Origin of the sequence: Yoonia sp. GPGPB17 (assembly GCF_037892195.1) — a bacterium.
In the GTDB taxonomy this organism is placed as follows: Bacteria; Pseudomonadota; Alphaproteobacteria; order Rhodobacterales; family Rhodobacteraceae; genus Yoonia.
Genome location: NZ_JATACI010000002.1, coordinates 1 through 456,697, shown reverse-complemented (window position 1 = coordinate 456,697; position 456,697 = coordinate 1). Strand labels below are relative to the sequence as shown.

Annotated in this window: 414 protein-coding genes, 7 tRNA genes, 51 pseudogenes and 2 riboswitches (1 of these 474 cut by a window edge); of the genes and pseudogenes, 235 read left to right on the top strand and 237 right to left on the bottom strand. The window is 56.3% G+C overall.

The annotated features are described in order from the left end of the window. Together QTO30_RS02630 and QTO30_RS02625 are read left to right on the top strand one after the other, a co-directional pair. On the top strand, window positions 1-693 hold the 3' portion of the coding sequence (locus QTO30_RS02630) for a hypothetical protein (RefSeq protein WP_340422326.1). Its footprint begins 111 nt before the window's first position; 693 of the gene's 804 nt are visible here — the last part of the coding sequence; its start codon lies off the left edge, out of view; it ends in the stop codon at window positions 691-693. Window positions 694-836: 143 nt separating this feature from the next. Next, window positions 837-1,343, top strand: coding sequence for a hypothetical protein (locus QTO30_RS02625; protein WP_340422324.1), 507 nt, complete (start codon window positions 837-839; stop codon window positions 1,341-1,343). Between the two features lie 127 nt (window positions 1,344-1,470). Here QTO30_RS02625 and QTO30_RS02620 read toward each other — a convergent pair whose 3' ends face one another. Both QTO30_RS02620 and QTO30_RS02615 read right to left on the bottom strand, forming a co-directional pair. Further along, entirely contained in the window at window positions 1,471-2,784 is a 1,314-nt protein-coding gene (locus tag QTO30_RS02620) for a cytochrome-c peroxidase (RefSeq protein ID WP_340422323.1), read from the bottom strand. Between the two features lie 65 nt (window positions 2,785-2,849). Further along, window positions 2,850-4,131: pseudogene (locus tag QTO30_RS02615) on the bottom strand (DUF3422 family protein). A 174-nt stretch (window positions 4,132-4,305) separates the two neighbouring features. Between QTO30_RS02615 and QTO30_RS02610 the strand changes: the two are divergent. Beyond that, a complete protein-coding gene (locus tag QTO30_RS02610) occupies window positions 4,306-4,848 on the top strand; it encodes a pseudouridine synthase (protein ID WP_340422322.1) in 543 nt (180 codons plus the stop codon). Window positions 4,849-5,406: 558 nt separating this feature from the next. Here the strand turns inward: QTO30_RS02610 and lipB are convergent. Then, entirely contained in the window at window positions 5,407-6,051 is a 645-nt protein-coding gene (lipB, locus tag QTO30_RS02605) for a lipoyl(octanoyl) transferase LipB (protein ID WP_340425854.1), read from the bottom strand. Between the two features lie 106 nt (window positions 6,052-6,157). On the opposite strand from lipB, the gene QTO30_RS02600 reads away from it, so the two are divergent. Beyond that, window positions 6,158-6,244: transfer RNA gene (locus QTO30_RS02600), tRNA-Leu, on the top strand. Between the two features lie 163 nt (window positions 6,245-6,407). On the opposite strand, the gene QTO30_RS02595 is transcribed toward QTO30_RS02600, so the two are convergent. Further along, the gene (locus tag QTO30_RS02595) at window positions 6,408-7,541 is read right to left on the bottom strand and encodes a carboxylate-amine ligase (protein ID WP_340422320.1); all 1,134 of its coding nucleotides are present in this window, start codon (window positions 7,539-7,541) and stop codon (window positions 6,408-6,410) included. 211 nt (window positions 7,542-7,752) lie between these two features. Between QTO30_RS02595 and ctaD the strand changes: the two genes are divergently transcribed. Further along, a complete protein-coding gene (gene ctaD, locus QTO30_RS02590; RefSeq protein ID WP_340422318.1) occupies window positions 7,753-9,426 on the top strand; it encodes a cytochrome c oxidase subunit I in 1,674 nt (557 codons plus the stop codon). Between the two features lie 60 nt (window positions 9,427-9,486). On the opposite strand, the gene QTO30_RS02585 is transcribed toward ctaD, so the two are convergent. Beyond that, window positions 9,487-10,275, bottom strand: coding sequence for a metallophosphoesterase (locus tag QTO30_RS02585; protein WP_340422315.1), 789 nt, complete (start codon window positions 10,273-10,275; stop codon window positions 9,487-9,489). 129 nt (window positions 10,276-10,404) lie between these two features. On the opposite strand from QTO30_RS02585, the gene QTO30_RS02580 reads away from it, so the two are divergent. Further along, window positions 10,405-10,893 (top strand): DUF2244 domain-containing protein, encoded by a 489-nt coding sequence (locus tag QTO30_RS02580; RefSeq protein ID WP_340422313.1) that lies wholly within the window; start codon window positions 10,405-10,407, stop codon window positions 10,891-10,893. Window positions 10,894-10,895: 2 nt separating this feature from the next. On the opposite strand, the gene QTO30_RS02575 is transcribed toward QTO30_RS02580, so the two are convergent. Continuing rightward, entirely contained in the window at window positions 10,896-11,357 is a 462-nt protein-coding gene (locus QTO30_RS02575) for a GatB/YqeY domain-containing protein (protein ID WP_340422311.1), read from the bottom strand. Between the two features lie 175 nt (window positions 11,358-11,532). Between QTO30_RS02575 and carA the strand changes: the two genes are divergently transcribed. Continuing rightward, window positions 11,533-12,669, top strand: coding sequence for a glutamine-hydrolyzing carbamoyl-phosphate synthase small subunit (gene carA / locus QTO30_RS02570; RefSeq protein WP_340422309.1), 1,137 nt, complete (start codon window positions 11,533-11,535; stop codon window positions 12,667-12,669). Window positions 12,670-12,777: 108 nt separating this feature from the next. On the opposite strand, the gene QTO30_RS02565 is transcribed toward carA, so the two are convergent. Beyond that, the gene (locus tag QTO30_RS02565) at window positions 12,778-13,431 is read right to left on the bottom strand and encodes a GntR family transcriptional regulator (RefSeq protein ID WP_340422308.1); all 654 of its coding nucleotides are present in this window, start codon (window positions 13,429-13,431) and stop codon (window positions 12,778-12,780) included. Between the two features lie 101 nt (window positions 13,432-13,532). Here QTO30_RS02565 and QTO30_RS02560 point away from each other — a divergent pair, with 101 nt between their 5' ends. After that, window positions 13,533-14,180, top strand: coding sequence for a pyrimidine 5'-nucleotidase (locus QTO30_RS02560; RefSeq protein WP_340422307.1), 648 nt, complete (start codon window positions 13,533-13,535; stop codon window positions 14,178-14,180). Window positions 14,181-14,218: 38 nt separating this feature from the next. Further along, window positions 14,219-15,408: pseudogene (locus QTO30_RS02555) on the top strand (UbiH/UbiF family hydroxylase). Here QTO30_RS02555 and QTO30_RS02550 read toward each other — a convergent pair. From QTO30_RS02550 to QTO30_RS02540, 3 genes are all read right to left on the bottom strand, one after another. Next, window positions 15,405-16,532: an aminotransferase class V-fold PLP-dependent enzyme gene (locus QTO30_RS02550; protein ID WP_340422306.1), complete on the bottom strand. Its 1,128-nt coding sequence runs from the start codon at window positions 16,530-16,532 to the stop codon at window positions 15,405-15,407. The pseudogene QTO30_RS02555 and the gene QTO30_RS02550 sit on opposite strands and share 4 nt — an antisense overlap. Before the next feature lie 131 nt (window positions 16,533-16,663). Then, the gene (locus QTO30_RS02545; RefSeq protein WP_340422305.1) at window positions 16,664-17,116 is read right to left on the bottom strand and encodes an Lrp/AsnC family transcriptional regulator; all 453 of its coding nucleotides are present in this window, start codon (window positions 17,114-17,116) and stop codon (window positions 16,664-16,666) included. After that, a complete protein-coding gene (locus QTO30_RS02540) occupies window positions 17,113-17,568 on the bottom strand; it encodes an Lrp/AsnC family transcriptional regulator (RefSeq protein WP_340422303.1) in 456 nt (151 codons plus the stop codon). The genes QTO30_RS02545 and QTO30_RS02540 overlap by 4 nt, the downstream gene beginning before the upstream one ends. 130 nt (window positions 17,569-17,698) lie before the next feature. Here QTO30_RS02540 and ilvC point away from each other — a divergent pair, with 130 nt between their 5' ends. The 3 genes from ilvC (at window position 17,699) to QTO30_RS02525 (ending at window position 20,639) form a co-directional block, all read left to right on the top strand. After that, the gene (gene ilvC / locus QTO30_RS02535; RefSeq protein ID WP_340422301.1) at window positions 17,699-18,721 is read left to right on the top strand and encodes a ketol-acid reductoisomerase; all 1,023 of its coding nucleotides are present in this window, start codon (window positions 17,699-17,701) and stop codon (window positions 18,719-18,721) included. 86 nt (window positions 18,722-18,807) lie between these two features. Then, entirely contained in the window at window positions 18,808-19,707 is a 900-nt protein-coding gene (locus tag QTO30_RS02530) for a DMT family transporter (RefSeq protein WP_340422299.1), read from the top strand. Window positions 19,708-19,784: 77 nt separating this feature from the next. Next, window positions 19,785-20,639: a tellurite resistance TerB family protein gene (locus QTO30_RS02525; RefSeq protein WP_340422297.1), complete on the top strand. Its 855-nt coding sequence runs from the start codon at window positions 19,785-19,787 to the stop codon at window positions 20,637-20,639. 4 nt (window positions 20,640-20,643) lie between these two features. On the opposite strand, the gene glmM is transcribed toward QTO30_RS02525, so the two are convergent. From glmM to QTO30_RS02485, 8 genes and pseudogenes are all read right to left on the bottom strand, one after another. Next, window positions 20,644-21,987, bottom strand: coding sequence for a phosphoglucosamine mutase (gene glmM / locus QTO30_RS02520; RefSeq protein ID WP_340422295.1), 1,344 nt, complete (start codon window positions 21,985-21,987; stop codon window positions 20,644-20,646). Then, window positions 21,984-22,986: pseudogene (gene folP, locus QTO30_RS02515) on the bottom strand (dihydropteroate synthase). Before folP ends, glmM begins: the two are co-directional and overlap by 4 nt. A 6-nt stretch (window positions 22,987-22,992) precedes the next feature. Then, window positions 22,993-23,913, bottom strand: a complete 921-nt coding sequence (locus tag QTO30_RS02510; RefSeq protein ID WP_340425853.1) for a dihydroneopterin aldolase — start codon at window positions 23,911-23,913, stop codon at window positions 22,993-22,995. A gap of 94 nt (window positions 23,914-24,007) precedes the next feature. After that, on the bottom strand, window positions 24,008-24,676 hold the full coding sequence (locus tag QTO30_RS02505; protein ID WP_340422293.1) for a cell wall hydrolase: 669 nt from the start codon (window positions 24,674-24,676) through the stop codon (window positions 24,008-24,010). 189 nt (window positions 24,677-24,865) lie between these two features. Then, entirely contained in the window at window positions 24,866-27,436 is a 2,571-nt protein-coding gene (locus tag QTO30_RS02500; protein WP_340422291.1) for a putative PEP-binding protein, read from the bottom strand. Window positions 27,437-27,499: 63 nt separating this feature from the next. Beyond that, window positions 27,500-29,749, bottom strand: coding sequence for a glycine--tRNA ligase subunit beta (gene glyS / locus QTO30_RS02495; RefSeq protein ID WP_340422290.1), 2,250 nt, complete (start codon window positions 29,747-29,749; stop codon window positions 27,500-27,502). Continuing rightward, on the bottom strand, window positions 29,742-30,269 hold the full coding sequence (locus tag QTO30_RS02490) for a DUF6446 family protein (RefSeq protein ID WP_340422289.1): 528 nt from the start codon (window positions 30,267-30,269) through the stop codon (window positions 29,742-29,744). The genes glyS and QTO30_RS02490 overlap by 8 nt, the downstream gene beginning before the upstream one ends. Beyond that, window positions 30,269-31,189, bottom strand: a complete 921-nt coding sequence (locus tag QTO30_RS02485; RefSeq protein ID WP_340422288.1) for a glycine--tRNA ligase subunit alpha — start codon at window positions 31,187-31,189, stop codon at window positions 30,269-30,271. The genes QTO30_RS02490 and QTO30_RS02485 overlap by 1 nt, the downstream gene beginning before the upstream one ends. Before the next feature lie 161 nt (window positions 31,190-31,350). Here QTO30_RS02485 and QTO30_RS02480 point away from each other — a divergent pair, with 161 nt between their 5' ends. After that, complete coding sequence (locus QTO30_RS02480; protein ID WP_340422287.1) at window positions 31,351-33,078, top strand: serine protease; 1,728 nt, start codon at window positions 31,351-31,353, stop codon at window positions 33,076-33,078. A gap of 14 nt (window positions 33,079-33,092) precedes the next feature. Here QTO30_RS02480 and QTO30_RS02475 read toward each other — a convergent pair whose 3' ends face one another. Together QTO30_RS02475 and QTO30_RS02470 are read right to left on the bottom strand one after the other, a co-directional pair. Beyond that, a complete protein-coding gene (locus tag QTO30_RS02475) occupies window positions 33,093-34,655 on the bottom strand; it encodes a 5-guanidino-2-oxopentanoate decarboxylase (protein ID WP_445327174.1) in 1,563 nt (520 codons plus the stop codon). Window positions 34,656-34,693: 38 nt separating this feature from the next. Continuing rightward, window positions 34,694-36,144 (bottom strand): annotated as a pseudogene (locus QTO30_RS02470) (TrkH family potassium uptake protein). Between the two features lie 105 nt (window positions 36,145-36,249). Between QTO30_RS02470 and QTO30_RS02465 the strand changes: the two are divergent. Next, the gene (locus QTO30_RS02465) at window positions 36,250-37,230 is read left to right on the top strand and encodes an FAD-binding domain-containing protein (protein WP_340422285.1); all 981 of its coding nucleotides are present in this window, start codon (window positions 36,250-36,252) and stop codon (window positions 37,228-37,230) included. A 187-nt stretch (window positions 37,231-37,417) separates the two neighbouring features. Here the strand turns inward: QTO30_RS02465 and QTO30_RS02460 are convergent, their stop codons facing one another. The 4 genes from QTO30_RS02460 to QTO30_RS02445 all read right to left on the bottom strand — a co-directional run bounded on the left by QTO30_RS02460 (window position 37,418) and on the right by QTO30_RS02445 (window position 41,518). Further along, window positions 37,418-37,948: a flavodoxin domain-containing protein gene (locus QTO30_RS02460; RefSeq protein ID WP_340422284.1), complete on the bottom strand. Its 531-nt coding sequence runs from the start codon at window positions 37,946-37,948 to the stop codon at window positions 37,418-37,420. A 78-nt stretch (window positions 37,949-38,026) separates the two neighbouring features. Then, a complete protein-coding gene (locus QTO30_RS02455) occupies window positions 38,027-38,794 on the bottom strand; it encodes a gamma-glutamyl-gamma-aminobutyrate hydrolase family protein (protein WP_340422283.1) in 768 nt (255 codons plus the stop codon). 126 nt (window positions 38,795-38,920) lie between these two features. After that, entirely contained in the window at window positions 38,921-39,349 is a 429-nt protein-coding gene (locus tag QTO30_RS02450) for a GlcG/HbpS family heme-binding protein (protein ID WP_340422282.1), read from the bottom strand. A gap of 21 nt (window positions 39,350-39,370) precedes the next feature. Further along, window positions 39,371-41,518 carry a malate synthase G gene (locus tag QTO30_RS02445; RefSeq protein ID WP_340422281.1) on the bottom strand — a complete coding sequence of 716 codons (2,148 nt, stop codon included), beginning with the start codon at window positions 41,516-41,518 and terminating at the stop codon, window positions 39,371-39,373. Window positions 41,519-41,753: 235 nt separating this feature from the next. On the opposite strand from QTO30_RS02445, the pseudogene pepN reads away from it, so the two are divergent. From pepN to QTO30_RS02420, 5 genes and pseudogenes are all read left to right on the top strand, one after another. Further along, a pseudogene (pepN, locus tag QTO30_RS02440) lies at window positions 41,754-44,307 on the top strand (aminopeptidase N). A gap of 102 nt (window positions 44,308-44,409) precedes the next feature. Continuing rightward, window positions 44,410-45,264 carry a 1-acyl-sn-glycerol-3-phosphate acyltransferase gene (locus QTO30_RS02435; protein WP_340422279.1) on the top strand — a complete coding sequence of 285 codons (855 nt, stop codon included), beginning with the start codon at window positions 44,410-44,412 and terminating at the stop codon, window positions 45,262-45,264. Window positions 45,265-45,337: 73 nt separating this feature from the next. Continuing rightward, window positions 45,338-46,396, top strand: a pseudogene (gatB, locus tag QTO30_RS22025) (Asp-tRNA(Asn)/Glu-tRNA(Gln) amidotransferase subunit GatB); the annotation flags it as partial. A gap of 2 nt (window positions 46,397-46,398) precedes the next feature. After that, the gene (locus QTO30_RS22020; protein WP_445327173.1) at window positions 46,399-46,998 is read left to right on the top strand and encodes a hypothetical protein; all 600 of its coding nucleotides are present in this window, start codon (window positions 46,399-46,401) and stop codon (window positions 46,996-46,998) included. A 77-nt stretch (window positions 46,999-47,075) separates the two neighbouring features. Then, window positions 47,076-47,480 carry a DUF4177 domain-containing protein gene (locus QTO30_RS02420; RefSeq protein ID WP_445327123.1) on the top strand — a complete coding sequence of 135 codons (405 nt, stop codon included), beginning with the start codon at window positions 47,076-47,078 and terminating at the stop codon, window positions 47,478-47,480. On the opposite strand, the gene QTO30_RS02415 is transcribed toward QTO30_RS02420, so the two are convergent. Next, window positions 47,481-47,732 (bottom strand): BolA family protein, encoded by a 252-nt coding sequence (locus QTO30_RS02415; RefSeq protein WP_340422272.1) that lies wholly within the window; start codon window positions 47,730-47,732, stop codon window positions 47,481-47,483. 78 nt (window positions 47,733-47,810) lie between these two features. Here QTO30_RS02415 and QTO30_RS02410 point away from each other — a divergent pair. Beyond that, window positions 47,811-48,448 (top strand): annotated as a pseudogene (locus tag QTO30_RS02410) (DnaJ domain-containing protein). A gap of 44 nt (window positions 48,449-48,492) precedes the next feature. Here the strand turns inward: QTO30_RS02410 and QTO30_RS02405 are convergent. Continuing rightward, entirely contained in the window at window positions 48,493-49,032 is a 540-nt protein-coding gene (locus QTO30_RS02405; protein WP_340422270.1) for a hypothetical protein, read from the bottom strand. Between the two features lie 455 nt (window positions 49,033-49,487). On the opposite strand from QTO30_RS02405, the gene cobS reads away from it, so the two are divergent. The 6 genes from cobS to QTO30_RS02375 all read left to right on the top strand — a co-directional run bounded on the left by cobS (window position 49,488) and on the right by QTO30_RS02375 (window position 55,651). Then, window positions 49,488-50,474, top strand: a complete 987-nt coding sequence (gene cobS, locus QTO30_RS02400; protein WP_340425852.1) for a cobaltochelatase subunit CobS — start codon at window positions 49,488-49,490, stop codon at window positions 50,472-50,474. Between the two features lie 97 nt (window positions 50,475-50,571). Continuing rightward, window positions 50,572-50,961, top strand: coding sequence for a hypothetical protein (locus QTO30_RS02395; RefSeq protein WP_340422269.1), 390 nt, complete (start codon window positions 50,572-50,574; stop codon window positions 50,959-50,961). Between the two features lie 132 nt (window positions 50,962-51,093). Continuing rightward, on the top strand, window positions 51,094-51,417 hold the full coding sequence (locus QTO30_RS02390) for a hypothetical protein (RefSeq protein WP_340422268.1): 324 nt from the start codon (window positions 51,094-51,096) through the stop codon (window positions 51,415-51,417). Between the two features lie 71 nt (window positions 51,418-51,488). Further along, window positions 51,489-53,369, top strand: a complete 1,881-nt coding sequence (gene cobT, locus QTO30_RS02385; protein ID WP_340422267.1) for a cobaltochelatase subunit CobT — start codon at window positions 51,489-51,491, stop codon at window positions 53,367-53,369. A gap of 77 nt (window positions 53,370-53,446) precedes the next feature. Beyond that, window positions 53,447-55,231, top strand: a complete 1,785-nt coding sequence (locus QTO30_RS02380; RefSeq protein ID WP_340422266.1) for an aminopeptidase P family protein — start codon at window positions 53,447-53,449, stop codon at window positions 55,229-55,231. Window positions 55,232-55,309: 78 nt separating this feature from the next. Next, on the top strand, window positions 55,310-55,651 hold the full coding sequence (locus QTO30_RS02375) for a DUF427 domain-containing protein (protein ID WP_340422264.1): 342 nt from the start codon (window positions 55,310-55,312) through the stop codon (window positions 55,649-55,651). Here QTO30_RS02375 and QTO30_RS02370 read toward each other — a convergent pair. The 16 genes and pseudogenes from QTO30_RS02370 to ftsW all read right to left on the bottom strand — a co-directional run bounded on the left by QTO30_RS02370 (window position 55,648) and on the right by ftsW (window position 72,664). Continuing rightward, window positions 55,648-57,260 (bottom strand): annotated as a pseudogene (locus QTO30_RS02370) (chloride channel protein). The gene QTO30_RS02375 and the pseudogene QTO30_RS02370 sit on opposite strands and share 4 nt — an antisense overlap. Before the next feature lie 719 nt (window positions 57,261-57,979). Beyond that, the gene (gene recN, locus QTO30_RS02365) at window positions 57,980-59,632 is read right to left on the bottom strand and encodes a DNA repair protein RecN (protein WP_340422262.1); all 1,653 of its coding nucleotides are present in this window, start codon (window positions 59,630-59,632) and stop codon (window positions 57,980-57,982) included. Window positions 59,633-59,668: 36 nt separating this feature from the next. Beyond that, complete coding sequence (locus QTO30_RS02360) at window positions 59,669-60,520, bottom strand: outer membrane protein assembly factor BamD (protein WP_340422260.1); 852 nt, start codon at window positions 60,518-60,520, stop codon at window positions 59,669-59,671. A gap of 136 nt (window positions 60,521-60,656) precedes the next feature. Continuing rightward, window positions 60,657-61,574 carry a UDP-3-O-acyl-N-acetylglucosamine deacetylase gene (gene lpxC / locus QTO30_RS02355; protein ID WP_340422258.1) on the bottom strand — a complete coding sequence of 306 codons (918 nt, stop codon included), beginning with the start codon at window positions 61,572-61,574 and terminating at the stop codon, window positions 60,657-60,659. Between the two features lie 221 nt (window positions 61,575-61,795). Continuing rightward, window positions 61,796-63,388, bottom strand: coding sequence for a cell division protein FtsZ (gene ftsZ / locus QTO30_RS02350; RefSeq protein WP_340422257.1), 1,593 nt, complete (start codon window positions 63,386-63,388; stop codon window positions 61,796-61,798). A 177-nt stretch (window positions 63,389-63,565) separates the two neighbouring features. Continuing rightward, window positions 63,566-64,898 (bottom strand): annotated as a pseudogene (ftsA, locus tag QTO30_RS02345) (cell division protein FtsA). Further along, complete coding sequence (locus QTO30_RS02340) at window positions 64,899-65,795, bottom strand: cell division protein FtsQ/DivIB (protein ID WP_340422256.1); 897 nt, start codon at window positions 65,793-65,795, stop codon at window positions 64,899-64,901. After that, on the bottom strand, window positions 65,783-66,661 hold the full coding sequence (locus QTO30_RS02335; protein ID WP_445327172.1) for a D-alanine--D-alanine ligase: 879 nt from the start codon (window positions 66,659-66,661) through the stop codon (window positions 65,783-65,785). The genes QTO30_RS02340 and QTO30_RS02335 overlap by 13 nt, the downstream gene beginning before the upstream one ends. Before the next feature lie 116 nt (window positions 66,662-66,777). Continuing rightward, window positions 66,778-67,716, bottom strand: a complete 939-nt coding sequence (murB, locus tag QTO30_RS02330; RefSeq protein WP_340422252.1) for a UDP-N-acetylmuramate dehydrogenase — start codon at window positions 67,714-67,716, stop codon at window positions 66,778-66,780. After that, window positions 67,661-67,999, bottom strand: a complete 339-nt coding sequence (locus QTO30_RS02325; RefSeq protein WP_340422251.1) for a hypothetical protein — start codon at window positions 67,997-67,999, stop codon at window positions 67,661-67,663. The genes murB and QTO30_RS02325 overlap by 56 nt, the downstream gene beginning before the upstream one ends. A 72-nt stretch (window positions 68,000-68,071) precedes the next feature. Then, window positions 68,072-68,362: a hypothetical protein gene (locus QTO30_RS02320; RefSeq protein ID WP_340422250.1), complete on the bottom strand. Its 291-nt coding sequence runs from the start codon at window positions 68,360-68,362 to the stop codon at window positions 68,072-68,074. Between the two features lie 86 nt (window positions 68,363-68,448). Continuing rightward, window positions 68,449-68,736 (bottom strand): UDP-N-acetylmuramate--alanine ligase, encoded by a 288-nt coding sequence (locus tag QTO30_RS02315; RefSeq protein WP_340422249.1) that lies wholly within the window; start codon window positions 68,734-68,736, stop codon window positions 68,449-68,451. Between the two features lies 1 nt (window position 68,737). After that, complete coding sequence (locus QTO30_RS02310) at window positions 68,738-68,989, bottom strand: DUF2484 family protein (protein ID WP_340422248.1); 252 nt, start codon at window positions 68,987-68,989, stop codon at window positions 68,738-68,740. After that, window positions 68,986-70,383 (bottom strand): UDP-N-acetylmuramate--L-alanine ligase, encoded by a 1,398-nt coding sequence (gene murC / locus QTO30_RS02305; RefSeq protein WP_340422246.1) that lies wholly within the window; start codon window positions 70,381-70,383, stop codon window positions 68,986-68,988. The genes QTO30_RS02310 and murC overlap by 4 nt, the downstream gene beginning before the upstream one ends. Before the next feature lie 17 nt (window positions 70,384-70,400). Continuing rightward, the gene (locus tag QTO30_RS02300) at window positions 70,401-71,498 is read right to left on the bottom strand and encodes a UDP-N-acetylglucosamine--N-acetylmuramyl-(pentapeptide) pyrophosphoryl-undecaprenol N-acetylglucosamine transferase (RefSeq protein WP_340422244.1); all 1,098 of its coding nucleotides are present in this window, start codon (window positions 71,496-71,498) and stop codon (window positions 70,401-70,403) included. After that, window positions 71,495-72,664 (bottom strand): putative lipid II flippase FtsW, encoded by a 1,170-nt coding sequence (ftsW, locus tag QTO30_RS02295; protein WP_340422243.1) that lies wholly within the window; start codon window positions 72,662-72,664, stop codon window positions 71,495-71,497. The genes QTO30_RS02300 and ftsW overlap by 4 nt, the downstream gene beginning before the upstream one ends. A 184-nt stretch (window positions 72,665-72,848) precedes the next feature. Between ftsW and QTO30_RS02290 the strand changes: the two genes are divergently transcribed. Next, entirely contained in the window at window positions 72,849-74,027 is a 1,179-nt protein-coding gene (locus QTO30_RS02290; RefSeq protein ID WP_340422241.1) for a BaiN/RdsA family NAD(P)/FAD-dependent oxidoreductase, read from the top strand. An 18-nt stretch (window positions 74,028-74,045) separates the two neighbouring features. On the opposite strand, the gene murD is transcribed toward QTO30_RS02290, so the two are convergent. From murD to QTO30_RS02235, 11 genes and pseudogenes are all read right to left on the bottom strand, one after another. Then, a complete protein-coding gene (gene murD, locus QTO30_RS02285; protein WP_340422239.1) occupies window positions 74,046-75,446 on the bottom strand; it encodes a UDP-N-acetylmuramoyl-L-alanine--D-glutamate ligase in 1,401 nt (466 codons plus the stop codon). A gap of 33 nt (window positions 75,447-75,479) precedes the next feature. Further along, window positions 75,480-76,127, bottom strand: coding sequence for an SDR family NAD(P)-dependent oxidoreductase (locus QTO30_RS02280; protein WP_340422237.1), 648 nt, complete (start codon window positions 76,125-76,127; stop codon window positions 75,480-75,482). Between the two features lie 5 nt (window positions 76,128-76,132). After that, window positions 76,133-77,214: pseudogene (mraY, locus tag QTO30_RS02275) on the bottom strand (phospho-N-acetylmuramoyl-pentapeptide-transferase). Between the two features lie 10 nt (window positions 77,215-77,224). Next, entirely contained in the window at window positions 77,225-78,658 is a 1,434-nt protein-coding gene (locus QTO30_RS02270; RefSeq protein WP_340422235.1) for a UDP-N-acetylmuramoyl-tripeptide--D-alanyl-D-alanine ligase, read from the bottom strand. Then, on the bottom strand, window positions 78,655-80,142 hold the full coding sequence (locus tag QTO30_RS02265; protein ID WP_340422233.1) for a UDP-N-acetylmuramoyl-L-alanyl-D-glutamate--2,6-diaminopimelate ligase: 1,488 nt from the start codon (window positions 80,140-80,142) through the stop codon (window positions 78,655-78,657). Before QTO30_RS02265 ends, QTO30_RS02270 begins: the two co-directional genes overlap by 4 nt. A gap of 13 nt (window positions 80,143-80,155) precedes the next feature. After that, entirely contained in the window at window positions 80,156-81,940 is a 1,785-nt protein-coding gene (locus QTO30_RS02260) for a peptidoglycan D,D-transpeptidase FtsI family protein (RefSeq protein ID WP_340422231.1), read from the bottom strand. Further along, window positions 81,937-82,296: a cell division protein FtsL gene (gene ftsL, locus QTO30_RS02255; protein WP_340422229.1), complete on the bottom strand. Its 360-nt coding sequence runs from the start codon at window positions 82,294-82,296 to the stop codon at window positions 81,937-81,939. The genes QTO30_RS02260 and ftsL overlap by 4 nt, the downstream gene beginning before the upstream one ends. After that, window positions 82,297-83,278: pseudogene (rsmH, locus tag QTO30_RS02250) on the bottom strand (16S rRNA (cytosine(1402)-N(4))-methyltransferase RsmH). It abuts the gene before it with no gap. A 3-nt stretch (window positions 83,279-83,281) separates the two neighbouring features. Continuing rightward, window positions 83,282-83,848: a division/cell wall cluster transcriptional repressor MraZ gene (locus QTO30_RS02245; RefSeq protein ID WP_340422228.1), complete on the bottom strand. Its 567-nt coding sequence runs from the start codon at window positions 83,846-83,848 to the stop codon at window positions 83,282-83,284. A 506-nt stretch (window positions 83,849-84,354) separates the two neighbouring features. Beyond that, entirely contained in the window at window positions 84,355-84,840 is a 486-nt protein-coding gene (locus QTO30_RS02240; protein ID WP_340422227.1) for a GNAT family N-acetyltransferase, read from the bottom strand. Beyond that, entirely contained in the window at window positions 84,837-85,910 is a 1,074-nt protein-coding gene (locus QTO30_RS02235; protein WP_340422225.1) for an Mrp/NBP35 family ATP-binding protein, read from the bottom strand. The genes QTO30_RS02240 and QTO30_RS02235 overlap by 4 nt, the downstream gene beginning before the upstream one ends. 251 nt (window positions 85,911-86,161) lie before the next feature. Between QTO30_RS02235 and QTO30_RS02230 the strand changes: the two genes are divergently transcribed. Beyond that, on the top strand, window positions 86,162-86,377 hold the full coding sequence (locus tag QTO30_RS02230) for a DUF1127 domain-containing protein (RefSeq protein WP_340422224.1): 216 nt from the start codon (window positions 86,162-86,164) through the stop codon (window positions 86,375-86,377). A gap of 437 nt (window positions 86,378-86,814) precedes the next feature. Beyond that, entirely contained in the window at window positions 86,815-87,699 is an 885-nt protein-coding gene (locus QTO30_RS02225; RefSeq protein WP_340422223.1) for an urea carboxylase-associated family protein, read from the top strand. A gap of 64 nt (window positions 87,700-87,763) precedes the next feature. On the opposite strand, the gene QTO30_RS02220 is transcribed toward QTO30_RS02225, so the two are convergent. Next, window positions 87,764-88,216: an Lrp/AsnC family transcriptional regulator gene (locus QTO30_RS02220; protein WP_340422222.1), complete on the bottom strand. Its 453-nt coding sequence runs from the start codon at window positions 88,214-88,216 to the stop codon at window positions 87,764-87,766. Window positions 88,217-88,288: 72 nt separating this feature from the next. Between QTO30_RS02220 and QTO30_RS02215 the strand changes: the two genes are divergently transcribed. Next, entirely contained in the window at window positions 88,289-88,888 is a 600-nt protein-coding gene (locus QTO30_RS02215) for a LysE family translocator (RefSeq protein ID WP_340422221.1), read from the top strand. On the opposite strand, the gene QTO30_RS02210 is transcribed toward QTO30_RS02215, so the two are convergent. Continuing rightward, window positions 88,885-91,278 (bottom strand): ATP-dependent helicase, encoded by a 2,394-nt coding sequence (locus QTO30_RS02210; RefSeq protein ID WP_340422220.1) that lies wholly within the window; start codon window positions 91,276-91,278, stop codon window positions 88,885-88,887. The genes QTO30_RS02215 and QTO30_RS02210 overlap by 4 nt on opposite strands. A 137-nt stretch (window positions 91,279-91,415) precedes the next feature. Here QTO30_RS02210 and QTO30_RS02205 point away from each other — a divergent pair, with 137 nt between their 5' ends. From QTO30_RS02205 to QTO30_RS02180, 6 genes and pseudogenes are all read left to right on the top strand, one after another. After that, on the top strand, window positions 91,416-92,555 hold the full coding sequence (locus QTO30_RS02205; protein ID WP_340422218.1) for an alpha-hydroxy acid oxidase: 1,140 nt from the start codon (window positions 91,416-91,418) through the stop codon (window positions 92,553-92,555). 60 nt (window positions 92,556-92,615) lie between these two features. Next, window positions 92,616-96,060: pseudogene (locus QTO30_RS02200) on the top strand (pyruvate carboxylase). Between the two features lie 5 nt (window positions 96,061-96,065). Then, window positions 96,066-96,557 (top strand): DUF2314 domain-containing protein, encoded by a 492-nt coding sequence (locus QTO30_RS02195; RefSeq protein ID WP_340422216.1) that lies wholly within the window; start codon window positions 96,066-96,068, stop codon window positions 96,555-96,557. Beyond that, the gene (locus tag QTO30_RS02190; protein WP_340422214.1) at window positions 96,551-96,946 is read left to right on the top strand and encodes a VOC family protein; all 396 of its coding nucleotides are present in this window, start codon (window positions 96,551-96,553) and stop codon (window positions 96,944-96,946) included. Before QTO30_RS02195 ends, QTO30_RS02190 begins: the two co-directional genes overlap by 7 nt. 4 nt (window positions 96,947-96,950) lie before the next feature. Next, window positions 96,951-97,775, top strand: a complete 825-nt coding sequence (locus QTO30_RS02185) for a metallophosphoesterase (protein ID WP_340422213.1) — start codon at window positions 96,951-96,953, stop codon at window positions 97,773-97,775. Between the two features lie 84 nt (window positions 97,776-97,859). Then, window positions 97,860-97,934 (top strand) — tRNA-Gly (locus QTO30_RS02180). A gap of 95 nt (window positions 97,935-98,029) precedes the next feature. Here QTO30_RS02180 and QTO30_RS02175 read toward each other — a convergent pair. Then, on the bottom strand, window positions 98,030-98,770 hold the full coding sequence (locus tag QTO30_RS02175) for an imidazoleglycerol-phosphate dehydratase (protein WP_340422211.1): 741 nt from the start codon (window positions 98,768-98,770) through the stop codon (window positions 98,030-98,032). 148 nt (window positions 98,771-98,918) lie between these two features. Here QTO30_RS02175 and hisB point away from each other — a divergent pair, with 148 nt between their 5' ends. From hisB to QTO30_RS02160, 3 genes and pseudogenes are all read left to right on the top strand, one after another. Beyond that, on the top strand, window positions 98,919-99,506 hold the full coding sequence (hisB, locus tag QTO30_RS02170) for an imidazoleglycerol-phosphate dehydratase HisB (RefSeq protein ID WP_340422209.1): 588 nt from the start codon (window positions 98,919-98,921) through the stop codon (window positions 99,504-99,506). Continuing rightward, window positions 99,503-100,140, top strand: a pseudogene (hisH, locus tag QTO30_RS02165) (imidazole glycerol phosphate synthase subunit HisH). The gene hisB and the pseudogene hisH overlap by 4 nt, the downstream one beginning before the upstream one ends. Window positions 100,141-100,247: 107 nt before the next feature. Then, window positions 100,248-100,721, top strand: coding sequence for a lytic transglycosylase domain-containing protein (locus tag QTO30_RS02160; protein ID WP_340422207.1), 474 nt, complete (start codon window positions 100,248-100,250; stop codon window positions 100,719-100,721). A 12-nt stretch (window positions 100,722-100,733) separates the two neighbouring features. Here QTO30_RS02160 and QTO30_RS02155 read toward each other — a convergent pair whose 3' ends face one another. The 4 genes from QTO30_RS02155 to QTO30_RS02140 all read right to left on the bottom strand — a co-directional run bounded on the left by QTO30_RS02155 (window position 100,734) and on the right by QTO30_RS02140 (window position 103,168). Further along, window positions 100,734-101,354, bottom strand: a complete 621-nt coding sequence (locus QTO30_RS02155; protein ID WP_340422205.1) for a hypothetical protein — start codon at window positions 101,352-101,354, stop codon at window positions 100,734-100,736. A 163-nt stretch (window positions 101,355-101,517) separates the two neighbouring features. Further along, window positions 101,518-102,219 (bottom strand): transporter substrate-binding domain-containing protein, encoded by a 702-nt coding sequence (locus QTO30_RS02150; RefSeq protein WP_340422203.1) that lies wholly within the window; start codon window positions 102,217-102,219, stop codon window positions 101,518-101,520. Beyond that, entirely contained in the window at window positions 102,212-102,595 is a 384-nt protein-coding gene (locus tag QTO30_RS02145) for a LysM peptidoglycan-binding domain-containing protein (protein WP_340422202.1), read from the bottom strand. The genes QTO30_RS02150 and QTO30_RS02145 overlap by 8 nt, the downstream gene beginning before the upstream one ends. A gap of 183 nt (window positions 102,596-102,778) precedes the next feature. Beyond that, window positions 102,779-103,168: a DUF2147 domain-containing protein gene (locus QTO30_RS02140; RefSeq protein ID WP_340422201.1), complete on the bottom strand. Its 390-nt coding sequence runs from the start codon at window positions 103,166-103,168 to the stop codon at window positions 102,779-102,781. A gap of 140 nt (window positions 103,169-103,308) precedes the next feature. On the opposite strand from QTO30_RS02140, the gene hisA reads away from it, so the two are divergent. Continuing rightward, the gene (gene hisA / locus QTO30_RS02135) at window positions 103,309-104,028 is read left to right on the top strand and encodes a 1-(5-phosphoribosyl)-5-[(5-phosphoribosylamino)methylideneamino]imidazole-4-carboxamide isomerase (RefSeq protein WP_340422200.1); all 720 of its coding nucleotides are present in this window, start codon (window positions 103,309-103,311) and stop codon (window positions 104,026-104,028) included. 3 nt (window positions 104,029-104,031) lie between these two features. Continuing rightward, window positions 104,032-104,487, top strand: coding sequence for a DUF2867 domain-containing protein (locus QTO30_RS02130; RefSeq protein ID WP_340422199.1), 456 nt, complete (start codon window positions 104,032-104,034; stop codon window positions 104,485-104,487). Here QTO30_RS02130 and QTO30_RS02125 read toward each other — a convergent pair. Together QTO30_RS02125 and QTO30_RS02120 are read right to left on the bottom strand one after the other, a co-directional pair. After that, window positions 104,484-104,606 carry a hypothetical protein gene (locus QTO30_RS02125; RefSeq protein WP_340422197.1) on the bottom strand — a complete coding sequence of 41 codons (123 nt, stop codon included), beginning with the start codon at window positions 104,604-104,606 and terminating at the stop codon, window positions 104,484-104,486. The two genes, QTO30_RS02130 and QTO30_RS02125, sit on opposite strands and share 4 nt — an antisense overlap. A gap of 56 nt (window positions 104,607-104,662) precedes the next feature. Then, window positions 104,663-104,932 (bottom strand): DUF302 domain-containing protein, encoded by a 270-nt coding sequence (locus QTO30_RS02120; protein WP_340422195.1) that lies wholly within the window; start codon window positions 104,930-104,932, stop codon window positions 104,663-104,665. 102 nt (window positions 104,933-105,034) lie between these two features. Here QTO30_RS02120 and hisF point away from each other — a divergent pair, with 102 nt between their 5' ends. Continuing rightward, window positions 105,035-105,796, top strand: a complete 762-nt coding sequence (gene hisF / locus QTO30_RS02115) for an imidazole glycerol phosphate synthase subunit HisF (RefSeq protein ID WP_340422194.1) — start codon at window positions 105,035-105,037, stop codon at window positions 105,794-105,796. Further along, on the top strand, window positions 105,793-106,101 hold the full coding sequence (locus QTO30_RS02110) for a phosphoribosyl-ATP diphosphatase (protein WP_340422193.1): 309 nt from the start codon (window positions 105,793-105,795) through the stop codon (window positions 106,099-106,101). The genes hisF and QTO30_RS02110 overlap by 4 nt, the downstream gene beginning before the upstream one ends. Here the strand turns inward: QTO30_RS02110 and QTO30_RS02105 are convergent. From QTO30_RS02105 to rlmB, 4 genes are all read right to left on the bottom strand, one after another. After that, complete coding sequence (locus QTO30_RS02105; protein ID WP_340422192.1) at window positions 106,098-107,222, bottom strand: serine/threonine protein kinase; 1,125 nt, start codon at window positions 107,220-107,222, stop codon at window positions 106,098-106,100. The two genes, QTO30_RS02110 and QTO30_RS02105, sit on opposite strands and share 4 nt — an antisense overlap. A 408-nt stretch (window positions 107,223-107,630) precedes the next feature. Further along, on the bottom strand, window positions 107,631-108,104 hold the full coding sequence (locus QTO30_RS02100; protein ID WP_340422190.1) for a CoA-binding protein: 474 nt from the start codon (window positions 108,102-108,104) through the stop codon (window positions 107,631-107,633). 181 nt (window positions 108,105-108,285) lie between these two features. After that, window positions 108,286-108,735 carry a YHS domain-containing (seleno)protein gene (locus tag QTO30_RS02095; protein ID WP_340422189.1) on the bottom strand — a complete coding sequence of 150 codons (450 nt, stop codon included), beginning with the start codon at window positions 108,733-108,735 and terminating at the stop codon, window positions 108,286-108,288. Between the two features lie 438 nt (window positions 108,736-109,173). Next, a complete protein-coding gene (rlmB, locus tag QTO30_RS02090) occupies window positions 109,174-109,950 on the bottom strand; it encodes a 23S rRNA (guanosine(2251)-2'-O)-methyltransferase RlmB (RefSeq protein WP_340422187.1) in 777 nt (258 codons plus the stop codon). A gap of 125 nt (window positions 109,951-110,075) precedes the next feature. Here rlmB and QTO30_RS02085 point away from each other — a divergent pair. Continuing rightward, window positions 110,076-110,159 (top strand) — tRNA-Tyr (locus QTO30_RS02085). Window positions 110,160-110,529: 370 nt separating this feature from the next. Here QTO30_RS02085 and QTO30_RS02080 read toward each other — a convergent pair. Next, window positions 110,530-111,727: pseudogene (locus QTO30_RS02080) on the bottom strand (IS256 family transposase). Window positions 111,728-111,857: 130 nt separating this feature from the next. On the opposite strand from QTO30_RS02080, the gene QTO30_RS02075 reads away from it, so the two are divergent. Then, a complete protein-coding gene (locus QTO30_RS02075) occupies window positions 111,858-113,084 on the top strand; it encodes a tyrosine-type recombinase/integrase (protein WP_340422186.1) in 1,227 nt (408 codons plus the stop codon). On the opposite strand, the gene QTO30_RS02070 is transcribed toward QTO30_RS02075, so the two are convergent. Next, on the bottom strand, window positions 113,063-113,599 hold the full coding sequence (locus tag QTO30_RS02070; protein WP_340422185.1) for a hypothetical protein: 537 nt from the start codon (window positions 113,597-113,599) through the stop codon (window positions 113,063-113,065). The genes QTO30_RS02075 and QTO30_RS02070 overlap by 22 nt on opposite strands. A 165-nt stretch (window positions 113,600-113,764) precedes the next feature. On the opposite strand from QTO30_RS02070, the gene QTO30_RS02065 reads away from it, so the two are divergent. Beyond that, the gene (locus QTO30_RS02065; RefSeq protein ID WP_340422182.1) at window positions 113,765-114,421 is read left to right on the top strand and encodes a DNA-methyltransferase; all 657 of its coding nucleotides are present in this window, start codon (window positions 113,765-113,767) and stop codon (window positions 114,419-114,421) included. A 199-nt stretch (window positions 114,422-114,620) separates the two neighbouring features. Here QTO30_RS02065 and QTO30_RS02060 read toward each other — a convergent pair whose 3' ends face one another. The 3 genes from QTO30_RS02060 to QTO30_RS02050 form a co-directional block, all read right to left on the bottom strand. Beyond that, window positions 114,621-116,432 (bottom strand): hypothetical protein, encoded by a 1,812-nt coding sequence (locus tag QTO30_RS02060; RefSeq protein WP_340422181.1) that lies wholly within the window; start codon window positions 116,430-116,432, stop codon window positions 114,621-114,623. 163 nt (window positions 116,433-116,595) lie between these two features. Next, window positions 116,596-117,018 (bottom strand): hypothetical protein, encoded by a 423-nt coding sequence (locus QTO30_RS02055; RefSeq protein ID WP_340422179.1) that lies wholly within the window; start codon window positions 117,016-117,018, stop codon window positions 116,596-116,598. Next, entirely contained in the window at window positions 116,996-117,547 is a 552-nt protein-coding gene (locus QTO30_RS02050) for a hypothetical protein (protein ID WP_340422177.1), read from the bottom strand. Before QTO30_RS02050 ends, QTO30_RS02055 begins: the two co-directional genes overlap by 23 nt. A 225-nt stretch (window positions 117,548-117,772) precedes the next feature. Between QTO30_RS02050 and QTO30_RS02045 the strand changes: the two genes are divergently transcribed. Next, window positions 117,773-118,138 carry a hypothetical protein gene (locus tag QTO30_RS02045; RefSeq protein WP_340422176.1) on the top strand — a complete coding sequence of 122 codons (366 nt, stop codon included), beginning with the start codon at window positions 117,773-117,775 and terminating at the stop codon, window positions 118,136-118,138. 20 nt (window positions 118,139-118,158) lie between these two features. Here QTO30_RS02045 and QTO30_RS02040 read toward each other — a convergent pair whose 3' ends face one another. After that, window positions 118,159-119,982, bottom strand: coding sequence for a caspase family protein (locus QTO30_RS02040; RefSeq protein WP_340422175.1), 1,824 nt, complete (start codon window positions 119,980-119,982; stop codon window positions 118,159-118,161). Between the two features lie 588 nt (window positions 119,983-120,570). On the opposite strand from QTO30_RS02040, the gene QTO30_RS02035 reads away from it, so the two are divergent. The 3 genes from QTO30_RS02035 (at window position 120,571) to QTO30_RS02025 (ending at window position 124,316) form a co-directional block, all read left to right on the top strand. After that, window positions 120,571-122,193 carry a tyrosine-type recombinase/integrase gene (locus tag QTO30_RS02035; RefSeq protein WP_340422174.1) on the top strand — a complete coding sequence of 541 codons (1,623 nt, stop codon included), beginning with the start codon at window positions 120,571-120,573 and terminating at the stop codon, window positions 122,191-122,193. Window positions 122,194-122,427: 234 nt separating this feature from the next. After that, window positions 122,428-122,811 carry a hypothetical protein gene (locus QTO30_RS02030; RefSeq protein ID WP_340422173.1) on the top strand — a complete coding sequence of 128 codons (384 nt, stop codon included), beginning with the start codon at window positions 122,428-122,430 and terminating at the stop codon, window positions 122,809-122,811. A gap of 869 nt (window positions 122,812-123,680) precedes the next feature. Beyond that, on the top strand, window positions 123,681-124,316 hold the full coding sequence (locus QTO30_RS02025; protein WP_340422171.1) for a hypothetical protein: 636 nt from the start codon (window positions 123,681-123,683) through the stop codon (window positions 124,314-124,316). 55 nt (window positions 124,317-124,371) lie between these two features. On the opposite strand, the gene QTO30_RS02020 is transcribed toward QTO30_RS02025, so the two are convergent. Next, complete coding sequence (locus QTO30_RS02020) at window positions 124,372-124,545, bottom strand: hypothetical protein (RefSeq protein WP_340422170.1); 174 nt, start codon at window positions 124,543-124,545, stop codon at window positions 124,372-124,374. Window positions 124,546-124,984: 439 nt separating this feature from the next. Beyond that, on the bottom strand, window positions 124,985-125,377 hold the full coding sequence (locus QTO30_RS22015; protein WP_445327171.1) for a hypothetical protein: 393 nt from the start codon (window positions 125,375-125,377) through the stop codon (window positions 124,985-124,987). A 328-nt stretch (window positions 125,378-125,705) separates the two neighbouring features. Here QTO30_RS22015 and QTO30_RS02010 point away from each other — a divergent pair, with 328 nt between their 5' ends. The 6 genes from QTO30_RS02010 (at window position 125,706) to QTO30_RS01985 (ending at window position 132,099) form a co-directional block, all read left to right on the top strand. Next, window positions 125,706-126,692 (top strand): GAF domain-containing protein, encoded by a 987-nt coding sequence (locus tag QTO30_RS02010; RefSeq protein ID WP_445327122.1) that lies wholly within the window; start codon window positions 125,706-125,708, stop codon window positions 126,690-126,692. A gap of 110 nt (window positions 126,693-126,802) precedes the next feature. After that, the gene (locus QTO30_RS02005; RefSeq protein ID WP_340422167.1) at window positions 126,803-127,318 is read left to right on the top strand and encodes a CoxG family protein; all 516 of its coding nucleotides are present in this window, start codon (window positions 126,803-126,805) and stop codon (window positions 127,316-127,318) included. A gap of 33 nt (window positions 127,319-127,351) precedes the next feature. After that, window positions 127,352-127,834, top strand: coding sequence for a (2Fe-2S)-binding protein (locus QTO30_RS02000; RefSeq protein WP_340422166.1), 483 nt, complete (start codon window positions 127,352-127,354; stop codon window positions 127,832-127,834). Window positions 127,835-127,847: 13 nt separating this feature from the next. After that, the gene (locus QTO30_RS01995) at window positions 127,848-130,217 is read left to right on the top strand and encodes a xanthine dehydrogenase family protein molybdopterin-binding subunit (protein ID WP_340422164.1); all 2,370 of its coding nucleotides are present in this window, start codon (window positions 127,848-127,850) and stop codon (window positions 130,215-130,217) included. Window positions 130,218-130,271: 54 nt separating this feature from the next. Then, complete coding sequence (locus QTO30_RS01990) at window positions 130,272-131,060, top strand: FAD binding domain-containing protein (protein WP_340422163.1); 789 nt, start codon at window positions 130,272-130,274, stop codon at window positions 131,058-131,060. Window positions 131,061-131,154: 94 nt separating this feature from the next. Continuing rightward, complete coding sequence (locus QTO30_RS01985) at window positions 131,155-132,099, top strand: XdhC family protein (protein WP_340422162.1); 945 nt, start codon at window positions 131,155-131,157, stop codon at window positions 132,097-132,099. Window positions 132,100-132,108: 9 nt separating this feature from the next. Here QTO30_RS01985 and gcvP read toward each other — a convergent pair whose 3' ends face one another. The 3 genes from gcvP to gcvT are packed head-to-tail and all read right to left on the bottom strand — an operon-like array spanning window position 132,109 to window position 136,466. After that, on the bottom strand, window positions 132,109-134,955 hold the full coding sequence (gene gcvP, locus QTO30_RS01980; RefSeq protein ID WP_340422160.1) for an aminomethyl-transferring glycine dehydrogenase: 2,847 nt from the start codon (window positions 134,953-134,955) through the stop codon (window positions 132,109-132,111). 12 nt (window positions 134,956-134,967) lie between these two features. Continuing rightward, window positions 134,968-135,327, bottom strand: a complete 360-nt coding sequence (gene gcvH / locus QTO30_RS01975) for a glycine cleavage system protein GcvH (protein ID WP_340422158.1) — start codon at window positions 135,325-135,327, stop codon at window positions 134,968-134,970. Window positions 135,328-135,341: 14 nt separating this feature from the next. After that, window positions 135,342-136,466, bottom strand: coding sequence for a glycine cleavage system aminomethyltransferase GcvT (gene gcvT / locus QTO30_RS01970; protein WP_340422157.1), 1,125 nt, complete (start codon window positions 136,464-136,466; stop codon window positions 135,342-135,344). Between the two features lie 156 nt (window positions 136,467-136,622). Beyond that, window positions 136,623-136,707, bottom strand: a riboswitch (glycine riboswitch). 173 nt (window positions 136,708-136,880) lie between these two features. Between gcvT and QTO30_RS01965 the strand changes: the two genes are divergently transcribed. From QTO30_RS01965 to QTO30_RS01945, 4 genes and pseudogenes are all read left to right on the top strand, one after another. Further along, entirely contained in the window at window positions 136,881-137,309 is a 429-nt protein-coding gene (locus QTO30_RS01965) for a VOC family protein (RefSeq protein WP_340422156.1), read from the top strand. Window positions 137,310-137,389: 80 nt separating this feature from the next. Further along, window positions 137,390-137,997 (top strand): annotated as a pseudogene (locus QTO30_RS22010) (DUF1194 domain-containing protein). Further along, window positions 137,994-138,719 (top strand): DUF1194 domain-containing protein, encoded by a 726-nt coding sequence (locus QTO30_RS01950; protein ID WP_340422153.1) that lies wholly within the window; start codon window positions 137,994-137,996, stop codon window positions 138,717-138,719. The pseudogene QTO30_RS22010 and the gene QTO30_RS01950 overlap by 4 nt, the downstream one beginning before the upstream one ends. Window positions 138,720-138,736: 17 nt before the next feature. Continuing rightward, window positions 138,737-139,441 (top strand): DUF1194 domain-containing protein, encoded by a 705-nt coding sequence (locus tag QTO30_RS01945; RefSeq protein WP_340422151.1) that lies wholly within the window; start codon window positions 138,737-138,739, stop codon window positions 139,439-139,441. A 155-nt stretch (window positions 139,442-139,596) separates the two neighbouring features. Here the strand turns inward: QTO30_RS01945 and QTO30_RS01940 are convergent, their stop codons facing one another. From QTO30_RS01940 to QTO30_RS01930, 3 genes are all read right to left on the bottom strand, one after another. Continuing rightward, window positions 139,597-140,118 carry a MarR family winged helix-turn-helix transcriptional regulator gene (locus tag QTO30_RS01940; RefSeq protein ID WP_340422150.1) on the bottom strand — a complete coding sequence of 174 codons (522 nt, stop codon included), beginning with the start codon at window positions 140,116-140,118 and terminating at the stop codon, window positions 139,597-139,599. An 84-nt stretch (window positions 140,119-140,202) separates the two neighbouring features. Further along, window positions 140,203-140,475 carry a succinate dehydrogenase assembly factor 2 gene (locus QTO30_RS01935; RefSeq protein WP_340422149.1) on the bottom strand — a complete coding sequence of 91 codons (273 nt, stop codon included), beginning with the start codon at window positions 140,473-140,475 and terminating at the stop codon, window positions 140,203-140,205. A 9-nt stretch (window positions 140,476-140,484) separates the two neighbouring features. Then, window positions 140,485-140,865 (bottom strand): helix-turn-helix domain-containing protein, encoded by a 381-nt coding sequence (locus tag QTO30_RS01930; RefSeq protein WP_340422148.1) that lies wholly within the window; start codon window positions 140,863-140,865, stop codon window positions 140,485-140,487. 79 nt (window positions 140,866-140,944) lie between these two features. Between QTO30_RS01930 and QTO30_RS01925 the strand changes: the two genes are divergently transcribed. Beyond that, entirely contained in the window at window positions 140,945-142,147 is a 1,203-nt protein-coding gene (locus QTO30_RS01925; RefSeq protein WP_340422147.1) for a pyridoxal phosphate-dependent aminotransferase, read from the top strand. Continuing rightward, window positions 142,144-142,542 carry a hypothetical protein gene (locus tag QTO30_RS01920; protein WP_340422146.1) on the top strand — a complete coding sequence of 133 codons (399 nt, stop codon included), beginning with the start codon at window positions 142,144-142,146 and terminating at the stop codon, window positions 142,540-142,542. Before QTO30_RS01925 ends, QTO30_RS01920 begins: the two co-directional genes overlap by 4 nt. Window positions 142,543-142,602: 60 nt before the next feature. On the opposite strand, the gene QTO30_RS01915 is transcribed toward QTO30_RS01920, so the two are convergent. The 7 genes and pseudogenes from QTO30_RS01915 to QTO30_RS01885 form a co-directional block, all read right to left on the bottom strand. After that, window positions 142,603-143,100, bottom strand: a complete 498-nt coding sequence (locus tag QTO30_RS01915; protein ID WP_340422145.1) for a copper chaperone PCu(A)C — start codon at window positions 143,098-143,100, stop codon at window positions 142,603-142,605. A gap of 64 nt (window positions 143,101-143,164) precedes the next feature. Further along, window positions 143,165-143,524: a hypothetical protein gene (locus QTO30_RS01910; RefSeq protein ID WP_340422144.1), complete on the bottom strand. Its 360-nt coding sequence runs from the start codon at window positions 143,522-143,524 to the stop codon at window positions 143,165-143,167. A 71-nt stretch (window positions 143,525-143,595) separates the two neighbouring features. Then, a complete protein-coding gene (locus QTO30_RS01905; RefSeq protein WP_340422142.1) occupies window positions 143,596-144,336 on the bottom strand; it encodes a leishmanolysin-related zinc metalloendopeptidase in 741 nt (246 codons plus the stop codon). 96 nt (window positions 144,337-144,432) lie between these two features. Continuing rightward, a complete protein-coding gene (locus QTO30_RS01900) occupies window positions 144,433-145,383 on the bottom strand; it encodes a 2-hydroxyacid dehydrogenase (protein ID WP_340422141.1) in 951 nt (316 codons plus the stop codon). After that, window positions 145,380-145,718 (bottom strand): tRNA-binding protein, encoded by a 339-nt coding sequence (locus QTO30_RS01895; protein ID WP_340422139.1) that lies wholly within the window; start codon window positions 145,716-145,718, stop codon window positions 145,380-145,382. The genes QTO30_RS01900 and QTO30_RS01895 overlap by 4 nt, the downstream gene beginning before the upstream one ends. Continuing rightward, window positions 145,711-146,527 (bottom strand): annotated as a pseudogene (proC, locus tag QTO30_RS01890) (pyrroline-5-carboxylate reductase). Before proC ends, QTO30_RS01895 begins: the two are co-directional and overlap by 8 nt. Before the next feature lie 336 nt (window positions 146,528-146,863). After that, window positions 146,864-148,071, bottom strand: a protein-coding gene (locus tag QTO30_RS01885) for an IS3 family transposase (RefSeq protein ID WP_340422136.1) whose coding sequence is annotated in 2 segments (ribosomal slippage) — window positions 146,864-147,747 and window positions 147,747-148,071 — 1,209 coding nt in all. Because the reading frame shifts where the segments join, the coding sequence is not laid out codon by codon here. Between the two features lie 169 nt (window positions 148,072-148,240). Between QTO30_RS01885 and QTO30_RS01880 the strand changes: the two genes are divergently transcribed. Further along, complete coding sequence (locus QTO30_RS01880) at window positions 148,241-149,092, top strand: type IV pili methyl-accepting chemotaxis transducer N-terminal domain-containing protein (protein ID WP_340422134.1); 852 nt, start codon at window positions 148,241-148,243, stop codon at window positions 149,090-149,092. Between the two features lie 59 nt (window positions 149,093-149,151). On the opposite strand, the pseudogene QTO30_RS01875 reads toward QTO30_RS01880, so the two are convergent. Then, window positions 149,152-149,653: pseudogene (locus QTO30_RS01875) on the bottom strand (YbjN domain-containing protein). Between the two features lie 374 nt (window positions 149,654-150,027). On the opposite strand from QTO30_RS01875, the gene QTO30_RS01870 reads away from it, so the two are divergent. Together QTO30_RS01870 and QTO30_RS01865 are read left to right on the top strand one after the other, a co-directional pair. Beyond that, window positions 150,028-150,552: a hypothetical protein gene (locus tag QTO30_RS01870; RefSeq protein ID WP_340422133.1), complete on the top strand. Its 525-nt coding sequence runs from the start codon at window positions 150,028-150,030 to the stop codon at window positions 150,550-150,552. Window positions 150,553-150,684: 132 nt separating this feature from the next. Then, window positions 150,685-151,717 (top strand): annotated as a pseudogene (locus tag QTO30_RS01865) (M42 family metallopeptidase). Window positions 151,718-151,951: 234 nt separating this feature from the next. Here the strand turns inward: QTO30_RS01865 and QTO30_RS01860 are convergent. The 3 genes from QTO30_RS01860 to QTO30_RS01850 form a co-directional block, all read right to left on the bottom strand. Then, window positions 151,952-152,626, bottom strand: a complete 675-nt coding sequence (locus QTO30_RS01860) for an imm11 family protein (RefSeq protein WP_340422132.1) — start codon at window positions 152,624-152,626, stop codon at window positions 151,952-151,954. A 108-nt stretch (window positions 152,627-152,734) separates the two neighbouring features. After that, window positions 152,735-152,962 carry a hypothetical protein gene (locus QTO30_RS01855; RefSeq protein ID WP_340422131.1) on the bottom strand — a complete coding sequence of 76 codons (228 nt, stop codon included), beginning with the start codon at window positions 152,960-152,962 and terminating at the stop codon, window positions 152,735-152,737. A gap of 100 nt (window positions 152,963-153,062) precedes the next feature. Then, the gene (locus QTO30_RS01850) at window positions 153,063-153,308 is read right to left on the bottom strand and encodes an accessory factor UbiK family protein (protein ID WP_340422130.1); all 246 of its coding nucleotides are present in this window, start codon (window positions 153,306-153,308) and stop codon (window positions 153,063-153,065) included. A gap of 107 nt (window positions 153,309-153,415) precedes the next feature. On the opposite strand from QTO30_RS01850, the pseudogene lgt reads away from it, so the two are divergent. The 5 genes and pseudogenes from lgt (at window position 153,416) to QTO30_RS01825 (ending at window position 157,500) form a co-directional block, all read left to right on the top strand. After that, window positions 153,416-154,295 (top strand): annotated as a pseudogene (gene lgt, locus QTO30_RS01845) (prolipoprotein diacylglyceryl transferase). After that, window positions 154,292-155,350, top strand: a complete 1,059-nt coding sequence (locus tag QTO30_RS01840) for a class I SAM-dependent methyltransferase (protein ID WP_340422128.1) — start codon at window positions 154,292-154,294, stop codon at window positions 155,348-155,350. The pseudogene lgt and the gene QTO30_RS01840 overlap by 4 nt, the downstream one beginning before the upstream one ends. Further along, entirely contained in the window at window positions 155,347-156,102 is a 756-nt protein-coding gene (pgeF, locus tag QTO30_RS01835) for a peptidoglycan editing factor PgeF (RefSeq protein ID WP_340422126.1), read from the top strand. Before QTO30_RS01840 ends, pgeF begins: the two co-directional genes overlap by 4 nt. A gap of 237 nt (window positions 156,103-156,339) precedes the next feature. Then, window positions 156,340-156,501 carry a hypothetical protein gene (locus QTO30_RS01830; protein WP_340422124.1) on the top strand — a complete coding sequence of 54 codons (162 nt, stop codon included), beginning with the start codon at window positions 156,340-156,342 and terminating at the stop codon, window positions 156,499-156,501. A 48-nt stretch (window positions 156,502-156,549) separates the two neighbouring features. Next, complete coding sequence (locus QTO30_RS01825; RefSeq protein WP_340422122.1) at window positions 156,550-157,500, top strand: Hint domain-containing protein; 951 nt, start codon at window positions 156,550-156,552, stop codon at window positions 157,498-157,500. Here the strand turns inward: QTO30_RS01825 and QTO30_RS01820 are convergent. The 8 genes and pseudogenes from QTO30_RS01820 to QTO30_RS01785 form a co-directional block, all read right to left on the bottom strand. Next, window positions 157,483-158,858 (bottom strand): annotated as a pseudogene (locus QTO30_RS01820) (MATE family efflux transporter). The gene QTO30_RS01825 and the pseudogene QTO30_RS01820 sit on opposite strands and share 18 nt — an antisense overlap. A 42-nt stretch (window positions 158,859-158,900) precedes the next feature. Further along, entirely contained in the window at window positions 158,901-159,785 is an 885-nt protein-coding gene (locus QTO30_RS01815) for a nickel/cobalt transporter (protein ID WP_340422120.1), read from the bottom strand. Beyond that, on the bottom strand, window positions 159,767-160,417 hold the full coding sequence (locus QTO30_RS01810; protein WP_340422119.1) for a DUF1007 family protein: 651 nt from the start codon (window positions 160,415-160,417) through the stop codon (window positions 159,767-159,769). The genes QTO30_RS01815 and QTO30_RS01810 overlap by 19 nt, the downstream gene beginning before the upstream one ends. A 63-nt stretch (window positions 160,418-160,480) precedes the next feature. Next, window positions 160,481-161,053: a DUF4166 domain-containing protein gene (locus QTO30_RS01805; protein ID WP_340422117.1), complete on the bottom strand. Its 573-nt coding sequence runs from the start codon at window positions 161,051-161,053 to the stop codon at window positions 160,481-160,483. Then, window positions 161,050-162,042 (bottom strand): hypothetical protein, encoded by a 993-nt coding sequence (locus tag QTO30_RS01800; protein WP_340422116.1) that lies wholly within the window; start codon window positions 162,040-162,042, stop codon window positions 161,050-161,052. The genes QTO30_RS01805 and QTO30_RS01800 overlap by 4 nt, the downstream gene beginning before the upstream one ends. 44 nt (window positions 162,043-162,086) lie before the next feature. Then, window positions 162,087-162,494: a thiol-disulfide oxidoreductase DCC family protein gene (locus QTO30_RS01795; protein WP_340422115.1), complete on the bottom strand. Its 408-nt coding sequence runs from the start codon at window positions 162,492-162,494 to the stop codon at window positions 162,087-162,089. Window positions 162,495-162,538: 44 nt separating this feature from the next. Further along, window positions 162,539-163,471 carry an isopenicillin N synthase family dioxygenase gene (locus QTO30_RS01790; RefSeq protein ID WP_340422114.1) on the bottom strand — a complete coding sequence of 311 codons (933 nt, stop codon included), beginning with the start codon at window positions 163,469-163,471 and terminating at the stop codon, window positions 162,539-162,541. Continuing rightward, entirely contained in the window at window positions 163,471-164,355 is an 885-nt protein-coding gene (locus tag QTO30_RS01785; protein WP_340422112.1) for an NAD-dependent epimerase/dehydratase family protein, read from the bottom strand. The genes QTO30_RS01790 and QTO30_RS01785 overlap by 1 nt, the downstream gene beginning before the upstream one ends. A gap of 118 nt (window positions 164,356-164,473) precedes the next feature. Here QTO30_RS01785 and QTO30_RS01780 point away from each other — a divergent pair, with 118 nt between their 5' ends. Further along, the gene (locus QTO30_RS01780; RefSeq protein WP_340422110.1) at window positions 164,474-165,757 is read left to right on the top strand and encodes an alpha/beta hydrolase family protein; all 1,284 of its coding nucleotides are present in this window, start codon (window positions 164,474-164,476) and stop codon (window positions 165,755-165,757) included. A gap of 29 nt (window positions 165,758-165,786) precedes the next feature. Here QTO30_RS01780 and QTO30_RS01775 read toward each other — a convergent pair whose 3' ends face one another. Further along, window positions 165,787-166,815: a nuclear transport factor 2 family protein gene (locus QTO30_RS01775; RefSeq protein WP_340422108.1), complete on the bottom strand. Its 1,029-nt coding sequence runs from the start codon at window positions 166,813-166,815 to the stop codon at window positions 165,787-165,789. A gap of 365 nt (window positions 166,816-167,180) precedes the next feature. On the opposite strand from QTO30_RS01775, the gene parE reads away from it, so the two are divergent. The 4 genes from parE (at window position 167,181) to QTO30_RS01755 (ending at window position 170,921) form a co-directional block, all read left to right on the top strand. Beyond that, complete coding sequence (gene parE, locus QTO30_RS01770; protein ID WP_340422107.1) at window positions 167,181-169,139, top strand: DNA topoisomerase IV subunit B; 1,959 nt, start codon at window positions 167,181-167,183, stop codon at window positions 169,137-169,139. Continuing rightward, the gene (locus QTO30_RS01765; RefSeq protein WP_340422106.1) at window positions 169,132-169,341 is read left to right on the top strand and encodes a hypothetical protein; all 210 of its coding nucleotides are present in this window, start codon (window positions 169,132-169,134) and stop codon (window positions 169,339-169,341) included. The genes parE and QTO30_RS01765 overlap by 8 nt, the downstream gene beginning before the upstream one ends. 167 nt (window positions 169,342-169,508) lie before the next feature. Beyond that, complete coding sequence (locus tag QTO30_RS01760; protein WP_340422104.1) at window positions 169,509-169,907, top strand: hypothetical protein; 399 nt, start codon at window positions 169,509-169,511, stop codon at window positions 169,905-169,907. 291 nt (window positions 169,908-170,198) lie between these two features. Continuing rightward, a complete protein-coding gene (locus QTO30_RS01755; RefSeq protein WP_340422102.1) occupies window positions 170,199-170,921 on the top strand; it encodes a DUF1194 domain-containing protein in 723 nt (240 codons plus the stop codon). On the opposite strand, the gene QTO30_RS01750 is transcribed toward QTO30_RS01755, so the two are convergent. From QTO30_RS01750 to QTO30_RS01740, 3 genes are all read right to left on the bottom strand, one after another. Beyond that, entirely contained in the window at window positions 170,886-171,281 is a 396-nt protein-coding gene (locus QTO30_RS01750; protein ID WP_340422101.1) for a c-type cytochrome, read from the bottom strand. The genes QTO30_RS01755 and QTO30_RS01750 overlap by 36 nt on opposite strands. Before the next feature lie 77 nt (window positions 171,282-171,358). Continuing rightward, entirely contained in the window at window positions 171,359-172,000 is a 642-nt protein-coding gene (locus QTO30_RS01745; RefSeq protein WP_340422099.1) for a DUF3047 domain-containing protein, read from the bottom strand. A 99-nt stretch (window positions 172,001-172,099) separates the two neighbouring features. Beyond that, a complete protein-coding gene (locus tag QTO30_RS01740; protein WP_340422098.1) occupies window positions 172,100-172,483 on the bottom strand; it encodes a c-type cytochrome in 384 nt (127 codons plus the stop codon). A 105-nt stretch (window positions 172,484-172,588) separates the two neighbouring features. Here QTO30_RS01740 and QTO30_RS01735 point away from each other — a divergent pair, with 105 nt between their 5' ends. Beyond that, complete coding sequence (locus QTO30_RS01735; RefSeq protein ID WP_340422096.1) at window positions 172,589-173,023, top strand: DMT family transporter; 435 nt, start codon at window positions 172,589-172,591, stop codon at window positions 173,021-173,023. Here QTO30_RS01735 and QTO30_RS01730 read toward each other — a convergent pair. The 6 genes and pseudogenes from QTO30_RS01730 to proS form a co-directional block, all read right to left on the bottom strand. Then, window positions 173,007-173,981, bottom strand: a complete 975-nt coding sequence (locus tag QTO30_RS01730) for an Ldh family oxidoreductase (protein ID WP_340422094.1) — start codon at window positions 173,979-173,981, stop codon at window positions 173,007-173,009. The genes QTO30_RS01735 and QTO30_RS01730 overlap by 17 nt on opposite strands. After that, window positions 173,978-174,661 (bottom strand): ABC transporter ATP-binding protein, encoded by a 684-nt coding sequence (locus QTO30_RS01725; RefSeq protein ID WP_340422092.1) that lies wholly within the window; start codon window positions 174,659-174,661, stop codon window positions 173,978-173,980. The genes QTO30_RS01730 and QTO30_RS01725 overlap by 4 nt, the downstream gene beginning before the upstream one ends. Continuing rightward, a complete protein-coding gene (locus QTO30_RS01720; protein ID WP_340422090.1) occupies window positions 174,654-175,919 on the bottom strand; it encodes an ABC transporter permease in 1,266 nt (421 codons plus the stop codon). The genes QTO30_RS01725 and QTO30_RS01720 overlap by 8 nt, the downstream gene beginning before the upstream one ends. Before the next feature lie 67 nt (window positions 175,920-175,986). Further along, window positions 175,987-176,592: a DUF2937 family protein gene (locus tag QTO30_RS01715; protein ID WP_340422089.1), complete on the bottom strand. Its 606-nt coding sequence runs from the start codon at window positions 176,590-176,592 to the stop codon at window positions 175,987-175,989. 103 nt (window positions 176,593-176,695) lie between these two features. Further along, window positions 176,696-177,268, bottom strand: a complete 573-nt coding sequence (locus QTO30_RS01710) for a peroxiredoxin (protein ID WP_340422088.1) — start codon at window positions 177,266-177,268, stop codon at window positions 176,696-176,698. Beyond that, window positions 177,265-178,606: pseudogene (gene proS, locus QTO30_RS01705) on the bottom strand (proline--tRNA ligase). The gene QTO30_RS01710 and the pseudogene proS overlap by 4 nt, the downstream one beginning before the upstream one ends. A gap of 272 nt (window positions 178,607-178,878) precedes the next feature. On the opposite strand from proS, the pseudogene QTO30_RS01700 reads away from it, so the two are divergent. From QTO30_RS01700 to QTO30_RS01690, 3 genes and pseudogenes are all read left to right on the top strand, one after another. Then, a pseudogene (locus QTO30_RS01700) lies at window positions 178,879-179,894 on the top strand (AI-2E family transporter). After that, window positions 179,895-180,554 (top strand): DnaA ATPase domain-containing protein, encoded by a 660-nt coding sequence (locus QTO30_RS01695; RefSeq protein WP_340422086.1) that lies wholly within the window; start codon window positions 179,895-179,897, stop codon window positions 180,552-180,554. A 50-nt stretch (window positions 180,555-180,604) separates the two neighbouring features. Next, window positions 180,605-182,774 (top strand): annotated as a pseudogene (locus QTO30_RS01690) (RNA degradosome polyphosphate kinase). Between the two features lie 608 nt (window positions 182,775-183,382). On the opposite strand, the pseudogene QTO30_RS01685 reads toward QTO30_RS01690, so the two are convergent. After that, window positions 183,383-183,511 (bottom strand): annotated as a pseudogene (locus QTO30_RS01685) (integrase core domain-containing protein); the annotation flags it as partial. Between QTO30_RS01685 and QTO30_RS01680 the strand changes: the two are divergent. The 3 genes from QTO30_RS01680 (at window position 183,500) to QTO30_RS01670 (ending at window position 185,253) form a co-directional block, all read left to right on the top strand. Then, window positions 183,500-183,760 (top strand): hypothetical protein, encoded by a 261-nt coding sequence (locus tag QTO30_RS01680; protein ID WP_340425987.1) that lies wholly within the window; start codon window positions 183,500-183,502, stop codon window positions 183,758-183,760. The pseudogene QTO30_RS01685 and the gene QTO30_RS01680 overlap by 12 nt on opposite strands. A 104-nt stretch (window positions 183,761-183,864) precedes the next feature. Further along, window positions 183,865-184,020, top strand: a complete 156-nt coding sequence (locus QTO30_RS01675; protein WP_340422085.1) for a hypothetical protein — start codon at window positions 183,865-183,867, stop codon at window positions 184,018-184,020. A 177-nt stretch (window positions 184,021-184,197) separates the two neighbouring features. Next, window positions 184,198-185,253 carry a DUF3179 domain-containing (seleno)protein gene (locus QTO30_RS01670; RefSeq protein ID WP_340422083.1) on the top strand — a complete coding sequence of 352 codons (1,056 nt, stop codon included), beginning with the start codon at window positions 184,198-184,200 and terminating at the stop codon, window positions 185,251-185,253. 166 nt (window positions 185,254-185,419) lie between these two features. Here QTO30_RS01670 and QTO30_RS01665 read toward each other — a convergent pair whose 3' ends face one another. Next, window positions 185,420-188,863 carry an endonuclease/exonuclease/phosphatase family protein gene (locus QTO30_RS01665; RefSeq protein WP_340422081.1) on the bottom strand — a complete coding sequence of 1,148 codons (3,444 nt, stop codon included), beginning with the start codon at window positions 188,861-188,863 and terminating at the stop codon, window positions 185,420-185,422. 486 nt (window positions 188,864-189,349) lie between these two features. On the opposite strand from QTO30_RS01665, the gene QTO30_RS01660 reads away from it, so the two are divergent. From QTO30_RS01660 to QTO30_RS01550, 23 genes are all read left to right on the top strand, one after another. Then, on the top strand, window positions 189,350-190,396 hold the full coding sequence (locus tag QTO30_RS01660; RefSeq protein WP_340422080.1) for an efflux RND transporter periplasmic adaptor subunit: 1,047 nt from the start codon (window positions 189,350-189,352) through the stop codon (window positions 190,394-190,396). Between the two features lie 14 nt (window positions 190,397-190,410). Continuing rightward, window positions 190,411-193,464, top strand: a complete 3,054-nt coding sequence (locus QTO30_RS01655) for an efflux RND transporter permease subunit (RefSeq protein ID WP_340422078.1) — start codon at window positions 190,411-190,413, stop codon at window positions 193,462-193,464. A gap of 451 nt (window positions 193,465-193,915) precedes the next feature. Beyond that, window positions 193,916-194,101 (top strand): hypothetical protein, encoded by a 186-nt coding sequence (locus QTO30_RS01650; protein WP_340422077.1) that lies wholly within the window; start codon window positions 193,916-193,918, stop codon window positions 194,099-194,101. Continuing rightward, complete coding sequence (locus QTO30_RS01645) at window positions 194,076-194,345, top strand: hypothetical protein (protein ID WP_340422075.1); 270 nt, start codon at window positions 194,076-194,078, stop codon at window positions 194,343-194,345. Before QTO30_RS01650 ends, QTO30_RS01645 begins: the two co-directional genes overlap by 26 nt. Then, entirely contained in the window at window positions 194,329-194,844 is a 516-nt protein-coding gene (locus QTO30_RS01640; RefSeq protein ID WP_340422072.1) for a hypothetical protein, read from the top strand. The genes QTO30_RS01645 and QTO30_RS01640 overlap by 17 nt, the downstream gene beginning before the upstream one ends. Window positions 194,845-194,942: 98 nt before the next feature. Beyond that, window positions 194,943-195,344, top strand: a complete 402-nt coding sequence (locus QTO30_RS01635) for a hypothetical protein (RefSeq protein WP_340422071.1) — start codon at window positions 194,943-194,945, stop codon at window positions 195,342-195,344. Beyond that, the gene (locus QTO30_RS01630) at window positions 195,341-196,132 is read left to right on the top strand and encodes a hypothetical protein (RefSeq protein WP_340422070.1); all 792 of its coding nucleotides are present in this window, start codon (window positions 195,341-195,343) and stop codon (window positions 196,130-196,132) included. Before QTO30_RS01635 ends, QTO30_RS01630 begins: the two co-directional genes overlap by 4 nt. Window positions 196,133-196,393: 261 nt before the next feature. Further along, window positions 196,394-196,687 (top strand): hypothetical protein, encoded by a 294-nt coding sequence (locus tag QTO30_RS01625; RefSeq protein ID WP_340422068.1) that lies wholly within the window; start codon window positions 196,394-196,396, stop codon window positions 196,685-196,687. A 2-nt stretch (window positions 196,688-196,689) separates the two neighbouring features. After that, complete coding sequence (locus tag QTO30_RS01620; RefSeq protein ID WP_340422066.1) at window positions 196,690-196,962, top strand: hypothetical protein; 273 nt, start codon at window positions 196,690-196,692, stop codon at window positions 196,960-196,962. A gap of 24 nt (window positions 196,963-196,986) precedes the next feature. Further along, entirely contained in the window at window positions 196,987-200,295 is a 3,309-nt protein-coding gene (locus QTO30_RS01615; RefSeq protein WP_340422064.1) for a hypothetical protein, read from the top strand. After that, window positions 200,296-201,477: a hypothetical protein gene (locus QTO30_RS01610; protein ID WP_340422063.1), complete on the top strand. Its 1,182-nt coding sequence runs from the start codon at window positions 200,296-200,298 to the stop codon at window positions 201,475-201,477. Then, window positions 201,474-202,382 carry a hypothetical protein gene (locus QTO30_RS01605; protein ID WP_340422062.1) on the top strand — a complete coding sequence of 303 codons (909 nt, stop codon included), beginning with the start codon at window positions 201,474-201,476 and terminating at the stop codon, window positions 202,380-202,382. Before QTO30_RS01610 ends, QTO30_RS01605 begins: the two co-directional genes overlap by 4 nt. Beyond that, the gene (locus QTO30_RS01600) at window positions 202,379-202,915 is read left to right on the top strand and encodes a hypothetical protein (protein WP_340422059.1); all 537 of its coding nucleotides are present in this window, start codon (window positions 202,379-202,381) and stop codon (window positions 202,913-202,915) included. Before QTO30_RS01605 ends, QTO30_RS01600 begins: the two co-directional genes overlap by 4 nt. Before the next feature lie 2 nt (window positions 202,916-202,917). Further along, on the top strand, window positions 202,918-203,556 hold the full coding sequence (locus tag QTO30_RS01595) for a hypothetical protein (protein WP_340422057.1): 639 nt from the start codon (window positions 202,918-202,920) through the stop codon (window positions 203,554-203,556). After that, window positions 203,549-204,574: a hypothetical protein gene (locus QTO30_RS01590; protein ID WP_340422056.1), complete on the top strand. Its 1,026-nt coding sequence runs from the start codon at window positions 203,549-203,551 to the stop codon at window positions 204,572-204,574. Before QTO30_RS01595 ends, QTO30_RS01590 begins: the two co-directional genes overlap by 8 nt. Next, complete coding sequence (locus QTO30_RS01585) at window positions 204,534-205,619, top strand: hypothetical protein (RefSeq protein WP_340422055.1); 1,086 nt, start codon at window positions 204,534-204,536, stop codon at window positions 205,617-205,619. The genes QTO30_RS01590 and QTO30_RS01585 overlap by 41 nt, the downstream gene beginning before the upstream one ends. Before the next feature lie 16 nt (window positions 205,620-205,635). Next, window positions 205,636-206,106 carry a hypothetical protein gene (locus QTO30_RS01580; RefSeq protein WP_340422054.1) on the top strand — a complete coding sequence of 157 codons (471 nt, stop codon included), beginning with the start codon at window positions 205,636-205,638 and terminating at the stop codon, window positions 206,104-206,106. Then, the gene (locus tag QTO30_RS01575) at window positions 206,099-206,830 is read left to right on the top strand and encodes a hypothetical protein (protein WP_340422053.1); all 732 of its coding nucleotides are present in this window, start codon (window positions 206,099-206,101) and stop codon (window positions 206,828-206,830) included. Before QTO30_RS01580 ends, QTO30_RS01575 begins: the two co-directional genes overlap by 8 nt. A gap of 38 nt (window positions 206,831-206,868) precedes the next feature. After that, window positions 206,869-207,546 (top strand): hypothetical protein, encoded by a 678-nt coding sequence (locus tag QTO30_RS01570; RefSeq protein WP_340422052.1) that lies wholly within the window; start codon window positions 206,869-206,871, stop codon window positions 207,544-207,546. A 12-nt stretch (window positions 207,547-207,558) separates the two neighbouring features. Then, a complete protein-coding gene (locus QTO30_RS01565) occupies window positions 207,559-209,859 on the top strand; it encodes a hypothetical protein (protein WP_340422051.1) in 2,301 nt (766 codons plus the stop codon). A gap of 18 nt (window positions 209,860-209,877) precedes the next feature. Then, on the top strand, window positions 209,878-210,654 hold the full coding sequence (locus tag QTO30_RS01560) for a hypothetical protein (RefSeq protein WP_340422050.1): 777 nt from the start codon (window positions 209,878-209,880) through the stop codon (window positions 210,652-210,654). After that, window positions 210,578-211,252 (top strand): hypothetical protein, encoded by a 675-nt coding sequence (locus QTO30_RS01555; protein WP_340422049.1) that lies wholly within the window; start codon window positions 210,578-210,580, stop codon window positions 211,250-211,252. Before QTO30_RS01560 ends, QTO30_RS01555 begins: the two co-directional genes overlap by 77 nt. Before the next feature lie 7 nt (window positions 211,253-211,259). Beyond that, complete coding sequence (locus tag QTO30_RS01550) at window positions 211,260-211,625, top strand: hypothetical protein (protein WP_340422047.1); 366 nt, start codon at window positions 211,260-211,262, stop codon at window positions 211,623-211,625. Between the two features lie 287 nt (window positions 211,626-211,912). Here QTO30_RS01550 and QTO30_RS01545 read toward each other — a convergent pair whose 3' ends face one another. Together QTO30_RS01545 and QTO30_RS01540 are read right to left on the bottom strand one after the other, a co-directional pair. Then, window positions 211,913-212,479, bottom strand: coding sequence for an outer membrane protein (locus QTO30_RS01545; RefSeq protein WP_340422045.1), 567 nt, complete (start codon window positions 212,477-212,479; stop codon window positions 211,913-211,915). A gap of 297 nt (window positions 212,480-212,776) precedes the next feature. Further along, the gene (locus QTO30_RS01540; protein WP_340422043.1) at window positions 212,777-213,958 is read right to left on the bottom strand and encodes a helix-turn-helix domain-containing protein; all 1,182 of its coding nucleotides are present in this window, start codon (window positions 213,956-213,958) and stop codon (window positions 212,777-212,779) included. 611 nt (window positions 213,959-214,569) lie between these two features. Between QTO30_RS01540 and urtA the strand changes: the two genes are divergently transcribed. The 6 genes and pseudogenes from urtA to QTO30_RS01510 all read left to right on the top strand — a co-directional run bounded on the left by urtA (window position 214,570) and on the right by QTO30_RS01510 (window position 222,326). Continuing rightward, window positions 214,570-215,850, top strand: a complete 1,281-nt coding sequence (gene urtA / locus QTO30_RS01535) for an urea ABC transporter substrate-binding protein (protein WP_340422041.1) — start codon at window positions 214,570-214,572, stop codon at window positions 215,848-215,850. A 72-nt stretch (window positions 215,851-215,922) separates the two neighbouring features. Further along, window positions 215,923-217,865, top strand: a pseudogene (urtB, locus tag QTO30_RS01530) (urea ABC transporter permease subunit UrtB). A 4-nt stretch (window positions 217,866-217,869) separates the two neighbouring features. Then, complete coding sequence (urtC, locus tag QTO30_RS01525; protein ID WP_340422039.1) at window positions 217,870-219,036, top strand: urea ABC transporter permease subunit UrtC; 1,167 nt, start codon at window positions 217,870-217,872, stop codon at window positions 219,034-219,036. Beyond that, window positions 219,033-219,782, top strand: coding sequence for an urea ABC transporter ATP-binding protein UrtD (gene urtD, locus QTO30_RS01520; protein WP_340422037.1), 750 nt, complete (start codon window positions 219,033-219,035; stop codon window positions 219,780-219,782). The genes urtC and urtD overlap by 4 nt, the downstream gene beginning before the upstream one ends. Beyond that, window positions 219,775-220,470, top strand: coding sequence for an urea ABC transporter ATP-binding subunit UrtE (gene urtE, locus QTO30_RS01515; RefSeq protein ID WP_340422035.1), 696 nt, complete (start codon window positions 219,775-219,777; stop codon window positions 220,468-220,470). Before urtD ends, urtE begins: the two co-directional genes overlap by 8 nt. Window positions 220,471-220,579: 109 nt before the next feature. Then, window positions 220,580-222,326, top strand: a pseudogene (locus QTO30_RS01510) (sugar phosphorylase). On the opposite strand, the gene QTO30_RS01505 reads toward QTO30_RS01510, so the two are convergent. The 12 genes and pseudogenes from QTO30_RS01505 to QTO30_RS01450 form a co-directional block, all read right to left on the bottom strand. Further along, window positions 222,327-223,547, bottom strand: a complete 1,221-nt coding sequence (locus QTO30_RS01505) for a glycosyl transferase (RefSeq protein WP_340422033.1) — start codon at window positions 223,545-223,547, stop codon at window positions 222,327-222,329. Continuing rightward, window positions 223,540-223,833 (bottom strand): HAD hydrolase family protein, encoded by a 294-nt coding sequence (locus QTO30_RS01500; RefSeq protein WP_340422032.1) that lies wholly within the window; start codon window positions 223,831-223,833, stop codon window positions 223,540-223,542. Before QTO30_RS01500 ends, QTO30_RS01505 begins: the two co-directional genes overlap by 8 nt. Beyond that, complete coding sequence (locus QTO30_RS01495; RefSeq protein ID WP_340422030.1) at window positions 223,830-224,219, bottom strand: hypothetical protein; 390 nt, start codon at window positions 224,217-224,219, stop codon at window positions 223,830-223,832. The genes QTO30_RS01500 and QTO30_RS01495 overlap by 4 nt, the downstream gene beginning before the upstream one ends. 175 nt (window positions 224,220-224,394) lie before the next feature. After that, window positions 224,395-225,699, bottom strand: a complete 1,305-nt coding sequence (locus tag QTO30_RS01490) for an HlyD family type I secretion periplasmic adaptor subunit (protein ID WP_340422028.1) — start codon at window positions 225,697-225,699, stop codon at window positions 224,395-224,397. Continuing rightward, entirely contained in the window at window positions 225,696-227,435 is a 1,740-nt protein-coding gene (locus tag QTO30_RS01485) for a type I secretion system permease/ATPase (RefSeq protein ID WP_340422026.1), read from the bottom strand. The genes QTO30_RS01490 and QTO30_RS01485 overlap by 4 nt, the downstream gene beginning before the upstream one ends. 180 nt (window positions 227,436-227,615) lie before the next feature. Further along, complete coding sequence (gene mnhG, locus QTO30_RS01480; protein ID WP_340422025.1) at window positions 227,616-227,987, bottom strand: monovalent cation/H(+) antiporter subunit G; 372 nt, start codon at window positions 227,985-227,987, stop codon at window positions 227,616-227,618. Further along, window positions 227,984-228,271: a K+/H+ antiporter subunit F gene (locus QTO30_RS01475; protein WP_340422023.1), complete on the bottom strand. Its 288-nt coding sequence runs from the start codon at window positions 228,269-228,271 to the stop codon at window positions 227,984-227,986. Before QTO30_RS01475 ends, mnhG begins: the two co-directional genes overlap by 4 nt. Continuing rightward, window positions 228,268-228,769 (bottom strand): annotated as a pseudogene (locus QTO30_RS01470) (Na+/H+ antiporter subunit E). The gene QTO30_RS01475 and the pseudogene QTO30_RS01470 overlap by 4 nt, the downstream one beginning before the upstream one ends. Before the next feature lies 1 nt (window position 228,770). Beyond that, window positions 228,771-230,319: pseudogene (locus tag QTO30_RS01465) on the bottom strand (monovalent cation/H+ antiporter subunit D). Next, window positions 230,316-230,651 carry a Na+/H+ antiporter subunit C gene (locus tag QTO30_RS01460; protein WP_340422020.1) on the bottom strand — a complete coding sequence of 112 codons (336 nt, stop codon included), beginning with the start codon at window positions 230,649-230,651 and terminating at the stop codon, window positions 230,316-230,318. Before QTO30_RS01460 ends, QTO30_RS01465 begins: the two are co-directional and overlap by 4 nt. Window position 230,652: 1 nt before the next feature. Next, window positions 230,653-233,522, bottom strand: a pseudogene (locus QTO30_RS01455) (monovalent cation/H+ antiporter subunit A). Between the two features lie 249 nt (window positions 233,523-233,771). Then, window positions 233,772-233,975, bottom strand: coding sequence for a hypothetical protein (locus tag QTO30_RS01450; RefSeq protein ID WP_340422018.1), 204 nt, complete (start codon window positions 233,973-233,975; stop codon window positions 233,772-233,774). A gap of 126 nt (window positions 233,976-234,101) precedes the next feature. On the opposite strand from QTO30_RS01450, the pseudogene QTO30_RS01445 reads away from it, so the two are divergent. Continuing rightward, window positions 234,102-234,467: pseudogene (locus QTO30_RS01445) on the top strand (tyrosine-type recombinase/integrase); the annotation flags it as partial. A 237-nt stretch (window positions 234,468-234,704) separates the two neighbouring features. On the opposite strand, the gene QTO30_RS01440 reads toward QTO30_RS01445, so the two are convergent. Further along, on the bottom strand, window positions 234,705-235,085 hold the full coding sequence (locus QTO30_RS01440; RefSeq protein WP_340422016.1) for a tyrosine-type recombinase/integrase: 381 nt from the start codon (window positions 235,083-235,085) through the stop codon (window positions 234,705-234,707). 235 nt (window positions 235,086-235,320) lie between these two features. Here QTO30_RS01440 and QTO30_RS01435 point away from each other — a divergent pair, with 235 nt between their 5' ends. Both QTO30_RS01435 and QTO30_RS01430 read left to right on the top strand, forming a co-directional pair. After that, entirely contained in the window at window positions 235,321-236,133 is an 813-nt protein-coding gene (locus tag QTO30_RS01435) for a hypothetical protein (RefSeq protein WP_340422014.1), read from the top strand. 71 nt (window positions 236,134-236,204) lie between these two features. Then, window positions 236,205-236,531: a hypothetical protein gene (locus QTO30_RS01430; protein ID WP_340422012.1), complete on the top strand. Its 327-nt coding sequence runs from the start codon at window positions 236,205-236,207 to the stop codon at window positions 236,529-236,531. Between the two features lie 171 nt (window positions 236,532-236,702). Here the strand turns inward: QTO30_RS01430 and QTO30_RS01425 are convergent, their stop codons facing one another. After that, window positions 236,703-237,050 (bottom strand): H-NS histone family protein, encoded by a 348-nt coding sequence (locus QTO30_RS01425; RefSeq protein WP_340422011.1) that lies wholly within the window; start codon window positions 237,048-237,050, stop codon window positions 236,703-236,705. Between the two features lie 299 nt (window positions 237,051-237,349). Here QTO30_RS01425 and QTO30_RS01420 point away from each other — a divergent pair, with 299 nt between their 5' ends. The 3 genes from QTO30_RS01420 to QTO30_RS01410 are packed head-to-tail and all read left to right on the top strand — an operon-like array spanning window position 237,350 to window position 240,765. Next, complete coding sequence (locus QTO30_RS01420) at window positions 237,350-238,267, top strand: replication-relaxation family protein (protein WP_340422009.1); 918 nt, start codon at window positions 237,350-237,352, stop codon at window positions 238,265-238,267. A gap of 3 nt (window positions 238,268-238,270) precedes the next feature. Then, a complete protein-coding gene (locus QTO30_RS01415; RefSeq protein WP_340422007.1) occupies window positions 238,271-238,696 on the top strand; it encodes a hypothetical protein in 426 nt (141 codons plus the stop codon). Beyond that, window positions 238,696-240,765: a hypothetical protein gene (locus QTO30_RS01410; RefSeq protein ID WP_340422006.1), complete on the top strand. Its 2,070-nt coding sequence runs from the start codon at window positions 238,696-238,698 to the stop codon at window positions 240,763-240,765. The genes QTO30_RS01415 and QTO30_RS01410 overlap by 1 nt, the downstream gene beginning before the upstream one ends. A 228-nt stretch (window positions 240,766-240,993) precedes the next feature. Here the strand turns inward: QTO30_RS01410 and QTO30_RS01405 are convergent, their stop codons facing one another. Then, window positions 240,994-241,119: a hypothetical protein gene (locus QTO30_RS01405; RefSeq protein WP_340422005.1), complete on the bottom strand. Its 126-nt coding sequence runs from the start codon at window positions 241,117-241,119 to the stop codon at window positions 240,994-240,996. Window positions 241,120-241,424: 305 nt separating this feature from the next. On the opposite strand from QTO30_RS01405, the gene QTO30_RS01400 reads away from it, so the two are divergent. Genes QTO30_RS01400 through QTO30_RS01390 form a run of 3 tightly spaced genes read left to right on the top strand, consistent with a single transcriptional unit; the run spans window position 241,425 to window position 254,501 of the window. Beyond that, window positions 241,425-243,320: a hypothetical protein gene (locus QTO30_RS01400; protein ID WP_340422004.1), complete on the top strand. Its 1,896-nt coding sequence runs from the start codon at window positions 241,425-241,427 to the stop codon at window positions 243,318-243,320. Beyond that, a complete protein-coding gene (locus tag QTO30_RS01395; RefSeq protein WP_340422003.1) occupies window positions 243,214-253,059 on the top strand; it encodes a calcium-binding protein in 9,846 nt (3,281 codons plus the stop codon). Before QTO30_RS01400 ends, QTO30_RS01395 begins: the two co-directional genes overlap by 107 nt. A gap of 47 nt (window positions 253,060-253,106) precedes the next feature. Beyond that, window positions 253,107-254,501 (top strand): calcium-binding protein, encoded by a 1,395-nt coding sequence (locus tag QTO30_RS01390; protein ID WP_340422002.1) that lies wholly within the window; start codon window positions 253,107-253,109, stop codon window positions 254,499-254,501. A gap of 41 nt (window positions 254,502-254,542) precedes the next feature. On the opposite strand, the gene QTO30_RS01385 is transcribed toward QTO30_RS01390, so the two are convergent. The 4 genes from QTO30_RS01385 to QTO30_RS01370 form a co-directional block, all read right to left on the bottom strand. Beyond that, the gene (locus QTO30_RS01385) at window positions 254,543-255,028 is read right to left on the bottom strand and encodes a hypothetical protein (protein ID WP_340422001.1); all 486 of its coding nucleotides are present in this window, start codon (window positions 255,026-255,028) and stop codon (window positions 254,543-254,545) included. Further along, a complete protein-coding gene (locus QTO30_RS01380) occupies window positions 255,015-255,362 on the bottom strand; it encodes a helix-turn-helix transcriptional regulator (protein WP_340422000.1) in 348 nt (115 codons plus the stop codon). Before QTO30_RS01380 ends, QTO30_RS01385 begins: the two co-directional genes overlap by 14 nt. A gap of 385 nt (window positions 255,363-255,747) precedes the next feature. Beyond that, window positions 255,748-256,041: a hypothetical protein gene (locus QTO30_RS01375; RefSeq protein ID WP_340421999.1), complete on the bottom strand. Its 294-nt coding sequence runs from the start codon at window positions 256,039-256,041 to the stop codon at window positions 255,748-255,750. After that, complete coding sequence (locus QTO30_RS01370) at window positions 256,041-256,571, bottom strand: DUF3768 domain-containing protein (protein WP_340421998.1); 531 nt, start codon at window positions 256,569-256,571, stop codon at window positions 256,041-256,043. The genes QTO30_RS01375 and QTO30_RS01370 overlap by 1 nt, the downstream gene beginning before the upstream one ends. A gap of 192 nt (window positions 256,572-256,763) precedes the next feature. Here QTO30_RS01370 and QTO30_RS01365 point away from each other — a divergent pair, with 192 nt between their 5' ends. The 3 genes from QTO30_RS01365 (at window position 256,764) to QTO30_RS01355 (ending at window position 259,646) form a co-directional block, all read left to right on the top strand. After that, window positions 256,764-257,465 (top strand): helicase HerA domain-containing protein, encoded by a 702-nt coding sequence (locus QTO30_RS01365; protein ID WP_340421997.1) that lies wholly within the window; start codon window positions 256,764-256,766, stop codon window positions 257,463-257,465. After that, the gene (locus QTO30_RS01360; protein ID WP_340421996.1) at window positions 257,444-257,932 is read left to right on the top strand and encodes a type IV secretory system conjugative DNA transfer family protein; all 489 of its coding nucleotides are present in this window, start codon (window positions 257,444-257,446) and stop codon (window positions 257,930-257,932) included. The genes QTO30_RS01365 and QTO30_RS01360 overlap by 22 nt, the downstream gene beginning before the upstream one ends. Before the next feature lie 226 nt (window positions 257,933-258,158). Next, window positions 258,159-259,646, top strand: a complete 1,488-nt coding sequence (locus QTO30_RS01355; protein ID WP_340421995.1) for a recombinase family protein — start codon at window positions 258,159-258,161, stop codon at window positions 259,644-259,646. 411 nt (window positions 259,647-260,057) lie between these two features. On the opposite strand, the gene QTO30_RS01350 is transcribed toward QTO30_RS01355, so the two are convergent. The 5 genes from QTO30_RS01350 to QTO30_RS01330 form a co-directional block, all read right to left on the bottom strand. Continuing rightward, a complete protein-coding gene (locus tag QTO30_RS01350) occupies window positions 260,058-260,633 on the bottom strand; it encodes a cysteine hydrolase family protein (protein WP_340421994.1) in 576 nt (191 codons plus the stop codon). Beyond that, window positions 260,626-261,294 carry an HAD family hydrolase gene (locus QTO30_RS01345; RefSeq protein WP_340421992.1) on the bottom strand — a complete coding sequence of 223 codons (669 nt, stop codon included), beginning with the start codon at window positions 261,292-261,294 and terminating at the stop codon, window positions 260,626-260,628. The genes QTO30_RS01350 and QTO30_RS01345 overlap by 8 nt, the downstream gene beginning before the upstream one ends. A gap of 1 nt (window position 261,295) precedes the next feature. Beyond that, window positions 261,296-262,018 carry an orotate phosphoribosyltransferase gene (gene pyrE, locus QTO30_RS01340; protein ID WP_340421990.1) on the bottom strand — a complete coding sequence of 241 codons (723 nt, stop codon included), beginning with the start codon at window positions 262,016-262,018 and terminating at the stop codon, window positions 261,296-261,298. 71 nt (window positions 262,019-262,089) lie between these two features. Next, entirely contained in the window at window positions 262,090-262,815 is a 726-nt protein-coding gene (locus tag QTO30_RS01335) for a hypothetical protein (protein WP_340421988.1), read from the bottom strand. Window positions 262,816-263,303: 488 nt separating this feature from the next. Next, a tRNA-Thr gene (locus QTO30_RS01330) sits at window positions 263,304-263,379 on the bottom strand. An 879-nt stretch (window positions 263,380-264,258) separates the two neighbouring features. On the opposite strand from QTO30_RS01330, the gene QTO30_RS01325 reads away from it, so the two are divergent. Continuing rightward, entirely contained in the window at window positions 264,259-264,690 is a 432-nt protein-coding gene (locus QTO30_RS01325; protein WP_340421986.1) for a hypothetical protein, read from the top strand. A gap of 17 nt (window positions 264,691-264,707) precedes the next feature. After that, window positions 264,708-265,142 (top strand): hypothetical protein, encoded by a 435-nt coding sequence (locus tag QTO30_RS01320; RefSeq protein WP_340421984.1) that lies wholly within the window; start codon window positions 264,708-264,710, stop codon window positions 265,140-265,142. A gap of 3 nt (window positions 265,143-265,145) precedes the next feature. Here QTO30_RS01320 and QTO30_RS01315 read toward each other — a convergent pair whose 3' ends face one another. Then, window positions 265,146-265,403 (bottom strand): DUF2312 domain-containing protein, encoded by a 258-nt coding sequence (locus tag QTO30_RS01315; RefSeq protein ID WP_340421983.1) that lies wholly within the window; start codon window positions 265,401-265,403, stop codon window positions 265,146-265,148. Window positions 265,404-265,511: 108 nt separating this feature from the next. On the opposite strand from QTO30_RS01315, the gene QTO30_RS01310 reads away from it, so the two are divergent. Beyond that, window positions 265,512-265,727, top strand: a complete 216-nt coding sequence (locus QTO30_RS01310; RefSeq protein WP_340421981.1) for a hypothetical protein — start codon at window positions 265,512-265,514, stop codon at window positions 265,725-265,727. On the opposite strand, the pseudogene QTO30_RS01305 reads toward QTO30_RS01310, so the two are convergent. After that, window positions 265,724-266,773: pseudogene (locus QTO30_RS01305) on the bottom strand (phosphotransferase). The gene QTO30_RS01310 and the pseudogene QTO30_RS01305 sit on opposite strands and share 4 nt — an antisense overlap. Window positions 266,774-266,870: 97 nt before the next feature. Between QTO30_RS01305 and QTO30_RS01300 the strand changes: the two are divergent. Then, a complete protein-coding gene (locus tag QTO30_RS01300; RefSeq protein ID WP_340421979.1) occupies window positions 266,871-268,100 on the top strand; it encodes an acyl-CoA dehydrogenase family protein in 1,230 nt (409 codons plus the stop codon). On the opposite strand, the gene QTO30_RS01295 is transcribed toward QTO30_RS01300, so the two are convergent. Beyond that, entirely contained in the window at window positions 268,073-268,393 is a 321-nt protein-coding gene (locus QTO30_RS01295) for an ArsR/SmtB family transcription factor (RefSeq protein WP_340421978.1), read from the bottom strand. The two genes, QTO30_RS01300 and QTO30_RS01295, sit on opposite strands and share 28 nt — an antisense overlap. Before the next feature lie 87 nt (window positions 268,394-268,480). On the opposite strand from QTO30_RS01295, the gene QTO30_RS01290 reads away from it, so the two are divergent. The 4 genes and pseudogenes from QTO30_RS01290 (at window position 268,481) to QTO30_RS01275 (ending at window position 270,661) form a co-directional block, all read left to right on the top strand. Continuing rightward, complete coding sequence (locus QTO30_RS01290) at window positions 268,481-269,344, top strand: MBL fold metallo-hydrolase (RefSeq protein ID WP_340421976.1); 864 nt, start codon at window positions 268,481-268,483, stop codon at window positions 269,342-269,344. Window positions 269,345-269,371: 27 nt separating this feature from the next. Continuing rightward, the gene (locus tag QTO30_RS01285) at window positions 269,372-269,797 is read left to right on the top strand and encodes a YeeE/YedE family protein (protein WP_340421974.1); all 426 of its coding nucleotides are present in this window, start codon (window positions 269,372-269,374) and stop codon (window positions 269,795-269,797) included. Beyond that, a complete protein-coding gene (locus QTO30_RS01280; RefSeq protein WP_340421973.1) occupies window positions 269,797-270,228 on the top strand; it encodes a DUF6691 family protein in 432 nt (143 codons plus the stop codon). The genes QTO30_RS01285 and QTO30_RS01280 overlap by 1 nt, the downstream gene beginning before the upstream one ends. Before the next feature lie 8 nt (window positions 270,229-270,236). Then, a pseudogene (locus QTO30_RS01275) lies at window positions 270,237-270,661 on the top strand (TIGR01244 family sulfur transferase). Here QTO30_RS01275 and QTO30_RS01270 read toward each other — a convergent pair. The 5 genes from QTO30_RS01270 to QTO30_RS01250 form a co-directional block, all read right to left on the bottom strand. Next, window positions 270,658-271,776, bottom strand: coding sequence for a FliM/FliN family flagellar motor C-terminal domain-containing protein (locus tag QTO30_RS01270; RefSeq protein ID WP_340421972.1), 1,119 nt, complete (start codon window positions 271,774-271,776; stop codon window positions 270,658-270,660). The pseudogene QTO30_RS01275 and the gene QTO30_RS01270 overlap by 4 nt on opposite strands. A 43-nt stretch (window positions 271,777-271,819) precedes the next feature. Continuing rightward, window positions 271,820-274,513: a sensor histidine kinase gene (locus QTO30_RS01265; RefSeq protein WP_340421970.1), complete on the bottom strand. Its 2,694-nt coding sequence runs from the start codon at window positions 274,511-274,513 to the stop codon at window positions 271,820-271,822. Beyond that, entirely contained in the window at window positions 274,510-274,785 is a 276-nt protein-coding gene (locus tag QTO30_RS01260; RefSeq protein WP_340421968.1) for a hypothetical protein, read from the bottom strand. The genes QTO30_RS01265 and QTO30_RS01260 overlap by 4 nt, the downstream gene beginning before the upstream one ends. After that, window positions 274,782-275,150, bottom strand: a complete 369-nt coding sequence (locus QTO30_RS01255) for a response regulator transcription factor (protein WP_340421966.1) — start codon at window positions 275,148-275,150, stop codon at window positions 274,782-274,784. Before QTO30_RS01255 ends, QTO30_RS01260 begins: the two co-directional genes overlap by 4 nt. Before the next feature lie 79 nt (window positions 275,151-275,229). After that, window positions 275,230-276,531 carry a short-chain fatty acyl-CoA regulator family protein gene (locus QTO30_RS01250; RefSeq protein WP_340421965.1) on the bottom strand — a complete coding sequence of 434 codons (1,302 nt, stop codon included), beginning with the start codon at window positions 276,529-276,531 and terminating at the stop codon, window positions 275,230-275,232. Between the two features lie 220 nt (window positions 276,532-276,751). Between QTO30_RS01250 and QTO30_RS01245 the strand changes: the two genes are divergently transcribed. The 11 genes and pseudogenes from QTO30_RS01245 to aat all read left to right on the top strand — a co-directional run bounded on the left by QTO30_RS01245 (window position 276,752) and on the right by aat (window position 285,117). After that, entirely contained in the window at window positions 276,752-278,095 is a 1,344-nt protein-coding gene (locus QTO30_RS01245; protein WP_340421963.1) for a substrate-binding protein, read from the top strand. Window positions 278,096-278,225: 130 nt separating this feature from the next. After that, window positions 278,226-279,258 (top strand): annotated as a pseudogene (locus QTO30_RS01240) (branched-chain amino acid ABC transporter permease). 4 nt (window positions 279,259-279,262) lie between these two features. After that, window positions 279,263-280,462: a branched-chain amino acid ABC transporter permease gene (locus tag QTO30_RS01235; RefSeq protein ID WP_340421960.1), complete on the top strand. Its 1,200-nt coding sequence runs from the start codon at window positions 279,263-279,265 to the stop codon at window positions 280,460-280,462. Between the two features lie 12 nt (window positions 280,463-280,474). Next, a pseudogene (locus tag QTO30_RS01230) lies at window positions 280,475-280,993 on the top strand (ABC transporter ATP-binding protein); the annotation flags it as partial. Between the two features lie 15 nt (window positions 280,994-281,008). Continuing rightward, window positions 281,009-281,233 (top strand): hypothetical protein, encoded by a 225-nt coding sequence (locus QTO30_RS22005; RefSeq protein WP_413785274.1) that lies wholly within the window; start codon window positions 281,009-281,011, stop codon window positions 281,231-281,233. 44 nt (window positions 281,234-281,277) lie between these two features. Beyond that, window positions 281,278-281,445 carry a hypothetical protein gene (locus tag QTO30_RS22000; protein WP_445327121.1) on the top strand — a complete coding sequence of 56 codons (168 nt, stop codon included), beginning with the start codon at window positions 281,278-281,280 and terminating at the stop codon, window positions 281,443-281,445. A 14-nt stretch (window positions 281,446-281,459) separates the two neighbouring features. Next, window positions 281,460-282,028: pseudogene (locus tag QTO30_RS01225) on the top strand (ABC transporter ATP-binding protein). 117 nt (window positions 282,029-282,145) lie between these two features. Next, window positions 282,146-282,481 carry a hypothetical protein gene (locus tag QTO30_RS01220; protein WP_340421957.1) on the top strand — a complete coding sequence of 112 codons (336 nt, stop codon included), beginning with the start codon at window positions 282,146-282,148 and terminating at the stop codon, window positions 282,479-282,481. A 117-nt stretch (window positions 282,482-282,598) separates the two neighbouring features. Beyond that, a pseudogene (accB, locus tag QTO30_RS01215) lies at window positions 282,599-283,104 on the top strand (acetyl-CoA carboxylase biotin carboxyl carrier protein). A 10-nt stretch (window positions 283,105-283,114) separates the two neighbouring features. Then, window positions 283,115-284,462 (top strand): annotated as a pseudogene (accC, locus tag QTO30_RS01210) (acetyl-CoA carboxylase biotin carboxylase subunit). A gap of 4 nt (window positions 284,463-284,466) precedes the next feature. Then, window positions 284,467-285,117, top strand: a complete 651-nt coding sequence (aat, locus tag QTO30_RS01205) for a leucyl/phenylalanyl-tRNA--protein transferase (RefSeq protein WP_340421955.1) — start codon at window positions 284,467-284,469, stop codon at window positions 285,115-285,117. Here the strand turns inward: aat and QTO30_RS01200 are convergent. The 5 genes and pseudogenes from QTO30_RS01200 to QTO30_RS01180 all read right to left on the bottom strand — a co-directional run bounded on the left by QTO30_RS01200 (window position 285,081) and on the right by QTO30_RS01180 (window position 288,509). Then, complete coding sequence (locus QTO30_RS01200) at window positions 285,081-285,557, bottom strand: DUF2155 domain-containing protein (protein ID WP_340421954.1); 477 nt, start codon at window positions 285,555-285,557, stop codon at window positions 285,081-285,083. The two genes, aat and QTO30_RS01200, sit on opposite strands and share 37 nt — an antisense overlap. 10 nt (window positions 285,558-285,567) lie before the next feature. Further along, window positions 285,568-285,951 carry an NADH:ubiquinone oxidoreductase subunit NDUFA12 gene (locus tag QTO30_RS01195; protein WP_340421952.1) on the bottom strand — a complete coding sequence of 128 codons (384 nt, stop codon included), beginning with the start codon at window positions 285,949-285,951 and terminating at the stop codon, window positions 285,568-285,570. Window positions 285,952-286,011: 60 nt separating this feature from the next. Next, window positions 286,012-286,395 (bottom strand): RidA family protein, encoded by a 384-nt coding sequence (locus QTO30_RS01190; RefSeq protein WP_340421950.1) that lies wholly within the window; start codon window positions 286,393-286,395, stop codon window positions 286,012-286,014. 4 nt (window positions 286,396-286,399) lie between these two features. After that, window positions 286,400-287,665 carry an ATP-dependent Clp protease ATP-binding subunit ClpX gene (gene clpX, locus QTO30_RS01185; RefSeq protein WP_340421948.1) on the bottom strand — a complete coding sequence of 422 codons (1,266 nt, stop codon included), beginning with the start codon at window positions 287,663-287,665 and terminating at the stop codon, window positions 286,400-286,402. Between the two features lie 222 nt (window positions 287,666-287,887). Continuing rightward, window positions 287,888-288,509, bottom strand: a pseudogene (locus QTO30_RS01180) (ATP-dependent Clp protease proteolytic subunit). Between the two features lie 130 nt (window positions 288,510-288,639). On the opposite strand from QTO30_RS01180, the gene QTO30_RS01175 reads away from it, so the two are divergent. The 3 genes from QTO30_RS01175 (at window position 288,640) to QTO30_RS01165 (ending at window position 290,258) form a co-directional block, all read left to right on the top strand. Further along, window positions 288,640-288,960: an ArsR/SmtB family transcription factor gene (locus QTO30_RS01175; protein WP_340421947.1), complete on the top strand. Its 321-nt coding sequence runs from the start codon at window positions 288,640-288,642 to the stop codon at window positions 288,958-288,960. Then, the gene (locus tag QTO30_RS01170) at window positions 288,953-289,402 is read left to right on the top strand and encodes an SRPBCC domain-containing protein (RefSeq protein ID WP_340421945.1); all 450 of its coding nucleotides are present in this window, start codon (window positions 288,953-288,955) and stop codon (window positions 289,400-289,402) included. The genes QTO30_RS01175 and QTO30_RS01170 overlap by 8 nt, the downstream gene beginning before the upstream one ends. Window positions 289,403-289,484: 82 nt before the next feature. Then, window positions 289,485-290,258 (top strand): fumarylacetoacetate hydrolase family protein, encoded by a 774-nt coding sequence (locus QTO30_RS01165; RefSeq protein ID WP_340421943.1) that lies wholly within the window; start codon window positions 289,485-289,487, stop codon window positions 290,256-290,258. On the opposite strand, the gene folE2 is transcribed toward QTO30_RS01165, so the two are convergent. The 3 genes and pseudogenes from folE2 to metZ all read right to left on the bottom strand — a co-directional run bounded on the left by folE2 (window position 290,255) and on the right by metZ (window position 293,723). After that, complete coding sequence (gene folE2, locus QTO30_RS01160) at window positions 290,255-291,358, bottom strand: GTP cyclohydrolase FolE2 (RefSeq protein ID WP_340425851.1); 1,104 nt, start codon at window positions 291,356-291,358, stop codon at window positions 290,255-290,257. The two genes, QTO30_RS01165 and folE2, sit on opposite strands and share 4 nt — an antisense overlap. Window positions 291,359-291,556: 198 nt before the next feature. Next, window positions 291,557-292,543: an ATP-grasp fold amidoligase family protein gene (locus QTO30_RS01155; RefSeq protein WP_340421941.1), complete on the bottom strand. Its 987-nt coding sequence runs from the start codon at window positions 292,541-292,543 to the stop codon at window positions 291,557-291,559. A gap of 2 nt (window positions 292,544-292,545) precedes the next feature. Beyond that, window positions 292,546-293,723 (bottom strand): annotated as a pseudogene (gene metZ, locus QTO30_RS01150) (O-succinylhomoserine sulfhydrylase). Between the two features lie 61 nt (window positions 293,724-293,784). Further along, window positions 293,785-293,862: riboswitch (SAM riboswitch) on the bottom strand. A gap of 89 nt (window positions 293,863-293,951) precedes the next feature. Here metZ and QTO30_RS01145 point away from each other — a divergent pair. Then, window positions 293,952-294,659: a glutathione S-transferase N-terminal domain-containing protein gene (locus tag QTO30_RS01145; protein WP_340421939.1), complete on the top strand. Its 708-nt coding sequence runs from the start codon at window positions 293,952-293,954 to the stop codon at window positions 294,657-294,659. A gap of 56 nt (window positions 294,660-294,715) precedes the next feature. Continuing rightward, entirely contained in the window at window positions 294,716-295,042 is a 327-nt protein-coding gene (locus tag QTO30_RS01140; RefSeq protein WP_340421938.1) for a PilZ domain-containing protein, read from the top strand. Window positions 295,043-295,054: 12 nt separating this feature from the next. Here the strand turns inward: QTO30_RS01140 and QTO30_RS01135 are convergent, their stop codons facing one another. The 6 genes and pseudogenes from QTO30_RS01135 to QTO30_RS01110 all read right to left on the bottom strand — a co-directional run bounded on the left by QTO30_RS01135 (window position 295,055) and on the right by QTO30_RS01110 (window position 301,045). After that, a complete protein-coding gene (locus tag QTO30_RS01135) occupies window positions 295,055-295,666 on the bottom strand; it encodes an inner membrane-spanning protein YciB (RefSeq protein WP_340421936.1) in 612 nt (203 codons plus the stop codon). A gap of 11 nt (window positions 295,667-295,677) precedes the next feature. After that, entirely contained in the window at window positions 295,678-296,559 is an 882-nt protein-coding gene (locus QTO30_RS01130) for an EamA family transporter (RefSeq protein WP_445327170.1), read from the bottom strand. A 26-nt stretch (window positions 296,560-296,585) separates the two neighbouring features. Further along, window positions 296,586-297,362 (bottom strand): hypothetical protein, encoded by a 777-nt coding sequence (locus QTO30_RS01125; RefSeq protein ID WP_340421931.1) that lies wholly within the window; start codon window positions 297,360-297,362, stop codon window positions 296,586-296,588. Beyond that, window positions 297,359-298,654, bottom strand: a complete 1,296-nt coding sequence (gene ftsY / locus QTO30_RS01120) for a signal recognition particle-docking protein FtsY (RefSeq protein WP_340421929.1) — start codon at window positions 298,652-298,654, stop codon at window positions 297,359-297,361. Before ftsY ends, QTO30_RS01125 begins: the two co-directional genes overlap by 4 nt. Window positions 298,655-298,719: 65 nt before the next feature. Then, window positions 298,720-299,361, bottom strand: coding sequence for a lysoplasmalogenase (locus QTO30_RS01115; RefSeq protein ID WP_340421927.1), 642 nt, complete (start codon window positions 299,359-299,361; stop codon window positions 298,720-298,722). Then, a pseudogene (locus tag QTO30_RS01110) lies at window positions 299,358-301,045 on the bottom strand (NAD(P)H-dependent oxidoreductase subunit E). Before QTO30_RS01110 ends, QTO30_RS01115 begins: the two are co-directional and overlap by 4 nt. Window positions 301,046-301,169: 124 nt before the next feature. Here QTO30_RS01110 and QTO30_RS01105 point away from each other — a divergent pair. Both QTO30_RS01105 and QTO30_RS01100 read left to right on the top strand, forming a co-directional pair. Further along, window positions 301,170-302,204, top strand: coding sequence for an alkane 1-monooxygenase (locus tag QTO30_RS01105; RefSeq protein ID WP_340421926.1), 1,035 nt, complete (start codon window positions 301,170-301,172; stop codon window positions 302,202-302,204). Next, on the top strand, window positions 302,197-302,583 hold the full coding sequence (locus QTO30_RS01100) for a hypothetical protein (protein ID WP_340421924.1): 387 nt from the start codon (window positions 302,197-302,199) through the stop codon (window positions 302,581-302,583). The genes QTO30_RS01105 and QTO30_RS01100 overlap by 8 nt, the downstream gene beginning before the upstream one ends. 3 nt (window positions 302,584-302,586) lie before the next feature. On the opposite strand, the gene xseA is transcribed toward QTO30_RS01100, so the two are convergent. Together xseA and QTO30_RS01090 are read right to left on the bottom strand one after the other, a co-directional pair. Next, on the bottom strand, window positions 302,587-304,089 hold the full coding sequence (gene xseA / locus QTO30_RS01095) for an exodeoxyribonuclease VII large subunit (protein ID WP_340421923.1): 1,503 nt from the start codon (window positions 304,087-304,089) through the stop codon (window positions 302,587-302,589). Beyond that, window positions 304,086-304,679, bottom strand: a complete 594-nt coding sequence (locus QTO30_RS01090; RefSeq protein ID WP_340421921.1) for a glycine-rich domain-containing protein — start codon at window positions 304,677-304,679, stop codon at window positions 304,086-304,088. Before QTO30_RS01090 ends, xseA begins: the two co-directional genes overlap by 4 nt. 162 nt (window positions 304,680-304,841) lie before the next feature. On the opposite strand from QTO30_RS01090, the gene purD reads away from it, so the two are divergent. Next, complete coding sequence (gene purD, locus QTO30_RS01085; protein ID WP_340421919.1) at window positions 304,842-306,104, top strand: phosphoribosylamine--glycine ligase; 1,263 nt, start codon at window positions 304,842-304,844, stop codon at window positions 306,102-306,104. Window positions 306,105-306,178: 74 nt separating this feature from the next. Here the strand turns inward: purD and QTO30_RS01080 are convergent, their stop codons facing one another. Both QTO30_RS01080 and fdxA read right to left on the bottom strand, forming a co-directional pair. Beyond that, window positions 306,179-306,685 (bottom strand): CarD family transcriptional regulator, encoded by a 507-nt coding sequence (locus QTO30_RS01080; protein ID WP_340421917.1) that lies wholly within the window; start codon window positions 306,683-306,685, stop codon window positions 306,179-306,181. Between the two features lie 212 nt (window positions 306,686-306,897). Beyond that, window positions 306,898-307,233 carry a ferredoxin FdxA gene (gene fdxA / locus QTO30_RS01075; protein WP_340421915.1) on the bottom strand — a complete coding sequence of 112 codons (336 nt, stop codon included), beginning with the start codon at window positions 307,231-307,233 and terminating at the stop codon, window positions 306,898-306,900. 149 nt (window positions 307,234-307,382) lie between these two features. Here fdxA and QTO30_RS01070 point away from each other — a divergent pair, with 149 nt between their 5' ends. From QTO30_RS01070 to QTO30_RS01055, 4 genes are all read left to right on the top strand, one after another. Continuing rightward, a complete protein-coding gene (locus QTO30_RS01070) occupies window positions 307,383-307,856 on the top strand; it encodes a YdeI/OmpD-associated family protein (RefSeq protein ID WP_340421913.1) in 474 nt (157 codons plus the stop codon). A gap of 117 nt (window positions 307,857-307,973) precedes the next feature. Further along, window positions 307,974-308,273 (top strand): ArsR/SmtB family transcription factor, encoded by a 300-nt coding sequence (locus QTO30_RS01065; RefSeq protein WP_340421911.1) that lies wholly within the window; start codon window positions 307,974-307,976, stop codon window positions 308,271-308,273. Then, entirely contained in the window at window positions 308,270-309,304 is a 1,035-nt protein-coding gene (locus tag QTO30_RS01060; protein ID WP_340421909.1) for a permease, read from the top strand. Before QTO30_RS01065 ends, QTO30_RS01060 begins: the two co-directional genes overlap by 4 nt. A 52-nt stretch (window positions 309,305-309,356) precedes the next feature. Continuing rightward, on the top strand, window positions 309,357-309,728 hold the full coding sequence (locus QTO30_RS01055) for a VOC family protein (RefSeq protein ID WP_340421907.1): 372 nt from the start codon (window positions 309,357-309,359) through the stop codon (window positions 309,726-309,728). A gap of 144 nt (window positions 309,729-309,872) precedes the next feature. On the opposite strand, the pseudogene QTO30_RS01050 reads toward QTO30_RS01055, so the two are convergent. The 3 genes and pseudogenes from QTO30_RS01050 to QTO30_RS01040 form a co-directional block, all read right to left on the bottom strand. Beyond that, window positions 309,873-310,245 (bottom strand): annotated as a pseudogene (locus QTO30_RS01050) (RNA-binding S4 domain-containing protein). Continuing rightward, window positions 310,242-313,001, bottom strand: a pseudogene (locus QTO30_RS01045) (helicase-related protein). Before QTO30_RS01045 ends, QTO30_RS01050 begins: the two co-directional pseudogenes overlap by 4 nt. A 31-nt stretch (window positions 313,002-313,032) precedes the next feature. Next, on the bottom strand, window positions 313,033-313,611 hold the full coding sequence (locus QTO30_RS01040) for a tetratricopeptide repeat protein (RefSeq protein WP_340421906.1): 579 nt from the start codon (window positions 313,609-313,611) through the stop codon (window positions 313,033-313,035). Between the two features lie 53 nt (window positions 313,612-313,664). Between QTO30_RS01040 and QTO30_RS01035 the strand changes: the two genes are divergently transcribed. Both QTO30_RS01035 and QTO30_RS01030 read left to right on the top strand, forming a co-directional pair. Further along, window positions 313,665-313,955 carry an SCP2 sterol-binding domain-containing protein gene (locus tag QTO30_RS01035; RefSeq protein ID WP_340421905.1) on the top strand — a complete coding sequence of 97 codons (291 nt, stop codon included), beginning with the start codon at window positions 313,665-313,667 and terminating at the stop codon, window positions 313,953-313,955. Window positions 313,956-313,957: 2 nt separating this feature from the next. Next, the gene (locus QTO30_RS01030; RefSeq protein WP_340421904.1) at window positions 313,958-314,905 is read left to right on the top strand and encodes an alpha/beta hydrolase; all 948 of its coding nucleotides are present in this window, start codon (window positions 313,958-313,960) and stop codon (window positions 314,903-314,905) included. Here the strand turns inward: QTO30_RS01030 and QTO30_RS01025 are convergent. Further along, on the bottom strand, window positions 314,902-316,116 hold the full coding sequence (locus tag QTO30_RS01025; RefSeq protein WP_340421902.1) for a threonine ammonia-lyase: 1,215 nt from the start codon (window positions 316,114-316,116) through the stop codon (window positions 314,902-314,904). The two genes, QTO30_RS01030 and QTO30_RS01025, sit on opposite strands and share 4 nt — an antisense overlap. A gap of 101 nt (window positions 316,117-316,217) precedes the next feature. On the opposite strand from QTO30_RS01025, the gene QTO30_RS01020 reads away from it, so the two are divergent. From QTO30_RS01020 to QTO30_RS01005, 4 genes and pseudogenes are all read left to right on the top strand, one after another. After that, window positions 316,218-317,231 carry a ligase-associated DNA damage response exonuclease gene (locus QTO30_RS01020; protein ID WP_340421900.1) on the top strand — a complete coding sequence of 338 codons (1,014 nt, stop codon included), beginning with the start codon at window positions 316,218-316,220 and terminating at the stop codon, window positions 317,229-317,231. Next, the gene (locus QTO30_RS01015) at window positions 317,228-318,817 is read left to right on the top strand and encodes an ATP-dependent DNA ligase (RefSeq protein WP_340421898.1); all 1,590 of its coding nucleotides are present in this window, start codon (window positions 317,228-317,230) and stop codon (window positions 318,815-318,817) included. The genes QTO30_RS01020 and QTO30_RS01015 overlap by 4 nt, the downstream gene beginning before the upstream one ends. Window positions 318,818-318,880: 63 nt before the next feature. Beyond that, a pseudogene (locus QTO30_RS01010) lies at window positions 318,881-320,697 on the top strand (M3 family oligoendopeptidase). Then, entirely contained in the window at window positions 320,694-321,176 is a 483-nt protein-coding gene (locus tag QTO30_RS01005; protein WP_340421896.1) for a GNAT family N-acetyltransferase, read from the top strand. Before QTO30_RS01010 ends, QTO30_RS01005 begins: the two are co-directional and overlap by 4 nt. On the opposite strand, the gene QTO30_RS01000 is transcribed toward QTO30_RS01005, so the two are convergent. The 6 genes from QTO30_RS01000 to QTO30_RS00975 form a co-directional block, all read right to left on the bottom strand. Further along, window positions 321,173-321,463, bottom strand: a complete 291-nt coding sequence (locus tag QTO30_RS01000; RefSeq protein WP_340421895.1) for a DUF4389 domain-containing protein — start codon at window positions 321,461-321,463, stop codon at window positions 321,173-321,175. The genes QTO30_RS01005 and QTO30_RS01000 overlap by 4 nt on opposite strands. A gap of 6 nt (window positions 321,464-321,469) precedes the next feature. Further along, window positions 321,470-322,444 (bottom strand): Gfo/Idh/MocA family protein, encoded by a 975-nt coding sequence (locus QTO30_RS00995; protein ID WP_340421894.1) that lies wholly within the window; start codon window positions 322,442-322,444, stop codon window positions 321,470-321,472. Window positions 322,445-322,564: 120 nt separating this feature from the next. Next, window positions 322,565-323,461: an RNA polymerase sigma factor RpoH gene (rpoH, locus tag QTO30_RS00990; RefSeq protein WP_340421893.1), complete on the bottom strand. Its 897-nt coding sequence runs from the start codon at window positions 323,459-323,461 to the stop codon at window positions 322,565-322,567. Window positions 323,462-323,623: 162 nt separating this feature from the next. Next, window positions 323,624-324,655: an RluA family pseudouridine synthase gene (locus QTO30_RS00985; RefSeq protein ID WP_340421891.1), complete on the bottom strand. Its 1,032-nt coding sequence runs from the start codon at window positions 324,653-324,655 to the stop codon at window positions 323,624-323,626. A 28-nt stretch (window positions 324,656-324,683) separates the two neighbouring features. Then, window positions 324,684-324,760, bottom strand: a tRNA-His gene (locus QTO30_RS00980). 43 nt (window positions 324,761-324,803) lie between these two features. Further along, entirely contained in the window at window positions 324,804-325,283 is a 480-nt protein-coding gene (locus QTO30_RS00975; RefSeq protein ID WP_340421889.1) for a GNAT family N-acetyltransferase, read from the bottom strand. Window positions 325,284-325,364: 81 nt separating this feature from the next. Between QTO30_RS00975 and QTO30_RS00970 the strand changes: the two genes are divergently transcribed. Then, a complete protein-coding gene (locus QTO30_RS00970) occupies window positions 325,365-325,556 on the top strand; it encodes a DUF6324 family protein (RefSeq protein WP_340421887.1) in 192 nt (63 codons plus the stop codon). Window positions 325,557-325,877: 321 nt separating this feature from the next. Here the strand turns inward: QTO30_RS00970 and QTO30_RS00965 are convergent, their stop codons facing one another. From QTO30_RS00965 to QTO30_RS00950, 4 genes are read right to left on the bottom strand one after another with little or no spacing between them, the layout of a single operon-like run. After that, on the bottom strand, window positions 325,878-326,654 hold the full coding sequence (locus QTO30_RS00965) for a transferrin-binding protein-like solute binding protein (RefSeq protein WP_340421885.1): 777 nt from the start codon (window positions 326,652-326,654) through the stop codon (window positions 325,878-325,880). A gap of 10 nt (window positions 326,655-326,664) precedes the next feature. Beyond that, complete coding sequence (locus QTO30_RS00960) at window positions 326,665-327,072, bottom strand: hypothetical protein (RefSeq protein ID WP_340421884.1); 408 nt, start codon at window positions 327,070-327,072, stop codon at window positions 326,665-326,667. Continuing rightward, window positions 327,014-329,632: a cadherin domain-containing protein gene (locus tag QTO30_RS00955; RefSeq protein WP_340421882.1), complete on the bottom strand. Its 2,619-nt coding sequence runs from the start codon at window positions 329,630-329,632 to the stop codon at window positions 327,014-327,016. Before QTO30_RS00955 ends, QTO30_RS00960 begins: the two co-directional genes overlap by 59 nt. After that, complete coding sequence (locus tag QTO30_RS00950) at window positions 329,629-331,875, bottom strand: hypothetical protein (protein ID WP_340421880.1); 2,247 nt, start codon at window positions 331,873-331,875, stop codon at window positions 329,629-329,631. The genes QTO30_RS00955 and QTO30_RS00950 overlap by 4 nt, the downstream gene beginning before the upstream one ends. Before the next feature lie 216 nt (window positions 331,876-332,091). Between QTO30_RS00950 and QTO30_RS00945 the strand changes: the two genes are divergently transcribed. Beyond that, the gene (locus QTO30_RS00945; RefSeq protein ID WP_340421878.1) at window positions 332,092-333,153 is read left to right on the top strand and encodes a helix-turn-helix transcriptional regulator; all 1,062 of its coding nucleotides are present in this window, start codon (window positions 332,092-332,094) and stop codon (window positions 333,151-333,153) included. Between the two features lie 26 nt (window positions 333,154-333,179). Next, the gene (locus tag QTO30_RS00940) at window positions 333,180-333,758 is read left to right on the top strand and encodes an alpha/beta fold hydrolase (RefSeq protein WP_340421876.1); all 579 of its coding nucleotides are present in this window, start codon (window positions 333,180-333,182) and stop codon (window positions 333,756-333,758) included. Between the two features lie 99 nt (window positions 333,759-333,857). Here the strand turns inward: QTO30_RS00940 and QTO30_RS00935 are convergent. Further along, window positions 333,858-334,323: pseudogene (locus QTO30_RS00935) on the bottom strand (MmcB family DNA repair protein). A 117-nt stretch (window positions 334,324-334,440) separates the two neighbouring features. Here QTO30_RS00935 and QTO30_RS00930 point away from each other — a divergent pair. The 4 genes from QTO30_RS00930 (at window position 334,441) to QTO30_RS00915 (ending at window position 336,327) form a co-directional block, all read left to right on the top strand. After that, on the top strand, window positions 334,441-334,755 hold the full coding sequence (locus tag QTO30_RS00930; RefSeq protein ID WP_340421874.1) for an ArsR/SmtB family transcription factor: 315 nt from the start codon (window positions 334,441-334,443) through the stop codon (window positions 334,753-334,755). After that, window positions 334,752-335,159: an SRPBCC family protein gene (locus QTO30_RS00925; protein ID WP_340421872.1), complete on the top strand. Its 408-nt coding sequence runs from the start codon at window positions 334,752-334,754 to the stop codon at window positions 335,157-335,159. Before QTO30_RS00930 ends, QTO30_RS00925 begins: the two co-directional genes overlap by 4 nt. A 256-nt stretch (window positions 335,160-335,415) precedes the next feature. Further along, window positions 335,416-335,562, top strand: coding sequence for a hypothetical protein (locus tag QTO30_RS00920; protein ID WP_340421870.1), 147 nt, complete (start codon window positions 335,416-335,418; stop codon window positions 335,560-335,562). A 261-nt stretch (window positions 335,563-335,823) separates the two neighbouring features. Then, window positions 335,824-336,327, top strand: a complete 504-nt coding sequence (locus QTO30_RS00915; RefSeq protein WP_340421869.1) for an aggregation factor core — start codon at window positions 335,824-335,826, stop codon at window positions 336,325-336,327. 467 nt (window positions 336,328-336,794) lie between these two features. On the opposite strand, the gene QTO30_RS00910 is transcribed toward QTO30_RS00915, so the two are convergent. The 7 genes from QTO30_RS00910 to QTO30_RS00880 form a co-directional block, all read right to left on the bottom strand. After that, window positions 336,795-337,112 carry a hypothetical protein gene (locus QTO30_RS00910; protein WP_340421868.1) on the bottom strand — a complete coding sequence of 106 codons (318 nt, stop codon included), beginning with the start codon at window positions 337,110-337,112 and terminating at the stop codon, window positions 336,795-336,797. 56 nt (window positions 337,113-337,168) lie between these two features. Further along, window positions 337,169-337,642 carry a transcription antitermination factor NusB gene (nusB, locus tag QTO30_RS00905; RefSeq protein WP_340421867.1) on the bottom strand — a complete coding sequence of 158 codons (474 nt, stop codon included), beginning with the start codon at window positions 337,640-337,642 and terminating at the stop codon, window positions 337,169-337,171. Beyond that, complete coding sequence (locus QTO30_RS00900; protein WP_340421866.1) at window positions 337,639-338,178, bottom strand: 6,7-dimethyl-8-ribityllumazine synthase; 540 nt, start codon at window positions 338,176-338,178, stop codon at window positions 337,639-337,641. The genes nusB and QTO30_RS00900 overlap by 4 nt, the downstream gene beginning before the upstream one ends. Then, on the bottom strand, window positions 338,178-339,308 hold the full coding sequence (gene ribB, locus QTO30_RS00895; RefSeq protein ID WP_340421865.1) for a 3,4-dihydroxy-2-butanone-4-phosphate synthase: 1,131 nt from the start codon (window positions 339,306-339,308) through the stop codon (window positions 338,178-338,180). The genes QTO30_RS00900 and ribB overlap by 1 nt, the downstream gene beginning before the upstream one ends. 99 nt (window positions 339,309-339,407) lie before the next feature. Then, window positions 339,408-339,968 (bottom strand): hypothetical protein, encoded by a 561-nt coding sequence (locus QTO30_RS00890; RefSeq protein WP_340421864.1) that lies wholly within the window; start codon window positions 339,966-339,968, stop codon window positions 339,408-339,410. After that, a complete protein-coding gene (locus QTO30_RS00885) occupies window positions 339,965-340,093 on the bottom strand; it encodes a hypothetical protein (protein WP_340421863.1) in 129 nt (42 codons plus the stop codon). Before QTO30_RS00885 ends, QTO30_RS00890 begins: the two co-directional genes overlap by 4 nt. A 94-nt stretch (window positions 340,094-340,187) precedes the next feature. After that, a complete protein-coding gene (locus QTO30_RS00880; RefSeq protein WP_340421862.1) occupies window positions 340,188-340,784 on the bottom strand; it encodes a riboflavin synthase in 597 nt (198 codons plus the stop codon). A gap of 125 nt (window positions 340,785-340,909) precedes the next feature. Here QTO30_RS00880 and QTO30_RS00875 point away from each other — a divergent pair, with 125 nt between their 5' ends. Then, window positions 340,910-342,205 (top strand): capsule biosynthesis protein, encoded by a 1,296-nt coding sequence (locus tag QTO30_RS00875; protein ID WP_340421860.1) that lies wholly within the window; start codon window positions 340,910-340,912, stop codon window positions 342,203-342,205. A gap of 10 nt (window positions 342,206-342,215) precedes the next feature. Beyond that, window positions 342,216-344,211: pseudogene (locus tag QTO30_RS00870) on the top strand (capsular polysaccharide biosynthesis protein). On the opposite strand, the gene ribD reads toward QTO30_RS00870, so the two are convergent. The 5 genes from ribD to QTO30_RS00845 all read right to left on the bottom strand — a co-directional run bounded on the left by ribD (window position 344,212) and on the right by QTO30_RS00845 (window position 347,204). Beyond that, entirely contained in the window at window positions 344,212-345,306 is a 1,095-nt protein-coding gene (gene ribD, locus QTO30_RS00865) for a bifunctional diaminohydroxyphosphoribosylaminopyrimidine deaminase/5-amino-6-(5-phosphoribosylamino)uracil reductase RibD (RefSeq protein ID WP_340421859.1), read from the bottom strand. After that, window positions 345,303-345,776 carry a transcriptional regulator NrdR gene (gene nrdR / locus QTO30_RS00860; protein WP_340421858.1) on the bottom strand — a complete coding sequence of 158 codons (474 nt, stop codon included), beginning with the start codon at window positions 345,774-345,776 and terminating at the stop codon, window positions 345,303-345,305. Before nrdR ends, ribD begins: the two co-directional genes overlap by 4 nt. A 144-nt stretch (window positions 345,777-345,920) precedes the next feature. Then, window positions 345,921-346,430, bottom strand: coding sequence for a hypothetical protein (locus tag QTO30_RS00855; RefSeq protein ID WP_340421856.1), 510 nt, complete (start codon window positions 346,428-346,430; stop codon window positions 345,921-345,923). Between the two features lie 65 nt (window positions 346,431-346,495). After that, window positions 346,496-346,900, bottom strand: a complete 405-nt coding sequence (locus QTO30_RS00850) for a secondary thiamine-phosphate synthase enzyme YjbQ (RefSeq protein WP_340425850.1) — start codon at window positions 346,898-346,900, stop codon at window positions 346,496-346,498. A 46-nt stretch (window positions 346,901-346,946) separates the two neighbouring features. After that, window positions 346,947-347,204, bottom strand: a complete 258-nt coding sequence (locus QTO30_RS00845; RefSeq protein WP_340421855.1) for a hypothetical protein — start codon at window positions 347,202-347,204, stop codon at window positions 346,947-346,949. Between the two features lie 155 nt (window positions 347,205-347,359). Here QTO30_RS00845 and QTO30_RS00840 point away from each other — a divergent pair, with 155 nt between their 5' ends. Then, window positions 347,360-349,003 (top strand): tetratricopeptide repeat-containing sulfotransferase family protein, encoded by a 1,644-nt coding sequence (locus QTO30_RS00840; RefSeq protein WP_340421854.1) that lies wholly within the window; start codon window positions 347,360-347,362, stop codon window positions 349,001-349,003. A 37-nt stretch (window positions 349,004-349,040) separates the two neighbouring features. Here QTO30_RS00840 and QTO30_RS00835 read toward each other — a convergent pair whose 3' ends face one another. From QTO30_RS00835 to QTO30_RS00805, 7 genes and pseudogenes are all read right to left on the bottom strand, one after another. Next, window positions 349,041-349,301 carry an HlyU family transcriptional regulator gene (locus QTO30_RS00835; RefSeq protein WP_340421851.1) on the bottom strand — a complete coding sequence of 87 codons (261 nt, stop codon included), beginning with the start codon at window positions 349,299-349,301 and terminating at the stop codon, window positions 349,041-349,043. A 14-nt stretch (window positions 349,302-349,315) separates the two neighbouring features. Then, the gene (rpoD, locus tag QTO30_RS00830) at window positions 349,316-351,301 is read right to left on the bottom strand and encodes an RNA polymerase sigma factor RpoD (protein WP_340421850.1); all 1,986 of its coding nucleotides are present in this window, start codon (window positions 351,299-351,301) and stop codon (window positions 349,316-349,318) included. 130 nt (window positions 351,302-351,431) lie between these two features. Further along, window positions 351,432-353,396, bottom strand: a complete 1,965-nt coding sequence (dnaG, locus tag QTO30_RS00825) for a DNA primase (RefSeq protein ID WP_340421848.1) — start codon at window positions 353,394-353,396, stop codon at window positions 351,432-351,434. Between the two features lie 53 nt (window positions 353,397-353,449). Then, window positions 353,450-353,971 (bottom strand): sarcosine oxidase subunit gamma, encoded by a 522-nt coding sequence (locus QTO30_RS00820; RefSeq protein ID WP_340421847.1) that lies wholly within the window; start codon window positions 353,969-353,971, stop codon window positions 353,450-353,452. After that, the gene (locus QTO30_RS00815) at window positions 353,964-356,870 is read right to left on the bottom strand and encodes a sarcosine oxidase subunit alpha family protein (protein ID WP_340421845.1); all 2,907 of its coding nucleotides are present in this window, start codon (window positions 356,868-356,870) and stop codon (window positions 353,964-353,966) included. Before QTO30_RS00815 ends, QTO30_RS00820 begins: the two co-directional genes overlap by 8 nt. After that, window positions 356,867-357,129: pseudogene (locus tag QTO30_RS00810) on the bottom strand (sarcosine oxidase subunit delta). Before QTO30_RS00810 ends, QTO30_RS00815 begins: the two are co-directional and overlap by 4 nt. A 9-nt stretch (window positions 357,130-357,138) precedes the next feature. Next, entirely contained in the window at window positions 357,139-358,392 is a 1,254-nt protein-coding gene (locus QTO30_RS00805; protein WP_340421844.1) for a sarcosine oxidase subunit beta family protein, read from the bottom strand. 536 nt (window positions 358,393-358,928) lie between these two features. Here QTO30_RS00805 and QTO30_RS00800 point away from each other — a divergent pair. From QTO30_RS00800 to QTO30_RS00790, 3 genes are read left to right on the top strand one after another with little or no spacing between them, the layout of a single operon-like run. Continuing rightward, on the top strand, window positions 358,929-360,800 hold the full coding sequence (locus QTO30_RS00800; RefSeq protein ID WP_340421843.1) for a TadE/TadG family type IV pilus assembly protein: 1,872 nt from the start codon (window positions 358,929-358,931) through the stop codon (window positions 360,798-360,800). 13 nt (window positions 360,801-360,813) lie between these two features. Further along, the gene (locus QTO30_RS00795; protein ID WP_340421841.1) at window positions 360,814-361,356 is read left to right on the top strand and encodes a TadE/TadG family type IV pilus assembly protein; all 543 of its coding nucleotides are present in this window, start codon (window positions 360,814-360,816) and stop codon (window positions 361,354-361,356) included. Between the two features lie 28 nt (window positions 361,357-361,384). Then, entirely contained in the window at window positions 361,385-362,011 is a 627-nt protein-coding gene (locus QTO30_RS00790) for a TadE/TadG family type IV pilus assembly protein (protein ID WP_340421839.1), read from the top strand. Here QTO30_RS00790 and QTO30_RS00785 read toward each other — a convergent pair. After that, complete coding sequence (locus QTO30_RS00785) at window positions 362,008-362,484, bottom strand: hypothetical protein (RefSeq protein ID WP_340421837.1); 477 nt, start codon at window positions 362,482-362,484, stop codon at window positions 362,008-362,010. The genes QTO30_RS00790 and QTO30_RS00785 overlap by 4 nt on opposite strands. A 49-nt stretch (window positions 362,485-362,533) precedes the next feature. After that, entirely contained in the window at window positions 362,534-363,121 is a 588-nt protein-coding gene (locus tag QTO30_RS00780) for a TetR/AcrR family transcriptional regulator (protein ID WP_340421835.1), read from the bottom strand. 87 nt (window positions 363,122-363,208) lie between these two features. Here QTO30_RS00780 and QTO30_RS00775 point away from each other — a divergent pair, with 87 nt between their 5' ends. The 5 genes from QTO30_RS00775 to QTO30_RS00755 all read left to right on the top strand — a co-directional run bounded on the left by QTO30_RS00775 (window position 363,209) and on the right by QTO30_RS00755 (window position 367,815). Beyond that, on the top strand, window positions 363,209-363,439 hold the full coding sequence (locus QTO30_RS00775) for a hypothetical protein (RefSeq protein ID WP_340421833.1): 231 nt from the start codon (window positions 363,209-363,211) through the stop codon (window positions 363,437-363,439). A 54-nt stretch (window positions 363,440-363,493) separates the two neighbouring features. After that, window positions 363,494-364,780 (top strand): homoserine dehydrogenase, encoded by a 1,287-nt coding sequence (locus tag QTO30_RS00770; protein WP_340421831.1) that lies wholly within the window; start codon window positions 363,494-363,496, stop codon window positions 364,778-364,780. A 68-nt stretch (window positions 364,781-364,848) separates the two neighbouring features. Beyond that, window positions 364,849-365,814 carry a class II fructose-bisphosphatase gene (gene glpX, locus QTO30_RS00765; RefSeq protein ID WP_340421830.1) on the top strand — a complete coding sequence of 322 codons (966 nt, stop codon included), beginning with the start codon at window positions 364,849-364,851 and terminating at the stop codon, window positions 365,812-365,814. 87 nt (window positions 365,815-365,901) lie between these two features. After that, complete coding sequence (recJ, locus tag QTO30_RS00760; RefSeq protein ID WP_340421829.1) at window positions 365,902-367,665, top strand: single-stranded-DNA-specific exonuclease RecJ; 1,764 nt, start codon at window positions 365,902-365,904, stop codon at window positions 367,663-367,665. 75 nt (window positions 367,666-367,740) lie between these two features. After that, window positions 367,741-367,815: transfer RNA gene (locus QTO30_RS00755), tRNA-Glu, on the top strand. A gap of 658 nt (window positions 367,816-368,473) precedes the next feature. On the opposite strand, the gene QTO30_RS00750 is transcribed toward QTO30_RS00755, so the two are convergent. Beyond that, entirely contained in the window at window positions 368,474-368,953 is a 480-nt protein-coding gene (locus QTO30_RS00750) for a hypothetical protein (protein ID WP_340421828.1), read from the bottom strand. A gap of 703 nt (window positions 368,954-369,656) precedes the next feature. Between QTO30_RS00750 and QTO30_RS00745 the strand changes: the two genes are divergently transcribed. Then, entirely contained in the window at window positions 369,657-370,658 is a 1,002-nt protein-coding gene (locus QTO30_RS00745; RefSeq protein ID WP_340421826.1) for a hypothetical protein, read from the top strand. A gap of 72 nt (window positions 370,659-370,730) precedes the next feature. On the opposite strand, the gene QTO30_RS00740 is transcribed toward QTO30_RS00745, so the two are convergent. Together QTO30_RS00740 and QTO30_RS00735 are read right to left on the bottom strand one after the other, a co-directional pair. Continuing rightward, the gene (locus tag QTO30_RS00740) at window positions 370,731-372,287 is read right to left on the bottom strand and encodes an alanine/glycine:cation symporter family protein (protein WP_340421824.1); all 1,557 of its coding nucleotides are present in this window, start codon (window positions 372,285-372,287) and stop codon (window positions 370,731-370,733) included. Window positions 372,288-372,299: 12 nt separating this feature from the next. Further along, the gene (locus QTO30_RS00735) at window positions 372,300-372,731 is read right to left on the bottom strand and encodes a universal stress protein (protein WP_340421822.1); all 432 of its coding nucleotides are present in this window, start codon (window positions 372,729-372,731) and stop codon (window positions 372,300-372,302) included. A 299-nt stretch (window positions 372,732-373,030) separates the two neighbouring features. On the opposite strand from QTO30_RS00735, the pseudogene ggt reads away from it, so the two are divergent. The 6 genes and pseudogenes from ggt (at window position 373,031) to QTO30_RS00705 (ending at window position 381,997) form a co-directional block, all read left to right on the top strand. After that, window positions 373,031-374,825 (top strand): annotated as a pseudogene (gene ggt / locus QTO30_RS00730) (gamma-glutamyltransferase). A 218-nt stretch (window positions 374,826-375,043) separates the two neighbouring features. Beyond that, a complete protein-coding gene (locus QTO30_RS00725; RefSeq protein WP_340421820.1) occupies window positions 375,044-375,352 on the top strand; it encodes a hypothetical protein in 309 nt (102 codons plus the stop codon). A 553-nt stretch (window positions 375,353-375,905) separates the two neighbouring features. After that, window positions 375,906-377,200 (top strand): annotated as a pseudogene (locus tag QTO30_RS00720) (O-acetylhomoserine aminocarboxypropyltransferase/cysteine synthase family protein). 109 nt (window positions 377,201-377,309) lie between these two features. Continuing rightward, window positions 377,310-378,695 carry a hypothetical protein gene (locus QTO30_RS00715; RefSeq protein WP_340421818.1) on the top strand — a complete coding sequence of 462 codons (1,386 nt, stop codon included), beginning with the start codon at window positions 377,310-377,312 and terminating at the stop codon, window positions 378,693-378,695. Further along, a complete protein-coding gene (locus QTO30_RS00710) occupies window positions 378,689-379,942 on the top strand; it encodes a hypothetical protein (protein ID WP_340421816.1) in 1,254 nt (417 codons plus the stop codon). The genes QTO30_RS00715 and QTO30_RS00710 overlap by 7 nt, the downstream gene beginning before the upstream one ends. Window positions 379,943-380,113: 171 nt before the next feature. After that, window positions 380,114-381,997 carry a cation:proton antiporter domain-containing protein gene (locus QTO30_RS00705; protein WP_340421814.1) on the top strand — a complete coding sequence of 628 codons (1,884 nt, stop codon included), beginning with the start codon at window positions 380,114-380,116 and terminating at the stop codon, window positions 381,995-381,997. Here QTO30_RS00705 and cobT (QTO30_RS00700) read toward each other — a convergent pair. Beyond that, window positions 381,994-383,004: a nicotinate-nucleotide--dimethylbenzimidazole phosphoribosyltransferase gene (cobT, locus tag QTO30_RS00700; RefSeq protein WP_340421812.1), complete on the bottom strand. Its 1,011-nt coding sequence runs from the start codon at window positions 383,002-383,004 to the stop codon at window positions 381,994-381,996. The genes QTO30_RS00705 and cobT (QTO30_RS00700) overlap by 4 nt on opposite strands. A 77-nt stretch (window positions 383,005-383,081) precedes the next feature. Here cobT (QTO30_RS00700) and QTO30_RS00695 point away from each other — a divergent pair, with 77 nt between their 5' ends. After that, window positions 383,082-383,843, top strand: a complete 762-nt coding sequence (locus QTO30_RS00695) for an adenosylcobinamide-GDP ribazoletransferase (protein ID WP_340421810.1) — start codon at window positions 383,082-383,084, stop codon at window positions 383,841-383,843. Here QTO30_RS00695 and QTO30_RS00690 read toward each other — a convergent pair. Further along, window positions 383,840-384,538: an FG-GAP repeat domain-containing protein gene (locus QTO30_RS00690; protein ID WP_445327120.1), complete on the bottom strand. Its 699-nt coding sequence runs from the start codon at window positions 384,536-384,538 to the stop codon at window positions 383,840-383,842. The two genes, QTO30_RS00695 and QTO30_RS00690, sit on opposite strands and share 4 nt — an antisense overlap. Then, window positions 384,535-384,858 carry a 2Fe-2S iron-sulfur cluster-binding protein gene (locus QTO30_RS00685; RefSeq protein ID WP_247227541.1) on the bottom strand — a complete coding sequence of 108 codons (324 nt, stop codon included), beginning with the start codon at window positions 384,856-384,858 and terminating at the stop codon, window positions 384,535-384,537. Before QTO30_RS00685 ends, QTO30_RS00690 begins: the two co-directional genes overlap by 4 nt. 182 nt (window positions 384,859-385,040) lie before the next feature. On the opposite strand from QTO30_RS00685, the gene QTO30_RS00680 reads away from it, so the two are divergent. The 4 genes from QTO30_RS00680 to QTO30_RS00665 are packed head-to-tail and all read left to right on the top strand — an operon-like array spanning window position 385,041 to window position 388,596. After that, window positions 385,041-386,048, top strand: coding sequence for a TAXI family TRAP transporter solute-binding subunit (locus tag QTO30_RS00680; RefSeq protein ID WP_340421807.1), 1,008 nt, complete (start codon window positions 385,041-385,043; stop codon window positions 386,046-386,048). 59 nt (window positions 386,049-386,107) lie between these two features. Further along, a complete protein-coding gene (locus QTO30_RS00675) occupies window positions 386,108-386,350 on the top strand; it encodes a hypothetical protein (protein WP_340421806.1) in 243 nt (80 codons plus the stop codon). Then, window positions 386,332-388,200 (top strand): TRAP transporter permease, encoded by a 1,869-nt coding sequence (locus QTO30_RS00670; protein WP_340425848.1) that lies wholly within the window; start codon window positions 386,332-386,334, stop codon window positions 388,198-388,200. Before QTO30_RS00675 ends, QTO30_RS00670 begins: the two co-directional genes overlap by 19 nt. 9 nt (window positions 388,201-388,209) lie before the next feature. Beyond that, on the top strand, window positions 388,210-388,596 hold the full coding sequence (locus QTO30_RS00665; RefSeq protein ID WP_340421805.1) for a GFA family protein: 387 nt from the start codon (window positions 388,210-388,212) through the stop codon (window positions 388,594-388,596). Window positions 388,597-388,653: 57 nt separating this feature from the next. Here the strand turns inward: QTO30_RS00665 and QTO30_RS00660 are convergent, their stop codons facing one another. Then, window positions 388,654-390,042, bottom strand: a complete 1,389-nt coding sequence (locus tag QTO30_RS00660) for a Do family serine endopeptidase (protein WP_340425847.1) — start codon at window positions 390,040-390,042, stop codon at window positions 388,654-388,656. Window positions 390,043-390,343: 301 nt separating this feature from the next. On the opposite strand from QTO30_RS00660, the gene QTO30_RS00655 reads away from it, so the two are divergent. Next, a complete protein-coding gene (locus QTO30_RS00655; RefSeq protein ID WP_340421803.1) occupies window positions 390,344-391,018 on the top strand; it encodes a cyclic nucleotide-binding domain-containing protein in 675 nt (224 codons plus the stop codon). A 61-nt stretch (window positions 391,019-391,079) separates the two neighbouring features. Here QTO30_RS00655 and hflC read toward each other — a convergent pair whose 3' ends face one another. From hflC to rpiA, 5 genes are all read right to left on the bottom strand, one after another. Then, on the bottom strand, window positions 391,080-391,958 hold the full coding sequence (hflC, locus tag QTO30_RS00650; protein WP_340421801.1) for a protease modulator HflC: 879 nt from the start codon (window positions 391,956-391,958) through the stop codon (window positions 391,080-391,082). Then, entirely contained in the window at window positions 391,958-393,109 is a 1,152-nt protein-coding gene (gene hflK, locus QTO30_RS00645; RefSeq protein WP_340421799.1) for an FtsH protease activity modulator HflK, read from the bottom strand. Before hflK ends, hflC begins: the two co-directional genes overlap by 1 nt. A 77-nt stretch (window positions 393,110-393,186) precedes the next feature. Continuing rightward, entirely contained in the window at window positions 393,187-394,623 is a 1,437-nt protein-coding gene (gene gorA, locus QTO30_RS00640) for a glutathione-disulfide reductase (protein WP_340421798.1), read from the bottom strand. Beyond that, window positions 394,620-395,072, bottom strand: a complete 453-nt coding sequence (locus QTO30_RS00635) for a hypothetical protein (protein ID WP_340421796.1) — start codon at window positions 395,070-395,072, stop codon at window positions 394,620-394,622. The genes gorA and QTO30_RS00635 overlap by 4 nt, the downstream gene beginning before the upstream one ends. A 10-nt stretch (window positions 395,073-395,082) precedes the next feature. After that, window positions 395,083-395,871, bottom strand: a complete 789-nt coding sequence (gene rpiA / locus QTO30_RS00630) for a ribose-5-phosphate isomerase RpiA (RefSeq protein WP_340421795.1) — start codon at window positions 395,869-395,871, stop codon at window positions 395,083-395,085. 166 nt (window positions 395,872-396,037) lie between these two features. On the opposite strand from rpiA, the gene QTO30_RS00625 reads away from it, so the two are divergent. The 3 genes and pseudogenes from QTO30_RS00625 to QTO30_RS00615 all read left to right on the top strand — a co-directional run bounded on the left by QTO30_RS00625 (window position 396,038) and on the right by QTO30_RS00615 (window position 399,120). After that, the gene (locus QTO30_RS00625) at window positions 396,038-396,724 is read left to right on the top strand and encodes a glutathione S-transferase family protein (protein WP_340421793.1); all 687 of its coding nucleotides are present in this window, start codon (window positions 396,038-396,040) and stop codon (window positions 396,722-396,724) included. Between the two features lies 1 nt (window position 396,725). After that, entirely contained in the window at window positions 396,726-398,099 is a 1,374-nt protein-coding gene (locus QTO30_RS00620; RefSeq protein ID WP_340421791.1) for an L-serine ammonia-lyase, read from the top strand. A gap of 108 nt (window positions 398,100-398,207) precedes the next feature. Further along, window positions 398,208-399,120 (top strand): annotated as a pseudogene (locus QTO30_RS00615) (DMT family transporter). Here the strand turns inward: QTO30_RS00615 and QTO30_RS00610 are convergent. After that, the gene (locus tag QTO30_RS00610; protein ID WP_445327119.1) at window positions 399,062-399,739 is read right to left on the bottom strand and encodes a thiamine diphosphokinase; all 678 of its coding nucleotides are present in this window, start codon (window positions 399,737-399,739) and stop codon (window positions 399,062-399,064) included. The pseudogene QTO30_RS00615 and the gene QTO30_RS00610 overlap by 59 nt on opposite strands. Window positions 399,740-399,865: 126 nt before the next feature. Between QTO30_RS00610 and QTO30_RS00605 the strand changes: the two genes are divergently transcribed. Then, window positions 399,866-401,782 (top strand): hypothetical protein, encoded by a 1,917-nt coding sequence (locus QTO30_RS00605; RefSeq protein ID WP_340421788.1) that lies wholly within the window; start codon window positions 399,866-399,868, stop codon window positions 401,780-401,782. Between the two features lie 48 nt (window positions 401,783-401,830). Here the strand turns inward: QTO30_RS00605 and QTO30_RS00600 are convergent, their stop codons facing one another. From QTO30_RS00600 to QTO30_RS21995, 5 genes are all read right to left on the bottom strand, one after another. Further along, window positions 401,831-402,067 (bottom strand): DUF2842 domain-containing protein, encoded by a 237-nt coding sequence (locus QTO30_RS00600; protein WP_340421787.1) that lies wholly within the window; start codon window positions 402,065-402,067, stop codon window positions 401,831-401,833. Window positions 402,068-402,073: 6 nt separating this feature from the next. Then, a complete protein-coding gene (locus QTO30_RS00595) occupies window positions 402,074-403,369 on the bottom strand; it encodes an adenylosuccinate synthase (RefSeq protein ID WP_340421785.1) in 1,296 nt (431 codons plus the stop codon). 140 nt (window positions 403,370-403,509) lie between these two features. Further along, window positions 403,510-404,907, bottom strand: coding sequence for an amidase (locus QTO30_RS00590; protein ID WP_340421783.1), 1,398 nt, complete (start codon window positions 404,905-404,907; stop codon window positions 403,510-403,512). Window positions 404,908-404,973: 66 nt separating this feature from the next. Then, window positions 404,974-405,723: an AraC family transcriptional regulator gene (locus QTO30_RS00585; protein ID WP_445327169.1), complete on the bottom strand. Its 750-nt coding sequence runs from the start codon at window positions 405,721-405,723 to the stop codon at window positions 404,974-404,976. Beyond that, window positions 405,669-405,860, bottom strand: coding sequence for an AraC family transcriptional regulator (locus QTO30_RS21995; RefSeq protein ID WP_445327168.1), 192 nt, complete (start codon window positions 405,858-405,860; stop codon window positions 405,669-405,671). The genes QTO30_RS00585 and QTO30_RS21995 overlap by 55 nt, the downstream gene beginning before the upstream one ends. A 135-nt stretch (window positions 405,861-405,995) precedes the next feature. Between QTO30_RS21995 and QTO30_RS00580 the strand changes: the two genes are divergently transcribed. From QTO30_RS00580 to QTO30_RS00570, 3 genes are all read left to right on the top strand, one after another. After that, window positions 405,996-406,391 carry a DUF6524 family protein gene (locus QTO30_RS00580; protein WP_340421780.1) on the top strand — a complete coding sequence of 132 codons (396 nt, stop codon included), beginning with the start codon at window positions 405,996-405,998 and terminating at the stop codon, window positions 406,389-406,391. 78 nt (window positions 406,392-406,469) lie between these two features. Next, window positions 406,470-406,826 (top strand): preprotein translocase subunit SecG, encoded by a 357-nt coding sequence (gene secG / locus QTO30_RS00575; protein ID WP_340421779.1) that lies wholly within the window; start codon window positions 406,470-406,472, stop codon window positions 406,824-406,826. Between the two features lie 158 nt (window positions 406,827-406,984). Further along, complete coding sequence (locus QTO30_RS00570) at window positions 406,985-408,628, top strand: CTP synthase (protein WP_340421778.1); 1,644 nt, start codon at window positions 406,985-406,987, stop codon at window positions 408,626-408,628. Between the two features lie 14 nt (window positions 408,629-408,642). On the opposite strand, the gene QTO30_RS00565 is transcribed toward QTO30_RS00570, so the two are convergent. After that, window positions 408,643-409,395 carry a MipA/OmpV family protein gene (locus QTO30_RS00565; protein WP_340421777.1) on the bottom strand — a complete coding sequence of 251 codons (753 nt, stop codon included), beginning with the start codon at window positions 409,393-409,395 and terminating at the stop codon, window positions 408,643-408,645. A 122-nt stretch (window positions 409,396-409,517) separates the two neighbouring features. Between QTO30_RS00565 and rlmJ the strand changes: the two genes are divergently transcribed. The 5 genes and pseudogenes from rlmJ (at window position 409,518) to QTO30_RS00540 (ending at window position 413,104) form a co-directional block, all read left to right on the top strand. After that, complete coding sequence (gene rlmJ / locus QTO30_RS00560) at window positions 409,518-410,309, top strand: 23S rRNA (adenine(2030)-N(6))-methyltransferase RlmJ (protein ID WP_340421775.1); 792 nt, start codon at window positions 409,518-409,520, stop codon at window positions 410,307-410,309. Between the two features lie 5 nt (window positions 410,310-410,314). Next, entirely contained in the window at window positions 410,315-410,752 is a 438-nt protein-coding gene (locus QTO30_RS00555; RefSeq protein ID WP_340421773.1) for a tellurite resistance TerB family protein, read from the top strand. Beyond that, window positions 410,749-411,501: a phosphate/phosphite/phosphonate ABC transporter substrate-binding protein gene (locus tag QTO30_RS00550; protein ID WP_340421772.1), complete on the top strand. Its 753-nt coding sequence runs from the start codon at window positions 410,749-410,751 to the stop codon at window positions 411,499-411,501. Before QTO30_RS00555 ends, QTO30_RS00550 begins: the two co-directional genes overlap by 4 nt. Before the next feature lie 84 nt (window positions 411,502-411,585). Further along, a pseudogene (locus tag QTO30_RS00545) lies at window positions 411,586-412,358 on the top strand (ABC transporter ATP-binding protein). Window positions 412,359-412,381: 23 nt separating this feature from the next. Beyond that, window positions 412,382-413,104: a transporter substrate-binding domain-containing protein gene (locus QTO30_RS00540; RefSeq protein WP_340421770.1), complete on the top strand. Its 723-nt coding sequence runs from the start codon at window positions 412,382-412,384 to the stop codon at window positions 413,102-413,104. A 52-nt stretch (window positions 413,105-413,156) separates the two neighbouring features. Here the strand turns inward: QTO30_RS00540 and QTO30_RS00535 are convergent, their stop codons facing one another. Continuing rightward, entirely contained in the window at window positions 413,157-414,239 is a 1,083-nt protein-coding gene (locus QTO30_RS00535) for an NAD(P)/FAD-dependent oxidoreductase (RefSeq protein WP_340421769.1), read from the bottom strand. Between the two features lie 116 nt (window positions 414,240-414,355). Between QTO30_RS00535 and QTO30_RS00530 the strand changes: the two genes are divergently transcribed. From QTO30_RS00530 to QTO30_RS00510, 5 genes are all read left to right on the top strand, one after another. Beyond that, window positions 414,356-415,240 carry an ABC transporter permease gene (locus QTO30_RS00530; protein ID WP_340421766.1) on the top strand — a complete coding sequence of 295 codons (885 nt, stop codon included), beginning with the start codon at window positions 414,356-414,358 and terminating at the stop codon, window positions 415,238-415,240. Window positions 415,241-415,331: 91 nt separating this feature from the next. Beyond that, a complete protein-coding gene (locus QTO30_RS00525; RefSeq protein WP_340421765.1) occupies window positions 415,332-416,138 on the top strand; it encodes an ABC transporter permease in 807 nt (268 codons plus the stop codon). Then, on the top strand, window positions 416,135-417,466 hold the full coding sequence (locus QTO30_RS00520; protein ID WP_340421764.1) for a glutamine synthetase family protein: 1,332 nt from the start codon (window positions 416,135-416,137) through the stop codon (window positions 417,464-417,466). Before QTO30_RS00525 ends, QTO30_RS00520 begins: the two co-directional genes overlap by 4 nt. A 36-nt stretch (window positions 417,467-417,502) precedes the next feature. Further along, window positions 417,503-418,186, top strand: coding sequence for a type 1 glutamine amidotransferase (locus QTO30_RS00515; RefSeq protein WP_340421762.1), 684 nt, complete (start codon window positions 417,503-417,505; stop codon window positions 418,184-418,186). Window positions 418,187-418,195: 9 nt separating this feature from the next. Then, window positions 418,196-419,500, top strand: a complete 1,305-nt coding sequence (locus tag QTO30_RS00510; protein WP_340421760.1) for an NAD(P)/FAD-dependent oxidoreductase — start codon at window positions 418,196-418,198, stop codon at window positions 419,498-419,500. Here QTO30_RS00510 and QTO30_RS00505 read toward each other — a convergent pair. After that, window positions 419,497-420,609, bottom strand: coding sequence for an agmatine deiminase family protein (locus QTO30_RS00505; protein WP_340421758.1), 1,113 nt, complete (start codon window positions 420,607-420,609; stop codon window positions 419,497-419,499). The two genes, QTO30_RS00510 and QTO30_RS00505, sit on opposite strands and share 4 nt — an antisense overlap. Window positions 420,610-420,619: 10 nt before the next feature. After that, window positions 420,620-421,168 carry a polyhydroxyalkanoate synthesis repressor PhaR gene (gene phaR / locus QTO30_RS00500; RefSeq protein ID WP_340421756.1) on the bottom strand — a complete coding sequence of 183 codons (549 nt, stop codon included), beginning with the start codon at window positions 421,166-421,168 and terminating at the stop codon, window positions 420,620-420,622. A gap of 738 nt (window positions 421,169-421,906) precedes the next feature. On the opposite strand from phaR, the gene QTO30_RS00495 reads away from it, so the two are divergent. Then, window positions 421,907-422,428, top strand: coding sequence for a hypothetical protein (locus QTO30_RS00495; protein ID WP_340421755.1), 522 nt, complete (start codon window positions 421,907-421,909; stop codon window positions 422,426-422,428). A gap of 46 nt (window positions 422,429-422,474) precedes the next feature. On the opposite strand, the gene QTO30_RS00490 is transcribed toward QTO30_RS00495, so the two are convergent. Next, on the bottom strand, window positions 422,475-422,966 hold the full coding sequence (locus QTO30_RS00490; protein ID WP_340421753.1) for a DUF2938 family protein: 492 nt from the start codon (window positions 422,964-422,966) through the stop codon (window positions 422,475-422,477). Between the two features lie 64 nt (window positions 422,967-423,030). Here QTO30_RS00490 and QTO30_RS00485 point away from each other — a divergent pair, with 64 nt between their 5' ends. Continuing rightward, a complete protein-coding gene (locus tag QTO30_RS00485) occupies window positions 423,031-423,438 on the top strand; it encodes a helix-turn-helix domain-containing protein (protein WP_340421752.1) in 408 nt (135 codons plus the stop codon). Window positions 423,439-423,714: 276 nt separating this feature from the next. Here the strand turns inward: QTO30_RS00485 and QTO30_RS00480 are convergent, their stop codons facing one another. Then, window positions 423,715-424,167: a phasin family protein gene (locus QTO30_RS00480; protein ID WP_340421750.1), complete on the bottom strand. Its 453-nt coding sequence runs from the start codon at window positions 424,165-424,167 to the stop codon at window positions 423,715-423,717. Between the two features lie 154 nt (window positions 424,168-424,321). After that, complete coding sequence (locus QTO30_RS00475; RefSeq protein WP_340421747.1) at window positions 424,322-426,118, bottom strand: PHA/PHB synthase family protein; 1,797 nt, start codon at window positions 426,116-426,118, stop codon at window positions 424,322-424,324. A gap of 68 nt (window positions 426,119-426,186) precedes the next feature. Here QTO30_RS00475 and phaZ point away from each other — a divergent pair. Beyond that, window positions 426,187-427,460, top strand: a pseudogene (gene phaZ / locus QTO30_RS00470) (polyhydroxyalkanoate depolymerase). Between the two features lie 11 nt (window positions 427,461-427,471). Here the strand turns inward: phaZ and QTO30_RS00465 are convergent. The 4 genes from QTO30_RS00465 to QTO30_RS00450 form a co-directional block, all read right to left on the bottom strand. Then, a complete protein-coding gene (locus QTO30_RS00465) occupies window positions 427,472-428,188 on the bottom strand; it encodes an alpha/beta fold hydrolase (protein ID WP_340421745.1) in 717 nt (238 codons plus the stop codon). A gap of 83 nt (window positions 428,189-428,271) precedes the next feature. Beyond that, the gene (locus QTO30_RS00460; RefSeq protein ID WP_340421743.1) at window positions 428,272-429,138 is read right to left on the bottom strand and encodes an alpha/beta hydrolase; all 867 of its coding nucleotides are present in this window, start codon (window positions 429,136-429,138) and stop codon (window positions 428,272-428,274) included. Further along, on the bottom strand, window positions 429,131-430,423 hold the full coding sequence (locus QTO30_RS00455; protein WP_340421742.1) for an MFS transporter: 1,293 nt from the start codon (window positions 430,421-430,423) through the stop codon (window positions 429,131-429,133). The genes QTO30_RS00460 and QTO30_RS00455 overlap by 8 nt, the downstream gene beginning before the upstream one ends. 131 nt (window positions 430,424-430,554) lie before the next feature. Continuing rightward, entirely contained in the window at window positions 430,555-431,313 is a 759-nt protein-coding gene (locus QTO30_RS00450) for an alpha/beta hydrolase (protein ID WP_340421741.1), read from the bottom strand. 91 nt (window positions 431,314-431,404) lie between these two features. On the opposite strand from QTO30_RS00450, the gene QTO30_RS00445 reads away from it, so the two are divergent. Next, window positions 431,405-432,148: an ArsR/SmtB family transcription factor gene (locus tag QTO30_RS00445; RefSeq protein ID WP_340421739.1), complete on the top strand. Its 744-nt coding sequence runs from the start codon at window positions 431,405-431,407 to the stop codon at window positions 432,146-432,148. Window positions 432,149-432,159: 11 nt separating this feature from the next. After that, window positions 432,160-432,591 carry an MAPEG family protein gene (locus QTO30_RS00440; protein ID WP_340421737.1) on the top strand — a complete coding sequence of 144 codons (432 nt, stop codon included), beginning with the start codon at window positions 432,160-432,162 and terminating at the stop codon, window positions 432,589-432,591. A 64-nt stretch (window positions 432,592-432,655) separates the two neighbouring features. On the opposite strand, the gene QTO30_RS00435 is transcribed toward QTO30_RS00440, so the two are convergent. Further along, complete coding sequence (locus QTO30_RS00435; protein WP_340421735.1) at window positions 432,656-432,901, bottom strand: hypothetical protein; 246 nt, start codon at window positions 432,899-432,901, stop codon at window positions 432,656-432,658. 210 nt (window positions 432,902-433,111) lie between these two features. On the opposite strand from QTO30_RS00435, the gene thrS reads away from it, so the two are divergent. The 5 genes from thrS (at window position 433,112) to QTO30_RS00410 (ending at window position 437,784) form a co-directional block, all read left to right on the top strand. Next, the gene (gene thrS, locus QTO30_RS00430; RefSeq protein ID WP_340421733.1) at window positions 433,112-435,058 is read left to right on the top strand and encodes a threonine--tRNA ligase; all 1,947 of its coding nucleotides are present in this window, start codon (window positions 433,112-433,114) and stop codon (window positions 435,056-435,058) included. A 238-nt stretch (window positions 435,059-435,296) separates the two neighbouring features. After that, window positions 435,297-435,599, top strand: coding sequence for a BufA1 family periplasmic bufferin-type metallophore (locus tag QTO30_RS00425; protein WP_340421731.1), 303 nt, complete (start codon window positions 435,297-435,299; stop codon window positions 435,597-435,599). Between the two features lie 63 nt (window positions 435,600-435,662). After that, the gene (gene bufB / locus QTO30_RS00420; RefSeq protein ID WP_340421730.1) at window positions 435,663-436,517 is read left to right on the top strand and encodes an MNIO family bufferin maturase; all 855 of its coding nucleotides are present in this window, start codon (window positions 435,663-435,665) and stop codon (window positions 436,515-436,517) included. Further along, window positions 436,514-437,251: an HvfC/BufC N-terminal domain-containing protein gene (locus QTO30_RS00415; RefSeq protein ID WP_340421729.1), complete on the top strand. Its 738-nt coding sequence runs from the start codon at window positions 436,514-436,516 to the stop codon at window positions 437,249-437,251. Before bufB ends, QTO30_RS00415 begins: the two co-directional genes overlap by 4 nt. A gap of 11 nt (window positions 437,252-437,262) precedes the next feature. Next, entirely contained in the window at window positions 437,263-437,784 is a 522-nt protein-coding gene (locus tag QTO30_RS00410) for a DoxX family protein (protein ID WP_340421728.1), read from the top strand. 11 nt (window positions 437,785-437,795) lie between these two features. Here the strand turns inward: QTO30_RS00410 and QTO30_RS00405 are convergent, their stop codons facing one another. Both QTO30_RS00405 and QTO30_RS00400 read right to left on the bottom strand, forming a co-directional pair. Further along, on the bottom strand, window positions 437,796-438,164 hold the full coding sequence (locus tag QTO30_RS00405) for a hypothetical protein (RefSeq protein WP_340421726.1): 369 nt from the start codon (window positions 438,162-438,164) through the stop codon (window positions 437,796-437,798). Window positions 438,165-438,209: 45 nt separating this feature from the next. Continuing rightward, on the bottom strand, window positions 438,210-438,539 hold the full coding sequence (locus tag QTO30_RS00400; protein ID WP_340421725.1) for an arsenate reductase family protein: 330 nt from the start codon (window positions 438,537-438,539) through the stop codon (window positions 438,210-438,212). 176 nt (window positions 438,540-438,715) lie between these two features. On the opposite strand from QTO30_RS00400, the gene QTO30_RS00395 reads away from it, so the two are divergent. Beyond that, window positions 438,716-438,925 (top strand): cold-shock protein, encoded by a 210-nt coding sequence (locus QTO30_RS00395; protein ID WP_340421724.1) that lies wholly within the window; start codon window positions 438,716-438,718, stop codon window positions 438,923-438,925. 45 nt (window positions 438,926-438,970) lie between these two features. Here the strand turns inward: QTO30_RS00395 and QTO30_RS00390 are convergent, their stop codons facing one another. Continuing rightward, window positions 438,971-439,963: a hypothetical protein gene (locus tag QTO30_RS00390; RefSeq protein ID WP_340421723.1), complete on the bottom strand. Its 993-nt coding sequence runs from the start codon at window positions 439,961-439,963 to the stop codon at window positions 438,971-438,973. A gap of 196 nt (window positions 439,964-440,159) precedes the next feature. Continuing rightward, window positions 440,160-440,357 (bottom strand): hypothetical protein, encoded by a 198-nt coding sequence (locus QTO30_RS00385; RefSeq protein WP_340421722.1) that lies wholly within the window; start codon window positions 440,355-440,357, stop codon window positions 440,160-440,162. Here QTO30_RS00385 and QTO30_RS00380 point away from each other — a divergent pair. Continuing rightward, a complete protein-coding gene (locus QTO30_RS00380; RefSeq protein WP_340421721.1) occupies window positions 440,356-440,634 on the top strand; it encodes a hypothetical protein in 279 nt (92 codons plus the stop codon). The genes QTO30_RS00385 and QTO30_RS00380 overlap by 2 nt on opposite strands. Before the next feature lie 140 nt (window positions 440,635-440,774). Here the strand turns inward: QTO30_RS00380 and QTO30_RS00375 are convergent, their stop codons facing one another. Continuing rightward, window positions 440,775-441,821 (bottom strand): type I restriction endonuclease, encoded by a 1,047-nt coding sequence (locus tag QTO30_RS00375; RefSeq protein ID WP_340421720.1) that lies wholly within the window; start codon window positions 441,819-441,821, stop codon window positions 440,775-440,777. A gap of 133 nt (window positions 441,822-441,954) precedes the next feature. Further along, window positions 441,955-442,869 (bottom strand): FAD-dependent thymidylate synthase, encoded by a 915-nt coding sequence (gene thyX / locus QTO30_RS00370; protein WP_340421718.1) that lies wholly within the window; start codon window positions 442,867-442,869, stop codon window positions 441,955-441,957. Window positions 442,870-443,049: 180 nt separating this feature from the next. Between thyX and QTO30_RS00365 the strand changes: the two genes are divergently transcribed. The 10 genes from QTO30_RS00365 to QTO30_RS00320 all read left to right on the top strand — a co-directional run bounded on the left by QTO30_RS00365 (window position 443,050) and on the right by QTO30_RS00320 (window position 450,249). Further along, the gene (locus tag QTO30_RS00365; protein WP_340421716.1) at window positions 443,050-443,355 is read left to right on the top strand and encodes a hypothetical protein; all 306 of its coding nucleotides are present in this window, start codon (window positions 443,050-443,052) and stop codon (window positions 443,353-443,355) included. Between the two features lie 41 nt (window positions 443,356-443,396). Beyond that, window positions 443,397-443,945, top strand: a complete 549-nt coding sequence (locus QTO30_RS00360; protein WP_340421715.1) for a hypothetical protein — start codon at window positions 443,397-443,399, stop codon at window positions 443,943-443,945. Between the two features lie 16 nt (window positions 443,946-443,961). Beyond that, window positions 443,962-445,356 carry a surface lipoprotein assembly modifier gene (locus tag QTO30_RS00355; protein WP_340421713.1) on the top strand — a complete coding sequence of 465 codons (1,395 nt, stop codon included), beginning with the start codon at window positions 443,962-443,964 and terminating at the stop codon, window positions 445,354-445,356. Between the two features lie 698 nt (window positions 445,357-446,054). After that, entirely contained in the window at window positions 446,055-446,306 is a 252-nt protein-coding gene (locus QTO30_RS00350; protein ID WP_340421712.1) for a helix-turn-helix transcriptional regulator, read from the top strand. Then, window positions 446,306-447,619 carry a type II toxin-antitoxin system HipA family toxin gene (locus QTO30_RS00345; RefSeq protein WP_340421710.1) on the top strand — a complete coding sequence of 438 codons (1,314 nt, stop codon included), beginning with the start codon at window positions 446,306-446,308 and terminating at the stop codon, window positions 447,617-447,619. Before QTO30_RS00350 ends, QTO30_RS00345 begins: the two co-directional genes overlap by 1 nt. 392 nt (window positions 447,620-448,011) lie before the next feature. Next, window positions 448,012-448,230: a translation initiation factor IF-1 gene (infA, locus tag QTO30_RS00340; RefSeq protein WP_007205486.1), complete on the top strand. Its 219-nt coding sequence runs from the start codon at window positions 448,012-448,014 to the stop codon at window positions 448,228-448,230. A 56-nt stretch (window positions 448,231-448,286) separates the two neighbouring features. Then, window positions 448,287-448,865, top strand: coding sequence for a Maf family protein (locus QTO30_RS00335; RefSeq protein ID WP_340425846.1), 579 nt, complete (start codon window positions 448,287-448,289; stop codon window positions 448,863-448,865). After that, entirely contained in the window at window positions 448,862-449,884 is a 1,023-nt protein-coding gene (locus QTO30_RS00330) for a ribonuclease E/G (RefSeq protein WP_340421709.1), read from the top strand. The genes QTO30_RS00335 and QTO30_RS00330 overlap by 4 nt, the downstream gene beginning before the upstream one ends. Before the next feature lie 10 nt (window positions 449,885-449,894). Beyond that, complete coding sequence (locus QTO30_RS00325) at window positions 449,895-450,080, top strand: DNA gyrase inhibitor YacG (RefSeq protein ID WP_340421707.1); 186 nt, start codon at window positions 449,895-449,897, stop codon at window positions 450,078-450,080. Between the two features lie 94 nt (window positions 450,081-450,174). Then, window positions 450,175-450,249, top strand: a tRNA-Phe gene (locus tag QTO30_RS00320). Window positions 450,250-450,600: 351 nt separating this feature from the next. Here the strand turns inward: QTO30_RS00320 and QTO30_RS00315 are convergent. After that, window positions 450,601-452,613, bottom strand: a complete 2,013-nt coding sequence (locus QTO30_RS00315) for a hypothetical protein (RefSeq protein ID WP_340421706.1) — start codon at window positions 452,611-452,613, stop codon at window positions 450,601-450,603. 207 nt (window positions 452,614-452,820) lie between these two features. On the opposite strand from QTO30_RS00315, the gene QTO30_RS00310 reads away from it, so the two are divergent. Then, complete coding sequence (locus QTO30_RS00310; protein ID WP_340421705.1) at window positions 452,821-453,168, top strand: DUF3768 domain-containing protein; 348 nt, start codon at window positions 452,821-452,823, stop codon at window positions 453,166-453,168. A gap of 160 nt (window positions 453,169-453,328) precedes the next feature. Then, window positions 453,329-454,306 (top strand): hypothetical protein, encoded by a 978-nt coding sequence (locus QTO30_RS00305; protein WP_340421704.1) that lies wholly within the window; start codon window positions 453,329-453,331, stop codon window positions 454,304-454,306. A 5-nt stretch (window positions 454,307-454,311) separates the two neighbouring features. Here the strand turns inward: QTO30_RS00305 and QTO30_RS00300 are convergent, their stop codons facing one another. Further along, on the bottom strand, window positions 454,312-454,620 hold the full coding sequence (locus tag QTO30_RS00300; RefSeq protein ID WP_340421703.1) for a helix-turn-helix transcriptional regulator: 309 nt from the start codon (window positions 454,618-454,620) through the stop codon (window positions 454,312-454,314). A 162-nt stretch (window positions 454,621-454,782) separates the two neighbouring features. On the opposite strand from QTO30_RS00300, the gene QTO30_RS00295 reads away from it, so the two are divergent. From QTO30_RS00295 to QTO30_RS00285, 3 genes are read left to right on the top strand one after another with little or no spacing between them, the layout of a single operon-like run. Continuing rightward, window positions 454,783-454,929, top strand: a complete 147-nt coding sequence (locus QTO30_RS00295; RefSeq protein WP_340421701.1) for a hypothetical protein — start codon at window positions 454,783-454,785, stop codon at window positions 454,927-454,929. Then, entirely contained in the window at window positions 454,930-455,382 is a 453-nt protein-coding gene (locus tag QTO30_RS00290) for a hypothetical protein (RefSeq protein ID WP_340421700.1), read from the top strand. It begins immediately after the preceding gene. Window positions 455,383-455,425: 43 nt separating this feature from the next. Beyond that, window positions 455,426-456,379, top strand: coding sequence for a heparin lyase I family protein (locus QTO30_RS00285; protein ID WP_340421698.1), 954 nt, complete (start codon window positions 455,426-455,428; stop codon window positions 456,377-456,379). Window positions 456,380-456,697 lie beyond the last annotated feature (318 nt).

The following is a 456,697-nucleotide window of genomic DNA, read 5'->3' as shown; positions in this document are numbered from 1 at the left end:
CCTGATGGAAGGATCGCCCGTTACATCGAATTGCTGTACCAGCATTCACCGACGGGCGTCTTTTATGAAGAGCTTATTGAGCCAGAGCACGATCTGGCTCAGTCCACGCGCCGTGCCTTAATACTGGCGCGACTTCTCAGATTTGATCTCAATGGCGACTATGTTGTCGACGAGGTCGAACTCGTGACAGCCCGCGACCTGTTTCCGCATGATACGTGGCTCAATATCAAAATTGCATTTGCCGCTGCAGATAAGAACCGGGATTGGAGCCTGTCTGAAGCAGAGATAAAGGACCATGTTGAGGTTGAGCTGCAGCGCGGGCCGAACATCAGTGGGCGAATTCTCATGGATTTTGATGCCGACAAAAACGGCGAAGTTCATGCGCGCGAAATCGTACGCACCATTCGCCGTGTCGTCGAAGCCGAAGCTCAGAAGTGCTCACTGCCGCCCGTACCTGATCATGCAGAATTGGTTCTTGTCACGGGATCGCGCGCTGCAGCGCTGTCAAATGTCACTGTCGTCGGCGAGGATGACGTGACAACCGCAGCTGAATTGCTTGTAGAAGAAGGGGACACGCCACTTTACGTTATTGTCAGCCTCACCGAACCCACCGTCTTGAACATCATTGGCGCAACCCACCGTATAACAAATTTAATAGTCAACGCGCAGGACCGCCAAACCGGCGTTGCCTAAGCGTTCATGAAGATAAGGTACATTTCTCGACAACCGGCCGTTGCATTGCTGCGGGAACTGGTAGCCGTACAAGCCGGACGTCTTCGGATTATATTGCCACGCGTCTTGGGCGTGATGCGGACCATGTCATCAGCCATTTCGAGATGCCATTTGTCGGCATTCCCTCGAATACTGTCTTGCATGATGGTCAGCAAGAACCGGAAACAGGGCGAATTGCAGTCGTTGATTTTGGCAGATCATCTGTTGTCGTGCGCCAGGAAGACGCTGAGAAAGTCAAAAACATCGAAGATCACAGGGAGTTTGCGCTAGAATTGGTAAGACGGGACCTTTACCGGCATTATCCCTATGGTGTTGTCTCGATGGACGTCGATCAGGTGATCAGTCTTGAACCTGTTGTATCATACGATGTGATGCCGCGCCATGCGGGCCTGTTGCAGTTGAAACAAGATGGTTTCATCACCCTAACAGCTGACGGGCTTTATCGTATCGAGCGCCAATTCGTGCGGTGGCCTGCTGGATTTGAAGGCGCGTTTTCCGAGGATTTTGTTCTGGCAACTGGTGTTGATATGCCAACACATGGGTCACCGCGTGGATCGGGCGTCACGCGTGAGGGGACAGGTGAGTGCCTTTACAGCCCTTTGGGCTGCTAGTTTGATAAATGACGATGTAGATTGAAGTGGCAAACGTTCACTTCCCAGCATTTCGTCGGCAGCTTTGCTGCATTTTGTCATCGACAGGGCGTGTGGCATAAAGCGCCATGTGGTCTGACATTCTAGACTAACGCGGGCGCTCCACGGGCAAGCCACTTGGCACGGTGTCTGGAATGCCCAAACGCCCGTCCTTGGCCGCGGGATCAGTGAGCGTATTCAGAAACGCAATCAGTGCAGTCACATTGGCGTCGCTGATCCTGCGCGGCGCATGGGTGACCGCTTGTGCGATGGTAGCGTTGTCAGCCAGCCCGCGCGTATCGTCAACCGGAAGCTCAGGCAACAGCGCCGCTTTCACATCATAGCTCTCCAACGCCGCCACTGGATCAAGATGCGCAACGATGAAACGACGCAAGTCACGATGTGCGCCAGCATGCCCGTAGGGTCCGGTGATGGCCACATTGCGCAGCGACGGCGTGCGGAACGCATAGAGATCCGATGGATCACCCGTTACCCGGAACCGTCCTTCATCACGGGCATGGCTTTCAAAGCGGGCGGCTTTGCCGGGCCCGATTTGGGGCGCGCCCATTGCGTGAAATGCGTGATCGGTCAGGAACGGACCGCTATGACAGCTGGCACAGCCCGCGCCATCGTAAAACAGTGCCATACCATCAGCGGCGACCTCGGATAGCACCGCCTCACCGCGCAAGACCGCGTCAAAAGGTGCCGTGTCAGAACGCCACTCGAACGCCATAAACGCCGCTACAGCGTTCGAGATATCAGCGAAAGTGATCTGATCAGGTGTCTCGATATGGTCATACACCGTTCTGAATGACGCAGCATAGGCGGGAATGTCACCAACCCGTCTTGCAATGATATCCCACGCGCCGCCCTGCCCTGTGATCACGCCACGTCGCACAGCTTGAGAGACGTCATTTTCGCTATAGTGCCCAGCCATTTCATCGGGACTGAGCACGGGAAACATGGTTTGCGCGGATAACAGCGAAGCAAAACCCGTCACCATATCCACATCCAATGGCGTGCGCAGCCCGCCGGGACGATCAGGATCAACCTCAATCCGGCCATCGTGGAACAGGACGGTGAATTCATGGGCGCCAAGATTGAACAGTGCTGGCGCATTTCGCGGGATGCGCTGCTCGGGCATGTTATCAGGATCAGCGAGCCGTTTTGGCCCCAGCCCAACGCCGCCATCACCGATCCCAAGCGACAACCCATCGCCCGTGCCAAACGCAGGATGGTGGCACGTCGCACAAGACACATTGCGGTTGCCAGACAATATCGGATCATAAAACAGCAATTGGCCTAATCGGGCTTCCGCCTCATCAACGGGGGCGAAGTCGGCATCTGTCAGGGGTGCCGGGATGCTTTCGGCGGATGCAATGCCCGCACAGACCATTGCCACTATACTAAGAACTGACCGCATCACTTTCCTGCCCCTTGCCTTTGGCAATGGTTAACATGGAATTGGGGGCGCACAAGTGCGATGGATTACTCCATGTGTTTGCGAATGCGGTTGACCATGAACCAAACAAAACCCAAGACAACTGGCGTGGCAATTGCGGCCATCCCGGTTTTGCTGACACCTAAAGCTTCGTTCAACGGCCCGGTCATATTCAGCACCAGATTCACCGCATAGTAACTGATTGCGACAACCGATAGACCCTCGACCGTGCGTTGCAACCGCAGTTGCAGATCAGCGCGTTTATCCATGCTGGTCAGCAGTTCCTGATTCTGGGCAGATCGTTCAACATCGACCCGCGTGCGCAACAGGTCGCCTGCACGCAGCGCACGATCTGACATCGCCTGCAACCGGTCCTGGGTGGATTTGACCGTCCGCATCGCGGGATCAAAACGCCGCATCATGAATTCGCCAAATGTCTGACGCCCGGTAAAACGTTCTTCGCGCAAAACAGCGATGCGCTGGTTTACGATCGTCTCATAGGCCCCTGTTGCACCGAACCGAAAAGACGACTGCGCAATCGTATTTTCGATCTCTGCGGATACCTCAAGTAGCGCCTGCAGCACTTTGGCAGGGTCAGCATCGGCACCGCGCATGTCCTCCAACAGGCTGGTCAGGCGTCGGTCAAATTCACCCATCTTGCTACCCAACGCACGCGCACGGGACAGGCCCAGCATTGACATCGCCTTATATGTCTCGATTTCGCACAACCTCTGGACCACGCGGCCAACCCGGCGCTGCCCTACATGAGAGCGTGCAAAAACGGCAAACCGCATATGCCCAGCAGGATCAATGCGGAAATCCCCAGCAACGACAAGATCATCTTCAATCACGCGACTGATGGCGAGACTTTCGGGAACGAACCAATCACGTGCCTTTTCAATAATACCATCGTCACCATCAACAACTTCGATACGGATCAAGGCCGAGGTCACACGCGTACCCGGCGCCGCCTCCAGCCAGTCTTGCGGGAATACCCCAAAGGTGGCGGCGTCAAACGGACGCTCAGCCAACCCCTCACCGAAGATCGTATAGGTGACAAACTCTGTGTGGCTTTCCCATTTCAGCCGATGCTTGCCGACTTGACCAAAGTAATGTGTCGCGTCGGGCTGCGGATGTTGTGCGCCGAAACGGTCCAGTAAATCAATCAGATGCGCACGATCCGCATCACGATCACGTCCAGCTGCGTTGCTGGTAAAGCTTAATGGCAAGATAAGCCGCACGACTGGGCGCATCGACAGCAGGAAACGGGCGCGCATGCAATTCATTTGCCATCGCATAGCGCAGAGGATGATCTTTGATCGGCGGCATGGCCCGCACCTTTGTTAAAAACTTAGCTGCTAAACTAGCGGTGTTCCATCACGTGTAAACAAAAAATTCTTTAATTATTAGATACTTAATAGAGTACAACGGTATACCGTGCTGCTACACCGGTAGCATAAAGACGGTCTGGACGCCGCATATGCCGCTGCGTTAGGCAAGCGCATGTCTCGTTTGATCCTATTCAACAAACCCTTTGGTGTCCTGTCACAGTTCACCGACGCCAAAAGCCCGACACCACGGCCGACTCTTTCGGCCTTTATTGACATGCCCGGTGTTTATCCTGCCGGGCGGCTGGATCGGGACAGCGAGGGACTTTTGGTGCTGACCGACAATGGAAAACTACAGGCGCGCATCGCTGACCCAAAAAACAAGATGAGCAAAACCTACCTGGTGCAGGTTGAAGGGGCACCCACAGACAAAGACCTCACCCCACTCCGTGATGGTGTCACACTGAAAGACGGCCTCACCCGACCAGCAAAAGTGCGGCTGATTGCACCGCCAGATCTTTGGGAACGCGACCCACCCGTTAGATTCCGCAAATCAGTGCCGGACGCATGGCTCGAAATCACGATCAGCGAGGGGCGCAACCGACAGGTGCGCCGGATGACGGCGCATATCGGGTTCCCAACGCTCAGGCTGGTGCGGTGGCGCGTTGGAAACTGGACATTGGACGGGATTGGAAATGGGACATGGATAGAGAGCTGATGGCACATACCCACGCAACAATCACAACTCGGACCCACCATTCGCAAACGGCCTAGATCGGGCTACCTTTTTCGCTGGTACTTCTTGGTTTGACCAGACGTAGCAATCCTTTGCTGATCTTCTTAGTGCAATCGCGGCTTAGGCTCAGGACGCATTGATTTCGGTTTAGGTGTGCACATCCGCTGGCCAAAAGTGATCAAACATGTTCACTGCCCTTTCTTAAATCGTGTGTCTTACCACAACCGAAAATCAAAGGGATCTGAGCCCGGCATGATCGTAGTTTTTGACTTCAAAGCACTGTGCACCGCTCCCGGAACTGCATCGGGCCGGACACTGCGCTATCCACACCATGAACATTCGATCGGTGCATGATCCTAAACTGATGTTTCTCATGATACCTTGCTTCAAGACAGTTCAATTTCGATACTGGTCTCGCGTGAACAAGTTTATATCGTCAGTTGTCACAGCTCCATTCGAGCCTTGAACGTTTTCACCTCAGAAGCCGTATAACTGAAGTGAATCAGATGATCCCGAAAGCGAACAGATTATCATCTCTGCCTACATTGTGACGTCAAATGACGCTTTCAGTGCCACATCCAGATCATCAATCGTCACGGGCAATCCTAAATCTACCAAAGATGTCACCCCATGCTCGCGGATCCCGCAAGGCACGATGCCCTCGAAATGGCTCAGGTCGGGCTCAACATTGATGGACAGCCCATGAAACGACACCCATTTGCGCAACCGAATGCCAAGCGCCGCGATCTTGTCTTCGGCCACCGAACCGTCGGCATTCAGCGGTTTATCGGGCCGTTCCACCCAGACACCCACACGGCCCTCCCGAATTTCGCCCTTCACGTTAAAACTGTCGAGCGTCGCAATCACCCAGGTTTCAAGGTCTTTGACAAATTGGCGCACGTCACGTCCGCGCTTGCCAACGTCTAGCATAACATAAACCACCCGCTGCCCCGGCCCGTGATAGGTGTACTCGCCTCCGCGGCGGGCCGTATAGACCGGGAACCGGTCAGGATCGACCAAATCGTTCGGCTTGGCAGATGTACCAGCGGTATAGAGGGGTGGATGCTCAAGCAGCCAGATGCATTCCTCCGCCGTCCCACAAATGATGCCGGCAACGCGGTTCTCCATGAACGTCAGTGCCGCATCATAGTCGGTCAGCCCGTTTGTTGTGATCCACTCCACCATACCTTGGCGTACCCGCCCGCCCACGCAATGAAAAGGGGGTGATTTCCCTCTTGGCATCGCAAATCCGCTCGTCTATGAGTGCCGCACTTACCAAGCTAGTGGTCTTGCGGTCGTGGCGGAATTGGTAGACGCGCAGCGTTGAGGTCGCTGTGAGGTAACACTCGTGGGGGTTCGAGTCCCCCCGACCGCACCAAATCAGACTTCAAGGTCTATCCCCTCCTAAACCCCTGAATGAAAAGCTAAATATGCTATCGTTGCACCTTCATTTCGACTGTACCTAATACGGTATGTACCCCCTTTGGAACAAACCGCTGGTGGTCATTGCTTGGGCGATATGAGGTCAGACGCTCTGGTATCTACAAATCCGCCCCGAAATCTGCCACCAATGACGCGACGACCGCTTGCAGCGCTTCTTTCCTGCTCGCTCCGGCATTCATAGACGCCGTATAGACCTTACGTTGTTGGTCAGAGCTTGTTCCCTTTGCCACAATGTCCCGGGCGGCGATCACCTCGGCCACGCAATCAAGGGTTTCGGCATCCTCCGCTACCAAAGCAATGATCTCATCAACCGCCTGTGAAAATGGGATCAGGGATTTGCGCCCAAAGTCGATCAATCCCTCCGACACGCCGTAACGTTGTGCTCGCCACCGGTTTTCGCCCACCATGAAGTTTTGCACCACATGCCAGCCTTCCCCCGATGTCGACTTGCGCCAAAGCATCCGGGTGAGGCATTGGGTCAGGGCCGCCAGTGTCAAGGTCACGTCCATCCGCGGGGCTACGTCGCAAATCCGCGATTCAATAGTCGGGAACTTGGAAGACGGTCGCAAATCCCACCAGATCTTTGAGGCGTCCTCAATCAGTTCCAAGTCAATTAGCGTGTCGACGGTGGACGCAAACTGCGCCCAGTCTTTCATATAGGGCGGCAGGCCAGTGCGCGGCAGATTGTCGAAGACCGTGAGACGATAGGAACTCATGCCGGTATCGTCACCCTGCCAATAGGGCGATGACGCGGAAAGCGCATGAAGATGGGGCAGAAAGTATTTGAGTTGGTTTACTAAATTGATCCTCATCTCTTTGTCAGGGATGCCGACATGAACGTGCATACCGCAGATCAACATACGCCGCGCGACCCCTGCCAGATCGCGGCGCAGTTTGTTGTAGCGTTCTTTGTCAGTGTGGTGTTGATCCTTCCAATCGGCAAAGGGATGACAAGAGGCCGCAATCGGGGCCAAACCATAGTCAGCAGCATGGCGGGCCACTGTCCGGCGCAAATGGACCAGATCTTCGCGGGCCTCACCGATGGTCTGACACACGCCCGTCCCGATCTCGATCTGGCATTGTAAAAATTCCGGACTGACCTTTCCGGCCAGATCTTTCGTACATGCCTCGATCAGGCTGTCGGGCGCATGGGCAAGGGCGAGTGTTTCCTGATCAACCAGTAAATACTCTTCTTCGATCCCAATCGTGAACGGTGGTGTGTCTTGTCCCATCGCGCGCCCCCTGCACGTTTCAGACAGCCTAACGACATTTCAGGCACCTGTCAGCGTTTCAGATCAAACAAGCCCCCTGCGCCAAATTAACCCAGCCAGATAGGCGCATCCTTTGTTGCTCCTTAAGCATCAACACATTAGAACCGTGCCAAATGCCCGCCGTTCAACGAATCCGGCGGTGTTAGAAAGTAGCCAATACGAGGAGAGCCAAATGGCAGACGCAGCCATCCACGGCGACGCACACGAAGACGAGCGTGGTTTCTTTACACGCTGGTTTATGTCCACAAACCACAAAGATATCGGCATTTTGTACCTGTTCACAGCTGGTATCCTTGGCTTTGTCTCTGTTGCCTTCACCGTCTACATGCGCTTGGAGTTGATGGAACCGGGTGTACAGTACATGTGCCTTGAGGGTGCACGACTAACGGCGGCGGCGGCAGGTGATTGTACCCCAAATGGCCACCTTTGGAACGTTTTGATCACCTACCACGGTATCTTGATGATGTTCTTCGTGGTTATTCCGGCCCTCTTCGGTGGCTTTGGCAACTACTTCATGCCGCTACAGATCGGCGCGCCGGACATGGCTTTCCCGCGCCTGAACAACCTGTCTTACTGGATGTTTGTGGCTGGTGCATCGCTTGGTGTGGCGTCGATGCTGGCACCGGGCGGTAACGGGCAAGCAGGCTCGGGCGTTGGCTGGGTCATGTATGCGCCGCTATCGACGTCTGAGGGCGGCATGTCGATGGACCTTGCGATCTTTGCGGTCCACCTCTCGGGCGCATCTTCGATCCTTGGCGCGATCAACATAATCACCACCTTCCTGAACATGCGCGCACCGGGCATGACACTGCACAAGGTGCCGCTCTTTGCGTGGTCGATCTTTGTAACTGCATGGCTGATCCTTCTCGCCCTGCCGGTTCTGGCTGGCGCGATCACAATGCTTCTGACGGACCGGAACTTTGGCACAACCTTCTTTCAGCCGGAAGGCGGTGGTGACCCGATCCTGTATCAGCACATCCTGTGGTTCTTTGGGCACCCGGAAGTGTACATCATCATTATTCCAGGCTTTGGTATCATCAGCCACGTCATCGCAACATTCAGCCGCAAGCCGATCTTTGGCTACCTGCCAATGGTATACGCGATGGTTGCGATTGGTGTTCTGGGATCTGTCGTCTGGGCGCACCACATGTACACGGTGGGTATGTCGCTGACGCAGCAGTCCTACTTCATGCTGGCGACGATGGTCATTGCGGTACCGACAGGTGTAAAAATCTTCAGCTGGATCGCGACAATGTGGGGCGGTTCGGTTGAGTTCAAGACACCGATGCTCTGGGCCTTTGGCTTCCTCTTCCTCTTCACCGTGGGTGGTGTAACTGGGATTGTTCTGTCACAGGCTGGTGTGGACCGTGTCTATCATGACACATACTACGTCGTAGCACACTTCCACTATGTGATGAGCTTGGGTGCCGTCTTTGCGATCTTTGCGGGGATTTACTTCTATCTGCCAAAGATGGCCGGGCGCATGTATCCTGAATGGGCGGGCAAGCTACACTTCTGGGCGATGTTCATCGGCGCCAACCTGACCTTCTTCCCCCAGCACTTCTTGGGTCGTCAGGGCATGCCACGCCGCTACATCGACTACCCAGAGGCCTTTGCCTTCTGGAACTATGTCTCAAGCTGGGGTGCATTCTTGTCGTTCGCATCGTTCCTGTTCTTCATCGGTGTTCTGGTTTGGACCCTGATGCGCGGCAAGGTCGTGACCGAGAACAACCCCTGGAATGAGTATGCAGATACGTTGGAGTGGACACTGCCGTCCCCACCACCTGAGCACACATTCGAGACGCTGCCAAAGCAGTCTGATTGGGACAAAGGGCATGCGCATTAGCGTATGATCTGAGATACTGAAGAAGGCCCCGTCACATTGACGGGGCCTTTTTTTGCCTGCCTAGATTTCTATTCCGATCTTATAGTCGCAAAATTGCGTATACTGCAGGACGACATTTCCACCCTCAATCAGTAAAATACCAAGCTGGGGTGCCTCAGCGGCTGGCTGAAAGCTGTCCCAATTCCACGATGGTCGTGGCGCTGGCGCCTGAAACGAAAGTGCGCCAATTGTGGCAAACGGAACGCCCCGAGCCGTACCCGCCGTCGGACGATGCACATGCCCCATAAAGAGGTGTTTGACGTTTGCGTGTCGACCGATCAAATCAAGAAATACTTCGCCTTCATCCAGCATGATTTCATCTTGTGGTGGCAAGCCCAGCGCCAAAGGGGGATGATGCATGAAGATATAGGCCGGTTTTGTCGCATTTTCTTTCAGCGTAGCATCGAGCCAAGCTTGGCGGGTTGCACAGAACTGACCGGCATGTGACCCGATTTTATGCGTATCAAGGCAGATGAAAATCTCTCGCGGTGTTTCGACGGTGTATTGGACAAAATCGGGCATTGCATTTGCGGGTAACGCCAAATGCTGACGAAACCCTGCTCTATCGTCATTGTTCCCGATCAGCGGATAGACTGGTACTTTTGACTTCGCCAGATAGGGCGCGATAGCCGCGTAGTCCCCTGCGATATCGTCACCGACCAAATCGCCGGACAACACAGCAAAATCTGCATCTGCGTAGTTGGCATTGAGATAGATTACGGCCGCATCCAAGCGCGCGCGCGGGTCCAACCCATCAATTGTACCGCTGTTTTGAAAGTGCGGGTCAGACATCCAGATTATTTTGGTCATTTCGAAACCCTTCTCTGCGGGATGATCTGCATAGACGAACTGTGTTGCATCACAGATAGGATAGCAATATGCCTAATTGCGACGACTTCGTAAGGTTGATCATCTCTTCGCGCGAATTAAGAACACACCATGCCCTACGAATGGACACCAGAACCACCCCATGATCACCCAGAATGGCAACTGAGCCTCTGGCCCTATCGCTCGCTTCTGAGAAAGGACTTTGTGATCTTCATTGGGGCCACGGCGGCATTGGTGGCACTCCCACTCTTAACACTTTTGGGCCAACCGGTGCTTTGGGGGTTACTGCCATTCCTCGTGCTTATGATCGCAGGTGTCTGGTATGCGCTGCATGTCAGTTACCGGCGCGGCGAGGTACTGGAAGAATTGACCGTTGATGAGTCACACGCCCATCTCACCCGTCACAATCCCAAAGGCGATGTACAAGAATGGGAAGCGAACCGCTATTGGGTGACAATCCACTTGCACCCCAAGGGCGGGCCGGTTGAAAACTACATCACCCTGCGCGGCGGTGACCGCGAGGTTGAGATCGGGGCGTTTTTGGATGCCGAAGAACGCCTGGCGCTTTATGATGACCTGAAGCGCGCATTACGCACCTGAGACTAGCCGAGGCGGTCTTTCACCATTGGTCCTGCTTTGCCAAAATCCATGCGCCCCGTGAATTTGCCTTTCAGTACACCCATGACTTTGCCCATGTCGCGGATGCTGTCTGCACCGACCTCCGCGATGGCCGCGTCAATCGCTTTCGCAGCCTCGTCTTCGCTGAGTTGCTTGGGCAGAAATTCTTCAATGATCTTGATCTCTGACAGTTCCTTCTCGGCCAGTTCCAGCCGCCCACCTTCTTCATAGGCGCGCGCACTTTCCTGACGTTGTTTGACCATCCGGCCCATGATCGCAAGGATATCACCGTTGCTCACCCCGGCATCATCATCGCCGGACCCGCGCGCTGCGATGTCCTTATCTTTGATCGCTGCATTGATCAGCCGCAACGTCGAAAGGCGGTCTGCTTCTTTCGAACGCATCGCATCCTTAAGGGCCGCATTGACCCGGTCGCGCATGTCCATAAATGTGTCCCGTACATTTGCTGTCAAACGAATGGGCAACATAGTGTGTCCGCGTCCAAGTGACAAGCACCCTCGTCGCGACGTCACCCCTTGTTTGCAAGGGTGCGATCCGGCCTTGACCACGGCCCCTGCCGTGCGTACACCCAGCACAATTTGACATCTGGGGAGATTGATCATGGCGCAGAAACCGACGGCCTGTCTGGCCCTTGCGGATGGAACGATCTTCTATGGCATGGGTTTTGGCGCAACCGGCGAAACGGTAGCCGAGCTTTGCTTTAACACCGCAATGACCGGGTATCAGGAAATCATGACAGACCCGTCCTACGCAGGCCAGGTCGTGACCTTTACCTTCCCCCATATCGGCAACACCGGCGTGAACCCCGAAGACGATGAAACAGCGGACCCTGTCGCTGAGGGTATGGTCGTCAAGTGGGACCCAACACAGTCGTCAAACTGGCGCGCGACCGAAGAGCTAACCGCATGGCTGGCCAAGCGCAATCGCATTGGTATGGGCGGCGTCGACACGCGTCGGTTGACCAGAGCGATCCGGCAGCAAGGTGCGCCGCATGTGGCGTTAGCACATGACCCAGACGGTAAGTTTGATATCGAGGCGCTGGTTCAGAAAGCGCGTGAATTTCAGGGGCTTGAGGGCCTTGATCTGGCAAAGGACGTGACTTGCGCGCAGTCCTACAGCTGGAATGAAATGCGGTGGGCATGGCCCGAAGGGTACAAACCTCAAACAGACCCAAAACACAAAGTCGTGGCGATTGATTTTGGCGCCAAACGCAACATTCTGCGTTGCCTTGCCAGTGCAGGATGCGATGTCACCGTGCTGCCCGCCACAGCAACGGCCAAAGACGTGCTGGCGCTGAACCCAGACGGCGTATTTCTATCCAATGGCCCCGGCGATCCGGCCGCAACAGGTGAATATGCGGTGCCGATGATCAAAGGTGTTCTGGACGCTGATCTGCCCGTGTTTGGGATTTGCCTTGGCCACCAGATGCTGGCGCTCGCGGTTGGCGCGAAAACGATCAAAATGAACCACGGGCACCACGGGGCGAACCATCCCGTCAAGGACATGGAAACCGGCAAGGTCGAGATCACGTCGATGAACCACGGCTTCACCGTCGACAGCCAGACCCTGCCAGACGGCGTGGAAGAAACCCATGTGTCTTTGTTTGATGGCAGCAACTGCGGGATTCGGATCGCGAACCGCCCGGTCTTCAGCGTGCAATACCATCCAGAGGCCAGCCCCGGCCCACAGGACAGCTATTATCTGTTCGAAAGATTCGCTGACGCGATGAGCGCTTAACGGTCATTTAACCTATTTGTATCAAATTGCAGCTACGGAACCGTCGGTTGTGAGTTGACGTGTTAAGGTTGGTTCCGTGCACTTTTGGTTAAGTGGGCTGCAGTTGGGCTATTCTGCAGCTTCCACCGCTTCGGCGTCCAATTTCAGGCGGGTGACAAAGGCCTTTGAGATGTGGTCGCGCAATGCTTGATATGCGGCATCGCCATCGCCTGCTTCAATCGCGGAAACGATGGCCGCATGTTCCTGCAACGTCTCATTTCCGCGCCCCTCAGCCGCAATTGATGTTGTCGCCAAAAGCGCCATGGACCGGTGTACCAAATCCAGCTGCTGCACCAGAAAGCGATTGTGCGACGCAAGATGGATTTGCTTGTGAAAGCGACGGTTCGCACGGCTCAATGCCTTGGGATCACCAACCAGTTGCAGATCAGCATCCAGCATGTCGCGCAGTACCTTCACCTCTTCCGGGGCGGCATGACGTGCGGCGAGCCGGGCGGCCAGCCCTTCCAGCTCACCACGCACCACGTAAAGCTCGGACAACTGCGAATGATCCAGTGACGCCACAATCAACGACCGCCCATCGCGCGTCAGTAATGATTGTGTCTCAAGCCGCTGCAATGCTTCGCGGATCGGGGTGCGCGAGACGCCGAACCTCTCAGCCAACTCACTTTCCACCAACCGGTCACCGGGTTTGTAGACGTGACTATCAATCGCTTCCAGGATTAGGGCATAAGCGTCTTTCTGGGACGCGCGTTGGTCTTGCATTGGATGGTACCTTTCGTGCTTGGCTAACCATACGCCCCCGCGTGCCCCGCAATCAAGCCAAAGCGATTGCGCCCAACCGGCACAGCCCGTAATCTGCGCGCATGGTAGCCAGGCATTTTGCCCATGTGGACACATGGGTTTTCGATCTCGACAACACGCTTTACCCGCCGTCTGCCGATCTGTTCGGTCTGATGGACGTGCGGTTCTCGGCATATGTAACCCGATTGACAGGGCTTGATCCGACCCGCGCCCTCAAGCTGTGTGCGGACTATTGGACCGAGTATGGATCGACTCTGACTGGGCTTATCGAACATCACGATGTCGATCCACATCACTTTCTCGCTGATGTGCATGATATCGATATCTCTCACCTGGAAGAGGATGAAGCGCTAGGGACAGCAATCCAGAACCTGCCCGGACGCAAGATCGTGTTCACAAACGGATCACACAATCACGCCAAACGCGTGCTATCGGCCCGTGGTCTCACCCGTCAGTTTGATGCGGTGTACGGCGTCGAACACGCTGACTTTAAACCGAAACCCACACATGACGCTTTTTCAGCCGTCTTTACCAAAGATGGAATCACACCGAAAAAATCCGCCATGTTCGAGGATGAAGCACGTAACCTCGCCGTGCCGCATGCCTTGGGGATGCGAACCGTTCATGTGCATGAAGACCCGCACGACGCCGATCACATTCACCATCACACAGATCACCTGACGGATTTCTTGTCGCAGCTGGTCCGCTAGCCCTTTCCGCCCAGCGCCCAGAGGCATATGTCTTCCCTATGGAACGCAGTTCAACTGATATCGTGATTGCTGATGGCGGGGTCGCAGGGCTGACCGCTGCGGCGGCATTCGGAACGGCTGGATTCAACGTCACCATCATCGACCCTACCCCCCAATCACAACAAGTGATGCCGCAGGATCTGACCTGCGCACCACCGCATTTCTGCAACCTGCACAACAATTTCTTGAGGCTGCGGGCCTTTGGACCCGCCTTGAACCGCATGCGGCGCCACTGCAGGTCATGCGCATCGTGGACATTGGGACCAAAGCTCATGTCACCCGCGACTTCAACGCCGCCGATATCTCGGACCTACCCTTTGGCTGGAACCTGCCGAACTGGCTCTTGCGCCGCGAGATGGTGGCGCGGCTGGCCGACTTGCCCAATGTCGACTTTCGAACTGGTGTTGGTTTCAAGCTTATGTTGGCGCGCAGCCACGAGGCCATCGTCACGCTGACGGATAACACCCAACTGGTGGCAAAGCTCGTGATCGGGGCTGACGGGCGCGACTCTGCGGTACGCCAGGCCGCCGGAATCGGCGTCAAAACAATGCGCTACGGACAGAAGGCAGTGACCTTTGCGGTGACCCATGATGCGCCGCACGGCAATGTTTCAACCGAAATTCATCGTTCCGGCGGGCCTTTCACCCTCGTGCCACTGCCCGATCATGAAGGTAAGCCGTGCTCTGCCGTGGTATGGATGGAACATGGGGCCGAAGCCAATCGGCTTGCCGCACTTGATGCGGATGCATTTGAGACCGCGGCCAACGACCGCTCTGCTTTTCTTTATGGCCCACTCAAACTCGCCAGCCGCCGCAGTGTCTGGCCAATCATCAGCCAGATCGCAGATGCGCTAACCGCCCCCCGCATCGCGTTGGTGGCCGAGGCAGCGCATGTCGTGCCGCCCATTGGCGCACAGGGTTTGAACATGTCACTGCGCGATCTGTCATGCCTGCTTGATCTGGCCGTTGCCCATCCCGCCGACTTGGGCGCGCCAGCAATGCTGGACGCCTATGCGCGCAAACGACATCCGGATGTTAAATTGCGGGTGACCGGCATTGATGCCCTGAACAGGGCATCCATCGCAGGCGACCCCACAATGCAAGCACTGCGCACCAAAGGGATCGAGGCGCTTTACGGGATTGCCCCAATGCGCCGCACGCTGATGCAGATGGGGCTGGGTGCCAGCTAGAGCACTTTGTTCAGGACCGGAACCAACCGGCCCAGCGTCGCATCCACATCATACAGCTTATCCAGCCCAAACAGCCCCAGGCGGAATGTGCGGAAGTCATCGGGCTCATCACACTGCAGCGGGACACCGGCGGCAATCTGCATACCTTCGGCGGCAAACTTTGATCCGTTCTGAATATCCGGATCATCCGTGTAGCTGACAACAACACCCGGCGCGCCATAGCCTTCAGCAGCGACAGAGCGTATCCCTTTTTCCGCTAACACCTTGCGGACGCCGTTGCCCAAAGCCCATTGCGCCGCTTTCAGCCGTTCAAAGCCAAAAGCGCGGGTTTCCAACATCGTGTCACGGAAGGCACGTAACCCGTCCGTTGGCATCGTTGCGTGATAGGCATGGCCGCCGTTCAGGTAGGCCTGCATGATGCTGTGCCATTTTTTGAGGTCGACAGAGAATGAGTTCGATGTCGTCTCAGCCATACGTGCCACGGCGCGTTCAGACATCATGACCAGCCCGGCGCAGGGCGTCGAAGACCAGCCCTTTTGCGGGGCCGAGATCAGGACATCAACGCCGGTTGCCTTCATATCAACCCAGGCGCAGCCCGATGCGATGCAATCCAGCACCATCAGCGCACCGACCTCACGGGCGGCATCGGCCAGTTCCTTAATATAGTCGTCTGGCAGGATGATCCCGGCAGAGGTTTCAACATGGGGCGCAAAGACGACGTCAGGTTTCGTCTCTCTGATCGCCGCTATCACATCTTCGATGGGTGCCGGGGCGAAGGGGGCGCGGGTGTCATTTCCGGCTTGTCGGGCCTTCATCACGGTCGTTTTCGCGGTGAAGTCGCCCGCCTCAAAAATCTGGCTCCAACGATAGGAAAACCACCCGTTGCGAACGACAAAAGCGTGAGAATCTGCACCAAACTGGCGGGCGACGGCCTCCATCCCGTAGGTGCCGCCACCGGGGATCAATGCAACGTGATCGGCGTTATAGACCTCACAAAGCATCTCAGAAATATCGGTCATCACATTCTGAAATGCCTTTGACATGTGATTCAAAGAGCGGTCCGTAAAGACCACCGAAAACTCAAGCAGCTCATCTGGGTCAACTGGTGAATGTGCGCCGTCCATAGGAAAATCCTCCGTCTTTGACCTGATGGCTAATGGGGCGCGCCGCCGAAGGCAAAGCCTATCTTGGTATACCGTCGCAGCGATCGGCCAATTTTCTGCGGCTGAATTTCCGATAGGCGTCAGAGTGGTGACTAAATCGGCCCTGGCCTGCGCTCCTCGGATAACAGCACATTGGCCTCAACATCTCCGACCCCCGGCATTGTCATGATACGGCGGCGCAGAACCCGTTCGAAATCGGCCAGATCACGCGCAACGACACGGAGGCGATAGTCATAAAGCCCCAGAACATGATCAACCGTTTGCACTTCAGGAATTGCGCCAATGGCGCGCTCAAAATCCTCAAGGCTCACCCGACCCTTTGTCGCCAGCTTAACGCCCAGAAACACCGTAACGCCAAAACCCACCTTTTCGGCGTCCAACGCCAGTCTACGCCCCGCAATGATACCTGCATCTTGCAGCCGCTTCACACGCCGCCACGTCGCTGGCTGGCTCAAACCTAGCTTTTGCCCAAGCTGTTTCGTCGACTGATCCGCGCTGACTGACAACGCTCGCAAAATCGCGAAATCCAGCTGATCCAGCGTCATAGCGGCAGGCTTTCATCGGATTTCACGGTCGCAACCGTCATCAGAGCTTCGATATCAGCGATATGTGGCAGCGTTAGAACCTGCTCGCGGTAAATGCGCTGATAGTCCGGCAAGTCCTTGGCGATCAGCGAAAGCCGCACATCGACGCGGCCCAGAAAGGTCTGTATCTCAATCACCTCTGGCACCTGTCGCGCGGCGGCGATGAAATCGTCAAAAGCGCGAGACACCGTTTTGTCCAATGTGATCCGTAAGCTCACCGACACAGCATAGCCCAGAGCCGACCAATTGATGATGGCATAGCTGCCTTGGACAATCCGGGCTTCACGCATGCGATCCATGCGGCGGGTCACCCGCGCAGCGGTCAGCCCCGTTTCATCCGCCAAATCAGGCGCGCCCCTTGCGGGGTCTGCCTGCAAAAGGCGCAAAAGGCGGCGATCAACGTCATCAAGCATAGAAACACTAGTATTCTTTATTTTAGAGAATAACAATCCTCATAAAATGCAAATTAAATAGATATCAAAACTCAAAATTACACCCTAAACGCTATAACCTGCGTCAGAAACCAACCAAAGGAATGCCACTATGCGCGTTTATTATGATCGCGATTGCGATGTGAACCTGATCAAAGACAAGAAAGTCGCCATCCTCGGCTATGGCTCCCAAGGCCACGCCCACGCGCTGAACCTGCGCGACAGTGGTGCGAAGAACCTTGTTGTCGCCCTGCGCGATGGCTCCCCCTCTGCGGCGAAAGCCCAAGGCGAAGGCCTTGAAGTGATGGGCATTGCCGAGGCCGCCGCGTGGTGTGACGTGATCATGTTCACGATGCCCGATGAGCTTCAGGCGGAAACGTACAAAAAATACGTGCACGACAACATCAAGCCGGGTTCTGCGATTGCCTTTGCCCACGGGTTGAACGTGCACTTCGGCCTGATCGAGCCCAAGCCCGGCGTTGACGTGATCATGATGGCCCCCAAAGGCCCTGGCCACACCGTGCGCGGCGAATACACCAAAGGTGGCGGTGTACCCTGCCTGGTCGCTGTGGATCGTGACGAAAGCGGCAAGGCGATGGAAATCGGCCTGTCTTATTGTTCTGCCATCGGCGGTGGCCGCTCTGGCATCATCGAAACAAACTTCCGTCAGGAATGCGAAACCGACCTCTTTGGTGAGCAGGCCGTGCTTTGCGGCGGTATCGTTGAACTGATCCGCATGGGCTTTGAGACGCTGGTCGAGGCCGGTTATGAGCCCGAGATGGCTTACTTCGAGTGCCTGCACGAAACCAAGCTAATCGTGGACCTGATCTATGAAGGCGGTATCGCCAACATGAACTACTCCATCTCGAACACGGCCGAGTATGGTGAATATGTCTCTGGCCCGCGCATCCTGCCCTATGACGAGACAAAGAAGCGTATGAAGGACGTGCTGACAGATATCCAAACCGGTAAGTTTGTCCGTGACTTCATGCAGGAAAACGCCGTTGGCCAGCCGTACTTCAAGGCGACGCGTCGTATCAACGACGAGCATGAGATTGAGCAGGTCGGTGAAAAGCTGCGCGCAATGATGCCGTGGATTTCCGCAGGTAAGATGGTCGACAAAGCGAAAAACTAATCGACATATGTGGTGGATCATGATCCACCATACGCCAAAGAAGGCCCGGGACACATCCCGGGCCTTCTTGCCTCAAAGGACATATCATGACGTCGCAACCAACCCCGGCAAACTGGCTTTCCATCGCAGCGCTTGGATTGATCTGGGGTGCGACTTTCATGGTCGTTGCAATTGCGTTGGAAGGCTACGGCCCATTGACGGTTGCCTGCGCGCGCACGACTTTGGGCGCGGTCGCGTTGCTCGCTTTGATGGTAATTCTCAAGCGTCCATTGCCGGATTTCACACCAACCATGCGCCGCTATCTGATCGCCATTGGGCTGCTGAACACCGCCCTGCCCTTCGCACTGCTCAGTTGGGGGCAGCAATACGTACCATCCGCCTTTGCCGGTATCTCAATGGCGGCACTTCCACTATTCGTGCTGCCACTTGCACATATCTTTACTGACGAAAAGATGAGCCTGCGGAACACGCTCGGTGTCATGCTAGGATTTACTGGTGCAATCTTTTTGATCGGCCCCGGTGTGTTGCGGCTCGGAACGGGGTGGGAGCCGCTGGGCCAGCTAGCCTGTATTGCAGCATCCATTTCTTATGCGGTGTCCAGCATCATGACACGGCGCTGCCCGCCGATTGACCCGATCACGATGGCGGCCCTTTTGCTGACAGTTGGTGCGGCTGCATTGATCCCGGCAATGCTGATCTTTGAAGGTGTCCCAAGCGCGGGTGACACACGCCCGACCATCGCAATCATTGTGCTGGGGTTCATCCCGACAGCGCTGGCCGCCCTGATCCGCGTGGCAACCATACGATCAGCGGGCGCGATCTTTATGACGTTGGTGAACTATCAGGTGCCACTGTGGTCCATGGTATTCGGAGCGTTGGTGTTAAGCGAAGGCCTGCCTTTGCGCTTTTTCGTGGCACTCGGCCTCATTCTGGTTGGGCTTGCGATCAGCCAATGGCTGGGGCTGAAAAAGCTTTTGTTCACCTAGCGTTAAATACCCTTTTGATCATAAAGTGACCACATTGCACGATCACTCCTGAATAAATACAACTTTAGGAGTTCTTCATGCGTCACCTGTTCATCGGCTTGTTTGCCGCCTTTCTTACCGCGGCAGCAGCCACCCAAGCTGAAGCGCGTGGAAGCTATAGCACCACACAGAGTATGCTTTTCGTCAGTGCAACCGAAATGGACGATAATGGCGCGCCGCTGGCATTGTGCCATCTGGTGACTACACGCGCGGTTATTTTTGTGAATGTCTGGCGTACGCTGGAAGGCTATGCCCTTGCAGAAGATAACTGTCAGACTGACCAATATTATGCCATGAGCAGCGAAGACCTGCTCTCGGCACAAGCCGCTGGCATGATCCCCAAAGGGATTCCAGCAACACCCAAACTGGCCCTGGGTAAACTTGCCGAAGGGTTTTGGGGGCTTGGTGCATTGGCCGCCCTTCTCGCCTTTGCAGGTGTGAAAGCTTTGCAGGTCCAAAAGCGCCGGAAACAGCGGATGAGCATGGTGTCGCATGCCTCACCGGCGGCTCAATCCATTCTGGATGCTATGTGCCATGCAGCCAAAGCAGATGGGTACATCGCCCCCTCAGAGGTCGAAATGATCCAACGTACCGCCCAGGAAATTACAGGTGAAGCATTCTCGCTGGACTTGGTCAAGCAGATGGCGCAACTGGCCGAAGAAAAACTTGAGGCCAAAGGGTTCGCGCGCCTGGTCAAAAATCGCAGCAAGCTTGAGCAACTGGATATGATGCGGGCGGTCTTGATGGTGGTCGCCGCAGACGGTCGCTTGGATGGCAAGGAAAAAGCCTTTGTGGGAGGATTGGCGCAGGCCATGAGGATGGATGGCGGCACGGTATCCGCGCTTCTGCAAGAAGTCGTCGGTGGCGGTGCGGGCCAACCCGCACCAGCGTAAACCGTTAAACCGCCGCCTCAACCTCTGCGACGATCCCATCGACGACCTGTGCGAGCAGGTCGTCGTCTTCGCATTCGGCCATGACCCGGATCAGCGGCTCTGTGCCAGACTTGCGGATCAACAGGCGCCCCTTGCCCATAAGCTTGTTTTCGGCATCAGCGATCGATTTCTTGACCAGTTCAACACCCAGCGGATCGCGCCCCGCCGCATAGCGCACATTCTTAAGCATTTGCGGCACAGTCTCAAAGCTTCTGGTGAGCGCACTGGCAGGCTTATCTGTCTCGATCATCGCAGCGAGGAACTGCAGACCAGCCAGCAGACCATCACCGGTTGTCGCATAGTCGGTCATCACGATATGGCCCGACTGCTCTCCTCCCAGGTTCCAGCCATTTGCACGCATCGCCTCAACCACGTAGCGGTCACCAACGGCGGTACGCTCAAGATGCAGGCCGCGCTGGTCCAGATAGCGTTCGAGCCCAAGATTGGACATGACAGTTGCCACCAAGGTCCCGCCTTTCAACCGCTCTTGATCGGCCCAACGGCCCGCCATCAAGGCCATCAACTGGTCACCGTCAGCAACCTGTCCGTTTTCATCCAAGATCATCACCCTGTCGGCATCGCCATCAAGGCAGATGCCCACATGCGCACCTTCGCGCAGGATGGTTTCGGCAGCGGCTGAGGGGTTCGTTGACCCACACCCGTCATTGATGTTGAACCCATCCGGGCTGACCCCTACCGGGATCACAGTCGCGCCCAATTCCCAAAGCACCTCTGGTGCGACGCGGTGGGCCGCGCCATTGGCGCAATCAATCACAACTTTCAGACCATCAAGGCGCATGCCTGCCGGAAAGGTCGCCTTGATCCGTTCAGCATAGCGGAACCTGCCGTCGTCAATACGTTTGGCACGGCCAATGTTTTGCGCCTGCGCTGGCTCAATCTCACCAGCGATCAGCGTTTCGATTTCCGCCTCAGCCTCATCTGACAGCTTAAAGCCGTCCGGGCCGAAGAATTTGATCCCATTGTCATGGTGCGGGTTATGGCTGGCCGAGATCATAATGCCGAGATCGGCCCGCATTGATGTCGTTAGCAATCCAACTGCCGGTGTCGGGATTGGTCCAAACAACAGAACATTCATGCCCGTGCTTGTCAGGCCAGCAGTCAAAGCGTTCTCAAACATATAGCCAGACAACCGGGTGTCTTTCCCGATCACAACCCGGTGCCCGTTAGACCCGTCGTTGCGAAAGTAACGTCCCGCTGCCGCGCCAATCTTAAGCGCCATATCAGCCGTCATCGGATAGGTGTTTGCCTTGCCGCGTACACCGTCAGTCCCAAAGAATTTTCGTGTCATGTCATTGCTGCCCCGCCAATGGCCCATTCCAAGTCTAATGCTTGTTTGGTGGCGAATATATCGTGAACCCGCAGGATTTGCACGCCCTGCCTTGCCGCAAAAAGCGCGACTGCCACAGATCCGCCGACCCGGTCGCTGGCATCATTGCCCCCACCCAGGGTGCCGATGAACCGCTTGCGCGACGCACCAAGCAGGACGGGACAACCCAGTGCATGAAAAATCGCGATACCACGCAACAGGGCCAGGTTGTGCTCCAGCGTTTTGCCAAAGCCGATACCGGGGTCGACCACGATTTGATTGCGTGGGATGCCGCATGGCCACCGCCGCATCCACCCGCTCGCTCAGAAAATCATAAACATCCAGCAGCACGTCTTCATAGCTGGGGTCATCTTGCATCGTCTCGGGTGAGCCTTGCGCATGCATCATGCAGACAGGCGCATTGGATTTGGCCGCGACACTTGCCAGTTCAGGGTCAAAAGTAAACGCAGCAACGTCATTGACGAGCGTTGCCCCGGCTTCCAAGGCTGCCATACCCACCTGCGATTTGCGTGTATCAATCGAGATCGGCACGCCGCTTTCGGCGCGGATCGCAGCAATCACAGGGGCTGTGCGGGCAATCTCATCAGTCACATGAACCTCTGCGGCCCCCGGTCGCGTGCTTTCGCCACCCACATCAATGATGTCGGCCCCTGCGTCTTGCATTTCGAGCGCATACGCAAGCGCGCGTTCCGGGGCATTGAATTGGCCACCATCTGAAAAACTGTCGGGCGTGACATTCAGGATACCCATAATACGGGGGCTATTCATGGTCAGTCCCGCTATCGGCGCGCGGGCTCCAACCAGCTGATTCAGAACATCCGCCGGGATGTCGCTGGCCGGAACAGTTTGCACGCCGCTACCGCGTTCATGGATTGTGACTGTGTCAAACCAGCATAATCCCCCCGAGCGGAAAACTTGACCGGGTCGGCACTTCGCCAAATCGGGCAACGGGGCGAAAATACTGCGTCATGTCAGGTTCCGGCTGTTCGCAGACACCATACGCACGGGAACCTGTGCATCGGGTGCCTCTTCACCAATCACCAACAACTCCTTGGCGCTCATGTCGTTGGCGAACCAAGTTGCCAAAGCGACAGCATCACGCGGACTGGCCGAAGGGCCATCCACTGCATCCAACAGGATCTTAGAGGGCGCCCAGATGCAGATCTGGTCATTCTTCATCGCCCAGTCCAATTCCGTCCGCGTCCCAACAACCATACAGCGACGATCAAGCGCCGCCAGCGCCCAAGCATTCTGTTCAATCGCCAGCAGGTCAATCCGGCGCTGCGCCAACGCATTTCCAGCCTGCGGGGCCGTGACATCTGATGCGCCAACGCAGATGATCAATGGCGCATCCATTTCCGCCAGTTGGTCAATCCACCCCTTTAAATGCGCGCTTTGAACGGCCTCGTTCGACAGAAAAACCATGCGGGGATGTGGGGTTTCCACATGTTCCTGCCCCGCCAGATCAACACCGTCACGGGACCGCACAATCTCAACCCCCAGTGAAAACGGCCCACGATCCAGCTTCTCAATGCGCACAAAAACACGCTCTGCCTGCGGTTCCAACAGAATACGTTCAGCAACGCGCGCCGCTAAGGTTTCCAGCAGGTTGATACGTTCGGCCTCCAGCTCAATGCTGATCGCTTCGGTCACTTTGTCGTAAGACAGAATGCGGTCTACGTCGTCATCAATGGGCCCGCTGAGCGGCAAAACCTCGACCACCACATTGAAACGGACCCGTTGTAAGGTGCCGCGCTCTTGCTGGAAGGCCCCAATTTCGACCTCGACGACATAATCGCGCAAGGAAATCCGGTCACAAGGCGTCTGGCTGCTGGCCTCTGCCCGCTCGCTAGGATGGGCAAAGGCAAGGCGAATATCATCGGTCATTGGCGCGTCCATCGCAGAAACTTCACCCGCCTGATACAGGCGGCCAAAGACTGCGGCAAGCGTCGGCACGACGCCTATCCGCAATCATGCGACGTTAGTTGGATGCAGTGCGCACCGGCTGACGGTAGAAATAGTGGAAGCCAATCTCGGCTGTGCGCGGATAGCGCTGTGCCCAGGATGGGTTCACGGCTTTGGTATGATAGTGCGTCGCACCACCCGTCAAAGCGCGCGGCGCGCCATCAATCAGGATGCGGGCCACCTTGCCGACACGCTCCCACGACCGGGGCTCGGCAATGGTCTCTGGCTTGCCGTCACAGGTATAGGTGAATTGGCAGGCATACCGGCGTCCAGTCCCTTGGTTGATCACGCCACAAAGGGTATCGGGATAGGCATTGCTATCCACACGGTTCAGAATAACCTCACCCACGGCAAACATGCCGCGCACACTTTCGCCACGTGCTTCAAAATAAAGTGCTTCGGCCAGGCATTGCCAGTTGCTGCCACCCTCCGCCACGGGCTGCGCGGATAGGAATTCGCGATCATAGACAAGGCCACTGCGTGTGGCCACACCGCGTTCTTGCGCCGGTGGCAAGCTGGTTAACATGCTCATGCGGCTGTCGGGGATCACGGACAAGGCTTCACGCTCTTGCCCAAGGATCGCGCCCAAACGGCTCGCCAAGAGTTCATCTGCTGCGGCAGAGCTTGCCCCAACACAAATTGATGCCGCAGAAATTGCGGCGAAAATCGCCTTCAAAACAGTCATTTTTCCCACCCAGGAAAAGACGCGGGGATGCTCCGCGCTAGCGCGGGTGTCCTTAAGGGAAACATGTCAAAAGGTCTACCCCCCGCTCAGGACTGTTCTGAAAGGCGCAACACAGGCAGGCCCAACACAGGGACTATTTCCCAAAATGCAGATTTTCGCGGCATAAATGCCACAATATCTGGTATTGCGTTAGGGTGACACCCGATCGGCCAAAGCCAGTTGAGCCGCGGTGAGTCGCGCAACAGGCACCCGGAACGGCGAGCACGATATGTAATCGAACTGTTGTGCACGGCAAAACGCGATGGCCGACCGATCACCACCATGTTCACCGCAAAGCGACAAAACCACATCCGGGCGACCGACGCGCCCCCGCGCTGCACCCAGTGAGATCAGCTCGCCCACACCTTCAAGATCAAGGGTATGGAAAGGATCTTCGGCATAGACACCCTGCTGGACATAAGAAGACATAAAGCGCCCCGCATCGTCGCGTGACAACCCATAGGTCATCTGTGTCAGATCGTTGGTACCAAAGGACAGAAACTGCGCATGCTCTGCGATATCCTGCGCACGTAAGGCCGCGCGCGGTGTCTCGACCATAACCCCGAGGTGATAGTCGAAGGCCGTCTTGCTTTTCGCCTGCACCGCATTGGCAACACCATCAATCCGTGCCTTCAGAAGCTCGACCTCACGCATCGCGCTGACCAGCGGGATCATGATCTCGACGTTGATTGAAATCCCTTTGTGGCCAACAGCAACCATCGCTTCGAAAATCGCGCGGGCCTGCATGTCGTAGATTTCCGGGATTGCGATCCCAAGACGGACGCCGCGCATACCCAACATCGGGTTGTATTCAGCCAAAGCATCAACGCGTTCCACCACATCAGGCATCGGCAGCGCAACCTGTTCAGCCAAATCACGCATACCCGCCTTATCCGACGGCAGGAATTCGTGCAGGGGCGGATCGAACAGGCGGACGCAAACCGTTTTGCTTACCATAATCTCAAACAAGGCCTGAAAATCGGCACGCTGCATCGGCAGCAGGCGGTCCAATACGGCGCTGCGGTCTTCGCTTTCTTCGGCAAAGATCATTTCACGCATCACGCCAAGGCGATCACCGTCGAAAAACATATGTTCCGTCCGGCAGAGACCAATCCCTTCGGCCGCAAAGTTCTGGGCGGTCTGCGCGTCGGCAGGTGTGTCGGCATTCGCGCGTACGCCGATATCGCGGAACGCGTCCGCCCATTCCAACAAGGTTTGGAAGGCCCCATCCAACGCCGCCTCCAACATTGGCGGCTGACCGACCAAGACCTGACCCGTGCTGCCATCAACCGTGATCATATCGCTTACTTTAAACTTACGCCCATCCGGGCCAATGATCAGGCCTCTTTTGCGATCAATGCTCAGGTCCGAGGCCCCAACCACACACGGCAAACCAATGCCGCGCCCGATCACCGCCGCATGGCTGGTCACACCACCGCGCATGGTCAGAACAGCGCTGGCAGCGTGCATGCCGCGAATGTCCTCTGGCGTCGTCTCGCGGCGAACAAGAACACAAGGCTCGCCCCGCGCCGCACTGGCCTGCGCATCATGCGCGGTCAAGACGATCCGGCCCGAGGCCGCACCCGGACTGGCGGCAATGCCACCTACAATCAAATCGCGCTGCGCATTGGGATCGATTTGCCGGTGCAACAACTCGGACAGCGCTGACGGCTTGACCCGCATGACAGCTTCTTCGCGTGGGATCACCTTGTCTTCGGCCAAAGCGACCGCGATTTTGACGGATGCCCGCGACGTGCGCTGCACACGCACCGCATCCAAAATCTGGACGGCACCATCCTGAAGTGTGAATTTCACTTCCATCTCTTCGCGCAAACGACGCCGGCAGATATCCCCATATGACACCAATTGCGCGTATTGCGCGGGGCAGATATCCTCCAGCGCCGGACCACGCGGGTCGCGTGTCAGATACATCGCGCCCTCGGTATCGGCGGCGACATCGCCCCCCTCGCTTTTGCTTTCGCTCAGATAGCGCCCGACGATCTTGGGCTGACCCGTCGCAGAGTCGACAAACTGGATCACACCCTGCCCACATTCACCCTGTCCGGCCCCCAGGGCCATCGCCTGCACCACAAGGCCCAGACCGGCATTTGCAGGTGCGCCTTTGGCTTGTCGCAGCAGGCGGGCGGTCGTGCCGTCCCAAGCGCGCGCCATGGATCGTAGCACCTCGGCCAGTTGCACAGCCGGATCTTGTGGGAAGGTTTCGTCTGTCTCTAACTCAAACGTGTCGAGCATCGTCTTGAGGCTGGCTGCATCGGCAACATCCGGCAGGTAGAATTCATCCGGGTCCAAACGGGCGACGTGGATCGCGTAGGATTGAACAAACCGCAAATACAGCCGGGTTGCCGCCTCGGCCCCGATCCGCTGGGTCAACTCGGCCAGACGGGCATCATTCATGCCAACATTCAGGATCGCGCTTGGCCCGCCCCAATCCGGGTCCTGACTGGAGGGGCGCACAGACAGCAGCGGCGCATCACCGAACGGGGCCAACAGTGCCTGCATATCTGGCAGGTTCCCGATTGCCGCTTCATGAACTGCATCGAAAGACAACGCCATGGTCAATGGCACCGGCAAATCCAGACGCACCAATCGCTGCAAGCACTTCGCACGCCCGCCATGCACCGCAGCTGACATGGCTGCGGTCGATGTGATGAGCGTCAAAGGCCCGTATATGGTCTGTTGCTGCACTGCGGCACCGATCATTGTTCAGGTGCAGCATAGAAGACTAAACGGCGATCTGTACACCTGCGTTTACGGTTTTTCCGCCTAGCCTTCGATTTTGTTCAGATCAGCGACGCTGAGACAGATATTTCTGATACGAGACAGCAGGTTAAGACGGTTGCGGCGCAGGATTTCACTATCGGCGTTGACTTGCACATCGGTGAAAAATGCATCAATCGGCCCGCGCAGTGCCGCCATAGCAGTCATCGCGGTGCTGAAATCCTCGACTTCCATGGCTGGCGCAATCTTTGCATCTGCAGCATCAAGGGCCGCAAAAAGCGCCTTTTCGGCGGCGTCTTCGGCGAATTTGATGTCAGCCCCATAGGAGTATTCCACCCCATCCTTTTCCTCGGCTTGGGTCAGAATGTTATTGGCGCGCTTGAAGCCTTGGATCAGGTTCTCGCCGTCGTCAGTGGCGAGCGTTTCAGCCAAAGCCTCGGCCCGTTTGACCAGCAACGTCAGATCATCATTGCCCGGCATGGCGATACAGGCGTCGATGATGTCGTGGCGGATGCCTTTGTCTTTGAGGAAGACTTTGAGGCGGTCGTGGAAGAAGGAGAGGAGATAACGCCCCATCGCCCTCTCCATAATTTCATAATATTGAGTGGTGGCTTGTATGACCTGTTCTGCAGAACTTTCGAGTTGCCGCTCTATGTCGGCGATTTCACCTTTTTCTTCGTCGGTCATTAGAGAGCGTAGTACTTGCGGATAGTGCTCATCGCTTGAAAGTGCTTCTCGCACTTCATCTTCGAAACGTCGATCCAGATGCGCACTCAATGGAGCAGCGGACAAAGACTCTAGATGAATTGATAACTTGTTCTGCAAAATCAACCGAATAACACCAAGCGCTGAGCGTCTTAAGGCGAAGGGATCTTTTGAACCAGTCGGTGTTTCCTCAATCGCCCAGAACCCAGTCAGCGTGTCGATCTTATCGGCGAGCGCCACAGCGACGGACACCGGCGCGCTTGGCACATCATCCGATGGCCCCAGTGGCGAATAGTGTTCTTCACAGGCCTCCGGCACACCATCGTCATGCCCCGCCGCTTGTGCGTAATAACGGCCCATGATCCCCTGCAATTCCGGGAACTCATAGACCATCTCCGAGGCTAGGTCAGCCTTGGCGATCCTTGCTGCCTCTTCCGCCAGATCGGGCTTGGCGCCCACATGGGGTGCGATTTCGCGGGCCAGCGCTGCGATCCGTTCAATCCGCTCGGCTTGTGAGCCCAGCTTGGCGTGGAAGGTGACGTTGGACAGTTGATCGGTCCACGCCTTCATCCCCTCACGTTCGACCGTGCGCAGATCGTTTTCCCAAAAGAACTTCGCATCCGCCAAACGCGCCGACAGCACCTTTTGGTTCCCGGCCAGAATGGTCGCCCCATTGTCGGCGGTTTCCATGTTGGCCACAGTCACAAAACGTTCGATCCGCCCGGTCTTGGGGTTGCGCACAGAGAAGAATTTCTGGTGCTCTTTCATTGAGGTTTGCAGCACCTCGGGCGGCAGGCCTAGGAAGTCATCATCAATCTGGCCCAGCAACACGACAGGCCATTCCACCAGTCCTGCGACCTCGGCCAGCAAACCGCGATCTTCAACCACCTCAAGACCCAGCGCAAAGGCCTGATGGGTTGCATCATGCCAGATCGCCTCGGCCCGCTCGTCGGAACGCAAGACAACATTAGCGCGCTTGAGCTTTGCCTCGTAGTCATCGAAATTTGTGACGGAAAATGCAGCGGGCGCGAGGAAACGATGCCCTCGCGTGGTGTTCCCTGATGTAATACCATCTACATCCAGCGGCACCACCTCGGCCCCAGCCTCATCACTCAGAATACACAGGATGGAATGCAGTGGGCGCACCCATTTCAGCGGACCATTACCCCACCGCATCGACTTGGGCCAAGGGAAACTCCGGATCGCTTTTTCCAGCACTTCGGCGATGATATCCGCCGCCATGCGCCCGGGCTTTTCGATCACCGCAAAGTAGACTTGGCCCTTTTTGTCATCGCGCACTTCAAGGTCTTCGCGGGCTACACCAGCACCGCGCAGGAACCCTTCGATGGCCTTATCCGGCGCGCCGACTTTCGGCCCCTTGCGTTCTTCGCGTACGGCTTTGCTTTCTGCCGTCAGCCCCTCAATCGACAGCGCCAAACGGCGCGGCGTCGAAAAGGCGGCGGCGCCTGCATAGGTCAACCCCGCCTCAACCAAACCATCCGTCACCAGCTTGCGCAGATCATCCGCCGCACGGCTTTGCATCCGCGCGGGGATTTCTTCGGAGAAGAGTTCAATCAGAAGATCAGGCATTACTCGGTGCTTTCAGGAATTGGGGGCAGTCATCGGGGGGTGGGTTGCCATCGAAAACAACCTCGCCGCATGCGTTGATCTGGTGCCATGCATAGCCGCGCCCATCTGGGTAAATCGCGATGATCCGGTCAATGCCGTATTCAACATTTTCGACCCCCATAAAGGCGATGGCGTCTGTTTGCAGGTCCGCCCCGATCTGGGCGGCGTCAAAGCAGTCAAACCATCCGGGTGCGACACGTGGTTCCGCGTTTTCAACGATCACAAAGGTCTCGGTCAGCATCGCCTGGCTGAGCGTGGTTTCAAAACAGGCGCGATAGCGTAACGGGCTGCTGATTGCGTCAATACCTTCAAAGCTTTGTACAACAATCGGCTCGGCCTCGCCTGTGCTGACAGAGGTCAGCATCACGGCATCTGCATCCGCCTGCACCTCATCATAATAAGCATAGACCTGCTGGTAGTAGAGGACACCACCAAGAACAGCCGCAGAGACAAGCATTGCCACAATAATCACCCGTGCCATCAGGCCGCTGCCCCACCTGCTTCGGTTTGCACGAAGGCATCTGCACAGGCTTTCGCCAGCGTCCGCACCCGCCCGATATAGGCCTGGCGTTCCGTGACCGAGATCACACCACGCGCATCCAGCAGGTTAAAGACGTGGGATGCCTTGATGCACTGATCATAGGCGGGATGCGCCATGATGATCTTATTGCCTGTTTTAGGATCATCCGCGGGCGTATCGAGAATACGCTGACACTCGGCCTCTGCATCCACAAAATGCTGCAAGAGCACCTCAGTGTCCGCAATATCAAAGTTCCAGCGCGAGTATTCCTGTTCGGTCTGTTTGAAGATGTCACCGTAGGTCAGTGGGATTGGCGTCTGCGGGTCGTTAAACGGCATGTCCATCACGTGATCCACGCCCAGCACATACATGGCCAGACGCTCCAAACCATAGGTCAGCTCACCGGAAACCGGTTTGCAATCATGCCCACCAACTTGCTGGAAGTACGTGAATTGGCTCACTTCCATCCCATCGCACCAGACCTCCCAGCCAAGGCCCCAGGCCCCAAGCGTTGGGCTTTCCCAGTCGTCTTCGACGAACCGAATGTCATGCATGGATGCATCAATGCCAATCGCTTCCAGCGACCCCAGATAGAGTTCTTGCAGATCTGGTGGCGATGGTTTGATCACTACTTGATACTGATAATAGTGCTGCAAACGGTTCGGGTTTTCACCATAGCGCCCATCAGTCGGGCGGCGCGACGGCTGCACGTAGGCTGCGGCCCAAGGCTTGCTGCCCAGCGCACGCAGGGTTGTGGCGGGGTGGAACGTCCCGGCCCCCACCTCCATGTCATAGGGTTGCAGGATCGCACAGCCTTTGGCGGCCCAGTAGTTCTGAAGCCGCAGGATGATCTCCTGAAAACTGCGTGGTTTATCCGCCATCGTGGAACCCTCGTTTGCTTTGAGGGTTCAATAGGGTGCCGGGCCAAAAGGGTCAATTGGGCAACGGGTCGGGATTTATTGCATGGTTCCGCCGCGTCTCACCACTCTTTGACTTGCACAGCGCGCCACCTGCGGCCAACAAGTGCGAAATGCATGCTGCTATGCCGAGGTTTACGATGTTCAGGGCTTTTGTTGCCGGTCTTTTTCTTTGCCTGTCTGTAATGCAGGCCCAAGCGCAAGATCGCTATTGGGTGCAGATCGAAGCACGCCAGACACTGAGTGAAGCGACCGAGCGCGCCCGCGTCTACGCGCGCCGGTTTGACGATGTTGAGGGCTACTATCTGGGCCGTGGTTTCTATGGAATCGTCCTTGGACCCTACAGCGAAGACCTTGCACGACAGGAATTGCGGCGCCTTTTGCGCGACAGGCAGATCCCGTCGGACAGCTATCTGCAAAACGGACGCCGCTTTGAACAACAGTTCTGGCCTATCGGCGGCGGCAGCGCCTTGCCGCGCGACACGTTTGTGCCCGAAGAAGAGCCCGTGCCTGAGCTAAGCGCATTGCCGCAAACACCCCTGACCGCGCCTTTTGAGACATTGCGCGAGGCGCGCGCGTCTGAGGCCGCGTTATTACGGACCGAACGCGAAGAGTTGCAAAAAGCGCTGCAATGGGCTGGTTTCTATGATGCGGCCATTGATGGCGCATTCGGGCGCGGCTCGAGGCGCGCCATGGAGGCATGGCAACTAGCCTATGCACAGGATCCGACAGGTGTTTTAACGGCACGCCAGCGCGAACAGCTTTTGCTGCAATACAACGCGGTTCTGATTGACGTGGACATGCAGTTGGTGCGCGATGCCGACGCTGGTATTCAAATGCAGATACCAACGGCTGTTGTGGCCTTTTCCGAATACCAGCCGCCATTTGCCAAGTTTGACGGGCAAAGCTCTTTGCCGACAGCGCAGGTCTTGATGATCTCGCAACCGGGCGATGCGGGGCGCATGCGGGGCCTTTTCGAAGTCCTGCAAGTGCTGGATATCATGCCACCCGATGGAGCACGCCAACTGCGTGGAAACAGTTTTTTCATTGAAGGCATAGACGAGGATCGCCATACCTTTGCGACGGCCACGCTACAGGATGGTGAGATCAAAGGCTTTGTCCTTGTTTGGCCTGCGGGTGACAACCAGCGGCGCGCCCGTATTCTGGACGTGATGCAATCCAGCTTTGAACGGCTTGACGGCACACTTGATCCGAACATGGTGCCACCGGGCGAAGATCAGGCGATTGATATGGTCGCAGGGCTGGCCGTCCGCCAGCCCAAGCTGTCGCGCTCTGGCTTCTATGTCGCCACTGATGGTGTGGTGGTGACAACACCAGAGGCCATTAACAGCTGCAGCCGCATCACATTTGACCGCGAAACAAATGCGGAAGTCATCGGGACTGACCTCGACTTGGGTGTGGCTGTGCTGCGACCCATTTCGCCGCTAGCACCCATCGAAGTCGCCACTTTCCAGTCTGACACCCCACGTCTGAAAGACCCTGTGGCCGTCGCAGGCTATCCTTTCAACGGCGTCCTGACAGCCCCGACGCTGACCTTTGGGACACTCGAGGACATCCGTGATCTGCAAGGGGACGATCGGCTGAAACGCCTGTCTGTTCCCGCCCAGGCCAGCAATGCAGGCGGCCCGGTGATGGATGCGAGTGGGGCTGTTCTGGGCATGCTGTTGCCGCATGCCGGCGCATCAACCCAGGCTTTGCCCGGCGATGTGCATTTTTCCCTTGATGCCGCGCTGATTGCGTCTTTGTTGGAGGAACTGGGCGTCGCAGCGGCGCAAACGACAGCTTCTAAGCCCCGCGATTTCATCGGTTGCTTTGTCGCGCAAGGCCGCTGACGTCGCCGTATTGGTCAGTTGCTGGTAAGCGCGATATCCGATTTGACACGAATGACCGTGGGGCCCTTGGCTTGAAGTGCCGCCTGAAGCACCGACTTGAATTGCGCCAGATCGGTCGGTTCCGCTGATTCTGCGCCATAGGCCGCGGCCAGCTTCAGAAAATCAGGGTTGCGCTGCACCACGGCATTGGGCGCGATTTGGGCACGCACCATACTATCCTCGATCTCACCCAGTTTGCCGTTGTCCCAGATGATGATAGGCAGCGTGAGTTCCATCTCAACTGCCACCGCGAGTTCTTGGACGGTGTATTGGAATCCATAGTCGCCAAGGATTGCAATAACAGGCTGATCCCCCACCCCGATCTTGCCGCCAATCGCGGCAGGGAGCGCGTAGCCAAGGGTGCCAAAGCCGTATGGGTGGTGCCAATGGCCGGGGCGGTCCATCGGATAGACCTCTTTCGCGGCATAGGCGAATTGGGTCATGTCCGAGTAGAACATGGTGTCGTCCGGAACAGCATCTTTGAGCGCGTCAGCAACAGGAAGAATACCGGGGCGCTCGGCGTCGATTTCGGCGCGCCAACGCTGCCTAGCTTTACTCACAGCATCAATGGACCAACCTGTCGCTGGTTTGTAGTCAACTCCGAGTTCGACAAGCAATTCCTCCATCCAAGGCTCGGCCGATACTTTGATACGTAGATCAGCAGCCCCACCGCGCACGAGTTCTGCGGTATCGATATCAACATGGATTGCTTTGCAATCATGCCCTAAGTCGTTACGCCAAAGGTCGACCTCAGACAATTGAGTACCTAGTAGGATAATGAGGTCGGCTTCAGCAAATATCTCTTTGCTACTCGCCCGAGCAAGAAACGCACCGAAGTGTAGCGGCGAGCCATCACGAATTATGCCGCGTCCTGCATATGTACTAAAGGAAGCTGCACCCAAAGCCTCCACAAACATTTCCGCAGTTCTATTCACGGAAACGCACCCACCGCCCACAATTACAAGCGGTCTATTAGCTTGCTTTATTAACTCCAAATCCTCAATCCAAAAGCCAGCTGGTAAACATGGATCGACAACCGACTTTCGAGAAGATTGGCTGAGTGTTGTGCGAGATTCTAAAAGAGAAATTGGGACCTGAATATGCTTCGGCTTTGGCCGTTCTCTTTGAAATTCAGAAAGCGCCCGATCAATCAACTGATAGCTCGCCTCCGCCGTCCGCGCCGTCACTGACCAATCACAAACCGCTGCCGCCGCCCCTTCCTGATCTTTCATCTGGTGCAACTGTCCACGCGTGGCCTCTGTCTCATCCAGCACCGATGATATCACCAGCATCGGCACGCTGTCCGAATAGGCCTGCCCCATCGGCGTCATGATGTTGCACAGGCCCGGCCCGGAAATCACATAGGCCACGCCCGGTTTCCCCGTCGCCCGGGCATAACCATCGGCCATGAACCCCGCCCCCTGCTCATGCCGTGCGAGCACATGGGTGATCGCGGCTTCTTCGATCCCGCGGTACATTTCTTGGTTATGTACGCCCGGGATGCCAAAGATCACATCCACACCGCGGTCTTTCAGCATATGCGAGATTTGTGCGCCAAGTGGCCGGGTTGTCATCGTTAGTTTCTCCAGAATTTGATGGACAGGATGGTTAGCACGACCATGATCTCAAGACGGCCTACGAACATCGCAATCGCCAGTATCCATTTGGCTGTGTCGTTGAGGTTGGCATAGTTGCCCGCTGGACCGATCTCGAGCCCCAAACCCGGGCCGATATTCGCCAAGGCGGCTGCCGCGCCAGACACCGAAGTGATAAAGTCCAACCCGGTGAGGCCCAGCAGAACCGCCGTGCCGCCCAGCGACAGAATGAACGCCACAAGAAAGGCAATCACCGAGTTCAGCACGTCCTCGCTGATCGGTCGCCCGTCATAGCGTGGGGTGAATACACCATGCGGTGAATGAATCTGACGGATCTGGCTTTTAATGGCGGCAAAGACCAACTGGTAGCGAAACACTTTGACCGAGCAAGAGGTCGACCCCGCGCAGCCGCCAATCAGGCCGATCAAAAAGAACATCACCACAGGGAATGTGCCCCAAGCCATGTAGTCAGCGCTGGCATAGCCCGTCCCCGTCATGATTGACGTCACGTTAAACAGCGCATCACGAAAACCAGCTTCGGACATCACGCCACTGCGGCCCCAAAGCCATGACGTCATCAGCAACACGCAAAAGACGACAATCATCAGAAAAACCCTAATCTGACCATCTTTGAACAGTGGCTGGGCGGTCCCCGCCATAAGCTGCACGAAACGTACAAATGGCAATGCCGCGAGGATCATGAAGACGACAGCCACGTAATGCACCCCTGCCCCCCAGGTCCCGAAAGACGCATCATAGTTGGCCATGCCCCCTGTTGATACGGTCGTCATGGCGTGCACGATCGCATCAAAACCTGCCATGCCCGTGGCCGAGTAAGCCACAATACAGGCCATCGTCAGGCCCACGTAGATGAACGAAATGCTGGTCGCGATTTCACCGGCACGGGGCAGGATCTTGCCACTGGTGTCAAACCCTTCTGACCGGAATATCTGCATGCCGCCGACGCGTAGTTCCGGCAAAAACACCATCGCGACAACGATGATACCGACGCCGCCAAGCCATTGCAGCACACCGCGCCACAACTTCAGGCCATCGGGCAAGGCTTCAAGACTGCTGAATGCCGTCGCGCCGGTGGTCGTCAGGCCCGACATGGCCTCAAAAAACGCGTCGGTAAAACTGGCCTCGGTTGCGCCCAAAACAAAGGGAACCGCGCCAAATACCGGCAATGTAAGCCAAACCATCGAGGTCAGCAGAAAGGTCTGCCGCAATGACAGCCCTTTGGTTACACCGTTTGAACACGCCAGCGCAATCAAACCACCCGTAACGATAGTGATCACTGCGCTTTCAAAGAAGACAAACCAATGCCCGTTGCTTAAGCAAGCAAATCAGCCGCAAGCGGGCCGAGCATGGTGATCCCAAGCGACGCCACAAGCAGACCGATCACATATCCCACTGGGCGTAAATCTATCATGCGGGCAGCGTTGTCCTGACCACCCGGCAGTGTCAAGAACAGCGCGTTCCGAATTGGACCGAACTGTCGCTTGAAAGCCCATATCGCCGGGTTAGCTCCATTCTCATGTTTGAACCTACTTATACCGCCGCACTGGGACGGCTTGCGGCCTTTGTCCCCCAAGCAAGCCGTGATTATGCCAGCAAGCGCAACTATGACGATCTGACCCATGTCTCAGCCCTGTCGCCCTACATTCGCCACAGGATCATCACCGAAGAGGATGTGTTGCAAGCCACCCTTGCCCGCCACCGCCCGCAAGCAGCCGGGAAATTCATTCAAGAGGTCTATTGGCGCACCTATTGGAAGGGGTGGCTGGAAATGCGCCCAGCGGTTTGGGCCATGTACCGGTCAGATCTGCAAGCGGCGCTAAACCAGGTGCAAACCGAGAGCGGGTTGCGGCGAGAGTGGGAGGCCGCATGCAAAGGTGAAACCGGCATCGACTGTTTTGATCACTGGGCCAGGCAGTTGGTTGAAACAGGGTATCTGCACAATCATGCGCGGATGTGGTTCGCCTCGATCTGGATTTTCACGCTACGCCTGCCCTGGACGCTCGGGGCAGACTTCTTCATGCGCCACTTACTGGATGGTGATCCTGCATCAAACACCTTGTCGTGGCGCTGGGTTGGCGGCTTGCAGACGATCAGCAAAACCTATCTGGCGCAACCTGACAACATCGCGAACTATACCAATGGGCGGTTTCATCCGACAGGTTTGGCGACATTTGCCGCTCCACTGGACGGCGTTCCGCATCCGGGGCGACAAGCCCTGCCGCTGTCCAACCGACCCAATCCAAGCCTGCGGACAGGTCTATTGATTACTGAGGAGGACCTCTCGCCGAGCTGGCTGCTTGATCAGATAGAGCCAAGCGCCTGCGCCATTGTGCAGACCACACAGGATCGCAGCCCACTTGCCGTGAGCGATCACGTTGTCGACTTTGTCAAAGGCGCGTTGTCCGACTGCACCACCCGCTTTGCTGAGCGCCTTGGCCCGGTAACAGAGGTGACGTCAAGCAAAGCTCGGAGACTGGGCCAAGACGCAGTGCCTTGAGCAGATTGTCACGTCATACCTGCCTGCAGGTTCGACACGAGATGCTCTTGCTGACATTGCATTGCTTCAGGTCATACGCCCTTACGATGCGGCAGCTTGGCCCCATGCAACGCATGGGTTTTTCCGGTTCAAAGACAAGATACCAATCCTTTTGGATACACTGGGCAGCTGTTCGCCGCGGTAAATCTCAGGTCCCCGCCAACCATACATCCAATGTTTTCTTAAGGGCGGCCCAATCGGTGAATTCCTTATCTTCATGCGGCGTGATCTCTTCCCCTTTTTGCGACGCGATCCAACGCATGGCCCAGGATTTGAAGAAATCATATTCCGAAAACCGGAACGCCCCGGCCACATGCATCACCGTAGGTGGTGTCCAACCGGTCTTTCTGGCAAAACGGCTCACACAATCAGCCAGCCCAGCCCATTCATCAGCGTCATCCCCGGCGGCGGTCAAGGATACGGACAGGAACGCCGCACGCGCCTGTGTAAGTGTCGCCGCTTTGGCCGTCGCCAGCGCGACAAGTGCTTTTTGATATTTGCCACCGTGCAAGGACCCCGCGAGCAAAACCGCATCAAAGCGCGCGAGTTCAGCGTCATACGCATCCTGCGCGCCCACCAGTTCGACAGAATGGCCCTGCCCGTTCAGATAATCTGCGCAATAGCGGGCGACTTTACGGGTCTGCCCTTCGGTTGAGGCGTAGGTGATCAAGATGTTCAACGTGTTGCTCCTTGTTTCTGAGCACAGAATAGCAACAAGGGCAGATCTTAAAATTGATCCAAATCAGATAAGGTTGGCCTAACCCACTTTACGCAAACCGCCAGACGCCCAACCACGGCAAGCGGTACCAAAAGCTTCAAAGAGTGGCCGTGACACGGGATCATCTGCGGCGTTCCATTCTGGGTGCCATTGCACCGACATCGCAAAGCCCGGCGCATCTTTGACATAGATCGCCTCTGGCGTGCCATCCGGGGCATACCCATCAATCACGATACGCGCGCCCGGCTGCTTAATTCCCTGCCCGTGCAGGGTGTTGGTCATGACCTTGTGGTTTCCAAACAGGCGGTGAAAAGGACCGCCCTCGGTCAGTGTGACCTCATGGCGCAGCTCGAACTTTTCTTCCAAAGTGCCATCGGGGGGCATGCGATGATTGTCACGCCCCGGCAAATCGCGGATTTCGGGGTAAAGCGTGCCACCCATCGCCACATTCATTTCCTGAAACCCAAGACATACGCCCAACACAGGCTGCGCATGCGCCACGCAAGCCCGAATCAGCGGCAATGTGATCCGGTCGCGGTTACGCTCAAACGTGCCATGGGCTTCGGTCTCTTCCTCGCCATACTCTTCAGGATGGACGTTCGGTCGACCGCCAGGAAAGAAGAAGCCATCACAGATGGCCATGAGTTCTTCAATACTGTGCACCTCGGGGTCGGCTGGAATGATCACCGGTGCCACGCCTGACACATCCGACAGCGCCTGCACATTCATAGCACCTGCGCCCTGCACGAGGTATTCTTCGTTAATCAGATGCGAGTTTGAGATAATGCCAACAACTGGGCGCGCCATCAGTGATCCTTTTTGAGGTTTCACCCTGTCTAGCGTCCAAAATGGATGTTTTAAAGGCAATGTGGCGCACAACGGCGCCAACAAATGCGCACATGCCAGATTTTGACAGGCATATGCGCGATTTTATTAAGCTTCGCCGCTCAAACCGGCAGCGTCGATCCCGGCCATGGCCGCAATCACGTCATTGTCCGATGTATCACCCGTGACCCCAACAGCGCCAATCACATTGCCGCGCTTGTCACGCACCAAGACGCCGCCCGGCACAGGCACAACTTGCCCGCCGTAAACACCATTCACGGCAGCCATGAAGTAAGCCTGTTGTTCAGCGCGTGCCATCTGCGCTGTACCGGCCATGCCTAGCATCACTGATCCATAGGCCTTGCCATGCGCGATCCCAAAGCGGCCGGGAGCTGCGCCATCGGCACGCTCAAACGCTTTCACGTGCCCGCCCGCATCCAGAATAACAACCGAGAGCGGCTTGAAACCCATCTCGTCGCCCTTGGCCAATGCTTTGCGAATGATGGTACGCGCCTTGTTTGCTGAGATTTCAGCCATGTCTGTTTCTCCCTTGGAAACTTAGTGATTACGCTGCGCTTTCAGCTCCAACCGGCGCTGATGCAGGACGGGTTCGGTGTAGCCGGACGGTTGAATGCGGCCCTTGAAGACCAGATCACAGGCCGCTTGAAACGCGATCCCATTGAACTCTGGCGCCATAGGGCGATAGGCGGGGTCGTCCGCATTTTGCCCGTCCACAACGGCAGCCATCTTGCGCATGGCCTCCATGACCTGTTCTTCGCTGACAACCTCATGGTGCAGCCAATTGGCCAGTGCCTGGCTGGAAATCCGGCAAGTCGCGCGATCCTCCATCAGCCCCACGTCGTTGATGTCTGGCACCTTCGAGCAGCCAACACCTTGGTCAATCCAGCGCACAACATAGCCAAGGATGCCTTGGGCGTTATTCTCGACCTCTTTGATTTTCTGCGCATCCGTCCAGCGCTGATACTGTGCCAATGGAATATCCAGAACGGACGAAACATAGGCCCGCCGCCCGCCTTTCAGCAGTTTTGCCTGCACCGCCATCACGTCAACTTTGTGGTAGTGCAGCGCATGCAACGTCGCGGCTGTGGGGCTTGGCACCCATGCGCAATTCGCACCCGATTGTGGGTGACCGATCTTTTGCTCCAGCATGGCGGCCATCATATCGGGCATCGCCCACATGCCTTTGCCAATCTGGGCCTTGCCAGAGAATCCGCATTCCAGTCCGATATCGACGTTTTGATCTTCATAAGCGCCAATCCATTGTTTGCGCTTGATAAAGTCTTTTCGGCTGAATGGCCCGGCCTCCATCGAGGTATGAATTTCATCACCCGTGCGATCCAGGAAACCTGTGTTGATGAACGCCACACGCGACTTGGCCGCGCGGATACACTCCTTGAGGTTCACGGTCGTACGGCGTTCCTCATCCATGATACCAATCTTGACGGTGTTGCGCGGCAGGTCTAGCGCATCTTCAACCATGTTGAAGATATCGTTGGTCAGGGCGACTTCATCAGGTCCATGCATCTTGGGTTTGACCACATAGACTGATCCAAGGGCAGAGTTGCCGCCGTCGCGTTTCAGGTCATGTATTGCGATCAGCACGGTGATCATCGCATCCATCAGGCCTTCAAAGACCTCATCATCATTGGCATCCAGTATAGCGGGATTTGTCATCAGGTGGCCGACGTTACGGATCCACAACAGTGCGCGGCCCTTCAGGGTCAAGTCGCTGCCATCCGGCGCGGTATAGGTAATGTCATCAGCCAAACGACGGGTCATAGTCTGTCCGCCTTTCTGGAATTCAGCCGTCAGGTTGCCCTGCATCAGGCCCAGCCAGTTGCTATACGCCTCAACCTTGTCCTCTGCATCCACACAGGCGACGCTATCCTCACAGTCCATGATCGCTGAAACAGCGCTTTCAAGGCGCACATCGGCAAGCAATGCTTGGTCCCGGCTACCGATCGGGTGCGCACGATCAAAAACAAGTTCCACATGCAAACCGTTGTTGCGCAGCAAAATGGCATCTGGTGCTTTGGGGTTGCCGCGATAGCCGACAAACTTCTCGGGCTGGCATAACGGATGATCATCGACCAGCAATACACCATCGCGGATATGATAGCGCGACACGTCAGCATGGCTTGTGCCGTCAATCGGGAAAGCTTCGTCCAGAAATACCCTTGCCCGGGCAACGACGCGCGATCCGTGGCCACGATCATACCCACCTTTGGGCGGCAACTCACCCATGGCGTCCGTCCCATAGAATGCATCATACAGGCTGCCCCAACGCGCATTAGCCGCATTCAGCGCAAAGCGCGCATTGGTGATGGGGACAACAAGCTGTGGGCCGGGGACCGTCGCAATCTCGGGGTCAACATTTGAGGTATCAATTGCAAAATCGTCGCCCTCAGGAACCAAGTAACCGATCTCGCGCAAGAACGCCTCATATGCGGTGCGGTCGAGGCCTTGCCCGCGCCGCTCGACGTGCCATGCATCAATGGTCGCCTGCATCTCATCGCGCGTGGCAAGGGCCGCACGATTGCGCGGCGTCATCTCAGCAACCAGCCCGGCAAAGCCTTTCCAAAATGTGTCGCTATCAATGCCGGTGCCATCCAATGCCCGGGAATCAATGAAATTCGCCAGTTCTGTCGCGACTTTCAGCCCTTGTTTTTCAATGCGATCCGTCATGACCCGCCCCTTTTTGGATTGCTGCATACCGCGGCACACGATTGCCGCTCAGCAACGGAGGTAGTGCGAAAGTTTCCGATAGGCAACTCGGTCGGGACGATTTGTTTACTTGGGGTCAGCGACCGAGCGTGCGCGCCGTGCAATAGCGCAGGTCATCCCAAACTTTGGCCCGGATGGTGGTGGCGCTTCGCAGGCGCCCGCCCTACCTTGGATGTAGCCAACCAAGGAGCGCCCCATGAAAGACGCTGCCCCGCAAAAGATCTACCTGTCGGACTATACGCCGCCTGCCTATCTGGTGGATACCGTCCATCTGACTTTCAAGTTGGGGGCGACAAATACGCGCGTTGTCTCGCACATCGCTTTTCGACCCAACCCGGATGCCAACGATACCAATTTATTCTTGCACGGTGACGATCTGAAACTGATCAGCGCCAAGATTGATGGGCAACCGGTTGACCCGGACATCAGCACCGTCGGTCTGCGCTGTCCTGTTCCCAGCGCTCCTTTTGTTTTTGAGGCGGAGGTGGAAATCAGCCCCGCCACAAACACTGCGCTTGAAGGCCTTTACATGTCGAACGGCATGTATTGCACCCAATGCGAGGCCGAGGGGTTTCGCAAGATCACATACTACCCGGACCGTCCTGATGTGATGGGCGTGTTTACCGTGCGCATTGAAGGTGACCTGCCGGTGCTGCTGTCCAACGGGAACCCAACAGCTGCTGGTGATGACTGGGCCGAATGGCATGATCCCTGGCCCAAACCGGCCTACCTTTTCGCGCTGGTGGCAGGCGATCTTGTCGCGCATTCGGATAGGTTCATCACCCGGTCTGGGCGCGATGTCGATCTGAACATTTGGGTTCGCCCTGGCGCAGATGAGGCGAAATGTGCCTTCGGCATGGAGGCGCTCAAGAAGTCCATGGCTTGGGATGAAGATGTGTATGGCCGCGAATACGATCTTGATCTGTTCAACATCGTTGCGGTCGATGACTTCAACGCAGGCGCGATGGAAAACAAGGGGCTGAATATCTTTAACGCCTCTGCCGTTCTCGCATCACCAGAAACTGCGACCGATGCCGATTTCGAACGGATCGAGGCGATCATCGCGCATGAATACTTTCACAACTGGACTGGCAACCGGATCACCTGCCGGGATTGGTTCCAGCTTTGCCTGAAGGAAGGCCTGACGGTTTTCCGCGATCAGCAATTCACTGGTGATATGCGCAGCCACCCTGTCAAACGCATTGATGACGCGATGGTCCTGCGCGCCTATCAGTTCCGCGAAGACAATGGGCCATTGGCGCACCCGGTCCGGCCCGCCAGCTTTGTCGAGATCAACAATTTTTATACCGCGACAGTCTACGAAAAGGGGGCCGAGGTTATTGGGATGCTCAAACTTTTGGTGGGTGATGCCGCCTATGCCAAAGCGCTCGACCTCTATTTCGAACGGCACGACGGCGATGCCGCCACGATTGAAGACTGGTTACAGGTCTTTGAAGACACCACCGGGCGCGATTTGTCCCAATTCGCCAAATGGTACAGCCAAGCAGGCACACCGCGCCTGACCGTCAGCGATGAATTCGTCGATGGCACCTATCACCTGCATTTGCATCAAGACACACCGGTAACGCCGGATCAGGAGAACAAAGAGCCTTTGTTGCTGCCAATCGCCGTCGGTTTGCTGAATGACAACGGTGCTGAGGTGGTCCCAACAACGGTTCTGGAAATGACAGACGCGGCCCAAACCTTTACGTTTGAAGGACTGACCGGCAAACCAATCCCATCAATCCTGCGCAACTTTTCGGCCCCGGTGATTGTAAAACATGACCGAACGAATGCTGACCGCGCATTTCTTTTGGCCCACGACACCGACCCGTTCAACAGATGGGACGCAGGTCGGACGCTCGCACAGGACTTGCTGGTGCGCATGGTCCGTGAGGACGCGACACCAGATGCAGCATTTCTTGATGGGCTTGCATCTGTCTTGCGCGACGACGCACTTGATCCCGCGTTCCGGGCTTTGGTGCTGCGCCTACCCAGCGAAGAGGATACCGCCCAGGCGCTATCTGACACGGGCCATACACCGGATCCGACAGCGATCAATCAAACGCATGAGACGCTGAAACTGCATATCGCGCAGCATTTGCAGGATACACTACCGCGCATTTACGCCGATATGATCGTCACCGGTGCTTACACACCAGATGCGGAGCCAGCCAAGCAAACGTACGCTTGGTAACACGGTGCTGGCGTTGATCAGCAAGCTGGACGGCGGCAAGCAGGCGTCGCAGCAGTTTGGCAGTGCCGACAACATGACCCAGCAACTGGGCGCGTTGCGCGCACTGTTACAAATCTCGAAAGGTGCTGACGCATTGGCCGCTTTTGAAAACCAGTGGCAACATGACAGATTGGTCATGGATAAATGGTTTGCACTGCAAGTCAGCTTGGCCGCACCGGACGCCGCCACCGCGACCGCTGAGCGCCTAACAAAACACCCCGCTTTTGACATCAAGAATCCCAACCGGTTTCGGTCGGTCTTCGGGGGGCTGAAAGCGAACACAGCCGGGTTCCACCACGCGTCTGGCGCGGCATATGATCTGCTGGCGGACTGGTTGATCAAGCTTGATCCGCTAAACCCGCAAACGGCAGCCCGCGTCACGGCCTCATTCGATACATGGAGGCGATATGATGCTGATCGGCAAGGGAAAATGCGCGCCGCGCTGATGCGAATCGCGCAAACGCCTGATCTTTCAGGTGATACCGAAGAAATGGTGACACGCATCTTGGGCTGAACTTTGCCGAAAGGGCATGCCCATTGCTGCAAGCTTTTGCCGTTGCAAAGCTGTCATAAGATTGTCGTGGAAACGTTACGCGGGCCAGCGCATTGATGGCTTATGGAACATCGCATTGACCCGCTGATCGCTGAACGCGCCCCGTGGCTTTACAGTGATCGCCCCGGCACCCGCATCGCCAAACGGTGCCTTCACCGCCTTCTGGCCTATGATACCACCGTTGATATCGCCAAATCGCTGGAACACGCGCCATCTGACCAGATCATGGGTACCATGGCCGAACGTTTGTCAAAGATGGTCCATGCCAGCGGATTGGGTCATATTCCCGCGCATGGGCCCGCATTGATCGTGGCCAACCACCCCACCGGTATCGCTGATGGGATCATCCTGAATGGCTTGCTTGGCACCATACGCCCTGATGCTTATTTCTTTGCCAACCGCGATATCCTGCGGGTGTTTCCTCAAATGGAAACCATGATCGCCCCGGTGGAATGGCGCAAGGAACAGCGCAGTCATGCAAAGACGCGCGAAACGATGGCATATGTCCGCAATGCAACCGATGCCGCGCGCCTTGGCGTCATCTTCCCCTCAGGCCGCTTGGCAAAACGCCGTGGTCTGCGGCTTTATGAACGGCCGTGGTTGGCTTCGGCGGCGCTGCTGGCGCGTAAGTTTGATCTGCCTGTGATCCCGGTGAATATTCAGGCACGCAACTCGGCTCTCTTCTACCTTTTCGATCTGATCCACCCGACCTTGCGGGATATCACTTTGTTTCATGAGACGCTGAACAAGGCGCGCCAACCCTTCCGGGTCACTGTGGGCGAACCGATTTCTGCCGTCTCAATCCCGCACAGCGCAGAAGACGGGATCGCGATGCTGCGCCGCGCGACGCTGGCTTTGGGTGGTAAGGATGCCCCGACTGTGAACCTCGTCGCTACTTCACGTGCTTTCGCAAAATAGGCCACGCATGTTCCCTTGAAGCTGGGTCCGCCTTCTTTTAAACGAAGGCGAATGCAGACAAAGGAAGCGCCTCATGCTTGACCTCACCTATACAGCCCCTGCCCCCAAAGTGATCGCCGGTGCAACCAGCGATTGGGAATTGGTGATCGGCCTTGAGGTGCACGCACAAGTCGCGACGAATGCGAAGTTGTTCTCAGGCGCCTCAACATTGTTTGGCGCAGAGCCCAATAGCAATGTGGCGTTTGTGGATGCTTAAGCATGCCCGGCATGCTGCCCGTGATCAACGAAGGTTGCGTCGCGCAGGCCGTAAAGACGGGGCTGGGCCTGAATGCTGAGATCAACCTCGTGTCAGCCTTTGACCGCAAAAACTATTTCTACCCTGACCTGCCGCAAGGCTATCAGATTTCGCAGCTCTACCACCCCATCGTCGGCGAAGGCGAAGTGCTGGTTGAAATGGGCAATGGCGAGGCGCGCACTGTGCGGATCGAGCGTATCCACCTTGAACAAGACGCTGGTAAGTCGATCCATGACATGGATCCACATATGTCATTTGTGGACCTGAACCGTACCGGTGTGGCGTTGATGGAGATCGTCAGCCGCCCCGATATTCGCGGGCCAGAGGAAGCAGCGGCTTATGTGCTGAAACTGCGCCAGATCCTGCGCTACTTGGGCACCTGCGACGGGAACATGCAAAATGGCAATCTGCGGGCAGACGTGAACGTGTCGGTCTGTCGCCCCGGCGACTATGAGCGTTATCAGGAAACACAGGATTTCAGTCATCTTGGCACCCGCTGTGAGATCAAGAACATGAACTCAATGCGGTTCATTCAGATGGCGATCGACTATGAGGCGCGCCGCCAGATTGCCCTGATCGAAGACGGGCAAGAAGTAACGCAAGAAACGCGTCTTTATGACCCGGACAAGAACGAAACGCGGTCCATGCGGTCCAAGGAAGAGGCGCATGACTACCGCTACTTCCCCGACCCTGATCTGTTGCCTTTGGAGATTGAGCAGGCATGGGTGGACGACATCGAAGTCACAATCGGGGAACTGCCGGATCAAAAGAAGAGACGCTTCATTGGCCAGCTTCTTTTGTCCGATTACCTGGCCTCTGTCTTAACTGCCGAAAAATCTGTGGCTGATGCGTTTGAAGCCCAATTGAACAGATGGTTAGAACGGTATGTGCAAGATCCACCGCGGTCGGTACTCAGAGCTACGAAACTAAACAACGCTACAGCAGCTGAAGCTGAACTAGCGACTGGATGGCTGCAGTCTAACCAAGATGCGGAAGTCGCAGCGACAGCCACGAATTTTTATGGGGCGGTCGACACAATCGCAAATTTTGTCCAAGGACCAATTTTCGGCTGGGCAAAGGAAAACAATGAGGACGTTGATGTTGTCTTAGAGAGGGTCGACATTGGCGAGCTTTTCCATCTCCGAAGCACGAATGTCTTATCATCAAAGCTCGCGAAGGACGTATTTGAGATAATGCTGAAAACAGGCCGCGACCCGGCTGAAATTGTTGAAACTGAAGGTATGAAGCAGGTCACCGACACCGGCGCAATTGAAGCGGCTGTCGATGACATCATTGCTGCCAACCCAGCGCAGGTCGAAAAGGCGCAGGCCAATCCCAAACTGGTCGGTTGGTTTGTGGGCCAAGTAATGAAAGCCACTGGGGGCAAGGCGAACCCGGCTGCGGTGAACCAGATCGTCTCTGCCAAGCTGGGTCTGTAATCCGCAAGGTCGCGGAGTGCATTGGCACGGGCGTCGGGTTTTGATACACCCTCTTGGGTGGACTGATAGGTGAAGTGATGAGCTACGAATATAAAGTCGTACCAGCGCCTGCGCGCGGATTGAAAGCGAAGGGCATCAAAACTGCTGAAGATCGCTTTGCCCATGCGCTCGAGATGGCCATGAACGAACTGGCCGGTGACGGCTGGGAATACCTGCGCGCCGACACTTTGCCCTGTGAACAACGTGAAGGGTTGATGAGCAAGACGACGGTCTACCAAAACATGTTAGTGTTCCGCCGCGTGAAAGCAGCGGTCAAGCCCGCACAAAGCCCACCTGTGGCTACGCCAAGGCCGCAGATCAGCCAAGAGCCGACTGTCACGAAGAAATTGATCGCGCCCGCCAAGTCGGAGACACCTGAGAGCGCAGATGCACCCGCGACCGAGAAAAAGTCGGGCTCTTCGCCTGACGTTGCTGCCGAATAACTACTGAATATCAATCGCCAGGGCGTGAATGCGCCCGATGATGTCCTGCCCCAGCGCCGCATGAATGGCGCGGTGACGTGCGATACGCGACAAATCGTCCAATGATGCGGCCTTAATCACCACCCGCCAATGGCTTTCACCTGATCCATCATCACCGGCATGCCCGGCATGCAAGGCGCTTTCGTTGATGACGTCAACGTGCTCCGGCGAAAGGCTGCCCAAAGCGTCACGAATTTCTGTTTCCAATGCCATTATTTTTTGCCTGCCCTCTTCAATCTCTCGCTCCAGAGTTTATTGTATCTTCTCCGACTCGAAAAGGTAACGCACCCCATGAAGAAAGATGATCCTTTTGGTTTCGACATGTCCGTGTCGAGTTCGAAGAAAAAGAACCCACGCGGGCGGCGTGGTATGTCGGGTGCGTCCGAGACATCGACGCGGATTTGCGATCATGAAGGCTGCCAGGAGGCTTAAGCAAGTACCGCGCGCCCAAGTCGCCTGACGTATTGGATGATTTCTATTGGTTCTGCCAAAAGCATGTGCGCGAGTACAATCTGAAGTGGAATTTCTTTGACAGCACGTCCGAGGCAGAACTGGCTGCACAGATGGATAGTGATCGCGTTTGGGAACGCCCGACCAAACCGTTCAAGCGCACCGTGGAAGAAGCGGCATGGGCGCGGCTAGGTGTGGACGACGCGCATCAGGTGTTGGGCGAAAACGCGACCCGCAATCCGGGGCGTGGTGCTGCAACCGGGCGCAAGCTGCCGCCGACCGAGCGGCGTGCGGTCGAAATTCTGGAAGCGAAGGACAATATGTCCAAGCAGGAAATCCGCAAGGCCTATAAGGCTCTGATCAAAGTCTTGCATCCGGATATGAACGGCGGTGACCGTAGCCAGGAAGAACAGCTGTCAGAGGTGGTCTGGGCCTGGGATCAGATCAAGGTCAGCCGCAACTTCCGCGACAAAGACTAAAGGCGCCCGAAGGCGCCTTTGCCACTCACTTGCAATCGCCAAAACTAGTCGCGGTGATACAACTGAGCGCGTGATAGTGTGCTGAGTTGCGATGTGGCGCTGCGATGCGCCTCGCGGCCGATGCCAAAGGCACGCTCTTCCTCGACGACAGACATCAGATAATGTGCGCCAAAGGTACCGGCAAACCAGATAGCAGCCAACCACGGCTTGGCGATAAACGCAGATACAACCATAAGAGGGGCATAAAGCGTGCCCTCAAATGGGACTGTCAAACTGCCCCCGATGACCGCCGCAATCAGCGTCAAAACGACGCTGCCGACAACCGCACGCGCAAGACCCATCATGCCCAGATTGCCCATCCACCCCCGGGCGAGATACAGGCCAACACCTGCACTGATTGCGCCAGAGATGGCCACCCAATACACAAAGTTCGCAGGCTCAATAGCCAGCGTGTAAGGCGCAGCCAAACCCGCCATCACAACTAGCGCCACAAGTGGGGCGATTACGATGATCACCACAAAACCAAGGACGTAGGCTTTCTCGCCCCTCGTCAGGTAGAATTTTTCTGCCAAACGCTCAAACATAGCGTCTACCCCCATTTACTCGTTATTCAAATGACACTTACACGGTAGCAGCGGTTGCCTCTGCGAAGTGCCACAACCGATCTTTTATCTATAGGCAAGAAATTGCCACAAATTGTATGGTTCCTCAAGAACAAACCGGCATCTAATCGCCTATCTATAAACAACCCACAGAAAAGCTTGCTATTTTTTCGATTTGAGAAACGTGCGCATTCACCGTTTTCACCTTACGTTAACTCTCTCTTTAGAAAGTCCCTTTTTGCGTGTGCTGAAACTGGCGTTTCAGGCTCGAATCAACACGCTGAGGAACGCCCCGCATTGGCATGCACCCGAACAGCTGCACTGCCGGTCCAGTCGGCAGCCAACAACCATGCCAAACCGCCCTTTCTCTTGCAGGTCCGCGTTTTATGTTGCATCTCCGAGGCAAGGATGAACAAGCAATCGCAAAGGCACCACAGATGGCGGACGGTATGACTGACATGCAAGCAAAACCAACCGAAGAGATTTCGGTCCGTGAAGTCTTTGGCATCGACAGCGACATGAAGATCAAAGGCTTCGCCGAACGCTCTGACCGCGTGCCCGAGATTGACAGCACCTACAAGTTTGATCCCGACACGACTTTGGCGATCCTTGCAGGCTTTGGCTATAACCGCCGCGTGATGATCCAAGGCTATCACGGTACTGGGAAATCGACCCATATTGAACAGGTCGCCGCCCGCCTGAACTGGCCTGCGGTCCGCGTGAACCTTGATAGCCACATCAGCCGGATCGATTTGATCGGGAAGGATGCCATCAAACTGCGCGACGGTGTGCAGGTGACGGAGTTCCACGAAGGTATCCTGCCCTGGGCACTGCGCAACCCCGTTGCGATTGTATTTGATGAATATGATGCGGGCCGCGCCGACGTGATGTTCGTGATCCAGCGGGTGCTGGAAACCGACGGCAAGCTGACGCTGATGGACCAGAACGAGATTATCACGCCGAACCCTTACTTCCGCCTCTTCGCGACGGCGAACACCGTCGGTTTGGGTGATACCACCGGGCTCTACCACGGCACGCAGCAGATCAACCAAGCACAGATGGACCGCTGGTCATTGGTCGCGACGCTGAACTACCTCAGCCATGACGCGGAAGCGGCGATCATTCTGTCAAAGTCCCCGCATTTCAACACGGAAAAAGGGCGCAAGACGATCAGCCAGATGGTGACTGTCGCAGATCTGACCCGAACCGCCTTCATGAACGGCGACCTGTCCACAGTGATGTCACCGCGGACCGTGCTGGCCTGGGCCGAAAACGCACGCATTTTCCAAGATGTGGGCTATGCTTTCCGCCTGTCGTTCCTGAACAAATGTGACGAGCTTGAGCGGCAAACAGTCGCCGAATTCTATCAACGTTGTTTTGACGAAGAACTGCCGGAAAGCGCCGCAAGCCTGAGCCTAGGCTGATATCGCGGTGAGTTGGCTCGCCTGAGAAAACGCAGAGTTTCCAATATGCCCGATTGCTAGGCAGAAATTATGCCGTCATGCTGCAAGTATGAGCGGCATGAAAACTTTCATCCATCATCTTCTTCTCTGTTCCGCGTTGCTCAGCGCGCCCGCTTCTCATGCGCAAGCCTTTGATCCTGAACAGCAATTACGGATCTTCGCAGCCTGCGCAGGCCGTTTGTCGGCTGTGATGGAGTATCAATGGATGTTTGACGGTGACGCGTCTGAACAGACGAAAATGCAACGGGCCGCCGTGATTGATCTGGTTGAGGCGATCATGCCACCGGAACGCGGGCGCGAAGTGTTGCATTGGCGCATCTCTGCCAAGCTGGCGCAATCGGCCTTACTAACCCGCGCGACGTTCAACGCCGATGCAAGCGACGCAGTATGGGCGCGTCAGCAAGCTCAACGGTTTGAACGCGAATGCACGGGGTTGCTTTTGAGCTAGCCACGACAGGTTTAAAGAAAACACGGGGTTGTCTTCATGCGGTCCGTTTTCTACCCATGATACTGAAAAACACTTGAACCGGAGCAGACCCATGAAAATGAAGATTGGTACCCCCTGCCTGCTGATTACGTGGTGAGCCACGAAGACCTGGCCGAAACGGCCTCGACTTTGATTGCCCACGCCCTGTTACCGATTTTTGCAGAAAACATGAGCGAAGACATGGCTAAGGCCAACGTAGAAGGCATCGTGACCGAACTGGCCTACCTTTTTGATGAAGGTGAAATTGAGTTAGGGGGCAAAACCTTCCGCCCCCGCCTCGCATTCATCGACGAAACGGGCGCAATGCTGCCTGGTGCAGCCCAGTTAAACACGCTCCATCAGTTGGCCGAGGACCCGTTCGAGATCGCGCCTGAGGCCGGGATCACATTTGAAGAACCTGAATTCGCGGAAGAGTAGGTTTCCATGCCTGTGGGACTGGCCTTTATCTCTTCGCAGTTCTAGTTTGTGGCGGAGTAAAGGACTGCGCCATGAACAAACCCTCTGACAATCCAGCCGATCCTTTCAAAAAGGCGCTGGCTGAAGCCACCAAGGTTATGGCGGATGACCCTGAATTGGCCGTGACCTATTCGGTTGATCCTGCTTACCAGACCTCTGACACGATCCGCCTACCCCAAGTTTCACGGCGTATGACGCGCGACGAGGTGCTGTTAGCGCGGGGCACGGCGGATGCCTTTGCGCTACGCCATAAGTTTCACGATCCCAAAGTCTCGGCTCGCTACATGCCGCAGGGCCAAATGGCACAGGACCTTTACGAGGCAATGGAAACCGCGCGGATTGAGGCGGTTGGCGCCCAGTACATGCCCGGCACCGCAGGCAACATAGACGCCAAGATCGGCACCGAAGCGATGCGCAAAGGCTATGAGCAGATCACCCAAGCCTCTGACGCGCCCTTGGCTGTCGCTGCCGGGTATCTCATTCGCCATATGGCAACCGGGCGCGATCTGCCCAAAGGCGCGAACAATGTCATGGAGCTATGGCGGGGGTTCATCGAGGATCATTGCGGCGGCACGCTTGAGAATCTGCAAGACACGCTGAACGACCAGCAGGCCTTTGCGAAATTCGCACGCCAGTTGATCAGCGATATGGGCTACGGCGATCAATTGGGCGACGACCCAGACAGCCTTGATGATGATCAAGAGGATGAGGCCGAAGAAGGTTCCGATGATGATCAGGAAGAACCTGACAGCACGGGCGAAGATGACAGCGAAGGTGATGAGGCAGAAGGCACGCCAGAGCAATCACAGGAAGAGCAGCAAGACGCAAGCCAAGCGCAGGTCAGCATGGATGACAAAGCTGACGCCGAGATGGGCGAAGAGGCCGAGATGCCCGAGGGTGAAGCCCCGCTGGAGCCGCTTACCCCACAGCCGATTTCCGACGCGGACCCCGACTACCGTGTATTCACGACCGAGTTTGATGAAGAGATACCGGCCGAAGATCTGGCCGAGCCGGTCGAGCTGGAACGGCTGCGCGCCTATCTCGACCAGCAGCTTGAGCCACTGAAAGGTGCGGTGTCGCGGCTGGCCAATAAGTTGCAGCGCCGCTTGCAAGCCCAGCAGAACCGATCCTGGGAGTTTGATCGCGAGGAAGGTATTCTGGACGCCGGGCGGCTTGCCCGTATTGTGGCGTCACCGACAACGCCACTCTCTTTCAAAGTCGAAAAAGACACTGATTTCCGCGATACCGTTGTGACCCTTTTGCTGGATAACTCCGGTTCAATGCGTGGCCGCCCGATTTCCATCGCTGCAATCTGTGCAGATGTTATGGCCCGCACGCTAGAACGCTGCGACGTCAAGGTCGAGATTTTGGGCTTCACCACCAAAGCGTGGAAAGGCGGCCAAAGCCGCGAGCAATGGCTGGCTGCAGGGCGCGAGGCCACACCCGGTCGTCTGAACGACCTGCGTCATATCATCTACAAATCGGCAGATGCGCCATGGCGCCGGACCCGGCCTAATCTGGGTTTGATGATGAAAGAGGGCCTCTTAAAGGAAAACATCGATGGGGAAGCGCTGGAGTGGGCGCACCGCCGGATTGTAGGGCGTCAAGAACAACGCAAGATCCTCATGGTGATCTCAGATGGTGCGCCTGTGGACGATTCAACTTTGTCCGTTAACCCTGCCAATTATCTGGAGAAACACCTACGCGATGTTATTGCGATGGTCGAAAAACACAAAGCCGTTGAGCTGGTCGCGATTGGGATTGGCCACGACGTGACCCGCTATTATGAGCGCGCGGTGACGATTACAGACGTGGAGCAACTTGCAGGTGCGATGACCGAGCAGCTGGCAAGCCTCTTCGACAGCGATCCGCGCAAGCGGGCACGTGTTCTTGGTATGCGTAAGGCGGGCTGACTCCAGCATGCCTTGCTAGCAGTTGATGCGTCTGGCGGAAATCTTATTGAACACAGAAAGAGGAAGATTTTTAATTTATGTTTCAGACATTTGAGGCGCAATCTTCACCTGATCAAGGTCCACCGCGGCTCGCAAGCTTACGAGGCCTGATGGCGCAAAAGGGTTTTGACGCCTTCTTGGTTCCGCGTGCCGATGCCCATCAGGGCGAATATGTCACCCCACGTGATGCGCGATTAGGATGGTTGACCGGCTTTTCAGGCTCAGCCGGGTTTTGTGCCGTTTTGGCGGATGTGGCTGGCATTTTTGTTGATGGGCGCTATCGGGTGCAGGTCCGCGCGCAGGTCGCGGATGTTTATACCCCTGTGCATTGGCCGGAGACGCAGCTTGCTGATTGGTTGGCCGAGCAGTTACCGCCAGGTGGGACACTCGCATATGACCCGTGGCTGCACACCGTGTCTGAGGTCGCAGAACTGCAGGAAAAGCTGACCGGGTTCGAATTGGTCGCGACCGACAATCTGGTTGATGCGATATGGGAGGACCAACCCGCCACACCTGACGCCCCGTTCACGGCACATGCGCTTGAACACGCGGGCGAGCCGCATGACACCAAGCGTAAGCGGCTGTCGGCGGATATGAAGGAAAGCGCGGCAGTACTGACCTTGCCGGACAGCATTGCTTGGCTACTTAATATCCGTGGCACTGACATTGCCCGCAATCCCGTACCGCAGGCCTTTGCTGTTTTGCACCATGACGGTCGGGTTGATCTTTTTACTGGGGTCGGCAAAGCCGATGACATTGCAGATCATCTTGGACCGGACGTGACGGTCCAAGATATGGACAGCTTTCTTCCCGCCCTCGCCAGCCTTAATGGCAAGATATTGATCGACAAACGCACCTGCCCTGACAAAGTCGCCACGGCACTGAAAGCTGCGGGATGTGATGTGGTCCAAGGTCAGGACCCTTGCATCCTGCCCAAAGCCTGCAAGAACGACACCGAGATCGCCGGTGCCAAGGCCGCGCATGACCGCGATGCCGTCGCGATGGTGCGCTTTCTGGCATGGCTCGACTCAGAGGCGCCCAAAGGCGGACTGACCGAGATTGATGTGGTCAAGGCACTTGAAGGCTTCCGCATGCAGACGAATGCGCTGCGCGATATCAGCTTTGAAACGATCTGTGGCGCGGGACCAAACGGCGCAATCGTGCATTACCGCGTGACCGAAGACACCAATCGCCCTGTCGCACAGAATGACCTGCTGCTCGTCGATAGTGGTGGGCAATACATTGATGGGACCACCGATATCACCCGGACGATGGCCATTGGCACCCCGACGGATGAACACAAGACCTGTTATACACGCGTCCTGCAAGGTATGATCGCCATTAGCCGTATCCGCTTTCCGCAAGGAGTCGGTGGGCAGCATATAGACGCGCTTGCACGGGCGCCATTGTGGATGGCAGGCCAGGATTATGATCACGGCACCGGGCATGGCGTAGGAAGCTATCTCAGCGTGCATGAAGGGCCACAGGGCATTCACCGTCGCTCTGAAGTGGCCTTGCAGAAAGGGATGATCCTGTCGAATGAGCCAGGGTACTACCGCGAAGATGCATTCGGCATTCGCATCGAGAACCTGATCGTTGTGACGGATGCCCCGGCTTTGGCTGGCGGGGACGACCGGGACATGCTGTGGTTTGATACGCTGACCTATGTCCCCTTTGATCGGCGGCTGATCGACGCAGCGCTTTTGACAGATGCAGAACGGGACTGGATTGATCGCTATCATACCGATACATTGTCGCTTCTTGCTTCGCGACTGGATGCGCAGACGCGCGATTGGCTGACCAAAGCCTGCGCACCGCTCTGACATCAAACTGTCATTTAACACCCTTACGTTAGCCCGGCTCGCCGGTTGCTAACGTCTTTTGGCAAAAAGGAAATCACCATGGCCGATCATATCAAAATCCGTCCTGCCTCAGGCACTTGGGTTGTCCGCGCAGCAGGTGCTGTTATCGGTGAAAGCACCAATGCGCTGGAACTGGTTGAAGGTGACTATCCGCCGGTGATTTACTTCCCAAGAAGCGATCTTGCGATGGCGTTTCTCGAACCAACGGATCTGACATCAAAATGCCCGTACAAGGGTGAGGCAAGCTATTTCACGATTGAAGCCAAAAGCGGGCCAATAGCGAATGCGGCATGGTCATATGAAACCCCGATTGAGGCCGTTGCCGCGATCAAAGATCACATCGCCTTCTACCCTGAGAAAGTCGCCGTCGAGCAGGTTTAGGAGTGCTCTTCTGCGGCCGTTTCTGACAAGGCGCGGTTCATGGCACGCAAGGCGTCGATCTGAAACAGCGCGCCCCATAACTCGGGCGGGGCATCTTCGCCGCCCAAGGTCACGACAGGAATAAGGCGATGGCCCCCGCCCTCAAAGATTGGCATCGCCTGCTCAAGCGTAGCGTTGCCGTCCACATAGATGCCATCACGCACGAGATCCCAACATTCTTCCTCTGTTGCAGCGTTTTTGGCGTCCATCTGGCGCATAATTGAAGACACTTTGAAGGTGGTCAGCAAATAGGCCTGTGGGCCTGCTGCAAGATGCACATTGCGCCGTTCCAGCTGCGTCAGGAAGAAAGACCGATCCACAAGGCGTGACGACAGGGCCGTTGACAGAGATACGGCCACCATAACCGCAAGACCGGTTTGCCAGTCACCGGTCAATTCGAACACAATCAGCGTTGTTGAAATCGGCGCACCAAGAACGGCCGCCGCAACGGCCCCCATACCTGCGAGCGCATAAAGCGTTCCGCTCCCTGACACGGTCGGGAAAATGGCCGTGGCAATGATCCCGAAGGCCAGACCCGTCAACGCACCCACCATCAGCGAGGGCGAAAAGACACCGCCCCCCATGCGCCCACCCATGGTGATGGCCACGGCAATCACTTTGAGGATGACAAAGACAATGGCTTCGTGCAGCAGCAATTCGCCCGTCAGCGCCGCAGATGTCGTCTCATAACCGACGCCAATGATATGGGGCCACCAAATCGCCAACCCGCCCAGAAGCGCCCCAGCGATCGCGGGCCGCAGATACCGCGGGATGCCTGTCTCGCGTTGAACATAGTTGCCGAAGTCTTCGGCCCAAAAGATAGATTTCATCAGGGCAACGGCAACGATACCGCAGACCAGCCCCAAGATCAGAAATGCTGGCAACTCCACGTAAAAGCCAAGCGCGTTCTGAATTGGCAGCGCAAACTCGGTGACATCCCCAAAGACCAGACGGTTAATGACAGTGCCAACAGCAGAGGCGATGACAATCGGGGCAAAGGCATGAACTGCGAAGTGGCGCAGAACCACTTCCAGCGCAAAAAGGGCGCTTAAGCAATGGGGGCGTTAAAACTGGCCGAGACCGCAGCGGCGACGGCACAGCCCAGTAAATCACGTCCAGTGATCCCGTTGGCATTGATCCACCGACATATGCCCGTTGAAATGACTGCAGCAAGGTGCACAACCGGACCTTCGCGGCCAGATGAACCACCTGTGGATAGGGTGATCATGGAGGCCGCAGCCGAAGCCAGACCGCGCCTGACCTCTACCCGCCCTTCGGAAAGGGCAGCACCCTCGATCACGTCAGCTACGGAACGCACGCGACCGTCATCCGTAAATCGATCCAAGATAAGGCCGACAATCAGACCGCCACAAATCGGGATCAGCAGAATCTGATACCATGCCAGCCCGGCTGCAAAAGAATGCAGTGTCAGAACATCATCGGTCCCATAGGCAGTGGTTTGGATCGCATAAATGCCCAGCCGAAAAATGACGGCGGCAAAACCCGCGGCAATCCCGATCGCCAACGCGATAAACCAAAACTGGATTTGATTGGGCCCGTGGGTTTTCATCACCCGCGCGGCATCACGGCATGTCTGCGAAGCATCAGCAATCCCTTGCTGCAGCAACACTTTGACTGGCTTGCCCATGCAGTTGGCTTTCTTGCGCGCCGCTCGGCGCTGTCGATCACTGACGACGGGTGCAAACCCCGGCTTCGCCTAACACCTACTGCATGGCTGAGTCGCTTCCAAGAAAAACTTCGCAGGATAGCGCCGGAAACATACGGTGCGCTTAGCGGACAAAAATGCGCAGTTTTATCGACTCGGACGCAATCTCAGCGTGTATCACAAATCAGTCTGACTTAGGGTCACTCACAAAACAGGCCTCATGCCGGTCCGATAGTCAAAAAAGCGTATCTTGCTATTTAAAAGAGCATTTAAGTCATTTTTGTAGGTATTTCCTGCAATTAGAGTGATTTGACGGCGGCTAAGAAATCAACTCTTGATAGTTATGTCAGCATATATGACATACTTTGGTACAGGTTGCCGCCTACCTCTTGTCTTAGTATTTTCGCGAGACGAGGCGGGTTATGCCTCAGAGGTTAGTGAGTAAAAAAGTACTGACCAGCTTTATCGCAACAGTGCTTGATGTTACCGGAAGTCCGTTTTTGGGCTTCTAGAAATGAACGATGTGTATCGCGGAGGTGAGTGGCCGAGGTATGCAAGTATGAGTGGGATTGGTAACCGGTAAAAGTTCAGGGCGTCGCAATGTTGCGGCGCCCACTTTGTTTTCAGGCATTCATCAACGCACGCGCTGCATCTCTTGCTGCATCTGTTACAGTATCGCCGGACAGCATCCGTGCAATCTCGTCCACCCTTGCGTCGACATCCAATGCAACCACGGTCGATCGGGTCTCCGAACGGGTTTGCTGCTTTTCAACACGCCAGTGATGCCCGGCCAAAGCAGCAACCTGAGGCGAGTGTGTCACAACCAGTACCTGCCCCTCATCGGCGAGTTCGGCCAGACGGCGTCCGACAGCATCGGCTGTGGCCCCACCCACACCCCGGTCGATCTCATCAAAAATCATCGTCAGCCCGCTGGCACCTTCGGTCAGACAGACCTTGAGCGCCAACAGAAAGCGGCTCAGTTCTCCGCCCGACGCGATCTTGTTCAGCGGACCCGCCGGTGCGCCAGGGTTTGTCGCAACCGTAAAGGCTACAACATCTATACCATCTGGACCGGGTTGTTCGGTTTGTGTGATCTGCGTCGTAAAGACCGCTCGCTCCATTTTGAGCGGTGCAAGTTCCTTTGCCATGGCCGCATCCAACCGCTTGGCAGCTTTCAGACGTTTCTGACGCAATGCGGCGGCCGCCTGATCATAGCTGGCCTGTGCGGCCTGCACCGCAGCTATCAAAGTTGCCTGATCGCGCGCGCCGTCATCCAATACGGCCAAACGTGTGCGCAGATCATCTGCAAAGCCACGCAGATCATCCGGCAGGACGTTATGCTTGCGCGCCAGTCCACGGATCGCAAACAAGCGTTCCTCGACCTCTTCAAGTTCTGACGTATTGAACGACAAGGAATCGAGACAGTCCGCGATACCGCGTTGCGCATCATCCAGCCCCAAAAGAACCCGCTCTAGAGCCTCCAGCGGCGCATCAACACGGCCCTCTGCCTCACCGGCCACACCTTGCAGCCAGCGAGACGCATCGCCTATCATGCCTTCAGCGCCCTGCAATCCCAAAGCATCCGCTGCCTTCATGATATCAGCACGGATCTTTTCGGCGGCCTGCATCAGACGGCGTTTGGTATCCAGCGACGCCTCTTCACCGGCCTCCGGTGCCAGCGTATCCAGTTCAGCTACTGCGTGGCGCAGATAGTCCTCTTCTGCACGCGCCTCGGCGATCTGTGCTTCTGCCGTCTGTAATTCGCGTTGCGACGTACTGAGCGCACGCCAATGGGTGCGGACCTTGTCTGCAGCCGCCTCCAGCCCCGCATAACTGTCAAGCATCTGGCGATGCCCGCGAGGGTTTAGCAGCCCGCGATCATCATGCTGACCGTGCAGTTCAACCAAAACCTCTGACAGGTTGCGCAGCACCTCGCCACTGACGCGGCGGTCATTGACCCATGCGGTCTTGCGGCCATCACGGGTATTGATCCGGCGCAGGATCAGTTCATCCTCTGCACCGATCCCCGCCTCTTCCAGAACTGCAAACACCGGGTGCCCGACGGGCAAATCAAACCAGGCCGTCACCTCGCCCTGGTCAGCCCCCTGCCGCACCAGTTCAGCCCGACCGCGCCACCCCAGCACAAATCCCAGTGCGTCCAGCAGAATTGATTTGCCTGCGCCAGTTTCACCGGTCAGCACATTCAATCCAGGTTGGAACGCCAGTTCCAGCCGATCAATAATCAGCATATCCCTGATGTCTAATCCACGGAGCATGTCATAGCCCAAAGGGCGGGGACGCCCCCGCGATGATTACAACCACTCACCACGTATCACCTGCCGATAAATCGACGACAGCCAGTTGTCCCCCGCGGCATCCGCCGTCAGGCCCTGCCCCGTCAGCAAAGCAAAGCTGGCTTCATACCATTCGCTGGATTGGTAGTTAAAGCCGAGTATAGCGCCCGCTGTCTGCGCTTCCTCGATCAGGCCGAGCAACAGATAGCTTTCAACCAAGCGGTGCAGCGCCTCTGGCGTATGTGATGTGGTCTGAAAATCTTCGACAACGGTGCGAAAGCGATTGACCGCCGCGATATAATTGCCGCGCTTAAGGTAAAAGCGCCCGATTTCCATTTCCTTGGCCGCCAGATGGTCAAAAGCCAAGTCGAACTTGAGTACCGATGTGCTCGCGTATTCGCTGTCAGGATATTGCTCGATCACACGGCGCAGAGATTGCAGCGCCTGGAAGGTCAGACCCTGATCGCGGCCAACCTCGTCAATCTGGTCGTAATACGAAAGCGCCAAGAGATAGGCGGCATACGCCGCGTCTTCCTCGGCCGGGTAGAAATCAATATAGCGCTGTGCCGACGCCCGGCTGTTCGGGTAATCTTCATCCCGGTGATAAGCAAAAGCCTGCATGATCAATGCACGCTGCGCGAACTCTGAATAGGGATAAAGCCGCTCAATCTCACCAAAGGTGAAGGCAGCGTCATCGGGGTTGCCACGTTCGATCTGGCGTTCGCCGCGCTCAAAAATGGCTTGGGCGGTCAGATCGTCCAGCGGTTGACCACCCCGCTCACTATTGCCACATGCAGCCAAAACGGCCAAGCCTATGGCTGCGCCAAAACGGAACATCCGACGGCTGACATGGCCCTTTTTGACTGACATTCTTGCGTCCTCACTCACACATGCTAGGCTGGCCACAACGATGGTATCGCTATGGCTTTCGGTCGGTCTAGCATAGAAAAATCGGGGGCAAAATGCCCTTTTGAACGCAAGATGATCAACTGTCAGTGGGTCAAGATCAGGCGACAGCGTGCAAGTCAGCCATACTGACCCCAACACCAGGCAAACGTGCTGCGATTTTCGCATCACATTGGATGCGCCGCCAAGCATCAGGCTGCGCGAAAAGCGCACGCAATAGCTTGTTGGTCATCGCATGCCCCGCACGCGATCCGGTATAGCGACCAAGGATTGGCGCGCCCGCCGTGTAAAGATCGCCCAAGGCATCCAGCATCTTGTGACGCACAGCCTCATCCGCGTGGCGCAGGCCACCGGGTGTCAAGACATCGGCCCCATCAACGACAACCGCGTTCTCGACGCTGCCGCCCAATGCCAAACCATTGGCGCGCATGGCATCGACGTCAGCAGAGCGGCAGAACGTCCGGCTGTCACACAACTCACGCACAAAAGCACCATTGGCCATGTTCAACGTCTTCTTCTGACGACCGATCGCCGCGTCAGCGAAATCAATCTCGAAATCAATCTGAAGCGTTGTCGATGGTGCCAAGGTGGCCATCGCCCCGCCCTCTGACACAGACACCTCGCGCAAAATTTCTATTGCGTGCAACGGTGCAGACAGGCGCGTCAGCCCCGCCGCGACGATCCCACGCACAAAGCTGGCGGCACTGCCATCCAGGATTGGGACTTCCGGGCCATCGATATCGACCAGTGCATTATGCACACCACAGCCAGCAAGTGCGGCCATCAGATGTTCAATTGTCGAAACAGTCACACCATCTGCGTTACTCAGCCGCGTGTTCAATGGTGAAACGATCACATCGCGAAAATCGGCCCGCATCTTGGGACGGTCAGTCACATCGGAACGCCGAAACACAATACCACTGTTTGCCGCCGCAGGATGCAAGACAACACGGACGAATTCACCGGAGTGCAGACCAGTGCCCTCAAAAGTGACGTCGGTTTTCAATGTTGTTTGCACGTTTATGTCGCCCTTGCAGCATTCTCGCTTGTTACCCTCAACTAGGGTGCAACAGCCGTTGCCTCAACTCACTCTTTGCGACGGTCTGAAACACTTTTGTCACCAACTGTGGCAAGACTAAGGCAGAACCCGCAACACACTCGAAACAAAAGAAAAAGGCCGCATGATTGCGGCCTTCTTGTTCAACGGTACGTCACGTCGGCGCAACGGTTTATGTCAATTCAATTTGCCTGACGGCGCAGGAACGCGGGAATTTCGATCTTGTCCTGATCATCACCCTGCTCGTTTTCCTGGTGCAGCGACGTCACTTGCGGCTGCGTCCTGGCGGGCTGTTGTGCTGCACCGTCGGCCTGGGCACCGGTCATACGATTGATCAAAGAGTTGATCCCGAAACGCGGCTTATCGGCCTCTGACGCCTCTGCAGGCGTTGGTGCTTGCTGGGGCGCCGGATCCGCATTTGGCACTCGGCTCACTGCTGCCTGCAAACGCGCCAATGCCTCTGGCGATGGTGTCCCCGGTGTGGATGTCGCACGTGGTGCCACAAAATTGTCAGCCTCGGTCAGTGCAGGCTCGGGGCGTGGTGTATAGGCGGGCGGCGGCAAGTCATCGGTTGAGACCTGTTGTGGGGCCGGTGCAGGCTGGGGCGCAGGCGCTGGCTGGTAGGCCGCGACTGGTTCTGCGGGCGCATCAAGGTTTTCAAACAACGTACGTTCCTGTGCGACGGGTTCCGGTGCAGACTCTACCACTGCCGTAACGGCGGCTGCGGCCTCGGGTGCAGGAACTTCAGCAATTGGCGCCAATGGGGCAGCCATGGACCGGCGCGGCACAGGCGTTTCTGATTCTTTCGCAATCGCATCAATCCCAGTTGCGACAACGGATACACGCATCTTGCCTTCCATGCCTGTATCCAACGTAGAACCGACGATGATGTTCGCATCACCATCGACCTTTTCACGGATCTTGTTGGCCGCTTCGTCCAGTTCAAACAACGTCAGGTCATAACCACCGGTGATGTTGATCAGTACGCCCTTGGCGCCTTCCAGCGAGATTTCGTCCAAAAGCGGATTCGCGATGGCTTTTTCAGCGGCTTGAATGGCGCGGTTTTCACCATCAGCTTCGCCTGTCCCCATCATGGCCTTACCCATCTCATCCATCACAGCGCGGACATCTGCAAAGTCAAGGTTGATGAGGCCGGGCCGGACCATCAGGTCCGTCACACCTTTGACACCCTGGTAAAGCACATCATCGGCCAGTGCGAAGGCCTCGGTAAAGGTTGTGTTCTCATTCGCCAGACGGAACAGGTTCTGGTTTGGAATGATGATCAGCGTATCGACAACTTTCTGAAGTGCTTCAACGCCTTCTTCCGCTTGCTTCATGCGCTTGGCACCTTCGAACTGGAAGGGCTTTGTCACAACGCCAACGGTCAGCACACCCAGCTCACGGGCGGCCTGCGCGATGATTGGTGCAGCGCCGGTTCCGGTGCCCCCGCCCATACCGGCGGTGATAAAGCACATGTGCGCGCCAGCCAGATGATCAACGATCTGTTCAATGCTTTCCTCAGCCGCAGCGGCACCGACGGTGGCGCGCGCGCCTGCACCCAGACCCTCAGTCACTTTCAGACCCATCTGGATTTTCGCACCGGCGCGCGACTGTTGCAGCGCCTGCGCGTCAGTATTGGCGACCACGAACTCTGTCCCATCAAGCTCTTGCTCGATCATATTGTTCACGGCGTTACCGCCCGCGCCACCCACACCAAATACAGTGATACGTGGCTTCAGTTCTTCGTGCCCCGGAAGGGAAAGATTCAATGTCATAACTCGATCCGCCTGTTTTATTATTTGCCCGTGCCCGCGGGCGATTACTGCTTATTGAGACTCACACTAACGAAGTGATGCCGAAAGGTCACGACAAAAACACAAAATTGCCACCAAATCTGGACAAAAACCTCCGCTTGCCCCCGGCATTTCGACTGATGAGCAAGATGTTGCGCATTACCAGTTGTCCTTAAACCATTTTACCGCGCGTTTCAGCGACCGGGCCGGGTAGTTTTCGGCCGGAATCTCAAAATCCCACCATTCGTCTTGGGGGTTTGCGGCAAAGAGCGTGAGGCCAACAGCACTCGAAAACGCCGGTCCAATCGCGGCCTGCGGCAGGCCTTGCACACGCAAAGGACGGCCCAAACGCACCTGCTGACCCAGGATCTTGCTGGCCAATCCGTCCAGACCGGGGATCTGGCTCCCGCCGCCAGTCAGCACGATTTGCTGCCCGGGCAAATGCTCAAACCCGGCTGCATCAAGACGTTCGCGTACCTCTTCCAATATCTCTTCGACGCGCGGACGCATAATACCAATCAGCTCGGCCCGACTGACTGTGCGGCGATCATGCTCCCAATCGCCGGTATCGCCGCCAATCTCGATCATCTCGCGATCATCCATACCGGTCGCGACAACGCCCCCATAGAATGTCTTGATCCGTTCGGCCGTTGGCATCGGAATCTGTAACCCCATCGAAATGTCCGAGGTCACATGTTCGCCGCCCATACGCACCGAATCCGCATAGATCATGTGCTTCTTCATAAAGACTGACAGGCCGGTGGACCCACCACCAAGGTCGATACAGGCTGCGCCCAATTCCTGCTCATCCTCGACCAATGACGACATGCCCGAGACATAGGCTGATGACGCAATTCCCGCCAATTCCAGATCACACCGCTTGATACAGTAGAATATGTTGTGCACGGCGGTGGCATCCACCGTCAGCATGTGCATATCGGTCTTTAGTTCATTGCCAATCTGCCCACGCGGGTCAGACAACCCGGATCGATGATCTAGCGCAAAGTTGACTGGCTGCGCATGCAGCACTTCCCGATCTACGCCATAATCAGGCACGTCGCAGGCAGCCATCACCTGGCTGATATCCTGTTCGGTCACCATCCCGCCGGACACATTCAGCGTACCGTCCAAACCATAAGACCGCGGACGCGCACCAGACAGACACGCGATCACGTGATCCACACGCACGTTTGCCATCTTTTGGGCCGCCTGAACCGCCGTGCGAATGGCGCGCTCAGTCTCTTGCATGGCATCGACTTCACCAAAACGGACACCGCGTGACCGGGTTGTTGCGGCCCCAATGACGCGAAACTGGGATTGGCTAAACAAGCGAGCCGACACCGTCCGTGCGAAACTGCTCTGGCCCGTCAAAACGCAGCACCAGACAGGCGATTTTAGAGGTACCAACATCCAAAATGGCTACAACGCCTCGCTGCATTGCCGCTTTGCGCATTTGCCGCATGGCCCGTTGGCTGTCATAAAGATCGCCCATCTAGTTGTCCGCCCCATCATCTATCGTTGTGTTCACCCGGCGCAGCGCATCTGCGGCCTCTTCATTCATCCGCAGTGTCGGCCTGTCGGTATTGCGCATGTCCACCACAGCCACATCGCGGTTCAACATGTCTTGCGCATCGTTCAATGCGATCACGCGATCCAATGCAGACACCGGATCGTCACCCGGCAGCATGATGCGCTGGTCCCGATCCAACACCATATCCCAGCGCCGTTCGCCCATGCGGACCAAACCGCGCACTCGTGCGATCAACGGGCCAGCGGCGGCGAAGAGGTTCAGCGCTTCTTCGATGTTATCTTCCGCGCCATCGCCAGCAATCAGCGGCAGATCAAGCCGATCGGCGCGCGCGATGATCTGACCGGATTGCACACCGTCAGCGTCTATGAGCCGCAATGTCGCACCATCGCGCCACAAAGCGACCGGCACGCGCGGGTTCAACCGCACTTCCAATGCACCCGCCTGCCCAACCCTGACACTCGCCGATTTAATCGGATCAAGCGCTTCAATGTCGGCGCGGATCATTTCCAGATCAAGATCGAACGACGAGATGGGGAACGCAGTTGGCAACAGCTCCGCCACTTCTGTCAGCACCGACAAGTCGCCGCCCGTGACATTCATACTCTGCACCATGAATTGCGGTCGCTGCTGAAAGCTCTGCTTGGTTTGCTCAATTCTCGCGGCGAGCTCAGCCCGGTTTTCCGGTTGAGAGTACCACGACCCAACAATCGCAGCGATCAACAGGATTGGGACACCAATCCGAACAGTTCCGCGAAAGCCCGGCGTCAACATCAAACGCTGATACCGATAGACCAGCCGCGATGGCGCAGGGTCGTGTGGGGCAGCGTCAGACACCGGGCGGCGGATCAGCGATCGCATGATGCGTCCTCCACCATCCAGCGGCAAAGCTCCGGGAAGGTCATGCCCACATGTGCCGCCTGTTCAGGCGTGAGTGATGTGGGCGTCATTCCGGGTTGGGTATTGGTTTCAAGCAGGATCAGGCCATCAAGACCCCGCCCCTCATCCCAGCGGAAGTCCGTGCGACTAACACCGCGACAGCCAAGGGCATTGTGGGCGCGCAGGGCATACTCCATGCAAGCGTCGAAAATCTCAGCGGGGATGTCAGCGGGCAGTTCATGGCGCGACCCGCCGGGGGCGTATTTCGCTTGGTAGTCATACCACCCATCGGTGATAATATCGGTGACGGTCAACGCGCGATCACCCACGACCGTCGTCGTTAATTCGCGACCGGGCGCGAAGGCTTCAACCATCACCTCATCAGGCATGTCATCGGCCAGTTGTGGCGGGCCATTGGCATCGGCGTCGACGATGTAGATGCCAACGCTGGACCCTTCGTTGTAGGGCTTTACCACATAAGGGGGTGGCATCACATGGGCCGCACGCACCGCATCGGCTGATGCTAAAATGCTATCCACAACGGGCAGGCCAACTTTGCGATACACATCCTTGGTGCGCTGTTTATCAAGGGTCAGCGCGGAGGCGAGAATGCCCGAATGCGTATACGGAATTTGCAACCATTCCAGCACGCCCTGAATGGCACCATCTTCGCCCCAACGCCCGTGGAGCGCATTGAAAACAACATCGGGGGCAATTTCGATCAGGCGCGCAGCAACGTCCGGGCCTGCATCGACCTCGATCACATCACAATCTGCGTCCCGCAAAGCCGTCGCACATTCACGGCCCGAACTGAGCGAAACTTCACGTTCCGCCGAGGGGCCGCCCATAAGGACAACAACTTTCGGGTTTGTCCTGCTCGACATACCCTACCGCCTTTACGCGGGCCTTTTGCGACCCGTCATTTATTGCGACCTTCGCCTAAGGTCATGGCCATTTTGGCCCGTTATTGCGCGGTATCTTCACCCGGACGATGACCGACCCGCTTGATTTCCCATTGTAGCTCAATCCCTTGGGAATCGTAAACCTTTTTCCGCACCAACTCGCCCAAATCCTCAAGGTCGGCGGCCGTTGCATCGCCTGCATTTGTCAGAAAGTTGGAGTGCATCGTGTTCATCACAGCGCCACCGATGCGCGCGCCGCGCATGCCTGCGTTGTCGATGACCTTCCACGCCTTAAAATCATGCACGTCATCGGCCTGCCCTGTCGACGAAAAACCAGCCGGATTTTGGAAGGTTGACCCAGCGGTCCGGTCCTTGGTGGGTTGGGTTTCGTCGCGCTTGGCCAGTTGATCTGCCATGCGTTGATGCAGCTGCGCGGGATCATCCTTGGGGGGCGCCAAACGCGCTGCCACGATCACAGCGCCATCCGGTAGTGTACTTTGGCGATAGGCCAATTGCAGTGCGTCGACAGGTATGTCGGTGATTGTGCCATCCCGCAACACAACCGTCACCGATTGCAAGACGTCTGCCATATAGGTGCCATAGCACCCGGCGTTCATTCGCGCAGCCCCGCCAATCGTACCCGGAATGGTGCGCAGGAAGGTCAGGTCAAAGCCTGCATCTGCAGCTTTGCGCGCAACGTGGGCATCCAGTGCGGCCGCACCCGCGATCACGTCGTTCGCACCAATCTCAATGCTATTGAACCCCCGGCCCATCCGGATCACCACACCACTGATACCGCCATCACGGACAATCAAATTGCTACCCACCCCCATCGGGAATACAGGCACCGATGGGTCAAGTGCGGCCAGAAAGTCAGACAAGTCCTGAACATCGGCAGGCTGAAACAAGACCTCAGCGGGCCCGCCAACACGCATCCATGTCAAATCAGCGAGGGGGCGATGCGGTGTCAGTGTGCCCCGCACGGGAGGAAGATTGTTCATGTTGTCCATTGCCACTCTTTGCCCAGCCGACAAGGCTGCCAATCAAACCACCCAGGCCGACAGGAGCACTTATCCCTATCAGGGCAAAGAGATAGGCCAGCTCCTCATATTTATTGCCGTTGTTCATTCCAAAAAACAGCGCGCCTGTAAAGGCAACCCAGATCAGGCCCAGAATCGACAACCCAAGTTTGCTTTGGCGCCGCCCCAGAAAGAATGCCGGAAAGGCAGCGCCAAGGAAGATCGCACCGATGACGGCGAAAAGCACGATGTCTCCGTTATACATGATTCGTCTCCCGAATTGAACGCCGTTCAATTATTAAGGCAGATATGAACATTGTTCAAGTATTTTCGGAGATTATTTGCTAATACCTGCTATCTGCCCTGAAACCATCCAATGATACCACCAACCAGCAGCCCAACCGCAGCTAAGCAAGCTGACAAACATGAGTGCCGCCACATACACCGCCCAGTCCATGGTGTGTGAGGACTCCGCTCCTGAATACATGAAGGCCGAGAAGAGCAGCAACACAAGCACCAGCCCCAACAGCCGCGCTGTATTGCGCAGCTTTGCGAAGCGATACGATAAATATCCGAACCCAAAGAGCGCAATTGGGGTGCCAATATACAGAATAAGATCTTCATTCATCTGATTATCTCCAAAAATGAACGCTGTTCACAGCGCGGGCAATCAATGCGATTTGCGCAAGCCCCTTCGGTCCAAGGTATGGAATACTAGACCCTACGATCATCCTGTCGTCGCAAAAGCCACCCGAGAAAGGCCCCGGCCGTACTACCCAACAGTGCAGGCACACAGGCCAGCATCGCCACAGTCATCGCAAAAACAGGATCAATCCCGAAAGGCCGCCCACTCGCATAAATGAAGATGATCAAAGTCGCACCAATGACAGAGATAATAGTCAGCGTCAGCCCAGACTGCCCGGCCCGCATCAGCTTGGTCAACAAAGCAAAAGGCAAGACAGCGCAGGTCAGCATCACACCAAGCACCAGAAGCTGCGCCATATTATTTTACCCCCAGTTTCCGCTTCACACGCTGCCATAGGAAGTAAACAGGCCAGCGCAACACCAGGCCACCAACGAGCAAAGCAAGCGCCCCCATCAAAAAACCATCGTGCCAGATGATCCAGCCCAACAGCGGGATGCCAACGGCGATCAACACATAGGCCCGCCGCCAGTGGTTATCATTGGATGGAAAGGCCGCCATGACGAAAGCCAGCACCACCCAAAACCCAATCAGAATAAGTGGATCAATCACGCTTTCAGTCGGGCGGGCAGTGCGTTGGCCCAGCCGCTGATCGTACCGGCCCCAAGGCAGACAACCATGTCGCCGGGTTTAGCCTGTTCGCGCACCAACCGCTCCAGATCATCCTCTGATTCCACCGTGCGCGCATGACGATGGCCATGACGGATCAGCCCTGCGACCAAATCCCGGTGGCTGGCCCCTTCAATCGGGTCTTCCCCGGCAGAAAAAACTTCGGAGATGCCAACCACATCGGCATCATTGAAACAGGCACAGAATTCTTCGAAATGATGCGACAGGCGGCTAAACCGGTGTGGCTGATGCACAGCAATGACGCGGCCTTCCGTCGCCTGGCGCGCGGCTTTCAGCACGGCCGTAATTTCAACTGGGTGGTGGCCGTAGTCGTCAATGATCGCAACACCATCGACTTCGCCGACCTTTGTAAAGCGGCGGTTGACCCCTTTGAAACCTTGCAGTGCTGTGCGGATTTCGTCCTTTTTCATACCGAGGTGACGGGCAACGGCAACGGCGGACAATGCATTTGAAACATTGTGATCGCCGGGCATTGGCAAGCTACAGCCGTCGATCACTGCATCCTCGGCCTGCAAGGCAATGTCAAAATGAGCGACACCCCCCTTATAGGTCAGGTTTATTGCGCGAATGTCGGCCTGCGCATTGAAGCCGTAGGTCACAACGCGGCGGTCGGTAATCTTACCCACCAGCGATTGCACATCCGGATCATCGGTGCAGCAAACCGCCAAACCGTAGAAAGGAATGTTGGACACAAAATCATAAAAGCCCTGATGCAGCGCCTCTTCGGTCCCCCAATGCTCCATATGCTCAGGATCGATGTTGGTCACAATGGCAATGGTGGCGGGCAAGCGGTTAAAGGTGCCATCGCTTTCATCGGCTTCCACCACCATCCATTCACCCTGCCCCATGCGGGCGTTCGACCCATAAGCGTGAATGATGCCACCATTGATGACCGTCGGATCAATGCCACCTTCATCCAGCAACGCGGCGACCATCGTCGTGGTCGTCGTCTTGCCGTGAGTCCCCGCAACGGCAACATTCGACTTCAGACGCATCAGCTCGGCCAGCATTTCCGCCCGGCGCACAACAGGCAGGCCCTTGGCGCGCGCCTCATCCAACTCAGGATTGCCCGGTTTGATGGCCGAAGAAATCACGATCACCTCAGCACCCTCAAGGTTCTCGGCCTGCTGGCCTTCATAGATGATCGCACCCAAGGACTTCAAACGATCCGTGATCTTGGAGGCCTTCAGATCGGACCCCTGCACTGTATAGCCATGGTTCAGTAGCACTTCGGCAATCCCGGACATCCCAATGCCGCCAATGCCCACAAAATGGATCGGGCCCACATCAAGGGGCAGTTTCGTTGCTGCATTCATTCTAGGGTCCCCATCCATCATCTTTTGCCCGCCTCTGCCAGATTTTCAACCAATTGTACAAGCCGCTCCGTCGCATCCGGCACACCGCAGGCCATTGCAGCCTGCGCCATTTCCAACATCCCCTGCTCATCTGACAGCAATTCGGTCAGCTTAGCAGTCAAGGGTGCGACCTCAAAATCAACCTCTTGCATCAGGACCGCGGCATTGGCCTCAACCAACTGGCGCGCATTGGCGGTCTGTTCATCCCGGATTGCACCCGCGTAGGGCACCCAGATCGCCGGGCGTCCAATGACGCTCACATCCGCCACGGTCGATGCGCCCGAGCGCGAGATCACCAATTGCGCTTCGGTCATGCGGCGCGGAACGTCATCAAAGAAGGTCTGCACATCGGCTGTGATCAACTCGCTGTCGTAGTAGTCTTTCACGCGCTCAACGTCCTCAGGCCGCGCCTGATGGCTAACGCGGATGTTGCGCCGAATCTCTTGTGGCAAGGCCGAAATCGCAGGCGGCACCATATCAGACATCACCCGCGCGCCTTGCGAGCCACCCATGACGAGGATCGACATCGGGTAGTCACCGGGCGGAATGTAGGGGGCGCCTGCATGCTCAAGGATCGCGGCGCGCACCGGATTGCCGGTGTGCGCACCCGCGATGTTGCCGGGCAGTTCCGTCGGCCACGTACCACAAGCAATCTGATCAACCCGCTTGGCAAAAAGTTGGTTCACACGTCCCAGAACGCCATTCTGTTCGTGGATCATGCGCGGAATACGCAGCGCCCACGCCGCCGACATCGCAGGGATGGCGGGATAGCCGCCAAAGCCAACGACAACCGACGGGCGGTCACGCAACATGCGCCACTTGGCAGCACCAATGCCACCGAGAATCCGAAATGGGACCATCAGTTTTTGCGCGATACCGCCACGCGCAAATGTGGCGCTGCCGACGACATTGACCTCGACCGCCTCAGGAAAACCGCCCGTATAGCGCGCGCCACGTGCATCGGTTGAAAGCTTCACGCGCCAACCCTTTGCGAGCATTGCTTCAGCCAGTGCCTGCGCGGGGAACATGTGACCACCGGTGCCGCCAGCGGCAATAACCAACAACGGCGCGGTCATCGGTTTGCCCGACGTAAAAGGATATCTTCCATCGCACCCTGCGGCCTGCTGCGGGTGAACGCCAAGAGCATGCCAACGGCAATGCCACCGGCAATCAAAGACGACCCACCGTAAGATACGAACGGCAGGGTCATGCCCTTGGCAGGCAGCAAGCGCACCGCAACACCCATGTTGATCATTGCCTGAACACCAAAGATGCAGACCAGACCGGTGCCTGCCAGACGGATAAACACGTCACGTTCCTTCATCAAACGCAGCAACGACCGTACGACGATCACCGCATAAAGCGCGATGATCACAATCACACAAATCAGCCCGTATTCTTCTGCGGCGACGGCAATGATGAAATCTGTGTGGGCATCAGGCAATGACCACTTCACCTGCCCCTCACCGACGCCGACACCAAAAAACCCGCCTTCACGGATCGCATTCGTGGCATAGCCAAGTTGGGTATTCGGATCGAGATCGGGGGATAGAAACCCATCAATACGGCGGGCAAAATGCTCGGAATTCGCATAGGCGATCGTGCCACCAAAAACGACCAACCCAGCCAGAATGATCAGCAAGATCATCGGCGCACCAGCCACAAAATACATCGCGCCCCATGCAAAGAGGATCAGGGCGGCTTGTCCAAAATCGGGCTGCATCGCCAGCATCAGCACAATGATTATCGTCAGCACAAAGGAGTATATCTTGCCCGGCGGACCACCCAACTGCTGGGATGCGGCAAGCAACCATGCCGCCATCACCACAAACCCGGGTTTGAGAAATTCGGATGGCTGAACAGCGGCAAACCCCAGCGAATACCAGCGCGTCGCCCCTTTCCCAAAGTCGGTGCCCAGCACAGGTAGCAAAGCCAAGGCAACAAAGGCTGCCAAAAACCCCAAGACTGCTAGGCGGCGCACCAAGGTTGGCGACATCATCGACACGATGAACATCACCGTCATCGCCATCCCACCAAAGATCGCCTGACGCGTCACATAATGAAACGGCTCGAGCCCGTTCTTAGCAGCAAGCGGCGGCGAAGACGCCAAGCCCAACAGCAAACCAATCCCGAACAACAGCAGGATGCAAGACATCGTCCACTTATCAATTGTCCGCCACCACCGGGGCAGAACCGGGTCGCCGGATTGCACCGGGACCGTCCCATAGACCATTTCCGTCATGGATCACCGCTCTTTGCCTACTTCGCCCGTTTGCCGGGTCTGAGGTCACCTTAACCGTCAATTGGCCATGATTCCACAGTAAATGCAGCGTTTTGACATTCTTCGCTCATTCAAACCTCCCTCAAAGGCATGGTCAAATCTGCAACGTTTGATCTCCCTCACCGGTTGCGCCATATGGGCCGCCATGAAGGTTGAAACTCTGATCATCGGCGCAGGGGCCGCAGGTATGATGTGCGCCGCGCATGCGGGACCCGGCGTGTTGATCGTGGACCACGCCAAAGCGCCAGGTGAAAAGATCAGGATATCAGGCGGCGGGCGCTGCAATTTCACCAACCTGCACACCAGCCCACAGAATTTCATCAGTCAGAACAAGCACTTCTGCAAGTCTGCACTGGGGCGCTACACGCAATGGGATTTCATTGATCTGGTCGACAGATACGGGATCGCCTGGCATGAAAAGACCCTTGGACAGCTGTTCTGTGACACCTCTGCCAAAGACATCATCGCCATGCTGCGATCCGAGATGGACAAGGCGGGCGCACAACTGTGGTTGCAAACCGATGTCGGCGACATCCGCCATGACGGCGAGGCTTTTGCCGTTGATCTCAGGCGCGAAGGGCGTGCCCGGACGGTCACGGCGCGCAATCTGGTTTTCGCTTGTGGCGGCAAATCGATCCCCAAAATGGGTGCGACAGGGCTGGGTTACCAAATCGCGGCACAGTTCGGCCTGCCTGTCGTCGCGCCACGACCGGGCCTCGTGCCGCTGACGTTCTCGGACGATAGGTTCAAACCGCTCGCTGGCGTGGCGACACCGGCCCGTGTCTCTGCACATGATGCCAGCTTTGACGAGGCGATCCTCTTCACCCATCGCGGTCTGTCTGGCCCTGCTGTTTTGCAGGCCTCATCCTATTGGCATGAAGGTGAGACAATCAGCATCAACCTTGTGCCAACTGGCGATCTGCTAGCAAAACTTCAAAACTTGCGGCAAAGCGACGGGCGGAAGGCGCTGACCACGGTACTGTCACAGCACCTACCCAGTCGGCTCGTCGATCACCTTAGCACTGAGCTGGCACTCAGCGGCAACATCGCCGACCAAAGTGATGCGAAACTCAACCAACTATGCGAAAGGCTCGCTAGCTGGACGCTAACGCCCGCAGGTTCTGAGGGGTATCGCACGGCCGAAGTGACGCTTGGTGGCGTGGACACCGATGCGCTTTCGTCAAAAACGATGGGGGCGAAGAACGTGCCGGGGCTCTATTTCATTGGCGAATGCGTGGATGTGACTGGCTGGCTTGGCGGTTACAACTTCCAATGGGCGTGGTCATCGGGTTGGGCGGCGGGGCAAGCAATAGCAGGGGCGTAACGTGGATCACGATCCCTCTTACGCAAGCACCGCCTTCACACATTTGATGAAATCATCGCCTCGCGCCTCAAAGCTATCATATTGATCAAAGGACGCCGCCGCTGGCGCCAAAAGAACAACCTCGCCCGGCTGTGCATCCACTGCGGCCTGTGCAACGGCCCCATCCATCGTGCCACACACCTCTGCCTCAGCGCCAACCAGTTGTCGTGCAAAATCTTCGGCTTCGCGCCCGATCACATAGGCTTTCACGACATGGTTCAGATGGGGCAACACCCCATCCAGCCCGCCTTCTTTCTGTAAACCACCGCAGATCCACCGGATCTTGGGAAACGCCTGCAAGGCCTGCGCTGCACTATCGACATTCGTGGCTTTGCTATCATTCACAAACATCACACTGTCACGCTCGGCCACGACTTGGCTGCGATGCGGCAGCCCGGGGTAGCTTTGCATCGCCGCCTCAATCCCCTTGGGCCCAAGCCCCAAGGTCCGGCAAGCCGCGTAAGCCGCACAAGCATTCTGGTGGTTATGCGCCCCCGGCAAGCCGGTGATTGCGCGCAAGTCGATGGACCCGACCTGCCGCCCCTTGCGGTGCTCTGCCAAGAACCCTTTGCGCGCAAAAACGGTCCAGCCCTTCCCGGCCAGTTTCCGTCCAGAAGAAACGCGGATCACCCGGTCATCCCCCGGCCCTTCGATCAATTGATTGGCGATATAGCGGCCCTCGGCTTCATCCACGCCAATGACAGCGCGGTCCGGGCCCCCTTCGGCAAAGAGACGGCGCTTGGCGGCAAAATACCCGCCCATCCCGCCATGCCGGTCCAGATGATCGGGGCTGAGATTGGTGAACACAGCCAAATCCGGCGTCATGCTGCGGGCAAGCTCGGTTTGGTAAGAGGACAGCTCTAACACCACCACCTCACCATCATGCGCCGGCTCGATATCCAGCACGCCGCGCCCGATGTTCCCCGCCAGCTGCGCCGGGCGCCCATTCTCGACCAGAATATGATGAATAAGCGCAGCGGTTGTGGATTTACCGTTGGACCCCGTCACAGCGATCACGCGGGGCTGCGTATCGAACTCACCCCAATCCGCCGTGGCAAAGGAGCGAAAAAACAACCCGATGTCATTATCGACGGGCACATCGGCATCCCAAGCGGCCGCGATGACAGGGTTGGGGGCCGGATAAAGATGCGGAATACCGGGGCTGACAATCAGGCAGGCCACATCGACAAACGCGCCTGGTTTGGACAGATCACGCAGATCAAGACCCGCTTCATCTGCTGCATCCCGGGCCACGGCGCTGTCATCCCAAACAACCGGGTGTGCGCCGCCCGCGGCCAGCGCGACAGCCGCCGCACGCCCCGAGCGGCCAAGACCCAATACTGCCACCGTCTGACCGGCATATCCCTGAACTGGTATCATTGCGTCACCTTCGCCCTGTCGCCTGCGCCTGTTCTACCACGACACCGGTTTACGGTCGCGGAAGAAGCCACCGGACGGGCCATCCGCAGGCAAGGTCGCCAACCAAACAGCGGTGTCTGCCGCCTCTTCCGGCGTGCGGGTTGCTGCCGCGCCGCCCATGCGGGTCCGCACCCAGCCCGGGCACATGGCGTTGATCTTGATAAAGTCGGGCGTGTCACGATCCGCAATGACGGTCAGCGCATTCATGGCAGCTTTGCCGACGCCATAAGCACCGCCGCCGCCCAATCCTTCAGTGAAACTGCCCCAGCCAGAAGAGACATTGACCACACGCCCATAACGCGCTTCTTTCATCGCTGGCAAGGCCGCACGGATCAGCGAATAAGGGCCATGTAAGCTGACATCCATTGTTGTTTCAAAACGATCCATGTCATCAAAGACATTGCCGTCCCAAAGTACGCCTGCGTTGTTAACCAGAACGGTCACACCGTCGAGTGCGCGATCACAAGCTTCAGGGTCGGTCAGGTCCAAATGCACAGCATGTGCGCCAATTTCAGCGGCGGCTTCTTCACCGGCGGCCAGATGACGCGCGCCGACAAGCACCTCAATCCCTTCACGCACCAGCGCCGCCGCTATCGCCTTGCCAATGCCGCGGTTTGCGCCGGTGACCAAAGCCTTGTGCATTGCGACTACCTCACTTTCAGTGTGGCCAATCCGATCATCGCAAGGATCAGCGAGATGATCCAGAACCGGATCACGATCTGCGGCTCGGCCCAGCCTTTTTTCTCATAGTGGTGGTGGATTGGCGCCATCAGGAAAACACGCTTACCCGTCCGTTTGAAATAGAGCACCTGAATAATGACCGACAGCGCCTCGACCACAAAAAGCCCACCGACGATAGCCAGCACGATCTCGTGTTTGGTGGCAACCGCAATTGCGCCCAGCGCGCCACCCAAGGCCAGCGATCCGGTATCACCCATAAACACCGCAGCGGGCGGTGCATTGTACCACAAAAAGCCGAGCCCCCCGCCAATCAAACCTGCTGCAAAGATCAGGATTTCACCGGTCTGCGGGACGTAGTGCACATCAAGGTATTCTGTGAAGTCGGTGCGACCAACGGCATAGGCGATGATCCCGAATGTCCCCGCCGCGATCATCACCGGCATGATCGCCAAACCATCCAAACCATCGGTCAGGTTCACGGCATTGGCGGCCCCGACAATCACGACAATGGCGAACGGGATAAAAAGAATGCCCAGATTGATCAGCGCATCTTTGAAGAACGGCAGGGCTAGTTGGTTGGTCAAATCATCGGGGTGATAGGCCGCAGCCCAATACCCGGCAATGGCTGCGATCAGGATACCCAACAAGATACGCACCTTGCCTGACACGCCAGAGGTGTTTTGCTTGGACACTTTCGCATAATCATCGGCAAAGCCAATTGCAGCAAAGGACAGTGTCACAAACAAGACCATCCAGACAAACGGGTTATCCAGTCGCGCCCACAAAAGCGTTGAAAACGTCAAGGCCCCCACAATCAGCAAACCGCCCATCGTCGGCGTACCGGCTTTCACGAAATGCCCCTCTGGTCCGTCATCGCGGATGGGCTGGCCCTTGCCCTGTTTACGACGCAGCACGTTGATCAAAGGCGGCCCAAAAATGAACCCAAACAGAAGGGCCGTCATAAAAGCCCCCCTGCCCGAAACGTGATATAGCGGAAGAGGTTGAAAAAATCCCCTCCGTCCGAAAGCGCCGTCAGCCAGTATAGCATGCCAAGTACCTTATTGTTGTTGCGGGCGGCGATGCCCGAGTTTTCGGATGGCGTCAACGACAAGGCTGACTTTGCTGCCCTTGGACCCTTTCACCAGCACAACATCACCTGCGTCCACAAGACGAGGCGCCTGTGGCACCAGTTCAGCCGCCGTCTCGGCCCAGTGTCCGCGTTGTTCTTCCGGCAGCGCATCCCAAAGGTTGCGCATCAACGGGCCAACACAATGGATCAGATCAAGGGATTGCAGGTGGGTGTTGTCGGCCATATCGCGATGCATCGCGTCTTCCGCGTCGCCCAATTCCAACATGTCACCCAGGATCGCCACGCGGCGCCCTTTGACAATGCGCCCGGCATTGTCTGTGGGTGTTGAGGCGGCCAGCACTTCAAGCGATGCAATCAGCGATGTCGGATTGGCGTTGAACGCATCATCCAGCAACTCAAGGCTTTCACCATCATTGGCCATGTCCGTCACGATCACTTCGCGTGTGCCCCGCCCCGCCGGTGGCACCCAGGCCGAGATGTCCAGCGCGGCAGCAACAGGATCAGCTCCCAGCGCCTCGGCGACCGCCAGCACCCCCACCGCGTTCATGGCGAAATGGCGACCGGGCACGGAAAGCTTGAAAAGATAGTCTTCGCCGCCACCAGACGCGGCAATCACCGTCACATCACCTGCGATGCGCACATCTTTGACGGCCCAATCGGTTGCCGTTTCGCCAAACAAAACCTGTTTCACGCCGAGTTTGGCGGCATGGTCCTGCAAAATCGCGCTGGTTTCAACATCGCCATTCAGCACCGCCACGCCACCCGGCTCAAGCCCATCCATGATGCAGGCCTTTTCAACGGCAATCCCCGCAAGGTTGTCAAAAGACGCCAAGTGAGCCGCCGCCACGGTCGTGACCATCGCGACATGCGGGCGCGCCATTTGGGACAGCGGGGTGATTTCACCGGGATTGCTCATGCCGATCTCGATAACCGCAAAATCAGTGTCCGCAGGCATCCGCGCAAGCGTTAGAGGTACGCCCCAATGGTTGTTGTAAGACGCCTCAGCCGCATGGCATTTGCCTTGCTTACCCAAAACGGCGCGCAGCATTTCCTTGGTCGAGGTTTTGCCGACAGAGCCTGTGATCGCTGCAACCTTGGCGTCCGTCCGCGCACGCGCCGCGCGGCCTAAGGCCCTCAGTGCCTCCAAAACATCCGGGACGATCAAAAGAGGTGCATCCGCAGCCACACCATCTGGACGATGCGTAACAAGCGCCGCGATAGCACCTTTCTCCAACGCTTGCGCAACAAACTCATGTCCGTCGCGCACATCCTTCAAAGCAACAAAGAGGTCGCCCGGCACAATGGTGCGCGTGTCAATGGAGACACCCTGCGCTTCCCAATCCGTTGTCGATTGGCCGCCCGTCGCTACAACGGCCTCTGCCGATGTCCAAAGCGCGGTCATATCCACCTCTCAAGGGCGGCCACGGCAACGCTTGCCTGTTCGACATCGTCAAATGGCAGCACCGTGTCACCCACGACCTGCCCTGTCTCATGTCCTTTACCAGCAATCAGCAAGGCATCCCCGGCGCTCAGCATATCAATACCACGCAAGATCGCCTCGGCCCGGTCGCCCACTTCGATGATACTGTCGGATGCGCGCGCATCAACCGCCCCAGCCATGACCGCGGCGCGGATCGTGCCAGGATCTTCTGAGCGCGGATTATCGTCCGTGACAATGACGACATCCGCGTTCTGCGCCGCTGCCGCCCCCATCAAAGGCCGCTTGCCTGCATCACGATCCCCGCCTGCGCCGACGATTACAATGATCCGCCCCATCACATGCGGGCGCATTGCTTTCAGCGCCGTCTCCACCGCGTCGGGCGTATGAGCGTAGTCGACAAAAACCGCCGCGCCACTTTGGCGGGTCGCCGCCAGCTCCATACGACCGCGCACGGTGGTCAGGTACTGCAGCGTATCAAAGACCTCATCCGGGTCGGCCCCCGCAGCGATCACCAAACCAGAAGCCAGCAACACGTTTTCGGCCTGAAATCCGCCAATCAACTCCAGCCGCGCCTGCCGCGCGCGCCCCTGCCATTCAAACAACAAGTCCTGTCCGGTCGCATCAAAGCGTTGCCCGGTCAGGCGTAACCGCGCATCCGCGTTTCGACCCACACCAATCACCTCTTGCCCGCGCGCAGTGCAGATCCCGGCGACGTCCGCGCCCTTGGGGTCATCGAGGTTGATTACAGCCACGCCATCTTCCGATAGCACCCGCTGAAACAGCCCCATCTTCGCGTCAAAATACGCCTCGAAGGTTTCGTGGTAGTCTAGGTGATCCTGGCTGAAGTTCGAAAACCCGGCGGCCGTCAGCAAAACACCATCCAACCGACGCTGATCTAGCCCATGCGACGAGGCTTCCATCGCCACATGGGTGATCCCGTTTTTCGCGGCCTCAGCCAAAACGCGGTGCAAGGTGATTGGTTCCGGCGTCGTGTGTTTGAGGGGGTGGTTCCACGCGCCCTCGACCCCCGTCGTGCCAAGGTTCACACCCGGTAAATCCATTTCTTCCCAAATTTGGCGACAAAACGTGGACACGGACGTCTTGCCGTTGGTGCCGGTCACCGCGATTACCGTTTGCGGATGCGCGCCAAACCACAGCGATGCCGTCTGCGCCAGGGCCTGTCGCGGGTCTTGTGCCACGATCACTGCGGCATCGGACGTTGCCAGTTCATCCGCCGCAATCTCGGCCCCTTTGGCATCCGTCAGGATCGCGGCCGCCTGCATGCGCAGCGCATATTGAATGAACGCACCCCCGTGCACCTGCGCGCCCGGCAATGCCGCAAAGAGGAATCCCGGCTTCACATCGCGGCTATCCACAGCCAACCCGGTGATCTGCGCCTCGCGCGCGCCTCGCGCCGTCAGCCCCAGTTCCGCCAGTGATTTCATTGCCCGCCCTCGCCTAGTTTGAGGTCAGTGTTACACCGACCTGCTGAGGCGTGTCCACTTGCGGACGCAAGCCCAAAAGCGGCGCTGTACGGCGGATCATTTCGGCCGCCACAGGCACAGCCGTCCAACCCGCTGTGCGACGCGGTTCATCGCCTGAATTCTCGGATGGTTCGTCCAATGTGACGATCAAAACATACTGTGGATCATTGGCCGGAAAGACTGTCGCAAAGGTCGAAATCACTTTGTCTTCATAGTATCCGCCACCCGCCGCGCGGGGCTTATCCGCCGTACCGGTTTTACCGCCAACCTCATATCCGGGCACTTCACCGAAGGATGCCGTGCCATCGGTTACGACCTGCCGCAACATGTCGCGCGAACGGGCGCTGACCGCCTCGCTCACAATGCGCGGTCCCTGTTCCACATGATCGCGGCGCAGCAGTGTCGGCTCCACCCGCGTGCCCCCATTCAACAGCGACGCATAGCCCGCTGCCAGATGGACCGGCGATGATGATAGGCCATGACCGTAGGAAATGGTCATCGTCGAAATCTCAGACCAGTTCGGTGGCAGAAGTGGCTTGCCTGTGGGGGCTTCGACCATTTCAAGCGGTGTCGGCTCCAGAAACCCCAGCGAGCCCAGAAACGCCCGCTGACGTTCTGCGCCAATCTGCATGGCGATGCGCGCTGTGCCGATGTTGGAGGATTTGACAATCACATCCGTCGTGCTCAATTCAGGCCCGTAGTCCCGAAAATCACGAATACGAAAACGGCCCCAAGTCAGCGGTCCCTGCGTGTCAATCATCGTGTTCGCGTTCACCAGTCCCAGTTCCATCGCCTGTGCGGTGGTGAAAATCTTGAAAACAGAGCCCAATTCATAAACGCCCTGCACCGCTCGGTTGAACAATGGGCTGTCCGATTGATCGCCTGTGGTCTGAACACGGGGGCGGTTGTTTGGGTCAAAATCCGGCAAGGACACCATCGAGACGATCTCGCCCGTATGTATATCCATCAAGACAGAGGTCGCACCTTTGGCGTTCATGATCGACATGCCACCGGCAAGCACCTGCTCGGCTGCGGCCTGCACCGTCAGGTCCAGCGACAGTTGCAAGGGCGCGCCTTCGTTCGCAGGGTCGCGCAGGTAAGCATCAAACTGACGCTCGACACCCGCCACGCCGATGACTTCGGCACTGGCGACACCTTCGCGGCCATAGCTAGCACCACCCAGAACGTGCGCCGCAATTGGTCCATTCGGGTAGAGTCGCATCTCGCGCGGGCCAAAGAGGAGACCAGGCGAGCCGATATCATGAACTGCCTGCATCTGCTCGGGGCTGATCTGGCGACGAACCCACAGGAAGCGGCGGTCGCCTTCGAAGTCTTTCAGCAATTCTGCTTCATCAAGTTCTGGGAAGATTTCCGCAAGGCCCTTGGCGGCATAAGCCGGGTCGATCATGTCGCGCGGATGCGCGTAGAGCGAGTGCGTCTGTAGGTTCGTTGCCAGAATACGCCCGTTTCTATCCACGATATCAGACCGTTGCCCGATAATCGGGTTACCCACGGCGGAGGCGCGCGGCTCCTCGGGCACAGAAGACGCCAATGCGCCCATGCGCATGCCAATCAGACCGAATGCACAAAAGAACGCCAAACCAAGCACCAGCAAACGCCCCTCGGCACGCTGGCGCTGCTTGTCCGCCATCGCCTCATGGCGGCGGGCGCGATTTTCGGCTTCAATCGCATCGGGGTTCTCACCCTGGGCACGTGCCTTCAGAATACGCGCAAGTGGGCGTAGCGGCGCGCGGCTCATAGGTCATTCCCCATCTGCTGACGCTGATCAAACGACAGTTCAATTGGGTTCGTGATCGGCAGGATCGGCGGCAGTGGATAGATGATCTGGTCAACCGCGCCGAAAGCGTCAGGCATCAACGGGAGCAGCCCGAGACGGTCAAAGTTCAGGTCCGCAAGGTCAGCCAGACGATCCGGCCGGTTCAGATAAGCCCATTCCGCACGCAGCATACCAAGACGCTCGTGCGCTGCACCAATTTCCCCATGCAAGCCGCGCACCTCGGCAATCGCCGACTGTGTCTTGTAGTTTTCCTGATAGGCCCAAAACGCGAGCCCCATGACAGCCAATGCCGTCAACACATAGAACAGACCACGCACCTACCGGCCCCCCTTTTTCTTTGTCATTGGCATGCCCAGTTTTGCTGGATCAATCGCCTGCGCCAAGCGCATCCGTACGGATCGCCACGCGCAGTTTGGCGGAGCGTGACCGCGGGTTTTCGGCCAGTTCCTGTTCGTCCGGGCCAATCGCCTTGCGCTTTTCAATGCGCCATGCCGGCGTGACCTGTTCGATCTCCGGCGCATAGCGGTTCGCATTCGCGGTATTGCCCGACCGTGCCTGCAAGAACCGTTTGACCATCCGGTCTTCCACAGAATGGAACGTCACAACGGCCAACTGCCCGCCGGGTTTCAATGCGCGCTCGGCGGCCATCAATCCCTCAGCCAATTCGCCGTACTCGTTGTTCACAGCAATACGTAGCGCTTGGAATGTCCGTGTGGCGGGGTGGGATTGTCCGGGCTTTGCGCGTGGCAAGCAACCTTCAACGATCTTTGCCAGTTGAAGTGTTGTCGTCAGCGGACGGGCCGCGACAATCGCCTTGGCAATCCGGCGCGATGCGCGTTCTTCCCCGTAAAGGTAAATGATATCAGCAAGCTCCGCCTCATCCGCTTCATTGCACAGGTCCGCCGCCGACGGCCCATCTTGACTCATCCGCATATCTAACGGCCCATCACGCATGAAGGAAAAACCACGCTCTGCCAGATCAAGCTGCATCGAGCTGACGCCAAGATCCAGCACGACACCATCCAGATCAGAGCCGTATTCATCAAGCTTGGAGAACACACCCGCGACCGTCTCAATCCGGTCGCCATATGCACCGATCCAATCCGCCGCCATCTCGAACGCCAGCGGATCACGGTCCACACCAATCACCTTATCCGCGCCAGCGGCCAGCAATTCACGGGTATAGCCACCGTTCCCAAACGTCCCATCCAACCAGACCCCAGAAACGGGCGAGACCGCTGCGATGAGCGGTCTAATCAGAACAGGAATATGAGGTGAGGTTTCAGCGGCAGCAGACATCGTTCAGCCATCCAACAGGATGAGCGGGTCATACCCATCCTCCTGCTCGGCCAGCCAGCCAGAGAGGTCATCGGCGACCTCTTTGCTGAATGTCTCGGCCTTCCAAATCTCAAAATGGTCGCCTAACCCGCTGAAGGTCAGCTCGCCATCTGTCAGCCCCAGCTTCTGGCGTTGCTTAATTGGCATCACAGTGCGGCCGTCCTTATCAACGTCCAGCTTGATGGATTGACCAATGATCAGGCGCGACAGCTTCTTCTTATCTGCAGACCCGCGCGGCAAGGCATTGATCTGGGCCACAACAGCATTGAATTCATCAACCGTGTAGCCATGCAGTTGGTTTTTCAGATGGTCGCCATAAAGAAGGTACATGCGCGGGGATAGGCCTGTAGTCCACTCAGGATCACCCGCTTCGAGCACACGACGAAAATCGGCAGGGATCGACATGCGCCCCTTACCGTCCACCTTTTGGGTGTGTTCGCCTGTAAAACTCAGAACCACTGTCCCTCGGTCCTCAACTTGCCCCCGAAAACGTGCCTTAGATGTGAGAACGGCGGATTGATCTGCTGCCACTGATCAATCCGCCGCCTCGTCCCTTGCGGGAAGTCCGACTGCGCGTGCCACCTGGGGGGATGTCTGCTCGCTCACGCGCCGGATCTAGTTTCGGTAATGGCGAAGCCTGTATGAAACCTGCTTTGTGCCGGTTGGGGTTCTTAAGTTGCCCCGTTTGAAGTCGTGTCCGTCATTACCGTGACACTGTTGTGCCACCAGATTACGCACCAAGCAACAACTTTTTGGGAATTCATGGTACTAGATGGTGTTTTTGGGATAGTTGAAAAACAAGATATTGAGTGCGAATGGGCAATTTTGCAATAATCGTAGCGCCTCATACACATTGAACTACTATATATAGTCAGGTTTAGGGATGCTAGATTGTTACCAAGTAATCCCAAATTTTTTCGGATGGCAGTACCAAATCACCCCAATCAGGTGTTGGTTAGTGGAATTCAGGGCGAATTATGATTCGAATCTGCCGTTGATTCCATGAATTCCCAAAGGTGTGATCGAAAAGCCCGACCTTACAGGCGGCGGTACATCACAAAGGCATCAACCATGCCCTGCTTGGGGTGCTGAAACGCATCAGGGATCGTGCCAACCGTCTCAAACCCCAACCGATGCCAAAGGCGCACGGCGCCATCGTTGCTGGCCAGGACAAAATTAAACTGCATCGCATGATACCCTAAACGGCGTGCTTCATCCTGACTATGCATGCAAAGCATCGCCGCAATCCCCTGCCCGCGCGCCGTGGGGCTCACGATATACCCGCAGTTACAGATATGCGCGCCGCCACCGGGCTGGTTGGTCTTGATGTAGTAGGTGCCGACAATCCCGGCGTCACTTTCCGCGACATAGGTCGCGCGCGCCTGCTTCATCCAATAAGCACGGGCCTCGGTCTCGCTGATCTCGGGATCAACCGCATAAGTGTCGCCCGCGCGAAAGACATCGCGCAGCAACGGCCAGATCAGATCGAAATCGGCAGGTGTTGCGGCGCGGATGTTGATCAAGCAATGCCACCTTCAATAAACCGGCGTGCCATTGCACGATAAGCATCGGCCATCGGGTTGTCGCCCGCCGCAATAGGTGTGCCGCTGTCACCGGCCAGCCGGGTTTCAAGATCAATCGGTAAAGCACCGAGGAACGGCACGCCGATTTTCTGGGCCTCAGCGGCGACACCGCCCTGACCAAAGATATGCGATTCCGTTCCGCAGCTTGGACACACGAAGGTCGACATATTCTCGATCATGCCCAACACAGGGGTATTCAACGTATTGAACATGTCCAGTGCCTTACGCGCATCCAACAACGCCACATCCTGCGGGGTGCTGACAATCACCGCCCCCGTCAGCTCGGTTTTCTGGCACAGGGTCAGTTGCACATCACCAGTGCCCGGCGGCAAATCGACGATCAATACGTCCAACTCGCCCCATTGCACCTGCCCCAGCATTTGCTGCAACGCGCCCATCAACATAGGGCCGCGCCACACAACAGCTTTGCCGTCCTCCATCATCAGACCGATCGACATCATGGTGACACCATGGGCCTGCAAGGGAATAATCGTCTTTCCGTCAGGGCTGCCCGGGCGCTTGTTGACACCCATCATGCGAGGCTGGGACGGGCCGTAGATATCGGCGTCCAACAGACCAACCCGGCGACCCTCGCGCGCCAAGGCAACGGCAAGGTTTGAGGATACGGTTGACTTGCCGACGCCCCCCTTGCCCGACCCAATCGCCAGAATACGATCAACACCAGAGACTTTGGCCGGGCCAGCCTGCGGCGTGGGGTGACGCCCGATTTTCAGCGAAGGGGCCTCTGGCGCTTTGGGCGCAGGGCCATGGGCCGTCAAAACAACGGTAGCATCCTCTACACCCGGCAGACGGCGCACAATATCTTCGGCGGCCCGGCGGACACCATCCATCTTGGATGCCTCGCCCGGATCAGCGGCCTCAATGACGAACCGAACGGTGCCGCCGTCAATGTTCAGCGCGCGCACCATGTCGCGTGACACCAGATCATCGCCACCGGGCAGAGTGAGTCGTGACAGCGCGCTTAGGATTTCATCACGGGTAACAGCCATATTGAGACCTCAAGTTTCAAAAGTGTCTAAATTCTACCCACCATCTGGCACGTTTTAGGCAAAGCGCAAGGGCCTGGAAACAGATGCACAAATAAACAACAGATTGATGAAGAAAGGTCAGCAGTATTTATGCACTTTCTGCATGGCAGCATTGCGCAAATAATCATTGTGCAGTCGCAGCATAATCATACATCCTAGACACAACAGCACGGCACTTGCCGCTGCACAAAACCAAGAATTTGAGATAGCAGATGACCGTACACGTAGAAACACTCTTTGCTGGCACGTCCCTTTCAGAACGCTTTGCGGCGTTCCGTGCCCAGCTTGCTGACAAAGCAGCCAAGCGCAAAACATACCGCACAACACTAGCAGAGCTTGACCTTCTGTCGACACGCGACCTCGCCGATCTGGGCATTTCGCGCAGCATGATCAAAGGCATCGCCTACGAGGCCGCCTACGGCAAGTAATTGCAAGAATTCGGGTCTGTCGCCTCCTCCCTTTAGACAGATCTGGACACGGCCCATTACCTCACCTCCTCCCGAGGTCTTGGGTCTTCAATAAGGTGGCGGCATCCACCTCCTCCCGGATGTCGCCACTTTATGACACCAGTTTCGGAACCGCCCACCTCCTCCCGGGTTGGAACCGATCATACCGCAGGCCGCGCTCACCTCCTCCCGAGCAAAGCCGCAGCGAGGACGCGTTTGCCCTCCTCCTCCCTTTATGGGCGGACGCTGATCAATAAGAGCGGTCATGCCCACCTCCTCCCGGGCATGGCCGTTTTTTATTGCAGGAATGATCTTTGAACCGCCGCGAACACGTTGCGTTAGGTCAGGCGTTCATGACAGCATTGGGCAATTGTAGAAACCGCCCATGTGGCAGTGCCAAAGTGGTCAAGGAGCGCCGCATGAAATTAACCCGCCCACAGTTTGAAGCGCCTGATGATGCCGCGGCACGGCGCGCAATCGCGCCGGTCATCTGTTACCCACCAGATGCGCTGACACCCGTAAACCTGGGGCGTTTGGCAGACATACGCAAAACAGCTTCCAAAACAGCAGAGATCACGATTTCACCGCGTACCGCTGAGTGCATTGACGTACCCGCCGGGTGTTTCTTTCGGATCAACTCTGTTGAAGGATCGCAAGTCGGCGACCTGAACCTGTGGAGCAAAGCCGATCTGAACGAACGGTTCTACTCTGGAAAGACACGTGCGCTGCACGGAACCCATCTTTCGACAGGCGACCGTATGTGGTCGAGCTTTCCGACTCTGCGCCCAATGGCCACAATTACGGCCGATACGCTTGATTGGTACGGCTTCGATGACTTCGGTGGCTCCGTACACGACGTCATCGGCACAAGATGCGATCCCTATACCGGGCGACTGCTATCAGGGGATGACTATCATCACTGCTGCCACTCCAACCTGACGCGCGCATTGTCCGCGCATTGCGACATTCCACTGCACGACGCTGAAACGCATGTCCATGACGTGCTCAACGTCTTTATGTGTACCGGGTTCACCCTAGACACCGGTCAGTACTTCATGAAAGCGAGCCCCGTGCGGCCCGGCGACTATCTGGAGTTCTATGCCGAAATCGACCTGATCATCGGACTATCAGCCTGCCCGGGCGGGGACTGCTCTCAAGAGCATTCTTCTGATGCGGCTGCCTGTTATCCACTTCAGGTTCAGGTGTTCGATCCCGGTGAAAACGCACGGGCATCACACCAAACACCCCAACCCTCGCAGTATGATCGGAGCCATGGCACAATCCAGTCGAACGATCCCATTTGATACAGAACAGGACTGACTCAAAGCATCCATAGGCCCCTCGGAACCCGGGGGGATCGTTGCGGGATCAGCCGCGCGTATCCTTCGGCGATCCCATCACCATATAGCTCGTAATCGACCGCACATGCGGCACTGTGCCCAGCTTGTCGGTATGAAACGCCTTGTACGCAGGCAGATCCGCCACCTCGACCCGCAGCATGTATTCAAACGCACCGGCGACGTTGTGGCACTCTGCCACTTCATCGGCCCGCGCCATAGCCTGCTCAAACCCGGCCTGTGCCGCTTTGGTATGCTCTGCCAGCCCAACGGCGACGTAAACAACATAGGCGCGCGCCGTTTGCACGGGGTCAAGCCGGGCGCGATAGCCCTTGATCACCCCACTGCGCTCTAACTCCTGCACGCGGCGCAGACAGGCCGAGGGCGATAGCCCAACCTGATCCGCCAATTGCAGATTGCTGATGCGGCCGTCGCGCGACAGTACACGCAATATCTTGCTGTTGATTGGGTCATTCTTGATCATGAATTGCAACAATATCCCAAATTATTACATCTTGGCAATTTCATTGCATGTTTTGCCGCCTATTATTGCACAATGACCTACGAAATTCTCATTGCCCTTGTCGGCTTTGCCTTTGCCAGTTCCATCACACCCGGTCCCAACAACCTGATGCTCATGGCGTCGGGTGCAAACTACGGGCTGCGCCGGACCGTGCCGCATATGTTGGGGATTTCGCTGGGACACGCGTTCATGGTGACAATGGTGGGCGTCGTGCTGTTGCAGGTGTTTGAGACCTATCCGGTGCTCAACCTCGTACTCAAAGTGCTGAGCGCGGCCTATATGATGTGGCTGGCGTGGAAAATCGCCAATGCTGTGCCACCAGAGGCGAAGGAGGTCACAGGCACGCCCTTCACCTTCCTGCAAGCTGCCGCATTTCAGTGGGTGAACCCCAAAGCATGGTTCATGGCGATCACAGCCATCAGCGCCTATGCCCCGCAGGACCGGGGCGTGTTGATCGGTTCACTGATGGTCGCCGCAGTATTCTCGATGACAAACCTGCCGTCGGTCACCGTCTGGGCCTGGATGGGGGTGCAGGTACGGCGCTGGCTGGGCACCGCCAAGCGGCTGCGGGTGTTCAATGTGTCGATGGCGGTTCTGCTGGTGGTGTCCCTTTACCCGATGCTGATGACCTAAAACGGCACGTCATCGGCCTTGTCTGCACTGACAATAAATCGTGCCACCACATGTTTTGACCCGGCCTTGTCAAACTCGATCACCAGCTTGTCACCCTCGATCCCCATGACTTCGCCATAGCCGAACTTTTGGTGGAACACGCGCTCGCCTTCGGTGAAAGCTGACACGGCATCCATATCAATCGTCATATTGCGCGCCTCTGAGGGCATCGACATCCCCCGCTGCTGGCTGCGCGCTTGCAGGCGTTTCCATCCGGGTGAATTGTAAACATCGGCCTTATGCGCCTTCTCATGCAGATCCGATCCAGCCATGCCCATCACGGCAGGCGAGGCTGAGCCCGACATGCCCGCAGCGCCATAGCCTCCGCCATAAAGGCCCGGTGGTGTAAGCACATCAACATGATCCTGCGGCAATTCATCGATAAAACGCGATGGCATAGCCGATTGCCACTGGCCATAAACGCGCCGGTTGGCCGCAAAAGACACCGTGCAAATCTCTTCCGCGCGTGTGATCCCGACGTATGCAAGGCGGCGCTCTTCTTCGAGGCCCTTCATGCCACTTTCATCCATCGACCGTTGGGACGGGAACAAGCCATCTTCCCACCCAGGCAGGAAGACGGCAGGAAACTCCAGGCCTTTGGCGGCGTGCAGCGTCATGATGCTGACCTTCTCGCCCTGCTCTTCTTGCTCGTTGTCCATGATCAGACTGACGTGTTCGAGGAACCCTTGCAGGTTCTCAAAATTCTCCAGCGCCTTGACAAGTTCCTTGAGATTCTCCAACCGCCCCGGTGCCTCGGGCGTCTTGTCGTTCTGCCAAAAGCCGGTGTAGCCGCTCTCATCAAGGATCATCTCGGCCAGCTCGACATGCGTGTCCGCCTCGGCCCGCACCTGCCCATGCCAACGGTCAATACTAGCGACCAAGATCGTCAGTTCCTTAAGGCCCTTGCCTCCCAGCAGTCTCCCCTGACAGGCCAGCCGCGCGCCCTCGACCAGCGAAACACCATTGGTCCGCGCCGTCCGTTGGATTGTCTGCACAGCCTTATCCCCTAGGCCTCGCTTGGGCGTATTCACGATCCGCTCAAACGCCAGATCATCCTCTGGGGACACAGCCAACCGGAAATAGGCCATCGCGTCGCGGATCTCCATCCGCTCATAGAAACGCGGGCCACCGATCACACGATACGGCAATCCAATGGTCAAAAATCGATCTTCAAACGCACGCATCTGGTGGCTGGCGCGCACAAGGATCGCCATATCATCCAGACCCATCGGTGCCATGCCACGCGTGCCGCGCTGCATCGCCTCAACCTCTTCGCCGATCCAGCGGGCCTCTTCCTCGCCATCCCAATGGCCGATCAGGCGGACCTTTTCGCCATCCTCGCCATTGGTGAACAGCGTCTTGCCCAAGCGTCCCTTGTTGGCGGCAATCACACCAGAGGCCGCGGCCAGAATATGCCCGGTCGAGCGATAATTCTCCTCCAACCGCACAACGTGCGCGCCCGGAAAATCCTTTTCAAACCGCAGGATATTGCCCACCTCAGCCCCGCGCCAGCCATAGATCGACTGGTCGTCATCACCGACACAGCAGATGTTCTTATGTGAAGCGGCCAGCAAACGCAGCCACAAGTATTGGGCGACGTTGGTATCCTGATACTCGTCCACCAGAATATAACGGAACCAGCGCTGATACTGTTCCAGCACGTCAGGGTGGTTTTGAAAGATCGTCACCATGTGGAGCAGGATGTCACCAAAATCGACGGCATTCAGCTCCAGCAAACGACGCTGATAGGCGGCGTAGAGCTCTGGCCCTTTGTGGTCAAAGGCGCCAGCATCTTCTGCCGGAATACTGGACGGCGTAATCGCCTTGTTTTTCCAACTATCAATGATTCCCGATAGCATCCGCGCGGGCCAACGCTTGTGATCAATGCCAGCTGCCTCGATTAACTGCTTCATCAGACGAATTTGATCGTCGGTGTCCAGAATGGTGAAACTGGATTTTAGACCTACCAACTCAGCATGGCGGCGCAATTGTTTAACACAGACCGCATGGAAGGTGCCCAACCAAGGCATCCCTTCCACAGCCTCGCCCATCATTCCGCCAATCCGCGACTTCATCTCGCGGGCGGCCTTGTTGGTAAAAGTCACCGCCAAAATCTCATGCGGGCGGGCCGTTCCTGTCGCCAGCAAATGCGTAATCCGCGTCGTCAGCGCCTTCGTCTTGCCTGTCCCCGCGCCTGCCAGCATCAGCACGGGTCCGCTCAGCGTCTCAACCGCCTCGCGCTGCGCGGGGTTCAACCCATCAAGATACGCCGCACTCGGACGCGCCATCGCCTGCTGGCTCAGTGGCACGGCGGCAGCCTCAAAGGCGTCATCTTCGGAAAAACTACTCATCGCTCACACATAACGCCAACCAGCCCGCGTGAAAAGCCTTGTTCTACTTCCGTTCCACCCTTCTCATGTTCCAAAATACCTCCGCCGGAGGCTCCGACGGTTGCCAAATGCGCGGCACTCGCAATAGCGTGCGCCCCATGACCCTGCACAGCCGCTACCCCGCCATTGCCGATCTGAAAGCCCGCGCCCGCCGCCGCATCCCGCATTTCGTTTGGGAGTACCTTGATAGCGCCACCGGGGTTGAGGCGACTCAAAAACGCAATCGCGATCAACTGGATCAGGTGCTGCTGAACCCCTCAATCCTGCATGGCGAATTTACGCCCGACCTTTCAACCACCCTGCTAGGGCAAACCCATCCGCTACCCATCGGCATTGCACCTGTCGGCATGTCCGGCCTCATCTGGCCCGGGGCCGAACAAATGCTGGCACGTACCGCAGCACGCGAGGACATCCCCTTTACGCTTTCAACGGTGGCCAGTCAGTTGCCCGAGGATGTCGGCCCCCACGCAGGCAAACATGCATGGTTCCAGCTTTATCCACCGCGCGATCCGGGCATTCGCGATGATATCCTGAAACGCGCCAAAGACGGCGGTTTTCACACTATTATTTTGACCGTCGACGTGCCTGTCGCCTCCCGCCGCGAACGTCAGACACGTGGCGGGCTGACACAGCCACCCAAAATGACACCGCGCCTTTTGATGCAAGCCGCCCAATGTCCACCCTGGCTCAATGGCATTCGCAAAACCGGCATGCCCCGCCTGCGCCTGATGGAAAGCTATTCGGACGTCAAAGGCACCCTGCCCTCGAACGAACATGTCGGATACCTTTTGCGCACCTCGCCCGATTGGGACTATTTCAAATCCCTGCGTGATGTCTGGGACGGTCCGCTGATCGTCAAAGGGGTCGGCAACCCCGATGATGCGGCACGCCTGACCGACGAAGGGGCCGATGCGATCTGGGTCAGCAATCACGCGGGCCGCCAGTTCGACGGAGGACCCGCCACCATTGAAACGCTGCCTTTGGTGCGCGCGGCCACGCATTTGCCGATCATCTTCGACAGCGGTATCGAAGGCGGCCTGGACGTACTGCGTGCGCTAGCGCTCGGTGCAGATTTTGTCATGCTGGGCCGCGCCTTCCACTACGGACTGGCCGCGTTGGGCGAGCCGGGGGCCGCCCATGTGCTCGACATTCTGCGACAGGATATGATCAGCAATATGGGGCAATTGGGCACCAAAACGCTCAAAGAAGTGGCAAATCGCCTGCGATCTACCCAGTAATCGTTATAGACGTTGCGTCAAATCGTCCTTACGAATGCTGCAACTGCGAAGGGGACGACCATGACCGACTTTAACAAAATCCTGATTGCCAACCGGGGCGAGATTGCCATCCGCATCATGCGGGCCGCGAATGAGATGGGTAAAAAGACGGTCGCAGTCTTTGCCGAGGAAGACAAACTGGGCCTGCACCGGTTCAAGGCCGATGAAGCTTACCGTATCGGCGAAGATCTTGGGCCGGTTGCGGCCTATCTTTCAATTGATGAGATTATCCGCGTCGCCAAGATGTCCGGCGCAGATGCGATCCACCCCGGTTACGGCCTGCTGTCCGAAAACCCAGATTTCGTGGATGCCTGTGCCGCCAATGGCATTACTTTCATTGGCCCCAAGGCCGAAACCATGCGCGCCTTGGGCGACAAGGCCAGCGCACGTCAGGTGGCGATCGCCGCAGGCGTGCCTGTCATCCCTGCGACTGAGGTGCTGGGCGATGACATGAAAGCCATCAAGAAAGAAGCGGCTGCAGTTGGCTATCCCCTGATGCTCAAAGCCTCTTGGGGCGGTGGTGGCCGCGGCATGCGTCCGATTATGTCCGAGGGTGAGCTGGAAGAAAAAGTCCTTGAAGGGCGCCGCGAGGCCGAGGCCGCTTTCGGCAACGGCGAAGGTTATCTCGAAAAAATGATCATGCGCGCCCGCCACGTCGAGGTGCAAATCCTTGGCGATAGCCATGGTCAAATCTATCACCTGTGGGAGCGTGATTGTTCTGTCCAGCGCCGTAACCAAAAGGTCGTCGAACGCGCACCTGCCCCGTATCTGTCCGGCACCCAGCGCGAGCAGCTTTGCAACTTGGGCAAAAAGATTTGCCAACACGTGAACTATGAATGCGCTTAAGACGGTTGAATTTCTGATGGATATGGACAGCGGCGAATTCTATTTCATCGAAGTGAACCCGCGTGTGCAGGTCGAACACACGGTCACCGAAGAAGTGACTGGCATCGACATCGTGCGCGCCCAAATCCTGATTGCCGAAGGTAAATCACTGGTTGAGGCGACAGGCTGCGCCAGCCAATACGACGTGAAACTGGATGGCCACGCCCTGCAATGCCGGGTCACGACCGAAGACCCGCAAAACAACTTTATCCCCGACTATGGCCGTATCCAGATGTACCGCTCTGCCACTGGCCCCGGCATCCGTCTCGATGGTGGCACGGCCTATTCTGGTGCGGTGATCACGCGCTACTACGACAGCCTGCTGACCAAAGTCACCGCGCGCGCGCCGACGCCGGAAATGGCAATTGCGCGGATGGACCGCGCGTTGCGCGAGTTTCGTATTCGCGGCGTATCAACCAATATTGCTTTCGTGGAAAACCTGCTCAAGCACCCGGTTTTCCTGAACAATGAATACCACACTAAGTTCATTGATGAGACACCCGACCTCTTCAATTTCACCAAACGCCGGGACCGGGCGACTAAAATCCTGACTTATATCGCGGACATCACCGTGAATGGGCACCCCGAAACCGCTGGCCGCCCGCGCCCGGCAGCGGACGTGAAACCACCGCGGCCACCGGTGAAACCAACAACGGACGTGACCCCCGGCACTCGCAACATCCTGGACCAATTCGGGCCAGAGGCTGTCGCCGATTGGATGCGTGATCAAAAGCAATTGCTGATCACCGATACAACGATGCGCGACGGGCACCAATCGTTGCTGGCGACCCGCATGCGGTCCATCGACATGATCAACGCAGCCCCGGCATATGCCGCGAATATGCATCAGCTTTTTAGCGTCGAATGCTGGGGCGGTGCGACCTTTGACGTGGCCTATCGGTTCTTGCAGGAATGCCCGTGGCAACGCCTGCGTGACATTCGGGCGGTGATGCCCAACATCATGACGCAGATGCTGCTGCGCGCCTCTAACGGTGTCGGCTATACCAATTACCCAGACAACGTTGTGCAGAGTTTCGTGGCACAGGCTGCAAGCTCTGGCGTAGATGTCTTTCGCGTCTTCGACAGCCTCAACTGGGTCGAAAACATGCGCGTCGCAATGGACGCAGTGATCAAGGCGGAAAAGGTCTGCGAAGGGACAATCTGCTACACCGGCGACCTGCTGGACCCGAAACGGTCCAAGTATGATCTGAAATACTATGTCGGCATGGCTAAAGAGTTAGAAGGGGCAGGCGCACATGTACTAGGCCTGAAAGACATGGCCGGGCTGATGAAACCCGCCGCTGCAACAGCGCTTGTCAAAGCCCTGAAAGAAGAGACAAACCTACCAATCCACTTCCACACACACGACACATCGGGGGCGGCAATCGCGACCGTGCTTGCCGCCTCTGCGGCTGGTGTGGATTGCGTGGATGCGGCAATGGACGCGCTCTCTGGCAATACCTCGCAGCCGACACTGGGGTCCATTGTCGAGGCGCTGCGCGGCGACACCCGCGACACCGGGCTTGATATCGCGGCGATCCGCGAAATCAGCAACTACTTCGAACAGGTACGCGCGCACTACGCGGCCTTTGAAAGCGGGCTGCAAGCTCCCGCCTCCGAAGTCTACCTCCACGAAATGCCCGGCGGGCAGTTCACGAACCTTAAGGCGCAGGCCCGATCCCTCGGGCTGGAAGAACGCTGGCATGAGGTCGCACAAACCTATGCCGACGTGAACGCCATGTTCGGCGATATCGTCAAGGTCACACCCTCCTCGAAGGTCGTGGGTGACATGGCGCTGATGATGGTCAGCCAGAACCTGACTCGCGCACAGGTCGAAGACCCCAAGGTCGACGTCGTCTTTCCCGATAGTGTGATCGACATGATGCACGGCGATCTGGGCCAACCGCCCGGTGGCTGGCCAAAGGCGATCCAGAAGAAAATTCTGAAGGGTGAAAAACCAACCACAGACAGGCCTGGCAAGCATCTGACCTCTGTCGATCTGGAGGCAACACGCGCTGATCTGTCGTCACAACTCGATGGCATGTCCGTCGATGACGAAGACCTCAACGGCTATCTGATGTACCCCAAAGTCTTCCTTGATTACGCCGGACGCCACCGAACCTATGGGCCAGTGCGCACGCTGCCGACACGCACGTTCTTTTATGGGATGGAGCCCGGAGAAGAGATCGTCGCCGAAATCGACCCCGGCAAAACGCTCGAAATCCGCCTTCAAGCCGTCGCCGACATGAACGAAGACGGCGAGGTCAAAGTGTTCTTTGAGCTCAACGGTCAACCGCGCACCATTCGCGTGATGAACCGCCTTGCCGCCTCCGAGAAAATCTTGCGACCCAAAGCAGAAGCAGGCAACGACAACCATATCGGCGCACCGATGCCCGGGGTTGTCGCCACGGTTGCGGCGGTGGCAGGCAAAGAGGTTAAGGAAGGCGATCTGCTGCTGACCATCGAAGCCATGAAGATGGAAACAGGCATTCATGCCGAGCGTGATGCGGTTGTAAAAGCCGTGCATGTACAGGCAGGCGGTCAGATTGACGCCAAAGACTTGCTGGTGGAGTTGGCGTAATGAGAATGTCAAAATTCATCCACATAACGCTGATCGCATTTCTGACCTTCAGCGCCCCGATCTGGGCGCAAGGCGATCCAACGTTCAACTTCGCAACAGACGATGCAAGCATGAACGCCGCCATGGCAGAAGCCCGCGATACGCTTGATGTGTTTCTTGAAAACACCCTCAGTGATGGACAATCCGCGCCACAAACGATGCTAAAGGTCAGCATACCAACGGCGAACGGGAATGAGATCATCTGGGTCAGCCCCTTCGCCCAGACCTCTGCAACCGAATGGATCGGCATTCTTGCAAACCAACCTCAGGACATCAAAGGGGCGAACGCAGGCGATACTGTAACATTTGACACAACCCAAATCGCTGATTGGGCGTTGTTTTCCGAAGACGGCGTGATGTATGGCGGCTATACCATACGTGAAATGGTGGCGAGCGGCGCGGTCACACCTGACATGGTGCCTGCGATGTCTGACAATCCAATCCCCGAAACGTGGTAGCACAACAACGCCTTGCGCTGATCAGCCTGCTGGTACCAAGTTATCAGGCTGGGATTGCATTCTTTGTAGATCAGATGGGTTTTGATCTGCATGAAGACACCGACCTTGGGGGCGGCAAACGCTGGGTGCGCGTCGGCCCCAAAGACGCCGAGACCGGCTTTCTACTCGCCAAAGCGGTTGGTGCTGAACAGATCGCAGCAATTGGGAATCAAGGTGGAGGCCGTGTCTGGCTATTCCTGCAAACTGATGATTTCGCGCGCGATCACGCGGCAATGACGACCAAAGGTGTCACCTTTGAAGAAGCACCTCGCGATGAATCCTATGGCCAAGTCGCTGTGTTTCGTGATCCTTTTGGAAACAGGTGGGATCTGATTCAATTCAAAGGCTGACGTCATGCAGAAAATCCTGTTCATCAGCGATCCGCACATTTGCGCACAGGGTGAAACGATCATCGGGTTGGACCCGTCTGAGCGACTAGAGGCCGTGCTGGAGGCAGCAATATCCGCTCATCCCGATGCTGCGGCCCTGATTTTGTTGGGCGATTTGACCCACCATGGGCATGCCGCGGAATATGCCGAGCTGGCGCGTAACCTGTCACAGGTCACCATTCCCATCATACCGATGATCGGCAATCATGACCGGCGCGACGCCTTCCTGGCGCAGTTCCCTGATGCACCAAAAACGACCTCCGGTCATATCCAGCAGTGGCGCGATATTGGCACACATCGGCTCATCACGTTGGATTCGCTTGATGGCCCGCCTTACCCCGGTGGGCATCACGCAGGGCTGCTCTGCCCCGACCGGCTATCTTTTCTGGAAACGGCATTGACCACCCGTTCAGGTCGCCACGCAATCGTCTGTATCCACCATCCGCCCTTCAAAACTGGCGTCATCGGCATGGACAGGATCATGCTGGCAAATGGCGCGGCTGTTTTGGATTTGCTGGCACGACACGGCAACCTACATCTGGTCTGCGGGCACATGCACCAAACGATTTCAGGCAACACCAATGGCGTCCCTTGGACCGTCTTCAAAAGCCCCTGTCACCAAGGCGTGGTCGAACTGGTCAAACATACCTCCGGCTTGTCGACGGATGAACCGGGGGCCTACGGTTTGGGTCTGTTGGCTCCCGATGGCCTGATTATCCACAGCATTGATGTCGGCACAGGTGCGCGAGTGATCGATGGTTACGGTGCGCAAAGAGAGCCGCGATCATGACAAGACAGAAAAACGCGCATTCGCGCGATTTTAGCCTTGCAGAACACCGCAACTCTTTATAGATCAGCCCTCACGAATTGGCGCGCGGGCGTAGCTCAGGGGTAGAGCATAACCTTGCCAAGGTTAGGGTCGTGAGTTCGAATCTCATCGCCCGCTCCAATTTGAAAAACAAAAGGCCGCAGCGAATGCTGCGGCTTTTTGTTTTTTGGGATCAGGTCTTGGTTTCGCGCCAGTCGTGACACGTGCCGTCTGAGCTATCCGGCCTTAGCAGCGTAAGACTGCGACGGTTGCACTTGTAGTGACGACGTGTTCTTGCGAAATAAAGCCGCAACTTCTGCACTGACCGCGTCTTCAACATGTTCCAGCATCACGGCCCGGCGCAAAGCTTGCGATTCATCCAGCGGCAATGCGTCTTCTATCTTCTGTAAGGGCACATCACGTTTTTCCATCGTCATTTCGGCCAGCGCTGGGGCTGCAATGGCCACATCAGCGTAGCTTGGCTCGGGATTATCCATCTCATCTTCGGGCGGCGACATGTCCGCCTGTGCCAGGATCAGCGGCTCTGTTTCAGCTATTTCCGCATTCTCGGCTGCATTCATCGCAGCCTCTTTTTCTGCACGGGCCACAGCAGATTCAATATTGCTGACCGCACTTAGCGCCAGTTTACCAATCAACTCTGGTGCCGCATCGCTACCGACAATGCCATAGAGACTAGGGATCAGATCATAAAGATCATCAGTTTGCCCGCGCCCCCGATCGGTCAGCAAAATCGCACTCAGGTAAGGGTTTCTCCGCTCACCTGACAGCGCGATGGCATGGGTTAGCTGCCCTTCGATCTGTTCATCCATCACCAATAGATCAATGGTATCCACGCGGATCAGCGCATGGGCCACAACCTGGGTATTAACCGACAGGATTTGAAACCCTTTGTCGATCAGTGCACGTGCAGTTGCGACTGATGCATTTTCATCAGCGCGTAGAATGAGGGCTTTCATCGGATTCTCCTGATTAATGGCAGCATGGGTTCATCATAGGAATCAACTCCTTAAATTTTGTTGAAAATGTCACGAGGGGTTTGCGCAGGCTTGGCCCCTGCCCCGCTTCACCCTATAGAGCAAGGGCAACACCAAAGGACGCGAACACATGCGGACAGCCACGATCACACGCAAAACGGCCGAGACGGATATCTCTGTCACCATCAACCTTGATGGCATCGGTCAGTACGACAACCAGACTGGCGTCGGGTTTTTTGACCATATGCTGGATCAGTTGTCGCGCCATGCGTTGATTGACATGACGATCCGCGCCGCCGGTGATCTACACATCGACGATCACCATACCGTTGAGGACGTGGGGATCGCGTTGGGTCAGGCTTTGACAGAAGCCTTGGGCGACAAGCGCGGCATCCGGCGCTATGGCAGTTGTCACCTTGCGATGGATGATGCGCAGGTGCGTTGCGCGCTGGACCTGTCGGCACGCCCCTATCTAATCTGCAATCTTGATCTGCCCTTTGGCAAGATTGGCACGTTTGACACCGAATTGGTGCGCGAATTCTTTCAGGCCCTCAGTACCCATGGTGGCATCACGCTGCACATCGACAAGCTGCACGGCTTTAACGCGCATCACATTGCAGAGGCTGCGTTCAAAGCGGTCGCCCGCGCGCTGCGTGAGGCGGTAGAGACCGATCCGCGTAAAACAGACGCCATCCCATCGACCAAGGGCAGCCTATGACCACGGCACTTGTCGATTATGACAGCGGCAATCTGCACTCGGCGCAGAAAGCGTTTGAACGGATGGCGACGGAGATCGGGTCGGGTTCAATCATCGTGACCTCGGACCCTGATGTCGTGGCCAAGGCTGACCGCATCGTACTGCCCGGTGATGGCGCGTTCCCGCACTGCCGGGCCGAGCTTTTCGCGCGCACCGGATTGGCTGAGGCGATTGTCGAGGCGGTGACCACGCGCGCGCGCCCCTTTTTGGGATCTGCGTCGGCATGCAAATGATGGCGACCACCGGGCATGAGTACGAAGAAACCCTAGGGTTTGACTGGGTGGCAGGCGATATCTGTAAGATCACTCCGGCAGACCCATCGTTGAAGGTCCCGCATATGGGCTGGAACGATCTGGTGATCGACAACCCGCATCCCGTGCTGGAGGGGATCGCGACGGGCGACCATGCCTATTTCGTGCATTCCTACGCAATGGACGTGACCAACCCTGCCGAACGCTTGGCACATGTTGAGTATGGTGGCGAGGTGACCGCGATTATCGGGCGCGACACGATGATCGGCACACAGTTCCACCCCGAAAAAAGCCAGGATGCCGGTCTACGCATGATCGGCAATTTCTTGCGTTGGGCACCCTGAACAACAATTCTGATATTGCATAGCAAACGCAGACAGCCAATTCTGAGGCATCACTAAAAACAACTGCGCCATGCAAGAGCGCAAAAAAATCGAGAGCAGAGCAGAATATGATCAACCGTCGCCATTTTTTCATGATAAGCGCAGGCGCCTTGGCCGCTTGCGGAGGTCGCCGTGATACGCCCAGCGCCAGCAGGGCCGCAGACATTCCGCTTTATCCCAATGAGACACCGGAACTGCGGCGCCTGATCAACAAATACGCCGATGTGCACGATATCCCCGTGACTTTGCTACACCGGGTGATCATCCGCGAAAGCACACACCGGCCCGGCGCGCGCAACGGCCCGTACTATGGTCTAATGCAAATTCTGCCTGAAACAGCGCGGACTATGGGCTATCGTGGATCGCCCGAAGGCCTGCTGGACGCCGAAACAAACCTTATCTACGCCGGACGATATCTGCGTGGCGCTTGGCTTGTTTCGGATGGCGATGAACAGACCGCAGTCAACTGGTACGCGCGCGGCTATTACTACGAAGCCAAGCGGCGCGGGATGTTGGTCGAAACGGGACTGCGGTCCGGTTAGAAGCAGAGGCGATCAAGGGCAGCTTGCACCAGCGCACTCGAATACCCCGGAATCCACCCGGATTGCCCCCATCGTTGGCACCTCCACGAGATAGGCTGCACCTTCAATCCCAATGAGCTTGCCCTCAATCACGGTCGCGCCATTTGTCAGGATCACATCGCCCCCAAAAGTTGGCTGACTGCCCACATCCGGGCATCCGTCGCCCGAGCAGATCGCCCCATCGACATTTATACGCAACTCACCCAGGTTGGTTGCGATAACATATTGATCATTCGAAATCTCGATCAATTGGCCCATGACTTCGACGGAACCGTCAGTGGTTGTAAAGGTCAGTGTCGGCCCAACCGGAACAAACCGCATCGCCTCCGGGCAGGCCTGACCGATACAAGAAACACCCTCGACGGGGATCGTGACCATACCAATTGAACTTCTGAGCATCACAAACTGATCATTCGCTTCGATCAATTCACCGCTGATTCCATCGCCATCGTAAAACTTAAGCGTGACAGTCTCGCTATCCTGCGCAAAGGCAGATGTTCCACATACTATGCAGGCAGCCGTCATCATAAACGATTGCCGGATGAGGTGGATGCCTGAAGCGATAAAGCGATAGGTTTGAAAGACGTTTTCCATGTTGGTGTCCATGACTTGAATAGGCAAAAGTGGAGTTACGCGCAGTTTGACGGACCAAATACACGGGTCTTCTGCAGATCGTAGCCGCCCTGCAATACCAAAAGGGCCAGCAAGACACCCATCAAAACAACTGAATGGATGCCTTATTGATAAAAACCGAAGCTTACAAGTTTGCCTTGCGGAACTCGGTCATGTGGCGACGTACTGTCGCAAACCAAAGGCCAGAGGCTTTGATGTTCTCCAACCCGCTGTTCACCGTATCCATGATTTCCGCGTTACGCGGATGGGTCTTGGCGATCACAGCATGGAGCACGTCAACAAACGTCAGCGCCTCGTGCATCTGGACGGTGGCCTGAGCGTTCAATTCGCTGATCCGGCCATCCGCCGCATCAACGGCAACCAGCGCCACATCAGCCTGTCCATCAACCACATAGTTGATGCAGTCGGCTGCTGTAGGCGCACGGACAATCGTGACGGCTGGTGAGACGAGTTCAACCTCTTCAAGCGGCGCCAGTGTGAAGGCTTCTGCGCGACAGATGCTCTTGCCGATCAGCTCGGCGTGATCTGCAAAGACCGGATCGCTGGACAGGCTGTAGTAACCAAGCACTTCTTCATAAAGAGGCGCACTGAAATCGAGGTTATTGCAGCGGAACTGCGACTCGTCTTCCAGCTTGTCCATGATGTCACAATTCGGCTGGCTCCAGCCGATGCTGATGTCATAGGCGTGATCAACGATCAGCGGGTTCAGGTGTGCCCCGTCGTCATTGATGAAGTCGATCTGGTACTCGGGGTTTCCATCGGCATTCTCAAGCGCAAGGTTGATAATCTCGGTCAGCAAACCGCCCTGCGCCTGATCCTCATCCATGAAAGGGGCCCAGCCGGTGGCTGTCAAAACGCGGATCGGCTTGTCTTCGGCTGGTGCTGAGCAGTTGCTCGGTCGTCTGCACATTCCGGATTGCGGATGCATTCGCAGCAGATTGACCAAGGTCGCCGTCAAGGCAAGGGATGAAGAGAACGTCACCAATGTTGATCAGACCCGGGTTCGGGCCGATGGCCTCGGCATTGGCACTGTAGATCAGGTTAAAACTGCCCGTGTTGCCATAGGCCTGCTCTGCAATGCTGGACAGAAAGTCGCCAGATTGCACTGTATAGTCTTGTCCACAGCTAATGCTTTGGGCAGAAGCCGCCGCTGCGGTTAGGCAGAGGCAGGTCGAAAGAAGGTATGTTCGCGGGTTGCGCATGTATGCTGTACCTTGAATTGCATGTCTTGATGCTTCATCGGCTAAGAACGCTTTGTGGCAAAAATACGGAAGCCTTTGGGTCATTGACCCAACGTGACCGTTTTTCATCAAATTGCATCAATTGGTGCCCCAAAAACCAAAGCCCCCGCAATGCGGGAGGCTTTGCGTTACAGAGCATGCGTCTTACCCCACACGCACCCAGTTCTGGCTGGAACACAGCAGGCCACCGGCGACGCACCCACGCAGGCGCAAGCTGTTGCCTTCGACATCCATCTTGCCGATGTAGATCTTGTTGTTGGACGGGCGCCAGACCGACCCTTCATAGGCACCACCGCCCTGTGGCACCATATCGATCACCAGCGTTTTGCCGATGTTTTCGGACTGGTATTCGCCATCCGCATTGAAGGTTCGGCTGATCACGCCGCAAACTGCGGCGCCACATGGGGCCATGGTGATATGGGCATAAGCACCGTCGTCAACCTCGGTCTGCCACACGCCAAGGGCTGCGTCTTGCGCAGATGCTGCCGTTGCAAAGGCAAACAGCGATGCTGCCAAAATCAGAAGTCGTTTCATACTCATCTCCTCCCTGAGTTGCTGGGCCAGATCATGCGCGCGCAACGGACCCGCAATCAAGTAAGACGTTGGGTCAAAGCCGCGCGTTGCAATCCTCTGCCGAGCATGCATAAACGCAAGCAAACGTGAAAGGCGCGCCGATGATCCTCTACCCTGCCATTGATCTCAAAGACGGAAACGCCGTGCGATTGGTATATGGCGACATGGATCAGACCACCGTTTTCAACGATGATCCGGCCGCCCAAGCGAAAGACTTCGTCGCGGCGGGCTGCGAGTGGTTACACCTTGTGGACCTCAACGGTGCCTTCGCGGGCGAACCCGTGAATGCCGCCCCGGTTGAGGCGATCCTCAAAGCCTGTCCCGTGCCCGCCCAACTGGGCGGTGGTATCCGTGACATGGCCACGATTGAGCGGTGGTTGGACAAGGGGCTGACCCGTGTCATCCTTGGCACGGTTGCAGTCGAAAACCCCGATCTGGTGCGCGACGCCGCCAAAGCCTTTCCCAGTCAGGTCGCCGTCGGCCTTGACGCCCGCAACGGGCGTGTCGCCACGCGCGGGTGGGCTGAAGAAACAGATGTGATGGTCACCGACCTCGCAAAATCATTCGAGGACGCAGGGATCGCGGCCATCATCTACACCGACATTATGCGCGACGGTGCGATGAAAGGGCCGAATATCGACGCGACCGCTGCACTGGCGCGCGCCGTGGATATCCCCGTCATCGCATCTGGCGGGGTATCGTCGACGGATGATCTGACAGCGCTGCAAGAGACGGGTGTCATCTCTGGCGCCATCTCTGGTCGGGCGCTTTATGATGGGGCCATTGATCTCGCCGCAGCGCTGGCCCAGCTTAAAGGATAGTGCATGGGCAATCCGGTCAGCAAAATCACGCTCCCCGCCGCCAGCGCCTTGCATGATCAGCGCGTCGCGGGTGATTTCATGGATTGCTACAGCGTGGCCTCTGAGCTGCCACCACGGCGTGCCGCGGAAATCATCACAGCCTTTCCCGGATGGGCGCGGTTTCTGTTGATCATCCGCAAGATCGTCACGGGGCCTTTCGGACTTAGCCAAGATGGGCCAGAGGCGGCCGACAAACTGGGCCCCTTCCCGGTACAATCAGAAACTGAAACCGAAGTGATTGCCGGGTTCGACGACAAACACCTGAACTTTCTGGTGTCTGTCCTGTCGCATGAAGGGCAAATCAGTCTGGCGACTTGGGTCGCCCCCCATAACATTGGTGGCCGAATCTATCTGGCCGCGATCATGCCGTTTCACATCGCGATTGCGCGCAACGCTTTGGCACGGGTCGCGCGGGCCTAGTTTGCGCTCATGGCCTTATCCGTCAGCATGTTCAGCGCGCCGTTGATTTTGCCGACAACCTCGGCATCCGAGGCGATATCCAATCCCTCCAGCAACTCTTCCGCCGGGGTCCATGTCATCTGCGTGTTTCCGTCGGCATCTTCATAGGCCAAGACACGCAAGGGCAGCATCAGGCCTAAGCACGAATGTCATCTTCCATCGCGAGTGTACCCAAGGCTGGATTGCCAAAGATCAGCAAAGTCGCATCCGGGATCGACTTGCCTACGCTTTGCGCACCTGCCGCATGATCAACGCGGGCAAAGACTGTGGCCCCTGCCCCGTTCACAGCGGCCTCAAGGCCATCAATGGTTTCAGCGACAGAGAGTGGTGAGGATTTCATCATGTTTTCGGCCCATAAAGGTGCGGCACAAAGCCCGATCAAAGCGGCAGTGATGGCAAGTTTCATTTGATAGCTCCCATTTTCCAGTGGTGTCAGCTAACGCTGATCGGTGCGCGTGATCCACCCCACCCCTTCCCATTTCGCGCGATTCCGCCTAGAGATCACGCCATGTTGAAGACCCGGATCATCCCCTGCCTCGATGTCGCCGAAGGGCGCGTTGTGAAAGGCGTGAATTTCATTGACCTGATTGATGCGGGCGATCCCGTAGATGCCGCGATTGCCTACAATGCGGCAGGCGCGGATGAGCTGTGTTTTCTGGACATCATGGCCACGCAGGAAAACCGGGGCACCATGTTCGATCTGGCCACGCGCACGGCTGAGCAATGCTTTATGCCGCTGACCATCGGTGGCGGCGTGCGCACCCACCACGATGTGCGCGATCTGCTGCTGGCTGGCGCAGATAAGGTCAGCTTCAATTCTGCTGCCGTCGCCAACCCCGATGTGGTGGCCGAGGCCGCCATGCGCTTTGGCTCGCAATGCATCGTCGTGGCGATTGACGCCAAAACCGTGGCCCCCGGCAAGTGGGAGATTTTTACCCATGGCGGACGCCGTGCAACAGGCATCGACGCTGTGGCATTCGCCAAAACGGTCGTTGAAAAAGGGGCTGGGGAAATCCTGCTGACGTCCATGGACCGGGACGGCACGAAGGCGGGTTTCAACTTGCCCCTAACACGCGCAATCTCGGACGCGGTTGATGTGCCGGTGATTGCCTCTGGCGGTGTGGGCACCTTGGATCACCTTGTCGAAGGTGTGACCGAAGGCGGTGCCTCCGCCGTGCTGGCCGCTTCGATCTTTCATTTTGGCACCTACACTATTGGCGAGGCCAAAGCTCATATGGCCGCCGCCGGTATCCCCGTGAGGATGACATGACCCTGAACGATCTGGCCGATATCATCGCGTCGCGCAAAGGTACTGACCCTGAAAGCAGCTGGACCGCAAAGCTCTTGTCGCAAGGGCCCGAGAAATGCGCTGAAAAATTCGGGGAAGAAGCCATCGAAGCGATTGTCGAGGCCGTTAAAGGCGACCAGGACCGCCTCACAAGTGAAGCAGCCGATGTGCTCTATCATCTTCTGGTCATGCTTGCGGCACGGGATGTACCGCTAGAGAATGTGCTCAAGACACTCGCGGACCGCCAAGGCACATCTGGCATTGCAGAAAAAGCAGGACGCACCTAGCCGGGTTTACTGCCTGTCACCCAGCCCAGAATTCTCGACGACCGCGCCTCTTCTGCTATCTTTTGCTGGCGCTGCGCCTCCAGCGCGGCTTCTTTGGCCAAACGTTCGCGCTTGGCCTGGCGCGCCTCTTCCGCGCGGCGGGCTGCTTCTTGGGCAGCAGCCCGCTCTGCTTCACGGCGCTTGCGCTCTGCCACCTCAACAGTTTCACGGTTAAACTCCTCAACCCACTCTGGACGGTAGCGTTCGCTGCGCTGCGGGGATGAGGTTTTGGGCGCGACAATCGGTTCTTTTGGGATCACCGGTGTCACATGCTTATTGGTTTCCTCAATCAGCTCACTGATGGTTTTTGTGAGATGTTTGTTCTCGGGAAACTCAACTTTCTTGGGCTTCTTGCTTTCTTGCGCAATCAGAGTCAGCCACTCTTTGGCGGATTGAATCCGGTCCTTCGGCGGCACACTCATTGCTTTGTCGATGGCTTCTAAGAAAGCAGGCTCGTATTGCGGGAAGTTCCCCGCGAGCGGCTCGTAAGGATCATCGTTGAGGTCCGCCAAGGCAGACACACGGGTCTGACTGACAGGCGGAGCTTTCCCGGAAATCAGATGGTACATCGTCGCAGCCAACGCATAGAGGTCGCTGCAAGGGCCTTGAATACCGCCAGAGACATAAAACTCATGCGGGGAATAGCCATCCTTAACCACCAACATGGTCGAAACAGCGCCTGTTTTCTGGCTCGCATCCTCGCGCGCGGCGCCAAAATCGATCAGCGCAGGGGTGCCCCATTTGTCGAGCAGAATGTTATCGGGCGAGATATCACGGTGCAGCAGGTCATGGCTATGCACCAAATCAATGGCGTCCAGAACCTTGAGCAGGATATCACGGATCTGGTCAGGCATAAGCGTGTCGTTATCGTCCTCAATCGCATCCAGCAGGTCACGACCCTCAAACAGATCCAATACCATATAGGCGGTACCGTTTTCCTCAAATGCCTGATGGACGCTTACGATATTTGGATGACGCAAGCGGGCCAAACTGCGGGCCTCGCGCATGAACATATCAACGATCTTGCGAAACTGAACTTCATGCGTGGGCGAGTTGACCGTGACGCGGTTGCCAAAACGCATGCAAATCGACTCGGGAAAACACTCTTTGACAACAACCGCACGCTCAAGAAAGGTATCCTGCGCGATATAGGTGATCCCGATCCACCTGCACCGATCTGACGATCAATTTTGAACTTGCCGCCAAGCAACTCCAAGTCTGTCGGCAGTCCTTGACCTTGCTGATCATACGTCTGCGATGCATCAATAATACGTGTTTCTTGCATTGATTATCCATGGTTGTAAGGAACAACGGAAAAACAAACACTGATACGGGAACTTGCGGTTATACATATAGTTGCACCTGCAAAGTCAAACACAAAGCACCTTCAATTTGACGCGTATGGAATCATTTGCACGGCAGCCACTGATGATTGTGCGACAATTGTGCCTTTGTTGTGGCAAAGCGCCATTTTTTCATGAACAGATCGGCTAAAGCTCTAATTTTGATGAAATAATGCCCGTGGCAAAGCCGCCCATGCGCAGTTCAGAGAACAGGCGCTGATACTCGATCTTCGGGCAACGATCCTGAATGACATCGACGCCGCGCGCTTCGGCCTCGGCCGTCGCTTCGGCATGTCTCACCCCGATTTGCATCCAGATCGTTTGCAGGTTCGGCCAACGCGCCAGCGCTGCGGTCACGATGGGTGGCACAGCCTCGGAACGGCGAAAGATATCGACCATATCCACATCGTCCGGCACGTCACGTAGATCAGCATACACCGTTTCCCCCAGCAGTGTCTGCCCCGCCAGCCCGGGATTGACCGGGATTACCCGATACCCCTTCAGACCCAGATAGCGGGCCACATAGTAGCTGGGACGGATTTCATTGGCCGACACCCCGACAACTGCAATCGTCTTGGTGCGTTTGAGAATGGCGCGAAGGTGATCATCAGAATACTGCATCAGCGCACTATAACCTGCGACGTGCCGACAAAAAAGCGCCCGGACAACCCCGGGCGCAAGTTGCGGAACAGAGGGACAGTGAGAAGGCGCGCAGGTTCCGAACGCACGCCTTCCAATGCTACATAAGTATGCCGCACTGGCACAAAAGACGTTCTCAGGTAAATGTGAACAAACCGTGTATTCAGCCGCAGCTGGCCGTCGCCCAGTGGCTATCTGCCTGGGCGATGTACTGGGCGGGATCAGCTTGCCATGCCGCCATCGCAAGGCGCGATTGAGCCAGATAAAGGCGACCGTCATGGACCGCCCAGGCCTCTGGCACGGTATCTGAGACGCCACCATGCGCCATGGTCACCGCACAAAAGCCACCATAACGTGGCGCATATTGATGGGGATTGCGTTCAAACGCATCCATTGTCATCGATGACCCGAACCGCCACACCGCATTGCGCCAGCGCAACCGGTACAGATCGGATCCGGGCATTGGCCTATGCTCGGCAAAATAACTGACGGGATCGATGCCGTTGATGGCAACGCCATGCGTGCCAAACACACAAGGCTGGCGGGCCACAGCCGGTGTCGCCGCGAAAGGTAAGACGGCCAGACCACCGGTAAAATGGCGACGGCTTAGCATGGGAAGACGGTGAAAAGATGGGTCATGCAGGACAAACTGCGTGCAGATGGCAGTCTTGCCTACCCCCTCGCAAAGGCGTGAAGCGCAGTGATAAGACCTTAGTCAAAGATATCATCCACGACGTCTTCGACGACATCCCAGATCTCAGACATCACCCGGCGGCCAAACCCTTTGGATTTCTTGCGCTTTTTCGGGCGTTCTTTGCGGTATTCAGGGTATTTTTCAACACGTTTGCGTTTGGTCGGGCGGGCGGGTGCCGCCGCAGGCGCAGTCGCCCCCCGGCCCGCTTTGGTAACATTTTCAAAGCGCGCAATGGCGCACCACAGTTGCTACAGGCCAGTTCATGCTTGTCCTTGCCGCGCAGCACGAGGACCGCTTTGGTGCCGCAATAGCAGCAAGTCGCAATTTTCGTGGCACCCATGGGTCTCGTCCTGTCCGTCAGCCTTTGACAGCATATAGGGCAACTGCCGCCGCATTTGAGACGTTGAGCGATCCAAATCCCGCTGCCGCGTCGATTTTGACCAATTCATCGCAGGTTTCGCGGGTTTTCTCGCGCAAACCTGGGCCTTCCGCCCCCATCACCAGGGCCACAGGGCGGTCGCGCTTGCCCTCGACGGCGGCTTCGATCGTGTGCTCTGCGTCGCCATCCAGACCCAGCGCAAGATATCCCATGCCTTTCAGGGCCTCTATCGCATCCGCCAGATTGCGCACACGCAGATAGGGCTGGCGTTCCAATGCACCACTGGCCGTTTTGGCCAATGCACCTGTCTCTGGCGCGGAATGACGCTGCACGGCCACCACGGCGCGCGCCCCGAACACCTCGGCCGAGCGCAGGATTGCACCCACGTTGTGGGGGTCAGTCACACGGTCGAGCAACACGATCCGCGGCGGCATAGGCCCTTCGCCCAATGCCACATCCTCAAGACTGCCCCAGTCCAGCGGTTTGACTTCAAGTGCGGCCCCCTGATGCACGGACTGCGGATCAAGCGGTGCTGCGAACTTGCGCGGATCAGAGATTTCCGGCGACATCCCACTTTGCGCCACCGTGTCACCCAACCGCTCCAAAGCATTGCGCGTCACAACCAGCCGCAGTTTCTGGCGCGCTGGGTTTTGCAAAGCATCGCGCACCGCATGCAATCCAAAAAGCCAGACGGTCTCTTGTGCGGCCTGCCGCTTGGCCTGTTCTTTGGCAATCACCCACTTTGGCTTTTTCATGCTGTTTCCGATCCTTGGTTCAACGCAGGCGATACCCGACAATTTGCAAGCTGTGAAGAGTGGGGCACGATTGACCATTTTTGCAGTTGACGCACCCTTGGGCCACAGGTAGTCACCCCGTCAGTGGGCGACAGGCCGCAAGGTGTGGCAGGGGACTGTAACTCCCTCGAGGCGACTCACGCCTGGTTCGATTCCAGGGTCGCCCACCATGACGCTATCGCGTTGATTTTCCTTTTTTAATGGCTATTGCTTGTTTCCAGAAGCGAAATCTGGACACAAATTCAAGAAATCTGGACACAATGCGGACACTCAAGCGGCCCAAATACATGAAGGACAATGGTGGTGTTCTGTCATACCGACGCCGTGTTCCCGACAAGCATCAGAAGACCTTGGGCTTCAAAATGTGGAATCGACCATGCGGAAAAGTCTCTGACGCACAGGCGGTCGCAATGGTTGTTGAGTGGACCAAGCAGGACGACCAGACGATCAAGGATTTGGATGATCCCTTAGTCGCGGAAAAAACGAGATAGGTCACGTCCGTCAAGGTGGTGTAATTTGCCTGGTGGCCTGAGCGCATGATCAGGCGGCTTTGATGCTGAGAATTGGGTCTGTCTCCTCGTTGTCGATCTGGGCGAATGCCTCGACCATCATGTAGCGGCTTGCGGTCTGCCATTCGTCGTTCTGCTCAAATAGCACTGCGCCGATGAGGCGGGTGATGGATGCCTCGTTTGGAAAGATACCGACGACATCCGCGCGCCGTTTCACCTCTTTGTTCAGGCGCTCAATGGGATTGGTCGAGTGCAGCTTCGTGCGATGTTGGCGCGGGAAGGCCATGTAGGCCAGCACGTCGTGTTCGCTGCTGTCCATCAACTCTGCCAACTTTGGCCACCGAGGCCGGAGCTGATCGGCCACCTTGCGCCAGGTCTCTCCAGCGGATGCTCGGTCGGGCTGGTCGAAGGCTTGCCTGATCGCGGCGGCGACAACGGTGTGCTGGCCGCGTGACACATGCGCCAGGGCGTTACGCATCCAGTGAACCCGGCAGCGTTGCCACGTCGCCTCGAAGACGCGCTCGATGGCGGCGCGTAAGCCACTGTGGGCATCGCTGATCACCAGTTTGGTCCCATCAAGCCCACGGGCCTTGAGGCCGCGCAGGAAGTCCATCCAGAACGTTTCTGCCTCTGAGGGGCCAAGACCTAGGCCGATGATCTCCCGGCGGCCATCGGTGTTTGCTGCAACGGCGATTATGGCGGCAACGCTGACGATCCGCCCGCCCTGGCGCACCTTCAGGTATGTGGCGTCGAGCCAGACATAGGGCCATTCCCCGTTGAGCGGGCGGGTCAGGAACTCATTCACCCTCTCGTCAATGTCTTTGCAAAGCTTGGACACGGTGCTCTTGGAGATGCCGCTCAGGCCCATGGCTTGGGCTAATTCATCGACGCGGCGGGTGGACACACCGCCAATCCAAGCCTCCTGGATCACAGCCACCAGGGCTTTCTCGGATGTCTTTCGGGGTTCCAAGAAGCCGGGAAAGTAGCTGCCTTGGCGGAGCTTCGGGACCTTGAGGTTCAAAGTGCCCAAACGGGTATCGAGAGCGCTCTCGATACCCGTTCCGCCACGTGGCGCGGTCATTGCTACGTTCGTGCTTGCCTGCACCGATCAGGCCTTCGACATCGGCCTCCATGATGAGCTGAAGAACGGCCTCGGCAACGCTGCGAAGAAAGTCGCCGCCGTCCTGCTTGGCCAGAAGCTCTGATAAGTCCATGTTGGTTTTGGTCATCGGGGTCTCCGTGTGGTCCGTGGTTGAAGTCGCGAAACTCCGCCCGACCATACACCTCGGTGGCCACCTGGGTTTACACCGTTGACGGCATAGAAATTACACCACGTGCTCGGACACTAACACGAGATATGTGACAGAAGTCAACGCGCTTGAAGAGCCGTTGATGGGTATCGCCGATGCACTGACCGATCTGGGCATGGAGCCGGGGAACTGGCGTGGCAGTCAGATGTTGCAGGGGGCAAGGGCTGCACTACTCGCCGCCGATCAACATCCGGAAACTAGCCCTGCTGCTCGACTGGCAGCATATCGCAGCATCCTGACTATCTGCTTTGGCGATCAAGTGATCGCCCCTACGGACGCAGATGAGCGTGATGAATATGAACTGGTCAGGCGGAAACTGGAACGCCGCATCGCTGACATTGCCGGTGATCCGAACACACTGTCTGTGGTGAGCGAACGCGCTTTCGCGTTCAACGGGGTCAAAGAGTCGGTACGCAGGAAGTATCGAAGGCATATCCAGACTCTGATCCGACAAACCGGGGACATCCCTATCTCGCACATCACACCAAGAATGCTCAGAGAGTTTCGCGACAACCAGTTTCGGACCAACTCTGCAAGTTCAGTACAGGCAATCTTCACGCCGATCAAAACGACTCTGCGGTACGCAATCCAAGAGGAACTGATCGACATCAACCCCATGGGTTCGGTTCAGCTACATCGCGAAAAGCAATCGGTTCAACAGCGCAAATGGAAGCCATTCACGCCTAACGAAGCTCAACGCATTTTCGATGCCATGGACACCATATGGGGTAAGCGTGTGCGTGGTATGACTGAGGAACGCCGCGTTGCAGTTCGATGGGTCATCAAGGTTATGGCCTTTACTTCGATGCGACCCAAAGAAGTGCTTGATCTTGAACCGGAACGGATAACGGACAAGTGGATCAAAGTGGAAGGGTCAAAAACCGACGGATCGGATCGGGTGATCCCTCTGCATCCTGAACTAGCTGAGTTTCCAGAGTTCCTCCGCAGCGGTGGTTTCAACACGTTCAAGACCCAAGAGAAAGACCTTGTGCAGTCTGTGCGGCACAACTTCCAACAACTGATACGAAAGAAGATGGACCCACCGATCACTGATCCAAAGAAAGTGCTTTATTCATGGCGATCAACGTTCAGTAACGCTCTACGGCGTGCTGGTGCATCACCTGATCTGAGGCGGGCCATATTGGGTCATGCAGAGGCTGGGGCGCTCAGGCACTATGACGATGGCCCGGAGTTTACCCAAAAGCGTAAGTGGCTTGAAGCATCAGATTGTCGAAAGGAGTATGCGGAGCCGGGTCAGGACGATGACTTGGAATGAGTTCGGCAGGCCCTGAAGATTTCATCAGTCATTTCGACAGTGAATTGGAGATGGCCGATTGCATCGTTTGGACCTAACAGCAAGTAATCGCCCTTGTGGCTGGTTATATTGCGCAACTCTCTTGCCGCCTGCCACTGGTCATGACGTTGCTGATCAATCAGGTTCTCTTTGTATGCCCACTTCAAGAGATCGGCATAGCTTTGCTTCAGAACGGTCTTTGAAGCACGGGTTTCCCGAACAGCCTCCCGTAAGGCGCTTTCTTTGAGTCTGAAAAGTTCTTCGACGGCCAGAGTGAACAGCGGATAGTGATAGCAACCATAGACAGCACATCCCTGCGCCCGTTCGAACATCTGCTCTAGGTAGTCCGGGACCGTTTCGGTGAGACTGTAGGAAAGGATCAATTCAACCCACTTGTCAGTCTCGAAGGTCATACCGATGCCAAGTGGACTCCAGCCTTCAAGCCGTGGGTCATGTTCCAAATGGTTCTGGACCGTTAGGATCATGCTATCAGTCATGTGCGTGAACCATCTCTCATCCGATGTCCAATCATCTCGTCTCAAGTTTCCTTGGGGCTATCGTTCGCTAAATCGCGGAGCACCTTGGGGATGACACGTTCAATTCGGTAAGCACGGAAGCCCTCAGACCGTTCCGCTTGTCTCTTTAGTTCGAGGTATAGTTCCTTGGCCCACTCCGTTTCTTCCGGGAGTTCGCGTTCTACCCACAGACATGAACATGTTTTCCACCTTGCAAAACAAAACGATTACTACTTCGACGCAGATGCCATTCGCATCCCATCAAAGAAAGCACGACTTGCAAAAGGTGAAGTGGTCACCGCAACCGGCATATCGCCGCCAGCGTGTAAGGAACGGATCAAGTCGGCGGCTAGCCTAACGGAGACACAGAAGATGAACGCTGTTGATAATACGTTCGCCGAAATCAAAGCCGGTCGATTGTATGACTTTCGACTTATCCTCAAAGGAGGGAACCGTGTCACCCATTCTGACAACGAGACCATTTCAGCGAGGGCATCTCGGCTTCAGCGCGATGGATTCTATATTCTGAGATACAATCCAAAAGGCAGCATGCCAGGTGACGTTTGGCAGATCGCGCCTGATCGCTCTACGGGCAGGAGTGCACACTACGCGGCATTTCCGAAGAGTATTGCCGAAGTGCCGCTGAAGGCCACCTGCCCGACCGGCGGCATCGTTCTTGATCCATTTGTGGGCACCGGTACCACGCTAGTCGCTGCTCAGCGGCTTGGCCGACATGGCATCGGCATTGACCTTTCTGCTGAGTATTTGCAAATCGCTCGCGAAAGGCTCGGCCTGTTGTCCTGAAAGATCAACGTACTGAACTAGGCAACCAACGATAAAGCGTTGGAACCGAAACGCCGACTGCGGCGGCGGCATCCCTGAGCTAGATTAGGCAGGACCTTGTCGAAATGATCAGATATTTGCAGTCTGCCCTCTCCGGACATGTCACGGATAAAGCTGTCACCCGAAAGCCATCCAGAAGAAGATGTGGCCGCCAAGCTATCTAAAATTTCCTGCGTTCGGGCTGGATATTGTTGGGCGGGGGTCGACAGTCTGGCCAGTCAGGGTGGCTAAAATACGGGTCCAGAATATCCTCCTGCATACCATCAATGGAGACAAAGTCAGCATTTTCGTCCTCGATTATTTGTCTGATGTGTTGGTCCATTCGGTTGTTGGATATGTAGGCCCCGACGTGATCCATCTCATCAAAGAGAGTAACATTCTTCATTCCAGCCAACGCCTGTCTAACGTCCAAGTAATGTAGGAACTCACCTGCACCATTCAGCAGACGCCTGAGCACGAAGAGATCATCAATGGACATAGATATGAAGTTGTGTCGGTCGGCGATTGGCACCACGTCGTCCCGTTCCTTTACAGCCGCCGAGTACGGGGAAAAGGCTTCGACGGTCAGACCGATTGGATAAACTTTCCTCAGGTTTGCTTTTTTGACCCGTGCAATCTCAACGAACTTCCCGTCGTCTGTTTTGGCGTAAAGCGGTGCTTCTTCTGAAGCATGCACATAGTCAATGAAACGTTTTGCCTGGCGATAAGCCTTAACAACAAGTTCTTCAGTCTTGTTGATGTGAGAGTCCATATTGGACGATGGTGCCGCCAAAGACTCAGTGCCTGCTTTAGCTTCCAAGCAGATCAACACGTCGTCAATCAGAATTACTCCGTCGGTTTCAGCCCATTGCTTCTTACCAATCGGATAATAGACGTCGGTGAACACCTTAGCCGTCCCAAGACTATCCCCCATTAGTTGGGAAAAAGCAGCTTCTGACATCTCTTTCTGACGTTGGTTCCAGCTTTCTCGGTAGTCTGGTTTGCGACCAATAATTGCACGTTGAACTGCACGGTATAAGGAATCGCGAATAAAGTTCGGTTCGGTGCAGTAGTAGTTCCCTTCAATCCTTATCAGCGGCTTCACTCGCGCTGGTAAGGTCTGAAGAGGTGTACCAGCATAATCAGAGCCATCTAAGAACTTATCCTCAGAACCAGCTTCGAAACAGAGGTCATCTAACAAGTCTTGCGGGATATTGGTGTGCTTGCTGACGTTGAATACACCGCCAAACATCAAATCGTCGAATGCGCTGGTTGCACGTTTGCGATCTTCTTCTGTTATGTTGCCTTCACCTGCCGTGAACGCCGCCATGTCGATACCACTGGCACTGGCTTGATCAGATGTTTCCAGCATCAATTGCGTGATTTCATCTCTAGCCCGATCAATACCTTCTCTGATGGCTGTAACGGCTGCTTGAATTTCCTTCGAAAGTTTGGATGCCGAAACTCCATACAACTCTTGGATCACGTCATCATGAGGCTGGAGAACGTAGCTAAAGAACTCCTCTTCCATAACCTGATAACGTCGCCCTCTGATCAATACCCAGTTTGTAAGGATCGTCGATTGGAGTGAATGAAAGTTTGCAGTCTTATCCCCAAACTGTTTTGCCATTGATGCAAGGCCAAAGCGAAAGACGTGTGTTATGGCCTTTTCTGACAGTTCCAGAAGCTCCTTTAGAACTGTTTCATCTACTGGCAACGCAGTTTCAGGACCAGGTACACCTTCTGCTGCGTCCGTGGCATGAAGATATTCCATAGCGAACAACACATGCTTTTCGTCCGCAGACACGTTGGGAAGGCTGCCATCGCCGTCATCATCAAACTTGGAAATTAAGCTCATCAACATCATGGACCACAGGCCGCCGATAAGCTGTTGCGGGCTATGCTTCAGGATTTCCGAACGGATGTCATCACAGATGCGTCGCAGATCAGTCAATTCCTGATCTTGATCAAAGTCTGGTAGGTCTGTAGTCATCTCCTATTCTCACCAACCGTTTAAACGATCACAATGACGATGTTTCTCTTTCGGTGGTGACGAACTCCCGCAACCATCATCGTTGGAAACGCTAAGTAGCAATGTTTTTGAACCAATCAAAGATGCGGCACGTCAGTCTTGGGTCGTCCACACAATGACGAGTTCATTCCTCCTGCGGAACTGGCAGCGATCCGAGCAACCGCCTTAGCAGATCGTTGGCAGCATCAGCATCAATCTGCATTGAGGTCTCAAGGTAGTATCGGGACTCACGATCCAGCCGCTCCTTTTCGTCTGCATCAAGGTCGATTGGCACTTCAGCCGAACGTGTGGAGTTACCATCGTGCCGCTCAGGCATTGACGCATATCCCCTTGCGGCGCAGTGCCGTAGTATGGCCTCAGTCAGGAGAACCGACACGGCGCTTTGGCCATTGTCATTCACCAAATGTGCCGACGGATCACCAGCGAATGAGAGGCACTTCGCTTCTGTGAACGCTTCCAGCGGACTAACTTCTTGGGATGCAACAGGCGTCACCATCAGGCATGACATGCCGATAGCGATGGCCCTATGTTTGATCAAACGTGGCAACGATTGTCTCCAGTTGCGTCTTGTATAGGTCTTCCAGGATGCCTGTTGACCCGATGACCACCTGATTGAACTCCCACCGTCGTAAAAGCCCAAAGTCAGATAGTGTCACGAGGATTGAGCGGCACGACTCGAACGACATGATCTGTGTAAATATCCGTTGCAGACTTTGCTGGTCAAAGCGTGGTTCACCGCCGCTGGATTCGTGCATGACGTATCTGATTTGTGCATCGCTGAACTTTGCCCGGCGGACACGCTGTGCCGACAGGCCTCCGACGGTGTAACCATTGCGGCATGACTGCTCTAAGGTATCCATGTCGGCGTTGTGGCGCTCAAGGAAGCTAGCCAAACCATCGGGGATGGGTATCCCAGCGTATTTGAGCACGTAGAAGAACTCCGCGACCTGAGCGACACCTTCACTACGCAACACCCTGCGGTGATCGCGTTCGAGCATTGCAGCACCATCGACACCGATGTGCTTCGCAGCATGCGCCTCGACTGATGTGAAGAACTGCGCCTTTGCAGAGCGCATCGCCGCCAAACATCGCAATTCTCTCATCGCCAACCCGCTGCCTCGTTTGGTTTTCAGAATGCTTACCAAGATTTGGTAAGCCCTCCAAGCTTTATGCGGACGCCCGTTCGATTGGAGTTGGTCCAAGCCGTAGGTCCCTCAGAAGTGTTCACAGAGCGAGATGGCAGGTGGCCATCACGACAGAACCCAACGGGACAGATGATCCCACTCATAAGGAACAGACCAATGATGAACACAACGACATTTTCTGCAATTGCCCTGATCGCCACTGCAACCATCGCCTTCGCTGATGGCAGCACCGCATCCGACTATGCTGACAGCCGCGTCATCGAATTTTGCGGGGCTGATCATGTCAACGAAATGCAGGCCGAGGACGACGTTCGTGCAAATCCGGATGGTTACTTTGTGGTCAGCTTGCAAGAGCAAGTTTCGTTGGGCGATCCACGGATTATTCTGACGACTGCTGATACACCATATCTGTGCACACGCTCCGCCGCGACGCCTGACATGGACCAAACCAACGCGCTTCAGAATGCGGACACCCGTGTTGTAAGCTGGTTATTCGTTCCAGCACGTCCCAACGGCAACTGAGCCAAAACGAGACTGGCGTACTATCGCGCTCTATAGGCCAGTACCTTGCAACGCTCCCAATTGACGCCTCCGAGCACATCGGGGGCGTCAGACGGTGTAAAAGAAAACGATTGCCGTGCGCCGTTCGTTGTAACGTGGACAACGCTGAATGACTGGCTACTCAGGACACCGCCGATAGCCCGATCAAAGACACCTCCCCAAGCGAGACTACCAGAGTAGGTGGTGCCGCCGTCGTGGTTCAACCGAATGCGTATGGACCTCTCGGAGCCTACTTCACCGGGGCAGTCTGAGATATCGACACGCCACGTGCCTTCCAAAAGCACAGGTGCTTCTCTTGCCCGATTGATCACGGAACAGACACCTGAAGGGATGCTGCGCAAACTGGCCAAGGTTTCCAAAGCATCAAGTGGCTGTTCAGGCTCTAGGTTCACCACGGACCTAAGCAGATCAAAGGCACCCCGCGTTTGCGACCCAACCACACCGTCTGGTTGGCCCGCACCACAGCTTAGCCTGTTCAGTTCTTCCTGTACGGCCCGGACCACCAAGGCCGTCGGTGTATCCGCATCAGAGAACTCTACGAGCGATATCCGTCGCAACTCGTATAGCTGTGCAATGCACTCGCGATCTGCATCGCAGGCATCTCGATCCATTTTCCAATTGTGATCTTCGACCAACGCACGACCTCGATCCGCTCCGGTCCGGGTGGAGTCCAAACGCCGTTGCAAGAGTTCGGCCAGTTCGGCATCGAGTGACAGTAAATCAGGATCGCCGCATATGACGGTTTGGGTCGTATTGGAGGGATTAGTGCACCAGTCCGGTAGGACAACTGGTTCTTGATTGAGGTCATCATCAGACATCAACCGCCGTGACAATGCCCTTGCAAGCGTGGCGTAAGGTGTGTCTGGATAGGCTTCGGCAAAAGCCTCAAGCGCATCGGGGGACCGACTGGTTTCAAAATCCTTCCAAGCCTCAGCGGCTTGCTCAATCCGCGTTGGTTCTGGCTTGCCAGCGTTTGGAACTGTTAGACCCGCAAGATAAATCTCACGTGAGATATCGTTCGTCACGGTTGGGCTTTGCCGCCCATTAGTCAGCACCCGTACGTCGGCGATCACCCGTTTGGTGAGCGTAAGAACCTCAACACCCGGTGTTGGAAGGTGACGCGCAAGGGCAAGTGAAAACGGTGAGTTTGCACCGACACCATCATAAGCTACCTCGCCGGGGGAGGCCGCGAAGAATTGCATCGTACCTGATTGGTTCGATGTGATTGGCGCAAGACCCTGCTTCTCCACCGAACGGGTCTGTGGGAAATTCTCGGCATAAAAGCGCGTCGCTATTGGATTGTCGCGACACGCGTCAATAAAGATCAGCACTGAGTCTGAAACACGGCTTAGTGCAACCGAAACCTGCTCCAACGAGATGCTTTCCGCCATGACATCAAACTCGGACGCAAGTGACGCATCGGTTGCGAGAAGGTAATTCTCTCCGTCAAACTGCATACCATGACCGGCGAAGTAGAAGACTACTTCATCTGCACCATCACTTGCAGAGAGAAACTCCGATAACGCGCGACCAAACTCAGAGCGCCCAAGGTCTATATGCGTAGTGACCTCAAACCCGACCGATGCCAAAGACGCTGAGATTAAACGAGCATCGTTGACAGGATTGTCCAACGCGGCAGCGTTTTCATAGTTGCTGTTGCCTACAATGAAAGCATACCGACCATCGGCGATTGCAGCGGTGGCCACGTTTGTGGCAATGATAACAAGCACCGTATGGAGGAAGGCAGACAAAACAGCAGAAAGGCTGCTGTTTGCATTCGCTCCACACCGCTTCTTTGACTGCATGCTAGGTTACTCTTGTTCGAGGTTGCGCGTTGCCCAATCGTAGCATCTACCGCAGGGGAGCAGCAAATCTCACGTGCGGTAAGCAAAGTCTCATCATCGCGGATGATTGATCCATGTGATGTGGACGCCTAACCTCAAGGGTGTCACGCAGGCATCGTCGCAAACTGTGAGTCATGATGTGTGATGTCAGCATCATTTGTGACCCGTAAATATCTGAGAATAATGGAAAAGATGTAGGCCATCAGATAATCCAGTATTAGCCTCCATCTACCGTACGGCCAAAATGACACGCATTCGCTTTCGGCAGTGGCGAACTCTTGAAAGCATCGAACCTGTCGGTTGGCGTTATCCATTCTGCGGTGGACACAATTATACCATTTCTGGACACAATGGTGACCTTACCATCTTTCACTAAGTAGTCTAAGCATCTGCTAAATAATAATTAAACTCCAGGTGTCATGTCGTGAGCAAGCCGATTCCAGGGTCGCCCACCATTCACTCCATATAATTGATTTTTATAAATTTTCTCTCTACTATGGGCAGAGAGAACCCCAATTTTCGATACAATCAAGCCGATTTTCGATACAAATGTCCGGTGAGAAGAAGGTAAAATACCTAAAGATCGACCGTGGACGGTACTACTACCAGCGCCGTGTACCAGACCAGTTTCGGGAGTTGCTGGGGATATCTAAATGGCAAATGCCGTGTGGAGATGTCAGCTACGCCAAGGCTGTTCAGCTTGTCGTCAACTGGGCTGAAGAACATGACGACTTGCTGGCCAAGCTCAAGACACCTGAAGGCTACGATTCTGTTGAAGCAGAGGTGCTGCGGTCGAAGGATATGGCATACCAGATTCTGGTAGAGCAAACTGGTGGATCACCTGTATATCTGGTCGGTGACGAGCTTGTCTCGCATGACGACCTGTCAAAGCCTTGGATGAAAGCTCTCGAAGAAGTTGCCAAACTCGATGAATACCACTCACAACCTAAGGCCCCAGAGCACGAGGTACTGCAATTACGTGCTCAAATAGATCGCGCAAAGCATGGTGGTCCCAAGCTGGGCAGGATCAAACTCACACCCTACCCAGAGTTCATCGAACTGGCTAAGGCACACGCATCAGATGTTGGTTTAGTTGAGTTCGAGTTCACGCCTCAATCACCGAGGCCAATGTCTGATGAACGCTATCTCGACGAGCTACAGAGAGTTTTCCAGCGGTACTTTGGCACCAACCCATCCGCACCGTCTGATCCAGATGATCGCGATGAGTATATCTTTGCAAAGCATCGTATCGAACGAAAGATTTCAAGCGTCCTACCCGACAAGAACAGCATCTCAGCCGTCCTTGAGAAGTACTGCAAGTTCAACTCCATTCGAATTGGAACGCGATCAAAGTATGTTCGTGAGGTTGCCAGGCTCATTGCGATCACAGGCGATGTCCCTTTGGCACATGTCCGCACTGAGGACTTGAAACAGTTGAGGGATGATTTGATCGGGACAATTCAAGCCGCCTCCATCCAAGCAGTCTTCACACCGATTAAGGGTATTTTTGCGTTCGCCTTTGACGAAGACATTATTCCAGTGAACCCAATGCTTGGGGTCAAACTCCCCAAAGACAAACGACCAATTGAAGAGCGGAAGTGGAAACCGTTCGACCCGCTTGAGTTCACAAGGATCATGAAGGCTGCGGATGACCTATGGTCGTCACCCGTGCAAGGATTGTCTGATCCGCGTCGTGACGCCATACACATGGTTGTACGGGTGCTGGCTTTCTCAGGTATGCGTCCAATCGAAGTCATCAGGCTGAGACCCGACGATGTTACAGATGATTGGATAAGCATCACTGGCAGCAAAACCGAAAGCTCCACCAGGGTCGTCCCTCTTCATCCTGAGATATCCGACTTTCCAAATTGGATTGCATCGGGTGGATTGGACACGTTTCAATCAATCAAAACGGATCAAGTCGGCTCAGTACGTCATAACTTTGGCCGTCTACTCAGGGACAAAATGCAAAACCCGATCACAGACCCTCAGAAAGCACTGTATTCATTTAGGTCCACGTTTGCGAGCGCGATGCGACGTGCGGGTGCCGATATTCAAGTTCAACGTGCAATACTAGGCCACAAAGAAGCCGGTGCAATCCGTCACTACTATGATGGACCAGAGTTCGATGTGAAGCGAAAGTGGGTACTTGCGACTGACCCAAGAAGATAACTAATTCCTGAATATTTCTTGGACCATCCCATCGTAACGGGAAGGGTCAAATGTACTGCCCGGAGCATCCAGCACACGGGATGTTTCCAGCCTAAGCACCTCAACTACCGCAGTGCGTAGCGCCTTAGGGTTGGTGCCGGTTCCAAGACCGGACAGCCGCGAACCTGAAAACGTGGCCTGATCCCGCACTCGCAACCCCAAATACAGGGACCACAAACAGAGGGAACCACAACCATGCTCTTTTCATTCCATACATCAGACCTCGCATCCGCAGATGACGGTACACCGATGCCACGGGTGTTGCCCTATCCGCTGTCCTCAACTGCAATTTACCTCAGACCTGATCAAATGCCGGAAGCATGGTCAGAGGCCATCAGAGAGGCTGGTGGAGACCCTCGCATCAAACGTGGCAGGTGGGTGGTCGAAATCCGCGATGAGCGCGTCCCAGCCGCCCCTGTGGCCTTCTGCGTCGTTGCCTTTGACGATGGTAAGCCCGTCACCGAAGCCTTCCAGATCATGCCGTCCTATCGCCCCATGAACCTGGCACAATACCTACACTCTTTGGGTCACAGGCTTTGGGGCATTTGTGAAAGCTACGACACCAACCCTGTTGATTGAAAGCACAGGTCAGTCAAAGTCATTCTCGGCGGTTTCCTTCATGAAACGGGCTTGATTTTCAGCACCTTTGTTTGACATTCCCTATTGCCGGTCCGGGAATATGACTTGTCACCATATTGCTCTGCTATGTGTTGTGTCGTCAGCGTTGAGCCTTCTTCTGCCGGAAGCTCGCCATCAAGGCCAGAGTCCATATGGTCACTCCAACCCAAACTGCTAAAACATGGTAAAATAGTATGCGGCCTCTTAATCGCTCAAGTCGGTAAAAATCTTCGCAGTACTCCTGGCCATTCGGACAGACCGTAAAGTCAGAAAGCCCGGCTTGTCTGAGGTATATTTCGCCGATAATGAACGGCAGAGATACCACCGCTATCTGTATAGCCACAACAGACGCAAAACGCCAAAGACCTAAGCCGGATGTCGTGACTTGACGCACGACGCACCAAATCGCTAAAGCGACCCAGATCAGTGGTGCGAGCACGAGCAAAAAGACCAACGTCAAGAAGCCCACCTTGCAGCATGGGATTTTCTTTGAAAGAGAGCGATGTCACTCAAGCGTCTGAAGACGAAGCACTGTATTTGTTTGTCCAAGGCCCGGCCCCCAAATTAATCCAGCCCGACGACCCCAGCTAATGCGAACATATCCGTCTTTCGGTAGCACATCAGACTCCGACTAGACTTTTGCCGTTGGCCAGCTTGATGAGTCAAAGCTTGCGGGCTTTGCCGATCTGGTGTCAATGGTGGGGCACGAAAATGAGACGGTCAAACAGGGAAGTGTGGGTGGACCGTTCTACATTCGAATTGATAGCACAAGGGTGTAAGTCTAAACTCTTTATGTGCGACCATCGGTTTGGAACTGTTAGGAACTCGACATGTTTGAGCCAGTGGTGGACGTATTACGATTTCTGTTGGACAACCCAATCATCGCGGTGGTGGTCATCAGTGTTGTGGTGATTTCAAATTGGTTACAGGTACATTTTCTGGCACATTTTCTGCATCGTGCCGCTGAAAAGAACGCGGAAGCAAAAAGATCGGGCTGGACCACCCCTGCTGGTAGGTCTGAGCGGCGACATTATACGGGGATAGGTACCCAGGCCATACTCGTCATGCGCCGACCCCGCCACTATATATATGTCGCCGTCTGGACGCTGATCCTTTTCGGAGGTTGTGCGGCATACTATTGGCAAGTCGTGTTAGCTGAACCAAGTGGGCAGACTACGAAGAATTGGCTCATTTTCGTTATCAGCCTGGTCTTCTCTACTTTGGCTGTAGCTCTGTTTGCCGCCGCATGCACAAGTGTTCATGTCTCAGTTGATGACATTGTTCTGCGGCGTCTTTTTCGTCGTCCTGAGCGATTTTCATTGAAAGAGATTTCACGTGTTGAACCAGTCGGCAAAGACCCCGCAACGGGAGTGAGGCTCATCCTCTTTGACGGAAGGTCTGTCAAATTGCTGGCGGGTTGTGTGACGGGTTTCTTGCATGGTTCAGGTCTCAGGTTGTTACCCTGATATTTAGGCCATCAAGTCAGTCAGATCGAACGTGGCGACCGTAAGAGGCGCGTTCTCACCCTCCGACAGTAAATACACCGTCAGCCTGGTTCAGCATGTCAGACCAGAACGCATGTTCTGTGTCCTTCTGATGGCCTGTCTGACACGACAAACTCAGCAGCTTGATCGCTGATACCCCGATCAGTCCCGACAGTCTGATCTGGATGTCCGCGATCACGTCCAGGACCATGAAGAACAGCAATCAGACGCGGCGTATCAATCGAGATACCATCGAACACCAAAGACTAACGTCAAAAAATGGACGCCTTCAGCGGGCATTGGCGAAAAGCATCTTCTCTGACCGATACATATCGTTGGTCATGAGCAATCCTGAAGACCTTTAAGGATGCCGTACCTGTGCCGGGAGGTTGAAGCCACGAAGCGCGTTCTCAAGGCCCTCAAGAAGCGACTGCATATCCCTGAGTTCGAAACACTATACGACAAGATCAACCTCACTGACGGAGCCTCTGAGCCATCCTCCCCGCTCTGCGCAATTGCCAGACACCTACAGGCTCGGGCGATGCTTCTGGACCTCGAAAGCCTGTTCTTTGCGGACTGCATCGGGGAGTGGACCATGGAAACCACTGTTCACGGCATCGCGCAATGGCTGGACGAACTGCCTGATGTCGTCAGCGAAGCCAATGCATCCTTCGCCCACATTCAGAAGGAGATGCAACGCATAGGAGCCGGTTACGTCGAGGTCGGTGCCTTCGAGCCCGATCTACGGTCCGTTGAAGAGTACGATGACAGAGCGGCCTTGCAGCGGCTATGCGAGGACCTTGGTTGGGAGTTCCCTGAAACAGGTGGCTACGTTGTCTGTTGGTCAAGATCACCTTATAGCGATCACCGGGGTCACCAGAAAGCGCATCGCCTTGATGTACTGGACTGACACCGTCCCCGACTCCATGCAGATACAGGTTCATTGCGCTCAATCGAACGACCTCATCGACAATGTCCACGCCAGTGAAAGTCTCTTCGCGCAGCTTCCGTAGTTTGTCGCGGTCTTGGCTCTGCCCCTTCATGTGATCGTAAGCGGACAGAAGGAAGCCGCCAGTAACCATCAAGATTCCGGGGTCGCCCACCATAACGCTATTGCGCTGATTATCCTATCCCTAGGCCATTTTTGAGGCCCCGTAACTGACCATTGATTGTGCCGGTCAAACCATGCGTCACATCAGGCTGCCCCGCAGCGCTGGAGCGGCAGGCAAAGGCCCGCTGAAGTGCGCCTTACTGTCTTGCATGTTCCCGCCGCTTCTTTTCTTCAGCGTCCCAGATCAGGATGCACACCACCCATCTGAGTAAAACGACGGACCCAGCGCTGGAAAATTTGCGCTGCGAGACAATCATTGTATGGTAACAATATCTACGGGGGGTATCTGTCTAATCGCATCATTCAGTTCGCATATCGACAAGGTCGCACAAACCGTCGACTCCCGTGCCGCTGCTGCGCGATCATGGCTGGCCGCATCCTGGCGCCGCTCAATGATCAACCACGGGCTTGATCCGGCCGAACAGCGCGCGGCGGAATACCTGCCTGATGAAAGTATTGCCCAACGCAGGCAGGCGCTTGGACGCGTTGCGGCCGTTGCCCAGCCCAAACTTGACCAACTCTTCGCGCTGGTGGGAAGTTCGGGTTGTGGCGTTGTACTAACCGACAATCAAGGCATCGTCATTGACCACCGTATCACGGACGCAGACATGCCAACCTTCAGAAATTGGGGGCTTGACGCTGGTGCCGACTGGAGCGAAGCAACCCAAGGGACCAACGGGATCGGCACCTGTTTGACAGAACGCCGCGAGGTTGTGATCCACCGCGATCAGCATTTTATGGCCAGCAATATCGCCATGAGCTGCATCGACGCGCCGGTCTATGGCGCAGAGGGAGATATCGTCGCAGCATTGGATGTGTCGTCAGCAAGGGCAGACCAGACCGAAACGATGAATGGTATGATCGCGGCATTGGTGCGTCAGACAGCGCGCAGCATCGAGGCAGACAACTTTCAAGACAAATTCAGTTCCGCACGCGTGATCATGGTGAACGACGCCACCGACGGGGTCTCGCTCTTGGCGACGGATTCAGATGATATTGTGATTGGGGCGACCCGTGCCGCACGGCGCGCGTTTGATTTACAATCCGAGGGCAGCCTCAAGCCTGTGCCGCTTGGAGACCTGATCGGACGGGATAACAAATCCAAAGGATTTGAACGCGCACAGCGTGCGGCGGTGATACGGGCTTTGATTCGCGCTAACCAGAACGTCAGCCTTGCAGCAAGAGAACTTGGGGTGTCCCGAGCAACCCTTTACCGCCGTATGAAAGGCCTTGGTATCAACAGCTAAGGCACGCTTGTCTCAGTTCTGAGACAGGCGCGGGCTGCAAATCCGTGCCACCGGCTTCACAAGTGCTACAATCCTTGTTCAACTGCTTGCAGAAGACTGTAGGAAAACCCATGAACCTAGCCGACGCCAGGGATATCGCCGCGCCACGCTCAGCCGTCTGGGCTGCCATCCTCGATCCAGAGGTTTTGAAGACTTGTATTCCAGGTTGCCAAGAGCTGTCGGGATCCGTCGCGGATGGGTTTGAAGCCATCGTGGTGCAAAAGGTCGGTCCCGTGAAGGCGACCTTCAAGGGTGCGGTCGAAATCTCGGACATTGTAGAGGGCGAAAGCCTCACCCTAACGGGCCAAGGCAAGGGCGGCCCGGCCGGTTTTGCCAAGGGCGCCGCGAAAGTCAGTTTTGCCGATACCGACGATGGCGGCACCCTGCTCACCTATGACGTAGAGGCCAAGGTTGGCGGCAAACTAGCGCAACTGGGCAGCCGCATCATCGATGGCTTTACCAAGAAACTCGCAGATCAATTCTTTGAGCGGTTTCAGGACGGGTTGGAGGACCCTGCTGAAACCGATGAAACCGACGAAGAAGACGAGAAACCGAAAAAGGGCTGGATTGGGCGCATGTTAGGCTAACGCATCAATCCGGCAATCTTATGGGAGGAAGATATGCCAACAATAACAATGAATGTGAACGGGGCGTCCGTCTCGGCAGAGGTCGAGAACCGAACGGTGCTCTCTGCCGCTCTGCGCGAGGAGCTTGGTTTGACCGGCACCCATATCGGCTGCGACACCAGCCAATGCGGCGCATGTGTCGTGCATGTCAACGGCAAGGCCGTAAAAGCCTGCACGATGTTCGCGGTCGAAGCCGACGGGGCCGATGTGGACACCATTGAGGGCCAGGCCCATGTCGATGGATCGCTGAACGTGATCCAGCAGGCGTTTCAGGATCACCACGGCTTGCAATGCGGCTTTTGCACCCCCGGCATGATCATGAGTGCCGCAGCCCTTTTGAAAGAAAATCCAAAACCGACCGAGGCCGAAATTCGCGACTATCTGGAAGGCAATATCTGCCGCTGCACCGGATATCAGGGCATCGTCAACGCAATCATGGCAGCAAGCGGTCAATCAGCCGCCATTGCGGCAGAATAGGGAGGACAAGGATATGGCAGCAGACGGAGGAATGGGTCACGCCACCAAACGCCGTGAAGACGTGCGTTTCCTGACAGGACGTGGCAAGTACACTGACGACTACACCCCCGCCAAGACCACCTATTGCGCCTTTGCGCGCTCGACCGTGGCCAATGGCAAAATCAACAGCATCGACACATCGGCAGCCGCCGACATGCCCGGCGTTGTGGCTGTGTTTACGGGCGAGGATTTTGCCGAAGTCGGCGGCAACCCGGCAGGTTGGCTGATCAACAGCCGCGATGGCGAGCCGATGAAAGAACCCAAGCGGCCCGTTTTGGCCCATGGCAAAGTGCGTCATGTTGGCGACGCCTATGCCGCAGTAGTCGCAGAGACGCTGGAACAGGCGATGGATGCGGTTGAGGCACTGGATGCGGATATTGATGAGCTCGACGCCGTGATCGACATGGCCGACGCATTGGCCAACAGCACTACGCTGGTCCATGATGAAATCGGCACAAACCAGTGTTTCGACTGGGGCTGGATCGAAGACAACCGCGCTGCGACAGATGAGGCCATCAAGAATGCGCCGCATGTGACAACGCTGGAATTGGTCAACAACCGCTTGGTGCCCAATGCGATGGAACCACGCTGTTCGATTGGTGAGTATGACCCCGGCACGGGCGACTACAAGCTGACGACAACCTCGCAAAACCCGCATCTGACGCGGCTTTTGATCAGTGCCTTTGTGATGGGTATCCCCGAGAACAAGCTGACCGTGCACGCACCCGACGTCGGCGGCGGCTTTGGGTCCAAAATCTATCACTACGGTGAAGAGGCACTGGTGTTGGCGGCCGCGAAAAAGCTGAACCGCCCGGTCAAATGGACCTCGACCCGGACCGAGGCGTTCCTTTCGGATGCCCATGGTCGCGACCATGTAACCAAGATCGAGCTGGCCTGTGAAAAGGACGGCACCTTCATCGCCTTCCGGACCGAAACGATGGCGAATGTCGGCGCTTATCTGTCGAACTTCTCGACCGCGACGCCGACCTTCCTGCATGGCACGCTGATGGCGGGTAACTATACCGTTCCCAACGTCTATGTGAACGTCAAAGCCGTGTTCACCAATACGGCCCCGGTCGACGCCTATCGCGGCGCGGGACGGCCAGAAGCGACCTTCAGCCTTGAGCGTGTCATCGACAAAGCCGCGCGTGAGTTGGGCATCAACCCTGTTGAAATCAGGCGCAAGAACTTCGTCAAGCCTGATCAATATCCTTTCGCCTCAGCCGCTGGTCTTGAATACGACAGCGGCAACTATGATGCGCTGATGGATGGGCTGGAAAAACGTGCCGATATCGCAGGGTTTGAAGCCCGCCGCGCTGAAAGCGCCAAGAACGGTAAGCTGCGTGGTCTGGGTATTAACAGCTATATCGAGGCTTGCGGGATTGCGCCATCCAACCTTGTAGGCGTCCTTGGCTCTCGCGTTGGCCTTTATGATGCGGCCACGGTACGGGTGAATGCCACCGGCAATATCTCGGTCATGGTCGGCGCACACAGTCACGGGCAAGGACACGAGACGGCTTTCCCGCAGGTCGTGGCGGATATGCTGGGTGTTGACCCGATGTCGGTAGAGATCGTCCATGGCGACACCTCAAAAATCCCATTCGGCATGGGCACCTATGGGTCGCGCAGTCTTGCTGTTTGTGGTTCTGCCGTGTTCCGGGCGACTGAGAAGATCATCAAGAAGGCGACACTGATCGCCGCCCATATGATGGAGGACAAACCAGAGAACGTTGACTTCGAAGATGGGGCATTTTCAGTCAAAGGCACCAACAAGAAGGTCAACTTCGGAGATGTCGCGCTGAAGGCTTATATCCCGCACGATTTCCCGATTGAGGACATCGAACCAGGGTTAGAGGAAACCGCCTTCTACGATCCGGCCAACTTCACCTACCCATCCGGCGCCTATGCCTGCGAGGTCGAGGTTGATCCGGACACTGGCAAGGTCGACATCTGCTCAATGGTCGCGATGGATGACTTCGGCAATGTCGTCAATCCGATGATCGTGACCGGACAGGTCCAAGGTGGGCTGGCCCAAGGGATTGGGCAGGCGCTGTTGGAGCATGGGATCTATGATGAGAATGGGCAACTTCTGTCCGGCTCACTCATGGATTATGCCATGCCGCGCGCCGATGATTTGCCCAGCTTCGTGGTCGATCACAGCCATGCCACGCGCTGCACCCATAACCCCATCGGGGTAAAGGGCTGTGGTGAGGCAGGTGCCATCGGATCACCCCCTACGGTGGTCAATGCCGTGGTCGACGCGTTGCAGCGCGGTGGCCATGACGTGGAACACATCGATATGCCGGTATCCCCCGCGCGTGTCTGGGAAGCGATGAACGGATGATCTGGATAGCGGTGGGGTGGCACGCCCGCCCCACCCACCAGAGAGGAGAAATAGATGTATAATTTTGAATTTGCGAAACCCAAAACAGTGGCAGAGGCCGCCAATGCGATGGCGGTCGAAGGTGCGCAAGCACTCGGTGGCGGGCAGACCCTGTTGCCAACCATGAAACAGCGCCTGGCCTCACCCGAGGTGCTGGTCAGCATGACCGGCGTCGCGGAGATGGTCGGCGTGCGTGCAGACGGTGACACAGTGACCGTCGGCGGTGCCACAACCCATGCCGAGGTCGCCGCCGCGACGGCGGGCCTTTTCCCTGGCCTTGCTGGTCTGGCAGGCAATATCGGCGATCCAGCTGTGCGCAATCGCGGGACCATCGGTGGCTCATTGGCCAACAATGACCCGGCTGCCTGCTATCCGGCGGGCGCATTGGGATCGGGTGCCACGATCACAACAAACAAACGCGACATCGCGGCGGACGACTACTTTCAGGGTATGTTTGAAACCGCGCTCGACGAAGGCGAGATCATCACATCGGTCAGTTTCCCGGTGCCGGAAAAAGCCAACTATCAGAAGTTCGAACAGCCCGCGTCACGCTTTGCGCTGGTGGGGGTCTTTGTCGCAAAGACCGCCGATGGGGTCCGCGTGGCTGTCACCGGAGCATCCAATAATGGCGTCTACCGCTGGTCGGAGGCCGAAACAGCGCTGAATGGCGATTTTTCGGAAGGCGCGATCGCGGGCATGTCCGGCAACGCCGATGACATGATTACTGACCTGCATGGAACAGGTGCGTATCGCGCCCATCTGGTTGGGGTCCTGACCCGCCGGGCCATCGCCGCCTGCGGCTAACACCCCCTGTTGAAGAAAGACCACGACGGAACACCGTCGTGGTCCCCATCCGCCCATTGACGACACCACGCACGACAGGGCAGGAACCGCATCTATGAACACAGCCTTCAATCACGCACCCACTGGTGCAGATCCGGTCCGCGCGATCCTTGATGCGCGGGGGCCAAGTGTTCTGGCCGTCATTGCAGGGGTCGAAGGGCCGTCCTATCGCCCGCTTGGGGCGATGATGGCTGTGATGGCGGATGGCAGCCGGGTTGGCACTTTGTCGTCCGGCTGTATCGAGGCCGACATTGCCTTACACGCGGGCGACGTGCTCGCGACAGGTGCCCCTAGAATGATCCGCTATGGTCAGGGGTCGCCCTTTGTCGATATCGAACTGCCTTGTGGTGGGGGCCTTGATATCCTGCTGGTGCCAAATCCGGATAAAGAGGCGCTCGGCCAAATCGCGCTGCGGCAAGCGGCGCGGGAAGACTGTAGCCTGACCATCAATATCGACAGCGGCGCGATCACCTTGCAAAAACCTGCCGAAACAGGCCGTATTGGGCAAAAACTGTCGGTGCGCTTTGACCCCGCAATCCGTTTCTTGGTTTTTGGAAAAGGGCCGGAAGCCAGCACTTTTGCCGCGCTGGTCCAATCGGCGGGCTATCCAAACCTGCTGCTTTCACCAGATAGTGAGACCTTGCAGGCTGGTGTCGGGGCTGGATGCCCTACGCGACATATGACGCAGCATGGCTTTCCCAAAGGCCTGCAAACAGATGACCGCACTGCAATCGTGCTGTTCTTTCATGACCATGACTGGGAACCGCCGATCCTGAAAGAGGCGGTGCAGACCAATGCGTTCTATATCGGATCACAAGGGAGCCAACGTGCCCGCGACAAGCGACATACGACGCTTGCGCAGATGGGGGTATCGCCCGCCGATATCGCAAGATTGCGCGGTCCGGTGGGGCTGATACCCTCTGCACGCGACGCGGGCACCCTTGCCGTTTCGGTTCTTTCGGAAATCCTTGCCGTTGCGATGCAAAGGCCGAAAACCTGACGAACGGCGTTACTCTGCGGCCTGCGCATAATCCTCCATCGGTGGGCAGGTGCAGGTCAGGTTGCGATCACCCCAGACGTTGTCGACCCGGTTGACCGGCGGCCAGTACTTATCGACGCGGAAAGCACCCGCCGGGAAACACCCCGTTTCACGGCTATAAGGACGATCCCAGCCTTTGACCAAGTCCTCCATTGTATGCGGTGCGTTCTTGAGCGGGTTATTTTCTGCATCCATCACCCCATCTTCGATGGCCTTGATCTCTGCACGAATGCCCAGCATCGCATCACAAAAGCGGTCCAGCTCCGCTTTATTCTCGGATTCTGTCGGCTCAACCATCAATGTGCCCGCGACTGGCCATGACATCGTCGGCGCGTGGAACCCGCAATCAGACAACCGTTTCGCGATATCATCCACGGTGACATTGGCACTATCGGCAAAAGGCCGGGTGTCGATGATGCATTCATGTGCGACACGGCCCGTTGGCCCTTTATAAAGCACATCAAAGGCACCTTCGAGGCGTTTGGCGATGTAATTGGCATTCAGGATCGCCACGCGCGTCGCCTGCGTCAGACCCTCACCACCCATCATCAGACAGTAAGCCCAGGAAATCGGCAGAAGTGAAGGCGAACCATATGGCGCCGCACTGACCGCCCCTTCCCCTTCGTTCGGATCACCCGGCAAATGTGCAATCAGATGCCGCTTCACGCCAATCGGGCCCATGCCGGGGCCACCGCCACCATGTGGAATGCAGAATGTCTTGTGCAGATTTAGGTGGCTGACGTCACCCCCCAGATCCCCGGGGCGGCTGAGGCCAACCATCGCATTCATATTGGCCCCATCGATATAGACCTGACCGCCTGCATCATGGGTGATCTGGCAAACGTCGATCACGGTTTCCTCGAACACGCCATGGGTTGATGGGTAGGTGATCATACAGGCGGCCAGACGATCTTTGTGCTCGGCCGCCTTGGCCTTGAAATCATCAAGATCAATATCACCATTCTCGGCTGACTTCACCGGAACAACCTTCCAGCCGACCATTTGCGCAGAAGCAGGGTTCGTGCCATGTGCGCTCATCGGGATCAGGCAGATGTCGCGTTGCCCTTCCCCGTTTGTCTGGTGGTATCTGGCGATAGACAACAGCCCGGCATATTCGCCCTGCGCGCCAGAATTCGGCTGCATCGAGATCGCGTCATAGCCCGTCACATCGCAGAGTTTGGCCGACAGATCGTCGATCATTTCAGCGTAACCCAGCGCCTGATCTTTGGGGCAAAACGGATGCAGCAAGGAAAACTCGCGCCAGCTAACGGGCATCATCTCGGCCGCAGAATTCAGCTTCATCGTGCAAGAGCCCAGTGGGATCATCGCACGGTCCAGCGCAAGATCACGGTCCGCAAGCCTGCGCATGTAGCGCATCATTTCGGTCTCGGCCCGGTTCATGTGGAACACCGGATGGGTCAGGAAATCACTGGTCCGGATCAGCTTGTCCGGCATGTTGTAGTGGGGGGTATAGTCCTTGTCCTGGCGTGTGATGCCAAAGGCGCGCCAGACTTTCTCGATCGTCGCAGGGCGGGTGCGTTCATCCAGCGTAATCCCGACAGCAGTTTTGCCCACAGCGCGCAGGTTAATCCCCTCGTCCACGGCAGATTTCATCACGGCGGATTGCAATGGGCCCACATCCACGGTGATCGTGTCAAAGAAAGTCGCTGGACGCACATCGAAACCACCCTGCTTCAGACCTTCCGCCAAACGGGCGGTCTTGCGGTGAATACGCTGGGCGATCGCCCGTAATCCCTCTGGCCCATGAAAGACGGCGTAGAAGCCCGCCATGACGGCCAGCAAAGCCTGCGCCGTACAGACATTCGACGTCGCTTTTTCGCGCCTGATATGCTGCTCGCGGGTTTGCAGTGATAAACGGTAAGCCCGGTTGCCATGACTGTCGATAGACACGCCTACAATACGGCCCGGCATGTTGCGGGCATAGGTGGATTTTGTCGCCATATAGCCAGCATGAGGGCCCCCATAGCCGACAGGCACGCCAAAGCGTTGCGTTGTGCCGACAGCGATATCGGCGCCCATGGCACCGGGTTCTTTCAACAGCGTCAGTGACAGCGGATCAGCCGAGATGATGCCAATGGCTTTGCTCTCGTGCAGCTTGGAAATGTGATCGGTGAAATCGCGCAGGTGGCCATATGTGCCCGGATACTGAAAGATCGCGCCAAACACGGCTTCGGCATCAAGGTCATCAGGATTGCCAACTGTGATCTCGATCCCCAGTGGTGCCGCCCGCGTTTTCATCACCGCGATGTTCTGCGGATGACAGTTTTCATCAACAAAGAACCCTGTCGCCTTCGACTTGCTGACCCGCTGCGCCATCGTCATTGCCTCGGCGCAGGCCGTCGCCTCGTCTAGCAAGGATGCGTTTGCGATTTCAAGGCCCGTCAGATCGGACACCATTGTCTGAAAATTCAGCAGCGCTTCAAGCCAGCCCTGGCTGATTTCGGGCTGATATGGGGTGTAGGCGGTATACCACGCCGGGTTTTCAAGGATGTTCCGCTGTATCGCAGGCGGTGTGACCGTGCCGTGATACCCCTGCCCGATCAACGATGTCAGTACCTTGTTCTTGGACGCAGTGACACGCATATGATGCAACAGTTCACGCTCTGACTTGGGTTTGCCAAAGTCTAACGGTGTCTTCTGACAGATCTTAGCAGGCAGCGTATCGTCGATCAGCGCATCAATATCTTTCGCCCCAATCACCTGCAACATCTCGTCCATTTCAGCGGGTGATGGGCCAATGTGCTTAAAGCGATTGGCAAAATCATAGGGCAAATAGTCAGTTGGCGTGAAAGTCATCGGTCAGGTTCCTTAGGCAATCATCGCGTTATAAGCAGCTTCATCCATCATGCTGTCCAGTTGCGAGGGATCAGACGGTTTGATCTTAAAGAACCACCCCGCACCCATGGCATCGCTATTGGCAAGGCTGGGATCATCGGCAAGTGCCGTATTCACTTCAACAATCTCGCCGTCTACGGGGGCCATAATATCAGAGGCAGCTTTGACACTTTCGATCACGACGATCTCATCATCTTTGGCAACTGTTGCACCGACCTCGGGCAGTTCAACAAAGACCAGATCACCCAGTTGTGTCGTTGCATGCTCGGTAATACCGACAACATATGCGTCGCCCTCGGCGCGCAGCCATTCGTGTTCTTCAGTGTATTTCATGGTGTTTCTCCCTTTTATCGTTTGAAGTTGGCTGGTGTGAACGGCAATTTGGTGACGGTCAAAGGCTGGCGCTTACCGCGCAACTCGCCATAAACGCAGGTGCCGATGTCGGTATGTTCGGCCGTGACATAGCCCATCGCCATGGGCCCGCCGATCGTGGGGCCAAACCCGCCAGAGGTAATCGTGCCGATAGGGTCAGTTGCATTCTCATCAGCGTAAAGCGTGACGCCTTCACGCATCGGTGCGCGGCCATCAGGCCGCAGCCCGACACGCTTGCGCATCACCCCATCCTGAAGCTGGGCCAGAATGTGATCTGCACCCGGAAACCCGCCAGCGCGGCCCCCACCGCGGCGGCGCACCTTCTGAATGGCCCAGGTCAAAGCGGCCTCAACCGGCGATGTCGTCTCATCAATGTCATGGCCATAGAGGCAAAGCCCGGCCTCCAGCCGCAGGCTGTCGCGCGCGCCAAGACCGATTGGTTCGACATCCGCATGATCTAGCAGCGCCTGTGCGACCCTTGGGGCATCATCCGCCGGGACCGAAATCTCGTATCCGTCCTCGCCGGTATACCCAGACCGCGACACCCACGCCGCAACCCCCAACAGGTCAAGTGTTGCGACATCCATGAATGCCATATCCGCAGCACGTGCATCCAATGCGCTTAACACCGCTTCAGCGGCGGGACCCTGTAATGCCAGCAGCGCACGATCAGTGATTTCCGTGACCCTCAGTTCTGGCGCAAGTGTCGCTTGCATATGGGCGATGTCAGCCGCTTTGCAGGCCGCGTTGACAACCAAAAAGACATAATCACCACGGTTCGCCAGCATCAGATCGTCTGCGATCCCACCGGCTGCATTGGTGAAGAAACCGTAGCGCTGACGCCCCACTGAAAGACCAAGGATATCGACGGGTATGAGCCGCTCCAACCCTTTGGCAGCGTCGGCATAGCTTGCGCCCTGCACAACAACCTGCCCCATATGGCTGACGTCAAATAGGCCCGCCTTGGCACGGGTGTGCAAATGTTCCTTCATCACACCGAGGGGGTATTGCACAGGCATCTCGTAGTAAGCGAACGGAACCATCTTGGCCCCCAACGACACGTGCAATGCATGAAGCGGTGTTTTGTGCAGATCAGCCATGTCTTGCCTTTCTTCAGCCGACAAGACTTGCATCAAATCAAGCGGCACCTTCTTTGCGCCAAGCTAAACCTGCGCTTCGGTGCCTCCTCTGTCCACTTGCCTGAGATCGCTATCCCTTCGGCGGGTGCGCAAAGCACCACTCTCCAGAGTGTTTGTATCCTGACGCTGGTCCTGCGGCCTGAGAGTTTCCGAGGCAGTTGCTCCTTCGGCACCAGTTGTCTGGTTCTCCCAACATCAAGATGTATTTGTTTCGTATCGGAAACGGGCCCGCCGTGGCAAGCCATATCTGAACGAAAACACTCAAAAACGCGTTAACCCGTGTCAGCGTTGAGATCACGACAATGCCCAATCGGGCATTTACTGTCACGCTCGAACGGCTAGGCTATAGTGAATGCCAACCGACTGGAGAGCCTGATGTCCCTCAAATACCTGCACACGATGGTCCGCGTAAAAGACCTAGAAAAATCCATGGCCTTTTATGCTTTGCTGGGCCTGAAAGAAACCCGACGATTTGATCATGAAGGCGGACGGTTCACGCTTGTTTTCATGGCACCTCCGGGGCAAGAAGACTGCCCGGTCGAGCTGACTTATAACTGGGATGGCGATGATGCCCTGCCAGATGATAGCCGTCATTTCGGCCACCTCGCCTACCGTGTGTCGAATATCTATGAGACCTGTCAGCACCTGATGGACAACGGCGTGACCATCAACCGCCCACCGCGCGACGGACATATGGCATTTGTGCGTTCTCCCGATAACATCTCGATCGAGCTGCTGCAGGAAGGCGATGATCTACCCTCGGCTGAGCCTTGGGCAAGCATGGAAAATACCGGGCATTGGTAAGAGCTTGGCTTCTCTGCAGTCTTTGCTTGGCGGCGGCTCCGGTTGAGGCTTGCCGCCTTGCTTTGGTCTTGGCACTTGACGTGTCATCCTCGGTCGACGCTGAGGAAGACCAACTGCAACGCTATGGCTTGGCTGCTGCCCTGCGCGCGCCCGAAGTCGAAGCAGCGTTCTTTTCTGCACCTGAACCCGTTGCCATTCAGATTTTTGAATGGAGCGGGCAGCGCAATCAAACTGACTTGCTGGATTGGACGCTGATCAGAACGCCCGCCGACCTCTTTCTGGCTGCCAATACTTTGACCCAAAGCAAACGCAGTATCAACGACATGCCCACGGCCATAGGTTACGCATTGGGCTATGCCTCCATCAAACTGAAAGAAGCACCGGCGTGCTTGTTTCAAACGATCGACGTCGCCGGAGATGGCATCAACAACGACGGCTTCGCGCCGCAGCGGCTACCTATGCTGCCTTTCCTTTCGATGGGGTGATCGTCAACGGCTTGGTGATCGCGGGCGCAGATGCTGCGGTGCAGCCCTACTATGAGACGCAGGTGATCCGGGGACCCACCGCCTTTGTCGAAGTGGCACACGGATTCCGAGACTTTGAGAATGCGATGCGGCGCAAACTGGTGCGAGAGCTGTCAACGCAAATGATCGGGCGTATCGCAACCGGACAGGAGGTGCGGGGGTGATCCGGTTTTGCCTGCTTTTCCTGCTTTTGCCGGTCATGGCGCAGGCCGCTTGCAGGCAGGCAATATCGTTGGGTTTGGATGTGTCCAGTTCCGTCGATCAATCCGAATACACCCTGCAACTGGAAGGGGTCATCACGGCCCTGAACGCGCCCGTCATCATGGATATCCTGTTCTTGCAGCCGGATGCACCGGTACGCATTCATGTCTTCGAATGGAGCGGGCCGATCAACCAAACCGTCATCGTGCCATGGACCACGTTAAATACGCCAACTGACCTGGCGACTGTGACGGCACGCCTGCGTGCGCATAGGCGCGGCGTCCCCGCGCCCACTACCGCGGTCGGGTCAGCGCTATTGGCCGGGTTTTCTTATCTTGAGCAGCATCCCGATTGCTGGATCCGCACACTTGATCTCTCTGGTGATGGGGAAACCAATACCGGTCCTTTGCCTGAAACCATCCCCGATACACAAACGCCCTCTGGCGTCACCGTGAATGGGCTGGTGGTGGGATCCGGCAACTTTTTTGGCGATCAGGTCAGCCGGAATGCCCTTGCTGATCTCGAAGTCTACTACCGTGAAAACGTCATCCGGGGGCCTGTAGCCTTTGTCGAAGTCGCGGAAAACTATGATGACTATGCCGCGACCATGGAACGCAAACTATTGCGTGAACTGACGGCTTTGGCTGTTGGACGGGTTGAGACCGGCCGCGGTTCCGGCGGGTGATACGCATAGCCTTACTCATGCTGTTACTGCCAGCACTTGCCGAGGCCGCCTGCCGACAGGCCCTTGCCTTAGGTCTGGATGTGTCGGAATCCGTCGATAGCGTCGAATACCGCTTGCAGCTGGACGGGCTGGCGACCGCGCTGAGCAGCACGCGTGTGCGGCAGATGCTTATCGCGCAGACCCAAGCGCCCGTGCACCTGTTGGTCTACGAATGGAGCGGGCCGCAAAGCCAAACCGTCATCATCCCCTGGACCTCAATCACCAGCCCCGCAGATCTCTCTGCGGTCACAACGGCGTTGCGCAACCATCAGCGCCGCCCGGCAGCGCCTACCACTGCAATCGGCTCCGCGCTTTTGGCTGGTTTTACCTTTCTGCGCCAACGACCCGACTGCTGGAAGCGCACGCTTGATCTTTCCGGTGACGGGCAATCAAACACTGGACCACGCCCGCAAGATATCAGCGAAAATCACACCCCCACCGGCGTGGTCGTGAATGGATTGGTGATTGGCTCAGGGAACTTACGCGGCGACGATGAACACTTCGCCGACATCAAAGAGCTTTCGTCTTACTTCAGATCCAACGTTATTCGCGGATCAGGATCCTTTGTCGAGGTCGCCTTGGGTTTTGAAGATTATGCCGCTGCGATGGAACGCAAACTGATGCGCGAACTCGCAAGTTTGGTCGTCGGGCAAGCGGACCTGCCGCTTGGGCAAAGCCGCTGATGATACCATCTTCACAAGAAATGGGCCGGTACTCCAGCGCACCAGCCCATCTTAACCGTTATCCTCGTTACTAACTTCTTTGTTTCTAACAAACTTTTGCGCATTTTCCTCCTGCGCAACCCAAGTAAAAACAATTTTTCTTACTTTAAAGTAAATCAGTAAATATAGCGGATTTGTTCGGTCCAATACCGCTCAACCCGGCGCAGGGCGACGGTGATGTCTTCAACACCTTGCTGATCCAGCACCCCCCGGTCCATCAGCCCTTCAGAGTGGGTGCGAAACAGCCGCGTGACCAAAATATGCACGCCGCGTCCTTTTTCAGTCAGGCGCACCCGCACAGACCGGCGGTCAATCTCGCTGCGTTCATGGTGCATATATCCCGATTCAACCAATTTCTTCAGGTTGTAAGACACATTCGAGCCTTGATAATAGCCACGCGATTTCAACTCGCCTGCTGTGACTTCGTTGTCACCGACGTTGAAAAGCAAGAGAGCCTGTACCGCATTGATCTCAAGCAACCCGACCCGTTCAAATTCATCTTTGATGACATCAAGTAAAAGTCGGTGAAGACGTTCCACCAGATTGAGCGCATCAAGATAACTGCTCATAAAAGCCGCACTGCGCGCAGGCAGCACGTCGGGCGTTTCTGGTTGATCCAGGTCAGGGTGAATGCTCATTATTTCATTGCTCCATTATCCGTCCGCGACCAGACGATAAAATGAAACAAAAAATAATCAGTTAAGCCACAATTTTGGGCCTAATCAGTCAGGACGCGTGACACCTTCGGCCTTACTGGCAATCTGTGTTACAAGATCAAGATACTGCGCAGGTGTGGGAAACTGCCCACCGATCCAGCCATAGATGTCGTGATCATTCTCTGACAAAAGCTGATCGTAAAGCGCCAGCGCCTCATCCGAAAACCCATGCAGATGCGCCTCTGCAAAGGCTTGCAGGATCAAATCCATTTCCTTGATGCCACGCCGCATCGACCGCATACGCAGGCGTTTGATCTTGGTGTCATGAGGCTCGGTCATGCTAGTCCTTTAGCGCCGTGCGCAACCGCTTTTCCAGCCACCCAGTTTCTCACCAGATTGCGCGATTTGCCCCCGCAGTGCGCGCATCTCGGCCAGTAGATCCACCAAATCACCGTTCATTGGGACATCGTCTTCAGGCGCTTCGGGGCCATCACCTTCGCCAGTCAGAAGCCAGCTCATCGACACACCTACAATCCCGGAAACCATTTGCAAGCGGTTTGCTCGGGGTTCCTTGAGGTCATCTTCCCAAGCCTGAATAACGGCCAGTTTGACACCCAGCTTGTCTGCCAGACCCTTTTGATCAAGGCCTGCTGCATCACGTGCACCTGCCAAACGATCACCGAAGGTCGCCGTATCGGCGCCATACCAGTCCTGATCTTGCGCCATCATGTCATCCTTCATTCTCTTGCTATTCAACCCATGAGCGTTCTATGTCACAAGCATTGCCTTTTTACCATCGGATCACCAAATGACCTTTCTCTCCGCGACACTCAACCGCGTCAAACCGTCCCCCACGATCACTGTGACGACAAAAGCTGCGGAACTCAAGGCAGCGGGCCGCGATGTGATTGGGTTGGGCGCGGGCGAGCCTGATTTTGACACACCTCAAAATATCAAAGACGCCGCCGTCGCAGCAATTGCCGCTGGCAAGACGAAATATACAGCCGTCGATGGCATTCCAGAACTGAAAGAAGCGATTTGCGCCAAGTTCAAACGCGACAATGATCTGGCCTATGAGCCAGCGCAAGTCACCGTCGGCACCGGTGGCAAACAGGTCCTCTACAACGCCTTCATGGCGACACTGAACCCCGGTGACGAAGTGATTATTCCCGCCCCCTATTGGGTCAGCTACCCCGATATGGTGCTGCTGGCCGGTGGCACACCCGTAACGGTCGAAGCTACGCTTGAAGCGAACTTCAAGATCACTGCGGCGCAGTTGGAGGCCGCGATCACGCCAAAGACCAAGTGGTTTCTGTTTAACTCGCCCTCCAACCCAACAGGTGCGGGCTATAGCTGGTCAGAGTTGAAAGACCTGACAGATGTGCTGCTGCGCCATCCGCATGTCTGGATCATGACCGATGATATGTACGAACACCTGGCCTATGGGAATTTCAAGTTCTGCACGCCTACCCAGGTGGAACCGCAACTCTATGACCGGACACTCACCGTTAACGGCGTGTCAAAAGCCTATGCGATGACCGGCTGGCGGATTGGGTATGCCGCAGGGCCAGAGATGCTGATCAAGGCGATGCGCAAGGTCCAGTCGCAATCGACATCCAACCCCTGCTCAGTCAGCCAGAATGCCGCCGTTGAGGCCTTGAACGGGACGCAGGATTTTCTGGCACCGAACAATGCCCTTTTCGAACGAAGGCGTGATCTGGTGGTCTCGATGCTGAACAAGGCGCCTGGTATTGTCTGCCCAAAGCCCGAGGGTGCGTTCTATGTCTACCCTTCCATTGCTGGCTGCATTGGCAAAACCACCGCCGCAGGCACGGTCATCGACAATGACGAGGTCTTCGCCACCGCACTACTGGAAGAAACCGGCGTTGCGGTCGTCTTTGGGGCCGCGTTCGGCCTTAGCCCTAACTTTCGCGTCAGCTATGCCACCTCGGATGAGGCGCTGAAGGAGGCCTGTCAGCGGATTATCACGTTTTGCGAAGGGTTGGCATGACGGACCTACCAGAGCTTTACTTTCGCATTCGTGACAACGGTGCAGCGGTTTTTCGCATCAACACGGAAAACCGCGAGCGGCGGATCGAAATGGATCAGATCGCGGTCGTGAACACGAACCGGGGGGATTTCAAAGCCCAGGGCGACAACACGCTAAGCCCCGAGGAAGAGACGGTCATCAATGATTGGCTGCAATCGCGGCTGGCGGTATTGGCGGCACGGGATATGGACGATATCCATCGCGCAATTGACCATTTGAACCTGACCGCACAATGGGCACAGGCGAAAGCCAGCGATGCTCAGCTGGAAGAGATTACAGACGATCTTTTGATGGCGATGCATGATCTGCGCAGCGTGTTGGTGCGCAAGAAATCAGATCGAGTCACCAAGAGCTAAGGGCCGCAGGCAGATGAAAACGGGCAAGCAGGCATTTCGCCGCCCTGCCCGTTTTGCAGATCAGTGGCCGCTATGGTCCATCTCACCGTGGTCCATCTCACCGTGTCCGTCCATCTTGCGTTCCTCGACATGGAAGATCACATCCAGACGACCGGCCTCTTCAAAGACCAGCGTGGCGGGAACTTCTTCATCCACTTCAAAGGGATCACCCCCGAGGCCCATGAACATCACATGCAACCCGCCAGGTTGCAACGTAACGCTCTCACCAGCAGGTACCACGATCCCGTCTTCCAAATGCATCATCCGTGCGACATCGCCATCCATCTCGGTGGTGTGGATTTCGATGCGCGGGAAATCCGCCTCAACGGCAATGAGGCGGTCATCCGCGCTGCCCGTATTGGTGATGGTCATGAACCCACCAGCCGTCTGCGCGGTTTGGGCCGTTTCAAAGGCCATCGGGTGATCAACGACAAGATCGCCAACTTTGTATTCATGTGCAGTTGCCGTGGTCGCAAAGGTAAAAAGAGCAGCAACAGCTGCATAGGACATCAGTTTCATATTAGGTCTCCGGTGTGGGCCAGCTTGAGGCCGCGTAGATTTGATCAGTTCGGGTAAGAAAGGATCACGCAACCGGGGGCGCACGCACCGGACAGGCGGGATTTGCCGTCTGTGCCACCCTCAGGGCAGGAATTGCGCCCATCCGTTGATGCAAGGTAACGGCGATTTCAGACAACCGTACCGTGGTATTGGCAGCCACAACAGCCACATCAACCAATCGGCAGGCGTCGCAGGTTTCACCACCACCACCAAAGCCCGGCTGACCACAAAGGTCATCGAGTGAACCACCCGCCGCCACATAGGCAAGAAGGCTGTCGTCAACATCGGCCGGTGCCCCGCGATGCGCAAAGCTTGACCCTGTCATCGCCACAGCGACGGCGAGAACAACAAGAAGACGTGCAAAGGATGTCATCAAATGGCGCATATTGATCCTTATATAGACCGCGCAATTGCGCCGCACCAGACCCGAAATCTGCGGCACAACGTCATTTCAATCTAGCAAGGCACGGTGCGTGGAACCGGCCTGTCAACACGACACAGATCACAGATGCGCACTGCCTCGGTCAGGCCCATCAGGGCCAACTGTCGGAAACTGGGCAGGGTAAATGGGTCTGCGGCGTTATAGTCGACCTCATAGCCAAGATCTTCGAACGACGCGATGGACATCCGGCTGAGCGGGCGGTTCGCACCTGACAAGAATCCTGTCAACAACTCATCACCGAAAATCAACTCGCGCCAATGTCCTTCGCGCGTCCCCGCCCCGCCGGTATTGGCGATGGGCACAAAAGGGCCGCCATCCGGCAGAAGCGCCGCAAACTCGCGTGCTGCAGCAGGCCCGGTAAAACGCGGATCATTCGTACCGCTGGCGGCGATCAAACCGTTAAACGTCCATAACGTGCCGAAACCCAGAACATGGGCCATCTCATGCAGGATCACATCAGCAAAACTACCCTCGGCCTCTAATCGCGTGATATCAGCATCATCAAATTGCATCACCCCTTTAACAGGCAACCCGGTATCTTCGCGCAAGACCGTCGGCCCGGCCTGCCCCAACACTCCGGCCGCACCGTCAATCGGCGCAATGTTTGCCTCGATTGCAAGGCCAGTCAGCCGATCACCATCCACGTCCAAAGGATCAAAGCCAGTGTTCAAGGCACGGTCCCACCTGCGGGCGGCAGCTTCAAAAACCGCGCGGCGCGCGGCGGACATGTCACCAATAAAGTCGAGCGTAATCATGCGCATTCTCCTTTGATACACAGATTAGCCCTAATGACACCTGCGCCCAAAAACTGACCGCCGCCATGAATGTGCGGGCAGGTTCTCGCCAGAAAGCTAGACGACTTGCGGCAGAGGCCTGCCTTCATCCCAGGCGATGATGTTATCAAGCGCCATCTGGCCCATCGCCTCGCGCACCTCCAACGCGGCTGTCCCCAGATGTGGGAGCAGCACAACGTTTTCCATCGCACGAAAGGCATCGGGCACGATGGGTTCGCTGGCAAAGACGTCCAGCCCCGCGCCCGCAATCTGCCCCGATTGCAAGGCGGCAATCAACGCATCCTCATCAACCACATCGCCGCGCGCGATATTGACGAAGATGCCCTCGGGCCTCATTGCGGCCAGTGCATTCGCGTCAATCAGATGTGTGTTTCCGCCCCCGCCGGGCACCGTGACGACGATGATGTCGCAAGTACCCATCAATTCAGTCAACGTCGCCACTTGCTCTGCCGGAAATTCAACGGGCTTTTGTGAGCGATTATAGTACTTCACCGGCATCTCAAATCCGAAATGGCAACGGCGCGCGACGGCCTGCCCAATGCGACCCATACCGACGATGCCGACAGTCTTGCCTGTGACATGGGTGCCCAACATCTGCGTGGGCCCCCAGCCATCCCATTGATCGGCGCGAACCAACCGTTCACCCTCTCCGGCACGACGACACGTTGACAGGATTAACGTAAGACCAATATCAGCGGTGGCGTCTGTCACAACGTCAGGCGTGTTTGACACGGCGACACCTGCTTTGGCCGCTGCCACCGCGTCAATATGGTTGTAGCCGACACCAAAATTGGCCAGCACCCCGCAGCGGATGTCATCGCCAAAGGCGTCAGCCGTGAACTGATCACCCAAGGTTGGCAAAATCGCATCATAGTCACGCAAAGCTGCCGCAGCCTCGGTCACGGTCAGGCCATCAGCCGTATCACGTAACGTGACATCGTATCGCGCACGCGCCGCCGCCAGATTGGCATCCGGCAAACGGCGGGTGATCAGCAGTTTCTTCTTCAATGCAAACGCCCCCCAATCGGCACGGTATGGTCAGGGCCAACTAAAACGACCTCGCCAGTCTCATCCGGCATGCCAAGGACCAGCACCTCGGACATGAATTTTCCAATTTGACGCGGTGGAAAATTCACAACCGCCATAACCTGACGCCCAACAAGTGCCTCTGGCTGATAGTGCGCGGTGATCTGCGCCGATGTTTTCTTCTCGCCAATCTCATCGCCAAAATCGATCCATAGTTTGATCGCAGGCTTGCGCGCCTCCGGATAGGGTTCGGCGCGCAACACGGTCCCGACGCGCACATCAACCTTCAGAAAATCATCGAAACTGATCTCACCCATTTGCCAGCTCGCGTGACCGTTTGGCAGCAGCTGCAACAGCGCGGCGCAAAAGCGGTGGGAACCCGGTCTCAAAGTCCATCAAAACCTCAAGTGCGGCTTGGGTGGTGCCATTGGGCGAGGTGACATTGACCCGCAATTGCGCGGGGGTCACATCGTCTTGCTCGGCCAACTCTCCGGCACCGGCCACGGTCGCCTTGGCCAATTGCATGGCAAGGTCAGCCAAGCAGACCTTCGGCCATTCCGGCTGCCGCAAGGGTTTCGATCAGGTGAAAGACATAGGCCGGGCCAGAGCCTGACACGGCAGTAACCACATCCATCTGCTCCTCACCGTCAAGACGCACAACATCGCCCACGGACAACAGCAGCGCCTCGGCAAGGTCCATCTGATCGGTGGACACTTTGCCATTGCCAACCATTGCCGTGATCCCACGGCCAATCGCGGCTGGCGTATTCGGCATGGCCCGCACGATCGGGGTCTCTTGGCCAAGTATATCTGCAAATGTCGCAATCGGTGTGCCCGCCGCTATTGAGATCACCAGCGTCTTGCCATTGCCCAGCGCTTTGAGGTCTGGCAAGGCGTCGTCCATCATCTGCGGTTTGACGGCAACAATCGCCACCGCGGGGTCCTTGGGCAGCTTACCCCCGATCTGTACACCCTGCTCTTTAAGCCAAACAGAGGGGTTCGGATCAATCACCGATACTGACAAAGGCGGCAGCCCCGTGCGCAGCCATCCTTCCAGCATGGCAGACCCCATTTTGCCGCATCCCAGCAAAACCAGCCCGCGCTCTGCAACATCAGTCATATTCATGGAAAGTCACCTCTTAAATCACTCCCAGCAGGTTAAACAAACTCGCTGAAAGGGGGAAGATACGTTTTCGGCAATGGCCCGATCAGGCCGAGACAAGTCGCCACTTTTTTGAACATTTTCGCACGAATATTAGGCATCTAAACATGGTAAACCGCCTATCAAACATTAGCCAGAATCCCACCCAGAAAATATCAATTTCCTCACCTCTAAGCTGAACACAATATCGTCGTTGCAAGTATTACATTATTTTAAATCTGCACCTTAGCAGACGCAAAGCCACCGTTAAAAGTAACCACATCACACGCATTGTGATCCAGCCCCTGTTTCACCGGACACCTAAGCGGTTTCGGTCTTGGCCCTGATGAACTCGCGAGGCGATTTCCATTTCAGGCCGCTGTGTGGGTGGTTTTCGTTATAGTCTTCGATCCAGTCTCCTATCAATGACAGCACGGTTTCGGCGTTTGGCAATGGTTTCACGCGGACGTAGTCGCGTTTGAGCGTCTTCACAAAAGCCTCCGACATGCCGTTGGATTGCGGGCTTTTCACCGGCGTGAAGCAGGACTTCAGGCCCAGTTGTTGCGCAAAGATGCGTGTGTCCCTCGCAGTGTAGGCGCTGCCGTTGTCGGAGAGAACCTCGACTTGTTCCGACGCACGGTGGGTGCCGAACCTGCTCTCCACAGCTTCCAGCAGCATGTCGCGCACATCCGACCCGCCGATCCCGGCATTCGCCACGGCCCGCCATGAGATGATCTCGCGGTCATGGGCATCGATGAGGAACGCCAAGCGGATCACGTCGCCGTTCCAGCAAGCGAACTCCAGGCCATCGCTGCACCAACGCAGGTTTGAGCGCATCATGATGACTTTGCCATCGTGGTTTCGCTCGGGTCGATCAAAGCCGGATCGCTGGAGCAGCAAGTTGTTGCGCTCCATGATGCGATACACGCGCTTATGGTTAACAGCCGGTAAACCCTGCGTGCGCAGCTCTCGGTTCAGCAGTGCTGTAATCCGTCGATAGCCATAGGTCGGGCGCTTCGCCACAAGCGCCTGGATGCGTGGCAGGACCGCCGCGTCTTGGGCTTTATGATAGCCCCGACGCGGCTTTGCGCTCCCGCTCACACGGTCGTGCAGGTTGGAACGAGAGACCCCCAAAACATCAGCGACGGTCTTCATGGCAAATCGTCCCGTTTCAACGACTGCGCAAGCAAGGTCGGTTTTTTTGCCCGTGACTTGTCGAGGGCCTCTTTCAGAATCTCGACTTCCATCGTCTTGCGCCCGAGCTGGCGTTCGAGTTCCCGGATGCGGGTTTCCATCTCTCGCGCGGTCTTGTTGCCGGTGACGCTGTCATCTTCTGCCACGGCGATGCTTCCCCCTTCGAGCATGAGCTTGCGCCAACGATACAGAAGATTCGGGGCCACGCCATTGCGACGCGCAACGGCGGAAATGCTCTCACCCTCATACATGGTCTCTTCCACGATCCGCAGCTTATCCGCCGCAGACCAACGACGGCGGCGGCCACCGTCGGTAATGATTTCAATCTCAGACATGAGCATGTGCTTAAGGCTATCCTTAAGCCTCCTTGGTCAGGCCAAGATGTCCGGTCGAAATGGGGGCCAGTTCACATTGCGTGTGACCTAAAAGGATTCATGATGAAAACGAAAGCGAGATATCTTGCCGTCTTGGCGCTAAGCTATTCTGCTCGCCCTGACAGCATCCGTGCAAGCGTCCCCGCCCCAGAATGTACCGATTGCAGAAGCCATCGAAGAAAATGCACAGGAGAGGATAAACTTCTCCGGCGAGCTTAGAATGCTGTCACAGCGCATTCCCTCTGCGGCCTGCCATCTGGACAGAGGCATTGCGGTTGAAAGTGCACGCGCGCTTCTTGAAGGCGCTACAGCAGAATTTGAGCAGATACTGGCGGCGTTGGAGTTCGGGGACGAGGATCTAAATATCATCATGCCCGAAACGCGCCGCAAATCGCTTGCGCGTATCCACGAACTTCGGGCGCTTTGGGGGCCATTTAAGGCAGCCGCTGATGTGGTTGTCGCAGGAACCGAAAGTGAAGCCGCGATCAACTACCTTCTAAACGAGAATCTTGCGGTGTTAAGTGCGGCACAGCTTGTTGTCGAAGAACTGGTCAAACAATACTCCAATCCAAACGCCGCGACACGAGCGTCATTGATGCTCATCGACATTTCTGGCCGCCAACGCATGCTAACCCAGAAGATGTCAAAGGAAACCTGCACCATTACCGGCACCCATCATATAGCTGAAACGCTCGAAGCATTGGGGGAGACAGCACGCATCTTCGAGGCATCGCTCCACGCTCTCCGATTTGGGATGCCGTCTGTGGGTGTAGGTCCGCCACCTACTGCGGAGATTTCGGCTGGGCTGGCAGGTGTCCTTGAGGATTGGGATGCCGTGAAGCCTTTCGCAACTGAGGTTTTGGCCGGAGGCGATCTTGATAACGACGACCATGCCCGCAAGTTCATGATGCTGAATATCACGATGTCCAATATGAACACCGTGGTGGGCATGTATACCGGCGCAGCACGACCGAACTCTTAGCGCCACTTCGGTGAATGCAGATCGATCATTCGCGCTGCATTCGCTTTATTCAGCAAACCTTAGGCCCGCCCGTAGGCACCACCAATCGCGACTTGCACGGCTTCTTCGGCATTGCGATCCGCCCAGGTCACCAGTTGGATCGCAGGATAGTACTGCTCACAGGCCGCAACGGCAGCACCGATCATCGTGTCGATCTGATCCGGTCCTGCAACCTGATCACCCGTCAACATCAGCCCATAGCGGTACACCATCAACTGCTGCTCATCCCACCATGTAAATGCCCCGGCCCAGCAACGGTCATTGATCACATTCAGCGTTTCATAAAGCGTCGATCCGTTCTGCTGGGGGCTCCATTTCAAAAGTACAAATCAATCGCAACGTCTCATCATAGGCAGACCACGCCAGCGTGATCGAATAGGTGCGCCACTGGCCCTCGACGGCCATTGCGATTTGGTCATCGTGGATGCGGTCAAACTCCCACGCGTGGTGTTCTGCGATGTGTTCCACCAAATCAATCGGGTGAAGATCATCAGCCTCAAGGTAATGTTCGGACAATGCCATATGCTCGGCCTCACTGCGTTGGCGCATGGGTCATGGCAGTGCCCAAGCGCTAGGTGCCTGCTCTAGGGGCGGTGTTCTTCACCGTTCCCCCTACTAGATATCGTGGCCAATCGCGGCGCACCTGTAAAGCAATTTCTTGGGGATAAATGGAACGCCGCAAAGGTTTTGTGGATATTTGGACTCCGTCACACCCACATAACCGCGTAAGGCCTTCGCGATCACGTTGATAGAACACAGCGGAAATTATGACAGGGGAACAACTATAAGCAGATTTTCGATCTTTTATCCCACAAGTGCTTTCCTCCAAATCAGGCTCATGATAGGGCGTTTTTGAAACGGACTACACTCCATCATTTTTCAAGGACGACGAAAACATGCACAAATTTGCATCAATCATTGCAATCATCGCGCTTACCTCTGGTTGCATGCAGAACCCCGGCACTGCAGCTGTTTCGTCAGAAACTCCAACTCAAGTCAATATTGAAACGCCTCAAGCCGAACAGGCAAGCGCATCTAGTGATACGGTGCAAATCACAGTAGACGACAGCTTTGCTGGATATGTTCTCCAGTGGGACAGCAATGGGGCGGAAACTTTCATCCGCTACCGTCCGATAATGGAAAATGACCAGATGTATATCTGTGGTGCATACAGCAACCGCGGAGGATCCATTTTTTCTCGGCTTGGACGTCAGGCGTTGAACGGTTCAACCGTGAAAATGAATGGCAACACCGTCATGAGAGGGCTTGGGTTCTTCAACGTCGTATCCAATGCAAACCGCCAAGCCGAGCTTGTCGGAACGACTGCGTTCTGCAGCAACACCGGTTTGTCCCCGAGCCGAGAAGAGTTCGTGACAGTACGGATTGATGTGCCAACGGGCCGATACCGTATTCAGAAGTAACAACAGATGGCCGTGCTGCCGGAGCATGGGCTTTTGTCGCTGAATGCAGTAAAATGTCTATGGTTTCACCATAGTTAACTTGCTTTGGATAGCATCGCCTAGCATTGACTGAGACAAAAAGGAGCACCGAACATGAACACTGACCTTCTCAAACGTCTTTGCGAAATGCCCGGCGTGCCCGGCCATGAAGAACGCGTCCGCGAACTGATCACCTCGGAGGTGAAAGGGCTGTTCGATCTCGATTGAAACTGACCCTATGGGCTCGCTCCTATGTCGCCGCGATGCCACCAAAGAGGGCGCGCCCAAAGTCATGCTGCTCTGCCACATGGACGAGATCGGATTTCTGGTCAGTCATGTCGACAAAAACGGCTTTCTCTACGTCCTGCCTGTGGGTGGCTTTGACCCCCGCAATCTGTTTTCCCGCCGCGTGCTGGTTTGCACTGATGATGGCGATTTCAAGGGCGTGATGAACCCAGGCGGCAAGCCCGTCCATATCTCCTCGCCGGAAGACCGCAAAAAAATCCCCGAGGTGGGCGAATTCTTCATCGACCTCGGCCTTGGCAAGGCGGCCAAGGATATCGTCAAGGTCGGCGATTTTGTGGTGATGGACGAACCCTTCCTTGAGATGGGGGATAAGTTCGTGTCCAAGGCGCTCGACAACCGCATCGCCTGCTGGCTGGGGATCGAGGCGATCCGGCATCTGGGCAAAAAGGGACGCGGCGCTGAAATCCACGTGGCTTTCACCACACAAGAGGAGGTCGGGCTGCGCGGCGCCCGCACCTCGGCCTATGCGATCAAACCAGACATCGGGTTGGGCATTGACGTGACCCTGTCCTGCGACACCCCCGGCATCCCCGACAAGGATGCTACGACGATCCAAGGCAAAGGCTTTGGCCTGCACGTGCGTGACAGTTCCTTCATCGCGGACAAAGGGTTGGTGCGGGACATTGAGGCGCTCGCCATCAAGAAAAAGATCCCCTACCAGCGGACGATGCTGGCCTCTGGCGGACAAGACGGGGCCGCCGCTCAACAAGCCGCAGCGGGTGCGCGGGCAGTGGGGATCACGGTGGGAACGCGGTACATCCATACGGTGACCGAAATGATCGCCAAGGACGATTTGCAAGCGGCGCTGGACATTCTGGTGGCGTATTTAGGGGAGTTTTAGGGGTAGGGGCACGAACCCATTCCCTCCAGTATCAGATTCTGTTTGTGTCGTTGGCTGTCGCCGACACAAACGGAATCTGAAATCACCACAAAGTTCTAGGCCATATTCCATCATTGCCGCGTCCCATGTTCGGCGATGAGGTCGTGATTTCGGTGTTGCCTGCGCCGGTATCATCGGAAGAGCAAAGCCAAGCGCATCACCTAAGCGACATCTGTTAGTGTGGCGCCAAAGAACTCACGATCTTAGACACCTTGCCACTGTTGTTTTCTTCATTGGAATAACCTTGAGATCCGCAGCAACGATGGCGTCGTGCAGCACGTCGGACAGCAAAAGGTAGTTTCGTGTCAAACCGTGATCCCACCAAATATTCTGTGACGGGACTTTGTCGGGATGAACTGCAGCGATCCAACTCGGTCTTAGCCGCGTGGATCGTCTAGTATGTACTCCTTGCGGGAACAATTTCGTTGGCGGGGCTGTGCTCGGTTCTGTGATATGAACGTCACCTTCCGTTTCTGAGATCGCGGCGGCATGCACCGCTGGCACAAAGCCATAAAGCGCATCAGGGTAGGCAACCCCTTTCTTCGACATCACCTGGATCGGCCAAATGTGGTGGATGCCGGGATCATGGGCCTTGATAATCTCGCGAAACCGCTCTGATATGACCAGCATCTTGCCCTCTACCCAAAATAGGTCTTTGAACGCATTGATACGCTTCGGTGTTACGAAGTGCCTTGGGACATACTTAAGAAGTAACTCCGCGTCTTTTCCTTTGTACACACCAGCAAGGCTAACACCCACGCCTCTAAGTGGCAGCGCGCGTGACCAATCGGAAAGATTGTCAGGATCTACGGCATAGAGTTCTACAAATCCGCCCCTTCCATCAGTTGTGGCCTTAAATATCCAAGTCATCCTTTACCCTCGGTCTCGGTTGTTTCCTTGCAGCAGACATCAAAAAAGCGGCGCTCCCATGGTAACGCCGCTTCGCCTCGTTCTGAAAGGGATCAATGCAAGCGGCGCTTATACCTCACCCTTAAACTTCGCGATCACCTCGTCCAGATCAATTCCAAGGCTATCGAGCATCGACAAGTCGATTCCTTTTTCCTCGATCATCGCTTTCACACCTTCAATATCGAGGTTTTCCAGCATCGCGGGGTCAATCCCCAGCTCTTCCATCTTTGCGCCAAGGTCAAAGTCGCTGCCGCCCATCAGGCCCGCCGCTTTGCCCATCATATCACCTAGTCCCATCACGGTTCTCCCTTTCATGTGTTCATGCGCACTTGTCTGGCATCAAGTGCCCGCAAAAGCACGGGGAAATTTCCGGGAGCAATCGCAGAAGTAGCTGCGCTTACTTCTTCTTGCCTTCCAGCGCCGCCAACCTTGCGCTCAACGCGTCATTCTCTTCGCGCGCTTTCTGCGCCATCGCGCGCACGGCATCGAACTCTTCGCGGGTAACGAAATCGCGGTCGGCCAGCCAGCGGTCCATCATCGACTTCATCGCTGTGTTCGCCTCGTCCTTGGCCCCTTGGGCCACGCCCATCGCGTTGGTCATCAGTTGGCTGATATCATCAAGGATTTTGCTGTTGCTCTGCATGGTACACTCCATCTCCAATTGGTCTTTATATGGGCTTTTGCGGGCCGCGCTACAAGCCGCGGCAAGAGCGGTTGACTTTGCCGCACCCGCAGACAAGGAATGCACCCATGTTTGGCGCCATCCCCTTTCCCGATATCTCGCCTGAGATTTTCTCGTTCACGGTCTTTGGGCGCGAGATCGCGCTGCGCTGGTACGCGATGGCCTATATTGTCGGAATCGCGATTGGCTGGCAGTTGATCAAACTGGCGCTGAACCGGCCCGATTTATGGCGCAATGGGCCACCGATGAAGGTAAGCCAACTCGAAGACCTGCTGACCTACATCGTGATTGGCGTCATCGGCGGCGGGCGTTTGGGCTATGTGTTCTTCTACAAACCGGCTGATTTCCTCGCCGCTCCGCTTGATGTCTTCAAAATCTGGGAAGGTGGGTTGTCCTTCCATGGCGGTTTCCTGGGCGTCGTCGTCGCCGTCTACCTTTTCAGTCGTCGCCGTAAGGTGCCCCTGCCCGATCTGGCGGATATCATCGCCGTATCGGCCACGCCGCATGGTCCTGCTGGTGCGCATTGCAAACTTCATCAATGCGGAACTTTGGGGCCGACAGACCGACTTGCCGTGGGGCGTGATCTTTCCGGGCCAAGCCGCTCAAGCTTGCGCCACGGCGCTGGAGCCTTGCGTGCGCCATCCCTCGCAACTCTATGAGGCGGGCCTTGAAGGGTTGCTGCTCGGCACGATCCTGATCCTGCTTGCCTTCCGCTTTGGCGCGCTCAAGAAACCTTGGCTTCTGTCGGGGGTCTTCTTTACGGGCTATGGTTTTGCGCGTTTCCTTGTCGAATTCGTCCGCCAGCCGGATGCGCAATTCGTCAGCATAGGCAACGAGCTGGGGTTGGCCTTCCATATCAACGGCTACGGTTTAACGATGGGTCAGACGCTGACCTTGCCGATGATCCTGATTGGCCTCGCCGTCGTCATCATGGCCGCGCGCAGATGACCGCCTTGGGTGATCTCCTGATCGCCCGGATCGCCCGGACCGGCCCGATCAGCCTTGCAGACTATATGGCCGAGTGCCTGATGCACCCGCAGCATGGATACTACGCGACGCGCGATCCTTTTGGCGTGGCAGGAGACTTCACGACCGCCCCCGAAATCAGCCAGATGTTTGGCGAACTCATCGGGCTTTCGCTTGCGCAAGCGTGGATGGATCAGGGACAACCACCCAAGATCGCGCTGGCCGAACTTGGCCCGGGACGCGGTACGTTGATGGCCGATGCCCTGCGCGCCTCCAAGGCCGTTCCAGGATTTCATCGCGCGCTATCTGTGCATCTGGTCGAGACCTCGCCTGCCTTGCGCACAGAACAGGCCAAACTTGTTCCCGATGCCACATGGCACGACAGCGTCGACACCCTGCCCGAGACGCCCCTTTACCTCATCGCCAATGAGTTCTTTGACGCGCTCCCCATCCGCCAGTTCATACGTGAAGGCGATGGCTGGCGCGAAAAGATGATTGGCGTCAGTGACACTACGCTCAGCTTCGGCCTCTCGGCTGCCGCCCCAATTGCACTGCTGGAAGCGCGACTGTCCGATACCAAAAACGGTGATCTGGTCGAGCATTGCCCTGCCTTGCCATCAATCATGGCCAGTCTCAGTGCAAGAATCGAAAGCCACGGCGGTTGCGCGTTGATCATCGACTATGGTGACTGGCAGTCCTTGGGCGACACCTTGCAGGCGCTAAAATCACAAGATCACACAGATCCGCTGGCCGCACCCGGTCAGGCAGACCTGACCGCCCACGTTGACTTCGCGGCCATCGCAGCGCACGCAGGCCCCGCGAAATTCAGCCGCCTGACACCGCAAGGCGTGTTCCTCGAACGTCTTGGGATCACCCAGCGTGCGCAAGCGTTGGCGGCAAAGCTCTCAGGTGATGCGCTGACATCTCATATTGCGGCACATCGGCGCTTGACCCACCCCTCGGAAATGGGTGACCTTTTCAAGGTGATCAGTATCTATCCTTCCACCGCCACCCCACCACCGGGACTAGAGCCATGACGCTGGACATCATCACCGACCCACTGCTCGAAGGCATCCCGCACGGGTTCTTCACACGCAGGGGTGGTGCATCATCGGGTGTGTTTGCTGGGTTGAATTGTGGTTATGGCAGCTCTGATCAAAAGGATATCGTGACGATCAACCGCGGGCGCGTCGCGAGTGTTCTGGGTGTCGCGACAGATCATCTGGTAGGGGTTCATCAGGTACATTCCTCAGATGCCGTCGTGATGAACGCACCGAATGCAACGGCGCCGAAAGCCGACGCGCTCGTGACTGCCCGCGAGGGGGTCGCCCTGTCGATCCTCACGGCTGACTGCCAGCCAGTACTGTTTGCCGACACCAAGGCGCGGGTGATCGGCGCGGCCCATGCGGGATGGAAGGGCGCACTCAACGGCGTGCTCGAAGCAACGATTGCGCAGATGGAAACGCAGGGGGCCACGCGCGGCAACATTATGGCGGTCATCGGCCCCTCCATCAGCCAGCCCAACTACGAAGTTGGACCTGAGTTTCGCGAAAGCTTTGTCCGTACCGACCCCGGGTTTGAGCGCTTCTTCCTGCAAGGTCAGGATGATCGTTTTCAGTTTGATCTTCCGGGTTTTGGTTTGTTCCTGCTGAAACAAAGCGGGATCAAGGCCGGTACATGGACGCGTCATTGCACCTATGCCGATCCTACGCGATTCTTTAGCTACCGCAGGTCCGTGCATGAAAAGCAGGCTGATTATGGACGGCTGATCGCCGCCATTCGGCTTTAGCTATGTGCTGTTTAACTAAATGAGGCAAGTCTTGCCTCGGTTTGTTAACCTATTGCCTGAAAACGGCCCCTGACGTAGCCTTATTCTTTATGTTTTTCAATATCCTAAAAGACCTCTGAACGGTTAACAGCACCGCCTCAGTGTTTTTTTGAAATCGTCAAAATCTCGCCAGTTTAATCCAGCAATCTGAGTTCAATCGCAGCCAAAAATGGCCGCACTCGGAAAAGAGGTATCACAATGAAAAGCCGCTGGCAGAAATCCCTTGAAGCCGCCGTCGCCGCATATGACACGCCAATGCCCTGGGCACGCGGTGACATTCGCAAAGCGATGATTGCGCGCCGCGAGATGAAAGCGAACGACAATCAGCAACCGCGCCCTACTGTCGTACGCAGCGCCTGATCAGTCACGCTTCAACCTGTACTTTGCAGGGGCGCGCGACAAAAGCCGGTGTTTCGACGTCGTAAGACCGATCCGGGTGCTGGATCAGTCACTGGGCGCATCAATCTGCACAGCCGTCATGCTGCGCTTTTCACAGTAAATGTAACCATTGCTCAGTTGTTGTTTGGTGGGACAGCAAATGAGGTCAGACCCAAGAAGGCTTTCGCATGGATCTCGTCACTTTCATCTGCACCCGCCCGCACCGTCGATATCTTCAGCCAGCAAATCAAGCAAACCCCTGCCCAACGCCAGCACGCCAAGACGCAAAGCGTAGATGTCGCGCAGCGCAAATACGAAGTGATGTATCTGGACGCACAGGGCCGCTTTCACGAATTCAACACCATTGCCCGCGCCCACACCGCGTTTGAAGAGGCATTTGCCGCACTGGGACATAGCGCAATTGTGCAGACACAAAACGGGCATATGTCGGTCGAAGACGTCCTGCCCGGCGATGAGGTCCGCCTCGCTGATGGAAGCTACGAAACCCTGCAATGGCGTGGGCGCATAACCCTTGGGCCAACGGCCAACAATGCAAATGCCAAGCAGCCAATGATGACACGGATTACAGGCGATGCACTTGGCGACAACCGCCCCACACAGGATCTTGTGCTTGGCCCTTCGGCGCGCCTGCTGCACCGTGCCACGGGCATCCGCAGGGTCACGGGTACCGATGCCGCATTTATACCGGCCGCCGACTTTGTCGATGGCAACACAGTGCTCAGTTTGCAGCCGGTCGAACCCGTCAGCGTCTTTCAGTTCGGCTTTGCGGCCCAACGCTGCCTGATGGTGAACGGGCTTGAAATCGAAACGCTGCACCCCGGCTCCGCCTTTAACCTTGGCCTGCGCGGCGATGCATTGCGCGAATATCTGTCGTTGTTCCCCCACAAACGCGGTTTCGAAGACTTTGGTCTGATGAACCACCCGCGCCTGCGGATGCGCGATCTAGATTTGCTGGGCTAGCTGTGGTGGGGCGATTTTCACTGATCGCCCCCAGAACCGCCACATTAGTAGCACCGCGGCAATAGCCAGACCAATGACAAGACCCAGCCACAGCCCGACCTCTCCGAATCCCAGCGTGAAGGCCAGCAGATAGCTGACCGGCAGCCCGATGATCCAATAACTGATCGTGGCCATGACCATCGGCACGGTCGTGTCCTGCACACCACGCAGCAAACCCAGCGCAAGCACCTGCAGGCCATCAACCAACTGGAACAGCGCGGCAATCATGATCAGGCTGGCGCCAATACGCAGCAGATTGGCGCGTTCTGGCTCATCGGGGTCCAGAAAGAGCGACACAAGCGTCTCTGGTATTGACAGAAACACGATAGATGTCAGCACAGCGAACAGCGCCGACATCCCAATCGCCGTGATCCCGCCCCGGCGCAAAGACATCTCATCCTTGCGGCCTAGCGCGCGCCCGGCCCGCACGGTGGCCGCCTGACTGAACCCGATATGCACCATAAAGGTCAGGCTTGCCAATTGGATCGCGATACCGTGGGCTGCCAGTTCAATCTCGCCAATCCAGCCCATCATCACCGCTGAGGCACTGAACAGGCCACCTTCGGCCAGTGATGTCAGACCAATCGGCCAACCCAGCATGAACACCCGGCGAATAATCTCGCTGTCGCTGCGCCAGAAATTCTTGAACAGTTCAAACTGCGACAGGTTTCGCTGGATATAGATCACCAGAATCAGAACGGTGATCAGGTTTACGGTCAGTGACGCAATCGCCGCCCCCGAATACCAAGTTCCGGCATGCCCCAATTGCCAAAGATCAGCGCGTAGTTGATGAAACCGTTCAGGATCGCGGTGCTAATCGTCGCCCACAGGATGATCGCTGTATGTTCCATCGCGGCCAAAAACGCTTTGAGCGTCATAACGATCAACGCGGGGATCATCTGCCAAATCACAATCTGCAGATAGATATGGGCCAGTGCGGCAACGTCCGGATCCTGCCCTATCGCGAGCAAGATATCCTCGGCCCAAAAGAACGGTATTGTCACGGCCAGCCCGTAAAAGATCGACAGCCATAGCCCCATTCGTGTGACGCGGCGAACCTGCACATCATCATTCTCTTCGGCAGCCGCCGCCACCAAAGGTGTCACGGCTTGGGAGAAACCCGCACCCACGATGAAAATCACAAAGAAAAGCGTGCCCGCAATGACCGAGGCCGCAAGGGCCGTCACATCATACCAACCCAGCATGATTGTATCCGTGATATGGATCGCAAACTGCGCAAGATTGCTCAGGATCAGGGGCATACCCAAAATCCAGATCGCTCTGCTGTGGTCTTTATATGTTTGCGCAACACGTTCCATAAGCCCAGCCTTAGGCCCGATCGCCGCCCCGGTAAAGCGCAATCAGATGCTGCGCAGCACCAATTGGCTGGCAAGGATCAACACGGTGCCTCCCGCCAGAATTTCGACCCACGCCAATGTGCGTGCGACCGCGCTGTGACTGACAAGTTGCAACGCACTTTCACGAAAACCCACGGCGGCGAAGGCCACCAGTACTGTGATACTTGCCGTGCCAAGCCCCATGATCAGCGCACCAGCAATCCCGGCCCACACGATGTCCAGCCGCCACGTCAGAATCAGCAGGAACAAAGCGCCCGTACAAGGCCGCACAGCAATCGTTCCGATCACGATCAAAGCATCGCGCCAGCTGCGCACGGTCTCGGCTTGCTTCAGGGTCGGTCCGTGCGCATGCCCGCAGGAAGAGCAGACTTCGCTGTCACCATGATGGGTATGGTCATGTGCGGGACGCAGATGCCGCACACCACGCAGCAGCAGCCACAGGCCAACCATACCGATCAAAGCATAGCTCAGCGGCGCCAATACATCATCTGCAACACCTGTCATCTGCGCGCGCCCCCAGCCAAAGAGGAACACAGCCGCATAAACAAGCAATACAGCCGTCAACGATTGCGCCAGCGACGCCCCCAAGGCCAGGCCCGCCAATCGCCGCGCCGGGACACGCGTGCCAGCGCCATACCCGCCAATCACCAGCTTACCATGACCGGGACCCACGGCATGCACAAAACCATAAGCAAAGCAAAGCCCCCAAAGTGTGGCCAAGGCCCCCGGCTCACCCGCGCGCAGCCCGCGCAAAGCGGCGGCCATGGCATTTTGCACATCACGCTGCGCAGTGATCGCAAATCCCGCAATCTGATCAGCGCCACCAAAGGCCCAAAACCATAGCGCTAGTGCGCCCAATGCGCCCAGGATCACAACAGGCCAGCGCATGTCACAACAATGGTATCAGCAAAGGCATCGCCAATTGCCGGGAAGTACTCATCAGGGCCAACGGCGTTGGGGTCCTGCCCTTCCAGCAGGTCCTCAGCCAAAGCATAGGCTGCATCAAGATCCGCCGGGATCACCTCTGCCGTGCAATCATCACGTCCTTCTATGAGCACCGGGCGGCGCAGATCATAGGCCGTGTAGAACGAAGGATCATAGACCCTGATCTGAACCGGTGCGTCCGGGTCAGTCAATTCAGGTACAAGACGCAAATGCGCCTCGTGAAACCGGCCACCCTCATAGGTCATACTGTGATCCTGTTTTTCGGCCAATGCCAACATCACGCCATTCTGAGATACTTCCAGATCACCCGCATAGTCTGGCGGCCATGCCGTGATCTGCGTATCCAGCAATTGTTGTTCGGCAGATGTCAGGATCAGATCACCATCCATATCAATCCCCAGATCGGTCGTGACCAAAAGCGAAAACAAGTCGTCGTAGAACCAATCCAGCCGGACACCCAAGGCACCATCCTCGGCAAAGACAACAGTCACCTGCGCCTCCACGAAGACATGTGGATGAGCCGGGGCTATCGTCGGCATGACCATGGCCGCCAGAAGGGGAAGTGTCAGACGCATGACGTGTACTTAAGCCGGGTTTGCAAGGGGCGCAATGGAGGGCCCTGACACCTGCGCGACAGTTTACTCATCACGTACAAGCCAGCCTTGATAGTGAACCATCAAAGCGCCTGTCAGCGGCGCCTTCAGCATGACATCAAAATGAAAGCGCCCATCCGCTTCATATTCCCGCGCAATGCTCACTGGCAGAAGGAACCGCGGAAACGGGATCGGCCCCAACCGGCCAGAAACAACTGGGAAATGCAACTGCCCGTCAGCCACATGCAGACCCAGCGTGAATGTAAGCGGGCCAAACCGCTCCGTCATGTACCCATCTTTGACCCTCAGGAACGACCAGAAGCGTTTTGCTCCAAACCGTCGCTCCCAAAGCTCACCGCCGCCCTTCGGCGTCATTGTTACCTCAACCGGGGTCTGATCCGTCGCGGGCGGAAACCCAAAAACACCAGCAATCAACCGCGCCCAAAGCGAGGTGCCACGTGTGACCTTCGCCTGCCCCGTCCAGCGGCGTGGGGCCGGAACATCGTGCAAGTCGCGTACCGTCGGCGGAAGCGTGTCAAAAGATGCGCCCAGAAACCCCTCAAAGAGCGGTATGATTTCTGCCTCGGTCGTATCTACTTCCACGGCCAAATCTTTCATCCCGTCAACCAAGGCAGCAAGCGGCACGACAGATAGCGCCACCCCGCACCGGGCGTGATCGTTCCAGCCTGACGCAAGATAGCCCGCACAGGCACAGCCGGGATGAACGGCCCGTCGCCAGCCTTAACAATCATACGCCAAGATTTGCGTTTCCATACGCCGTCTTTCCGAAGGATCACGCTGACACTCATACCGCCAACATCCGTCCCAAAAGGCCAAAGCGCCCGCGAGCCCCAGAGCGTCAACCGCACCAGCCAATCTGGCACCGCCCAACCCCACGAGGACCGCATCCATGAAAATGCGGCGAGAGCCCAGTTCATGATGCCAAGTTCCATCCCCGCACGAAACGCCACCGTTCGCGCCCCAAAGGCCTGCGCAAAAAGGCCCTGATCAGGAACCGCGATTGCCCAACCATCGCGAAGCAGACCTTTGCCGAGATCACAGCGCTCGCGGTCCGACCAGCTCCTTACTCTCACCATCTGACCATCGACCGGCACTGACATGGGCTGACCGCATTGGTGCAGGATACTGCGCACAACGGACGCTCCACGGGGCGCGCGATTGCCGGGCAGGATGGCAGAACTGATGCAGTCAATGGCGTCTGCACCCGCGCTCAAGGCGGTCACTGCGGCGGAAGAAATCGCCGGTACGCTTGATGCCCCGGACAGGGCAAAGACGCCTGCTTGGCGGGCGGGCGCATTAAGGCCAGCAATCTCCATACAGAAACGCGGATCATCAGCCAGATCAAGGTAATGCACACCTTGCGCGATGCAGGCCCGCGCAAGGCGATAAGGATCATCGCCATACGCATGAAACGGCCCCGCCGCATCTACCACAACCTCTGGTAACACATCCCACAGCAACCCAAGGTCACCGCTAAGGTCAAGAGCAAGCGGCATCGCACCCACTTCACCCGCCAGGGCGCGGGCTGCGGTCAAGTTGCGGCCGACCACGATCACGTCATGCCCGTCGCGCGCGAGAAGTCGCACAAGCCGGGACCCAAAGACCCCATATCCGCCAACAACAGCGACTCTCACGACAACAATCGCGCCCGAAACGCAGGATCGGGCAACGCGCACATATCGCCGCGACCAAACATGGCATAGCGATTACGCGCGATCCTTTGATAAAACCAGTCGCGCACCGGGCGTGGCAGAACCTTGAGGCCTGCAAACAGATAGCCTAACCCACCCGACCGTTGCCCCACACGGATCAGTGCGTCGAAATCACGCCATACCGTACCCTCTTCGATAAATAGCCATGTATCGGGGTCACGAGGATCAAGCCCATGCAAGCGCATCAGCCTTGCCCCTGTCTCGGACTGGATCGGTGCGATCCTGATCTCGCCAGAACAATCCAGATGATGAATCATCCGCGCGCCCCAACTGCAAAGGGCGCATGTGGCATCCATTACGGCGATTGGGTTATCTGATGTGGTCATGACGTCGGTCCTTCACCGCCATTTAGAACCTAGCCCGGACCCGCTCAAACACCAGTCGCCTGAAATTTCGCCATCAAATACGGCCCTGACCGGACGGGCGGGTAAACATCCGACCCATCCAGTGGCACAATCTCGGCATCCCAATCGGGTTGATGAAAGAACGCCAAAGACTGACGCGCTGGTTGGCCCGGTTTGGCCACGACCCGGTGCAAGGTACTGACCCAGCGATCCGCCGTCCAACGCGCCATCAGATCGCCGATATTGATCACAAAAGCGCCTTCGGGCGCAGGGACATCGACCCATGTATCACCTTGCTGCACCTGCAACCCTTGGCTGCCCGGCTGAGGCAACAGAATGGTCAATGATCCATAATCCGTATGCGCACCTGCACGCTGTTGCTTGTCCAAAGGCACATCGACAGTTGCGGGATAGTGCAGCGCGCGCAGTGCCGAGATTGGGTGTGTGATGAACGGATCAAAGTAGTGCCCTGGCAATGCCAAGGCCGCGGCAAAAGCCCGCATGACGCGTGCCGCCAAATCTTCCATCGCCGTATAATATGCCTCCCACGCGCTGCGAAACCCAGGCAGTTCCGGCCAGATCGTCGGCTTATAGCAAAAGTCGGTCGCTGCCGTGCTGGCACCCACCGGCACCCGCAAGGGACCGCCATTGAAGCTCTCTTTCAGATCTGGCGGCGTGTCCTCACCCTTGGATCGGGCCAAGGCCTCTGCATCCGGTCCCAGATATCCGTAAGGGTAACCCTGATACGGCGGCGCCAAGGCTTGTTTGGCCGCCACATCCTGCGCAAAGAACGCCTCTGCCGCGTGCCACACGTCAGCAATCACATCGGGCGCAATCCCATGCCCATCCAAAACTAAGAATCCAGTGTCACGACAAATCTGGTCCAACTCTTGTGCAAGGGCGCGGCGTGCATCGTGCTGTGCGCTCTCGAATGCGGCAAGGTTGAACCGAGGGAACACTAACCCAACACCTCACGCCATGAATGCTTGGGTCTAAAGCCCACCATGCGCTTGGCTTTGTCATTGGCATAGAATGTCTCATCACGGCGCATCTGGCGCTTGACCGGCACGCCATCATAGAAACGCGCGATCACCTCATCGGACGAAATGCCCACGGACATGTCATCGTTGGATACATTGAACACTTCGTAGCCCAGCCCATCGGTCCGCAAACAACAATCCACCATGTGCCCCAGATCACGGGCGTCGATGTAGGCAAAGATATTGCGGCGGCGCAGGGCCGGGTCATCCAGGTAGGCCGGAAATTGTACCGCGTATTCATGTGGTTCAATCACGTTGTTAATGCGCAAACCGTAGATGTCCATGCCCGTGCGCGCCTGAAATGACCGTGCGGTCGCTTCATTGCAGACCTTGGACATGGCATAGCTGTCATGGGGCACCGTCGGATGCTCTTCGTCAATCGGCACATACTCCGGCTTCAATTCACCATCGGCAAAGCAGACGGCGTAAGTCGTCTCGGAACTGGCAAAGATGACTTTCGGAATACCCAGCTTTGCCGCTGCCTCGATCACGTTATAGGTGCTCAATGTGTTCTGACGAAAACACTCGCCATCGGTGCCAATCATAACGCGCGGGACGGCGGCGAAGTGCACGACAGCATCATATTTGGGCACGCCTTTGCCCGGCTCCAACTCGTGGAAATCCGCGTATTGCGACATGGCGCCAATCACCTGCCCCGCATCGCTAAGATCAATCAACAACTCTGACACATCCAAGTCCGAAGGCATCCGATCCGCGTTCACGACGGTATGCCCCTGCCCTTGCAGATAGGTAATCGCATGTTTGCCAGCTTTGCCGCTGCCACCAGTAAAAAAGACGCGCATGTTGATCCTCCTGATGCGGGCAGATTAATCCGACCAGGGGGGACTGCAATGGCTATTCATTCCCGGCGTTGACCTATACGTTAAGGGCACCACTCACTCAATTCCGCAGGAGCATCCCATGCGCACGATGACCGCTGCCTTTAGTTTACTGGCCGCAACCGCTGTTCACGCTGAAAACCGCATCGACATGGTGCGCCCAGACGCCCCTGCCTTGGCCGCCTTTGGCGATCACAAAATCGGCGTGACGACCATGGTTTTCACCAACCCTGATCAGATCGATGTGGTGAACACCGGCGAAACCGGCGAACCGCCGCGCTATGACCGTGAGATGACAGTGGAAATCTGGTATCCGGCCACCGATGAGACGGAACCGGGTGGTTCCTATACCGCTCTGATCCGCGACGGTGTGACAGAGGCCACGCTTACAGGCCAGGCCGCCCGCGATGCGGTACCGGACACGGATGGGACCTTTCCGCTTGTCATTATCTCGCACGGCTATCCCGGCAACCGGTTCTTGCTGTCACCTTTGGCTGAAAACCTTGCGTCGAAGGGGTATGTGGTCGCCTCAATCGACCACCCTGACAGCACCTATGATGATCAAACGGCCTTTGGGTCAACCTTGGTCAACCGTCCTTGGGACCAACGTTTTGTCATTGACAGTGTGACAGCGCTTGAGGGTGACCTTGGCCAGATCATTCAAGACGACAACATCGCCATTGTCGGCTATTCCATGGGCGGCTACGGGGCACTGATCTATGCAGGCGCAGGTGTCACCCTGCTCAGCACCACCTATGAATGGGGCGCGCCGCAGGCACTGCTCGAACGCAACCTGATGGGCACCGAAAGCCATGCTGCATTGGCCGACGACAGGGTAAAAGCCATCGTGGCCTTCGGCCCATGGGGCAATAACACCGGGTTCTGGGACGCGGAAAGCTGGGCCGGGATTGAAAAACCGCTGATGTTGATTGCGGGTGAGGTTGATGACGTTTCGCAATACACCGCGATGCGCGGTATCTTTGACGACACCATGAATACCACCCGCCATTTGCTAACCTTTGCCCAAGCCAACCATAACGCGGGTGCGCCCATGCCCGCGCCCGCCGAAAGCTATGCGGTGTCAGACGCGCTTGGCTATGCCCCCTTCGATCACTATGCCGACCCGGTCTGGGATACGGTGCGTATGAACAACATCAGTCAGCACTTTGTGACCGGCTATCTGGACCTGCACCTGAAAGGCGATACAGAAATGGCAGCCTATTTTGACCTGACGCCGGTGGCCACAGACGGGGTCTGGTCGGTTGATGAGGATGGGGTCCAAACCGAAGAACACAGCTATTGGATGGGATTCCCGAACCGGACCGCGGCCGGACTGCGGTTTGAAACGAAACAGGCTGGTGAGTAACCGCGTACCGTTGGGCGAAAGGTCGACACCTATCCGACGCTGAGCAAAATCCGCACCAGCGCGGTTTGCGAATTGGCCCCGGTCTTGGCATAAATCCGGGTAAGATGCGTGCGCACAGTGTTGATGCTGATCCCAAGGTTCTTGGCTGCAGCAATCAAACTGTCCCCGCCGACGATGCGCGCGGCCAAGTTGAGTTGGGCCGCCGAAAGGCCATAAATTGCCTTCGCCATGTTCAGTCTTTTCTTCAAATCCCCGTCGCTCTGGATTTCCACAAACGTCATCTCATCGCGCGCAAACAGGGTGCAGAAAGCCACACGGCCATCGTCGGTTTCGCCAAAAACAATTGGCAACCGAAAGCTCTCGCCGCTTTGGGCAGAATAGCGATACTGTTGGAAGTACCGATGTTGTTCGGCAGCGCAGGCAAATCCCGCCTGCAAAACCTTGTCCCAAGCCGGTTTTGTAGCGCGCAGCCGCCCCCGAGAGATTTGCAAGCTTGGATGCGCCTTCAAGATCGCCATGGCGTCTTCCGGGGCCGCCAAGACCATCCCTTTGGCATCAACCGCCAAACGGTGCGCATCTTCCCTTTGGGGCCCGCGCAGCACGAAAGACGAGTAAAGAATCCGCCACTTGCCATCGGTCTTTTCCAGAACGCGTGTCTCGTAAGTATGTTCGACCTGTCCATCCATCTGAAAACACCGCCCGTCAAAAACCACCCAGGCCATACTGTCGTTGATGGTCAGGTTCACATTTTCGCGCCGGAACTCAACGAATTTACACGCAGATCCACTTGCAAACACCTCGCGGATATATCCCTCGATGGCGCGCCACCCCTCCAGCACGGTCACGCCAAACATGGACGAAAAACACACCTCGCGGGTGCGCTCATCCTGCACCCAACACGCGGCCCATGCGGGGAAGTCAGTATTTGCAAATGCCTCGGTCTCACGCGCTATCACCTGCATGATCGCCATGTGGTCTTGAGAGGTCTCGATGGGTGTGTTCACGCTTTCCTCGCTCTGATCGGTCGGTGCCTTTCGGTCGGCCAGCCATCTCTCCACATTAAACCACCTATGGCATGTTTGACGCGCTTCAATCCTTGCAACCATGCACAGCTATGGCGCGCGTAGAATGCGTCATCCGCAGCGGTTGCGTGATGGCTGGTGATGTCGATTATTCCTTTCATGTGCAACGGGTCCATTTGGCAGGCTCCTGTAACTGCGATCCAACGACGTGCAGTCTGCCAGAAACCCGATGCCCAACGTGTCATCCGAAGCGACCACACGTGCTGCGCAAGACGCCCTATAGAACAGCTTCAGATTCGCGCAGTATCCGCACGGTCACAGCACGAATGTGGGCGACTGCAGCCTTCCCCCGACGCGCGCCCTCTGTCATAAGAGCCCCAACAAGAATGAGGTTCGAGCCCATGCCCAGTGATCTTTTGTCCAACACAGACCCCGACGACTACAACGCCGACAGCATCGAGGTGCTGGAGGGGCTGGAGCCTGTACGCAAACGCCCCGGCATGTACATCGGCGGCACGGACGAACGGGCGTTGCATCACCTTGTGGCCGAAGTCCTCGACAACTCGATGGATGAAGCGGTTGCTGGCCACGCCAACCGGATTGAGGTTGAACTCCACGCAGACTATGCGGTCACAATCAAAGACAACGGGCGCGGTATCCCCATCGACCCACATCCAAAATTCCCAGACAAATCCGCGCTTGAGGTGATCCTCTGCACCCTGCACGCAGGTGGCAAATTCTCAGGCAAAGCCTATCAGACCTCGGGCGGTCTGCATGGCGTCGGCGCGTCAGTCGTCAACGCGTTGTCCGACAGCATGGTCGTACAGGTCGCGCGGAACAAAGAGATCTACGAACAGCGGTTTTCGCGGGGCATCCCACTCAGCAAGGTTGAAAAGGTCGGCAGCGCGCCCAACCGCCGCGGCACCACCGTGACCTTCCACGCCGACGCAGAAATCTTTGGCCATCACAAGTTCAAACCCGCGCGCCTTTTCAAATCCATCCGCTCCAAGGCCTATCTTTTCTCCGGCGTCGAAATCCGTTGGAAATCCGAGATCGACGATGGTGAGACCCCCACCGAAGCCACCTTCCACTTCCCCGGCGGCCTCTCTGACTACCTCAAGGAAACGCTTGGCACCGCGACCACCTACGCCGACAAACCCTTTGCAGGCACTGTCGATTTCACAGAAAAGTTCGGCGAACCCGGCAAGGTCGAATGGGCGATCAACTGGACGCCCGTGCGTGACGGTTTCATCCAGTCCTACTGCAACACCGTGCCCACGCCCGAAGGCGGCACGCATGTCAGCGGTTTCTGGGCCGCGATCCTGAAGGGGATCAAGGCGTACGGCGAGCTATCGAACAACAAAAAAGCCGGGCAAATCACCCGCGACGACCTGATGTCGGGGGGCTGCGCGCTTGTGTCCTGCTTTATCCGTGACCCGGCCTTTGTGGGCCAAACCAAAGACCGGCTATCCACCGAAGCGGCGGCCAAAATGACCGAAGGGGCCGTGCGCGACCACTTTGACAACTGGCTGGCCAACGACACGAAATCCGCAGGCGCGATCCTTGATTTCCTTGTGCTACGCGCCGAAGAACGGCTGCGGCGGAAGCAAGAGAAAGAAACCGCGCGCAAATCTGCCACCAAGAAACTGCGCCTGCCCGGAAAGCTGACCGATTGCACCAGCAAAGACCGCGTCGGGACCGAGCTTTTCATCGTCGAGGGCGACTCTGCGGGTGGCTCTGGTAAAGGCGCGCGCGACCGGAAAACCCAAGCGCTCTTGCCACTGAAGGGCAAGATCCTCAACGTCCTGGGGGCGGCGTCAAACAAACTGTCGTCCAACGCCGAGATCAACGACCTCTGCGAGGCGCTCGGGGTCGGCATGGGCACGAAATTCAACGTCGATGACCTGCGCTACGACAAGATCATCATCATGACCGACGCCGACGTCGACGGCGCGCATATCGCGTCATTGCTGATGACGTTCTTCTTCACGCAAATGCGGCCGCTGATCGATCAAGGGCACCTCTACCTCGCCTGCCCCCCGCTCTACCGGCTGACGCAAGGGGCGAAACGGGTCTATGTGGCGGACGACGCGGAAAAAGACGCGGTGATGGCCAAAGGCTTGGGCGGCAAAGGCAAAATCGACGTGCAACGGTTTAAGGGGTTGGGGGAAATGGACGCCAAAGACCTCAAAGAAACCACAATGGACCCCGCCACCCGCAAACTGATCCGCGTGACGGTCCATGACGAAGAGCCGGGGGATACGGCGGATCTGGTGGAACGTCTGATGGGGAAAAAGCCCGAGTTGCGGTTCCAGTATATTCAGGAAAACGCGCGGTTTGTGGAGGAGTTGGATGTTTGAGGCAGATGAGGCTTCCACCAAGCTCTCAATGATTCTCAAACTACTGCCTTTGTTACCCGTTTCCGGTTTCATCTTTGCCTTTTTGTTTGAGGGCAGTTTTTACTACTTTTGGGGAGTTGACCCGCTTCAAATTGTTGAGTTCTCTGATTTGGTACGGGCAGGTGTGTTCTATATCGTCCCTGCAATTCCGTTTTTTTACTAGGTCTTTGGCTAGGACATTCTGGAGCTGGAGGAGTTCAACAAGGTGAAAATCATAGTATCAATGCCCTTGGGCATGAGATGCTATATCATACACTCAAGTATTTCACGGCAGTCCTTGCTATCTCGTATATCTTCTTCGGATTTGCTCCAACGGTAGGTCCGTCGATATTGATCTTTGTCGTTGCGTTGGGTAGTTCGATATTGATTTTTAGATCAGTTTTTGTTGCCGAATTATTAGGATCAATCAAGAACTTCGTTTTCTTCCTGTCACTCTTCGCCACGATTGTTGCGGCTAGTGGAGCCTTTGAGGGTATGAGGATAAGATCTGGAAACTACAGCGATTTACCTTCAATACAATTTGCTGAGATTGAAATGGAGCTCCCGTCAAACGCAAAGGTTGTCCGCAATCTCTCCAATGGAATGCTAGTATTGTTACCTGACGACAAAGCGCTAAGATTTTTCGAGGACAGCTCCGGCGCAGTCACAGCATTCCCGATTGATAGAGACCCTTTTCTCGGGGTCGCATGTTACACGTTGGACTGGTGCGGCCTCTCAGGTTGGAATTAGCTATTGAGGGCGGCGGTCACATAGCAAACCGTGGGATAGGGCTCGAATACATCTTACCAAACACAAGGACGCCTTCGGGTGCGCACCCCCATCAACCGCCCTTAGTAAAGCTGCGCATGAATTCACACCCCAAATCAACGAGATGATCTCGCAACAGCAGCAATATCGCTGACAGCCGCCCCGTAGACCGGGGCCTGTCCCGGCGCACCGCGTATGCACAGGTTGTGTACAGCATGTGTACGCAATGCTCCCCACTCTTTCCCACCGTCAAATTCGCCCTACCTCTCCCTCATGCGCACCCTTCTCCTCGCCCTCACCCTCGCCTCGCCCCTCGCCGCCCAAACCATCGAGACCGACCTCGAACTCGTCCTGCTCGCCGATGCCTCCGGCTCCATCGACGCGGATGAGCTGTTGTTCCAACGTCAGTCCTACGCCATCGCGATCACCGATCCGGCGGTGGTTTCCGCCATCGAAAACACGCTTTACGGCTCCATCGCCGTCACCTACGTGGAGTGGGCCCAGACACAGGCCACCGTCGTGGATTGGACCATCATCGCGGATATGGACAGTGCGACAGCCTTCGCCGAAGCCCTGATCGGCCCGCCCCGTCAGGCCACCGGGCGCAACGCCATTGGGTCGGCGCTGCTGTATGGCAAGGATCAGATAGAAGGTAACGATATCAGGGGCTTCCGCCGCGTGATCGACTTTTCCGGGGATACGATGGGCAACAGCTATGGCCCGCCGATCACAGTGGCACGGGATGAGGTTGTGGCCGCAGGCATCACCATCAACGCCTTGCCAATCCTGCGCAACGAAAGCTTTCAGAACTTTGACCTGCCCGCCGCCTATGAGGCCAATATCATCGGTGGGCCCAACGCCTTTGTCATGCCCGCCCAATCTGGGCCAGAGTTCACAGACGCCGTGCGCCGCAAGCTGATCTTGGAGATCGCGGGCACGACACCCCAAACGCAGTTCGCTTCACTCCTGCTGGATACTCTCAAGGAAGGCGAGTAGGTCGACAATCGGCTGCGAGGTCATGATCGGCTGGCCGGTTTCAGCCTTGGTCGCGACATCCGTGCCTTCAAAGAAATCACCATAAACCGGCATCATGCTGCCGTGGCTGATCAATGGGTCACGCCCGTCAATCCGCATCACAACACGGGTCGTGGGGAACACACCGGCGTTGCGTGCCTCCAATGTCGTCAGGTCCGCCGGGGCCACCACCAAAGAGGGCGACATCGGGCCATTGCCGATGGCCGCATTGCCGTGGCAGGTCGCGCAGTAAAACCCATAAAGCGCCTCGCCCTGCATCGCGTCCTGCGCCGCCACCGGGGCAGCAAGGCCCAAGGCCACGACCAAAGGAAATAGTCGCATCACGTCCTCCTTTTGTGCTGTTCAAGTCAGCTTAGGCGGCCCGCGCGCAGAGCGCGTTGATGCAAATCAATCCTTGGCTAGCGCAGGCTGAGATTGCCAATCGCCGCCCGGATCATCGTATCGGTGTCATCGCTGTCACCCGACACGGCCAACCCGACCAATGCGCCCTTCTCACCGCCAAAGGCGCGGGCGTAATCTGCGGCCAGATCAACGCTTTCACTGAATGACCCGGTGCCTGCCTGCCGCAAAGCAATAGTCACACCCTGCCCCTGCGGGCCATAGGGCGACTGGATCACCTGACCACGCGCATGGGTGCCGCCCCAGGCGTATTGCATAATGCGCACATCATCGTTGCCCAGAAGACTGCGAATGTTCGCGCCTTCCAGACTGGGCGCGATGCTTTCCGGCACAAAGACGAAGTAAAGCGAGATGTTGCGGTCGTCCCCGCCCTTGCGGCTAAGGTCGGTCGCAGGAACGGACTGTTCAACCGTCCAGTTCCATGTCGCACCTGAAGACCCCCAGCTTTCACGCCCCACGCGGCTCCAGGCGATGGAGACAGAGCCGTTCGAGACCAGCCCAAGGTTCTGCCCAAACGTGTAATCGTTGGAACTAAAGAGCGACAACCGCTGCTCTTGCCAGCCATTGCTGAAACTGATCGGCCCTGCGCTGGCACTGACGGTGGTTGCAAGGGCAAGGGCGGCGGAAAGCAAGATGCGCATGATCAGGGTATCCTTTGTGGGCGTTTGCACAAAGTCCTACCGCACTCGCACCGTTCAGAAACCTCTGAACGGCTGATGTCACGTGAATGTCAGCTTTGGTTACTGCTGGATGCTCTGCAAATACTCAGTCAACACAAGCAATTTCATCGGTACCGGCGTACCCAGCCCGTCGTTTTCGACGATGACGGTTTCGCCCAGATCACCCGCGCCGAATTCTGGCATGGCCACGCTGAAGTGCGCACCGCGGTCCAGCCCGTCAATTGTGCTCATAACCTGATTTGTGGGGAAAGCACCCCCGTTGCGAGCCGCAATCGTTGTCAGGTCAGGCGGGGCAACCGCAAGATTGCGTGCCGCGGCACCGCCACCCGTGCCATCGGCCCCATGACAGCTCGCGCAGTTTTCCATGTATGCCGTGCGCCCGTCGATGGGCTCTTCAACACAAGCCGCCAAACCCAATACTGCCAGAACGATAAAATACCGCATGTCGTGCCTCCTGTTTTGGATAGAATGTAACAGATCGCAGCGGGCTGCCACTATGATCTACGTCAGTCCACAACTAAGCTTGCCGAAAACAGCAAAGGGTCGCCCATGTCGCACCATATTGTCATTATGCTCGCCGCCGGGATTGGGATACCGGTCTTAGCCGCCCTGAATGCGGCGTTGGGGCGCTATATCGGCTCTCCGGCGGTGGCTGCGGCTGTTCTGTTTGTCGTGGCATTCGCTGTCTCTGCTGTGGTTGCTGTTCTGACAAACCCGCAAGCGATGGCAAAACTCGCGTCTGCGCCGAAACATCTGTTTCTGGCGGGGGTGTTGATCGCATTCTACGTGCTGTCGATCACATGGATCGCGCCAACGATGGGCGTCGGGAATGCCGTTTTCTTTGTGCTGTTGGGCCAGTTGATCTCAGCGGCCGCGATCGACCACTTTGGGCTGTTCACAGCGCAATCCTCGCCACTGACTCTGACCCGCGCGGCGGGGATCGCTTTGATGGCCTTTGGCGTTTTTGTTACGCAGAAAGCGTAAGAACCAGATCCCAAAGCGCGTCTGGCACATCGACCTGCGTCATCACATGCCGATTAGCGCCGGGAATCCGGGCACCGTCTTGTTCCGCCACGGCCTCTGCCACGCGTGCAAAGCGCGCGCCAAAATCCGCGTGATAGGTGCCGGGGTCCATCAGGATATAGAACTGACCCAAATCATGCGGTTTGCCGTCCGGCATTTTCAATCCGGCCACATCCAGCGAATTGACCGATCCGGTCATACCAGCCGCAAGCAACTCAACCATCAAACCAAAACCCCAGCCTTTGTAGCCGCCCGCACTAACCAAGGCACCTTTCAGTGCGGCGTCCGGGTCCGTCGTTGGCGCGCCGCTTTCATCGACAGCCCATCCCAGCGGTATCGGTTCATCCGCCGCCTTCGCCATCGTGATTTTGCCGAGCGCCACGGCAGAGGTGGAGAAATCAAAATGCATCGCTGGCTCACCATCACCTGGCACGGTCATCGCGATGGGATTGGTGCCAATAACACGCTTGTTGCCGCCGGGCGGTGCAACGATGGGGGATGCATTGGTCATGCCGATCCCAATCAATCCGGCAGCGGCGATTTGCTCCGTGAAGAAACCCAGCGATGTGCAGGTGTGCGCATGCGCAACAGCCAATGTCGCGACACCGTTTTCGCGCGTAGCAGTGACAGCCTCTGGCAGAGCGGCTGCAAAGGCGGGTTGCGCGAAACCAAACTTGGCATCTGCGAGGACAGCCGCCGGACGCGGGCGGCTGACCACCGGTGTAACCGTCCCGTTCACCCGACCGGATTGCAGCTGTGTGCAATAGCTTTCAAGGTAGTAGAGACCGCAGATGATGTTGCCCAAAGCCTCGGCCCGCGCGACCGCCTTGGCCACCGCTGCAGCCTGCAACTGGCCTGCGCCATGGGCCAAAAGTGCGGCGTGGCTTCGCGCCTCAATCTCGGTGACAGATACTTTCATGATGTCTCCAATACACCACCGTTCAGGCGTACCCGTCGGTCCATGCGGGCTGCCAATTCCAGATTGTGGGTCGCGATGACAGCGGCCAATCCGGTGGCGCGGACCAGCCCCATCAGCGCGTCAAAAACGCGATCTGACGTGTCAGGGTCAAGGTTACCCGTCGGTTCATCTGCCAAAAGCAATGAGGGTTCGTTTGCAAGCGCGCGGCAAAACGCCACGCGTTGCTGTTCACCGCCCGACAACGCGGCCGGGCGGTGTGACGCCCGTTCCGCGATGCCAACGCGATCAAGCAATTCCATCGCGCGCGCGTTTGCCGCCTTGTCAGCAACGCCGTTTGCCAGTTGTGGCAGCACGATGTTCTCCAAGGCGGTGAATTCTGGCAGCAGATGGTGAAACTGATAGATGAACCCGACGGTCGAACGCCGCACGGCGGTGCGCTTGCGGTCTGATAGGCGGGTCATATCCGTGCCTTCAATCTGCACTGTCCCGGCGTCGGGCGTATCCAGTAGCCCCGCGATATGCAGCAGCGTCGATTTGCCTGCACCTGAGGGTGCCACCAAGGCCACAACCTCACCCGGCTTCACATCCAGCGACACCCCCTGCAACACCCGCACTTCGTTCGGCTTACCTGTATTGTAGGATTTGGTGAGGTCAGTGACCTGCAATGTGCAATCACTCATATCGCAGCGCCTCGACAGGGTTCATGCGGGCCGCACGGCGCGCAGGGAAAATCGTGATAATCCACGACAAGCCAAGTGACAGCGACATGGCCTTGGCGACATCAATCAGACGTAACTCAGCGGGGATGTTGTAGATCCCGCGGATGGACGGATCCCAGACGCCGCCACCTGCAACGTAGTTCACAAGGCTGAAAATCGTATCAATGTAGATGGCAAAGAGACATCCGAGGATCACGCCCAGCGCTGTGCCAATCGTGCCGATCCCGGCACCGCAGATGAAAAACACCCGCAAAATCGACCCTTCGGTCAGCCCCATCGTGCGCAGGATACCGACATCGCGGCCCTTGTTTTTGACCAGCATGATCAAGCCGCTGATGATGTTCATCGATGCCACCAGCACGAGGATCGACAGGATGATAAACATCACATTGTCCTCAATCGTGAGCGCCCGCAGGAACCGCCCGACCCGATCTTGCCAACTATAGGCCCAAAAACCAGGACCAGCGGCGTTGGCGATCTCTTGTTTCAACTCTTCGGACTGGTTGAGGTCATCCAGCCTGATTTCCAACTCATCCGCCACGCCGTCCCGGTTAAAGATCAGCTGCGCGACATCAAAGGGCAGATAAGCGCGCACCTCATCGATCTGAAAACGTCCGGTCGAGAAGATATAAACAACCTCATAGGCATTGCGCCGGGTGGCCTGCCCCATGGGCGTCGCGGCACCCGAACGCGTGGTGATCTCGATGCGGTCGCCGATTGTCAGGCCCAGGTTATCCGCCAGCGCCGAACCGATCGCGATGCCATTTGGCAGGTCGTCAATATTGCCGATAGTGCGTTCGCTCTGCACAATCGCATCCGACGCTTTCAAGTCATCCAATCGAATACCGTAGATATCCGCCAATCCAATGCGACCAGAGCCTGAGGCCATCGCCTGTCCACGGACCAATGGGGCCACGGATTGGACGCCTGCAACGGCCCGGATATCTCCGGCAACGCCTTCAAAATCCTGAATGACCGCGCGTGGCATCACCACCGTCACATGCGCGTTCGCCCCTGCGATTGTGTCAATGAACTCCGCGCGAAAGCCAGATCGCACCGCCAATGTCGCGATCAACGCAAACACGGCGAGCGTGACACCGATCAGGCTGATCCAGGTCATCACGCTGACGCCACCTTCGGCGCGTTTGGCACGAATATAGCGCCATGCGATCATCCATTCGAATTTTGCAAAGGGACGTGTTGTCCTCACCTCGGCCATGAATGCTCCTGCTTGGCGTTTGCCGCAACGTGGTGCGCGGAGGGGAAATGGTCAAGGTGGTCAGTGTTTATCTTTGCACGCTAACCAGTCTGGGCCGCTGACCTTGGTTGTCCGCGACAAGGGTTGGGCGCGTCAAAGGCGGGTCGGATTTCATCGATGGCGGCTTGCGCCTCTGCTGCGCGGTTGAGGCCGCCTTCTTGCGGAATGGCAATGTGAGCGCGCCGAGCAACGCGGCAAAGATGGCCCAACCGCCCAGAAACCCGGTGCCTGTAGAGGCCGCACCGGCTACGCTGAGCGGCATTGCCGGTGTAAAGTCACTCCATACCGCCTGCACGGTCGCTGTATCCGCCATGCGGTGCGGCATCATCAGGCGTTTCATGGCAGACGCCTCACGCAGGATCATCAGGTTTTCGCTGAGCCGCGCATGTCGCGCAAAGGTGCGCCGCCACATGGGTTCTTGCGAGGCGACTAACGGAGTCTCGGCCATCGCCTGCAACATCTCTTCCCGGCCCATACCGTCGGCCAAGGCGGTCTGGTCGAATTCGACAACCTGCCGCGTCAACTCGTCCACCTGTCCGGCCAAGCGTTGGAGGTACTGCTGCGAAAATTCGGGGAACTGCGACAGGCCAGCGGCCCCCATCAGCCCACCGACCAAACAAAGGACCCTGATCATATCAGCGCCCGCAATAGGGAAATCATCGTCATCTGCTGCCTCGTGACGTCTTGTTTTGACGGAACCTAGCAGATTTTGGCTGAGGTGTTAACGCCTCAGGCACCTATGCGCGTTCTTCCGCGTCATTACGGAGCCAATTGATGACGTTTCCGGCATCCTGATCCGGTGGGAACACCGGGTAGAAGGTTTTCAAGATCACCCCGTCCCGCACAATCATGGTCAGGCGTTTGTGCAAATGCTGCCCCTCAACCTCGATCCCGGGCAGATCAAGCGCGCTGCCCAGCGCCAAATCAACATCTGACAACAGTGGGAACGGCAGGTGCAGACGTGCCGCCGCTTCCCTCTGATAGTCCGTTGCCTGCGTAGAGACCCCGTAGAGCGCGTCGACGCCCCACGCCCGCAATTCCGCGAAATGATCGCGGAAGGCGCAGGACTGCGGCGTGCATCCACGCGCGCCGGGGATCTGATCCCAGCCGTCCGGCAAATCCCGGTCCGGGCGACCGGTCATTGGATAGACGTAAAAGACCGCCAGCCCACCCAAATCCGACAACGTAACGTCCGGGCCAATAGTCGCTGGCAAAGTCACAGTTGGCAGCGACATACCTTCCAGATGCGCAGCCTTACCATCGTCGGCAGGTGCCGGGATCAGTGACCAGTCTACTTCGGTCAGGCTCACGCGATGCCTTCGTAGATTTTGGCAATCTTCGCAACGGCGTCTTCCGGCGGCAGTTCTTCACTCTCCCCAGTGCGACGGCTGGTCACTTCGACCACGCCGTTCTTGAGGCCGCGTGGCCCCACGGTGATCCGCCAAGGCAGCCCGATCATATCCATGGTGCCGAACTTGGCCCCGGCCCGTTCGTCGCGATCATCATAGAGCGGCTCAAGGCCGCGTGCCGTCAGCGACGCATAGAGCGCTTCACAGGCCGCGTCCGCCGCCTCATCGCCCTGACGCATGTTCAAGATGCCACAGTGGAAGGGGGTCACGCCCTCGGGCCAGATAATGCCCTTGTCATCATGGCTCGCCTCGATGATTGCCCCTAGTAGGCGTGACACGCCAATCCCGTGGGACCCCATGTGGACAGGCACTTTGCCGCCCTGCCCGTCATCAACCAAAGCCCCCATCGCTTCAGAATATTTGGTCCCGAAGTAGAAAATCTGACCCACTTCGATACCCCGCGCGGTGCGCTTGCGGCCCTCTGGGATCGCGTCAAAGAGCGCCTCATCATGGGTTTCATCGGTGCGCGCATAGCGGCTCGTGAATTCATCCAGCACAGCGGCGCAGGCCGCCTTGTCATCGTAGTTGATCTCACGGTCGCCAAACTTCAGATCGGTGATTTCGCTGTCATAGAAAACCTCGCTTTCACCCGTTTCGGCCAGCACAAGGAACTCATGCGTGTCATCGCCACCAATCGGGCCACTATCAGCGCGCATTGGGATGGCCTGCAGACCCATGCGTTCATAGGTGCGCAGATAGCTGACCAGATGACGGTTATAGGCGTGCAGCGCGTCTTCTTTAGTCAGGTCAAAGTTATAGCCATCCTTCATATAGAACTCGCGGCCCCGCATGACGCCGAAACGAGGGCGTACTTCGTCGCGGAACTTCCATTGAATCTGATACAGCGTCAGCGGCAAGTCTTTGTAACTGTTCACATGGGCGCGGAAAATGTCCGTGACCAGTTCCTCAGCCGTGGGCGTAAACAGCATGTCACGCCCGCCACGGTCTTTGATACGCAGCATTTCTTCACCGTAGGCATCATAGCGGCCACTTTCGCGCCAGAGGTCCGCCGATTGGATCGTCGGCATCTGGACTGCGATGTGCCCTGCCCGCGCCTGTTCCTCATGCACAATGTCCTCGATCTTACGCAGCACTTTAAAGCCCAGCGGCAACCACGAATATATGCTTAGCGGAAGCCTGCTTAATCATCCCCGCCTGCAACATGTAGCGGTGGCTGACAATCTGCGCCTCGCGCGGCGTTTCTTTGAGGACGGGCAGGAAATAGCGGCTCAGACGCATGGCGGTGACTTTCATGGTGCAATGTTCCGCAACGGTTTAAGCGCCTGCGGGGCGCCTCGCAAGCGCAGACGACACAGATCAATGATATTGCAGTGAACCGCATCCGGACTGCGTTATTTCACAGCCACCCTTGCGCCACCGTGCCGCATACCGCATCTATTGCGTCAAGCAACTACGGATCACACATGGCACTGCCGGTCGGACAACAAGCAAAATATTGGGGCATCGCGACGGCCGTCTTCTTGATCGCCCTGTGGTTTTTGGGTGATGTAATCCTGCCATTTGTTCTGGGCGGGGCGATTGCTTACTGCCTAGACCCGATCGCAGACCGCCTTGAGCGAGCCGGATGTTCAAGGATTGCGGCGGTCGGTATCATCACGCTTATCGCAGTTTTGGTCTTCGTTCTTTTGATCCTGTTGGTGATCCCGACCCTGGTGCAACAAACAGCAGCTTTGATCAACGCCGCACCTGAATTGTTTGAACGCCTGCGCAACGGGCTGACCGAGCGTTTCCCTCAGCTTTTGGACAACGAGAGCGCTGTTTATCAACAGCTTCTGGCGATCGGGAAACGATCCAATCAAAGGGTGGTGAGTTGGTCAACGGGCTGGTGTCATCCGCGCTTGGCCTGATCAATATCCTTGTGCTGATCGTCATTGTGCCTGTCGTCGCGGTCTACATGCTGCTTGATTGGGACAACATGACCGCAAAGATCGACGAGATGTTGCCCCGCGATCATGCTGAAACCATACGGATGCTGGCCCGCGATATTGATGCGACACTGGCGTCTTTCATCCGCGGTCAGGGCACGGTCTGTCTGGTTCTGGGCACCTATTACGCCGTGGCGCTGATGTTGGCTGGGCTGAACTTCGGCATGATCGTCGGCTTTATCGCCGGTTTGATCACCTTCATCCCCTATGTGGGCGCGTTGGTCGGCGGCGTGCTCGCTGTGGGTCTGGCCTTGTTCCAGTTCTGGGGCAGCGTAGAAGTCGTTGACGGAGACACGGTGACCTACGCGACCAACTGGCTGCGCATTGGTATCGTCGCAGCGATCTTTGGGCTGGGTCAGTTTCTTGAGGGGAACATCCTGACGCCAAAACTGGTTGGCGGATCCGTCGGCCTGCATCCCGTCTGGCTGCTTTTTGCGTTGTCGGTCTTTGGCACGCTCTTTGGATTTGTCGGCATGTTGGTCGCTGTTCCGATTGCCGCCATGATCGGTGTTGTCGCCCGCTGGGGCCTTGGACAGTACAAAGACAGCTTGCTGTATCGCGGACAATCCGGGAGCGACTAGATGTCAGATCAGCTCGCATTTGACTGGCCAACAGGTGTTGCGCTGGGGCCGGATGATTTCTTCGTGTCCACGGCGAATGCGCAAGCTTTTGCCATGCTCCGTACGCCCCAGACTTGGCCAGAACAAAAGCTCGCACTGGTCGGGCCCAAGGGCTGCGGCAAGAGCCATCTGGCACGTGTCTTTCAGACCCAAAGCAATGGTTTGCTGATTGCGGCGAATGAGATCACCGCCCCCTTCCATACAAATGCACAAACGGTGATCATCGAAGATATGGAGATGCTTAACCAAGCTGCGGAGGAGGTGGTGTTTCACTTGCATAACAATCTGCGCGCCGCAGGCGGGTCACTTCTCTTAACCTCGAATCAGCCGCCCAGCCGTTGGCCCATCGCCCTGCCCGATCTGGCATCGCGTATGCAGGCCACCACTATCGCACGGATCGACAACCCCGATGACGCGCTGCTCTCTGCCCTGATCATGAAGCTTTTTGCCGATCGTCAGATCAACCCCCAACCAGCACTGGTGCAGTATTTGACGTCACGCATTGAACGTTCTTTCGCCGCTGCCGCCGATATTGTGACCCGGCTTGATACCGCCGCTTTGGCGCAAAGACGTAAGATAAACAAAGCGTTGGCATCAGAGTTACTGGACAACCCCAACTGACACCGCGATACTGTCATAGAACCGCAACAAATGCGGACCAAAAGGCCCCAATGACTGACGCAAACTTTCTGGAAGGGGACTATCCGTCCCCGACAACACTTGATATCGACCTGAGCAGCCCGGCGCGTTTCGTGAACCGAGAGCTGAGCTGGTTGAGCTTTAACTGGCGCGTGCTGGAAGAGGCTGAAAACCCGCGCGTGCCTTTGCTTGAGAGGCTCCGGTTCTTATCGATCTCTGCGACCAACCTGGATGAGTTCTATACCGTCCGCGTCGCCTACCTGCGCGAGCTTGCAAATGAGGGCAATGTCACGCCCGGCCTTGACGGGCGCACGCCTGCCGAACAGCTGATTGTGATCGACCGCGATGCACGGGCGCTGATCGCCCGACAGCAGGCGGTGTTTACGGACCTGCAAGAACTGATGGCCGCACAGGATATCCATATTCTTGATCGCGCCGCGCTGAGCGAGACCGACATTGCCTATCTGGAAAATGTCTTCATTGAACAGGTCTTCCCTGTTTTGTCGCCGCTGGCGATTGATCCCGCACATCCGTTCCCGTTTCTGCCCAACGAAGGTTTTGCGCTGGCGCTGCAGTTGGAACGCCCAAGCGATAAGCGACAGTTGCGCTCTCTCTTACCTGTGCTTACCCAGATTGACCGCTTTGTCGCCCTGCTTAGCCGACCACGGGCATCGGTTTTTGCCGCTAGAAGAACTGCTTTTATTGCATATCGGGCGGTTGTTCCCGGGGTATCAGATCAAAGGAAACTGCGCGTTCAAGGTCCTGCGCGACAGTGATTTGGAGCTTGAAGACGAAGCCGAAGACCTGGTACGCGAATTTGAAACCGCACTCAAACGCAGACGCCGCGGCGAAGTGGTGCGTTTGAAGATGTCGCATGGCGCGCCTAACGCGTTGAAATCCCTCATCATGTCCGAGCTGCATGTGACCGAGGAATCGGTGGTTGAGGTTGATGGCCTGATTGGTGTCGCAGACCTTGGTGAGTTGGTGCTCGACAGCAGACCCGATCTGCTTTGGCCTACCTTTGCGCCGCGTGTGCCCGAACGGGTCCAGGACCATGACGGCGATATGTTCGCTGCCATCCGCCAAAAAGACATGCTGCTGCACCACCCGTACGAAACCTTCGACATGGTGGTCCGCTTCCTAACCCAAGCCGCCCGCGACCCCAATGTCGTGGCGATCAAACAGACACTCTACCGGACATCCAAACGCTCGCCCATCGTTGAGGCGCTTTGCGAAGCGGCGGAAGACGGTAAATCCGTCACCGCACTTGTCGAACTGAAGGCCCGTTTTGACGAAGCCGCCAACATCCGTCAGTCGCGGCGATTGGAACGCGCAGGGGCACATGTGGTCTATGGTTTCCTGAACTATAAAACCCATGCCAAGATTAGCACAGTGGTACGGCGTGAAGGGGACAAGCTGGTCACCTACACACACTTCGGGACCGGAAATTACCACCCGATCACCGCACGCATTTATACCGACCTGAGCCTGTTCACATGCGATGCCAAACTGGGGCGCGACGCCACGAAGGTCTTCAATTATCTATCGGGCTATGCCCAGCCCGATGGCCTCGAAAACCTTGCAATTTCGCCTTTGAATCTGAAGCAAACCCTGCTTGACCGGATCGCGGCAGAAGCTGAGAATGCCCGCGCGGGCAAGCCAGCGGTGATCTGGGCCAAGATGAATTCCCTGATCGAAAGCGATGTCATCGACGCGCTCTATGCTGCCAGTCAGGCTGGCGTGAAAATCAGCCTTGTTGTGCGCGGCATCTGTGGCTTACGTCCGGGTGTCAAAGAGCTGTCCGAGAATATTCGCGTCAAATCCGTCGTGGGGCGATTTCTTGAGCACTCGCGGATCGTTTGTTTTGGCAATGGCGGCAACTTGCCCTCCAAGAAAGCCAAGGTCTTTATCAGCTCCGCTGACTGGATGGGCCGCAACCTGAACCGCAGAGTTGAGACGTTGGTCGAGATCAAAAACGCGACCGTTAAAGCCCAGATTGTCAGTCAGATCATGGCTGCCAATATGGCCGATATCGCGCAAAGCTGGGTCATGTCGGCCGATGGCAGCTTCACGCGGTCCAGCGTTAAAGAGGGTACCTTCGCCTTCAATTGCCACCGCTTCTTTATGGAAAACCCCTCGCTGTCAGGGCGCGGATCCGCAGGTGCATCAGATGTTCCGCAGTTGACGCATACCGAGGATTAATCGAGGTTATGCCAGTTGCTCCATCAGTCATTCCTGTCTGATCATTGTCAAGGCGAAATCCACATTGAATCGATTTGAGCGATTACTACAAGCCTACCGTGTGGGACGGCAGATATATGGCGATTAAGACAGCCGTTGCGTTCAACCAAACGACCCACTGGCCAATGTGATTGTCACGTCCCTCAGCCCCGGCGGCTTGTCGGGGTCCGCGAAAGGTGGCAAGCAGTTCCTACCACCGTTTTGTCGTGCTCTTCGGCGATACGGCTATGCCACGCATATCTGTACATCCATGAGGCAGCTCGAAAAATTCATTGCTTTGGACAAGTCTGCGATCATCATTCACGTTTATGGCGAGGACCACTATGATATCGCCTCGCCTCGATTGAAAAGTGTCGAGGAAAACGCACGACTCGTTTTCAACGGATCCGAGATCGGGCCTATTCTTGCGGATAAGCAACGATCACTCCAACACTTCACGAAATTCGGCGTCCCCATGCCACCGGCACCGACCACTGGTACCCCTACATTCAGCAATGCACGCCGAGGAACATCAACATCCGTTTCGATCATCGATAGTCCCGATCAGGCAGATGAAGACTGGCGTGCCCCTATCGGGTGTTCCGGTCTAACTGTTGGTTCATCGTGGGTCTGTGGTCGATGGGAACGGTGATTTCCGGTGCAGGCGGACGATAGCCCAAAGCACTGTGCGGCCTGATGGTGTTGTAGTGGACGCGCCATTTGCGGGCGTGCCTAGGCAACTGTGTAACGCATCAGCGATTTGGCCTTCAGCGGTCACGCTGACGAACCGCATGTCGTCCTTTGCGATCAACGGGGTCATTCAGTCGGAGTACCCGTACAACCCGCTGGGTCAGCAGGTGATCCATTGGCTTGGGGCCGAACAAATGCGTTGGCGCTCACCAGGTTTTGATATGTTCTTGATTGGCGACTTTACGTCGCCACAGTGTATGCCCACTCAAGTGGCATGAGGTCTTAAGATTGGGTTTGCAGTCTAAGATGCATTCGCGCCGCAGATGTCCGCGATGAGAGCCAGTTGTGGCAGAGATCAAAGAACGGTGTGAGAGGAAGAGGCATGATAGCAGAACCCTGTTTGAACTATCGCTTTGTTTTGGCAAGACTACTGGTTGTCGTGTCCTTGGTTTGGAGCAACGCACTACAGGCTCAAGAGGCCAACACGCTGCCGGACTATGTGATCGAAGAGTTTGGTAGCCCGCCTAGCTATCCCTGATGGGCCGCTTTCAGCATCGCTTCAGCGGGCAGTTGAGGTGGCCTTTTTAGAGAGCATGACACAATCGATCTGGAGCAACGATCAATCAATCGCGCTGGCAGAAATCGTAGAGTCAAATGATCCGCGACTGGCGTGGTTGATTAGTGATCTCATGCGCTTTGTTCCCGGCCTAAGCAATTGAACACCGAACTCTCTGATGCTGCCTCGACCTTACTCGGTCAGAGCTTTGGGCCCGGCAACAACTGGGGCCACATTACGGATCGCCTTATCGCGTGGGACGTCCCGGCTCCGCCTGACTATTTGCCGGTCAAGCGCGCGATTTTCACAAGCGTATTTGACGGATGGGACCAAATCTTTGTTGAAGGCGACGTTGACTGGCGGCTCGTTTCCTGGGGCGGCGTGCTCATTGATGATCGCGCATACGACACCACAGATGAGCCATGCAATTGCATTCCAGCCGCAGACAATCCGCGAGTACAAAGTGCCGAAGATGCAAATTGGCTGGATGATGACGACATCGTTTTCGGTGTCGAAGTGAACGGTGAATATCGCGCCTATCCGCGTCGCATCATGGAAGTGCGCGAGATGGTCAACGACACATTGGGCGGGCGGCACCTTGGCATTCCTTACTGTACTTTGTGTGGCGCCGCCCAGGCGTATTTTACCGATCAATTGCCTGCTGGCGTCGACAGGCCGATATTGCGAACCTCTGGGCTTCTAAGTCGATCCAACAAGGTCATGTACGACCTGAACACTTACTCCGTATTTGATACCTTTCTTGGTGAAGCTTTGACCGGCCCGCTTGCCGACGGAAACCTCAAACTTGAGCAGGCAAGCGTGGTGACAACCGATTGGGGGGCGTGGAAGGCCGCACATCCGCAGACCACCGTGTTGGTCGAAGCGTTGGCATTAGGTCGCGATCCCGATTTTCGGAATGGGCGGGATGCCAATGGGCCAATTTTCCCGGTCGGAGATGTTGATCCGCGTTTGCCTGTTCATGAGGATGTCATAGGCGTCATTACAGCCTCCGGCCATCCCGTGGCGTTTCAGCGAAGTGCCGCATTTTTAGCCTTGCGAAACGGCGCAACGATCAATGTCGAAAATGTGCATCTTGTCCTTGACGCTGGCGGTATAAAGGCTGTGGACGTTGATGGCATGGATCTGGGAAGCCATCAGGCGTTCTGGTTTGCCTGGTCACAGTTCCACCCACAAACTGTACTTTGGACTGGGTGAGTTGGCGGAAGTGCCGCTGATACATGAATGGTGGTCGGCGTTACAACATTGAGAGGTGCATTTGCCTGACCATTTTGGGCCGACAATACCACGTCGGCCCAACGCTGGTTAGGGCAGGATATGCACCAAGGCTGAACCTTAGGTGCTGGCGCAACCTCTAGCAGGACTAGACGAATACGAACTCGTCATCAACCAAGCGCTCAAAGCCGAAACCATCCAAGCTAAAGGCTGTATCCCCGACAGCCCTGATCTGCACGGCATCAAAGCTTTCGCCGTTCTGGGTGACATTGATCTCTCCGCCACTGGCATTGACCACCTGCGACCCGATCATCTGCCCGTCGTTAAGGAACAGCACTTCGACATCGCCGTTGCCACGCAGCTCGTCAAAATCGAAGAACGCTTCGGTTGCGTCCCCAAAATCGCCATCCTGCAGTTTGAACGTGAGTGTTTCGTCATCGTTTACAAGGCCGAATTCGCCAGCGAAGAAGTTATCGCCGCGTGACCAGACACCGACTTCACCATCAACGAAGCTCAGTTTCTCCCAGCCACTTGCTTCGGCCTTCAGGCGTACATCGACATCGCGGAACGATACGGCGTTTTTCAGAAGAGGCAGATTGTCCGTATCGACAGCGTTCCCGTCGATGATCTCTGTTGCGCGCGTACCAAAGAATCCTTTTTCTTCGAATGCGACAGCCACGCCAATGGTGTCCGGCGCGACATCGCCGATGGTCAGCAGCGCCAGAAGCGGGTCGTGATCGCTGCCGCGGTCATCGGTGTCAGCAAACTCGGAATTCACATGCACGATGTCAAACTGCGCGTCGCCCGCCAAACCATCTGATACCAGAATATGATCGAGGGCCTGGCTGTTGCCTTGGAAGTTGAACGTATACCGCTCGTTTTCCGGCAAGGTGTTGGTCAGGTTTGTCAGCCCCGCATCTTCAAGCCCGGTGACTGGCGAGACGAATTCAAACTCGTTGAAGTCGCCAACAACCACGACATTTGCGTCGGCATCAGCTGCAATGGTATCTGCGACGAAACCGGCAACCGCCTCTGACTGCGCCTGTCGTTCATCAAGCGAGCCGTTGACGTTTACATCTTCCTGACGATCCGCAAAGTCCTGCTCCACCCCCAAAATCGGCGCACTGCCACCTTTGGACGAGAAGTGATTGTTCACAACTGTCACTTCCTCGCCGTTAAATGCGAACGTCGCGACAAGTGGCAAACGTGCCCCTGCAAAGCTGCCACCGGGGTCTTGTGTTCCGATGGTTTGCACCGACCCTTCGACAAGGCTTACCCGGTCCTCTTTGTACAAGAACCCGGTGCGGATGTTCCCGCCCGGCTGGCCGCCGCTGGCCAGATCCGTGATGAACGTATTATCGATATAGGCATAGCCGGAGCTGTCGTTCATGATCCCGTCATCGGCCATATCAATGGCGTCAATCAGGGTCTCAAACGTCAAGGCCGCTGAAACCACACCGTCACCGGTTTCGCCCCCAGTGCTGTCCTGAATTTCCTGCAGTCCGATAATGTCAGGGCTGCCAAGGTTATTTACGATCTGTGCGGCGATGGTATCAAAACGGCCGTCGCCCACATCATCATCAACGTTACGCGCCTCGCCATTGTTCGTCAGCGCCTGATCTTCGACAATCGGATCAAGGTTCAGCACGTTGTAGCTGGCAATTGTCAGCTGGTTTTCGGACCCGGCCAATGATGTGCTTTCGGGCTCCAGAAGCGACGGTTCGACGACGACAATCTGGTCTGTTGGGTTAATCTGGAAGTTGCCGAAATCGTAAGAAACAACACCGGTCACATCCTCCAAGGTGGCGCCGGTGTTGACGTCAACCGCATCAAGGCCAAAGTCCCAGTCGATCTGCACCTTTTCAGGGTTGAAATCATCGGGTGAGATATTCAGCGTACCACGCTCCGACAGGCCGGTGGCCCCTTCACCACCATCCACAACGACAAAGAGTTCTCCAAAACCACTTGTCCCCGATACCGCAACGGGCTGCGGTGCGGTGACCAGCATGCCTTCCAGACTTTCCCAGAAATCGATACCGTCAGTTTCTGGATCGAATGAGGTGAAGTTGTCATCCTCAATATTCTCGGACGGTAAGGGCCGCCCATCAGCACCCAGAATGACGGATGCAGGTAAGGCGTTGCCGCTGGACAATACTGTAATCTCCGGATTGCCGCCAATCTGCGTTGTGCTCAGATTGCCGGTGCCTTGGCCGCCCGGATAAAATTCGCTGACGGTGCCGCTGACATCCAGTGCATCGCCAATGGCCACGCCCGGCACGCTGCCAGTAAAGACAAAGATTGCATCTGATGTCGCGATATCACCGTCGCCATCAGGGTCCTGCATATAGAACCCGTTGGAGTCGACCGCGGTAACTATGCCGCTGGTGGTGACCTGCGCGCTGCCAACCCCCGTTGTCGGATCAAGCGGGGTTGCGCTGACAAGACCAGAGATATGCCCTGCCCCCTGAATTTCCATGATTGTCAGGCGGGGGCCACTTGTGTCGGTTTCATTTGTTGATCCCGGTGTGTCGCCTGCCTGATCACCGAAGGGCAATGCAACGAAATCACCTGTGCCATCAACGTCGCGCGCAGCACCTGCCGCCGTAAAGTTGCCATCGGCAGGGACAACCGTATCTGCATAGCTGAAGTCCGGATTTGCATCGCCGTCAACACCCGAAACCCCATCAAGAATGGTGTCCCAAGGCGCTGCATCAAATATGCCATCGTCATTGGTATCCAGATCGTCGCCCGCAGCACCGGTGAAGCCCTCAACAATCAGGAAGGTTTGCGGCGACCCGAAAAAATCGAGCCCTGCGACACCCACGTCGCCCGCTTCAAGATTGGGGTTCTGATCATTGGCGATTAGCACAAATCCGTTCTCATCGGCAGTGGCATCGCTCAGATCAATCGCGAAATCGATGGAGCCGGGCGCAAATTCACCGGATATGACCAGCAGGGTCTTGCCCGCGAGCGATGCACCGGGGTCAGTGAACAGCTCGACAAAGTTGGAGGTGTCATCAGTACCCCCAGGAGAAGAGATGCGGTATTCGTTAATCGCAACACTGACCTGAGGTTCGGGTGCGCCGGGTACGGGGAACGGATTGGGTGCGCTGGCATTATCTGTCACGCCATCCAGCGCATTTGGGCCGCTGAACGTCCACGCATTGGAGTTAAAGACCGGGTCTGGTCCCCCCGCGACAGGGCGAGATGCCCAACCATCCATGTACTCCCAAACCTCTCCGCTACCATCGGTGTTGATGTCGCCAAACAGGTCGACAACCACACCGTTCTGAAACAGCTCGATCGCGTCATCGCCATTGATCGATGCGGCGCTATCCGTGAAATCGGGCGCAAATCCAAAGAAGGCCGTAAAGTTGTCGATTTCACTGGCGATGTAGATTGTTGTTCCTGCGGCCAGCGGGATCGCTGGAAAGGTAAACTCTTCACCATCGCTGCCGCCGCCATTGTTGGCGGAGCCGACCCCGTAAATCGATAAATCCGCAATATCGTTGATTGCGGTAAGCTGAATAGCCTTGGGCAGCCCACCAAAAAGGCCGCCGTCAATTACGCCGGTGATCATCAAATCTGACATGATATCTAGTCCTTGCAAAAGAAGGAGAGCGCACAGCCGCCCCCACGGTTGAACAGGTCAAGTCTGCGCAGGGATACGGCGTCATTGCAACGGAGAGATGTCAGTTTTGACCCATCATCGCCCCACGGTGGTGGATTACCGCCTACGCTACGCGCAAAGAAGGCAAACTCGACAGCGGGATTGGCGCACTGAAACTGCTCAATGGGTAGCTGCGGCATGTCCATCTGACACGCGACGTAGGCTCTATCTTGTTCGATGATCCCTCTTTTTGCTGACAGACTTTTTTAAGAGGCGGTGATCATGAGCGTGTTCCGACATCCGCAAAACGGCACCTCTCCGGTCAATCATTCTTGCGAAACAATATACGTGACGAATGTTTGATGTTACTGCAAAGTTAAACAAGGCCGCGCTGGAGGTGGGGGTTTGCAACATCGAAGAACCTGTCAGCGATCCTGTTTGACAACGTATTTTATTAAAGGACAAGTCATGATCCGCATTCTCACCTTGCTCGCGCTCACCGGTTTGGCTGTCTCCAACCCGAGCCAACTTACGGCGCAGGACAGTCCCATACGCCCGGCAAAGCTGATGATTGTCGGTGCCGACTCTGGGGGTGTCACCCGGCAATTCTTTGGCCAGGTCGTGGCCCGTCAAACCGTTGATCTTGCCTTTCAGGTATCTGGCCAGATTGTCGCATTCCCAGCCACCGAAGGTCAGGGGATTGCGCAGGGTGCATTGATTGCGAAACTTGATGCCGAACCTTTTGAACTGCAACAACAGCAGGCCGCTTTGCAGGTCGAACAGGCCGAGCGTTTGGTTGCAAGATTGAACAACCTTGGCGCTTCGGCCTCTGAAGTATCAAAGCAGGATGCGGAAACACAACTGGCTTTGGCCCGCGTTCAACTGCGCAATTCCGAGTATTCTCTGGAAAACGCGACGTTGCGCGCACCCTTTGACGCGCTTGTCGCGAGCCGGAATGTCGCGAATTTTACAACAACAAGCGCAGGCGCCCCTGTTGTCAGACTGCATGATATGTCAGAGCTACGCATTGACATTGATGTGCCGGAGGTACTGTTCCAACGCGCAGGTCAGGATGCAACTGTGTCGCTTTTGGCGCGTTTTCCAACCAGCGATCAAACCTATCCGCTGGAGATACGAGAGTTCAATGCTGAAGCGTCTTCCATCGGACAAACATTCCGCCTGACACTAGGTATGGACAGACCGGACGGTCTAAGCGTTTTGCCGGGGAGTTCTGTTGTTGTGCTCGCAACTATGGGTGAAGGCACATCCCGTCTGATTGTGCCTGCGACAGCCATTCGGATCGCAAGCGACGGCGCCACCAGTGTCTTGCGTTTCACACCAACCGAAGACGACAACGGCACGCTTGAAGAAGTCGCCGTTGAAGTCACTGCAACGCGTGACGGGCAGTTCATGATCGTCTCAGGATTGCAGGCTGGCACAGAAATCATCCGGACTGGCGCGCAGGTTCTGGCAGACGGTCAGACAGTGCGTCGCTTTTCCGGCTACGCGAATTAAGGCTGGGTTATCTGATGAGAATTGCACGCGCTTCAATCGACCGGCCCATCTTTACCTGGATCATCATGCTGATCTGCCTGTTTGGCGGCATTTGGGGGTTTAGCTCCCTTGGGCGGTTGGAGGATCCCGCCTTCACGATCAAACAGGCGGTGGTCATCACCCAATATCCGGGCGCATCCGCCCAACAAGTGGCCGACGAAGTGTCAGAACCGCTTGAGGCCGCAATTCAGCGCATGGCCGAAGTGAGCGAGATCAAATCTGTCAACAGGCCCGGTGTCTCGCGTATCGACGTTCTGGTCGAGGACACAATCAAGGGTGACGAGCTTCCTGCGATTTGGACGGAACTGCGCGAGCGCTTGCAAAACGTACGGAATGAACTGCCGAGCGAGGCAGCGGCACCTTTTGTCGATGACGGGTTTGGAGATGTCTATGGCATCTTTTTCGCGATCACTTCCGAAGGATTCAGCGACGCAGAACAGCACCAGTTAGCGACATTTCTGAGGCGTGAAATACTGACAGTCGATGGTGTCGCTGACGTCGATATTGCTGGCTTGCCAGCTGAAGCGATCTTTGTTGAACCTGATCTTGCGTTAAGTGCCCAGCTTGGGATCGATCCGCAGATCATTGGTCAGGCACTTGCCACCTCGAACTCTATCTCTCAGGCTGGCTCGGTGAACGCTGGCGAGACGCGCACCCAGATTCAGCTTACCGAAGGATCGGATTCCGTCAGCGAAATTGCTGCGCTGACAATTGGTATCGGTGGTGATCTTCTGAACCTGATCGATATCTCAGAGGTCAGTCGCGGACGGCAGGATAACCCATCGCAGATCATTCGCTACAACGGGCAATCTGCCTTCACCATTGGTGTTTCAGGGGCAACAAACGAAAACATCGTCGAGGTCGGCAATCGTGTCGATGCGCATCTCGCGGCACTTGCCTCGGAAATCCCATATGGCGTCGATCTGCACCCGATATATCAGCAGCATGTCGTCGTGGATGAGTCGTCAACAGGATTTTTGATCAACCTTGCGATGTCAGTAGGCATCGTTGTGCTGGTCCTGGCCCTTTTCATGGGCGTGCGCGCATCAGTCGTTGTCGGCATGACGCTCCTGCTCACCGTGGTAGGGACCCTGCTTTTCATGGCGATATTCTCGATCGAAATGGAACGGATATCGCTGGGTGCGCTAATCATTGCGATGGGCATGCTGGTCGATAACGCTATTGTCGTCGCGGAAGGAATGCAAATCGCCATGGCGCGGGGCAAGTCGTCACGAGACGCCGCTGACGAAGCGGCGGGCAAGACGCAAATCCCGCTTCTGGGGGCCACGGTGGTTGGCATCATGGCCTTTGCGGGCATCGGATTGAGCCCGGATTCAACCGGGGAGTTCATGTTCTCACTATTCGCTGTGATTGGTATCTCGTTGTTGTTGTCCTGGGTGCTGGCGGTTTCCGTGACACCTCTGCTTGGCCACTATGTTTTCAAACAGGGTGTAGATGACGGCGGTGACCCATATGGCGGACTGATCTTCCGAGGTTACGCCAGCCTGCTGCGCGGAGCACTTCGCCTGCGCTGGCTTGTGCTGGTCGGTCTCGTCGGGATCACGGCCGCCTGTTATGTTGGCTTCGGCATGGTGAAACAGCAGTTTTTTCCAAACTCGAATACACCGCTATTCTTTGTGCACTATACGATGCAGCAAGGGACACCTATCTCAGCAACAGCTGACCAGATGGCTATCATCGAAGCCTATCTGGCCGAGCACGAAGATGTCGTCGCCGTTTCGACATTTGTGGGCCAAGGGGCCACCCGCTTCTTGCTGACTTACGGGGCCGAGCCCCCTAACCCGGCCTATGGCCACCTTATCATTCGCACCGAAAACCTGGATCGCATTCCACCGTTGCAGGCGGAACTCGAGGCCTTTGCCGCCGAGAACTTGCCAGAAGGGGAATTCCGCACCGAGCGCCTTGTTTTCGGCCCGGGCGGCGGCAGCCCAATTGAAGTTCGTTTTTCGGGCAACGACCCAAAGGTATTGCGTGATCTGTCGGATCAGGCGATCGCGTTGATGACCGCCGCCTCTACAAACATTATTGCGCCGCGGATCGACTGGCGCGAACAGGAACTTGTTTTGCGACCGCGCTATGTGACAGAGCGAGGACAGGCCGCGGGCATCACCCGAGACGATATCGCTGACAGCTTTCTGTTCGCAACAGATGGCTCCACCGTCGGTACGTACCGCGAGGGTGAGCGCGCTATTCCTATTGTGATACGGGTGGCACCCGGCTCTGACGTAGGGATCATGGATCAGGTGCTTGGAACACAAGATGGATCTTCGCTGCTCCCGATTGAGCAGATTGTGGATGGTTTCGCGCTGGAGCCTCAGAACACCGTCATCCGACGTCTGGACCGCGTGCCAACACTCACAGTTGGTGCCAGCGTTCCGGCAGACATGACAGCAGCCCAAGTGCATGCCGAGGTGCGCAGCACCATCGAGGCGATGGAGTTGCCGCTTGGATACAAAATGGAGTGGGGCGGAGAGTTCGAATCCTCGGCCGACGCGAATGCCAGTCTTGGCGCTCAGTTGCCGGTCACTATTCTGATTATGGTGCTGATTACCGTCCTGTTGTTCAATGCACTGCGGCAACCATTGATTATCTGGCTGCTTGTCCCGATGTCGGTTAACGGCGCGGCCATTGGGCTTTTGGGGGCCGGTTTGCCCTTTACCTTTACCGCCCTTTTAGGCCTGCTGAGCCTGTCCGGCATGCTGATCAAAAACGGGATCGTGCTGGTCGAGGAGATCGACATCGTCCGCCGCGAAGGACGCGCACTGCGAGAAGCCATCGTCACCGCATCCACCTCTCGCTTGCGCCCGGTTCTGCTGGCGGCTGCGACGACGATTATGGGGATGGTACCGTTGCTCGGAGACGCGTTTTTTGTGTCCATGGCGGTCACCATTATGGGTGGTTTGGCATTCGCTTCGATCCTGACACTTGTCGCTGCGCCGGTGCTCTATGATGTGTTCTTTGGCGGGGCGAAGCAGAGTAGATCGGCTAGCAACACCGCAATAGCATGACCCATGTCCGCAACCCTTGGCGACAGCGGCGCATCAGGATTTTTCTCACTTGTCCGTGCGGAATGAGACTGAGTCTCTTACGCATGATTCTTGTCATGTTGCGCACTGCTGGCAGGCAGCCAACCTATAGTCTTGAACCGTCTCACGTCATGACTGTTTGGCGACGCAAAGCTTTCGCTAAGTCACCTAAAGCATTGTTAGGTAATGATATTACAAGGACCAAGACGCATCACCTTACCTGTTAAGACACCATAACTGTTTACGAAAAGCGGTCATTGTGCTATCTTTCCACCATTAAATTACGTTTTGGTTTTTTCATGCCTCGCTTATTCTGCGGCGGCCTCCGAGTTATAGATTTAGGTTTTTCTGTAGTCATTTCTGCGGATGCGTCGGCGATTTTTGTCAGATACCGGGTTCCCTTTCGCATAGCGCGTTACGGAGATCCGAAGTCATGAATTTTCGCGACGCAACCTTGGTTTCACTCGCCTCCCCTGACTTGCGCGACGGTCTTTTGACAGAAGAGGCTTTGGCTGGCTTGGCCGCTGCCGCTTACCGTATTGATCCCGGTGTATTGTCTGCCCCATGGGCGGCGGCGTTTGACAAGGTCGAACTTGCGCTTGCTGTTCGAATTGCGTGATCAGGCTCAGGTTCGGTTCTCACTCGACGTGACATCTGGCCGTGGCGACGGACAGATTGACCGGATCGTTCAGGACCCTCTTGACCCCGCACCAGATGCGATCTGGCAAGGGGCCGTGATCGGCCAGGGCCGCGTTGGCGGCGGGCGCATTGCCGAAGTGTCCGGCTCATTCGTCGGATTGGGCGACGTAGATGCAGTCATTGATCAGGCTGGCGGTGTGCCCGCGGATGGGCTTAGCGCGTGATGTAGCGCGCTTGGCAGAGATCGCCGCACGGTTATCAGCGGCAACCGGGCGTGCAGACAGCATCACCTCTCAGGATGTTTCCGATTGGGTTGGCCGGTCCGGTGCATCCGACCTTTCCACCTTTATGAATATGAACAGCCAGGTCGATGTCGGCGGTGGGTTTGGGATCAGGTTTGTGTCTGACGCACCTGCGGTCGATAGCCCGATCCGCCTGTCCTTGAACGCGGTCATTCATATCGCTGAGCCGCAACCGAACACGGCAAGTTTGATGTCACTGATCCACGCGACCCGACGCGCCAAAGAGCTGTTCACAACCAGCCGCGATATTGCTGCACCCACACCCGGGATCGACAGGCGCGGCGCGGTTGTTGGGCTTTGGTTGGTGCCTCTCGATTGGTTCGAAGACAATGACTGGCCTGGTGCCAACCCCGCCGCGCGCCGGGATGCCGCAAACATCTGGTTGCGTGAACTCGGAATAGCGATTGCCACGCCAAACTAACCATTTGGCCGTGTGGTGGGCCCGTCGAACCCCCGCCGCACCGCCAAATCAAGGTTCGGCCCTCACGCCCTGAAGGGGCATCAAGAACGGAGAACCGCATGTCCATTGCATATCCCTTTGTAGACGTCGACGTAGACACGTCCGGCCTCGCGCCGGTGATGCGCCGAGCCCCCGGTGTCCTGGCCGTGGTTGGCGTCAGCACACTTGGCGATGCGCCAGCGAATACGCCACGTATTGTCGGCTCGCTTGAGGAAGCCGCCAATATGTTCGCCACCGTCGACGGCGATGGTGCGGTCACCGCAACGAGCCCCCTTTATGAGGGGCTGGTCGCAGCAATGACTCAATCGCCTGGGCCCAGCAAGGTTTATGGCGTTAAAGCTGCGGCGGACGGCATTCCCGCAGCGCTTGCCTCGTTGAACGCTGCGGACGATGTGACGTTCGTGACATTGGCAGGCATCGTGGCAAGTGCGCCACCCGATGCCGGACATCGGCGTCGGTGACAAACCCGGATGTTGCCGCCCTCTTTGCCCATGTGCAGGCAGCCGCCACAGGCGGTGACAAAAGGATGGCTGTCTTCGCCCTCGATCCGGCGCTCACGGCCGAAGGTGCGGGGCCCTATGCGGCGGCCGCAGATTCCGCACTGGTCGATTTCCGGTCGTCGCGCAGCATCGCTATCGCGGCGCGTGGTGCCGTCAGTGGCGGCGGGGATGCACAGATCGCCTGTGCTGCTGCCGCTGCTATTGCCGGTCAGGCGCCAGCAACCTCGATGGTCTTGAAACGCTTAGGCGGGTTCCAGATCCCGCTTGAGGCGCAGTATTCACCCAGTGAAATCAAAGCGATTGCCGCTTTGGATATCATCCCCATCATTGATCCGGCATTGATCGCCGGGCCCAGCCTACACTTTGCCGACGGGCGCACCTACACGGATGACGCCACACTTGGCTACATCGATGTCGTGCGCCTTTTGGATGATGTGGAATTCCGTCTGAAAGCAGGCCTAATCAACATGATCGGGGATGCACGGATCACCAAGGCCGGGCTGATCTCGGTTGCGACCCGTGCGCAGGGCATTCTGGGTCGCCTGCTTGGCCCCGGTGGCATCGACGCTTTTGAGGTCCGCATACCTGTGCTGGAGATCCTGCGTGCGCCACGGGCCAGTTGGACTGCACCGCAAACCAACCTCGTCACCGAAGCGCGCGGCAACCGTGAGGTTCAGATGATGGTCAATATCGTGCTTGGGCCATCGATCCATCTGCTCAAGATCAATCTGGCCCCGACATACACCTAAATCCGGTCACTGACCAAACCAAGGCTATTGCCACAAGAGAGGACTAAGACATGTCAATGAACTGGCGCTCAAGACTATCCGTTTCTGTCGAAGCACCCGGATCGGAGGACCCCATTTCCGTTACCCCCATCGATTCTTTGCAACCAAGCTTTTCATTTCAGGCAGAGCCGGTGCATTCGATCGAGGACACGCATCTGGGGGTGATCTACTCGCCCGATCAGATCAATTTCTCAATGACAGTTAAGGCTATTGGCGGAACTGGTGCGCCGCACGGCAAAGCTGACGCAGCTTGCAATCAAGGGTCAACCCTTCAACATCATACTTGAAACCCAAGAGGGCGAAGAGGACGACTGGGCCTTCGAAAGTATCGTCCTGTCGGACTGCATCATCACGAATGCCACGCCGACGAATGCTGCCATTTCCGGCGCGCCGACGGCGACTTTCTCGGGCTTTGCACTTGCCGCAAGCTCAATGGCGGATGGCACAGACGGCACGATGGGCGCGATGGGAGCTGCTGATACCAAATCAGGCGTTCCCGTTGAAGAGGAAGGCTGATCATGCGGTTCAGACTGACCCCTGGTGGCGGTGACAGACGGCCCAAGCGTGTGACGCGCACCGGGCTGGCCGTCGTGCACGAGGGCGAAACTGTCTATCCCAGCGCGGGATCAGAGGCACAGGCCGTCGCAGCAGGTGACGATGCGCAAGCCGCAGTGCAGGTGGTCTTTCCTGTCGAGGTCGAAGTCGTCACAGGCGGTGCTGAAGGCGAAGCTGATCTTGCGGCGGCTGAGCTTATGACGCGCGCCGCACGCCGCCTGCGGCGTCTGGGCTAACCCAATGCAGATGCGGTGCGCCATATGAGTGTCCACGCCAGAATACCCGTGAAGTTGCGGATCGACGCCCGCACCGCGCGCAGCGGGCACGGCGCACTGCGCGATGCCTTGAGCCGTGCGCTGGACCGCGCATTGGACAACATGGTCACCGAGTTTTCTGACCGGGGCAGTGATCTGTCCTACGACGTTCTGGTGCCAGCAACCAAATGGAGCGGCGAAGGCCTGAGCGGACTTGAACCCGAGGACTTAGAGGCCTGCGATACACTTTTTGCCGACCTGATCGCCGAACGCTCTCATGCAGCTTTGCAAGGTCAAGGCGACATACCTGCAGCCGCCGAACCACTGCCCGCTGATGCCCGTGCACCTTTTGAGGATGATCAGCTCCTCGCAGCAAGTTACATCCTCGACAGTTACGAAACGGACGGTACAGAGGGCACGCGCGACGCACCACCCCGCCGGGCAACGGTCGCCTTTTTGGGCACACCAGCATATGTACGCGAAACCTATGACCGAACGGTCTGGGAAGGTGCCTACTATCACTACACCGGTCAGACCGATCTCTTGCGCGCCGTACGTTTGGTCATTCTGAGCGCTATCGAACAAGGCCATGAAATCCCGCATCAACGGGTTGGTTTCATCTTTGTCGGGCCAAATGCCATGGGTGAACTCACGCGCAGGGCAATTGTCATTGACTATGCAGGCGATCCTGAAAACCTGCGATCTGTCGGCACTTTCACGATTGGTAGCGTCGAATCTTACAGCATTGATGTTGAACGTGGATTGACACCAAGTGATCGTGGCTCCGGTCGGCACAGCCTTATCGGTATCCAAAACCTCATCCGTGCATCGGCTGGCAGTGATCTTGAAACCACACTCGCGGATTTGGCCGTCGCCAGGGACAGAGCGCGACTGGATGCGGCAATTGATGAGGCATTTGACATGAATGCCACACCTGAGGATCGCGCCGCTGTTCATCGCATGTACCGCGAGCGCATGTTGGAGAACGTGCAGCGCATTCTGAGGGACGCCAGAATTGAATCCGGGGGCCGTCCTCTTGTTGTCGCAACGCTGGCAACGACAACCGGTCAACGATTGCCCGGTTTTTTTGAAGATTTATTTGGCGAGCAGACAACGCTTCCGCTTTACTCCATCGCATATCTGACACCGACAGCCGCACTTGAGACCGGCGAAGCAGGCGGCCCCGCTGGCGCGGGCGGCGATGCCGATGATGGTGGCGATGTGGCCCGCGATGGCCGCGGCGGCGAGGGTGGTGGCGATGGCACCGGCGGTGGTGGTGAAGGCGGGACCGGTGAAGCCGGCACTGACGGCGATGGCGCGGGCGGCTCAGGTGGCGACGATCCTGATGCCACCGGTACTGTCACACCGCAGCGTTTCCCTTTCCCGGCGCCGACCCTGCGGTCACCCGGCGACAGCCTGGTGTGCGAACCATTCAACGATGAGCCAACGCTGGACGCTTTGGGCGACGCGGCGAGCGAAATCGCCGAACTGATGCGCCGCATTGCGTGGCGGCTATCGATGCCCGAGTGTAAATACGCAGGCCAATTCATTGTGAATGCGGCCAAGGTCTGGGGCGGTCGGGCGGCAGGGGCATCGGGCTTTGCAGGCGAACGCGCGGCAGTTATGCGGTTACTTGAAGGGCAAGACGGCACACTTGGCGATGTCGATTTCGAACCGGAACCAAGCCCTGTCATAGATACAATCCGACATCTTGCAGGCACCGTACCTTTGATGAAACGCATGCTGGACGCTTTTTATCATCTGTATCGCGACCCAGCGCAGGCGGCTAAACTCGGTGGTTATTTCCAGGGCGAGGGCACACTTTGGACGCTGCGGCTGCGCGAGGCCTTTGTCCCTGAAATCAAGCAGAGCATCGGCTTTGGCTTCAAGGTGGCATGCCAATCCTGCCTGTTACAATCCTGCTTGTCGTCGCGCCAGCAGATCCTTGAGCGGCTGAACAACTTTGAAAACTATTGGCCGCTCTTTGACAGCCTCCTGCGCACCTTCCTGGCACCCCAGGCGCGCCTTGAACTGCTGCGCGAGCGGCTGAATTCATTCTATGCTCTTGTTGAGCCGGATATGGAATCTACCGTCAGCGTTGTGGCAACAAACTGGCGTGACGCACGCGAAGCGCTGATGGCTTCGATTGGCGCATCCGATACCGCCGAGATTATCTCTGACAGCGAAGACAACATCGGTGAAGCCACAACAGAGGCGACAGTCATACTGCTGGAAAGTGGCGGCTACGGTGTCCGTGACGAGAATGGCAAGATCTGGACACGGGACGAGTTGAACCAAGCCATTGCGATGCGCAGCGGTGTCGCGCAAGCCATCGACCCACTGGTCGGCAAGGTCAAGGATCTGCCACAGGCCGTTATCATCGCCCAGAACGATCCCGAGACATCGCGCGAGTACATTCACGCGCTCCTGACTGAGATGCTTGAAAGCAACACAGAAGTCCTGCGCGACGCCGAAGACAGCCCGCAGTATGCATTCCGTGCCTCAAAGATTAACGAGAGTATCGAGCGCGCCACTATTCCGGGTACGTCAGTCCAGCTGGGCGGCATTCACCTTGTTGCGCATAATGCGATTGGCGACGCCTTCATGGGTGACCCATTCTATGGGTCAGCCATTGATTACGCATTCGGTGTGGAGCTTGGGACACAATCGTTGCTGCAGTTCTTTGAACTGACGGGAACCGTTCTGTTGTCAGTCGTTTTCCCGCCGGCAGGCATCGCATTGGGGATCGCTGTTGCCGGTGGCCGTCTCTACGCGGCACATGAACAAATGGACATTGTTGAAGGGCTATTTGACAATGATCAGATCGTCACAGATGCAACGGCAGAGTTGGATCTGTTCATGGCGGAACTCGAGGCCGTCTTTAGCGTCATTCCTTTGGCGGGTAAGGCGCTCAGATTGGGTGGCCGCGGGGTGATGGGAGTGGCCCGATCTGGGGCGCGTAACGCGGGTCGCCGCGCCATACGCGGGATCACCCGTGATGTGGCTGAAGAAATCGCAAGCAACTTGAAACGTGGGCTGCCAATGGCCTTTATGACCGAACTGGCACAAGATCAGGTCATGGGGCAGGTTATGCAGCAGGCCATGGGCCCAGTGGTCATGCAGCTGCAACGAGAACTGTCTCTGACCGACACGGTGCTGTCGCTCCCTGATGCCACGGCTGAAAACCCCGCATTGGGCAGTGAAGCCGAACAGGCCCGCGACGCCCATCGGATCGAACAGCGCCTGCAAGAGGGCGATGACGAACGCGCGCGGCGTCCCGAAGGGGCAGAAGTTGCCCGCAGGGGGGATCCATAGATGGCCCGCTTGTTCCGCTTTGTCCAAGGCGCTGATGCCTTCAACATCACCGAGGCGATTGCCGCCTCACCGAACCTGTCGCGCCTGCGCGATCAGCTAACCGCCCGCTACGGTCAACGCGGTGCAGATGTGGTCGAGGATATGATGGTTGTCGTCATGCGGCGTGCAGGTGACCACTATGTCGCAATCCGCGGCGCGCAGATTGATCAAATTATGGATATCCGCACCCGCATTGATGGCATCTACGGTGGGCTGATGCGACGGGGCGGCGATAGCACGATTGATGTGGATGCCGAACTGCAGCGGCTTTTGCGCGACTACATGGAACTGGACGAGGCAATCAATAACGCCAGCAGCCCGGTCGATAGTTTCCGCCTGCTCCCGTCAGAACAAGACGCCTTGGGCAGCCGCTTTCGCGGCGAGTTACTGGATCCTGATGGCACACAGAGCCCGCGCTTTCGCGAACAAGACAGCCAGGCGGGCGGGCGTCTTGTTGATGAGGATTTCCGCGACAGGGCGGGCCGCCTGCCGGGTGACGAAGGCTATGCGTTCAACCAAAGCCGCGCACATCGCAAGGATTGGCGTCCTGATCCTGACAATCCGTCAGAGTTTATCAATACATTTGAGGATGGCTCGACCGGGCGGTTAAGGGTCGAAGAAGTTGACGGGCGCGAGATTCTTATTGTGACATCACGTCAGCGCGACGGAACCGAGCTTACCATCAGGGAAGAAGCCGTTTTTGTCGATCCTTATGGAAACAAACCACGCACCACGTCACTGCTGAATGCGCACCATGGTGTGCAGGCGGCACCGATGGAGGCGCGTTTTGGCGGCTTCGGCTACGACAGGCACGCCGCGCCAACAATCTGGCTGCGCAATTCGCGCACCGGTTCGCCGCACGCTCGGATCACAGCCATCGAAGGCCGCACGTCCGAACCGCGTTTTACAGAACCCGGCTCACGGCTGACAGATCAAGAACTGGGCTCGGTCACCTACGATCAAATGCGCCGGATCGCCGAGCGGGAGATGCGCAGCGTCGGTGTGTCCGAACAGGCAATCCGCAACTACCTGACGGCGCACGATGTTTACTTTAGAGATCACGTCTTTCCAAGGATCGATCCAAGTCTCTACGGTGATCTGCTTGGCACCTGGCGCCCAGCTAAACTTTGGGGGACGCCATGATCGCTACCACCGTGCTTCCCTCCTCCGAAGATCGTGTCACCGCCTTTGCCAAACGGCATCTGCCACCCCATCCCGCACCTGTCGCGCGCACAGATCTTGCGCTGGCTTTGGCGATGGGTCGCCTTACACCGGCATTGGCAGCACTTTATGGGGTCCATGATGGGTTGATGCTACATGCCTACGATGTCTTTGACCTGCAAGAGGCCGCCGCGCATCCCGCACAAAGTGTTGTCCAACGCGCATTCCCCGGGGCTGTTTTATTTGGATGGGATCGGTCGGGGTATGTCTTCTTTGTTGATGCGCAAAATGTACTATACCGGGGCGCAGGCGCCATCTTTGCGGTAGACAAGGTTTATGTGGAACCATCGACCTGTGTTCTATGTGCACCTGATCTGGCGACTTTTTTGGAATCCACCGAAACGGGCCGCCCTCCATGGTATGGAACACGCCTGATTGACCAGCAAATCACCGCACTGCGCGATGCAATCTCGGCACACCCTTCTCACGTTGATACACGGCCGGGCAGCACGGCCACCGACATCACCGACGCCGCCAAAGCGGCCAGCGTATCGCCCGGACGCGGTCACATTGCGCTGTTGGAAGTGACAGACGGGCTTCTGCTGCCGCAGGCCGGAGTGACGGTCTTTGGCAAAGATGAGCTTGGGCCGGTCAAAGGGGATATCCCAGGGTACTGCCGCTTTGGCACCGGGCCCGGTAGTCTGGTTCTGACAATCACGAACGCAGACGCAGCGCGCCCCACCGATCTGATCCTAAAATCGTTTGGCAATGATCCCGGCAGCGCCGCAGCGGTGGGGCCTGTGCTGGATGTCGTGACCGGTTGGATCATTGCAGGCGACATTCACCTGCCGGACACCCCCGACGCACAGAATGGAAACGCATCATGAGCAAGCGCAGCTATCTGACATCTTTCGTGCAGGGCGACGTCAACGGGCAGGTTGGCTTTATCCCCAAGTCGATCCCCAGTGCGATTATCGCTGATGGTCCATTGATCGTCCCGCTCTGGTCCGTTTCGATGATGTCGATCTCTGAGAGCTATCATCTGCCGCCGCTTACATCATCCGCGTCCCGCCAGTTGGTCGATACTCATGACGATACGATCTCGCTCAACGGGTCATTGATCGGATGGGACCGTTTCATCTTTAAGGAGCTGCTGGAAATTCAGGCCGAACAATCGATGCGCGGCTCATTCCTTGAAAAGACGACGATGGGCAAAGTGGGCGGGCTGATCCTGATCACGACAATGACCATCCGGACGGATATGTTCGTGCGCTCTTTGTCGTTTTCGGCAAATGCGTCACGGCGCGATGTGATTGATGTGTCCATCTCGTTGGCGCATCTCCCGCGCCCCGGCCCTCTGGCGCAGATTCTTGATGCCGCTGCCGTCGGGGTCGGTACTCTTATGGATTTCACGGTGTAATCATGGCCCTTGCCCCTATCCCCCTTTCTCCGATCGTAGGTACTTTGGTCAAAAGCCGCCCTGCCCCGCTTGCGGCTACGATGGCAGAGGTTGATCACAGGATCACCGGCGGCTTGCCTTCAACTTTTTCCTTGGGCGGCGGTTTTGACGCGATCCTTGTGGCTGCTGGTGGGTTGGCGCGGCATTGGATGCAAGCGGAACCCGATCAGGTCGTCTCACAGGCGCAAAGCATCGGGCCAGAGGGCGCAACACCACTACGGCTCTTGTTACGCTCTGATGCCAAACTGATCGCTGCGGTTGCGCTGACACGCGGCCCAACCCGCTATTTTGGCATCTCGGATGGCGCGCGCATCGCGCTGCGCATCCTAGATTGGCGTGTCCATGCCGGGTCCATCCTCAAGGATGGCGACTTTGGGTGTTTTATCAGGCTTGGCTGGGCACATCTGGCCACGCAATCAACGCAGAGTTTTCAGGCCCCCACAGCGCGACGCACCGTTCTTCACCGTCTGGATGGGACCATCGCAGCACCATTGCCAGCTGACCCGGACTTAGGTCGCGGGCTGGCCCAGCCGCAAAGTGGTGCACCAGGTCCCGGGTCTGGGCGCTGGGTTGGCTATGGATGGGAGGGGTTTGATGGTTAGCGCACCCAGCCTGCCCGGCGCCGAACGGCCCGTTCCGGGACGTACAGCCGACTGGAAAGTCACGCTTCATGCCGCAACGACAGATGTCAGCATGCAAATTTTGTCAGCACTTGGGCTAGACGCCATTGATCTGGGTGCCGTCGCTGGCAGCGCGGTTGCCGCATTGGCTGGCGGCGGCACCAGCCTACCGCCAGCTTTTCAGACACTGTCACGCAAAGACTATTACGGGCATATTGAGGTCGACACGCAGGTAAGCCTTGGCGGCTCAGGGCTACGCGTCGACCTCGAACGGGCAACGCGCAAAGACTACGAAAACCTCGCTCGTGCGCTGGATATCTGCGCCGAGGCACAAGAGCCGCTGATCGCCGAGGTGCAGATGGGCTGGCAGGCGGCCAAGTGGCTTGGGATCATACCGATTGGCAAGAACACGACCCCAGAAGGCCTCTATGACGTCGGCCGTTTTGTCATCTCAGAGGTCACTGCGCAGGTTGAAGGCCCTCAACTGCGCCTGCGGCTGACGGGCCGTGACTACATCACCCATGTCCTTTCAGAGAAGCGGCTTGCGGATGCCGTACCTTCGGCTGACTACATCGAAGCGTCGCGTGGTATCCTTGATCAGGTTGGCCTAAGCGACTTTATCGAGCCTGCAAGCCTGCCAATCCCAATCCCATTGCCAATGGCTGATGGTCCGCGCGATCCGGTGATCACACTGGATATCGGCCGCCCTGCCCTTGAAGCGCTGCGTGAGATGTCCGCTGGACTTGAGATCGAAGCGAACAAGCATGGTCGCGACGCCATCTTGCTGCGGGGCGGTCGGATTTACATAGGGACTGACCGGGATATTCCACCAGATGGGGTCGCGGGTATCCGCACACTCACCGTGGCTGGTGGTCTGCTGTCCTGTCAGGTGGTCGGTCGGCGCCCCAAGGACCCCGCGTTCTCATTTGCAGAGGCTTGGCGCAGATGCACGCCCACCTATGCGACGGGTGTTTCGGGTCACATTGATTGGCGCGCCTGACATATTGGCAGGCGATGTCGTACAAGTAGCCCCCAACTCGGCGGATGCGCGCGAAACCAGCATCGGTGCCCTCGGAATTGAGACCGAAACCGTTTCGCTCTACGTCTCTGCACTGGTGCATCATCTTGGCAAGAATCAGGGTTTTCAGACCACGCTTACCTGCGTCGAAATTGATCCTGACGGTTCAGCGCCAGATGCGATCTGGGACGTGCATAGCGAAGCCCCAAGCGCTGACGGCGATGTGCGGGAAGCCGAGATTGATGATGGCACACCTGAAAGCGCAATCGCGCTGGAGGTATCACAGCTCGTCGAACGTCGCATGCGCCGCCGTGCCTGGCCCAATATCGGTGAAGTGCGCGTGCATACCGCAACAGAAGACGACGCGGGTAAGTTCACCAGCGGTGTATTGCGGGGTTTGATCCAAAACAGCGGCCCCGAAAATCAGGTTCGCTTCGGCAACATCGCACGCCACCGCAACAACGCTGTCAATGCTGTGCCATATACAACACCCTTTGCGTGGGGGCGGTTTGGTCAGGTTCTGCCGCGATATGCTGGCATGCGCGTTTTATTAAGCCACCGTGGTGGCGCAAGAAAGGACCCCGTTGATCTGGGTGCCGTTTGGCATCGCAACAACGGGGCAGACGCCGCCGGTCCGCAGACTGCTGAAGCAGGGGATTGGTGGTTGTCACTGCCCACAGGCGTTCCCGCTGGCTACGGCGAGGCAACAGACCTGAGCGAACCGGTCATGCCTCCCACGGATGCGAAGGCGGCAAATGATCTGACCGACGCGCAGGGCAATCGCACCATCGAAGTGGGCCAATTTGTCATCCGTGTCGGGGCAGCCGCCCTGGGCGGGCAAGGTGTCCGGCCGGAAGCCCCCGAAAGCGCCGAGGCACAAGCGGTCGTGATCCACCAAAAGGACGGTGGCGCCAAGATCGTGCTGGATAAAGACGGCAACATCACCATCACCGGCAAACAGGTCAAGTTTGATGCCGAAGACGTCGAGTTCTCGGTGTCGGGCGCTGTCAACGTGGTGAAATCATGAACCAAAGTGAGGGAAAATGACCCAGACGCAGCACCAAAGACGTCGCGCCTTTGGCCGGGGGATCGGTTTAAAACCGATTGATCCTGAAGGCGATATCGGCCTCGATCTGGACTTTTCCGGGCCAGTTGCCGAAGGCGCGCCGCGCGATCTGCGTATGATCGAAGGGATCGATGTTTTGTTACAAGACCTGTCAGTCGCCCTGACCACTGGGCTGGGAACAGACCCGCTGAACACCACCTTCGGGTCCGGCGCGTTTCAGGCACTGGCAGACCAATCTGACCCGTTCATGCGCCGCGAAGCCGTGAAAGTGGCTGTCGTCAGTGTCCTAAAGGCCGACCCCAGAGTACGCCGGATACTGGAGGTACAAGTGGATGACGACCCAGCGGCCCCTGGCCAGCGCCAGACCGAACTTAATCTCAAAGTGATGTTCGACACGATCTTGGACGAACGTGCGACATTGGATGTGGAGGGCATTCCCTATGGCTAGCGATATTTCACCCATTGAGGACGCCGCTTTTGACCCGGCTGCAATTGCAGAGGCTGAACTGCGCGATAGTGCCGGTGGACCTTATGGGCTTGGGGACAAAGGATTTGTGCCAAAACCTTATGCCCGTTTGGTGGCAGAAGGTCTGGCGCGTGCAAAGCTCTATTTCGGCGATGACATCGACGTACGTCCCGGCTCTGCGATGCGCCGCATTATTGAGATGACGTCGCTTGATCATGCCAGAACCTATGTGCATCTTGGCGCCCTTTATGATTCCGGCAACGTCAGCACCGCGCGCGAGGCCGCACTTGATCGTCGCGGCGAAGAGCTGGGGTTGCCGCGCCCCTTTCTGCAAGCCGAAGGGTCAGTGCAACTGGACCTTGCCATCCCCATGCCCGCAGGCGGGGTGGTGATTGATGCGGGCGCGCGGATGCTGACCGCGGGTGGGCATCACGTGGCGCTGGCACAAAGCGCGCGCTTCAGCGAGGGGCAAACCAGCCAGACCGTTGCTGTGCAGGCTTTTTACCCCGGACCGCAGCATAATCTTGACCCTGCCCAGCCAGATCAACTGATCGCGCGCTGGCATCCTTTTGATAGTAAGCTTGAAACCCTGCAACGCCTTGCAGCCGACGCAGATATGACCACTGAAGAGGCGCTTGTGATCACCCATGCCAATGCCCTTGCCGGGGGGAGCGTGGCTGGCCAGATGAACGTTACCGCACCCTGATCCTGAATGCGCCTCGGTCGATCTGGTCGGTTGAAGCTTTGCGTACCGCTGTTTTGCTGGTGCCGGGCGTCGAGGAAGCACAAGTCGTTGACGAGTTTGGCGGTTTGGATACCGAACAATCCATCTTTGGTAACTTCAATTTCATTGAACGGCTGTTTGCCGGGCAACGCGATCTGGGTTCGCCCTATTCGTTCCGCGTCGTTGTAAAACCCTCACCGGCTGCCATTTGGACGGGCGCGGACGGGCTGCGCGCCAGTATCGCAGAGGCGCTGGAAGACGTGCGCCCAATTGGCGTCTTTCCCGACATCGTGCCCGCAAACGAAGTTGGCGTCGGCATCGTCGCTCAGTTGGTGGTCAATGGAGAGCCATTGCCGCGCGGCGACCGCGCCACCGTGAACGCCTCGGAAGCAGCGGTACAGTTCAAGGCCCGCCTGCTGGAACGGGTCCGGGCCTATCTGGGCAACCTGAGTTTCGGTGAACCGGTGCGCGCCTCACAAGTCACATGGGTCATGCTGAACGAACCGGGCCTGTCGGATGTGATCGACCTGCGCCTGGCGCGTGCGTTGCCACCGCCCTCGGATCTTGATTTCGGCAATACAATCACGACGAACACGGTGCGCAACGCCGCACTGATGGATTGCGGCGAGAATGTCCCCATTGGGCGCGATCAGGTGGCCGTTTTCCTAGACGATCCCAGCGGCCTGACCATCCTTTGAACGGAGTGCACCATGCAAGACCCATACGCCTCTGACGTTCTGACCCATCTCAGTGATGAGATCACGGGGCCCATGGCCCAATCCTTGCGGGTGCAAAAACGCGCCTTGGCGGCGGATGGTTCTATCGGGATTGATGCCCCCCTGCGTGAGGCGGCCGTGTTTTTGTGTTTGCGTCGTAATCTCGCTGCCGATGCATTGACCGTACGGGCACGACTGCAAGACCCGCTACGCGACCTAGTGCCGTCGCGGTTTCAGTCCTGGACCGAGGCCGGTGGCGCACTTGCCCTTTACACCCCTCCAGCTGACCCCGAAACGGAGATGATTGCACCATTTCAGATCATACTTGATGCCCGTTTGGGGGCGCGCGATTTGACGCAAGAAGAGACGGCGGAATGGCTCGAGGCCCGTATCGTCAGCGGGCGCACGGGCAAGCTGCTGCAAATGCTACAAGCTGAAACCGTCGCGGTGCGCCGCCATGCCCGGGCGATTGCGGCTGCAAGATCTTTGGACGGGGCCGAAGGGATATCGCTAGATCGCCATGGCACTGATCTGGGCATGCCGCGCTTTCGCAATGGTTTGCGGCTTAGGGCTGACGGTCAGGTGTTAACAGAAACAGGTGAAGAAAATGATGCCGCCTACCGGATGCGTCTCGCACTTGGCCGCTCATTCAATCTGCCCCGCCCGGCGCATATGGCCGCACGACTGGCCGCGGACGGCCCGCTTTCGCAGATTGGGCCTGCTGTGCCGATGGTTCTGGATGAAGCCGATAATCCGTTTTCGGTGGCTGTGCGTCTGGTGTCGATTGACCGAACCGAGCAAGCAACCACCCGACGCCGCAACCGGTTCATGACGTTCCTGCGCGATTGGGTGCTGATTGACCCTGCGGCCGGATTGCCCTCGCGTCGGTCCATGTCGCGTCGGGCAGCAACCCAAGAGCGTGCCATGCGAGGGCGACTTCGCGAAGCCTTGGATATTCAAACCACCACGGCCGACTTGGCACCCGAATTGGCCCGCGCCTTTGACCGTGCAACAAGCCTGATGCGCATTTTGGGGGTGGCGGATCAGTTGCGCATCCACCGGGTGCATGCACCCGAAGACGGTTCGCGCTTTGATCTTGGACTTGGTGCCGAAATCGCGCGCCCCAGCGCCGCGATACTGACCGGCCTTGCAGATGCCGTGCGCGCCGGTGATGTGCCCGAAGACCCAGAGGCCGCTGCAACCTTTTCAACCCTGCAACCGCCTGCAGATGTTTCAGAAGACCGTGCGGGCGCGTGGTTCTTTGCCGCTTGTGGCTTTGCCACAGTACATGTGCTGTCGGCAGATCGCATCTATCTTTCGCATACCAATGCACAAAGCCTCGCCATTTCAGGTGAACAGCAAGCTATCTTGGCCGGAGATACAACCGATATCACCTTTTTGGCCCGCTTCACGCCAGCCGGAGAGGTATCACGATCGGCCTTGCTGCTGACCCTCATTGATACTGCCACCGATGCGCTGGCCGGAACCACGGTTGCCGCCGATCCGACCGCGATTGTTGACACCGGTCTAGCGCCAAATGCGACTCAAGCCCTGCGCATTCGTGCGGCAGGTTTGCCCGTTGTCGATGATTGGCCCCGGCTGGCCGAACGGCTGCCGAACCTGCCACCCGAGGATTGGGCAATCATCCAGTTTCCAAATGCGGTCTCGCAAGCTTTGCGCAACGGTCAGGCAACCGCGTGGCGTGATCTTGGCACGATGGTGCGGGGCTTGCGGGATGCAGGGCTGTCTGCTGCCGTGCCCGTCATTACCAACACCGGCGTGAGCCTGCTGATTTCAGTGATCGGCTTACCCGGTATCGGCACGAACCTGACCGGCAAGGCGGCAACTGGTATCCGCTGGTTTGTGATCCCGATTGATCAGGATGCCACCGCTGGTTGGTCCAAGACGATCCGAGGCCGTGGCAACCAGAGTGTTCAGATCAAACGCCCAAGCGCGCGCGAAACGCAGATCCGTTTTCGTACAAATGGGCTCTATGCAGTGGTCGCCTTGGGCTATGAGCGGCGCGGCGCGACCGACCCCTTCGAGGTCCGTATAAGACCGCAAGAGGACGACGGCCAACTGACCTTTGCGCAGTATGAGTACGTCATGAACATGCTGTCGATGCGCGCGCCCGCCGGGGTTGAGATCAATACATGGCAATTGCGCCAGTTCCATGTCGCTGCCGACACGGGCGAAACCACGCCGCTTGATCCGACGGCCTCGCGCACCTTTCGTCCCTTTCTTCAACCACGCAGGGCCGGTGCACCGCCAACCCGTCCTACACCACCAGAATAACTTGCCAAGGAGCTTGTGATGCCGGAAATCAGCGAAATTCTTTCCATGGAATACGATCTGGATACAGCAGAGCTGCTTAACCAGATGGAAGTGGTCGGTTTGGCCAACGACGTGCAGGGGGCCGTGCTGGCCAACATTATCCTTGAACGCTTTGGCCGACGACAGCGGCGCTTCAACTACTCGCAGCCTGTCGACTCGGACACAGACGGGTGCAGCGCCGCCTATGAACGCACACTTGATCATGGCGATTGGGTGAATGGCGAAGACATGGTCGATGCGGATGAATTCAACGACCGCTTCCACCGGATCGAGACCGATCTGGACGCTGCGGCACGCGATGCCGCCACTGCACTCAATTGCCTGATGGACCTACGGATGCAAGTAGCTGTCGCCTTGGAGGAAATCAAAGGCCAGATCAACACGCTGCATGCCGATGTGTTCGAGCTGCGCGACAGACCCTGGTTTCCGACACCCACACCGCTGCCTTGGCCCGGTTCTTTCAACCCGCCACTTGGGGTCGCGCCCACGCCGGGCACCCCCAACCCGGGCTTTGTTCCCGGCTTCAATGGGATTGGAACCATTCAGCCAGACTGGCAGTACATGATGCCATGGATGGGTGCCAATTTCGGCAACCTCGGTACTGGTGGTGGCATCACGCCCGTTGTTGGTGGCGATGGGCCTCTTATCAATCCGGGTCATGTCGGCGTTTGGGCGCTGCGTGGCAACAGCGACATCGGCACCATCGGCGGCATGCCGGCTGACCCGCCTGTCCAATGCCGAGTTCAATGGCGATAGCGTCGAAGTCTGGTCGACCCCTGCGGGTATGTTCCTGACCCCGATCAGCAAGGTCGAAGACGCCGAAACTGGCTATATCGATCCAAGGGTCGAATTGGGCGGGCGCTTTAACACATGGGTCATCGAGAATGCTGACCTGCTGGAAGAGACATTCGACAACCAAGGCTTTAGCGCCGCCGAGTTGGAAGCCAAGTTCGGCAGCCAGTCGATTGGTGCTGGTTTGCGGGTCACCGAAGCCTTGAAAGGCTTCAGCGGTGGCACAAGGTTCGATTCACCCAAAGATCTGGCCGGACGCTTCAGCGAGCGCCAAGCCGAAAGGATCATTGCATCGGGGGCAAGCATCGCTGTGAAGATCGGTGCGATGGGTCTGATCACCGACGATGCCCAAATTGATGACGCCAAGCTGGAAACCTTCTCTGCCATACCACCAAAGGCGCGTGATGTGCTGACAGATCGCGGGATTGGCACGCTGGGTGCCCTTGAAGATGCCAGCCCCAAAGAGGTCTCCGTGATGCTTGAGCGCGCGGGGTTGCCGACACGTATTGATGAAATCACCAATTGGCAGGGCATGGCGCGCGTCGTGTCCGGTTTGGGTTAACTGATCAATGGCGCTCGAACCGGCCGCTGTCAGCGCAGATATCGCGCTCGAACCTGCCTCGGGGGAGAGTCCGTTCACCGGGTTCGATCCCGGCGGCGAATGGAGCGGGGAACTGGTTGTAACGACCTATACCCACATCAAGTCAGGTGACGCGGAGGTTGCTTGGAAAGCAAATGCTACGTTCGTCTATGCGGGAACTGTTACCGCAACAGCCAGCGCTGGCACCAGTACGCCCGTGAGTGTCGAACTGACCGGCAGCTCTGATCCCCTTGCAGGTCCACAGCCCGTCATTCGCAATGGGGATGAGGCCAGTGATCCGCTGTATGGAAACGCGATTGTGGCGTCGGCTGCCGGGCCGCTTTCATCCGAATAGACGGTGTTTTGCACGCTGACGTGAACCACAGTGTAGCGGACTGGCAAATGTGCGCTAAGTATACAAGTGCTACTGATGTGGGGGTCGTTTCGCAATCCTTGTGCCAGCACGAGCGGAACGCGAATGCCACCACTGCGGTGAAAGCAGGCCGTCGCATGTTATCGAGCATCTGCAGTCGACAGGACACATCTGGCGCAATCCTACACTGAAGCATCAGCTGTCATTGGCTAGAGGTGCATCAATGCCGCGCCAAACAGGCGCGACATTCGTTTGGTCGTTCAACTCCTTTAGAATTTGTAGGCAGCCCGGATCGACAACACGTCAGAATCGATATCGAAGTCATTGTCATCATCGTCGCCCGTTGTGCGGCGGATCAGGTATTCTGCCCCCAGAACAATGTTTTCTGCGACAAGAAAGTCGTAACCGACCCCAAAGTTGGCGCCCAAGCCATCAAATTCGCCATCATCGCTGTCAATCATGATAGAAGACAACCCAGCCACGCCGTAGATCAATCCATTGCCTGCGGCGTAGCCAATGCGGCCTTTGAGGTCGATAATATTCCCATCCATATCAAGGTCGGCATCGTCAGATGCTTCGATATCGGGGGCACGCGACAACGCGATTTCAGCACCGTAAACAACTTGCTCGTTCTGGAACTGATAGCCCGCAAAGCCACCAAAGACGCCCGTAGGCTCGGTTTCGGTCTTTCCCAAGCTGCTATCATCAAATGTGAGTTCTGCGTCAAAGCTGCGACCGGCAGAGACGCCGCCGTAAACACCACTCCAATCTGCCAACACGGTTGTAGGGAGAAGTGCCGCGCCAATGACACACAGAGTTCGTTGGAAGAGTTTCATGTATTCATTTCCTGAGACTAAAGGTTGAATGCCCGGCGATTGCCGGTCTTGCTGGAACCACAAAGCCGTTGTGCGTCAGATCCAGTCATGGCTGACCCAGCATTTATGAGGTCACATGATTGGTCACAGTCGCGCAGCCAAAAGGTCGCCCAGCTGTCAAAGCTTAATTCAGTGCCAGCAGGCGTGGACAGGGGACAGCCGCCGGGATTTGTCCGCGCCGATGGGCGAAGCCAGTTATGGGCAAGTGTGGCGATAGATCAGCGCTGTCGGTCTAGTGAAGGGGCCAATACTACACAGTTACACAGCGGCGTTGTTTTGCTGTACCGTCTGATCGCTACGCAAGCGACGCCGATACTCGGTCGGGGTCAGACCAGTTTCCTTCTTAAACGCTGTGTAGAATGTGGATCTGCTGTTGAAACCGACCTCTTGGAAGATGGCGACAATGGTCAGCTGTTCGTCAGCAAGTTGGCGCTTGGCTGCATCAATGCGCCAGCCGTTAACATAGTCAAAAAACGAACGACCAATATGGGTGTTGAGCACCTGAGAAACACGATGTGATTTAACATGTGCCCGCGCGGACAATGTGCTCAGATTAAGGAACGGATCACGGTATAAGCCATCACGGGCCATCGTTTGGTCCAGCTGTTGGGCAACACGGCCCGCTTGCTGCGCCGTCAGCGCGGAACGTTCATATTTGGATGGTTCTTGTTCAGGCTGAGGGGCAACCTCTTGACGTTCTCTGGATTGCACCACGTGGTTAAGCGCAAGAAGGCTCATGATGAACAGCAAGAAGAACTCACCAATATCCATAATCGTTGGTGAACTGAGGCCAGATTGGGTGAGCTGGTCATATATTTCAAACGCCGCCATCGTCGCTTGAACGCTGAGGAGAACCAGAAACCAACGCAACCAGGATAGCGCTTTGTCTTGTATGTAGGAAAACGCATCCTTGAGTGTATCGAGATGCGCAATCAGCAGACGCCAACACATAAACACGTAGATGTAAGTGAAGGGCATGATGACTAGAAGTGTCAGAATCACAGCCATACCGGCGGCATAGCCAATCGCACCGGGACGCAAGGCACCATCATCTGAGAAAAAACCAAACCAAATCGCGCCGATTGTCAGCGGTGTGCAGATGATGGCTACCGTCGTCGGCGCCCATGCAACCCGCAAAAAATCTCTGCCACCAATATGTCGTTGTTGACCGGTCAGAAGCCGCGTGTAAAGCAGGATCAACGGGCCGAACAGAAATGCAATCACCAGCGGCAGCAGCTGCATCAGTATCATAACTGGCTGAAAACCGTCAGAGTCGTCTCTGTAATTCAGCACGCTCATAGCTTGTGCAAAAGCCGATATGAAAAAGAACGTCGCCAACACACGGTTGGCCAGGTTTTTCCGCGGGCTCAAAAGTAACACACTCGCCCCTGCAAACAGCGCGAGGGCAGAAAGGGCCATAGGAAAAAGCGGCAAGAACATCTCAAAGGTCCTGAAACGACTGCAAAATCTAAATCGAACGGTAGATCGGCTTCGAGATATCGTCCCAAATACTACAGGGTGGGGTTGCCGGACTGTCATGGCGATGGGCACGTCAAAACCAACGTTGAAGCACTGCTAATATAGCGTGCTGAAAATGGCCAGACCGGATTTGCGTCAAGGTTCGTGCAGCCATTGAAGGTAGCATTTGAAGAAGCAAATCGTCCGGCCCAGACCCGAAACACGGCCCCGATCAGCCATCACGAAACCTGCTGGCGGGGAGCAAATTGCGCCATGTCCCAAGGAGCGCCATCAAAGCATCAGGATTGCGTCGCGAATTTAAGCAGGTAGCGATATCACGCGTATTTTTTGGGCAAGTAGTAGCGACCTAAGCGACCCGGCGAAAAAAATCTGGCCTAACGCTGCACTGCGGCACCAACTACATCTGCTTGAAAAAGCATCAATGCCGCGCGAAGGACCGATCCTGACCGATAAACCCCTCGCGCGACCACAACAAAACTGTTGCGGGTCCTGCCTATTGGCTTGGTCCACCGTTGAAAAGGGGCGTTGACGTCCCCTCAACGACCCGCAGCGACAACGGGGACGAAAGACCTATGAAACTAAGAACCTCTGCACTTGCAATGACTGCTCTGCTGGGCGCCACCGCGATGGCTGCTGCCGAATGCGCCGATCCGATTAAAGTGGGTGTACTGCACTCATTGTCTGGCACGATGGCGATTTCCGAGACCACGCTGAAAGACACCATGGAGCTGCTGATTGAAAATCAGAACGCCGCCGGTGGTCTTTTAGACTGTGAGATTGAAGCGGTTGTTGTTGACCCGGCCTCTGACTGGCCGCTCTTTGCCGAAAAGGCACGCGAATTGTTGACCGTCAGCGAAGTTGACGTGATCTTCGGCAGTTGGACATCTGTCAGCCGCAAATCCGCACTGCCCGTGCTGGAGGAACTCAACGGATTGATGTTCTACCCGGTGCAGTATGAAGGCGAAGAAAGCTCCAAGAACGTGTTCTACACAGGCGCTGCCCCAAACCAACAGGCGATCCCTGCGACTGACTATTTCCTTGAAGAGTTGGGTGTTGAAAAGTTCGCGCTGCTTGGCACCGACTATGTTTACCCGCGTACCACGAACAACATTCTTGAGGCCTATCTTCAGGACAACGGCATCGCTGCCGAAGACATTTTTGTGAACTATACACCGTTCGGGCATTCCGACTGGGCGACAATTGTCGCTGACGTTGTGGCTCTGGGTGCTGATGGTAAGCAGGTTGGTGTGATCTCGACCATCAACGGTGACGCCAACATCGGTTTCTATAAAGAACTGGCCGCCGCAGGTATTTCTGCTGATGACATCCCGGTCGTAGCGTTCTCGGTTGGTGAGGAAGAGCTGTCCGGTCTCGATACATCCGACCTTGTGGGCCATCTGGCTGCCTGGAACTATTTTCAGTCCGCTGAGTCCGATCTGAATGAAGAGTGGGTGACAGCATGGAAAGCTAAGATGGGCGAAGAGCGCGTCACAAACGATCCGATGGAAGCGCATTTCATCGGCTTTAACATGTGGGTGAACGCAGTGACCGAAGCTGGCACCACCGACGTCGACGCGGTCCGCGAAGCGATGTATGGGCAGGAATTCCCGAACCTGACAGGTGGGACAGCGGTGATGCTACCCAACCACCACCTTGCTAAGCCCGTGCTGATCGGTGAAATCACTGCCGATGGTCAGTTCGACATCATTAGCCAAACGGCTGAGGTTCCCGGCGATGCATGGACAGACTATCTGCCCGAATCCGCTATCCTAAAGTCGGATTGGCAGGAACTGGGGTGCGGTATGTATAACACTGAAACCGAGACCTGTGTTCAGCTGACCTCAAACTACTAAGACCTCTCTCGCAGCGGGGGGCATCTGCATCCCGCTGCAAAAACCTGCCTGACAGATCGGCCTGAATACCCCATGTTTCGACTGCTTTCACTGGCGCTCGCGCTTTTGCTGACATTGCCCGTCGCAGTCTCGGCCCAGCCCCTGCAAGACATCCTGCAAACCCACCAAGAGGAAGTGCTTAAACCCGGACGCCGCAGTGTCGGTGTTGTGCTCGATGATTTGGTCGCCAGCGGATTACCGCAAGCCCTGCCCTTTTTGGAAGCATGGCGCGATCGCGAGATCGTGCAGCGGGACAGCGACGGGCTGTTCTTTCGGGTGATCGAAGACGGTAATACGATCACGTTGGAGAACCTCGACAGCGGCGAAACTCTGACTGCCAACGAAGACGAACTGACAGAATCCCGCCCTAACGGGGGCGTGCGTCGCGCGATTGGCGATGCACTAGTCCAATTCCAACTATCGGACCCGGACATCGCAAAGCGCCAAGCCGCCGTTGACGCCATCGCCCGCAGTATGGATGCCAGCCAATTGGGCCCGCTCACGGCCTCGGTTCAGGATGAGCCGGATACGGTTCTGAAAGAAACGAAAATGCGTCTCGCAGGCATGCTGGGTGCCCTCTTTGCGGACGCGGCCGAGGATCGCGTTGCAGCAATCGAGGCACTGTCGGGTGACTTATCGGTCGATGTGCGCGCCGTTCTGAATAGAATTCTGGAAAGCTCAGAAGCCGTAGCCGAGATGGTGCCGGAGGGCGCAAATGTCGCGCAGATGCTGATCGTGGGTACGGATATCACTGCTGCAGATGCTTACGCGCGGCTGGTCAGTGCCGACCTCGCTGCCCCCTGATCACCAAGGCACAAATCCGCGAAGCACTTGTGGCCAACATCGACGGTGACACGGTCGGCGGCGTCCCCGTCGCCACGCTCAACACTGACGCCGCCCGCGGGTTGGCCTATGATCTGCTCGCCGCAGACGGCATTGTCCCGTCCCGCGTGGACGAGACCACCCAAGCGCAGGCCATCGCCGCACACAGCTTTTTCGTGCAGTACACAGAACCTGACAGCACCATCACCGATGCCGCGCGCACAGCGCTTACGGCGATTGAAACGAACGTGGCCTTTAACCAAAGCATCGACCTTGGGCTTGATGCGCTGTCACTGGCCTCGATCTACTTTCTTGCCGCCATCGGCCTTGCGATCACCTTCGGTGTCATGGGCGTCATCAACATGGCACATGGTGAGTTCATCATGATGGGCGCCTATACCGGTTTTGTCGTGCAGCAGTTTGTGCCGGATTACACCCTGTCGATTATCATCGCCCTGCCCTTGGCCTTTGCGATCACCTTCGGTGCTTTAAGCGTGTTGATGGAACGGACAGTCATCCGCCATCTTTATCATCGCCCGCTGGAAACGCTTTTGGCGACTTTCGGTATCTCCATTGCGCTCCAGCAATTGGCCAAAAACATCTTTGGCACGCAGGCACGCCCGCTCACCTCGCCCGAGTGGCTCGATGGCGCGCTGGTTTTCAACGATGTCGTCGCCATCAGCTATATCCGCATCGCGATCTTCGTGATGGCGCTGATGTTTCTGGTTCTGATCCTCTTTGTGCTCAAACGCACCCGACTTGGACTTGAGGTGCGCGCCGTGACCCAAAACCCCGGCATGGCGGCCTCCATGGGGATCAACCCGGATCGGATCAACATGCTAACCTTCGGTCTGGGGTCCGGCATTGCAGGCATCGCAGGTGTGGCCATCGGACTGTATGCCAAGGTGACATCCGAGATGGGTGCCGACTACATCGTGCAAAGCTTCATGACCGTCGTGGTCGGTGGCGTTGGGAATGTCTGGGGCACGCTGGCCGGGGCCTCATTGATCGGCTTCCTGCAAAAGGGGATCGAGTGGTTGAACCCATCCAATACCTTGGCGGCACAGACCTACATGATCCTCTTCATCATCCTCTTCATTCAATTCAGGCCCAAAGGCATCGTCGCCCTCAAGGGCCGCGCGGCGGCGGATTAGACCAATGCAAAGATCATTCCTCGCCCAAAACCCATCCGTGTTGTGGTTCATTGCCATTCTCGCGGTCTTTACAGTGGCTGTTACGGTACTGTCCGAGGTCACAGGCATCGGCCTGATCTCAACCTCCTTCGTCAAAACACTGGGCAAGACCCTGTGCCTGTGCCTGATTGCCATCGCGATGGATGTTGTCTGGGGATACTGCGGGATCCTGTCCTTGGGGCATTTCGCGTTCTTTGGCATCGGCGGCTATGCCATCGGCATGTGGCTGATGTATGCGCGCACCGAGGGGATCGTGATTGAGAGCCTTGCTGGACAACCCATTCCACCGACGCCCGCAGAGATCTCCGATGCAATCGGCAACCAGATCTTCGGGGTCGTGGGCAGTTCTGAATTCCCCATGATCTGGGCTTTCGCTGATAGTTTGCTGCTTCAGTTGTTGATGGTCATTCTCGTACCGGGATTGTTAGCACTGGTCTTTGGTTGGTTGGCGTTCCGGTCGCGTGTCACGGGCGTTTACCTGTCGATCCTAACGCAAGCCATGACGCTGGCCCTCGCCCTCTACCTGTTCCAAAACGATAGCGGCTTGCGTGGCAACAACGGCCTGTCGGGCCTGCAAAACATCCCCGGCTATGAGGATGTATCGCAGGCCACTATCTCGATCATCTTCTTTGTCGCTTCCGCGCTTGCGCTGGCGGCTGGCTATGTCTTCTTTGCCTGGATCGTGTCGGGAAAGATGGGCAGCGTCGTTCAGGGCATTCGCGACAATGAGGCACGGGTGCGGTTTCTGGGCTACCACGTCGAAAGCTACAAACTCTTCATCTTCACCACGACGGCTGTGGTCGCGGGTATCGCAGGCGCGCTTTATTACCCACAGGCGGGCATCATCAACCCCGGCGAAATCGCCCCAATCGCGTCCATCTATCTGGCCGTTTGGGTCGCCATTGGCGGGCGCGGGCGGCTTTATGGCGCGGTGATCGGCGCGGCCTTCGTGTCGCTCCTATCCAGCTGGTTCACGGGTGGCGGCGCGCCTGACATCAACCTTGGTTTCTATGTGATCCAATGGACCGATTGGTGGCTGGTGCTGCTGGGTGTGTCCTTCGTCGCGGTCACATTGTTCTTTCCCAAAGGGATTGGCGGGCTGTTTGACTATCTGGTGAGGAAACCGTCATGAGTATGCTGCTGGAGGTCTCGGGCGTCAGTGTCACCTTCGATGGATTTCGTGCGATCAATAACCTGTCGATCAATTTCGCAAAGACAGAACTGCGGGCGATCATTGGCCCCAATGGGGCGGGCAAAACCACATTCATGGATATTGTGACCGGCAAGACAAAACCGGACGACGGACAGGTGATCTGGGGCGATCAGAATATCTCACTTCTGGGCATGTCAGAAAGTCAGATTGCACGCGAAGGCATTGGGCGGAAGTTCCAGAAACCCACTGTTTTCGAGGCGCAGACCGTCCGGCAAAACCTTGCCATGGCGCTGAAGACACCACGCGGGCCGTTTGCCGTGCTGATGCACAAGAAGACCAAACCAAACGCCGAACGCATTGAAAACGTCGCTGCCCGGATCGGGCTGCAGGACGGCCTGACCCGGGTCGCAGGTGAGCTGAGCCATGGGCAAAAACAATGGCTTGAGATCGGCATGCTGCTGGCCCAAGAGCCGCGCCTGATGCTGGTGGATGAACCTGCCGCGGGTATGACGCCGGAGGAGCGCGAAAAGACGACCGACATCCTGCAAGAGGCGGCCAAAACCTGCGCCGTTGTCGTGGTTGAACACGATATGGAGTTTGTACGCCGCCTGAATTGCAAGGTGACAGTGCTGCACGAAGGGGCGGTGTTAGCCGAAGGCAGCCTGGATCACGTCACGTCCAATCAGACTGTTATCGACGTTTATCTGGGGCGTGCCCATGCTTGAAGTGCGTCAGATCAACCTCAGATACGGGCAAAGCCAGATTTTGTACGACGTTTCATTGACGGCACAGGTCGGACAGATCACAGCCGTCATGGGCAACAATGGCGTGGGCAAGACAAGCCTGCTGAAAGCCGTGTCCGGGCGGCACCCCGTTGCCAGCGGCGACGTTCTGGTTGGCGGCGCAGCGGTCTCACTCTTCTCTGCCTACCATGCGGCACGTGCGGGCATCGCATACGTGCCGCAAGGGCGCGAAGTGTTCCCGATGATGACGGTACGCGAAAACCTTGAGACAGGTTTTGCCTGCTTGCCGAAGACCGAACATGAGATCCCGGACTATGTCTTTGAACTTTTCCCGGTCTTGGGCGAAATGCAAACCCGGCGCGGCGGCGATTTGTCTGGCGGCCAGCAACAGCAGTTGGCCATTGCACGCGCGCTGATCACGCAACCGTCCGTCCTTCTGCTGGATGAACCCACCGAAGGCATCCAACCAAACGTCATTCAACAGATCGGTGATGCGCTTGAGACGCTTCGCAACCAAGGCCAAATGGCGATTGTGCTGGTCGAACAGAATGCCGATTTTGCCTACCGGATTGCGGATACCTTTGTCGTGATTGAACGCGGCAGGATCAAGCAAACCGCCACAAAAGAGGACTATTCGAAAGGTCGCCTGATGGCTGATTTGGCCCTCTAGGCAGGCGCAGTGACTGCGCCTGGATTGAATTCGCATGTATCATTTGGTCAGTTAGGCTTTTGATACATCACGTCAGAAGACGAAAGACCGTCATACGAGTGCCCGATAGATGACCACAACAAACGCGTTTCATAAGCGGCTGACCGCACTGATCCATCAGATCTATCCTGACGCAGATCGTGACGCTTTGGCGCAAGCGATTGTAGCCGCATTTTGGCCAGAGGACGCGCGCCAGCGTAAACGCGGGCGCATGCCAAGCAATGATCTTTGGACAGAAAAAGACGCACTGCTGATCACCTACGGCAATTCGATCGTCGATGGGACGCATAAACCACTTGATCTGCTACATGACTTCCTGCTGCGCTATATGAAGGGCGTCGTGAACGGCGTGCATATTCTGCCGTTCTTCCCCTACACCTCGGACGATGGGTTTGCTGTATCTGACTTTCGCGCCGTGAACCCGCAACTGGGCGATTGGCCGGATATCAACCGGATCAGTGAAGACTTTCATTTGATGTCCGACCTTGTCCTCAACCACGTGTCCAGCCAAGGGACATGGTTCAACGGCTACCGGCAAGGCCAGTCACCATACGACAAATACTTTTTCGAGGCGGACCCGAACGAAGACCTCAGCGCCGTTGTCAGACCGCGCACCACCCCCTGTTGCAAGAGGTCGAAACATCGCACGGGCCGCGCCACGTCTGGTGTACGTTCAGCCATGACCAGATTGATCTGGATTTCCGCAACCCAGAGGTCTTGTTGGAATTCCTGCGGATCATTCGGTTGCATGTGGATAACGGTGTTCAGATCATCCGGCTTGATGCGGTCGCATTCCTTTGGAAGGAGGCAGGAACACCATCGATCCACCTGCCGCAGACACACGCGATCGTGAAACTGATGCGGCTGTTGTGTGACTACGCGTCCGAGACAATCATCTTGCTGACCGAGACCAATGTGCCCAAGGCCGAGAACCTGTCTTATTTTGGTAACCACGACGAAGCACACGCTATCTATAACTTCCCCCTGCCCCCGCTGATCCTGCATGCGGTGATGTCAGGATCAGCCTATTATCTGCGACACTGGCAGAGCGGGATGCCACCCGCGCAGCTGGGGTGCGCCTATCTGAACTTCACGGCCAGTCATGATGGCATCGGGATGCGGCCCGCTGAAGGTATTTTGCCCACCGACGAACAAGCCCGCATGATTGATACGATCAAAGACATCGGCGGTCTTGTGTCGATGCGCGCTCTGCCCGATGGCAGTGAAGCGCCTTATGAAATCAACACGACCTATTTTGAGGCGACGTCACAAACATTTGCTTAAGCAAAGATAACTACCATTTTGAGCGGTTCATCTGCACCCAGACCATCGTCATGTCGTTGGAAGGTATTCCAGCTTTCTACATCCATTCCATGCTGGCCACACCAAATGATCACGCCCAGGTCGCCCATCGCGGCATGAACCGGGCGATCAATCGGCACCGCTGGGATTACCCGACATTGAATACGCTATTGGAAGATCCTGCATCTGAACAATCACAGATATTAACGGCGCTATCGGACCGGTTGCGTATTCGGGCCAAGCAGCCCGCGTTTCATCCCAATGCGACCCAGTTCACAATGCCGCTGGGTGACAGCGTGTTTGGGGTCTGGCGACAAAGCCTTGACCGGCGGCAATCCATCTTTGCGTTGCATAACGTGAGTGACCAGCCCGTTGTCTTGTCGCAGTTATCGATGAACCTGATCGAGGATGAAATGTGGTTTGATCTACTCAGCGGGGACGCCATCGACATGGATCAGGAAGCCGTTAACCTCGCCCCTTATCAATGTCGTTGGATCAGCAACCGGCGCGGGTGATCACTGAAACTCGGCCTCGTCCGCTTTTGCCGCAGTGTTCATATCGGCCAAAAAGGTGGGATCGGCGGCATGCACGCGGTTCCAGGTTGGGATGAACGGTGTCTCATGAGGGTTATCGAGGAACACCTTTCCGGCCCGCATGATGTTCTCGGCAAACATCTCAATCGAGTTTTCTTCGGTATGGCGGTCTATGACAAGGCCATTCATCTTGGCGTCACTGTAGTAGCCTTCCAACACATCAAGCGCGCAGCGGTAGTAAGTGGCCTTCAAAGTGCGAAAGATATTGGGGGTAAAGACAGTGCCATCCGCCGCAAGCTTACGAAAGATTGCTTTGCAAATGTCGGTGGACATTCGGTTCAGGCCAGACCCGGCGGTATCGGCGGCCAAATCCTGATGCTTGTGATCATAGGCATCCGAAATCTCGACCTGACAAACGGCTTTTGGTGCCAGGTTACGCCATGCCTCTGACAGCACCCCAATCTCCAGCCCCCAGTCGGATGGAATACGCAGATCGGGCAAAATAGCGGTGCGCATCGCAAATTCGCCTGACAAAGGATAGCGGAAACTGCGCAGGTAGTCGATGTAGTCACGTGGCCCGATCACCCGGTTCAGCGCGATCAAAAGCGGGCTGACCAACAAACGCGTCACCCGACCATTCAGCTTGCCGCCCCCGATGCGGGCGTAATATCCCTTGGCCACCTGGTAGGGGAAGGTTGGGTTGGCAACCGGATAGACGAGGCGCGCCAACATCTCCTTATCATATGTCAGGATATCACAATCATGGATCGCCATGACGGCACTGTCCGCACAGCTCATCAGATAGCCAAGGGACGACCAGACGTTCTTGCCCTTACCCTGCTCACTGGGGGCCAGGCCCAGTTCGCGCAGGCGTGCGCCCAGCGCCAACATGCGCGGGCTGTCATTCCAAATGACGATATGGTTCTGGTTGAGACCTTTGAAAAATGACTTCGCATGGCGGAATTGCTTTTCATCTGCTGCATCCAAGCCAACAATGATCCGGTGCAGGTAGTTTACCTTGGCAAGCTCAGTCAGAATATGGGGCATGGCATCACCCTCTAGCTCTGAATAGAGGCAGGGCAGGATCAAGGATATCTTGCGGGTCGCGGCGAACGCATTCAGTTCCGCCTCCATTTCCGCGACCACCCGGGTGCGCAGATTGTGAAGAGTCGTAATGTTACCGTTTTGATGGAAATCAGCCATGGGTTGGTGTCCTACTCACTTCAAGGCGGTCAATTGCAGAATGGATAGCCCAGTTCCAACCGGCGGGGCCTGCATCTTGAGTGCGGACAATGCGACCCGCGCCTTCGGTTTTGAGGGGTGGCAACGGTGGGTGGGCGGGGTTCGCGATGACGATGCCGATATCAGCGGCCTCTAGCATAGCGATATCATTGGGGGCATCGCCCAATGCGATGACATGCCGGGGCTTGTAGACGGCGATGATGCCGCGCATCTGATCAACTTTGTCATGCCCCAAAGACAGCGTCAAAAAGCGCCCCCCTGCTTTGCCGTCACACCATCTGCCGCCAATGCAGCCAGAAACGACTTTTTCTGAGCAGACGAGCCTGACCACTGGCCGGGTTCTGAAAAGCTGCGCCGTTGCGCCAACGCGGCGTCGCCCAGTAACAGGCCGGTCATAGCCGCAAGCTGTTCCACAGTGACGTCGCCGAAACCGCGAAACAGCTGACGCAGGTCTGGCGGCACCCGGTCCAATGCTGCACGTACCGCCCCGCAATCGTTCGCTGCGGTCGTTTGTGTTTCGTAAGGTGCAAGCAGCCCTGCCCCGTTTTCTATAATAGCAGGCCATTGCGCCACACCGATTTTCGAGCGCAGTGGCGCTATCTCGCTTGGCTGTTTTGCTACTGGCCAATACAACAGCCGCTGACATGTCCTGGAGTGTCCGCAAAGCCGGAATAGCAGGGGCCCATTCATATGTATCATGGTCGATCAGCGTGCCGTCGAGATCAGTAAAAACCATCAGTTCACAGGGGTCGGGCATAGATAAATTATGGCCGAAGCAGAGCGTGACCACAAGCCATGATGCCCGCTGTCAGGTCTCCCGGAAAGCTTTGTTAAAATAATCAGTAAGCGGTTTGATCAGAAAGTTCAGCGGGCTGCGATCTGCGGTCCGCACGAAAGCTTCAACCGGCATGCCGGGGATCAGGGTCATGTCGTCTGGCAAGCGGTCGGCTTGTCCCTCTTTGAGCTGCACTTCGGCGCGGTAGTAGGACAACCCGGATGTTTCGTTCTGGAATGCATCTGCCGATACCAAAGTGACACGGCCTTCCAATTCAGGGCTCCGCTTCTGGTCAAAGGCCGAAAACCGCAAGGTGACGTCCTGACCAACAAAAACCTGATCAATGTCGACGGCCTGCACCTGCGTGGCGATCACAAGCGGGCGATCCTGCGGGATCAGGAACAGTACCGGATCGGCCGGGCGAATGACAGATTGGGGTGCAAAGACCTGCAAACCATAAACCACGCCCGAAACAGGTGCACGGATGTCCAGCCGATCAAGTTGACGGCGCAGAGTGCGCCGACGTTCTGAAAGTTCCAATTCATTAAATTGCAGATCTCTGAGTTGCGTAATGGCATCTTCACGTCGAGTCGAAGAAAGGCCCAGTATCTGCAACTCGATCTCGGTCATGCGTTCGCTGGCCTGGGCGGCCTGCGCCGTGAGATTGCCAACGGTCCCCAACAAATTGGCCTCTTCGCGTTGCAGAGCCAATACACGGCTGGCTTGCGCCAAGCCGCGATCCAGCAGGCTTTGCTGGTCCGCCAGTTCCTGCGCAATCAGCCCTTGCTGCGTCGAGAGCGCCTCTTGCTGCGCCGTGATCCCGGCCAGTTGGCTGGAGATTTGCGCACGTTGCTGTGAGAGCTGTTCGACCGAACTGCGATTGGTTTCAAGACGTGCCCGGAACAGGCGCTCTTGGCCTTCCATCAGGCCTTGAACCTCTGGGGTATCAACCTCTAGCAGCACATCATTGAAGACCAGCGTAGAGGTATTGTCGCGCTCAGCCTCCAAACGGGCACGACGCGCGAGGATCTCAAACAACTGTCCCTCAACGATCGCAAGTTCTGATTGCAACGTCGTCGGGTCCAGCCGCAACAGCAAATCACCAGCCGCGACCGTATCACCTTCATCTACAATGATGTCTTCGACCACACCCCCGTCAGGGTGTTGAACGACCTGACGGTTGCGATCGACCTCGATCTGGCCGGTGGTGATGAGGGCACCGGAAATCTGCGCCAGAACGGCCCATGTGCCGAAACCGCCCACAAGGATCAGCAATGTAAGCCCACCAATGACAAGATGCTTGCGCGCCGACCAGCGTCGATCAATGGCGTCAGTCATGACACACCTCCTGCCTTGCCGGTGCTGCGTTTAATGTCGCCGTGGTTCTTAACGATTTCAGCCAGCACCTCATCCTTGGGACCAAAGGCGCGCCGCGTGCCATTTTCAATGACCAACAACAGATCGCATTCCTGAATGGCCGACGGTCGGTGCGCCATGATGAACACAATCCTACCGTCAGCCTTGAGCGCCTTGATCGCCTTGTTCAGCGCGATTGATCCGTCATTGTCGAGGTTTGAATTCGGTTCATCCAAAACAACAATCACCGGGTCGCCATAAAGCGCGCGCGCCAAACCCACCCGTTGAATTTGCCCGCCCGACAGGCGCCCGGTGGTGGCAGACACCTGCGTGTCATACCCATCTGGCAAACGCAGGATCATCTCATGCGCATCGGCGGTTTTGGCCGCGGCAATCACCTTGGCATCGTCCGGTGCCATCGACATACGCGCGATGTTTTCCTTGATCGTCCCATCAAAAAGCTGCACCCGCTGTGGCAGATATCCGACATGCTGGCCCAATACATCGGGGTCATATTGATCCAATGCCGCCCCATCGAGCCTGATTTTACCGCCTGCAGGCTGCCATACGCCCGTCAACACCCGCGCCAATGTGGATTTGCCTGCGCCTGAGGTGCCAATCACTCCGATCGCCTGCCCCGGTGCAGCAGCAAAGCTGATCAAGCGCAGCGCCGCCTGCGATTCACCGGGTGGAACAACCGTCACCTGTTCCGCTTCAATCCGCGCCTTGGGTTTGGGCAATTCAGTACGCGGTGCCTCGGCCGGAACTTGCCCCAACAGAACCGCCAGATTGCGCCACCCTTCACGGCCACGCTGGAACAGTGCCCATTGCCCAACTAAAAGTTCAATCGGGGCCAGCGCACGACCCAGCAAAATTGAACCTGCAATCATGGCACCCGGCGAGAGTTCGTTGATCAAAACAAGATAGGCCCCAAGACCCAGCATCGCCGACTGCAAAAACAGACGAAACGCTTTGGTCATCGCCGTAAATGTCCCCGAGGCATCAGCGGCATCAATTGTCGTATCCAGCGACACGCCGCGCGCCATTTGCCAGCGATCAAAGGCCGCTCCGCGCATCCCGAGCGAATGCACCATCTCGCTCTCATCGCGGATATGGGCGCCCAGCCGTTCCGAGGCGAAACCAGCAGCATTGGCCGCCTGAAGCGATTTGCGCGTCATCACCTGATTAAGCACTGCGACAATAAGCAAGACCACCGCCCCCGCTATGGCCAAGATCCCCATGAGCGGGTGAAAGATAAATATCCCCAAAAAGAAAAGCGGCGCCCATGGCAGATCAAACAACGCCATCAAGGCAGGTGACGTGATCAAGCGTTGTACAGATTCCAAGTCACGCAGGCCGGTTGCCGCTTCATGCGGGGCACGGTGAAGTGTAGTCGCCTTGAGTACGGCGGCAAAAACGCGCCTGTCCAAACCGGCCTGAAACCGTGCGCCAACGCGGCCCATGACCCGCCCGCGCACAAAGTCCAGAATTCCCATCATCGCGTACAGAAACCCGACCAGAACGGACAGCGCCAACAGTGTCTCAAACGACCGGGAACTCAGAACACGGTCATATACGTTCAGCATATAAAGCGGCCCGGTCAGCATCAGCAGATTCACAAAGAAACTGAAGATGCCCACAATCCAATAAAGGCCACGGCTCTTTTTGCGCGTTTCCAGAAGCTCTGCCTGGCCCTTTGCAGATTGTTGGTCAGACATGATTGTCGCTACGCCCTCATCTTGACCGCGCGAGATACGCCGGCGTTACAGTTTGGTGGTTATATATCACGACCTCTGCTAAGAAGTCCTTTACCTTGAATAAGGCATCACAGGCCACCGCAAACACACGTCTCACTTGAATGGGCGTGGCGCAAATGCCACCGACCTATCCAAGCATATCTAACCTTCGCGCTCCGTCTCAGGGACGCTGAGCGTTGACCATGTATCATCCAATGGCGGGTCCGGCGGTGTGTCGCAGGCCCGCCGGTGGATATTCACCTTGCCGATGAAATTGGCCGAGATCGGTGCCGTCACAAAAAGGAACACCATAATCAGCACTTCATGCGTCGATGGCTTACCGATATCAAAGGAATGGACGATCGAAGCCAGCAGCAACATCCCGATCCCTACCGTCCCGACTTTGGTTGGAGCGTGAAGTCGTGTCATGGGATCGTTGAATTTCAGCAGGCCAATCGCCCCAACAAGAACGAAACCTGATCCGATCACGAGGCAGAGGCTGACAAAGTATGTCCCAATAATCTGCGCGGTCATTCGATAATATCTCCTCGCAAGATAAACCGGGCCATCGCCACGGTCGAGACAAAGCCAAGCATGGCGATCAGCAAGGCCACCTCGAAATAGATCTGTACGCCCTGATGGATGCCCAGCACGATGACCAGACCCAGCGCGTTGATCACCATCGTATCCAGCGCCAATACGCGGTCACCCGAGGTCGGCCCCAAGACCAGCCGCACCATGGACATGATTTGCCCCAGCGCCAGCGCCAAAAAGGTAATCGCCAATGCGACGTTAAGAAATTGTGTTGCCAGTATCATGCAAAAATCTCCAGTAGCCGAGCCTCATAGCGGGTGATGATATCTTCGCGCACCGCATCCGCATCATCCGTATGCAGCACATGCACCAAGAGGCTGCGCCCCTGATCAGACAAGTCCGCCGAGACCGTGCCGGGTGTCAACGTGATCGTACCAGCCAGCATCGTGATAGCCTCTGGTTGTTTGAGCCGGAGCGGGACAATGATCCACGCTGGCTTCAGTTTGGACGCTTAGCACCGTCAGCACGATCCAGGCTACTTCGATATTCGCGATGATAATATCCCAGATCACGACAAAGCTGTATCTGATCATCTTTCCCACCCGAAAACTGCTGGGCGTATCGGGCCACCAGACAGAAGTGCCCCAGGGAATAATAATGCCGAGGATGAATCCAAAGACGACCATCCCTGCCGAAAGTTCGTTTTGCAGGAACATCCAGACAATCGTCAGGATCAGGGTCAAAAGCGGATGGGGGATTAACCAGTTGAACGCGCGGGCCATGTTAGTGATCCTCCGTCGTCGTTGGTTTGCTCAGCTTGCCCGGCGTGTCCACAACGGTCGAGATATAGGGTTCGGGGCTGAACAGTTGCGCCGCGACAGAGGTGGTGAAGCTGTGCACCTGACCGGCAAAGACGGTATGCAGGGCCAGCAGCGCAATGAGCCCGCCGATCGAAACATAACACATCGTAGCCGGGGGAGATGCCGGATCTATGCCGTCCGGTGACGTGACGCCATGTGCTTTCCAGAACAAGACGCTGCCCGCACGCGCAAATCCAACGACACTAATCAAGCTTGACCCCAGAACAACGGCCCAGATCCAGATCATCAGATCAGCTCCGAATGCGGCATCAAGGATCAGCAGTTTGCCGAGAAACCCCGAAAGCGGCGGCAGTCCGGCCATAGCGATCGCTGCGATAAAAAACAGGCTCGCTGTGATTGTCGCACCCGCTATGGGTGGTTGCGCTGTCAGATCCAGATTGGCGCGGCGCGACCGGACCAAATCAACAATCAGGAACAGCGCCGCCCCTGCAAAGGTGGAATGCACGATGTAATAAAGCGCTGCCGCGATCCCTTCGGGCGAGAAGAGCGCGATAGAGACCAACACCATGCCCATCGACCCAATAATCGAAAAGGCCACCAGACGGTCGAACCGCTTGGCGGCCAGAACACCCACCATCCCAATCGCGAGCGAGACCAGTGCTGCTGGCAGAAGCCACGTATCATGCAGCCCTGCCGTGACCTCAAGATCGGGCGGGAAGATTAGCGTGTAAACACGGATGATCGCATAGGCCCCGACCTTCGTCATGATCGCAAACAGCGCCGCAACGGGTGCCGGCGCTTCTGCATAACTGGACGGCAGCCAGAAATGCAACGGCACAAGTGCTGCCTTGATCGCAAAAACCAGTAACAGCAGTACCGCTGCTACACGAATACCAACCGTTTCTTCGGCACTGATCAGCGTCACACGGTTCGCCAGATCAGCCATATTCAGAGTCCCTGTTTCGGCATAAAGCGCTCCCAAGGCGAACAGGAACAGCGTTGAGCCGATCAGATTGAACAGCACATATTGCACACCGGCCCGCAATCGCACCGTCCCCCCGGAGTGGATCATCAGACCATAAGACGCGATCAGCAGAACCTCGAAGAAGACAAAAAGGTTGAAAAGGTCGCCCGTCAGAAACGCCCCCAATATCCCCATGAGCTGAAACTGGAACAGCGCATGAAAATGCCGCCCACGGTCATCCCAGCCTGAACTGATCGCGTAGATCAGTACGAAAAGCGCCAACACCGACGTCAGCAGAATCATCATGGTCGACAACCTGTCGCCCACCAGCACAATCCCGAACGGGGCCGCCCAATCGCCCAGTTGATAGAGCATCACCGTGCCATCGGCGGTTGCCAACACCAAACCACCAGAAATCGCAATCAGGATGGATACACCGGTGAGCGAGAAGACCCGTTGAATGCCGATATGATAACGCGCGGCCAATACGATAAAGGGCGCCAACATCGCTAAGCAAAACGACCGGTGCAATAAGCCAATGGGTCATACGTCACCCTCCGGCTGATCATCCACGTGATCATCATCAGACCCAAGGAAAGCACCCAGACCGATCATGACCACCACCGCCGTCATGCCGAAGGAAATCACAATCGCCGTCAGGACCAGCGCCTGTGGGAGTGGATCGGTGTAGTTGTTCAACTCGTCACGCAGCACCGGGGGTGCGCCTGCCACCACCCGGCCAGAGGTGAACAGAAAGACATTTACCGCATAGGTCAACAGCGAGATACCCAAGATCACCGGGAACGTCCGCAAGCGAAGGACCAGATAGATCCCCGCAGCGGTCATAACGCCAATAGCGGATGCAATCAGAAACTCCATGCTACGCGCCCTCCTGTACGACTTGCGAAGGCGGATTATCCCGCGATGGATCAATGTCCATCGGATGTTCGTTTTCAGTGCTGTCCCGACGGCGCGCCAGTCTTGAGAAGCTTTCAAGCGACAACATCACAGCCCCCACAACAGACAGGAAAACGCCCACATCGAACAGGGCCGCCGTGGCCAACTCGAACTTTTCAAAGGGCGGGATGCGCACATAGGTGAAATCAGACGTCAGGAACGGCTTATCTACAAACCAAGAGCCGACCCCGGTAAACCCAGCAACAAGCACCCCTGCCCCGATCACCCCGTGATAGGGGTACTTCAACCGCGCCGATGTCCAGGCGAAACCGCTGGCCATATATTGCATCACCACACCAATTGACACGATCAGACCAGCGATGAAACCGCCGCCAGGTTCGTTGTGGCCGCTCAGGAAGATATAGAAACCTACCATCATGACGACGGGCATCATCCCGCGTGTCAAAACAACCATCATCATCGGGTGCACGCCGCCCGCCTGCGGTTGATCTGGCTTGCGGTTCAAAAGGCGGTTGCGCACTGGTCCGCCCAGCAAAGCCTCGGTCAGGGCGTAGATCAGCAAAGCGGCGATACTCAGTACGATGATTTCGCCAAAAGTATCAAAGCCACGGAAATCGACCAAGATAACGTTCACCACATTGGTGCCGCCGCCACCTTTGTAGGAATTCGCCAGATGGAACTCTGAGATCGCGGTCGCGACCGGATCACGCAACATGTAATAGTAAGCGAGCGCGAAACTGGCCAAACCACCGGCAACAGCGACGGACACGTCGCGCATCCGGCGCAGAACGGTGCTTTCAATCGGCGTCCGGTTGGGCAGAAAATTCAGGGCCAAAAGCATCAGGATGATGGTGACCACCTCAACCGTGAACTGGGTCATCGCCAAATCAGGTGCGCTGAGGAAAACAAAGCCGATCGACACCATCAGGCCCACAATCCCAATCAAGATCAGCGAGAGGAAACGATTGCGATGCAGAAACATCATCCCAATGGTTGCCGCCACCAGCATGCCCCAACCCGAGATCAGAACCGGATCAGCCGTCTGGATCGCGTGCATCGGTGCGCCCACCGTGCCTGTGGTCCATGCGTAATAGCCCGCCACAACAATCGTGACGGTCCCAATAGCGGCGTAGCGCGTAAAGGCCCCGTTGTGCAGCGGGAGGATCACAACCTGAGACGCTCTTACTGCCACGGCGACAACTGCCTCAAAGATCACCTTGGCCTCTGGCCGCGGCACGGTATCCCAAACCCGCAGCGCGGGTTTGAAGATAAACAGCATCGCCAAACCGCCCAGAACGGCAACAATCGACATATAAAGCGCAGGCACTAGTCCGTGCCAGATTTTCAGATGCGCGGATGGCATGTCAGCGGCATTGCCGAGCACCGAGGCTGTCACCAACTTGACGAAAGGTTCAGCCACGAAAGGGGCCACGCCAATCACAACAACGGGGATGATCAGCAAGGCAGGCGGCAGCCACATACCAGCAGGCGGGTCATGCGGCTTGGCGGGGTAGTCATCACGCACCGGGCCAAAGAACACATGGCTGATGAGGCGGAAGCAATAGGCGGCCGAGAAAAGCGAACCAACCGTCGCCAGAACCGGCACCAGCCAATGGCTGCCAAAAAGAACAGTATGGTTGGCCTCTTCCAGCATCATCTCTTTCGACAGGAACCCATTGAGCAGCGGGATACCGGCCATCGAAAGCGCGGCGAGCAGGACGATCATGAAGGTGACCGGCATCAAAGTGCGTAACCCACCCAAACGCCTGATGTCGCGGGTATGCGCCTCATGGTCGACAATACCCGCCGACATGAACAAAGCCGCCTTGAACGTGGCATGGTTCAGGATGTGAAAGACCGCCGCCATGGCTCCAAAAGCCGTGCCCGTGCCCAGCAACATCGTGATCAGGCCGAGATGGCTGACGGTCGAGAAAGCCAAAAGCGCTTTCAGGTCATGTTTGAACAACGCTATCACCGCGCCCAGCACCATCGTGATCAATCCGGCGGTGGTCACGATGACAAACCATTCTGTTGTCCCCGACAGGACCGGCCACATGCGCGCCATCAGGAAGATACCAGCCTTCACCATGGTGGCCGAGTGCAGATAGGCCGAAACAGGTGTGGGGGCTGCCATCGCATGCGGCAACCAGAAGTGAAACGGGAACTGGGCAGATTTTGTAAAGCAACCCAGTAAAATCAGGATCAACGCAGGCAGATATAGCGGATCAGCCTGAATAAGCTCGCGGTTTTGCAGGATGACACTCAGATCATAACTGCCCACGATCTGGCCGAGGATCAGCATGCCACCGATCATCGCAAGGCCCCCATTCCGGTCACGGTCAGCGCCATACGCGCGCCTTGGCGCCCTTCGGGTAGGTGTTTCCAGTATCCAATCAACAGGAAGGACGACAGCGACGTCAATTCCCAGAAAATTAACAAAAGCAGTATGTTATCGCTCAGAACAATGCCAACCATCGCGCCTTGAAACAGGAGCAGATAAGTAAAAAACTCGCCCATGTTGTCATCGCGGCTTAGGTACTGGCGGGCGTAAGCGATAATCAGCAAGCCGATGCCAAGGATCAGCAAGGCAAAGAAAAAGCCCAGACTGTCCAGCATCAAAGTGAAATTCAGCCCCAGTGCTGGCATCCATTCGACACGCGCAGTCACGATATCACCGGCAATGATGGCTGGTAGGTTGGTCAGTAGGCCAACAAATGCAGCCAACGTCACAGTGAACGTCACGCCTGCACAGGCAGATCGACCCGCGGGATTCATCAACCCGGGCAACAAAGCGCCAAAGAATGGCAAGGCGACGATAAAGAAGAGAGACACAGTAACTCCCGAAATTTTGCTGCTAGATGTGTGACCAATGCAAGCCGACTTGAAAAGGGAGAAATGCAATCTAGCTGTTATTTCAGAGTATTATGTCCTGAACATCGGGCGACATCAACGGTGGCGCTGCGGCGCGCGCATCCCCCATCGCGGTGCGGAGATCATTGCTGCAAATGACCCGCAAGCATATGTTTAATAACGTAGTTTTAGCGCCCTGATATCGGTGACTTACATGTGGACGCCCACATCTCAAACAACAGTATTGGCAGAGACACTTTTCTTGACCCTCACCAGAATGCCGCTCACGCGTATAAAGTAACGTCGTGTTGTTGCAGCCTTGGCGAGCTTCCCCGCATCGCTGGCGCTGACACCACTGGCAAACTTAATGGATGTCAGCGTCTTGAGCATGTCTTCCAAATCCGGCACCTGGCCCAACCGGTGGAACCCGCGCATACCTGACAGCCTGTTCATGGAGCTGGAAAACTGGTCGATGAGTTGCCCAGTTCTTTCGACAAAACGATCCCGGCGACTACAATACACGCCCTCAACTCGTCGTTGTCCGAATAGCGCACAAAGAACCATCGCTCACATACGCTGCCCCTGCCCCCAACAGTCATGCGCATCCTCGAGACCCGAGAAAGCAACAGCGTCTATGTGTTCGCGGGCAAGGACCCCACGAAGCCCTTCAATGGCATCAGACGAGCGAAGGAAGCCCTAGAAAACGCAGTCGCTATTGAACACTTTACTCTGCATGACTTGCGCCGCACCCTCTCATCCAACATGGCCCGGCTGGGCGTACCCATCCATGTGACCGAGAAAATCCTCAATCACCAAAGCGGGTCATTTGGCGCCGTGGCGGGAATCTATAATCGGCACTCATATCTGCCTGAGATGAAAGATGCGCTTGAACGTCACGACGACTGGCTTGGCGAGCTGATTGCGTAGAGCGCCTTCTTGGCGAAGGTCGGCAGCAGAGTTGCTGCTTTGAGTTACCGTAAGCCCATAGTGCTGCTTATGCAGCCCATTTTCGATGACCTGCGCGTATTGGTCTATACCGCGTTTCAGGCTTTTCCGGGCGGCGGGGCAGCCCGCCTTACTTTGTGACCATCAATCGGTGGTTTCAGAGCTAGAGCCCGGGACCAGACGTCCTGACCTCACCCAAATTATTACCCTGTCGCTGATCTATCCGGTGCTGCGGTTCAGGGCCTGGCGTCGGTGCTGCCAAATGGGCTCATCTGGCGGCCTGTGCCCAGATGCCCGTTCTAGCGCATGGACCAGCTCAACCGGAACCGGCACCTCGCGATACACATCATCGCGCCTGCGCTTGAGTGTCCTGAACATGATCACCCCTGCATCTGCTTGGACGTCTTCAGGCCGGAGCGCCAGGGCCTCCGAGATCCGACACCCGGTGTAGAGCAGGGTCAGGCCAAGGCTCCGCACATCTGGATGCGCCGCACGCGCGGCCTCCAGGAAACGCTGTCGCTCTGCGGCATTGAGATACAGCCTGCGCGCAGACCGATCATAGAGGCGCATCGCGTGCTTGGTTGGTGGTTCATGTGACATAAGGGGCGCTGGGTTCAACGGCTCACAACCGATCAGTTCGATTGTGCAACAATATTCCCAATTCTGGTGCAGGCAGCCGGATAAGCCAGTAAATCCAACGATTTGCTTGCAGTGCGATGGACCGTATCTGGCTGCAATCGACCTGACAATCACAAAATAACCTGCAGTCTCAACAGTGTACAAAATTGGGAATAATGGTGCAAATCCAGCACCTTAGACAAAAGGATATGGTGGGATGCGATGGAAAGCGATTGTGGCGTGCGTGGCGGCGCTTATGGGGACGTCAGCGGTCGCTGAAGACCTACCTGAGTTCGCCGGTGTCTATGCACGTCTCTCTGATGGGGAACTGCAAGAACTGACGCCAGTTGCTGGGGATGCGTTCAAACGGGCGGTCCTGGTTCCACACCCCAGAGAGCAATACAGCACCCGGTGCGTGGCCATCAATCTGATGCCGCCAAACATCCGCCTCACCGCCTTGCCATGGGCGTGGCAGCGGGACGAGACGAAGGCGCTGCCATTGTCAGAGATTACAGAGTTTGTGGTGAACGCCCGAACGGGCGCCAATCAAGTTAGCCTGCAACCGATCGTCGATCTTGCCAGCTATGCAACCGCCGAAGGTGAACGCCGCAACATCGAGACCAATGACCGGATCCGCTGCGTTGATTGGCAGTACGGGTTCGCGATGGAACACATCCCGCCGGGGGCGGATGACTGGTCAGCATATGCGTCGCGGGGCACAGGCGTGAGTGTTTCGATATCCGGCGTCATCAACGGCAACCGGATCTACATCCCAACCTCGGGTATTGAAGATGGCTTGGTGGTGAGCGACTGCGCTGTATCCGCGCAAGACCTCCGCCAGCGCAGCATCGATCAGTTCAACACGGCGCTTGTCCCCTCGGATACGCTTCAGGCCGGTTTCGGCGCACCGGATAACTTCAACTACCAACTCGGCCAATGTGGCAACTCGCAGTTCAAGGACGTGCCGGTCATTGGATACGTGCTGTCCGTCAATCGGCAATCATACGTTCTGCTGCCCAACTGGAAGTAGGGAGATTTGTCGCCCTCACAAACTGCCCTTCTGCATAGCGTCCACTTCAATCCCAACCAAAGAGCAAGCCCATGAACTTGATCAAACCAATTCTCCTCGCCGCTACTCTCGCCGCCGCAGGCTGCATGGAGGACGGCACAGACTTTGCCTCTGTCACCCTGACCGATGAGCGCCTGGCTTCTGAGGCCGGTGGCATCCTTGGCATCAATCCAGCCAACCTCACCGTCACCGAACGGCGCTCATCCTTTGGCAGCGGCACGTATTTCACAGTGCGCGCCAGCAATGGCCGCATATACAACTGCGTCATCACCGGTGGCGGACCACTGGCCTTTGGCCTTACCAACCCGCCAGATTGCGCCCGTGATGGTCAACCGATCCAGCGCAGCCGACCGTTCTAAATCCGCCGCGACGCAACAAAACGCCCGCGCGAGCAATCTGCTCTGCGGGCGTTATCTTTTGCAGACAATCCGTCGCGTTCAAAGCTTGGCTCGAGACATCACCCATCAATCTCGGCACGCAACGCAAAGCGGAGAGAAACCAAAGGTGATCCAAGTGTCAGCCAAGGTGCCTTAGACGGCCACATCCTCTGGTGACTTGCCCCCCGCCATCGCTGCTTTGAACCACTCAGGCTGACGCCCCTTGCCGGTCCAGGTCTGACCCTTATCGTCTGGATTGGCGTACTTGGGTTTGCCCGGTGTTTTTGGCTTGGCCGACTTCTTTGGTTTAGCTGTGGTTGCGGGTGCCGCACTTCCGCCCGCGATCTCGGCTAGACTAAATCCATGTGCCTTGGCCGCCTTCTCAGCCGCCGCCAATGCCGCTTTCATCTCGGTCTTCTCAACCCGCTCCAATGCTTTCTCAACATTGGCTTTGAGTTTTTCCAACTCTTTCCGTGTCATTGATTTTAGTTCAATTGCCATTGGGTATTCTCCTCGTTCCCAATTCCTAGTTTGCACTGAATAAGAAACACGAGTGAAGACTATCCCAAGTCCACCCTAAGCTGAGTGAGTATGCCACCAAAGCTGTGCGTGCAATGCCAAGGGGAATTGCAGCGGAATCTGGTTGCGTCACCGTGGGTGGTGGGTGGGATATAGCGCAAATGCGCTATATCTCGGACCGCCCAACGGACTGTATGTCTTTGAGTTCGCTTTATTCTTTTCACTTTACAAATCGTTACGAAATCCGTCACCATTTCAGGGCGAGTATTTGGTATTGTATTTTGCCTCAGGTTGTATCTGTTTCGATCACACCGGTGATCTTATCCGCCCTACGGTTTATCTACGCCTATCACCATCTGACGGTGAAGCAGGTGGCGGAGATGGTGCGCATGACGCCAAAGGCCGCGTCTGACATGCTTTTACGGCTCGAGCGGGGTCAGCTCTTAGGCTTCTTTGGCAACGTGGGTATTCGCGGATACGGGAAGACCCCGAAGGTCTATTTCTTGACCCGGACTGGTCATCGCGTTCTCGGTGAAGAGCTGGCCGCCATTGGCGAAGGGCTCGGCCCCTATCGCCAGATCAAAATGAACACGCGCTGGTCGCCGCTGATGTATCACCGCATAGCGACTGTGGATGTGCTGAGCTATGTCGAGCGCGATTGTACTGCGCTCAAGGATTATCGGCTCTTAGGTACCTTGCTGGAGTACCGGCGCGAGCGTGTTGGCAATCGCTGGCGGCAGGAGACCACTGACTACGTGGCTGAGCCGCATGGTGCAGACACTCGGATTGTGCCTGACGCCGGGTTTGCACTTGAGCATCGTGCCAGCGGCAAGTGCGCCCTCTTCTTGATCGAGGTTGATCGGGGCACAACGCCGCTCCTAAGCGATCAGCCGGAGACAGAGGTCAAATCCGTCGTTGCGAAGTTGGGCCAGTACGATCGCTATCTGGCCAGCCGCCGGGTCGCCAACCGCTATCCGGATCTGGGCACTTATTCGGGCTTTCATTTGCTATTTGTCACGACCAGCGGTGCGCGCGTCGCCAACCTGCGCGCGGCAGCAAGTGCGAGCCTCAATCCCGCCTTCCACCACCTCTACCGGTTCTCCACTCTGGAGGCCGCCAGCCACAACCTGCTGCATGATGCGTGGCTCAGCAGAGATCATGCAGACCACACCACCTACCGATTGATCAAAGGGAGTTGACCCATGAAGGTAACGATTAACCATGTCCAAAAGTCTGTTGGGATGATACGCAAGACGACGCATCACGGTGTCACCGTACGCGTCGAATTCAATGCCGAAGAGCTCGCCATTGTCCGTGAGCGGAAACTCGAGACCGACATTGTGTTGGAGCGGGACTATTCCTCTGACATGTCCGACGCCGCCATTGACCGGCATGAAAGCCGCGGGCTAGGTAAGCGGCTCCTGACTGCAACCGTCAGCGGCGCAGATGCCAATCACCATCACCTCACTGTCAGCAAACTGATGAAGGGCGAAGACACACACTATCTGGGCACCCCGGTTGAGGCCAAAGAGTATGAGGAGAGCCTGAAACAGGCTTTGGTGACCCTCAAGAGCTGGATAGAGGGCAACGCCAAGGTCGAGACGGAAACGGCCACGTTCGAGCTCTGATGGACGAGTTTGCGGCGCTTTTTGGCAATCTGATCGGCTTTGCCATCATCTTTATCACGGCCAGTGTTGCCCTTGTCTTTATCGGCATAGTGGTGGCACCGATCTCCTTGGTTGGTGGTGGCGGTCTCTTCTATCTGTACAACATCCATTTGCCCGAGAAGCGCCGCAAAGAAAGCCTGGCCCGCACCCAGGCGCTCTACGATCAAGCCAAAAGCCTCTCACCATCGGTAGAGTCCCTGATCGCCGCGCTTGAGGACGCGGAGATCCACGACCCCAAACTGCACCAGTTGGCCCACGAACTCTACAAGCTCGAGGGCCTGCAGCCACCAGTGTTGCCACCGGTGGGCGATGATCCCATCAAGCTGGCGCGTTATCAGGATACGCTTGAGCGCTTCATCAACGCGGCCCAGCCCAATCACTTCAACCGGTTTAAGGACGAGGTGGTGCAGATCCTGTCACACTATGAGCCAAACCAACAGCCTGGATCCCAAATGTTCTTCTCGAAGCGGCAGCGGAGCCGCCAGGAGATCGAAGACCTGATGTTAAGCTTCTTTAGGGAAGACGGACTGTTCAAAGCCCTGCGGGATCAGATTGATGAAAACTACGCGGCGGAGAACGCCGCCATGCCCACCCAATGCAAACATGATGATTATGTCTGGCGGTATCTGAAGGACACGCCGCTTCTGCCGCTGGGTGATGTGGCTGAGATGGTGGGCCTGCAAGACCGGATGTATCACACGTATCTCTTGGGCTCGTCCGGCTCAGGCAAGACCAACCTCATCGAAAACATCATCGCGCATGATCTGCTTGCTGATGAGGATGCCTGTATTGTCGTGATCGACAGTCAGACCCAGCTCATCGAGAAGCTGGCCCGTCTCGATATCCCGCAAACCGCGTACATCACGCCGAAGTTCAATTTGGCCCTCAATCTCTTTGACGTTGGCTATGAGGAGATGAAGGGCAAAGGCATTGCCGGAGAAACCCTGATCAACAAGACGGTGGGGCTCTTGAGCTTTGTGCTTGAGGGCATGATGGGGGCAGAGTTCACCAACCCCCAAAAGACGATCTTCCAATATGTCATCCAGCTGGTGATCTCGATCCCGGGCGGCAACATCTTCACCTTTATGGATATCCTGGCCGAGGGTGGGCACGAACGCTACGCCGAGGACATCCAGAAGCTTGATGAGAACCTGCAACGCTTCTTTGCAGTGGATTTCCCATCCAAGGACTATGGGCGGACGAAAGAGGCAATCCGGCGGCGGCTCGATAGCCTGCTGCTGAATCCCACCTTCCGCCGTCTCTTCGCCGCCACCGAAAACCGCATCAACATGTTCGAGGAGCTCAAGAACCAGAAGCTCATCCTGATCGATACCAACAAACCCATGCTCGACGATGCCGCCTCAGCCTTCTTTGGGCGGCTGTTCATTGCGCAGATCCTGCGCGCGTCGCACATGCGGTTCGGTGCCGGGCAGAACCATCGGCCCGTCTACCTGATTGTGGACGAGGCACATGAATACTTCGATCGGTCCGTCTCTGACATGCTGGAACAAGCGCGCAAGGCAAATATTGGGCTGATCCTTGCGCACCAGAGCCTCAGCCAAGCCCGCAGTGCCAAAGGGGGTGGCAGCATCACGGATCCGCTCATGGTGAACACCGGGACCAAGCTTATCTGGACATCTTTCCGCGAGGATGCAGCGAAGTTTGCCTCCTCTATGCAGGTGAAGCCAGAGAACATTCTCAATCTCCCGCAGTTCACCTTTGGGATGCATTCGCGCAAGCAGGGGTTTTTGCCAGTGCGCGGGGAGAAGGATGCGTTGGCGGGGTTCAACAAGCGCGAGGATATGCGGGATCTGCAGTTGGAAATGGAAGAGATGTTTGGGGTGCGGGAAGAGGCTGATAGTGACGGTGCAAAGTCGATGGGACCTTCTCATACGGCGGATGATTTGAGCGGCGAGAACACAAAACCAACGCCATCCAACGCCGATAAAACAGCGCAACGCGGATCTTGTCGGAACAATCAGCAAGCCAGCAGAGACATGGGAGCACCTCCAGACGTTGAGGTGATCTGACCATTCATGCGACTGCAAACAAGAGCGTCTGGGTCTCCGAGCGCCGCCTCTGCGGACCTCCAGACCGATGACAACCAGGAAGTTTATCATCTTTTTGGATTTCGCCCTTTACGGTTCCGAGGGCTCTGTTAACCTTCCCTTAACTTTTAGATTCGAGCGGCATCGGGCTCGTGTAAGGGCATAGGTCTTATGCGAAATGCTATTTTAGTATTGGCGATATCATTCGCTTCACCTTCTTTGGCCGAAGAGCGTTACACCCTTACCGATGGCACGTTCTTCGAACCACTCGATCAGTTCCAAAACTGTGATTTGCTGAGAGATGATTGTGGTGCCGCTAACAACACGAAACGCCATAGGACCCCTACATTGTATAACGTGTCGGGTGACAACACCTTCAGTGTGATAGTAAGAGCAAAGCCACTACCAAGCCTTGCACATGATCAGGGTTAGCAACTTGACTTTCAAAAACATACTGGGATCGCTCGCGGGTTTCTTATTTCTTGTTGCAATTTTTTCACTGGCGGTTTGGACACTTTTCGATAGCAATGCCCCGTCTTCTCAACGAATTGGAGCTGCCATATTTGCATTGGTTTTTGGCTTTCCCCTTTTTCGATTGACCATCGCAATCATCAAAAAACTCTTAGATAGGAAACGCCCAGATGGATGAAGATAGGTTTCTGTCGCTGTTCTTCGGTATCAAGCACCCCGGCCCCTCTACTTCTAGCCTTGACCCTGTCTTGAATTCTCTGGATCTTCCGGCACTGTCCTCGAAGAGCTCATTTAGGCATGAAGTCGATGCGCTCAACGCTTTTGACTACTCAGTCAAAATAGCTGGGAGCAGGGGAGATCTTGAATTTGGGGCCTTAACGGTTAACCCTGCCCATGGATTTTCCAGAGATAGTATTCACGACTTGTCTCGAGACGACTTCCAGACTGATTTTGGGGTGATCAAGAAAGACTGGGAAATCAAAAGGTTCATTTTTGGTGGTTCTTTCAATGCTTTGGAAGCAGAAATCGCCGTAAGGTTTGGCTTAGGGACGAAGGACTCCAACGGGTACATTGAGCTCAATGTCAACCTATTTGCAGGTTTCGACTCTATCCTTAACCTTCTGGCATCGGACAGATTTGAGAATGAGTTTCTACCGGGCGTTAAACAGTCAGCTCCTATATCAATTGAAATTGACACAAGCGGGAACAGGTTGGCGACCTACACCGATAACGAGACCGGTTTGCGTGTCAAGGCTCCAATCATAATAGAGTCTGACGGACGAAGCCAGGCGGGGCCGCACGTTACCGTATTGGCATCAAACGGCGCGACGGGAACCTCTAAAGATCTCCTTAAAGGAAACATTTACTCTGCAAATAACATAGGCATTGGCCAAGAATTAAACGGACTGGATCAGTTGGCCGACGCATTGACAGTTCCGGGCCTCCAGCTGCGCGTACCCGGCATACCGATTGTTCCATTTGGGGATGGAGATCCAGCGAATGACAACGATTGGCGCTTGTCTCAGGATGACTGGCGGCACTCTAGTCAAACTGGTCAAGGACACGACGTCTTCATCCGCAACGATGATGATGAAGACGATAACGAAACAAATTTGGAGAGAATAAAGAGAGAGGCTAAAGAACGACAAGAGGCTAGCAATGGCCAAAGTGGGGGTGTCAATGACAACAAGGTGAAAGTTCCATCTGGCAATCCGGGTGGTAACATTGCCCCTGCACCCACTCCCGACCGGGAAGACGACTTTGGACGTAAAGGGGATGATCCCAAGTTTGTTGGTGCCCAGCCAATTCTCTTCGATCTCACCGGCAACGGCATTAAGATCACGGAACTGTCCAATTCTGCCATTTACATGGATGCCACTGGCGACGGCTTGCAGAACCGCACGGCTTGGGCAGATGTCGGCAATGCCGTTCTCTTTTTTGACCCTGACGATACCGGCAAGATCACAGAAGCCCGCCAATACGTCTTCACCGAGTGGGACCCCACGGCGAAGTCGGACATGGAAGCCCTCGCATCCGTCTTTGATACGGACGGTGATGGTGTTCTGTCTGGTGCGGAGCTCGCGGACTTTAAGGTCATGGTCACATTGGCCGACGGCTCAACCGTTGCTGTTGCGCTGGATCAGTTGGCGAGTTTGCAGGGCTACAACTTCAAGAACATCACCTCGATTGATCTGACAGCCGATGCCACCAACATCGAGCTGCCGGATGGTTCCGTCATTACCGGCCAGACGACCTTCACTTACGCGGATGGCACCACAGGCACAGTTGCCGACGTCACACTGACCGCCGAGGGCATAAGCTATCGCCTGGAACAGGTCGAGAGCTTTGACGGCAGCGGCACGCGAACGGAAGTGACCACCGCCTATAACGCCGATGGCAGCATTGCGTTTGTGAACACGACGATGGTGAGCGCGGACGGCTCCCAGACGACCAACACTTATGACGACAATGGCGATGGTGTCGTCGATCGGCTACCAGACGATTTCTTACGTCACACTTCCCGGCGGCGAATTGCAGAAAACTGTCACCAACAGCATGGGGTCTGACCCGGCAACCGCGATCCTGCAGAACCAGACCGTGACCACGACCAGCGTTGATGGGCTTGTCGTCACGATTGAACGGGATTCGACCGGTGGCGGCTGGTTTGACCAGACCGAGGTGCGGACCACTGAGGCCGATGGCAGCTTGAACATCGTCACCACCGACTGGTCGCCCCCTGCGGCTGGTGCCGACCTAGGTACCGCAATCCGCAGCGTGACGGAGGACGTCACCGCCGACGGGATGACACGGACGGAATATATCGACAACGACGGCGATGGCGTTGCTGACCTGATTGTCGAGCATGCAATCGCGGTTGCGCCAGATGGCAGCCGCGTCGAAACGACAACGAACAGGAACCAGGACAACTCGAAACATTCGGCGATAACTGAAAGTGTAAGTGCTGATGGCCAAACCAAGACAGTTTCGATTGATAGCGATGGGAACGGCCTGTTTGAGACTGTCGAGGATACAGACATCACCGTGAGTGCGTCTGGCACGGTGTCAACGATCGAAGTCACAAACCGCGACGGCTCTTTGCGGACTAAATCGGAGCAGACGCAATCGGCGGATGCGTTGCAAAAAACCATCAAGACAGATGCAGATGGCGATGGCTTCTATGAGATGACGTCGGTGGACAACACGACCATCAACGCGGATGGCAGCCGACTGCAGGACCTGATTGTCCATGACAAGAACATGAACCTGCTTGCCAAATCGCAAGTGACGCTGGGCGCGGATAAGGTCACGTCAGCAACCAAAGTTGACCTGAACGAGAACGGCATTTTTGAGACCAACGATCTTGTCAGGTCTGTCACAGTCGATCCCACGAGCAATGCACGCACAGAGACGGAATGGGACCGCAACACGGATGGCACCTACAGTTCGGTATCCACGAAGGTCACTTCTCAAGATGGCCTGACAATCACGTCCACCATCGATCAAACCGGTGCCAGTGACACCAACAGTGATGGTGTGATTGACCATCCAACCTCTTTTGATCGCAAGATTGAGGACACAACGATTGATGCCGGGAACGGTACATCTGAGCGGACGATTGAGACATTCAGCCAGAACAACACCCTTCTCAGTACGTCAAGGGTGATAAGCAGCGCCGACGGCTTGACCCAGGAAACCGAAATCGACGTTGATGGTGATACACTTCTGGATCGCTATGTGCTGGAGACGGAGACAGAGGGTATAGGCGGCGTTGTTGTGCGCGAAAGCTCAACTTTTGCTGGAAACAAGACAACACTACTCTCCAAAGAGACGATCACTGAGAGTTCTGACAGGCGGGATGTGACGGTAGCGACCGACGCCAACGGCGACGGCCAGGATGACACTGTCAGATCGAATATCCTGGCGCAGGATGGCAGTCGCGACATTTTGGAAACCTGGTACCACCCTGATGGGGAGGTATCCGGTACGCGACTAACCGAGACTTCAGCAAACGGGTTGGAAACGACAGTTTCATCAGATCTTGATGGTGATGGTGTTTTAGAGGGAGTTTCGACGTCCGTCGTGTCACTGAACGACAACGGGGGTCGTACAACAGTTGATCAAGTCCGGAACCATGACGGAAGTCTTCGAAGTTCCACGCTTTCAATTGTAAGTCACGACAGCTTCAAAACACACACACATATTGATTCAGACGGGGATGGTGTCACAGAGAGATTCCAATCTACTCTTTCGTCTTACCACCACGAAGCGGGCTTCTGGACCTATACGGAAGTGTTTGCATATAGCGGTAAACGACTCAGCAAAACGAGAACCGAGACCAGTGACGATGGCCTTGTTACCCAAGTGTTCAGCGACAAGGATGGCGACGAAGCTTACGATCTCATTCAAACGAATACGACCTTACTTGGCGACGATGGCAGCACAACGAGAATAACTGCCCTCGAAGACGCTACCGGCAATCTCCGCAACAGCACGACCACTACATCCAGCTATGATGGGCGGTCTGTCACAACGTCCATTGATAGCAATGGGGATGGCGTCTTTGATGAGGTTATGACCCGTATCGAGGATGATGCGGGCGTGATGACCACAACAACATCCCGCTTTGATGCAGATGGCACCACGTTGCAGTCGTCAACAACAGCAACTACTAGCGCGAATGGCCTGTTGTCGAGCGTCACCGAAGATAGCGATGGTGACGGCACCGTTGATCTGATCATGTCAGAGAGCACGACACTCGAGGCCGATGGTGGGTCGCTGAGCGTCACCGAAGATCAGGACCGCTTGGGTAATGCGTACAGTGTCGCGACCACACATACGACTGCCGATGGGCGGACGGTCACACAGACCAATGACTATGATGCGGACGGCACAATTGATCTGAGCGTCGTGACTGACAAAGATCTCAGCCTCGATGGTATCGAGACCCAAACCGTCACTCGAACGGCAGCGGATTTATCGACCATTGGATTGCTGACGGTTGTGACATCTGCAGATAAACGCCTGGTGACCACGACGAACGATGTTGATGGCAACGGGTTCAATGACGTCGAAACCGTCTTCCAACTGGCGGACAACGGGACGCAGCGGACAGAGACGTCATACTTCTCAAGCGGTGGGGCGCTTGAGGGCACCTATGAGATGATTGTCAGCGGTGATGGGCGCACCACCACGCAACTACGCGATTACAACGGCGATGGTGAAATCGACCTCAGGTCGGTGGAGACATCCGCCATTGGGGTTGATGGATCGACGACCGGGAGCGTTGAGCATCGGGGGCAGCATCATACCCTGAAAGGACGCCAAGAATGGTCCACCAGCGATGATGGAATGTTTGCTGAAATTGTGCTGGATTTGGATGGCGACGGCGTGTCCGACTTTATCACACAAACGCATAGGACGTTTGAGCAAAATGGTGACACGGTAGTCAGTGAAGTCTCGCGCGATGCGACATCTGACGCACTCAGCGAGATCACAACGACATCGAGCGGCAATGGGCTGCAGGTATCGATCGTTGCAGACTACTCGGGCAATGGGAGTGTTGATCGGCTGACCACAGTTGAAAACGGCGCCTCTGGCGGCGGCACAACCACGGTTCAGCAATTTGGTGCAGGGTACAATCTGCAAAGCACGACGGTGCTTACGGTTGCCGCCGACGAGCGCTCTAGCACCCAGTCTATCGATGACGATGGCGACGGGTTTGTCGATCGCCAGGTGGCTTGGGAACTCAACGCAAGCAACACCTCTATTGAGACATTTGAAGACATCAACATCAACGGGACAATCCGAGCGGGTGTAGTTGAAACGAAGGACGCTAACGGGACAAGTGTCGCGCAGGCATACGACTTGGACGCTGATGGTGTCACAGATTTTACGCGTTCAGTCATCACGTCATATGACGACAATGGTGATATGATCACCGTGCTTGCAGACGTATTCGGCAGCGGGACCGTTGGCTATACCGAAACCACTGCGACCTCTGCAAACGGGCTGACCTCCCAAACAGAGATCGACATTGATGGCGACGGGACCATCGACGCAACGACGCAGCAAACAACGACACTCAACACCGATGGGAGCCGTACGACGCTCACCGAAACAACCTACGCAGATGGGGAGCTGCATTCTCGCTTCACTGAAGAAGTCAGCGCAGACGGTCGAGAGACCACACGCGTTCAGGACTATGACGGCAACGGAATTGCCGACAAGATTTCAGAGCAGTTCATTTCCTCTGATGGCTCTACCGTCACAACTGAAACATCCTTCAGCGTGGCCGGTGACAAGAACAATACCTTCATCACGACCACAAGCGCTGACGGGCTCACGACGACGATCCTGCGTGAGGGCAACAAGCAAGTCATTGAGCGCTCAGCCGTTGATAACAGCAGCTACGAATGGCACAATGGCGTGGCTAGCACCACATCCGGACATTTGTCGACCAGTCATCAGATCGACGCACTCGGTATCGAAACATGGACGCTGACGGCGCGCGAAGGGAGTGTCACAACGGCTCATAGCGCTCGGTTTGACGCTGCGGCAAAGGCACAACTCTTTGCCGAGGCAGAGATGATCTTCGATACGGTTCTGGACCGGGGTCTCGACAGCAACGAACGCGAAGAACTAGTGCGTTGGGTTGATGACGGGCAGCTCGATAAGGCGGGACTTATCGAACATCTGATGTCGCCTGGTGAGTTCACGGTGCGATATGGAACAATGTCGGACGCGCAATTCATTGCGCAGATGTATCTGAACAGCTTTGGTCGCGCCCCGAGTATGAAGGAGCTGGCAAGAGAAATCGCCTTTGTCAACGGCGGGCCCAAGACACGCGCAGAATTGGCCGAAGAGCTCGCGTTCTCATCAGAGCATTATGTCGTCGGCAACACGCATATGCGGACCAACAACTTCGACGTGATCATGAATCCCGCGGTATTTGAGCGGAGCATTGACAAGGCCTATGTCGAAAAACTGGTCACCAACCTTGTCGATGTGGTCACCGATCGCGATCCAAACACACAAGAGTTGATCAAGTACACTGAAGCCTTATTGGAAGACGATGTGCGCGCAGATGATATCGCTGAATTGCTGATGGGCGTCAGAGGCGAAATCGACGGGAAACCTACCTGGTCGCTCCATGGCCTTTCGGGAAGCGAATTTGTTGAGCAAGCGTTTCTCAATGGCCTCGGCAGAGCACCTACCCAGACGGAGCTCTCAGTTTGGACCGACTTTATTACAGATGGTCGCTTGACGAAGGCTGAGTTCGTTGCGGCATTGGCGCAGAGCGTTGAACACCTAGAGGCCGGGAACGGGCATATACCGCCAAACATCAGCGCAGCGGGTGCTATTTCAGGAACGGACCAACCCGAGACGATTACAGGGTACGTTGGTCTCGTATCGATTTATGGCAAAGGCGGCAACGATACGCTGATAGGCCTTGATGGCAATGACTTCCTGGTCGGCGGATTGGGCGATGATATTCTGTACGGGGGGAGCACAAATGGCAGTGCGTCACAGGCAAACCTGCCGAATGGCAATGATACCTACAGGTGGTCAAAGGGCGATGGAAACGACCAGATCAGAGACTGGTCGCGGTCGACAGTCGAGATAGACAAATTGCATCTCGCCGATGTTCTGTCTTCTGAAGTCGAGTTGACGCGGAGCGCCAACGGCTGGGACCTGCTGGTCAACATCATTCCAACGGGTGAGACTATCACTGTCGACTCTCGTTATGATCATATCGATTACGGCTATGGTATTGAGCAGATAGAATTTGCCGATGGTGAGATTTGGGATCTTGCGCGCATCCTGGAGTTGGCAACCCTAACTGGAACGGACAATGCAAATACGCTCAACGGCACTGACTATGCCGATAACTACTACGGTCTAGAGGACGACGACACGCTCACCGGCAAGGATGGAAATGACGTACTGGTCGGTGGACAGGGCCTAGACTGGCTTACAGGTGGAAATGGAAGTGACACCTACATCTGGTCTCCTGGCGATGGCATGGATTACGTCAGAGAAATGGAAACAGAAGCGCCGTCCGGTACTAATGATGTTGACACCCTAAGGCTAGTCGACGTTGACCCAAGCCAAGTATCGCTGGAACGAGAGGGCTCGAACACCGAACATAAGAATGATCTCTGGGTGAACATACAAATTGGTGCACTTGGTGCCAGACTTGGGGTATGGGACCAGTTTGATAAGGCTGGCGAGGGTATCGAGAAGATCGTCTTTGACGATGGTACAGTCTGGGATCGCAGATATATCACTGAGAATTCGTGGTTTCTGAGCGACGATGATCCGAATGTCATTTCGGGCATTGAATCAGATGATCAAATCCGAGGCGGTGCGGGTGACGATCAGCTTTCAGGCGAAAATGGTGATGACTGGCTTGATGGTGGTACTGGCAATGACACGCTAGACGGCGGCAAAGGCAGCGATACCTACATATGGCAGACAGGCTACGGCTCTGACCATGTCGTCGACCGGGAAGCAGATGAAACAGACGTCGACATACTCATCCTGCAGGATGTTAGCTCTGATCAAGTTGAGCTCTGGCGCACGAACGACGCTGGCGAAAGCGTTAAAGATGACCTTCAGATACGGGTATTCGGCCCAAATGGTATCGAAGGGCTGGCTGTCTGGGACCAATTCAACCTGGAAGATGGAGAAGGTGTCGAGCAAATCTTGTTTGCCGACGGTGCCGTTTGGACCAAAGAGGACATTCTTTCCCGTACCAAGCATGAGGGCACAAACCAAAGCGATACAGGTACCACCAAACTCGTCGGTCAGTCTGGCCGCGACAATCTCTACGGGCTTGCTGGCGACGACACGATCGAGGCTTACGCCGGGGATGACTGGTTGTTTGGTGGGCTCGACAATGACATACTGAATGGCGGTTCCGGCAGCGATACATATGTCTATGCGCTCGGAGACGGAAACGATCAGTTGGTCGATACCGGCACACTTAGCAGTGATGTCGATACGCTAAAGTTCTCTAACGTCACATCATCCAATGCGGATTTGACGAAATCCGGAGACGATCTTTTGGTTTCAATCATCTCTACTGGTAGCACCATCACCGTTTCAGATCGCTTCGATGTTGGTACCAACGGACTGGGTGATGGGATCGAATTCATAGAATTCAGTGATGGCGTCGTAACGGAGGTTCTTGGAGGTTCACTGGCCGAGACTGTTACAATCGGCACGGAAGCCGCGGAGAATCTCACAGGCTGGGGGCTTGAAGACACGTTCTTCGGTGGTGGGGGCAACGACACCCTGCGAGGCGAAGGCGGCCAGGACACCCTGATTGGTGAGGCTGGCGATGACAATTTGCAGGGCGGCAACGGCGCTGACACTTATATTTGGCATGCTGGGGATGGAAACGATCTGATCCGAGACACCGCTGCCAGTCAAACCGAGCATGACCGGTTGTGGCTTGTTGATATCGCTGCAGGAGATGTTGCGCTTTCGCGGCCCGAAGGCTCAAATGACCTCGTCATAGACATTCTAAGCACAGGCGAAACCATCACAGTCGACGACAGCTTTGATGGAACAAACATCGGCCGAGGAATCGAAGAACTGCTGTTCTCAGGCGGTACAACCTGGGATTTGGCTGAGATACGATCTCGAACAGTTGTAACCGACACCGTGGGCGGCACTTCGGTAGTTGGGACTGTTTATGACGACAACCTTTACGGGCTGGATGGAAATGACCACTTATATGGATATGGTGCAGATGATCGGCTAATTGGCGGCTTGGGCGCTGACGTTTTATATGGCGCTCAGGGCAACGACACCTATGTTTGGTATGCGGGTGACGGATCAGATCTTATCATCGACGCCGCGTCAGCCCCGAATGTCTCTACGGATACTTTACGGCTCGAATCGGCTCTTCCAGAAAATGTGAGCCTAGAACGCCTCAATGGATCTAACGATCTGCGTGTCGTAATCGGCGGCGAAAGCGGCTACGGTGCAACTCTCGGCGGGCTACAGTACGAATTCTATTACGCCAATTTCGATCGACTACGCGACTTCGACGGGTTAATCCCTGTCGGAGCAGGGCTAGCAATGGACACAAACGTCAAGGGCCTCGGGTTTGTTCAAGGAGGGCGAGAAAACTACTTTGGGGTGAAGATGTTTGGGACAATAAATGTCACAACAAGTGGCATCTACACCTTCACTACCGCATCTGATGATGGATCTGCATTGTCAATCAATGGGCAACGCGTCGCCACAAACGATGGTGAGAAGAATGGCTACCGAGAGCGTAGCGGCTCTATAGAGCTGGGCATGGGCCAGCACTTCCTGGAAATCCTATATTTTGAGAATACGAGCACAGAACGCCTCGATCTGTTCGTTGATGGTCCAGATACAAACGACCTGCGGGTTGATCTGTTTGGAAGTGGAATGCTGGGCCATGCTGCCGATGCGACGCATCTTTTGTCAGTTGATCCGATGGAATATCCCGAGCTTCAGCAACAGCAGGATGTGGTCACAATTCGGGATCAATTTGGGACAGAAGGTGACGATGCAGGTATTGAAGCAATTGAGTTTGCAGACGGTACAGTGTGGACCCTTCAAGATATCGTTTCTGCAACGAGGCAAAGCGGAACGGTCGAGGACGACGTCCTTGTTGGCACCGTTGATACGAACAACATCTATGGGCTGGATGGGCACGACACGCTAAACGGTAATGGCGGAAACGACCATCTGTTTGGTGAGGCCGGAAATGACACACTTAACGGCGGCGATGGAAATGACCACTTGCATGGTGGTGATGGGGACGACATCTTAGACGGTGGGAATGGTGACGACTCATTATTTGGTGGTGATGGAGATGATGTTTTAGTCTCCAGCTCCGACCTAGACAGCTTCGACGGTGGAGATGGAAACGACACGATTGATTTCAGTTATTCAATAAACAATCATAATATTATTAGTCTTGCGGATGAGAAGATCCATTGGCTGATCACAAATCAGTTTGAAACGCTTGAGAACATAGAAAACGTAATTGGGGGGGCAGGTAACAATCACATTATTGGCTCTGATATCTCAAATCGGCTTGAAGGTGCAGCGGGCAGCGATACGATAGAAGGACGTGGCGGCGATGATGAGCTGTTTGGCGGTGTTGGGGACGATACCTACATCTACAATCGCGGCGACGGACACGATACGATTACTGATACTGGCAGCGCGGGTGTGGGTACGGACCCGATGTCGCCGACCGGGGACGCTATCGTGTTTGGTCACGGTATCTCTTTTGAGGACCTTGTCTTTGAGACAGTTGGAGATGATCTGAAGATATACATAACAGACCCAAGCAACCCATCAACGCCTTTGGATCAAGTTGATGATGCCATAACGGTCGCGAATGTCCAGGCTGATGGCAACCGCATCGAGTCTCTGCAGTTTTCTGACGGACAGATTGTCGACATTTCAGGCATATCTGTCGCACAGCTTGCAACATCGGCCCCATTTGACCCCCAGCAGCCAATCGACCTCACGGCGGCTCTTCGTGGATCACTCACTGTCAATATGAGTTCTACCGGTTGGAGTGGCCCGGGTCATTTCGCGATTGACGGTATCAAGTCGGAAGACAATCGCCCGCACACTTACAATGGTGAGTTGGAATTTATCGAAGTAGACATGGGTTCAGGTTATGACCTCTCCGAAGTTGTCATTACAAATAGGATCGAAGGATGGGGTGACCGCCTAAATGGTGCGGAACTTGTTCTCTACGACTCTAGTCTAGCAGAAGTATTCCGTTCCGATCCCATTGCAGGAGCTATCGAAGGAAGCATCATTACAGTTAGCCTCAGCGAACTGATAGATGCCCAATTCGTCTCTCTCCAGCACAAGAATCAGTATCTGCATGTTACAGAAATTGAGGTCTTTGGCATGCCGTCGGAGAACATGGGTGAAACCATGATTGGGACGCTGATCGGAGAAGTGATTCAAGGCTCAGATCGTAACGATTTCATCAATGGCGGCTGGGGACCAGATATCATTTTGGCCGGTTCAGGCGATGACTACATCATCGGTAATTCGGGTTTTGGGTTTGATGCGGAACTATATGATGGCGGGTCCGGCGTTGACACGATTGACTTTGGCGCATCCGTAAATCTGTTGGACGTTGACCTTGTGGCTGGCAATGCGGGAGCTGCATCCATTCAGAATGTTGAAAATGTCATTGGGACACAAGGCGACAATGTGATCACCGGGACGGACGGCGACAACATTCTTGATGGTCAAGGCGGAAACGACACAATCAATGCAGGCGCTTAACGACGATGTGGTGTTTGGGAGTGATGATATCGATACCCTCGACGGAGGTGCTAAACAATGATACGCTTGACCTGACAAACGATGATCTAGCAAAGACGATTGATCTGGTTGCTGGGACGGTATCCGTTGCTGGGGCAGTCGAGACAGCACTGAACTTTGAAAATGTGATCGCCGGTGCAGGAGATGACATCATCTATGGGAATTCCGAGGTAAACAGTCTGACAGGCGGCGCGGGCGATGATGCGCTTTACGGCAATGATGGTGATGACACTCTGGTTGGCGGCCTCGGTGATGATTTCCTGAGCGGCGGTTTGGGTCGAGATACCTACGTGATCGACGCCGTACCTCCGTCCCTACCGGTACAAGTCACTGTGCAAGCCTATCTTGATGATGCTTTTGGAACATCCCGACCAGACTATGCCTTTGGGACATACGATGCCGTCACTGATACATCGACGGTGGAGGTTGGTGGCGTCAATCAAACCGACATTACAAATGGGATGTCTGGTGCCTGGCGAACCACAATTAATGCAGGACATGCCCAAAAGGCGCTGGTGACGTTCGACTACTCACTCTTTGCCGCAGACGCACTTGAAAGCAACGAATTTGTTGAAGGTAGAGTTTCCATAAATGGGACGGCCATTGACTTTTCTGGGAGTGGGTACTTTGTCAGAAACGCTGGCGGTACCGCTGGCGAAAGCGGAACCGTATCTGTTGAAGTTGACTTGCAGGCGGGCACCAATGAGTTGGATATTGGCGCTTTCTTGAACAAAAAAACAACGACAACAGAGTATGCGACCCTTTCCTTCACCAATCTCGTCGTTGAGCCGGTCGTTGAGCTTGACGAGATTGTTGATCCAGATGGCGGCAACCTGATCACCTATCAAGGAGAGATCAGCACTTCAGACGTGGTAGCTACGACAACTAGTGATGACCTCAACATAGAAATCCTCACCACAGGGCAGCAAATCACGATCACTGGTCAATGGGCCAATCGCGAAGCCCCTATTGCAAGCACCGTTCAAACTGCAAATGGCGGAAGCATTGATCTGCTGCAGTTCGCGCCGACAAGCTGGCAAGCAGCTGAAACACTGACTGGGACGAGCGGCAATGATGAGCTCTTCGGGCTTGGAGGGGACGACACAATTTCTGGCTCGGCAGGCGATGACATGCTCAGCGGTGGCGCTGACAACGACATCTTAACAGGTGGGGCAGGCGCAGACATATTTGTATTTGATCTCGGAGACGGGCTTGATCAGATTACAGACTTCGTGCTTGGTATCGATCTGATCGATTTCTCCTCGACCAACCTCACATTCACTGATCTGGTTATTGGATCTGACGGCGATGGCGGAACCAGAGTTAGCTACGACGGGACCCAGCAAATTGACATTCTTGGCGTGGCTTCTGGTATCGATCAAGACGACTTTGTCTTTGTTTGATTTCGCAATTCAAAAAGCCGCCCCAGTAGGGCGGCTCTTCTCTATCTCATCGCTTCGGCCAGCTTCGTAGGCGCCCCCTTGATCACGGCGTCTGCGAGTGCAAGTGCCTCAAACAACACCATGCTGCGGGGCTCAAAGTCAAAGATGCGTCGACGCTGTTTTGGGAGGTAGCCAGCAATCTCTGGATACTGCTGAGCAAGCGCATCGGCCTCCTCATACTTGGACGGATACCCACGTGGTCGTACAACCGAAACATCCAGCACTGGATTGTGACTGGCAAGCTCCGCAATCGCGTGGATCAGTCCTTTGGTGCGTTCTCCCTTGCGGCATCCGGCGGTCCGCTTTTCAGTGACCACCACATCGGGTTTGAGTTCTTTCATCAGTTCCTGCACAAACCCGACGAGATCATTGGCGGACTTGGTGGCTTTGAGGGTGATGCCCCAGTCCTGCAAATGACCACCGGCGATGTAGACATAGCCCACCTTGCCCGAAGCGACGGCAATCGCCAGCACGCTAAGCGCCGCCATGGGATATGGGGTTAGCTAATCGCTCATGCAGAGACTTGAGCGATGCCGCCCGGTTAAATGTGTGTGCAGTCTCTCGCACATGCGCTGGAAGGTGTTTCAGTCGCCGTTTCAGGCGGCGCGTGCACTTTTCCATGCGTTCGGCGAAGAAGCTTTCGAACGAGCGCCTGTATATCACGGACAGCGTGATGATCTGATCCAGGTCGGGGCGCTGGTCGCCTTTCTCCAACGCGGACACCACCGATTGATGGTCACATAACATGGCGGCAATATCAGCCTGGGTATAGCCTGCCTTTCTGCGCGCTAGGCGCAGATCAGCAGAGAATTTGGTTTTCATAGACTTTAGATTATTGATTAAGCGTCTAGAGCTTCAGTCTATGGTGAGAGACAAGGACATCCTAGCAGTCAGGATATCATGGAGGGTGATACGGTGAGTGGGTCTGGGCTGAACGAGACGCACATCTGACAGGCATTCAGCGCGGTGGGACCGGAACATCTGACGTGTTCCGCATACCAGCGCAAATGCCCGGCAAACGGCGCTCCACTGTAGTCAATTCGGATTTGCTGTGCAGCAGGCGCGACTGATGCTGAACAGCACTTGGAACAGGCGGCTGACCTCTTCCAAGGCTGTATCAGGTTCTGACGCAGATATCAGAGGCACATTTCAGCCGGAGACCGTCGCAACACAAAAACGCCACTCCGACTAGGAGCAGCGTTTCGCTTCAAAAGAGCTTGAGCTGACGTCGATCGTCGAGGTGCCTTTGCCAGTCTTTGCTGGTGGCGGCCTCGTTGAGCATGTTGAGAACCATCTCTTTGACGTCCGCTTCGTCAATGAGCTGGTCATCAGCGATGAAGATTGAGCGGTACCCGGTTGATGTCACTGGTAGCGGCTCGTCGCACTGCAGCTGGATGTGCCAGTTGCCGGTGTTGAACCAATTGCGTTGATACGCAACCTGAATCTTAAACTCGGTCCATTCCAGCACGAACATCTCATAGCCGTCGTCTGTCTCGGCCATCAGTATTCACTCGCGAGCATGATGGTGAGCACCCGATGGGTGAGCGCATCATTGGCCGGGTTTTCCGAGCCTTGGGTCAATGAGCGATCGTAGTAGTCGATCTTCCAAAAGACCTTCTGGCCTTGCAGTTCAATCGCTCCAAAGTCGTGCTCACCCCACGGATCATTGTCCTCCGAGAACTCATTGAACAGACGGACGGCGCAGACCGCCGCTACAACAAACTCTGCACCCTGCTCCTGCACGCCTTGTGTGACCATGATGCTGCCGTTGCCCAATCCAGTTTTGCGGAAGCGGTCATTGAGAGCCTGCACCCGCCGGTTCTGGAGCGCATCGGCCGGGATCCAGTCGAGCTTCGTCGCCTCTTCGCAGGTATGACAGTGCGCATCGTCATAGACGTTCTCAAGCTCCCACAATCCGCTCTCACGGTTGAAGCACGCCCAGGCATCGCACACCACATGCTCTGAGCCACAAGCCCTGCAGACAGGGACGGTATGCAGTGCCTCTGGCGTGACTTTGTCTTTGGTTTCCATGATATCACCTCTCGCTTGAGGTGCGGCTGAGCGGGATTGCTCAGCGACACCCCGGCGAAGGCGAGATCAGGATGAAGAACGTATCTGGCTCTATGATGCGCTGGGGTCAGCAAAGCGCAAAGCAGTCACCATATCACTGGAGCTGATATCGCGGCTGCTAGGATGGCATGCTTACTCGGGCACAATCAGGCAATGTATACCAAGCACCAGGCTGTCATCGGATTGGCCTATCACCGATACAAGGATCCTCAGCCATTTGTCATCGCAGGCTCTGATAGGATGCAGCATTGCTTCATCTGCGGGATGACCGGGACGGGTAAATCCACACTGCTGCTGAACCTCATGTACCAGGATGCGCGACATGGCACTGGCTTTTGTCTGATTGATCCGCATGGCGATTTGGCCGAAGACCTGCATAACAATCTGATCGTGCCACATCTTTATTGGAACGTAAGCGATCCCGCCTGTCCGCTTGGGTACAACCCACTGGCCAAGGTTGCCGCACAGCATCGCCCGCTCGTGGCCTCTGGATTGATCGAAACACTCAAGAAGCAGTTTCCAGATGCCTGGGGGCCGCGCATGGAACATATCCTGCGGTTTTCTATCCTGGCACTGCTAGAGACTGAGGATGCCAACCTCAGCGACATCTTGCGATTGCTGACATTCAAGAGCTACCGTCGCAAGGTCATTGATCAGGTCACTGAAGAACAGGTCCTGTTCTTCTGGAAGCATGAGTTTCCGACGCTCAATCATGCCGAAGCAGTTCCGATGGCGTCGCACCGATTGCGAATAAGCTGGGCGGGTTTCTGGCGCAGCCAACTGTGCGCAAGGCCCTGTGTGATCCAGAGCAGCCGCTCCGCTTCCGCAGCATCATGGACACAGGACAGATCCTGATCGTAAACCTCGCCAAAGGACGGCTCGGGAGTGACATCGCCAACGTCCTTGGGGGCCTGATCACCTCAGGCATCATGAATGCCGCCACCACGCGCCACACACTGCCTGAGGCCGCGCGGCGTCCGTTCTTCCTATACGTCGATGAGTTCCCAAATCTCACGACACAGAGCTTTGCCAGTATGCTGTCCGAGGCCCGCAAGTACCGACTAGGGCTTGTGCTGGCGGCACAGCATCTTTCCCAGCTCAGCACAGACGTCTCGGACGCGGTCTTTGGGAATGTCGGCAATCTGATCGCCTTCCGCGTTGGGGTGAAGGACGCGCCCTTGCTGGCAAAGCAAATGGCACCTTTTGAGGCCCTTGATCTGCAAAACCAGCCCAACCACCGAGCTGCGGTGCAAGTGATGAGTGCAGGGCAACGTCTCGCACCGTTCTCAGCCTCAATGTATCCACCATATCGGCTGCAGTGATATCGTGGCTGCTAGTGGCGTTGCGGCACACGCGTATTCTGTTGCTATGACCAAATTCAACCCATTTGAAAATCGGATGTCCGAAGAAGCGTTTGAAGCGTACTTGCAGGTTTGCCATGAGATTTATCTCGAGATGGTGCGGACTGGCGAGTGGCCTTGGCCCACCCCCGACGCTTCGCCAAAACCTGAAGATTTGGTAGAGTCGGACAATAGCTAACACATTCATATGCAGCACTATTTTGGATATACTCGGGTTTCGACAGTGAAGCAGGGTGATGGCGTCTCCCTAGAAGCTCAACGAGACGCAATCACCGCATACGCCAACAAACAACGTCTTTCAGTTTGCGAGTGGTTTGAAGAAAAGGAGACCGCTGCCAAGCGCGGACGGCCTGTGTTTAGCCAGCTCGTTGCACGACTGCGTGCCGGGGAGGCCAGCGGACTTATCATTCACAAGATTGATCGATCAGCTCGAAACTTCTCAGACTGGGCGATGATCGGTGAACTCATTGATGACGGGATTGATGTCCGCTTTGCCCATGAAAGCCTCGACATGCAGTCACGCGGTGGCCGCCTGACCGCAGACATCCAAGCGGTCATCGCGGCCGACTATGTCCGCAACCTGCGCGAAGAATGCATCAAGGGTATCGAAGGTCGCCTTAAACAAGGGCTGTTCCCGTTCAATGCCCCAATCGGATATCTGGACAATGGTCCGGGCAAGCCAAAAACACCCGATCCCCAACGGGCACCATTCATCTGTCAGGCCTTCGAACTCTATGCAACGCAGAAGTACTCGGTTCGTAGCCTGCTTCGCGAGCTGAACCGGCGCGGACTAAGAAACCGCAATGACAAACCGGTGACCAAGTACGGCCTAGAAAACATCCTCAAAAACCATTTCTACTATGGCACGATCCTCATGCATCGGACTGGCCGAACCTATCAGGGTGTCCATGAGCCGATTATCAGCAAGGCCCTGTTTGACAAGGTTCAGTCGCTCAAAGGAGATCGCCATCAAAAGAAACACGTGGTGCATGATCACCCATACCGACGCCTGTTGACGTGTGGTCATTGCAATCGCTCGCTCTATGGCGAAGTGCAAAAAGGTCACGTGTACATGCGATGTCAGACACCCGGATGTCCGACTACATCAATTCGCCAAGACCGTCTGGAAGCGGAAATCGTGGAGAAGCTACAGAGTGTCCAGTTGCCAGCAGGAGATTTTGACAAGCTGAAAGCTCGCTTATCAGTGCTGATAAAGCGACAGGATAGTGAGGCAGATCACCGCGCAATCCGCCTGCAGCTAGACCAGCTTCGAACCCGCGAAGAGAAACTGACCGATGCACTGATCGATGGGCTCATAGACAAAACTGTGTTCGGTGATCGGAAACAAGCGCTCGAAACAGAGCAGCAGCGATTGACCGCAGCGCAAGCCGAATTAGCCGATTCAAAAGCAAATGCGCGATTGGGTGAGCAGTTTCTCGAACTCATCAGAAACCTTTGTCTAACTTACCGGGTGGGCGATCACGCACAGAAACGGCGGATTGTGGAAATCGCCTTCTCGAACCGCTTGCTAACGGGAAAAAACCTTTGCCTCAAACTACAGAATTGGTGTCTAAACCCTGAAAGCACCTTGGGTGTCTTGTTTGGTCCGCCAGACCAGACCACAACTCGAACTCGGGATCAGATCGCAAATGTGCTGGAGCGGTTCGATATTTAACCCCGTGGGTGACCCATAGGTTACCACAGATCGAACCTGATCGCCTGAGACGATGGCACGATTAGCGTCAAAGTTCGAAAAGTGACCCACTTGCTGGACATGTCCGACTTACTTTTCGAACTTTTATCGTATGGACCAGTGCTCTGTCGACTAGTCAATCTTCAGGTCGTGCTGTGCGGGCTTTCCAGGGATATTGAAGCGACTGTCCTGCGTAGCCTTGCTACTTGGGCTTCCCAGATCATGGATTGCATTTTGCACCCCTGTCCAAGTCAGTCTTTGAACCAGGTGTTCGCTGGGAGGCATCAAGTCTGAAATTGTCTTTAGGATACTAAATCAGAGCGTCATGTGTTTGACGTGCTAAAAGGCCCGCCTTTGATTGCCAAGGCGAACCTTTCAGTCATACTTAAGTCTTTAGATTTCGGCGACTGTGCATATCCTTGCTATCTTCTCAAGCGTCGGCAAAGACGTATCGTGATCGGTATCATTGGCAGCGGCGCACGCATCTGATACGACGCAGGCCGTAAAATCACGGTCGTGGGCATCCCGGACGGCAGCCTGAACAGCAAGGTCGGTCGCACAGCCGCCAAAAAAGACATTTTTGATGCCATTCACCCGAAGCACGGTGTCTAATTCTGTATTGAAGAACGCGCTGACCCGGCGCTTTTGAATGACAACCTCACCTTCCATTGGCGCAGCAAAGTCGATGAATTCGCATCCCCATTCATCCTGATTGAGCGCCCCAAACTTTTTTGCAGCGCCGAACAGAGGAGAGTCTTCAGGATGGTTCACATAGCTGGGATCAAAGCCAACACGAACATGGCAGATAATCCATCCGTTTTGGCGTGACTTTTCAAGCAACTCAGCGACCTTTTCCGATGTCCCATGGCGTGAGATAAAGTCAGAATATCCTTTGCCAGATAGCTTCCCATCGGAATGGACAATTTCATTTACGTAGTCGATCAGCACGAGTGCATTTACTTTAGACATAGGGCTCTCCTATTTTAGCATGTTTGCGGAGTAGGTTTCGAAGATCGTTCGGCGACGACACAAAGTGTCGTGCATCAAACGCCTTCAAGTAACGCAGCGGGTGATATCCCCACCCCACAGCTGCGCAATCGATGCCAGCGTCAGCGGCATAAAGCACATCCGATACCATGTCGCCGATCTTCAGGAGCTGCGCCGGACGCAGGTTATTCTCGGTCATGATGCGCTGAAATTTTGCAGATTTCTTCATCTTCAACTCGCGACCAAGGATCGAAATGTCATCGACCGATCCCCCAGGTATTGATCGAGACAGAACGTCCCGAACTGTCGCCGAGTATGACGAAGTGACGATTGTAAATCGTGTTGGGTCCATTTCACCCAAGATTTTGGCAACCGGCACAAAAGGCTTCAGCTCCCGCGCCCTGCTCATCATACGAGCACTATGGCGGTCAAAGAAGTCGCTGACCCCCTTATCAGATAGGCCAAACCTTCTGAGCGATGTCCTTAGCGGGCCAGGATAAATAAATGCGAAGTCATCCTGGCTGTGGACTTCAGGAATGGTTGGGAAATGCGCCCGGAGCCGATTGATCTCATCGGCGCAAACCGCAGCACTATCCGCAACCACACCATCGAAGTCGAACGCAACATGCTCATAGCGCGCCATATCAGTACCCCAGAGAAGGGTTCATGTAGCAGTTCAGAAGGCGCGATACTTCCGCTTCGTTAACCTTCCCGCGGGCGGTAGCAGCCATGATGATCTGCGGATAACTAGTTAGTGCGACATAGTTTAGACCATCCAGGTTATCCCGCATCTTCTGGAAACCCCAGTTGATGATCGAAACAATCCCGGCAACTTCGACATCGGCTTCGTCATTGAGTGCGTCAACGGCTTTCCTCAAAGAGCCACCACTGGCGACCAGGTCATCGATGATAACAACACGCGCACCGGATTTGACGTGCCCCTGCACAAAGCCGCCAACACCATGGTCCTTCTTCTCGGAACGGATGTACGCCGTCGGCAGTTCAAGGCGGTCAGCAACACAGGACGCCCAAGGAATGCCCGCAGTCGAGACGCCCAAGATAGCATCCACATCACCAAAGGCACTCATGACGCTTTTGGACATCTCGTCTGCGATCAAACGGCGCGCGCCGAAATCGGAGATTGCGTTCCGGCAATTGCAATAACAGGGCGCACGCACACCGCTTTTCCACTTATAGTATTTCTCGCTCAGCAGCGACGTGTCGATCAGATAGGCCCCCGCGTCCAAAAGCGCGGAAGCTACGCACATTGCGCGGTGGTCATCGAGCACAAAATCCGCGATGCGCGAATCCTCACCAAAATGTACGGGTGTCGGGGGGTCAGTTGGGTTCATGGCAGTCACAAGCATAGTCTTATGCTCCTACTCTCAGTGGGTTGATGAAAAAGTCTCGTACGTCGCTCGCCTCTTGGTATTTGCTGTTATCCCTGAAGCTGTTCAGGGTCTTTTTTGGCCCGAAGGAAATGGTCTTCGGACAGGTTGATGGTGATGTCATCAAAGCGGAGAATGGTGTCACCGCTCGAATAGCAGAGGATCACCGGCAGCTCGGGCGTCGCCCGGACATAGATGTATCGTTGAACATGGGGGAGCTCTTGTGTTTCCACCACTTCCGCATGCTGTTGCCGCCAAAGATGGTCTTCCAGGTCGGTAAACAGGTTCTTCTGATAATAAAAATCGAGGTAGGCTGACCCATTGATGATCTCGATGCTCTGATAGGAACCGGAAAGATAGAGCTCACGGCGCGCCTGGCGCACCTCCATATAGCGCCCAATCAGGCTCCACTGCTCCTTAGGATACTCGGCGCGAAACTTGGCCTCAGTAAACTCAGGGACTTCACAATTCACCGTGAAATGCGGGGTGGTTACGATCCGGTATCCCCCCTCTTCAGCGATGCGTTGCTCAAACCGAAGTCGCAACTCTTCCGCCTCAATCAGCTCCTCTTGGTGAAGGGTGATGCTCAGATCGAGTGGCAGCTTAAGGAACTCGACAAGCCCTACAAAGCTGCGCAGTGGCATGTCCAAGGGGTTCTTACGATATCGATATGCAGTGGCCTTCGACACCTGCATGGCCTTGGCCGCTTCACTCATCTCCGCATCCTTCAACCCGTCCAGCAGGGTTGTGAGCAGTTTATCAAGGTCATTTCTCATATTTGAGACTCATTGCGTTGTCTTGGGGATAAATTAGCGATTATCTTCATAAACAACAATCAAAAATTCTCACCAGTGAGAAACTGAGTGGACTCAGTGGGTTTCGTCCGCGTCTTCGTCGATTGTGCACGGTAGGTACGTCATAGTTACCCTTTAGAGTTTGCCGACTCACCGTGTGCTACAGACTCTAGGTTCTAGATTGGGTGACCTACCTCTTGACTGGCCTGCCAGAGATGTCCGTGAGCCCGATCAGCCGCAACGCCAAGAGCCATAGACCTTTCAGACTAAAAGGAACCCAAGGCCGCAGTGCGTGAAATGCGTGATTGAAATTGTGGTGCTAGGGCGCGCAACAGAACTACCAACACGAGGATTTTCAAGCTCGTTTTGCCCGCATGTCATTTTACTGATGGCTAGCGGCTCAACAGTTGCAAATGAGCCTAGTCCGAGCCTAGGGCAACTACAGGTATTAGCTAATTATTTGATTTTAATGGTGCCCCCACACGGACTCGAACCGCGGACCTACTGATTACAAATCAGTTGCTCTACCAGCTGAGCTATAGGGGCATGTCATTGATTTCATGACATTTTTGACGATTTAACAGATAACGCGAAACAAAGTCTGCAATGGGCTGTTTCGCATGAACCGCGCACCATCGACGGAGCGTTTATAAATATGTTTGCGAGTCTGCAAGAGGAAAAACGGACCCGGTCATAGAACCATCTCATTTAATTAGGATGCTGTGGACAGTTTAAAGCTTTGGTGTGATCCAACGGTCGTCTTCCATACATGTGCATCCAGCCGATGCGGCAATTGAATCGTCAACTCACTTTGCCATCAAGCACCAGGGTTTCGGCAAAGCAGGCACGGGGTGACGAGTGCTGCAGGATGACTGGCACTTTGATGATGCGGAAAGGCGGCGACGTGTTGGCGTTGGTCGAGTTGATCAATCAATGCACGACCAAGGAAGCCGCCCAGTTCTTAGCAGGGGAGACAGTTCCACCGGAGAAGCGCCCAAAGCGCCAATCCAATGGGCGAAGGAAACTGATTGCTTTGATGGGCTAAAAGGTGGTCCAAAAACCAATTTGTAAACATAAGCATATGAATTATGGCCGTTTATTTTGCATTGGAGGTGCCGTGTGGGGGCACCATTTCACATTTTTCTGAAATTTCATCCAAAAACCTAAAGATTACAGATGTTTGCGGAGTTCGAAGTCCACTTTCTCGGTCATAGGCTAAGGGTGCCCGAAACACCATTCTAAGCACTGTTTTCTTGAGGGCGAGATTTCCATTTTTGTATATATTCCTGGGGTTTGCGAGGAAGGCTTTCAAAGGTTCGAAAATCTTTGCCTGTGAGTGCTTTGGTTTTACCTTTTGAACCTGTTTGGCCTCTATACGAAATCCTCTTATGATAGCCTTCGCAGAAACACATTGAAGGGTCATGCATGCAAATCGCATTTCACATCGGCGCGAATTGTACTGATGAAGACCGGCTGCTGAAATCGGCCCTGAAGAATGCCAACACATTGCTGCAACAGGGCATCGCAGTGCCCGGGCCTGGCAAATACCGCAAACTGATCCGCGAGGCGATTGATACATTGGCCGAAGGTGCGCCGCGCGCCGACGCCCGCGATGTGCTGCTGGATGCGATTGTTGACGAAGACAACATCACCCGCCTGTTGCTGAGCAACGACAACTTCATCACGATCCCCAAGCGGATTTTTGACCATAGCGTTTTTTACCATCAGGCCGAAAAGAAGGTAAGCGGGCTGCACAGGTTGTTTCCCCATGACGATATCGCTTTGTTTCTGGGGATGCGGCACCCGGCAAGTTTTCTTCAGGAAACGGCCACCCGTGCCTTAAGATACAAAGCCTGACCCACTATCTTGGCGTGTTGTCCCCGATCGAGGTGCTTTGGTCCGATGTCATCCGGCGCATCAAGCTGGCGGCCCCAAAGACCCCGCTTTATGTCTGGTGCAACGAAGACACGCCGCTGATCTGGGAAGAGCTGATCCGGCTTTTTACCGGCATTTCTACCGATGTTCCGATTACGGGTCAGTATGATGTGCTGACAAACATCATCAGCCCGGAAGGCATGCAAATTCTGACAACCGGGATGGTAGGCGTAGATCCTGAAGATACCGACGCACGCCAGACACTGATCGCCGAGGTGCTTGAGGCCCATGCCCTGCCAGAGCTCGTCGAAGACAGCATCACCTTACCAGAACTTAATGACACTGTGGTTGCGACGATTACAGAAGCCTACGAGGCCGATCTTGCCATGATTGCCGATATGGAAGGGGTCGAGTTAATCCTCCCCTTCGACTAGGTGCTACATACCCAGGGCGGCTTTATACATATCCATGACCGCTTCTTCCTCGGCTAGATCATTGGCATCACGCTTGCGAATTGCCACAATCTTGCGCAGCACCTTGGTGTCATAGCCACGCCCTTTGGCTTCGGCCATCACCTCTTTCTGCGCATCGGCGATGTCTTTCTTTTCAGCTTCCAGCCGCTCAAATCGCTCCACGAACTGACGCAGTTCTTGTCCGGCAACGGTGCTTGCGGTCTCGGTCACGGAATCGTTCATCAAAGCTCTCCTGAAAAGGTTGCCTTTGACTAGCCCCTGCCCCCTGACCTGCAACCCTTGCGAAGGGCTGCGCTGCGCGATAGGTCGACCAAAACGTTTGGAGCGATCATGGAAATCATTGTCTGGATTGGTGCAGCCCTGTCAGTGGTCGGGCTTTGTGGGATCGTTTACAGCATTGTCGCTGTCGCACGCGCCAAACGCGCCAATTTGCCCGACGAAGAGCTGCGCACACGCATTGCAAAAATGTTGCCGATCAACCTGGGCGCACTTTTTGTGTCGATGATTGGCTTAATGGCCGTGATCGTCGGGGTCATGCTGGGCTAAAGCGCAGCTCCTTCATGCATGACGATTGTTGCCATCGCGGCCAGTGCAGGCACCGCCGCCCCGTATTTGCGCGCCATCGCCGGGTTTGAGGCATTGCCCGCCGCAGCGCGCGCTGCAACACCGGCCAGAATTGCCGCCAACCGGAAGAACGCAAAGACCAGATAGAACGGCCAGTTGTCGATCTGCCCGATCCCGCGCCGCGCCGCATAATCTGCCACATACTGTGCTTCACTTGGCAACCCAAGGTCCGACCGGTCAACACCAGCCAACCCGCGCATGTCCCCCTGGTTTGGCAGCCGCCACTGCATGCATTGATAGGCCAGATCAGCCATTGGGTGACCCAACGTGGAAAGTTCCCAATCCAGCACACCGGCGATTTCGGGGCTATCGGGTTGAAAGATCATGTTGTCGAGCCGCCAATCGCCATGCACCAAGGCAACTTGCCCGTCATCAGCCTACATGTTTACGCCCAGCCAGGCAATAATTTCGGACATCGCCTCGCTGGGTTCCACAACCGAGGACATATACTGCCTGCTCCAGCGCTCTAACTGACGGGCAAAGTAGTTGCCCGGCCTACCATAGTCGCCAAGGCCCGCCGCTGTAACGTCCACATCATGCAATGCCGCCAACGCCGTGTTCATGGCGTCATAGATGGCGGGCCGTTCCGCCCCATCGCAATCGGGCAAGGCCGGGTCCCAAAAGATGCGCCCCGGCAGATAGCGCATGACAAAGAACGCCCGCCTGCTGGGTGACGCCTCGGCTTCGGCCAAATGCAACACTTCGGGCACGGGAACATCCGTATCGGCCAAAGCCTGCATTACACGAAACTCGCGATCCACGGCATGGGCGGAGGGCAGCAACCGACCGGGAGGCTTGCTGCGCAACACATAGGTCCCGCTCGCGGCATTAAGTTGATATGTGGGGTTTGACTGACCGGTTCCGAATTTGGTGACCCCTTGCAGTCCCTCAAACTCGGCAATGGCCTGCGTCAGATAGGCATCCAGATCAGGCAGGCTGATCCCCAGATTTTTTGCGGCTTCTCTCATGCCTCTATTAGGGCCGCCTGCCCCAGCATGTGCAACCATTGATTGACACCCTGACGCGACGATGCACGATGGCACTGACATAAGATGAGGCGCGACAATGGACCTGGGGCAGACCGAACGACTAAAGCCGGTAGTGGCAGCGGTGAAAGCCATGATTGCGGATGAGATCGCACCCTTGGATGCCGCCTTCCTGTCGGACGTAAATGAAGGCGACCGCTGGACCTTTACCAACCGTCAAACCGAGATCCTTGAAGGGCTCAAAGCGAAAGCCAAAGAAAGAGGGTTATGGAATTTCTGGGACACCTTTCGCGACGGACCGCAGCTGAACACCGTCGAATACGCCTATCTGGCCGAAGAGATGGGCAAATGCCATCTCGCGGCAGAGGTCTTTAACTGCAACGCCCCTGACACCGGCAATATGGAGGTATTCGCCCGATATGGGACCGAGGCGATGAAAGAACTGTGGCTCAAGCCCTTAATGGCTGGCACGATCCGCTCGGCCTACCTGATGACAGAACCTGATGTGGCCAGTTCGGACGCCACCAACATCGCCATGCGCTGCGAACGTGACGGCAACGACTATGTGTTGAACGGTCAGAAGTGGTGGGCGACAGGTGCGGGCGACCCCCGGTGTGCTGTGCATATCGTGATGGTTCGCACCCGCTTTGACGGACCTAAGCACCAGCAACATTCCATGATTGTAGTGCCCGCTTACACCCCCGGTATCGACAGACTGCGCGCGATGGAGGTGTACGGCCATGATGATGCGCCCCACGGGCATATGCATTTTCGCTATGACAATGTACGTGTACCTGCCGAAAACTTGCTGTTGGGCGAAGGGCGCGGATTTGAGATCGCGCAAGGTCGTCTTGGGCCAGGCCGGATTCATCACTGCATGCGGGCGATTGGACAAGCCGAAAAGGCGCTGGAACTGCTGTGTGAGCGGTCGGTCGCACGAGAGGCGTTTGGCAAGCCCTTGGCGCAGCTGGGCGAGAATTTTGATATCATTGCCAAGGCGAGGATGGATATCGAGCAAGCGCGTCTGCTGTGCCTGAAAGCGGCTTGGATGATGGATCAGGGCGACAAGAAAGCAGCCGCCCCCTGGATCAGCCAGATCAAGGTCATCGCACCTCAGGTGGCACTTGATATCACTGACAAGGCCATCCAGATACATGGCGCGGCGGGCGTTTCGCAAGACACGCCGCTGGCACGTCAGTGGACACAGTTACGTACGCTTAGATTGGCGGATGGACCGGATGCTGTACATCGCCGACAGGTCGCACGTGCGGAATTGAAACCCTATGTGTCGGGGCAGAACAGTTCGTAAATGCGTTCAAGTAGCGGCCTGACGCGCGGGTCTTCCAAACGGTAGTGCATGCTGCGACCGTTCCTTTCGCAAGCCACAAGTCCTTCGTTGCGCAAACGTAACAGCTGACCGGAGACATAAGACTGGCTTGCGCCCAAAGCGACCTCTAGCTCTCCCACGGTCATATCACCCGGGACGAGCGCGCAAAGAATACGCAGACGACCCGGGTTCGATAGTGACTTGAGCAAGTCAGCCGCATCATTGGCGGCGGCATCCATCGGGTCGGCAGCAAAGGTAGTGGTGGCATGTGTCATGTGAGCACTCTAGCAATCCGGCAAAAACATTTCAATATTGAAATGCTTTAAAAAGCAACTATTCTATATCCCGATAGGAGATTCGATATGACACCTGACGTAAAAGCATTCTTCGACACAGCCACCAACACGGTATCCTATGTGGTGCGGGAGCCCGAGGGACGGACCTGCGCCATTGTGGATAGTGTATTAGACTACGATCAGGCCGCAGGTCGCACAAACACACATTCTGCGGATGAAATCATCGCCTGGATCAAATCAGAAGAGCTTCAGGTTGCCTGGATCCTTGAGAGCCATGTGCATGCCGACCACCTGTCCGCTGCCCCCTATTTGCAAGAACACCTGGGCGGCAAGATCGGGATCGGGGCGAACATCACAACAATCCAGAATACCTTTGGCAAAATCTTCAACGAAGGCACAGCGTTCCAGCGCGACGGTTCGCAGTTCGATGCGCTGTTTGAAGATGGCGACAGCTTTCATATTGGGCAAATGCGGGCTGACGTATTGCACACGCCGGGGCATACGCCCGCCTGCCTGACCTATGTGATCGGAGATGCGGCCTTTGTGGGCGACACATTGTTCATGCCGGACTTTGGTACAGCGCGCTGCGATTTCCCCGGTGGATCGGCCGAAGATCTCTATGCCTCGATCCAGAAAATTCTGGCACTGCCTGATGACACCCGCATTTTTGTTGGTCACGATTACAAGGCACCGGGCCGCGATGAATTCGCATGGGAAACCACCGTAGGTGAGCAAAAGGCACTGAATGTGCATATCGGCGAAGGCCGCCCGATGGAGGCGTTCGTCGCAATGCGCAACGAACGTGATGCCAAGCTTGGCATGCCCCGCCTGATCTTACCCTCTTTGCAAACCAATATGCGGGCCGGTCACATGCCCGAGCCGGAAGAAAACGGACAAAGCTACTTCAAAGTGCCGATTAACGCGCTTTAGACACAACCGTCGGAATAGGACAACACCATGCCAATAGATTGGATCATGGGGCTCGCCGGTGGCGTGCTCATCGGAACGGCTGCGGCCATCTTTCTGCTCGTGAACGGGCGGATCATGGGGGCATCCGGGATTATCGGCGGCCTTGTGGATGGCAGTGGCCGTCATGATTGGGCAGAGCGCGCTGCACTGATCGTCGGTTTGTTTGTGGTGCCGGGTATCGCAGCAGTTATGATAGGCGGTGCCGAAACGCATTTAACCGGCAATTGGATCGTAATTGTCGCCGCAGGTCTGCTTGTTGGCGTCGGAACGCGGTTGGCCAATGGCTGTACATCTGGTCACGGTGTCTGCGGCATTTCGCGACTGTCGCTGCGCGGCATCGTCGCCACCGCGTTTTACATCGGCGCGGGCGGCCTGACCGTCGTGATCTTCAAACACGTTCTGGGGGTTATCTAATGCGTGTCGTTGTTTCATTTTTGGTTGGGTCGCTCTTTGGATTGGGCCTGCTGATATCCGGTATGACCGACACCACGAAGGTGCAGGGCTGGCTTGATATCTTTGGCGACTGGGATCCGACGCTGGCCTTTGTCATGGGCGGTGCCATCATCCCCATGGCCATCGCATGGCGGTTCACGGTTGGGCGCACACCAGTGCTGGCGCACACTTTCCCAACGCCCCCCGCACCACAACTGGGGCGCAACCTTGTGCTGGGCTCGACACTGTTTGGTATGGGATGGGGTCTGTCCGGCCTCTGCCCCGGCCCAGCCGTTGCATCCCTGAGCTTTGGCGGCACCGGCGGCCTCCTGTTCGTGATCGCCATGGTCGCAGGCATGGTGATAACCCCACGGCTGCGCAGTCGACTGGACCAAAGCGCCATCGCGGTTTAGGAGAGCACATGGATATTCGACAGCTTAGCCCGACCTACGCCGTATCGCCCCAAATTGACGTGGCCGACATCCCCGCCATCGCCGAGGCGGGGTTCACCACCATCATTTGCAACCGGCCAGATACAGAGGTCCCCCCAGCCACCAAGCACAGGCGATTGAAGCCGCCGCGCAGGCGGCAGGCCTTGCCTTTGTGACCATTCCGGTCACCCATCAGGGACTGAACATGGATATGATCATGGCACAAAAAGAAGCGATGGACAGCTCTGACGGGCCGACACTTGCCTATTGCGCATCTGGCACAAGGTCTTCCATCGTCTGGTCATTTGGACAAGCCACCGAGATGCCCGCAGACGATATCATCGCAGCGACTTCTGCTGCGGGCTACGACCTGGGTGGCATGCGCGCCCAACTAGAGGCATTGGCCAACCGTTAAGGCGCGTCAGGGTCGAAGGACAAATCACTGGTTTCTTCGATACCATCCGATGTCTGGTCGATCCCCAAAGGCGCTTCTACCGATTCATCCCGAACAGGCAATGGGTCGTCATCCAGATCCAGACCAATCCCGACGTTGGGCGTGTCGGTCATCGATGCGCCACCCACCGTTTCAATGTCCATAGGATCGGGCAAGGGCATGACTGTGTCACCTCGCGCACCGGGCAGCTCGGTCAATTGTGGCATGGGAGCGACCTCAAGCCGGACGGCGCGGTAACCGCCAATCTGCCCCAATTTGGCTTGCGCCACCTCATCTCCACCCGCAGACAAAAGGCGCACGGAACTGACGGTGCAACCGGGCAGTGTTAGGATTGATCCCACCTGCAAACCCTTTGCGGTTGCCAGTGATATGGGAAAGCGATGCAGCAAAGCGTCAAGGCAGGCTGGCGCATCTGTAACATTGTCCTGAAAACGGCTGTCCCAGTCGACCGGGACTTCGACAACGGTTTCGACGTCCGGCGTTTCCTGTATCACCGGCAAGGCGATCGCCAACTCTGCTTGGCGATCTGCGACCCCGAGGTCCACACTCAACCGTACAATACGGTAATCGCAGTCCTCCAACACGAGGCCCGCGGCCCGTGTGCTGTCCACCTTACGGCCCAGCGCGGCACCATCCATCCATCCCGCCAGCGGCGTATCCATCACAGCTTGCGGGAAAGCTGCCAAGAACGCCTGCAACAATGGCTCACAAAGTGTCTTATCCGTGAGCGTGGGCGCACGCGCCTCAGCTGGCTGGCCCAGAACAGCACCCATCGTCGCCATTTCAAGAATTGCCGCGCGCATCTCCATATCCAGCGCAATTAACCCGATCAGGCAACCGTCCCGCTCCAACCCAACCAACATCAACTCATCCGCCAATGCTCCTAACATGTCATCAAGGCCAGTCACCTCTTCGGCGACGCTTTGTACAGTCAGCACAAGTCCAACCATGTCATTGGCAGCCTTTGTCAGCGCCAAACGCACGGCACGCGAAGAGGTCAACGGATTTTCCGCAACCTCTCCCCCTTGCGAACGGGTCATCCGCCGCAGCAATGTCACTTGGGTGCTTTCAGTCATAGGCCTGCCACTGATACTCCGTCGCAGTGATAGCGAAAACTGGTTACGTTTTCTCTAACGCCGCCACGGATTTCGCCCGCGGCAGCCGCACACGAAAGGCTGCGCCATCAGGTTGCGACAGATAGGACACGTCGCCGCCCAGTCTGTGCATGACCTCTCGGCAAATGGCGAGGCCCAGACCAGCCCCGCCTGCTTTTGATCCGTCCGCCACGCGCGAGAATTTTTCAAAGATCAAATCCTGGTTCTCGGGGGCGATTCCGCTGCCATTGTCCATGAAATCAACAACATATGCATCTCGATGCTGATGCACCTTAATCTGAAGCTTTGGGTCGTCAGCGTCACAATACTTACGCGCATTTGCGATCAGGTTGATAAATACCTGCGTCAGGCGGTCCAGATCAGTCACAAGCTGCAGACCTTCGTGGTTTGGGTCACGTTGGATCTCCAATACCCCATCATGGGTGCCTGCCGCACGCACCGCGCGGTCCAGCAGGTCTGATAGGTTGCCCGTGTTTTCGCGCAACTCAACCTGACCGTTTTCAAGCACCGATAAATCCAGCAGATCATCCAGCAAGCGGGTCAACCGGACGGCCTCATCATGAATAATACTGGCATAGCGCCCCTGCTCATCGCTCATCTCGCCATCGCGCAGGATATCCGAAAACGACCGGATCGACGTCATCGGGGTTCGCAGTTCGTGGCTGATCTGACTGAGGAAAGCATCTTTCTGGATCGATAGCGCCGTCAACTTGTCATTGGCCGCGCGCAGGGCACGTGCTGTGCGTTCCTGTTCCTGCGATTTCGCTTCCAACTGGTTCGAGTATTCAAGGATTTGCGCGGCTTCATCGGCCACGGCAATCAGGTCTTGGACCGAAACATTGCTGCCTCCGATCAACTGCCCGATCATGGCATGGGCCGTTGCGGCACCTACAGAACCGGCCAAAACCCGTTCAAGCCGTTCAATGAAATCCGGTGTCACCTCGGGCAGATAGCCGACCTTACCTTGGCGTTCGGCCTCTTGCGTGAAAAGCGCCTGCGCTTCTTTGCTGCCCATGATCCGCTGGGCCATGATCAGCAGATCCTCGGCACCTGTTGCAGCCCCCGACCAGGCGGGTGCGGCAGTAGAGTGTTCAAAGACGTTGACGAACTGCGCACCCTGCAACCGTTCCAGCGGGGCCGGAAACGTCAGTAAAGAACAGATCACGAACATCGCAGAATTCAACAGCATCGACCACAAAATCCCGTGCACCAAAGGATCCAGCCCGTTCACCCCAAAGAGCGCTTGTGGTCGCAGCCAGGATATACCGTAAAGCCCCTCTTCCAACACCGCCTGGCTGATGACCGCATCAACACCAAAGCTGGGCAGGAACAATGTCCACATCCAGATCACCAAGCCGGTAATCAGCCCTGCGGCAGCACCGATACCGGTCGCCCCCCGCCAAAAGATACCACCGATCATTGCAGGCAGGATTTGCACAGCACCTGTAAACGAAATCAAACCAATGGCCGCGAGCGCTGTCCCACCACCTGACATACGGTAGTACAAAAACCCCAGTGCCATAATCCCAGCCACAGATAAGCGCCGGGCCAGCAGGATGACATTGCGCACGTCACCGGACATGACAGCCTGTTGATTGGCTTGCACACTCAGCCAGATCGGTACGACAATGTGGTTCGAGACCATCGTGGCCAATGCAATCGTCGCCACAATGACCATCGACGTTGCCGACGAAAAACCACCCAGAAATGACAACACCGCCAAACCATCACGCCCCTCGCTCAGCGGGACGGTCAAAACAAAGAGGTCAGGGTTGCTGCCCGCGGGCAGCAGATCAAGACCGATGACGGCAATGGGCACGACAAAAAGGCTCATCATGAACAGATAAAGCGGGAATGCCCAACTCGCGATGTGCAGGTGGCGCTCATCAGCGTTTTCTACAACCAGCACTTGGAACATGCGTGGCAGGCATAGAAAAGCGGCACCAGACAGGAAGATGAGGCTAATCCAGCGCCCGCTGTCTTCGTTCCACAACACGATGTCGGATTGGTCAATCCGGTTCAGCATCTCACCCGGACCACCGGCAATGCCCCACACAACAAAGACCCCCACTGCGACCAACGCCAACAGTTTGACAACCGCTTCAACCGCAATCGCGATCACGACGCCATGGTGACGTTCATTGGCGTCAAGGTTGCGTGTCCCAAAAATGATCGTGAAGACGGCCAGACCAACAGCCACCCACATCGAAGTGGCGACAAAATCAGGCTGGTTCCAGCTGGCCCCTTCACTTTGGGCGAAGACGGCAAAAGACAAAGTGACGGATTGCAACTGCAACGCAATATAAGGTGTGCCTGCGATAACCGAAATAACAGTGACAATCATTCCCAACTGTGTCGATTTGCCAAAACGGGATGATACAAGATCAGCAATTGACGTAATGCGCTGTGCCCGGCCGATCCGCACCAACCTGCGCAAGACCCACCACCACCCGACCATGACAAGGGTTGGGCCGAGGTAGATCGTCACAAACTCCAGCCCCGAACGGGCGGCATAACCGACTGCACCATAAAAGGTCCAGGCGGTACAATAGATGCTGAGCGATAGGGTATATATCCATGGCGAGGTCAGCCAGTTCGAGTGGCCATTTGCCGCGCGTCGTTCAGCGATGAAGGCAATTGCAAAAAGAAAAACAACATAGCCCAGCGCCACTACAAGAAGGGCATTGAACGACATCATTCGTCTAGCGGGTCCTGCGTGTGCTGCGCTGCGTCATCGCGCATCAAGCCAGACAAGGCAGCAGTCAAAACAATCAAAATGACCCAAGCACCAAAGACATAAAGCAAAGCGGTTGAGTCAATTTCATCCTGGGCCGCACCATCGGTCCACGCGAGGGGAATTGCAAACAGTGTGATGCCAAGGAAGGGAATAAACCTGGCGGCATCCCTGATGCGTCTTTGGCGATAGCTTGCTCGCTGAAGAAAGACAGAAGATGGTGGCGTGCGGCTCATGCCTCCATCAGGTGGCGCACGTGATCGCGCACTTCACTGTTGGAAAAAGGTTTTGTCATGAACAGATTTGCGCCAAGGCGCATGGCCAGATCCCGGTCCTTGTCCTGACCCCGCGCCGTCAGCATCATAACAGGCGTCTGCTTGGTCACATCGTGGCCGCGTAAATCGCGCAAGATATCAAACCCGCTACGCCCCGGCAGCATCACATCAAGGATAATGACGTCCGGCGGCAGAGCCAGAACCTTGTCCATCGCGGATGTTCCATCTTCATGGGTATGCACGGTCCAACCGTCACGTGAGAGTATAAAGCTGATCGCCTCGATAATATTTGGCTCATCTTCGATCAAAAGGACACGTTTGCCCATTTCATCGCCTCCCTGTCGACTTTCCCCTTTGGCAAAAAGGGGCCCCCTCATACAACTATCACGCTAAACGAGGGTGCTGTCAAAGCTCTGTTTGCAGGTTCATTCCCAGAAGCGCTGGTTCCCGGCGGCTGGCACATTGCCTGCGTGGGCAAATCCGGCAAGAAACACCAACGGGATTGGGGACAGTCGCCGGTTCAGGCGGGTCTGGCATGACCAACATCATACTTTGCAAAGCTGGCGGCGCGTCAAACGGTGTGGGGCCATTGGGCTCCGCCAAAGCAAAGCACAACAAGCGCGTTGCGTTGGCCCCCGGCATCTCAACATCCATGCGGATCGGTTGGTAAGGCCTGCTGAGCGCACCATAAAGCGGCCACAGCGGGCAGGCCCCGCCGGATCGTGGCATCGTAAAACCGGGCACGGGTTTAATGAACGTCAAAGCACCTGCTGCGTCACAGATCACCAGTCCCATTGGCGGATGCCGTTTGTGCGGCGGCAATTGCGCCAAACGCCGCATGACAACCGACAAAGGCACCCCAAAGACCTGGGCAATAACTGCTGGATCGTAGTTATGCTTGCGACATGCTTTTTCAAATGGGGCAAGTGGTAGCTTCGCAACATCCGCTGCATAGCCTTGTAGAACATCATAAAGAACGGTTTTGGCGGGCCCATCCAGCCCGGCATCGCGCAAAACAGCATTGGGGCTGGCCCCCTCTTCCAACGCAGCAATGTGAAACCCGCTACCTTCGAGATAGCTTTCCACCAATTCAAACGGAGAACCCGACTGCTCAAGGACGCCCTCTGGGGCTTCAAGATAGGCAATCAGCGCTTCACTACTGTCGGCCAGACGCACACTGTCATTGTGAATATTTTCATGAAACCGGCGCTGCCAATCCTGATCCAAGTCTTCTGGTCCCACCAGAATGGAAGCTGATGAGCGGATCGCACTGACTGCCGAGATCACTTCGTGCAGCGACCCGGCAAGTTGCGGATCATAGGCAATACGATCTGTCAGAACCCGCCCTCTTTCTTCCAATGCCGCAATTTTCCGTGCCTGAGCTGCAATCAAAGCACCCCAGCCGGGAAAACGCGCGGCCAGTTCCTCGGTCCGATCTACTTCAACAGTACTGCTCATATTGGCGGCAGCACTGCGCATCTGATCAAGTGTCTCGTTATCGACGCCGTCGGCCAAAAGCGCCGTGTCTACTTCAAGCACACGCGCAAGATCAGCGAGTAGCTTTCCGCCGATTCTGCGCCTATTGTGCTCTATCAAGTTCAAATAAGATGGTGAGATACCAACTGTTTCCGCGACAGATGCTTGCTTCAACCCCCGGTCGAGCCGCTTCTCGCGAATACGGGATCCTACGAGTCTTTGGTTGGGCAAGGCGAATTCCCCTATTGGTTTCAGTGGCTTTCTGCGGGCGCAAGAAAAAAGTCTTACAGATTCTAAATGATACTTGTTCATAATTTTACAAATTAGTCTAGTGCTCTCAATGGTTTGTTGTCGGAAAGGATCACCGTCACCCAAAGTGGTGAAGTACTGCAAAGTGCGCGCGGGTTGGGCGAACTGGTCCAACTCGCTTCAATCTTTAGGGAGGATAATAATGTCCAAATCAAATTTCTCGCGTCGTGGCGTGCTCAAAACTGGTATGGTTGCCAGTGCGGGCCTTGCTCTGCCGCAGTATCTGAGTGCGCAAGAATCCGGATACACAAATGCGCCAGGCGACAGTGAAGTCATTCTGGGCTTCAACGTGCCACAAACGGGTCCATATGCTGACGAAGGCGCAGACGAGCTGCGCGCTTATGAGTTGGCGGTTGAGCACCTGAATGGTGGCGGCGACGGTGGCATGATGTCCACATTCTCGTCACAGGCGCTGGATGGCACAGGTATCCTGGGTCGCGAAGTAAAATATGTAACTGGTGATACGCAGACAAAATCTGACGCTGCGCGTGCTTCTGCCCGTTCGATGATCGAAAAAGACGGCGCAATCATGATCACCGGCGGGTCATCCTCTGGTGTGGCCGTGGCTGTGCAGGCGCTTTGCCAAGAGGCTGGCATCATCTTTATGGCGGGTCTGACCCACTCCAACGACACTACCGGTAAAGACAAGCGGGCGAATGGTTTCCGTCACTTCTTTAACTCGTATATGTCTGGCGCGGCGCTGGCACCGGTGCTTGAGGCCGCTTACGGCAACAGCCGGAAAGCCTATCACCTGACCGCGGACTATAACTGGGGCTACACCACACAGGAAGCTGTGCAGTCGTCCACGGAAGCCATGGGTTGGGAAACTGTGAACACGGTGCTGACACCGCTGACACAGACGGACTTCTCGTCTTACATTGCGCCTGTTCTGAACTCTGGTGCTGACGTTCTGGTTCTGAACCACTACGGCGGTAACATGGTGAACTCGCTGACCAACGCAGTTCAGTTTGGTCTGCGCGATGCGCAAGCGAACGGCCAGAACTTTGAAATCGTTGTTCCGCTGTACTCTCGCCTGATGGCGAAAGGTGCGGGTGCCAACGTTAAAGGCATCTTCGGTTCGACAAACTGGCACTGGTCACTGCAAGACGCTGGTTCGCAAGCCTTTGTCCGTTCGTTCGGCACAAAGTACGGCTTCCCACCATCGCAGGCGGCGCACACATGCTACGTGCAGACACTGCTCTATGCAGATGCGGTCACACGCGCCGGTTCGTTCAACCCATGTGCGGTTGACGAAGCGCTCGAGGACTTTGAGTTCGACGGCTTGGGTAACGGCCCAACGCTGTACCGTGGCGATGACCACCAGTGCTTCAAAGACGTGCTGGTCGTGAAGGGTAAAGAGAACCCAGACAACGAGTTCGACCTTCTTGAAATCGTTGAAGTCACACCTGCTGCACAGGTCACATATCCAGCAGATCACCCGCAGTTTGCCGGTGGTGCATTGGGCTCCTGTAACCCAGGCGCATAAACAAAACAGGCGCAGGTCACCCAAACCATGGGTGACCTGCACACCATAGGGTCATGCAACGCCAGTCATGGGCAGTGGCGTCATCACGCGCACCTATTGTGCATCCCCACAACTGATCAGAGGTCACCAGATGGACCAGTTCATTCTTCAAATTCTTAACGGGCTTGATAAAGGCTCCGCATATGCGCTGATTGCCTTGGGTCTGACGCTTATTTTTGGCACGCTTGGCGTTGTGAACTTTGCCCATGGTGCCCTGTTCATGCTGGGTGCTTTTGTGGCCGTGACGGTCAGCAACCTGCTGACACTGAGCCACAAGGTCATTGATGAAACACGCACTGACTTTCTGGGCAACCCGCTTCAGGTCGATGTTCCTTACTTGTACGATATGTTCGGGCAAGCCGCCGGTGATGCGATCATCGACTGGGCCGTCCCAATTTCGATCTTGATCGCGATCCCTGTGATGGTGGCCATTGGTTTCATCATGGAACGCGGCCTGATCAAGCACTTCTACAAGCGCCCACATGCCGACCAGATCCTCGTGACCTTTGGTTTGGCGATCGTGATCCAGGAAATCGTCAAATATTTCTACGGTGCCAACCCCATTCCAACACCCGCACCAGAAGCTTTCGTTGGCGCATTCGACTTTGGTGTCATCCTTGGATTTGAGCCGAACGCCATCAGCTACCCCTACTGGCGCCTTGTCTACTTCTTCTTCTCGGTCTTCATCATCGGTGCTGTCTTTGCCTTCTTGCAATTCACCACCTTCGGGATGGTGGTCCGGGCTTAGCATGGCCGATCGTGAAACGGTAGGCATCCTTGGCATCGACATCGACAAGCGGTTCACGATCATGTTCGGGATCGCGGCCGCGGTGGCAGGGCTGGCGGGTGTGATGTACGCACCTATCAACTCGCCCAACTATCATATGGGTATGGACTTTCTTGTGCTCAGCTTTGTGGTGGTGGTTGTCGGCGGTATGGGGTCGTTGCCAGGTGCTGTCGCCGCAGGGTTCCTGCTGGGGATTTTGGAGAGCTTTGCATCCATGTCAGCCGTTATCGACTTCCTGCCCGGCATCAACCAGATCATCATCTACCTTGTTGCAATTATCATTCTGTTGACGCGTCCGCGTGGCCTGATGGGCCGCAAAGGCGTGATGGAGGAGTAAGCCAATGCTCGGACTTGAAAAGAAAGACTTCCGGCTGCTGCTGATCGTGATCGGTCTGACGATGCTCGCACCCTTCATCCTGAACCCCTTCCCTGAAGGGTCTGAAATGGCGCAGTTCAACGCGGGTTATCCGGACCTGATGCAGCGTTTTGTGATCTTTGGGATCTTCGCCATTGGCTTCAACATCCTCTTCGGCCTGACCGGATACCTCTCATTCGGCCACGCCGCCTTCCTGGGTGCCGGGTCTTATGGCGCGGTCTGGATGTTCAAACTGCTGAGCATGAATGTGCTGCTTACGATTGCGATTAGTGTTGTGATTGCAGGCCTTTTCTCGCTCATCATCGGGTATATCTCGTTGCGGCGATCCGGAATTTATTTCTCGATCCTCACTCTGGCGTTTGCACAAATGTCATTTGCGCTGGCCTATTCGGTTCTGACACCGATCACTGGTGGCGAAACCGGGCTACAACTGGCACTTGATGATCCCCGTATCTTTGGTGTGTCGCAGACCGCAACGGGCAACATCCCTGTCCCCGCCCTCTTTGGTCTGGAAATGCGATCAAGCTTTGAGTGGGAAGTCGGTGCCTGGTTATTCACGTTCAATGCAGGCTACTACCTTGCGGCGCTCTTCTTGATCTTTGCATTCTACATGTCGATCCGCATCTTCCGGTCACCGTTTGGCATGATGCTGCGTGCGATCAAATCAAACCAGACCCGGATGAGCTATACCGGTCTGAACGCGCGGCCCTACACGCTGGCAGCCTTTGTGATTTCGGGCATGTATGCGGGTCTGGCAGGTGGGCTGATGGCCTCGATGGACCCATTGGCTGGTGCGGAACGTATGCAGTGGACGGCCTCGGGTGAGGTCGTGCTGATGACCATCCTTGGCGGTGCGGGCACATTGATCGGCCCGGTCCTGGGCGCAGGTATGATTAAATACTTCGAGAACATTTTCTCGAAGATCAATGAAACAATCCTGCACAGTTGGTTTGCTTTCCTGCCCGACGGGTTGGAAAATTTCGTGGTTGCGATGGTCTATCCGTTCATCGGTAAGGGCTGGCACCTGACACTTGGCATTGTGTTCATGCTTGTCGTGATCTTCCTGCCCGGTGGTCTGGTCCAAGGTGGTCAGAAAATCGCAGGGGTCTTCCGCCGGAAAAAACCGGAAAACGCCAAGCCAAACGCCACTGAACCAGCCGAATAAGGAGACAAACAGATGGGTTTGTTAGAAGTAAAAGGCATCAACAAACGGTTCGGCGGCCTGCAAGCGCTGGGTGACGTGAACCTGAGCGTCGCAGAAGGCAGCTTGCACGCCATCATCGGTCCCAATGGCGCAGGCAAGTCAACCTTGTTGAACGTGCTGGTCGGCAAGCTGATCCCCGACAGCGGATCAGTGATGTTTGACGGGCAATCCGTGCTAGGGCGAAAACCGCATGAGATCAATCAAATGGGGATCAGCCGGGTGTTTCAAACGCCAGAGATCTTCGGTGATCTGAGCGTGTTTGAAAACGTCATGATCCCTTGCTTTGCCAAGCGCGACGGCGCATTTCGTATGCATGCCATCGAAAGCATCTTTGCCGAAAGGGATATTCAGGAACAGGCAGATGCCATTCTTTCCGATGTGAACATGCTTGAGAAGAAAGACATGGTCGCCTCCAGCCTGTCACGTGGCGACAAGCGACGTCTGGAAATGGCAATGTGTCTGGTGCAGGATCCCAAGCTGCTGCTGTTGGACGAACCAACCGCGGGCATGGCGCGGGCCGATACGCAAAACACGATCAGCCTGCTAAAGGAAATCCGCGAAAAGCGCGGGATCACGATGGCAATCATCGAACATGACATGAACGTGGTCTTCTCACTGGCCGAACGGATTACCGTGCTGGCACAAGGCACGCCATTGGTCGAAGACACACCAGACAACATCAAAGGTCATCCCAAGGTCCGCGAAGCTTATCTTGGCGAGGCGCAAGTTTAACCCAGACCGTCGTGCTAAACGATGATCCGGGAGGAGACACTGAAATGAACGCACCCTTCAACAAACACGCCAACAATGCCGCCACCCACCCTGCCTATCTGAGCGTTTGGGAAATCGAGGCGTATTACGGCGAAAGCTACATTGTGCAAAACGTCAGCTTCAACATCCATGAAGGTGAGATTTTGGCTCTGCTGGGTCGCAATGGTGCCTAAGCAAGACCTCGACCCTGCGCACCATCGCCCGCCTTGATGATCCCGAGCTTACGCATGGCGAAATCTGGCTTGATCACAAGCCACTGCACGAGATGAAGAGCCACGAAGCCGCTGCCAATGGGATTTCTTTGGTGCCAGAGGATCGTCGCATCATTCCCGGTCTGACTGTCGAAGAGAACTTGAAATTGGCCCAGATCGCCCCCCACACGGGTGGTCGTTGGAGCGGATTTATGACCTGTTCCCGCGTTTGGGTGAACGCCGCACACAAGAGGGCGTTACGCTCTCGGGTGGCGAACAGCAGATGTTGTCGATCGCCCGTGCTTTGGCGCGTGACATCAAAGTTTTACTTTTAGATGAACCTTATGAGGGCCTTGCCCCCGTGATCGTGCAAGAGATCGCCAAGACGCTTGGTGTCATCCGGGATCAGGGCATCACCACGGTTATCGTAGAGCAGAACGCAGTTGCGGCGCTCAAACTCGCTGACCGTGCTGTCATTCTCGATATCGGCAAGGTCGTCTTTGATGGCTCGGCAAAAGAAGTGCTGGAGAACGAAGACCTGCGCGCGCAATACCTCGCGATCTGATCAGGTTCACCAGTTAATCTAAAATCGCAGAGAATAGCCTCTCTGCGATTAACTATTTGGTAATCCGAAAAAGCGAATCTTAACAGGCAACGTTCTCGTTTTTACGGAGCTAGACAAATGGATACAGCACTTAATATTCCGACACCCGCAGCCACTGTCACGGCGACCGCCCCGGTTTTACCACGCGCGATCACAACCAAGGTCCAAGCTGTAGAAAGCGCAGATAACAGTGCAACCCTTCCGGCAGATAAGCCCTTCATTGCGCAAGTGGTGACAGCCCGGCTTTCAGGATCTGAATTCCCCGAAAACCCTGCTGAAATCGCACCGCCAGAGCGGACCCTGCGCCCTTATGATGTGCCAATGCTGCCCTATGAAAATGGTGAAGCTGCAGACACCGCCACCGTTGCAGATACGCTGGCACCGACGGAAGACAGCACGACCAAAGACACATAGTCTTTTTCCGGGCGGCGATGCTTTCCACCTTCGCCAGCTTGCCCTATAAGCATTTTGATGCTTCGTGACGTAACGTCGTGAAAGCGCCAATAATATGGGCAACCGGCCGAGGACAAAATGGGCAACAAAACCTCTCATGACAGCGACGTCAGCTTTATTGCGGCATTGGCCGAACTGCTACGTGACAACGATCTGACAGAACTCCAAGTCAAACGCGACTACGGCGAGAATGACAGCCTGAACGTGCGTGTAAGCAGACAAACCCAGACAGTTGTTCAAGCAAACGTGCCAGCGGCAACGCCTGCCGCCACCGCCATTGCGCCAGCGGCAACACCTTTGCAGCCCCAGTTGCTGCCCCGGCCGCTGACAACTCTGATCCAGCTAGCCATCCTGGTGCGGTCACGTCCCCGATGGTTGGTACAGTCTACATGGCGCCTGAGCCGGATGCCGCACCCTTTACAAGAGTCGGCGCTGCGGTGAAAGAGGGCGATACGCTCTTGATCATCGAAGCCATGAAGACAATGAACCACATCCCTGCCCCGCGTGCCGGGACGATCAAGCGGATTCTGGTCGAAGACGGCGGGCCCGTCGAATTTGGCGCACCCCTCGTGATTATCGAATAAGGGCGGTCCCATGTTCGATAAAATTCTTATCGCAAACCGAGGCGAAATCGCCCTCCGCGTCGTGCGTGCCTGTCGCGAAATGGGCGTCAAATCTGTTGCTGTGCATTCAACCGCCGATGCGGACGCCATGCACGTACGTATGGCGGACGAGGCCATTTGCATTGGCCCCCCATCATCCGCGCAAAGCTATCTGTCGTTCCCCGCGATCATTTCCGCCTGCGAGATTACAGGCGCGCAGGCCATCCACCCCGGCTATGGCTTCCTGTCCGAAAACGCCGCCTTTGTTCAGGCGGTTGAGGACCACGACCTGACATTCATTGGCCCCACAGCCGAACATATCCGCGTCATGGGTGACAAGATCACCGCCAAAGACACTATGAAGGACCTCGGTGTGCCATGCGTACCCGGGTCTGATGGCGGCGTCCCGACGTTGGCAGACGCTCAGCGTATCGGCGAAGAGATCGGTTATCCGGTCATCATCAAGGCAACCGCTGGTGGCGGTGGCCGCGGCATGAAAGTGGCACAAACCGCCGCCGATATGGAACAGGCGTTCCATTCGGCGCGTGCCGAGGGCAAAGCCGCCTTTGGCAATGATGAAGTTTACATCGAGAAATACCTGACCACGCCGCGCCACATCGAAATTCAGGTGTTCGGCGATGGCAAAGGCAATGCGGTCCATCTGGGTGAGCGCGATTGTTCGCTACAACGCCGCCACCAGAAGGTCTTTGAAGAGGCACCGGGGCCCTGCATCACACCGGAATTGCGCGACCGGATCGGTAAGGTCTGTGCCGATGCCGTGGCCAAGATCAACTATATCGGCGCAGGCACGATCGAAGTTCCTGTTTGAGAATGACGAGTTCTACTTCATCGAAATGAACACGCGTTTGCAGGTCGAACACCCTGTGACCGAAGGCATCTTTGGCGTCGATCTGGTGCGCGAACAATTGCGCGTGGCGTCCGGCATGCCGATGTCATTCGGGCAGGACGATCTCAAAATCAACGGTCACGCCATTGAAGTACGGATTAACGCCGAACGACTACCCAACTTTGCACCCTGCCCGGGCACAATCACACAATACCACGCACCCGGTGGTTTGGGTGTGCGCATGGATTCGGCGCTCTATGACGGTTATCGCATCCCACCTTACTACGACAGTTTGATCGGCAAGCTGATCGTACACGGGCGTGATCGTCCCGAGGCGCTCGCCCGATTGGAACGCGCATTGGGTGAGCTGATCGTGGATGGTGTCGACACAACGGTGCCGCTTTTCCATGCGCTTTTGGCAGAAGAAGCCGTACAAACCGGTGAGTACAACATCCACTGGCTTGAACACTGGCTTGAAGAAAACCTGACCTAGGGCGGTGAAGGATAGCGGCCCCACCCTGACCACGGACCTGCTCTTGCAGGCGTATCAGGTCGGGGTCTTTCCCATGTCTGAAGGACGCAACGATCCAGAGGTGTTCTGGGTTGACCCCCGCATGCGCGGTATCCTACCGCTGGATGGTTTTCGCATTTCGCGCAGCCTCGCACGAACACTGCGGCGTGGCGCGTTTAACGTGACCTATGATCAGGCATTCGAAGACGTCCTGTGCGGTTGCGCGGATCGCGATGAAACATGGATCAACGACACTATCTTTGCACTTTACTGCCAATTGCATGGAGACGGTTTTGCCCATTCAATTGAGGTTTGGGATGGCAGGGCCCTTGTCGGCGGGGTCTACGGCGTCACCATTGGGGCGGCATTCTTTGGGGAAAGCATGTTTAGCCGCGCATCGGATGCGTCAAAGGTCGCCCTGGCCTTTCTCGTCGATAGGTTACGCCTTGGCGGTTTTCAGCTTTTTGATACGCAGTTCATCACGCCACATCTGGAAAGCCTGGGCGCCGTAGAGATTCCCCGTGACCACTATCGTGCAAAACTGACCGAGGCACTGGCACAAGAGGCATCATTTGAAAGCCCCGGCCCTCTGCCATCCGCTCAGGACGTCATACAGCGCAACGCCCACACGTCGTAACGGGGGTGGTCCATGGCGTTCAGCGCCGGTGCAGATGCTAGCATCCAACCCGAAAACAATGTGCCGTCAGTATCGCGCACAATAATCTGGGTAAAAGCATCACCCGACGGGTTTTCAATCGGGTATCGGCATTCGTTTAGCTTCACAGACAGGAATCCAAGCGTCGCCGTTTCACCTTTTTCGAGCGACAGATCACTGACCTGCCCGGTTAGCTTATCCAGAACGCGCAATTCACCACCGGGTGCGGTCGCGACCTCTTGCATGACCGCTTCGGTCGAGGTCGTCAGGAACTCTTCTTCCTCTTCGGCAGGCGTTGTGGTCAGTTGACCGATCAGCTCATCCAGCGGGATTTCTTCGATAGGTGTCGTTACAATTTCTTGTGCCGCGAGTGGCAGGGCAAGCAACGATGATGCGATGAAAGAAGCAAAAATCTGCCGCATGCCAAGCCCCCTATTCTGGCGTCCATGCCTCATAGTCAGAGCGCTCAACCGGGGCGGCACGGCGGATTGACCCTGCAGGCGCGTAGGCTGCCATTGTCCCAGTCAGGTTTTCCTGATGTGGCTTCTCCCACTCTTTGCGGGGCAGTGCGGCTTCGGTCGGTGGCTCATCCCATGTTCGGTGCAGCCAGCCATGCCATTCGGGCGCTACGCGGGATGCTTCGTTTTCGCCATTGTAGATGACCCAGCGGCGGCTGTCGTCGCTGTTACGGTAAAACACGTTGCCTTCTGCATCTTCGCCCACCTTGGTGCCATTGCGATTGGTCCAAAGCTGGGTTCCAAAAGATTGGCCATCCCACCATGTAAAGATACGTTTGAAGTTGTGAGCAAGGCTCATGTCGCGTCTCCGATTGCGTTGCCTATCCATGCACCAACGGCGGTGAAAGGTCCAGCGGGTTCAGGCGGGGACCCGCGCAGTCACCTCGATTTCGATCTTCATTTCCGGATTTTGCAACTGCGCTGAAATCATCGTTGCCGCCGGTTTCGCCATCGCAAAGGCTTTGGACGTAATTGGCCAGCACCGTGACCATTCTGTTTTGTCCAGGACGATGTAATTCACGCGCACCACATGATCCAGCCCACTGCCAGCTTCCTCCAACGCCTGTCCAATCGTTGCAAGCGCATTTGCGCACTGCGCTTCAATGCTCTCTGGCATCACCATATTCGCGTAGTCATAGCCGGTTGTCCCAGCAACAAAGACCCAGCCGTCTGCAACAACAGCACGGCTATATCCGATCTGTTCTTCAAAGGGTGAACCGGTCGAGATGTGGCGGACATTCAAAGGCCTAGCTCGCGGTCGCAGGCTCTTTCTTTTTGCCTTCGTCGTGGATCATCAACGGTGCCACTTCCGAGTTAACGGCCTCTTCGTTCACCACAACTTCGGTCACGGTATCCATGCCCGGCAGATCAAACATCGTATCGAGCAGGATGTCTTCCATGATCGAGCGCAGGCCACGCGCACCGGTTTTCCGCTCAATCGCGCGTTTGGCGATGGCGCCCAGCGCATCCTCGGTGAAGGTCAGTTTGGTATCTTCCAGATCGAACAGGCGCTGATACTGCTTCACCAATGCATTCTTTGGTTGGGTCAGGATTGTGATCAAAGCGTCCTCATCCAGATCGGTCAAGGTCGCGATCACCGGCAGACGCCCGACGAATTCCGGGATCAGGCCGAACTTCAACAAATCCTCTGGCTCTAGATCGGTGAAAATCTCGCCGATCCCCCGATCGTCATCTTCGCGCACATCGGCACCAAAGCCCATCGCAGAGCCTTTGCCGCGCTGCGCAATGATCTTGTCCAGACCTGCAAAGGCACCACCACAGATAAACAGGATATTCGTCGTATCCACCTGCAGGAATTCCTGCTGCGGATGCTTGCGCCCGCCTTGTGGTGGTACGGATGCAACGGTACCTTCCATGATCTTCAGCAATGCCTGCTGAACACCTTCGCCCGACACGTCACGTGTAATGGACGGATTGTCCGACTTGCGCGTAATCTTATCGACTTCGTCGATATAGACGATGCCGCGCTGCGCGCGTTCGACGTTGTATTCAGACGCCTGCAACAATTTGAGGATGATGTTTTCGACATCTTCGCCCACATAGCCCGCTTCTGTCAGTGTTGTTGCATCGGCCATTGTGAAAGGCACATCAAGGATACGCGCCAGCGTCTGCGCGAGCAGCGTTTTACCGCACCCAGTTGGTCCGATCAGCATGATGTTGGATTTCGCCAGTTCGATGTCTGATTTCTCAGCATGGTTCAGGCGTTTGTAGTGATTGTGCACCGCCACAGACAATACCCGCTTTGCATGCAGTTGCCCAATGACATAGTCATCCAGAACACCACAAATCTCAGAGGGGGTTGGTACGCCGTCACCGGCCTTCAGTCCGGCTGTCTTGGTCTCTTCCCGGATGATGTCCATGCAGAGTTCGACACATTCGTCGCAGATAAATACAGTCGGTCCAGCGATCAGCTTGCGCACTTCATGTTGGCTCTTGCCGCAGAAGCTGCAGTAGAGTGTGTTTTTGCTGTCGGTGCCGTTCGTATTCGCCATCTCAAACCTCTTGGCCCATGGGCCGATCAAACATAAATCGGACTGCGTTTAAACAACACTAGGACAGCCCGCCGAGGTCCACAATGTCAAAATGACCATACGCACTTCGTCGTTAACAATCCGCTAACGGCCCCGGTGAAAGCCTTATAGTACGACATTTGGTCATAAACATGACAAGCGCAACCGAAGCCGCGCTTGCCTGCTATCAATACAATGCTGGATTTAGTCTTCTGCCTTTGTGCGGTTCTCGACGATCTCGTCAATCAGGCCCCAGTCTTTTGCCTCTTCTGGTGACATGAAGTTGTCACGCTCCAGGGCGGCTTCGACCTTTTTGAGGGTATTGCCGGTGTGACGCACGTAGATTTCATTCAGGCGGGTCTTCAGTTTTTGGGTTTCAGCTGCATGGATCATAATATCCGTGGCCTGACCCTGATACCCGCCAGAGGGCTGGTGGACCATCACGCGGCTATTTGGCAATGAGAAACGCATGCCTTCGTGACCCGCCGTCAGCAAGAGCGATCCCATCGACGCGGCCTGCCCGATCACCAAGGTGCTGACCTTGGGGCGGATATATTGCATTGTGTCATAGATCGACAAACCAGATGTCACCACGCCACCCGGGCTGTTGATGTACATGCTGATTTCTTTCTTGGGATTCTCCGGATTCCAGATGCAGCAGTTGCGCAACGATCAGCTGGCTCATCCCATCATGCACAGGGCCATTCACGAAAATGATCCGCTCTTTCAGCAAACGAGAGAAAATGTCGTAAGCGCGCTCACCCCGTGCGGTCTGTTCGACCACCATTGGGACAAGGTTCATGTAAGTCTCTGTGGGGTCTTGCATATTACTGCCTCATGTTTGGACGGGACCGTCCTAGTTCAAATATCCTGACAGAGTCTTAGTGTTCGGGGTCAGGGGCTTCAAGTGCACACGAAAGGTTTGACGAATCGTAAGCCATGACTTACGGTAAGTCATGAATTACGAAGATGCAATCACCGCCCTTGCCGACCCGACACGCCGGGTGATCATTGATCGTTTGCGATCGGGTGCGCTGCCGGTTGGGGCTATCGCAAAAGGCATGACGATCAGCAGGCCAGCGGTCAGCCAACACCTGCGCGTCTTGTCCGATGCAGGGCTGTTGACTGTGACGCCCGCTGGCAACCGCAGGCTTTATGCCATTGCCCCCGACGGGGTTGCCGGATTGCGCGAATATCTGGACGGGCTGTGGGATGATGCTTTGGCGGCTTTCGCACGCGCTGCAGAGGAAAAAGCAAAGGAAAACAAAGATGAATGATCCAATCGAGAAAACCCTGACGGTCCCGCTGAACCCGGCAAAGGCTTTTGACCTATTCACCAGCGACATCGACACTTGGTGGCCCAAAGCTACGCATTCCGTGACCGGTGCAAAGGCAAAGGTGACCTTTCCAACCCATAAGGACGGCGAAATCGTCGAAGAAAGTGCCGATGGCACCCGCACGATCTGGGGCAAGCTGATCGCCTATGAACCCGGTGCATATCTGGCTTTTACCTGGCATCCGGGGCGCACGGAAAAAGAAGCTACGGTTGTGACCGTCACCTTCACCAAAACCGATGAAGGCACCCGCTGCGATCTGACACATGGCGGCTTCGATATATTGGGTGACACGGCAGATGCGGTCAGCACCAGCTACCTGCATGGCTGGGACATGGTGCTGGGCTGCTACGCCGCTGCGGTCAAGGCACCCGCTCTGATCTAAAACCGCCAAGATACACCCTCTTGCGAGAGTTTCGCTAAAGTTGCACCCTGCATGAAAATGTCCTTCATACGGGAGACGTGCAATGGCATGGGCGCGCATAGAAACGGCTGATAATCAAATCCTGACCGGAGTGATTGCAGATGGCAAACTTCATCCACGCGTAGCACTCGGTTCTGACGAAACAGCGGGCGAGCCTGTTAGCATGGAAGGCAGTACAATGCTGCCGCCGTGCGTACCGGGCAAGTTCATTGGACTTTGGAACAATTTCCATGCAGCTGCGAAGCGCAACGGTCTTGATATTCCCGCACATCCCCTCTTCTTTCTCAAACCGCTATCATCACTCGCTGGACCAAACGCAGGGGTCACCTTGCCCCCAGACATCGGCAGAGTAATTTTCGAAGGTGAATTGGGCGTTGTCATTGGCAGGACATGCAGCAACGTCAGCGTCTCGGACGCTGAAACTGCAATCCTCGGCTACACTTGCGTCAATGATATCACCGCATTGGATATCCTCACAGCCGATCCATCCTTCCCGCAATGGACCCGCGCGAAGGGGTTTGATGGGTTCGGCGTCATCGGCCCCGTCATCCAGACAGATATCGATTGGCGCGATTTGACGGTGAAGGTCATGGTGAACGGGCGCGAGCGGCAGTCTTATCCGGCATCCGACATGATCATGAACCCTGCGCAGATCGTCAGCGCGCTTTCCGCAGACATGACGCTCGAACCGGGCGACGTGATTGCTTGCGGCACATCTATCGGCGCGCGGCCAATTAAGGCCGGGATGGAAGTCGTCGTTGTGATTGATGGCATTGGTGCGTTGCCGGTCACCATTGCGGCGACCGACGCTGGTTAACCAATGTGGAACAGCGACTGAAACAGCCGTGGATCAATGCTCTCGGCTGCAAATGTTTCGCCTTCTGTCAGGACTGACACGGCGTCATGGCTGTGCAGGCTTTCTTGATGGCTGGCGATCACGCGAAAGTCTGAGATACGCGTATCCAATTGTAGTTGCTCGGTAAACAGACGGGCCGCATCCTCTACAAAGATGGGGTTCGCGGCATTTAACTCTGCAAACGCCTGTTCATCCTCGCGCTTGACCATCACCTGCGTTTCCGTCGGAACAGCGGCGCGGGCGCGATCAATCAGATCCTCGAACCAAAGTACATCAGCACCCTCTTCTAGCAGGACCGAGATGCGCGCCACGGATCGCTGCGAATGCGGTGTGGCCAGCTGGCCGCGGAATTGACGGGCATGTTCGGACAATTCCAGCGAACATGGGCAAGTTGATGAGTAGACATAGTCCAGATGCACGATCTTTTTGCGCACGCCAGCACTTTCAACCAGTTCCAGCGCAATATCGTAGTACTGATACCCCGACAGGCCCGAGCGTAGACTATCGACTTTCATCGGAAAGCTGAAACGCATTTGAATGCGCGCATCAAAGCTCTCAAGGTCGGTTTTATAAGCATCCAATGCCTGTTCGATGACTTCAAAGCTGAAGGTCTCTTCCGCGTGCTTATAGAAGGTCCGCATGATGCGGGACATGTTGATGCCCTTCTTTTCGGCCTCCAATGACACTGTGCCGGTGACCGACGTCTCAAGCGTCAGATCGCCGTTATCGCGGGTATGAAACCGGATCGGCAAGCGAAAATTCGAGATACCGACGTGCTGGATTTGCTGTTGCGCACCACGGATCAGACTGGACGGGCCGTTCTGCAAATCAGGCATGGACGCCTTATAGGCATCATCCACCTCAAAATCTTCGGGGTAAGCCCGTGCAAGCGCCGGATAATTCGACACTTCCTGCCCCGGGATCAAACGCGAGACCAGCGGATCAAGTGCGGCAACTTCCTCGGCCGTGACATCACCTGCCCAGCGACGCAACAGCGCCAACGCGGCTTCGGCCTCTTGGCGTGATGGCTCACGATCCATATCGGGTGAGTGGATATTCATATCTGTGCCCCCCATCGGTGCGTTAGACACCCCTAGATGGGGCGGCTTGTCCGAATTTCCAATGATATCTTTGTAGATACGTTGCAATTCCGCACGAGGATCAGTCATTTATCCACCTTTCTGACCGCTAAACCTAACAAAGTTAATCACTTTTTTAGCTTTGCGTCACCTAGCCACGGCGCCAGAATCTTTTCGCTGCTATTTGGCAAAAAGCCGTGCTTCTCTGCGGTCAAGGGCACGTCGCAAAGCATGCGCGTAGAGGCACCAAGGCCAAGGTTGCTTGACAGTCAAAAACCAACTTCTGCGTAAATCCCATGATCGGTTGAGGGGTGTCGAGACAAGATGCCCGTAGTGGTGAATACGACCCGCGATGCTGTAAACAGTGATTTCTCCGAGATAGAGGGTCTCACCATCAGTCATGGTGTCAACGCGGATTTGATCAAAGCGGCTTCCAATCTCTTTGGCAAGCGCCAAACCGGTCTCAACTGCAGGGGGGAGCGGGTTGGTATCGATATTCGGACCGTGCATTGTTGGCGTAGGATCGAGTTCATACCCACCGTCAATGTTGCGTACCCAGCGTGCGCCGGACGTAGGAGGGCCATGGCGGGAAATGACAAACTGTTCAACAATTGGTCCGTTGGTATAGTACTTTATCTCGATCATGGGCTGATCGACAAATAGAGCTTCCTCCAGCAAAAGGCGTCGCTCAACGTGCCTGTATGCCCATTGATTTGCTTTGCGCCCATGCTCTTTGTCGACAAATGCGTTCGCTTGCGCGATGACGGCGGCCCGATCGGCTGGAGGGCTCAAGACCGCGATGTTCATGTTGTAACCATGCGAAGCCTTCAGATAAGACGGCTGATGCCAAAGCGCATCGGGGATGTCATTTGCATCCGTGCCGACCCAAAGCGTTTTGGGGGTTTGTACTGCGATCCCTTCTGCCGCGACCCAGTCCTTGCATGCGATCTTATCCGATAAAGTCACAAAACGCGGATCGTGATCGAAAACCTTTCGCCAGAAAAACTTCTCATCGCCCCGCAACGGAACGACAACACGGACCTGCTTGACGCCCTTTTTCTTCAGTCGTTTGCGTAAATCTTTCCAGTGCCGATATGCGTGGGCCATCACCCATAGCTTGACCAGTACAAAGACCACGCGATCCAGAAATTGCTGGATGAGGCGCATATTCAAATCGCCGCAATCGCGGCACGCAGATCTTCGATCAAGTCGCCTAAGCATCCTCAAGCCCAACACTTAAACGTAGAAGACCCGGCGTAATCCCAAGCATCGCCTTGGTGTCGTCCGACAGGCGCTGATGCGTGGTTGTCGCAGGATGCGTCCCGATAGATTTGGCATCGCCGAGGTTGTTTGAGATCGTCCAGATATCCAGTGCGTTGAGCACCTTAAATGCCGCCTCCTGTGTTCCGACATCAATGGCCAGCACTGTCCCACCGGCCCCCATCTGCGCCTTAGTCAAGGCACTTTGCGGATGGCTGGAAAGGCCGGGATAGATCACATTCGCCAGCCTACCATCTGCTTCCAACGATTCCGCCAGATACTGGGCCGTCGCTGCCTGCGCCCGCACGCGCAAGTCAATTGTCTCCAACCCTTTCAACATCATCCATGCCGTAAACGGCGACATAGAGCCGCCGGTGTGTTTCATATAGGGTTCCACGGTGCCACGGATGAACTCCTGCGTACCAAGGACGACACCTCCAAGCGCACGGCCCTGTCCATCGATATGCTTGGTCGCTGAATACACAACGACATCTGCGCCTTGGGCAATTGCGTCAGAGAAGACAGGTGTGGCAAAAACATTGTCAACAATGACCGTTGCATTCACCGCATGGGCCAGTTTTGAAACCTCTTCAATATTAATGACTTCCAAGGTCGGGTTTGAGATGCTCTCAAAGAAGACGGCCTTGGTGTCGGGGCGGATCGCCGCCTGCCACGCGGCAAGGTCGGTGCCGTCAACAAAGGTCACCTCAACACCGAAACGTGTCAGGACCTCTTCAAGAATATAGAGGCACGATCCAAAGAGCGCGCGTGCTGAAACCATATGATCGCCCGCACGCAACATTGATGTCAGCGCACCATTCACAGCCGCCATGCCGGAGGCGGTGGCAAACCCATCCTCGGCGCCTTCTAAGGCCGCAATCCGATCTTCGAACATTGCCACCGTGGGGTTGCCGTAACGCGCATAGATAAACTCATCATCGCCAGCTTTGATAAAGCGTGCCTCTGCATCTTCAGCCGTGTCATAGACAAAACCCTGGGTCAGATAGATGGCCTCACTGACCTCGTTGTATTGGCTGCGTCTTGTCCCTGAATGCACCGCTTTGGTGCGTTTTTTCCACGTTTTCATCGTCTGTCCTCGCGCGTCATTGGCGCAATAAAAAACCCCGACACCGGGAAAAGGTATCGAGGCACAAAACCTGCAATCCTCTTTAGCGGCATATTTAACGTGGCCCGCAATCCGGTAACAAATCGCCACGCCGCCAGCCATACGCCTGCACCCGGCCTGCGTCAAGATCAGACCACTTGCCCTTTGAGGTCATCGTGCCATGCTGCACCCAACGCGAAAGGACCACCGATGCCCGCACCCATTGACCTCTACTTCTGGCCAACACCCAATGGCTGGAAAGCCTCGATCGCTCTTGAAGAGTTAGAGCTGCCGTACACGCTGCATCTTGTCGATATTGGCGCAGGTGATCAGTTCAAACCGGATTTCCTGAAAATCTCGCCCAACAACCGCATGCCAGCAATCGTTGATCATGATGGCCCTGACGGCGCGCCCATTTCGATCTTTGAATCCGGCGCGATTCTGCAATACCTCGCGCGGAAAACAGGCCGGTTCTATGGCGAAACCGAGCGCGACCAAATCACGGTGGACCAATGGTTGATGTGGCAGATGGGCGGTTTGGGGCCGATGGCCGGGCAAGCACATCATTTCCTGAAGTATGCCCCGGCGATGGACCCACCCAACGATCTGCCCTACGCGAAGGATCGGTATCGCAAGGAAACGCGTCGGCTTTACGGCGTGCTGGATCGCCAGTTGGCCAATCATGAATTTGTGGCAGGCGATTTCTTTTCCATTGCGGACATTTCAATCTGGGGTTGGGCCTCGCTGTGGGAAGGTCAGCAGCAGACGCTGGATGACAAACCGCATATGGCGCGGTGGCTCGCACTGATGGGCGCAAGACCCGGTGTGCAACGCGGTCGCGCGGTCGCGGCAGAGAAACGCGGCGACTTTCGCAAAGATGTGCAGGCGCAAAACGTGTTGTTCACCCGGCCAAAGTAACGATTTGTTAGAGGTGACGCTGTAGGCTGGTGCCGATCAAAGAGATTGGCCCAGATATGCAGTACCGTTCACATCGCTATCAAACACAGTTCCCCACCCAACTGGCGACGCCCACCGGGCGACAACAGTGCCATGTCATCGATGTAAACAGCACCGGTGCACGCATCCAGGGCCCACGTACCCTGCGCCGGGGCGACAAGATCAAGTTCCGCGTGTTGAACGATGAAGTCGCAGCCGTTGTTTGCTGGTCGTCAGGTGACAAGGCAGGGATCATCTTCCGGCCACAGATCACTTCAAATCAGGTGGATACATTGCGTTACCGTCAAGACAGGGGCCGCAATCGCCCACGTGGTGCGGTCGGATTTGCCTTCGCTGAAATGTAGACGGTGGCCCAGCTATTCTTCTGACGCTTCGGCTGGCTCAATAAAATAGCCTTGCAACTTGTAGATCTGAACCCAAAGAAACACCATCAACACAACCGGGAACGCAAAAGTCTCTAGCTTGACCCACAAATCAGTTGTTTGCGTACGCCAGATAATTTCATTCGCGATACCCAAGGCAGCGAACATAAAACACAAACGACGCGTAAAGATCATCCAGCCTTCTTTTTCCATAGGCAGGAACTCTTCCAACACATACTGAAGATAGCTTTGTCCCCTCAGCAGGCCGATCCCCAAGAGACCAGCCATGACACCATAGACAATCGTCGTCTTCATCTTGAAGAAACGCTCGTCATTGAAGTAAGCAGTAAGGCCGCCAAAGAAGATCACCATGAAGGCCGTGAAAATCTGCATACGGCTGAGCTTGCCTGTCAGGAACCAGAGGACGCCCATCGCGGCCAGCAAGATCGGGATGAAAATCAGTGCAGCCACGATAAAGCCGGTGTATTCCGTGCCACCGATCGTAAAGCTCTCATCCCGAATGCGCAGGTAGATCAGGAAAAACGCGAGCGTTGGCCCTAACTCCAAGACCTGCTTCAACACCGGATTGATCGCTTTTTCAGCCATAGATGTCTCCTTCAGCCACCCATTTCCACGATGACAGCGCCAAGTGCAACCAGGCACATCAAAAACAGGCGGCGTGGCCCTACCTTTTCACCCATGATGAACCAACCGATCAGGGCGGCAAATACAACCGAGGTTTCGCGCAGCACCGCTGCTTCGCCGACCTTGTCCAATCTGGTGGCCAAAAGGACACCGCCAAAACTGATCCAGGCGATGAGTGCACCTACAAAGCCGCGCCAAACCAATGGACCCAAGGTAGGTTGCACCTTGAGCCGTTTGTAGTGCCAACTCGCAAGAAGCGGGAAATCAATTGCTGTCACAAAGAAGAACCACGCCAAAAAGGTAAATGGATCAGGCGTTTGGCGAATACCGTAGGCATCATAGGTGGTGTAGATCGCAACAAGGCATCCCCCAACCAGCGCCCACAACAGCCCAAGCTTGAGCGTGCGTGGGTCAATCACCTCTTCTGCGATGTTACGCACGGCAAGCAGCAGGATACCACCTGACAGACAAGCTACACCCAACCATTGCATTGTGGTGAAATACTCCCCGAAAAACAGCGATGCCGCGATAACAGTGACCAAGGGGCCGGTGCCACGGACCACTGGATAAACCACGGTATAGGCAGCCCGCTCGTAGGCTAAAGCCATCGTGACCTTATAGGCAAAATGCACAAGGATCGCGCCCACAAGGATCAGCCCAGTCGTGAAATTCGGCCAAGGTACAACGAAAAGCGCAATCGGTGCGGACAAAATGCAAAGCCATCCGTCAATCGCGCCGCGCGTCAGCCAGGGATCATAACGTCCCTTCTGCATCGCCCCGAACACGGCATGGGCAAGCGCGGATACCAACGCCAGAATAGTGGCTAGGCGCGCACCCTCGGGCGTGCCTGCCATCGCAACCAGCCATGCGCCAAGGTCGTTCACATGCGCCCCGGCTTCCAAACAATGTCGACGCGAACGTCGGTCAAAGCGGCATCAAACGCGCGGGCGATTGCATCGTCACTCGGGCTCATGCCGAGTGCGAAAAAGGGCGCCGCAATCTGCGCAATGCGAGTACCGTCGCTCAGTTGAATACTCACGCTCAACGTGCCCTGTGCATTGGGGGCAGCCCCTACGAACCGCAAAAATTCACGGCGTGTTTTGCCACTGACCTGCATCTCGTTGACGTCACGCAGCGCATTATCGACTGCGACGCGGCTCACCTCGGAAAAGTCGATGCCCGCGGTTGCGAGGGCGGTAAGCGTGACAACAATATCCACGTTCATCTTGTTTGCCGCCATATCAGCCGTCGCGCGAATTCCACGCCCGTCATCAGCAAAAAGCCGTAACTGGTGAAGCCGCAACCTGTCCGTTTCTATTTCAACGCTTAGCGCAGCAGTACCTTCAAACAATCCCAAAGGCGTCTGCAGACCTGTCAATGCGACTTCAATCGACCGCGTGTCCGCTGTGTCATCTGGCAATTGACCCAGGCGAAACACGCCTTCTTCAAGGCGCGTACCAAGTGCTGTGACATCACGGGCAACGATCTGGCACCAACCATCATGGCCCGTCACAATCCCATCTTCCGAAATCGCGGGGCCAAGCGCCCCGGTGAATTCAGATATCTCTGCCCACGTGTCAACGCAGTTCGCCGCGTCATCGCTCATTGCCTGAATTGGCAAAATCGCGACGACTGTTGCCATAAACAGTCTTTTCATCGGTCCAACCCAACCAGCGCGGCCGCAAAATCGTCAGGATCGAAGGCGGCCAGATCATCAATCTGCTCACCCACGCCAATCGCGTGGATCGGCAGGCCGAATTTATCCGCCAGCGCCACCAACACACCGCCCTTTGCCGTACCGTCCAGCTTGGTCATCACCAAGCCGGACACATCAGCCAGTTCCTGAAAGACCTTCACTTGCTGTACGGCATTTTGTCCTGTCGTGGCGTCCAGAACCAAAAGAGTGTTATGTGGTGCGTCGGGGTCTTTCTTGCGAATGACGCGCACGATCTTGGCGAGCTCTTCCATCAGGTCCGCCCGGTTTTGCAATCGCCCGGCGGTGTCGATCATCAACAGATCAGCACCGTCAGCCTGCGCCTGTGTCATCGCATCAAAGGCAAGGCTGGCGGGATCTGAACCTTCTGGGGCTGTCAGCACAGGCACACCGGCCCGTTCGCCCCAAACCTGCAATTGTTCCACCGCAGCGGCACGGAATGTATCGCCCGCAGCGATAACGACCTTCTTACCAGCCGCCCGGAACTGGCTTGCCAGCTTGCCGATTGTCGTGGTCTTACCAGATCCGTTCACCCCAACCACCAGCACGACCTGCGGTGTCTTGGCATAAAGCGGCATGGGCCGCGCAACCGGGTCCATGATGCGGCTGACCTCTTGCGCCATCAATGCCTTGATCTCTTGCACCGACAGCTTTCGCCCCAAGCGCCCTTCCGCCATGTTCGCAGTAACGCGCAGGGCGGTGTCAACGCCCATGTCTGCGGTGATCAACAGTTCTTCGAGCTGTTCCAGCATGTCATCATCAAGTGTGCGTTTGACAACTGTCTTGGCCTCAGCCCCGCCAAAGAACCGCCCCAAAAGGCCTTTCTTTTCAGCTTCAGGCGCGATTTCTTCAGTCAGTGGCGCCGTCAGGTCGACATCAAACTGGACGGGCGCAGGCGCAACGGTTTCTTGCAATTGCACATCGGGTTCATCTTCGAGGTCGACCTCCGACACCAACCTCTCGTCCGCATCCGGCTCATATACGGCTGGCTCTGGCTCTGGCTCTGGCTCTGGCTCTGGCTCTGGCTCTGGCTCTGGCTCTGGCTCTGGCTCTGGCTCTGGCTCTGGCTCTGGAATGGGATCGGCTGGCGAGTGTGACACTGCAACCCTCTCCACCACCGCTTCCTCAGCAATCTCCTCGGCTTCGCCACCATCCTGAACGATCGCATCCAGACCCTCGTCAATCTTGGACGACGATTTGAACATCCGGTCCTTGAGCTTCTTAAAGAACGACATTGCGACTGGCCTTGCTGAGTTACTTCACGTTTCACCTAATCGCACCGGCGCGCGGATGCAAAGGGTCAGGCCAAGATGGGATCAGCAAAACTGACAAGAAACAACAGCTGAGCGGCCCAGTAAAACGTCCAGACCGCGAAAGGTGCAACCTTGGTTGGTAAGCCATCAGCAGGCAAGACAAAGGTATCAAAGCCCAGTACCGTGTCGGAGATGATGAAAAGGATTGCGGCCAGCGCGCCCAACGCAAAACCGGCGGGCAGATCGACCGCAAGTATCCCCATTGTCGCAATAATACCGACATAAACCACGACGGGCCACCGCAGCACACCTGCGTTGTGAAACAGGATTGCCTCGACCAGAACGGCAAATCCACCGATGAAGATAACGGGTAAGCTAAGGTTAAACGATGCGCCCAGGGTCAGGAACAAGGCCACATAGGCGAGGTGCGACAAGGCAAATGCAACCAAACCTAACAAAAACGCGCGATCCCCGTCCCGTGACAAAAACAGGTCACCAAGTGCGCCAAGGCAAAGCGCCGCGATCAAAAGTATAGGGGCTTGCACAAGGACAGCAGACAGCGCCAACGCCCCAACCGCCAAGGTCTTGATCACTGATTTGCCAAGGCTTGACGCACGCCAGCAGTAGCCCAGCAAGAACCATGCTGACGTAATCACAGACAACCCAAGCGCTAACTGGGCGGCGGTCAAATCTCTTCCGGGAAGTGTTTGACAACCAGCTTGATCGGGTTTGGTGCGGCCTGCCCTAGCCCACAGATCGAGGCGTCAGCCATCGCGGTGCACAGATCTTCAAGCAGGGGTTGATCCCATTGATCGGCCTGCATCAGTTTGACCGCCTTTTCACAACCGACCCGACAGGGCGTGCATTGTCCGCAGCTTTCATCCTCAAAGAACCGCAGCATGTTGAGCGCCGCATCGCGGGCCCGGTCCTGATCCGACAGAACGACGACAGCAGCAGAACCGATAAAGGTGCCCAAAGGCTGCAAAGTATCAAAGTCCAATGGCACATCATTGATTGATGCAGGCAATAGACCCGACGAGGGGCCACCGGGCTGGTAGGCCTTGAACACATGGCCCTCGGCCATGCCACCCGCCGCGGCGATGATATCCATGATCGTTGATCCCGCGGGCAAAAGGTAGACGCCGGGCGCAGCCACCCGCCCCGAAACGGAATAGGACCGCAGCCCGACACGTCCGTTCTTTTCGGTCGTGCTCAGCACCTCGGGGCCCTCGCGACAGACCCGCGCCACCCAAAGCAATGTTTCAACATTGTGCACCAAGGTGGGCCGGTCAAAGATACCCACCTGTGCCACGAAAGGCGGCCTGTGACGTGGCAGCCCGCGCTTGCCCTCGATACTCTCGATCATCGCAGATTCTTCACCGCAAATGTAGGCGCCCGCACCACGGCGCAGATCAATATAGCCTTCAGCGACGACACCAGCATCTTCCAACGCCTTGATCTCACGCGTTAAAATTTCTAGCACGGCGGGGTATTCGTCACGCATGTAGATGAAACAGGTCTCTGCCTCGACTGCCCATGCAGCAATCAACATGCCCTCAAGAAACAGATGCGGGGAGCGTTCCAGATAGTAGCGATCCTTAAACGTACCCGGCTCGCCCTCGTCCCCATTGACGGCCAGATAGCGTGGGCCTGCGTTGCCGCGTACAAAGCCCCATTTCTTGCCCGACGGGAAGCCCGCGCCGCCCAGTCCGCGCAGACCGGATGCCAGTACCTTATCCTGTACCGCTTCCCAATCGCCGCCTTCGCGCAGCGTGTTCAGTTCAGCGTATCCGCCGCTTAAGCAACATAAGCCGCATAATCTTCATAATCGGGGACATGCGAATGGGTATCGCCTGCTGCAATCGCCGCTTCGACCTTCTCAACGGTGGCATGATCAATATGGTTATGTCCCAGTTCCAGCACGGGGGCCGTATCGCAGCGCCCCATGCAGGGCGCCCGCAAAACGCGCACATCCGCGGGGTTCAGGCCATCCTCTAGCGCGGCCTTCAACTGCTGCGCACCTGCCAATTCACACGACAACGAATCGCACACCCGGATAGTCAACGCAGGCGGTGCAGATCCGTCTTCTTTGACCACATCGAAATGCGCATAGAAGGTTGCAACCTCATAGACCTCGGCCTGACTAAGCCGCATTTCCTCGGCCAGTGCCCGCATATGTGCCGCGGACAAACAGCCATGCGCATCCTGGATGAGGTGTAAAAACTCGATCAACAGATCGCGACGACGTGGGCGATCCCCTAACAGGGCCTGGACCTCGGCCCAGGCGGCATCATCCAACTGGCGGCCCTTGGGACGGTAACGCCCCTTGCCTTTACCGGATTTCCAAACACCTTTGCGATTGTCCAAAGCCATCGCCCTCTCCCGTATCGATCATCGCAAACATAGTCGGCAATCGGGGCGCAAACCACGCAAAAGCGACACCGCAGGGGGCCAAACCGCGCAGGGGGCCAATTTCCTCTACACCTGTTGGAAACACATGCTAACAATCCGAAACATGACACCCCGGCTTTGGCATTTTGCATTTGCAACCCTGACACCCGCAGCACTGCTTGCCGCAGGTGCGTTTTGGGGTGGTCCATGGATTTTGGCCACGGTCATCTACTTGACTGCGATGACAAGCGCGCTTGACCGGCTGATCAAGCCAAACGGGACAGCCACAGACCAGCAAAGCGACACATTGCTTTCAGTGCTCATTGTTATGGCGCATTTTGCATTGCTTCCCTTGGTGGTTGGGGCATTGGCTGGCTCATCGCTGCAACCCATCGAAAAGGCGGGGCTCTTTTTCGCTGCAGGCCTATGGTACGGGCAAGTCAGCAACGCCAATGCGCATGAGTTGATCCACCGCCAAAGCCGCGCGCTGCATCGGCTGGGCATGTGGTCCTATATCACCCTGCTCTTTGGTCATCACACCTCTGCACATGTGCTTGTGCATCATCAGCACGTCGCAACATACGATGACCCGAATACCTCGCGTAAAGGCGAGAGCCTTTATCGTTATATCATCCGCGCCTGGATCGGATCATTCCAGAAAGGCTATATCGCCGAACGTGACAAGCTGACCAGGGTTGGGCGTCCTGCATCACGCAATCCTTATGTCGTTTACGTCGGTGGCGCAGCTTTGTGCCTCAGCGTGACGACCTGGCTGGGCGGTTGGCAGGCTCTTTTGGCCTATGTCGCCCTTTGTGCTTACGCCCAATCGCAATTGCTGATGTCAGATTATGTGCAACACTATGGCCTGTTGCGCGCCAAACGTCCCGATGGCAAGCCCGTACCTGTTGCCGCCAAACACAGTTGGAACAGCCCACATTGGTTTTCGTCTGCCCTGATGCTGAACGCGACGCGCCATTCGGATCATCACGCCCACCCCGGGCGCCACTACCCTGCACTTACCCTACCCAAGGATGCACCCATGCTCCCTCGTCCGTTACCGCTGATGGCCAGTATCGCACTCATCCCCCCGCTTTGGCGGCGTATCATGGACCCAAGGGTTGAAAAGTGGCGCGATGCGTAGCTTGTTTCTTTGCATAGCACTGGCGACACCAGCCGCCGCCCAAGAGGGTATGACAGCGGATGAATTTGACGCCTATGTCACCGGACGCACGTTGAGTTTCAGCACGTCTAACAACCCCGCATATGGGATTGAGCGGTACTTACCCGGACGGCGCGTGATGTGGTCTGATTTTGATGGCACGTGCCAATATGGCGTCTGGTTCGAAAGCAAAGGCGACATCTGCTTCCGTTATGAGGACAATCCGGTCAACCAATGCTGGACAATCTTTGAAGAACCCGACGGCCTGCGCGGCGTCTATACTACAGTGCCGAACACGACTGTCATATATGAAATGCGTGATAGCGATGATCAGTTGATCTGCAACGACCTGTCGTCCTGAAATTCAGAGCAACCTACCCTGTGCGTCCTTGCTGACGTCCAAACGGCCGTCTGCGAACTCGACCTCCAAAGCTTTCGCCCTACCTGCCGCATCTTTGGTCGTCACAACGGCCCCATCGCCGCGCACCACAGCATAGCCGCGCTTGAGCGTCTCAACATAGCCCAAGGTTTCGCGCAAACGGTCCAGTGCTTCCAGTCGGGAAAGACGCTCAGCGTGTTGTCGCGAGGCACGATCTGACAGGCGGCGCAGCACGGCGTCCAATCGCTCAGCCTGCCGCGTAATCCGATCTTGCAAAACATGGCCACGCAAACCACGGCTGGTTTGTTCAAGCGCTATGCGCCCATCTCGTGTCCTGCGTTTCAACGCAGGCTCAAGACGTGCACCCAACCCGTCCAACCGCCGCCGATCTTCGACCAGACGACGTGACAGGATGCCAGGCCGCAACGCGGCTTCACTCATCTGCAACCGTTTCCTGGCCGCTGCCGCTTTCAGCGCCGCAGGCAACCGCTCGCCTAAGTAATCCAGCCGCTGCCGCGGCCCTTCGACCAATGCCTCTACCTGCGGCAAAGCACGGCCCAAATCGCGCACCCTTTGTTGGCGTTGGGTCAGCGCGGCGGTCAATGCGCGGCTCAGACGCGCACCTTGCTGATCTGCCCAGGCCAGCAGTTCCATGCGCACAGGCACCACCAGCTCTGCTGCCGCCGTCGGCGTCGGGGCACGCATGTCTGACACGAAGTCGATCAACGTCGTATCCGTCTCATGCCCAACGGCGGATATCAGCGGGATGGCTGAGGCAGCCGCGGCCCGCGCGACGATCTCTTCATTGAACCCCCAAAGATCCTCAAGCGATCCACCACCACGCGCCACAATCAGCAAATCCGGGCGCGGCAATGCGCCACCTGGCGTCAGGGTATTGAAGCCTTCAATCGCCGCCGCCACCTCTGGCGCAGATTTTTGGCCCTGCACAGCTACCGGCCAGACCAACACCTTACGCGGGAAACGGTCCCGCAACCGGTGCAGGATATCGCGAATGACCGCACCCGAGGGCGAGGTCACAACACCAATGATTTCAGGTAGATAAGGCAGCTCTTTCTTGCGCTCTGGCGCAAACAGCCCTTCAGCGGCCAAAGCCGCCTTGCGCTTTTCAAGCATCGCCATCAGGGCGCCCGCGCCTGCTGGTGCGATATCCTCGATCACCATCTGATACTTGGATTGACCGGGAAATGTCGTCAGCTTGCCAGTGGCAACAACCTCCATCCCTTCCTCGGGCCTGTGGGCCAAACCCTGCGCGCGGCCTTTCCAGATGACCCCTGCAAGTACCGCCCGATCGTCCTTTAGATCCATATAGATGTGGCCCGATGCAGGCCGGGACACCCTGCCAATCTCGCCCTTCACACGCACATGGGAAAAGCCACCTTCAATGGCTTTCTTTACTGCGCCTGATATCTCGGACACGGAAAACTCTGGCGTGTTATCCGCAGGCCCATCTTCAAAAAGATCGTTCACGTCACACCTTTCTTACGTTGCGCACGCAGTGGCAAGGACGAAAATTTCCACTTCAAAAACAGCGTCGTAATGAACAAGGCAGCCCCTAGTCCCGCAAACAGGATCGAGTTGAAAAGCAGTGACAGCATGATCGCCAGAATGCCGCTGATCCAAAACAGGATACTCGACATGCGGACCGTGGCAACATCGGGATCCGGCCAGAACTGTACCTGCGCGCGGCCGAATTCCTCGGCATAGTAGTCCAAAGTACGCAAGTAAGCCGGGTCATCCTGAAAAGGTGGTAAATCGCCTGGATGATGGATCGTGCGGCCAATGATACGGGGGCAAAAATCTTCGAAATAGGCCTTGGTGTCATCCGCGTGCATCTGCCAGACCACATTCACGATAGGTGACGGCGCTAGGGTTTCACCGGTGCTGCCAACAAGATACATGAAACGGCGATACTCCTCGATCAGGATGTAGCATACATCAATTGAATGTCCGGTCTCATCTTCCAGCCGATCCACCAGCGAACGGGTTAGCGGGCGTTCATGAAAGCTATAGCCTTCAAGACGATGCCAAAGCCGCCGGTCCTTTTTGATCGGTTTCATTTCTGCAAGTTCGCTTACTGTCTGTTATCCCGCCGCGACTTTAGTATGATGCATGCGATTGGCCAAGCGTTGCTTGCCGATATTCAACGCGGCGCGGGCCACTTGTGGTTGCGTCGCCGCCGCCGTAAAACCGGGCCAACATCATCGTAGGCAGGGGCAGCTATGAACATTCTCATCTTGGGCAGCGGCGGACGTGAGCACAGCCTTGCATGGGCCGTCAAACAGAACCCCAAATGCGACCGTCTGATCGTGGCACCCGGAAATGCAGGGATCGCCACGATCGCAGACTGTGCTGACATCAACATTCTTGATGGTGGCGCAGTAGCAACTTTTGCCGAAGAGAACGCGATTGATTTTGTGATCGTCGGGCCAGAAGCCCCCTTGGCCGCTGGCGTTGCCGACCGGCTGCGCAAGGCGGGGCTCCTAGTCTTTGGCCCCAGCCAAAACGCAGCCCAACTTGAAGCCTCGAAATCCTTTACCAAGGCGATCTGCGATGCAGCGGATGCGCCCACCGCTGCCTATGCCCACTTTACTGATGCCGAAGCTGCGCGGCGCTATATCCGCGATAAAGGCGCACCTATCGTTGTCAAGGCTGACGGGCTTGCCGCTGGCAAAGGCGTCATTGTCGCCATGACCGAAGCCGAAGCGCTTGCCGCCATTGACGATATGTTCGACGGCAGTTTTGGTGAAGCGGGTGCCGAGGTCGTGATTGAAGAGTTCATGGACGGTGAGGAAGCTTCTTTCTTTGTCCTCTGCGATGGCAACACCATTCTACCTATCGGCACAGCGCAAGACCACAAACGGGCCTTTGATGGGGATACCGGGCCAAACACCGGCGGCATGGGTGCCTACTCCCCCGCCCCGGTGATGACGGACGAAATCACCCAAAAGGCTCTCGATCAGATCATCACACCAACCATGGACGAAATGCGCAAGCGCGGCACACCATTCCAGGGTGTGCTGTTCTGTGGGTTGATGATCCAGAACGGCCAGCCACGTTTGGTGGAATACAATGTTCGTTTTGGCGATCCGGAGTGCCAATGTCTGATGATGCGCTTGGGCGGTCAGGTTCTTGATCTACTGCAGGCCTGCGCCGAAGCGCGCCTGCATGAGGTGCAAGTCAACTGGGCCGACGACCATGCGCTTACCATCGTGATGGCCGCTAATGGCTATCCCGGAAGCTACGCCAAAGGCACCGTGATCAAGGGGTTGGACAGCCAACCCGAAGACAGCTTCCATATGGTGTTTCATGCTGGCACGGCACGGACAGACGGACAAGTGACCGCATCTGGCGGACGCGTCCTGAACATCACTGCCCGCGGGAACGCCCTGGCCGAAGCGCATGAGAAAGCTTATGCGATGGCACAAGGCATCGACTGGAATGATGGGTTTTACAGGTCTGATATCGGCTGGCGCGCGCTCTAGGGCGCCTTGGCTAGACGCACAAAAATGGCCGCGCTTTGGGTAAAGCACGGCCTCTTTTCTTTTGAAACTACCGACTAAGCGGCACGGCTCACCAAAACTGAATCTATCTCGGCCGCTGCGGCGTTTTCATCATTGCCAGCAACGGCAGCAATCTCCCGTGTGAGACGCTCAAGAGCGGCTTCATAAAGCTGACGTTCAGAATAGCTCTGCTCGCGCTGGTCGTCCTGGCGGTGCAAGTCGCGCACAACTTCGGCAATGGCGATCAGATCACCAGAGTTGATCTTTTGCTCGTATTCCTGCGCCCGGCGCGACCACATGGCCTTCTTGACCTTCGCTTTGCCGCGCAGCGTTTTCATCGCATGGCTCACCACATCAGGTGTCGCCAAAGCACGCATCCCGACGTTTGTCGCCTTATCGGTCGGTACACGCAGAGTCATCTTGTCTTTCTCGAAAGAGATGACGAACATCTCCAGCTCAAAACCCGCAACTTCTTGTGTTTCAATCGAAACAATCTTGCCCACGCCATGCGCAGGGTAAACGACAAACTCGTTCGGGCTAAAATCGTACTTCTTCTTGCTCATGATCGTCCTTTCATGGCGATTCAGATTGTTAAGCGACAAAAAAACCGCCGGGGGCAACGCGCCTCCGCCGGGGAATGTCGGTTACGAAACTGTATCAACTCGTTCGCAGCATTAGGGGCATTGTATCACAAATATGACACTTCTGAAAGCGCTGCGTCGCGGCACGAAAAAACCAAGTCTTTCAAATGGCTTATTCGGCTCAAAGGCCCGAATCAGCCGCCCTCGCCCGCCTCTTCGGAAAACAGCTCGATCTTGCCTTCCTTGCCGTCCATTTCGTCAGCGTTTGGCAATGGATCTTTCTTGGTGATGATAACTGGCCACATCTCGGAATACTTGCGATTAAACTCAACCCATTTTTCCATATCCGGCTCGGTATCGGGACGGATCGCATCTGCGGGGCATTCGGGCTCACACACACCGCAATCAATGCATTCGTCAGGATGAATCACCAGCATGTTTTCACCCTCGTAAAAGCAGTCCACTGGGCAGACTTCGACGCAGTCGGTGTATTTGCAGGCGATGCAGTTGTCGTTGACGATGTATGTCATTGGTGCTGGGTTCCGAGTATCTAACGCCGCTTTGCTAGATTAGACTGCTGGGGCATTCAAGGTCCAACGGACGCAGTGACGCAGGGAAGTGTTGAAAACCACGGCAAGCCTACGCTCGCCAGGTTGAAAATCAGACCTAAGTGAAGGACATGATCGACTTCTACCCATTCATTTTTGAAACAACACTGACGCAGGAGCTCAATGGCAAGCGGCTGATGTCGCCCGGGATTGTTCTGGACAAAGCGCTGACCAAGGAACTTCCTTTCGACCGATACCCCAAACTTCGGGTCGACGGCGAAATCAACGGTTTTGCCCACCAAGGCGCTTTCGTTCCGATCTACGGTGGTCACTATATGATGGTATCTAAACGCCTGCGAAAAGCGATTGGGATCGAACTGGGCGACCTGATTGCGATCCATTTCAAGATTGCCGATCAAAACGCCGTTCCGATCCCTGCGATCCTGCAAGAAGCGTTTGAAGATGCCCCTGACGCCCGTGATCTTTGGGATGATTTACCCGTCGGCAAACGGCGCAGTTGGTGCGTGCAAATCGACAAAGCCAAGGCGCATCAGACCAAACAGAACCAGATCAGCAAGCTATTCGATCTGCTTTACAATGGGTGAAGTCAAAAATAGTAAAACCTAATCAATGGGATAGAATGATGAGCATATCGCTATCTTGACCGCATCCTAGATATTTCTATACAACTAGAAATATCGAATAATATGGGATACACGAAAATGGACATCGTCACTGCTACTCAGGGATTCTCTGCTATGGGCTCAGAACCGCGCATGGAGGTGCTCCAGACGCTTGTCAAAGCCGGTGAAGACGGGATGCTTGTTGGTGAAATTCAACAACGGACCGGTATTCCAGCATCAACGCTTGCACATCACCTGAAATTTTTGGCGAGCGCCGGTCTTGTGCGTGCTGACAAGCAGGGGCGCACGATCACCAATCGCGCAAACTTTGACCATTTGCAAAGCCTCGCTGCCTTCATCCTCGAAGAATGCTGCACCGATATGGAGACCACAAAATGACCGATGCGACTGGCCATGCCCCATCATTCAACGACCGCGCACGGTCATACCTTGCAACACCTTGGACCGTTACATTCCTTGTACCGGTAGTGGTTGCCCTACTTGACCCTACCAATCTTGTCCCGATCATTTCCTTCGCCGTCAGTGCCCTGCTGAACACGTTGCCCTACATCGTCTTCGCCGTCCTGCTTATCGCAGGGCTCAAGGCCGCCGGTGCTGAAGCGATGATCGCAAAAGCCTTTCAAGGGCGCGAGAACCGGATGATCGTTCTTGCTGCCCTGTTTGGTGGTCTCGCCCCGTTCTGTTCGTGCGAGGTTATCCCATTCATCGCAGGCCTATTGGCGCTTGGCGCGCCGCTTGCCGCTGTCATGGCGTTTTGGTTGTCCTCCCCGCTGATCGACCCACCGACACTGCTGATAACGGCGGCCGCACTTGGCTGGCCCTTCGCTATCGGCAAAGCCGTCGCCGCGGTGGCACTGGGACTGGCGGGCGGATTTGCCATCAAAGCGATGACGCGTGCAGGCCTATTCTCCGATCCACTTAAACCACAAAAGGTTAAAGGCTGCGGCTGCGGACCAAACCCGTTTGATGGCAAACCGGTCTGGGCATTCTGGCACGAACCGGCACGCCGCACTGTCTTTGGTCGGGAATTCATGCAAAACGCGGCCTTTCTCATCAAATGGCTGGCGTTGGCCTATGCGCTCGAAGCACTGCTGGTCACCTATGTCCCAGCCGAGTTGATCGCAGGCGTTGTTGGTGGCGAAGGCGTCCTGCCCATCGGAATCGCAGCACTTGTCGGTATGCCCGCCTACCTCAACTCCTATGTCGCCCCGCCCTTGCTCGCCGGACTTATCGAACAAGGCATGAGCAACGGGGCCGCCATGGCCTTCATGATCTCTGGCGCTGTCAGTTCAATCCCTGCAATGGCGGCTGTTTGGTCATTGGTCAAGGCACGGGTGTTTGCAGCCTATATCGGGCTGGGGGTGTCCGGTGCAGTGTTAGCCGGGATCGCCTTTGGGACCGTCAGCTAGCGGCACTTGTGCTGGTGGGGCACAACGCCAGAGAAGCATACAAGGAGAAAAAATGAACAATCCAATCTACCACTTTGAGATACCGGTCGTGGATTTGGATCGCGCAATTTCTTTCTACGGGCGCGTTTTCAATATCGTATTTGATCGCCAATTCATTGATGGATATGAGATGGCTTTTTTCCCCCGAGCGGACGATCAGCCTGGCGCAAGCGGAGCATTGGCGAAAGGCGATGCGTACAAGCCCTCGCAAAACGGCTGTCTTCTGTACTTTGACGTAGACGATATTGACAAGGTGCTTGAACTGGCAAAAGCCGAGGGCGCCCGAGTTCTCTACCCCAAAAAAGATATTGGTGCGGGCGGAACTGTCGCCGAGATTGAGGATAGTGAAGGCAATCGCATTGCCCTTAACGCTGTTAACCCATAATCGACGCGTTTGTTCGTCTGGCCGACAAATCTTCTTCGCGGTTCTTGATAAGTGAAAGATGCCACAAAGAGGATTGTCTCACTGGGAAAGCCGAATGCCGTGCCGGAGCGCGGCATGGCCAATCTCCCAACCCTTCGGGCGCCTCTAGTCTAACCCCATGTCCCGACGATCTTTCTTGGTTGGACGTCCACCTTTTTCATAGCGCGGGTTCGCGCCTTTGGCGGCGACCGGGCGTTCTTTTGGTGCCGGTGTGAGATCTTCATAAAGCGCCTGCGCTTCGGGCGCTTCTACCACGCCGTTGGCCACAGGCGAGTATGCGCACAACCTTTGTGTCATTGGCCTGAATGAACGTCAGCACATTGCCCGGCCCAACGGCCCGGGAGGGTTTGCTGACCGGTTGGCTGTCTACACGCACCTTGCCGCCAGTCACCACGCCCGCAGCCAAACTGCGCGATTTGAAGAACCGCGCATGCCAGAGCCATTTATCCAGCCGGATGGTCGGACGGGGGTCGGTCAATCCTTTTTGAAGCCCGCCAAGGCGGCGGCAAATGGATTGTCCGGATCGATTTGCTTTTCACGCTTTGGCTTGGACTGGAATGTTTGTGGCTTGTTACCGCCACTGTGGTGCTTGCCCTTGTTCTTTGGTTTGCCTTTCCCACGGGCGCGCGCATCGCCCTGTGGGCGTGCCGGGCGGGGCGCTCGACCACCCCAGGTAAAGGTGTAGAAAACTTCCATCTCGGGGCCGGTATCCGGTGCTTCGAGTGTTGTTTCTGCGGGTGCCTCGTCCGTTGGTGTAACGACCTCAGCAGGTGCTTGCACCGGAACTTCGTCTGGCGTTGCGTCGGGTACTTCGGCCTTGGCATCAGATGCGTCAGCCACGGCATCCGTTGAGATGGCTTTCACCTTCTCGCGCTCACCCTTCTCGGCCTTATAGCCAAGCCCGGCCATAAGATCGGCAAACTGCTCCAACGTCATACCCGTGATCGACAACATGTCCGGGTTTGCCTCAAAGCCACCGCGGCTGTCCTTGTCGCGCAGCATGTCGGCCAAACGCTCCAGCATATCAATACGGACAGCGCGTTCGCCTGCTGCGCGGTATCCAGCCATTGCATAATACCCGACAGCCGCGCCTTTCACGGTAGGCACAGTTACCAGGCCCGGCGGCGGGCTTTCGGGAAACTCGCCCAAATCCTTGGACAAAGACCAAAGCACCAGGCGCAAACGCGTCGGCGCAGGTTTCAGCAACAGCGGCATAAAAATGGTGAATTGCCCAAAGCGAACCCCGTGTTTGCGCAGCGCGCCGCGGGCGTCCTGATCAAGTGCTTTCACTTCATCAGCCACTTCACCACGAGGGATAATACCAAAACCTTCTGCCATGCGGAACGCAAAACCCTTTGCAGAGCCTGTCAGCGTCTCATCATTTTTCAACCCTAACAGCGGCTCAAACCCGGCGGCAATTTTGCGGTCGATGAAATGCTGCAAGCGGCGCTGCACTTTGGCGGCGACATCAGCACCGGCCTCGTCATCGACAAAGGCTTCGACACCCGGCTTGAAGGGATCATCACCTTTGACAAGTTTGCCAACGGCCTGATCGCCCCACATCAGGCCACCTTGTTCGGTAAAGTCAATTTCGGGGTCAGGTGCGTTGTAGAACCGATCCGCCAGTAAATGAAACTGCGGCACCAATGCCTGCACCGATGCCTGGCGTAGCGTCTTAGCCTCGTCGGGGCTGCCCGCCTTATCCATCCGAAATCGGAAACCTTCCAGCCGCCCAACGAATTCGCCTTCGACGGTGACTTCACCCTTTTCATTTACGTCAGCCAAAAGGCTCTCCTTCTGCTTGAGCTAAGCGAAGCAGAATACTGGTCCGCCGGTCCACAAATCTTTGCGTCAATGCACCATGCAGCGCATCTGATAGTCGATCTTCTACAGCGCGCGTCTCATTCCGCCAATGGGATTCGTCATGCAACCATCCGTTGCGTTGCGCAACGTACGTCCACGTCCGAATATATGCCAGCCGCTTGGAGAGCGTATCAATGTCGCCGTCGGTGCGGTCAATGCGCCGGACCTGCAACCCGAACCAATTGGCGGACACATGCCCAAGCTGATGCAGATCATTGTAGATATGTGTGAGTAGACCGGCATGTTCGCCCTTGCTGATGCCCCGGAAATCGGGAATGCGGCAGACATCCCATAGCAGTTTGATCGACGGTCCATCGCTCGCGCGCGCCGCCACCTCGTCGTCCATCGCCAGCGCCTTGAGCGCGGCAAGGTCATCGCTTTCGCGAACCCGCGTCAGCCAAAAGTCGTCTGTGCGTTCTTCGAGAGTGGCGATCAGGCGTTTGACAGAACCAAACTGCAAACGGCTGTTGCGCCACTGCAATTTTTTGACGGACTGAAACCGGTGATCGCAAATTGCCTGCGCCACACCCTCATCCAAAGGCGGCGCTTCACCCGTCACACCGAACGTGCCGTTCTCAACATGCCGCCCGGCGCGCCCGGCAATCTGTGCCAGTTCTTCGGGCTGCAAATGACGCATCCGGCGGCCATCAAATTTGGTCAGCGACGAAAACGCGACATGGCTGATATCAAGATTGAGGCCCATCCCGATGGCGTCCGTCGCCACTAGATAATCGACATCACCATTCTGATACATCTCGACCTGCGCATTGCGCGTGCGGGGTGATAACGCGCCCATGACGACAGCAGCCCCCCTTTTGTCCGGCGCAGCAGCTCTGCTATCGCATAGACATTTTCAACCGAAAAACCCACAATTGCAGACCGAGCAGGCATTTTGCTTATCTTTTTTGAACCAGAGTAGGTTAATTGCGACATCCGCTCGCGCCGCATGAAATGCGCATCAGGCACCATGGCGGAAATCGCATCGCGCATCGTTTCAGCACCCAGAAACAGCGTCTCATGCAATCCTCGGGCATTCAGCAAGCGGTCGGTAAAGACATGGCCTCGCTCAAGATCGCCACAAAGCTGAATCTCATCTACTGCCAGAAAATCGCACCCCATGCCTTCCGGCATCGCCTCGACCGTGCAGACCCAGTATGCCGCGCGCGGTGGCACGATCCGCTCTTCCCCTGTGACCAATGCAACAACACCCGGGCCGCGCACGGCGACAATCCGGTCATAAACCTCGCGCGCAAGTAACCGCAGCGGCAGGCCAATCACGCCGGTCCGGTATGACAGCATCCGCTCAATCGCATAGTGCGTCTTGCCGGTGTTTGTCGGCCCAAGCACGGCCGCGATCCGGGAACCCATCATATCATTCCCCGAAACTCAGGGGGCCAAACGCCTAGAGCGCCTGCCCCTCTAGCTGCAAATTCAAACGGTCCACTGCGCCCAGCACCTCTTGAGAGTTTGGGTTCATGATCAAGATCATCTCATAGAGTTCCAGCGCGTCATCGGGGCGCTCCAGTTCCTCCATGATAATGGCCAAGCCGCGCATCGCCTCGAAATGGCGGGGATTGATCGTTAAGGCCTGACGGATGTCATCCAGCGCAGGACCCGTCAAACCCAACAAATAATAAGACGAGGCGCGCCCGTAATACCCTTCGGCAAAATCCGGCGCATGATCGACCAAAGCCGTGAAATGCTCCACCGCTGCATCCGGCTGACCATCTTCCAGTGCCTCTTTGCCACGGCGCAACAACAGATCCATCGCGGCAGAGCCGCTTTTTTCCCATTGCGCAATAATCTGCCCTTCAATGCGCGCATATGTGCTCTCGTCTGCGTCAGCCAGCTCTTGATAAAGTTCATCCAACGTCGTTTGCTGCGCGTAGACCGGTAAGGAAAACCCGACTGCAAAACAAAGTGCCGTAACGATACATTTGAAGCGATGTGTCTGCATACCCATAACGGTAATGTAGCGCACTGTGCGGACAACACCAGAGCCGCGCAGTCACATCAAAGATAGAGGACGAAAAAATGAGTGATGTTGTGACAGAAGCTGTCGCCCAACTGAATGACAAGATGGATGGCGCAGGCTTTGACGGTACTGCAAAATTTGCAATCGAAGATGAAGGCAGCATCATCATCGACAGTGACGGTGCGCGCGCCAGCGATGACGACGCAGATGTCACACTGACCGCGTCGACGGATGTTTTCAAAGCGATCCTCGACGGCGAGATGAACCCAACCACCGCTTTCATGACTGGTAAGCTTAAAGTGGACGGCGACATGGGCCAGGCCATGAAGCTTTCCGGCGTATTGTCCTGATCATGCAAGCAGCCCCCCTTTTTGAAGAGATCGCAGGCGGGCCTGCAGGCGGGGCTGCCCATTGGCTGACGACATCTGATGGGCTGCGTATTCGCGTGGGCCATTGGAATCTGGCGAACGCCAAAGGCACCATTCTGATCTTTCCGGGCCGCACAGAGTTTGTCGAAAAATACGGAATAGCCGCGCAAGCGTTTCAGGACCGTGGTTTTGCAAGTCTGGCGATCGACTGGCGCGGGCAAGGTATCGCTGACCGGATGACCCCGAACCGAGCCATTGGCCATGTTGGCGACTTTGCCGACTACCAACACGACGTGGCAGCGACCATGGCTTACGCGCAAGAGGTGGGCTTGCCCCGCCCTTATTTCATGCTCGCGCATTCCATGGGCGGCTGCATCGGACTGCGATCCTTACATGAAGGGCTCGACGTGCAGGGCGTCATGTTCTCGGCGCCGATGTGGGGCGTGCAAATGGCTGCCGCACTGCGCCCCCTTGCATGGGGGCTTTCGACGGTCAGCAAACCTTTGGGCTTCGATCAATCCATCGCCCCCGGCCAGTTTGAAGAAGGCTATGCCTTACGCGCCAGTTTTGAAGAGAATACCCTGACCAACGACCCCGCCATGTGGGCGATGTTCGGTGATCAGTTGCGTCGGCACCCCGATCTTGGCCTTGGTGGCCCTTCGTTGCGGTGGCTCAACACGTCTCTGCGCGAAATGCACCGGCTTAGCACACTGCCCGCTCCGCGCGTTCCCTGCCTGACGTATCTGGGTACTGAAGAGGCTATCGTCGATCCTTTCCGCATTCGCGCCCGCATGAAAGATTGGCCTGATGGCGTGCTGCGCGTCATCAAAGACGGCAAGCATGAGATGCTGATGGATACGCCGGAGATGCGCAATATGATCTTCGACGAAACGGCCGCGTTCTTTGAGGCGCAGTTGGCGCAGGCGGCTTAGCCCAGTTCGCTATCGGCACGCACTTTGAATCCCGCGCTGCGTAACTGACCAACTGTGTCCGCCACATGTTGCTGATCGCGGGCCTCGATCACAATCTCCAGCTCGGCTTGTTTCAATGACACGGATTGCATCATCCTCTGGTGGATTACCTCGATCACATTGGCGCCCGCCCCTCCAATAATCCGCGAGATATCCGAGAGCTGGCCGGGCGTATCATCAATTTCAAACGTCAGGCGCGTGATACGACCATCGCGGACGAGCCCACGTAGAATCAGCGTTGAAAGCAGGCGTGAATCAATGTTGCCGCCGCAGATGACCAGACCAACTTTCTTACCCTGCAAGTCTTTTGCATGCTTTTCGATAATCGCAAGGCCCGCGCCAGCAGCCCCTTCTGCCACGATTTTTTCGTAAGACAACAGGTCAAACACCGCGGCTTCAATCTCAGCCTCTGTCGCGGTCTCAACCCGGTCCACATGCGTCTTGATCACGGCAAGGTTGGCCGGTGCAGGCGCACGCACCGCAATCCCTTCGGCCAAGGTGAATCCGCCAAAGTTTGTGCCGACCTGATCAAACTGCGCCTTCACCGCATCGAAATTAGCCGCCTGCGCCCCAATCACCTGCACCTTCGGTTTTAACGATTTTGCCGCCACAACCATTCCCGCGATCAGGCCACCCCCGCCAACCGGCACCACAATCACATCCAGATCAGGTACTTGTTCCAGCATTTCCAGCGCTACGGTGCCCTGCCCTGCCGCCACAACCGGATCATCGAAAGGGTGGACAAATGTCATCCCCTTTTCCGCCGCCATATCGAGCGTGAACTGTACACTTTCGTCAAAACCGTTGCCGTGTAGCACGACGTCTGCCCCGAAATCCTTGGTCCGCTTGACCTTATTGAAGGGCGTCGCCTCCGGCATCACAATAACGGCAGGAATGCCCAACCGGCTGGCATGATAGGCCACACCCTGTGCGTGATTGCCCGCACTACAAGCGATCACCCCGGCGGCGCGCTCTGCATCACTCAGTGTCAGCAGTTTCGCCAGAGCGCCGCGTGCCTTAAAGGCATTGGTGTGCTGCAAGTTCTCCAGCTTGAGGTAGAGATCAATACCCAGATGCAACGACAGCCGGGCGGCATGGACCGTTGGCGTGCGCATGGTCGCAGGTTTGATTGCCTCATAAGTCTCTAGGATCAGCGCTGGATCAAGGGCCATCGGCCACCTCTTTTAGTCATGCTCGCCCTGCGCTGTTACACCTTAAGAGGGGCGAAACCCACCCCCATTGGCGTCTGGGCATAGCGCTCTATAGTCAGACCATGGCCAACGTTCTGACTTTTACTGATCAGGGGATCTACTGCCCTGCAGGCGATTTCTACATTGATCCGTGGAAACCAGTGGATCGCGCGCTGGTCACCCATGGACATAGCGACCATGCGCGCCCGGGGATGGGGCGTTATATGGCGACCACAGGAACCGCGCCGGTGATGCAGCACCGGTTGGGTGAGATCACATTGGACGCTGTCAATTACGGCGAAGTGATCCAGATCGGCGGTGCGCAAGTCTCGTTCCACCCCGCAGGCCACGTTCCCGGGTCGGCCCAGATCAGGGTTGAGGTGAAAGGCGAGGTCTGGGTTGTTTCGGGCGACTATAAGACCGTCGCAGACGGCCTGTCTGAACCGTTTGAACCGGTCAAATGCCACGCCTTCATCACCGAGTGCACCTTTGGCCTGCCTATCTTCAAATGGACGCCCGAAGATATCCTGACCCGGCAAATCAATGACTGGTGGGCCGCAAACGCTGCCGCCGGACGCACATCTATTTTAGGCGCCTATGCCCTCGGAAAAGCCCAGCGCCTGCTGAAAACCGTGAACCCCGACATCGGCCCAATCCTGACACATGGCGCCATCGAAAACACCAATGCCGTCCTGCGCGAACAAGGTTTCGCCCTCCCTGAAACGACCCTGGTCACCGCAGATGTCTCCCACAAAACCCACCCCGGCGCGTTGGTCCTTGCCACACCCAGCGCGTTCGGCACCACATGGGCGCGGCGGTTTGGGCCAGCATCAACCGCCCTCGCCAGCGGCTGGATGGCCTTGCGCGGTGTCCGCCGCAGACGCGCAGCGGATCGGGGGTTCATTGTATCGGATCATGCGGATTGGGAAGGATTGAACGATGCGATCAAAGCGACAGGCGCCACCAAAATCTTCGCCACCCACGGCTACACCTCTGCCTTCCAGAAATGGCTGAGCAGCCAAGGTTATGATGCCCATATCGTCAGCACCGACTATCACGGTGAAGGGTTCGACCAAGCGGATGAGCCCGAGACATGAAAGATTTCGCCACGCTCTTCACCCGCATCGACGAAAGCACCAAAACCTCCGTAAAGGTCGCAGCGCTGGCCGATTACTTTCAAACCGCCAACCCGGAAGATCGTCTTTGGACAATCGCCTTGTTTACGGGACGCAGGCCAAAGAGAACAATCACTGCCACGCGGCTGCGCGAATGGGCGGCAGAGGTCGCAGGACTGCCCGATTGGCTGTTCGAGGAAAGCTATAGCATGGTCGGTGATCTGGCCGAAACGATTGCGCTGGTGCTACCACCCGCGACCGACAGCGAAGATCAAACGCTCACCCACTGGATCACCTACATCAAGTCGCTTTCCGCGTTGGAAGACGAAGATCGCAAAGCAGGTATTCTGGACGCATGGAACAGCCTGCCCAGCACCGAGCGTTTCCTGTTCACCAAACTGCTCACCGGCGGTTTTCGGATCGGCGTTAGCGCAAAACTGATCACCCGCGCGCTGGCACAAGCAACAGGCCAACCCGAACCACAACTGACCCACAAGCTGATGGGCAGCTGGACCCCGGACACCACGACGTGGGAAACGCTGATCGAGGCCGACGACCCCACCGCCGACCTATCGCGCCCCTACCCTTTCTATCTGGCCTACCAACTCGACAGTTTCGACGACCTCGGCCCCATCACCGACTGGAATGCCGAACGCAAATGGGACGGCATCCGCGGGCAGTTGATTGTGCGCGGGGCTGAGCACCACCTGTGGTCGCGCGGCGAAGACCTGATGACCGACCGCTTCCCCGAATTCGGACAGCTGCGCGATTACCTGCCGGACGGCACGGTGATCGATGGCGAGGTGCTGGCTTTTGCAGATGACAAACCGCTGTCATTCAACGCGCTGCAAAAACGGATCGGGCGTAAGACCGTGCCCAAGAAACTGCTCACCGAGGCCCCAGTGATCTTGATGGCCTATGACCTTCTAGAACACCAAGGCAAGGACATGCGCGAGACCGCGTTGAAAGAACGCCGCGAAAAGCTCCAATCACTCATCAAAGAGGTCCCACATACAGCCCCGCTCCGCCTCTCGGCCTCCGTGCCCTTCCAGACATGGGACGATCTGAGCGCCGCACGTGACGAATCCCGCAGCCTCAACGCCGAGGGTCTGATGCTCAAACGGCTGGACAGCCCCTACCTGTCAGGGCGCAAACGTGGCGATTGGTGGAAGTGGAAGATCGATCCGCTGACCATCGACGCCGTGATGATCTACGCGCAAGCCGGGCATGGGCGGCGTGCGAACCTGTTTACCGACTACACATTCGCGGTGCGTAACGGCAACGATCTGGTGCCTTTCACCAAGGCCTATTCCGGCCTGACCGACAAGGAGTTCCGCGAAATCACCGCTTGGGTCCGCAAGAACACGCTCCAGCGCTTTGGCCCGGTCCGGCAGGTCCCGCCCGAGCTCGTCTTTGAGATTGCTTTTGAAGGCATCCAAGCCAGCCAGCGTCACAAATCAGGCGTGGCCTTGCGGTTCCCCCGCATGCTACGCTGGCGTCGGGACAAGCCGGTGGACGAAGCCAATACTTTAGACGATCTCAAAGAGTTGTTGGCAACCTATGGCTGACGGGCTTTTCACCAGTGGCAACCCCACCTATGTTCTTCATAACATTTGATGAAAGGTCCCCCGATGCAACATCCTCAGCCCGTCTTTGATGCCAACACCAGCGGCGGAAAGGACCTTGGAAATCTACCCGAATGGGACCTGAGCGATCTTTACCCAACCACTGATGGTCCCGAAATCACCCAGGACATGGCATGGCTTGAAAAAGAGTGTGCAGATTTCGCTGCGACGTTCGAAGGCAAACTTGCTGAATTGGATGCCGCTGGTCTGCTGGGCGCCGTCAAACGCTACGAACACATCGACGTCATTGCAGGGCGGATCATGTCCTTTGCCGGTCTGCGGTACTACCAATGCACTACCGACAGTGACCGCGCCAAGTTCATGGCGGACTGCCAGGACAAGATCACCGCCTATACCACACCATTGGTGTTTTACGGGCTCGAGTTCAACCGGCTCGAAGATGACCATCTCAACGGCCTCCTTGCCATCAATGCAGATCTCGCGCGTTACAAACCCGTCTTTGACCGCATGCGCGCAATGAAGCCCCACCAGTTGTCAGACGAGCTGGAAAAGTTTCTGCATGATCAGTCGACTGTTGGGTCAGCCGCGTGGAACCGTTTGTTCGATGAAACCATGGCTGGCCTGGAATTCACGGTTGATGGCGCGACCCTCAACCTCGAAGCCACACTCAATCTGCTCACGGAACAAGACCGCAGCAAACGCGAGGCCGCGACCCATGCGCTCGCTGCTGTTTTTGAGGAAAACATCAAGATCTTCTCGCGCGTCCACAATACGCTCGCCAAGGAAAAAGAGATCGAAGATCGCTGGCGCAAGATGCCCACGCCCCAAACCGGGCGGCACCTGTCGAACCACGTTGAGGCCGAAGTCGTCGAGGCCTTGCGCAACGCTGTTGTCGCGGCCTACCCGCGGCTGTCCCATCGCTATTACGCGCTGAAAGCCAAATGGATGGGGCTGGATCGGATGCAAGTCTGGGACCGGAATGCGCCTTTGCCAATGGAAAGCGACAAGATCGTCAATTGGGATGAGGCGACCGATACAGTCATGCAAGCTTATGCCGAGTTTGATCCCAAAATGGCCGAGATCGCCAAGCCGTTTTTCACGGATGGCTGGATCGACGCCGCTGTGAAGCCGGGCAAGGCGCCAGGCGCCTTTGCTCACCCCACGGTGACGCCTGTACACCCCTACGTGATGCTGAACTATCTGGGAAAACCGCGTGATGTCATGACCTTGGCGCATGAATTGGGGCACGGCGTGCATCAGGTGCTGGCTGCCGAACAAGGTGAGTTGCTCTCGTCCACCCCGCTGACTCTTGCGGAAACAGCCTCTGTCTTTGGCGAGATGCTGACCTTCCAGAAACTGCTGGACGGGGCGCAGACCAAAGAAGAACGCAAGATCCTGCTCGCTTCAAGGTCGAGGACATGATCAACACGGTGGTCCGCCAAATCGCCTTCTACGACTTCGAATGCAAACTCCATGCCGCTCGCGCCGAAGGTGAATTGACACCGAACGACATCAACGCTCTCTGGATGTCGGTGCAGGCCGAAAGCCTTGGTCCTGTCTTCGATTTTGCCGACGGATATGAGACCTTCTGGGCCTATATCCCGCACTTTGTGCATTCACCCTTCTACGTCTATGCTTACGCCTTTGGCGATGGCCTCGTGAACGCGCTCTATGCAGTCTATGCCGAGGGTGATTCCGACTTCCGCGAGAAATACTTCGACATGCTGCGCGCTGGCGGATCGAAGCATCACAAGGAATTGCTGGCACCATTCGGGCTTGACGCGTCTGATCCCAAGTTCTGGGACAAGGGGTTGTCAATGATCAGCGGCATGATCGACGAATTGGAAGCGATGGAAGAGTGACCGACAAGGTCACACTTTCGCCGCTCACGCCTGAACTGACCGGGGCCCTGCGCGACGTTCGTGTGACAGATGATCAGGTCATGTTTTCAGGCCAACCGTTTGAGGTGATCGACAATCCGGAACCCGACCTGGATATCCATGTGATCCTGCTCAACGGGCAGGTTGTCGGCATGTTTCGGATCGACAATGGCTATCACCGCGCATACGCGTTTGCGCGGCCTGACACACCAGGCCTGCGGACGTTCCTGATTGATCAGCAGATGCAGGGCCGCGGCATCGCGACTGCCTGTTGCAAACAACTGCAGAGCTATCTTTCGGATCACTACCCACATGCGACGGCGGTTTTCTTAACCGTGAACTTGCAGAACCCACGTGCGCGTAAGGTGTATCTGGCCGGTGGGTTTGGCGATACGGGCAAGGAATGGCCCTACGGTGATGCGGGGCCACAAAACATACTCAGGTTAAATCTGGGCGGTTAGTCCAACTCTGTCCAAGGCCACGGCTTCACTTCACTTGCGGCGGTCTGATACCGCGCGGCTTTGGCCATCCAGACACCCATCGTTGTACCCATCTCGGCCAGTTGCTCATTCGGTTCGCGCTTATTGAACACCATGATCAGGAACTGCGCGACGGTCATCAAACCCAATAGAGTACTGGCCATACTCATCAGGAAAGCGATGATCACCATATTCAACAGGCGGAGCCAGATATTCTCGTAGTCTGTCTCAACATCAATGTCGGAGTGGTCTTGATCCTGTCCCATCATTTTCTCCTACGCAGAATATCCGTCTGCTGCAAAAATCATGTCTATCATGTGCTGCGTGCCGCGCGAAAATTCAAGCGTACATTGGTATGCGGCACCAGTTTGGACCGAACCGCAAAAGTTTTCCACCTGTAGAACGTATTGATTCACCCCGGTCCAACGCTCAGTCACAACAGTCTGTGCCTCGTTTTCTAACGTGAGGGTCGCTGCATCAAACACATTTGCGTTGAATGGGCAGGTAAGGGTCAGCACCCCCTTTTCACCATGAAAGGTGATGGATTGTCGCGGGAACATGCGCATTGAAACAACGGCGGAATAGCTGAATCCCGGAAAATCAGCGGCAACCTGGGCAAAAACATCCACATCGTTTTCGCGACGCAGCTTGGCATAGGGCACCGCCTCTGGCTCCTCTCCCGTCACGAAACGCGCCGCACCGAAAGTATAGACCCCGATGTCGCGTAAACCGCCGCCACCCGCCTCAGGCTTATTGCGGATATTTGTGATATCATCGTTGAAAAAGCTGAACGTCGCATCAACATGGACCAATTTGCCAATGGCGTTACCCTGCACCAATTCCCTGGCCCGATGGAACTGCGGATGATGCACAATCATATAGGCCTCGGCCGCCAGTAAGTTCGATTGATCGCGCGCAGCGATCAACTGATCGAACTCATCGGCTTTCAGGGTCATCGGCTTTTCGCACAGCACATGCTTGCCTGCGGCCATGGCCTTCAGTGACCATGCGACATGCAAATGGTTGGGCAGCGGAACATAAACTACATCAACTTCAGCGTCGGCCAACAGTGCATCATAGCTGTCATGTATACGCAATTGCGGCGCAAAAGCTTGGAAATCTGCGGCTTTCCCCGCATTTGATGTGGCCAAGGCCACCAACTCTGCGCCCTTTGCGGCGTGGATAGCGGGGGCCATATGCTGTTTAGCAAAGTTTGCAGCACCCAAGATGCCCCATCGAAGTGGTTTCATAGCCGTCTCCTTGTTAGCGGATGTTAGCCCTAACGGCCCAGCAATGAAAAGGCTTAGCCACAAATGAAAACCCCGCCGGGTAGTCCAGCGGGGTGTTTAATTCTCTTGATGTCCTGTGCTTTAAGCGTCGGCCAACATACCCTTTTGGCGTGCAAGCTCTTGCATCTTACTTTGCAGTTTTTCAAACGCACGGACCTCGATCTGGCGAATACGCTCGCGGCTGACGTCATACTGACCACTCAAGTCTTCAAGCGTTACCGTTTCTTCCGACAAACGGCGCTGCATCAGAATGTCCTTTTCACGGTCATTCAGCACACCCATTGCTTCGGCCAGAAGCTCTCGGCGGGCATCAAGTTCATCAGAGGCTTCATAGTCACCGGCGGTATCAGCGCTTTCATCCTCTAGCCAATCCTGCCATTGCGCCGCACCTTCGCCATCGGCGCTGACCGTCGCATTGAGCGAGGCATCACCACCCGACAGGCGGCGGTTCATCGAAATGACCTCGTCTTCGGTAACGCCAAGATCATTGGCAATCCGCTGCACGTTCTCGGGACGCATGTCACCGTCCTCCAACGCGCCGATGCGGTTTTTAGCTTTGCGCAGGTTAAAGAACAGCTTCTTCTGCGCAGATGTCGTGCCCAGCTTGACCAGTGACCACGACCGCAGGATGTATTCCTGGATCGAGGCACGGATCCACCACATCGCATAGGTCGCCAGACGGAAACCCTTTTCAGGGTCAAAGCGTTTCACCGCCTGCATCAGACCAACGTTGGCTTCGGAAATCACCTCGGCCTGTGGCAAACCATAGCCGCGATAGCCCATAGCGATTTTGGCCGCCAATCGCAGGTGCGATGTGACCATCTGATGTGCGGCATCCGTGTCTTCGTGATCGACCCAACGCTTGGCGAGCATATATTCCTGCTCGGGTTCCAGCATGGGAAATTTGCGGATCTCCTGCATATAACGGTTCAGACCACCCTCTGGGGTTGGTGCGGGAAGATTCTTATAATTGCTCACTGTCTTTGCCCTCCTATGTTTAAAGGCTTAACATGGATATGGTAGCGCTCACACCGCGTTTCAAGAGGTGCCCTACCGAATTTCCGTAAACTCTATATGAACTAATCGGTTTAGTAATACGAGGCACATTTCCGTGCGCTCACGCACATGGGATTGAATATTTCAGCCCTGACTGCCAAGTGCGCGCAAAAGATCGCGCATATCCTGGGGGATTTCCGCCTCAAACTGCAAGAATTCGCCCGAAACCGGGTGTTCAAAGCCCAAGGTGGCCGCATGCAGCGCTTGACGCGGGAAGGCAGCAACGGCAGCAACGCCCACGTCCCCAATCACCTTGGGTGACAGTTTGCGCCGTCCACCGTAAACCGGGTCACCAATCAGTGCATGTCCGCAATGGGCCATATGGACGCGAATCTGGTGGGTCCGCCCCGTTTCCAGCCAACATTCGATTAAGGCGGCACAGGGCGGTGTCCCCAGCCCCTCGACAATGCGCGATCGCGTCACGGCATGGCGTCCAGCGGTAAATGACACCGCCTGACGTTGGCGGTCCGTGCGGTGTCGACCAAGGAAGGTCTGGATCTTGAGGATGTTGCCGGGCTCAAAAGACGTTCCCTTGATGCCGCGCAAACGCGGATCACTCTGATCCGGCAGGCCATAGCAAATAGCCAGATAGCGACGTTCAACCGTATGAGCGGCAAACTGATCGGCCAGATGATGATGCGCCCGATCAGATTTTGCCGCGACCAGCAAGCCGGTCGTTTCCTTGTCAATGCGGTGCACGATACCGGGGCGTTTCATGCCGCCAACACCGGATAGCGTCTCACCGCAATGATGGATTAATGCGTTTACAAGGGTCCCCCCCGGCGTGCCGGGTGCCGGATGCACCACCATGCCAGCGGGTTTATTCACAACAATCAGATCGTCATCCTCGAACACCACATCCAACGGAATATCTTCGCCACCAATGTGGCTTTCCTCGGCAACGGCGACTGTTACCGCCACCATAACCCCTTCGGCAATGCGCTGGCGCGGGTCCGTCACAACAACCCCGTCCACTTTGACAGCGCCCTCGGCAATCAACTTGGCCAGACGCGACCGACTGAGCGACGCGTCTTCCGGCACATCGCGGCCCAATGCCTTATCCAACCGTGGTGGCGGGTTTGGTCCGATTTCAAATGTAATGAGCGTCTCACCCATGATCGTCTCCGGTACTGCATGGGAGGGATGGTACCGCCTCCCCGGCTCGAACGGGGGACCCCTGGTTCCACAAACCAGTGCTCTAACCAACTGAGCTAAGGCGGCAACAGGGCTGATCTAGCGGGATGAGTTCACGATTGCAAGTCCCCTAAAACGCAATCTCCCACGTCTCTTCCACCAGATCGACGCCAAAGGAATGCACCGGTTCGGCGCGGGTGCGGGTCAGGCCATTGCGGGCGTAGATACGACCCGCCGCAGCATGACTTTCATGGGTCCAGAGGGTTAGCCCAGCATAGCCAGCGGCGCGGGCAAAGTCCAGGCATTGATCCAAAAGCGCCTGCGCGACGCCTGTGCCCCGTGCCTCGTCGACCACATAGAACAGCCGCAGCTTGGCTGTGCTGTCATCCTTGCGCACGCAGAAGATACTGCCCAAGCGCTGATCGCCTAGATGCGCAATCCACCCCGCCTCGCAGCTTGCGTCATGAGCTTTCAGGAAGTCCGTGACAATGCCGTGCACCAAAGGGCCGAAACTATCATCGAAACCTTCGACCTGTGCATAATGGGTGGCATGTTCGGCCACCAGCCAGTCGACATCGTCAGCATCAAAGGGGCGCAAGGCAAAATCCATACCGCATCTTTGCCCGCCCCGCCCTTGCCAATCAAGCCCGGCACACGGTAGGACACGTTCCATCAGATCAAAGGGACTGACATGGGTATCAACAACGAACGCGACATCGAGGCGAACATGCAAATCGGACCAACCGATCTGGGCATGGTGCGGATATTCATCGAAGCGGACGGGATCGAGATCCCAATGGATTTTGATCCTGAGGAAGCGGATGAGATTGCGGAAGAGATCAAGGCAGCGGCGTTAGCTGCGCGGGCCGTTAAGACGCGGTAGGTATGCTGTCATATTAAACGTCGTAACTCCGCTTTGTGGACCTATCTACCTTTCGACTCAGTGCGGCATCCGACCATCCCAATGACGGCGATGCGCCGTAAGCGGACATAGCAAAACTGCAAAGTTTTGAATGCAATCAAGTCCAAGGTGGCCCAATGCTGACTTTTGTCTTCCAACAAACCGGTTCCTGCCAGCGGTCGTCGATGGGTGTCGCCACCGACGACGCCTGGCCTTGATCTGGTCTGGGCGCTCAGTCTGATCATCGTTTGTGCCTTTGGACTCCATGCCGCACTCGCCAAGCACTATTGAACAGCGGCGGGATCAATCCGCTAGAAAATCCCCGTAGATGATCTTTTCGGTGTCAATAATAGCAAAGGTGCCACCGGCCTCATTTGCTTGGGGTCCAAAGAACTGACCATTCAGCGCTGTCGTTGCGTCCTCCGATAGGGCTAATGGCGCGCCCGTTGCTGTTGTGACACCGCCGGAAAAGCCACTGTTCGAAATCATCGCGTCAGCAATGGTGAGTGTGCCCGCATCCAGCACCGCGCTACTCCCGGTGACGGGGTTGAGCACCGTGCCCGATAGCGCATCCAGCGTCGTGGTCACCCTGCCGCCCGCAAAATCAATCGCGACCTCGGCATTGCCCGTCAGATCATAGAGGTCCGTTCCCACAACAGCATTAATCCTTGTATCTCCGGTATAGGTCGCCGTCCCATCGATCGGCACATCCGTCGCCGCGATCCCGATGATACCCCTCGTCGCAGGCCCGCCTTGCGGGGCAGAGCTGAACCGCGTGGCATAGCCATCGCCCGCCGGGTCCAGCGTCACCTGCCCACCATTTGTCAGGATGATCTGCGTGCGGTCGGGATTGATCGCGCCCAAAAGCCCTGCAAAGGCGAATGTCAGTGCAGCATCGTCCAGCGTACCCGTCTGGGACGATACGCTCGCGGTGGCCGCGTTCAATACCGATGCGCTGACCGGCACAGCGGCGGTCGCCCCGGCAAAAGTCTGATCAACGTCTGGCAGGCCACTATTGCCGCCGCCGCAAGCAGTCAGCATGAACAAGACGGGCAATACTGCAATCTTCAACGCGCGCATTCGTACCTCCTTAGGCAATGATGAAATCGTTCTGGTCAAGATCGACACGGGTCAGTCCGGCAAAGGTGATCTCGGTCCCCTGATCGCTGAAGGTGGCAACGCCCCCCACATCACTGACAAGGGCAAAGGCATCGGCCGCCGACGCATAACCAAGGACCGACACGTCGAGCTGATCGACGCCACTCTCAAAATCCGCGCCGGTCACTGTGGAAATCCCCGGAGTGGCATGGTTGATGGCCAGCGCGCCAATCACGTCCTGCCCATCGTTTTGAGCAAAAACAAAGACATCCGCCCCGGCCCCGCCCATCATGATATCGTCGCCCGCACCGCCGGTGATCGTGTCAGAGCCAAACAAGAAACTACCAAGATCGCCGCTGATCACATCGTTGCTTAGCACCGCCCAACAACACGTCATCATTGATCCCGCCTTGCAGCAAATCATCACCAGCACTGCCAACGATCACATTCTGCCCGGCAGGGGCACCAACCGTATCATTGCCACCAGCCCCATTCAGCGTATTGGCCCCAATGGCGCCCAGCAGAATATCCGCACCACCATTGCCGGTCAGGGTGGTGACACCTGGTACGACGGTCAGTGTGACCGGCGTCAGGTCAGGCTCGACGCTGACGATCAGGGTTTGGGTCGTGCTCAGCGATCCATCAGAGGCCACGACATTCACCGTGTAGATGTTGTCGGTATTCCCATCGCCCGGCGCCTCGAAATCGGGCGGTGCGGCAAAAGATAGCTGCCCGGTGGCCGCATCAATGGAAAACAGCGCACTGTCACCGCCGCTCTCTAACGCATAGGTCAGACCGTCCAGCTCTACCGCTGCATCGTCGATCGCATTCACATCGATCAACGTGGTCATCCCCTCCATAACCGAGACCGTCGCCGCAGAGGTAAAGACCGGCGCGTCGTTCACACCGGTCACGGTGATGGTCACATCGCCTGCCGCAAAATCACCCGGTTGACCGCCGAAATACGTAAAGCTGACAATGCGTGTTTCATCCTCAGCCAGCGGGCCGAAACTGTCCGATGCGATCACGCCAATCGGGTTGGGGCCGAGTGTTGATGGGTCAACCGCCGCATAACCAAAGACACCACCGGTGAGCCCCAGGACACCGGTCAGCGTCAAGGGATCCAAAGACGGGGTCACGCTGCCAAGTGGCCCCCAACCCAACCCGACTGCATCATCATCGACATCGGTGATGGCCGCGAACAGGTCCATCAAGACCGTGTCGCCCTCGAGCACCTCAAAAGTCAGGTCGGGAACGATCAGCGGGTCATCAATGCCGGTCACGGTAAAGTCCAGCGAAACGGTTTCAGACGTATTGCCGACAGCATCCGACGCAGTGAGGGTGAGCGTGACGGTCTCTTCCTCTCCCGCGCTCAGACCCGCGTCATCAGCAAAGGCATCAGGGTCAATCTGAAGGACATCGCCATCCCAGGTCACACCGGTGGGCAAGGCATCCAACAGGTTGATCTGAATGGCATCGCCGTCCAGATCGTTTGCGAAATCAGCCAGCGCAATGCGCTGCACACCTGCATCTTCAGAGAAGCTGCCCAACACAATATCCGCGATATCCGGCGCATCGTTCACACCGGTCACGGTGATAGTCACATCACCCGACGCAAAGGCCCCCGGCTGACCACCAAAATAGGTAAAGCTGACAATGCGCGCCGCCCCTTCGGCCAAGGGCCCAAAATCGTCAGAGGCTATAACACCAATCGGGTTGGGGCCAAGTGTCGAGGGATCAGCCGCAAGATAGCCGAATGCCCCACCAGCCACGCCCAGCACACCCGACAAGGTAAACGGATCAAGCGAAGGGCTGGTGGTGCCCAGCGGCCCCCAGCCCAGACCACCGGCCGGGTCATCAACATCTACGATGCCAGCAAACAGATCCATGAAGACAGTCTCGCCCTCGAACACCGCGAAGCTCTGATCAGGTACGACCGCCGGATCATCAATGCCTGTGACCGTAAAGCCCAGATCAGCAACGTCTGAAGTGTTGCCCAGATCATCAGACGCGGTGGCACGCAGTGTTATGGTTTCTTCCGCGCCATTACCCAGACCGGCGGCATCGGCAAAAGTGTCGGGATCGATCCGCAGAATGTCACCATCCCAGCTGACGCCGGTAGGCAGGGCATCAAGCAGGTTGATCTGGATCGCATCCCCATCCAGATCATTAGCCAGATCACTCAAACGGATGCTCTGCACGCCTGCATCCTCGGCAAAGGTGCCCAACGCGGTATCGGCAATGTCGGGCGCGTCATTCACACCCGTGATCGTGATGGTCACATCACCCGCCACCGGGCTGCCCGGCTGGCCACCGAAATAGGTAAAGCTGACTGTGCGCGTTTCATTTTCGGCCAAAGGGTCAAAACTGTCAGAGCCGATAACACCAATCGGGTTGGGGCCGAGTGTCGAGGGATCAATCGCTGCATAGGCAAGATCACCGCCGCCGACTCCCAGGACACCGGACAATTCAAACGGGTCCAACGTTGGTACGGTACTGCCTAGCGGCCCCCAACCCAGACCAATGGCATCATCGTCGATATCGGTGATCGTGCCGAAAAGATTCATCAGCACGGTTTCGCCTTCCAGCACCTCAAACGATCTGTCCGGCACAATCGCCGGATCATCGATACCGGAAATCGTGATACCAACCGAAAATGGGTCAGAGGTATTGCCCGCATCATCGGTGGCGGTGGCGTCCAGTGTGATGCTTTGTGTCTCATTCGTCGATAGGCCTGCCGTGTCAGCAATCGCATCGGGATCAAAGCGCAAGAATTCGCCGTCCCAGGTCACGCCAGTCGGCAATGTATCCAACAGATTGAACTGGATCGCGTCACCATCACTGTCACTGGTAAAATCGGCCAGCCGCACCGATTGCACACCTGCATCCTCGGCAATCGTTCCAAGCGCCACGTCTATTACATCCGGCGAGTCATTGATGCCGGTGATGGTGATCGTCACATCACCGGCCTCAAAAGCCCCAGGCTGGCCCCCAAAATAACTGAAGCCAACGATGCGCGATCGCCTTCAGCAAGTGGGCCAAAATCGTCGGAGGCAATGATCCCTATGGTGCCCGGGGGCAGCGTTGACGGATCAGCCGCAATATAACCAAACACACCACCTGAGGCGACGCCGAGAATACCGGGGAGTTCAAATGGATCGGTGGTTGGATCGGTGATTGGGGTCAGGCTGCCTAACGGCCCCCAACCCAGCGGTATGGCACCATCAGCGTCCATGATTTCGGCAAATGCATCTATCAGGACGGTTTCACCCTCCAAAACTTCAAACGAGAGGTCCGGTACGATCAGTGGATCATCGACGCCGATAACGGTGAAGCTCAGACCGAAGCGGTCAGAGGTGTTGCCAGCGGTATCGGTTGCGGTCAGCAAGATACCGGTCGTGACGTCCTGCCCTGTCCCCAGCATCGCAGTATCGGCCAGGGCATTGGGATCCAGATGGAGCATGTTGCCATCACGGGTGATCCCTTCCGGCAAGTCGCCGATAACCGCAATGGTCAGCGGGTCGCCTTCAGGGTCGGTGACATAATCGGTCAGATCAAAACTCTGTAAACCGCCGTCTTCGGCGAATGTACCCAGATCGGTGGGCACGCCCACGGGGGGATCATTCGGGGTCGTTATCTCGATATCGACCTCGGCCCCCACATCGGCCAGCGCGATCACGCCATCTGCGCCCGAAATCGCATCAAGTGCTGCCAGCCGCTCTGCCCCGCCATAGATGACATAGGCACCACCGGTCAGGTTGGTGTCGGCGTTGTCATCCGCCGGGTTCTGGGCAAAGCGCGCGCCGATCACCAGATCATCCACCCCGTCGCCATTGAGGTCGCCGCCGCCCGCGACGCTGAAACCCGCATTTTCAAAGAAGTCGATCCCGTTGAAACGGTATCCCGCCCCGGCCGACAGGTTGTCATAATCAACAACATCACCCCGCCCGTCAGCATTTCCAAAAAGCAGTATCGCATCTCCCGCCCGGTTCGGCCCCGCATCAGCACGGCTGATGATGACATCATCAAAACCATCTCCATTGACGTCACCCGCAGATGCCATATCGAAACCGGTTTGCAGGCTGGCGACCCTCGCACCGCCAATCTGGGTCACCCGCCCGCTGGCCTGTGTCGTCAAATCAAACAGCGCACCAAATCCACCATCAGTGCCGTAGACGATATAGGCAAATATATCAGTGCCACCGGGCGGCAAGTCACCAATAATAAAATCGTCCAAACCATCACCGTTGACGTCACCCGCCGCCGTGATGCGCATGCCCAATGTCAGCGAAATGGAGGAGACAATCTCTGTCCCCAGCGTGCCATCAAGATTTTCAACATCAATGGTCTCAGCCAGACCGCCTGCATTGCCATAGATCAGATAGGCAGCGCCCCGGGCAAAACCGGAAGTGGCTGCCCCATTGTCACCGCGTCCAGACAGGATGAAATCATCCAGCCCATCACCATTCACATCACCGACAGCAGCAACCTCCTCGCCCAGAAAAACCCGCGTTTGCGGCGTCAGCACACTTGCCGACAACCCGCTTGCAGGGTCAAGCGCATCGCTGACGTCAAGGTTTGTGGTTGTTTCGTGCTCATAGACAAAGCCCAACCCGGCAAAACTGGTGCTGTTTTGCGCGGTCGCGTAGGGCGTGGTGATCAGCAGATCCAGCTGGTCATCTCCATCCACATCACCCAGGGCCTGAAAGCCAAAACCCGCCAAACCAGTTTCATTGGTGACAACCGAAAATCCAGTCACCTCATTGGTCAGATCGACCAGACCATATGTCAGGCTATCCGCCGCACCGACGCCAAGGGCGACATATCCCGCACCTCTTTCGCTGGGTCCCAGAATGGCGCGGGGTGCGCCGATCAACAGGTCGTCCAACCCATCGCCATCCACGTCGGCAAATGAAAGCTCTCCGGGTTGGTCGATGCCGACACCGGCATCAATCTGGCCGCTGGTGGTGATGGTGACACCGCCAAGGTCAGCCGCCTGGGCATCTCCGTCAAAAGCCCCGCTACCACCCAACAGAACGCGCACAACCGCCGCACTGCTTTCACGCGACGCGCCGTCCAGCACATAAGTGACGGCAAGGTCATTAACGCCATCGCCGTTGAAATCACCAATTGCCATACCGGCACTGAATTCCTCAAAACCGCTGGGCCCAAAAAGACGGCCACCTGAAGAAACTTTCACCATAAATGCTTACTTTCTGAATATCTTTTCAGGCGCGCGGGTGGCTGCACCGCTGCCCTAGTTCACCGCTATTATGTGGTTAATGTCTCCTATCAGCCCTCCACCGCTCAATCATCAATATTGGGGATTCTGGGACACAGCCTACCCGCTAACGCAGGCAAAGCGGTGCAAAAACAGCTTTCTGCTAGCTGCACCGCCACTTTGGGATAATCTGGTCGGGTGGAAGATCGTGACGTAGAAACCGAGGAACATGCGACGCTGAAACTGGTCGCGAGCGCCTATGGCGTGGCGATCAAGCCAGAACGTTTCGGCGATCTTCTGGCAGCCTGGGACGCGTGGAGCGACAGCATTCTGCGCGATGAAGGACTGGCCTATCGCGAGATTTCAAGTGTTTTTCAAGAGGCGCTGCTCGCCTCAGAGAGGCTCAACAACACTCAGGAAGAAAAAGATCTGCTGGATCAGGTGGCCTCGCCCGCGATCTTGCTGGACAAGGCGCATAACATTGTGTCGCACAATGCCAGCACACGCGCCTTGCTCGATGAAGAAGGCGTGGATTGTGCCACACTGATCGCCACATCCTCCAAACCTTTTGTCACACTGCCTGAAACCGCACGCCGCGCCTATCGGATGACCGGCCCGGGCACGCTGCGCAGTTTTCTGGCTGTCGAAACACCTTTGGGCCAGAACCTGAAATCGGCCTATCCGCTGGCCGAAACCGTGGTCCGGTTGTCATCGATTGACTGGACCCCTGTCTTTGCTGCTGATCTGTCCGAGAACCTGAACCTGAGTGCCGCCGAAACCCGCGTCGCCCGCGGCCTGCTCGAAGGGCGCACCGCGCAAGAGATAGCGGGCCATCTGGGCCGCAGCGTGGCGACCATTCGCAGCCATATCAAAGTACTGTTGAAAAAGACCGGAGCACGGCGGCAGACCGAATTGGTGCAGTTCTTGACAATCCTGCGGCAAGTCGCCGAAGCGCGGCCATCACCACAGGTCGACGCAACCATGGGCGAGGGTTTCGTGGTTCGCGATATCACCCGCGATACAGGCATGCTCCGCACCATTCGATACGGTGCGGGTCACAGCGTGCTGTACTTTACCACATCCTCAAGGCCGCAGGAAAACAGCGCCGTGCGCGACGCCTTCGCATCTGCAGGTCTGCAGGTCATCGCGCCCTGTCGCCCCGGCTTTGGCGGCAGCGACCCGGTGCGTGGGGACAGTTCTGACGTGCTTTGCGCCGATTGGCTGGATGATTTACGCGAGGCCTGCGGGGGCGCCCTGTGATCGTGGGCCATCGAGAAGGGGGTATTTTGGCCGCAAAGGCCGTTGGCCGACTGCTCGCGCAGGGTTATGAAATCGCTGGCTTGGTGCTGATCTCCACCGGGGCACCGGTCCGTGATCTGCGCGCATTTGAGGCCGCAGCGCCGTCGATCCGGCGGTCGTTTCTAGCAGCGCATTCCGCATCTGCAGCGCTGCGGTTGGGGTATCGCAGTGCCGCGCATCTTTTTCGCTCTGGCCGGATAGGTGAAGACCTGATCATCGATTTCTTTGTGCGCGACAGCCCAGCTGACGCCAACGCGCTAGCTGACCCGAACCTGCGCGAGACACTGCGCAGCAACCTAGCCTACTGCTTTGAAGATGCCGACCAGATCGTCAGCGATGTCGCGACGTGGGGACAGGATTGGAGCGCGACCTTGGCGCAGGTGGCATCTGCGATACCGGTGACCTTCATCCATGGGACAGAAAACACAGTGCAGGATATTGCCTCTCTGCGCACACTATGCGCCGAGACCCCCCGTATCACCCTGCATGAGATTGGGGATCAGGGGCAGATGGCACTCTACCAAAGCCCAGGTCGGATCGCGGCGTGGATTGCAGAGATTGCCTAGGCAATGGCTTGTGGTACACAGCGCAGGATATGTCCTCATAACGTCGATCTGATCGCGTTAGGCAACGTCTGCTAAGGGCTGAAACCAGACCCTTGACATTCAATAGATTCTTTCAACAACAAAATCAGGATCACGCGCCGCTTGCGCGCGTACCGCCGCGTGGCGTGCAAACTTCTGTACCATGACCTTGCGCCGCGCACCCGCCAGTTTCGCTTCAGGCCCCATGCGGATGATCTCGGCATCGTAGGCATCGGCGAGGATCAGCCCGGTGTCATCCGGTAACAACTCGGTCGGGAAATCGCTGTCGACGGCCCAGAAAAATCGGTCGCACCATTCCAGATAACCTTGCCACTTATGATCGGACTGAAAATCGGCGCGGCTTGATTTGCATTCGACGATCCAGACCTCTCCCTTGGGGGCCCAAACCCATCACATCAACGCGCAAGCCCGAAGTTGGCACCAGTTCCTCGACGCTGACAAAGTCAAGGCTGCGCAAGGCGCGCGACACGCCACGGGCAAGCAATTGGCCAGGCATAAGGCTGGGTGTGTCGTGATCATCTGGCATGCACAATACCCTGAACAATAGGTGAACAAAACTCAAGAAGAAAAACAAATTGACATGATACCATCTGGTATTGCATCAATATGAAACCAAAAGGTATCACTTATGAGGGGCCTGATCATGGAGACACAACCAACCTTCCGCGCGCTCGCTGATCCGACGCGGCGCGACATTCTTTTGATGCTCCGCCACAAGGACATGACCATCGCGGAGGTCGCCGACAACTTCGACATGACGCGGGCAGCCGTGAAGAAACACCTGACTGTTCTGTCGGATGGCGGGCTGATCACCGTACGTGCGCAAGGGCGCGAAAGGATCAACACCTTAAACCCCAGTGGGATGGCCCCTTTGCGCGATTGGCTGACCTTCTTTGACGCCTTCTGGGATGACCGCTTGAGCGCCCTGAAATCAGCTATTGAAAAGGACACAAAATGACACTTCAAAAATCCATTTACCTCAAAGCAGCAAAATCAGATGTCTGGGCCTACCTGACTGATCCTGACAAACTGGCGCTTTGGTTTCACAAACCCAGCAAGGCTTTGGCCGAAGGCGATAACTATGAAATGTTTGGCACAGAAAGTGGTAACAAACTAATGTGGGGCAAGGTTCTGACGTCCACGCCACATGACCACCTGTCATACACTTTCACGATCGGTCCAATGGGCGATGCGGTCAGTACTGTAACCTGGACATTGGATGAGGTGCCCGGGGGCACGCGCCTGTCATTGCGCCATGAAGGGCTGCCAGAAGGTGAGGCAGGGTTTGATCTTACCTTGGCATTGGATAAGGGCTGGGATGATCATTTGGCGCGGATGCGGGAATCGCTGCACGCCCCGTAGGGTTGATGGAGCGAAGATCGAGTCACTGAAACAATCTTGCAAAGAAATGCGCAATTGGTAACCTCGCCCATATTTAAGTTTTTCAAAACAATAGGTTACGAAATGCTTGCCACATTCGGTTCATCGAATAGAGACGGCTTTGTGACACAATCTGGACGTTTTACGTTGTGTTACTTGGGCAAAGGTCACCACTGCGTCACGTTTTCGGCGGCTTTGTTACGTAGACATTAAGGCAAGCAACAAGGGAATGCTGCCAATGTCACTGTTAACGAATATCACGTTTTTCGAAGTTTCCATGGCTCTGGTGTTTGTCGGCCTTGCTGAGCGCCTGCTGCTTGGCTACGCCCCCGCCGAGATGGTCGGCGCCAAGGGTTGGTTGATCCGTGGCGACATCGACGAATAAAGAACCGAAAGCCTTGCCCTTCGCCACATGCCCGCCTACGTAGTTGGGCGACGGGTTCTGCGCCTCACGTATACCACAGGTACAAATCCAGCGGCCTTACGCAAATCCTCGGGGGCTGGCTCTGTTTTGACCCTGGTCTGATTACCTGGCGCCCACCTGTACTTACAGGTCCTCAGGATTAGCTACCTCTACGGTTGCCGTGGTCCCCGTCACCTTTTCCTGCGAAATTGACCAGCCGGTGCACAGCACTAACTGTGCAAGATGAAAAGCATCATACCTTCCGCAGCCTTGCTGGCGTTGCTCGCCTCGCCTGCCTTGGCCGATATCACGGTGCGCTTTGTCGAAAGCGCGCCGAAGGATCGCTTTGTCATCTCAAGTGATACCTGCCCCTTGCAAGATGTTGACGTTCTGATTGACCTGGATGGATCAGCCGGTGGCCTCATATTTGATGTGACCTCAGCCGGTGCCGGGGTCGAGATCTTTCAACCCGTTGAAGTGCAGAGCGGTATCGTAACGGCCCAACCTGTTGTCGATGGCGATCAACAGCTCTCCTTTCAAATCAGCGATTTGCGTGCAGGTGATGACATCGTCATTTCCGCTGATCTGGATGACGTCCTGACCAACAGCAGTCTGGGACAAATTCGTGTTGCGGGATCAGAACTGGATGGCGCTATCGTTCAGATGACGATCGGGGGCGAAACACAAACCGCAGTTTTTGCTGAAGGCGCAAACACCGTGGTCCTGAGTCACAGCTGTTTGAGCTAGAGGTGAAGCGGGCCGCTGGGTCACAACCCATGCTATATCATCAGATGCAGCCTTAGAGAATCTTCATCGCGTTTAACGCATTGTGAAGCGTCAGTACCAATCCCGCACTCTTGTGTTCCCCGTCACCACAGGAGGTGTCATGGCGCCTTCGCGTCGGAAACGGCGCGATGGCCCGAGGCTCATCAAACCGATGATGTTGATCATTGCGGTTGAGATTTGTCGCCTTCTGCATGAGGCTTTCTGCGTCGATAGGTTCGAACCTTGTCGTCATCCTGCCAATGTCCATATCAAGTAGAACGAAGTGCATAGCCGGTCGGCCGCGCACAATTGGACAGTGGACGGAATGAGCCGGTAAAGTCACCAAACCAAAGGCATAGACGCGTATAACTCTGGTTTATATTGCGGCTTTTCTAGTGTTATCCGACAGATCTGGGCGCCGTGACCCCGGCAAACCTTCGGAGTCGATGCTATGTCCGATCCGACTGCCTTTGTGCATGCGCATGAACGGGGATAAGCGGTCCCCGAAAGTCGTCATCGTCATCATCGTCATCTTTTGCTTGCGCCATGACCACGATTGCGAACTGCACACTGCCAAAGATGGTGCCGTGAAAGAACCATAGCAAGAAAACAGCCAACACCCCAATGTCGGAACCCGCAATAAGTGACCCCAAACCGGCTACGTCACGCCACAGAATGAGGGCTACAAAAACTGCAGACAGCACAAAGCCAATCGCGCAATGACGTAGATAGAGACGCATCAGATCGGGTTCATTTTCGGGGCGCATGGGCGATCCTCCTTGTTTTTGAGGATAGCGTTGCCCGAACGAATGGCAAATCACATCTACTTGGAAAAGGCCTCTGGCTGCGCTTCGCGCGCCATATGATCCAGAACGGCATTCACGAACTTGGGTTCTTTGCCATCCGCCGAAAATGCCTCGGCCACGCCAACGAATTCGCTGATCACAACCTTGGGCGGCGTACTCTTGAGCGTCAGTTCGGCCCCTGCAGCACGGAACAAGGCCCGCCATGTGGGGTCAATCCGCGCTATCGGCCATTTGGCGACAAGCGCCCGGTCGGTCATCTGGTCGATCGCGGCCTGCTCATCGACTGCCTTTTCCATCAGCGCGCGGAATGTGTCCACATCGCCTTCGGTCATCTCGCCTTCCTCATAAACCGCACCCAAGCGGTGATCTTCGAACTCACGCGTGACCTGATCAACGGTCTGGGCCGTCGCCTCCATCTGAAAGAGCGCCTGCACGGTGTAAAGCCGCGCCGCCGATTTCATCTTGCGCTTTTGGTTGTTCGAAAGGGTCATGTTGAGGTCTTACTGTCGGTATCGCTTACCATCAGAATCTCACGGGTGAACCCCACGGTCTTCTCAGCTTTGCCCCACTTACGAGCGAGCGCGATCAGGTGCAAGGCCGCCGCCGCAGCCCCGCCACCTTTATTCATTTCAGCGGGGTCAGCGCGGACTTCGGCTTGCGTGCGGTTCTCGACTGTCAGGATACCGTTGCCGATGCAAAGACCTTGCAGACCGAGCAGTTGGATCGCCCGGCTGCTGTCATTGCAGACGGTGTCATAATGCGTTGTTTCGCCACGGATGACGCAGCCAAGCGCCACGTAGCCGTCAAAATTACTCATCCGCTCAGCAATGCCGATGGCAGTCGGGATCTCCAGTGCACCGGGCACTTCAACGATTTCCCAGGTGGCGCCTGCCTTTTCGATTTCAGCCTTGGCACCGGCGATCTGATTGTCCGAGATATCTTTGTAGTAGGGCGAGGCGACGATCAATATTTTGACCGGCTTATCGAATTCCGGCAAAGGCATAATGTAATGTGATGCGCCAGCCATTATCCAATCTCCGAAATCTTGCGTGTCCCGGTGATCTCCAAGCCATAGGCATCCAGCCCCACGACCTTGGGCTGCGGCGAATTTGTCAGCAGTTCAATTTCGTGCAGGCCCAGAGAACTCAGAATCTGTGCGCCCAACCCGTATTGGCGAAGGGTCTGTGGCGACGCTTCTTCGCTTGGGTCCAGTTTCATATGCAGATCACGCAAAAGTACAAGAACGCCGCGCCCTTCATCTGCGATCAGTTTCATCGCATCGCCAAACTCATCACGTCGTCCTTTCGGGCCGACACCCACAACATCCAGCATCGGGTCCATCGCGTGCATGCGAACCAAAACGGGCTCTGGCGTTGCAATGTCACCCTTGATCAACGCGATGTGTTCGGCCCCTTGGGTTTCATCCGTATAGATTCGCAGCTCCCACTCGCCACCGAATTCGGATTGAATCGTGCTGGCTTCGCGCACGCGCACCAGATTGTCGTGGCGGCGACGGTAGGCGATCAAATCGCTGATGGTGCCAATCTTAAGGTTGTGCAATTGGGCGAAAGCGATGAGGTCCGGCAGGCGCGCCATCTCACCATCTTCCTTCATGATCTCACAGATCACACCGGACGGGTTCAAACCGGCCAGGCGCGAGATATCAACGGCCGCTTCTGTATGCCCGGCGCGGACAAGCACACCACCTTCGCGGGCGCGCAGCGGAAAGACATGGCCCGGCGTTGCAATATCAACTGCACCCTTTGAGGCGTCAATTGCGGTCGCCACAGTACGTGCACGGTCATGGGCCGAGATACCAGTACTCACGCCTTCGCGCGCTTCGATGCTCACTGTAAAGGCCGTCTCGTGGCGGGATGAGTTGTGTGAGGCCATCAGCGGCAGGCCCAGCGCATCAATCCGCTCACCTGGCAATGTCAGGCAGATCAGCCCGCGCCCATGCTTGGCCATGAAGTTGATTGCATCCGGCGTCGCCATTTGCGCCGGGATGACCAGATCACCCTCGTTTTCGCGATCTTCATGATCGACCAGAATGAACATCTTGCCATTCCGGGCATCGTCAATGATGTCCTCGATCTTGCTGATCGCGTCCGTCCAATCGCGTTCGACCGGGCCGGGGGTTTCAAATGCGCTGTTCATAGGTGTCTCCGCAGGCGTGTTGCAAAGGCAGATAGCCCAGCGCCGGGGTTTTGGAAAGTAACTAAGGGTGGTCTGCCGTAAGGTGGATCCTGATCCACCTTACCTTTGAAAGAACCGATCCGCCTGCAAATAACCTGCCGCGCGCGCCGCCTCTGCCCACTCACGTTCAAACGCGGTGTCACCAACAATAACAATGCGATCCGCGGGATGGCCCTTTGCGTTGATGATTGCCCGCATCTGATTCCGCATTTCGGCCCAGCTGGCATTGAAAGCAGGTGCCGCATGCGCAGCGCTCAAACCCGGCAGGCTGCCCAGATGCGTTGGCGTGACTGGCAGATGTGCGACGCCCGCGCATTCTGTTCGCACCAATGCGCTCAGTTTTGCTGCCCTGTCAGATGGCATCGCCTGCCCCTCGCGCAGCACCTGCAACGCATTGTTGGAGAACAGGAACCCGATCAAATCATGGCCGGAACTGGCCCTGATCCCGGCATAGGTCTTATATGGCAACCCCAGTTCCGCCGCCCGCCGGACCCGCAAGCGGACCACTTCCAACGGCAGCGTCGGCATCAGTTCTTTACGTGCCTTAGTCCAGACATGCTTGCGCCAGCTTTGCCCCGGCGCGTCAACCCGACCAGAGTTATGTCCAATACCCGCTGTCATTCCGTCATCCATTTCACATCCCGTAACGCAGCCTCGCGCGCGGCGGCTTCGGTGTCAAACGGTGTTGGCGGTGCCTCAGACAGGTAGCGCCAACCATGCGCATCTTCGGGGTCGCGCTTAAGCATTCACGATAGGCGAACTGCCCATCTGTCAGGCGCATAATATCAACGCAGCGGTCCCCCGTCGCGTCCTCGATGGACGCAAGGACCAGCGGTTTCATCAGCCGTAATCGCGCAAACGCGCGACATAGCGAGCCATCGTATCAATCTCGAGATTGATCCGGTCACCGACCGCCGTGTCGCCCCATGTCGTCGCGATCTTGGTATGCGGGATAAAGTTGATCCCGAAATCCACACCATCCACCTCATTCACGGTCAGAGACGTGCCATTCAGGGCCACCGATCCCTTTGGTGCAATAAATCGCGCCAGGTCCTTTGGTGCGCGGAAAGTGACACGCGTGCTGTCGCCTTCGTCTTGCATGCCCACAACCTCGGCCACGCCATCCACATGGCCGGAAACAATATGCCCGCCCAGTTCGTCGCCTACTTTCAGGGCGCGCTCCAGATTGAGTCTTCCATCGACGGTCCAATCGCCCACGTTAGTCGCGCCCACAGTCTCGGCTGAAATTTCGACATCAAACCAGTTTTGTGGTTCTTGCCCCAACGCGATCACCGTCAGGCATACGCCATTGCAGGCAATAGACGCCCCAATATCGATCCCAGCGATATCGTACCCAGTCCCGATCCGTGCGCGCAAATCGCCACGCTGTTCCAGTTCCAGCACGGTGCCAATATCGGTGACAATTCCTGTGAACATGCCCGCAGTCTCCCTTCATCGTTTGCTTTGACCTAGCGTTTCATCTGCACACCCACAAGCCACAGGCTTGCCAGAACCTCTCTTTCAAGGCAGTAAGATGCATCTGTTTGTTCAAAATTGCGCTGATGCCACAACACAAAACCTATCTTTTCCTGCAAGGTCCGCATGGCCCCTTCTTTCGCCAGTTGGGTCAGATGCTGCGAAAAGCCGATGCGCAGGTATGGCGTGTAGGGTTCAATGCCGGGGATGCAGCGTTCTGGGGGCGCACACCGGGGTATATTCCGTTCCAAGGTGACATGACCAAATGGCCAAAGACACTCAGCGCGATCATCAAAGAGCATGCGATTACCGACATTGTGCTTTATGGCGACACCCGCCCGGCCCACGCCGAGGCCGTACGGCAGGCCAAAGCACTCGGTTTACGTGTTCACGTGTTTGAAGAGGGTTACATGCGGCCCTATTGGATCACCTATGAACGGGGTGGCAGCAACGGGCATTCGCGTCTTATGGATTTCTCCGTGGCGGATATGCGCGACCGGTTGGCCCATTCTGACATTGATATGCCAACACCACCGTCCCATTGGGGCGATATGCGCCAGCATATCTTTTACGGGGCCGCCTACCACTGGTTTGTTATGTTCCGAAACAGGCGTTATCCCGGTTTCAAACCCCATCGTGCATTGCCCGTTCATCGCGAAGCGATGCTCTACACCAAACGCTTGCTGTTGATGCCGTTTCTGGCTGTGCACAGGTTTTGGGCCACAAGGCGGATCAAAGCAGGCGGCTATCCGTATCATATCGCCTTGCTGCAATTGGAACATGACGCCAGCTTTCAGGCGCATTCATCCTTTGAAAACATGGAAGCTTTCATCGCGCAGGTGATTGCGGGTTTTGCAACCGGTGCACCAGCGCACCATCACCTTGTATTCAAGGCCCATCCACTTGAGAGTGGACAGTCGCCCTTGCGCCAGATGATCCGGCAGACAGCGGCGCAACACGGCGTTGCTGCGCGCACGCACTATCTGCGCGGTGGCAAGTTGGCACATATTCTGGATGCAGCGCGATCTGCGGTAACGGTCAACTCAACCTCTGGGCAGCAGGCGCTTTGGCGGGGTATTCCGCTGAAGGCCTTTGGCAGTGCTGTGTTTTCCAAGCCCGAGTTTGTTTCCGATCAGCCCCTGACTGATTTTTTTGCCGCGCCGCAACGCCCTGATGCACAGGCTTATCGCGAATACCGTCAGTTTCTTTTGGAGACCAGCCAGGTGCCCGGTGGCTTTTATTCCGCCTCTGGCCGTCAGCAGTTGCTGCGCGAACTGGTCGATAAGATGCTGGACGATGCCGACCCTTACGATGCCTTGCTGACAAGGCAATCCGACAAGGCTGCGCCATTGCGCGTTGTGCACAGCACCGCCCTGCAATAGTTTGCGCGAGATGATCCAAGATCCGCGCCAAAACCTCTATGTCTATAACGGCGGCCTGCTAACCAAGGGCCGCGTCCGACGCATTGTCGAACTTGCGGGCTATGACATCAAGCTTGGCGCACCTGGTCAGGGTGATCTGGTGGGCGTCTGGGGACATAGCCCGACATCGCCAAGAGGTGAGGCCATTGCCGAAATCAAGAACAGCCCCCTGGTGCGGATTGAAGACAGTTTCCTGCGCTCGGTCGGGTTAGGGCGCGATGCGCACCCGCCTATAGGGCTGAACATTGATCGCAACGGGGCGCATTATGACCCCAACACGCGGTCTGACCTTGAGATCATCCTGTCCGAAGACCCCCTTGACGATACCGCGCTTTTGGATCGGGCGCGGGCCGGAATTGCTGCGCTGAAGTCCGACCATATCTCAAAATACAACCGTTTTGACCCTGCCCTGCCCGCACCGGAACCGGGGTACGTTCTGGTGGTGGATCAGACCCGAAATGATGCATCGGTCAGAGCCTGTGGCGCCGACAGCAACACATTCCGAGAGATGCTATTCTATGCCCAAACCGAATACCCCGGCGCACAGATTGTCATCAAATCGCATCCCGAAACGGTGGCTGGCCATCGTAGCGGGTACTTTACCCCGAAGGATGCCAGCACGCAGATTTCATTTGCCGATCACAATGTCTCGCCCTGGGATCTGTTGGAGGGTGCAATCGCCGTTTACACCGTCAGTTCACAATTGGGTTTTGAGGCCGTCATGGCGGGGCATCGGCCTGTGGTTTTCGGACAGCCATTTTATACCGGCTGGGGATTGACCGATGATCGGACGCCGGTACAACGGCGCCAGCGCGGTTTGACGCGTGCGCAGCTATTTGCGGGCGCGATGATCCTTTATCCAACGTGGTACGATCCGTTTCACGACCGGCTGTGTAGCTATGAAGAGGCCGCCGCCACCCTAACGGTAGCTGCCAACGCATGGCGCGATGACTATGCAGGCTGGGTAGCCGCCGATATGCGTATGTGGAAGCGCAAACCGTTGCAGGCGTTCTTTGGCAAGCCAAAGCCAGTGTCCTTTGCAACTGATGCAAAGGCCAAAGCGCGTGCCGCAAAGAAAGGCTTGCGTTTGATGCGATGGGCCACCGCACCTGCGGATGATACGATATTGGTGGAAGACGGATTCTTGCGCTCGCGTGGCTTGGGGGCAAACCTGGTCGCCCCCCTAAGTCTTGTTTTGGACGACACCGGTATCTACTACGATGCAACCCGCGCCAGCCTGCTGGAAAACCTGATCAACGCCTCTGACAAGCTGAACGAAAGTGCGCGACTGCGCGCTTGGCGCCTTGATTGAGCGCATTGTTGAGGCGCGGTTGTCGAAATACAATCTGAAGGCCAAACCGCTGCCCACACTGCCCAAGGGCCGCCGTATCCTTGTGCCCGGACAGGTCGAGGATGACGCATCAATCAAGCTCGGGACATCGGAAGTTGCCGACAATCTGACGCTGCTGGAAATCACACGCAAGGCCAACCCGGCAGCCGTCATCATCTACAAGCCACACCCTGATGTCGAAGCCGGGTTGCGTCCCGGCGCGGTCCCAAACGCCAAGGAACTGGCCGATGTGGTCCTGTCCAAGGCGGACCCTATCGATGCAATTGAGGCCGTTGATGAGGTTTGGACCATGACATCTCTGCTAGGGTTTGAGGCTCTGTTGCGCGGCAAGAAGGTAACTTGCTTAGGGACGCCCTTTTATGCCGGTTGGGGGCTGACCGACGATCGGGCAATGCCGATTGATCGCAGGCAGGCACGGGTGGATCTCATTGCGCTGGTACACGCGACCTTGATCGCCTACCCACGTTACCGCGATCCTGTCACCGGCCTACCGTGCCCGGTGGAAGTGATTGTGGATCGCATTGAAAACAATGACTTGCCCAAAGCAGGGATTTTTAATCGCAGTCTTGCCAAACTTCAGGGGGTCTTTGCCAGCTACGCATTTCTGTGGCGGTGACTAACTACATGACTTGGTCCAGATATGGCAGATATCGCTGCCAACTGGTCTAACACTTTCAAGGGCAAACTGCGCCGCATCGGCCAGTTTATCAACACCCATTGCCGATAGCATCGGCGTGCCTTCAGCCCCAATGGCAGCACCGGCAGAGAACACGACAAGCTGATCCACCAGCCCGGCGTTCAACAAAGAGGCCGCGAGCATGCCGCCGCCCTCGCAAAAGACCCGCGTAATCCCTTGGTCGGCCAAAGTAGTCATCACAGCTTGGGGGTCTACCTGTTTTGCAACTATTGCACACGGCAGGCTGATGGCCCCCATAGCGGTCCAGTCAGCGACGTCGGCTCCCGTACCGTGGCAAAGCCAAACCGGGGTATCTGATGCAGTTTTGGCCAATTGGTTGGTTGCGGGGATCTTCATTGCGCGCGAGACGACAACGCGGACAGGTTGCTGAACAATGCCCAGACCACGCACGGTCAACGATGGGTCGTCGGCACGTACCGTTCCCGCCCCAACCATGACGGCATCATGAGTCGCTCGCATCATATGGACCATGCGGCGGGCAGCTGGCCCCGTGATCCACTGGCTTTCGCCAGTCGCTGTCGCAATACGTCCGTCCAACGTGCCTGCCAGTTTCAGGGTCACAAAGGGTCGTCGTTGGGTGATACGCGATAGAAAGCCCGCATGATCGCGCACAGCTTCTGCGTTCCCCACACCGCAATCGACCTGCACGCCTGCATTGCGCAGCATGGCAATACCGCGCCCGTTGACACGTTCATCAGGATCATCCGCCGCAATGACAACGCGGGCAACCTTGGCCGCTATCAGCGCATCCGAGCAAGGTGGCGTTTTGCCATGATGGGCGCAGGGTTCGAGCGTTACATAAACCGTTGCCCCGTTGGCCGCAGTGCCTGCCTGCGCCAGTGCAATCACCTCCGCATGGGGACGGCCACCGTCAGCGGTCCAACCGCGCCCTACGATCTGACCGTCCTTGACGATCACGCAGCCCACGGCCGGGTTGGGCCAAACACGCCCCCTGCCGCGCCGTCCCAGCATAAGGGCCAGCGCCATAAAACGAGCATCAGTTTGAGGGGTCACGCGTCGTCTTCGTCTTTACCATCGGGTCGGAGTTCGCTGACAAATTTGTCGAAATCATCTGCAGCCTGGAAGTTCTTGTAAACACTCGCAAAACGCACATAAGCAACAGTATCAATGCGCGCCAGGCTTTCCATCACAATCTCGCCAATGGTGCCGGACGGAATGTCCGTCTCGCCCATGCTTTCCAAGCGGCGGACAATGCCGCTGATCATCTGGTCAATCCGCTCAGGTTCCACCGGGCGCTTCTGCAATGCAATACGGATCGAGCGTTCCAGTTTGGGCCTGTCAAAATCTTCGCGGCGCCCATTGGTTTTGATTACCACCAAGTCACGCAACTGCACACGTTCATAAGTCGTGAAACGGCCCCCGCAGGCGGGACAAAAACGGCGACGGCGGATCGCCACATGGTCTTCTGCCGGGCGGCTGTCTTTTACCTGTGTGTCAACATTTCCGCAAAATGGGCAACGCATGTTCAGTCCTCATTGTTCCTGCTGGGGTCTATTGCTTGTGGCCCTGCCCCACTTATCCACAGGCACTATAGGAGTCCGCACAAGTTTTGGGTAGTGGGCAAATTGCTGCCCTAGATAAAGGGGGCCTAACGTGGCTAAATCGCCTCAATCAGGCAGAGCAAACCAGCGCCGTTCCTGATAATTCCAAGTCAGTCCAAGGTTCTCTTTAGCTTGCCAGAGGCCTTCCCCCCAAGCGAATTCCACCGTCTTGGGCGCACACGTCAACGCCGTCACAGTGGTCTCACCCTCTTGCACGGTAACACCGCCAAAACGCCTGACGGGTTTCTGCATCGCCTTTTCACTGAAAGGACGTTCAAAACCACCTAGCACCGTGTAACTGTATGGCCCACTATAGAAAGTGACCTCTTCCCAAATCGCGCTCCCGGCCCCGGGCCATGGCAGATAGTCCAACGTGGCCACAGGTTCTTGCAAGGTAAGCTCGGGCGCACCCATCGGCCCATAGCTGTAGCTGGCGGTGTCGGCGTCAAAACACACCTCAAGGGTGACATCACGATCCGCAATCTGACAGGCGATAAATGTCTCATGCTCTGGTCCGCAGACGGCATTTGCGGCCGTACTCGTCACCAAAAGACACAGCGCGATACGGCTTATCATCCGATGGACCCCTTCAACCGTCATAGACCTTTGCTAGAGCGGCAATCCACATCAGACAAGCACTTCTAGCACAGATGCGCGATGACGCCGCGCCGATGCACTCTGTCACGATGCTCAAACAGGTAAATCCCCTGCCATGTGCCCAGCGCCAGCCCGCCGTCAGTAACGGGGATGCTCAGGTGAGTAGGCAAAAGTGCTGCTTTGATATGGGCGGGCATATCGTCAGGCCCTTCATAGGTATGGGTCAGATATCTCATGCTAGGGTCTGTGGTCGGCGGCACCAGCCGGGAGAAATAGTTCTGCAGGTCAGTTTGCACCTCAGGATCAGCATTTTCCTGAATGACCAGACTGGCAGAGCTGTGCTGGATAAACAGCGTCAGAAGCCCCGTTCCGGTCACCCACTCCGCAACCTGAGGGGTGAATTCATAAAGGCCGGGGCCTGTCGTTGCGATTTCAAAACGGGTCTGCATGTAGCGCAGCATCACCGCGCTAGCGGCAATGCGCAACTGCTTTCAATCACTCGTCGGCACAGGCCAATGCGGTTTGGGCAGATCCATCAGCACCGCCGCGCCAATCATCAGGCAACGTAAGAATACCGGCGAGCAGCGGCGTAACAGCGACGGAGCAAACACCTTCTGCATCAGCTGTCTGCGCGGAAGGGGCAGCGACCTGAATGGCCGTGTCATGCTCAGGCTCAAAGCTGTAAGCACCGGCGGTCGGGGCGAATGTCACGGACAGCACAGCGGCTGCGAGGGAGATGGAGAGTTTGGTCATGACGACATCCTTTCTATGACAGGATGTGTGCCGAACCTTGGGTCATTTCAATCTGCTGAAACGCGATGTCACATGATCGTAAATGCACATGAGTAGTGCGTGATTCGTGTTTCAGACCCATCAACACAGTTTTCGAACTAAATAATCGTCGATATATGGCAAGTAAAAGCTCGGATGTTTCGCCGCTGAGACTGCCGAAAACAAGGAAAGACATCTTCATGGCTAAGATAGCACTCGCCACTATGCTGCTTGCAGCAAAAAATGCAGAGGACGCCGGGCAGCTAAGCAAAGCAAAGACGATTTTGAGCAAGGCCGCGAAGGACTATCCTAAAGACCCCAAACCACTTTTGCATCTCGGGCGCTTACTGTTACGCAAAGGGCTGAAGTCGGAACAGGTACTCCCGCTGCTGCCAAGGCTCTTGAAATTGGCACCACGGTCTGCGTTGGCGCATGAATTGGCGGCCCAGACACATTGTCGTCTGCGCAACTACGACGTCGCGCTTACCCATGCCAACAAAGCTGTGGCGTTGGCACCCAAGTCCGCAGACAGCCTCTATGTTGCAGCAACGGTCAATCAATTCAACAGTCGCCATGATGAAGCGATCAAGCTGATCAAAAAAGCGTTAAGCATCCGCCCGGATCACTTACCCTCCAAACTACTCCTTACGTCATCACTAAACTCAACCGGAGATCAGATTGCCGCTGAAAAGATTTGTCGCGAGATCTTTGCGGAACACCCCAACAATCTACATAACTTGTCAATCTGGAACCGGACCGTGAAGGCCTCCGTAAACGATCCCATTTATCAGCACATTCGCACCGTGTTGTTGCCTCATGTTGAGGCCAATAAGCATCCTAGCCTTCGAAGTGTATTGCTGATGCTGGGCAAGGCCGAGAACGACATCGAAAACTACACACAATCGTTCGAGTATTATCGGCAGGCCAAGACTCTGGAAACCACGCGCCACGATCGTAAAACGAACAGAGGCTTTGTAAGCGGTCTTATCTCTGGAACCTCGCGTGCTGACTTCTTTGGAATTGATGGTCATAGTAGCGAAAACCCGGTTCTTGTCGTCGGCATGCCCCGGACGGGGAGCACTTTGCTTGAACAAATCCTATCAAGTCACCCTGAGATCGGGGGAATCGGTGAACATAGTGAGATACGCAATCTCGCAAAATCGATTGGCTTTCGTCCAGGCGATGGCGCGGGCTTGTCACGGATCATACGGCACCTGTCGTCACCAAAGGCCAATGAGCTTGCAGAGCTTTATCTGAAACGCTCGGAAGCGATTGCACCTGGCAAGAAACGGGTTGTCTGCAAGAATCTGCATAACTTTGAACTATTGGGATTGTTTGCAAAGATGTTCCCAAAGGGCCGGATTATCATTGCGCTACGTGATCCGATGGATAACTGCGTGTCTTGCTACCTGCAGCCACTCACTCAGTTTCATAGCTATACACAGGACTTGACCTCACTTGGTGAGTACTACACCGATTTCCGGCGTTTGGTCGCGCACTGGCAAAAAGTCATCCCCAATCCAACTATGGAGGTAAGCTATGAGGACGTCGTTGCCGATACAGAAGGTATGGCACGCAAGATAATCGATTTTATCGGTTTGGATTGGGATCCCGCTTGCCTGAAGTTTCAAAGCAACAAAGCGCCGGTACACACTATTTCGGTCGCGCAAGTACGTCAGCCAATCTACAAAACCGCCGTTAACCGCTGGAAAAGGTATGAAGAATTTCTAGGTCCGTTAAAGGCGGAACTGGAGCATCTCTACCCGGACGGTTTTTCGTAGGTAGATAGGTTGGCTACACGCAGTGTGCCGATATGACTTAGCCAAACAAGCGGTCACCCTGTTCGTCAATGATCTGTTTGGCTTTGGCGATCGACACAGCATCGGCCTGCTCTTTGGATTGCAGCACGTCCGAGCGGATCAGCGTATGCTCCTGTCCGTCCTTTTCGATCCGTGCCGCAAGACGCCAACCCCCGCTTTCTTTTTGCGGAGTCGGCGTAATGACGAAGTCTTTATAGATCTCGGACGGAGTCGTCTTCGGTGCCTTCCCTCCGCCAAAGAGTTTGGAAAAGAGCGCCATGTGACGTCTCCCGCTTACTGATCCAAGAACGACCGCAACTTCCGCGACCGGCTTGGGTGCTTCAGCTTCCGCAACGCTTTCGCTTCGATCTGGCGAATACGTTCGCGCGTCACGCTGAACTGCTGGCCCACTTCCTCAAGCGTGTGGTCGGTATTCATGCCAATGCCGAAACGCATGCGCAGCACACGCTCTTCACGCGGCGTGAGCGACGCCAGAACCCGTGTTGTGGTTTCCTTGAGGTTTTCCTGAATGGCGCTGTCCAACGGCAGGATCGCATTCTTATCCTCGATAAAGTCACCCAACTGGCTGTCTTCCTCGTCCCCAATAGGCGTTTCAAGGCTGATCGGCTCCTTGGCGATTTTCATCACCTTGCGGACCTTTTCCAAAGGCATTTGCAGCTTCTCTGCCAGTTCCTCTGGTGTCGGCTCGCGGCCGATTTCGTGCAGCATCTGGCGCCCGGTACGGACCAACTTGTTGATGGTTTCGATCATATGTACCGGAATACGGATCGTGCGCGCCTGATCAGCAATGGACCGGGTGATCGCCTGACGGATCCACCATGTCGCATAGGTCGAGAACTTATAACCGCGGCGGTATTCGAACTTGTCGACGGCCTTCATCAGGCCGATGTTCCCTTCTTGAATAAGATCAAGGAATTGCAGGCCACGGTTCGTGTATTTTTTAGCAATTGAAATCACCAAGCGCAGGTTCGCCTCGACCATTTCCTTCTTGGCCTGACGCGCTTCTTTCTCGCCCTTCTGAACTTGCTGCACGATCCGGCGAAATTCGGTGATATCGACGCCAACATACTGCCCAACTTGCGCCATGTCACCGCGCAGCTCTTCGATCTTGGCGGTCGACTTTTCGATCAGCATCTGCCAGCCGCGACCCGACTTTTCGGTCATTTCCTCAAGCCAGTTCGGGTCCAGCTCGCGCCCACGATAGGCATCAATAAATTCGCGGCGGTTGATGCGGGCCTGGTCCGCCAGTTTCACCATAGAACTGTCGATAGACATGATCCGGCGGTTGATGCCGTAAAGCTGGTCGATCAGCGCCTCGATCCGGTTGTTGTGCAGATGCAGGGAATTCACCAGCTCCACAATCTCGGACCGCAGCTTTTGGTACTTCTTTTCCTGTTTGTCGGTGAACGAGGAATCTTCGTTCAGGGTCGCGGACATCCGGGCATCTTGCATGTCGGACAGATCGGCGAAATCGCGCGCGATCATCTCAAGCGTTTCCAAAACACGTGGCTTGAGGGCGGCTTCCATCGCGGCCAGCGACATATTGGCCTGATCGTCTTCATCGTCGTCGTCGTCCTTGGCAATCGGGTTGCCATCAGCGTCAAGCTCTTGCGTCTCTTCTTTCTTGGGCTCGGCCCCGGGGGTGGTAGGTGCCGCGACAACGGTTTCTTCCTCACCATCTTCGCCAAGCTGGTTGCCGAAGGTGGTTTCAAGGTCGATCACATCGCGCAGCAGAATGTCCTCGGACAAGAGTTCGTCGCGCCAGATGGTGATCGCCTGAAAGGTCAGCGGGCTTTCGCACAGCCCCAGGATCATCGTATTGCGGCCAGCTTCGATCCGCTTGGCAATCGCGATTTCACCTTCACGTGACAGCAGTTCAACTGAACCCATCTCGCGCAGATACATGCGCACAGGGTCATCGGTACGATCCAGCTTTTCGGCTTCTGCACCGCCAAGCGTCACCTCTCGAGAACCTGCAACCGTCGCCACGGCGGTGTTGCCTTGGGTCTCCTCGGTCTCTTCGCTCTCTTCTTCCTCGGTGACTTGGATGCCCATTTCGGACAGCATCGACATCACATCTTCAATCTGATCTGATGAGACCTGCTCGGGCGGCAGGACAGCATTCAACTGATCGTAAGTGATGTAGCCACGTTCCCGGGCGTCAGCGATCATCTTTTTGACCGCAGCCTGGCTCATATCAAGGCTGATGTCGCCATCCTGATCGGCGTCTTTACGATCATCGTTATCTTTCGCAGCCATTCGGAATGCCCTTTCGAACGCGTTATTCTAAGCCAAAGTGATTCGGCTGATTCGGTTAAAATCGAATCAACCTCGCATCGAGGTGATTCGCAAGCAGTTGGCGGATTGTTCTTGGTATCTGTTGCGCAAACTACGATTTAGGTCGTTTGCCGTCTTTAGCAAAGCCAATCTGTTCAAGAAGTTGGTCAAATGCGCTCTGCTCTTCTTTCTTCACACGGGCGCCGTTTTCGCCAATAGCGTATTCGGCCTTGTCATCATTGTCTCCACGCCCGGCCCGATCCACGGCTTTGGTCGCTTCCGCCAGACGCCACGTCAGCCCTTCATCTGCAATCCCGCTGAGGTCTTCAACCGCGTCTTCGATTTCGCGGACCTGACCTTGGCGTGCGGTCAGTTTGGCGAATTCTTCGGCAAGACACAGGCGCGCAATATCGGCGTCACCGCCCCGCCGGATAGCAGGGCTGATGGCGACATGGTTCTGTGCGATCAGCTTTTCAAGGGGCGCATCGCCGAGATCTTCGATAATTGCGCTGCGCAGATCCTCGGCACCAAGATGGCGCAACAAGCTGGCCTGCAGATCACGGTGCATCGGGTCGCGGCTTTCCATCTGCTCCAGCGCGGTCTCAAACTCGGGCGCGACAGTGGGAGCTGCGATCATCGTGGCCAAAATGACGGCTTCGCGCAAATGGTCCTGATCGGTCGCACCTGAGGCCAACGCAGAGCTACGCGACGCCGCCACGGGGCTGACATCACGTTTCCATGTGTCTTGGCGTGAATTCCAAGCACCGCCTTGTCCGCGCGCCGGTGTGGGTTTTCGGCTTGAGAACAGCGCCCACCGCATCTCCTTGATCGCTTGCCCATAGTGGTTTCGGATCGACGGATCTTGTATCAACTTGATCTTGTCACGGAGAGCCTTGTCCAGGGCAGCTTTGCGTTCGGGGCTGTCAAAGTTCTTCCCTTCCGTCTCACGCCGCCACAAAAGCTGCACCATCGGGATCGCCTGATCCAGCAATCGCTGCATCGCACCGGCCCCTTGCGTTTTGATCAGATCGTCCGGGTCCAGCCCTTCCGGCATCAGTGCAAAGCGCAGCGACTGCCCGGCTTCTAAGAGCGGCAGTGCAATATCAATCACCCGCATCGCGGCACGCAGACCGGCAGTGTCCCCATCCAACGCAATAATCGGCTCAGGCGCCATCCGCCACATCAGGCGCAACTGATCTTCGGTGATCGCTGTGCCCAAAGGCGCGACGGTTGCGGGAAACCCGGCCTCCGACAACGCAATAACATCCATATAGCCTTCGGCCACGACCAAAGGCTTGCCTTTGCTTACAGCTTCGCGGGCAGGTCCGTGGTTGAACAGGCTGCGGCCTTTGTCAAAGAGCGCCGTTTCAGGCGAGTTATAGTATTTTGCCGGATGGTTGGGGTCCATTGCGCGGCCCCCAAACCCGATGGCCCGCCCCCGCGCATCACGGATCGGAAACATGATCCGGTCACGGAAGCGATTATACAAACCGTTGCCCCGGTCGCTTTCGGCGGCCAACCCGGCATCAACAACTAATTTCTGGTCGACGCCCTTACCGGTTAGCTGTTCCAACACGCCGCCATTTGCGGGGGCAAACCCAATCTCCCAGCGCGCCTGCGCGTCAGCGCTCAATCCCCTGCGTTCCAGATAATCACGCGCCTCGGCAGCCGCGCCTGTCTGCAACTGCAGCCGGTGATACTGCACCGCCTGCTCCATCACATCGACCAACACGGTTCGCGCGTCGGCTTTCTCCTGCGCGCGCGGATCACGCTCCGGCATCGTCATGCCTGCCTCATCCGCCAAAATCTTCACCGCTTCCATGAAGTCGACGTTCTCGGTCTCGCGCACAAAGGTGATGGCATCGCCTTTGGCATGGCAGCCAAAGCAATAATAGTACCCTTTGCGGTCATCGACGTGAAAGCTGGCGGTCTTTTCCTGATGGAATGGACACGGCGCCCAAAGATCACCTTTACCCTGATTGGACTTGCGGGTGTCCCACATGACCTTACGACCCACGACCTGTCCCAAAGACAGTCGATTACGCAGTTCGTCAAGGAAACCGGGGGGCAAACTCATGCCCCTATTTATGCCGAAATACCGGTCTTGTGCGAGTCGATTTCCAGATCGCCCTAGCGCGCCGCCATCGACCGCATCGCAACATCCAGATCATGCACCAACGTCTGCGCCATCGACCGCATCACCATGATCTCGAAGACATCTGCCCCGGTCCGGGTGATCGTCACTGACATATGCCCCACCATCGTCTTGGCCACATGGTTTTTCTTGAATACTTGTAGACGCAGATCGACCGGCACCAACCGTCCCAGTATTTCTTCGACGCCTGCGCCAGAAATCTGGACAACAGCCCAGGCATCGGATTGATCCGTCACCGCCGCCAGCCCCTCCAGCGCGACATCACCTGCGACCACCCAGGTGCCATGACCAAACCACGTCACCGCACCCGACCGACGGTTCACGGCAGATAGCCCTGCCCCCACCTGCGTTTTCAGTTTCGCGGACGTCGCTTTGCTTTGCCCACTGTAAGGAACCACTGACATCAACCGCTCGGGCAGCACCTCGGTCACCTCCACACCACCATGCACAATCGGCAGCAAGCCCGCACAGGGCGTCAATGCAATCAGCTTAGCCACGGGCACGCCCTCCCGTTGGATCAAAAAAGACCGGATCACACACTTCGACCTCTTCGGTGATGTTGCGCAGGTGATCGCGCAGCTTGATCACCTCGCCATAACGCGCACGCCCATTCTCAAGAAAGCCCAGTGCCAGATGCGTGTCGAGCGTCGGTGAATAACACACCGAGGTGGTATATCCCTGACTGTTCACGCGCACCGCATCCGCTTGCCGTTCAAACAAATGCGCGCCCGCCGTCAGCCCGTGATCCCGGCCCTTGGCGCGCAAGCCAACCAGTTGTTGGCGACTGTCACTAACAAGACCCGGACGCGCCGCAGCGGCTTTGCCGACACAGTCTTTCTTAGCGCTGATCATCCGCGCCATCCCAATGTCGTAGGCGGTCGTGCGCCCATGAATTTCGGCGTGAGTGATAAAGCCCTTTTCGATGCGCAGCACGTTCAGTGCCTCCATGCCGTAGGGGCCGCCGCCCATCACCTCGGCCTGTGCTGTCAACATTCGGAACAGGCTCTCGCCATAGCGCGACGGGACCGCTACTTCGTATGCATGCTCGCCCGAGAACGAGATACGGAACAACCGCCCCAACACACCGGCAACACTGACGTCGCCACAGGCCATGAAAGGCCAGTTCTCATCGTCAAGCTCTTGATCCAAAACAGTATTCAGAAGCGCGCGCGCCTTTGGTCCGGCCACGGCAAACTGCGCCCATTGCTCCGTGACGGAGATCACCTTCGCATCCAGATCAGGGCGCAAGACCTGCAACACGAACTCCAGATGACGCATCACCAGACCCGCCGCAGCTGTCGTTGTGGTCATCACGAAATGCTGTTCACCCAGCCTTGCCGTCGTGCCATCGTCCATCACATGTCCGTCTTCACGCAGCATCAGACCATAGCGCACCTTGCCGACCTTCAAGGTCGAAAACATGTTGGTATAGACGAAATCCAAAAGCGCCGCCGCATCCGGCCCCTGAATATCGATCTTACCCAGTGTCGAGACATCGCAGACCCCGACTGCATTGCGGACATACCCCACTTCGCGGTCACAGGATTGACGCCAGTCGGTTTCGCCGCTCTGTGGGAAGTAGCTGGGGCGATACCACAGCCCAGCCTCGATCATCGGTGCGTCACGATCAACAGTGGCCTTATGTGAGGTTGTGAACCGCTCTGGGGCAAACCCCTTGCCTTGACTGCCCGCCCCCATCGCTGCAATCGACACCGGTACATAAGGTGGCCGGAAGGTCGTGGTGCCCGTCTCGGGAATGCCCCGCCCCGTTGCATCGGCCAGCACAGCCAGCGCGACCACATTCGAGGATTTTCCCTGATCTGGGGCCATGCCTTGCGTTGTGTAGCGCTTCATATGCTCGACCGAGCGGAAGTTCTCTTGCGCGGCCAGTTTGATGTCCTTCACATGCACGTCATTCTGGAAATCAATCCATTTGCGGCCTTTGCCCGGCACCGCCCAAAGGGGCTCTATGGCATAAGCCGCATCATCTGCCGCTGGCAGCGTCACATCGGCTTTCAACCCAAGGTCCTTCGCAACCTCTGCGGCCACTGCCGCGCCGTCGGCCAAACAGCCCGCGGTACTGAAATGCCCATTGCAGGCGCCCGCAGTAACCATACCCGGAATGCTATCCGGCGTTGGCACAAACGATGCGATGTCGTCGCGCCACGTTGGTCGCCCGTTCATATGGCAGGTCAGATGCACCGTCGGATTCCACCCACCCGACATCGCCAGACAGTCCGTTTGGATGATCCGCGTTCCGCCATGGTGCTGGATCGTGATGCCTTGCAACCCATGCCGCCCTTTGGTCGCAATGACCTGCGCACCGGTATAAATCGGATAGTCACCCGCAGCCTTAGCATCATCGCGACTGTCGATCACGGCCGCTACCTTGATCCCGGCAGCCGCCAAATCATGGGCGGTCCGGTGGGCGTCGTCATTGTTGCCAAAGACAGCGACCGCTTTGCCCGGGGCCACGCCCCAGCGATTGACATAGGCGCGCACAGCACTGGCCATCATGATGCCGGGACGGTCATTGTTGGGGAAGGCAATCGGACGCTCCAGCGCGCCAGCACAGAGGACCGCGCGCTTGGCAACAATACGCCAAAAGCACTCCAGCGGTTTATGGCTATCGCCCGGCCCCGCGAGACGTTCAAGCGCACCATAAGTCCCCTGATCATAAGCACCTGTAATGGTCGTACGCGTCATCCTGCGCACATTCGGTAGTGCATCCAGTTCGGCCAACGTCGCGGCAACCCATTCGGTCGCCGCCTTGCCGTCAACCTCTTCGCGCTCGCGCAGCAGACGCCCACCCATGTGTGTGTCTTCGTCAGCAATGATGACGTCAGCCCCGGCACGCCCGGCGGTCAACGCGGCCATCAGACCCGCAGGCCCGGCGCCAATCACCAGCACGTCACAGAATGCAAAAGCCTTTTCATACTTATCTGGGTTGGTTTCACCACTCAGCGCGCCTAGGCCCGCCGCCCGGCGGATCACCGGCTCATACAGTTTTTCCCAGAAACTGCGCGGCCACATGAAAGTCTTGTAGTAGAAGCCAGCGGCCAAAAACGGCGACACCAGATCATTGACCGCCATCATGTCATAGCGCAGCGATGGCCACGCGTTCTGGCTCGACACCTCTAACCCTTCAGCAACTTCCAATGTCGTCGCTCGCACATTCGGTTCGGCCTGCGCTCCCCTCCCAACGGTGATCAAAGCGTTCTGCTCTTCCGACCCCGCAGACATCACGCCGCGCGGGCGGTGATACTTAAAGGACCGCGCGACCAGCTTGATCCCATTGGCCAAAAGCGCTGCCGATACAGGTTCGCCCGGCACGCCCTTCAGCTTCTGACCGTTAAACGTGAAAGTGACCGTCTTATAAGGCGCTTGCAGCCTCATCGCTTCACCTTCTCGGCCAGAGTTGCCTGATGCACCGCATGAGTCACGGTGTTGCGCTCGACGACCAGCCAGGCACCGCACCCGGCCTCATGAAACCACAGATCGCGGGTGTCGCCGCAGGGTTGTCCCGGTTGTGCAGGTAGTCATCCCAAGCGTCCAACCCCGCATCCTCAGCCGGGCGATCAAGCGCAAGCGCATCGCCTTGGTAATAAAACTCACGCCGGTCGCGCTCACCGCAATTTGGGCAGATAATCCGCATGATACCGTCCTAGTGCAAATTGTGCTGAGAGCCTGTGCCCTCTTCATCCATCAGGCCCACGCCTGTGCGGAACCGGTCCAAACGGAACTTGGCCGCCGCCTCATGATGGTTTCCGGTCGCCATCAGATGGGCAAGGCTAAAGCCAGACCCAGGCACGGCCTTGAAGCCGCCGTAGCACCAGCCACAGTCAATAAAGAGCCCTTCTGTCGGGGTTTTGTCGATAATCGGCGACCCATCCGGCGTCATATCCATGATCCCGCCCCATGATCGCAGCACTTTCGCCTTCCCAATCATTGGCATCAAGGTCATGGCCGCGTCCATCACATGCTCTTTCATTGGCAGGTTCCCCCGCGCGGCATATGAGCTGTAAAAATCAATATCCCCGCCAAAGACCAATCCGCCCTTGTCGGATTGGCTGATATAGAAGTGCCCCATGCCAAAGCTGACAACATGGTCAATGATAGGTTTGAGCCCCTCGGTCACAAAAGCCTGCAACACATGGCTTTCAATCGGCAAACGCATCCCCGCCATGGCCGCGACCTGACCAGAACGGCCAGCGACCACGATACCCACTTTCTTGGCTTTTATCGCACCGCGCGTGGTCTGCACACCTTTCACAACACCACCTTCGATGTCGATCCCCGTCACCTCGCAATTCTGGATGATATCAACACCGCGCTGATCGGCTCCGCGCGCATAGCCCCAAGCCACCGCATCATGCCGCGCGGACCCGCCGCGGGGGTGGTAGAGCCCGCCATAGATCGGGAAGCGCACATTGTCGAAATCCAGATAAGGCAGGTGTTCACGCACCCCATCCCGGTCCAGCAGGATCGCATCATCGCCCTGGTTGATCATCGCATTGCCGCGGCGGGCAAAGGCATCACGCTGACCGTCCGAATGGAACAGATTGATCAAACCCCGCTGTGAATGCATGACATTGTAGTTCAACTCCTGCTCCATGCCTTCCCACATTTTCAGTGAGTGCGAATAGAACTCAGAGTTGCCGGGCAGGAAGTAGTTGGCGCGCACAATAGTGGTGTTGCGGCCTACATTGCCACCTCCGATGTAACCCTTTTCCAGCACCGCGATATTGGTCATCCCATGCTCTTTGGCGAGGTAGAATGCTGTCGATAACCCGTGGCCGCCGCCGCCGATAATGATTGCGTCATAGGCGGTTTTCGGTTCGGGGTCGCGCCATACCGGCTTCCAACCTTTCTGGCCGAAAAGCCCCTCCTTGATCACCCGAAAGCCCGAGTATCCCATGCATTTTTCCCTTTGGTCCGGGTCGACCCTAGCAAGGGCCAACCCGCGACGCATGTTCGCTTTTCGACACTAGGATGACAAGGGGCGACATACCCACGTCTGATCAGCGATCTGGGGAAATCGGGCGCGCCGACATTGCAGCGCCTTGACCAGGTATCTTATTTCTGATGCCAATCGCATCACCAAGGCCGGAGCTCAAAGCGCCATGGCCGTGCCACACCAGCTTTGGACGGTTGGCCGGGTGTGGTTTTATAGGCCGCGTGATTCGCTCTTGCGCTGTTTCTGGCAAGAAAGAGGGTTAACGTTAGATTAACTTTGCGACCAATTTTCGCGAGTAAGCCCCGGAATTGTTTCGCAAAAATGAACAATATTTGTTGATTTAATTGAGTGTAGCAGCAGAAATGGGCGGATTTGTACTAGCCGCCAAATGAGGCCATTTTTTTGCCACATGGATGTGGTGAATGTGGTAGAACGTGTGAAGTTAAAAGTTGTACCGGCGCCCTGTTATCTTGCGCCATCGATTGGGGATAAAAAGAATGCTGCTTTCGAAACGTCGTCAAAACAAGTTTAAAAAACTGCAAGAGATGCGCCGCAGCTATCTTGAACAGTTGGCTTTTGTTCGCCAGTTCCGCAAGGATGAAGATGGTGGGTTGATCGTTCTGACCCTTTTGCTTTTGATTTCGATGTTGGTTGTTGGCGGCATGGCAACTGACTTCATGCGGTATGAGACAGAGCGCACCAAGTTGCAAAGCGTGTCTGATCGCGCTGTTTTGGCGGCCGCAAACCTCAATCAGACTATTCCGGCAGCTGATGTTATCGAGAATTTTTTTGAAGTTGAAGGGTTCGGAGACGCGATCACAACAGACCTAAGCGACCCTGCTAAAATTGCGCGTGGTACTTCCGTTAGTACGATTTCAATCGATTCACAGGTTGAGCTCAACACATTCTATTTGCGCTTGATTGGTATGGATACGCTGACTGCGCCAGCGACGTCGAGCGCAATTCAGGGTTCGGGTGATGTTGAGGTATCTCTGGTACTGGATATCTCTGGTTCTATGGGAAGCATGATGCGTGGCGACGTTTACGAAACCGATGCCAACGGCGATTTTGTGTACTATTCCGATGATCACCCAGAGTTCGCGGGCCAAATCAAGATTTCGCAGACAAATGCGCGGGGAACAAGGATGTTTTTCCTGCAGCAGGCGGCCAAAAAGTTCGTCGAAGACTTGTTGTTGCCAGAATATGAGGATCGGGTCTCGATTAACCTGATCGCGTATTCGGCGCATGTCGCGCTGTCAGATGAGCTATACATGGCGCTGAAAACAACACCGGACTCAATTAACGAAGACAATAAACTTGGCAGTAGTTTTGGTGAATTCAATATCACAGACAACTATGCTGAGCCATTTGACTATGTCTATGTTGGCTCAGGTGGAAGGCATGTCATTCGCATTGACGACTTTGGCAATACCCTTGACGACGACGACGAAAGCGGTCGGTGGGTCTATGCAGAGTTGGATAGTGATGGAAACTATGTCAACTATACAGGGCCGGAGCCCACGCTGCGCGGCCCCGACGATTTTACGGTTGATAACAGCTGGGCTGACGGCAAGGACATCTTTGTGAATCCGGCGCGTTGCGTGACATTCGACGCCGATGAATACGGAACAGTCTCTTTCGATGCGGATCGCGTTTACCAGCAAGTTGCTTATGCGCATATAAGCAGCAGCACCAGAAGTTCCTCATTCAACCGGTCGCGGGTACAGTGCCCGCCGCAGGATTTTCAAGGTATTGTTGTGATGTCTCAAGACGTGGATGAGCTTCAGGACACCATCGACGCATATGTGCCGACTTTGACAACATCAATCCACCGCGGGATGAAGTGGGGCGTCTCTTTGTTGGATCCCGGTATGCGCGATATCATTGCAGGCATGCCATCGGTTGACCCTGCGTTTGCGGGGTCACGCCCTGCAGAATACAACAACGGCACAACCAATAAGTATGTTGTGATTATGACAGATGGGCAGACCTATTCGTCCCGAGATATCCGACCGCAGTACTATGAAACCTATGTGAATCGTGTCGGGTTCTCTGAAAACACCGTTGGTCGCTGGGCCTCAAGAGACGGTATTGCCAGTACAACATACAACAGCATGACCAGATCCATTGGTTCTGAGACCGTTCTGAACCGGGATTACTTGACCAAGATCTGCGAAGAGGCCGCAAAGCATGTGACCGACGTTTACACAATCTCTATGGGTGTCAATAACCCCACAATGACGACCTGCGCCAGCAAACCCGGTAACGCGTTTACATCGACGATCACGAATGATCCGACACAACCAGGCATGGGTGAAATCTTTTCACGGATTTCCAGCCAAATTACCGCCTTGAGATTGAGCCAATAAGGACGTTTTGGCCATGAGACATGCGATAAAACGGTTTCTGGACGATGAGAAAGGGACAGCATCGATAGAATTTGTTATCTTGTTCCCTTTTTTCTTCGGCTTTTTCTTGATGACATACGAAGCTGGCATCTTCTCTGTGCGTCAGGTGGTATTGGAACATGGTGTCGATGTTGCCGTCAGAGAAGTCCGATTGGGCAATATATCCTATACAAACCCAACCCTGTTTGGCGAGGAATTGCGCACAGAGATTTGCGACAATGCCTCGATCCTGCCTGATTGTTTGGATCAAATCGAAGTTGAAGTTCTTCAACGGGACATGACGGGTGCGTGGACCCCATTACCAAACGATATCAGCTGCCGAAATAGAACCGAAGTTGACAGACCCGAACCGTCCTTCATTGACAATATCGGCAGCAATGAGCTTGGGTTTCTGCGGGTTTGTATCCGCATCGATCCCTTTATTCCTTCTTCGAACCTTGGGAAGGCCTTTGTCGCAACCGGCAGCGATGAGGGGGCGGCTCTTACGCGCTTTTGGCAACAAGCGCTTTTGTCATAGAACCTGGTGAGGACGAGGATTGATATACGTGGCACGCTTTGTAACTCTCCTCAAGCGCTTTCACGATGATGACAACGGTTCAATGTCCGTCGAATTCGTGCTGGTTGCGCCAATTCTTGCTTGGGTTTTCCTCTCTTGTATTGTGTATTTTGATGTCTTTGGCGTAGAAACCAACTCGCTTCGTTCAACGATTACGCTGGCAGAACTTTTTAGCCGCGAAGAAACGGTAAATGACGAGTTCATCAACAATGCGCGCTCCGTTTTGCAAGAACTGACCTATGAGGAATCCGATCCCGACTATCGCATCACCGTTTTCACATTCTTTGGTGGTAATCCAACCGACCCAGATGATGACGTTTATCGTGTCGTCTGGGCAGACAATCGTGGAATGGACGCCGAGCTAACGGACGCTGATCTTCTGGTTCTCCAAAATGCAGGCCGTCTGCCGATCATGTCAGAGGCAGACCACAATATCCTGATTGAAACCCGGGTGGCATATGATGCACCCTTAAGCGTCGGAATCGGAACGTTTCAAGCATTTGATTTAGCAGATCTAAGCTTTACAAATGACATGCTCATTCGGCCGCGAAGCGGAAAGCTCTGTTATGATCCAACACCGAGCTTTGACGGTGATGAAACCTGCGAACCGCCTTAGTCTTTGATCATCATGCTGATCCGCTCGGCCATGAATTTGGATTGGTAAGCATTTGTGACGCCACCCACACCTACACGGCGCCCAATGCGCCACCAAAGCCCCGGCAACCATGCCCAGGGTTTTTTGTTGTGTAGGACAAGACTGAACCCATTTGAGGGCTTAAATGCAAAGGTACCACGTTCAACGCTGCGGATTTCGTCAATCCGCGCCAAAACCACGCCCGTGCTGTCGCGCAGCTCAGTATCTGTCAGTTCAAGTGTGACGGTTGTTGCACGCCGCATACGTTCCGCCTGCCACAACATCATCACCCCGAAACTCAGCATGAAGACCATCCAGGGCAACGATGGCGGCAGGGCCAGCGTCACATAGATCAGCAATGCCCCCAGCCCGAACTGCACGACATAAGCAAAAATCCTGCGCGCAGGCGAAGCCTCGATTTGCGCATAGATACCGTCTTCATCCGGTTGGAACATAATCTGTCTCCGTCATTGCCAACGCCTTAACCCACAGCGCACAGAATGCCTAGGCTGTCACGCTGCGCCGCACCATATCCCAGTAGATCGCTTCGATCTTATCAGCCTCAAGCCGCCCACCAGCGCGAAACCAATTGCTGATCCCCGTCAGCATCGCAATCAACGCCATCGTGGTTACACGCGTGTCGGGAACAGCGAAAACGCCTTCTACCTCACCGGCCTGTAAAATACGTTCCAAAGCGTCTTCGTACTGACGGCGGAGCCCCTCAACGGATGTGAAATTCTCATCCGACAGATTGCGCAACTCCATATAGGACACAAACACCTGATCCGGGCGCGGCAGATGAAAACGGATATGAAAACGGGTGAACGCCTCCAATTGCGCCACGGCACTGCCCTGCAAATCCGCTGTCTCGAGTGCCGCCAGCAGATCCGTCATATGGCCATGCATCAGATCAAACAGCAGCGTCTGTTTGTCCGGGGTATAGTTGTAAAGCGCACCTGCCTGTATCCCGACATCTGCCGCAATCTGGCGCATCGACACCGCAGCATACCCATGCCTGGCAATCAGGCGCAGCGCTGCATCGCGAACCTTTGGGCCGGTGATATCCGAATGAGAACCTTGCTTACGTGCCATGCGGCCCATTTAACTGAACGCTTGTTCATATGGAAACCCCTGATCGGCGGTTGCCCCCGGATGGATGGCCCGGATAGGGTGCCGCCTATGCGCTATGCTTTTATCTTTCCGCTGATTATGTCAGCCTGCACGAATTTCCCCGCGCTTGAGGGCACGATCAGCGATGCAGCACGTCAAGCGCCCTACCCCAACCTGACACCATTGCCACCTCTGCCTGCCGCGGCAGGTGATGATGAGGCAGCCTTGCAGGCGCGCATTGAGGCGCTACAAGCGCGCGCGGCACGCATTCGCCAGATTGACATCGCCGCGTTGCAGTAGCCGCGCGCTTTCGCTAGACCCGGCGTGACGTATTGCAATGATGGACAGTGACAGATGACAACACCTCTTCGCCTTGGGATCGCGGGACTTGGGACCGTGGGTGTGGGCATTGTTCGGATGGTGCAAAAACACGGTGCTTTGCTGGCCGCACGTGCTGGTCGCCCGGTTGAGATCGTAGCAGTGTCGGCGCGATCAAAAACCAAGAACCGGGACGTTGACCTATCCAAGTACGAATGGGAGGATGATCCTGTCACACTCGCGCAACGGGCCGATATTGATGTCTTCGTGGAAGTGATGGGAGGACATGAAGGCCCGGCCAAGAACGCCACCGAAGCGGCAATTGCGTCCGGCAAAGACGTTGTGAGCGCCAACAAAGCGCTCCTCGCGATCCACGGTCAAACACTGGCCGAAGCCGCCGAAGAGGCTGGCCGCGTCATCCGCTTTGAAGCGGCTGTTGCTGGTGGCATCCCCGTGGTCAAATCTTTGACCGAGGGACTTGCCGGGAACGAAATCACCCGCGTCATGGGCGTGATGAACGGCAGCTGCAACTACATCCTGACGCGCATGGAGGATGCGGGCCTGAGTTACGAAGCCGTATTTGATGAGGCCAACCAGCTTGGGTTCCTCGAGGCTGACCCAGAGCTGGACGTGGGCGGCATTGATGCTGGTCATAAGTTGGCGCTTTTGTCCTCAATCGCATTTGGCACGCAGGTTGATTTCGATGCAGTTGAACTGGAAGGTATCGGCTCGGTGACGATCGAAGATATCAACCAGGCCGCCGACATGGGCTATAAGATCAAGCTTCTTGGCGTAGCTCAGATGACCGGGCGCGGGTTGGAACAGCGCATGTCCCCGTGCCTGGTGCCAGAAACATCGCCCTTGGGGCAGCTACAGGGCGGGACCAACATGGTTGTGCTTGAAGGTGATGCCGTCAGCCAGATCGTGCTGCGCGGTCCCGGTGCAGGCGAAGGTCCGACAGCCAGTGCCGTGATGGGTGATGTGATGGATATCGCGCGTGGCATACGGGTTTCGACATTTGGTCAACCAGCCACCACGCTGCGCAAGGCCCGCGCCGCGCGTGCCGCCGTTCCGGCTCCCTACTACCTGCGTATGCAACTGATCGACAAACCCGGCGCACTGGCCAAGGTGGCACATGCTTTGGGTGAAGCGGGCATTTCCATCGACAGAATGCGCCAGTACGGACATGACGACACATCGGCCCCGGTACTGATCGTGACCCATAAAACCACCCGCACCGCGCTGGACGAAGCCTTAGCTGATTTCAAAGCCACCGGCGTTGTCGAAAGCAACCCGGTCGCGATCCGGATCGAGGCGGTTTAGCGCAAACAGGCTTGCCGCCACGACACGGACAGGCTTTAGGGAATGCAAGTCACCAAAGGACCAAGACCATGCCTGCTGCAACTGATTTCAACGACCGTAACCTCTCGCTGGGCTTGGCTCGCGTTTCAGAGGCTGCGGCCATCGCCTGTACGCCACTGATCGGGAGAGGCGACGAGAAGGCCGCCGATCAGGCCGCCGTTGACGCCATGCGCACCCAGTTGAACAAACTTGATATTGCAGGCGTCGTCGTGATCGGCGAAGGCGAGCGCGACGAAGCCCCCATGCTGTTTATTGGCGAAGAGGTTGGCACCGGCGCCGGGCCGGGGGTGGATATTGCCCTTGATCCGCTGGAAGGCACCACGCTGACGGCAAAAGACATGCCAAATGCCTTGGCCGTGATCGCGATGGGGCCGCGTGGCTCAATGCTGCATGCGCCAGATGTTTACATGGATAAACTCGCCATTGGCCCCGGCTTTCGGCCCGGTGTGGTGACATTGGATATGTCACCGTCAGAGCGTATATCGGCTTTGGCGGCGGCAAAGGGCTGTTCGACAAACGATATCACGGTCTGCGTGCTGGAACGCCCGCGCCACGAAGACATGATCGCAGAGATACGCAGCACCGGTGCTGCGATCCGACTGATCACAGATGGTGATGTAGCCGGCGTGATGCACTGTGCCGAGCCTGATGTGACAGGCATCGACATGTACATGGGCTCAGGCGGCGCGCCTGAGGGTGTGTTGGCCGCCGCGGCGCTGAAATGCATGGGCGGTCAGATTTTTGGCCGTCTGATGTTCCGCAACGATGATGAACGCGGTCGCGCAAAGAAAGCTGGAATTACCAACTTTGACCGTGTCTACACGCGCGACGACATGGTGACCGGCGATGTGATTTTTGCAGCAACTGGTGTGACTGACGGCTCGCTCGTGCCGGGGATCAAGCGTGAGGTTGGTTTTGTGACCGCAGAGACGATTCTGATGCGATCGAAGACAGGCTCGGTGCGGCGCATGATCTACCGGAACCCGACTGGTTAATGCCGAAGCTTGCCGGACAAATAGTTCGGTCGCTTGATGTAAACTAGCCGTGGCCAAAGCGCCGTGGGCCCCATATTGTGTGTGTCGATGAATATACCACCAGATACACCTGCTTTTTTGAACGTCACGGCATCGGCCACTGGGCGCCGCTGGGTCGGCCCCTCGGCTGAAGAGGATCGGCTCTCCGAAGCAATGGCGCAGGAAACCGGACTTGCGGCACCGCTTTGCCGCGTTTTGGTCAGACGGGGCGTCACCGCGCAAGAGGCCGCAGGTTTTCTGGCCCCTACACTACGTGATCTGCTGCCCGACCCGCGTGATCTGAAAGATATGGATCATGCCACTGCGCGGTTCTTGCAGGCCGTCGCGGGGAAAGAACGTATCGCCATTTTCGCCGATTACGATGTGGATGGCGGCAGTTCAGCAGCCCTTTTGATCACCTGGCTGCGCGATATGGGGCTGCAAGCAACACTGTATGTCCCTGACCGTATTGACGAAGGCTACGGGCCCAACGATGCCGCAATGTCCTCATTGGCCAACGACCACGACCTGATCATCTGTGTGGACTGTGGCACGCTGTCTCACGGCCCCATCGCGGCTGCAAAGGGTGCTGATGTCATTGTGCTGGATCACCATCTGGGTGGCGAAACCCTGCCGGATGCCTTGGCCGTCGTGAACCCGAACCGACAAGACGAATCTGGCGATCTGGCAAATCTTTGTGCCGCTGGCGTTGTTTTCCTCATGCTCGTTGATGTGAATCGGCAGCTGCGCGAGGCGGGACAACAAGGCCCTGACTTGATGGCAATGCTTGATCTGGTGGGGCTGGCGACCGTGGCCGATGTAGCGCCTTTGATCGGCGTCAATCGCGCCTTTGTTCGTCAAGGTCTGACCGTCATGGCGCGGCGCAATCGTGTGGGGCTGACGGCACTGGCTGATGTTGCCGGCCTCGACCAGGCACCGACCGGCTATCATCTGGGCTTCCTACTTGGGCCACGGGTGAATGCCGGTGGCCGTATTGGCAAAGCCGATCTGGGCGCGCGGCTGCTAGCGACCGACAACCCGGTTGAAGCCGAAGCAATGGCTGCAAAGCTTGATGAGCTGAACACAGACCGGCGCGAGGTCGAAGCAAAGGTGCGCGATCTCGCACTGGACCAAGCCACTGCACGCGGGCTGGACGGACCCTTGGTCTGGGCGGCTGGTGAAGGCTGGCATCCCGGCGTGGTTGGTATCGTCGCCGCAAGGCTGAAAGAAGCTACCAACCGCCCGGCCATCGTGATCGGGCTGGAGGGGGATGAAGGCAAAGGCTCTGGCCGCTCTGTCTCGGGTATTGATCTTGGGGCCGCAATTCAGCGCACCACACAGGATGGACTGCTGATCAAAGGCGGTGGGCATAAGATGGCGGCGGGGCTGACAGTTGCAAGAGACAAACTGGACGAGGCAATGGCGCGTCTTGGCGATCTGCTTGCCAAACAAGGGGCAGCAGATATCGGGCCTGCCGACCTCAAAATCAGTGGCATCCTGATGCCGGGGGCCGCAACAATTGAGCTGATCAATCAAATTGAAAATGCCGGTCCCTTCGGTGCTGGTGCCCCTGCCCCACGCTTTGCGTTTCCTGATTGCCAGATCCATTTCGCCAAACAGGTTGGTGCGAACCACCTGAAAATCAGCTTTGGCGACGGCCTTGGCGGGCGCATCGAGGGGATCAGCTTTGGTGCAATGGACGGACCGATGGGCCCAATGTTGATTAACCACAACGGCGCCCGTTTTCATCTGGCAGGGCGGCTGGAAATCAATACATGGCAAGGGCGGCAATCGGTGCAGCTGCGGCTAGAGGATGCCGCACCCGCCCCCTGACAGACCTTGTACAAAAAACGAAAAAACCCTCTTGCGCGCCCCGCCGGGTTTCCCTAAAAGCGGCGCACCAACTGCGGTCCCTTCGTCTATCGGTTAGGACGCCAGGTTTTCAACCTGGAAAGAGGGGTTCGATTCCCCTAGGGACTGCCATTGGTGGCCTTATCCCGTTGATTTTAATAAGATTTTTTTCTGGGGCCACATACAGGGCACCCAAAGCCTTGCTGTATCATTGTTACTTAAGGCGATCAAAGAAGTTGCGCAGACTCACTAGTGCTTTCCGCGAAAGAACCGGGACAACTCGCCAGCCGAGCGCTACGATGGCCGTCCAAAAAAGGCCCAAAAGAAGAAACCAGACTACGGCGGCTCCAGTCGTGTACTGGTCAAAATACTGATATGCCCAAAACGTCGAAACGACGGTAAGACATGTGACCGTCAGAAGTGGGCGCCAAAAACTCTTTACTGCTTCCATAATTCTTGCCACCGCCCGCTAATTGTCAAAGAAGAAGCGGTCAATCGGACGTCCAAAGTTCGTCATCGTTCGCTGAATCGCCAACCATCGGCGTTCATCATCCCAATCCCCCTGCCAAGTCTCCGGTCCCGCTTCTAGCTCGACAGACCATTGGCGTAGGTGTTGAGCCGCCTGCAGCGAGTCAGTAACCTTCGACATATCGTATACTAAGACCTGACCTTCACTTGGATGCCCAAAGGTCTCTCCAAGCGACCACGCTACAAAGAACGGGCCCCGTCCGTTGGTTTCAATTCTACGTTCGCGAATGGCTCGTAGTGCTCTTGAAGCAGCTCTTCTATCTTACAACAAAACCGCTGACTCACACCTTTCATCAAGCGTGGTGCGGAAATCACTCGGATCAACATCGTCAATTAGAGGCCAGACCGTTACCGCTTGCCGACTTGGCGGAGCACTGCTTTCTCCTATCCAGTTAAGCCCAGCAGCATAGGCTTCACAAAACAGTTGAAGCCTCCCTGCATCTTCACTTGATCCTGACGCTGGAAAGGCCACGATGCCGTAGGTGGCGAAACGACTAGGAGCAAACTGATCACTACCAGCAAATAGACGAGTAGCTTCGACTGGTGTATCAGATGTATTGGGTGCGAGTTGATCAATGACAAACCAAGCCAACAAGGCACCGGCACCAAGGATCAGAGCGGAATCACCACCGTCAACATCGAATGATCCGCCCGAGCCAGTACCCTCGCCTCCACCACCGCCGCATCCAACGGTAAGAGCAATACACGATGCAGCAAGAGTACGACGACAAAACCAAACCATTAAAAATCCTCACTCAAATTGGATGCCAACGCTTTTCTTCAACCATAGCGCGAACGCAATTCGCGGGAAATAAAAAACGCGTGGATGATGCGCGCCGCGTCAGAAACGGCAGACCGCGCGCTGTCAAGGTTTTCCCACTCACTGACTAACGGGGGCATTTCGGGGCGGGCATGAACAAGGCCCCCGGCATGACCTGCCGCATCTGATGGCTACCAAGCGTGACGGAAACAGTATTCGCACAGCATTCGACGCTTCTGTGTCGGCTGGAACATCGCCCCGCACTTGCAACAGGCGCGTGGCTTCTTTCCCTTCAGCGGTGGATCGTTTTTTCTTACGATACACGGCGTGAACGCGGCTGGCGTTCTTTAGGCCATCCCCTGCAAGACCGACATCACATCAATCCCAATCGACCAGCTGCTAGACAGCCGATGGGGCTGCCATTGGTTTTCTAACATTCATTGGCTTCGTGTTGTGTTTTTACAGCCCTTAAATGTGGCCGGACAAACTTTGTTCGTAGTTTGAACCTGCTTGGCCATTCACCAGGTGGCCAGTTTCGTTCTGTTTGCGGTCTCAACATCGCACTTCGTGTCTTTCATATCGCCTGGATACCCCAGCCCGTCGTCTTGCACCCAACCGCGCATTTCTTGCGTCTGCCCGCCTGCCGCGTTTAAACAGGCCCGACTGGTTCTAGATCGGAATACCCATGGCCGCCCCGCCGCTTCAGACCGCTAACTTCAATATCATGATTGTCGGCCAAAGCGGTCGGCTCGCGTATGAGGCGCTTTTGTTTGCGGCCTCTCTGCGGGCCTATGCGCCCCGGTTTCAAGGCCAGCTTTTCGTGGCAGAACCTCAACCCGGCCCTCTGTGGGACAGCGATCCGCGCATGTCTGCGATTGTCAAAGATCACCTGATGTCCTTGGGCGCGCGCGTGGTCCCGTTTGAGACGCGCCATTTTGGCAGCAGCTATCCCCATGGCAACAAGATCGAGGGCTTGCAGGTTCTGCCTGTGGGCGAGCCTTTTATCTTCTTTGATACTGACACATTGATCACCGGTGAACTGGCAGAGCTGCCTTTCGACTTTTCCCGCCCTGCCGCGTCCATGAAGCGCACCCCGACCTGGCCCGTAGAAGAGCTGTATTGGCCCGGCTACACCGCGATCTGGAAATCGCTTTATGACAAGTTTGGTCTGGAATTCGAAAGCACACTCGATCTGTCACAGCCAGATGAATACTGGGAACGCTACCTCTATTTTAATGCAGGATGGTTCTATGGACCCGATCCTGCCGCTTTTGGTGCCCGGTTCACCGAATACGCTGTCAATATACGCGACGACCCACCCAAGGAGTTGGTGATCCAACCGCTTGATCCCTGGCTCGATCAGGTGGCTTTGCCGTTGGTGATCCATGGGCTGGGCGGCGGGCGGCCAGATGTGGGGTTGGACGGGCTTGATGGTGCAGTCAGCTATCACTACCGGACATTGCCGCTTTTTTATGCGACAGCCTCTGATGCGCAGATCACCATTCTGGAAGAGATCACAGCCCCCAACAAGCTAAAGAAACTGCTCAAACTGCACGAGCCGTTCAAGCGCATGGTCTATCAAAGCCGCGGCCATAAGGTGCGCGCGCTGTTTGATCAGGGCAACCTGCCACGTCATGAGCGGACGATCCGTAACAAGATCAAATCGGCGGGGTTCTGGATGCGGTAAACGCAAAGCCCCTGAACGTAAGAAAGGCCGCGAGTTGACGCTCGCGGCCTTTCTGACTTCTAGCAAGATGCCTTAGTGCTTGAACTTCTTGATCTCGCCTGCCTTCAGGCGCGCAGCGTAAGAGTTCAACTCTGTCCGCACCACCTTCATCAGGAAGTACAGGCAGAAGATGTTGACCACCGCCATCGCAAAGATCGCTGCATCCGAGAAGTCAATCACAGGCCCAAGGCTGGCCGCCGCACCAATCACGATGAAGACGCAGAAGATGATCTTAAAGACCAGCTCGGTCGTTTTGCCTTCGCCAAACAGATAGGTCCAGGCTTTCAGCCCGTAATACGACCAGGAAATCATGGTCGAGAAGGCAAACAGGATCACCGCAATCGCCAGCACATATGGGAACCAGCTAATCGCAGACCCAAACGCGGCTGAGGTCAGCGCAACGCCGCTGTTGCCATCGACTGTCGCAATGGCCGTACCGCCTTCGTTCAGCATGTAGTTGCCAGTGGCCTGATCAATCAGCAGCTGCTGCGAGATGATGATGACCAAAGCTGTCATCGTACAGATCACAACGGTGTCGATCAGTGGCTCAAGCAGGGACACGAACCCTTCGGTGATTGGCTCTTTGGTTTTCACCGCCGAGTGTGCAATCGCCGCAGAACCCACGCCCGCCTCGTTCGAGAACGCGGCGCGCTTGAACCCTTGGATCAACGCGCCGACGAAACCGCCCGCCACGCCGAGACCTGTGAAGGCACCTGCAAAGATCTGACCAAAGGCCCAACCGATCATGTCATAGTTCACGATCAAAACAACAATCGCTGCACCAACATAAAGAATGCCCATGAACGGCACGACTTTTTCGGTCACCCGCGCAATCGACTTGATACCACCGACGATCACCGCAAACACAACAGCGGCAAAGATCAGGCCCGTGATCCAGCCTGGGAAATCACCTGTGATCTGTGTAATCTGCGCGTGGGCCTGGTTGGCCTGGAACATGTTCCCGCCACCCAAAGCACCAAGAATACAGAAGACCGAGAACAGGATCGCAAGGATTTTACCGCCAGGCAAGCCCAGCTCATCAAACCCTTTTGAGATGTAGTACATCGGACCACCCGATACGGTCCCATCAGGGTATTCGTTGCGATATTTCACACCCAGCGTACATTCAGTGAATTTCGATGCCATGCCCAGCAGGCCCGCAAGGATCATCCAGAATGTGGCACCCGGTCCGCCGATCCCGACGGCCACCGCAACACCGGCGATGTTGCCCAGACCAACGGTACCTGACAGGGCTGTGGCAAGCGCCTGAAAGTGGCTAACTTCGCCCGCGTCATTAGGGTCGGAGTAGTCACCCTTCACCAACCCGATGGCGTGGCCAAAGAAGCGAAATTGTACAGCGGCAAAATAGACTGTAAACACAGTGGCCCCGATCACCAGCCACATCACAATCCAGGGAAAATTGGTGCCCGGGATCGACATAAAGATAAAGTTGACGAACCAGCCTGTCGCATTGGCAAAAGCTTCATTGACACGGGCGTCCAGCGACGCCGCAGCCTCTTGCGCCTGTGCGGGCACGGCGATGGCAAGATAGGCGATGACCGCCCAGACAATTGAGTAAATCTTTTTCATGTGACCCGATCCTTATGCGACTACGGTAACAGGAACGCGTGCGTTCATGACAAGGTTTGCGGTTGAACTGCCAAACAGGCGCGAGGTTAGGCCACCGGCACTGGAGCGCGCGATAACGATCTGCGACGCCCCCTCGGAATGGGCAATGTCGTCAATGGTATCGGCAACATCGCCATGACGCACGACCGCGCGCGCGGTATGTCCAGCCTCTTTTAGTGACGCTACGGCCGGTTCAACGACCCGCTCCATTGCAACGGCAATTTCCTCTTCGCGCCGCTTATGGCGCGCCGCATTTTCTTCTGCCGTTTGGAAAGAAAACGGTGACCATTCGATCACATAAACGACGATCAGCTCACAGGTTTCACTATGCGCCGCAACACTCTTGGCAAATTCCAGGGCTTTTTCCCCCGAGCTTTGACCATCGAGTCCAATAACTAGTTTCATGATTTTGTCCCCATTATTTTAGTCTTTTGACTATATTTTTAGGTGGCTATGAGGCGCTTGGACTCGCCTTTCTTTTGCTACCTACGATGACGCTAGCGAATGAATCTGCACCGGTCCATTTGTTTATCAGACCGCAAAAAGGCCAAAATCCACTGGTTTTGGCTGTTTACCCTTTAGGTTATTGCCAAAAAAATACGCAAGCGCTGACAAATTAACCCATGACATATGGGGCGTTTTCTATTGATTTCAGCCTGTCCCGTCCCATGCTTTTCATGACCCACAGCAAAGGATTTTCAAAAATGACAAAATTTTCATTCGTGGTTTTGGCACTGTCTACGGGTCTCGCTGGGCCGTTGGCTGCGCAGCAAGCCGCCGACGCAGTCGCACCAGAAGTCACAAGCGGCCTCTCAACCTTTGCTGCGGTGTCCGAGGCCGCGCAGGCTGCCTTGGCAGCAAAACAAGCGGGCACACCGACAACCGCAGAGAACTGGATGGTCGCCGCAGCAAACCCATTGGCCGTTGAAGCCGGTGCCGCAGTACTGCGCGACGGTGGGACAGCGGCAGACGCCATGGTCGCCGTCCAAGCTGTCCTCGGTCTTGTTGAACCGCAATCATCCGGCCTTGGCGGTGGCGCTTTCCTTGTCTGGTACGACGCGACATCGGGCGAGGTTACTACGCTGGATGGCCGCGAAACCGCACCACTCGCCGTCACACCGACCCTGTTTCAGACCGAGGATGGTGAACCGATGGGTTTTTGGGATGCCGTTGTCGGGGGGCGCTCGGTTGGCACACCCGGCACGCCGATGCTGATGGAAGAAGCACACGCGCGCTGGGGACGCGCAGATTGGGGTGGGTTGTTCACCCCTGCCATTTCGCTGGCGGAAGACGGGTTTACAGTCTCTGAACGGCTCGCCAGCTCCATCGCTGGTGGTGCAGAGCGGCTGCAAACCTTTACCCGCACAGCCGATTATTTCTTCCCCGGCGGTGATGCCCTGCAAGCTGGCGATACGCTGGTGAACGCTGACTACGCCAACACACTGCGCCTGATCGCAGCACATGGCAGCGACGCTTTCTATGAAGGGCCGATTGCAGACGATATCGTCGCCACAGTCAGAACAGCAGCAGGTAACCCCGGCGTGCTGACGGCGACCGATCTGGAAATCTACGAGGTGATCGAACGTGACCCTGTCTGCGTGCCCTACCGGACGATGGACGTCTGCGGCATGGGGCCGCCCTCCTCCGGCGCGCTGACCGTCGGGCAGATCCTCGGCATGCTGGACCGTTATGATCTTGCTGAAATGGGGCCAGAGAGTGCAGATACATGGCGCTTGATCGGTGATGCCTCGCGTTTGGCATTTGCCGACCGTGGCCGCTATATGGCTGACAGTGATTTTGTGCCCATGCCAACCGCAGGCCTAACCGCTTGGCGCCTACCTCGATGAACGCGCAGCGCTTCTCGACGGGGACGCGGCTCTGACAGACGTCGCCCCCGGCGCGCCCGAATGGGACCATGCGATGCTCTTGGCCGATGATATCTCACTGGAGCTGCCATCTACGTCGCACATCTCAATCGTCGATCAATATGGAAACGCCTTGTCGATGACGACAACCATCGAAAACGGCTTTGGATCACGTTTGATGGTCCGTGGGTTCCTGCTCAACAACGAGCTGACAGATTTCTCGTTCCGCACACACAGCGATGGCATCCCCATCGCCAACCGGATCGAACCGGGCAAGCGCCCACGATCGTCCATGTCGCCCACCATCGTAATGCAGGACGGTGAACCCAGCCTTGTGATCGGGTCGCCCGGGGGCAGCCGGATTATCGGCTATGTGGCACAGGCGATCATCGCACATGTGGATTGGGGCATGGACGTGCAACAGGCCGTTGCGATGCCACATCTGGTGAACCGCTTCGGCACCTATGATCTTGAAGACGGCACCGACGCGACTAGCTTTGAAGCTGCGCTGGTGGAACGGGGTTTTGAAGTGAACATCCGCGACCTGAACTCCGGCCTGCATGCCATCGCGATTGGCGACACACTCAGCGGTGGCGCCGACCCGCGGCGCGAAGGCATCGCCTTGGGCGAGTAATCGAGGCGCGATAGCATCGCATATGCGGTGCTGTCGCATGCTACTCTTACGACAACCCTGGACATCGGGTTAACCACCGCGCCAGATAAGAAACCGGATGCATGAAAACGCTACCAATGCCTGTACTGAGCCCAAAGCGTATTATGCAATGTGTCACGAAAAGGACATAGTACTCGATCAATTGGTTCTGGGCTCACAGAGGAATGGAGTGATTTGTAGTGTATACATTCTGGTTCAGCGCAATCTGGACAACACTGACTTCCATTGGAGTGATCTACCTCTGGCAAGAACCAGAGTTTGTCCTGCAAACACCTCTCTTCAAGATTGTCATGACGGCGATGCCTTTTGTGGGTGTCCCGTTCGTCTGGGACAGCCTTCGAAAACTGCGCCTGCTCCGAAGCGTACGAGAGGTCAAGATTTCAGGTCACACTGAGTTTGTTTGGACGGAACTGGACGGTTCAGAGAAAAGCAGTGAAACCGACCCAAGACCGGCTTGGGACAATGAAGATCGGAATTTTGCTGATTGATCTGTCAGAGAAGTGCGTAGCCACTTGGGCAAGCAATGACCAATTCAGAGTTGCCGCTGCGTGATCCATCGTTTGATCACTTTGGGTTCTGCTCCAAAGAAATCCGCCGAGGCGGCCTCATCAAAACGATCCCGCTCAGGATTGAACGGTCTCATAGTCCTATGTCCGTCTGCGCCAATCCAGACACACACAACAGCACCGCCGCCATTCGTTTCCGCGACGTAAGTAATCTTTTTGTTTTGCATCCCCAACCGGCGGTTATTGTAAATCTTTTGTGATGTTAGCAAAGAGGGCAGCGTGCGTCAGCAAGAAAATATGAACTTCGGTCGATCAGCCCGCACCATTTGAACGTCCGCTTCGTCCACGCAGCTAACATTGTCATAGCAGATCAGAACGCCTGTTCCGCATCAGAAATAGCATCGTACCTATCTGCGATTGAATCCCGTGGACCGCCCACACCATGTCCGGCACCACCTTAATCCCCAAGGCCCGTTGAGTACCTGCGCGTTTCCGCCTAAACCAAGCGGCAACGCATTCCAAAGGGAGACACCAGATGACCGATGGCCCAAGTTACGGCTTTGATACACTGCAAATTCACGCAGGTGCCCGCCCCGATCCTGCGACAGGCGCGCGGCAGGTCCCGATTTACCAGACCACCGCTTACGTATTCCGCGATGCCGATCATGCGGCGGCTTTGTTCAATCTCCAAGAGGTCGGCTATATCTATTCCCGCCTGACCAACCCCACAGTCGCCGCCTTGCAAGAACGCATCGCGACGCTTGAGGGTGGTGTTGGCGGCGTTTGCTGTTCCTCTGGTCACGCAGCCCAGATCATGGCGCTTTTCCCGCTGATGCAACCGGGGCGTAACATCGTGGCGTCGAGCCGTCTTTATGGCGGGACGGTCACCCAGTTCAGCCAGACGATCAAACGCTTTGGCTGGTCCGCGACCTTCGTCGATTTCGACGATCACGATGCCGTCAAAGCGGCGATTGATGATGATACCCGCGCGGTCTTTTGCGAAGCCATTGCAAACCCCGGCGGACATATCACTGACCTTGACGCAATCTCGGCCATCTCAGACGCAGCAGGCATCCCACTAATTGTCGACAACACCTCGGCCACGCCTTACCTCTGCCGTCCGATTGAGCATGGGGCGACTTTGGTGGTCCACTCGACCACCAAATACCTGACCGGCAACGGCACAGTGACCGGTGGTTGTGTCGTGGACAGCGGCAAATTCGACTGGGCGGCGAACGACAAGTTTCCGTCCTTGAGCGAACCGGAACAGGCTTATCACGGCCTGAAGTTCGCCGAGACCTTCGGCCCCCTCGCCTTCACCTTCCACGGCATCGCCATTGGTCTGCGCGATCTGGGCATGACGATGAACCCGCAGGCCGCCCACTATACGCTGATGGGGATCGAAACGCTGTCTTTGCGCATGGAACGCCATGTCGAAAACGCGATGAAGATCGCCAAATGGCTCGAGGACGATCCGCGCACGGACTATGTGACCTACGCCGGGCTTGATAGTTCACCCTACGCGAAACTCATTCCCAAAATCTGCCCGAAAGGTGCTTAAGCGCACTGTTCACCGTCGCTGTCAAAGGCGGCTATGATGCCTGTATCAAACTGGTCGATAACCTTGAGATTTTCAGCCATGTCGCCAACCTTGGTGATGCGCGTAGCCTGATCATTCACTCTGCCTCAACCACGCACCGTCAATTAACTGCGGAACAGCAAGAGGCGGCGGGTGCAGGTCCCGGTATCGTACGCTTGTCCATCGGGATCGAGGATGCTGATGATTTGATCGCCGATCTTGATCAGGCGTTGACCAAAGCAACGGCATAAGCCGATCAACCCTGCCCACGCTCTTGGCGTGGGCGGGTTTCTGCTATAGGGTTCGCGCGTGGGGGCAAAACGCGTTTTGCCTTTGGGACCAACATGCTAGAGCGTGGCGATGATCACCAATTTTGCGCTATCACTTTCGTTCGACGGAATTGAGCTGTTGCACCGCGTACCGCGCGGGTGGCGGCGCGTTGGGCGGGCGGATGTCGCCAGCGAAACGCTCGAGGCCGAGCTGAACGCACTGCGCGAAAAGGCACTGCTGATCGAACCCGATGGTCTGCGCACCAAACTGGTTATCCCCCTTGACCAGATCAAATACATCGCAATTGATAGTACCCGGACCACCGAAGCGGACATTCACGCAGCACTTGAAGGTGCGACCCCTTACACGCTGGATGAGTTAGTCATCGACAGCGAAAAATTCGGCGGACGCACCCATATCGCGGCAGTTGCCCGCGAAACCCTGCAAGAAGCTGAAAACTTCGCTGCAGCGCATGGGTTTCAGCCCATCGCGTTCGTCGCCGTGCCCGAGCCGTTTACCTTTCAAAAAGAAGTTTTCTTCGGCCCCACGGGTATGGCGCGCAGCGTGGTTGGCCCCGATGCCCTGATCGAGCGCGATGAGTTGCCGGTCATGGTCGTCGGCACCCGCATCAAATCACGCCTTTTGGTGTTCGATCTACCCGAAGAGGTGAAAGAAGACATCTACAAAGATGATCTGGCAGCCCTCTTGGCTGGGCAAGGTGGGACCGATGCTGCAACCGATGATATCTCGGATGAAACGATTGATGATACACTAGAGGCTGAGGCTGAGGCTGAGGCTGAGGCTGAGGCTGAGGCTGAGGCTGCAATAACTGACGCTATTGCGTCCGTGCAACCCATCTGGGTGGACTATGTTCCGCAAGAGTACCACGCATATGTGGTCACCAAATCCGAACCCCTCTCTGACCCGTTGATCCCGGCAAACCCGGTCTTTGCGTCGGTGGCTCTTCTTGACCCTGTGATTGCAGAGTACCACGCTGGACATTTCAAACCCGTCAAACCGGCCTTGGTCGCCGTGACAGGCAATGGCCCAAATGCGGCGCCCAAACTTGGGGTCGCCGCCGACCGCAAACCTGTGCCCCAACAGAGCGCGAGCCGTAACAAAACTGCGCTCATCGCTGCTTCTGTCGCCGTCGGGGCATTGCTGATTGGCGGTTTGATGTGGTCTCAACAATCCACACCGGACGTTGCAGAGACCCCCGCCACCGTGCCAGTCGAAACTGCGGCGGTCATACCTGACATGCCTGAACCAGCCCCCGTTACACCAGTTCCGGCCCCGGCACCCGAAGCGATATCAGAGCCTGTTCCGCAACCTGGCCCCAGTATTCCACCATTCACCGTTGCAGGTTTTGGAGCAGAAGACACACCAGAGGCCCCCTGCCGAACTTCTCCGCTGAAGCCGCAACTCCCACCGTCACCCAACCCGCTGCGATCACCGCATTGTTTGCCGATGTGCTGATGGCACCGGTGCAGGCTCCCCCTGCCCCACCACCATTGGAAACCGCGCAGGCTAGCGTTGGTAGCCCGGTGCTACGCGGCCGGGTCCCCTCGCCAGATGAAGCAGCACGCATCTATGACGCAACCGGGGTCTGGCTGCGCGCACCGCGCTTTATTGATGTGCCGTCCGGGGCAATCTTACTGACATTTCAGCCGCTTACCGTTGTGACCCCACCCCAGCGGATCGCCCAACCTGACGTACCTCCTCTGACAGGTTTGGATACCGACCTCAGCTTTGTCGCTCCTGCCAATCCGCCTGCCCCTGAAATCGTGTTCCCGCTTGACGATAATGGTTTTATTCTGGCCACCGAAGAGGGCACTGTCACACCCGAAGGGGCCGTCGTGATTGCGGGCCTTCCAGACCTGACGATCACACCGCGCCCTCCCTTGGATCAGGCTGATCTGGACCGCATGGCGCTTCTGGCGCCGGCACCAGAGGGCGTGATTGTCATCTCAGGGCGCCCGGATTTCGCCACACCCCTGCGCCCCGCCGATGCGCAATTGCCCCAAGATGATGACACAGTTGATGAGACCGAAACCACCGCATCCGCGATCCCCGAGGACACGTCCCAAGATGACACCAACCTGACGCCTGGCAGCGTCGGGATCGCGGGACTTGAATTGCAAAACTCTGGCGCGATAGCACTTGATCCATCAATCATCGAAGACGGCGCTATCGTTGATCTGCGCCCTCGTTTGCGTCCGCAGGGTCTGTCGCCGAATGTGGACCCCGGCACACCTGACATCACCGATATCATCGCGGGTATCGCGACGGATGACGCAACCCTTCGCTTTGACAACAGCACCGCATTGGCCGTTGTCCTGTCATTGCGACCAGACACCCGACCAAGCGACTTTGGCACTGTTGTCGCCGCAGCGCAGGCCCGCCAACAGACACCTGCAGTTACGGCAACAGCGCCCATTGCCGCTGCTGCACCTGTGCCACCACAAAACTTTGATCCCGTCCCCGGCGGCGTGGCCCGTGCGGCAACCCAGGAGGACGCGATCCGCCTGCGCGAAATCAACCTGATCGGTGTTTACGGACGTGCCAACGCGCGGCGCGCCTTGGTCCGGCTTAGCAACGGGCGCTATGTGCGCGTCGAAGTCGGCAGCGCGCTTGACGGTGGTCAGGTCACTGCAATTGGGGAAGATGCGCTCAACTACGTCAAACGCGGGCGCACCTATGCTCTGGAAGTTCCAGAGGGCTAGCCTTAATATGTGAAGCTTTGGTCGTGCTGACATAGCGGCGCGGAATAAGGTCCTCACCCATCAGGATACGGTTCTTTCACCCTTTCAAACAGTCAGATCGCCGTTAGACTGACCGTCACAATTCTAGACTAACACAAGTGCGCAAGCACGGTTTGGGGCAGACGGAACGGCATGGATAGCTTCCTGTTTCAGGCAACCATTTATCTGGGCGCTGCGGTGATCGCGGTGCCACTGGCCGCGCGGCTGGGGCTTGGGTCGGTACTGGGCTATCTGCTGGCGGGCATCGTGATTGGCCCGGTCACTGGCCTCGTCGGATCAGAGACACAAGACCTGCAACATTTCGCTGAATTTGGCGTCGTCATGATGCTGTTCCTGATCGGGTTGGAGCTGGACCCGCGCGCATTGTGGAACATGCGCCAGCGATTGCTGGGACTGGGGGGAATGCAGATACTTTTAACGATGGCCGCAATCACAACGGGCAGCCTTGCCATGGGCTATCCGCTGTCAACCGCCATCGCGATCGGAATGATTTTTGCGCTGTCCTCCACCGCGATCGTATTGCAGACGTTGACCGAAAAAGGGCTGATGCAAACCAGCGGCGGGCGATCCACGTTTTCTGTACTTTTGGCGCAGGACATTGCCGTGATCCCCATGTTGGCCCTGCTGCCCCTGCTGGCCGTCCCCGCCGTAGTCAGCTTTGCACCTGATGGATCAATGATCCACGCAGCATCGGGTCATGACACCGACCACCACGCAACCCTCAGCCTCGTCGAAGGGCTGCCCGGCTGGGGTGTCACGCTGGTCACCCTTGGTGCCGTTGCTATTGTCGTTCTGGCCGGGGTGTTTCTGACCCGTCCACTGTTTCGCTACATTCACCATGCCCGCCTGCGCGAGATGTATACCGCGCTCGCCCTGCTGATGGTGGTCGCCACGGCCGTGCTGATGACGATGGTCGGTCTATCGCCCGCTTTGGGCACTTTTTTGGCTGGTGTTGTGCTTGCCAACTCTGAATTTCGACACGAGCTAGAGAGCGACCTTGCGCCGTTCAAAGGGTTACTTTTGGGCTTGTTTTTTATTACCGTAGGCGCGGGTATCGACTTTGCCCTGCTCTTTAGGGATCCTGCCCGGATTATTATGTTGGCGATTGCAGTGATGGCGACCAAGGGTGTGATCCTCTTTGGCCTTGCCCTGCTGTTCAAGCTGCATAGGAAAGACCGCTGGCTCTTCACGCTGGGTCTGGCGCAAGTTTACGAATTTGGTTTCGTCCTGATTTCATTTTCGCTGCAACAGGGCGTTCTGGACGGGGGGCTAGCCGGGCAACTGTTGCTGATCATTGCCATGTCGATGCTGATCACGCCACTAATGTTCATCATCTATGAACTGATCATCAGACGCATGGGCGATACCGAAGAAACCGAACATGACGAGGTCGATGAACAAGGTACGGTGATTATCGCCGGGATCGGCCGGTTTGGGCAGATCGTGAACCGGCTGGTGCAAAGCGCGGGATTTGCCACTGTCGTCGTCGACAATGACCTGAGCACCGTGCAAATGATGCGCAAATTTGGCTTTCGGGGCTTCTTTGGCGACCCGACCCGCCCTGATCTGCTCAATGCTGCGGGGCTTGAGGATGCCCGTGTGCTGGTCGTCGCCGTCGATGACCGCGAAGCGGGCAACAAACTGGTGCGCTATGCCCGTAAGGCACGGCCCGATCTGCATATCATTGCCCGCGCCCGCGACCGGGTGCATGTGCATGAGCTTTATGATGCAGGCGCCAATGACATCGTGCGCGAAATGTTCGACAGCTCACTGCGCGCGGGGCGTTATGCTTTAGAAAACCTTGGCTTGTCGGAATTTGAAGCAGCAGAGCTGGAACAGGCCTTCTATCAGCACGACCGCACCGCGCTGCGCGAACTGGCCGAGTTGTGGCGACCCGGCGTGCCCATCACCGATGTACCCGAATACGTCGCACGCGCGCGCGCCCTGAACAGCGGGCTTGAGATGGAATTGACCGCCCGCCAACAGGCCAGCGAGCGCAAAAAGGACGCGTCTTAGGCGTCACTCACACCAGCTTCGGCAAAGGTCGCCATGCCCGAATGGCAGGCAATGGCCCCCTTCAACACGCCAATCGCCAGAGCCGCGCCAGAGCCTTCACCCAAACGAAGGCCCAGCCGCAGCAAGGGTTCCTTGCCTAGCGCATCCAGCATGCGCTGATGCGCGCCTTCCGCACTCAAGTGGCCCGCAACCGCGTGATCCAGCGCACCATCGACCGCCTTGTGCAAGGCCGCGGCGGCGGCACAGCAGATGAAGCCATCAAGGATCACCGGAATACGGTGGTAGCGCGCAGCCGCAATCGCGCCCGCCATTGCCGCCAACTCACGCCCGCCAAAACAGCGTAAAGCCCCTAAAGGATCAGAGGTGGCGTGCAGGGCCAAACCACGCGCGACAACATCTGTTTTGCGCGCCAATCCGGCGTCATCAACGCCTGTGCCACGCCCGGTCCAATCTGCAGCCTCGCCGCCAAGAACGGCGGCGGCCACCGCCGCAGCAGATGTGGTATTGCCAATGCCCATTTCGCCCGTCACCAAAAGATCGGCATCTGGATCAACGGCGGTCCAGCCAGTCTGCAGGGCTTCGATGAATGCATCCTCGGTCATGGCCGGTGTCGTGGTGAAATCTGCCGTCGGTGTGTCGAGGGCTAGCGGATAAACATCCATCTTTGCCCCAAAAGCTTTCGACAGCTGATTGATCGCGGCCCCGCCGTGTTCAAAGTTGGCGACCATTTGCACGGTCACCTCGGGTGGAAAGGCGGATACGCCCTGCGCGCAGACACCATGATTGCCTGCAAAAATGATCACCTGAGGTGCCGTGACCTGTGGTTGCGCATCGCCGCGCCAGCCTGCGTACCAGATCGCAAGATCCTCTAAACGGCCCAGCGCGCCGGGTGGTTTGGTCAATTGCGCGTTGCGGTCCTGCGCGCCCGTAATGGCGGTCGCGTCTGGCCCCGGGGCTCCAGCCAAAACATCACGGAAGGTGGAAACGGTCGTAAATGGCGCTTGCATCGTGGTCTCTCTGCGGTCAAATCTTGGTCTTGTTTAACGCAAGGCACGGCGATGAAAAGGCCCCGGAAGGACGCATTTTGTACAAACACGACAATGCTTTGATTGATCGGGTTGATCTGCCAGCCGCATTGGGTTTGCTGACGCGACTGCCGATCTTAGTGGATAGCGCGCGGGCGATGGAGCGCGGGGCAGCGTCGGCCTGGGCCTATCCGTTGGTGGGTGTTGTGGTCGGTGTCATCCTTGCGGCGGCCACAGCGCTAATGCTGGCCATCGGCATCCCAGCAGGGATCGTTGCCGGGCTGGTATTGGCCGGGTCTGTCGTCATGACCGGTGCGATGCATGAAGACGGGTTGGCTGATAGTGCGGATGGTCTGTGGGGCGGCTGGGACAAGGCGCGCCGGTTGGAGATCATGAAAGACAGCCATATCGGCGTGTATGGCGTCTGTGCGATTGCGTTGTCGCTGTTGATCCGTTGGCTGGCCTTGGTGGTGATCGTGTCAATGGGCGCTTACTGGGTGGCCTTTATTACGGCGGGCGCGGTCAGCCGGGCCAGCATGGTCGTGGTCATGGCGGCACTGCCCAATGCCCGCGATGGGGGACTAAGCCGGAACGTTGGCCGCCCGGCTTCGGCAACAACATGGTTGGCTGTCGGGATCGCCGCAGGGTTTGCGCTGCTGTGCGGTTACCTAGGGGTCACGCTGGTCGCCGCTTTATCCATATTGGGCTGTATTTTGATTGCTCACGCAAAAATTGGCGGACAGACTGGCGATATTCTGGGGGCAGCCCAGCAGGTCACTGAAATCACCGTTCTGATCGCAATTGTCGTGATGAGCACCTAAGGCAGCGTTTCGCAGGCCAAAGCTTTGGCAAATGAACTGCGGTCAACGTGGGTGCCGATGGACCGGGTTTGCAACGTACCTGCCGTAAGCGTGGTGGCCATGATTTGGGTCCAATCCGCACTGGCTGTGATCATTTCAGGCCCCTGCCCGCAGTCGCGGACGCCACCCCCGATATCAGCCTCTCCAATCCGATGATTGGTCAGGCCGGGCAAATCCGCAACGGGCTCTAACGCCCCATCGACAAAACGCCAGACGCGCAGGGTTTTTGCCAGATGTGGGCGGTCAATATAGGCGATTTCCACAAGGCCGTCGCCGTCGAGGTCTGCCACACCGATAGGCGCAAGCCAACGGTTGGTCTGGCCAATATGCGGGGTCGCGGCAATCTTGCCAGTTTCGTCATAGATCGCCAATTGTGCGCCTTCAGTGGCGAGCGTTTCAACCACGACCACTTCGGGTGATCCATCGTTGTCAACGTCAGCAAGACGGGGAGCGACGTCTTCGAATACGCGGTCTTGGGGCAGTACGAGGCGACGTATGCCTGTATCTGTTGTGATCTCTAACGTGCCCCACTCAATCGCGTCACCCAGAACCCCATGTGCGTAGCGATCCGTTGGCGCACCGTAATCCGCCGAAACAATTGTCTCGGCGCAGGCCGAGGTGGCCATAACAGCCACCAAAGCAAGCGTACGGATCAAATCTGTTTTTCCGGCATCTGCACGCGCAGACCGTCCAAGTCATCGGTGACCTTCAACTGGCACGTCAGGCGTGATTTCGCGGGATCAGGCTCATAGGCAAAGTCCAGCATGTCTTCTTCCATGGCATCCTTGGCAGGCAGCTTTTCCACCCATGCGTCATCGACATAGACGTGGCAGGTGGAACAGGCGCAAGCACCGCCGCAGTCCGCTTCGATCCCCGGAATACCATTGTCGCGTGCGCCTTCCATCACAGTCAGCCCATTGGCAACATCAACAACATGCTCTTTGCCGCCATGTTCAACGTAGGTAATCTTGGCCATTCTTGTCTGTCCCTTCGAAAAACGATTTGTCCAAAACTAAGTAGTGCACGTTTTTCGTGCTCGCCACCCCCAAATGTCATCATGTCAGACGCTAACGGACTTGTGCACTGTGGACTCTGGCGTCTGAATCTCTACCTTTTCGTTACGTTGGGTCGGGGAGGCCCAAAAATAGGGAGAGATCTATGCAATATTTATCCAAAGCCGTTCTTGCGGCGAGCATTGCTGTCGCCGCACCAATGGCGCAAGCGCAAGAAGCCGAACCAGCCAGCTATATCCTTGCGACCGCATCCACCGGCGGCACGTACTATCCTGTCGGCGTGGCCCTTTCGACGCTGGTCAAGGTCAAGCTTGAGCCGCGTCAGAAGATCGGCATGTCGGCCATCAGCTCTGCCGGTTCTGGTGAAAACGTCCGCCTGATCCGCGAAGGCGAAGCGCAGTTCGGCATTCTTCAGGGCCTCTTTGGCTATTATGCGGCCACCGGCACAGGGCCCGTTGATGAGCCGCAGGACCACCTGCGTTCGGTCACCATGCTTTGGCAGAACGTCGAACAGTTTGTCGTGGCCTCTGACGTGGCCACCACCGGCACGATTGAGGACATGGTCGCGCTGAAGGGCGAAGGCATGGCCTTGGGCCGTCAGAACTCTGGTACGATCGGGTCAAACGCGACGATCATGTCCGGTTTTGGCATTGACATCGAAACCGACTATGAGCTGGTCTTCGCAGGCTATGGCCCATCCGCAGAAGCGTTGCAGAATGGTCAGGTCAAAGGGATCGGCACACCCGCGGGCGTCCCAACCGGTGCCGTCAGCCAATTGATGGCGGCGGCTGGTGACGGCGTCACGATGCTTGACTTCACGGATGAGCAGTTGGCGATGGCTGACGGTGATCGTGGTCTTTGGACCCGTTATGTGATCGAGGCTGGCACCTATCCGGGCCAGACGGAGGATATCAATACGATTGCACAGCCGAACTTTCTGGCCACACATGCTGATCTGCCCGAGGAAAACGTCTATCAGATCACCAAGACAATCTATGAAAACCTGCCATTCCTGCAAGCGATCCACCCGGCCACCAAGGCCATGGCGCTAGAGGCCGCAATTGCGGGTCTGCCCGTGCCGCTGCACCCCGGTGCGGCACGGTTCTATCAGGAACAAGGGATTGATATCCCGGAGCGTCTGATCGCGAACTAAGAAAGACCACGGCCCGCGCCGCCAAAGGTGCGGGCCGTTTTGTATTTAAGGGGACGCGTATGTCTGATGAAACCCCCGTCGAAGCCGCCGCCCTGCGCGACTTCACCGGCCTGACGAATACGGCCCTTTCCATCCTCTGTTTTCTGATCGCGGTTGGGCACATCTATGTGGCCTTTGATCCGATCATTTCCGAATTCCAACGCAACGCCTACCACTTTGCAGGCTTCGCGTTTCTAGCGGCCGTGCTGCACCCGCTAGTCAGGGAAAGACCCGTAGCGTGCCGATGTTGGCGTTTGACTTGACTTTAGGTGTGCTAGTGGCAGCTGCCGCGATCTATATGCCCTTTGCCGAACAGGGCATCTACGACCGCGGTGTCAAATTCTCGGCCCTTGATTGGGTGGCTTCCGTCATCTGTATCATTGGCGCGATTGAGTTGACGCGCCGCTTGACAGGCTGGGTGATTCCCTGCCTGATTATCATCGCGATTTCCTATGTTGGCTGGTGGGGCCAGTTGATTGGCGGCGTGTTTTCCTTTCCGGGGCTCAGTTGGGAATCCATCGCATTCCGTTCGATCTTTGGTGATGATGCGATGTTCGGCACGATTGCGCGGATTTCATCGACCTTCGTGTTCCTGTTTATCATCTTCGGTGCATTTCTGTTGCGCTCGGGCGCAGGGGATTTCGTCATCAATATCGCGCGCGCGATTGCGGGGCGTCTTGTTGGGGGGCCGGGCATTGTTGCGGTGATCGCCTCTGGCCTGACCGGCACCATTTCCGGCTCGGCTGTGGCGAACACCGCATCGACCGGCGTTATCACGATCCCGCTGATGAAAAAGGCAGGCTTTCCATCAAAATTTGCGGGTGGGGTTGAGGCGGCGTCTTCGACCGGTGGCCAATTGATGCCCCCCATCATGGGCGCGGGGGCCTTCGTGATGGCAAGTTTTACGCAGATTCCTATGAGACCATCGTCGCGGTCGCCGCCCTGCTTAGCCTTGCTCTACTTCCTGTCAGTCGTGTTCTTTGTTCGGATTGAGGCCCGCCGTTTAGGCCTGCAACCGATGGAGAGTGATGGCGAAACCGTTGGCTCCGCCTTCAAGAAGGGCGGTGCGAGTTTCGTCATTCCCATTGGTGGCTTAATTGCCATGCTTGTGTCAGGCTTTACGCCTGCTTATGCCGCAGTCTTTGGCATTCTGGCGGTAATTGCGTCCAGCTGGCTGACCCAGAACCCGATGGGGCCCCGCGCCGTGTTCGAGGCATTGGTGATGGGCACCAAAGGCATGATCATGACGGCGGTGTTGCTTTGCGCCGTAGGCCTTGTGGTCAACGTGATTGCGACCGCGGGGATCGGGAACACATTTAGTCTGATGATCGCCGACTGGGCTGGTGGCAACCTGTTGATTGCTATCGTCATGGTCGCAATTGCAAGCCTTGTGCTCGGCATGGGCCTACCAGTCACGGCAGCCTATATCGTGCTGGCCACACTGTCGGCCCCTGCCCTTGCGGGGATGATATCGGATCGCTTTGTGATTGAGGCTTTGGCTGCGGGCACTTTGGGCGACGCAGGCAATGCGGTGCTGATGTTCGGTGTGCCGGACCCAACCGTACTGGCTGGCCCGCTGACGACCGAAGACGCAACGGCAATTATTCGAGCCTTGCCGCTAGAGGTCGCCGCCCCCTTGCGTGATCTGGTTGTGCCACAAGAGGTCGCGGTCGCGGCCATTTTATCGGCGCATATGATCATCTTCTGGCTCAGCCAGGACAGCAACGTGACACCACCCGTCGCACTCGCAGCCTTTACCGCTGCAGCCATTGCCAAGGCCCCTGCGATGGCCACGGGCTTTGCCAGTTGGAAGCTGGCGAAGGGCCTCTATATCGTGCCGTTAATCATGGCCTATACGCCGTTCCTGTCGGGCGACTGGGGCGTGATGCTGGTGATCTTTGCCTTTGGCGTCGTAGGCATCTACGGGCTGGCGGGCGCGTTACAGGGATGCATGGAGGCGCCGCTGAACCCGATTGCCCGTATTATTGTTGGACTGGCCGGTGCCGCCTGTGTCTGGCCTGCGCCCATCGGTGTGCACATTGGCGGCGCGGCGGTGGTTCTTGCGCTACTGGCCCTAAATGCGCGACAATTGCGGCAGACTGCACCAGCCTAGGAGCCCAAGATGACAACACATCGTGGAAGCTGTCTTTGCGGCGCGGTGACGTTCACCGTCACCGGTGAATTGCCAGAGATCAACGCCTGCCATTGCACCGCGTGCCGCAAGCATTCCGGCCATTATGAGGCCTCAGTCGACATCCCGCGCACGGCACTCCAGGTCAATGGTGCGGCGCATGTGGGATGGTATCAGTCGTCCGAAAAGGTCCGACGCGGGTTCTGCACTATCTGCGGATCGACCTTGTTTTGGGACCCGGTGTTTCAGGACTGGACAGCAGTAGCGATGGGGGCCTTTGATACGCCAACGGGGACCAAACTGGGGCGCCACATTTTTGTCAGCGAAAAAGGCGATTACTACGATATCGCGGACGGGTTGCCACAGAACCAGACCTGACCAAGCAAAAAGGCGGCCCCGAAAAGGACCGCCTTTTTGCTTTCGTAGGGCCGAAAACTATTCTTCAAGCACCAGCGCCACAAAGCGTGGATCGCCACCGCGACGCACCAGTAGCAAGAGCGACTTACGCCCGGCTTCGGTGGCGGCTTCGATCCGCTCTTCCAGATCAGCCACGGTTGCCACGGTTTCCTGCCCGGCTTCAGTGATCACGTCACCTTCAAGCAAACCTTTGGATGCAGCTTCGGATTCGGGGTCAATCCCGGTAATCACCAGACCGCTTTCAACAGACAGCGAAAACTGATCCGTCAACTCTTCTGTAATCTCGGACAGCGTTAGGCCAAGGATCTCGGACTGCTCAGGTGCCGCATCCTCTTCGCTGGACGCTGGAAAGGCGACAGCCTCGGATGTTTCGCGCCGTCCCAAAATGACGGTCAAGTCTTCCATATCCCCATCGCGCAACACCGCCACCGGCACCTCTTTGCCGACGGGTGAGTTGCCAACGATGCGCACCAGCTCGCGTGTGTCTTCAATTTCGATCCCGTCAAAATTCAGGACAACATCGCCCGCAAGCATCCCTGCATTTTCAGCGGGTCCGGGCGGCACGTCTGTGACCAATGCACCGCGGGCCATATCCAGACCCTCAATCGCATCGACCATATCGGGGGTCACATCCTGAATGCGCACGCCCAACCAGCCACGGCGGGTCTCGCCAAACTCAATCAGCTGATCAACCACATTGGTCACAACCGCCGAGGACATCGCAAAGCCGATCCCGATAGAGCCGCCGTTGGGCGACAGGATTGCGGTGTTCACGCCAATCACGTCGCCATCCATGTTGAAGAGCGGACCGCCAGAGTTACCACGGTTAATCGCCGCATCCGTCTGGATGTAGTCATCATAGGTACCGGACAGCGCCCGGTTACGCGCTGACACAATCCCGGCGGAAACCGAGAAACCCTGGCCCAGCGGGTTACCCATCGCCATCACCCAGTCACCCACGCGGGCACCTGTGGCGTTACTGTCACCAAATTCCACGAATGGCAGGCCATCCAGATCAACTTTCAAAACCGCGATATCGGTGTTGGGGTCTGTGCCGATCAACTCAGCCGGTACGCCCGGTTCGCCGCCTGGGTAGAACTCGATCAGAATTTCATCGGCCCCTTCGATCACGTGGTTGTTGGTGACAATGAACCCATCTTCAGAGATCACAAAACCAGAGCCCAGCGCCGACGAGCGCCGTGTGCCTTGACCCGGACCGCGATCCAGATCGTTGAAGAAGTCTTCAAAGGGCGATCCTTCGGGCACCAGGCCCTGTGGCCCTGTGCGGCCAGCGACCGTTGTGCTGGTGGTGATGTTCACGACAGATGGGCTGATCTGTTCAGCCAGATCAGCAAAGGTGGCGGGCCGTTCCTGCGCGTTTGCGAATGTGACCTGAGCGAGTACCATCGCGAAAGCGACGGCAAGTGTTGTCACCAATGCCACCACCAAGCGGCGTGCGCGCTGTTGGTCTTGTTGAATTGCGATTGCCTTGGATTTCACGGGGCAAATCTCCTTTGTCTTGGACATGGGGGCACGGGTACGCCAACCCAATTAATTCTCTGATAATCCATGTAGTGCGTCGATTGCGCAACGCAAACTTCGCTACTCACCCCTCAATAGCATGTGAAGGATCGTGTATATCTTGCAATATTTTTCATTTGCGCTTCAGGTAGAGGTCGTAAGTCATGCGTAAGTTCGAGTAATATCAATGTTTTCCCAGTTTCTGTCACCGTCTGTCCTAATCATACTGGCCGGGGGCGTGCAAATTCTGGGCTATCTTTTTATCAATCAAACATACCTGCGCCTCACGATGCTGTGCAGTACATCGCTCTATATCCTCTACTATTTTCACGTTGCTGACACGCCGCTGTGGGGTGCGATTGTGATTTCGACGATGACTTTGGTCGCGATCCTGATCGGTTTGGCGGCCTTATATGCCCGCAATGCCAGCTGGTCCGTTCCAGAGCAACATAAAGACATCTACCCCCTGTTTGACGAGTTGATGCCCGGTGATTTTCGCAAGGTGATGCGGTTGGCCAGCCGCGAAACCCTGACCGCAGATCGCATCGTCACCCGCGAAGGCGAAAACCCTGATGTTTTGATTTTTGTCACCAAGGGCACCTTTCACGTCCAAAAGGGCCGGACCCGGTTCAATGTCCCTGGTCCTACCTTCATTGGTGAGGTAGCCTATCTGCGCGGCACGCCCAGCGCCGCAACAACAGTACTGCCTGTAGGGACCGAGGTAGTGATCTGGCCGCGGGCCACTTTGGCCCGGCATACGCGGACAGCGCCGCGCCTCAAGCTGGCACTGGATGCGCTGATCTCGCGGGATTTGGCAAACAAGGTGTCATTCGCCGTTTCGCCCGATGCTGAACACCACTAGGCAAAGCAAAAAAGGGCCAACCCTCAGGTCGGCCCTTTCTACACAACTTAGCGCGACGCGCTTATTCGGTCGCGCGCCCCAGATCGGACTTCAGGAAGTTGAAGAAGTCATTGTCGGGTGACAGCACCATCGTAGAATTGCCCGGCTGCAAGGAGCGCTGATACGCGGTCATGGAGCGGTAGAATTCAAAGAACTCCGGGTCTGCGCCAAAGGCTTCTGCGAAAATCTCATTCCGGCGGGCATCGGCCTCACCCTGAATGATCTGGCCTTCGCGTTCGGCCTCGGACACCAGTTCGATCACGGTACGATCCGCTTGGGCCCGAATAAGCTGGGCGGCTTCGTTACCACGTGCGCGTTCGTCTGCGGCTTCCCGGTCCCGTTCCGCCTTCATACGCTCATAGGTGGCGTTCAGGTTTTCGATGGGCAGGTCAGTCCGCTTTAGGCGCACGTCGATCACTTGCAAGCCCAGCGCACGCGCCTCAGCAATGGCCGAGTTACGAATACGTAGCATCAATGCTGCACGATCCACCGAAAGGATGTCGTTGGACGATACCGAACCCAGAACCTCACGCGTTTCAGCACGTAGAATGCTGTCCAGACGACGGGCCGCAGCCTCTTCCCCACCGGCACCCACGGCGCGACGGAACTGTTCAACATCAGCGATCCGATACCGGGCGAAGGCATCGACGACCAGACGACGGTCGTCTGATGGTGTCACCTCAAGCGGTTCCAGATCACGACTGAGAATACGGTCGTCATAACGCACGACCTCCTGGATCAGGGGGATTTTGAAACCCAGACCCGGCTCTTCCTGCACCTTCACGATCTGACCAAACTGTAGCACAAGCGCCTTCTGGCGTTCGTCCACGATAAAGACCGACGACAAGGCACCGATCACGATGACCGCAATTGCGGGCAGTAGGAATGCTGACTTACGCATTAATTGGTCCCTCCGGCGTTGGCGGTCGGCGTCCGACGCAGATCATTCAGCGGCAGGTAGGGTACAACACCATTCCCTGCCCCTTCGCCCTCATCTAGAAGGATAATGTCAACACCACCAAGGACGTTTTCCATGGTTTCCAGATAGAGACGTTTGCGCGTTACGTCTGGCGCTTTCTCGTACTCTGCCAAAACGGCTGAGAACCGGCTGGCTTCACCTTCGGCTTCGTTGACCACGCGGGCCCGGTAGCCTTCTGCTTCTTCAAGGATCTGGGCAGCTTGACCACGTGCTTCTGCCACAACGCGGGCCGCGTAACCATCTGCTTCGTTTTGAACCTGAATACGTGCCTGCTCGGCGTCTTGCACCGCGCGGAAGGATGCGATGACCGGCTCTGGCGGATTAGCTTCGTCAAAATTAACACGGATGATGTTCACGCCGGAATTATAACTATCCAACGTTGACTGGATCAGATCGCGCAAACGGTCTGCAATCGCACCCCGGTCACGGTTGAGGATCGGGGCCAGATCGGATTGGGCGATGATCTCGCGCATCGCGGACTCGGCTGTCGCCTCAATCGTTTGGGGCGGGTTTGCCAGGTTAAAGAGATATGTCTGAGGGTCCGTGATGTTCCAGACAACCTGAAAGTCGATATCCACGATGTTTTCATCACCGGTCAGCATAAGACCAGCGTCCATACCGGAACGGCTGGTGCCGATATCAATGTTGCGTTCGGTTGTCACGGCGAGCACTTCACGTGTCACGACTGGCCAAGGCGCGAAGTTCAAACCCGGCTCACCCACGGCAAGGAAATCACCCAAGAAAAGTTCCACTGATTTCTCTTCAGGGCGCACGGTGTAGAAAGACGCACCCAGCCAAGCAATGAGGGCAACAATCATACCAAGGCCAACCATACCGCGTGTGACCTGCGGGCCACCGCCGCCACTGCCGCTTGAACGCCCGCTGCCATCGCCGCCGCCGCCCATTAGTACGCGCAGCTGTTCGCGGCCTTTGTTTACCAGCTCATCAATCTCGGGAATGTTCGGACCGTCATTACCAGGTTTCCGACCACCGCTGTCGCGGTCATCATCATTTCTGCCGCCCGAGCCGTTGTTTCCACCGCCGCCCCAAGGGCCACCGTTATTTCCTGCCATTGTTTCCTATGCTTCCTTTCAGCGATATCCCAAATCGCGGGCTGTCCCCATGCCATGTGTGCCTTGATCTTTCGAAATCAAGCGGTACGCATCGGTTCCTTCATTGTCACCAGTTCTTCGGCCATTGTGGGGTGAACTGCAACCGTGCGGTCGAAATCTTCCTTTGTCGCACCCATCTTAACAGCAATTCCAGCCAATTGGATCATTTCACCTGCGTGATCTGCGACGATGTGACATCCCAGAACCTTGCGCGTTTCGACGCTAACCACAAGTTTCATCAACACTCTGTCATCCCGCCCGGCGAATGCGTGGTTCATGGGTTTGAACGAGGTGCAGTAAATCTCGACCGGTTCGATCTCGCGCGCCTCCTCTTCGGTCAGCCCCACGGTGCCCAGTTCCGGCTGTGTGAAAACTGCTGAAGGGATTAAATCGTGGTCAATGGGCGTGGGGTTGCCTTTGAAGACCGTTTCCACAAACGCCATGCCCTCACGGATTGCCACGGGCGTCAGCTGCACCCGGTTGGTCACGTCACCGATGGCGTAGATCGAAGGCACCGCTGTCTGGCTGTATTCATCCACCTCAATCTCACCCCGACGGCCGACGGTGACGCCAGCGGCCTGCAGCCCCATGTTATCGGTGTTTGGCGCCCGCCCTGTGGCGAACATCACCTGATCATAGACTTTTTCGGTGCCGTTGGTGGCTTTGACCCAGATCCCTTTGCCGTTTGCCCCTTCTGCCAAGTCAACCGGACGGCCATCTTCCATAGGCACACCATGCGTGGCGCCCTTTCGGTCTTCTTGTGTTGCGGCGCGCATTTCAACGATGTTGGTTCCCAGGTGCAGATCGACACCTTTGGCGCGCATTCCTTCGGCGACCAGACCACGGGCTTCATCATCAAAGCCGCGCAGGATTTGCGCGCCGCGATAGAATTGGGTCACTTTGACGCCAAGCCCATTCAGGATGCCTGCAAACTCTGATGCGATGTAGCCACCGCCGACAATCAGGATCGACTTTGGTAATTCCTTCAGTTTGAAAATCTCGTTTGAGGTAATGCCCAACTCAGCCCCCGGCATGTCGGGGATCACGGGACGCCCGCCCGTTGCGACCAGAATATGCTTGGCGGTGAATTCCTTGCCGTTTGACAACACCACGGTGTGCGGATCTTTGACGCTGGCACGGGCATCGACAATCTCAACATTCGAACCATCCAGCAGTTTGCGATAAATCCCTTCGAGGCGGTCCAGTTCCGCATTCATCTGACCGCTGAACTTGGACCAGTCGAATGGTCCGTCCTGCACATCCCAGCCATAGGCGCGGGCATCGTCAAACATCTCAGAGTAGCCCGAGGCAAAAACCATCAGCTTTTTGGGCACACAACCGCGGATCACACAGGTGCCGCCCATCCGGTATTCCTCAGCCAAAGCCACCTTGGCCCCGGTGGCCGACGCGACACGCGCAGCGCGCACGCCGCCAGAGCCGCCACCAATAACGAAAAGGTCGTAGTCGAAAGTCATGATGTGGCTCCGTTTTTGTCGGCCTCAGGTGGGCCTGATGGTAGATTGGGGCGCGCAGCGTTCACCGCAGCAACAATGGCGTCAATGGCATCTGGCGTCAGAGCCTTGCGACTGCAACCGACGTAACGATCTTTCACGTCACTTTGATGCCGGTAGGCAAAGACCAACGCACGCCGGTCTTCACCCATGCTGGCCCATTGCAGTTCATCCCATTTGAAAGACACGGTGCGGAACAGGCGTTCAAACGTCAGCCCATCAGAATCAATGTGACCAAGATTTCTGGCACGTAAGTAGTTGTAGGCGATCACGGCGGCCCAAGCCCCGCACAAGACCCCAATCACCTTTTCAGTCAAGGTTTCTGACGTAAAGAAGCTGTACCACAGCCATGACAACAGCAAAAAATTCAGGATGGTAAAGAAGTGCTGGCGCTGGGTGCGTTTGAATTCCATTGGTCAGGGATCAATCCGCTACATCAGAAAAGATATTGTCGTCATCCAGCACATCAAAGCGGACGACATTGGCCGTATTATTGGTGATGTCGCGCGTTGTGACCCGCCCATCACCGTGCCCCACAATCACCACATCGCAGATATCGATGAACAACCCGTTTTCAACGACGCCGGGGATCTGGTTGATCACAAGGCTCAGTTGGCGCGGGTTGGCAATCCGCTTGAGGTGAAGATCCAGGATGAAGTTGCCTTCATCAGTCACGAAAGGTGCCTCCCCTTTCATGCGCATTGTCACTTCGCGCCCAAGCACATCCATGCCGGTCAGCGTCTCTTCGATCAGGCCTTTCGTGACGGGCAGACCGAAAGGGATGACTTCGACGGGCAAAGGGAAAGCCCCCAACATATCGACCTTCTTGCTGGCGTCGGCAATCACGATCATCTGATCGCTGGCGGTCGCCACTACTTTCTCACGCAGATGCGCGCCGCCGCCACCTTTGATCAGGGTTAGATCGCTGTCGTATTCATCCGTGCCGTCGATAGTCAGGTCGAGCCACTTTGCCTCTTCCAGCGTGACCACCTCGATCCCGACTTTCTCGGCCAGCCGACCGGTACGTTTGGACGTCGGCACACCTTTGATCTTAAGCCCCTCTTCGCGTACCATTTCGCCCAGACATTGCACCAGCCATTCAGCGGTTGAGCCGGTGCCCAACCCCACTCTCATACCGCTTTCAACATATTCGGTGGCTTGCTTGGCGGCGACAAATTTCGCCTTTTCAATAGGTGACATTTCACGCGACATCCGACCCACTCCTCAAAACAATACAGCTGCGTTATAGGCAAGATTGCCGCAGGGTGCGAGGCCCCAATTGACGTTAGCGCCGTCGGTACTTCAGGACGTGCATTTTCATAGGTGAAACGTCGTATTTGAAGAGCGGCAACGCACCTTAGTTCGATACCAAAGTCACATGGAAAAAACTTTGCGCCTGTACTATGCCCCCGACAACGCATCGCTTTGCGTGCGGCTGGCGTTGGAAGAACTGAGTTTGCCCTACGATACGGTTCTTGTTGATCGGTCGGTTGCCGCCCATAAATCAGAGGCTTATCTGGCGCTGAACCCCAATGGCTTGATCCCGGTTCTGGACACACCACATGGCCCGCTGTTTGAAACCGGGGCTATCCTGATGTGGCTTGCCGAAACGCAAGATCGGTTGATGCCAAAGCAGGGGACCTTAGATCGCATGCATGCACTGCAGTGGATGATCTGGCTGGCCAATACCCTGCATCCCAGCCTGCGGATGATGTTCTATCCCACCCAATATGCTGACGATGATCCAGGTCCAACGCGTAAGATGGCTGCGACGCGAGTCAAATCCCAAATGGACCTGTTGTGTGCGGCACAGACCGTGGATTGGCTTGAAGACGATCATCCAAGCATTCACGCCTGTTATCTGGCACCAATGCTGCGGTGGGCCGCCCTTTATGGTGGCGGTGATCAGTGGTTCGATCTGAACCATTGGCCCCGTCTATATGCATTTGCAAAACGGTTTGAGGCGCGCGACAGTGCGCGCAAGGCAGCCGCCGCAGAAGGGTTGGGTGCGACACCCTTTTCCCACCCCTCACCATGCCACCCGCCAGAAGGATCAGCACTTTAAGATGTTTCTCTCCGTCTTCGATATGTTCAAGGTGGGCGTTGGCCCGTCATCGTCCCACACCATCGGCCCGATGGTCGCCGCCGCCCGATTTCTAGATCATCTGCGCGCCCAGCCCTTTGGGGTGGCGGGTGTGCAGGCTTCTTTGCATGGCAGTCTGGCCTTTACAGGCGTGGGCCATGCTACGGATCGCGCGGTTATTCTGGGCCTCGCAGGTATGCGCGCGGATGACTATGATGCGGATAAGGCCGGGGCCGAACTGGCGCGCATCACGGCTGAACACAACGTCACACCAGAAGGTCTGGGCACGCTGAAGTTTCACCCCAAAGATGATCTGATCTTTGACTATGGTCCCGCCCTGCCCGGTCACGCCAACGGGATGATCCTGCGAGGAACCGATGCGCAAGGCGATGTCATTACCCAGGTGACCTATTATTCAATTGGCGGTGGCTTTGTGCTGACCGAGGCCGAACTGGCTTCGGGTAAGGACAGTGATACCGGCGCGCCTGTTCCTTTCCCATTTCATAGCGCCCAGGAAATGCTGGATATGGCCGATATGTCGGGCAAGAGCATTGCCGAAATGAAGCGCACCAATGAGTTGTCACGCATGCCCGGGGCCGATCTGGACAAAGGCCTCGCCCGTATTTGGGAGGTCATGAACGGCTGCATCAACCGAGGTCTGGAAGCCGAAGGCATATTGCCCGGTGGTTTGCATGTGCGCCGCCGCGCCAAGGGCATCCATGATGCGTTGCAGGCCGAGCGGGGGATGAACCTGACCGCGCCGCATACAATCAATGATTTCATGTCCACCTATGCGATGGCCGTGAACGAAGAGAATGCCGCTGGTGGTCAGGTTGTGACAGCGCCCACAAATGGGGCCGCCGGGGTGATCCCCGCAACGATACGCTATTGGCTGGATCATGTGCCCGGCGCGACAGCGACCCGCGTGCCGGAGTTTCTGCTGACAGCGGCAGCGATTGGGGGGTTAATCAAGTATAACGCCTCAATCTCGGGTGCAGAATGTGGCTGTCAGGCCGAAGTCGGCAGTGCAGCAGCAATGGCCGCTGGTGGCCTTGCAGCCGTTCTTGGAGGGACACCTGAACAGATCGAAAATGCCGCAGAAATTGCGCTGGAACATCATTTGGGCATGACGTGTGATCCGGTGAAAGGGTTGGTACAGGTGCCCTGCATTGAACGAAACGGATTGGGCGCGATCAAAGCTGTGTCGGCCGCGTCGCTGGCCCTGCGGGGTGATGGTGTGCATCTGGTGTCGCTGGACGTGGCGATTGAAACGATGCGGCAAACCGGCGTGGACATGAGCGAGAAGTACAAGGAAACCGCTTTAGGTGGTTTGGCGGTGAACGTCCCGAACTGCTAGATCAAATCGGTGTCAGATCTGACGTCTTAGGTGGCGTTTTTTAGGTCCGGATGAAAACCACGAACGGTGTGCATTGCGGCCATATGCCTGCCCAACTAGGGTGGTGAAATGACAACGGATCGTCCTTTTCTTGGTGTGATGCTGATGCTGGCCTTTTGTGTGTTGGCCCCATTGGGAGACAGCATTGCCAAACTGCTGGGCGGTGTCGTGGCGCTGAGTGTGCTGATCCTCGTGCGCTTTGGGCTGCAGGCTGCCATCCTGTTGCCGCTTGTCGCGCTGGGGGGAGCGGGTTTCGGTTACCAGCGGGTATTCTGGGATGGACGCTGGTCCGCACCGCTTTGCATATTCTGGGCATCGGTTTGATGTTCAGTGCCTTGCGCTATCTGCCGCTGGCTGATGCGCTGGCCATCGCCTTTGTGATGCCTTTCATCATGTTGCTACTGGGTCATTTTGCGATGGGAGAGCATGTCGGTGTGCACCGCATGATGGCTTGTACGGTGGGGTTTGTCGGCACCCTTTTGGTCATTCAGCCCAATTTTGTAGAGGTCGGCTACCCAGCTTTGCTGCCCTTGGGGGTTGCTGTGGTCTTCGCCCTGTTCATGATGGTGACGCGCAAGATTGCCCGCGCACTCGATCCAATCAAGTTGCAAGCGATCAGCGGGGTGCAGGCTACTGTGATCTTGACAGCGGTCATCCTGCTGTTGCCAACCACCTTTGGCGCCGTGTCGTTTCAGTTCGATGCGTGGACATGGATGCTGCTGGCGGCCCTTGGCCTGATCGGCACTTTTGCGCATCTTTTCATGACATGGAGCCTGCGATTTGCCCCGGCCTCCACCCTGGCCCCGATGCAATACCTGGAAATTCCGTTTGGCACGGCGATTGGCTGGTTGATTTTCGCCGATTTGCCCAATGGTCTGGCGGCCTTGGGTATTTGCATCACGGTGGGTGCTTAAGCCTTTACATCATTCTGCGCGAGCGGCGGCTTGCAAGGCAATCGGCAGAAGCGCCCGCGGCAGTGTGATCAGAACGGGACCGTCGGTGTCGATGCTGATGGATCCACCGGAAGCCGCATTGGAAGGGCTGGAAAAGCCATTCAGCGTCATGCACATGTTTTGAAACGGCCATTGCAAACCGGATACCGTCACGTTTGCCATCCCCACCGGCGTGATCGACACTCTTGTATCCCTGTCGGCCTGAAATGCTGTCCGCCCCAAGGGCGCAATGAAACTGACGTCTTCGGCGTCGATTAGGATCACCGCCTTGTCCATGTGCTGCGCCATGACATTGAGCACCGACAACGTATGATCGAGCCGTCCCCCTGTGAAACCAAGCCCGAGAATGCAAGGCGCATCAATGCGGGTGAGCGCCTTTTCGAAATCTGTCGTCGATTGTTCGGCGATGTGATGCAGACACCCCGTAAATGCGGCACGGGCCTGATCAGACAGGCTATCAAGATCACCGACGACGGCAGCGGGTGTCACATTGGCCGCCAACAGGTGATCTGTGCCGCTATCAACCCCAACAAAGCACTCAACCAGGGACAAAACCGCCGAAATCGCATCTTTTGCAATTGGCGCTCCCCCTACGAGGCAGACTGGTTTATCACTTGAAACAATGGTTTTGTTTGGCAATGATTGCACCTCTATTCACAAACATTCCCCAAAAGGGTCACATTATGATCCTCAATGGAACGTGTTGTTGTTTTCAATTAAGAACCAATGTCTGTCCAGCGCTTGCCGCTGATCAATGAAAGAAAGCGTTTATTCATGGATGAAAATACCAAAGTTCTTGATGTGACCTATGGCAACTTCTCTTGTCGCCTGGAAGGTTTTGACGATTCTGTCGAGACAATGAAAGTGGTCGTATCTTTCTTTCACGATTTGGCAGGCCATGACCGGTTTATGGACACAGAGCCCCTGGCCCCTGACATGCAGACCTTGGCACGCCTAACCGAAGAGCAGAGTGGACAACCCGTTGAGGCCGAAGGGCATGACAACAAAGTCAGCCTGCGTGTGCGCACTGAGGTCGTTGAGGAAGACGTGGCTGATGACGATGTTGCCGAGGATACCTCGGACGAGACCGTCGCAGAACAACCCATTGCCGAAGACTTCGTTGACGAAGCTGATACCGAAAGCGTTGCTGACGATCTGTCCAGCGTGGCTGAAAAGTTGCAGCGCATGCGCGCGGCGACGGCGCGCAAAGTTCCTCCAACCAGCGAGGACTATTCTGAGGACCTGCCCGAGGCACCCGCTACCAACCCGCTATCCCAACGCCTGAACGAATTGGTGCAACGCACCACGCAATCTGAGCGGGACATGGATGCAGCGCAAGAGCCTGCGGGCGTCGACGAACCGGCTGAAGACACCGCCGAGGCAGATGTTCCTGAACTCGATCAGATTTCAGGCGATGATGCTATTGACGCAGAGGATATGAACGTCTTTAGCGATCTCAACGCTGACACCGCAGAAGACACCGCCCAAGGCGATGCCGTCATGTCGGAAGATCTGATGGAAGAGCCTGCTCTTGACGTTGCTGAAGTAGAAGACGACCAGGCTGAAACACTATTGCCTGAGGCCGCCGTAGCTGAGGCCATGCTACACGACGAAGCGGCAATAGATCAGCCCGAAGGCGACGTTTCTGATGCGGAAGCTTTTTTGGAAGATACAGAGCTAGAAGCATTCCTCGCCGAAGAGGAGGCCGCCGAGGCTGAAGAAACCGCTCAGCAAGATGATGCCACAGCAGGCGAAGACGGTGTGGAGCCGGAATCCGATGCATCTGATGCTGATGATGCCGAAGACGTGGCACAAGATGAAGAGGCCCCCTTGGTGCTGACCTCTGCGGACAAAGCCGATGAAGAAACGTCAGAAGATGATCACGACGATTACAACGACGATGATGAGTTCGACCTTGAGGCGGAAGTTGCCAAGGTAGAGGCCGAAATCGCAGCACGTCAGGGCAATGAATTTGCGCGCCGCGGTCTGCCCCGCCATGTCGAAGACGCCATGAGCCGGATCATGTCGCAGACGGATCAACACCTTAATCAGCCGGAAAACCGCCGCCATCGCGATGCGTTTGCCCAGTTGAAGGCCGCTGTTGCCGCTACGGAAGCTGCCCGCCAATTGGGCGACAAGGGAACGACAAAACCGGACCCCGATGAGGTGTACAAGGACGATCTTGGCGCCCATGAAGCCAAGGACAAAAGCGAGGTCAAAGGAACACCGCCGCTGAAACTTGTCAAATCCCAAGAGGTGAAGCCTGCTGGCAATACGCTCAGCAAAGAGGCCACATTGGCGTCTCAGTCTGCGCCAGAGAGCGATAGCGCGGCAGACGCCCCATCGGCCCGTCTACGTCAAATTGCGACCATGAAAGAGGCTGAAGTTGCCCAAGAGGGTGATGATTTTGCGGCGTTTATCGCATCTCACGGGGCCACAGATCTTGCTGACAAACTGGAAGCCGCAGGTGCCTACATTTGTTTTGTAGAGGGCGAGGCTGACTTCTCGCGCCCGCAGGTGATGAAGCTGGTTCAGTCTGCGACAAGCGCTGAGATTTCACGCGAAGATGGCCTGCGTAACTTTGGCCGCCTGTTGCGGCAAGCCCGGTTGATCAAACTGGAAAACGGGCGTTTTCAGGTATCTGAGAACACCCAGTATCGCCCCGAAGGGCATCAGGCCGCGCAGGGTTGATCATTTTCAGACCAATCATTGAAAAGGCGGGGTCATGCCCCGCCTTTTTCATTGCTGCTGTGGTGGTTCATTGGGGTCCGGCTGTCCGATCCCTTTGAAAACCCATTTCAGCGGGAAGGCCCAGCCGATACCCAAGGCGACATAGGCGAAAAGCTCGACCACAAGTGGAAACCGGATTTCCTGTGTCATCATGTAGCTCATGATCGTCACAGCTAAGATGATGTAAACCGGCAGGCCGATCACCAGCACAAAAATCGCCAGTCGTTTACGCGCTTTGTATTGCATGTGTCCTCAGTCCGCGAAGGGGTCTGTCACCAGAATGGTGTCGTCTCTTTCTGGTGAGGTAGAAACTAGGGCGACGGGGCATTGGATCAACTCCTCAATGCGGCGCACATATTTGATGGCCTGCGCAGGTAGATCGGCCCATGAGCGCGCGCCTTCGGTGGATTGCGCCCAGCCCTCGATCTCTTCGTAAATCGGTTTGCAACGCGCCTGTTGGTCGGCTGCCGTGGGCAGATAATCGAGCGTTTCGCCGTCGAGCTCATAGCCCACGCAAATCTTGAGGGTTTCAAACCCGTCCAAAACATCAAGCTTTGTCAAAGAAATACCAGTCACACCGGATGTCGCACAGGTCTGCCGCACCAAAGCGGCATCAAACCAGCCACAGCGCCGTTTGCGCCCTGTGACCGTCCCAAACTCGTGTCCGCGGGTGCCAAGACGGTGGCCATCTTCATCGTCCAGTTCTGTCGGGAACGGTCCCTCGCCGACGCGCGTGGTATAGGCTTTGACGATCCCCAGCACATAGTCGATGGCGGTCGGCCCGACGCCGACGCCCGTAGCCGCTTGCCCGGCGATGACATTGGACGAGGTCACGAAGGGGTATGTGCCAAAGTCGATATCCAACAGCGCGCCCTGTGCGCCCTCAAAAAGGATACGTTTGCCCGCTTTGCGCTTTTCGTTCAGCACTTTCCAGACCGGGGCGGCGTAAGGCAGGATTTCCGCAGCAATCTCTTTCAGCTGGGCGACCAGTGCATCGCGATCAACCGGCTCAATCCCCAGCCCCTTGCGCAACGGATCATGGTGCTGAAGCGCGCGGTCAACGCGCGATTCCAATGTTGCCGCATCCGCAAGGTCGGCAACGCGGACCGAACGACGACCAACCTTGTCTTCATATGCCGGGCCAATGCCGCGCCCGGTTGTGCCGATTTTGGTGCCCTTGCTGGCCGCTTCTTCGCGCGCGCGATCCAATTCACCGTGGATGGGCAGGATCAGCGGCGTGTTTTCGGCGATCATCAGGGTTTCAGGGTTGATCGCAACGCCTTGTTCCTGAATGGATGCAATCTCCTTCACCAGATGCCACGGGTCCAACACCACACCGTTGCCGATCACCGAGAGCTTGCCACCGCGCACAACGCCAGAGGGCAGTGCGTTCAGCTTGAACACCTCGCCATCAATGACCAGCGTATGGCCCGCATTATGCCCGCCCTGAAAGCGCGCGATCACGTCAGCCCGTTCCGAGAGCCAGTCAACGATCTTGCCTTTGCCTTCATCGCCCCACTGGGCACCGACGACCACAACATTTGCCATAAGATTCTTTCCCTTTGCAGATTGCGTGCCCCCTATATCGGCGCGCTTGCCCCGGCGAAACCGCAAACTTGATTTTAGCCCTGCAACATGACCTTGCTCGCACGTCAATACCGGCTTTCAGGACACGAATACATCTGTCTTCAATCACGTTTGAGCATTGGGCAGTCGGGGACATTCAGCACCCCATGAAGCCGCTTTGCTGTTTGTATCAGATGCACTTCACTGCCTTTGCGACCGATCAACTGTGCACCAATGGGTAACCCATTGTTGTCCAACCCCAAAGGCATCGTCACAACCGGATGGCCGGTTAAGGAAATGGGTGTCACAAAAGCCGTCAGGGCATCAAAGTAGTTTTCCGCCTGCCCATTGATGAACAATGGTTCGGCGTAGTCCCGTACGCCATTTCGGTCGCTGGTTGGCACCATATGTTTGAAAACAGACGTTGCGGTCACCGGAAGCACCCAAACGCCGTTATCGCCCAGAAAGGAATCTAGCGCATCGGAAAGGGTTGCTTTCTCAGAAAGTGCGGCATCGTAGTTTTTGCGATTGTGGCGGTACCCTCGCATGACATTGGCGAGAAACTCTGGCGACCGGCGCGCGCTTGCCCGGCTTGTGATGCGGGCAAGAAGACGCACCAGAGCGGGCATTAACGCACCCGTCTCGTAGCCCATGATCTCACCAAAGGCACGACGGGCTTGTCTAAACCCAAAGTTGACCGGATGTGCGGTGGCCACCTGAAACCCGGCTGTTTTCCATGCCGCTGTCGCCATACCGAAACAGCGCACGATACTGTCACATGTGTTTATGCCGCCATCGGTGCTCCAATAGATCTGCGGCATTGCGAACGCACTTTGCACCGCTTCAGGCGAAGGCTGCATATGGCGCCACGCCAATGCCAGATCATCGGGGTTTCTGGCAATCGGTCCCATGCGGGCAAAGTGTTTCAGCGGCGAGGCGCCGTCCGCCATCATCCCTTCATTTGGCAAGGCCTCCTCTGAGGGCAGCAAGCTGAAAACACCGCAAAAAGATGCGGGAATGCGCAATGAGCCGCTAAGGTCCGTGCCGATGTCGAGAAAGCTGAGACCTGCCGCCACGGCGGCTGCGCCGCCCCCGCTGCTGCCACCGGTGGTATAGTCCAGATTCCAAGGGTTGTTGGTAGTCCCAAACAGCGCGTTGCTGCATTGAAAATCCATGGCAAATGGCGGCAGGTTGGTCTTGGCGATAACATGCGCGCCTGCTTGCAAGAGCCTTTCGACCACAGGTGCCGTCTGGGTGGGTCGAAAATCTTTATGACGTTCTGAGCCAAAGGTGCAGGCCATGCCGTGACAATGGATCTGGTCTTTAACTGTGATCGGCAATCCGGCCAATGCCCCGCCCGCACCGGTGCCCGCCCCGTCATTCATAGCGACAATTGCTTTGATCTCAGGATTGAGACTTTGGATGCGGTCCCGTTGGTGTTGCGTGATCTCTGCGGCAGTGAACTCGCCTGATTGCAGGGTTTTGACCATTTGGGTCGCGGTGTATTGATGAAGGGGCATGTGAACGTCCTCGCAAATTGAATTCGAAGCCGAAGTAACAAGCTGCCACCGGGCTTGCTGTTCCGATCATGCTTTTTTGACAGGAATGTATATCTGGGTCAGCGGGCCTGCTTTATCGGCTCCTCCGGACGGCCCGAGATAGGCTTCGAAGGGGATATCATCGCGCAATAGAAAGTCTGTCTGCGGCACCCAGTTGCGGTAAATCTGGTTCCATGTCTGATAAAGGAAACTATAATTTCCCCAGTGCTGAAACACTGCCCATGTGCCGCCTGCAAACATGTGCCAGTCCTTGCTCCAGTCATTCTCAGTTCGTGCAGAGAACGCACCGCCAAACCAGACCGGAACAGTGTCATCGTTCAGCGCCTGCGGTGCATTTGGAAAGCAGCTCATCACATACAGGTTCGGGGGTGTTTCGACGGCGCGCAGCAGCGCAAACTGCTGGCCAACATCGCCATCGTTCTTGCGAAAGAACTGCCCGCCAAGCGTGCCCGACGACTTGCGGAACTGAAAATGGAACGGTTTGAGCGTGACGATATCAACGGGCGCAATCATCTTGCCAGCTGGTGCACTGACAAGGAACGGTCGGTCCTGATCAACCCCTTTTTGCGCGACATCGGGGTTGGCACGAAAATCCGAAGGGCTAACGCCAAACTGCTTCCTGAAGGCCTTGGAAAACGCGCTGTGGGTTTGGAAACCACATTCCAGTGCAAGTTGCAGGACATTGGTTTTTGGGTTCCTTGCAAGGGCCAGCGCAGCCACCTCTAGCTTAAGCGCACGATGATATAGCGGTTCACGGTTTCGCCGATGTAGGCGCAGAACAATCGCTGGAAGTGAAAAGGTGACAGATCGGCGTGTTTGGCGATGTCGGGTATCCGCAAAGGCGCGGATAGATGGGCTTCGATGTATCTGAGGGCCTTTGCGATCCTGGCCCGGTTTCTGTCCTGATTTTTCATGCCAGCAGATTACCAATTGCCGGATGGATTCCCACGACAATCGCAGTTGGGTGCAAGACGGCTCGATCCGCAAAGGTCTGGACAGCCCAAACCCACCCCGGCATTGTCACGGCACCAAAAGAAGTGAGGCGTATCATGGGTTTCGTTATCCGTTGGATTTTTGCATTTGTGTTGCTGGCCGCGACCTATAACCCAACCGAATGGAACTACATCCGTTGGGCGATGGAAAATGCGGACTCCAACCTGTCAATGACGGTGCTGTTGGGGTTGGTTCTGTTCGTGGGCTACATCATCTATCTGCGCGCAACCCTGCGGTCGATTGGCATATTTGGGATGATCCTAATTCTGGCGGTTGTCGGCACGCTGTTGTGGGTGCTGTTTGATCAGGGCGTGATCAGTCTTGATAATCCATCTGTCAATGCCTGGATTGGTATCTTTGCCCTTTCCATCGTTCTGGCCGTTGGGCTGTCCTGGTCCATCGTGCGCCGCAGGCTGACGGGACAGGCCGACATGGACGATGTTGACGAATAAGCTTGGTTTCAGGGGTTGCGGGAAAGCCTCGCAGCTTTTAGATACCGCGTGTTCGCGAACGCCCCGAAAGGTCCATTGATGGAAAATGTCGTCCTTATCATTCACCTGATCCTTGCGCTCAGCCTGATCGGTACTGTGCTGTTGCAGCGGTCCGAGGGTGGTGGTCTTGGCATGGGCGGCGGCGGCGGCGGTGCAACAGGCTCGCGCCCGGCGGCAACGGCGATGAGCAAATTCACCTGGGCCTTGGCGGCGGCATTCATCTGCACCTCTATTGCGCTGACACTGATTGCGGCAAGTAACACGGCGGGCTCTTCCGTCGTAGATCAATTGGGGATCGAGTCGGGCGATGACGGTGTGTTGGTGCCGGACTTTGGTGACAGCCTTCTGCCCCCGTCTTTGGACAGCGATGACCCGCTGGTGCCAGCAAGCGAATAACCACTAGCAGTTGCCCTACTGCGACGTCGGGCAACATCATGTTGGGTCAGCGGTTGCCAATCGCGCCCGAATCCACTATAGGTCAAATCCCGTGATGATGCGTATTTTCGGGTACGCTTTCCCACAGATTTGGAATTTTTCACGGGGGTCCCCTGACAATGGCGCGATTCATATTTATTACCGGCGGCGTTGTCTCCTCACTTGGAAAAGGTCTTGCATCAGCTGCGTTGGGGGCATTGTTGCAGGCCCGCGGCTATTCGGTGCGCTTGCGCAAGTTGGACCCCTATCTGAACGTTGATCCCGGTACGATGTCTCCGTTTGAGCACGGCGAAGTCTTTGTAACGGACGATGGGGCCGAGACAGATTTGGATCTTGGCCACTACGAACGTTTCACCGGCGTGCCCGCGCGCAACACAGATTCGGTTAGTTCAGGGCGCATCTATTCGACTGTCTTGGAAAAAGAGCGCCGTGGCGATTATCTGGGTAAAACCATTCAGGTTGTTCCGCATGTGACCAACCAGATCAAGGACTTCATCAGCATCGGCGAAGATGAAGTCGATTTCATGTTGTGTGAGATCGGCGGCACCGTGGGTGATATTGAAGGCCTGCCATTCTTCGAGGCCATCCGTCAGTTTGCCCACGACAAGCCGCGCGGCCAGTGCATTTTCATGCATTTGACGCTGCTGCCTTATCTGGCGGCCTCGGGCGAGTTGAAGACCAAGCCAACCCAGCACTCGGTCAAGGAACTGCAGTCCATTGGCATTGCGCCGGATATTCTGGTGTGTCGGTCCGAGCAGCCGATCCCGGAGAAAGAGCGCGAGAAGATTGCCCTGTTCTGTAACGTGCGAAAACAATGCGTTGTCGCCGCTTACGACCTGAAATCTATCTATGAGGCCCCGCTGGCCTACCATGAGCAGGGTCTTGATCAGGCGGTTCTGGATGCTTTCGGCATTTCCCCGGCCCCGCAACCAAAACTGGATGTATGGCATGATGTCTACGACCGTATTCACAACCCCGAAGGCAAGGTGAAGGTCGCAATTGTTGGCAAATACACTCAGCTTGAGGATGCTTATAAATCCATTGCCGAGGCGCTGACACATGGCGGCATGGCCAATCGTGTGAAGGTCAAAATCGAATGGGTGGATGCCGAACTGTTCGACAATGAAGATGCGACCCCTTTCTTGCAGGGCTTCCATGCGATCCTTGTCCCCGGCGGCTTTGGTGAGCGCGGCACGGAAGGGAAAATCAAGGCGGCGCAATTCGCCCGCGAAAAGAATATCCCTTACCTCGGCATCTGCCTTGGCATGCAGATGGCGGTGATTGAAGCGGCGCGCAACGTGGCGGGTATGGCCAAGGCCGGGTCCGAGGAGTTTGACCATGAGGCGGGCAAAAAGCGTTTTGAACCCGTGGTGTATCACCTCAAGGAATGGGTACAGGGCAACCACAAAGTCGCCCGCAAGGCTGATGATGACAAAGGGGGCACCATGCGACTGGGTGCCTATGATGCGACACTGACCGAAGGATCAAAGGTGGCCGCGGTCTATGGTGGTACGGCGATCGAAGAACGTCACCGCCACCGCTATGAGGTGGACATCAAGTACCGCGAGACGCTGGAGAAGGCGGGATTGCAGTTTTCCGGCATGTCGCCTGATGGCAAACTGCCCGAGATCGTCGAGTGGCAAGATCACCCCTGGTTTATCGGGGTGCAGTTCCATCCCGAGCTGAAGTCGAAACCCTTTGCGCCCCATCCGCTGTTTGCTGATTTTGTGCGGGCCGCAGTAGAGACATCGCGCTTGGTTTAGCGCGTAACCAGAACTTAAAACCCGAACGTGATCCGCCGTGTTAGGACGATGCTGCCGCTGATCTGATCATCAGATTCTGTGATTGGGCTGTCGGCTGCATCATCCAGCAACTGTTCATATTGCAACGTGCCGACCACTTGCCAATCATCATTAATAGCATATGTCGCCTCGGCCTTGACCACGGCGCTCATCAGACCGGCATTAGCATCAAAGGCATCAAAGTCGCTTGTGCCAGCTTCGGCGTCCGTGACCCCGAAATAGGTTTGGGCATAGTCGTCATCCCCCAGCAAAATGCGCGGGCCCGCCTTGAATGTGAACTGATCGCTGGGTCTGAAAAAGACGTCAGAGCCAAGTTCAGCTACGAAGGACTCGTGCCCGAAGGCACCGTAGCGCAGTTTGGCGAAGACCTCATAGTCGGGTGCGCGGTAGGCCAACCCGCCACCGATTTCCAAGGTAGGGTCGATGTCTTCCAAACCGGTAAGCTCGCCAAACTCATCCGCATCACGCGCCCCGATAAAGCGGATAGAGGGCGCGAACCGCAATCCGGTCGCGCGGTCATTGCGATCGCGTGAGATGTCGCCAAACTGAAAGCGTTCGAGCCGGAATTTCACACCAACACCGGGATCAAGGTCTTCATCACCAAAATAACCCGGCTCCAGCGATGGCCCTACGCCAAAGCGGAATTCGATACCGTTTGCTTGCTCTTGCGCGGATACCGCCAATGGCGATGTGATCAGCAGGGCAGAGAGGGTAAGGCGGTGCAGCATGTTTTGGTCCTCTTATTTGCGCTGTGAGAGGTAGCACGGTCTTTCGGTTGCGCAACCCCGCAGACAGATAGACAGCGTCATCTTGCTGCACTAAGCCGCTGCCATAGAACACAGGAGCACCGATGCTTTCCTATCAACACATCTATCATGCTGGCAATCTGGCCGATGTGCATAAGCACAGCATGCTTGCCTGGGCCTTGGCATACATGACCCGCAAGGACAAACCCCTGTCATATCTGGAAACCCATGCAGGCCGGGGTCTTTATGATTTGCAGGATGCAGCCACACTCAAGACCGGTGAAGCGGCAAAGGGGATTGCCCTAGCGCAGGATTGGTTCGCCGCTGATCACCCTTACGCGCAAGTCTTGGGCCGCATTCACGCCAAACACGGGACGGATGCCTATCCCGGATCACCCTTGATCGCCGCCGAAAGCCTGCGGCCTAGCGATACGATCCACCTGTCCGAGTTACACCCTCAAGAATTTGCGGCCCTGCAAGACAACATGGCCCCCTATGGCGGCATCTTTCGCCAGAAAGACGGGTGGGAGATGGCGATGTCGCTCTGCCCGCCAGAGCCGCGCCGTGGGTTGCTGTTGATTGATCCGTCGTTTGAGGTGAAATCCGACTACGACACGATCCCCGGGATAATTGCCAAACTGCACCGCAAATGGGGCGTTGGCGTGATCATGCTGTGGTATCCGATCCTGACGGACGCCCCCCACAAGCCGATGGTCAATGCATTGCAGGCGGCAATCCCAGACGCTGTGACACATGAGGTCAGCTTCCCTCCGGCCCGACCGGGGCATCGCATGGTGGGCTCGGGGCTATTTGTGGTGAATGCCCCTTATGGGTTCGCAGAAGAGGCCACGCGATTGACTAACCTCTTTCAAGACAGGCTGTCGCAGCCTATGTAGAACAGATGTTTCAAGATTTGCTCCGGCGTTTGACCGCCCCCGAACCCGCACAATTGCCCGAACTGGATTGCCGTCTGGCCCTTGGCGCCTTGCTCGTCCGCATCGCGCGCACTGATGGCGATTATGCCGATGTTGAGATCGCGCAGATCGACAAGGCACTGATGGCCCGCTATGATCTGTCGCCGTTTGAAGCCGCCGCCCTGCGCAAAGAGTGCGAGGCGCTCGAAGCTGAAGCGCCCGACACCGTGCGTTTTACCCGCGCAATCAAAGACACCGTGTCTTACGACAACCGCGTCAGCGTCATTGAGGCACTTTGGTCTGTGGTTATGGCGGATGGTGTGCGGGATGACGAAGAAGACAGCATGATGCGCATGACTGCATCCTTGCTGGGCGTATCCGATCAGGACAGCCACCGTGCCAGGCTCAAGGTCAGCGCTGGATGATTGCCAGCCTGCCGATGTATGCGACCCCGCTGACGGCTGGGGCCGATGCACGGTTTTGGGGTTTGATCCGCGATCATCTGCGCGTCTTGGGACATGGTGCACCTGATCAGCTAACGCTTACACCCCCTGATCTGATGGCGCATTGGCGCGACCCTGCACTGCTCTTTTCGCAAACCTGTGGCCTGCCGTTTCGCGCCACTTTGAAAAACGACGTGACCCTCATCGGAACTCCGGATTATGGGATCGACGGGTGCCCGCCGGGGTACTACCGCAGCCTGATCATTGCCCGGCAAGAGGACCGCCGTGCGGCACTCTCAGATTTTCGAGATGCACGCTTTGCGCATAACGATCCGATGTCTCAATCCGGGTGGGCCGCGCTGGCCTTGGAAACACCGGAGGTTTTGCAGGGCTCACATTTGTGCACAGGCAGCCACCGCGCCTCCGCGTTGGCAGTTCGGCACAGCGAAGCGGACTTTGCAGCAATTGATGCTGTCACGTGGCGGCACCTGACAGCGGTCGGAGAAACCACTGGTCTCAAGATCGTTCACGCCACCCAGCCCAGCCCCGGCTTGCCATATGTCACCGCAAAAAACGGACCCGCTGACGCGCTCTTTACAGCGATCTCTCAGGCTATTGCCGCCCTCGATCCGGATGACCGCGCCGCACTCTATCTGATAGACCTTATTGCGGTTCCGCCCAGCGCCTATGATCTGCCCATGCCGCCCAGTCCTGAAACAATCCCGTCTTAACGTAGGGTCAATCCGCCACTTACCGTTGCAAACCTGCGCAAAATCGGCACTACTTCGCGCTGGAACTATGAAAAGCTACCTCACGTGACAAACGCTGCCCCCGTTATTGAAATTCGTAACCTGCACAAGGCCTATGGCGATCTTGAGGTCTTGAAAGGCGTCGATATCGTGGCGCCTGCGGGCCATGTTGTGTCGCTGATCGGGTCGTCCGGCTCCGGCAAATCGACGCTTTTGCGCTGTGCCAACCTGTTGGAAGACAGCCAGCAGGGCGATGTGTTATTTTGCGGCGAGCCCGTCAACTGGAAAGGCATGGGCGCGCACCGCCACCCCGGCGATCATGCCCAAATGATCCGCATCCGCACCAACCTGTCGATGGTGTTTCAGCAGTTCAATCTCTGGGCCCATATGACGATCTTGCAGAACGTGATGGAGGCCCCGGTCACCGTGCTGAAGCGCGACAAGGCCGAGGTTGAGGCCGCAGCCCGCAAATATCTGGCCAAGGTTGGGATTGGCGACAAATGCGACGTCTATCCCGCCCAACTGTCGGGCGGGCAACAACAACGGGCCGCCATCGCGCGCGCCCTGTGCATGGAACCCAAGGCGCTGCTCTTTGATGAACCAACCAGCGCTTTGGACCCTGAACTTGAGCAGGAAGTCGTGAAGGTGATCAAGGATCTGGCCGCCGAGGGGCGCACCATGATCATCGTCACCCACGATATGCGTCTGGCCGCTGATGTCAGCGACCACGTTGTCTTTCTGCACCAAGGCAAAATCGAAGAGGAAGGCCCCCGGCCGACCTCTTCGGCAACCCAAAAACCGAACGGCTGCAGGGGTTTCTGTCAGCCACGGTTTCATAAATCATCAACTCGGGAGAAAACTGATGAAAAACCTTATCCTTTCGACGGTCGCACTGGCCATCGCAGGTTCCGTGACATTCGCAGACGGTCATTCCGTCGTACGTCTGGGGACTGAAGGCGCCTACCCTCCATATAACTTCCTCAACGATGACGGCGAAGTCGACGGGTTTGAGCGTGAAGTAGGTGATGAGATTTGCGCACGCGCTGAACTGACCTGTGAGTGGGTCACCAACGAGTGGGACAGCATCATCCCGAACCTTGTCTCGGGCAACTACGACGTGATCATCGCGGGCATGTCCATCACGGATGAGCGTGATGAAGTGATCGACTTTTCACAAGGCTACACACAGCCTGATCCATCGGCGTATCTTGCCATGTCACCCGACGTAGATCTGGAAAACGGCGTACTGGCCGCCCAGACAGGCACCATTCAGGCCGCGTTTATCGCAGCAACAGGTGCAACCTTGCTGGAATTCGCAACACCTGACGAAACAGTTGCTGCGGTAAAAGCCGGCGAAGCGGATGCCGTTCTGGCCGACAAATCCTTCCTGCAGCCGATTGCTGATGCAGATGGTGAAGTCATGCTGCTGGAGCAGGAAGAGCTGATCGGTGGCGGCGTTGGCCTGGGCGTGCGCGAAAGCGACGGCGAGTTGCGCGAAACACTGGATGCGGCGATCACGTCGATGAAAGAAGACGGATCGCTGAATGAACTGATCGCGAAATGGGGCGTCGGCGAGCAGTTCTAAGCTGGCCAATCCAATGCACGTATTTGAGGGCTGCCAGTGATGGCGGCCCTTTTTATTTGTCCGCGAAACGGTCCGGGCGGTAAGGCGCAAGCATTGCAGCGTCTGTGTTGTCCAGCTGTCCGGTGATATCTTTGGCAACCAGCTCTGCAATGATTGGCCCCAGTGTGATGCCCGAATGCAGCACGGCGACATAGGCCCCGTCCGCGATCGGCCCGACGATGGGCAGGCCATCTTGTGGCATGGGGCGTTCGGCGCGGGTCACCTCGGTCCAATCCGCGTTCTCCAAGCCGCCGAAAACATTGCGCAACCGGGCGATGGTATCATCCGCCGCGGCGGTCGGTGTTTGCGTCAGCTCCTCGGCGGTATCGCCTTGGTGGCCCACAGCAACCGGCATCAGAATTTGCCCGGATGGTTCCTGCCTGATCTCACCGTGGGGTGTGGCGAGGATGTGGTGCAAGACTTTCTTCTGCGGTGACGTACGCAGGATATAGGCAGGACGTGGGACAAGCGGGATCTCACAGTCGATGGTGCGCGCGATTGCAGTGGTCCCAGTTCCGGCGACGATGACGACTTGATCGGCATCCAAGTCCCCCTGTGATGTTTCAATGCCCATAACCCGCCCGTTCCGCGACTTGAGGCCCAAGACAAAGAGATTGCGGATCAGCTTTGCTCCGCGTGCTTGCGCGGCACGAAGGAAGTGTCGTGTCAGGTCCGCGGATGAGGCCGCGCCTTCAGTGGGGAAAAACAGTGCTTGGTCGGGCGCGTTGCAAAGGGCGGGTTCTAGCACTCGGATTTGCTCTTTTGTGCGTATCTCGACGGGGTAGTCAAATGCGCGAAGCTGCGTGTAGGTCGCCTGCATCACGTCTGGGCTCATGTCCCAGCACAGGCAACCTTGCCAATCCACGGGCGCTGGCACGTCTTGCAAAACGCGATGCCATGCCGCGATCCCCTCCGCCCTTAACAAGTGGTGATCTTCGTTCAGAAAGAAGCTGGCATTGATCCAGCCGAAGGACGCAGAGGTCGCATCTGCCCCGCCTGCCTGCACAACTGTCACGGCATGGCCTGCCTTGGCCAGTTGCAATGCGGTGGCGGCCCCGATGATCCCTGCGCCTACGACAATGATAGACTGTACCATTTTTGACATTCCCACCTAAAAACAGCCCACGCTGACGCCCCGAAAGTGGTCGCAACGCGTTGACTCGCCACTGCAATTGTTGGACGGATTATGACACTAGCGCAACAAGGCGATTGATGTTCAGTTTCTGTACCGACCCAGCTGCATTGGAAGGTTTCCAGTGGCTCAGCTGTTACCTGACCACCGGCAAACATATGTCGATGTATTGGGCCGTGGGCACTGTGCTTCTGCTGTTGTCGATCACCGCTCCGACGGCGCTGGCTTTTGGATTCGCGGGTGCCTCTGCGGCGCGCAGCAACATCCCACCGCTGCGGTGGATCGGGCAGACCTACATCGCCGTGGTCCGCGGCATTCCTGACATCGCGTTCTTTCTGTTCTTTGTGATCGCATTGGATCAGGCGTTTGAATACATCCGCCACCGCATCAAATGCCCCGATTGGGAAGAGCCCATCCGCCAAGGCAATGATTTTATCGTCTGTAGCGCGGCGAAACTGCCGTTGGGCAACGCCCCGCAATGGGTGCATGAGACCTACGGCTTTATGCTGGCGGTGCTGACCTTCGCCATCGTCTTTGGTGCCTTCGCGGCGAATGTGCTGTTCGGCGCAATGCGTGCTGTGCCCAAAGGTCAGCTGGAGACGGCTGAGGCTTATGGCATGAGCCGTCGTCAGACGTTCTGGCGCGTGTTGGTTCCACAAATGTGGGTTTATGCCCTACCCGGCCTGTCGAACCTATGGATGGTGCTGATCAAGGCGACACCACTGCTGTTTCTGCTGGGCGTTGAGGACATCGTCTACTGGGCGCGCGAATTGGGCGGGGCCAAACAACCGCAATTCACCGACTACCCCCACCCCGACTGGCGGATGTGGTATTTTGCCGCTTTGCTGGTGTTCTACCTGTGCTTCACGAAAGTGTCCGAGGTCGTACTGGATAGGGTCATGGCCAAGTTGACTCACGGCCAAGCGACAGCCGCTGGCGAAGCGCAGCGGCGGGCGGCAGCATAATGAAAGTTGAGCTTCGCCAGCACCCAGTGACGCACGCATTTGCTGCGCAAACGCTTTCGCGCACGCGGCGCTCCCAGTGGGAGCACCGTGCATGAGCTGCTGGGACACTATTGCCGACTACGCCCTACGCAGCCAAGGCATTGGCGAGCGCCTGCTGCCACGTACTGATTTTACGTTGTGCCAGCAGTTTACGCTGATTGGGTCCGGCATGATCTGGAACATTTACTTTGGTGTGGTCGCGCTTTGCTCTGGTTTCTTTCTTGCCACGGCAGTGGCAATGGGCAAGGCCGCGCGGAACCCATGGGTCCGCAAACCGGCAGAGTGGTTTATCTTTGTGTTCCGTGGCTCACCGCTGTTTATCCAGTTCTTCTTTGCCTACTTTGTTTTTCTCAGCCTCAAAGACGTTAGCGCTTTCTTTAACCCGCTAACCTCTGCATGGGCAGGGGCGCTGGTGGTCCTGTTCCTGAACACTGCCGCCTATTCGGGTGAGATTTTCTACGGCGCACTCCAGTCTATTCCCAAGGGCGATACTGAAGCCGCCGATGCCTATGGTCTTTCGGGCTGGTCACGGTTCCGCCGTGTGGTCTGGCCCACAATGCTGCGGCTGGCCTGGCCAGCTTACACCAACGAAGCGATCTTTCTGTTTCACGCAACGACATTGGTGTTCTTTTCCGGTTTCCCGGCAACACAGCAACGCGGCGACGCGCTCTACTACGCGAACTATTTTGCCGACAAGACATTCAACCCCTTTGTCCCCTACCCCATCCTTGCAGGCTATTTCATCCTTCTGACACTGGTCATTATTGGCGTCTTTGGATTGGTGAACAGCCGCCTGAACCGCCACCTGCCGCAAGATGCCCGCAGGACACTTAAAGTGAGGCCTCAGATTATCAGATGAGCTGGCTCGATGATCACCCCGACATACGCAATCTGCGCTGTGGCGCAGCCGACCTGAACGGGCAAGCGCGGGGCAAACGTTTGCCGCGCCGTTTTGCGCAGAAACTGGAAAAAGACGGCGCGCGTTTTCCGCTCTCTGTCCTGAACCTTGATATCCGGGGCGAGGATATCCACGACAGCCCGTTGGTATTTGAAACCGGCGACGCCGATGGGCTGATGTTGCCAACAGAACGCGGCTATGTGCCAATGCCGTGGCTGAGCGCGCCAACGGCGCTTTTGCCGCTGTGGTCGTTCACCGATGACGGCGCGCCCTTCGCGGGTGATCCGCGCCATGCGTTGGCCCGTGTGTTGGATCGTTTCAAGGAACGCGGGCTGACACCTGTCGTCGCGACCGAGATGGAGTTTTACCTGGTCGACGATAGTGGGACCGGCATCCGCCCGCCACAGTCCCCTCGCTCGGGCAAGCGCCGCGCAGGAGGTGAAATTCTGTCACTGCGCGCCTTGGACGCATTTGATGCGTTCTTTAACGACCTGTATGACGCCTGCGATGCGATGAACATCCCGGCCGAAGCCGCGATATCCGAAGGCGGCGAAGGCCAGTTTGAGGTGAACCTTGAGCATGTCCCGGATGCACTCAAAGCGGCGGATGATGCTTGGCTATTCAAGATGCTGGTGCGTGGTCTGGCGCGCCGCCACGGCATGGCGGCCAGCTTCATGGCGAAGCCCTACACCGACCACGCAGGCACGGGCTTGCACACCCATTTTTCGATTTTGGATGAAGATGGCAAAAACGCTTTTGCCAACGACACGTTTGAAGGCACATCCCTATTGCAAAATGCTATCGCCGGATGTCTGACCTGCATTCCCGATCTGGCACTGATCTTTGCCCCCCATGGCAACAGCTATGAACGGCTGGTGCCCGGTCAACATGCCCCCACAGGGATTTGCTGGGCCTATGAAAACCGCACCGCAACGATCCGCGTGCCTGGGGGCAGCTTTGCGGCACGGCGTATTGAGCACCGGCTGGCCGGGGGGGACGCTAACCCCTATCTGTTCCTTGCAGCTGTTCTGGGGTCTGCCTTGGTTGGCATTGAAGACCGTAAGACGCCACCTTTGCCGATTTCCGGCAATGCCTATGATCAAGACCTGCCGCAGGTGCCCAGCAGATGGGAAGACGCCATTGATAGGTTCGAGCGCAGCCATCTGGCACGGCGTATCTTTGACCCACAACTGGTCGACAACCTGATCCGCACCAAACGACAAGAGATGGCGCATTTTGCCGAAATGACGCGGGAAGAACAGATCGACCATTATCTCGACCTTGTATAAGTCTATAGACGAGACAAACCAGAGAGCGAGAATCTGATGAGAATTGGCATCCTGCAAACCGGCCATGCGCCTGACCAGCTTTTGCAAGAAACGGGTGACTATGATGCCCTGTTTCAGCGGCTGTTGGACGGGCACGGGTTCAGCTTTGTCACCTATAACGTGGTCGACATGGAGTTTCCTGATCAGATCACTAAATGCGATGGCTGGTTGATCACCGGGTCGAAACACGGCGCCTACGAGGATCACGCCTTCATTCCCCCGCTTGAGGCTTTTATCCGCGATGTCTATGCCGCTGACATTCCACTTGTCGGGATTTGCTTTGGCCATCAGATCATCGCGCAGGCACTCGGTGGTACAGTCGAGAAGTTCGCTGCAGGGTGGGCCGTTGGGCGCCAAACCTATGACTGGGACGGCGCGGAAGTTGCCCTGAATGCATGGCATCAGGATCAGGTCGTCGCTCTGCCTGATGACGCAGAGGTTGTTGCAAGCAACGATTTTTGTGCCAATGCAGCGCTGGTCTACGGCAAACGCGCCTTTACCACCCAGCCCCACCCAGAGTTTGGTGCTGATTTTATTGGTGGTCTGGCCCGGCATCGTGGTCCGGGTGTGGTGCCTGATCCGCAACTGAAACAGACCCTTGCTGACCTTGAAAAGCCCGTCGACAACCCACGCATTGCCGAACAAATTGCGCGGTTCTTTAAAGAACGCGTTGTGGCCTAGGCCGCCGACGTGAACCCGCTTTATCGTAACGACCGCCCAGGTGCGTTTCCTGACAGCTGGTATGTGGCATCTGCCGATATTCCGGCGGAAAGGCCGCCACTAAAAGGTGACGTGACGGTCGATGTCTGTATCGTTGGGGCTGGCTATACCGGGTTGTCAGCGGCGCGACATTTGGCCCGGAAGGGTCTGGATGTCGTTGTGTTGGATGCCCATCGCGCGGGCTTTGGCGCATCGGGGCGCAATGGCGGTCAGGTGTGCAGCGAGTATGACTATCCGCAAACAACCCTGATCAAGAAGTATGGGGCGGGTCCGGCCAGATTGCTTTGGGACCTTGCCGAAGAGGCGAAGGCGGACCTGCGCGACCTTTGTGCAAGCCATATAACCGAGGCCCGCTATACCCCCGGCGTCATGCACAGCACCTATACGGCACAGGAAACCGCCGAGGATCAGGCCGAAGTTGATCTGCTATCCCGCGAATACGGATATGATCAGGCCCGCGTTTATGGCCCCGATGAGATCGGCTCGCTGGTGAAATCGCCGCATTTTCACGGTGGGTTACTTGATATGGGCGCAGGGCACATTCACCCGCTACGCTATGTTTTGGGGCTGGCGCGACTGGCCGAAGAGGCTGGTGCGCGGATTTTTGAGCGATCCGAAGTACACCGCGTCGACAAGGGCAACCCAGCGATTGTTGCAACGAACAAGGGCCGAGTGACGGCACGTTTTGTGATCCTTGCGGGGAATGGGTATCTGCCCAATCTGGATCGCAAAGTGGCAGCGCGTGTGATGCCACTGAACAGCTTTATCGGTGCGACAGAGCCGTTGGGCGCGCGTGCGGATGAGGTGTTTGGTCAGGATATCGCCGTGCATGACAGCAAATGGGTCGCTAACTACTTTCGCCTGTCCGAGGACAAGCGGCTGCTCTTTGGCGGGCGTCCGAGCTATTCACTCGGCTTTCCCGAGGGCATCGCCGCCTTGATGCAAAAGCGTATTCCCAAAATCTTTCCGCAACTTCAGGACGTGAAAATCGACTACGCATGGGGCGGCACTTTGGGTGTCACAATCCCACGCATGCCTGCGGTGATCCGGGTGGCGCCCAATATCTTGTCCGCAGGCGGGTATTCTGGCCATGGTGTCGCGCTCTCTGGTCTTGCCGGAAAGGTCATGGCCGAAGCGGTCGCAGGACAGGCCGGACGCTTTGACACGTTCGCTGACCTCAATGTGCCCGGCTTTCCGGGTGGCGCGGCATTCCGCGCCCCAATCCTGCGGCTGGCGATGACATGGTATTCGCTGCGGGATAGATTGGGGGTCTAACGGCGTCGCCATAGGCCCATCCGGGCGTGGCGCTTAAACGGCTTAAGCATCTGTTGGGTCGCACAATGGATGCCTCCACCCAACTCGCCCAAGGGATCAACATGCAGTGTGATCACTTCGCGATCTGGATAGTGTCGCCGCAGTGCCTCCACCGCAATCCGGTCTGTTTCATCATCGCCAAACTGCGCCGCGATCACAGCACCATTGCACACATAGTAATTCGCGTAAGACGCCACAAAATCGATATCGTCGATCCGACGCTCAACGGGTTCGGGAATGACCTCAACCGCCAAACCTGCGGCCACCAGCCGATCATGCGTATTCAAGGCGGCCACATGAAACGGGTCGCGCATATCGGGATCATCGGGCAGGTTGATCAGCACCCGCCCGGGCCCTGTGAACCGCGCCAGACTGTCGATATGATAATCGGTGATATCCTCACCCCATACACCCGGAGACCAGACAATCCGGTCGGCCCCGTAAGCCCGCAACAATCGCATTTCAATCTCATCGCGCGACAGCCCCGGATTGCGGTTGTCATTTACCCAACTGCTTTCATGGGCCAGCAGCAGGCCGTGACCATCTTGTTCAACGCCGCCCGCCTCGCCCATCAGGCCGCTTGGCCGCAATGACAGGTTCAATCGCTCTGCCACCCGTGCGGCGATCTGGCCGTCGCGGGTGTGTATTTGCTTATCGCCCCAGCCATTGAACTGAATCTGGCTGATGGCCAACCCGCCTACCCCGTCCACAACAAAGATCGGCCCCGCATCACGACACCACAGATCCTCGGTCGGGATATCCCACAGTGTCACCGCATCAGATAAGAACCGGCGTGCACGGCTATGGTCCGCCTGATCGGCAAGCATGATCAAGGGTTCAAACGCCGCAATCGCATTGGCGACATCCGCTATGGTATGCTGCACCATCCCAAGAAAAACGCTGTCGCTGTACACCCTACGACTGACGGGCCATTGCATGAAGGTCGCCTGATGACGCCCTTCTTCGGCAGGTACGAAGAAACCATCGGCGGTTTCCGCGCGTGTCTTACCCCCAAGCGCCATGAGACCGAACGCTCCTCCGCCCGCCAAGACCGTGCGGCGTTTGAACATGCAAGTGGGCCTACTTGCCCATCTTCGACAGTTTTTCCTGAAGCGCAGCGAGTTGGTCTTTGATCTCGCCCAGATCACCGTCTTCCTTGTCATCTTCTGAACCAGAAGCCGCACCGCCGGGCATCATGCCACCAGTCATCGCCTTGAAGAAGGCTTCTTGTTGGGCGCGCATCGCCTCGAAACCCGGCATGTTGGCCATGGGGTTGGCCTTGCCCATATTCTCCATCGCCTTGGACTGGCCTTCACGCAGCATATCAAAACTGGCTTGCAAGAACTGCGGCACGACGGAAGCGGCCTGGCTTGTATAGCTGCGCACCAGATCGGTCAGTACATCAACAGGCAACACGCTTTCACCGCGGCTTTCGTGTTCTGCGATAATTTGCAACAGGTATTGCCGGGTCAGGTCATCGCCGGATTTCAAATCGACGATCTGGACTTCGCGGCCCTCGCGAATAAAGACGGCGATGTCTTCCAATGTCACGTAGTCGCTTGTCTCGGTGTTATAGAGACGACGGCTCGCATAGCGCTTGATCAGCAGCGGTTTGTCGGTTTTGGCCACGGGCGTCCCTCCCCAGGATATTGCGGTGCAGCAAAGCCTACGCCGCGTCTGCTAAAAAAGAAAGCCTTTGTGCAGAACGTCACACGACTTTAACTTGATGCGGCCTCGTTTCTGAATCTGACCGAAGCGTCGTGTCACGCCATACTGACACAGTCATCAAGCACTTCTGGCCCGGACCGGACGTACAAAATATCGCTGCCGATCGACAAAGTGCGGGACGGAGCTGCCGTTGGTCAGTTTGGCCTCAACGGCTGCTTACGCTTACGATCAGCCTATATCAAATTGAGTTCCTCAAGAAACCCAATCCTAGGCTGGCAAGCAGCAAATGGGTCCGCAATCAATGATCCAGGCCTCTCCACAACTTTAAAGCGCATACCTCTTGGCGACCAGTTATACACGTTCAGACCGCTATCGTCTTCCACAAGAAGCAGTCCGTGGAAATACCAAGTGTCCCCGATTTTGTAACCTGATCTGGTCGTATAGAAAGATAAGCCGCGAAGCCCAAAAATGGAGCTTAGTTCTCTCTCAATCGGGCTGTGTTCTCCAATGCAGTATGCACGGTTCGCGGACGCTTCGACGGCGCTTGAGTAAGCGAAGGGAACCATAGCTAGCGACCAAACCCCAACCAAAGTAGGAAAAACGTAAACGCCAAATGCAACCGACCTAGTTCTTTGCTTAAGGGCTGAGGCGAGCAGAATAGACGTGGTGCACGCTAATGCCAGAGTCATTCCATGCAATATGACCATCTCTGTTCCGCCGCCCGACAAAGCTATCAAAACGAATGTAGCAAACGCTCCGGCGCAAAAGAGTACCAAGGCAAGGGCTACCGCTATAACTACCGGTATTCTCCGGCGACTAACAATTGAGAGCGCTAAGATGGCGAATGGCATGAGAGGCAAAATAGCAATGAACCACTCCAAACAAGTCGCCTTTGGAAGCGATGCGTCGGTCAAGGGAACGGGAACAAAGCCAAAGCCGATAATCGCCGCTCCAAAGAGCGCTGCATATCTTTCAATGTTGGAGATAGTCCGTGCCATCTTCTTTGTCGCCATAGGCGCACCACTTCAATCAATTTCTTTATTGCCGACATTGTCTGCATTGCAGCATTTCTGCAAGTTGGGCTCAGAGCGGCCATCTGACAAGATTGCTAAGGCATCAACGGCCTGGTCGAAATCCAAATGTCGGCTGCGCGGACGGCAGCTGCCGTTTGTTGGAAACAAAATAAGGTCTGCTGTGGTGGAGCGTGTCAAAGACCGTTAGTCGTTTCGAGTTACGTGCGATATCGCTGTTTCCCGCGCTGCACACATTAGAAAAACGCGTTCAAGCTCACTAGGCTCAACCAAATTCCTAAACCGAAAACGGTGTGATTTATCAAGCCTTTCTTGCGCATCTTCCAAGGCTGAGGTGCCTTTGACATACCAAATCCCCAGCCGAACAGCGGTTGAAAAATGAGCCAGGGCACCAGGACGGTAACAAACCCAAAGACCAGCCCTTGCCAGAGCTTCGGTGAATCGAGGGCCAAGGACCCGAACAGAACGGCGAAGCTGATCCCGTAGATGACACCCAGTATGATATGGGCACCCCACCCTAGTGCCGCTTCACCAGTGATGGGTGCGGATGCACGGATGTCTTCATGGATAAGTCCATTGTGCGGAAGCGTCCCAATCCAACGGCCAACCAAACAATAAAAGCCGTGTGTCATAGCCCAACCTTGACGCAGAATGGCAATTAAATCTGCAAAAATGGTCGCTCCTAGACCGGCAGCTGCTCCAAAAACTAGCAACTCTACGCAACTCATGTGCTTTCCTTACTTCAAAGAATCTCGCATTATTTTTGCAACTTGAAGTGAGGTTTAAGTCAACATGTACCGTCTTGACATCGCAGAGGTCGCTCAACGCAGCGGTTTGAACCCATCGACTTTGCGCTATTATGAAAAGCGCGGATTGATAGCGTCAGATGGTCGGCACGGGCTGCGCCGGGAATACGATGACAGTGTGCTGACACGGCTTGCGTTGATCGCTCTTGGTCGCCGGGCGGGCTTTTCCCTCAATGAGATTGGGGTTTTGTTTCGCCCCCAAGGCGGAAGATTGGAACTCAGCCGTCAAGAATTACAAAATCAAGCAGGCAAACTACGGAGCCAAGCAGAAGAATTGAAGGTAACAGCGGACCTGCTGGATCATATCGCGGCTTGTTCGGCGCCTTCGCACCTTGAATGCCCCAGATTTCAAGCGATCCTGAAGGATGCATTTATCCCGGAGGATACTGAGTGATTTTTGCTGGCGGGTATGATGAATGCGTTCAACACGACAGCCGTCATTCGCTGCATCATACCAGAGCGCGATGTTTGGGCTCTCTTGAGACATTCGCTGTTTGAAGTGTATTGGTCTGTTTCTCTTCTGACACGTTTGTCGGGTCAGTCGATAACGCAAAGGGCGAAGTCGGGTGGCGTTCCGCACTTTGCATAAAACAAAAAAGGCGGCCCGCTTATGCGGACCGCCCTTGTCAAATCAAACCCTCAGGGAGGAGAGGGTGATTTTCAAAGCCACTTACTTTGCAGCAGCAGTTGCTTTCTTGGCAGCAGCTGTGATCTCAGTCTGTGCTTTCTTCGCAGCAGCAGTCATGTCCTCGGACATGTCCTTGCCAGCGGCCAGAACCAATTCCATTGTCTGTGTCTGAACTTTCTTCGCGATTTCAGCGAAAGCAGACATGTGCTCGGCAGCGGACTCAGCAGAGGCAGAAGCGAAGTCTGTCATTGCTTTTGCATAGTCAGCAGGCTCTGCCTTTGCTTTGGACATGCTTTCCATCTTTGCGATGGTGTCTTGTGTCCACTTTGCGGACAGCTCAGCAGATTTGCCAGCTGCGTCGAGTGCAACAGCGGACATTTTCTCAGCCAGCGCAGTCTGGTTCTTGAACTGCTCTTCCATTGCTTTTGTGTCTACTGGGAATGCGCCTGTCATGTCTTTGAAGATCGCGGTGAAGTCTTGTGCTTTAGCAGCCATGGTATCAGCCTTTCGGTTTATCAGTGTCGGTGCGGAGGGAGGAGCCGCTGTTATCTCGTGACACCAATATGAGTGCTGCACCGCAGCATTTCAAGTTTTTTTTCTGCGTTGCAGCATAAATTTTCTGCGTACGCAAATTACCCTGAAATTTCGGCTACTTATTCACCACGTATGTACCCGGAGCAGGCGCTAACACAGGGTGATTGTCATCCCCCGGCGTGCGCGCTGTGACTTTTTTGCCCGACTTTTTGGACAACCAGGCATCCCACCGCGCCCACCAAGACCCTTCGTGCTTGTCGGCCGCGTCGAGCCAATCATTCGCCGTCAGCCCAAGTTCGGGGTTGGTATAGTGGCCATATTTGTTCTTGGATGGCGGGTTGATGATGCCCGCGATATGGCCACTTTCCGATAGAATGAATGTCTTGTCTTTGGACCCCATTTTCTGAATGCCTGCGTAGCTGCTTTTCCAGGCGGCAATGTGATCTGTTTCGCAGGCAATGGCACACAATGGGACGCCAACATCCTTGAGGTGCACGGTCTCGCCCGCAATTTTATAACCAGTGGTGGCGAATTCATCGTTCTGGCACAGACCCCGTAAGTATTCGACCGACATGCAGGCTGGCAAGTTGGTGCCGTCTCCGTTCCAATAAAGCAGATCAAACGCGGGCGGTGCCTTACCCATCATGTAGCTTTTGATAGCCGGGCCATAGATCAGATCGTTGGAGCGCAGGTAAGAGAAGGTCCGTGACATATAGAAGGAGTCCAATACCCCGTTTTCATCCACCTCGGCCTCAATCCCATCGACAAAGTCATCGTCCAGAAAGACCCCCACCTCGCCGCGGTCCGAGAAATCGGTGAGCGTGGTAAAAAATGTCGCGCTGTTGACGGATGTATCCTTGCGCTTTTTCATCAGCGCCAATGTCAGCGCCAGTGTGGTGCCAGCGATGCAATAGCCCACGGCATTCACTATTTTCACCCCGCAGATATCTTTGACCTCTTTGAATGCCGTCAGATAGCCATCTTCGACATAATCCGTCATTGAGGTGTCGCGATAGCCTGCATCGGGGTTCACCCATGATACCACAAAGACGGTGTAGCCCTGCGCAACGGCCCATTTGATCAGGCTGTTTTGGGGTTTCAGGTCGAGAATGTAGAACTTGTTGATCCAGGGCGGGAAGATGATCAATGGCATCTCGTGCGCCTTTTCAGTGCTCGGCGCATATTGGATCAACTCGAACATATGATTACGGAAGACGACAGAACCGGGTGTCGTTGCCAGATTTTCGCCCAGCGTAAAGGCGTTCTTGTCGGCCAGCGTGACGACCAGATCACCATCGTTGGCTTCCAGATCGGCAATCATGTTTTCAAGACCTGCGACAAGGCTTTCGCCTTCGGTTTCAGCCGCAAGCGCCAGCGCCTCGGGGTTTGTGGGCAGAAAGTTGGTGGGGCTGATCATGTCGACCATTTGCTGACTGAAATAGCGCAGCCGCTTCTTTTCGTCAGAATCGAGCGTGTCGATATCTTCGACCGCTTGCTGCACCGCAGAAGCATTCATCAGGTATTGCTGCTTGATGAAATTAAAGTAGGGGTTTGTGTCCCACAACTCATGGCTAAAGCGGCGGTCTTTGGGAGTATCGTCGGTTGGCGTCTCTAGCTTGCCTTGGGCCAGCAGGTGCTGTGCCTCGACGTAGTGCTTAACCGATTTACCCCAGAATTCCAGTTGATGCTCAATCAACTTGGCGGGATTATGCATCATTTCAGTCATATAAGCGGTCGCCGCTTTGACGTAGAGCTCCTGGCTGGGCCCCTGCAATGAGGGGGCCACATGTCGCCCATGCCCCATGACCCGCAACAAACGTTGGGTTAGCTCCTCGACCCGGGCAAGGTTAGCCTCCAGTTTCGCCATATTTTCGCCAACTGTTTCTTGCACATCTAAATCGTTTGTTGTCATTTTAACGTTCCTATGCCTATGCTGCAGGTGCAGCATTCAGTGCGCCCCTGCCATCGGAGATCGAGTAAATGAAGTATATGATGACCTACGACCTGATGGAAAGCATGCGCAACACCAATCAGTGGTTGGGTGCGACCGCGCATGCCTTTGCCTCCTATCCGGCAATGTCGTGGGGTGCCAACCCGGCGATAGATTGGCTCAAGGCATGGGGCGAGGTAACCGAGCGTACCTTCTCGCGCATGATCATGAAGCCGGACTGGAATATCCCGCCAATCACTGGGGAAAAGGGCAGAGATTACCCCGTCGTGATCGAAACGGTGGTCGAGAAACCGTTTGGTGATCTGATCCATTTCACGATGCCTGGCCGCAAACCAAGTAAGCGTCGTGTCATGCTCGTGGCTCCTATGTCGGGACACTATGCCACACTGCTGCGTAAGACCGTGGTCAGCCTTTTGCCGGATGCTGATGTCTATGTCACCGATTGGCACAACGCCCGCGACATCCCCGTCAGCGCCGGTAAATTCGATATTGAGGACTACACCCTCTATCTGATGGATTTCATGCGGGCACTTGGGCCCGATATTCACGTCATCGCCGTGTGCCAACCTGTGCCGCTGGCACTGGCCGCCACCGCCTATCTCGCTGAACTTGATCCTGATGCGCAGCCCCGCTCACTGACATTGATCGGCGGTCCTGTTGATCCAGAAGCAAACCACACTGAAGTCACTGACTTTGGCCGTTCTGTCACCATGGGTCAGTTGGAAGAGACAATGATCCAGCGCGTCGGTTTCAAATATGCTTACGCGTGGGCCGGATGGTTTACCCCGGCCTGCTGCAACTGGCTTCTTTCATCTCAATGAACGCCGAAACCCACACCAATGCATTCCGTGATGAAATCATCCGGGTCGCCAAGGGCGAGGCGTCTGAGCATGACCGCCACAACGACTTTTACGATGAATACCTTGCCGTGATGGATATGACGGCAGAGTTTTACCTGTCGACAGTCGAGCGGATATTCAAGGGTCGCGAGATTGCACAGAACGCATTCATGGTGGCGGGCCATGAGGTAGACATGGGCAAGATCACAACCGTCGCGGTGAAAATCGTTGAAGGCGAGGAAGACGACATTTCAGCGCCCGGCCAGTGTTTGGCCGCACTCGATCTGTTGACGGGACTGCCTGATGACAAGAAAGCCGCCCATCTTGAACCGGGTGCCGGGCACTATGGCATCTTTGCGGGCCGCAGCTGGCGCAACAATATCCGCCCCTTGGTGCTGGATTTCATTGATGCCAACGCGGATGCACCCAAGCGCAAATCAGCCAAAGTTGTTGCGATCAACTAGGCCAGAAAGCCCTAAAGCCGCAGCATCATCGGCTGCTTCATCCAGCGTTGTAGCGCGTCTGTCGTCGCTTCGGGTGCTTCCATCGTGGGCAGATAGCCTGCCCCTTCGATAATTTCGAACTGGGCATAGGGGATCAGTTCCGCCAGAAACTCGTGTCTTTTCAACTGATATTGCCCGTCATGGCGCCCACAGATGACGGATGTTGGAAGTTGGATTTGGCGCAACGTCGCTTGCTGATCCTTACGTCGCTGCATCGCACGGGCCTGTTTGACATAAATCTCAGGTCCCAACTCGCGCCCCATCTCAGTCAGTATCCGCACCAACTCCACCTTATCGGTCGAGGGTGCCATCCAGGTCGAATTGATTTCGTGTTGCAAAACATCATCCCAACGACCGGCACGGGCCGCGATAATATGCGGTTCTCTGGCCGCCGCTGCCTCTGGCGTGTCAGCCTGTGGGCTGGTGCTGACCAAAGCAATCCGTGTGATACGTTCCGGCGCTCGACGCATGATCTCCATCGCGATCATGCCCCCAAGACCCATGCCGCACAGGGCAAACTTGGACGGCCCCCAAGACAGGATCTGGCTTGCGATTTCCTCGATCCGCTCACCGCATGTAGGCGGAGCAACCATCACTGCGTGTGCCTGCGACATGACTTGGAGCTGATGCGCAAACACACGCGCGTCAGATAAGATAGGCGGTATCATCACCAGCGTTTCACGCGGCATTTGCAATAGCCCTTACAAACTGCTCAACCTCTTTGGGTCGTTTTTTTACACTCTGACGTGGAAAACGCGTTGCCGCAAGTGTTTCAGCGTGCAGACAAGCCTTGCAGCCAAGCGACAATCTGCTGAGCCAAAGGCGTAGTTTGGCCGGGTGAGAAGATATCGCCCGCCATGACATGGCCCATTTTGTCATCATCCGGGGTTTGTTCGATCTTAACTACAGATGTCCGTGCACCCCAACGCGCAATGACCTTTCGGGTATCCTCTGGATGCACCACCTTGTCGGCCTCATTGAAGCAAAACAAGGCTGGCGTGTTGATCAACGCCAGATCTGCACCGCGTGCCGCACGCACCGTGTCCGCCATGACGTGCACCGCGTTGGTGGGATAATTGACCGTCCAATAGGCCGAATGGGCCGCACTGATCGGCTCAAACGATCGCGATGATCCAGCCACGTATTTCGACCAATGCCGGGATCCCGGCAAATCCAGTAAGGTCTGCACCGCCCGGTGTCGCAGTCCGAAGTTGGGCGAAACATGGATCATGGCTTTTGCCTGCGCACCTTCGGCCAAGGCCAGTGTCGCTAGGGTGCAGCCCGTCGAGCAGCCCATGATGATCACTTCGTCACCCAGCGTCTCGGCGATCACAATTGCCTCGGCCACATCCCGCCGCCAGTCCGCCAGCGTCGCCCGTCCCATGGCATCGCCGTCCTGACCATGCCCGGTCAGACGGGTGAAATGGATGTTAGCGCCAAAGGCCTGCGCGACCAGATCTGGTAAAGGCCGCAGCTCTTCCCCAGTTGCTGAGAACCCGTGGATAAAAAGCACACAGACAGGGGTTTTGGTTGCGGGCGCATTGGCCCAAATAATCCGCTTTTCACAGCCGAGGCGCAGGTGCGGCACCGGAGCCTCTGCCGCAGCAAGGGCCGCTTCTATGTTTGCCAGATCATACAAGGGCGCGTCGCGCCATTGGCCGATAGATCAGCGCCAGACCAAGGATGGCAACCCCCAGAATGGCCGCAGGGATCAGGGTGATCGACAGTTGCAAGGTGTTCAAAGCACTATCTGATTGCGCGACCACTCCGGCGGTTGTTTCCTGCCATCCGGCCGCCGCAAGGGTCAAACCAAGCACGGCAGGGGCCATGGCGTTCGCCAGTTTCTGGCCAAATAGCCATATGGCTGAAAATGCGCCCTCAATGGCTATGCCCGTTTCTCGGCGGGTGACATCCATCAGGTCCGGGTAAATGGCCCATGGGATCTGCTGATACGCGCCATTGGTCATGCCAGCCAATACGAACATACCGGCGATGGCGGTGACATTGACCGACGGCAGCATTGTGTAAAGCGTATAAAGCAAAACCATGTAGAGGCTGAGCCCCAAAATCAGCGCACCGACCTTACCAAGCCGGTGTGACAGCAGCACCCAAATGGCCTGGCTGAGGATTGAGCCGACAACGAAGGTTGCAAACATCAGGCTGAGAGTGGTCAGCGCTTCTGCAGCACCTGAGAGCATCGTATCGCCGCTATCAACAATCAAATAGAGCGCAGCAAAGGGCAAACCTGCGGTGATCATCGCAATCGCGAGAGTCATCACACCATAGATCAGGACTAGCACCACAAAAGCCTTGTTCGCGAAAACCAACCCAAACATGCCTGACAGGCTGACAGTTGCGGCCTGTTCAATGCGCGGTGCCTTGCGGATGGACCAAAGTGACAGCCAGACCGCCCCCACCATCAACGGTGTCACGAGCAATGCCGCCATTGGGTACCCCATCGTATCTGCAAGGCCGGGCAATACGGCACCGCCAATCAGGATACCGATGCTGGCGAACGCCATGCGAAACCCTGTCATGGCCGAGCGTTCCTTGGGGTCTTGCGTGATCTCCCCTGATTGCGCGCCATAGGGGATCGCCACCATGGTAAAGCCGATAGTGGCCATCACAAAGAACGCTACGACCCAAGCAAGGTTCGCGTTCATTCCCATCCCTGGCGGCACGGAAAACAGGCCGACCATGCCCGCCGACATCACCAAGACACCTAGGAACATCCATGGCGCGCGCCGACCATAGCGGCTTTGCGTCCGGTCACTGAAGTAGCCGATCAACGGATCGGTGATCATGTCGAAGATCAACACGGCTGTTGTGACGAAACCTGCGATCCCGACCGGGACCCCCAAAAACGCTGTCATATATGCCAAGATCAGCAATTGCTTGACGATGACAAAGACAACGATGCCCATGTCGGCCAGACCCCAGCCAAGCCTTTTGCCCCAATGATAGTGCCATTATCTGTCCCCTCCCAAGGATTTTGCGCACCCTAAGCAGAGCGTCTGTGCATCCCAAAGCGGAACGTTACGTAGAATGGGGGATTTCACCCGTCCGCCGCGCGCAAGACATCGGCGACAGAGGCTACAATCAAGTCCAGGCAGGCTTCATCTGAAAAGCGATGGTCGGCCCCATCCACCAGCGTGAGCCGCATATCGGGGCTGTCGGCATGTTCCAATAGACGCAGCGCCACGGACATTTTCACATCGGCATCCGCCGTGCCCTGCAAAGACCGCACCGGGAAAGGCAGCGGCAGCGCGTCACGCAGCACCAATCGGTTGCGACCTTCTTCGATCAGGTGCCGGGTGATGATGTAGGGTTCGCCGTATTCTGATGGCAACGCCACCTGCCCTGCCATCAGCTCCTGTTTTTGCGCATCTGAAAAACCGGCCCACATGCTGTCTTCGGTAAAGTCCGGCGCAGCGGCGATGGTTAACATCCCCCCGACACGCTCAGGCATCGCACGGGCCACCAGTAGCGAAATCCAACCGCCCATGCTGGAACCAACCAAGATCACCTTGCCTGCCAGCAACCCAATGGCCGCACAAGCGTCTTCAAACCAGTCGCCAATGCAGCCATCTGTAAATGCCTCGCTGCTTTCGCCATGACCGGAATAGTCGAACCGCAGAAAAGCGCGCCCCGAATCGCGCGCCCATTTTTCCAGATGTACGGCCTTTGTGCCGCCCATATCGGATTTGAAACCGCCCAGAAAGACGATCGCGGGGCCGGTCCCATCGGTCAAATGGTAGGCAATGCGGCGCCCTTGCGGCGTGACAAAAGACGGGGTTTCACTATTGTTTTCCATACACTTACAGCATCACACCCTGTGATCCGCTGCAAGTATTTTTATGTTACCCTATTGTCACGTGACTATTTAGTAACCTATAAGGTTTCCCATGGATGCGATTTTCAAAGCCCTCAACGACCCCGCACGGCGCGACCTGCTTGACAGTTTGCGCCAGCGCGATGGCCAATCCCTTAGCGACCTTGAAGAGGTGCTGGAGATGTCCCGTTTTGGGGTGATGAAGCATTTGAAGGTCTTGGAAGAGGCCAATCTGATCGTCACCCGCAAGGATGGTCGGTTCAAATACCACTACCTGAATGCCCTGCCCTTGCAGGACGTGATGGACAGATGGGCCGCCCCTTTTTTGCAACGCCAGGCGCGCGCGGTGACTGAATTGAAAGCGAAGCTAGAGAGAGACACGAATATGGGAAAACCCGATTTCATGATGCAAACATTTATCCGCTGCAGTCAGGACGCCCTGTGGGCGGCCCTGACCGAGGCCGACCAGATGGCAGCCTATCACTTTGCCTGCAATGTGGTGGAAGGCAACGCAACGGTTGGCGAGAACACAGCGTTCATTCGCCCCGATGGCAGTTCAATGCTTAACCAGACCACCACTGCCATGGACCCCAAAAGTCGGATCGCCATGACGTTTGAGCCCCTTTTTATGGGACCTGACGCACCGGCAAGCCACATGGTCTATCTGATCGAGCCTCAGGGCGAACAATGCAAGTTGACGATTGAGCATTACGATATGGCCCCCGGTCAGGAAGGCTTCGCCGAAGGCTGGGCGCGTCTGGCGTCATCGCTCAAAAGCTATCTGGAAACCGGTACCGCCCTCAAAGCGGCGATGTAAGGAGAAGACCGATGGAAAGCTTCCCAACAGAACTCGGCATACTGACGTGCCTTGCCATCCTCGCGGCTTCGCTGTGGATCCCGTATATTGTCGGTGCCGCCTCGGCCCCCGAGGAATCGCTGCCCGCTGACGCACCTGACGGGTTCATCCGCATCGCCAATCCACGCTTGCACCGCCCATGGGTGCAGCGCGCCTACCGTGCGCATTTGAACCTTCTGGAACAGCTGGTGCCCTTCGCGTTGCTGGTGTTTCTTGTTGACCGCGTCGACGGATTCACTGCGCTGACCTATTGGACCGCCATTGCCTTCTTTTGGCTGCGTGTCGCACATGCGGTTGGGTATATCACCGGCAAAGCGGCTTTCCCGCTGCGCCCCATCATCTTTACCGCCGGTTGGGTCTGCTGCCTGATCATGGCCTATGCGGTATTCGCAGCCCGGTTCTGAAAACAAAAATGCACACAGCTCTCCCGCGCTGTGTGCATCCCATGTCGTTCAAAACTGCGTCGTCTTAGCCGCCGATATAGACCGCCTTCTTGGGGCGGTAAAAGATCTTCTGGTCGTGCAAACGCCCGAGTAATTCTTCGTTTTGTCGCTGGTCCTGCTCCACCACACGAATTGATTCCAGATGGGCGGGGTTATCGTCCCGCAAAGCCAATCGCATGCCTGACAACTCGCGCCCACGCGCCCGCAGCGCTTCTTCTATCAGGTCCACATCATTGATGCTCAGGTCGAACTGGCGGTTGTAGCTTGGCATGCAGATATCCCCATATCTTGATTTCTTATCGGAAACTTGTGTCGCTTTTAACCGTCTACATGTCGCAGTCAACGTATATCTGGGTATACCGGTGCGCACGCTTCTCTGCGGCCTCTTGACCATTTCAGTTCAGAGGTTCAGTAAGCGCCCACACATAACCCGCAACCGGGCGTTTCGTAGGCGCCAAACAGACGAGGAGCTAGGCCTGCGATGGCACAGATTTCCCTTACTTTTCCCGATGGTAACAGCCGCTCTTATGAGGCCGGTGTAACGGCGGCCGATGTGGCCGCTGATATTTCATCCAGCCTGCGCAAGAAGGCTATCAGTGCAACGGTGGCTGGCCAGCACTGGGACCTGCAATGGCCCATTGAGGCGAATAGCAGCATCGCCATCAATACCATGAAGGACGAAGAAACCGCGCTTGAACTGGTGCGCCATGACCTTGCGCATATCATGGCGCGTGCGGTGCAAGAGATTTGGCCTGAGACACAGGTCACTATTGGCCCGGTTATCAAGGACGGCTGGTACTATGACTTTGACCGCAAAGAACCGTTTACGCCCGAAGACCTCGGCCTCATCGAAAAGAAGATGAAAGAGATCATCAACAAGCGCGAGCCTGTGCGCACCGAGATTTGGGAACGTGATGTTGCGATCCAATACTACAAAGACCGCGGCGAGCCCTATAAGGTCGAGTTGATCGAAAGCATCCCCGGCGATGAACCGCTGCGCATGTATTGGCATGGCGACTGGCAGGACCTGTGCCGAGGGCCGCATTTGCAGCACACCGGCCAAGTCCCTGCCGATGGTTTCAAACTGATGTCCATCGCTGGTGCCTATTGGCGTGGGGACAGCGACCGCGCGATGTTGCAGCGAATTTACGGCACCGCCTTTACCAATAAGGAAGGGCTGAAAGCGCACCTGCATATGCTGGAGGAAGCTGGCAAACGCGACCACCGCAAGCTGGGTCGCGAGATGGACCTGTTTCATATGCAGGAAGAGGCCCCCGGTCAGGTGTTCTGGCACCCCAACGGCTGGAACATCTACACGTCGCTGATGGACTACATGCGCCGCCGTCAAAACAGTGATGGCTATCAAGAGGTGAACTCACCCGAGGTCATTGACCGCAAATTGTGGGAGGCTTCGGGCCACTGGGACAAGTATCAAGAGAATATGTTCATCGTCGAAGTCGACGAGGATCATGCGCGTGAAAAAGCGATTAACGCGCTGAAACCGATGAACTGTCCGGGCCATGTGCAAGTCTACAATCATGGTTTGCGAAGCTACCGTGATTTACCTCTGCGCTATGCAGAGTTTGGGGCTTGTCATCGTTATGAGCCCTCCGGCGCGCTGCACGGTATCATGCGTGTGCGCGGCTTTACCCAAGACGACGGGCACATCTTTTGCACCATGGATCAGATCGAAGCGGAGTCGAAAAAGTTCATCGCATTCCTTGCCCAGACCTATGCCGACCTTGGCTTTCACAACTGGACCGTCAAACTATCGACACGGCCCGAAAAGCGTATTGGCAGCGATGAGACCTGGGATGTTCTGGAAGCGGCCCTGGGGGCAGCATGTAATGCGGCGGGCTATAACTATGACCTGCTGCCGGGCGAAGGTGCGTTCTACGGTCCAAAGCTGGAGTTCACGCTGACTGATGCTATAGGCCGGACATGGCAATGCGGCACCTTACAGGTAGATACCAACATGCCCGAACGGCTGGGAAGCAAATACATTGGGCCCGATGGCGAAAAGCACACGCCTGTTATGCTGCATCGCGCCTGCTTGGGTTCATTCGAGCGCTTCATCGGTATTCTGATCGAAGAGCACGCAGGCAAGTTGCCGTTCTGGCTCGCCCCACGCCAAGTGGTTGTGGCCACGATTGTGTCGGATGCAGATGACTATGCGATGGAAGTGGTGGATGCCCTGAAGGCGGCTGGCGTGCGGGCCGAGGCTGATCTGCGAAACGAGAAGATCAACTTCAAGGTCCGCGAGCATTCGGTCGGCAAAGTTCCTGTGATTCTGGCCCTCGGGGCGCGTGAAGTCGAAGAGAAGACCGTGACCGCCCGCCGTCTGGGCGAAAACAAAACTTCTGTAACATCTCTGGCTGAAATTGTTGCAGAGCTGGGTACGTCGGCCACTCCGCCAGACCTTTTGTAACATTCCAGCGCTGGAAGTTGTAACAAACCCGCCGATGTAAAAATCGGCGGGTTCCTTGTTTTATATGGCAAAAACGATCTGCGGCACCCAGTCGCAGGCAAAGACACGCTCACATAACCTCACGCGACTGCGATGCACGGGCCTGTGAATGGCACATGAACATCCACCACGGTTAGTCTTTGGGCATCGCCGGAACACGGTGACGATCAAACCTGACCAAAACTCAAAGGAAACTTCGATGTCCAACGCAACTAAAACTCTCGTCCTCGCATCTGCTGTTGCATCCGCTGTTGCAGGCCTGTCCACAACAGCCGCTGCTGAAGGCGACGTAAAGTGCTTCGGCGTGTCTCTCGCAGGCGCAAACGACTGTGCAGCTGGCCCAGGCACGACATGTGCAGGCACATCCACTGTTGACTACCAAGGCAACGCATGGACACTTGTTCCTGCGGGCACATGCGAAACAATGGAACTGCCAGCAATGGCTGACGGCTCTGAGCGCATGGGTTCTTTGGAAGCCCTTGACCGCGACCTGCCAGCATAAGCTGATTTATGGTAAGGTGGGTTATGATCCACCTTGCCAACCCTCTTTCCAAAGGCTTCCGACATGCTTGACGCGACACAAAATCCTTCTCTGCCCGCGCGTCCCGGTGTTGGATACAAAGCACAGCACTATAGCGATATCATGGAAAACCCCGGCCCCTTGGGCTGGCTGGAAATCCATGCCGAGAATTACATGGGCGATGGCGGCCGACCGCTTGCCCAGCTACGTCACCTTTCTGAACGTTTTCCCATTTCGGTACATGGCGTTGGCCTGTCGATTGGCGGCGAAGGCGATCTGGACGCCGACCACCTTGCCCGCCTCAAGCATCTGATCGGCTGGCTGAATCCCGCGAGTTTCTCTGAACACTTGGCCTGGTCGACCCATGACAGCCATTTCTTCAACGACTTGCTGCCGCTGCCCTATACCCCCAAAACGCTGGCCCGTGTCGCCGCGCACATCGACCAGGTGCAAGAGACCGTCGGACGCCGCATGCTGCTGGAGAACCCGTCCAGCTACCTCGCTTTTGCAGAAAGCACGATGTCTGAAACAGATTTCCTGCGTGAATTGACCCAGCGCACAGGCTGTGGCCTGTTGCTGGACGTGAACAACGTCTTTGTCAGTGCGACAAACCTCAAAACCTCGCCTCAAGCCTATATTGATGCCTTCCCGCTGGACGCTGTGGGTGAAATCCACCTTGGTGGCCATGATGAAGATGAAGACGAAACTGGCGCGCCCCTTCTGATCGACAGCCACGGCAAGGCGGTGGTTGATCCGGTTTGGGCGCTGCTTGACTATACTCTCGCAAAATCCGGACCCAAGCCCCTGCTGATTGAGTGGGACACAGATGTGCCTGAATGGCCCGTTCTGGCTGACGAGATCGAGCGCGCCGATAAGGCCCTCGTGCTGATCACGTCATGACTGTCACCCAAGCCGCATTTCGAACCGCGATGCTGGACCCGGCTGCTCCGGTGCCCAACGGCATCGTAAACCCCGATGGGGCCGCCGCCAGCAAGCGCTTTGACGTCTACCGCAACAATGTCGCGGTCAGCCTGTCCGACGCGCTCGAAGCTGCTTTCCCGGTTGTGCGCAAATTGGTTGGCGATGAATTCTTCCGCGCTATGGCTGGTGTCTATCTGCGCAAACATCCCCCGAAGACGCCGCTGATGATGTTTTACGGCGATGCGATGCCGCAGTTTCTGGGACGCTTTGAGCCAACCAAGAAGATCGGTTACCTGCCTGATATCGCGCGGATCGAGCTTGCCATGCGCCATGCCTATCATGCCGAAGATGCAAAACCTGTAGATGTGCAGGCGCTGGGTGCTCTTGCACCTGACGCCCTCATGGGGGCCAAGCTGCGCATTGCACCTGCGACCCAGACGGTCGTATCGGATTTTCCGGTGCATGCGATCTATCTGGCCAACACCCGCGCTGACGCGCCGAAACCGGTCATGCAGCCTGAGGCCGCATTGATCACCCGCGCTGGGTTTGACCCGCAAATCCACCTGATCAATGCTGCTGCCGCGACCTGTATTGAGGCCCTCAAAAAGGGGCAATCACTAGGACAGGCGATGGCGACTGCCGATGACACCCTTGATCTGGGTGCTGTGCTTGGGCTGCTTCTGGCCCAAGGTGCCGTGACTGAAATCTACTGAAAGGCCATCCTATGACCACCTCTCCTATTGCCCAGATGGCCGCCCCCATCAACCGTGCTGGCGACGAAGTGTTGCCGATCCTCGCCCGCCTTGTCTTTGCCGGGGTGCTGTTCATGTACTACTGGAACTCTGGCCTGACCAAGCTGGGCGATGGGATCTTTGGCATCCTGCAACCGTCCTCGGGCGCTTATGTGCAGATTTTTCCAAAAGCGATGGAAGCCGTCGGTTATGACACGTCGCAGCTGACAGTCTTTCACTGGGCCGTTGTCACCGGCGGCACAATTGCAGAGTTCGTGCTGCCCATCCTGATCGTGATCGGCCTGTTCACCCGCCTCGCCGCATTTGGCATGATTGGCTTTATCGTCGTGCAATCCCTGACAGACCTTTACGGACATGGCGGCGTCGCACACGAAGGCACACTCGGTGCCTGGTTTGACCGTTTCTCAGACGCGCTGATCCTAGACCAACGCGCGTTCTGGGTGCTGTGCCTGCTGATCCTTGTGTTCAAAGGCGCTAAGCACAATTTCAATTGATCGCGGCCTGTTCAGAAATGCGCCTTAGGCTCATCTGGCTTGCCGGCGGCAATCCCTAGGATGCCGCCCAGGGCCACAAAGCCGATCGGGAACATTGTGCCCACGTTGAAGCCAAAAGCGGCATAAAAACAGGCCGCACTCAGCAGCATCAGGATACCGCCCCAGAGCGCACGGGCTTTGGCCATTGCCCCACCGGCAATGGCCAGCAATGGTGCAATAAAGCTGGCAAATCGGATGAAACCGGGGTTTTCAAGCAAGCCAAAAACCTCGCCCACTTCTGCATGGCGTTCGGACAATTCAGCGTATCCATAGCCAAACAAACCAACGATAATGCCGATCAGGCCACCGATCACTCCCAACATACTTGCGGCGTTGCGCATGGGTCTTCTCCTTACTGCTCAGCCTCACACATAAGCAGTCAGGCGTCAGTCGCCAAGGTATTTGGCCTGAACGTCCGCTTTCCAGCCAAGCGTCCATTGATCGTCTGCTTCAATCACAGGGCGTTTCATCAAAGTGGGATGCGCCGCCAGAAGGGTTGCCGGATCAGCCGTCTTTTCCGCATCGCTGAGCCCGCGCCATGTTGTCGAGGCGCGATTGATTGACGCATCTCCGAAAGCCGCAATGATTGCCGCGCGATCTGCGTCAGAAACACCGTCTGCACGGACATCGATCACCGTCGGCGCATGTCCCGCAGCAGCCAAAGTTTTCAACGCTTTACGGCAGGTATCGCAAGATTTTAGGCCAAAAAAACGCATTGTGCCTCCTTTTTGATCAGCTGTTGTCCAGATATCGCCAATGCGACGACGTGTCATTTGCCTTTTTCATAAATCAGTCAATTCTTAGGGCATGAAGGCCAAGGGAAGTCCGCATGTCGCGGGGCCCAAGACCTGCCCAGCCCTACGGGGTGCGATCAAGTGAAGGAGAGCGGACAATGCCAAACGGCACCGTAAAGTGGTTCAACACGACAAAAGGCTATGGTTTCATCGCCCCGGACGACGGTGGCTCAGACATTTTTGTGCATATCTCTGCGGTTGAGCAGTCTGGCCTGACAGGTCTTGCTGACGACCAGAAAGTGACCTTCGATCTGATTGAAGGCCGCGATGGCCGCCAGATGGCAGGCAATATCGCTAAGGTTGAGTAAGGGGTATCCTCTCCGATTCTATTGCAGGCCCGTACCGGCCTGCTTTTAGCGGTTGTTTTTTTGCATCCGGCTGCGGATCAATTCCATGACGTCTTCGGACTGCATGGGCCGTTCGGGTGGTTGCGTCGAAGACATCGTTTCCAGATGGGCATCCATCGACATATCGAAGGCATTTTGCTGATCTGCAACCTCTTCGGCCTGGTTCATATAGGCCAATACGCCACCCGCACTTTGTAGGCTGAACACCCAGCAATAGATGAGCAGACACAGGCCAAGAAAGACCCAGGTTTCCGTACCAAGCAGGGTTACCGCGTCAATGCTCGGGTTTGCTTCCAGTGTAGCCAAAGCGGTCATCATGCTGTCGCCAAACCCCAAAAGCAAGCAGATTGCCACGGCGATGGGTACGGTGAAGGCCGAGAGGATATAAGATATCGCCGTCAGGATCAGCAGCGATATGAACTCGCTGCCAAAACCGTAGAACGGTGTATGGGCGCGCCCACCGGGGTCCATCCCGATAGAAGCCCCCGCAAAGGGCATCAACAAAGCTGCCCGCAGCGCGATGATCAAAACACCACCAACCCACAAGAGCGACAGCGTGATGGCCGGGCTGACGGACATCAATTGCTCAAGCAGCACCGTTTCATCCAGTGTTGTGAACTGCATCAGATCGGCAAACGTCATGGGTGTTGCCATGAAATAGACCCCGGCAGAGATGGCAACGATCAGCAAGATGCAAAACGCCTCGAACAACCCATAGCCCACCGCGGGAAGCATCAGACCGAAGTAGGAATTGCGCACGCTGGATTGCTTGGCCTGCAACCCGAGACGCGATCCGACAATGACCGGCAAGACACTGGCTGCCACACCAAAAGAAGCTGCAATAATGACCGCAATAAGTGGTGATATCAGCGCCGTAATAAAAATGAAAATCGCAGCAATGAACCCAAAAATAATGATCGCAAGGATCATGAAGGGAAACACCAGCACCAACCGCCACAAGACGTTGAGTGAAAACGGAATGGCACGCAAAAGGGTCACGGGGAAATGCTCCGACAGGACTGTTTGTGCTGATTATGCCCGCTGTGCAGGCCATATGGAATGGTTTTATGTGCCAGCACAAAAGAGGTGTGGCTTTGCTGCGTCGGAAAACTGTGGGGCGGTATGCGGCCCGCACGGCTGGCTGATATCAGCACACACGGGCGTAGGCGCTTGTGCCGGATAGCACCGCGATATGTCAGGCCGCCAAAACCTCTGCCCGCCGCGCGACAAACAATTGCTGTACAAAGCGGTTAGCCATTGGGGCATCGCGGCGGATGACACTACGGCGGTCGACCTCAATCGTCAGACGGTCGATCAGGTCGGGCGGGATATCCGAGAAACGGGATGTGTCCCGCGGGGTGATGGATGTGGTGTTGGTCTTGGAAGTCGGCATGAGAACCTCCGATGAATGGGCAGCTGCGATACTGCTAGCGCAAACAGCTTGTGCTTGGCGAGGGGAACCCCACGTCGCTTTTCCCCCGATGACGTTGGGCTATCTGGGGGCGGGCCGTTTCCGAAATGATCCGGGGGATCATTTCAGGCCCAACGGGCAGAGCACCGGCTGCGCATTCAATCTGCGCCCGACGGAAGGGCAGCGCCCGGACCTCGGGGTGGGTGCACTGACAGCTATGATATGCGCAGTTGCGGCATCACTTGCGCGGATCGTGTAGATTGCGGCGTTGCAAAAGCGCCCTCCCCATGGGGGAGGGTTCGCGCCGTTTTGGAAAAGGTCCAGTGGACCTTTTCAGGCGAGAACGGGCGGAGCCCCGGCCCGGGCGCTGCCCGGCGATGCCGGGCCGAGCCTATCAATTCACGCCTTGTCGTACTTCTGTGCTGTCGCCTTCAATCGATCTTTAAAGTCGAGCATATCGTCCAAGTCGGAAATCGGAACTCGATCTTCGCTTTCCCCATCAAAGAGTCCCACGTAGTACTGGCTACGGTTGAAGTGCAATCTAGCCAAGGGCTTGCGATTATTATTATCAAGAAGTACGGCACAGTATGATCTTGCGTCTCTTATTGCCACACGATTGCTATCAACAGATCCCCGTAACAGTGACTTAACGATAAGGTGTCCCTCAATCTCATCTTCAGTGGTGATGATTTCTGGCTCTGATTGATCTTCTTCCTCTGCCTCCGCCTCTGGATCTTCCAATGCCGTATTCAACCGAGAGCGTACTCTTTCTCTCACGATCTCGCGAAACGCAGCCTTCGTGGCCGTTCCGATCATTTCTCTTACTGCGGTTGAACTGCGTCCATCATAAACCATCCCCACGATCAGCCGAACAAACTCCTCTGGCGGGTTTGTCATGAATTCGTCGAGAATGGGCTTGATGGCAGCGACATACTTCAGTCGCTCTGCCTGCGCTAGGATGTTTTCGACGCTGAAATTTGCTTTTGCAAATTTGGCAAGCTCATCAAGCGCTGCATCGTTGTGATCAGAGATGTCAAACGTGAAGAAAGGCCGCTTGTCTAGCCTGTGAGGTTCTTTGAGATCGGTGTAGAATTGATATACACGCCCGTTTGTTAGAATGGCGAACCTAGCATTGGTTACGGTGAAATACCGATAAAGCTGTGAAAGATGTTTTTCGTTGAGAGTTGTGTTTAAACTCTTACATTCGACGAGGATTGATATATCTCCCCCCTGCTGTATCGCATAGTCGACCTTTTCGCCTTTCTTACCGATCGTGTCCGCCGTGAATTCAGGAATGACTTCCGCCGGATTGAAGACATCGTAACCAAGGGATTGAAAAAAGGGCAGCACGATCGAAGTCTTTACCGCCTCTTCTGTACTGATTGTCTCACCGTGGTTTGCTATCCTACTTGCAAGATTCGAGATCGCGTCTGAGAGAACACTCATGTCTTTACACCTTCAAAGTTTACAACAATTCAATCCTAACGAGTAAGCCTAACATTCTTGACATTTATGTGGCCACGCTTTTCGGCGCGCCCGTCTTTCACTTGAAACGCTCCACCAGAGCGTTTCATCCCTGCTACGCAGGGTCGTTCAAGACCCCCTCAAACTCCCGCCATTCCCCCTTGCTCATCCCAGAGGTCTCTTGCGTGACCTCTTCACCTTTGAGCATACGCCGCACGCAGTCAATCGCCTTAGACGAGAGTGTGGCGCCGCCCATGCGGTAGTCTTCGAACGCGCCATAGGCTGCTGGCACCCAGTCGGCGACGACTCTGCAGATTTCCTCTGCATAGACCCGGATTTCATATTGGGCGTGGCTGTCGGCCCGCAGGCGCAGGAAGTGGAAGAGGTTGTGCAGATCAACCTTCCAGTACCATTGGGTGTAGACGTTTGCGGGCAGGTTCATCCGCGCCAGTTCGCGGGCGAGGCCTTGTTGGCCGTCGTCCGAGATCATTTCCGCGTAGTGGTCGTAGCAGCGCGCGGCGTCGCCTTTGAGGTATTCCAGCACGCGGGCGGCCTCATCCCCGGTCAGTGCCTCGCCCCTGCCCTGATTGTTGATCACCGATTGGGCGGCGAGTTTATCCGGCTCGGGGATGTAGAATTCACGGTCGAGGATTGAGTAGCGCGCGGAGTATTCGTTGACGTTCGCCGTACGGTGCCGGATCCATTGCCGCGCCACAAAGACGGGCAGTTTGACGTGCAGTTTGATCTCGCACATCTCAAACGGGGTCGAGTGCCAGTGGCGCATCAGGTAGCGGATCAGCCCTTCATCGTTTTGCACCGATTTGGTACCTTTGCCGTAGGAGACGCGCGCCGCCTGACAGATCGCAGCATCATCGCCCATATAGTCGATGACCCGGATGAAACCGTGATCCAGCACGTCGTAGGCTTTGTAAAGATGCCCCTCCATCCCTTCGGCCACCGCCCTTAGCGTGGGTTTCGGGGTGCTGCGCAGCGCGTCAATTTCCGCCTGTTGGTCTGGGGTGATGGGCATTCGTGTCTCCGGCAATAACGGGGGATGAGTCGTATCGATTGCCTGCCACTATAGAAAATGGATGACAACGACAAAACCCGAAAGCCACACCAGAAAGAATTGGGTTTTCTTGGCTTGCGCTGCCTTCGCAATAATCAATAGTGCAACCAGAAGTGCGTATGTTTAGAGAAAGGAATACCAATGAAAAAGGTTTTGGGCCTTGTATCCGTGATTGCCTTGCTTGCAGCCTGTGATGATCGCAGTTCAACGGCAGACCAAGATGTTGATACGCCCACCCCGGGTGGTGGTGGCAATACGAACGGCGCCACCGCATCACTAGGCGATGTCGATTCAGGAGAGCTGAATGAGGGTGTGCTCACCGTGGTTGTCGCTCTGGACGGTGAAGACGCGATTCAGGAATACGCGCTCAATGGCACATTGAACGGCTATGACCGGTACGATCAGCAAGAAACCCCGATCAACCGGGCATTTTCTGCAATCGCCTAAGCACGTCATCTGAAGACAACGAGCTTGTTGCGATTGTCACAATGGATGGTGGCCAGTTCAACCGCTTCTTCGGCGGTGCCGTTCTAGAGCAAGGTACGTTCTCAGCACCAGACAGTGGTTTTGCATATTTTGAAGGGAACTATGCAGGGCTAGTCAACGTAGGTGCGCCTATTGATCCGGGCAATGGTGCCCCTGATGTTGTGACGCCGTCTGGTGTGGGCGAAGTGTTCGGTTCCGTCTATCTGGTTGCTGATTTCACTGACAATGCGACCGAAGGTACGATTTATGACCGCCAAGCTGACGTGGGTGGCGGATTCGTAGAACTTGACGATCTTGTCTTGATCAACACCAGCATTGAGGCAGATGGTACCTTTGAAGGCGACATCGAGCTGGGTGATCTTAGTGGTGCCGGTTCCTACACTGGTGCATTTGGCGGCGAGGATGCAACCTTCGTCGGCGGAATCGTTGCATTGAACGACGGTGCCTATCAAGGTGACTTTCCAGACGACGCCGATACGTCGAACTTGCAGGAGTATGGCCTTTTCGTGATCGGTCAGTGCGACCCGAACAGTTGCTTTGGCGCACCGTAAGGCAGACTATCACTGCATGAAATACGTACTTTTTGCCGCCGCGCTGGCCCTTTGTGGGGTTGGCGCAGTGGCGCAAACATCGGTCGACCTGAGTATTGATCAGGCCCGCAACGTCGCCACCCAAGCTCTTGTGTCCGGCGAGCCTGCCCTCGCGGTGCAGATTGCCGAAGCCATTCTTGCACAACTTCCCGATGACCGGACTGCCTTGATTGTTATTGCGGCCGCCGCACCGCGCGCTGGTGACCCTGCAAAAGGCCGTGTTGCCGGTGCACGGGCCTGGCGCGTATCCTCGTCCGACGCGCAGCGTTATGAGGCGGCGCGACTGACTGCACTGGCTGCGGCAAATGAAGAACGCTTTACCCTCTCAACCTTCTGGCTACGCCGCGCGCTGACCGTCGCCCCAAATGAAGAAGAGCGCACGCAGACCCTACGCGATGCCCGCGTTGTCAGCCAACGCAACCCATGGTCCACACAACTGTCCTTTTCGTTGGTTCCGTCGAGCAACGTGAATGGCGGGGCGGAAGATGAAGACCTTATCATTGGTGGCAATGATACCGGGGGCAACATAAGCGAGGATGGCCTCGCCTTGTCTGGTTGGCGCGCTTCCCTCGGTTTTGGCACACAATATCGTTTTCAGGAGAATGCTCAGAGCCGCTCGACCGTTGGCCTAAGCTACCAGATTTCGCGCGTGCGCATTACTGAAGATACAACTGTGCCGGACGAGGCCTTTGACACGTCATTCTACAGTCTTTCAATTCGCCATGACCGCGCGCTAGAGAATGGGACACTCTCGTTTAGAGGAGCGCGGGGTTTGTATGAATACCGCGATCTGGATCTGGCGACCGAAACCACCGAGTACGACAAATACGACATCTGGAGACTGGGAGTGGACCGACGCTTTGTCGTCAATGATCAGACACTATTGTCGGTTTCCGCAGACCGCGAACGATTGTCATACCTGAAACCGTCAATCGGTGATGTGAACCGCATCTCGCTAACCGGGGCCATAACCTATCAGCTGGACAGCGGCAATCGGATCACCACCACGTTGAAACTGACCGATAGTGATGGCGATACGCCGAACTACACCTCCGATGAACAGTCGCTCAGCATAACGTATGGCTTTGGCGAACCGTTGGGCCCCATTTCTCTCTCGGTTGGGGGTGGACTAAGATGGAGCACGTATCCTGACTACCTTGTATTCGACCCCAGTGTTTTCGGATTTGTTGAAGTTGACGGCGGCCGTCAGGATGAGACCGTGTTCGCCAATGCCAACATCGGTTTTCCCGATATCTCTTATGCAGGCTTTACTCCCGGTCTGCGCATCGATGTCTCAACAACCGACAGCAACGTCAGCCGTTTTGACCGCAACACATTTTCTGCCGGTTTTACGATCAGCTCGCAGTTTTGAGTAGGCCTGATGGTGCTGCCAATGAGAAGAGCTTTGAGCGGCCCGACTGGGAAGAAATCGAAGCGCTTTTCAGCACTTTTGACGACTGGAACCATCAACTGAGAAACTGCTACAGCAAGCAAAGGACCTTGAAGACTCAATATCGCTCCAAGGCCTCCTAACTCTCGGTCACAGAAGCCAAAATGAATATCGGGACCGCGTCCGGGCACTTCGCAACCAAAACTGGAACTCGCTCCATAAGGCCTTCGGCGCGATAGGTTGGTCGAGAGCAAATGCGTGCGTTGTGTGTCCTGGCACGCTGGGATCACCTTTGCGGAATGCATCGTTCAACTGCGCTATCTCGACGATATTGGATGAAGCCATGGGGTGCGTATTCCCAGATGGTTGGCGCGCTTCTCCCGATGAGACTGCCGCTCATTGTCAAAGATAACACCGTTTCTGACTTAGTCTGCATATTCCGGAAAACTGCCATACGGCTCAGGGCGGATCTGATCCCGCCTGCCTTGACCATCACGCGCTACTTTGCGGAGGAAGCTTACAACTATGATGATGATCTTCCATTTTAGTGGAATCCTCTTCTATACGCTAACGCGCATACTCTAAACTTATACGCCTTACCGCATATATAAAGTTTATACGCTAAGCCGCATATTGACAAAATATGCGCCTTAGCGTATATTGATCTTAAGAGGTGGGCTATGGACAATATTGCAAGAACACAAAAACAGCTCGGCAGTATCGTAAGAAGATACCGCAAGCACAAAGGGATGAGCCAAGGAACGCTTGGCTCAAAGTCTAGTCTACGTCAGGCCACCATCTCTAGCATCGAAAATGGTGAGAGCGATGCCAGCCTCACGACCATGATGGATATCTTGGCGGCACTCGATCTTGAGCTTGTGGTGCGCCCACGCAGCAAGGGCTCGGATACGAAGATTGAGGATATATTTTAATGGCACGGCGCAAGACTTACGCCCCGTTAGAGGTCTTTCTCAACGCGCGCTATGTTGGCAGGCTCAGCCGTCAGTCAAACGGCGCGGTTGATTTTTCCTATGCGCCAGATTGGCTTGCTTGGGAGTATACCATGCCAATCTCCCTATCCTTGCCGCTGCGCGAGGATCGCTATGTCGGTGCACCCGTCATGGCGGTCTTCGACAATCTTCTACCTGATAGTGAAGATATCCGCCGCCGTGTTGCCGAAAAACGCGGGGCCGAAGGTACGGATGTATACAGTTTGCTTGCAGCCGTTGGCCGGGACTGCGTTGGCGCAATGCAGTTTTTGCCAGAAGGTGAAGCTCCTGATGCGAACCAAGAGTTAAACGGCGAGGTTCTGAGCGATGACGCTGTAGCGGATATCATAGCCAATCTCGCGCGCGCGCCGCTGGGTCTTGATGAGGATCAGGACTTTCGTATCTCAGTTGCCGGGGCACAGGAAAAGACCGCTCTACTGCGTGATGGTGACCAATGGATCAGACCTCACGGCACAACGCCCACTACACATATTTTGAAGCCACAGATTGGCACGCTTCCCATCGGTGTTGATCTCTCCAACTCTGTTGAAAACGAGCATCTTTGTTTGCGCCTGCTGCATGCTTTTGAACTGAACGTGGCAAACACCGAAATAACTGATTTTGGTGATCGCCGGGTTCTTGTTGTTGAGCGTTTTGACCGTCAGAAAACCGCAGATGGCCGCTTGATCCGATTGCCGCAAGAGGATTGCTGCCAAGCGCTCGGGGTGCCGTCTACCATCAAGTATCAGAATGACGGCGGGCCGAACATGAACAGCATCTTGGACCTCCTGAAAGGCAGTGACGAGCCGACCAAAGATCGTGAAGATTTCTTGAAAGCACAAATCCTGTTCTGGCTCATGGCTGCAACCGATGGGCACGCGAAGAACTACAGCGTGTTTTTGTATCCGGGTGCGCGCTATGGCATGACGCCTTTCTATGATGTGATTTCTGTGCAACCCAGTCTCGATGCTGGGCAGCTACAAGCGCAGAGGGTCAAGCTGGCGATGTCGGTTGGTCAGAATAATCACTACAAGGTCTCAGACATTGTACCACGTCATTTTGTGCAGACGACCAAGCCCGCCGGGCTTGGTGCAGAAGTGGTCGTCGCGATCTTCGAAGACATATCGAAGCGCTTTGATTCTGCCTGGAAAGACGTCGTAGAGAGTTTGCCTCCTGGTTTCCCGGAAGAGCCTATCAGCTCCATTCGCGAAGGTATGGCCAGACGACTGCGCGCTTTTGAGATCGCAAAGCTATAGTGCTCGGATTCCCTTTCACCTTCACTGAAGAAAAGGTTGCGCGTGCAACCCTGACCTGCTGGCGAAGCACGGGTGTGCAAGATCAAAGGCGCGAAGCGGGACCGCAAGCCACGCGCAGCTGCGAGGTACCGAAGTGAGCATGGAGAGGACCCACCCTTGAGACAGAGGGAGAAGAGTTGGTTTTTGGCGCCCGTGCCTATTGGATTACGTTTTGGTCTTTCGTTGCGCGTTCACACCGCCCCATCATACCCAACTTTCCTCGCAGAGGCGCCGCAGCCGTCCACGGTCCTCCTCCAAAACGCCGCATTCGCTGATTCACCCTTGAAAAACCGCCCGTTCAGGCGCATGTAGACGCCGTCTGCAACGGGCAGGCAACAGATATAGGAGATCACATGGCCAAGGAAGAACTGCTCGAATTCCCAGGTGTCGTGAAAGAACTTCTGCCAAACGCGACGTTTCGGGTCGAGCTGGAAAACGGCCATGAGATCATCGCGCATACGGCAGGCAAGATGCGCAAGAACCGCATCCGGGTTCTGGCTGGCGACAAGGTGCAGGTGGAAATGACACCTTACGATCTGACCAAGGGTCGGATTAACTATCGCTTCAAGTAAGGCGACAGCCGTGATGTGTGTGGGGAATGTATGACGACCCTCCCCTAAACCGTGATTTGAAGCTCGTACTCGGCTCCAGCTCGCCCCGGAGGCTGGAACTTTTGGCACAACTGGGGCTGACCCCGACGGCTGTTCGCCCGCCCGACATCGACGAAGATGTCCGCAAGGGCGAGTTGCCGCGCGACTACGTCAAACGGATTGCCTTTGAAAAGGTAAATGCCGTTAATGCCGCTGACGACGAAGTTGTGCTATGTGCTGACACGACCGTTGCCCTTGGTCGCCGGATCATGGGCAAGCCCGCTGATGCGGCAGAGGCCGCGCAATTCTTGTTTGCGTTGTCTGGTCGTCGCCACAAGGTGATCACCGCTCTGGCCGTCAAACGTGGCACGCAGGTCTGGACCAAGGATGTGCAGAGTACCGTCGCCTTCAAACAACTCTCAGATGCGGACGTAAACGCCTATCTGGCCTCGGATGACTGGCGGGGCAAAGCGGGTGGTTATGCTATTCAGGGCCTGGCCGGTGCTTTCATCCCATGGATCAATGGATCCTATACGGGGATTGTGGGCCTGCCATTGACCGAAACTGCTGGCTTGCTGACCGCGGCAGGCGTCCTGCGCAACAAAGATCCCGCATGAAGGGGCGCACCATCATCCTTGATCATATCGGCGGGATCGAAGCGGCCGCTTCTCTGGTCGATGGCAAGCTGGATGACATCCTGATTGATTACGAAGATGCGCCGCGCCCTGGTGCTATTTTTCGGGCCATTTGTGATCGGCCAATCAAAGGCCAAGGCGGGATGATGATGCGCCTGCCCGAAGGCGAGACAGCGTTCCTGCGGCAAGGCAAAGGGTTGCGACCCGGTCAACCACTCTTGGTACAGGTCACGGGTATCGCAGAAGGCGGCAAAGCGGTTCCGGTTACCGATCGTGTATTGTTCAAAAGCCGCTATGCGATTGTAACGCCCGGGAAACCGGGCCTCAACATATCGCGCCAGATCACGGATGAGGATGCGCGCGATGCGCTTCTCGGCGTGGCACATGAGGTCTTCGACACTCCACATGGGTTGATCCTGCGGTCCTCTTGCGAGGGCGCGGATGAAGCTGACATTGCAGATGACATTCTGGCCATGACGGCCCTTGCAGATACTGTTTTGACGGATGCAGAGGGGACAAACCCCGAGGCCCTGACCGAAGGCGACGGGCCGCACACCGTCGCCTGGCGGGAATGGACAGGCGCTGCCGAGGTTGTGACAAAGACGGGATCATTCGCCCAGATGGGTGTGCTGGACCAACTGGACCACCTTGCACAAGCAAAAGTCGCCTTGGGTGAAGGGTTCATGTTCGTCGAGCCCACCCGCGCGTTGGTGGCAGTTGATGTCAATACTGGCAATGACACGTCGCCCGCTGCTGCCTTAAAAGCCAACCTTGCGGCAGCCCGTGCCCTGCCCCGCGCCTTGCGCCTGCGCGGGCTTGCCGGACAGATCACGGTGGATTTCGTGTCGATGTCAAAAGCCCACCGCAAGCAAGTTGAGCAATCGCTGCGCGCTGCGTTCAAGACAGACCCGATTGAAACGTCACTCGTCGGCTGGACCCCGATGGGCCTGTTTGAAATGCAGCGCAAGCGCGAACGCCCCCCTTTCCAAAGCATTTGTTGAAGGACATCTGATGGCCTGCCCCATCTGTGAAAAACCGACTGAAACCGCGTTCCGCCCCTTCTGCTCTAAACGCTGCGCCGATCTTGATCTGGCCAAGTGGTTTAACGGTGGATATGCGATCCCTGCTGATGCTCCGGAGGATGCCGAAGAGTTGGAAATCCAGCTGCAACAGGCAGACACGCAGAAACCGCACTAACGCGTGGTTTTTGAGGCAGTTCCCTCTGGACACCCCCATCCCTCGCGTCTAAAACCCCGCTACCCGACGCGGTGGTTGTCCCCCTCGTCCCGATGCCCGGGTAGCTCAGGGGTAGAGCAGTGGATTGAAAATCCTCGTGTCGGTGGTTCGATTCCGCCCCCGGGCACCATCTAAATCACGCGAAAACAATAGCTTACTGCATTTCTGCATTGCAGCAAAAATCACTGAAAATTCCAAAATACCCTATCACAGTGTTAGCACAGTTGGAAAAAGCTCAGTTAGCACAGTGCGTTGTGAGCGCCGCGCCGTGCACCTAGCACAGTTCTAGCACAGCAGCCTAGCAACGCTCCTTGCCGTGCTTATGGTGCTTTGGGGGTGATTTTGCTGCACTAGATTACGGGACAAAACCATTTTCCAGAAACGGATGGCCCGCCAGCACTACTTTGTTGCCGATAAGCTCAGACCGATGGACATAAACCTCACAAAGGTCTCGAACGATGCGCATCGATATGGTAGCTCGCTAAACTGGCGGTAGAAAAACCTGAACCGCTTCACTTACTCTTTGGACAAGATAATAGACGATGTAGGCGCAACATCCGCCCAATGAAAAAAAGCAAATCCATCTGCCAAAGAGCCCATTGTAGCGCGCCGCAAGAGATTGAAAAACCTCGCTTCCATAGGCGGAGTAAGATGAGATAGTAAGTTGGGAACCAATGCTCGTCGGGCACAGATAGTTGTAGAGAATGTTTGCTACAGTTAATGCGACTACAACTAGTAGTAAGTAGCCAAAATGGCTTGGTGTAGGCAATGGGGGAATTGAAGCTACCAAACTTGCTAGGCTGTCAGTGTTAGGGGCCTCCTCTAACGCAAGTTTCATTGTCTCGAGATTGTTGTTTAAGATTTTTGCTAAGGCGGCATAAAAGACTAGTGCAATCGCAAGTGTGTTCGATACCGCAAGAAGCCTAAGGTTTTGAAACGTACTAATTAGGTTCCACGAAGGAAAATCGCCAATACTGCTTCCTGGCCACCAACGCTGAACCACCGGTGGCTCTGTGGGATCAAAAACTAGCCCGTTTCCAAAAAATGCACCCTCTGCTCCAAAAACACCAGAGCATCCCACAAATCGCGTACCGGTTACGATTGCTGACTTAGAGCCACGTAGCTCGACTTCCTGTTCTCTAGTGGTAGAAAACACTGCTCTTTCAAGCCTACAATATGACAAGTCTGCAAATCTAAGTGTTGAGGCGACTAATTCTTCTTCAGCTCTACTGCCAGCCTCTGTTGATTTTGTTCCTGCAAACCGGGCCCCTCTCATGTCACAATCCCATAATACGCATCGGTCGAGGTTGTTTTGGCTAACGTCCCAACCGTCCAGCTTTTTCCAGAACAACTCTAGCCGTTTGCCTTCCTCTCCATCGGTAGCAAGCCATAATTCGTGATCACTCACTCTTTGCATCAGCTCTTCAACTGGAACTTTCCAGCGCGGACGTAAGAGTGTTGGAACTACTTCACAGTAGAACGAGCGAACCCAAAAAAACAAAAACCCTACAAGAACACTTGCTAGCTTCGAGGACGATTTGCTTCGCTCATCTTGGTGACGGTTCTCGACTTCAAATTTAGGTTTTAGCTCTCGTTCATTTGTTAGCTCTTCAAACTCAACTTCATCAACCACCCGAAAACCGCTTATAGAAACGCCGTATCCGTCTTCCTCCAATAAGCATAGCTTAAGTGCGGTTTGCAGGTCTTCAGTGCGAGATGCAGGGCAAGCAATCTTCAGTTGCAATCGTTCATGAACTATTTCTTGGGAAAGAATTTGACACTTTGCACTGCTGGCGAAATTAAACACATTTCCGGAGTTGGTTGGATCAGTCTCGACATTGTATTCAAGAACTGGTTCGAGGATCGCCGGTTCTGCAGAACGAAGGGCTAAATGCACTGCTTCCCTGCCTGCAGTTTCGAAAGAGCTCGCGTCCGAGTATGTATCATGAAAAGCACCGTCTTTAAGCTTAACTTCCACATTCGCAATTTCCCCTCCGACGAAAGGACCATTTTGTAGACCACGTTCGATTCCTCGTATGGCGTGGTTATTCAGCTCGCGTGGAATCGCTCCCCCAACAACGTTCGATACGATGGTACTTTCCGTTGGCGAAAAGTCCGGATTTCCAAGTGTGTGTTGGTCCCTTGGCGTAATGCTCAGAATTACCCGTGCAAACTTCCTATCACTCTGGAAGTCATTGTCGAAATCTTTGTGAGTGTGATCAATGGTTGTTTCGGCAAGCGTAGTCTCAAAGTAACGTACTTCGGTATGATTTTCAGTTATAGTGATACCGACTTCGGAAAGTTGCGTCAGAATATCATCGACTTTTCTCGGGTCATTGAGCAAGATTTTGAACTCTAGATAGCTGACTTTGCCAGTTTTAAATCCACCTAAATTTCGTTCGAAACGCTCCAAACACTCAGATATTTGGAATAACTCAATTTCTTGATTTTCATATTTGAAGGTGGCCTCTAACGCCCAATTATTGACGGCCATGATCCAGTCCTAATTCCTTGTGCTACACAACGAAGGCCAAACCATAACGCGAGGAACGCCCACATTCTGGACTCTCAACTTGGCCACTTGTTTGCACTATACACGGTGCCTCGAGGTGGCCAACAAGGCTACCCACGGCTTTCAATCTTAAATCGCTCTTTCCTTCGCATCGCCATAACTGGATTGGACCCAACCGAGGACGTCCACATGGCATCATCCAAAACCACAGAGATAGCCCAACTGAACGATGCTTTCCGAAGTGGCGATCCCAGCGTACCAGGGCAACGCTTTGTGACCGCTGGTGTTGTCCACTTGTTGAGCCAACTGGACATTCCCATTGAAACGCTGATCCAAAGGGTTGCCCAGTTCGATGACTTCAACTGCGACAGCACCCCGCATGCTGAACATGACTTCGGAGCATTTGCGTTTCACGGACATCAACTGTTTTGGAAGGTGGATTGCTACGACCAAGACTATACCTTGGGTTCCGACGATCCCACGGACCTCAGCAAGACCCGTCGAGTGCTCACCATCATGCTGGCAGATGAATGGTAAGACGGACCCTGTAAGAACTCAGAGAAACTTTCGTGAGGAAAGTTCTGCTGGGTTTTTCCGAGCAAAACTATAGTGATGAGCCAATTGCTAGTAACGCAACCGCCACAAAGCGGCAAAAACAGTGCGATCCGCGCATGTAGCTCACCAAAGGAAGCCAAGTGTGTTGGAGCTCATCAATCTTATCGAAAAGTCGGGTCAAACTGTTCGTAGCGATTTCAGGCGCTGGTTCAGGAAAACTCCGGTTGCGGCAAATTGGACTGTCGCATCTGACTACAGCGTAGGCAATCGTAACAAAAAGAGTGATGCGTTCTCCTTTGTCATCATGCCGAAGCACGATACGGATCAAAACATATCGTCGTGGATTTCTGCATTTGCGCCCAAAGACATAAAGGCGACACGAGCTCCATCACAGGAGTTCTTGGATTACTTTTGCTCACCTGTGTCGTTCAGCTACAGCTTTGTTGTTGAGCGCGAGAGCAACTACCTCAAGGCTGCAATCACTCTGGAGGCCATGCGGGCAGTTGTAAGGCAACTCCAAGAGGTCGTTTTCCAGTGGAAGGCAGCAGAGCCAGGGAACGAATTGTACTATGATGAATTAGGCAATCGCCTTGGTTCATTGCTTTTTGAACTGGATGGCAAAAACCCATCATCAGCTCTGCTACGTCGAATGTTTCTGGTTGCTTCGTTCGGCGCGCTGGTTTTCCATCTAATTCATGACGAGAAATCGCCACTGAGCATTCGATGGATCAGTGACAGAGATGCCATGTTTGATCGACATGACGGCCTCGCATTTGATCTTGGATGGCTTTTGTTTCAAATCATGAGGCGGCGTTCAGGCGGCGTCATCGATGTCCGCCGTCCACAGCTCATTTTCACTTCTCCATTGATGGATGGCGTCAACAGCTATGATGAATTTGTGCGATTGCCCGACTATCTGGCAGGAACCCTGGCTGATCTTCGATTGCCCAACGTGATTTTCAGCCATCCAAAATTTCCCAAAGTGTTCAACAGGCTATTTGTCGACACGCAAAACAATGCGATCATTGAGATTGTGGCACCAACCGGCCGCATAACTTCTCGGCGCTTAGCCTTCGGGAACCCACCGGAAGGTGCTAAGTCAATAAGGCGTCCGACGTAACGCGTTCAGCTCTCACCATCCTCTTTGAGCACCTGTCCAAGCTTCAACAGTAGGTTCAGCTGCCGATCATCCATCTGGAAGATCATGGTGTTCAACTGAATGAGCGGCCGCTGCCGAGCATCCGATACATCCTCATGATCAAGCTCAAAAAACTCCCGCATGGGCAGGCCAAGCACGTTGGCAATATCGTAGAGCGTGGAAAAATTGGGCGCAGTCTTGCCGCGCTCGATGTTGGAAATCGTCTCGAACGCTTTGTCTATGGCTTCCGCCAGCTGAGCCTGTGTGAGGCCCTTTTGTTGCCGTGCTGCTTTCACACGCAACCCGATGTTTTGCTTCAACTGCTTGCTCATAACGCGATTTATAAAGCCGTGTAAAGTTCTTGCCCATGTAATCAGGTTTCGCTTATTGCTGCTGAAGTCGGCTCTTAGAGCCGATTGTTGAATTCAAACCCGTCTTTGAACACCAAGGAGCAGCAGATGAAAACGTATGAAGCCCGTATCCGCACAGCTGATGGCAACTTCACCACCACAACCATTGATGCGCGGGACATGCTGCATGCGAAGCAACTTTTGGAGGCCCAGTTTGGCGCTGGCAAAGTCACCATAGTTGGTGAAATCCGCTGAATGGCCATTGTCGTTGGCCTCGTCGTTGCGCTGATCCTGCTGCTGGCTTTCAATCTGTTGGGTGCTGGCTTTCGCAATCCACGTTGGTTGTTCGTTGGGGCGTTGCTGATCTTTGCCCTCTACAAGTGTGGTTCCGACCAACTGGCTGAGGACAGCGCGGATGTGCTCGTAGTCGCTCAATATTCGGATCAATGTCCAGATCGCCACGTGCGGGTGACGATCCACAACGGTGGTGACACCGCGATTACCAACATGCGGTTCTCAGTCACCAGCTATCAGCCCAATCATTCCGAGCCCGTGGCAACACGGTACGAAACCACGGACCGTATCATTGGAGCGGACCAAGTGTGGAGCCATTGTTGGCGGGTTCTTCAACTCGACAATGTGGATGGCGCCTTACACCCATCACTGCGTTGGGAAGCCGAAATAACCGGCATCACGTTGGCACAATGACGGGCCAACCAAGTAGGAAAATCAAAATCTCATTTGGAGCATCATGAAACGCCTTTTGATCATTACCGCCGTCGCTGCCTTGGGTTTGGTTCAAACGGCCCTGGCGCAACCCACTGATCCCAACTGGCCACGAAGCCAATGGCATGACGACATGCGTTATGAACGCAACCAAGGCTTCACGCGCGATGGTTGGAACGGAAGCGGCACCAAACTGCCCCATCAGTTCAACATAGTTGGTGCACCATATCCTGTTCGTTACGGTGCGCATTCAGAGCGTTTTGAAATCCGCCCAACCGATGACAACGCGATGCGGGATTTGGGTGTCACCGGCGGCAATCGCAGCGAACTCACCCAACGACCAAGCAGGGAGAACCTGCGTATTGGCGAAGATGCTTGGTTCGGTTGGAGTTTCTATCATGAAAATCTGTTTGCTGCGTCACGCAGCTACGGTTGGTTTCCGATGCTGGGCCAATGGAAAACCGATCTGGATGCTCCACCTGTCATTGCCTTCACTCCTGCTTTCGATGGTGGGCCAGTGCGGGAGTACATGGGCATCCACCTCAACGATCTTTCCAGAGGAAAAGATGAGGAATGGATGGCTGAAAACAAGTTTGGTTACCCATGTACAAGGTTGTTCAATATTCGGATTTCCACGGGCAAGTGGATGGACATAGTGGTGAACACAAATTTCTCAGATGCCGATGATGGCTATCTCAACATTTGGATCAACGGCGAGAAGAAATGCAGCTATAAAGGTCCAATCGTGTCCACGCCCGTTGATCGCTTCACATCTTATGGATTTCGCAATCACGGCCCGCTGTTCAAACGAGGCTATTGGTCAGGCAGTCAAGGGTTTCCGACAAGATGGTTGGACAATCATCCTGATGAACCTATCCCAACATTTGTCGTGTATTTTGACGAATGGCGGCAAGGTCGGTCTCGTGAAGAAGTAGACATTCGTTTGATCGAAACAGCTGACGGTCCGCCAGTGGATTGAGCTCACGGCCACCGTTCGAAAAATTCAGAGAAACTTTCGTGACGAAAGTTCCGGTTTGTTCTTCGTGAGAAAATTTCGATGCGAACTTTCCGTGGGAAACTCTTTGAGAGTATTTTCCTGGGGAAAGGCCAATTTCTGGTTCAGCATATCTGGGTGCTGGCTCCAAATCCGCGAACCACAACGCATTGATTTCACTGAAGTCCAGATTCGAATTTCAAGTTCGTTGGTGCAACATGCCGTCATGGCCGCTTGAACTGGGCTCAGTGATTTCGCCGGTCCCACTGGGCTTTATAGCTTTCAGCTTTTTGGGTTTGACCT

What these genes read in the sequence shown, in the direction of transcription:
- QTO30_RS01290 (WP_340421976.1), top strand. Translation starts at nt 268,481, where the DNA reads ATGACACCTGACGTAAAAGCATTCTTCGACACAGCCACCAACACGGTA.
- QTO30_RS01940 (WP_340422150.1), bottom strand. Translation starts at nt 140,118, where the DNA reads ATGAGCATTCACCCTGACCTGGATCAACCAGAAACGCCCGACGTGCTG.
- QTO30_RS00415 (WP_340421729.1), top strand. Translation starts at nt 436,514, where the DNA reads ATGACTGTCACCCAAGCCGCATTTCGAACCGCGATGCTGGACCCGGCT.
- QTO30_RS01840 (WP_340422128.1), top strand. Translation starts at nt 154,292, where the DNA reads ATGACCGCCTTGGGTGATCTCCTGATCGCCCGGATCGCCCGGACCGGC.
- QTO30_RS00780 (WP_340421835.1), bottom strand. Translation starts at nt 363,121, where the DNA reads ATGGCACGTAAGCAAGGTTCTCATTCGGATATCACCGGCCCAAAGGTT.
- QTO30_RS01780 (WP_340422110.1), top strand. Translation starts at nt 164,474, where the DNA reads ATGCGCACGATGACCGCTGCCTTTAGTTTACTGGCCGCAACCGCTGTT.
- rlmJ (WP_340421775.1), top strand. Translation starts at nt 409,518, where the DNA reads ATGCTTTCCTATCAACACATCTATCATGCTGGCAATCTGGCCGATGTG.
- QTO30_RS02415 (WP_340422272.1), bottom strand. Translation starts at nt 47,732, where the DNA reads ATGGCATTGGAAACAGAAATTCGTGACGCTTTGGGCAGCCTTTCGCCG.
- rpoD (WP_340421850.1), bottom strand. Translation starts at nt 351,301, where the DNA reads ATGGCTGCGAAAGATAACGATGATCGTAAAGACGCCGATCAGGATGGC.
- QTO30_RS01405 (WP_340422005.1), bottom strand. Translation starts at nt 241,119, where the DNA reads ATGGCGTTTCGTGTTGTTAGCGGCACCACAATCATCTCTCAGCAAATC.
- QTO30_RS02205 (WP_340422218.1), top strand. Translation starts at nt 91,416, where the DNA reads ATGACCCTGCACAGCCGCTACCCCGCCATTGCCGATCTGAAAGCCCGC.
- QTO30_RS01060 (WP_340421909.1), top strand. Translation starts at nt 308,270, where the DNA reads ATGACCGATGCGACTGGCCATGCCCCATCATTCAACGACCGCGCACGG.
- urtC (WP_340422039.1), top strand. Translation starts at nt 217,870, where the DNA reads ATGCAAAGATCATTCCTCGCCCAAAACCCATCCGTGTTGTGGTTCATT.
- QTO30_RS01025 (WP_340421902.1), bottom strand. Translation starts at nt 316,116, where the DNA reads ATGGCCCTTGATCCAGCGCTGATCCTAGAGACTTATGAGGCAATCAAA.
- QTO30_RS01905 (WP_340422142.1), bottom strand. Translation starts at nt 144,336, where the DNA reads ATGATTACGCTCGACTTTATTGGTGACATGTCCGCCGCGCGCCGCGCG.
- QTO30_RS00580 (WP_340421780.1), top strand. Translation starts at nt 405,996, where the DNA reads ATGGGTTTCGTTATCCGTTGGATTTTTGCATTTGTGTTGCTGGCCGCG.
- QTO30_RS00605 (WP_340421788.1), top strand. Translation starts at nt 399,866, where the DNA reads ATGGATGAAAATACCAAAGTTCTTGATGTGACCTATGGCAACTTCTCT.
- hflC (WP_340421801.1), bottom strand. Translation starts at nt 391,958, where the DNA reads ATGCGTAAGTCAGCATTCCTACTGCCCGCAATTGCGGTCATCGTGATC.
- QTO30_RS00740 (WP_340421824.1), bottom strand. Translation starts at nt 372,287, where the DNA reads ATGAAAAAGATTTACTCAATTGTCTGGGCGGTCATCGCCTATCTTGCC.
- QTO30_RS00590 (WP_340421783.1), bottom strand. Translation starts at nt 404,907, where the DNA reads ATGCCCCTTCATCAATACACCGCGACCCAAATGGTCAAAACCCTGCAA.
- QTO30_RS01070 (WP_340421913.1), top strand. Translation starts at nt 307,383, where the DNA reads ATGATCGACTTCTACCCATTCATTTTTGAAACAACACTGACGCAGGAG.
- QTO30_RS00770 (WP_340421831.1), top strand. Translation starts at nt 363,494, where the DNA reads ATGACAACACCTCTTCGCCTTGGGATCGCGGGACTTGGGACCGTGGGT.
- QTO30_RS00715 (WP_340421818.1), top strand. Translation starts at nt 377,310, where the DNA reads ATGATCACCAATTTTGCGCTATCACTTTCGTTCGACGGAATTGAGCTG.
- QTO30_RS01785 (WP_340422112.1), bottom strand. Translation starts at nt 164,355, where the DNA reads ATGCGCGTCTTTTTTACTGGTGGCAGCGGCAAAGCTGGCAAACATGCG.
- QTO30_RS00930 (WP_340421874.1), top strand. Translation starts at nt 334,441, where the DNA reads ATGGAGACACAACCAACCTTCCGCGCGCTCGCTGATCCGACGCGGCGC.
- QTO30_RS00480 (WP_340421750.1), bottom strand. Translation starts at nt 424,167, where the DNA reads ATGGCTGCTAAAGCACAAGACTTCACCGCGATCTTCAAAGACATGACA.
- QTO30_RS00485 (WP_340421752.1), top strand. Translation starts at nt 423,031, where the DNA reads ATGTACCGTCTTGACATCGCAGAGGTCGCTCAACGCAGCGGTTTGAAC.
- QTO30_RS01345 (WP_340421992.1), bottom strand. Translation starts at nt 261,294, where the DNA reads ATGGCGCGCTATGAGCATGTTGCGTTCGACTTCGATGGTGTGGTTGCG.
- QTO30_RS01145 (WP_340421939.1), top strand. Translation starts at nt 293,952, where the DNA reads ATGCCCGCACCCATTGACCTCTACTTCTGGCCAACACCCAATGGCTGG.
- QTO30_RS00970 (WP_340421887.1), top strand. Translation starts at nt 325,365, where the DNA reads ATGGGTATCAACAACGAACGCGACATCGAGGCGAACATGCAAATCGGA.
- QTO30_RS01920 (WP_340422146.1), top strand. Translation starts at nt 142,144, where the DNA reads ATGACGGACCTACCAGAGCTTTACTTTCGCATTCGTGACAACGGTGCA.
- QTO30_RS02265 (WP_340422233.1), bottom strand. Translation starts at nt 80,142, where the DNA reads ATGAAATCACTGGCGGAACTGGGGCTGACGGCGCGAGGCGCGCGCGAG.
- QTO30_RS00705 (WP_340421814.1), top strand. Translation starts at nt 380,114, where the DNA reads ATGGATAGCTTCCTGTTTCAGGCAACCATTTATCTGGGCGCTGCGGTG.
- QTO30_RS00660 (WP_340425847.1), bottom strand. Translation starts at nt 390,042, where the DNA reads ATGGTACTCGCTCAGGTCACATTCGCAAACGCGCAGGAACGGCCCGCC.
- QTO30_RS00595 (WP_340421785.1), bottom strand. Translation starts at nt 403,369, where the DNA reads ATGGCAAATGTTGTGGTCGTCGGTGCCCAGTGGGGCGATGAAGGCAAA.
- QTO30_RS01565 (WP_340422051.1), top strand. Translation starts at nt 207,559, where the DNA reads ATGCAAGACCCATACGCCTCTGACGTTCTGACCCATCTCAGTGATGAG.
- QTO30_RS01930 (WP_340422148.1), bottom strand. Translation starts at nt 140,865, where the DNA reads ATGATGGCGCAAGATCAGGACTGGTATGGCGCCGATACGGCGACCTTC.
- QTO30_RS01015 (WP_340421898.1), top strand. Translation starts at nt 317,228, where the DNA reads ATGAAAGATTTCGCCACGCTCTTCACCCGCATCGACGAAAGCACCAAA.
- QTO30_RS01935 (WP_340422149.1), bottom strand. Translation starts at nt 140,475, where the DNA reads ATGACCGAGCCTCATGACACCAAGATCAAACGCCTGCGTATGCGGTCG.
- QTO30_RS01750 (WP_340422101.1), bottom strand. Translation starts at nt 171,281, where the DNA reads ATGCGACTATTTCCTTTGGTCGTGGCCTTGGGCCTTGCTGCCCCGGTG.
- QTO30_RS02510 (WP_340425853.1), bottom strand. Translation starts at nt 23,913, where the DNA reads ATGACCGATGATATTCGCCTTGCCTTTGCCCATCCTAGCGAGCGGGCA.
- QTO30_RS01200 (WP_340421954.1), bottom strand. Translation starts at nt 285,557, where the DNA reads ATGCGGCAGATTTTTGCTTCTTTCATCGCATCATCGTTGCTTGCCCTG.
- QTO30_RS01755 (WP_340422102.1), top strand. Translation starts at nt 170,199, where the DNA reads ATGCGCACCCTTCTCCTCGCCCTCACCCTCGCCTCGCCCCTCGCCGCC.
- QTO30_RS01430 (WP_340422012.1), top strand. Translation starts at nt 236,205, where the DNA reads ATGAACTTGATCAAACCAATTCTCCTCGCCGCTACTCTCGCCGCCGCA.
- QTO30_RS01600 (WP_340422059.1), top strand. Translation starts at nt 202,379, where the DNA reads ATGAGCAAGCGCAGCTATCTGACATCTTTCGTGCAGGGCGACGTCAAC.
- QTO30_RS01235 (WP_340421960.1), top strand. Translation starts at nt 279,263, where the DNA reads ATGCTCGGACTTGAAAAGAAAGACTTCCGGCTGCTGCTGATCGTGATC.
- QTO30_RS02475 (WP_445327174.1), bottom strand. Translation starts at nt 34,655, where the DNA reads ATGCTGAAAGACCGCGGTGTGGATGTGATCTTTGGCATCCCGGGCGTA.
- QTO30_RS22015 (WP_445327171.1), bottom strand. Translation starts at nt 125,377, where the DNA reads ATGAAGGGGCAGAGCCAAGACCGCGACAAACTACGGAAGCTGCGCGAA.
- QTO30_RS02320 (WP_340422250.1), bottom strand. Translation starts at nt 68,362, where the DNA reads ATGAATGAAGATCTTATTCTGTATATTGGCACCCCAATTGCGCTCTTT.
- QTO30_RS01195 (WP_340421952.1), bottom strand. Translation starts at nt 285,951, where the DNA reads ATGAGCCTTGCTCACAACTTCAAACGTATCTTTACATGGTGGGATGGC.
- QTO30_RS02040 (WP_340422175.1), bottom strand. Translation starts at nt 119,982, where the DNA reads ATGCAGTCAAAGAAGCGGTGTGGAGCGAATGCAAACAGCAGCCTTTCT.
- QTO30_RS00925 (WP_340421872.1), top strand. Translation starts at nt 334,752, where the DNA reads ATGACACTTCAAAAATCCATTTACCTCAAAGCAGCAAAATCAGATGTC.
- QTO30_RS00735 (WP_340421822.1), bottom strand. Translation starts at nt 372,731, where the DNA reads ATGAAACTAGTTATTGGACTCGATGGTCAAAGCTCGGGGGAAAAAGCC.
- QTO30_RS02525 (WP_340422297.1), top strand. Translation starts at nt 19,785, where the DNA reads ATGCGTCACCTGTTCATCGGCTTGTTTGCCGCCTTTCTTACCGCGGCA.
- QTO30_RS02060 (WP_340422181.1), bottom strand. Translation starts at nt 116,432, where the DNA reads ATGACTACAGACCTACCAGACTTTGATCAAGATCAGGAATTGACTGAT.
- QTO30_RS01995 (WP_340422164.1), top strand. Translation starts at nt 127,848, where the DNA reads ATGGCAGCAGACGGAGGAATGGGTCACGCCACCAAACGCCGTGAAGAC.
- QTO30_RS01335 (WP_340421988.1), bottom strand. Translation starts at nt 262,815, where the DNA reads ATGAGAAATGACCTTGATAAACTGCTCACAACCCTGCTGGACGGGTTG.
- QTO30_RS01440 (WP_340422016.1), bottom strand. Translation starts at nt 235,085, where the DNA reads ATGTCACATGAACCACCAACCAAGCACGCGATGCGCCTCTATGATCGG.
- gcvT (WP_340422157.1), bottom strand. Translation starts at nt 136,466, where the DNA reads ATGGCTGATCTGCACAAAACACCGCTTCATGCATTGCACGTGTCGTTG.
- QTO30_RS00800 (WP_340421843.1), top strand. Translation starts at nt 358,929, where the DNA reads ATGCTGCTTTCGAAACGTCGTCAAAACAAGTTTAAAAAACTGCAAGAG.
- QTO30_RS01450 (WP_340422018.1), bottom strand. Translation starts at nt 233,975, where the DNA reads ATGCGCGGGTTCCACCGGTTGGGCCAGGTGCCGGATTTGGAAGACATG.
- QTO30_RS22005 (WP_413785274.1), top strand. Translation starts at nt 281,009, where the DNA reads ATGGCGCGGGCCGATACGCAAAACACGATCAGCCTGCTAAAGGAAATC.
- QTO30_RS01065 (WP_340421911.1), top strand. Translation starts at nt 307,974, where the DNA reads ATGGACATCGTCACTGCTACTCAGGGATTCTCTGCTATGGGCTCAGAA.
- QTO30_RS00355 (WP_340421713.1), top strand. Translation starts at nt 443,962, where the DNA reads ATGAAATACGTACTTTTTGCCGCCGCGCTGGCCCTTTGTGGGGTTGGC.
- QTO30_RS02340 (WP_340422256.1), bottom strand. Translation starts at nt 65,795, where the DNA reads ATGCGATCGCTGATCCGCCGCCCGGTGTCTGACGCTGCCCCACACGAC.
- QTO30_RS02095 (WP_340422189.1), bottom strand. Translation starts at nt 108,735, where the DNA reads ATGCTAAGCCGTCGCCATTTTACCGGTGGTCTGGCCGTCTTACCTTTC.
- QTO30_RS01080 (WP_340421917.1), bottom strand. Translation starts at nt 306,685, where the DNA reads ATGAGCAAGAAGAAGTACGATTTTAGCCCGAACGAGTTTGTCGTTTAC.
- thyX (WP_340421718.1), bottom strand. Translation starts at nt 442,869, where the DNA reads ATGCCCATCACCCCAGACCAACAGGCGGAAATTGACGCGCTGCGCAGC.
- QTO30_RS01655 (WP_340422078.1), top strand. Translation starts at nt 190,411, where the DNA reads ATGAGAATTGCACGCGCTTCAATCGACCGGCCCATCTTTACCTGGATC.
- QTO30_RS01325 (WP_340421986.1), top strand. Translation starts at nt 264,259, where the DNA reads ATGCAAATCGCATTTCACATCGGCGCGAATTGTACTGATGAAGACCGG.
- QTO30_RS00655 (WP_340421803.1), top strand. Translation starts at nt 390,344, where the DNA reads ATGTTTTCCCAGTTTCTGTCACCGTCTGTCCTAATCATACTGGCCGGG.
- QTO30_RS00540 (WP_340421770.1), top strand. Translation starts at nt 412,382, where the DNA reads ATGAAAAACCTTATCCTTTCGACGGTCGCACTGGCCATCGCAGGTTCC.
- QTO30_RS02045 (WP_340422176.1), top strand. Translation starts at nt 117,773, where the DNA reads ATGATGAACACAACGACATTTTCTGCAATTGCCCTGATCGCCACTGCA.
- QTO30_RS01425 (WP_340422011.1), bottom strand. Translation starts at nt 237,050, where the DNA reads ATGGCAATTGAACTAAAATCAATGACACGGAAAGAGTTGGAAAAACTC.
- QTO30_RS01485 (WP_340422026.1), bottom strand. Translation starts at nt 227,435, where the DNA reads ATGTCTGACCAACAATCTGCAAAGGGCCAGGCAGAGCTTCTGGAAACG.
- glpX (WP_340421830.1), top strand. Translation starts at nt 364,849, where the DNA reads ATGCCTGCTGCAACTGATTTCAACGACCGTAACCTCTCGCTGGGCTTG.
- QTO30_RS00455 (WP_340421742.1), bottom strand. Translation starts at nt 430,423, where the DNA reads ATGGGCATCGTTGTCTTTGTCATCGTCAAGCAATTGCTGATCTTGGCA.
- QTO30_RS01310 (WP_340421981.1), top strand. Translation starts at nt 265,512, where the DNA reads ATGGAAATCATTGTCTGGATTGGTGCAGCCCTGTCAGTGGTCGGGCTT.
- QTO30_RS01765 (WP_340422106.1), top strand. Translation starts at nt 169,132, where the DNA reads ATGTTTGAGGCAGATGAGGCTTCCACCAAGCTCTCAATGATTCTCAAA.
- hisF (WP_340422194.1), top strand. Translation starts at nt 105,035, where the DNA reads ATGTTGAAGACCCGGATCATCCCCTGCCTCGATGTCGCCGAAGGGCGC.
- QTO30_RS00960 (WP_340421884.1), bottom strand. Translation starts at nt 327,072, where the DNA reads ATGATGACGTGTTGTTGGGCGGTGCTAAGCAACGATGTGATCAGCGGC.
- QTO30_RS00670 (WP_340425848.1), top strand. Translation starts at nt 386,332, where the DNA reads ATGTTGGCGTTTGACTTGACTTTAGGTGTGCTAGTGGCAGCTGCCGCG.
- QTO30_RS01915 (WP_340422145.1), bottom strand. Translation starts at nt 143,100, where the DNA reads ATGAAACTGATGTCCTATGCAGCTGTTGCTGCTCTTTTTACCTTTGCG.
- QTO30_RS00910 (WP_340421868.1), bottom strand. Translation starts at nt 337,112, where the DNA reads ATGCGCCCCGAAAATGAACCCGATCTGATGCGTCTCTATCTACGTCAT.
- QTO30_RS01615 (WP_340422064.1), top strand. Translation starts at nt 196,987, where the DNA reads ATGAGTGTCCACGCCAGAATACCCGTGAAGTTGCGGATCGACGCCCGC.
- QTO30_RS01035 (WP_340421905.1), top strand. Translation starts at nt 313,665, where the DNA reads ATGAGTGATGTTGTGACAGAAGCTGTCGCCCAACTGAATGACAAGATG.
- QTO30_RS00880 (WP_340421862.1), bottom strand. Translation starts at nt 340,784, where the DNA reads ATGTTCACAGGAATTGTCACCGATATTGGCACCGTGCTGGAACTGGAA.
- QTO30_RS01595 (WP_340422057.1), top strand. Translation starts at nt 202,918, where the DNA reads ATGGCCCTTGCCCCTATCCCCCTTTCTCCGATCGTAGGTACTTTGGTC.
- QTO30_RS01795 (WP_340422115.1), bottom strand. Translation starts at nt 162,494, where the DNA reads ATGACCACATCAGATAACCCAATCGCCGTAATGGATGCCACATGCGCC.
- thrS (WP_340421733.1), top strand. Translation starts at nt 433,112, where the DNA reads ATGGCACAGATTTCCCTTACTTTTCCCGATGGTAACAGCCGCTCTTAT.
- QTO30_RS00920 (WP_340421870.1), top strand. Translation starts at nt 335,416, where the DNA reads ATGTCACTGTTAACGAATATCACGTTTTTCGAAGTTTCCATGGCTCTG.
- QTO30_RS01585 (WP_340422055.1), top strand. Translation starts at nt 204,534, where the DNA reads ATGCGACGGGTGTTTCGGGTCACATTGATTGGCGCGCCTGACATATTG.
- QTO30_RS01695 (WP_340422086.1), top strand. Translation starts at nt 179,895, where the DNA reads ATGTCAGATCAGCTCGCATTTGACTGGCCAACAGGTGTTGCGCTGGGG.
- QTO30_RS01155 (WP_340421941.1), bottom strand. Translation starts at nt 292,543, where the DNA reads ATGCGCCTCATCCAGCAATTTCTGGATCGCGTGGTCTTTGTACTGGTC.
- QTO30_RS00400 (WP_340421725.1), bottom strand. Translation starts at nt 438,539, where the DNA reads ATGCGTTTTTTTGGCCTAAAATCTTGCGATACCTGCCGTAAAGCGTTG.
- QTO30_RS01815 (WP_340422120.1), bottom strand. Translation starts at nt 159,785, where the DNA reads ATGCGCTGGCCTGTTGTGATCCTGGGCGCATTGGGCGCACTAGCGCTA.
- QTO30_RS00450 (WP_340421741.1), bottom strand. Translation starts at nt 431,313, where the DNA reads ATGGAAAACAATAGTGAAACCCCGTCTTTTGTCACGCCGCAAGGGCGC.
- QTO30_RS02335 (WP_445327172.1), bottom strand. Translation starts at nt 66,661, where the DNA reads ATGGGCGGCCCCTCGGCGGAACGTGAAGTTTCGCTCAGTTCGGGCCGT.
- mnhG (WP_340422025.1), bottom strand. Translation starts at nt 227,987, where the DNA reads ATGACCGCGCAGATTATTGGGACATACTTTGTCAGCCTCTGCCTCGTG.
- QTO30_RS01385 (WP_340422001.1), bottom strand. Translation starts at nt 255,028, where the DNA reads ATGGCGGCGCTTAGCGTGCTGGCGATTGCCGTCGCTTCGGGCAAGGTG.
- QTO30_RS01730 (WP_340422094.1), bottom strand. Translation starts at nt 173,981, where the DNA reads ATGAAAGTATCTGTCACCGAGATTGAGGCGCGAAGCCACGCCGCACTT.
- QTO30_RS02105 (WP_340422192.1), bottom strand. Translation starts at nt 107,222, where the DNA reads ATGCGTTTTGGCAACCGCGTCACGGTCAACTCGCCCACGCATGAAGTT.
- QTO30_RS01395 (WP_340422003.1), top strand. Translation starts at nt 243,214, where the DNA reads ATGACGACAATGGCGATGGTGTCGTCGATCGGCTACCAGACGATTTCT.
- QTO30_RS01105 (WP_340421926.1), top strand. Translation starts at nt 301,170, where the DNA reads ATGCTAACAATCCGAAACATGACACCCCGGCTTTGGCATTTTGCATTT.
- QTO30_RS01000 (WP_340421895.1), bottom strand. Translation starts at nt 321,463, where the DNA reads ATGATGGGACAGGATCAAGACCACTCCGACATTGATGTTGAGACAGAC.
- QTO30_RS00775 (WP_340421833.1), top strand. Translation starts at nt 363,209, where the DNA reads ATGCGCTATGCTTTTATCTTTCCGCTGATTATGTCAGCCTGCACGAAT.
- QTO30_RS02375 (WP_340422264.1), top strand. Translation starts at nt 55,310, where the DNA reads ATGGCCGATCATATCAAAATCCGTCCTGCCTCAGGCACTTGGGTTGTC.
- QTO30_RS01030 (WP_340421904.1), top strand. Translation starts at nt 313,958, where the DNA reads ATGCAAGCAGCCCCCCTTTTTGAAGAGATCGCAGGCGGGCCTGCAGGC.
- QTO30_RS00840 (WP_340421854.1), top strand. Translation starts at nt 347,360, where the DNA reads ATGGCAAGTAAAAGCTCGGATGTTTCGCCGCTGAGACTGCCGAAAACA.
- QTO30_RS00680 (WP_340421807.1), top strand. Translation starts at nt 385,041, where the DNA reads ATGCAATATTTATCCAAAGCCGTTCTTGCGGCGAGCATTGCTGTCGCC.
- QTO30_RS00405 (WP_340421726.1), bottom strand. Translation starts at nt 438,164, where the DNA reads ATGCGCAACGCCGCAAGTATGTTGGGAGTGATCGGTGGCCTGATCGGC.
- QTO30_RS02380 (WP_340422266.1), top strand. Translation starts at nt 53,447, where the DNA reads ATGTTTCAGACATTTGAGGCGCAATCTTCACCTGATCAAGGTCCACCG.
- QTO30_RS01545 (WP_340422045.1), bottom strand. Translation starts at nt 212,479, where the DNA reads ATGAAACTCTTCCAACGAACTCTGTGTGTCATTGGCGCGGCACTTCTC.
- QTO30_RS01850 (WP_340422130.1), bottom strand. Translation starts at nt 153,308, where the DNA reads ATGCAGAGCAACAGCAAAATCCTTGATGATATCAGCCAACTGATGACC.
- purD (WP_340421919.1), top strand. Translation starts at nt 304,842, where the DNA reads ATGAACATTCTCATCTTGGGCAGCGGCGGACGTGAGCACAGCCTTGCA.
- QTO30_RS02150 (WP_340422203.1), bottom strand. Translation starts at nt 102,219, where the DNA reads ATGGATGAGGATCAGGCGCAGGGCGGTTTGCTGACCGAGATTATCAAC.
- QTO30_RS02620 (WP_340422323.1), bottom strand. Translation starts at nt 2,784, where the DNA reads ATGCGGTCAGTTCTTAGTATAGTGGCAATGGTCTGTGCGGGCATTGCA.
- QTO30_RS02130 (WP_340422199.1), top strand. Translation starts at nt 104,032, where the DNA reads ATGGGCAATCCGGTCAGCAAAATCACGCTCCCCGCCGCCAGCGCCTTG.
- QTO30_RS01285 (WP_340421974.1), top strand. Translation starts at nt 269,372, where the DNA reads ATGCCAATAGATTGGATCATGGGGCTCGCCGGTGGCGTGCTCATCGGA.
- QTO30_RS00570 (WP_340421778.1), top strand. Translation starts at nt 406,985, where the DNA reads ATGGCGCGATTCATATTTATTACCGGCGGCGTTGTCTCCTCACTTGGA.
- QTO30_RS00625 (WP_340421793.1), top strand. Translation starts at nt 396,038, where the DNA reads ATGGAAAAAACTTTGCGCCTGTACTATGCCCCCGACAACGCATCGCTT.
- QTO30_RS00350 (WP_340421712.1), top strand. Translation starts at nt 446,055, where the DNA reads ATGGACAATATTGCAAGAACACAAAAACAGCTCGGCAGTATCGTAAGA.
- QTO30_RS02000 (WP_340422166.1), top strand. Translation starts at nt 127,352, where the DNA reads ATGCCAACAATAACAATGAATGTGAACGGGGCGTCCGTCTCGGCAGAG.
- rlmB (WP_340422187.1), bottom strand. Translation starts at nt 109,950, where the DNA reads ATGAAAAAGCCAAAGTGGGTGATTGCCAAAGAACAGGCCAAGCGGCAG.
- QTO30_RS00890 (WP_340421864.1), bottom strand. Translation starts at nt 339,968, where the DNA reads ATGACAGCGGGTATTGGACATAACTCTGGTCGGGTTGACGCGCCGGGG.
- QTO30_RS02235 (WP_340422225.1), bottom strand. Translation starts at nt 85,910, where the DNA reads ATGGCTGTTACCCGTGATGAAATCCTAAGCGCGCTGTCACGACTCACT.
- QTO30_RS00505 (WP_340421758.1), bottom strand. Translation starts at nt 420,609, where the DNA reads ATGTTCAAACGCCGCACGGTCTTGGCGGGCGGAGGAGCGTTCGGTCTC.
- QTO30_RS01945 (WP_340422151.1), top strand. Translation starts at nt 138,737, where the DNA reads ATGCTGTTACTGCCAGCACTTGCCGAGGCCGCCTGCCGACAGGCCCTT.
- hisA (WP_340422200.1), top strand. Translation starts at nt 103,309, where the DNA reads ATGATCCTCTACCCTGCCATTGATCTCAAAGACGGAAACGCCGTGCGA.
- QTO30_RS02020 (WP_340422170.1), bottom strand. Translation starts at nt 124,545, where the DNA reads ATGGTCCTGGACGTGATCGCGGACATCCAGATCAGACTGTCGGGACTG.
- ftsZ (WP_340422257.1), bottom strand. Translation starts at nt 63,388, where the DNA reads ATGACATTGAATCTTTCCCTTCCGGGGCACGAAGAACTGAAGCCACGT.
- QTO30_RS00535 (WP_340421769.1), bottom strand. Translation starts at nt 414,239, where the DNA reads ATGGTACAGTCTATCATTGTCGTAGGCGCAGGGATCATCGGGGCCGCC.
- QTO30_RS02445 (WP_340422281.1), bottom strand. Translation starts at nt 41,518, where the DNA reads ATGACGGATCGCATTGAAAAACAAGGGCTGAAAGTCGCGACAGAACTG.
- QTO30_RS01990 (WP_340422163.1), top strand. Translation starts at nt 130,272, where the DNA reads ATGTATAATTTTGAATTTGCGAAACCCAAAACAGTGGCAGAGGCCGCC.
- QTO30_RS00845 (WP_340421855.1), bottom strand. Translation starts at nt 347,204, where the DNA reads ATGACCAAACTCTCCATCTCCCTCGCAGCCGCTGTGCTGTCCGTGACA.
- QTO30_RS00440 (WP_340421737.1), top strand. Translation starts at nt 432,160, where the DNA reads ATGGAAAGCTTCCCAACAGAACTCGGCATACTGACGTGCCTTGCCATC.
- QTO30_RS01505 (WP_340422033.1), bottom strand. Translation starts at nt 223,547, where the DNA reads ATGGCTGATTTCCATCAAAACGGTAACATTACGACTCTTCACAATCTG.
- QTO30_RS01360 (WP_340421996.1), top strand. Translation starts at nt 257,444, where the DNA reads ATGGACACAGGACAGATCCTGATCGTAAACCTCGCCAAAGGACGGCTC.
- QTO30_RS00855 (WP_340421856.1), bottom strand. Translation starts at nt 346,430, where the DNA reads ATGATAAGCCGTATCGCGCTGTGTCTTTTGGTGACGAGTACGGCCGCA.
- QTO30_RS00410 (WP_340421728.1), top strand. Translation starts at nt 437,263, where the DNA reads ATGACCACCTCTCCTATTGCCCAGATGGCCGCCCCCATCAACCGTGCT.
- bufB (WP_340421730.1), top strand. Translation starts at nt 435,663, where the DNA reads ATGCTTGACGCGACACAAAATCCTTCTCTGCCCGCGCGTCCCGGTGTT.
- QTO30_RS02560 (WP_340422307.1), top strand. Translation starts at nt 13,533, where the DNA reads ATGGTAGCCAGGCATTTTGCCCATGTGGACACATGGGTTTTCGATCTC.
- QTO30_RS01175 (WP_340421947.1), top strand. Translation starts at nt 288,640, where the DNA reads ATGAATTACGAAGATGCAATCACCGCCCTTGCCGACCCGACACGCCGG.
- QTO30_RS02575 (WP_340422311.1), bottom strand. Translation starts at nt 11,357, where the DNA reads ATGGACATGCGCGACCGGGTCAATGCGGCCCTTAAGGATGCGATGCGT.
- QTO30_RS02540 (WP_340422303.1), bottom strand. Translation starts at nt 17,568, where the DNA reads ATGCTTGATGACGTTGATCGCCGCCTTTTGCGCCTTTTGCAGGCAGAC.
- QTO30_RS01375 (WP_340421999.1), bottom strand. Translation starts at nt 256,041, where the DNA reads ATGGCCGAGACAGACGACGGCTATGAGATGTTCGTGCTGGAATGGACC.
- dnaG (WP_340421848.1), bottom strand. Translation starts at nt 353,396, where the DNA reads ATGAGTTTGCCCCCCGGTTTCCTTGACGAACTGCGTAATCGACTGTCT.
- QTO30_RS00360 (WP_340421715.1), top strand. Translation starts at nt 443,397, where the DNA reads ATGGATGGTGGCCAGTTCAACCGCTTCTTCGGCGGTGCCGTTCTAGAG.
- QTO30_RS00490 (WP_340421753.1), bottom strand. Translation starts at nt 422,966, where the DNA reads ATGAGTTGCGTAGAGTTGCTAGTTTTTGGAGCAGCTGCCGGTCTAGGA.
- QTO30_RS00600 (WP_340421787.1), bottom strand. Translation starts at nt 402,067, where the DNA reads ATGCAATACAAAGCGCGTAAACGACTGGCGATTTTTGTGCTGGTGATC.
- QTO30_RS01740 (WP_340422098.1), bottom strand. Translation starts at nt 172,483, where the DNA reads ATGCGGTATTTTATCGTTCTGGCAGTATTGGGTTTGGCGGCTTGTGTT.
- QTO30_RS02280 (WP_340422237.1), bottom strand. Translation starts at nt 76,127, where the DNA reads ATGCACAAGGCTTTGGTCACCGGCGCAAACCGCGGCATTGGCAAGGCG.
- QTO30_RS01830 (WP_340422124.1), top strand. Translation starts at nt 156,340, where the DNA reads ATGAAAAGCCGCTGGCAGAAATCCCTTGAAGCCGCCGTCGCCGCATAT.
- QTO30_RS02585 (WP_340422315.1), bottom strand. Translation starts at nt 10,275, where the DNA reads ATGACCAAAATAATCTGGATGTCTGACCCGCACTTTCAAAACAGCGGT.
- recN (WP_340422262.1), bottom strand. Translation starts at nt 59,632, where the DNA reads ATGCTCCGTGGATTAGACATCAGGGATATGCTGATTATTGATCGGCTG.
- QTO30_RS01355 (WP_340421995.1), top strand. Translation starts at nt 258,159, where the DNA reads ATGCAGCACTATTTTGGATATACTCGGGTTTCGACAGTGAAGCAGGGT.
- QTO30_RS01640 (WP_340422072.1), top strand. Translation starts at nt 194,329, where the DNA reads ATGGGCTTAGCGCGTGATGTAGCGCGCTTGGCAGAGATCGCCGCACGG.
- QTO30_RS02500 (WP_340422291.1), bottom strand. Translation starts at nt 27,436, where the DNA reads ATGATCGGTGCCGCAGTGCAGCAACAGACCATATACGGGCCTTTGACG.
- QTO30_RS02070 (WP_340422185.1), bottom strand. Translation starts at nt 113,599, where the DNA reads ATGACTGATAGCATGATCCTAACGGTCCAGAACCATTTGGAACATGAC.
- QTO30_RS02005 (WP_340422167.1), top strand. Translation starts at nt 126,803, where the DNA reads ATGAACCTAGCCGACGCCAGGGATATCGCCGCGCCACGCTCAGCCGTC.
- QTO30_RS00995 (WP_340421894.1), bottom strand. Translation starts at nt 322,444, where the DNA reads ATGAAACCACTTCGATGGGGCATCTTGGGTGCTGCAAACTTTGCTAAA.
- QTO30_RS01490 (WP_340422028.1), bottom strand. Translation starts at nt 225,699, where the DNA reads ATGACTGACGCCATTGATCGACGCTGGTCGGCGCGCAAGCATCTTGTC.
- recJ (WP_340421829.1), top strand. Translation starts at nt 365,902, where the DNA reads ATGAATATACCACCAGATACACCTGCTTTTTTGAACGTCACGGCATCG.
- QTO30_RS01350 (WP_340421994.1), bottom strand. Translation starts at nt 260,633, where the DNA reads ATGTCTAAAGTAAATGCACTCGTGCTGATCGACTACGTAAATGAAATT.
- QTO30_RS02490 (WP_340422289.1), bottom strand. Translation starts at nt 30,269, where the DNA reads ATGGCACGGGTGATTATTGTGGCAATGCTTGTCTCTGCGGCTGTTCTT.
- QTO30_RS01270 (WP_340421972.1), bottom strand. Translation starts at nt 271,776, where the DNA reads ATGACTGAAAGCACCCAAGTGACATTGCTGCGGCGGATGACCCGTTCG.
- QTO30_RS02450 (WP_340422282.1), bottom strand. Translation starts at nt 39,349, where the DNA reads ATGGCTGAAATCTCAGCAAACAAGGCGCGTACCATCATTCGCAAAGCA.
- QTO30_RS01295 (WP_340421978.1), bottom strand. Translation starts at nt 268,393, where the DNA reads ATGACACATGCCACCACTACCTTTGCTGCCGACCCGATGGATGCCGCC.
- QTO30_RS00525 (WP_340421765.1), top strand. Translation starts at nt 415,332, where the DNA reads ATGAGCTGCTGGGACACTATTGCCGACTACGCCCTACGCAGCCAAGGC.
- QTO30_RS00380 (WP_340421721.1), top strand. Translation starts at nt 440,356, where the DNA reads ATGAGAACCTCCGATGAATGGGCAGCTGCGATACTGCTAGCGCAAACA.
- parE (WP_340422107.1), top strand. Translation starts at nt 167,181, where the DNA reads ATGCCCAGTGATCTTTTGTCCAACACAGACCCCGACGACTACAACGCC.
- ftsY (WP_340421929.1), bottom strand. Translation starts at nt 298,654, where the DNA reads ATGTCGTTCTTTAAGAAGCTCAAGGACCGGATGTTCAAATCGTCGTCC.
- QTO30_RS01540 (WP_340422043.1), bottom strand. Translation starts at nt 213,958, where the DNA reads ATGTTCTTGCCGCTTTTTCCTATGGCCCTTTCTGCCCTCGCGCTGTTT.
- QTO30_RS00815 (WP_340421845.1), bottom strand. Translation starts at nt 356,870, where the DNA reads ATGAGGCTGCAAGCGCCTTATAAGACGGTCACTTTCACGTTTAACGGT.
- QTO30_RS02175 (WP_340422211.1), bottom strand. Translation starts at nt 98,770, where the DNA reads ATGAAAGCCCTCATTCTACGCGCTGATGAAAATGCATCAGTCGCAACT.
- QTO30_RS01020 (WP_340421900.1), top strand. Translation starts at nt 316,218, where the DNA reads ATGGCCAACGTTCTGACTTTTACTGATCAGGGGATCTACTGCCCTGCA.
- murD (WP_340422239.1), bottom strand. Translation starts at nt 75,446, where the DNA reads ATGATACCAGTTCAGGGATATGCCGGTCAGACGGTGGCAGTATTGGGT.
- QTO30_RS00520 (WP_340421764.1), top strand. Translation starts at nt 416,135, where the DNA reads ATGAGCTGGCTCGATGATCACCCCGACATACGCAATCTGCGCTGTGGC.
- QTO30_RS00425 (WP_340421731.1), top strand. Translation starts at nt 435,297, where the DNA reads ATGTCCAACGCAACTAAAACTCTCGTCCTCGCATCTGCTGTTGCATCC.
- lipB (WP_340425854.1), bottom strand. Translation starts at nt 6,051, where the DNA reads ATGGTGGAGTGGATCACAACAAACGGGCTGACCGACTATGATGCGGCA.
- QTO30_RS01965 (WP_340422156.1), top strand. Translation starts at nt 136,881, where the DNA reads ATGTCCCTCAAATACCTGCACACGATGGTCCGCGTAAAAGACCTAGAA.
- QTO30_RS01135 (WP_340421936.1), bottom strand. Translation starts at nt 295,666, where the DNA reads ATGGCTGAAAAAGCGATCAATCCGGTGTTGAAGCAGGTCTTGGAGTTA.
- QTO30_RS00620 (WP_340421791.1), top strand. Translation starts at nt 396,726, where the DNA reads ATGTTTCTCTCCGTCTTCGATATGTTCAAGGTGGGCGTTGGCCCGTCA.
- folE2 (WP_340425851.1), bottom strand. Translation starts at nt 291,358, where the DNA reads ATGAATATCCACTCACCCGATATGGATCGTGAGCCATCACGCCAAGAG.
- QTO30_RS02050 (WP_340422177.1), bottom strand. Translation starts at nt 117,547, where the DNA reads ATGCGCTCTGCAAAGGCGCAGTTCTTCACATCAGTCGAGGCGCATGCT.
- QTO30_RS00310 (WP_340421705.1), top strand. Translation starts at nt 452,821, where the DNA reads ATGGCATCATCCAAAACCACAGAGATAGCCCAACTGAACGATGCTTTC.
- QTO30_RS01870 (WP_340422133.1), top strand. Translation starts at nt 150,028, where the DNA reads ATGCACAAATTTGCATCAATCATTGCAATCATCGCGCTTACCTCTGGT.
- cobT (WP_340421812.1), bottom strand. Translation starts at nt 383,004, where the DNA reads ATGCAAGCGCCATTTACGACCGTTTCCACCTTCCGTGATGTTTTGGCT.
- rpiA (WP_340421795.1), bottom strand. Translation starts at nt 395,871, where the DNA reads ATGTCGCGTGAAATGTCACCTATTGAAAAGGCGAAATTTGTCGCCGCC.
- QTO30_RS02215 (WP_340422221.1), top strand. Translation starts at nt 88,289, where the DNA reads ATGACCTACGAAATTCTCATTGCCCTTGTCGGCTTTGCCTTTGCCAGT.
- QTO30_RS01365 (WP_340421997.1), top strand. Translation starts at nt 256,764, where the DNA reads ATGTATACCAAGCACCAGGCTGTCATCGGATTGGCCTATCACCGATAC.
- murB (WP_340422252.1), bottom strand. Translation starts at nt 67,716, where the DNA reads ATGAACAATCTTCCTCCCGTGCGGGGCACACTGACACCGCATCGCCCC.
- QTO30_RS02315 (WP_340422249.1), bottom strand. Translation starts at nt 68,736, where the DNA reads ATGGCGCAGCTTCTGGTGCTTGGTGTGATGCTGACCTGCGCTGTCTTG.
- QTO30_RS02465 (WP_340422285.1), top strand. Translation starts at nt 36,250, where the DNA reads ATGTTTGAACCTACTTATACCGCCGCACTGGGACGGCTTGCGGCCTTT.
- nrdR (WP_340421858.1), bottom strand. Translation starts at nt 345,776, where the DNA reads ATGCGTTGCCCATTTTGCGGAAATGTTGACACACAGGTAAAAGACAGC.
- ilvC (WP_340422301.1), top strand. Translation starts at nt 17,699, where the DNA reads ATGCGCGTTTATTATGATCGCGATTGCGATGTGAACCTGATCAAAGAC.
- QTO30_RS01130 (WP_445327170.1), bottom strand. Translation starts at nt 296,559, where the DNA reads ATGGCAGGCACGCCCGAGGGTGCGCGCCTAGCCACTATTCTGGCGTTG.
- QTO30_RS01370 (WP_340421998.1), bottom strand. Translation starts at nt 256,571, where the DNA reads ATGGAAACCAAAGACAAAGTCACGCCAGAGGCACTGCATACCGTCCCT.
- QTO30_RS00635 (WP_340421796.1), bottom strand. Translation starts at nt 395,072, where the DNA reads ATGGAATTCAAACGCACCCAGCGCCAGCACTTCTTTACCATCCTGAAT.
- QTO30_RS00315 (WP_340421706.1), bottom strand. Translation starts at nt 452,613, where the DNA reads ATGGCCGTCAATAATTGGGCGTTAGAGGCCACCTTCAAATATGAAAAT.
- QTO30_RS01635 (WP_340422071.1), top strand. Translation starts at nt 194,943, where the DNA reads ATGTCCATTGCATATCCCTTTGTAGACGTCGACGTAGACACGTCCGGC.
- QTO30_RS01675 (WP_340422085.1), top strand. Translation starts at nt 183,865, where the DNA reads ATGATAGCAGAACCCTGTTTGAACTATCGCTTTGTTTTGGCAAGACTA.
- QTO30_RS00385 (WP_340421722.1), bottom strand. Translation starts at nt 440,357, where the DNA reads ATGCCGACTTCCAAGACCAACACCACATCCATCACCCCGCGGGACACA.
- hisB (WP_340422209.1), top strand. Translation starts at nt 98,919, where the DNA reads ATGCGGACAGCCACGATCACACGCAAAACGGCCGAGACGGATATCTCT.
- QTO30_RS01925 (WP_340422147.1), top strand. Translation starts at nt 140,945, where the DNA reads ATGACCTTTCTCTCCGCGACACTCAACCGCGTCAAACCGTCCCCCACG.
- ctaD (WP_340422318.1), top strand. Translation starts at nt 7,753, where the DNA reads ATGGCAGACGCAGCCATCCACGGCGACGCACACGAAGACGAGCGTGGT.
- pgeF (WP_340422126.1), top strand. Translation starts at nt 155,347, where the DNA reads ATGACGCTGGACATCATCACCGACCCACTGCTCGAAGGCATCCCGCAC.
- QTO30_RS02420 (WP_445327123.1), top strand. Translation starts at nt 47,076, where the DNA reads ATGAGCTACGAATATAAAGTCGTACCAGCGCCTGCGCGCGGATTGAAA.
- infA (WP_007205486.1), top strand. Translation starts at nt 448,012, where the DNA reads ATGGCCAAGGAAGAACTGCTCGAATTCCCAGGTGTCGTGAAAGAACTT.
- QTO30_RS00795 (WP_340421841.1), top strand. Translation starts at nt 360,814, where the DNA reads ATGAGACATGCGATAAAACGGTTTCTGGACGATGAGAAAGGGACAGCA.
- QTO30_RS02565 (WP_340422308.1), bottom strand. Translation starts at nt 13,431, where the DNA reads ATGCAAGACCAACGCGCGTCCCAGAAAGACGCTTATGCCCTAATCCTG.
- QTO30_RS01245 (WP_340421963.1), top strand. Translation starts at nt 276,752, where the DNA reads ATGTCCAAATCAAATTTCTCGCGTCGTGGCGTGCTCAAAACTGGTATG.
- QTO30_RS02405 (WP_340422270.1), bottom strand. Translation starts at nt 49,032, where the DNA reads ATGTTTGAGCGTTTGGCAGAAAAATTCTACCTGACGAGGGGCGAGAAA.
- QTO30_RS02480 (WP_340422287.1), top strand. Translation starts at nt 31,351, where the DNA reads ATGCCGAGGTTTACGATGTTCAGGGCTTTTGTTGCCGGTCTTTTTCTT.
- QTO30_RS02220 (WP_340422222.1), bottom strand. Translation starts at nt 88,216, where the DNA reads ATGATCAAGAATGACCCAATCAACAGCAAGATATTGCGTGTACTGTCG.
- QTO30_RS01665 (WP_340422081.1), bottom strand. Translation starts at nt 188,863, where the DNA reads ATGTCAGATTTGATGATCACCGGCGTAATTGACGGCGGCCTTTTTGGT.
- urtA (WP_340422041.1), top strand. Translation starts at nt 214,570, where the DNA reads ATGAAACTAAGAACCTCTGCACTTGCAATGACTGCTCTGCTGGGCGCC.
- QTO30_RS01810 (WP_340422119.1), bottom strand. Translation starts at nt 160,417, where the DNA reads ATGCGTCTGACACTTCCCCTTCTGGCGGCCATGGTCATGCCGACGATA.
- QTO30_RS02145 (WP_340422202.1), bottom strand. Translation starts at nt 102,595, where the DNA reads ATGCGCAACCCGCGAACATACCTTCTTTCGACCTGCCTCTGCCTAACC.
- QTO30_RS01265 (WP_340421970.1), bottom strand. Translation starts at nt 274,513, where the DNA reads ATGATGTCGTTCAATGCCCTTCTTGTAGTGGCGCTGGGCTATGTTGTT.
- QTO30_RS02270 (WP_340422235.1), bottom strand. Translation starts at nt 78,658, where the DNA reads ATGACCGCGCTTTGGACATCGGCAGAGGCCGTTGTAGCGACGGGCGGC.
- QTO30_RS01125 (WP_340421931.1), bottom strand. Translation starts at nt 297,362, where the DNA reads ATGAAAAGACTGTTTATGGCAACAGTCGTCGCGATTTTGCCAATTCAG.
- QTO30_RS01745 (WP_340422099.1), bottom strand. Translation starts at nt 172,000, where the DNA reads ATGCGCATCTTGCTTTCCGCCGCCCTTGCCCTTGCAACCACCGTCAGT.
- secG (WP_340421779.1), top strand. Translation starts at nt 406,470, where the DNA reads ATGGAAAATGTCGTCCTTATCATTCACCTGATCCTTGCGCTCAGCCTG.
- QTO30_RS01380 (WP_340422000.1), bottom strand. Translation starts at nt 255,362, where the DNA reads ATGAAAACCAAATTCTCTGCTGATCTGCGCCTAGCGCGCAGAAAGGCA.
- QTO30_RS01550 (WP_340422047.1), top strand. Translation starts at nt 211,260, where the DNA reads ATGGCGCTCGAACCGGCCGCTGTCAGCGCAGATATCGCGCTCGAACCT.
- QTO30_RS02545 (WP_340422305.1), bottom strand. Translation starts at nt 17,116, where the DNA reads ATGACGCTGGATCAGCTGGATTTCGCGATTTTGCGAGCGTTGTCAGTC.
- QTO30_RS02435 (WP_340422279.1), top strand. Translation starts at nt 44,410, where the DNA reads ATGGAACATCGCATTGACCCGCTGATCGCTGAACGCGCCCCGTGGCTT.
- QTO30_RS00295 (WP_340421701.1), top strand. Translation starts at nt 454,783, where the DNA reads ATGAAAACGTATGAAGCCCGTATCCGCACAGCTGATGGCAACTTCACC.
- QTO30_RS01735 (WP_340422096.1), top strand. Translation starts at nt 172,589, where the DNA reads ATGTCGCACCATATTGTCATTATGCTCGCCGCCGGGATTGGGATACCG.
- QTO30_RS01260 (WP_340421968.1), bottom strand. Translation starts at nt 274,785, where the DNA reads ATGAGCCGCACGCCACCATCTTCTGTCTTTCTTCAGCGAGCAAGCTAT.
- QTO30_RS02455 (WP_340422283.1), bottom strand. Translation starts at nt 38,794, where the DNA reads ATGGCGCGCCCAGTTGTTGGCATTATCTCAAACTCGCATCTGATTAAC.
- QTO30_RS01435 (WP_340422014.1), top strand. Translation starts at nt 235,321, where the DNA reads ATGCGATGGAAAGCGATTGTGGCGTGCGTGGCGGCGCTTATGGGGACG.
- QTO30_RS01720 (WP_340422090.1), bottom strand. Translation starts at nt 175,919, where the DNA reads ATGGCCGAGGTGAGGACAACACGTCCCTTTGCAAAATTCGAATGGATG.
- QTO30_RS00290 (WP_340421700.1), top strand. Translation starts at nt 454,930, where the DNA reads ATGGCCATTGTCGTTGGCCTCGTCGTTGCGCTGATCCTGCTGCTGGCT.
- QTO30_RS01660 (WP_340422080.1), top strand. Translation starts at nt 189,350, where the DNA reads ATGATCCGCATTCTCACCTTGCTCGCGCTCACCGGTTTGGCTGTCTCC.
- QTO30_RS01100 (WP_340421924.1), top strand. Translation starts at nt 302,197, where the DNA reads ATGCGTAGCTTGTTTCTTTGCATAGCACTGGCGACACCAGCCGCCGCC.
- QTO30_RS01725 (WP_340422092.1), bottom strand. Translation starts at nt 174,661, where the DNA reads ATGAGTGATTGCACATTGCAGGTCACTGACCTCACCAAATCCTACAAT.
- QTO30_RS02025 (WP_340422171.1), top strand. Translation starts at nt 123,681, where the DNA reads ATGTTTGAGCCAGTGGTGGACGTATTACGATTTCTGTTGGACAACCCA.
- QTO30_RS00675 (WP_340421806.1), top strand. Translation starts at nt 386,108, where the DNA reads ATGTCTGATGAAACCCCCGTCGAAGCCGCCGCCCTGCGCGACTTCACC.
- QTO30_RS00365 (WP_340421716.1), top strand. Translation starts at nt 443,050, where the DNA reads ATGAAAAAGGTTTTGGGCCTTGTATCCGTGATTGCCTTGCTTGCAGCC.
- ftsW (WP_340422243.1), bottom strand. Translation starts at nt 72,664, where the DNA reads ATGACGGAAATGGTCTATGGGACGGTCCCGGTGCAATCCGGCGACCCG.
- QTO30_RS01140 (WP_340421938.1), top strand. Translation starts at nt 294,716, where the DNA reads ATGCAGTACCGTTCACATCGCTATCAAACACAGTTCCCCACCCAACTG.
- QTO30_RS02210 (WP_340422220.1), bottom strand. Translation starts at nt 91,278, where the DNA reads ATGAGTAGTTTTTCCGAAGATGACGCCTTTGAGGCTGCCGCCGTGCCA.
- QTO30_RS01575 (WP_340422053.1), top strand. Translation starts at nt 206,099, where the DNA reads ATGGCTAGCGATATTTCACCCATTGAGGACGCCGCTTTTGACCCGGCT.
- QTO30_RS02325 (WP_340422251.1), bottom strand. Translation starts at nt 67,999, where the DNA reads ATGTATAACGGAGACATCGTGCTTTTCGCCGTCATCGGTGCGATCTTC.
- glmM (WP_340422295.1), bottom strand. Translation starts at nt 21,987, where the DNA reads ATGACACGAAAATTCTTTGGGACTGACGGTGTACGCGGCAAGGCAAAC.
- murC (WP_340422246.1), bottom strand. Translation starts at nt 70,383, where the DNA reads ATGAATGCAGCAACGAAACTGCCCCTTGATGTGGGCCCGATCCATTTT.
- QTO30_RS02110 (WP_340422193.1), top strand. Translation starts at nt 105,793, where the DNA reads ATGACCCTGAACGATCTGGCCGATATCATCGCGTCGCGCAAAGGTACT.
- QTO30_RS02120 (WP_340422195.1), bottom strand. Translation starts at nt 104,932, where the DNA reads ATGAAACTTGCCATCACTGCCGCTTTGATCGGGCTTTGTGCCGCACCT.
- QTO30_RS02290 (WP_340422241.1), top strand. Translation starts at nt 72,849, where the DNA reads ATGAAGGTTGAAACTCTGATCATCGGCGCAGGGGCCGCAGGTATGATG.
- gcvP (WP_340422160.1), bottom strand. Translation starts at nt 134,955, where the DNA reads ATGACTTTCACGCCAACTGACTATTTGCCCTATGATTTTGCCAATCGC.
- QTO30_RS00515 (WP_340421762.1), top strand. Translation starts at nt 417,503, where the DNA reads ATGAGAATTGGCATCCTGCAAACCGGCCATGCGCCTGACCAGCTTTTG.
- QTO30_RS00285 (WP_340421698.1), top strand. Translation starts at nt 455,426, where the DNA reads ATGAAACGCCTTTTGATCATTACCGCCGTCGCTGCCTTGGGTTTGGTT.
- QTO30_RS02160 (WP_340422207.1), top strand. Translation starts at nt 100,248, where the DNA reads ATGATCAACCGTCGCCATTTTTTCATGATAAGCGCAGGCGCCTTGGCC.
- QTO30_RS02625 (WP_340422324.1), top strand. Translation starts at nt 837, where the DNA reads ATGCCATTTGTCGGCATTCCCTCGAATACTGTCTTGCATGATGGTCAG.
- QTO30_RS01580 (WP_340422054.1), top strand. Translation starts at nt 205,636, where the DNA reads ATGACCCAGACGCAGCACCAAAGACGTCGCGCCTTTGGCCGGGGGATC.
- QTO30_RS00435 (WP_340421735.1), bottom strand. Translation starts at nt 432,901, where the DNA reads ATGCCAAGCTACAACCGCCAGTTCGACCTGAGCATCAATGATGTGGAC.
- QTO30_RS02185 (WP_340422213.1), top strand. Translation starts at nt 96,951, where the DNA reads ATGCAGAAAATCCTGTTCATCAGCGATCCGCACATTTGCGCACAGGGT.
- fdxA (WP_340421915.1), bottom strand. Translation starts at nt 307,233, where the DNA reads ATGACATACATCGTCAACGACAACTGCATCGCCTGCAAATACACCGAC.
- QTO30_RS01315 (WP_340421983.1), bottom strand. Translation starts at nt 265,403, where the DNA reads ATGAACGATTCCGTGACCGAGACCGCAAGCACCGTTGCCGGACAAGAA.
- QTO30_RS00375 (WP_340421720.1), bottom strand. Translation starts at nt 441,821, where the DNA reads ATGAGTGTTCTCTCAGACGCGATCTCGAATCTTGCAAGTAGGATAGCA.
- QTO30_RS00985 (WP_340421891.1), bottom strand. Translation starts at nt 324,655, where the DNA reads ATGGGTGAGACGCTCATTACATTTGAAATCGGACCAAACCCGCCACCA.
- QTO30_RS00875 (WP_340421860.1), top strand. Translation starts at nt 340,910, where the DNA reads ATGCCACAACACAAAACCTATCTTTTCCTGCAAGGTCCGCATGGCCCC.
- QTO30_RS02485 (WP_340422288.1), bottom strand. Translation starts at nt 31,189, where the DNA reads ATGGCGGATAAACCACGCAGTTTTCAGGAGATCATCCTGCGGCTTCAG.
- cobS (WP_340425852.1), top strand. Translation starts at nt 49,488, where the DNA reads ATGGCGGACGGTATGACTGACATGCAAGCAAAACCAACCGAAGAGATT.
- QTO30_RS01410 (WP_340422006.1), top strand. Translation starts at nt 238,696, where the DNA reads ATGGACGAGTTTGCGGCGCTTTTTGGCAATCTGATCGGCTTTGCCATC.
- QTO30_RS02595 (WP_340422320.1), bottom strand. Translation starts at nt 7,541, where the DNA reads ATGGGACAAGACACACCACCGTTCACGATTGGGATCGAAGAAGAGTAT.
- QTO30_RS00565 (WP_340421777.1), bottom strand. Translation starts at nt 409,395, where the DNA reads ATGCTGCACCGCCTTACCCTCTCTGCCCTGCTGATCACATCGCCATTG.
- QTO30_RS01460 (WP_340422020.1), bottom strand. Translation starts at nt 230,651, where the DNA reads ATGGAGTTTCTGATTGCATCCGCTATTGGCGTTATGACCGCTGCGGGG.
- QTO30_RS00805 (WP_340421844.1), bottom strand. Translation starts at nt 358,392, where the DNA reads ATGGGATACTCGGGCTTTCGGGTGATCAAGGAGGGGCTTTTCGGCCAG.
- QTO30_RS02260 (WP_340422231.1), bottom strand. Translation starts at nt 81,940, where the DNA reads ATGAGCCGCGCGCCGCTACGCCCACTTGCGCGTATTCTGAAGGCACGT.
- QTO30_RS00835 (WP_340421851.1), bottom strand. Translation starts at nt 349,301, where the DNA reads ATGGCGCTCTTTTCCAAACTCTTTGGCGGAGGGAAGGCACCGAAGACG.
- QTO30_RS02125 (WP_340422197.1), bottom strand. Translation starts at nt 104,606, where the DNA reads ATGACATGGACCCCGGCGGAAGAGTTGCTGGAGGGATTGGATATCGCC.
- QTO30_RS00915 (WP_340421869.1), top strand. Translation starts at nt 335,824, where the DNA reads ATGAAAAGCATCATACCTTCCGCAGCCTTGCTGGCGTTGCTCGCCTCG.
- QTO30_RS00495 (WP_340421755.1), top strand. Translation starts at nt 421,907, where the DNA reads ATGACCATCTCTGTTCCGCCGCCCGACAAAGCTATCAAAACGAATGTA.
- QTO30_RS01715 (WP_340422089.1), bottom strand. Translation starts at nt 176,592, where the DNA reads ATGATCAGGGTCCTTTGTTTGGTCGGTGGGCTGATGGGGGCCGCTGGC.
- carA (WP_340422309.1), top strand. Translation starts at nt 11,533, where the DNA reads ATGGCGCAGAAACCGACGGCCTGTCTGGCCCTTGCGGATGGAACGATC.
- QTO30_RS01220 (WP_340421957.1), top strand. Translation starts at nt 282,146, where the DNA reads ATGGATACAGCACTTAATATTCCGACACCCGCAGCCACTGTCACGGCG.
- gcvH (WP_340422158.1), bottom strand. Translation starts at nt 135,327, where the DNA reads ATGAAATACACTGAAGAACACGAATGGCTGCGCGCCGAGGGCGACGCA.
- QTO30_RS01590 (WP_340422056.1), top strand. Translation starts at nt 203,549, where the DNA reads ATGGTTAGCGCACCCAGCCTGCCCGGCGCCGAACGGCCCGTTCCGGGA.
- QTO30_RS01400 (WP_340422004.1), top strand. Translation starts at nt 241,425, where the DNA reads ATGGATGAAGATAGGTTTCTGTCGCTGTTCTTCGGTATCAAGCACCCC.
- QTO30_RS02395 (WP_340422269.1), top strand. Translation starts at nt 50,572, where the DNA reads ATGAAAACTTTCATCCATCATCTTCTTCTCTGTTCCGCGTTGCTCAGC.
- ribB (WP_340421865.1), bottom strand. Translation starts at nt 339,308, where the DNA reads ATGAACAGCGCATTTGAAACCCCCGGCCCGGTCGAACGCGATTGGACG.
- QTO30_RS01475 (WP_340422023.1), bottom strand. Translation starts at nt 228,271, where the DNA reads ATGATACTGGCAACACAATTTCTTAACGTCGCATTGGCGATTACCTTT.
- QTO30_RS00750 (WP_340421828.1), bottom strand. Translation starts at nt 368,953, where the DNA reads ATGGTTTGGTTTTGTCGTCGTACTCTTGCTGCATCGTGTATTGCTCTT.
- QTO30_RS01280 (WP_340421973.1), top strand. Translation starts at nt 269,797, where the DNA reads ATGCGTGTCGTTGTTTCATTTTTGGTTGGGTCGCTCTTTGGATTGGGC.
- QTO30_RS00550 (WP_340421772.1), top strand. Translation starts at nt 410,749, where the DNA reads ATGATTGCCAGCCTGCCGATGTATGCGACCCCGCTGACGGCTGGGGCC.
- QTO30_RS01605 (WP_340422062.1), top strand. Translation starts at nt 201,474, where the DNA reads ATGATCGCTACCACCGTGCTTCCCTCCTCCGAAGATCGTGTCACCGCC.
- QTO30_RS01090 (WP_340421921.1), bottom strand. Translation starts at nt 304,679, where the DNA reads ATGAAACCGATCAAAAAGGACCGGCGGCTTTGGCATCGTCTTGAAGGC.
- QTO30_RS02230 (WP_340422224.1), top strand. Translation starts at nt 86,162, where the DNA reads ATGACCGTACACGTAGAAACACTCTTTGCTGGCACGTCCCTTTCAGAA.
- QTO30_RS02030 (WP_340422173.1), top strand. Translation starts at nt 122,428, where the DNA reads ATGCTCTTTTCATTCCATACATCAGACCTCGCATCCGCAGATGACGGT.
- QTO30_RS02580 (WP_340422313.1), top strand. Translation starts at nt 10,405, where the DNA reads ATGCCCTACGAATGGACACCAGAACCACCCCATGATCACCCAGAATGG.
- QTO30_RS00745 (WP_340421826.1), top strand. Translation starts at nt 369,657, where the DNA reads ATGGCCGCCCCGCCGCTTCAGACCGCTAACTTCAATATCATGATTGTC.
- QTO30_RS02225 (WP_340422223.1), top strand. Translation starts at nt 86,815, where the DNA reads ATGAAATTAACCCGCCCACAGTTTGAAGCGCCTGATGATGCCGCGGCA.
- QTO30_RS00445 (WP_340421739.1), top strand. Translation starts at nt 431,405, where the DNA reads ATGGATGCGATTTTCAAAGCCCTCAACGACCCCGCACGGCGCGACCTG.
- QTO30_RS02100 (WP_340422190.1), bottom strand. Translation starts at nt 108,104, where the DNA reads ATGCAGTATTCTGATGATCACCTTCGCGCCATTCTCAAACGCACCAAG.
- clpX (WP_340421948.1), bottom strand. Translation starts at nt 287,665, where the DNA reads ATGGCGAATACGAACGGCACCGACAGCAAAAACACACTCTACTGCAGC.
- QTO30_RS01300 (WP_340421979.1), top strand. Translation starts at nt 266,871, where the DNA reads ATGGACCTGGGGCAGACCGAACGACTAAAGCCGGTAGTGGCAGCGGTG.
- QTO30_RS00785 (WP_340421837.1), bottom strand. Translation starts at nt 362,484, where the DNA reads ATGTTCCAACCGGATGAAGACGGTATCTATGCGCAAATCGAGGCTTCG.
- QTO30_RS02300 (WP_340422244.1), bottom strand. Translation starts at nt 71,498, where the DNA reads ATGACCGCGCCGTTGTTGGTTATTGCCGCTGGCGGCACCGGTGGTCAC.
- QTO30_RS01620 (WP_340422066.1), top strand. Translation starts at nt 196,690, where the DNA reads ATGCGGTTCAGACTGACCCCTGGTGGCGGTGACAGACGGCCCAAGCGT.
- QTO30_RS01895 (WP_340422139.1), bottom strand. Translation starts at nt 145,718, where the DNA reads ATGGGTGAGATCAGTTTCGATGATTTTCTGAAGGTTGATGTGCGCGTC.
- QTO30_RS02360 (WP_340422260.1), bottom strand. Translation starts at nt 60,520, where the DNA reads ATGTCAGTCAAAAAGGGCCATGTCAGCCGTCGGATGTTCCGTTTTGGC.
- QTO30_RS00530 (WP_340421766.1), top strand. Translation starts at nt 414,356, where the DNA reads ATGTTCAGTTTCTGTACCGACCCAGCTGCATTGGAAGGTTTCCAGTGG.
- QTO30_RS00975 (WP_340421889.1), bottom strand. Translation starts at nt 325,283, where the DNA reads ATGGATTTTGCCTTGCGCCCCTTTGATGCTGACGATGTCGACTGGCTG.
- QTO30_RS02530 (WP_340422299.1), top strand. Translation starts at nt 18,808, where the DNA reads ATGACGTCGCAACCAACCCCGGCAAACTGGCTTTCCATCGCAGCGCTT.
- QTO30_RS00345 (WP_340421710.1), top strand. Translation starts at nt 446,306, where the DNA reads ATGGCACGGCGCAAGACTTACGCCCCGTTAGAGGTCTTTCTCAACGCG.
- pyrE (WP_340421990.1), bottom strand. Translation starts at nt 262,018, where the DNA reads ATGCTTGTGACTGCCATGAACCCAACTGACCCCCCGACACCCGTACAT.
- QTO30_RS01855 (WP_340422131.1), bottom strand. Translation starts at nt 152,962, where the DNA reads ATGGGACTAGGTGATATGATGGGCAAAGCGGCGGGCCTGATGGGCGGC.
- glyS (WP_340422290.1), bottom strand. Translation starts at nt 29,749, where the DNA reads ATGCCTGATCTTCTGATTGAACTCTTCTCCGAAGAAATCCCCGCGCGG.
- urtE (WP_340422035.1), top strand. Translation starts at nt 219,775, where the DNA reads ATGCTTGAAGTGCGTCAGATCAACCTCAGATACGGGCAAAGCCAGATT.
- QTO30_RS01860 (WP_340422132.1), bottom strand. Translation starts at nt 152,626, where the DNA reads ATGACTTGGATATTTAAGGCCACAACTGATGGAAGGGGCGGATTTGTA.
- QTO30_RS00330 (WP_340421709.1), top strand. Translation starts at nt 448,862, where the DNA reads ATGAAGGGGCGCACCATCATCCTTGATCATATCGGCGGGATCGAAGCG.
- QTO30_RS00325 (WP_340421707.1), top strand. Translation starts at nt 449,895, where the DNA reads ATGGCCTGCCCCATCTGTGAAAAACCGACTGAAACCGCGTTCCGCCCC.
- QTO30_RS02155 (WP_340422205.1), bottom strand. Translation starts at nt 101,354, where the DNA reads ATGGAAAACGTCTTTCAAACCTATCGCTTTATCGCTTCAGGCATCCAC.
- QTO30_RS21995 (WP_445327168.1), bottom strand. Translation starts at nt 405,860, where the DNA reads ATGAAAAATCAGGACAGAAACCGGGCCAGGATCGCAAAGGCCCTCAGA.
- QTO30_RS01985 (WP_340422162.1), top strand. Translation starts at nt 131,155, where the DNA reads ATGAACACAGCCTTCAATCACGCACCCACTGGTGCAGATCCGGTCCGC.
- QTO30_RS01560 (WP_340422050.1), top strand. Translation starts at nt 209,878, where the DNA reads ATGCCGGAAATCAGCGAAATTCTTTCCATGGAATACGATCTGGATACA.
- QTO30_RS00850 (WP_340425850.1), bottom strand. Translation starts at nt 346,900, where the DNA reads ATGCAGACCCGTTTTGAAATCGCAACGACAGGCCCCGGCCTTTATGAA.
- QTO30_RS00555 (WP_340421773.1), top strand. Translation starts at nt 410,315, where the DNA reads ATGTTTCAAGATTTGCTCCGGCGTTTGACCGCCCCCGAACCCGCACAA.
- QTO30_RS02550 (WP_340422306.1), bottom strand. Translation starts at nt 16,532, where the DNA reads ATGGACGGCGCACATTCACCAGTTGACCCAGATGAGCTGCTTGAGTTT.
- QTO30_RS01805 (WP_340422117.1), bottom strand. Translation starts at nt 161,053, where the DNA reads ATGAAAGATTTGGCCGTGGAAGTAGATACGACCGAGGCAGAAATCATA.
- QTO30_RS01910 (WP_340422144.1), bottom strand. Translation starts at nt 143,524, where the DNA reads ATGCGCCATTTGATGACATCCTTTGCACGTCTTCTTGTTGTTCTCGCC.
- QTO30_RS01415 (WP_340422007.1), top strand. Translation starts at nt 238,271, where the DNA reads ATGAAGGTAACGATTAACCATGTCCAAAAGTCTGTTGGGATGATACGC.
- QTO30_RS00395 (WP_340421724.1), top strand. Translation starts at nt 438,716, where the DNA reads ATGCCAAACGGCACCGTAAAGTGGTTCAACACGACAAAAGGCTATGGT.
- QTO30_RS00900 (WP_340421866.1), bottom strand. Translation starts at nt 338,178, where the DNA reads ATGGCTGGCGCATCACATTACATTATGCCTTTGCCGGAATTCGATAAG.
- nusB (WP_340421867.1), bottom strand. Translation starts at nt 337,642, where the DNA reads ATGACCCTTTCGAACAACCAAAAGCGCAAGATGAAATCGGCGGCGCGG.
- QTO30_RS02610 (WP_340422322.1), top strand. Translation starts at nt 4,306, where the DNA reads ATGTCTCGTTTGATCCTATTCAACAAACCCTTTGGTGTCCTGTCACAG.
- QTO30_RS02035 (WP_340422174.1), top strand. Translation starts at nt 120,571, where the DNA reads ATGTCCGGTGAGAAGAAGGTAAAATACCTAAAGATCGACCGTGGACGG.
- QTO30_RS00665 (WP_340421805.1), top strand. Translation starts at nt 388,210, where the DNA reads ATGACAACACATCGTGGAAGCTGTCTTTGCGGCGCGGTGACGTTCACC.
- QTO30_RS00685 (WP_247227541.1), bottom strand. Translation starts at nt 384,858, where the DNA reads ATGGCCAAGATTACCTACGTTGAACATGGCGGCAAAGAGCATGTTGTT.
- QTO30_RS00885 (WP_340421863.1), bottom strand. Translation starts at nt 340,093, where the DNA reads ATGCTTAAGCGCGACCCCGAAGATGCGCATGGTTGGCGCTACCTGTCT.
- QTO30_RS00465 (WP_340421745.1), bottom strand. Translation starts at nt 428,188, where the DNA reads ATGCCGCGTGAAACGCTGGTGATGATACCGCCTATCTTATCTGACGCG.
- QTO30_RS01170 (WP_340421945.1), top strand. Translation starts at nt 288,953, where the DNA reads ATGAATGATCCAATCGAGAAAACCCTGACGGTCCCGCTGAACCCGGCA.
- QTO30_RS01255 (WP_340421966.1), bottom strand. Translation starts at nt 275,150, where the DNA reads ATGGGCAAACGTGTCCTTTTGATCGAAGATGAGCCAAATATTATCGAG.
- QTO30_RS02010 (WP_445327122.1), top strand. Translation starts at nt 125,706, where the DNA reads ATGGTAACAATATCTACGGGGGGTATCTGTCTAATCGCATCATTCAGT.
- QTO30_RS01610 (WP_340422063.1), top strand. Translation starts at nt 200,296, where the DNA reads ATGGCCCGCTTGTTCCGCTTTGTCCAAGGCGCTGATGCCTTCAACATC.
- QTO30_RS00950 (WP_340421880.1), bottom strand. Translation starts at nt 331,875, where the DNA reads ATGGTGAAAGTTTCTTCAGGTGGCCGTCTTTTTGGGCCCAGCGGTTTT.
- QTO30_RS01650 (WP_340422077.1), top strand. Translation starts at nt 193,916, where the DNA reads ATGAATTTTCGCGACGCAACCTTGGTTTCACTCGCCTCCCCTGACTTG.
- QTO30_RS22000 (WP_445327121.1), top strand. Translation starts at nt 281,278, where the DNA reads ATGAACGCACCCTTCAACAAACACGCCAACAATGCCGCCACCCACCCT.
- QTO30_RS01165 (WP_340421943.1), top strand. Translation starts at nt 289,485, where the DNA reads ATGGCATGGGCGCGCATAGAAACGGCTGATAATCAAATCCTGACCGGA.
- QTO30_RS00965 (WP_340421885.1), bottom strand. Translation starts at nt 326,654, where the DNA reads ATGCGCGCGTTGAAGATTGCAGTATTGCCCGTCTTGTTCATGCTGACT.
- QTO30_RS00475 (WP_340421747.1), bottom strand. Translation starts at nt 426,118, where the DNA reads ATGACAACAAACGATTTAGATGTGCAAGAAACAGTTGGCGAAAATATG.
- hflK (WP_340421799.1), bottom strand. Translation starts at nt 393,109, where the DNA reads ATGGCAGGAAATAACGGTGGCCCTTGGGGCGGCGGTGGAAACAACGGC.
- urtD (WP_340422037.1), top strand. Translation starts at nt 219,033, where the DNA reads ATGAGTATGCTGCTGGAGGTCTCGGGCGTCAGTGTCACCTTCGATGGA.
- QTO30_RS01055 (WP_340421907.1), top strand. Translation starts at nt 309,357, where the DNA reads ATGAACAATCCAATCTACCACTTTGAGATACCGGTCGTGGATTTGGAT.
- gorA (WP_340421798.1), bottom strand. Translation starts at nt 394,623, where the DNA reads ATGACTTTCGACTACGACCTTTTCGTTATTGGTGGCGGCTCTGGCGGC.
- QTO30_RS02195 (WP_340422216.1), top strand. Translation starts at nt 96,066, where the DNA reads ATGTCAAAATTCATCCACATAACGCTGATCGCATTTCTGACCTTCAGC.
- cobT (WP_340422267.1), top strand. Translation starts at nt 51,489, where the DNA reads ATGAACAAACCCTCTGACAATCCAGCCGATCCTTTCAAAAAGGCGCTG.
- QTO30_RS02505 (WP_340422293.1), bottom strand. Translation starts at nt 24,676, where the DNA reads ATGACTGTTTTGAAGGCGATTTTCGCCGCAATTTCTGCGGCATCAATT.
- QTO30_RS02140 (WP_340422201.1), bottom strand. Translation starts at nt 103,168, where the DNA reads ATGAAACGACTTCTGATTTTGGCAGCATCGCTGTTTGCCTTTGCAACG.